This is a genomic window from Paenibacillus sp. PK1-4R, from assembly GCF_030369595.1.
In the GTDB taxonomy this organism is placed as follows: domain Bacteria; phylum Bacillota; class Bacilli; order Paenibacillales; family Paenibacillaceae; genus Paenibacillus.
This window is the reverse complement of record NZ_CP126535.1, coordinates 115344-576716: the sequence shown is the minus strand read 5'-3', so window position 1 is coordinate 576716 and position 461373 is coordinate 115344. Positions and strand designations below refer to the sequence as shown.

Here is a 461373-nt window from a genome sequence, read left to right as displayed (position 1 = left end):
ACAGTATGTGCAGCCAAGCATCGTTGATATTACAGAAGAACAGCTGTATCACACCTTTCAGACCAATGTGTTCGCTTATTTCTTTCTAATTCAGGCCGCTCTCCCCCATCTGTGCAGAGGTGCCTCCATTATCAATACGGCTTCCATTACAGCATATAAAGGCAATACCCAACTGATCGACTACTCTTCTACCAAAGGAGCCGTCGTATCGCTGACTCGTGTACTCGCCCAATCACTCGCTGCACAGGGAATCCGTGTGAATTCCGTCGCCCCGGGCCCCATCTGGACACCGCTCATCCCTGCCAGTTTCTCCGCTGAGGATGTACAGGTATTTGGAACAGATACACCCATGGGTCGAGCTGGTCAGCCTTACGAACTGGCGGCAGCCTACGTTTATCTCGCTTCCCGCGATTCATCCTACGTCACAGGTGAATGCATTCATGTAAATGGCGGCGATATGGTAACGACTTAGGCTGATGTCAGGTTGGATTTGGCAGGTGTGGCAGGATATCGGTTCTCCAGTTGCGAAGAGGGTTAGGAGTATGATCCGGTTATGCCGGAGCCTGACATCTAGCGACAAGGAGCTGAACAACCTGATGAACTTCGACCCACTCTACCAACCGTACCCCTCTTACCGCGTGCCTGTGTATGCCAAGCAAGGCATGGTCGCCACGTCTCAGCCACTGGCTGCACAAGCCGGTCTGGATGTTTTGAAAAAAGGCGGCAACGCCATTGATGCCGCCATTGCAACTGCGGCAGCACTCACCGTGCTGGAGCCTACGTCTAATGGCATTGGAGGCGATGCTTTTGCCCTCGTCTGGACCGAGGGCAAACTGCATGGCCTGAATGCCAGCGGCCCTGCGCCTCAGGGCATATCCATTGAGGCGCTTCAAGCGGCAGGCTATACGGAGATGCCGAAGCTTGGGGTTGTTCCGGTGACGGTGCCTGGCGCACCGGCGGGTTGGGCTGAGCTGAGCCGCCGTTTTGGGCGGCTCACGCTGGCGGAAGCGCTGAAACCGGCCATCCGATACGCGGAGGAAGGTTACCCGCTTGCGCCTGGGCTGGCCCGCCACTGGGCAAGGGCAGCCGAGATTTATGCACGCCAGGGTGATGCGGAGGCAGGGCGTGCGTGGTTTGAGACATTTGCTCCAGGCGGGCGTGTTCCCGCAGCTGGAGAGATGTGGCGCTCGCCGGATCATGCGGCGACTTTGCGCCAGATTGGCGAGAGCGAAGCGCGAGACTTTTACGAAGGAGAACTGGCAGAGCGCATTCATTCCTTTATGGCAGAACACGGTGGTTATCTGACCAAAGATGATCTGGCGGCATTCCAGCCCGAGTGGGTTGATCCCATCTCCGTCTCCTATCGCGGATACGATGTGTGGGAGATTCCGCCGAATGGACAAGGACTGATTGCTCTGGCGGCGCTTAATCTGCTGAAAGGTTACGCATTCGACGAGAAAGAATCCGTTCTGGCGTATCATCAGCAGCTCGAAGCCATGAAACTGGCATTTGCCGACGGGGAAAAATATATTACCGAAGAGCGCAAAATGGGCGTGACGGTGGAAGAATTGCTATCCGAGGCATACGCAGAAGAACGGCGCAAACTCATTGGTGATACCGCACGCGCACCTGAGGCAGGTGATCCACGAGCAAGTGGAACGGTCTATCTGGCTACGGCGGACGGTGAAGGTAACATGGTTTCCTTTATCCAAAGCAATTACATGGGCTTCGGGTCTGGATTAGTTGTTCCAGGGACAGGCATTGCATTGCAGAATCGTGGACACAACTTCTCACTGGACCCGAATCATGCAAATGCCCTGGAGCCGGGCAAACGGACGTATCACACGATCATTCCGGGGTTCCTCACCCGCGGCAGCGAAGCGGTTGGGCCATTCGGTGTCATGGGTGGTTTCATGCAGCCGCAAGGTCATGTACAGGTGGTCATGAATACGATCGATTATCACCTGAACCCACAGGCCGCCTTGGATTCTCCACGCTGGCAGTGGACGAAGGGCAAAACAATTCTCGTGGAACCGGGGTTTCCACAGCACATTGCACAGGCACTCGCCCGCAAAGGACATGATATTCAAGTGGCACTCGATCCATCCCAGTTTGGACGTGGTCAGATCATCTGGCGCAACCCGGACAATGGCGTATTATGCGGGGGTACGGAAACTCGAGCCGACGGCTCGATTGCGGCTTGGTAAAACTCGCTTCATTTTTATAATAGGATGATCACCTTATCATCCGTATAGGGTGCTATTCTATGGCACAAGAGAGATGATTCATGTCACCTCTCTTGTGCCTTTTTGGGACTTTTAACGTCAGTAAACAACTTACTGTAGATATTTATGTACCCTTTTAACCAGAGAAATGTAAAAATAATGTGTAATTCATGAAAAATATTTATTTTTTCGTAATTTTTCACTACATACCATAATTCACAGTGCCTTTCTTACCGATATAGATAAAGGGAAATCCTCACCATACGTGTCATCATGTACACGTCATTCCCTGGAGCTACGGAACCATGCAAAACAGAAAAATGCGACTACAGAAATGAGGGTAACACACATGAAAACAAACAAGAACAGACGCGCAGGTCTAGGTCTCACCCTAATGATGATCCTGACGGTACTGATCCTGGGGGCATGTTCAGCCAATAATACAACAACGGCAACAGACACAAGAACAAAGGTTGGGATCGTGCTTACGGAAGTGGGTCTGGGTGACCGTTCTTTTAATGATGCTGCTTTTGATGGGCTGGTTCAAGCCAGAAATGAGAAAAGCATTGTCTTTGACTATCGTGAACCGGGCGACAATTTAACTGCCGAAGCTGCATTTGAGGAGTTTGCAGAAGCCAAATTCGATCTGATTATCGGCCTGAGTGATACGGTCCAAGCAGATATGGAGAAAGTTGCAGCCAAATATCCTGACCAACAGTTCCTCATGATTGACAGTCAGTCCGAACTGCCTAACATCGCCTCCATTTCATTCCGGGCCGAAGAAGGGAGTTATCTGGCAGGTGTTATTGCCGCTATGGCTTCAAAGGAAGATCATGTCGGCTTCCTTGGTGGAATGGAGATACCGGTCCTTCGTAATTTCGAGCAGGGTTTTAAGCAAGGTGTTCTGGCTGTCAAGCCGGATGCAACCGTTGATGCTGTCTACGCAGGGGACTTCGGTAATGCCGAGCTCGGTGAACAACTGGCTGCACAGATGATTCAGAAAAAGGGCGCTGACGTGATCTATGTGGCTGCCGGTCTCACAGGTGTGGGCGCACTGACGGAGATTCAGAAATTAGGGAAATACGCCATCGGTGTAGATACCGATCAATTCTTTTTGGCGGAAAAAGCCATTCTTACGTCCATGCTGAAAAATGTGGATGTCTCTATCTATAATGCCGTTAACACGTTTATTAAAAACAATCATACTTTCCCTCAAAAGGAAATCGTGGAGGGGCTGGCGGAGAACGCCGTGGGTCTGACTGCTCTACATAATATCACGCTCAGTGATGAACAACAGCAAACCTTCGAAGATCTGAAGGCAAATATCTCTTCCGGTCAAATCAAAATTAAGCTTGATCAATAACCCATCGGACACAAGGAGGTACGCACATGAAACTACAGGGAAAACTGATACTTAATGCTCTAATTTCACTACTTTTAAGCCTTGTGCTGGTCGCTTATATCATCATGCAACTGCTCGGTATGAATGCCAAAAATCAAAATCTGGTACCAGCCATGCTCAAGGTTAGTGAACTGAATGCCAATCAGATTCAGACCCAGCAGGCACTGGATGTCTATTCGTTCTCCATGACAGCAGGAAATCAGGATGCAGTACTCCGCTTGCTGGATGAAGGCCAAACGATGATTCAGGACCTTACGGACGGATTGCTCGAAACAGATCAGCAGTTACAGCTTATTCAGTCCATCGAGACAAAATTACAAGCTCTCAACCAGGGAGCCACCGAAGCGATGAGTGCGATGAACAGTGCGGAAGCGAAACGTTACAGCACTCGGGTTCGGGGCATACAGAATGATATCTATTCGTTAGATGAGATGACTCGGGATCGTTATGATCAATATACCGTCGATTTGGAACGTGACATTCAGCAAACGTGGCAAACCGCTCTGGTAGGAGCCATCGTATTGCTTGTCGCCGTAATGCTGTTTAATATGTATACTTCACGTCAGATCGCCAAGCGTATTCGAACACTCAAAGACGCTGCGGGACAAATTGCGGACGGTGACCTAACCGGACAATTACCGGAATCTCGGGGCAAAGATGAACTCGATGACCTGAGTCGCTCCTTCGGTATCATGACTCATAATATCCGCGGCATTATTCAGTCGATTGGTGAAGCGGGTCATCGTGTCGATTTGATGGCGCAAGATATTGACCGTGGCAATGATACAGCCCAAGCGATTGTGCAGCAAGTATCACGCACCACGGAGGAACTCTCGATTGGCAGTCAAAAGATTGCCGAGGATCTGAGTGAAACGGTGATGGTTGTGGACAAAATGCAGTCTACCTTTAATAGCAATCTGGAGTCCACTTCCCAATCGGTGATCGATGGTCGTGAAGTATTAACTACCGTTGAGGAAGGTAATAAGGCTGTAGCAGAGCAACTCCGCTTGGCCGAAGTGAATCGCATGGCAATGGCCGAGGTGGAACAAACGGTGCGGGAACTGGAAGAAAGCGCGGTTCGAATCACTACGATGACGGCATATGTATCGGAGATTGCCAAACAAACGACCATGCTCTCGTTAAATGCCTCCATAGAGGCTGCTCGCGCTGGAGAAGCTGGACGTGGCTTCGCTGTTGTTGCGGGCGAGGTGAATAAACTCGCCGAACAATCTGCGCAATCGGTCAAACATATCTATGCGGCTGTGGGCGAGATCACAACCTCCATGGACAAGGTGAAGAACTCTGTAGCACAAAGCATGCAGTTATTCGGCGAACAGGAACAAGCCACTGGCCAGACTCGCGAATCTTTCTCTGCTATTCGTGAAAGTGTGGAGCGCATCAGTACGGGTATCCATCAACTTGCTGAGGACATGCAACAATCCAATGAACTCAGTACACAGGTGCAACAGGCCATCGAAAATATCAGTGCCATCACCGAGCAGTCGGCTGCCAGCAGTGAAGAGATCACCGCCTCCACGTCGGAACAACAACGTTCCTTCGCTGATGCAAGTATCAAGGTGAAGTCATTGCGTGATATTAGTGCAGAGATGCATCAGGAACTGCTGCGATTCCGGCTGTAAGCAGGATGCCGCGAGAACTTGGGCCAGACGTAGGTCGGATGTCGTTTAGATGCAGATTATAGGCATGTTATGGGCAGGTTATAGCCGAGCCAGGATCAGGTAGCGTGAACATACAAACAAATAAAGGGGAGCCTCAGTCATGGATCATGACAGGGCTCCCCTTTTCAGTAACTAATCGTTGTCGTTTCATCTAAAAATTAATTCGTTTCAGAGATATGAAAGTATATAGATTGAACTAAACATTTACACAAAACAGAGAAGACAGAAAAAACCTGAAAAAGCGGCGCTAAAAGCTATCTGAAAGAAAGCCGCCTCGGAAGCATACGCTTTCCCGGATTTCCTAATTTATAAAAAAACTGGGGATAACAGCGATCGGAAGGTTGTTCTGTCACCGGAGTGTCCAGTGTAAATATTCTTTAGTTCAACTTATATAGATAATAAGACATCAGCATTTCAGATCCAAATGTTTAACGAACTGAGCAAACCTTATTGGGCCATTAATTGCAGATTATAAAATCTAACGAATCTCAGGCATTCTATTCCCTAATTTAGTCCGGTTTTTCAGGTGTTTTATCTGAAATACACAGAAATAACGTGGATGAGGTTCGTTAGCTTTTGCTCCTCGATGTAAACCGTGGTATAAGGTGTATCAGGTTCGTTAGGGCACTGGGAATTGGGTAGTGAGTACTGAGCAATGGACAATGGGCATCGGGCATTGATCATTTAGCATTGAGCAATGGACATCGTGCACTCATCTCTTTTGATGCGCTGGTGCGCTAGTTCGTTGGATCACTTGCAGTTTAGAAATGATTAGTCATAGGCAGTAACCCAAAACCAAGAGCTTGTCCCACACCTGCCCCATCCTCACAGTGCGTCGATGATGTCTCCGGCCAGCAGGGACGATGGGTCACCGCGCAGTAGGGCTGCTCGTTCGGCAGCCTGTCCGTGGAGATATACGCCGAACGTGGCGGCTTGCTCCGCGCTGAGCCCTTGGGCAAGCAGACCGGCGATGATGCCGGTCAATACGTCTCCGGCACCGCCAGTCGCCATGCCGGCGTGCCCGGTGGTGTTGATGTACGCCTCGCCGGACGGCGTTGCGATGACCGTTCGTGCTCCTTTGAGCACAAGGGTCACGCCCTGCTCGCGGGCGTATTTTGCAGCGTGCCCAATGCGGTCACGCTGCACCTCTTGGGCCGACATGCCCAGCAGTCGGCCCATCTCGCCAGGGTGCGGCGTCAGGATTGTCGCCGCACTTCGCTGGCCCCAGTCGCGAGGCCCATGTGGGCCAGCGTCTGCCAGCATGTTGAGGGCGTCCGCGTCGATGACGAGCGGACGATCCGTATGTTGCCACAGACGGCGCAGCCAGTCTGTGTCGCCCTTGAAGCGGCCGAGGCCCGGGCCGGTCGCGAGCACGTCGCGGCTCTCCGCGAGACGCAGCACGACGCCCGCGGAAGCCGCGTTCCATTCGCCGCTGTCGCCATCGGCGGCGGCAGCGAGCATGAGTTCGGGCACGGTGCCGATGACATGCGGCAGCAGTGCCGCGGGCAGTGCCCATGTGGCGAGCCCGCAGCCTGCGCGCAGCGCGGCCTTGGCCGAGAGCAGGCCAGCGCCGCTCATCGGCAGACTTCCTGCGGCCAGCAACACGTGGCCGTAGGTGCCCTTGTGGCCGTCCGGTGCCCGGAGGCGGCCTGTGTCCACGCGCAGCGCACCGCGCAGCACCTCGTCCGTCAGCAGACGGACTGAGGGGCCATGCTCTGGCGCAAGCCGCGCGGGAATGCCGATGGCGCGCACCACAATGCGCCCCGCGGCAGAAGCGCCCGGGTACTGCACCATCCCGCGCTTGAGCAGCGCGAGACATACGGTCACCCTGGCTTGAATGCAGGGCTCGTACACCTCTCCCGTGTCGGCGTCCAGCCCGCTTGGCACATCGGCAGACACGACCGGCTTGCCGCTGTCGTTCGCCGCCTCAATCAGCGCCGCGTAAGCCCCCCGCGGCGCTCCCCGCGACCCGGTGCCCAGCAGCGCATCCACGATGCCTGTGCACCGGCTGAAGTCCACGGCTTCGCGCACGTGGACAAGAGCAGGGATGCCGAGCTGAGCAGCGGCATCCCGTTGCACTGCAGCTTCGCCACGCAGTGCCTCAGGGGCATCGGCGTAGACCAATGTCACGCCAAGCCCTGCTTCAACCAAATGGCGCGCGGCCACCAGTCCATCGCCGCCATTATTGCCCTTGCCGATCAGCATGTACCACTGCTGATCTCCTGGACGCTCCATCACCAGCGCCGGATCGGCGATGATGTCGCCAACATAACCTTGCCGATCACCGGGCCCGGTGTGTGCCCGCCTCACACCTGTCTTGCTGCTATAGCCAAGCTGCCCTGAATCCACAAGCCGGCCTTCTGCCTGCCCTTCCCGGCACAGCTTGATGACTTCCTCGGCTATGGCACGGCCTGCATTCTCCATTAGACTAGCTGCCGGAATACCGAGCTGATGAATGGTATGCTCGTCCACAGCTCTCATCTGTTCAGCGGTTACGATAAACAATGTTCATCCCTCCCCGTGACAAGCTCATCTCAAACCTAAAAGCAACAACTTCGCACCTAAACGCTGTGTTCTGTAAGTGTATCACTATATTCCCTTACCCCATCCAGTTACCACAATCCAATCGATACATCATCGGAAACTCTATCGATTCCGTGTACGAGACCTTCAGATTAAATTATCCATTCCAAAGCCTGTCTACGCTTAGTAACCTACTGTAAATCGTGCCTGAATAAACTGCGGATCGTCCAGTTCGTCCACCAAAGCCGCTGCAAAATCGCCAACGGAAATTGAGCTTTCCCCGATATCATCTGTAATCACACGGGTCATACCAACTCGGAACTGGCCAGTCCGACGTCCTGTTGTGATTGTTGCAGCAGGGCTCATGTAGGTCCAGTGAATACCTGACGCTTCAATCAGGTCATATGCTTCTGCATGGGCTTTCGCAAGTGGCTTAACTTCTTCCGGGAATCCCGGCGTATCCATCAGCATCTCTCCGGAATCGGTCAGCAAACTTCCCGCTCCACCAACTACAACCAGACGTCCTGCTTTTGCCCGGCGCACACCCTCGATTAACGAACGTGTCACTTCCAGCATCTCTTCTTCACCACCAAACTTCGGTCCATATGCACTCACAACCGCTTCCTGACCCGCTGCAAAATCAGCCACCTGATCCGGGTTAAGCAGATCTCCCTGTTCTACACGCAAACGCTCATGCACCATCTCAATTTTGGACGGGTCACGCACCACCGCTGTCACTTCATGCCCACGATCCATCAGCTCCCACAGTATCGTCTTACCAATCGCTCCGGTTGCTCCAAAAATGGCTACTTTCATATAAATTCCCTCTTTTCTGTAGATATCTTCTCATCAACTTACCGTTATTTTAATACTTAATCCTATTGTTATATACCTTAAACGGCTCACGCCATCTTAAACCGGATGTGGACACTTGTAAACCTATCTCTTACAGCTTATATGTTGAAAAATAATCTTTACTCCTCTACCAGATGAAACACCAACACTCAGAAGTATCCCCTCTCCCCACGATCAACCAACACAGATCATGAAAAAAAGCCGCTAATGCGGCTATTCGGAGATAATTTCATTAGGATATGAAGTTTGGTCTCACACCAAAATTCAGTTTTCGTTCCACTAGGTAGTCGGTCCTTCTTCTCCTTGCCTCCACCACATCCCCTCCGATTTTGGGCTGGTGTATTCAAATCCAAATTGAGCATACAGCCGATCAGCCGGAACATCCGCCAGCAGACTGACCAAACCACGGGCTGGAACTGCTTTACGCAGATAATTCATAATCTCGCTCATGATCAGTTTTCCATACCCCATTCCCTGAACATCCGGGTGTACAGCAATATCGACGACCTGAAAGAAACAACCTCCATCTCCAATCACTCGCCCCATGCCTATCAGCATATCCTCTTCACGCAGACATACGGCAAACAAGCTATTCGGTAATCCAATCTCCGCCCCTTCCCTGCTCATTGCACTAAGGCCGGCAATCTGCCGCAAGGCAAGATACTCCACTGCTGCGGGTGGTGTGTGTTCAATATTCACATGATCCATGAATTGTGCCCCTTTCTGCTTGAATTCATCTACTTCCTGTGTAATAGTGAGAGAAAGCTTACGTGAAGCGTGTTTCATGATACATGAAGTTGGTGCAAAGGAGGAACAAGAGTGTTTCAACGTTGGATTGAAGATCTAACATCGCGCCCAGGCACTGTGGCTGTGCTGTTTGGAGTCATGGCTTTGCTTCTGGGGATATACATATGGTCTGCCACTGAAGTTCGCCGTAGCCACGAAAGGCGAATGCAAAGGATACGAGATACATTATACATAAGTACAGCCCTCTTGGGACAACTTACCATCCAGGAAAATCGGAATTATGAACGGTCGGAACACGAACATAATGATCTGATAACAGCAATGTTAGCCTGCAAAGCTGCATCTTACCTATCCCCTCAGCTACAGGACCAGATCCGTGACTGTATTAAGGATCATGATCCTGCCAGATTTGGACTGATGCACAGAGCACTGGAACGGGAATGCACCGTATTATCGGATGAACTCAGCCGGGATACTCATGCAGATCATTGGGGCACTGCGCTCTGGACCATCCTTCGGCCCGTAGCCGAACCAACCGCACTGGCGGCCACAGGGTTTCTCGTAACAGATATGTTATTTCGTCAGCGAATGTTGGACGTGCCTGTAGACTCATGGGTGAGCATCTTGCCATGGATTCGCGCGGTTTCCCTAATGATCACCATAATATATGGTTATCTGCTCTGGGCCAGCCCACGCCGGGATAGGCCACGTACAGTAACCAAATTGCTCTCCTTGCTGATCGCGCTATGCTCCTTGCTCCATCTGATTGGACCTGTTGCTGCTCCCTATGCTCTGGGATTACAGCTGATTATATTTACTTCGGGTTTCGGGTTGATTGGGACACGCTCTCGCAGTGACCGTCCCTACGCAGGACATACGGATCTGGAACCAACGAAGCAAGTCTCTGCGGAGATGGAAGGAAATACACGTCGTACATCTGGTACCAACACCGACGAATAACCTACGCATCCAGCCGCTTCCGTATGATTAAACTTAGATACTCACCTCGATGATACGAGACTCGTTCCTCTCTCGACTGGATTTCCACCGATCAGGTCGTGTCTCCTTACTCGGCATGCTATACGATGATGAATGTCAGTGTCCCAAAATTATCGAGCTCCCGTCTGGCTGTTCCTATTGAGTAGCCAGTCGATTTTCTAAGGAACACAGGACGTCTTATATTACCTCTACAGCCTCTTTCAAAATTGTAAAGAACCTCAGACACGTTATTTCCCAAAATCGCTCGATAAAAACGCTCTAAAACGCCATACATTTCGATATAACGTGTCTCAGATTCCTTAGATTTCTGCGGGTGCTTCAAATCCTTGGATAAGACGCCTCAGATTCGTTAGCGCTCAATCGCTGCTCATGCTCTGTTCCAAGCGCGACTGAGAGGGACAACCCCGTGTCCCTCTCGTACGAAGCGAAATTTCATTGTTAGAGGAAAATAGTAAAGCCGCGCGGCATCCTGATCCCCTACTCAAACATCCAATGTGCAGTACGCTTACTTACTCCGTACCTGTTCAGGGCGCCTCGGCTTTCAGTAAGTTTGAAGTCACGCTCTAAATTCTGCAAGTCTGTACGCAAAAAGGGCTGAAACTACATTGTAGCTTCAGCTCTTTTCTATATTACTTATTTTGTCTTGCGAAGAATCATCGTAAAGTTACCCTGTCATCGAAGTGGCATGTGTAACATTTATTAGTTCACTTTGTATCATGGATAATTACTTCACTTATTTGGCTACAACATGTGCAATGATACGACCTTTTTCGTACGTGACCGTAACGTCATAACCATCTGCCGTTACACTGTCGAATTCACCTGTAATTCCATTAGCCGTAATTAACGTAATATCTTTGGAACCTTCAATCTTATAGTTGGACAAGTCCAGATTCAGGTTTCCTCCATCAATATAGAGCTTTCTGCCAACATTCAGTTGACTGTTGCCATCAGCGACAACCAATTCCAGTGTCCCCTTATCCATGGTGAAGTTTCTATTCAAGGTTAATGCTCCATCGACATTTACAACAACTGTTCCATTTTCTACATACAGATCACCTGTACCAAAAGCAGCTGCAGATTCGGCTACCAGCGTTCCTGCTTGCAGCAATGTTCCGCCAGTGTAGCTATTTTTCCCTGTCAATGTAAGAGTTCCTGTTCCTTTTTTCGTGAGCATTCCACTACCGGTGATATCATTTCTCCACCAGTCTTGTGCATTGAAGCGCCCTTTGGAAGCGTCCATATCCACAGTTACATTGTTCAAGAATGCACCGTATCCATCCGCAGCCGTGACCAGATCAATTCTACCCCAGCCTTTGGATTCATCCAGTACAGGATATCCAGAGTCAATAGATGTTGTATACAATACTTGTCTGCGTTGCTCATCTGTTAAATACGGTTGACGTGTTTCCAACAGGGCTTCTGCTCCTTGCGGGACAACTGGAGCCAAACCTTTGGTTCCTGTTTGTGGCAGACCGTAAGTCATCTTTTCTCTATAGAAGGCTTTATTGGCATCATGATCTTCCCATTTGTGTTCATCGTAAGCACTCTTGAACGTGTAATCCTCTGTTACGGTATGTGCATACTCATACAGACTCATATTTTTTTCCTTGGCTGCAGCTCCAAATACTTCTCCTGCATTCTCATAACCTTTCTCTAACACATCTTTATTCTCAGCCTGATTAAGTGCATATGCAGCCATGGCTGTGGATTGTATTCTTCCTCCTATAACATCAAGCGGTGAGTGCATCCCCGTTACGATTCGATTCTCGCCCAACTGAGCTGCTCTCGTTAACAATTCAGTGAATCGTTCTGGTGTAGCGTATGCCAAAGGAAATACGGATAAGTAAGCTGCACTGGTATGTCCGCTCGGAAATCCGCCATCTTTTCCTCTTCCATCCTCAGCGATTCGTTTGACATAAGTTAACGCAGGAATAAGCTTAACGTTGGTTTCGTATTGCTGGTAATGTTTTTCTCCTGTTGATTTGGTGCCGCCTGAAACCAAAGGTACTTCTTTTTTCTCACCTTCGCCCAAGGTTTCCCATACAGGCAGTCCCTTGCTGTCAACAACTTCTTTCACTTCTCCATTGGAATTCATTCTCCACGGTCTAGGGGAAGAGTAGAAATATTTAGAGGGATTAGATGAGGCAGGAATTTTGAATCGAACCAGATCAACTAAATGGACCAAGTCTGAAAGTTCCGTCTTTGCTTCCCAATCTCCAATGCCTTGGCTTTCATCTTCCACTGTTTCCTCGGTCAATACCACATTCATCTCGTCCACCGTTCGTTCAACGTTTGTCTTTGGCTTGATGATATCTACATACGTGTTAGCCAACGGACCAAAGCCCTCCATCACGCTATAGATCTTATCTCTTTGGTCATCATAATAAGCTGCCAATGTCTCTTCAGCCGTGCGATTTTGCGTGACCTTTTCTACATATTTGATATTGGCTTCCCAAGTCGCTTTGTTTCGGATCTCTTCATTTGCATATGTTTTCTGATCAGCGACAGCTACGGTTGGATCGTTTTTAAAGCCATCATAATATGGGGACGGTCCATCTCCATACTTTGCATTCTTTCCGTCAGCTCCAATTTTAGTTGCCGCTGTTCCATCTCTCCAATCCGCTTGGTTCATGGACCATACTTGATCAAAACCGTCCAAAATATCAATAAACGGATTGGTTTCCGCAATATTTTTCAAGGTGTCGTCTCCGGCATTGGCTCCGTGCTTCACGGCGGACAACCGAGCTTCATCTGCTGGAGGATTAACATTCAATACGGTTGCCGTTCCTTTTGGCTTAGCTGGTTTGGCAGCTGTAGTAGCATCTGTTTCCACCGCCTTAACGAGCGCAGACACTGCTTCGGCACGAGTAATGGAATTAAGCGGTTTGAAGCTTCCGTCTGCATAACCAGAGATAATTTTCGCTGCTGCCGCTCCACCTACAGCTCCCTTGCTCCACGCCGCAATAGACGATGAATCGCTAAATACATTTGCTGCTGTTTCATTTAACTCCAGATTCAAAATGCCAGCGATCACTTTAGCTGCTTCTTGACGGGTGATCGGATCTTGCGGCTTCATTGTGCCATCGGTGTATCCATCTATATATCCATTCGCATTTGCAATAGAAATTGCTTTGTAATACCATGCACTCTCAGACACATCGTTAAAGGTAATTTTAGCTTGTCCGGAATATCCAAAAGCACCGTTTACCAAATTCATAAATTCTGCTCTGGTAATATACGTATTTGGTTTAAATGAACGATCCAGGTAGCCTCGAATTAATCCTTCATCACCCCATGCTTGAATATTTGCTTCCGCCCAGTGTCCCTTAATATCAGAGAACTGAATCTTCTGATCGGCTGCAAAACTCTTCTCTGCAAATGTCGGACCTACCATAGACAACATTAGAAGTAATGCCAGTGACTTTTTAAGTGGTTTTCTCATGGCTTGCAAATACACGCTCCCGTTATGGTAAATTATTTTTTTGCTTCTGCATCTGCAAATGAGTAAGAAAGACTCTATACAGATGTCTGATCTGCCGTTACTGTAGCATTAGGAAGCGTTTCGCATCTATAGAACAAATTCCGTTTTATATCAAAATCGTACGTTCCGGAGCTTATATGCCAAGAAAAATGGAGTTAGATACTACATTTATCAATTAAAATACCTACTTTTGTAAACGCTTTATTAACTGAAAGTAAATTATTCAGTGGGAGTTTGTTAAATTTCGATCAACATGATTTCTAGTCCTCGGCCTGCTATATAATGATGAAGTTGTTTAGAAACGAGAAATGAAGGGGGAAAAAAGAATGCGTAAGCCATTTCAGTCTGTGAGATCCAAGATGGTTCTTTCCTACCTTGCTGTCGTTCTTGTCATTGCGCTTCTTTTCGGCTCCATTCTATACCTCTTCTTCTCCCATCAATACAGCAAAGAGATCCGAATCAATAATCAATTGTCGCTGAAAAGCACTGTTAATTATATTGAGAGCTCCGTTATCCAGAAGGTGAATCAGGTCTATCTGTCCCTGGCACTCGGTAACGCTGCAAGTATCGACTTAGATAGCTTAAAAGGAAACCATAGCAAAATCCTGGACATCGAACAGTCCCTCAAAAATATGGTGCAAAATTATTCCGATCTCATTGAAGCTATTCATGTGTACGATACGAAGAACCACTTCATCGTCTCATCTGTATATGGGCTGATGCTCTATGAGGACACGTCTTCGAGTGTGGATCATACGACGGATTGGATTGCTGCGATGAAAGAGACTCCAGAAAGCTCCTTATGGATGAAGACTCGCATGGTGCCTAAGGATGTTTATATCGAATCACGGGAACAGGGCAAGATGAGCCCTCTAATTTCCTATGTCCACAGTTACCCGTTTCAATCTTCTGGACAGGACAGCAAGGCCATGATTGCGATTGATATCAAAGAATCAGCGATCAGTCAGATCATTAAAAATATGCTCCCTGCTGACTATGCGAATACATTAATCATCGATCAGGATGGAACGGTCATTTCTGCAGCGGACAAAACGTTGCTAGGCACCTCCACAAAGGAGAATCTAACGCAGTCGCTCCTTTCCTATCATTCTTCAGATGAGAGCTTCACACCTGTATTTAACTATGACTCTCATGTCGTTACCCAAGATCAATTTAAAGGAAATGCATGGAGAATTTACACAACCACACCTAATGAAAGCTTCTATTATAAATTGGATAGCTTGAAGGAGATTTCGGTTCTTCTCGGTTTATTGGCTGTTGCGGTTGGAATAGCGATGTCGTCCATCTTTACCAGGGCCAACTATAGTCCTCTTAAGCGAATCCTGAATAACATCAAGAACCGGATGGATAGCCCAACCAGCTTAAAACAGGACGAATATCGGTTCATCGATACAACGTTTAACAGTCTGTCCAATAAAGTTGATAGTCTTGAAGAAACCTTACAGGCCAATCACAGAATGATTAAGCATAGTATTATGCTCAATATGTTAAATAATCGATTTACACCCGAGGAACTTACGGAACAGCTCCAGTCTGTTCACATTTCAATGGCCTACTCTCGCTTCCGTTGCATCGTCATTGACCCCGTTAATGAGAAGTGGAAGGATCTGCAGCCACGACAGTTGCAGCATACGTTGTATACGATGATCCAGCAACTGGAGATCGCAGAAATGGATGGAACTCAACTGCTGGCAGAGGAATTGCAGGATCACAAAATAGCCGTAATCATCTGTACCAACCAACCCGAAGAACCTCTCTCTGATCACATTGTAGACTTTATTCACACTGAGGCGAGCAGCAGATTTGGTCTTGAATTTGTACTATCGTTAGGCGGATGGGTAGAACACTTCACGAAGATTCACACAAGCTATCATCAAGCGAATACCCTGATTCGATACAGCTACTTCTTTCCCGAGCAGTCTGCCATTCAGGATCTTGATCTTCTGAACAGGGAAGCCAGCAGTTTGGAGATCCCGGAGTCATACCTCGTAAACTTTGAAAAGAAATTGCAGACTCGGGATGTGCAAGGTACAGTTCAGGCCATTCAGGAATTGGTCGCGGCACTAAAGGAAGGCTCCTATTCAGCCGAATACAGTCGGATCATCTTATTAAAAACGGTATCTATTTACGCTGAGTGTATTAATCAGGTGCGTTGGCAACCCCCCGAAGCGAGTTCATTAAGTATGTACAAGCAATTTTCATTGTTCTACAATATCAACCGCTATTCAGAGTGGATGATTCATCTTGTGACCGAATTTGTGATGCATATGGAGAAGCGCAGCGAGGTGCGAAGTGTGGATACCATCTCGGCTGTCAAAGCCTACATTCACGAGCACTTATCGGGCGATCTAACACTGGATCATGTCTCAGAGCAAGTATTCATCAGCCCTAAATATCTCAGTAAACTGTTCAAGGAAGAAACCGGGATTGTTTATTCCGAATATGTTACGAATCAGAGAATGGAACGTGCACGGGAACTCATGACACAGCGTGAAATTACGGTTGAGCAGGTCGCAAGTACGGTCGGTTACCGTACCCCCGCTTATTTCATTAAGAAGTTCAAAGAAATTCACGGCTGTACGCCAAAAAACTTTATGCGCAGTCTAATGGAACAGGGATCTATATAGGGTCAATTAGGAATATTTACACGGACACTCCGATGACAGAACAACCTTCCGATCGCTGTTATTCCCAGATTTCTTTGATCCCTTTTCTAAAAGGGGAAATCCGGGAATAGCGTATGCTTTCGAAGTAGCTTTCTTTCAGAAAGCTTTTAGGCAAACGCTTCGCTTCTTCAGGTTCTTTCTGTCCTCACCGTTATTGTGTATTGTTAAATTGAACCTATTTAGAATTTAGAATTAGGAAAGGAGCTGCTATGAACATCAACCTTTCAAGACAGCTATGTCTATTGATTGCTACATCTATTCTTATAGGATTGATGAGCGGTTGTACCTTTCTAAACAGGGAAGGATCACAAGTGCAACAGCAGGACCATCTAGCAAGCGCTGAGAAGGAGACAGCACCGCAGTATACGATATCCTGGACCATGCATCAAAATATCCCTGTTCCTGAAGACGCGGAGATGATTGCATATATTGAGGATCGGTTTGATGTCGATCTGGAGGTGTGGAATCTTGAGAACAAGCGGTACGAGGAACTGCTGGACCTGGAGCTTGCTCAAGGGAAAATACCTGATCTGTTCCGGATCAGACAACCGCATGATCTGCTTAAGTATCAAATGCAAGGGGTCTTAGCGGAAATCTCCCCGGAAGTCCTTGAACAATATGCGCCAAATATCGTACAGCGGATTCGCGATTATGATTCACGTTACTTAGAGTATGGAAAAATAAACGGCTCCTTATATGGAATACCGGCCATTAATCAGACCAACATCTATCGAACTCCAGTCGTATACCGAGAGGATTGGCTTAAAAAGCTTGGTCTGGACGTTCCGAAGACTTTAGATGAATTTGAAACGGTTATGTATGCTTTTGCCAAAGATGATCCGAACGGAAATGGTAAACAGGATACGTATGGCCTATCCAGAGAGGGCTTAAATGTTGTGTTTGGCGCTTTTGGACAGTCCGTTTTCACCGAGCAACTGTATTTTAATGAAAAAAACAACCAACTCGTGGTCGGTGCTTTGGAGCCGGAGATGAAAAAAGCCCTAACTTATATGCAAAAATGGTATCGGGACGGGATTATCGACCCAGAGTTCATAACGGGTGAAAACAAAGGCGGCTATAAACATCTATCCCATGCTTTTATTAATGGAAAAATTGGGATGACCTCGATGGGCAACTATTATCATTGGAATCAAGAGGGAGATTACAGTGTCCTCAATGAAAATGGCGAGGAAACCCCGGTGGAACCCTCGTTCAATGTCAATGAACTGCTACAGAAGAATCCAGCTGCAGAGGTTGTATTTGGTTCTCCTGTTATTGGTCCAGATGGACGTAGCGGTTCAAAAGCGAACAATCTGCTGATGAATTTTATTGCTATAGGTGCTGAGGCTGCAAAGGAGCCGGGAAAACTGGAGAAAATTCTGGAGATCCTCGATTATGTAAGTGCCAACCCCGATCCGGTAGAGCAGATCAAAATGGAGTATGGCCTCCCAGGAAAACACTGGAATTGGAGCGCTGAAGATTCAAACTCGTTCCATTTACTTTACCCATACAACAGAATGGAGAATTATATTAATATGATCGGCTCAAGTATCGGTATGACGGTTCCAGGTACACCCTCGGACAAACGTGAACAGTGGGCTGCATCTGCAGGGTTGACGGAGAATGGTATCTATAATCGCCTGGAGGTTGCAACCCCTGCCCTGATTGAATATTCATCTGAGCTGATTCGCATGAGAGACAGAGCGTATATCTCCATCATCACAGGCGATCAGCCGGTGGGGTATTTCGATACTTTTGTGGAAGAATTTAAGGATGCAGGTGGGCAACAGGTGCTGCTTGAAGCGAATCATTGGTATAACGAGCATAAGGAGACAAGTCACGCGCAATAGGTGGGACGATATGGAACATACATTTCCCATGAGTAGTTTCTGGAAAGTATACGTGTTTGTTCCTATGCACCAATCCTCGATTCCTGACGCCACGTCACTCTCTATCCCTTCGCACTCGCATTTGATCCGCGTAGTGAACGGGCTGAACTGCTTCGTGCCGTGCTTCCGGATTTGGAGGCGCTGCCTGAGGGCGTGTTCTCGAAACGCTTGCGTTCGGTCCGCTCCATCTGCACAATCTGACCTTCGTGCACCACGATGTGCAAAGAACCAAACTCCATGTCATTCAGCTGTCCGGCAATTCGGTCCAACCATACCTCATCCACTTTTAACGGCTTAGCCATAGAGCCGCCTCCTCTTCTCGGGCTACCGCCCGCCATATTCCTAAGTACGCTGTCATCCAACGGATTTATAAATCATTCTTATCCAACCCATATACTTGGTTTATACATTAGCAGGGCTTCCAGTAGCTGTCAATCTGTATTTTCTTCTTCTCATCATCACTTTTCTGAAACGGCTTTGTGTCCAAGCCAGCTCTTGAGCAGCAACGTGGCGAGAGCCAGAATCAGGAGCAGGGAAGCTACGGCAAACGAAGCCGAGAATTGATATTCGTTATACAAAATCTCCACATGTAGCGGCAGCGTATTGGTCTCTCCGCGGATATGTCCGGACACCACAGATACCGCTCCGAACTCACCCATAGCACGGGCATTACACAGAATAATGCCGTACAGCAGCCCCCATTTGATGTTGGGCAAGGTTACACTCCAGAAGATTCGCCACCCGGAAGCACCCAGCGTAACCGCGGCTTCCTCTTCCCGGGTTCCCTGGTCCTCCATTAGTGGAATTAACTCCCTGGCTACAAAGGGGAAGGTAATAAACAGTGTTGCAATGACAATACCTGGCAGCGCAAAAATGATTTTGATATCATGCTCGGACAGCCACGGCCCAAACCACCCATTCGAACCAAAGACCAGTACAAAAATCAACCCGCCAACCACAGGCGAGATCGAAAAGGGAAGATCAATTAGGGTGATCATGAGTCCCTTGCCCTTGAACTGGAACTTGGTAATGACCCATGCTGCAGCCACACCAAATATCGTATTCAGCGGCACTGTAATCGCTGCAACCAATAACGTGAGTTTCAGTGCAGACATGGCATCCGGCTCGGTAAGAGCCGCGATGTACACACCCCAGCCCTGCTTCAACGCCTCCATGAGCACAATGGCCAGTGGCAAAATCAGCAGCCATATGAGCACCAGGCTTGCCAGTCCAATCAACAACCATTTGACCCATGGAGCTTCCGTTGTTGCACGGTTCGTTCCACGCCCGGACTTTACGGGTGGAACAGGGCTCAGTGGGACAGAACCTGCCATATACTGCACCTCCTTTGGTTTGGGTGAGTGACGTCTTCTAATATCCTTATTGCATCATGTTTCATTCTCATGCCCTGCCCGCCTTCCGGCTCCAACGTTGCAAGGAATTAATAATCAGCAGCAGGATGAAAGAAACCAGTAGCAACAGCAGAGCTACAGCTGTAGCGCCTGCATAATCGAACTGCTCCAGCTTGGCCATGATCAGCAAGGGGGCAATTTCCGTTTTCATCGGCATATTACCTGAGATAAATACAACGGAGCCATATTCACCAATGCCCCGGGCAAAAGCCAGAGCAAACCCGGTCAGCAGTGGCGGAATCAGATCCGGCAGCAGAATGGTACGGAATATCCGCCATCTTCCTGCTCCCAGTGTGGCAGCCGCCTCTTCCACCTCAGCCTCCAGCTCCTCCAACACCGGTTGCACTGTGCGAACCACGAACGGAATCCCGATAAACATCAGCGCCAGTGTAATCCCGGCCTGTGAATAGGCCAGTTTAATGCCCAAAGGCTCTACAAACTGCCCAATCCAGCCATTGCCGGCATAGATCGCCGTAAGGGCAACCCCCGCTACTGCTGTTGGCAAGGCAAAAGGCAGATCAATGACCGCATCAAACAGCCTTTTGCCAGGAAACTCATACCGAACAAGCACCCATGCCAGGAGTAACCCCAGCACGAGATCAATCAGGGCCGCTGCACCTGCGGTCAGAAAGCTGACCTGGAAGGAGGCCAGCACCCTGGGATTGGTCGCAACCTCAATCATGGTTGCCCACGTCAGCCCTGTTGAGTTAAACAACAGCGCAGCCAGTGGAATAAGTACAACCAGGCTCAGGTAGAACACACTGTAACCCATCGTTAATCCAAATCCCGGCAATGTGCGTCTCCGCGCCACCATCACCTTGCTCATGCACGTTCATCCTCTCTGCCTTCAGCCGGTAGGGCTGGTTGGCCGCTCACAGCGCGATTGATCGGGTGTTCATTGAACAGAGCAACCTTAGCTGCCTGGAACATAAATCTGGTCGAAGATACCACCGTCATTGAAATGTTTGGCCTGAGTATCCCGCCATGTACCGAATACATCTTTTAACGTGAACAGTTCAAGCGCCGGGAACTGATCCTTGAATTTTTCCTCCACGCTGTCCAGCGTTGGGCGGTAATAATTTTCAGCCGCAATCGTCTGTCCCTCTTCACTGTACAAATATTTCAGATAGGCATCCGCCACGTCGCGGCTTCCTTTTTTGTCTGCATTTTTGTCCACAATTGCAACGGGTGGTTCAGCCAAGATACTAACCGAAGGCACGACAATATCGAATTTGTCCGGACCCAACTCTTTTACCGATAGGAAAGCTTCATTCTCCCAGGCAAGCAGCACATCCCCGATGCCACGTTCAACAAACGTTGTCGTAGATCCGCGAGCACCCGAATCCAGCACAGGCGCATGTTTGAACAATTCACCAACAAATTCCTTCGCTTTCTCTTCATCATTGTTATTATGCTTAAGGGCATATCCCCATGCCGCCAGATAGTTCCAGCGCGCCCCGCCGGACGTTTTGGGATTCGGTGTGATGACTTGCGTATCCCCTTTGATCAGATCATCCCAGTCCTTGATGCCTTTTGGATTACCCTTACGCACAAGGAATACAATCGTAGAGGTATACGGAGCGCTGTTATGCTCGTATTTATCCTGCCAACCTTCGTTAATCAGACCTTTATCTTCAATCGCATCAATATCGTATCCCAATGCCAGCGTCACCACGTCTGCATCCAGTCCGTCAATAACAGAACGACTCTGTTTGCCCGATCCCCCATGGGATTGCTTGATGGTCACTTCCTGGCCTTTCTCTTTCAACCAATGCGCCGCAAACGCTTTGTTATATTGTTCATAGAGTTCCCGCGTTGGATCATAGGAAACATTCAGCAGTTCGATGGCCTTGGGCCCTTCTGTGCCGCCTTCCGCTCCCCCCGATGTTCCTGCCGCACTGGACCCGCCGCTATCCGATCCGCATGCTGCCAGAACTCCTGTTAATACCAGTGCCAGACCAACCAAAATACCCTTATGAATTCTCTTTTTCATGAATAATACCCCCCCGATATAGATCTGCATGACTACCTCAGGCCGGCTGAACAGGATCGAACGCCCCGTAAAAAACAAGAAGACGGAGGAACCCCCGCGCACTTCTCCCCATAAAGTCATGCCGGCTTAAGGCCGTGCATGCTTCATCCGGAAAGGATGCGCTGCGGTGTTCCTCCGTCTATACGGTGAGAACGTTATTCTGTTCAGGTTGCATGGTTGCATCTGTCTGTAAAATGACCGTTTTCACAATGAAAACAGATTCATTTTTATTATTCCTACCTGTTTAGTAAGTTATATACGTATAATAAAGGCAGTCTATATACCTGTCAAACGTTTTTTCCGATTTTTACCGTATTTCTGGGCTATTGGCAAAAAAAAGAGGAACAACGAACCAGCGTCCGTTGTTCCCTTCAGCGAATCCCATGCTTCGCTGGCTATTGTAAACATGAACGGAATTGGACGGTCACATCTTGTCCATTCCTCATCTGCCCGCATACCGGATATTGGGTACCGGTGGTGTGTTCATGCCTTCCCCCAGATAAAAGCCGGTGTGTGGCGGTTGATTGTAGGCTACATTTTGCCAAGCGACGCCAAGACGGTACACTGGATCATGCATCAGCGTATAGATGCGTTTGTCCGTAACTGCTGTTGTGGTATAGATCCGCAGTGCTGAGCTGTCATTGGTCCGCCATACCACTTCTTCTCTCCAGTCCCCGAACAGGTCGGCCTGCAGATTCGGCGTAGACTTAGTTCCGTTATTGGAAGATACGCCGGAAGCGGTGAGCAGATTCACCGTTGTGTTATTGGCATAGTTCCACTTGTCGATTCGGTTGCTGTCCAGCAGTTCACGGAGCAGATCACCATCCCACCAGATTCCAAAATTCGTGGAGGAAGGCAGGGTAGTCCCGAGTTTCTGCCCTTTGGCTGTATACAGACTGCCGTCTGCCCATACTTCAGCGCCTTTATATCTTGGATCGATATCTGCCGCCATACCGCGTCCAATATCCTTTGTTGTTTTGACTCCCCAGATTAACTGGCCTGTACCTGCATCACGGAATTCCACTCCGGCATTGGATGGCGTCTCATGAACCTGAAATACCTCAAGTCCAGGGCGGTCCGGGTCGAGGTCACTCAAATGCATGGCATCGCCATGATGAAGTCCTGTCGTGTACAATCCTTTGCCGTTGTCATCTACCGCCATGGCACCATAAACGATCTCGTCTTTCCCATCTCCGTCTACGTCCGCCACACTTAGATTATGATTGCCCTGCCCGGCATAACCCGAGTTACCGGAGGTATTGGAATCAAATGTCCATTGTTTGGTTAGCTGTCCATTCCGCCAGTTATAAGCTACCAGTACGGTACGGGTGTAGTACCCACGCGCCATGACCAGACTTGGGCGCTCTCCATCCAGATACGCAATGGCGGCAAGGAATCGGTCCACTCTATTGCCGTAGTTATCTCCCCAGTCAGACACATTGCCACGCGCCGGTTCGTAGTTCACCGTGGAGAGTGCTTTGCCAGTCTGCCCATTGAAAACCGTCAGGAATTCGGGACCAGACAATACATAACCGCTGGAATTGCGGTAATCCTTGCTGGCATCACCGATGACCACGCCGGTGCCATCCTTGGTGCCATCGGCTGTTTTCATCGCAACCTCGGCTTTGCCGTCACCGTCGAGATCATACACCATGAACTGGGTGTAGTGAGCGCCGGCACGGATATTTTTGCCCAGACTAATTCGCCAGAGGCGTGTTCCATTTAATTTGTAGGCATCGATAAACACTTCCCCGGTATAACCACTCTGGGAGTTATCCTTGGAGTTGGAAGGGTCCCACTTCACAATCAATTCATACTCACCATCACCATCCAGGTCACCTGCACTGGCATCATTGGCACTGTAGGTGTAGGCTACTCCATCGGGCGTTGTCCCACCTGCGGGTACACTGAGCGGTACAGATAGATAGTTATTGCCCCATACGCTTGCTGCCGCTGAAGCAGCCTGCTCCGTTCCACTCACGACAGCGCGAACCGTATATTTGGAACTGCTTGTCCCGCTTGCATCCTGAAGGTTGGTGCTGTTTGTTATGGGCGTAGCGTTCACTTTGGTTCCATCCCGATAAACGTTAAATGATACATTCGAACCTTCCGTACCTAGAAGCCGCCAACTGACAAACACACCTGTCCCGGTCTTTACAGCCACCACACCGCGATCCAGATATTCCATCTGCCTTGCTCCCGCTGCATGTGTTACCGACGGGTTGCCCAATCCAAGCGAAGTGACCAGTAACGCGGAACTCAACAACGATACTCCGGCTGTACGTAATGTGCGCTTCCACAATGATGATCGATTTCCCATAAACAATTGCCTCCCCAATTGTATTGGTAAGCCCGATGCCTTTGTAGCGCCATCTTTTTATGTAAGCGCTTTAATATATTTATTTTAAATTAAACATATAATTCCATCTATAGGTCTAATTTAGTAATTGGATGGTTGGTAACATAAAAAGCCGAAAGATTTCTCCTTCGGCTAGCCGTTGCCCGTTCTTCGAATTGCTTCAGTCGACTGGAATCGCAATCAACTGACTCACGGATATGGGACGATTCCCATGTTAGCCTAAAAAAGCTGTAAAACCATGTGTTTCTCCATGATTTCACAGCTTATAGACCAATTTTATACCACAGGAGTAATACATACCGGACGAGGCAGTTCCAGCTTGAACCCGTTATGCGTCAGACGTCCATCTTCTTCACTGATCTGGAAACCTACGAGGTTATTGCTGTCCTGATTCGCCACGACCAGAATCCCGCCTGGCAAAATATTAAAGTTACGTGGTGTCTGCCCAATCGTGGATGTCCACTCTACGGCTTCCAACTCGCCGCTCTCCTGATCAATATGATAGAGTACGATGCTGTCATCTCCCCGATTGGATGCATACAGGAAACGTCCACATGGAGATACACGAATATCTGCAGCCGTACCCTCTCCTTTGTGCCCTTCTGGAAGTGTGGAAATGTGCTGCACCGTAGTGAACTCCCCTCTGCGCTCATCGTACAGGAATGCCGTAACCGTGTTGTCCAATTCGTTGATCACATAAGCCCACTTCGAGTTGGGATGGAACACAAGATGTCTTGGCCCTGCGCCCGGTGGCTGATCCATCTCACGATGGGTAACCAGACGTCCCTCTTCCAACCGATACACAATGATCTGATCCAGACCGAGGTCACATACGACAGCATACTGCCCGGAAGGATCTGGTTGAATGGAGTGTGCATGCGGCCCTTCCTGGCGTTCTTCGTTGATTCCACTTCCCGTGTGCTCCACCCATGCACTCATCTCACCAAGCGTCCCCTGATCGCCAACAGGAAATACATTGACACTGCCGCTGCTATAGTTGGATGAGAACACCCACTGACCATCCGTGGAGACAGACACATAACATGGAGAAGCCCCTCTGGTCTGTTTTCGATCCATCAGGTGCAGCTCACTCGTTGCCGCATCTCTGCGATAAACCAACACCTCTCCCTCGTCCGTCTCACTCGCCACATACAGACAGTTTCCATCCGGGCATAGTGCCAGATAAGACGGATTATCCACACCATCCATGTGATTGACGATTCGCATCTCTCCTGTATCCGCATTCAACGCACATAGGAATATTCCTGGTTCATCCGCTGACGCATACGTACCTGTATAGAAAAGTGTTTCCTGAGTTGTGACTGGTTCCATATCTAATCTCTCCCTTATCCTGTATATTCACTGTTCTGATTCTTCCCACTGATATGTACTTACCCAATTCACAGGCAACTGCTTCACTTCCTGTAACGTGGCTTTCTAAATCGATAACAACCCCGGTGAGCGCTCTCATATCCGTCATTGACTCCCTTATCCCCTCTCACCATAATACAAAGTATGAGACCTAACAACAGACCACCCCTACAGCGTAAATCTGACGGATTTCGTATGCAAAAACTCATTGTGCTTCCAGACTCACTGCTGCAAGAAACCGCAGCTTATCCAGTCACGTCCGGACTATATGTTACCGATATCGGTTATTTTCACGAAGCGGAGCATCATTACCGAGACCGTCCCGGTGGTTGTGAGTCACACATTCTGATGTACTGTGCCCAAGGTACAGGCTGGTATACGATGGATGGCAGCAAGACATATGATGTCCGCCCGGGAAACCTTGTCATATTGCCTGCACATGTTCTTCATGTGTATGGTGCCAACACAGCTGAACCATGGAGCATCTTCTGGATTCATCTGCGCGGGGAACACGTTTTATCCTACATAGAACCATTGTTAACCCATCATATCACTACCATGCCACCGGCCAAGGCTCAAAAATGGCTTGAGCTTTTTCATGAATGTTACGGCGCGCTAGAGACAGGTTACTCCATACAGACGATGACATATGCCTCCCAGATTATCGGTTATATGCTTGGTATGCTCGCTTATGGACCGGAGACGACAGGAACAGATGGTGGGATCGTGAGCAGCAAACGTGCGGCTGAACAATCCGTTCAATATATGCTGGAGCACCTGGAGAATGGAATCACCCTCAAGGAACTGGCGGCTCACGCGCGACTGTCTGTCCCTCATTACTCTCAGTTATTCAAGCAAGCTACGGGGCATTCGCCCATCGATTATTTCCTACGGCTTAAGATTCAGCATTCCTGCCGCTATCTGGATTTTACCGATTGGACCGTGAAGCAGATCAGTTCCGAGCTTGGATTTAAAGACCCGTACTACTTCTCCCGTCTGTTCAGCAAAATGATGGGACGTTCACCCACAGATTATCGAAATAAATCCAAAGGTTAGAGGTAGTGCCTTCACTTAGCCCTTTCTAAATGATTATGAATTCAGTTGGAAAATTGCAGCAACCTTTTGAACAGAAGGGTCGTCTATAGGGACAAATAACTTTTATATAAAGGGATCATCCCTGGAAAAGTGAGGCGAACCTATCATGAAAAAAAATATACTTGCTACATTAACTGCGGGAGCTCTACTCACGCTGTCTCTAAGTGCAGGCCCGATCAACGCTGCGCAGGCCCAATTCACGGATATTCAAGGGATCGCAGGAGCAGACAAAATCGAATCTCTCCATCAGGATGGATTCATCAAAGGTGTGAGTGACAGCTTGTTCAAACCTGAACTGGAGTTAAATACCGCTCAGGGTATTCAACTGATTGCGGACGGACTGAATCTGAATCTGGACACCATTCGTTTTATCAAACAGCCGCTACCAAGTGACCACTTCTCTCATGTAAAAGATGGCGTTTGGTACAGTGATGCATTTATCCGCGCACAATATAATGGCATTCAGATGTCACAGGATATCGATCCGTCCAAACCGCTTACTCGTGAACAATTCACACTGTTCCTGATGCAAGGTATCGAGGCCAAAGGCGGTCTGCCAATGATTAATATCAAACCTGTGGACATTACCGACGAACAGGAACTTACGCCAGAGTATCAAGGTGCCATTCAGCGTTCACTCGTTCTCAAAATCAATGAACTGGATGCCAACGGAAACTTCAATCCCAAACAAACGATTACTCGCGCTGAAGCAGCAGTGATGATGTATAACGCAATCGAGTACATGGAATCGTTCCATGCACCACAAATCCCGGAAACACCTGAGAAGTAATCATTTCATGGTAGGAGCTAAGAACTCACTTGAGTGGTGAATCCGCTCGATTGGAGTCACCGTTAGTGGACTTTTCCATACAACCTCAATATGCCAAACAGCCGCACCTTCCCTCAACAGGAAAGTGCGGCTGTTTGTATTATACTTATATCACTGATGCAAAATCATCAGATTTAACTTTCTAACTTAGAAAGAACCTTTAACAACAACCTCAGACAACGGTAAACGTCCTGACGGGCGAGCTGGCTGTGCAGCTTTACCTACAGTAATCAACAACGTAGGCACAAATCGTGCAGGAATGTTGAATGTTTCGATCAGTTTTTGTGGATTATATCCACCGATTGGACATGTATCGTAACCCAGGGAGCGTGCAGCAAGCATAATATTTTGGGAAGCAAAAGATGCATTGCGGATCGCTTCATCGCGAGCGATCTGCGGGCTTTGGTAAGCACCGTTGATCTGTCCAACCAATGCGTCACGAACCTCAGCAGTCAGTGCGCCTGCTTCAACAGCTTGATCGTAGATTACGGTGTTACGGTTTGCTTCCAAATCTCCAAGAACAGCAATCGTAACTGAACTTTCCACGATCTGACTTTGACCGTAAGCAACTGGCAGCAATTTCGCTTTGTCTGCTTCGGATTCAATCACGAGGAATCTCCAGTGTTGCAGGTTCCATGAAGATGGTGCTTCCGCAGCTGCTGTCAGAATCGCATTGAGATCAGCTTCAGGCAATTCAAATCCTTTTTCGTACTTTTTGACAGCATGGCGTTCGCTAATAACGCGAAGTGTTTCATTTTTTTCAATGCCTGACATGTGTTCCACTCCCCAGAATCTAATTTGTTTATACTTCTTTTACTTTCGCAAGGTGATCTTGAAGTATACTCTACCAAGGATTTGCCTTCCGAAAATAACATCAGCGCAGACGATCTCTCCCCATCTGTGTTCACGTTATGCCCGGAATCGCCTGAGAACATCAATGGATCTTTCACCGGAGCACACGCCAATGCCATAACTTGTCCAACCATGCCTGACTAAACCAAGGCCATGTCATGAAGGACCATTCGTTGTAGACTCCGTCAGGACTTCTCCTTTGCAGGCAATCCATTTAGCGACAAGGTTATCGCTTCCCCATGACCTATGCGCTCTTTCACATCTTGAATGGATATACGGTCAAAATAAGCGCTGAGCGCCTCTTCGCCTCCGTTATATATGTTCCCCATCACATCCTGCATATTGGAAGACACCACGCACGATGAACCGGACTCCCCTGAGCACCAGTTGGGACCGAGTGAACCACCAGCTACCAGTCTGTACAATTCTCCCAGCTTGATCTCTTCACTTGGACGGCTAAGCAAGTACCCACCATGAGCACCTTCCTTGGTCGTCAGGTAACCATGCTTGCGCAGAACACTAAGTACCTTACGGACTCTGGCCGGGTGTGTACCCACACTCTGGGACAAATCTTCACTATTGGCCATACACTCATCTCTCATCGACAGAAAAACAAGACAATGCACCGCTATGGTAAATTCGCTGTTCATAACTTACTCCTTCCCGGCTTACAACACCGATGAACTCCAACCCAAGGTAAGTATAACTGTCATTATATGAATAACAGTTATGTTTGTCAACTTTCAACCAGGATGGAGATCAAACGTGATTTTTCCTGTTATACCAATACTTACAGCTCATCAACACAATTAAGCTAGGATTAACATCCCATCTTCATTCTAATCTAAAAATGACAAAAAAAGTGAGCCTTCCGCTACGCGAAGGGCTCCAATAAGATAGACATATGAAAGGGCTTACGTGATTATTATAATCGGTAATCTTCAATTTGAAAACGCTTTTTTTGTAAAGTGAATCATTATTTCAAATTTTTTTTATTTGAATAAAATGTACAACAGGTATTGCTAAAACTAATGACATTAGTTATTATACTAATACCATTAGTTTTAAGGAGGGTTCAACGATGCGCATTACCCGAGAATATGATGTCGTTCAAGTTACGTTTTTTCCAAGACTCTTCCCTGTGAACGTATACCTGGTCGAAGAGGAAGATGGATTAACCCTGATTGATACCGGAATACCGTTCAGTTTTAAGGGGATTTTGGCAACTGCCCATTCCCTTGGAAGGCCCATTACCAAGATCATTCTGACTCACGCGCATAGCGACCATATTGGTGCATTGGATCGTCTCAAAGAGGCACTGCCCCAAGCCGAGGTTTTCATCTCCAGACGGGATGCCCGGCTATTGGCGGGTGATACTTCCCTTCTTCCCGGTGAGCCACAAACTCCGGTACGCGGCGGAGTGCCTAAGCCCAAAGCGGTGCGCACCCAGCCAAACCACTTGCTGGATGACGGTGAGCAGATTGGTTCACTAGTCGCCATTGCCTCACCAGGACATACGCCGGGGCATATGGCCTTCATGGATACGCGCAGCCGCGTGCTCATCGCTGGCGACGCGTACCAGCTGCAAGGCGGCCTTTCCGTATCCGGCCGCGTGCGCCCGCTCTTCCCGTTCCCCGCGCTGGCGACGTGGAACCGCGAAGCGGCTCTGGCCAGCGCGAAGCGTCTGGCGGAGCTGGAACCGTCCGTGCTGGCTGTAGGCCACGGACGGATGCTGCGCCAGCCCGCTGCCGCTATGCGCGCGGCAACCGCTGATGCACAGCAGCGGTTTGATCTTGCCGGAGGGCAACTATGAGCCCCCGGCAAGGGCTGGATCGCGGCGCTCTGCTCAGTGCCGCGGCCCAGCTTGCTGACAGCGACGGCTTTCAGGCGCTGACACTCGCCGCGTTGGCACAGCGGCTGGATGTGCGCTCGCCGTCGCTCTACAACCACATCAGCGGACTTCCCGGGCTTCGCCAGGAAATGGCGCTGATGTCCGTACAACAGCTCAGCCGCGCATTAACCGAGGCTATCGCTGACCGCACAGGCGACGATGCCATCCAGGCCATCGCTGCGGCATACATTGGCTTCGTCCGCGAGCACCCCGGGCTGTACGAAGCCTCATTTCATGCCCCGGACCGCGAGGAGCCACAGCTCGCCGCGGCCAGCACAGCCACGCTGGAGTTGCTGCTGCACAGCTTGCAGCCCTACCCGCTCACCGAAGCGGAAGCATTGCACGCCGTTCGTGGTTTACGCAGCCTCTGCCATGGATTTGCCTCCATTGAGGCACAGGGCGGCTTCGGCATGAACTTTGATCCGGACGAAAGTCTGCGTCTGACCGTATCCGCCTTCCTGCACGGACTCCGGCATCTTCACGAAAACTAGTACGCACGGGTTGTATCATGAAAAAGGACTGCAGATCCTCTGCAGTCCTTTTTACGTTGCTGTTCCACCTTCTTGCCAAAATCTAACGAACCCAGGACACGCTATAACGCCAATTAGAGTGGATAGAAAAATCTAACGAACTCCACACATCCTATTTCGCAGAAAACTGGCAGTAGGACAGGCAAAATGAGCATATTCCGTCATTTAACGTGTCTGTGATTCGTTAGATCTACCAACGTAGCAAATTAGGCCGAATAAGACGTGCTAAGTTCGTTAGAGTCTGCTACATATGTTACTTCAGTTCATGATGCCATAGCGGCATCGCATTACACATTGCAATTCAATTTCCGCCTGATACATATCGTGCTCCGCTCAAAACTCCTGCCCCTCACATCTACGCGCTTCTCTAATATGTACATCTCCCGGTCCTCACTCCAGAAGAACGGCCTTTCACTACCTGCTCTCCATCCGAACGTTTTTCTTTACAACCACCCTATGGCCATTGCTGCCGTCCATCCTGCACTTCATTCAAAATATGCTTCATCACGGGCACGTACACCTTCCAGTAGAACATGTCAGGGATATCTTTCTGATCTGGCGTAAGCTTGGACCGGACGACCTCCCATCCCCGGATTCGGCGCCAGAAGGAATAATGCTTCATCTCACCAAATGACCCTGCCATGTAATACGATCGATTATAGTCATCGTAGCGGACAAGTGCAGCAAACTCCGCGGGTATTCCTGCATTCCCCAGTTTCTGCTCGCCTGCCTTCGTCAAATCCGTCTTATACCAGGCCAGTATGGAATTCTTCTGTTGCGGCACAATGATATCGAACCAGCCATTGTAATGTATATCCTGGGTTATACCGCTCCAATCGCTGCCTTCCGGTGTAAATGCAATCTGTATATTGCCTGTCTTCACATCCTGACCTTTCTCCAGTACCATGACCTGTCCATCCATATGTATCAGCAGCATACCCGCTCCGGAATATGACCATTTCTTCTTCTCCCGCTGCTCATAATTCGCCCGAACCCACCGGGGGACTTCTTCTATACTTTGCAGATTAGATACCGTTTTCCCTTGCCATCCACTGCTGTTCACTCCCAAACTGGGATACAGTTGCTCCCTGGTCATCTTCGAAGCCGTATTTGCCAAGGCACTGTATTCGGCGACAATCGTTACCCCTTTATACGCAGCCTCGCGGATCTTCTGCACATCATATATCGTTAATCCTTCATAGATTCCGCCTTGTTTCCCTGCACTCTTCTGTGCAGACAGACTACTGCGATTCGCCGTCAAATAGATCAGATCCGTGTCTGTCACCTCATCAGGCAGCATTTGTTTCATTCGTGGAAGCCCGTCCTGAAGATCATAGCCGTAATAATCCTCTTCATACGAGTAGTATTCCCCTGTGTGCTGTACAATCTTCTGTTGATTCAAAAGCCAGACCAATCCCTTGTGCCCCTGATAGGACAAGTCCGGTCTGCTCTTGTCAATAATCATAATGTTCAGTGGAACAGGGGCCTGAGATTGCCACATAATCCAGGGGACAACCAGCACCACCGATACCACTGTAAAACAAGCCAGCGTCCACATCGTGGCTGGCCTGTAACTTTTTTTCATAAAGCGTATTCCTCCTTGCTCTGTTCCAAGGTATTGTCAGGATCGGTCGTTAGATTACCCTAATCCATGTCTGCTGTCCTTTTCCTCTGCCTTCCGCAATCCCATAGCCTGCAAAATGCCAAACATACGGAATATATTGTTCAGCGGTCTGAACCAGAACGTCTCCGAACAAGCATACAATAACAGACGCGTCACTGCTCTGGACGTGTACGCTTTGCGTGAACACCATACTTCGAACATTACCATACCAGCGGACAACAGTGAACCATAGAGCGTGAGCAGCAAAGCGAGAATGATGCATAGGTTGATATCCACCAACTGTAGCCCTATGCCTGCAATGAACAGCAAAATCGCTCCCAGTTCCATCACAGGCCCCAACAATTCGATCAGAATAAAATAAGGGATGGATACCATCCCCATCCAGCCATAGGCCGGATTAAAGATCATGCTCCGCTGAGTCCATAGACTGCTTGCAAGCTGCATGTGCCAACCGATACGCTGTCTGCACAGCTGACGCCATGTACCGGGTACTTCTACCCTGCAGATCGGATCGGGAATATATATAATACGGCCATGTTCCCGGATCTGCTTCATATGTTTCTGTAACCGCATCACCAGTTCCATGTGAGCGACCTGGTCGTCGCGCTTGTAACCCCCAACTTCCAACACCCGGTTCTTTTTGAATACACCGAATACTTGGGCCGTAAATAAAAGCACATTAATGTTGTAACGAACAAGTCCCACACCACTAATCAAAAAAGCACGCACGTATTCAATGGTCTGCATTACATACAACGTACTGCCCGTAAGTCTTGTGCTGTTATCCGTTAAATCTGTATGATCCGTATTTCTGGGGGCCATGAGATCTAATCGTCCACTACAAGCAACGACCTCTTCTCCTGGGAGAGCATCCATAACGGGTTTCATAATCTTCACCAATGCATCCCGTTCCAGAACTGTCCAGGGTCCAACAGAGGCGATATAAGGATATTGCGAGATATTCAGGCCTGCATTCAGGGAGTCCATTCGTCCTCCATATTCCTTGTCGATCACAATCAGACGATGATGCAACCTGGATTGGTAGACACATTTAACCTGAGCCGTCTCCTGGCCGAGTCCCGAATAATGAACTTTACTCCGAATGGGCATTAGATCATAGGTTTCTATTAACCGTGGCATTGTTCGATCCTCTGATCCATCATTAATGATAATAACCTCATAGCGTGCATACTGAATATCCAGCAGACAATTAATTCGCTGTATGATCGTATTCTCACTATTACGCATCGGGACAAGCAGGGATACCGCAGGAGCCAGTTCTTCATCCAACATCACATGATATTGCAGCGGGTCCAGATCCCTCTGGCGAATCAATGTGCGAGCGGCAGCAACTACCAGAACACTGCACATCACAATCGCTAACACCAGATAGATAAATACCCCCTCGTAACATGCCAAAACAAAACTCTGCAACATCTCAATCCATCTTTCGTCCATACTGCATCCTTTCCAGCGTTTCCTCCGCTATCTGCCTTGCATATTTATCCGGATGGTTTACAGCCGTTTCCCGGAGTTCTTCAAGTCCCTGCTCGTACCGGGCAAGAGAATTCGCCGCTTCCTGTCGGATCTGAAAAGAAGGATCACCCATCATTATCTTCAGTCTAGGAATAAAAGCATCCGCATGAACAGTACCCATAAGCCGGGTCACTGTTAGTCTTTCCGAGCGTTGCCTTTCCTCACCAGATTCGTTCCATACCAGCAATAGCCCCTTCAGCAACTCTTCACGCCCTCTGCCCACTTGAGCCAATGCCTGATAAGCGAGGGTACGCAGCAGCGCATCCTCTCCAAGAATGAGCTTCTCCAGTAGAACAACAGCACCCTCCGTCTGGTCATCCCGAATACGAATGGCATGGACGATATTACACTGGACCTGATAAGGTACATCCTTGAAATGACCCTTCAGACGAGTCCAGGATGAATCGGTAAGCAACAGCAGAATCTGCAGATACTGCGAATCGGACCATACATATTGCTCACGCAACAATTCCTTCACGATTCTGAAATAACCGGTTCGGGCATATATGCGCAAAATGATGAAGCGTTCAAGCGGCGTACAGGAAGTAACCCGCAGCATATCCTCTAACCTGGGCAGAAGCTCTATCATATGAAACTGTTCAATATATAACAACGTGTTAACCCGTTCACTCCACTTTCCCGTCTTCAGAACCGACCGGTATGAACTTCCAAAGACTTGCCAGGATAACAGACGAATTCGCAGAGTCTCGTGCTCTACCGGACCTTGAGCAAGCCGTTGCAATAACAGCTGCTGCAAAACGCTCTGTTGATCTCCACTCATATTCAATAAGTCTACTTTTACTTCTCCTTGGCCCAAATACCGCTGTAACACCGAATCTTCGGAAAGTAATTCCTGCATCAGTGCTGTCTTAACCTTTTCCCTGCGCCTACTGCTATATTTCATCCATAAGATGTAACCGTAGATAACCAGCAAAAAAGCTAGTACACTTGCACACACAAGGCTGACCACATGTACTAACCAATCTGTATTACCCATAAGCCACCCTCTATGATGTGAGCCAATAAGCTTGATATACATCCATTGTTGTCCAATCATTGCATGATTTCCCCTTAATCGAATAAACGGCCTTACAACGGGCACAATAATACAAAATTTTCAAATACACCCTGTGAATACATATCGGGTATATGATACACTAAGCTTTCTATCGGCTTTCTGCGTTTGTGATATAATAGGAACTGAAAATTCCGGCAATTCGTACTGGGTTCCGGATCTCCGGATAACATATTATTCCAGAAAGAGGGAGTTCTACGTGGCTCAAATTAGTCCGTACTACCTGCAAATCGGAGCAACCGTGGGCATGCTTGTCATGGCACTGCTTGCCATCTTCATCCGCATGAAAGCCAGTCACAGACCGGTGACTATTCGTAAAATCCTTATTCCTCCGCTCGGCATGAGCACAGGATTTCTCATGTTTGTTGTACCTGAGACTCATGTTCCTCTACTCTGGGCATTCATTGCGTTTCTGGTGGGCTGGTTCCTCTTTTCCTATCCCCTCATTCGCAGTACACGGTTTGAACGAGTAGGTGAGGAAATTTTTGCCACACGTTCTCGCAGCTTTGCTTTTATCTTGCTTGGATTGTTGGCCGTACGCCTGATCCTGCATGAAGTCATCCAGCGATATGTAAGTATTCCGCAAACGGGCGGATTGTTTTTCCTGCTGGCTTTTGGCATGATTGTACGCTGGCGTGTATATATGTACAAACACTACAAAGAAGTGCTGGTCGCCGAACACTAGTCACCCTACATAGACCACGCACAGATTTACAGATAAAAAGACACGTTCTGCTGCACCCTCGGTGTGCAGAACGTGTCTTTTCGTTTTCAACCTAATTTGTACATGTAAACCATTCAATATCTATTCAGGATCTGCAACCTTAACCAGCTGCTTGCCCAGATTATCTCCCGAGAAGAGGCCCATGAATGCTTCCGGCGTCTGTTCGAAGCCGTCCACAATGTTTTCTTCATACTGGATATGACCTTCCTGGATCCATTTCGCCAACTTGGCGCGGCCTTCTTTGAAGGATTTCGTATAGTCACCCAGCAGGAAACCTTTCATTAATGCTGTATTTGTTAACAGCAACGTCTGTGGACGCATGCCTATATCCGGTTTCTCCAGATTATAGGATGAGATCTGACCGCATAACGGAATACGTGCATTCCGATTGATGTGGCGCAAGACTGCATCCGAGATGTCACCGCCCACATTGTCAAAGTAGACATCTACACCATCCGGGCAAGCCCGTTCAATGGCCGCTGACATATCCTGCTCCTTCTTGTAGTTCAACACCACGTCGAAGCCCAGCTTTTCTTTCAAATAAGCGCATTTCTCATCAGAGCCTGCAATACCAACCACGCGTGCTCCCACAATTTTACCAATCTGACCTGCAATCATGCCTACCGCTCCGGCTGCTCCCGATACAACGACCGTTTCGCCGTCCTTCGGTTTGCCGATGTCCTCCATACCAAAATAAGCCGTCAGACCCGTCAGGCCTAGCGCACCCAGGTAAGCGGTGATTGGTGCTTCTTCCGTATCGATCAGCGACAGATCCCCCGTATTCACTGCGGCATATTGCTGCCAGCCCCACATACCGGATACGAGATCTCCTTTGCGCAGATTGGGTTCCGAAGATTCTACAACCTGCCCAATGGCTCCACCCATGATCACTTCATTTAACGCGTACGGTGCAGCATAGGACTTTGTATCTTTCATGCGGCCCCGCATGTACGGATCGACCGACAAATATAATGTACGTACCAGAACTTGCCCAGCTTCCGGTTCAGGAAGAGGCGCATCAATGAAGTTGAAATTCTCTCTGGAAGGGGCACCTTCGGGACGAGACGCAAGTACGATCTGTTTATTTAAAGACACCAAAATTACCTCCTTGTTGCCAAGTGGACGCAAGGTTAACCCTTGTCAGCTGAGATCACTTACCACTGGCTCTGTGTTATCACTTCTTAATAGTTTAAACCGAAACAGGCGGATCACAAACGTGGGCCGCCTTGAAATATGCAAATATCGTCACATTGTAGCTGCTTTTGGCTATTATTGTGCTGTCAAAATCACTGGACCATCCGCCGTAATCGCAATCGTATGTTCATACTGGGCAGACAGACTTCCATCCATAGTACGAGCAGTCCATCCATCTGAATCCAGCTTACTTCGGAACGTACCAATATTCAGCATTGGTTCGATCGTAATAACCATGCCTTCCTTGAGACGCGGACCCCGATGAGGCGGACCGTAGTGAGGGACTTGTGGTTCCTCATGCATCTTCTCACCAATGCCGTGTCCGATAAACTCACGCACAACCGATAGGCCTTCACCTTCTGCATAGACTTGAATCGCATTGGAGATATCTCCGATCCGGTTGCCCACCACGGCAAGTTCAATGCCTTTGTACAGAGAGTTTTTGGTTACATCCAGCAGATGTTGTGCTTCCGGAGTCACTTCACCTACAGCATATGACCAAGCCGAATCCGCCAGCCAGCCATTTAGATTAACCACCATGTCGATTGTAACGATATCGCCGTCTTTCAGTGCATATTTTCCCGGAAACCCGTGACAGATCACATCATTAACCGACGCACATGTCGCATATTGGTATCCGTTATATCCCTTTTGTTCCGGCGTAGCGCCATTTTTCTTCATAAAAGCTTCTGCAAACTGGTCGATCTCCTGTGTCGTAATGCCTGGACGAATCATCTTTGCAATTTCTCTATGGCATGCGGCGAGAATTTCTCCGGCTTTTTTCATATATTCAATCTGTTCTTTGGTCTTCAATGTAATCATAATAACTACTCCTGTCCGTTAAAATCTTATCCTGTCCTCTATTGTAACGCTAAACACTCAAAATAAAAAATTCCGCGCAATCAGCAACATCCTATTATACGCCAAGCGCCTGTCCAATGAATACAATTATCCATGAAAAAATCGAAACCCCTTCTGATCTAGCCACGTATATGCTTAAAACAGTTGAAGTCGAAAGGGTGAAAGCTCATGTTCAAAAAGATTATCGGCAAACTTATCGATTCCAAATCTTCATCTCACCGCAAACGTTACAGCTCCTCGGACAGGCGCTCCTATAAACGTCACAGCAGTTCTTCAGGCAAGCGTTCCTACAAGCGCTATTCTTCTTCAGATGTGAAATACCGGGACAGCCGCAGTGGCTCCGGGTATTACAAAAGCAGAAAATACAGCTCCAGCTAAGCTGCTCTCACGACTGCTTTTAAAGAGCAATGAACACACCAGCAGCTTATTAGACGCTACAATAAAATATTTAATAAAGGGGTGTTCGCTAGCCATACTCACGGCTAACAGAACACCCCTTTATTGTTTCTATATAGCAAAAAGGAAAAAGACCCCTATAGATATCATACGAAGAGGTCACGGATAACAAATATAGGTCCACCTACAGAGCTTATTTCATTGTAATTTCAGCAACACATTCGCAATCTCCGCCTGTAACTCTGTCGCCCCACCCTCATAACCTGGACGGAGTCCAAGGAGTCGCTCCAGCATCTGGTGCAATTCCGGCGTAAGCTTAAGTTCCTCCTGCCAGCTGGCGGGTTCACGGCCCTTCTCTGGCTCATAAGCCGAATACAGCATGAAGAGAAGAAAGTGGCCGATATCCTGCAAATCATGATCCGGTGTAGCCCGCTCATCTTCAGGCTCAGGGACTTCACGCATACGTCGCTTCAGCTCCGGCAACAACGGCTCCCCCAAGCGTCTCGCCAGGCCAAAGTCAATTAGATGTACCGCCCCTTCACGTAAAATAACATTGGGAATCCGCACATCTCCATGAATATATCCCTGCTCATGCACATGAGCCACCGGAACCAGCAGTTGTCCTGCCAATTCCAGACATTCCCGCTCCGTATATCGAAGACCTTGCTCAAATATGCAATCTTCCAGCGTCTGTCCACGAATATACTCGGTAACGATATAACTTCGTCTCCCGGATGTGAACACATCCAATAGATCAGGGATCGCCGGATGATGCAGACGCCTCATCACGTCCGCCTCCCGCTCCAACAGGTGCGCAGAGAGTCTGCCCTTGCTAGGTTTGGACTCCTTCAACGCCACTTCCCTGCCATTCTGGTCATCTGTACACAGGTATGTCAGCCCATAGCTCCCCATACCCAGCAATTCCTTTATTGTATAACGCTCAGCAATGGTCGTACCTTCCCGCCGAGGACGATCCGTCCATAGTCCGAGCAATCTTTGCCAACTTCGTCGCAGCTCCACAGATCCTCCCACGCCAGCTTCCTGATCCACTCAGTCTTTATCTATACTGAGCAGTCCGCTGCCAGTCTTCATGTTGTATGGAGCTTATTATATCAGGCCCATAATGCAAAATCACGATGAGCAAGAGCCTGTCATTCAAGCTTCCTTATGCTTCTTGGGTAGGAACCCGAACAACATACGCAGGGATACTCCTTTTGGTTTGCGTTTTCTTCCCTGGAAGCTGCGCAAGTTGGTCACGAGTTCGCGATCTCGCTCTTCCTCCAGCTTCTCGTTCATCCACAGGCGCTGTTTCTCCATCTGTTCCTGGAGCGCCATATGTGTCTCCGCCAGATGCTGAAGGGTCAGCTCCAGTTCATCGACCCGCTGTTGCAGCAGCTGTACCCGATCATCCTGCTGTTGTTCTACAGCACCATAAGTCACCTCACTTACCAGTTGCCCCAGACCTTCATAGGATCTCAGATTACCCATTATTTCAGGTTCTTCAGGGAATACGGATGACATTGATGTTGCTGCACATTCCGTCTCTGACAGACCTTCAATCCCCATCACCGGTACATCTACTTCTACTGCAGCTACAGGTACTTCTGGAGCCAATACAGTCACCACAGCATCAGCCAGGGGCAGATTATGCTCTCGGAGTTCAGTCATCAGGCGTTCAATGCATTCGATGTCGTCGGACTTGAATAGTCTGGATTTGTTGGCGGAACGTTCGAACCGGTATCCCTGCTCTTCCAGTGCCGCCGCATATTTACGAAGAGTACTGGCACCTATGCCCAGGCTCTTGGCCGTTTCCGTCGTTGCTCCTGCTTCTTCAATCATCATTAATTCCCTCCCGGAATGAAGTCTTTTGGGAATCAATTTCATAATACCTTTAGTGAGTTATGAAATTGATTCTTGGATAAAAACATTATGGCTTCAGCGTTCCTTTTTTTTGGAACCGTCATCGGATCGGGGCAACCTGTCTCATGGATCAAGTATGGCTTATCTTTTGCTTGTCCGTATGTATTCGTCAGCTTCTCGGCAGATCCCTTTGGCGGTTTTGTTCTGTTTCTGCGGATTCCTAAGAAGTTTTGTCAGGTATATGATCCGCACAAATAACCCCCATTCCGACAATGAGCATGAATGCTGTCATGTCGAATGACACAGTTGCAAACGCCGTCAAATCATATGATTAGGAATTATTCATGTCAATTTTGTTAACTCCGTTACTCCAATACGCTCCCGCGATAGCGGATATCATTGCTGCACAGCTTTTCCATGTGTTATCTTATGTAACGTAGAAGTACATTCCAGCATAAAATAAAGGACTATACTTAACATAGGACGCATTAGTAACGGATAAATATCAATCTAAATGGGGGCTGAACGGCAGTGTTAGGCAAATCAGGCAAAGTAGCGGTGATCGGGGCGGGTCTTGTCGGTTCGAGTTGTGCGTATTCCATGATTAATCAATCGATATGCAGGGAAATTATGATGGTGGACCGGACGTACGACCGTGCTGTAGCACAGGCATTGGATTTTTCTCATTGTATGGACTTCACACATAACCGCACCAAGGTATATGCAGGCACGTACGCGGATTGTGGCAATATGGATGTTATTGTCTTAACTGCCGGAGCGAATCCCAAGCCAGGACAGACACGGCTGGATATTCTGGAGGAAGCGGAATCGATTGCTAAAGACATCGTGGTCCCGATCATGAAAAGTGGATTTAACGGGATTTTTGTCGTCGCTGCCAATCCGGTTGACATAGTAACTTATATGGTATGGAAATTATCTGGTCTGCCGCGTGAGCATGTCATCGGCACAGGAACGTCCATTGACTCTTCAAGGCTTAAAACGCTGCTGTCTGAAGTCTTCTCCATCGATCCACGCAGTGTGCACGGTTATGCCCTCGGGGAGCATGGAGAATCCCAGTTCGTAGCCTGGTCTCATGTGACCATCGGTGGCAAACCGATTATGCACATCATGGATCAGCACAAGGAGCGCTTCAAACATCTGGATCTGGACGATATTGCACGCAAAACGAAGGATGCCGGTTGGGAAATCTTTACCCGTAAAGGTTCTACCCAATTCGGAATCGGCAATGCCCTCGCGCACATCACTCGTTCCATCCTCAATGACGAACACAAGATCATCGCCGTATCGGCTATTCTGGACGGAGAGTACGAGCAACACAACGTCTGCGTCGGTGTTCCTGCAATCATCGGTGGCAATGGCATTCAGGAGATTATCGAATTGAATCTGGATGCAACGGAACGTGAGAAATTCAACAATTCCTGTGAAATCCTATCTGGTAACATCAATCGTCTGACACTGGTATAAGCCATTTGTATACTACTCCACTTTTGTATGCTTCGGCTCAACTTCAAAAGCCTGCCAACGCAAACACGCCAATAACACTCCATCAGTGGAGGATTATTGGCGTGTTTACGTTTATTATTTTTCACAGCCAGATGAATCAATTTCATAATACCTTCAGCAGCTTCAATCAAGGCTAGATATAGATCAAAACGGTTCATTTTGTCTATATTTAGTTACAGAAATCTATTTTAGTGAGTTATGAAATTGATTTGAGTAGTTGTTCAATTTGGCGCAAGTTGAGGTTCGTCCCTTGGCCCCCATTGCTGTAACACCCGCTTCAACTCACTCAGCATAACCGGTTTGCTAATAAAATCACGCATACCAATCTCCAGACAAGCTTCCTTATCTTCACGTTTGGCATTGCCTGTAACTGCGATGATTGGAGGTATGCGATCCTGTGGAATTAGGCGGTGTAACAGGTCTGTCGCCTTCAGTCCATCCATCACAGGCATATGAATATCCATCAGGACAATATCATAAGCATTCTGAGAGATGGCATCAATTGCCTCCACGCCATTAGTACACACATCTGCCTGGTATCCGAGCTTCTCCAGATATTCTCGCAAAATCTTCCGGTTCACCGGATGATCCTCCGCCACCAGAATACGCATGGCGACCTTATCACTCTGACGTGTACGATCATGATGGAATTGACTTGCTGTCTGTTCTGCTGAAGCATCTACACTCGCCGCAGGAACAGCAAACCGGAAGGTTGAGCCCTCCCCTTCTATACTCTCGACACTGATGCTGCCTCCCATGATCTCCACGAGTCGCTTGGAGATGACCAGTCCCAGTCCGGTACCACCATACTTCCGGTTAATCACCGGGTGTAGTTGAGAGAAGGACTGAAACAACTGATCCAGCTTGTCAGCCGGGATGCCAATTCCCGTATCTTGCACCGCAAAATCAAGAACGCTGTCTTCAGGCTTTCTGCCCTTGATAATATCCACGTTAACATCAATGCTTCCCTGATCTGTGAACTTGAGCGCATTGCCAACCAAGTTCACCAGAATCTGCCGGATACGTATAGCGTCACCGACCATGAACTCAGGGATGCTTGGATTGAGGCGATATCTGATCTCCAGATGTTTCTCATCTGCACGCGGTTTAAACAGCTCGGCAACCTGTTCCAGCATCTTGCGTAATGCAAATGGTTCATAAGCCAGTGCCATTTTCCCGGATTCCAGCTTACTGAAGTCCAAAATATCATTAAGGATGTTCAGCAGAGCATCGCCGCTGTCTCGAATAATCTCGGCATATTCACGCTGTTCTTCCGATAAATCGGTACCGATCAACAATTCTGTCATCCCCACGATCCCGTTCATCGGTGTCCGGATCTCATGGCTAACCATCGACAGAAATTCTGACTTGGCCTGAGCTGCCAGCTCAGCTGTTTCTTTGGCACGTACAATTTCACGTTCGCCAGTCACATCATTAAACACAACCACAGCACCCTGAATCTGTCCCTGTTCAATAATCGGCGTCACCTGATACTGCACCAGAAAGCTGCTGCCATCTTTACGCCAGAACACATCTTCCTTGATCGAACGTCTCTGTCCATCCAACACGGTCATGTGGATCGGGCACTCTTCTTGTGGCAAATGACTTCCGTCTGCACGGGTGTGATGGATGATTGGATGTGAGTTTTTGCCAATGAATTCTTTCGCCTCATAACCGAACATCGAAGCTGCTGCTGGATTCATAAACATGGTGATTCCATCCGCATCCAAACCAAATATTCCTTCCGTAACCGTGTTGAGAATCAGCTCATGTTGCTTGCTAAGCTCCTGAATCCGTTCCGTATATTCCTTGCGCTCGGTAATATCGGACACGATCCCATAGACGCCTACCATTTCCTTATCCACAATAATGGGCACATTCGTAACAGATACTTCAATCTTCCGACCACTTGAATTGACGATTCGTGTCTCATAATATTGCGGTTCGCCTTGCTTCACCATTTCAAAATAATGTTTGCCGTATTGCACTTCGCATTTATCCAGATTGGATAAAAAAGATTGGCCAATAAGCTTATTACGCGGAATATCCAGCATTTGCACCAGTTTGCTGTTCACTGCGCTGTATTTACCTTCCAGATTCAATGAATACACAGCTGCCGGGTTATGTTCGAACAACGATCTGTATCGCTGACGGCTTTCCCGAAGACGTCTGTCCGCATCCTTATGCTGGGTAATATCCCTGCTGATGCTTACAATCTGGACACTCTTGCCACGCTCTCCAGCCACAGGTTTCGCCAATGTCTCCATCCAGATATAGTGTCCCTTCTTGTGCAACACACGCATCTTGCAGCCATTGCCGATCTTGGAAAGATCCATAGGGTCCGGATAGTCTCCCGGATAACAATAATCCTTGAAGGACTTGCCCGTGACTTCCTCCGGCTTATAACCGAGCAAGGCGTACACGGAAGGGGAGACATATAACAACTCTCCATCCGCAGAACAAGTCGTAATCAGATCTTGCGCATGGTCAGCCAGCACCTGATATTTCTCCTGTGCCTCCTTAAGCTCACGTTGCACTTCCAGGATATCGGTAACATCTTTGGCAATACCATAGATTCCTACAACTTCGTTTCCCTCCGTTATAGGCACATACGTGATCTCTGCCTGTTTCAGGGAACCATCTTTATGATAAAAAGTAATGGAATTACTGACTGAACGTCCAGCCAGCACTTCTTTAATATATTCTTTCCGTGAATTTTCACTGTCTGGAGGACAGATCTCACTCTGATTCATACGAATCAAGTCATCCAGTGTATACCCTGATATCCGCTCTACCGAGGGATTAGCATCAATATAGTTTCCATGGATGTCCATCACATAAATGGCATCCGGATGGTTAAAAAACAGTGATTGGTAAGAACTTCCCTCAGAAATAATGCGCTTCAGGGTTTCCGTTTTATTAATATCCAAGGCTTACCCCTCTTTTCTCAGCCAATATCTTCATCTAACAACAGGGATGGATTATCCCTTACAGAAATGGGCCTACCCTCGAATAACCACGTAAGCCAGCCTAGAAACAGCTTTTTTTATTTTACCAGATTCTCGTCTCATTTTGCTTACAATCTATGATCCAATTCACATGATGTGTGATGTAATACTTGGAAATTTTGATTTTACGCAGGAGACGTCTTCAAGGAAAGACAAGTTATACAAGAATCAATGTAAGCCTCTAACAAGCTTGAAGTTCAATTCCAAGTCAGCTGATTCTGGCGAATGGCTAAACGATTTTCTAAAGAACTCAGGACCTCTTATTTGGTGTCCATGTGGCCTTTTTAAATTTTAAAGAACATCAGACACGTTAATCCCCATAATCTCCTGTCATAAACGCTGCAAACGGTCGTTTCATTGGATATAACATGTCTCAGGTTTCTTAGATTTCTGAGATCACTTCAAATCCTTGAATAAGACTCCTTAGATTCGTTAGGGAGTTGAGAGGATAAACCCGCCCCCCGCCTAAAGCAAATCTTCTCAAGGAAAGAGAGATCATCTGCTCTTGCGATGCCTGGATATAAAATTAACGATACAATTTGTATCAAAAAGGCTATAATCGTTAAAAAAACGATTTTCAACTACGGAGAGGACGGATGAATCATGCTGCCCAACAGAGTTAAAATTGCTTACGGTAAACTAAGAGGCTTGGCCATCTTTGGTAAAATCCAGCCCTCTATGGGCCTGCTGCCACGAATCAGGGGTAAGGTTTATCTGAATAGATTGGGTGACTTGCAGGTGGGAAAACGGCTTAACATTATAGGCAAACCATGGGGAACCCAGTTAACCGTAGTCAAAGGCGCGCGATTAACGATTGGCGATGACGTCATGATTAATGCAGGAGTCGGGATTGCCGCTAACGTTGAAGTGACCATCGGCAATAACGTCATGATTGGTCCTCGAACTAGCATATTCGACAGTGCCTATCACCGGATTGACTCTCTGGATGACGGGAGCCAGACTGCCAAGCGGATTGTGATTCAAGATAATGCCTGGATTGGTACAGGCGCGCTTATTTTGCCCGGAGTGACCATTGGCAGAAATGCAGTTGTGGCAGCAGGAAGCACGGTGACCAAAGATGTACCCGAAAATACACTTGTAGCCGGGGCACCAGCCAAAATCATTCGGGAGTTGACCATTCATGATGGGTGGGTCAGACATTAGAAAAAATCCTCCTGAAGCATACATACAATAGAGCTTTGCATGTTTTGCTTAAAGAGGATTTTGATCTACGATAACCAAATGTGTAACGGATTATTCATATTTCTTTTTTCGCAAAATACATCATGCCGATTCCAATAAAAATAACAGCACTGCCTCCAACAACCGCCAGCATCGTCATCAGTGGCACGTTGTAGGCTCCGAAACCCGCGCCGTCCACGGGTGTCATCAGAATCATCGGTTGTGCCCATGGATAATACGGCCCATATGTCGCCGAGTTTACAATGAGAATATTCGGTATGGTTAGTGCAAAATTCAGTGCGAGCGGTGCGGCAAAGCTGCTCCACACCAATGAAACGAACATCTGCAGGGCAGCCAAGGGTACACAAGCTAGCAACCCAAGCAGCAGTTTGCTCGCCAAGAATCCCCAAGGTACAGGCATCGTAATGCCGTGAATCATGCCTGCCAGCAGAATGGACATCAGCAATAATACTTGTGTACCCGCCAGAAGCATGAGCACAATCGTCAGTTTACCTGCATATACGCCTGAACGTGTGAGCGGTAAAACCAGCATCTGCTTCCACCCTCCACCTGCATGTTCAAAACGGCAGACAAAGGACGTAAACACGCCAGTCAGCATCGGTAATAATAACAATCCGTGCAGGAAAACCATCGTGTTCATCAATACCTGCCAATTTCCCGATGGAGTAGACAACAGTCCGATGAGCAGCGCAATGAGTGGACTCAGCAGAATCAGAAGCCATATGGGGGACTTGCCCATTTTCAATCGTTCAGCGGACAAAATTCGGAAGTAAGTTGTCGCAAAGCTCATGTCAGGCCACATCCTTCCGGCTAAAGTGCACCATACCCAGCAACAGAATCAATAACCCTAGACCTGCCCCCATGCCTGCATACAGATATGGATTGGGTCCATTCCAGGCCATCTGCGCCCAAGCGAGTGGAAAGTTCGGTGAGATACTGAGTGCGAACATGCCCGTTATCGCGAGAACGATGCCCAGGGTGACGGGAAGTGCCTGATTCTTGTTAACCATCGTGAGCCACAACTCCAGTGACAACACGGGAAGTGCACCAGCCAAAGGCAATAGCCCCAGCTTGATCGCATGTGTCCAAGGTATTTCGCTGGCATGGAATCCGAGGATCAGACCCAGACCCACAATTCCTGCGGTTAACAGCAGGCAGGAGATCACCAGCAGCACACAAGCAAGCAGGAACTTGGCTAAATACACGGCTGGTCTGGGAATCGGCATCGCGAGCAGCTGTTTCCATGATCCCTGTTCATGCTCAACATTAGCGATCATGGAGCTGAGAATGGTTGCTCCCAGCATCAGAGACAAGGGCACAAAGACCACCACATTGCCCAGCAATCCGCCCCACAGGTTATCTGCATACTGCTCTTTCAGATAGTCCAGCCGTAAGCCAAAATTAAGCGCCTGCATCGCTGTCAATCCAAGAGGGGCCAGAAAGACAAGAAACCAGATCCCTTTCCCCCGAATCTTGAGCCAGTCTGATGATAATGCACGCCCGGTCATATGGAAGCCCCCTCGCCAATGACCCGCATGAACAGATCTTCCAGCGACTGACGCTGTTCCTCTACACGATACACATCATGATCCTGCTCAATTAATCGGCGCACAAGCAGTGCCACTGAACTGTTATCCATATAAGGGAACGTTAACGCAGAACCTTGTTGCTGACCAAATTGTCCCTGTTCTCTCGCCAGCTTCATAGCCTCTTCCGGCTCGGAAACCGTTAACCGGATAGAGCTACCCGTCTGACTATGCAGACTTGCGATGGTATCCTGAAGCACCATCTTGCCTTCACGGATAATACCAACGCGACTTGCCATCTGTTCGACTTCACTCAGCAAGTGGCTGGAAACCAGAACGGTAATGCCATGTTCCAGAGGCATGCGTTTGATCAGTTCCCGAATCTCCTGAATACCGGCAGGATCAAGACCATTCGTTGGTTCGTCCAGAATCAGCAGTTCCGGTTCACCCAGCAAAGCGCTGGCAATACCCAGACGTTGCTTCATCCCAAGGGAATATCCCTTCACTGAACGTTTGGCATCCTTGGTCAGATCTACAATGGACAGCACTTCAGCAATTCTTGATTTTGGTACATTGATGATGCGGCGCAAAGTTTCCAGATTCTCTACTGCGTTCAGATGTCCGTAATAGGACGGGTATTCGACCAAGGAACCCACACGGCGCAAAATATCCATGCGATCCTTGCGGATATCCTTGTCGAAGATACGGATCACGCCTTTGGTTGGTTTAATCAAGCCGAGAAGCATGCGAATCGTTGTTGTTTTGCCGGCACCGTTGGGACCGAGGAAGCCGTAGATATCTCCCTTTTTAATATGCAGATCAAGTTCACGGACCGCTGCACGGTCCCGGTATGTTTTCCATAAATTCGCCGTTTGAATAATATTTTCACTCACTGTATGATCACCTCGGAACTATCGTAACCTTCCAAGTTTAAAGCCAAGGTAGTCTCCAGTTTAAGTTTAGTTTAAAAAAGTTATTTCAGCGGTTTGTTGCTTCCCTTACCACTGTAGATATATGTCTGGACACCCGTATCGGAACTGTCTACCCGCTTGCGCAGACCCATCTCACGAATCAACAGGTCTACAATGGATAAGCCCAAACCTGTGCCTTTTGTGTCGGAATTAGGTTGCATTCCCGGACCCCGATCCTGAATAACGATAGCCGTCTCACCCTGAATCTCCTGGGTTGTTATGCCAATATATTTCCCGCTGGCGGCATGACGGATCACGTTTTGGAACAAATTATCAAGAATACGGCGCATCCCCTGTTCATCCATATGCCAGATCAATGGTTCCTCTGGCAGGTCAATATCAATCTCAAATTGCTCTTTCTCCCAGACCGGGTACCAGGCGGCCGCCGTTTCCCTGACGATCCGCAGTATATCTTTCTCTTCCAGCTTCAGTGTATACTTCCCACTCGTGAGCAAATTGTAGGATAACATGTTGTCAATGAGCCCACCGAGGTCCTCCATCTTTGCTTCCATGCGATGTAATGAACGGTCACCTTGCTCGCTCAGCTCTTCCTTGTGCAAAGCATGCATATGTCCACGAATCACCGTTAGCGGGGTACGCAGATCATGGGAAAGCCCCGCAATGAGACGTTTGCGCAATTGTTCTTCCTCGCGTTCACGGTGGCGGCTGTCGGACAGTTGATGCACCATCTGATTGAAGGATTCTTCCAGTTGACCAATCTCGTCTGACCGGCGGATATCTACCGGAAGCGGGAGGCCTTCCTTGCCGGTGGTCATCATGGCCGTCTGCAAACGAATAAGTCGTTTGCGAATGCGTGCGAAGAAGAGAATCGACATAATGATGAAGATCAGAAAGATGAGGGTCATTACGATACCAAGATACAAGAGTTCCATCGGCCAGTTACTCTGATTCATTTGCAGAAGTGACCGCGGCACTTCAATGATCATGAATCCCTGTCCTTTGTCCTGCTCAGCTCCGCCAATATATGCAACTACGGTCAGTGGATCGCGAAAGGAGGCTTCTTTCATGAATTGCACCGTATTGTTTACATTCCATAAGGATGGAATATGAGTCTCTGTCGTTTGCCCGGAATCCAGTGACCATCTCAATGTCGTGTCTGTTCTGCCATCCGGCGACGTGGATTTCAGAAGCGTTACATCTTCACCACCGAGAATAAAGAGGGTCTCACCGCTCACATTCACACGATACATGGAAGATTTGGGATACGAGCCATGTAATTGCTCCAACCGGGCCTTAATCTCTTCATCCGAAGCACCATCCAGGTTCTTCGCTTCACGTGACCAGAGGTTACTGATCCGGGTAACATCACCGTATGGCGCGTCGCGGTTCGTATTCGTGTTATTCACTACGACAATATATATAACGGATATGATCGGAAGGACAACGGGCACAAATAATACAGCCGCCAAGATCAGTAGGATGTATCTGGACATCAAGGACCGCCCAAAGCGAAGCTTGCGCCGCCCGGATTGCTTTTGATCCATACTTCGTTCTCCCTTCATGATCTTCCGTTCTCTGAACCACCGAATCATGGCTTCTTCACACGATATCCCACACCACGGACCGTCTGAATAACTACAGGATTGGCCGGATCAAGCTCCAGCTTTTCGCGTAGATGCCGAATATGTACCATTAAAGTCTTGTCCCCATCCAGATAGGGCTCGTTCCAGACGGCTTCATAGATCTGCTCTTTGGTTCGAATCATGCCCATATGTCGTAGCAGGTAGGCGAAGATGTGGAACTGTTTTCCCGATAAAATAATCTCATCTCCCGTCTCCTCATTAACGATCCGGTTGTCCTTCTCATAGATGGAGAGATGATCCAGCCTCAGGGCAGCATCCGTGGATACCGCCGTTCCTGCCTTACGCAGTTGTACTTCAATCCGGGCAGCCAGTTCATCGGGGTGAAATGGTTTGGTCACATAGTCATCGGCAAAATCAAGACCGTGCAACTTGTCGTCAATGGACGTTCTGGCCGAGAGCATGACAATGGGCACGGCGGGATGTTCTTTTTTCAGTCGCTGGCCCACCGTAAATCCATCCAGCCCAGGCAGCATGACATCCAGAATAATGAGTGAGCAGCCGACAGCAGCCTCCGCTGCACCTTCACCACTGCCGAGCCATACCACCTCATAACCGCGCTCCTCCAGATCGGCTCTGACCCAAGTCGCAATTTCCGTATCATCTTCAATATATAACAGTTTGGTTTTCATCCGAATATTCGTTTCCTTTCTGCCCCCATTGGGTTAATGATATATCTGAGCATCATCATGGTAAAAGCTGTCTATAACATATGGATTCACGTCTTGTTGAAACAATGTTAAAGTCCTTTACGTTACCACACATTCTAATTATAGCGTATTCATTAACGTGGGGAATGTCATATTAATCAAGTCTACCAAGTACATACTATATCCACACCTGACGGGAGGAAATTCATTATGCTGCTGGAAGCCATCTATCATCAACCGAAACGAAACTGGGCCTATGCCTATGACCAAGATACCATCCATCTGCGTTTGCGTGCCAAAAAGAATGATCTGACCGAGGTACATGCCCTGACCGGGGATAAATATGCGTGGGATGCAACCAAAGCGCTGGTTCCCCTAACCAAGTTCACCTCTGACTCCATGTTCGATTACTACGAGGGTGAAGTGAAACCTCCCTACCACCGACTCAAATACTCTTTTCTGCTCAAAAGCGGCGAAGAACAGATCTGGATGACCGAGACGGACTTCCAGGAAGAAGAGCCGGACGATCCGGGTCGTATGTTCCAGTTCCCTTATATTCATGCCGGAGCTGTATTCACACCCCCTGCATGGGTTAAGGATGCGGTGTTCTATCAGATTTTTCCCGAACGATTCGCCAACGGCAACCCGGATATTAGTCCGGAAAAGGTAGAGCCGTGGGGTGGCGAGCCAACACCTTTCAATTTCTTCGGCGGTGACCTTCAGGGCGTGATCGACCATCTGGATTACATCAGCGATCTTGGCATTAATGCGATCTACTTCACACCCATCTTCGAAGCCACCACCAATCACAAATACGATACTGAGGACTACCTGCGGGTAGACCGGCACTTTGGTGACGCAGATACCGTGAAACGACTGGTCGAGCTTTGCCATTCACGTGGAATTCGTGTACTTCTGGATGCTGTGTTTAACCATTCCGGGAAGACATTTGCGCCGTTTGTGGATGTGCAGAAGAACGGAGAACAATCCAAATATAAGGACTGGTTCCATGTACATGAATACCCGCTGGACGTGAAGGACGGCATTCCTACGTATGAGACCTTCGGATTCGAAGCGCATATGCCAAAGCTGAATACGGAGAATGCCGAGGTTAAGGCCTATCTGCTGGAGGTTGCCGAGTACTGGATCAAGGAAGTGGGTGCGGACGGATGGCGGCTGGATGTGGCAGACGAAGTGGATGATGCATTCTGGCGTGATTTCCGCCGTGTAGTCAAAGCGGCTAATCCGGATGCCTATATTCTGGGCGAAGTATGGAATGAGTCCTCTGCCTGGCTGCAAGGCGACCAGTTCGATGCGTCCATGAACTATCCGTTTACCGATGCCGTAAATGCTTTCTTTGTGAAAAATACAATGCACGCAGAACAGTTCGCGAACTCCATCGGACGACAGTTATCCCGTTATCCGCTTCAGGCCAGCGAAGTGGCGTTCAACTTGCTGGACAGCCACGATACCCCACGGCTGCTCACGTTGTGTGAAGGCGACCAACGCAAGATGAAGCTGGCTGCGTTATTCCAGTTCAGTTACATGGGTGCTCCGTGCATCTATTACGGAGACGAGATTGGCATGGACGGCGAACATGATCCGGGCTGCCGTAAATGCATGGAATGGGACGAAGCGAAGCAGGACCGGGAGCTGCTCGACTTTTATCAGAAACTAATCTCCCTGCGTCATGCTCATCCTGCCCTGCGTGCAGAAGGCACCGTTCGTTTCCTGCAGGCTCGTCCCGATGGCAGCCAACTGGTATTTGAGCGGCAAAATGAGGAGGAACGCATTCTGGTTCTGTTCAATCGATCAGAAGAGACGGCTATTGTCGAGCTGGAGGCCGGTGACGAAGAATGGACCGAGTTATTCGGCGGAAACCATCGTACCGCCAAGGAAGATGGCGTACTCGCCATTGAACTGCCTGCGTATGGATATGCCGTACTGAGTACGGCTGTGAGCCAGAACTAGAGTCATAATACACATTCATCTGATATAAGTATCCTAACTTCGCTTCATCTGGCAGCATAAAACAAGCGTCCTGCATAACCCGGATTCGGGTTCGCGGACGCTTGTTTTTGTATTTTTGTATTCGCCGTTATACATAATAATGTCACTGATTTATATATCGGTGGTCCCGGTTCAGCTTAAACCTGAGTATCCTTGTCCACTTGAGCATTGTCCGCCCCACTTGTAGTTGTGTCAGAATCCGCTGGCTTCGACTCCTGCTCAGGCTCGGCACGCTTTGCCTTTGGTTTAGCCAGCTTTTGCATCATTTTGCGGCCGGTTGGTGTCTGGGCCAGTCCGCCCTGGGCTGTCTCCCGATGGCGGCTCGGCATCGCACTGCCTACTTCCAGCATGACGTCGATGACTTCGTCTGACGGAATGGCACTACGCACTCCGGCCAGGGCCATGTCAGCCGCAGCCAGCGCCGTAACCGCACCCAGTCCATTACGGACGATGCACGGGATTTCAACAAGGCCTGCGACCGGATCGCAGATAAGGCCCAGTGTATTTTTTAACGCCAAACCAACGGCATGAACGACCTGTTCCGGTGTACCTCCACGCAGTTCAACCATGGCACCCGCAGCCATGCCGATCGCGGAACCCACTTCCGCCTGACAGCCACCCTCGGCCCCGGAGATAAATGAATTGTTGGCAATAACATAACCAATCGCTCCCGCACAGAACAACCCGTTCACCAAATGTTCGTCCGTCCAGCCAAAACGCTCCTGTGAGCTAATAAAAACACCGGGGATGATGCCGCAGGAACCGGCTGTTGGTGTTGCCACGATCCGACCCATGGAGGCATTCACTTCAGATACACACAGGGCATACGCCATGGCAAGTGCGGAAGCATCTCCTGAGCAAGTCTCACCCTTGCGAATGTACTCGGCCATTTTTTTACCGTCTCCACCCGTTAACCCACTGCGTGATGTCGTATCTTCCGTTAACCCTTTGCGTACCGCTTCCTTCATCACCTGATAATATTCAGACATCTGTTTCACAACATCCGCTTCCGGTGTATTGGTCTCCTGAACCTGCTCCTCGATCATCAGCTGAGCAATGGTTTTGGATTCTGCTGTACAGATCGTATTCAGTTCGTGCAAATGTTTAAACCGCATCCGAATCAACTCCTCTCTTCAAATCGATAACACGAATGTCCAGCACATGGTCCAGCTCCCTTAGACGCTTGAGCATATCGGGATTAGGCACACCATCCATTTCCATCGCGGTAAGCGCTTCGCCATCACGGGCTTTCCGGTCCACCTGCATATACCCGATGTTAACCCCGGATGAACTGATCGTGGACGTTACAGATGCAAGCACCCCTGCTTTGTCCGCATGTCGCAGAACAAGTGTTGGAAACTCACCACTAATCTGAACACGAAAATCATTCATCGCATGCACCGATACACTGCCACCACCAATGGATGCACCGATTAAGGAGCAGGCACGTTCTCCATGCCATAACTCAATTTTGACCGTATTTGGATGAGGAGCAGGCAGGCCACTTGTATAAAACTCAACCTCCATGCCTGCTTCCTCTGCGTATTGCTCTGCATCCGGGATACGTGGATCGTCTGTGACATAGTCCAAAAGACCGCCGATCAGTGCCAGATCTGTTCCGTGCCCCTCATACGTGTCAGCGAATGAACCATATAACGTCAGCCGGGCACGTTCTGGCGTACATCCAAGCCACTGACGAGCAATTCTCCCTAACCTTGCCGCTCCAGCTGTATGTGAACTTGAAGGCCCTGTCATGGACGGACCAATAATTGAGAAAACATCTTTAAATCGCACTTTATAACCCTCCAATTGTATTCGTCATTTCCATCCAGAATCTAATCCATATTGTTCCTTATTTACTGAATGATGACATCAAAAAAGGACAGAAGAAGGCCTCAGGCCCTCTCTCTGTCCTCGATACCTGAGAGTTTCACGATCAGCAGTGTCTCACGACAAGGTGCATTGCCTGCGATTACAGACAAGTTCACCGGTCCCACTGATCATATACCCCTTGGGTGGCGCAGTTCGCGCACTCTCCAGAGTTGCGTCCAACGATGGTACATTTACCTGAGAGATTAACCACTGCGCCGGGTGCGCAGCAGCTTGCTCCTTCGGTGCCTGAATACTAGCCATTGTGCTCGGCTAACCCAGGTCTCTCCCGCTCGTTATCATCCGCTATATGGAACCATTCTGAGCTTATGTCAGAACAGTCATGGAAGTCATTAATTTCTTCTTCATTAAGATTAATCGACCGGAAGATCAGTGTCAACAAACTTAACGATTTCTTTGGGTGTATTTCCTTCATTTCCTATTGAAGCGATGATAACCAGAATATTTTGTCAGCTTTCATTACATTAATACGTTAAAAAGATCTTTTAAACAGCTCATTTCGTTCTACTTCAATCAATGATGTGCTTACTATTATTTATGATATTGTCCATGAAACCGTTCGGGTATTCAGGCAACCATAATCTTTGATCCACACTGCTCACTAACCCATCCGAGTCTGCACATCTGGATTATAAATCACAGTTCATAAAATATGCTCTCGTTCTGTACATAAGATCTGCAATACTTGCTGCATAGCTTCGGCATGCGATCTTTCATCCATTCGTGCCTCGACTCATTCGCCATCTGAAAGGCATAATAACCCAGTGTAAAAATCAACATGAATCCTTCCATTAATCGGATATCACGATCCGTCAGTGGTGCGATCTGTTTGGTATAACCGGATAAGAATATATCTCGTTCCTCCCGGTTGAACATAAGTGCTGCCCCTCCGGCATCAAAAAGATAGTACCCATACCCGTATAGACAAAAATCAATCATAGATATGCCCTGATCCGTTATCAGCAGATTGTTGCGAGTAATATCCCCATGAATGATCCCCCATGTTCCTGCGTGCTGCGGGTATGTTTCTAACTGTTCATTAATGTTCTCAAACGTCTCACGAAGCAGGTCGAAGTCTTCCGTTGTAAAAATCCCCAGTCGGACGCCTTCCTCTAGCTGCCCTAGCATGACCAAGTTCTCATGGATGTTGCCATATGCCGGCCGCACCTTTGTTCGATCTGTCTGATTCTGCTCACGCCCATATTGATGAAGCATCTGCAGTTGTGCCCCAAGATCATAGATCTGCTCTGTTGTCAGGCGTTCTCCCTGCTGGATGTCCCTTCCCTCAATCCACTCCAGTACTGTACAGCAGATTTCTTTACCCGCTTCACTTTTCCATACCGTGACCCAGTCTCCCGATACATTCCGTACCGGATGCTGCACGCGCAATTCCGTCGTTGCATTTAACTCATGAAGCAGGTTCATCTCTGCCTCCAGCGCAGGAAGCGTATGCTGAATGCCTGTCATACTTGTATATGCGGCTTGATGGATACGTAACAGATACTTCTTCCCGCTTGCTTCATCGACGACATGATATGTCAGATTCTCATTGTGGCGAATATATGAAACGACAGGTTTCTCAATAGTGTAGTTCTGTATAATCTGAGCTGCCATATGGTCGTAAGACATCTGATTCGTAGTGATTATCAACATCTCCTTCGAAGTCATGTAAACGTTCTCTTCACACTAAATATCGTAGCATAATGTTTATCCCGCATACAGAAAATCCCACTAAAATTATAAATTAAAAAAGCACAACCCCCGAACAACCGTCCAGGCATTGTGCTTTCTTTTGTCTCTATTATTTCTTAATCTCTCTGTCTATTGCTCTATGTTACACTCCATGATCCAATTAACCGAAACGACCCATAATGTATTCTTGCGTCAGACGATTGTCCGGGTTCGTGAAAATATGCTCTGTATCCCCGTGCTCAACCATGCTTCCCAGATAGAAATAAGCTGTATAATCCGAGATGCGCGCCGCCTGCTGCATGTTATGGGTAACAATAACGATCCGCAGCTCCTTCTTGAGCTCGGTAATCAACTCTTCAACTTTACCCGTAGATACCGGGTCAAGTGCAGATGCAGGCTCGTCGAGCAGCAGAATCTGCGGATCAACAGACAGGGCGCGGGCGATACACAGACGCTGCTGTTGTCCACCCGAGAGAGACAGAGCTGACTCGTTCAGCCTGTCTTTCACTTCGTCCCAGAGCGCAGCACGACGCAAGCTTTTTTCCACAATTTCATCCAGTGCCTTCTTACTCTTCGTACCGCGGTAGCGGGGGCCAAACGCGATATTGTTGTAGATGGACTTATGAAAAGGATTCGGCTTCTGCCACACCATGCCAATCTTCTGACGAAGCTTGATTACATCGGTTCCAGGCTCATTCAGGTCGTTACCGTCCATCCAGATATGTCCCTCTGTACGGGAACCGGCAATCTCGTCGTTCATCCGGTTCAACGACCGGAGGAACGTGGATTTACCGCAACCAGACGGCCCAATAAGAGCCGTTACGCTTGCTTCAGGAAACGTCAGGCTAATCTGCTTGACCGCCTGGAAATGTCCATAATATATGCTTAACTGTTCCGTACCAAAAGGTATGGCCATGTTGGTTCCTCCTTATTTCGAAGCTGTCATGCGGCGGAATACAACCCGACCGATCCAGCGTGCACTTAGATTGAACGCCAGCACGAGAATGACAAGCACGGCGGACGCCCCTGCTGCCACTTCTTTGGAATCTGGCCCAATGCCTTCACTATTCACTTTCCAGATATGGACAGCAAGTGTCTCTGCCGGACGGAAAGGATTAAGCGGTGATCTTGGACTCGTTGGATTCCAATCTGTAAAGTCCAATGGCGGACTACTCATACCTGCGGTGAACATCAGCGCGGCTGCTTCACCGAAGATCCGGCCCGATGCCAGGATCGTACCCGTAATCAAGCTCGGCAATGCCACAGGTAGCAGAATTGAAGTAATAATCTTCCACTTGGACAGTCCAAGCGCCAGACCTGCTTCCTTCTGTTCCTTCGGAACGGCCCGGAAGGCCTGTTCCGTTGTCCGTACCATCAGTGGCAAGTTAAAGATCGCCAGAGCCAAGGCACCCGAGATCAGGGAGAAACCAAGACCAAATTGATTTACTAGCAGCAAAAGACCAAACAAACCGATAACGATGGATGGGAATGATGACAACACTTCAACGACCAGACGAATGAAGCTGGTAATCTTGCCTGGTTTGGCGTATTCCGCCATGTAAATTCCGCCGCCCCATCCGAGTGGGATGGTAACAATCAAGGTCAAGACAAGCAAGAATACGGAGTTGAAGAGCTGTGGACCAATCCCGCCGCCACCCTTAAGCAACTGTGGTGCGCTTGTCAGGAAGTTCCAGCTAATATGTCCAATGCCTCTATACATGATGAAGCCAAGCAGACCGAGCAATAAAATAACAATGAACAGGGCCAGTACAACGATAACGGATGTTGCAATTTTATCTACCGTCTTTGCCTTCATTTTCATACCCGGTTTCTCCTTTCAAGCAGGCGAACCAGAATGACGAAGACAAATGTCATCACCAACAGGACAAGCGCCATACTCCACAGTGCATTGTTATGAACAGAACCCATCGTGGTGTTACCCATGCTGAGAGTAATTACACTTGTTAATGTTGAAGCTGATTCGAGCAAGGATGTTGGAACATGCGGTGCATTACCGATAACCATCTGTACAGCAAGAGCTTCACCAAACGCACGAGCCATACCCAAAACGACACCTGTCAACAAAGCTGGCAAAGTCGTTGGAATAATGACACGGTAGATGGTTTGCCAGCGAGTGGCACCCAGTGCGTAGGAGGATTCTCGCAATCCTTTTGGCAACGCGGACAAGGCATCTGCCATAATACTTGTCACCGTAGGGAGAATCATTACCGCGAGAACAAGACATCCGGCTGCAATCCCGACGCCTGTTCCACCGAAGATACTGCGAAGCAAGGGTACGATGACACTCAGACCGATAAATCCGTACACAACGGATGGAATTCCGGACAAGAGCTCAATCGCAGGCTGCAAGATTTTTTTCCCTTTACCCGGTACAATCTCTGTCATGAAGAGTGCTGCACACAGGCCAAGCGGACTTGCGATCAATGCTGCAAGCAAGGTTGTAATGAAAGAACCTGTGATGAACGGCAATGCCCCGTAGAACGCAGGCTCTCCAGTTGGATTCCACGTTTTCCCACCAAGAAATTCACTTATGCTTATTCCATTTTGGAAAAATGTCGATAGTCCCTTGGACGCTACAAAATAAACAATGGAAAACATGACAACGATCAGGAAAACGACACAAATCGACGTATAGATCCGTCCCGTCCACTCTTCCCAATAATGTTTCTCTTTTAAGGGCCGGCGCGGTTTCAACTTGTTATTCATTACCGTTCCCCCTTCGGTCTGTTCCATAACAACCATCCTTCTATAGTAGAATTAATGCAAAATATGGGATTATTTTAGAGCAAACCGCGTAAAGAGGCGGGACCTAAGTCCGCCTCTTTCGCTGTATGCGCAAGTTCAAAGATTACTCAACCACATTACCTGCTGCATCGCGTTTTACTTTCATACCTGACATTGGAATGTATCCAAGTTCTGTCACGTCGTTTTGTTGAATTTCGTCACTCAAGATGTAGTCCAAGAATGCTTTTGTTGCTGCATCAGGCTCACCTTTTGTGTACATGTGCTCGTAAGCCCATACTGGATAAGTTCCTGCTTCTACGTTCTCAACTGTTGCTTCTACACCTTCGTATTTCAACACTTGCAAGCTGTCATCCAAGTAAGACAGGGCGAGGTAACCAATAGCACCTGGCGTTTCAGATACCAATTTTTTTACGTTACCAGAAGAATCTTCTTGAATCGAACCTTGGATATCATCCATTTTTGCACCCAATGCATACTTCTCGAAAGTTGCACGAGTACCTGAACTACTTGGACGGTTTACAATAACGATTGCTTGATCCGCACCACCAACGTCTTTCCAGTTCGTTACTTTACCGGAGAAGATGTCGATCAGTTGTTGCTTCGTCAAATCTTCTACCCCTGCATCTTTGTTGCTAACTGGCGCCATAGCTACTACTGCTACTTGATGGTCAACCAATTCTTTTACTTTGGCTTCGTCCTCCAGTTTCTCTTCTGCAAATACATCAGAGTTACCGATTGTAGCTTGTCCGTCAGATACTTGTGTCAAACCAGTACCACTACCGCCACCTTGAACTTGAACCGTTACGTTCTTATATTCATCAACTGCCATAAATTTCTGTCCAGCTTGTTCTACCAGAGGTAGCAATGCTGTCGATCCGACTGCCAGAATGTTACCGCTAAGCTCAGTAGCAGCTTCTCCTGATCCATTGCTTGCGGCACCCTCTGTACCAGCGTCATTTTTCGATCCGCATGCTGCGAGAACCAGTACGAACGTTAAGGTCATCAAAATAAACGGCAACTTTTTAAACATGTTTTGTTTTCCTCCCCCAATGTAGTGATGGCGTTTTGTGAATTTGTTTGTTCACCATCAACTCTTTACTCATTGTAGTTTCGGTATGTCATCTTAAAATCAATGTTTTGTAAACGCAATGTTAAAAATATCGGCTGTATATTGAAATATCTGGGATTTAATCAAGCCCTGAAGAGGTCGCTTCGGGAACGGACGTTGTTTCAATCGCTGTTATCCCCGGATTTATATGATTTACTTTTTCCAAGGAATACATCCGGGGATAAAGGCGAACGCTTCGCTTTTCCACAATCGTTCCGTTCCCTTCGCTGTGTCAGCGCTCGTTGGATCTCAGGCATTTCAATCTCCTGCCTGGGAGATGGCAAAAAAGAAGGCCAGCCCTATAAAAGGCTGGCCTTGTGTAAATTCTTTGTTGATTCTTTAATAGAGAAAGAAAATCTGTTTCTTCTATAGAAGGTACAAAAGCAGAAAAAAACTGCCTCGCTGCCAGTGCTTAGCACCAGCTGTGAGAGCAGCCTTTTACATTACAATAGACTATCTTATTAATGCTTAATGTAAAATCTAATTTTACTAACCCAGAATCCATAACCACAATGCCAACCCGGCTAGGGTAATTAACAATGTCGGAATGGTCAGGATGATGCCTGCCTTGAAATAATACCCCCATGTAATCTTCACACCTTTGCGGGATAACACATGCAGCCACAGCAATGTGGCAAGAGATCCAATCGGGGTCATTTTGGGACCCAGGTCGGAACCAATGACATTGGCATAGATCAATGCTTCCTGAATAATACCTTCGGTATGCGCGCCCTGGATGGCTAGCAGGTTAATCAACACGGTCGGCAGGTTGTTCATCACCGATGATAATACAGCAGCGATGATGCCCATCCCGAGCGAAGCAGCCAGCAGACCATGCTCTGCTATGGCATCCAGCCAGCGGCTCAGATGATCCGTTAACCCCGCATTACGCAGTCCATATACGACGATATACATGCCCACCGAGAACACCACAATCGACCATGGCGCTTCCTTAATTACTCGTTTCAGATCAACAGCCTCGCTCTTGCGTGCCAATAAAGCGAACAGCAGCGCAACGGAGCCCACGATAACCGACACGGGAATCGGCAGAAACTCACTGGATGCATAGGCAACCAGTAACAGCCCAAGCATGAACCAAGCGATTCGAAACATCCGTGGATCACGTATCGCTTCCTTCGGGTCACGTGCCGCGGAGATGTCGTAGCGACGAGGTATGCTTTTGCGATAGAACAAAAACAACATCCCCGTACTCGCTACGATTGAGAATAGATTGGGTACAACCATGCGTACCGCATACTCCACAAAGGTAATACCAAAGAAATCGGCCGATACAATGTTAACCAGATTGCTGACGACCAGCGGTAATGATGTGGTATCCGCGATAAACCCACTCGCCATCACAAAAGCCAGCACCATACGCTCATCAAACTTCAATGCACGCACCATTGCCAGCACAATTGGCGTCAGAATGAGCGCGGCACCGTCATTTGCGAACAAGGCAGACACCGCCGCTCCCAACAGAATGGAGTAGAAGAATAGTCTGCGACCGTCTCCTCCAGCCAGCCTTGCCATATGAAGGGCAGCCCATTCGAAGAAACCCGTCTCATCGAGAATGAGAGAAATCATAATAATGCCGACAAAGGCCAGCGTTGCATTCCATACAATGGATGCCACATCCGAGGCATCGTTCAAGCTGACGACTCCACACAACAGGGCAAGTAATGCCCCACCCGAGGCTGTCCAACCGATGCCCAACCCACGGGGTTGCCAGATTACCAAGGTGATTGTCACTACAAAAATCAGTATTGCTACGTATACCATAAAGCCTCCTGCTGTACCCTGTATCAATATATTATTCGTTAATTCGATCTTATATTGTTAGATTACACCGCTATATGCGCGGAATAACCAGACGATATATTTATACAGGGCTACAGGAACATTGTCTATCTTTATTTTCTTCTATTATAAAATGTGTGGTAAATTGTGGTGTTAAAATGCTAGGATTTACTCTTTGCCCTTATCTTTCGGCGTATCTTCTACCATCTTGAACATGCCAAGCAGTCCTTGTAATTGTTCCGCCATGCTATTCAGATGTGCCGAAGATGATGCAATCTCTTCTACCGATGCCAGTTGTTCTTGCGAAGATGCCGACACGGATTCTGTATTCGCAGCCGATTCCTGGGTCACATTCGAAATATCACTCATTGCCTTGGCAACGTGGGATGCACCACTCTCCAGTTGCTTCGTTGTTGCGGACAAGTCATCCAATGTATGAACAGCATCTTCCACCGCCTCCCGAATCTGAGCAAAGGATTGCCCTGACGTATTCACGGCCTGAATTCCTTCTCCTACCCGAGTCTGAGCTGCATTCATGGCGATTAGAGCGGCATCCATGTCCTGACGGATATTATGAACCACCTCACCAATCTGCGCTGCCGAACTTCCGGATTCCTCTGCCAGTTTGCGTACCTCACCGGCTACAACTGCAAACCCACGACCCGCATCCCCCGCTCTTGCTGCTTCAATAGAAGCATTTAATGCGAGCAAGTTCGTTTGTTTGGAGATGGATGCAATGACATCAACCATGCTACCAATCTCAACGGAACGGGCATTCAGAGATTGAACCACCGTTCCCAACTGCTCCACCGTTTCCTGAATACTGTTCATCTGCTCCACAGCCTGTCCTGCTGCCTCATTCCCAGAAGAAGCCGCTCCGGACGTATGCCGCATATTGGCCGTAATCGATTGCACACGCTCCGACATCATTCGAACATCTTCTGCCATTCGGCTCATCTGTCCCGATCCGTCTTTCACGCTGTTTACCTGCTGCTCTGCACCTTCAGCCAGTTCCTGAATGGCCTGTGTTGAATGTTCAATCGCTTTGGTGGTTTGTTCTGCACTGGCAGACAACTCTTGAGAAGAAGCAGATACCTGCTCTGTCGTTTCCTGTACGCCCAGAATCATCATCCGCAGGTTATCGACCATTCGTTCAAAATACTTCGCAAGTTCTCCGACTTCATCTTTACGTCCTGTTTCCATTTTCACGGTCAAGTCACCTTTACTTACAGCTCTGGCTGATTCCTGCAGTCGTTTAATTGGACGCAGCATGGAGCGTGTAAACCAGATAATAAAGAGGAGTGTAAGGAACGTAGCCGCCAGAATAACAATAAATGTGACCATGCGGATATCCTTACTTGCATTAGTTATTTCACTCTTGAACATCGTGCCGGCAATTTTCCAGCCTGTTGCTTCATTTGTTGAAAAAATCATCATCTTCGGTTGATCGTTGAACACATAATCGAATTGACCTTCTGGACCTTCATACATCTCATCCAGCAAGCCACTCGTTTCCGGCGTACCTGCATCTGCTACAGGGGATACGACATAGTTTTTGTTTGCATCCATAATAATAACGTAGCCTTCTTTACCTACCTTAATGGATGCCTGCTCTTGCAGGTCTGTCAGGTCCAGAGATAAACCGATAACACCGGATTGATCCTTTAATGTTTTGGAGATAAATACAACTGCAACACCATCGGTATTAACAGACACAGCTGATACAACAGCTGTACCTGGCTTGTCCATCGCTAGTTTGTACCACTCCCGCTCCCTAGGATCATATGCATCTCCCCGTGTGCTGCTCGCTGTTGGTTTACCTCGAACCATGACTCCATCTGTTGTTCCTACAAAAATATTCATGGCATCAGGATGCAAGCCCAGGTATTGCTCCAGCTTCACCTGAAGCTCAGGACTATCGTTCTCCCCTTTGATCAGGCTCGGATCAAGGGCATCCGCGAAATAGTTAATGTCATGAATCTTGTAATTCACTTGGCTTTCTACAATGGTATTGGCAGTGCTCACACTTTGCATGGCACTATCCACTAATTGTTCTTGTATGCCATCTTCAGCCATCGTTAGTGTGATCAAGCCGATTGCCAAACTTGGCAGGAGTAGAACGGCCAGGAAGGAGACCAATAGTTTGTTCCTTATATTCCAGACAAAACCTTTCTTTTTCTTCTTTTTATTTTGATTATGTTTTGGTTTGGCAGGTTTCGCTGCTTTCATTGGTTTATTATCCTGAGTTTCACTCATGTCTTTCTCCCCCTCAAAATGTAAAAATGCCCTCTTTCTTTGTATGTATGGATCAATCTAAAAGGCTTATCTTATATATCGGCTAAATGAGGGTTTTTATTTGAGAGAAAAATGTGCAGGCACGCCAAACAAGCCACCTCTGATCAGAAGCGACTTGTACAAGGTACAGGTTACTAATTATTCCATGAATTAGATGAAGTATTGGAGTACGGACCGCCTGGCGGTTGTGCCGAGGGTTTACCAAAATAGTAGCCCTGGGCAAGCTCAATACCTATGGAACGACAGAATTCAAACTCTTCCATCCGTTCAATCCCCTCGGCAAGGACTTGCCCTCCAAATCGACTCGACATCTCAACAATATGAAGAATTTGCTGTTGTTTGGTCGAATCCTGATCACAACGGTCAATAAGACTTCGATCTATTTTGACAAAATCCGGTTCTAACCGATTCATCAACTCTATTGTCGAATATCCGGCACCCACATCATCCAGTGCAACCGACATTCCACGGGAACGATATACCTCAAATATTTGCTGTAAGATGGGCATATGCTGAATCTGCTCTGTTTCCACGACTTCAAACACAAAATCTTTAGGGTCCAGCGAAAGGCGTTCAATCGCTTCAAATGTATGTGTCAGACAATATTCGGGATTATATATGGAGGAAGGCAGGAAATTTACGAAGCGTTTGACACCATGCGGCAGAAAAAGGGCACTGGTCTCAATAGCAGTAATACGCGCCAATCGATCCAGAAAAGAATGTAGTCCGGTCTCACGCGCAACTTCAAATAATTCATAGGAACTGAAGGATTTTCCATTCTCAGCAGGACGAAGCAAAAACTCATATCCGATAATCTGCTCCGATGCATCAACGATGGGTTGCATATGACTGCTGAATTGATGCTCCAGAATAATGGAAACAAGCTCCGCATGTTTGAAACGGGACTCCTGCATGGTTAGACTAATCCAGCTTTCTTCATTAGCCTGTTCGTATATAGGCATAATCTGAACAGTTAGGGAATCACGTAATGTCGGATCAATTTCGCCGATCTTTTCTATTAAGCTCTGAACCGTCTCCAGATTCGAAAAATGCATCCACATCATGTCATCCGACGTCTCGATAAGTCTTCCCGGCGTTTGTAGCGCTTCCAGCAAAGCGGGGGAAATGGGACGCAAGTACAAGGTACCTTGGCCCTCTATAGGATAGATTGGACTGCAGCCACTGCAATTCATGTAGGACCCCCCTTGCCAATTTAGATTCCATGTCCATTAATGTTCACTTGTATATACCCAAAGTTTGTAAATATTATATCATGGGTCTTAAAATTAATCTCTACTGTTTTGATGACTTCCTGTATGACGGTTCTTGGAACAAATATATTCAAATTTGCAGAAAAAAAGACCGACAGTCTGATGACTGTCGGTCTCCTCACCACTTATTAAACTTTAAGAAGCGGGAATCACGATTTTCTGTCCAACTTTCAGGTTATGCACATTTGAGATTTTGTTAGCTGTCGCAAGTTTGCGCCAGTCCACACTATATTTCAAACCAATGCGGTACAGGTTATCCCCTTTTTTCACTACATATACAACCTTGTTGTTGGTTGCCGGTTTCTCAGGTTGTGGCTTAGGCGTCGGTGTTGGCGTTGGTTTAGGCGTTGGAGCTGGCTCCGTACCTGTTTCAGGTGTTGTCGTTGCTTCACCTGTCAGTTTCAAGCCATACTCTGCAAAACCTTCATTGTTTGTACCGATGAATGACATCGCCGGGTTCGCTTCAACCAGACCTTTCGCATCCGGGGAAGAAGCAAACACAACTTCAAGATCATTCAGTGCTGCTGCGGTTACACCAGCAGATGGTTTAATTGGTGCCAGGGACCAGTTGCCGTCCGCTGCCGGATTAATCGTTTTATTCTCACGGATGTAGTCGATGATCACTTGACGGTTCTCATCCGGTGCAGCCAGAACGATCCGTTTGCCGTCCGGGTTAGCCAGTTTGGATGAAGAAGCACGGTAGTTATTTGTCGCTACAATGAATTTTTGAGCTGGGTCAACCGGTTTTCCGTTAAAGCTCAGGTCCTTGATCCGGCTTGCGGATGCATTAACGATCGTAGCTTTGCTATCGTATTTGGATGGTTGCGTCACATCAATCTGATACGTTACACCATCAATAACATCGAAGTTATACGTTGGGAAGTCATTGTTGATCAGTTGTTGTTGTCCACCTTTAGCCGGGTCGATCTGGTTGAACTGGCCTGCAGACCATTCCAGCCATTCTTTCAGTTCTGCGCCGTTAACCATTACAGCATGTACCGTATTTGGATATACGTACAGGTCAGCAACGTTTTTGATCGCAATGGTGCCTTTAGGAATATTCGTGTAATACGAAGCGCCTGAACGTCCACCGGCTTTGAATGGTGCACCTGCGGACAATACAGGGATTTTCTCGTATTCCGTACCTTGCATATGTTTTTCGACATACCATTTCTGTGCATTCGTTACGATCTGAATGGATGGATCATCCTGAACCAGAGCGAAGAAGCTGTTGATAGGTGCAGTCGTTTCGCCCACCGGACCACGAACATACTCCAATGTACCTTCATGCTCTTCATGAACCGCATCAATGATGTCCTGATCAGCCTCTACTAATGGTTTTTTGCCCGCTGTGTCATAGATTGGGCGTGCTTCCGTTTTGGAATCGACCACTTTCCATTTGCCATCCACTTGTTCTAGATCCAGATCAATAATCCCCAGATGATCACCCCAGAATCCTGGCTCTACAGCAGGAACGCCGTTAATGGTGCCCTTTTCCAGGTCTACCCCTTTTTTGCCGGCAAAATCAGCACTTGGGAACACTTTGTGGGCATGTCCAAATAGAATGGCATTAATGCCTTCAACTTGGCTCAGATACAGTACGGAGTTCTCCATCAGATCCGTTTGAGGAATTTCCTCAAATCCGGAGTGAGGAATAGCTACAATAATGTCGGCACCTTCAGCCTTCATTTTTGGAATGAATTTTTTCGCGGTAGCAATAATATCCTTGGCGATTACTTTGCCTTCAAGGTTAGCGCTGTCCCACTGCATGATTTGTGGCGGTACAAATCCGATCACACCTACTTTGATCGTATGTTCTTTGCCAGTCTCATCCGTTACCTTTTTATCCAAAATCTCATACGGGGTGAAATAGTTCTTGTCATTTGTCTCATCATCATCACCATCGTCTACATAGACATTGGCATTAATGTAAGGGAAGTTTGCTCCCTCCAGCGTCATGTCCAGGAAGTCCAGACCATAGTTGAACTCATGGTTACCGATGTTACCTGCATCATAATCGAGCAGATTCATCGCTTTATATACTGGGTGAGTCTCACCCTTTTTCAGTGGATCAATTTTCGCAGAGTAGTCTCCCAGCGGATTCCCCTGAATCAGATCCCCGTTATCAAACAGCAGGCTGTTCTTCGCCTCGTCACGGGCTTTCTTAATCAGTGTAGCTGTTTTGGCAAGTCCATACTGGTCTGTCTCTTTGTCGGAATAGTAGTCATAGTTAACCAGATTGGTATGAATGTCTGTGGTTTCCATGATCCGCAGTTTAACTTTGGCAGCATCCGCAGCCGATACAGGTACCGGAAACACCGCAAGCACGTTTAATGCAACCAAAGCGGCAGTCAGGCTTGATAATACTTTTTTACTCGTTTTCAAAATAACCCCTCCCGGTTATGTACATTGAATCATGCATTAATGGGCAAACGAAGAGCGCAGAAAAAAGATAGATTTCATGGGTTGTGCGTACTGACGCTCTGATGACATGCATCGGAATTTCAGGTAAGTTTATCTCACATGAACATCTATTTATGTCTGTGCTTGTCGTTTACATTCCAAATCATAACGCAATGTTCAGCCATTGAAAAGCATTATTTTTTACATTACACGCACATACCTAGGCGAGTTTACATTATCATGCGTGATTTCGACAATTTTTTCAACATTTTAGTAGGTATATAGTGCTTATTATCTTTAAAATACGTATATTACACGTGTCTTACATGTATATCCAATTCAGCTTTATTCATCCATGCTAAAAACCGTGAAACCTTAATGGCTTTCACGGTTGGATTAAACTCTGCGCGTATTTTCGCATAAGGACGCTACTTTGCAGAGGTTATTTTCATATTCGGATTATTGTTCCCACACATGATGCTCATGATCTTTCCCTGTGTATTCAATACGAGTCGGGGTGATGTCCAGAATGACATAGTTCGGATCATTAGGTCCATCGAACCACGCCTTCAGTTCATCGTTCCACACTTGCTCACGCAAACCTTCGTTCTTTGTCACTTCACAGGTTCCTTCAATCTCAACTACTTCCTTGGAACCACCAGCCTCGTAACCAAGTAGCAGGCTAACATTCGGATTATTCTCCAGTTCCTCTACTTTGTGTGTTCGGCGGTTCGTTGCCAGATGAATGTTCAGTCCATCGTTGAAAAGCGCCATATAACGGGATTTCGGTTTACCATTCTCCACAGTGGAGAAGCTGCAAAAAGGGTTGTTCTCCAATGCTTTTACAATGTTTTGTTCCAATTCAGTCTGGTTCATGGGAAGTGCTCCTTTCGGTTTTGGAGGTATATTGGAAGGACTCTTGTAGGCGGCCGTTTCGGGTACGGATCGTTCTTTGGATCGCTGTTATCTCTCAATGATCCTGATCTCTTCCTCATATGCATTGGATTAAAACCGATTCACACTGGCACTACGATGACAGAACAACCTTCCAATCGCTGTTATCCCCAGATTTTTTTGATTCCCTTTTTCTAAAGGGAAAATCCGGTGATAAAGGCGAGCGCTTCGCTTTTTCAGGTTTCTTCTGTCCTCTCCGTTATCGTGTGAATGCTTAATTCCAAAGGATATATGATTGAAAATCCAAGATACATGCGAACACTTCGCTTCCTCAGAATCGATTCCGTCCCCTCCACTACGTCTACCGTTCTCCCAATTAAGGTTGATTAATAAAAGTACAAAGAGAAGTGTAATTGTTACTATCTCTTTTTGTTTAATGACAGTTCATTAATCGCTTATAACTAGAGACAGCTTAATGCAACTCTGTAATAAGCCTGTACTTATAGTGTACCCACCTCACCTATGGTGAATCCATGAACCGATACGCAAACGTGACAAAATTGGAAAAGCTGATTATAAAAATGTTTACATAAAGGGGTTAGCGCTTAATTTCTTCTTGGCTGATTTAATTCAAATCTCCAAGATAGATTGATGAAGAATCCGATTTAAGCAGCAATTCGCCAATTGTTTTTGGATATAAACGAATTTGGGACAGCTCTTCAAGTGCAATCCATTCCACAGCGACTTGGTGGTCGTCTGGATTGGAGCCTTCAAAAACGGTTGCCTCCGGATCTATCAGGCTGCACGCAAAATAAAATTCAACCTGGTGGATGTCTGCATCCCACTCGGCGAATTCATGATTTTTTCCGATATACTCCCGGATATGTAACAGCTCTCCCACGTTCACGGCCTGACCAATCTCCTCCAGACATTCGCGCGCGACCGCATCCTTGAGTTCTTCACCTTTCTCCTGTCCTCCACCTGGGAACACATAAGCAGTACCATATTGATCTTCCAGCCGGATGACCAGCAATTGTCCATTCTGCACAATGACAGCTTTCGCCGAGTTGCGTATGGGTTTCATTCTGTTCATTCACTCCTTGTCATTCCAAAATTTCAAAGTTCAATCCGAACAATCTGATACTACTAATGTTCTACTGAACAGGCGTATCATTCTGTTGTATGCACGGATAACTTAATGCCTTCCGATTCCAGCACACGACGAACCTCTTGAGCAAATGCCAGAGCATTCGCTCCGTCACCGTGGATACAGACAGTCTCTGCCTTAATGGGAACCAACGTACCATCCGTGGATACAACCACGCCGTCTTTCACCATCTGGAGTACTTGAGCAATCGCTTGTCCCGACTCTTCAATGACAGCTCCTGCTTGGCTTCGAGAGGTTAGCTTACCATCCGCCCCATAGGTTCGATCTGCAAACACCTCGCTCACACTGCGCATACCGATGCGATCCGCAGCGTGAATCAACTCACTGCCCGCCAGACCATACAAATACAGGTCAGGCTTTACTTGATAGATCGCCTCGGCGATGGCTTCAGCAAGCTTCGCATCTTCTGCGGCCATATTGTATAAAGCACCGTGCGGTTTTACGTGATGCATTCGCCCTCCGCTTGCACGGACAAAGGCATCCAGCGCACCGATCTGATATACCACCATGTCATATGCTTCCCGTGGGGTAATGTCCATACGTCTTCTGCCAAACCCTTGCAAATCCGGCAACCCGGGGTGGGCTCCAACCGCAACCTGATGCTCCAATGCCCTCTCCACCGTCAGCCGCATTGTAGCCGGGTCTCCTGCATGAAACCCGCAGGCAATATTGGCTGATGTAATCAAGGGTAGAATGGCTTCGTCCGACAGAGTGCGATATATACCATAACTTTCGCCCAGATCACAATTGATATCCAAGGTTTTCGAGGTATTCATTGAGTGCCCTCCATTCCAGCCATTCTTCTGCGTATCAGCTTATCCATGAGCTGCATATTGATTTCCTGTTCCATATACAACTGTCCGGCTTGATCATGCGTAATCTGTTTAAAAGAAATTTGGGTTCCTGGCCTAGCCTGAGCCAGGATAGGTATATCCACCCGAGCTACCTGTGCAATGACAGGATAACCTCCAATCGTCTGATGATCTGCCATCAAGATGATGGGCTGGCCATCAGGTGGCACCTGCACTGTGCCATAGGTAACGGCTTCTGACAGCCGATCCAGGGCCTGATCCAGCTCCAGTCTGGAGCCTTGCAAGCGATAGCCCATCCGATCGGATTGTGAAGTGATCACGTATTTTTCGGCATAGAATTGTCCCAGACTTTCTTGGCTGAACAGCGAACTATCCTTGCTCTCCATCACACGAATAACAGGTTGCCCATAATAGTCAGGTCTTTCCCGTTCAGATAAAAGCCACGCAGGCGCCAATATTCGGTGGTCCCGCTCACTCTCCTTTACCTGCTGCTCCATACGCTGCATCCAACCTTGCGCTTCACCAGAAGGTTCACCTATGGATAACAGATCCCCCACGCGTAAGGCTCGCCCATCCATACCGCCAAGACCTGTCTTGAGGTCTGTACTTCGACTGCCCATCACTTCAGGCACAGCTATTCCACCCGCAATCGCCAGATATCCACGCAAACCATGACGACATTGACCAAACTTCAGTACACTTCCAGCCCGCACCAGCACCGGACGCCACAAAGGTACAGGCAGATGATCCACCGTTGCCGTCAGATCGGCCCCACATAATGAGATAAGCTGGCTCTCCTGAAATCGAAGCTCTGGCCCTGTCATCGTCATCTCCAGCACTGCCGCATGTCGGGAGTTGGCCACAAGCATATTGGCTGCTCTGGCTGCAAAGGTGTCCATGACCCCGCCAGGATGAATACCATACCGGCGATAGCCGGTTCTGCCTTCATCCTGAACGGCAGATAACAGACCAGGGCGAATCACTTCGATACTCATCGTTCGCCCTCCTTCCGCTTCAACGCCAGATAGTCCTGCATCGTAATCTGTTCAAATCGAACCCGATCACCTGCTGCCAGTAAACTCGGTACGTTCTCATCCGGCCGAAACAACCGGAGTGGCGTTTGTCCAATACATTGCCATCCTCCAGGTGTGTCCACTGGATAGATTCCCGTCTGTTTGCCACCAATACCTACTGTACCCGCCTCAACCCGAAGCCTTGGCGTTGCCCGTCTGGGCGTAGCAATCTGTTCAGACAACCCGCCGAGATACGGAAAACCCGGTGCAAATCCAATCATATGTACGAGATACTCCCCGGATGTATGAATCGCAATAACGTCTTCTGGGGTCAGTCCATGTTCACTGGCAACGTAGTCCAGATCAGGCCCCCACTCGCCACCATAACATACGGGAATCGTGACCGTTCTGGGTTTGTCTTGGACGGATTCCTTCATTTGATTCAACTGCTGAAGCAGAATACGGCATAACTCGGGGTACGGGGAGATGAACGGATCATAAAATACTGTAACGGACGTATATGAAGGCACCCATTCGATCATGGCTGACAGAGTGCATTTTTCCAGCAAAGCACATACAGACATCACTCTGCGTTGCACCGCGTCAGACAATTGATCTCCGCACTGAATGATAACTGCTGTCTCACCCAGTGGTGATAAGATCTCTTCCGTCCATGCATACGTCAATTTGGTCATGCGCCATCTCCCCTTTTGTCCACACGTTTAGCGTATCGTTATTTATCTCTCTCCAATGCCTGCAATACCAGTGAACGAACCAACGAAAAAGGCTCGTCTTCTTCTGTACGTATCGCAAGATACAGTGTCTGCAAAAACAGACGCACATTCAGGCTCCTATGACTGTTTTCCAGAAGTGATCTGTTCACCGCATGGTCTCCTTGATGAAGGGAATCGATCCACGCCGTAATATCCTTTTGCTCCAACAGATTGCGACGCAGAATAGTAATTACAGCATGCGCTATTCGCTGATCTTCATCATGGATGTAAACCACACTTGATTCCGTTATTTTTACAGCGAGTGCATGCAGAAGTTCCAGCAGATCCGCTCGCTCCAGATATGGCGATTGTGCCAAGTCTTCAACCGCATCCGCCGCGTGTGCAGAGGCATGCGCCCAGCCTTTATTATCGGCGTAGCCGCGAAGATCTTTTTCGCATTCCAGATATGTAGTCAACCGATGATGAATCCCTGCGATATCCTCTTTGTCCAGGAAAGGTCGCTGACGATCCACATTCAGAATTGGAGGCAGTAACAATACGGAGAACGTCCGCGTAAACACACTATCCGTTCCCTGCTCTCCGATCCCATAGAACAGGTGCTGATCGTCCAGCGCCAACTGCAACACATGCCTTAACTGATCTTCCGAAAATACACCCTGTCCAATCCAGGTTGCAAACGTAACATAGATCAATTCATCCCGCAGGACAGGGTCAGTACTACCAATATGCTGCATCATATGCAGTGCCAATTCGTAAGGCTGTTCTATGTGATCAATGGAATGATTAGACGACTGAATATGCTGTAATTTTTGTTTTAACGTCAGAGCATCCATCTCTTAAGACTCCCTGGGCGAATTCAAATGCACGCTGCAATTGTACAGTTCGCATTGCCACGTATCATCTTTCTTGGCAATCCGGGTAATGGATGTGTTGGACAGCTTCACGCTGATATCAAGCTCAGGCACCAGACCTCGCAGTGTATTCCGCAGAACGGCTCCGTGACTGACAACGATCACTCTTCCATCGGGGTGCTGCTGTACAATATCTTCAAGCACCGCACTGCCTCGAACAGTCCCTGCATCTGCAAGCTCACGTCCCAGATCCAGAGTACTCCAGTCCACTCCCCACTTGGCTAACCGTTCCTCTTCCGTCGTTCCTTCGACCTGTCCTCCGCCCATCTCGCGAAGTCTAGGGTCCAGATGAATCTCTTGAATACCCAAGCGATCACCAATGATGCGAGCCGTCTCACTTGCACGCTCCAAGTCACTTGCATAGATGGCATCCCAGGATTCTTCGGCTAGTCTCGCAGCAAGTAAAACGGCCTGTTCCCTGCCATCCTGATCCAGCGGGTTATCCGTCTGTCCCTGCGAACGTTTTTCCTTATTCCACGCTGTGCTTCCATGGCGAATCAATGCAATTTGAGTCATTGTTGTTCCTCACCTTTTTCTATATGAAGTTCATCTTCTGTAAAATGTTTGCGTGCCTTCGGCTTGGCAAATTTGCCGCCATTATATTGAGAAGACCCGTTTCTCGGAATGGAGAGACTGTCCCAAGCTGTTTCTTTAAGCATTTTCGCGGCAAATACAATCTGCCCGACATGATACGGATAATGCGCCAATTGCCGAATAATTGCCTCCATGACGGTATGACCTTCATTTCGAATGTATATGATATGAGACAATTGTTCCGGGGTAAACGAACGAATGGCTTCGAGTAGGCATGTCCAGCCTTCTTCCCATTTAGCGAGCAACTCTTCCCGGGATGTAAGTTCATTCACGAATTCAGCATCTCGCTCACGCCACGGTTTCTCACCATCTGTTGTCAGTACATCCGTCCAACGGGACAGCATATTGCCCCATAGATGTTTTACAATTACCGCAATACTGTTCGCGTCTTCATTCCAGGATTGAAACAATTGCTCGGACTCCAGTTGTGCCATGGCTTTTTCCCCGAGCTGCTTATAATACAGGAATTGTTTCTCCGCTGTCTCCAGAAAAACCTGATTCATATCCATCCATTAACCACCCTTCGGAAAAGTATGTTGTCCCCTGATCACGTCCAAACAGAAGCGTCACATGTTATTTATTCAGGAAATGAGAATGTGCCGTCTGCATTCGGTTCAAATGGAATGACTTTGCGAACCGCATCCAGATTGAGTTCTCCATAGATATGTGGAAATAGCTCATTCAATTCGTAGAGATCCTCATATACCAGTTCCGGCTTCAACGCCTTCTCATCAATACTAAGTAATAATAAATCCGTGCGGCCTGCATAATATTGCCCGGCTACCCATGGGATCTGTTCCTTGGTGGAACAATGAATGAATCCGTCCGTCTCCAGGCTATCTGGTGCATACTCACTCCCCTTTGACACTTGCTCCCACAACGAACGGGAAATAATACTATAGATCATGGTTCCGCCTCCTTCAATTTCTGCGATGTACCCTATGTGTCATTGGAAGTATTATAGATCATCCCGGATACGGGAGTACACTTTTTGATCCGTAAATACACCTTTGATCTTCAACTGTTTGCGTAACAAACCTTCGTACGACATGCCCAGCTTCTCCATTACGCGTGCAGAGCCTATGTTGCCTGCATTACATTTCCCCTCCAACCGATTGCAGTCCAGTTCCCGAAAGCAATAATCCACGATAGGTTGCATCGCTTCTGCTGCAAGCCCCTTACCCCATTGACTGCTGGCTATCGCGTATCCCAGTTCAGCACTCTGCATGGGTTCGTTGAGATGAAAGACGCCACCCCTCCCGATCAAGGTCCCTGTTTCCTTCAGGACAAAAGCCCAGATATGTACATTTTTCCGTTCATAATTATCCAGTACCCGCTGAATATATTGAATTGAATCCTCCACCGTCTCATGACAGTTCCACAAGCTTTGCTGACTCACTCGCGGATCAGAGGCAAATGCATAATATTCATCGAGATCATCCATCGCAAGGCGTCTCAGCTTTAACCGCTGTGTTTCGAATTCCGGCGATTCGGCAAAAAGTTTTTCTACATTCATTCAGCACACCTCCATGATTCACTTGATTTCATGATCCAGCCATCTTATTTCTCAGGAAATAACGATCTATCATAACCATGCACAGAATACCGACCGAATATCGAATCAGATCGATTAACAGAAAACCATGTCCCAGAATAAGAGCACCTAATACGGTTGAGCGTATCTCAATTAGCCAAGCCGTCTGAATCAACTGCGAGAACTCAATCATCCAGCTGAATACGCAGCTCAAACACATCGCCCATACCAAGCTGCGATGAGGCCACACCATGCGTACTCCGAAATAAATCATGCCCGCCCATAATGCATCCCCGAAATGTTCATGTACCCAACCCGGCATTCGTTCACCAAAGTGTCTGGATGCGAGTCCTGCCGCCATGGTCATCATGACTGCGAAGAAATAGATCAGCCTGTCTCTGATAAGTACGCTTTTCAATCAATCACACGCCTTCATCAAGCACTTGTAAAATAAATTGCGTTTTGGCAGCGGTATACGATTCCCTATCTTCCTTGTTCTCATCAGCAAGCTTCGTCTTCAGGACGGCGTAAGCTTCCACCAGATCTGGGCGTTTTCTCAGCACATCCCGAAACCGAATTTGACGATCCCAACGGTCCTCTCCCGGGCGCATCAGATGAAGGTGTACAGCTCTCTTGCCATCCTTAACTCTCACCCAGAATCGTCGATAATCCCGGCCATCCAGTTCAGGCGGAACATAGTTCCAGCCCAACGGATTCAGCTGATCGGCAATCAGATCCATGTCATCCCAGGACTGTACTTCTGCCATCAGATCAATAATGGGTTTGGCGGGCAACCCTGGAATGGATGTGCTTCCGATATGTTCGAATTGATGGATATTAAACTGCTGTAGAAGACGTTTAAGTTGCCGGATTTCTTCCTGAGCCTGTGCATCCCAATTGAGGTTGGCCGGAGCAATCTCTACCGACTCTGTCGCCCAGGCAGGCCAATTTTCCGGTTGCATTGGATCTTTCATTCAGGCACCTCCTCTTCATCATGACATTTTAAATGGTAACCTTCTCTGTATTTTCCATAGGTGCGTTGCTTCATGCGCTCAATCGTAGTACTCCGTTGAAATGTAAGTGTGGAACTTAGGGATAAAAGAAGATATTTCAGGTAAGCCAGATCACTAGAGTTAGAGTCTGAGCTTATAATCGAAGCTTTCATATTCATCCCATCCAATCCAGTTATATTGTTGTTCTAGCAGAAGACATTCCAGATACATATTTCTATATATCCAAAAAGGAGCGTATGTCTACGCCCCTAGTTGTCTGTTACATTGATGATATTGATGATTTTAACGTGTCATGTACTGATTTTATCTTTGAATTGATGCAAAGCACTTCATTATATGAAGATTTATTTTACCGTAACAGGGATCGTCACTTTTTTGTTGCCCCACTTGGCCGTTATGGACGTTTTACCTTTGCCTACAGCCACAATCTTGCCATTTGTTACTGTCGCTACGCCCGGCTTTGTGCTGCTCCATACCGCACTATTGGTCACAACAGTGGTCTTGCCCGTATCATACTGGGCCATCACACTCAGCGTTGTACTTCCCTGCGGAGACAAGACCAGTTTTTTCTGGCCAGTAATCAGCTTTTTGAGTAAAGGTACAACGGTAACCTCTGCCTTTATTGTCTGATTTTGATAAGTTCCTGTCAAGGTGGCTTGTCCTTCTGTCAGCGTTTTGACTGCTCCATTTTTCACGATAGCTACATTTGTATTGGAAGAGGTCCATATCACTTGTTTCGAAAGGTTAATCGTTTTGCCGTTTGCGTAGGTGCCGATCACCTTCAACGCTTTGGACTTCTTGATGTTCAGCTGCATTGAGGCAGGTGTAACCTCGACTTTGGTAATCTCATCCGTCACAGCAACAGGGACTTTCACGATCGTTGTTCCGTATTTACCCTGCAGCAATACTCTGCCGGGTGTAACGCCTTTGATTTTACCGTTTTCCAGCACAGCCGAAGAAGTGGATACGGACCACACAATCTCGGACGTCACATCTTCTTCCTTGCCGTTCGCCCGTACAATGCTTACTTTGGGAAGTGTACTTTCACTGCCTTTAACGAAACTGTAGGATTTCGGTGAAGCTTTGATGCTTTTGATTTTCTCCTGCACCTGGACAACCAACTGGGCTTTAGCCCCGTCTACCTCTGCAAAAATGGTTGCTTCGCCTGCGGCTACAGCCTTGACTTTGCCTTTCACCATCGTCGCAACCGCTGCATTACTGGTGGACCAAGTCACGCCCTCGGTAACATCCTGCTTGTTATCAAAACCTTCTACCGTTGCCATCACCTGAAGCGCAGCTGTTTCGGAAACACTCATCTTCTGCGGGCTGCTATTGGTTATTTCAATCGACTTCACGTCACCAGTAGCCGCCAAGGCCAACGAAGGGACCAGTATTGTTAATGTCATAATTAGAGCAAGTGTGCCTCGAAGCGCCAGTTTGATTCTACTCATTTCTATCTCCATCTCCCATAATCCAATATTTTACTTCTATTATATTATATCGGATACGAATTGCATAAAGTTGAATTTCGTAAGTGGGAGTCTTGGAACAATTCATGATTTTCATTGTATAATATGGGAAGGCCGCGTAATACTGTTTTAATAAACCTAAAAGATGGGGGTGGGGTATGTATGATCGAAAAGAATTTGCTTGATATGGTTTCACCTAAAAATAACCGTAAACGTATGAAAGCTATAGTCACTTCGACATCCACCAAGATTCGTCCTGAAGACGAAATGGTTCTATTGATGAAAACAGCCCGCAATCGTTTCAAAAAAGCCCTTGAATCTGGACAAATTGAAATCATTAACGAGCGTGAATGGAAGCTGCGTTAAAGAATATAGGTGAACCATGGAACGTATTCAAACACCAGAAATGCAGGAAAGAATTAAATGGGCTAAACAAAAATTGAAGGAACTTGCAGCTGATGTGACCAAAAGTGATTTAAAAGAGTTCTATGTGATGGGTATTATTACTCCTATTCTTGATGATTTAGATGCAGATCCAGCCATTATTGTTGGAGGACATGCTGTTGAACTATACACTTCTGGAAGTTACAAGACAGCTGATGTTGATCTGGTCATGATCAGAGATGATTTGGCCCGAAGTTTATTTGATCATCTGGGTTTCGTTCACGAAGGAAGACATTATTATGTCTCCGAAATGGACATCCCTATCGAAATACCTTCTGATACACTGGAAGGTTCAAAAGACAAGATTATCAAATTATTAACACCTGAAGGCTACTGTTACGTAATTGGAATAGATGACCTTATTTTGGATCGATTGAGAGCCTCCGAGTACTGGACAGATGCCCGAAGCTTGGAGTGGGCACGTTACCTGATTTACAGTCAATTTGATACGATTGATTTAACATACATGAGAAAAGTTGCAGCCGAAGAAGATCCCAAATTGGCAGCTCGACTTGAACAAGAGTACCAGTGGGTAACAGATCATATGTTTAATTAGAAGGAACCCCTGTCAAGGGGTTCCTTTGCTGATTCTTCACTTCCTAGAGCGTTACCTAACCTCTCTACTTCACTTCATCCTGCTCTGGCAAAATCAAGCTCTCGGCCCCGCCCATATAGGGCCGCAGGGCTGCCGGAATGCGAATGCTTCCATCCTCCTGCTGATGATTCTCAAGCAACGGAATCAGGATACGCGGCGATGCCACCGCCGTATTATTGAGCGTGTGACAGTAGGCCAACTTGCCTTCGGCATCGAGGCAACGAATATTTGAACGGCGAGCCTGGAAATCATGCAGATTCGACGACGAATGCGTTTCTCCATATGCACCGCGGCTTGGCATCCAGGTCTCGATGTCATACTGTTTGTACGTTTTCTGCGACATATCCCCGGTACATACAGCGACAACACGATACGGCAGTTCCAATAATTGCAACAATTCTTCAGCGTGTCCTGTAATCTCTTGCAACATGCGCTCCGATTCTTCCGCATCAGGGGCACAGAGAATGACCTGCTCAACTTTGGCAAATTGGTGCACACGATACAATCCGCGTACATCCCGTCCGCCGGAGCCAACTTCACTGCGGAAACACGTCGATACCGCGGCCAGCTTCACAGGCTCTTGAACATCAACAATCTCATCGGCATAATACGAGACCAGCGGCACTTCAGAAGTTCCCACCAGCCACTTGTTCTCCCCTTCGAGTTCATAGACCTGATCTCGACCGGTTGGGAAGAATCCGGTGTTCACCAGCGCATCCTCCCTGACCATCAGCGGAACCTCCATTGGTGTAAACCCGTGCTTTAGCAGCAGATCAAGCGCAAGTTGCTGTACTGCCCGATGTAATAACAGGCCCGCACCTTTCAATACATAGCTTCGCGTACCGCCAATCTTAACTCCACGAGGAATATCGATCAGATCATGCAACTCCCCAAGCTCCACGTGATCTTTGGTGTTATACTCGAACGTTGGCACCTCTCCCACACGTCGCAGCTCCACATTATCCGCATCCGACGTGCCTTTCGGGGTATCCGGGGATACGATATTGGGTACCAGCCATTGCAGCTTGGTTACTTCCTCCTGCACAGGGGCGAGCTTCGCTTCCACGTATTCCAACTGTTCATTGATCTGTTTCACCTGGGCCCGCAAACCCTCTGCCTGTTCCCGATTCCCAGCTTGCATGAGTCTGCCAATGTCTGCAGATAACGTATTGCGCAATCTGCGACCTTCTTCCATTTCCTGCAAAAGTGTTCTACGTTCTTCATCACGCTCTAACAATGTGCGAATGTTGATCTTGATTTTTTTCCCGTCTGCTGCTGCCTGAACCTCTTCTGCATGTGCCCGAATCCATTTCATTTCTAACATGGTCACCGTCTCCTTTGGCTGTAAAAATACAAAGAGCGCCCTCATCCCTTGGGACGAGGAGCGCTCTGCTCGCGGTGCCACCCAACTTGCTGAATCAGGATATCCTGCTTCCAGCCTCTTGGTCCGCGATAACGGGCGGTTCCGGTTAACTTGGGGAAATATCGCTCCCCTGGCGAAAACGCCTCCGAGTTGGATGCTCTTCAACGGCATGGTCCGATCTGTAATTGTTGGTCTCAGTATATACGAACGCCGGACCAAATTGCAACCTTCTGTATCGATCAGGAATTCATGGCACATCGTAACATGTCCTGTTATGATAGACTTTGTCTTCAAGATTGCGCTTTATTGTGATCCTCAATTTATGTATATAAGTAGAAGGAGTTCTTTATGAAAAAATTACTTTGGATCGGATGTCTGTCCTATTTCCTGATTGGACTTGCCCACGTTGTGCTCGGTTCCATTTTACCGGTTGCACTTGAACATTACGGCAAAGATTATAGCCAAGGCGGAACGCTGATCTTTGCTCAATTTGCCGGATTCCTCGGTGGTGTATTGTTATCTCCATGGCTGAACAGACGCTTTGGTAAACGGGGAGGCCTGTTAATCGCCACAGCGTTGCTCTGCATTGCAGAATTATCCTATATGTTGTTGCCACCATGGGGCTGGATGTTCGTCATTGCACCCGCTGCCGGCTTTGGATTCGGAATGGTTGAAGCTGTTATTGGCACCATTATCATCGCTGCAATTAAAGACAATACAGCCGTTGCCATGAGTCGACTGGAAGTGTTATTTGGGATCGGAGCGATGGTCATGCCGCTCATTGCCAGCGGTCTGATTGCTGCCGGATACTGGCGCCTTTCTTTTCTCGTTGTTGCGATCTGCGCAGCGCTGACCTTTGTTTTCTGGGCAAAAGGATCATTCGGTGAACTCGATAAGTTTCTGGAGCGACGTAGTTCTAATAACGGTTCAGTACATGCCCACACTGCTGGGACATCGGGTGAGATGCATCCCGCATCTGCAAGTACATCCAGTCCAACCTATCGTGGCCGTAACAGAACTCTTCTGGTATTATTCGTCCTCTTCTTCTTCCTATATGTTGGCACAGAGATGAGTCTTGCGAACTTCATGCCAGCGATTCTGATTGAGAAAATGAACATGAAGGAAGCCGGAGCAGCGCTTAGTGTCACCTGTTTCTGGATTGCCATGTCCGTGGGACGACTCTTCGCCGGGTATATCGCAGAGAAATTCCAATACCGCGTCTATGTCCTGTACAGTTGTCTTGCATCTGTTCTTTTGTTAATGGTATTTCCATTTACAAACCAAATCTGGTCTGCATTTCTCATCATCTTGCTGCTTGGACTTGCGATGTCAGGTATTTTTTCCATTGCCCTTGTCTTCGCCAGTAAACTGCTGCCCGGAACAGAAGAATCCACACCCAGCATTTTGATTGCCTCAGGTGGAGTTGGCGGTGCCATTCTGCCTTTGACTACGGGATGGAGTCTTGATCATCTGGCAGTTAATCAGTCTGCATGGATGCTTGCGATCTTTGCAGTTGGCCTGCTTGTCATTAGCGTGATCACGTATCAATGGCAGAACAAACATGTGGTCGATCCAGCGACTTAACAGTTATGTGTCGTTGCAGTCCTGAGAATTAGAATTACCTATTATTGAGATGAGATTGAAATGTCTACTGTCATGACCTGACAGTGGACATTTTTTTGTAGCGATACTCTGTTCTAACGAACCTAGCACACGCTATTTATCTGCATTTCAGGATATTTGAAATCTAACGAATCCTAGAGACGTTATTATAGATAATTATCTCAAATTCAAGGTCTCGTTGGAGGTTTTTTGCATAATAACGCCGCTGAGATTCGTTAGATTTTTTATTCCCTAAAAACTGGACTAATAAGGTGTCCTCGATTCGTTAGCGCTGTAATCATCGTGGCAAGTGCCCTATCTTTGCCTCTCTCTCACCTTTCATTAAAGGTGAGAATAATATCTATTCTTTTGCACAAGATTGCCCAGGAAATACTTATGGCCAACCGAATCACACACTTTTGTTAACGACAGGCATTACGGGCCCGTTATCCTTGATGAATTTACCGAATACATATCGTACGAGTGGTCCCAAAATGATCAATTGATATGGAAGCGCCAGGCTGAAGTTACGAGCGATTGTATGGAGATACGTACGGAGTACGGATGACCCACTTAATTGATCAGCGAGATATGCCGAGATCATTCCATACAAAGACATGATCAGAACCATGCCAATCACCATAAAAAATGACATATCCAGCACACCTAGAATCTTATTGGACTTGTCGAAGGGCATAGAAAATGCAATCTTTCTCGCCACAGGGCCAACAATGAAAGACTCCACCAGAAACGCGATGACAAAACATAGTATGAATTGAAGCAGTATCTCAAGCGGGGACATCTTGCCGAGTAACCCACTGTGCCATAGATTGAAGAACATCATGACCAAGACCATTCCTGTACACATCATTAATCCGAAAATAATCTGTTCCTTCTTGCTGGTTGGCAATTCTCTCATCCTCTCTGTTTACCTTCGTAATTATAGAGATGACCAAACCCTCCACATAAGTGAACATTCTGTGAACAATTATGATTTTTTCCAATTTAAAATTGGATTTGACAACCATGTAGTACAGCCCTATGATATCCCTTAAAATGGTAGAAACATTCACTACATATGGAGGATTTTGATTATGAGTTTTCAAAAGCGCATCGACCACGTTGGCATTGCCGTCCGTGATCTGGATACTACACTTCGTTTTTATACGGAGGTTGTTGGATTGGAACTGAAAGACCGGGTGACGCATACCAACGGCGTCATTCAGCTCGCCTTTCTCGGCTTCAATGGAAGTAATGAGACTGAGATTGAGTTAATTCAAGGATACAGCGACAAGCTGCCTTCCGAAGGTACGGTACACCATTTTGCGATCCATGTAGATGACCTTGATTCTGAGTACAAACGCATCCAAGCCACCAAAGCCGTATTTATTGATGGAGAGATTATTACACTGCCTAACGGTTACCGCTATTTCTTCATCTATGGACCTGAAAAGGAATGGATTGAGTTCTTCCAGCGCTAAGAATTGGAGTTGATTTCATGAACATTTTAATTACCGGCGCAGCCGGGAAAATTGGCCGGGACTTGTCAGAAGCATATCACCTGCGACTAACGGATTTGAATATCGACAGACTGCATACGTATCAAGAAACCGACCATGAGATCATGACACTGGATGTGACAGACCCTGAAGCCTGTCAGCATGCTTGCGAAGGCATGGATGTGGTAGTACATCTGGCGGGAGACCCTTCCCCGAATGCCGGATTCTATGAATCGTTGTTGGACATCAATATCAAAGGTACATTTAATGTATTCCGTGCAGCTAAGGACCAAGGTGTGCAAAGAGTCATTCTGGCGAGCAGTGCACAGACGATTGAGGGGTATCCCATTGATGCTCAAGTCTATCCGGACATGCCAACACACCCACGGAATTTGTACGGGGTTAGCAAATGTTTTGGAGAATCGCTCGCTTCCTATTTTGCGTATACCGAAGGTTTACAAAGTGTAGCAATACGTATAGGTGCATATGATGATTTTCAACCGGACGGACCAGCGCTGGAAGCAAGGGATATGAGCGCGTATATTAGTCCGGCTGACTTGTGTGATTTGATGTTCAAAGCAATTACAGCTACCAATCTGGAGCCCTTCACCATACTGCATGGGATCTCGAATAATCGGTTTAAACGATTGAATCTGGAAACCACTCAGAAACAGGTAGGTTATGCCCCAAAATCCGATGCATTTGCACTCAGCCAGATTGCCTTATATGATTCGCCACGATAATTAATGAAAATAACACATCTAAACAGGCTGATATACATATGTATAACGGCCTGTTTGATAAGTTCATACGTGTCCCCATCCAGTTCCTGACTGGACACGTTCCACCCGCTGGCCTATAATTACACCTAGTAATGCCCGTAACTTCATAGTTTCCCAGGGGAGTCGGAATTGGCCGGCTGAGAGTGTATCCCACCAAGATACTAACCCTTAGACCTGATCTGGATCATGCCAGCGTAGGAATCGGAGTATATCGAAATGGCACAGCCCTATGGCTGAACGCCACCTCTCTAACGCCTGCACGCGTCCCGGAATACGGGACGCTTTTTTAATGTTCTTTTATATAGCCAGAGAGCTAAAAAAAGTGACGTTATTCAGATCTCAACTGGTATAAATCTGTTGATTTATGCAAGATGATTGGATATGAAGCCAAGGAGTACCCCGTGCCACTCGGCCGGACATATCGAAGGAGAGAATTACAGATGAAATGGCGTAGAACGATGGGATTGATGCTCTTATGCGTGCTTATGGTGACTGTAGCCGCATGTGGCGGCAAAGAAGCTGCCCCGGCAGAACAGAACAGCAACACAAATGCGGAAAGCAGTAACAAAGGTGACACTGCCGCCCTGAAAGATATTAAAGTGGTGCTCGACTGGACACCGAATACGAATCATACCGGCCTATATGCGGCTGTAGATCAAGGTTTTTACAAGGCTGAGGGCTTGAATGTAGAGATTGTACAACCAGGTGCCGGTGGCGCAGATACAATGGTTGCCTCGAATGAAGTGCCTTTTGGCGTAAGTTATCAGGAGAGTGTAACTCAAGCCCGCACACAGGGTGTTCCATTGGTCTCCATCGCAGCAGTTATTCAGCATAATACATCCGGGTTCGCTGCTCCGGCGGATCGGAATATCAAATCACCGAAAGATTTTGAAGGTAAAACCTATGGCGGTTGGGGTTCCCCAGTCGAAGAAGCCGTGATGCAATCCATTATGGAAGGCGACGGAGCCGATGTATCCAAAGTGAAAAACATTAACATGGGTGACGCTGACTTTTTCACCGCAGTGAAACGGGACATTGATTTCGCGTGGATTTTCTACGCCTGGACAGGTATTGAAGCCGAACTGCGCGGAGAACCGATCGACATGTTATATGTGAAGGATTATTCAGATGCATTGGATTACTACACACCTGTCCTTGTAACAAACGAGCAGACGATCCAAAACGACCCTGAGTTGGTGAAAGCATTCCTGAAAGCCACTTCAGAAGGGTATCAATATGCGATTGATCATCCCGAAGACGCAGCGAACATTCTGATCAAGGCCGTACCGGATCTAGATAAAGACTTGGTACTGGCAAGCCAGAAATGGCTTAGTCCAAAGTACACGGATGACGCCCCGCGCTGGGGTGAGCAAAAGCAGGAAGTATGGCAGAACTACACCGACTGGATGTTTAGCAAAAAACTGCTGGATGAACAGATCGATGTAAGCAAGGCATATACGAACGATTTTTTACCCCAATAAAATTTGCTTAAGTTTAACTTTTTTACACAAGAACGAAGAGTGCAGAACCCATCTGAAGAAGCGAAGCGCTCACCTTTATCCCCGGATTTCCTCCATTGAAATTCATTAAAGAAATCCGGGGATAACAGTGATCGTAAGAGGGTACTGCAATCGGAGTGATGAGTGTAAACCTGGTTCAATTCATGCAATTTATCACGAAAGGAAAAGTGATCTCTCATGGCAAGCACATTACTTAGCATTCAGGTTATTCCCAAAACGCCAAATGGCGAGAATTCTTACCCTTATGTAGATCGCGCCATTGAAGTTATTCAGCAATCCGGCCTGAAATATCAGGTGAACGCGCTCGACACCACGATGGAGGGGGAACTGGAGGAACTGCTGGAGGTTGTCCGTAAAATGCACGAGGTACTCGTGGAGGCTGGCAGCCCAAGCATCATCTCCCAGATCAAAATCGCCCATAGCCCTACCGGCTTCAGCATGGACACCCTGACGGAGAAGTATCGCTAATGCCTGCCTATTTCAAAAGTGTATGGCCGCCCATTGTGGCGGTTATTCTCTTTATAGCGATATGGCAGGGAGCCGTCTCCCTCTTCCATATTGAGAAATGGATGCTGCCTGCACCGTCCGACATCGCCCGCGAAGCGGCAACCCAGGCCGAACGGCTTGGCATGCACGCTTCCGCAACCATTCAGTTAACGCTGATTGGATTCGCGGCTGGCACAGCGGTCGGATTACTGATAGCGATGGTGCTGCATTTGGTCCCTTTTCTCAAGTCAGCCCTGTACCCTTTACTTATTCTTAGTCAAAATATCCCGACCATCGCGCTCGCGCCACTCCTGTTAATCTGGTTCGGATTCGGGCTGTTGCCCAAGCTGATTACGATCATCCTCGTCTGCTTCTTCCCTGTTGCAGTGGCGGCGATGGATGGCTTGACCCGTACTGACGCGGCGATGATGAACTATATGCGCATGGCTGGTGCGAAACGTCATCAGATTTTCTGGAAGCTGGAGCTTCCCCATGCGCTGCCATCCGTGTTCTCCGGTGTCAAAATCGCCGCTACCTATAGCGTGATGGGTGCCATCATTGCCGAATGGATTGGTGCAGACAAGGGTATTGGTTATTATATGATGCTGCAAAAGTCGGCTTATCGCACCGATCGTTTATTCGTGGCAATCATGATTATTGTCGCTCTCAGCTTACTGCTCTTCCTGCTCATTGCACTACTGGAGAAGCTGCTCGTGCGCTGGCGGCCACAGAAGCGGTAGTAAAGCATGTAATCTGTATATTAGGAAGTGATGACCATATGAATCGGCAACAGGAAAAACAAGTCCAGCCTGGACGAGGAGCAAGTGTAATGGAGCCAAAGTACAATGAAAAACTCCACCCGGCTACGCCTGATCGACCTGCCACTCCTGCTCCGGTTCCACCTGCACTGGACGTTGTTAATGTTCATGCATCATTCCGTGAACGGCGGAGCAAGTTACCGGTTCTGAACGGCCTGTCCCTGACTGTGGAGCAAGGCGAGTTTGTTGCTATCGTTGGACCTTCTGGCTGTGGCAAAAGCACCCTGTTCCATATCATCGGTGGTCTGCTGAAGCCACAGGAAGGCCAAGTGCTTATGAACGGTCAGAATGTAACGGGACAGCGTGGCAAGATTAGTTATATGCCGCAACAACCCGCTCTTTTCCCTTGGCGTACCATTGAAGACAATGTACTGCTTGCTGGTGAAGTAGCTTCAAGTGCTCCCCCTCGGGCCGAAGCACTTGCGGAAGCTCGTAAGTGGTTAAGCAGCGTGGGTCTTGCCGGGTTTGAGCAGGCCTATCCTCATATGTTGTCGGGCGGAATGCAGCAGCGTGCTGCTTTTCTGCGCGCCCTGCTCAGTCCGCAGGAGCTGATGCTACTGGACGAACCCTTCAGCGCACTGGATGCACTGACACGTAGCGACATGCAGCGCTGGCTACTTGATATCTGGGAACAGAACCGCCGCTCGGTGCTGTTCATCACCCATAATATCGAAGAAGCATTACTGCTAGCGGATCGGGTCTATGTATTATCCAACCGACCTGCAACAGTGTTGCACGAGGTACATGTTCCTTTTGATCGCCCAAGACGAGAAGAAATTACGGAGGAATCCGCTTTTCTGGAGCGTAAACGGCAGATTGCTCAGTGGATGAGAGAAGAACAGCAGAAAGCCCGCCTATAATAATAGCGCGGGTTTTTAAAGTTATTATTTTCCTTTATTGGGTGATCCACCATAAGAAATTCTGCGTAACATAGTTAGAATATAAATGACCACAAGGAGGAATTCCCGCGTGCATTCTCAAGCTTTTGCACCATTAATTGATGCTCATATTCACTTCGATCAGTATACCCCTGACGAACAACGCGAGATGCTGCTATCTTTCCCGTCTCAACAAGTCGAGGCAGTCATCGCCGTGTCCATGAATCTCGCTTCTGCCCAGGCCAACCTGGAGCTTGCAAAGCAACAGCCACGCAACATCTATCCGGCCTTCGGTTTCCATCCGGAACAGGAACTACCATCCGTTGCAGAAATGGACCTGTTCTTCCAATGGATCGAGAAGCATATGGGACAAGCCACAGCCATAGGAGAAGTTGGCCTTCCCTATTACAATCGTCTAGAGGCTGAGCAGGCAGGACAGCACTTCGATCAGAGCGGGTATATCGAACTGCTCGAACGTTTCATCCAACTTGCCAAAAAGCACAACAAACCACTTGTCCTTCATGCGGTATACGATGATGCCGATATCGTCTGTGATCTGCTGGAGCAATATCAGTTCCGACGTGCTCATTTCCACTGGTTCAAAGGTTCTCGCCAAACCGTAAGGCGCATGGCGGACAACGGTTATTTCATTTCCTTCACGCCGGATATTCTGTATGAAGAAGAGATTCGCGAACTCGCCCGGCAATATCCATCGGAACAAGTGATGGCCGAGACCGACGGACCTTGGCCCTTCGAAGGACCATTTCAGGGACGAATGACACACCCTGCCATGACCAGACAGGTCATCCAGGCATGGAGTGAGATCACTGGCATGGGAACCGAGCGGGCAGCCCGTCTCTTTTATCAGAACACAAAGCGTTTCTATGGCTTAACTTGATTACCAGCTGGTAGCAGCAAGCACTCTCGCTTGCCCTGCCAACACAGCACTTTACAACAAAGCACAAAGAAGCCAGTCGGTTTCGATCCGACTGACTTCTAATTTACTATATATATCAGTTGAACTGAATTTTTACACAGGAACGTAGAGGACAGAAATAACCTGAGGAAGCAGAGCGTTCGCCTTTATCGCTAGATTTTCACCTTCACAAAAATTGGATCAAAAAATCTGGGGATAACAGCGATCGGAAGGTTGTTCTGTCATCGGAGTGGCAAGTGTAACTACCTTCAGTTCAACTTAACGCTTCAAAAATCCTTTGCCTTCCAGGAACGGTCTCACTTGCAACCTTGTCGGCTCAGTCAGACGCTTCGCCATCAGTTCGGACCATGGAGTTGTTCTTTCACCGTTAGTCCGTTCTTTCATGTAGGCCGTCGTTGTCTCATCATACTGCTCAACACCCTTGATGCTCTGCTCGGCATTATAGCGATTATGATGCAGAACTGCATTCAGTGGCAGACGTGGACGAATCCCCGTTTCCTGATCTGCAACACCAATACACATGCCATACACCGGATATACCCCTTCCGGCAATCCCAACAACTCGGCTACTTCCTCAATCCGGGTCCGAAGCCCGCCGATATATACGATTCCAAAACCAAGCGACTCTGCTGCAAGAGCAGCATTCTGGGAAGCCAATGCAGCATCAATCGTGGCTACCATGAAATTCTCGGTTGAATCGGCGTACGATTCCTTTTCAGGAAGATGACGTTTCGCAGCATCACTCAGTCGATACAGATCAGCACACCATACGAGAAACACCGGGCATTCATTGACGTAGGCCTGATTGCCTGCCAATTCAGCCAGCTTGGCTTTTTGCTCTAAGTCAGTCACAGCAATTACAGTATATGCTTGCACACTACTTGAAGAGGAAGCCATCTGCCCAGCCGCTACGATGGCTGCAAGCTGCTCTTCACTTACCGGGTCTGGCTTGAATTTGCGTACAGAACGGTGTTTCATCATCAACTCAATGGTTTCATTCATGGTGGTTCACTCCCAATCCTCGAAGTACGAACTCAATTGTCTGCTCAGCGAGCTCGTCTGTATTCATATCCTGATAATCAAAGCCAAATCGTGAATTCTTGGCCCGTTTGTGCGCCAAAGCCACGCCCATAACCTGAAGCATCGCATAAGATACGGACTCGACCTGGAACAATCCCTGATCCTTACCCTCTTGCAGCAGTTCCCTCACTCGGGTCCAGACAGGGTCTAGAAAACGAAATACGGTAGCTGTACGATGTGTACGCAGTGTAATTTCAAGCTGCACAATATCACTCATCTCCCGATCCGTCATCGTGAACTTCACAACTTCACCAATAATTCGGCGGATACCTTCCACAGGCGAGGACATCGACTCTTCCGCCAGCGAGTTCATCATATGCCCCGGGAAAAAATGCTCAAATAATGCTTCGAACACCTTTTCTTTGCCGCCAAAATGATAAGACACCAACGACACATTGGCACCTGCCTCATCACATATTTGACGAACACTCGTCCCGTCATACCCTTGCTGTGCAAAAAGCTTTTTGGCTGCAAGCAATATCCTCGTTTTGATATCCAACTCCGGTTCCGTCATTCCGTCCCGCTCCCTCTTGTCCGTTCATCTTATTCGCTCCAGCTCAAGGACTGCAGCCAGCGATTCATCTGTCTATTATATTACACCAAGCACCCCGATGAAAATCATCGGGGTGCTTGTCCTATCCTATGATGCAGTGGTATGCATCTGCTGTATTAGTTGTTTGCTTGAGCAGGGCTTGGAGCCATAGCTGGCATGCGTTGTTTTTTCAACAACGTCACGACCAGTGACAACGCAACGGCAACCAACAATACAATCACGATAGAGCCCGCAGCAGACTGAACTCCTGGGCCTCCCAACTGCACGCTCAGAATACCCTGAACGGCGTATGTTGCAGGCAGGTACTGCCCAATGCCGCTATAGAAACTGTTCAGCAATTCACGCGGTACCATTGCGCCGGAAGATACCAGTTGCAAGGACAGTGAGATGATGTTGAACAGACTTCCTGCTGGTCCGAAGCAGATCAGGAAAAACTGGGAGAAGAACATGAACGTGCACAGGAAGAGCGCCTGGAACAACCAGAATGCAACGAATCCTTGTGCAATCTGTCCTCCCAGTGCCACGATCAGCGATGATCCCAGCAAGGAAACGACCAATGCAGAACCCACGTTAATGACTACTCTCGCGCCAAACAAAGTCAATCGGGAATAGGTAGATGACAGCATACCCATGGCTGTCTGGAGGTTCATCCCCATGATCATGGCACCTACATAGGAAGCCAGTACCATCATCATTGGCACCATCTGATTATTCATCCCGTTAACCGGGTTGATGGACGTTGTCGTTCCTTCCACTCGGGTAGTCAGGTTTGTAGCGGCTTCAGCAGCCTGTTCGGCAGGCGCGCCTGAAGCGGTCAACACTGTCTGTACCCCTTGTGCTGTAGCTTGTTTGTTAATTGTGTTTGTCACACTTTGTGATACACCTTGCATCATGCTTTTGATCGTAACCGGGTTCGCTTCATTAATGGTGTATTTAATCTCGGCGGTTGAGCCAGCCGTCTGAAGCAATTCGTTAAATCCAGCCGGGATATCGAGCACCATGTGTACTTGGTGATGATTCAGCTGGTCCAACGCTTCAGCCGCACTCAGATTAGATACGGTGTGGAAAGGCAGTGTTCCTGCGAGGGAATCTGCGATGCCTTTGGACATTTCGCCGTCCTCATTCACAATCGCAACCGTCAATTCCTTCGTGCGGTCGTTTACTCCCGAATATGCGGTCATCCAGATCACGCTAAAGATCACTTGGAACATAAGTGCTGTTACGATCCCTACAATCACTGGCGGTTTTTTAAACAATGTACGTAAAGCCTGTAACATAAAAGGTGTCCTCCATTACTCAAATAGTTCTAATTTGATTTAAACAGTTGTTTGAATCAAACGATCGTTTAAATTTTATGTGAATATGTCCATATTGTCAACTCATTTTTGAAAAATTCAGAAAATATAAGCTTTATTCATGAATGCAATTGATCCATTTTCACAAAAGAGCATTATGCTATCATTTCTCTGTAGAAAAGAACATCTATACCAACGATTCAGGCTTACTTTCTGGCGACTCAACTGTATTTTTTCTCAACAAAAAAACACGGTCCGCCGCAGCGAACCGCGTATTTATTCATCCTCACTTCATTGACAATGAGGCGTTGAATATATCTCCAAACAAAGGTCAGTTATTCACTTCTCTTCAGCTTCATGCGTTGCAGACGCAGCGAATTCAGTACAACCGACACGGAGCTGAACGCCATCGCTGCCCCTGCCAGCCATGGAGCCAGGAAGCCAACTGCCGCAATAGGAATACCAATAACGTTGTATCCAAGTGCCCAGAACAGGTTTTGTTTGATGTTACCCATCGTGCGCCGGCTCATCTCAATCGCATCTGCAATGCTGTTCAGATCACCACGCATCAACGTAATATCCGCCGCTTCCATCGCTACATCCGTTCCTGTTCCGATGGCCATCCCAATATCAGCAGTAGCAAGTGCCGGAGCATCATTAATGCCGTCACCTACCATCGCAACTTTCAGGCCACTCTCCTGAAGTTTCTTCACTTCCGCTGCTTTGCCTTCCGGCAGAACCTCAGCCAGAACTTTACGGATCCCTGCTTGTTCTGCTACAGCGCGAGCTGTTCGCTCATTGTCTCCCGTGATCATGATAACATCGATCCCCATCGCCTGAAGACGACCGATGGCTTCGCGAGAGGTATCCTTGATGGTATCAGCCACAGCCACGATACCTGCCCACTGACCATCCACCGCAACCAACATCGCTGTACGTCCCTGCTCTTCCAGTCGGTTCATTTGCTGAACAGTTTCCTCTGAGACATTCACCTGTTCATCCGCAAGCAGCCGCCGTGTGCCGACCAGAATTTCCTGTCCTTTTAATGAAGCTCGCACGCCGTATCCCGGTATGTTCTCAAACTTCTCTGTTGGGGTTAACTCCAGACCCTTGGCACGTATACCCGCAACAATCGCCTCTGCCAGCGGATGCTCGGAACTCTGTTCGGCCGCTCCCACTCGCTCAAGCAGATCGGATTCCGTCCAATTCGGAGCCGTAACAACATCAGTAAGGACGGGTTTACCTTGGGTCACTGTACCTGTTTTGTCGAGCACCACGGTCTGAATCTGTTGTGCCGACTCCAGATGTTCGCCGCCCTTGAACAGAATGCCATATTCAGCCGCACGTCCTGATCCAGCCATGACAGAGGTCGGTGTTGCCAGCCCCAGTGCACATGGACAGGCAATGACAAGCACGGCAATCGCTTTTTCAAGGGAACCAGCGAAGTCACCTGGACTTGCAAACAGATACCAGATCAAGAATGTCAGCGCGGCAATACCCACGACAATCGGAACAAATATACCCGATATGACATCTGCAATCCGCTGGATCGGTGCTTTGGAGCCCTGAGCTTGCTCGACTACTTTAATAATCTGGGACAAAGCCGTGTCCGATCCCACTCGGGTCGCACGTAGTCGTAATACCCCGTTTTTGTTCAGCGTAGCACCTGTAACGGGATCTCCTGGCTTTTTATCCACGGGAAGGCTCTCTCCGCTTAACATGGATTCATCCACAGAGGATTGGCCCTCTTCAACAATACCATCCACCGGGATACTGTCCCCCGGCTTCACCAGGATCAGATCACCCACCGCAACATATGCGGCTGGAACCATAACTTCCTGTCCATCACGGATGACACGGGCTTCACGTGGAGCCAGTTCAATCAGGCTTTTGATCGCCTGTGAAGAGCGACCTTTCGCCACAGCTTCGAACCATTTTCCCAGTAAAATTAACGTAATTAGAATTGCACTTGTCTCATAATAGAGTTCTACCGAAGGCATGGCGGCTGTGCTCGTTCCCATTGCGCCGTGATCCATCGTCGTCGTAGAAGGTAAGTACCCACTGGATAACGTCAGATACAGACTGTAGAAAAACGCTGCGCTGGTACCCAGTGCCACGAGAACGTCCATATTGGCACTGCCGTTACGTAAGGCTTTGTATGCCCCCACATAGAATTGCCATCCAATCACGAACTGTACTGGCGTTGCCAGAATCAGCTGGAACCAAGGGTTCATGAACAGATCTGGGACATAGATTCCGGATGTGAACGAGAAATGCCCCACCATTGCCCACAGTAAAGGAATCGATAACAACGCAGAGATCATCCATTTCCACTTTTTGCGTTGCAGCTCACGTTCACGAACCGATGTGGTCTCTTCTTGCGTCAATTGCAGTTCAGCACCGTAGCCCATCTGCTTGATCTTGGCGGTAATATCCGAAGGTTTCAATGCACCAGCGGCATATTCGATATGCCCTGTTTCCAGCGCCAGATTAACATTCGCCTGAGATACCCCCGGTAGTCGGGAAAGACCTTTTTCAATCCGGGCAGAACAGGCGGCACACGTCATACCGGTGATGTTCAAATCAACTGATTCGGACACCGTACCGTAGCCAAGAGCCTCTACTTTATCCCGCAACGCATTCACGTTGGTTGTCTTCGGATCATAAGATACGGTTGCCTGTTCAATAGCAAGGTTCACATTGGCCTCATGTACCCCTTCCATGCGGGTCAATCCCTTCTCCACTCGCGTCGAACATGCAGCACAAGTCATTCCCGTGATGTGCAGTGTTGCCTTTAGTCCTGGTGCTTCTGCCATAGGTGGCATTGGTGTGGGTTCGGATGATCTATCCATTGGTTTATTCGTTGAGTTATCCATCATGTCAGCTCCTTTCATGTCAATTCAATTTTTGTATGTTGCATTGCATTATACCCCCAAGGGGTATATATCAGACAGAAAATTAGGCTTAAACCTGACTCTTGGAAAAAGGTACTCTGACCTCGTTTTCGCCCATGAGCATGTTCGGTTTAAGCCTGTGATCCCGTTAGACTACATCGTATCCCTGATCTTCAATCGCAGCTTTGATCTGATCCACGTTCACCGTCTGCTCATCATATTCCACCGCTACTGTTCCCGCTGCCAGATCAACCTTACCACTCGCACCGGTATTCTTCACAGCTTCTTCAACCGACTTCACACAGTGATTGCAAGACATTCCCGTAACGTTCAACGTAACATTAGACATTGTAAATTCCTCCTTGGGGTATATTAAATGATAAATTAAATAGGTGAATTGATTCAGCTTACTTCATTAACTTCCGCATCGTAACCAGCAGTTCATCCACAACCTCATGTTCACCAGCCTGAATACGCTCAACGATACAGCTCTTCATATGGCCTTCAAGCAAAAGTTTGCCTACTGAATTAAGAGCAGACTGAGCCGCCGCAATCTGCGTCAGCACATCATCACAATACGTATCCTTCTCGATCAATCCCTTGATCCCGCGAATCTGACCTTCCACACGGTTCAAACGAGAAACCAGGTTACTCTTCATCTCCTGCGAATGGTGACTCTTGCGCACATGCTTCCCATCACTGCCCTCGGCATGACAGGATACCGCTTCTTCTTGAACTGTAGCCAAAACTTCCGTTGAATCGGACTTGGAGGATTGCAAAGGTTCCTCGGGATGGCTCTGATGATCCATCATGAACACCCCTTTTCTTTCGTTCTTTTCTAAGAGTAACATACCCCATGGGGGTATTCAAGAGTATTCTGATATTTTATTAAAATGGATGAATCCCTACCTAATTAAATAGAGCATGAGATAGTTCAGCTGCCTCGAATGACATCTCTATCTGAAGAGTAATGATCTGACTACGGACACTCATTTTCCGATTAAACTCATCATTAATATCTGAAACAGACTGGGACTGTTCCACCCATTTCAACCACTCAGGGACTTCCCACATACTTCGAGCTGCAATGGCGACACAGTAGCCGTACCTTGCAAGTCTTTCATCGTCCATCCACCCCGCTGTCCGAAGTCCATACATGTAGCGATCGAACATTTCCTCTTTAGCTGTAAATATGTCCTCTGCTGCAATATGACCCAAACTTGCATTAACTCCAAATAGCTTTCCTAATTCTTCACCAACACCAGAAATACTCATGAATTGCCAATCAATAAGAGTAAGTACGCTATCGTCCAGACGTTCTGTTGGCATAAATATATTGCCTTGCCCCAAATCCTGATGTGACAATACTCGTGGTAATTGGTCCAGTGTATTTATAACCTTGTCCAACTGCTCGCTATATTGGTTGAACCACTGCCAGATTGAATGGGCTTGCTTTTGGATTACAGGAGCATACTGACGACATCCCCTAACCCAAGATTTGAGCCAACTCGGGCAGATCCATTCTTGTTGAGGTAATGGTGCTCCCGTCAGATAGGCTCCGTGAAACTCACCAAGGCGTTCCGCAATCCATCCCCAATCATCCAGGGGCCAGACATGATCACACTTCGAATGACAAGACACATCTTCCATCCACAACCCAATGGTGTGGTCCAATCTGTACTGTACAGAGAAACAACGCGGAGCTATGATACGTCCCGGCAAATGATCCAGTATTCCTGATGAGAATATCTCAGCTTCTCTTTTCCAATAGTTATGGTATGTAACATCTTCCTTCTCTGCTGAGTCCGGTTTAATACATTTCAAGATAAGTGACCATGATAGTAATGCTCCAGCTGCAGTAGCTGTTCCACGAATTCGATAAATACCTGATGTGGTGAAATTAAGACGTCCCGGATTGATGGGTTCAACTTCCCAAGATTGTATTACTGCGTCAGGCTCTTCCAACAGTTTCTGCACACTGCGAACAAGATATTCCACATCCTCAGAAGATTGCAAAATGTTATTCTCGCTAAGTTGTTCTTTTTCATTAATACTTCCCATATCCTTCGTTCCCCTCCCCTCCATGCCGATGTTCCTTTCACTCCACTGGTTGTGCCTTACAAGGTATACTCCATCCTGCTACTGCGTACGACCAGACCCATCTGTTCATAGAAAGCCTGTGCCCCAGAATTAAAAGTCGACACGGATAATTCCACGCTGTCTGCCTGAAGCTCTCTCCCTAGCTCGATGAATGCTTGTAGTAACTGTTTGCCTGTTCCTTGGCCCCGATGCTTGGTATCCACTACAAGTTCATGGATGTACAGCAACTTACGATCCACCATCAACGAGTTATCTTGAATAACACTTAACTGCGCACTCCCGTAACCCAGAATCAAACCCGTTTCCGAAGACTCGGCAACATACAGGTAACGCTTATCCGTTTCCAGCAGTTCGGTGAACTCCTTTTCCTCCATTCTGGTCTCTAACGCTCTGTATAGATCGGGCCGCCCCTCGACATGCATCTGGTGCAACTCATCCATCAATAATGACACGCCAGAGTAGTCCCTCATTTCTGCCTTTCTGATGTTAATCGTACCTGTACTCATCCCCATCACTCTTTCATCTACTGAATTTTACATTATTATACAACCAAAAAGCAGATACCATAAGGGTACCTGCTTCGCTAAATTTATTTTCATTCCACAAAGCGAATGTGATGCTCATGTTGCTTATTTTTTCGAAGAAGTATTTCCTTCATTAAAAGCAACAGGTGATGGCTTCGCGGCCCATTCATCCGCCTGCGGCTCAATGTCCACTCCGCTCAAAATCTTCTTTTTCTCCATCAAGGAATCCCCGTCTTCATCCAGCTTGTTGCGAATTTCCGCCTCGTCCTGAGGTTGATTGTTCTGTGTCATCATAGAGTCCTCCCTTTTTCGTATTCATGGTTGATGTTCCTTTATATAACGTGCCCACTTTCTGCATTATCATTCTCTTTGAGGATCAGGCCGTCCCCAAGTTATGTGTTACTTGAATTAATGATACAATATGAACATTACTTTTTAAGGAGATTTTATTTCATGGCTACAGATAAAAGAGTTTTTACACTTAGGTTGCGAGAAAAGAATTTTGAGAAAATTAAAGTTATTGCGGACAAAAACAAACGATCTATTGCAATGCAGATTGAGTATCTTATTGAACAACATATTGATGAATTTGAGAAAGAACAAGGTGTTATTTACCCAGATAAACATAATGACGTATAGATTTTGCGCCCTTAATACATGCGCATTATCCATACGTCATTTTTCATGATATATCCTGTTCCCCGTTAATCGAAATCAACCTGTTTATCCAAAATGATTTCCTCTACTTTGTATTCCATCTCTGGTATTGAGGGAATCAAGGAGAATCGAACGTTTTCCAGAGAAGAAGGAAGAGCAGGAACCACTCGGAAACTAATTTGAGTCTCCCCACCTCCTCCACGACTGCCATGTCTCATGGTGATATGTCTCTGTTCGCTGAATATTTCCAGAGCCAAATGTGGAACCATTTGTATACGCTCAGCTTCATTCCCCTTATATTGAATCTCCACATATACGAGGCTTTCGCCTTCATATTGCATCGAATGCGTGATCATATACTCACACGAATCTTTAATCATTTTCTTCATAATCGGCACCACACTTGTCAATTGAAGAGGTTCACTTGGAAAGTAGTGTCTTTGCGGCATCGGTTGCACGCTACGGAGAACATATCGGATATCTTCCTCCTTCATATCCAGTAAGCTCACCCATTCATCGATGGTATTTTGAGGAGGTTGGTATTGGACTGCTCCGGTTATGTCCTTTCTGGCTGCAACCAGTTTCAAAAGTTGCTCATCAATCCGCTGTACCTCATCGCTGTATTCATTAGGAATTTCACGTAATTCACTCCAGCCCATATTTAATCACTCTCCTAATTTAATAACATGCCATGAAATACAATTCGCTACTGTACCTGCATCCCCTCTTCTTTTTCAGTTTATTTAAAAAGGCGCCACTTAACTATAAACGGAAAACTTAAAAGGAAAGGACGCCCCTTGGGTCATATTCATGACCTTACGGGACGCCCTTTTTATATTATCCACCTCAAATGGACATCATCTACTGGTTTGCTTGTAACACTGAGCAAAAATGCATACTTGTTTTAACCAACCTAAGCCTGATCCTGACGAGCAAGCGCGACTAGCGCATGTAGCGCTGCATTAATCTCGCGCTCCACCGCTTGTCCAACCGCATCCGTATGCGGATCATACTCGGCAGCCAGATCACTGTCCGCGAATCCATCGATCGCGACAATCGCTCCGGCGCGAGCGCCACGCAAGGTGCTGACGATGTAGAGCGCCGCGATTTCCATCTCAGCCGCAAGTGCTCCAGCCTGCTTGTACTTGCGGTGTGGAATCTCTTCCACGCCTGCAAAGAACGCATCCAGCGTTACGGTGATACCAACGCCCACTTTGCCTGCAAATGTTGCAGCATCCGCGCTTTCTTTCTCACGAGCAGCTTCGATCAACGCTTGTGTCACCCCAATGTCCGCTACCGCTGGGAAACCATCCGGCACCAGTTGGCGAGTCAATCCGTCCGTACGAACAGCGGCTGTACTCACAATCACACTGCCTGCTGGATAGTCCGCTGTATACGATCCCGCTGTACCAACACGAATCAGAGTTGTTACACCCGCGCGAATCAATTCCTCGAAGCAGACAGCTGCTCCAGGTGAACCTACACCATGGCTGACCACAGCGATCTGTACCCCTTCATACAATCCAACAAATGTACGATACTCCCGACTGAACGCCAGTTCTCTCGCCTGCTCCAGCTTGCGTGAAATCTTCTCCGCACGTGCCGGATCACCACAGACGATGGCGTATGCCGGCATGTCTTCCGAATGAATCTGCAAAATAGGCATCAACATATCAATCAAACTCCTTCTTCGTCCACTCGTCTTCCGGAATCGGCAGATCTTCACCCGAGAAGCGTTGTTCCTTGAACGGATCGGCAAAATGGTGGAAACCATTCACTTCCCAGAAGCCGTTCCGATCTTCTGTCATAAACTCCAGACCACGTATCCACTTGGCACTCTTCCAGAAGTAGAGTTGTGGCACGACCATACGCAGCGGAAAACCATGTTTGGGCGTTAGTGGCTCGCCGTTATATTTGAATGCAAGCAGTACGTCATCATGCATCAATTCTTCAAGCGGTACATTCGTTTCATAATCATGATCGGCATGGATCATGACGTATTTTGCCTCCGGCTTAACCCCCAGAAACTTCACAAAATCGGAGAAGCGAATTCCTTCCCACGGCGTATCGAATTTCGACCAGCGTGTGACACAGTGAATATCACTCACCGTGTTCACCTGAGGCATCGCCTGTAACTCAGCTAGGGAGAACACCTTCTCCTCTTCCACTTCGCCGAATACCTTCAGGTCCCATGTGGACAGGTCATATTCCGGCACTTCCCCTTCATGCAGAATCGGGAATTTCTCCGTCAGCATCTGTCCTGGCGGCAGCCGATCTCCGTGATCGTTACCTGTTTTGGGTGCCGGAGTTTTACTTTTTTTCAAACGTTCAGCCTTGTTATGCAAGTGGAATTCCTCCTTCTTTTGCTGCCTCTACATCGGCATTTAGGAATTAACGCGAGCTTCCGCCCGCTTTCAGTGCATCCTGTGCATAGGTACGGTCTTTGAAAAAGAACATTGCGACCAGCGTCACAATATACGGCAACATCAACGTGAAATGGGTTGGCAAGGAGAAGCCTTGCAGACGAATACTCAATGCTTCCATGAAGCCAAACAGCACACTGGAGCCCATGACGCCCAGCGGGTTCGCTTGTCCCAGCATCGTTGCCACCAGCGCGATAAAACCACGACCCGCGGTCATGCCTTCGGTAAACATCGTCACCTGACCAAGCGACAACTGTGCTCCAGCCAGGGCACACAACACGCCGCACATCAGAACGGCACCATACTGGATGCCGCGTACCTTGATCCCAATGCTCTGTGCTGCAATCGGGTTCTCACCGACGGAACGCAGGCGGAAGCCGGATACACTTTTGAACAGATAGAATTGCAATGCAATCACGAGCACAATGCCGAGGTAAACCAGGGGACTATGTCCCGATATTACATCGCCCAACCACGGGATGTCCTTGATCAGCGGAATATCCCACTTGGGAAGTCCCACCATGTCTTTGTCGTAGTATGCACCTTTTACATCAAAGATCGCACGCAGTGCAAAGGTCGTTACCCCCGCAGCCAGGAAGTTGAGCGAGATCCCGACCACGATGGCGTTGGCCTTGAGATTAATACTTATAAAGGCAAAGAGCGCCGAGAACAACATCACAATAATAATGGAAAAGAGTACAGCAAGCAGCACATTGCCAAACAGATAATTGCCGACAATGGCGGAGAATGCACCGATCAGAACCAGTCCTTCAAGACCCACGTTAAACAGACCGACACGAGAACATAAAGCCCCACCGAGCGCTGCAAGCAGGATTGGAGTCATAATCCGCAAGGTTGAGCCAAACATGGCTGCATCAAACAGTTGTTGCATTGGACTTTTTCTCCTTTCTCCGCTTCAGGAATGAATAACCGATCTGAGCTGATACAAATAACGTCAATACAGCCTGGATGACACTGCCAACTTCCAGCGGCACATCCGTATTCCGTTCCATCCCCATGGCACCTGTCTGTAACGCAGCCAGCAAAATAGCTGCCACAGCTGTACCGAGTGGATGCGAGCGGGCAAGTAGCGTTGCCATAATGCCGCTCCATGCGTAACTCGCCGATGACAATGAGCCATCAAGGAAACGGTACTGTGTACCGAGCACTTCCCCCGCACCCGCGAGTCCAGCAAGTCCACCACTAATGACCATGGACAACATCATCATGCGAATGCGGCGAACACCACCGTAGGTTGCAAAGGATGGGTTGCTGCCGAGCATGCGGATCTCGTAACCAGTCACCGTTTTATGTGTGAACCAGTAGATCAGAATAGCCGCTACAATGGCAATGATGAAGCCGGCATGCAGCCCCATGCCCTGGAACAACTTCGGCAACCAGATACTCTGGTCAATCATGGGTGTCTGAGCCATTGCTGCAGATCCTGTGCGGTCCTTAAATGGATAGGAGACCATGTATCCACCAAAATAAATGGCAATATAGTTAAGTAGTAAGGTTGTAATCAACAGATTCATGCCAAACCGAGCATCCAGCCAACCTGCAAACAGGGACCAGATTCCTCCGGCAACAATACCAGCCACAATCGCAGCAATACACACGAACCAGCCTGGCCCTGGCAGATAGAGCGCCGTGAGCGCGGCACTGAGCCCGCCAAGAATCATCTGGCCTTCGGCTCCCATATTGAAAAATCCGGCACGGAATGCCAATGCTACGCCAAGCCCCGCCAAGATGATTGGTGTGGAACGAGCCAACGTATTGGTGAAGAAGTAGAAGTTGCCGAAGGCTCCTTTCCACATCTCCGCATACGTATCTACCACATTACCGCCAACGATCAGAATCGCTACAGCCCCTGCAATCAGACCGATGAATACGGCAAGCAGCGGCTGTACGAGTCCGCGAAGTGTTTCTTTTACCCGATTCATATCCGCTCTTTCCCTCCTGCCATTAACAAGCTGATCTGTTCCTCAGTCGCTTCTTCTGCTCTCAGTTCTCCGGCAATTTCGCCTTCATACATGACAATAATCCGATCAGATAATTGCAAAATCTCCGACAACTCCGATGAAATGAGCAGAATGCCAGCGCCCTCACTGCGTTTGCGCAGCAATTCGGCATGAATCGTCTCCATAGCACCGATATCCACACCACGTGTTGGTTCGGCTGCAATTAGAAACGGTGTATCCTGTGCAAATTCACGGGCAGCAATCAGCTTCTGCAAGTTTCCTCCGGACAGGAACTGTGCCTTGGTTTCCGCAGAACCTGTCTTGATGCTGAACTGTTTGATCCAGCTCTCTACCATCGTTCTTGCTGCTTTGGCTTTGATAATGCCGCGTGACTGTAAGCGATGATGGTGTCCCATTAGCCCGTTCTCGCGAACGCTCGCATCCTTGGCCGCTCCCCACATGTAGCGATCTTCCGGAATATGAGCAAGTCCATGCTCCCTTATTCGCCGTACAGGCCAGTTGGTTGTATCCTGCCCGGAGAGCACAACGCGACCACTATCCGCCTTACGTAGTCCGGCAATGACCTGAATCAGTTCCGACTGGCCGTTCCCCGAGATACCCGCTATACCAACGACCTCACCTTTTCGAACCTCCATATGGATCTCCTTGAGCGCCGAACGATCCTTCGCTCCGGACAGATTAACCCCTTCCACTTGAAGCACGGCTTCGGCTGGAACCGATGGCTGCTTGTCCATACGCACAAGTTCACGACCAACCATCAGACGGGACAATTCCTCCACATGTGTATCCTTCGCTTCCAACGTACCTGTCACCTGACCATCCCGAAGCACCGTGATCCGGTCTGCTACATCCATGACTTCTTGCAGCTTGTGCGTGATCAGTACAAAGGTTTTGCCCAGCTTGGCGAGAGATTTCATATTCGCCAGCAGTTCCTTCACTTCAAGCGGTGTCAGTACCGCCGAAGGTTCATCCAATATAATGATGTCTGCGCCCTGATGCAGCACCTTGAGAATTTCAACACGCTGCTGCATGCCAAGCGGGCACTCGGATACTTTTTTCCACGGGTCAACCGGCATGCCATATTGTCTGCCCAACTCATTTACCTGAGCCGCTGCTTTTTTGCGGTCAAATGCGCCTGCCTTAGCCGGTTCACGTCCGATCACGATGTTCTCCGCCACCGTAAAGGAAGGGAACAGCATGAAATGCTGATGCACCATACCGATGCCACTTGCCATCGCCTGAGACGGCGTGGCAAAGCTCACCTCACGTCCACGGACTTTGATTGTGCCCGACGTAGGCTGTTCCATACCATACAACATACGCATCAAGGTTGTTTTACCGGCCCCGTTCTCACCTACAAGGGCATGAATCTCTCCCTCACGCAAATTAAAACGGATGTCACGGTTAGCGGTGAAGCCGCCGTATTTCTTCGTAATGTGCTCCATCTCCAACAGCATATCTCGCGTTCGCTCCCCTCAGTTCAACTTAAAAAGGTTACACTCGCCACTACGATGACAGAACAACCTTCCGATCGCCGTTATCCCCAGATTTTTTTGATTCCCTTTTGACACGGGAAAATCCGGGGATAAATGCGAGGTGTATGCTTCGGAAGCAGCTTTCTTTCAGAAAGCTTTTAGCGTTGCTTCTTCAGGTTATTTCTGTCCTCTTCGTTACCGTGTAAACGATAAGTTGAACATATACTGGTCATTTAATAGCAGCAAAACCGGCTGCCTGATCGGGCAGCCGGCTGATCATTTCCATTACTCATTCATTGAAAAGAACAATTAAAATTATTGTTGCAATGGATCTTTGACTACAATTTTTCCGGATACGATATCATCTTTGATTGCTTTAACCTTGTCGATCACTTCTTGTCCAACAAAAGCATTCAGCGGAGATTCGCTATCACGTGTAACGTACGTCAGGCCTACACCGTCTTCTTTCAAACCATAGTTTACTGCACCTGCTTTGAAGTTGCCTTCTACAAAATCTTTCACAGTCTCATAAGCAACGGTATCCGTTGATTTTAATTGAGACAATACGATATGTTCCGGGTCTTCAACAGTACGGTCCGTATCCTGACCGGAAGTGTAAAAGCCTTTTTCTTTGGCTGCTTCGAACACGCCGAGATCGCCTACAGCGGATGCGCCAGCGATGAAGTCAGCGCCTTTGCCGAATTGTACCAGTGCCAATTCTTTTGCTTTGGCCGGGTCATTAAATCCACCTACATAGTTCACGAGGAATTCTGCATCCGGATTCACGGATTCCAATCCAGCTTTGAAACCTTCCGTGTATTTCTTGATCAATGGTACATCCATTGCTGCAATCATGCCGACTTTGTCTGTTTTGGTGGACAATCCAGCAGCTGCACCGAGCAGGTACGCCCCTTCATATTCACGGAAACCAACGCTACGAACGTTAGGAAGATCAACGGTTGTATCTACAATCGCAAAGGACTTGTCCGGATTCTCTGCTGCGACTTTCTTCAATGCATCTTCTGCCTGGAAAGTGGCTGTAATAATCAGATCATAATTCTCGGCAACCGCAGCACGCAGATTTTGTTCAAATGCTGCCGGGTCTGTCGATTCAATCGTCTTGGTATCTACTTTGAATTCTTCGCCTGCTTTTTTGAAACCTTCATCCATCTGTACAAAGAAAGGGTTAACCCCTATTTTTTCGGGAAGTACAAGGGCCATCCGAAGAGATTTCTCCGAATCACTGCCTTGGGCGGATTGTTCGTCTTTGGAAGCCGAATTCCCACAAGCTGCCAACAAAATAGCCAACATGATGATCGATAAGACGAACGATAAACCTCTTTTCATTTTGAAAATACCCCTTTTCAACATTCTTTTTTCTTATCCTAGCGGATACTGTCGATCCTTGTCAATAAATCTTTGAGCGTATACACTCAAATAGAATATAATTGACAATTCGCTTTCTACCAAGCATTGGAAACCGTTCTGTATCAAGCTTTTTTTCGTTGACATCCAGCGCGTCTCCGTGCTAAAGTCAATCCAATTATTCTATTCTGATAGGAATTGTCAGAATTATAACCCAAAGCTGATCATTTTCCAACCCATTTTAAGGAGGCTATTCATTTGAAAAAAATCACCCAGATCACGTTGGCGGCCCTACTCGCCGCTCCGGTAACACTCGGCAGTCTTAGCTTGCCCGCTTCCGCTTCTGCAGCATCTGCAACTCCGTCTAAACCCACCACCTCACAAAGTGTCAAAGGACCGGTAGCTCAGGCGCCAGTTGCTTACACGGAAAGCGCAGCGGATTTTGCTCAATTCTTGCAAGCGAAATACAACATTCAATTGCCGCAACAGATTACCAAAGGTGATTTCATTCAAGCCATTGCAGCCATCACGGAAGCAACTCAAGCAAGTGACAGTGCAGCCAAAGCTCCTGTCTTTACCGATCTGGCCTCTGGTGATTCTTCCTATGATGCTGCCGTATCCTTATACAATAATGGGGTTCTTACGGGTACAGAAGTACGTGCCAAGGATCAACTGAGCACTTATGCGGCGGTCTTCATCGCGGTGAAAGCAGCCGGATTCAAGGAACTGGCTTATACATATCCTGCAGAGAAAACAGCCAAAGCGCTTGCCAAAGTTGGCATTAACCCGAACCGTGTTCAGGGACAAGCCGCACAGGAACTGGCTGCGGCGATTGATACAGGCCTCATTCCCGAAAGCCTGTACCCCGCTCTCCTTAAGGGTGGCGTAGCAAGTAAAGATTTCGCTAATACTTTGCTTGGACGCGTACTGGTCAGTCAAGGGAAATACAAACATGAGATTGGGCGTTCCGGCGATGCGGACATCTATTCCAAATTGTATGCTGCATATCGCACAGCGGATCTGATCGAATCACCTGAGCTGAGAAAAATTGTGGATCAGGCCCTGCGAGATGATCTCGTAACAGGTTACAATCTGAAGGATAGCCGCTTTGATTCCAACTTTATCGATGAACTGACACTTACCTACGGCCACGATAATATTCAACATGCTGTACAGTTGGTTGGTTTGCTGCGTAGCGAAGGTATTGATGCTGATGTGCAATTCCAGCCGAAGACATCTGCCTTCATTTATTTGAAGGAATGGGGCGAGCCAAAGGAAACGCCTGATTATAAAGTGACACAGATCGAGAACGGCAACTATATCGCTTCTGCGAAGGAATATGATATTCAGTTTGAGTTCAACAATGTGGCAGACAAAGTTCGCTTCAACGACATTGTGCTGAAATATGCCAAGAAGAACAGTGACAGTACATCGCCATTGATTCTCAATTCCTGGTGGCAACCACTTTATTACTCACCAACTGCATTAGCCAACTACCCGGTCATTTCCAATAATAAGATCGCGCTTGGCAATTACTATGCTCAGTCCTTCTCTCTGAAAGAGAATGCCAAAGCCATTCGGGAAGGTTTCCTGAAGCTGGCACCCGATGCAGACATTACGACGTATGACTTCTGGGTGGACCAGCCTTTCTTCAACTATCTGAACGGTGGATCCGAATAAAATAAATTCCGTCTCCAAACGAATTAAAGCTCGTATTTTGGCACCATAAGCAGCCGTCCTTTACCGAATTTTGCAGGGGTTTCGCCCCCTGGATTCGTAAAGGCGGTTTTTTGTTCAGCATTTTTCAAATTTCTTCTACAAAATCATTTTCCCCATGCAGGAATTACCAATATAAGGTCGAATCCTTTATGTACACAAACACGCAATCATATTGCATATCTCCGCACGAACAGGAGTTACTCCATGGTATATGACGGTATTCTACTAGGCTTGATCGTTGGATTTTTTCGGGGCGGGTTGCGGCATGGGCTCAACCAGTTTGCAGCACTCAAGCTGCGAAGCGGCTGGATTTTCCCTGTATTGTTGCTAATCCAGTTCTTTATTTTCTATCTCCAGGAACGATTCGAATGGGTGGCATCCATTAATGGATATCTCTTTGCTGCCGTCTACATCACAGGGCTCGCTTTCCTGTGGCTCAACAGACACCATACCGGTTTCATGCTCATCTGGGTTGGGGTATTTCTCAATTTTGCCGTGATGGCAGTAAACGGTGGGCGCATGCCTGTTTCTGTGGAAGCCTCCGCTGTACTGGGACCCTATTATGTAGACATGCTCCGGGAAGGCGGCGCCGTATCAAAGCATTTTATGATGGATGCATCTACAAATCTGCCTTTTCTCGGTGATATCATCCCACTCTCCAGCCCTTATCCACGGACTCAGGTGATCAGTATCGGTGATGTGGTCATGAACGTTGGCATATTCCTTTTTATCCAATACATGATGGTGAATCGGGACAAAAAGGCTGTGCAACCAGCTAAAACTCATCAGGCTTGAAGAAAACAGGTAGACTCCAAGGAAGGGAGGTCTTCTCCATGAAAAAATTTGAAGGTGTGAAATATTCCCGCATTGTCATCAACGCAATCATCGTGGCTTCTGTCGTTGTAGCGTTAACTTCGGGATACAAGCTTGGCGGCTAGTATCCATACCGCCAAACAAGACAAACAGGCTGCCAGCGGCCTGTTTTTTCTTTCTGGATTTTTGGCAGGCAACTTGGTATGTTATACATCTATATAGTATACACCGATACAAGAACACCAATTATATACACATCAAGAGTAGACTAAACCCAAGCAGGAGATTTTTTATGAACTTTATTCGTAACCTTATCCATAAGGCAGATCGAAGCAGTCTGTATGTTATTTTGCTTAGTTGTACCGGGATCGGTGTTTTTCTGTACATGAACAAGTGGTCTTACCTTCATCTAACCACGGCGGATTGGGTCATGGTCTACACCATGCTGGGTGCGGCGTTAATTCTGGATTATTTCACGTTCCAGATTCCACCCAAAGGCAATCAGCAATCCATGGATTCATCGGTATACCTTGCCTGTATATTCATGTTTGGCGGAGCTTTCAGTTTATCTGTACTGCTTCCTGTCTCCATCATCCTGTTAATCAAAGAGCGCAAGCTCACCTGGTGGAAACACATTGTCAATTTCAGCATCTACAGTCTCATGATTACAGGAGCAGCTGCCGTTTTTGAGTGGACTGGCGGGCAATCGGGAACTCTGGATGGTTATAATCTGATTCCTTATTTTGCAGCACTGGCAGCCTATTTCATCATCAACACGATCACACTTGGCTTATTCTTTCATTTCTCAACGAAGGATGCATTACAGCAGATGAAGCGGGCATTCGTTACCGAATCCCTGCTGGTTTATTTATGTACGCTGATTCTGGCACTTGTCCTGACGATTCTGGTTGTACACAATGGCGTGCTCGGTCTGTTGTTGTATCTGAGTCTCAGTATTCTGCTCTCCCATGCATTCAAGCAGTTGTTTGTCATGTATCAGACCATTGAGGAGAAAGCTAACACGGATCAACGCACAGGTCTGTTCAACCATAGTTATTTTGAAAGTATGTTGGAAAATGAACTGACTACCGCTCGTACGCAGGGAACGCCGCTCTGTCTGGGGCTTATTGATATTGATGATTTCAAAAAGTATAACGATCGGTTTGGCCACCTTCAAGGTGACAGTCTGCTGGCTCTGCTGGGGGATTTTCTGATGCGAAAGACGGAAGGCACACCTGTTACCGCCTTTCGTTATGGAGGGGAAGAGTTTACTTTGCTCATGCCAGGCATGGAGTTGGACGAATCCTACAGGTTCATGAACAAGCTGCGTAAACAACTGAACGACACGCCGTTTGAAGGCGTTGAAGTGTTTCCACACGGTTGTCTCTCCTTCTCTGCTGGCGTCGCGCCCTATCAGGTGGATATGTATAACAAATCCCAGCTGGTGGATCAGGCGGATAAAGCACTGTATTATGCGAAGAAACAGGGCAAGAACAACGTGCACCGCCACGGCAGCAATGATGGCATGGAACATGAGATTGATCTGGTACAGGACGTTCGTGACATCGAGCAGCAGCTTAATCTGTTCAGATACAAGGATATGGATACGTTTAAACATTCCAAAAGGGTCTACAAATATGCACTGGATATCAGTGAATTGCTCGCACTGGACAATGCGGAAAAACGTCGTTTCGTGCTGGGAGCACTGATTCATGACATCGGCAAACTGGAGATTCCTTGGTCCATTCTGAACAAAAAAGACAAACTCACCGCAGAAGAATGGGAAACAATCAAAGGACATGTCACCTGGGGCAAAAAAATGGTGATCACGAACGATCGCTTCGCCGATCTGATTCCGTATATTGAACTTCACCACGAGCGTTATGATGGCAAAGGCTATCCTTACGGCCTGAAGGGTAACGAGATTCCCCGGCTCTGCCGGATGCTGACCGTGATTGACTCCTTTGATGCCATGACGACAGAGCGGCCGTATCAGGAAACCAAGAACGTGGAAGAAGCGATTCGGGAGCTACGCTCATGTTCGGGTTCACAGTTCGATCCGGAGCTAGCCGAGTTGTTCATTCAATATATTGAGAAAAGAACCGCTCAGCAACAGTTGCAGTAAAATAAATGGAGCTTCTTCTATCCCCCCTGAAAAAGTCAAAGCGCTATCCCCGGTCTGATCGGAGATAGCGCCATTTTCATTTTCATGGAATGAATCGTACACCAGACAACTTCATTCTCGTGCAGATTCTACATTAAGATTTGGTATTCAGCTCATGTGAGGTCTGATGCAGCTCTTTAATCATCTGCTGCAAAAACATGTTGTCTTGGCGACTGATACCGTGCTGATTGTCTTGAACAAGCATCTGATGAATGTTCTTTTTGAGCAATTCACTGCGACGTTCCAATACTTCTTGACTCATGTTGTTGCGTCACTCCTTAACATGTTTTGTAATGAATTCACGTTCTATATTAAGTATAGAGGACCTTCTCCGATAGGGAAAACGGACTCAGCCTTCCTCAGCTGGTCACACCAACCCTCACCTAGCGTGACAACATTTCACCCCTTATCGTTCTTAGATATCCTTCTAAATACTCCCTGATCCTCCCCAGCATTCCCCAAAGACACAGACTAGGGTCTTGGACAACCTTGCGTTATAATGGTCCCATCCCTGTATAAATAAAGTACCTAATTAAGCTAATCCTAGATCAAAGGAGTTCTGCATTCATGTCCTATAAACAAATCAAATGGATGATTCTGCTGATCCCCACATTCACGGTTGGCATTTGGGAATACATTCGCCATCAGTTTCTGATGCCATACCTATCGATGGATGCAGGAAACTGGTTAACACCCCTTATCGTTTACCTCGTCAGCGTGACACTGCTCAGCCGATTGTTCCACATGCTCGAAGGTGCCAGGGCTGCTCTGGAGCAGGAACGTGCGGCGAAAGCAGCGCTGGAGGCTCGTGACCAATTGGCACGGGAACTTCACGACGGCATATCTCAGTCTCTTTTCCTGCTGTCAGTGAAGACCGATAAAGCAGGCCGTAGTCTGGCAGGGAGCGGATATGAGCATGAGATCCAGGAGATTCAAAAAACCGTGCATGAAGTCAATACATATGTAAGGCAAGCTATTGCCCAGTTGCGTTTTGTTCCCTCCTCTACGGTGGCACCCGAGATTATTTCACTGCATGCGCAGGTCGAAGTGCTCGTCAAGGAAACGGTACCTGGCGCACAGATTCATTGGGACCTCAGGGGTGTAACGTTCTCTGCCAAGGAACAAGTGGAACTGCTCGCCTGTATCCGGGAGGGACTACTGAATGTACGCAAACATGCGCAGGCTACCCGCGTTCAGGTTCATGCGGAAGGTAACCCAATTGCTTGGTTCATTTATATTCAGGATAATGGGAATGGACTAAGTGGAGATCCTATTCATCTGAAGGATCGGTACGGACTGCGAATTACGAAGGAGCGTGCTGCCGAGATGGGTTGGTCTTTTACCCTCGATTCAAGACCGGGGCATACACGAATGACGATAGGAAAGGAGCATGCTTAATATGGAACATGTACGTGTACTGGTGGTTGATGATCATGCGCATGCGCGTGAAGCGATCTGTAGCATTTTATCCGAGGACAGCCTGTTTGAAGTGATTGGTACAGCTTCGAATGGACAGGAAGCGCTGGAGCTCACCGGGCAATGGATGCCTGACCTAATCCTGATGGACGTGCAGATGCCGGATATGGATGGGCTGGAAGCCACCCGTCAGATCAAGCTGCGATTCCCTTATGTTATTGTTGTTATGGTCACGGTATCGGATGATGTGACCTTTCTGTTCGAAGCATTGAAACAAGGCGCTCAAGGCTATTTGCTCAAAAATCTAACGCCTTCCACCTGGCTTGAATACCTGCGCGCCATCGTCAGTGACGATGCACCGCTCAGTAAGGAACTGGCCTACCGGATTTTGCAGGAGTTTCCCGCACCACGTAGTGAAGATGTGCAAGATAACCCGCTAACAGCGCGGGAACTTGAGATTCTGCAATGGGTATCCGCGGGATATACCAATCGAGAGATCGCCGATCAACTCGGTATTTCAGACCAGACGGTGAAGAATCATCTCAAAAACATTTTGCAGAAGCTCCAGCTTGAAAACCGGGTACAACTCACCCGCTATGCGCTAGAGAGCGGGCTTGCAGGACGTAAACTTCGCAAATAAACATTGTTGCTTCGGATTCACAGACGCCTCAGACATAGGTGAGAAATGACATAGCATTCATGCTTTTGTCACAATTATGTAGACAAAATCGTTTTTTTATAGCCCAATGTAGTCATACGCAGTCATTTTGGACAAAGTTATAATGGGTTAGATTGTGTTTAAAGGACCATGAATGACTACAAATCTATAACCTGAGGGTGATGATTTTTTGATTTTTACACGCTTTACCCTGAATTGGGGCAAACGGCACTGGGCATTGGTCACCTGTCTGTTGCTCGTGTGCTGCCTTGTTATGCCACAGTGGGCATCTGCTCATGCTTATATTGTTAAGGCTTCGCCAGGAGAAAATGAGATCCTCGTAGCTGCTCCGGAACGGCTGACGCTGGAGTTCAACGAATCCTTGCAGACGGCTTTTTATGATATCAAAATTACCGGTCCTGACGGTACTCAAGCAGACGATGGAAAAGTTCAAATTGATGTGGATCGCCCTCATATTCTGGAGACTGGCCTGCGGGCTGGACTCGGGAACGGGACTTATGCCGTTAACTGGAAAGCTGTGTCTGCCGATGGGCACCCAATTCAAGGGGCATATGTTTTTCATATCGGTGAACCTTCCGGATCGCCTGCTGGGCTAAGTGATCTAACATCCGGTTCCGGTTCAACAGGCGGGCCGCTGAAATGGATCGTATCCCTGACAGACTGGATTCAGTATCTCGGGCTGTCTGTTATTCTGGGGACACTGGCATTCTTGCTGCTACGAATTGCACCGACATCCATGACAAGAGAACCTATGGACGTTCCGGGCAGCTACAGATTGTTATGGATCAGCTATGCTGCTGCTTCCTTTGCCGCTCTGGTCAGCCTGCCACTGAATACGTTATATGAATCTGGTGTGGCTCTGAGCGAACTAAGCTGGGCACTTATTGGAAGTGCGCTCAAACTAACGTCTTTTGGCCAGATCTGGATGTTACAGATACTCCTTGTAATGCTGCTGGCCGTCACGATTCTCTCCGGATATGATCGCGATCGATCCATCCGTGCTCGCATCTGGTCTTCTTACGGGTCACTTGTGCTTGTGCTTGGATGGCTGTTCACGCATGCCATGACGGGACATCCGGCTGCGGCGGATCAACGTGCGCTGGCGATTGCCATGGATTTCATACATCTAATTGGTGCTGCTTTCTGGATTGGCGCACTAACCGCCATGGCAATATGTCTGCCTCCACTGGCGGATAAGCTGCCATCGAAGGTGCGGGGAGAGGTCTACTGGGTTGCTATTCGCAGGTTTACCGCCTGGGGGATTGCCGCCGTAGCCGCTCTGGTTGCTACAGGAATATACAGCAGTCTGATTATTCTACCAGCACCTCTGCTGACTTCCTTGTTCACTACAGCTTATGGCCTTGTCCTGATCGGCAAGATCGTCCTGCTGATTGTGATGGTTCTCTTTGCATGGCGTCATGCCAGATTAGCAAGAGCAGCAACGGGGAGCAGATTATCCGGCAGCCTGAAAGCCGAGCTTGCTACTGGTGCTGTGATTCTCGCTCTTGCTGCCGTACTGACACACCTGTCTCCAGGACAACCGGCTGCGGTCGGACCGTATCAAGAGACAAAGACTACGGAAGATGGCTCGGCGATCACACTTCAGGTGAGTCCCAATGTGACGGGAGAGAACCAATTTGAAGTCGATGTGAAACGTGCAGATGGCAGTATCGTTAATGATCTGGAACAGATCACACTGTCACTCACACATCTGGACATGGATATGGGGATCTATGAGATTACCATTCCGAAAAACGACACTGGTGTGTACAAGGCTGAAGATTACATCTCCATGCCTGGACGTTGGAATATCAAGGTACATCTTCTGACCAAAACGTTGGATGCACTGGATGCCGAATTTGAGATCGACACCGCCAAGCCATAGTTACACAACGTTTATATTGAAAAGTGACCCAATCTAAAATTAGTGTTTCTACAAACTGCAAATGTAGTGAAGGGAACGAAATTGATTCTGGAGAAGCGAAGCTAAAAGCTTTCTGATCTACACGAGAACGGAGAGGGCAGAAATAGCGTGAAGAAGCGAAGCGTTCGCCTTTATCCCCGGATTTTACCTTTTAAGAAAAGGGAATCAAAAAATCTGGGGATAACAGCGATCGGAAGGTTATTCTGTCATCGAAGTAGCAAGTGTAACCTGCTTTTAATCACTCGAAAGACCATTCGTAACCGAAACGTGCCTTTGCAGAACGTAGACACTCATTTAAGAAAATGGGCCGCATCATATATGATAAGAACTGAGAGGGGTTATTTATTTTGAAGAAAACATCATGGATTTCCAAACTGACATCCACTATCGCAACAGGTACCGCAGCATTCATGTTATTCGCCGGATTCGCGAGCGCTCACGTTACCGTTAGCCCATCCGTTGCACAGACAAGCGCATGGCAGACGTACACGATTAAGATTCCATCCGAGAAAGAACTGCCTACAACCAAGATCACCATGAAAGTTCCGGAAGGTGTTGCATTCAAGCAATATCAACCACTGGCAGGCTGGAAAATCACTACAGAGAAAAACGATTCCAATGAAGTAACATCGATTACGTGGGAAATTGACGGCGATAATGAAGGCATTCTGGCAGGACAATTCCAGCAGTTCAACTTCGTTGCACAGAACCCTAAGGCGGAAGCTGAAGTAGCTTGGGATGCCTTCCAATACTACAGTGATGGCAGCATCGTAGAATGGACAGGCCAACCAAGTGACGCCAATCCGCACAGTATCACGACGATTAGTGAAGATCCGGCTGCTGCTGGTAATGCTGCGGCAGGTGGAGGTCATGCCAATGAAGGGCATGATAGTGCAGGTACAGAAGCAGGCACTGGTGATAACGCGGCTAACGACGATAGCAAAGCAAACGATGACACCACGCTGGGCGATGCACTCAATGACACCGTTACAGGTGAGCCAAACAACACGGATACAGACCCGGGTACACTGAAACTTCAACAAGCAACATTGATCGTATCCATTCTGGCTCTGATTCTGTCCTTCCTGGGGATCGCGTTGGCTACACGTCGCAAAAAACGTTAAGAACTAACTTACATTTTTACGAAAACCTGAGACAAGTTGAGATTAGAAAAAAGCCTATGGTGTCGGGATCAAACCCGATATGCCATAGGCTTTTTTAGCTATCATCATCTTGATTGGCTATCCATGTTCTTTACAATCGTGGTTTAGGCACTAATCATGCCGCTCCACGGTCACATTAATATCCACGCTGATTACCATCCGCAATATGGCATCAGCCTTACCACTCTTTAGCGTTCCTGATCCGTCTGGATCATGATCTCGATATATTGCAGCAAGCTTTTCTTCTGCATTTCGATGGATTGAATACGTTTGGACAGGCCCGCAAAAAACTCTTCAATCTGCTGCCTTGTATAGTCAGCAGACTGCCCTTTCCAATCGTTCAGGCGACTGTATAGCGCCCTCGCTTCCTGTTCATCGGCTTGCAGACGGGCAAGCAGCTGTGTCAGTTCTTTTTCCGCAATTCGAAGATCATTCAATTCCACCAGCAATTGTCCACCCACTTGCGTTCCCCTCCCCCATGTACGTGATAGCGACATTTAACCAACCTGATTCCTAATTAAAATGAACCGGACTCTCGTCCGCCTGCCGGAAGGCATCTGCTTTCTCATCAATAAAGTTCAGGAACTGGCTGGTATGTTTCATATGCCATGTGCTAAGTTCTTGAATCGACGCGTCCAGTTGGGTGACAATTGGCTCCAGCCTGCGACTACGGCTTGTATGCAGGTATTGAGCCATGCGGCTCCTTACCTGATTCAGCTCAGCATTGCATTGCTGTGCATTTTGTTTCCACCGGGAAGCGACACTTTTCAGTTCTTCGGGCGTTACCTGAATCAAACCGGAAGCGCCTCCCACTGCAGCCATACCGCCGCCAGACTTGGAACGTAACGGACCGAAGTTCTTGCCGAATGGTCCCATATGATCCATAAGGCGCGGTGAATAGCGGATTCTCTCTCCAGTAATCGGATCGTACAGGTCATTGGATATGTAACCATTTTTGAAATCATATTGATCCAGACTGTGATAGTTTTCCCCGCCAAATGAGTTCTTGGCCTTATCGATAATGCCCACTCCATCATTGGCATCCTCATAATTGGAATTAATGTAGAAGGTCGATCCTACATGCCGGTCATATCCTCCCAATGTTCCGCTGGCTACCAGATCACTGGGATTGGCATAGTTCACAACCTGCCCGTCAAACTCACCCGATTCAGCCCGGCGCCGCATTTCTGGAGTCAAATTCCCCATTACCGATGGTGCACTGAACGTCACGGCTGGAATTCCTGTATAAGCAGACGCATATTGTGCATTTCCCCCGCCCAAGGAATGTCCGGTCATCGAGAAATTCAGGTCCTTATGCTTGTTCTGCATGTGATTTGCGTAGTCTTCGGATTGATACATCTGATTGGCCCAGCCTGTAGGGGAAACGGTCTTTTCAATATCTTTTACGCGATCACCCGTCCAGTTCTCCACGTCTCTTACCCTGTCACCAGCCCAATTCTCCACTTTGGATATGCCTGTGAAGTCCTTGACGCCTTGGACCCCTTTGTCGAGCCAATCCGGCGTAAGATTATTAACAAAATTCCCAGCCTCCTGCTGACCCTTACGAATCAACTCTCCGCCCCCAATACGGCCATCCATGACAAAGTCAGGTACAGACCGATCCAAGGACGCACTTCCTTCTGTACCACGATAAGCAATGACCGCTTCCTTGGTCTCGGGATTATAAAAGGTTACGGCATCAAAACCGGAAAGTTTGTTGCTTTCCGTCCCCTCAAGGACCTCCCATCCGGGGAGTTCCGTTAATTTGTCTCCAGCCTTTTGATCCTGGTAGGCTAGATCAGACATCGTTTTATACGTTTCATCATCAATATTGGACCCGTTACTCAATAACTACACCTCCCTTTATTTGGCGTATGGATCGTGTCCCTTGGCCATCATCACTTTCTCAATCTCAGGGCTAATGACCAGGTTCTTGGTTACCTTCTTTTTGTAGTCGTACGAAATGCCAAAGCTCTGATCTTCATGATCTTTCACATGGCCTTTCAGACCAATCTGGGACACTGCCATTTCCGGCAACAACTCTTTGCTTGTAATCACAACATCCAGTTCAAACTTCTGCTTGAAGTGCTGAATTACGGTTGCTTCAGCTTCTTGGTATAAAGCTTCCTTCTCACTTGCATTCATGTTCTGACAACCTCCCAGAAATATAGTAAACACTATCATTAGTGTGAATAAACCCTTCAACCATCCTGCACGTTTAATACGAATCCCCCCTCTTGGTAGAATCGAGGCATTCACTATATGTGAAGTACACCCTATTCATCTGTTACCTGCATCATAGTACAAAATCAACATGAGCCATATCGGCTAACAGGATCGTTTTCATGTAACTTTCTTCCTATATGATTCAAATAGGACACTTTGGTGTACATTACCCACTTTCCTAATTCTTGCATCAGTTTAGCTTCTCGGCTTTCCATATATAACAAAAAAGCATCCTTTTCAACACATATTGTGTAGAAAAGAAAGCCTTTTGTCTTCCGCGAACATCATCCTCACTAGCCTCATCCATACTGTCTGGCCCCGGTTTCGTCCAGTTGTTCACACACGAGATCATTGTAGGATTTACACCGCCCAATCAATTCATCATGTGTTCCGGCATCAACGAGTTCACCTTGGTCCAGCACATATATGGTGTCCGCGCTTCGGATCGTACTTAGCCTGTGGGCAATGATAATCTGGGTACATTTCAACATGTTCAGATTATGGGCAATGGTCGCCTCTGTAACGGTATCCAAAGCACTGGTTGCCTCATCCAACAGAAGAACTTTGGGTCTGCTCACCAATGCTCTTGCGAGAGCTACCCGTTGCTTCTGCCCTCCAGACAGGTTCGATCCCGCCTCAGAGATCAGTGTATTATACTTCATTGGCATCTTCTCAATATCGGCATGAATATCAGCCAGCTTCGCTGCGATCATCACATCCTCCAGCGTTGAATCCGCTGCGTGCAGCCTAATGTTGTCATGAACAGTATTGTTAAAAACAAAGTTATCCTGAAGCACGATACTGATCTGGCTGCGAATATCCTGCTGTTCCAGTTCTTCTACATTCATTCCGTCAAAATAGATATTGCCCTGGGTCGGCGTGTACAGCCCTACCAGCAATTTTGCCAAGGTGCTCTTTCCTGATCCTGATTTGCCAACCAGAGCGATCCTTTGCCCCGCTTTGATTGCAATATTGATATTTTTAAGCACATCTTCACCATAGTCCGTATACCTGAAGCTGATCTGATCAATTGTAATATCCCCATTTAGCTTCACGCCATGAAGGGGTGGCGTTGATTTTTTCTTGAATTTATTACTTTCCTCGGCTTGAATGACATCATAGATTCGATCCAGTAGCGCATCCGCCATCACGAACTCATTGAGCATCAAAGCAAGCGAGTTCAACGGCCCCAGAAACAGCGCGGCAAGAGACTGGAATGAAACGAGCATACCGAGGGTCATATTCCCCTGCATAATCTGATATAATCCCACCAGTAGAATGAGCATCGGAGTCATAAAGTTCAGCGTATTGGTCACGGTATTCACTCTCGTCTGAAAAATCGCTTTTTCCTTGACTGTTGCGAGTTGACGCTTGAACAACGCTCTCCATTTCTCCGCGGTACGCTCTTCAATCCCTAGTGATTTGATGGTCGAGATGCCTTCCAACACTTCCGTCATGAATGATCCAGCCAGACTTTGGGCGACAATCTGAGTTTGTGTCAGCTTCTTGAATCTGCTGCGTGTGTATACAAAAACAAGAATTTGTATCAGCCCTACACCAAGCAGTGTGAAAGCGATCAAACGGGACTGGATTATAATATATGTGAATGTAACAACAATTAAAAATAGATTGATCAGCGTAGAGATCATCTTCTGGGACAAAATTTCCCGAATGGTTGTGTTGCTATTAATTCGCAGCATCAGATCCCCACGTGAACGAATTTCAAAATATTGATAAGGCAGTCTGAGCATATGTGAGACAAAGTTTGTCGTCAGTTGGGAATCCAGCAATTCCTGAAGCCGTACAATGCACATATCCTTCATATAACTGAAGCCGATCTGAAACAGGGTTAACAGCACAATGCTGGTGATTAGGACAGGAAATAACGAGTAACCCTCACCGCTAGTAGCCGCATCAATTGAAACTTGCATCAGGAACGGAAAGGCCACCGAAACCAACTGCAACCCCAGAGCAAGTAGAATGGTCCAAACAAAATATTTTTTGTTACTGCGAATCAAATCCTTGAAGTACGCCACTTTACTAATCTTTTTCTCGGACAAAGGTACAAAGCCATCATCCGGATATACGAGCAAAAAAATACCTGAATATTTCTCCGCAAACTCCTGCGTACTGATAACCAGCCTGCCCAAAGCCGGATCGACAATAATGAACTGACCACCCGTCTTGATCCGCTCAAGCACGACAAAATGGCTGTCTTCCCAGAAACAAATGATTGGCAGAAAGTCATTGTTGAGTGATTCAACAGGCGCTTTTTTAGCTATCCCTTTCAAATGATAGGTCTGGGCAACCTCTTTCATTTTGAGCATGGAACTGCCATCCCGACCGTTCCCCAGCATTGCAAAACGTTCCTTCAGATCCGTGAAATCCGCTTCGTAGCCGTGATATGCGAGTAACATATGTAGGCAACTAGGGCCACAATCATATTGATTCATTTGCAGTTTGACAGGGACTTTGCGTTGTCTCTTTCCGCGCAGACGGAATACAGGCCGTTCAGGCATAATGCTGCCCCATATGGGGTGACTGTTCCATTGTGTCCATCTGCTGCTGAGCGGATGCCGTTTCCATAGCGTATGTCTGCGCCATATCCCTTATTTCCTTGCCTTTTGGTCCCTCCATCATGAGTACCGAAGGCAGGTCACGATTGTAAAGTCGGAGCAATTGATATCCAATGCCGGCAAGCCCTAGCATCAGTCCTGGGATTTGCTGACGACCCGGAATGCCGCATCTCCAATGATGGTTATCATGTCTCACCTGTGTCACAATGTAATTTGCCATCTGAACTGAGTACTCCTTCAACTCTTCATCCTGCAAATATTCGGCTGCGAGTAGGAACAACTCCAGATTGCCCATATCCCCATGGCAGAGCGAATAGCTAACTTCTGTGAACCCTTCTTCCATCGTCTTGGCTAACGCTCTGCGAATATCCTTCTCAACTGTATCCATAGCTCCTAATGACCTCAATTGCTGCGCTAACCCTATACGGGCGATCCCTAGACCAGGTGCGCCATTACACCAGTACATGACATAATGTTCTTCCGGCATGCTGCCATCGGTGAACCGCAGATCTTTCCAATTGTTCACTTCAGGACTGTAGAGGGCTTCCTCATACTTCAGTCCTTCCATACAGGTTTCAAGATAGGCTTTGTTGCCTGTAGCACTGTATAGACGGGCCAAACTCAGACAGATGCCTGCGTTCCCGTGTGCAATGCCGCTAAGTGGCGTTTTATTAATCGCTGACGTCACCCAAGCCATACCTTGATCCATCGGCTGCGCAAGCTTCAGCAAACGATCTCCGCATCGCACAGCCACGTCCAGCGCTTTTTGCGATTGAAAGTTCATATACATGTCCACACAAGCCATCAATGTACCTGCACAACCTGAGATCACATCCAATTGCTGATCATTATCGACCATATCGTCCAGGATATCGAGCAATTCCAGCGTATCCGGGTTAATCCCCGGTTCGGAACATACGTTGGCTTTATGAACCAGTAAATAGAGAAGTGATCCATAGCCAGTGAACAATGAGATGTTTTTATCGATTTTTTTGCGGATCATCTCCCAGGATGTCTGAATACACAGATGAACCATCTGCATATATTTGTGGTCACCTGTCTCCTGACTCAGATACAGATAGAAATAGGCAATGCCCGTTACCCCGTTATATAACCCCAATTCCGAAGATTTGTAGATTAACTTCTCGTCTGCATCCATACCCATGCTGATCCATGACACCGAAAGACCTTCATCTCCCATAATGGCAATATCCTTTATGTAATCCCCGATCCTTACGGCTTCATGCAAATATTCTTCTTTTGTCATGGGTATTCGAAGTTCATTCAACTGTGCCGGTTGCACACTTGCGGTACTCTTCTCCATAGCAAATGAACGTTCCAGCACATACTTGGTCTGAAGTGTCCTTTCGGTAAATTCCCACTGCATGTCCATGTCTTTTGGGTTCATTGCCCGCACTTTATCCGCAGTCTGCGTTAAAATATCAGAGGAAAATACGCCGGCAATGGCTTGGTTGTCGTGGTGGTGAAACAACATGTCCTGGCCGATACAGGTCTGGAACATAGGTACGTCTCCGTGCAATAGATCGTAGCATTCATATTTCACGAGCTTTTCACGCATACGATCCTGTCGTACAATCATCCACATCATGTCGAACAACAAGCTCTTATCCAGCCCGTTTCTGAGATATTTGGGATGGGAGCTGGCTTCAATCAGCGTAAAATATGTAACAGTCGGACGAACGATCGTTCGTACAGCACAACCATAAAAGTAATTGCAAACGATGGAGATAAACGACTCCTTTTGCTCCATGATGGCGTTGTATATACGATAGAAACCCTTCTTCAAACTTTGGATATATCGTTCAGGTTTGATGGGGGTCTGTTCATATGAAGGCAAATGACTGAACCGACTCACACTTACTTTGCTTCTTTGTATTCTCATGGTATCTGTATTCTTATCGTGAATCTCATACGTGTTGAGTACCTGATCTACGTCCCCCGCAAGCCCGCTTAGATCACTGTGATACAAGGCATTGGAGTCCAGCGTGGGCAGCATGCTCGTTTTTAACACGGAGTCATTCAATATCGAAAGGGTCTTCTCCAGCGCCGTATAGTATTCCTTCTCCTCCACATATTTGAAGGGCTGATTGTGCAGCAGTGATTCCAGATCGACAAAGAATGGATGCTCACCTTGGGCAACGATGTTCTCCATATGCATGTCCGTTGCGTTAACGGCATACAGAATAGCGAGATACTGCCCCTGCCGTTCAAAAAAACGTTCCGCTGCCTCCAGACTGGTGACTTCCTCATAGGGTATAAACTGCTGCCAGCCATATTCGGAGCGATCCAGCGATTTGGCAATACGGAACGGCAACCCCGTTTGCTGATCGTTAAACCATTGCAACAGTCTGGCAAAAGCGGTGTCGATGGCCATGTTCCTTGGTTTGTACATGACATTGCCCCCTCCCGCAAACGCTAACCGCAATACACTGGCTCCACCATTATGCGAATCCCCGAGAAATACGATATCCTCCAGCTTATCCATCTCGAAACCAAAAAAAGACTCCAGTTCACGACGATCTCTCGTCAGGCGCTCCAGAACACGCATCATATTAAGACTGATCCGAAGAGTGTGCTCAACAAGTCCTCGGGCAAGAACAGGATATTCCAGCAGTAAGGCGAGAATCTGTTCTCTGGACTGGATGTTCTGGCTCACAAAGTACTGATACCGCTGCCGGGAATCCTCACCTCTCAATTCATCTTGTAATCTCGCTTTGTTTAACTCATAGATTAGTGTCTTGGCAGACATGTGGAAAACTTTATCCGAGACCGTCTTCAGAACAAGCCCTGTAACACGCCGTTTGTCCAACCAGTCATATCCTTCATTCAGGCCATCGGTCATGATCTGAATGGATCGTTGCAGAAAGGGTTTGGAAAACTCAAAGAACGGAATTTCATCCGTATCGCCCTCAATAAAGTATTCGATCTCCAGATGCTCATTCTCAAGAAATGTTCTGCGGAGTTCCTGATGCCAAGTCATTTCAGCAAAGTCGTACATAAAACCTGCATCATTAAACATAGCCTGCACCGTATCCACATTCATGGATTCAGCCTGGAAGCGATTCGACAATTGCTCCTGGTCTTGAAAAAACTTGTCAAGCCATTGCTGCATTCTTCCTGAATCCGTTTGCTCTACAGGCATGTCCACATTCGGAACGTTGGGAACTTGTGCAGTATATCGCTGCACAAACTGTTTGTATTTCTCTGTTAAGTAGAGTGCATCACTCCAGCGGGAGTCATGTAATCGCTCCTGTATGCTCATCACTTCATTCCCCTTCTATTGGATGGTTTGGTGTCCAAAATCTCACATAAAAAAATCAAGCACATAACTGAAATCAGCTATGTGCTTGAAGATGAGAGTAAAATTTAACAACAAGTAAGCCAGGAAGAAGGTGAAACCGAATTATAATGACATTCATGACTTACCGTACAAAATACACCGCCACTAGCTTGAGCATCAATTACAGATACCGCCCCTGTAATGACCATAAGCTCGTCATCACTGATGTCCTCGATTGCTCGCAATGCTTCGAGATTGAATTGTTTCATTGAAAAAACCTCCATTCGAATTTTTTTATATGTATAGCTTATAAAAAGCTAAACACCAATGTTGAACTCAACTGCAGGATATTGTAAAATATTTAAATTATGTAATTATTTTCTATATATTCATTCTAGCATAATTTGCTAGTTTTTGTAAATCCATTTTCGGGATTTTACCACCATTTGACAAAATAAATCGCTTTTACTAGAATCACAACAAAATTGTGTTATTTCGTTGTTAAATGCACAAAATTTTAAACACCTGTCCAAGACAGGTGTTTTTCTAAGTAGCAGGCAACTGCAAAGCAGCTCTAAGCCCTTCCCCACTATCACTCTCAAGAATAAGCTTTCCCCGATGAGCCTGCGCAATCCTTGATACCATTGGAAGCCCTAAGCCATGTCCCTGACGGGAAGGCCGTACGCGCCCTGCCGCATAGGGGAGAACCACCACATCGTCCAGATACTCTTTTGGAATTCCTTTTCCATCATCTGACACCACAAATTCACAACATACATCCTCTGCTGCACGCATCGTTTCCAACACAATTGCACACCCCTCCGGGTTATGCGTGATACTGTTTTGTACCAAATTCGTTACTGCACGATACAATAATCGTTCATCCCCCATAACATGGAGACTCTCGTCCTGAACATGAAGCGATATTGGATAACGCTCATCCAGTCCATTATTCAAAAAATCCGACACAGCCTGCCTTGCTAGTACCGAGAGTCGAATCGACTTCAACTGTAGAGGCTGCATCTCATACTCCAGCATGGATACCAGGTTTAGATCACTGACCAGTGACCGCAGGCGTTCACCCTGGCGACGAATAATGGAGGCCTGCTGTTTGTGCTCGGCTGACAAATCCGATTGCTCCTCCAACTCACTCGCGTAACCCAGAATCATGGACAAGGGTGTCCGTATATCATGAGAAATGCCTGCGATCCAGTTGGATCGCGCTTCATCTCTCGCTTTTAGAGCATCATCCTTGTCCTGAAGCATACGGGATGTTGAATTGATGCTTTGTGACAGGTCATTAAATATACCTTTGGTTTCGACGTGAACAGGCTCTTCCTTTGCCAATGCGTGAATGCCATGGATTAACGGTCGAATACTACGGATCACCCGCGTTCCAATGAGTATGGATACTAGTAGAGCAAGAGCCACATTACACACCAACAATAGTATGATCCGAATAGGCAATGACTTGAGCCACTCTGCCAGAAAGTCGAACTGGTATTTTCCATACGTATTCTTAGGGTAGCCTACGACCAATAATCCATCTTCACGTTCCCATACGTACACCGGGTATTCCTTAAGATAGTATCGCGAGAACTTCGCAACATCCGTCACGTCATAAGAGCGCGGGATTTCAGCCGGAAGCCGTTCGCTCCACTGTACCTTGCCCTGGGGATCGAGCAGCATCGCCCAAGCCTGATATGTATCCAGCAGTTGCATTCCATCGCTGTTTAGCGCATAGTCCCCCTGCTCGCCCTTACTCAGACCACTGGCCATCTGTTTCACAACCGCACCGGGGGAAGGACCCTCATGAATTTCCTTGAAGATCAGCGAACCTAGCAGAATTAGATTGAACAATAACAGCACCACAGATACCAGAATGGTAGATCCTACAAACTTTCTTAGAATTCGAACAACGCCATCCATCACCTAGACTCCTGAGCCATCAGTTTGTAACCAAGGCCCCGAACGGTTAGCAAAAATACCGGTTTGGATGGGTCTTCCTCAATCTTCTCCCGGATTCGCCGAACATGCACCATCAGTGTATTTTCATAACCATAACTCTCGTCTCCCCATACGGCTTGACACAGGGCATCGCTGGTTACAATCCGGCCTTGATTCTCATACAACTTGATCAGTATGGCGTGCTCCTTAGCCGTCAATGGAAGCTCCCTGTCTGTCCCCTGCACAACAGCACTCTCCAGATCAATGGTTTGTTCACCTAAACGGAATACAGGTAATCTCTCCACCGTATTGGAGGCATATACCCGCTTCAGAATAGCCATCAGCCTGAGAATCAACTCTCTTGGCAGAAAGGGCTTGACCATATAATCATCCGCTCCCAGCCCCAGACCGAGCAATCGATCCTCATCTTCACCACGTGCCGACAGAAACAGAACAGGCATGTCCGAGAATGACCGGATCGAAGAGAGCAGAGAGAACCCATCCCCATCTGGAAGCATCACGTCCAGGATTGCTGCATCCGGCTTTTCAAGCCTGCATACTGCCAAGGCATTCACGAAGTTATCGGCCGTATAGACCCGAAAAAAACCTTCTTTACGTAAAAAACGTTCAATCATTTCCCGTATCTCAGGTTCATCATCTACGATCAATATTTTCTTATTCTTCAATAATTCCATTGATATCACCCTTTTTATTATACATCACAAAGGCATTCATCCGATATTTTCCATTTCCATTTAAGGTAATTGTAAGGTTATCTTCAGCCACGAGCAAGAAGCCTGATCTATATTTAGAGCAACTGAGATATTAGTGAAATGGAGTTGAGATCAATGATAAATTCTTCCCCCATCGTGGAAACGCATAACCTGTCCAAATCTTATGGCGGTACTAACCGCGTACACCAGGTTAATCTGGCAGTTGAGACGGGACAGATTTTTGGCTTCCTGGGTCCGAACGGAGCAGGCAAAACAACCACATTAAAAATGCTGTTGGGTTTGATCAAACCCACCGAAGGCACTGTGAAGGTGTTCGGCAAAGATCTGAATAAACATCGCCCTTCCATTCTGAATCAGACAGGTTCACTGATCGAATCCCCATCTTATTACGGCCACTTGACTGGACTTGAGAATATGAAAGTCATGCAGCGACTGCGGAACGTACCGAACAAAAATATTGATGAAGCTCTCAAAATTGTCCGGCTCGAAAATCAAAAACATAAGCAGGCCGATCAGTATTCCCTAGGGATGAAGCAACGACTCGGTATTGCCATGGCCCTGCTTGCCTTCCCAAGCCTGCTTATTCTGGATGAGCCTACAAACGGACTTGATCCGGCCGGAATCGGTGAGATCCGGGAATTAATCAAGTCGCTTCCGGGTCAATATGGCATAACAGTCCTGTTATCCAGCCACCTGTTGTCAGAGATCGAACAGATTGCTACCTCGGTCGGGATTATCAGTGATGGCAAGCTGCTGTTTCAGGGAACCATGCAGAGCCTTCAAGCCAATAACAAGACCACCATTCGTTTTCAGACAACAGACACGACAAGGGCAGAGAAAATCCTTTTGACTCAAGGCTACATGCCCACAGTTCATGGAAAACAGTTGGTGTTCAACTATCTTCGTGACGAGGAAGTCTCTCAGATGAACAAGGTGCTGGTAGAACACGATATCCCCGTGATCCGGATCGAGGAACACAAGAAAAGTCTGGAAGACATATTCTTGGATCTGACCGGAAAGGAGCGGAGCCTGTAATGAAAGCTCTATCCCTGGAGTATTATAAAATCCGCCGCAAAAGGATCTGGGTCATGCTATCCCTTTTTCTGGCCGCAGAAATGATCTGGGCCTCCATGTCTATGAGCATCTCCATCTCCCGAAGTGCAGCCAATGCGAGTTGGGAAGCCTTGATCTTCAGCATCGCTTCCATGAACGGACTGTTCCTGCCCATTATATCGGCTATCGTTGTGTCCCGCATCTGTGACATGGAGCATAAGGGGAACACATGGAAGATGCTGATGACGACCAACATCGGACGTAATCATGTCTACACAGCCAAGTACATATGTGCGAACAGCCTGATTCTGTATGGTATTCTTGCGCAAGCTGTGTTCATTGTCGGTTTCGGTCTATCCAAAAACATTTCCGGCCCGCTACCATTCTCCCTGCTGGTGCAGTTCGTTATAGGCACACTGCTAACTACACTCGCGATAACCGCTCTTCAGCAATGGCTGTCTCTTACGGTACGCAATCAGGCTTTTGCGTTATGTCTGGGTATGCTGGGCGGATTCATTGGTACAACATCGGGGTTGTTTCCTGCAGGTGTACGTCACCTTTTCATATGGTCTTACTACATGGATCTGAATCCAGTCACTTACATTTACAGCGCAACTTCGGGTACCTATGTATCGGGTATGCTGCCTGTCGGTCTTTTCTTAGCCGCCTTGTTGATGGCTGCCATCTTCTATTTTGCAGGGAATATTCATGCTTCAAGAAAAGAGATTTGAGGAGGGAAACACATGCTGAGGAGCATTTCCGCCGAATGGCTTAAACTTCGGCATTCCCGGATCAGTCTGGTATTGGCCATTCTGCCTATTATCAGCCTGCTTATCGGATGCTTTAACTTTTATTTCAATCAAGCGGCTTTACAAAACGGGTGGTACAGCCTGTGGACACAGGTCAGTTTATTTTACGGGGAATTCTTTCTACCTATCCTGATCGCTATCTGTTGTGCCTTTGTATGCCGCCTGGAACACAGCAATCGCAACTGGAATATGATTCTGGCTTCTCCAGTGTCAGTCACCAGCCTATTTGTTGCCAAGTTGGTCATTGTTGGCATATTGATCTTCTCGGCCCAAACCTTCTTCATGCTCATGTACTGGGTAGCAGGCCAACTGTTCGTCATTCCAGGTCCGTTCCCGATGGAGACCGTCGTATGGAGCCTGCGAGGATGGTTTGCTTCTATCTCTATTGCTGCACTGCAACTAGGGTTGTCGATCCGGATAAGAAGCTTTGCCACGCCAATTGGCATCAGCCTTTGTGCAGTCTTTCTGGGACTAGGCATGTATGTGCTGAAAATCGGCATGTTATTCCCCTACTCCTTGTTAACTATAGGCATGGGCGTTCTGAGTCAAAAGGGACTGACATCCTCGGAGAATATCGTCTTTCTTTTCATGAACAGTCTCTTTATCCTTCTGTTTGCTACCTGGTCAATCCGCCGCCTGAAATATAAAGACATCGCATCGTCCTAAATTTACCGAGATCAAAGGAGGACAAAAACATGAAAAAAGCATTCACCATTCTCGCATTGGTACTTGTTATTCTAACTTGCCTGTGGCTCTTCTTCATGGACCCTGCTAAATTGACTCCCGATAACCCTGCCGGCAAAACAACCTACTATACCATTGTGAATCAGACTACAGTCAACAAGGATGACAATGGCAGATATGCTTATGAACTGATCGGCTATACAGACGAAGGAAAATCCAAAACACTCAGCTTCTCTACCAGTAAGCTACTCAAAAATGGGGCCTATCTGAAACTATATGTATCCACGCTGCGTGGTGTTACACACTGGGAAGAGGTCACAGCGGACGATCTGCCAGGGCAAGCTAAGCAGTTAACCTCTAAATAGAAAAAAGATGCGTCTCTATATCTCCATTGATATTTGCATAACAAAAAGAGCCTTGCCCCATTACTTCAAGGGTGGCTCTTTTAGGTTATGCCAATGCCATCTGCAGCGCAGTCAGCGCAATCCCGATAACAAATCCGGTAACCGCTCCGTTGATCCGAATCCATTGCAGATCCTGTCCAACCTTATCCTCAATCATCGAAACCAAAGTGGCATTGTCCATTTTGTCCACATTTTCGCGTACCAGTTTACCGATTTTGGAATGGTTTTTCTCCAGCAGTGTTGTGACGCCATTTACGATCTTGGCATTCATGCCTGTCATCAACTCTTCATCTGTCCGCAGATCAACCAATACCCGCTCAATGGCAGGCAGTGCATACGTATCTACATACTGTCCATCTTCCATCGCGGCGAGCGCCTTGTCTCTCAGTTCGGTGAGTTTGTTCAGCACCGTTTCCTCTGCGTTCCAGCCCTCCAGCATATTGTTCTTCCAGCTGTTGATTCCATCTTGCATAGCCTCGCTCATTGCCAGACGCACCGTCTGGGTACGTACCATATCAAGCACCTTGTACCTTAGATCGCTGCCTTCACGTTTCATATCCTCTACCCGATCGAAGAGATATCCTTGTAAAATGCCACCCAGACGCTCCTCGTTCATATAACCAAGGAATGCATTCATCGCAAACTGCATCAATCCGTTCATCTGAATGCCACTGATGGCTTTCATGCCGCTTTCACCTAAAAACATAATCGTCTCGGGCTTAACCAGCCACTCCTCGGCTTGCTTCAGTCCGTAGTCCAGCGCTTTGGCGTCGTAACCCCGCTCTGTCATCTGGTGGGCAGCTCGTTCCAGAATCGGACCCAGATCATAGGCGCCCGCTTGTGACTTGATCTCACGTGCTACGAGCGGAGCAATCTGCTCTAACGGCAGACCAGCCAGAATTCGTTTGCAGAGCGTATCAATCATGATCTTGATCCCGTCACTGTGAAGCTCACGTGTCAACGTATCGAGCACCGTCTCTGCTGCTTTGAAGTCTGCAATTTTCTCGGTAATGCTGTCTTTGTTGAGTAAGTTATTCTCTACTGCGGAGACCAGACCTTCCGTCATTTTATCGCGATTTTTCGGCAGCAATGCCGTATGAGGAATTGGAATGCCGAGCGGGTGACGGAATAGTGCGGTAACTGCGAACCAGTCCGCAAGTCCACCCACGAGTCCCGCTTCAAATGATCCTACCAGCAACTTGCCCACAGGAACGCCCTGGAACGGCAAGGATGCAGCAAATCCCGCTCCCATTACTACGAGAGACCAGGCAGCTGCTTTTTTGGTTTGTTTAGGTTTAGCCATTGTATTCTTGCTCCTTTATCGTTAATCGTACGGTCTGGACTGTACCCGATCCCGCACTTCTTCGTTTCTTATGTAAACTCTCCACTAGCGAAGTCTTAACTTCCATATTTCGTATACTTCATCTTATCACCCACAAGCGTCAAAACCAAACCTCTGGTTGAAGAAAAAGGATAATAGCAGCGTCTATTCCGCAAGATGGGTCGTGCTTTTTTTAATATAAGGAAATTTTTAGTATAATCATTCAAGACGGCCCTTCGATATCGATTGGCTGCTGAACAGCAGGGTAATTACATAGTGGAACAATGAATCAATAAGAGGAGGAATTTCGGACCATGAAACACGTGCAGGACACAACCACGCTCTATAACGGAGTCAAAATGCCATGGCTGGGTTTTGGGGTATTCAAAGTTAAAGACGGAGACGAAGTCGTTCATGCTGTCAAAACAGCCATTCAAGCCGGTTATCGCAGCATCGACACTGCCAAAGCGTATAACAACGAAACAGGTGTCGCTCAGGGTATTCGTGAATCTGGAGTAGCTCGTGAGGATCTGTTCATTACCACTAAAGTATGGAATAGCGATCAGGGATATGAATCCACGCTAGCTGCCTTTGAAGCCAGTATGGAACGACTCGAACTGGAGTATCTGGATCTCTATCTCATCCACTGGCCGGTTAAGGGCAAGTACAAAGATACATGGCGAGCGCTGGAGAAACTCCATAAAGAAGGACGAATCCGGGCGATCGGTGTGAGCAACTTCCAGATTCACCATCTGGAAGACTTGATGATCGATGCCACGATCAAACCAGCAGTTAATCAGGTGGAACTTCACCCACTACTGATTCAGTCAGAGCTTCGTGAGTACTGCAACAAACATCAGATTCAGATCGAAGCCTGGTCTCCACTCGGACAAGGTCATCTGATGGATCATCCGTTGCTGAAGGATATTGCCGCCAAATACAGCAAGTCCCCCGCACAAGTGATTCTGCGCTGGGATCTGCAGAATGGCATCGTGACCATACCCAAATCCGTCACGCCTGAGCGTATTCGCGCGAATGCCGATCTCTACGATTTTGAGTTAACTTCGGAAGAATTAGAGCAGATTAACGGCCTGAACGAGAACAAACGCTTTGGTTCTGATCCAGACAACTTTAACTTCTAATATAAGCAGATTAATTCGATTACACCCGCCTTCGATCTTAGAAGAGCGGGTGTTTTGGTATGTGATGTTATAGGCCAACTATTCGTTGTTAAGAATGGAGGCGAGGCTCGTTATCCTATTCAGGGCCGAAAGAAAAAAAGTTTTTTTGACCGTTTAGAACTATTTCGTCTCCTCATCAGTCTAACGAGTGTCAAGCGAACTCAAGCACTTATATAGAATCCAGGCCTGGAACGAGCGGTGACTTGAATATTTAGGTTTATCAGGGGGGATCAGGAGTGGTTAGACTGAACCATAGAAAAACAAAAGAAGAACAGTTCAGCGAAAAAATAACAGTGATTCAAAATAAATTGTATCGACTGGCATACTGCTATGTTAAAAATGAACAAGAAGCGCTGGATATCGTATCCGAAGCGGTCTATAAAGGGTTCATCGCTTATGGAAAGATGGAGTCCATGACTTATTTTGATTCCTGGATGTCACGAATTGTGATTAACACAGCGATAGATCATATTCGACGCAACCAGCGAGTGACCTATATGGAGGATCATGCGCAGGAGTTTGTGGCTCCAGAGCGAGGGGCATCCGTGGAAGAGAAAATGGATCTGTATGATGCACTGGATCGGCTTATCCCCGAGGAAAGAGCCTATATTATATTAAAATTCTTTGGGAATCTGCCTTTTCGAGAGATGGCTGAAGTGCTCTCCCTGTCGGAGAATACCGTTAAGTCAAAATTCTATCGGATTATCAACAAATTAAAAATGGATTTAATCGAAGGAGAGGTTGGAGATCTATGACAGGTAAAGAACGTTATGAAAACATTGAAATTCCAGCTCAACTTACAGATGTTATTCGTCAAGCCCAGCAAAAGGCTGCCGCTCGCAAAAGCTCCTCCCGTATCATTCGCTCTGCTTCCATTCTGGCAGCATGTGCCGCTTTTCTGTTCGTAGTCAACATTCCTACTGTCGCAAACGCCATGGTCAAAATACCTGTGGTCGGAACGATTGTTCAGGTACTTCAATTCGGCGATGGCGGCAAGATTACCGATGGAGTAACTGTGGGATCGGAAGCAACCGAAAATACGCTTAAAATCAATTTTAGCACCGACGAGCAAGATCAGACTAATGATGCACCCCATTATAATGTAGTACACAAAGAAGCACCGAATCGTATCCTCTTTACTTTTAGCGGTGCACGTTACATGGATATAGAGAAAGTCAAAGCCGACTTCATGACCCAGCCTTTAGTGAAAGATGTTTATGGTTCCATGATTTTAGACGACTCTTCCGTCGGATTCGTAGTTGTTTTAAAAGAAGGGGTACAGTATGCCGTAACGGAATTCAAGAACCCTGGATACCTGGAAGTGAAACTGACTTCCGACGGCAAACCGGTCACACCTCGGAAGGTATACTCTCTCCGCACAGAATCAATGCCTTTTGGAGAATCGATGGGTATAATTAAAGAATCCTATCCGGATGAGGACATCTCTTTCCTCAAAACGTCCACTGGTGAGTTTACAGCAGTTATTGGAGAATATCTTACCGCTGAAGAAGCTGAACAGAAGCTCAAAGAACTCGCTCAGCAACCGGATTATCATGAGGAGTTTTATGTGGACAGCTGGATGAGTAACGAGAATCCAAGTGATTAGTCATTGCCAAAAGTGATGCTTATTCAAAAGGGAATGATCTATCCCTGAACTAGGCATAGACCTCAGCATACTTAATACGCTCAATCCAAAAAAATCCCGATTCGGATGCCCTGAGCATCTCGGATCGGGATTTTTACATATCAAAACCTATTCGCTTTTGGATACAAGCTTGAAATCATCAAAGTGGAAACCTGGCGCTACTACGCATGTAACCAGTACAGGCTCATCGCCCAGCGGGCGCGCTGTCTGCCATACGCCGGCAGGAACGAGCACCTGTGGTGATTGCCCCGCAGCAATATCCATCCCCAGAACAAGAACTTCCTCGTTCTCCGGGTTCTCCCCGTTGCCACCCAGCTTCAGTTCAACCGGACTGCCGCTGTGCCACAGCCAAAGTTCATCGGACAGAACCGTATGCCACTCGGAGATTTCATGTGCGTGCAGCAGGAAATACGTGGAACTTGCCGAGAATCGTGGGCCGGAGTATGTATCCGGCAGAACGGACTGTGGAATCTGATAAGATGCCTTCCATTCTTCCTTATACCAACCGCCTTCAACGTGAGGTTGCATATTGAGCGCAGCAACCAATGGCGATAATTCATGTGTCGTCATAACCTGTTTCCTTCCTTCCAAATCATATTGGAGACACTCCTTAACCAGAGTTTCGCCTCTCTCCCCCTACTCTAAAACATCATTCAAGTTTTGTCACCTTGACAGCACATATGGATCATGCCAGATTCGTTCTCTCGGTATTTAACGATAGGATTAAAGAAATATTTCATTCCCAATGATAGCGTTTACAAAAAGATGGATTTTCCGTTATGATATGGATATCGTTGTTAATCCGTGAAGCAGAGGGGAGCTGTACCATGAGTCTCATAGAGGATCGGATTGGACCCAAATATCGAATCGGTGAACATTCATTTACCATTGAACATATGCGAAGACATGATGGGAACGGTATGCCACAACCTCACGCTCATCCATTCTACGAACTGTATTACTTACTTGAAGGCGAACGAGTGTATTCCATGAATGGTCAGATTCTGTCCGCCCGCAAGGGTGATTTCATTCTGATTAATCCACACGATGTACATACCACCTCCAAAGGAAGCATTCCCGGCTTCGAACGAATTCTAATCGGTTTTTCGCCTGCTTTTGCAACGGGGATGGAACTTGGCATATGTGGTCTGCTGCCTTTTAATTGTTCAAGACTCCTTCGCTTGCCTGAAGCGGAACAGCCCGAGATGGAGCGTATATTGTGGCAGATGTTGCAAGAATGCAAAGAGCGACGCCCTCACTATGAGATCGCCGTAAGAAGTCTGCTTGCCCAACTTTTGATCCGTATTCATCGGGTAGAGGAGAACATCCGGCAGTCATGCCCAGGTCCCTTGCATCCAATGCAGGACAAAATCAGTGAAATCGTCACTTATGTGAATAAAAACTATACCGAACCACTTACGCTGGAGGGTGCAGCCAATCGTTTTTATATCAGTCCATCTTATCTGAGCCGAATGTTCAGCCGGTTTACCGGGTTTCGATTTAGCGAATATTTGCGAGTTGTTCGTGTCCGGGAAGCACAACGAAGATTGCTGTCCACACAAGAGCGTGTCCAGATGATCGCAGAGAAGGTAGGATTTGAGCATACGGCTCATTTTAACAAAACATTCAAACAGGTTACCGGTACAACACCGCTGCGCTATCGCAAGGAACACCGGTAGATCATCAGATCACTTCATATAAAAGCCGAGTGGGTAGCCTAGCTCCAGAGATTACGTACTCCTTATATCAAAAGGCATCGCGATTACTGGATCTATAGCTGCACCACTACGGCTGAATTGGACCAACTTGTCTAAACCCTACTACATACTTTTTACCTGCGAATGATCACGCCACTTCGTACTTCAGGACCCACAGAGATCTGACGACCATCTGTGTCAGCATCGCCTTCACGACATACAATGCCTGCGGACTCGTGTCCGGTCACCATCAGAAGTCGGCCATCTGCGCCTTTGCCCTGAATGCTCTCTAATTCTGCCCCTTTGCACTGGTGCAAATGAACCAGCGGACCTTCAGTGATCTGCGCCTGCAATTCAGCGATATGCAGATGTTTTGCATGAGCACATTGGATACCACTGCGAGCTTGCACGTTGTAACGCTGGATGATCACCCCATCCAAAGGCAGTTCCGGCAATCCACTCACAAGCAACGCAGTGTCGGCACCGGCACAGACCACATCCGATATTCGAATATCCCGGAACACTGGCGTCTCTTCGCTAATGTCCTGAGATAGATCACTGCCCCGGGCAGACCCTTCCTGATTTGCATAGAAAAAGGAAAACGAGATCGCTTCCATAATGATATCTTTCATATATATGCGCTCAATCTGAATGTCCTCAACCACTCCGCCGCGCCCACGTGCGCTTTTGAAGCGAAGTCCAATGTCCGTGCCGATAAACGTACAATCCGACACACGCACATGCCGCACACCACCGGACATTTCACTGCCAATTACAAACCCGCCATGACCGTGATACACCGTGGAATCCCGAATGGTGATGTACTCCGATGGAAGACCCAGTTCACGGCCTTCGGCATCCTTGCCTGATTTCAGACAGATCGCATCATCACCGACATCGAATACACTCTTCTCCACCACTACATGACGACAGGATTCAATGTCCAGCCCATCTCCATTCTGAGAAAACCACGGATTTCGCACACTCACGTTACGAATGGTGACATGCTCAGATGCCCAGGGGTGCAGATTCCATGCAGGCGAGTTCTGGAACGTTGGACCGTCCAGCAATACCCGTTTGCATCTGCGCAAGCTGACCATGTTGGGACGCAAAAAGTCTCTGACTTCTTCATAGGCAGAGACATCACGTACCTGCTCCTGATGCAACCGATTCGCGATAGTACCGCCCTCAAGTGCAGCTGTGGTAGGCCACCAGATTTCTTCATCTCCACCGGATTGCTCTACAACACCACCAGAAGCGACTAATCGGTTCCATTGTGAAGTGGTCATTTTGGAGCGTTTTACCGGACGCCATGCCTCACCGCCCCCATCCCATATCCCCTCACCAGTAATCGCAATATCCTCCAGTTGATCACCATCGATCGGGGATTGGCAACGTACCACCTGCCAGCCTTCGAAGCTTGATGCAATTAATGGGTATTGATCAAAATCTCGGCTAAACGTAACCAGTGCCCCTGCTTCCACATGTAGTTCGATACGGCTGCGCATTACAATCGGACCTGTGAGCCATACCCCGGCAGGAATTACGATTCTTCCACCTCCTGCTTCAGCACATGAAGAGATGGCAAGTCGGAACATCTCCGTATTATCTGTTACGCCGTCTCCAACAGCTCCATAGTCTGTAAGCTGAAAATCCTGAGCAGGAATGACAGGCAAATCGGCTTCATAAGCTCGAACATCGGACTGGGCACTTGCTCCTGTCGATATTGGGGAGTGATATGTATTCATCGTGCAGAATCATCCTCTCTACATGTAATGGAATGGTTATGGGATCAATACATCGCTTTTACTTTCCTTACTTACGTTCAAACGGACGCTCTCTCACTCCATCATATCAATGGCATGACGTGTAGGGTTGAGCTTTCTTGCCATGTACACGTGGAACTTGATGCTATTTGTTTTGTTAATCAGAGTCATAAATCAAACATCACTTTCAGTATACTCTATACAACTATTCCAAAGGTTGGTAAACAACTAGGAGAATGGATTCATTTTTCTGTCAGGATTCGTCACAAGACATTTAATAACATGACAGATATATAACACATTTACTGGCTATAGCCCTAGAAAACCCATTACTTATGTCATGTTTTATCACAAACCAATTGCCATAAGCAGGATGACTATGTATGATTAAATAACTAGTTTCAATTTATTCCTTATTATTCCTTTTACACACATACGTTGCAGAAAGGATGGGGTGTACTCTTGATTGAATTTAGGGGTGTCCAGAAACATTTCGGTCATTTTCATGTCCTCAAGGATATCCATCTTCACATTGAAGAAGGAGAGGTCGTCGTCATTATCGGACCTTCCGGCTCCGGCAAAAGCACGTTACTCCGCTGTATTAACCGCCTGGAGACCATTACCGAAGGTGAACTTGTCGTCAGTGGGATTCCTCTACATCAGAAAAAGGTGGACATTAACCTCTTCCGCCGTGACATCGGCATGGTATTTCAACACTTCAATCTTTATCCTCACAAAAAAGTCATCGATAACATTACCCTTGCACCCATGAAGGTGCGCAAACAACCCAAAGAACAAGCAGCCGCAACAGCAATGAAGTATCTGACCCGAGTGGGCATTGCCGACAAAGCAGACAGTTATCCCTCTCAGTTGTCCGGTGGACAGCAACAACGGGTAGCCATCGCCAGAGGACTCGCCATGGAGCCCAAAATCATGCTTTTTGACGAACCTACCTCTGCTCTCGATCCCGAGATGATCGGGGAAGTCCTCGATGTTATGCGTTCCCTTGCCCATAATGGCATGACTATGGTCGTTGTTACCCATGAGATGGGATTCGCCCGCGAAGTTGCGGACCGGGTCATCTTCATGGACGAAGGCCGAATTGTAGAAGAGGCCAACGCTGCCGAATTTTTTGACAACCCCAGAGAAGAACGAGCACAGCAATTCCTGAGCCGTCTGATTCATCATTGAGAATAATCCACTATTCCATTTTGAAAGGGGTCTTTATTCATGAAGAAATTATTGAAATGGCCATCATTTATGCTTGTCCTCATTCTCTCCCTTATATTGTCAGGTTGTAGTACAGGTACAGATACACCTTCAGCGAGCGGTGGTGGCGATGCCGAGGCAAAAGGCACGATTGAGCGGATTAAGGAACGCGGTAAGCTCATCGCCGGTGTGAAATACGATACGAAGCTGTTTGGCTTGAAAGATCCCGCAAGTGGCAACGTTGAAGGATTCGATATTGATATCGCCAAGGCACTCGCCAAACAGATCCTTGGAGATGAGACAAAGGTTGAACTGAAAGAGGTCACTTCCAAGACACGTATTCCCATGCTGCAAAATGGAGACATCGACATCATCATCGCCACAATGACAATTACGGATGAGCGTAAGGAACAGGTAGATTTCAGTGATGTTTATTTTGAAGCAGGCCAATCCCTGCTGGTGAAAAACGACAGTGCGATTACCGGCCTGGAAAGCCTCAGCGGGGTGAAAGTACTCGCGGTGAAAGGCTCCACATCCGCTCAGAATATTCGCGAGAAAGCCCCGGATGCTGAGGTGCTTGAATTCGATAACTATCAGGATGCATTCACTGCTCTCAAAGCAGGTAAAGGCGAAGCGCTGACCACAGATAACATCATCCTCATCGGCATGCAACAGACGGATAACAGCTTCCAATTGGTTGGTGGCAATTTCACAAGCGAACCTTATGGTATGGCCATTCGCAAAGGCGACACTGCCTTCGTGGAGGAAGTCAACACGCTGCTCAAAAGCATGAAAGACAGCGGGGAATATGACACTTTACATGAGAAATGGCTGGGCTCCAAGCCCGAGTAACCCGAATTAAGATAGGTAAGCGGCGAATTCGTCTGCTGGATGCGAAGCATGAGCAGACGTAATCGCCGTTTCTACATCTGGAGAACGGAGGCTTCGCCTATATGGGCACATTGGATTTCAGCGTACTAATGCGACACTCGGATCGTTTTCTGGAAGGATTCCTGAATACGATTCAAGTGAGCATTATGGCTCTCATTGGCAGCTTTATCCTTGGCGCAATCCTGGCTATCTTTCGGATATCCCCTGTGAAACCGCTGAACTGGATTGGCACGGCTTTTGTGGAATTTATCCGAAACATCCCATTGCTGTTGGTTGTGTTTTTCTTCTATCTTGGACTGCCTGCACTAGGCATCTCGCTGGATGGGTTTGTCTCCGGTACTCTGGGTCTGACCATCTACACCGCCGCTTTCATTGCCGAAGCGATCCGAGCGGGTATTCAGACGGTGCCGCGTGGACAACTGGAAGCAGCAAGGTCTTCCGGCTTGTCCTATGTACAGGCCATGAACCTGATCATTCTGCCCCAGGCCATCAAGATTGTACTGCCGTCCATCGGCAACCAGTTCATCAATTTGGTCAAAAACTCATCCATTCTTGCCGTTGTCGCCGGCATGGATCTTATGTATTTTGCCGACTTGGTTAACTCGGATACGTTCCAGCCGCTAAGTGTGTACACCATTGTTGCGCTGTTCTATCTGGTAATGACACTACCACTTAGCTTCCTGGTGCATTATATGGAGCGCAGGTTTGGACAGAGCGATGCAGAGGCGCGCAACACCAAAGGCAAACCGAAAAAGAACAAACCGGCAGGTCAGGTTACCATGTAACAGATCGACTTGTACCTGGCGTAGATTTTTAGGGAGATATATTGGCTTGTCCATGTGGTTTAAATGAGTACTGGATCGTCTGTGTTTTGCTGGCATTGGTGATCATGTCACAGTGCATATTGTAATTCACTGCTACAGTGCTTAAGTTGCTTTATACACAGTCCATGCCCCATCTATTAATCTTCAATATTCTATTCCTGCATACAGAAGGAGGCTAATAAAATATGGACTTTAGCGGGGCCTATGCGTGGCCCAACCTTCGTTTCCTGCTTCATGGATTCCTGATTACCCTGCAGGTAGCAGGGCTATCCATTATATTCAGCTTTGTGCTTGGCACTGTGCTGGGTACGATCCGGTTTACCCGTATCCCTGTTCTGTCACAGATCGTCGCAGTGATCGTGGATACGATCCGGAATCTGCCGCTGTTGCTCATCATTTTCTTCATTCACATGGTACTTCCACAGCTCGGGATTAAAATGTCCGTCTTCTGGTCCACAGTTGTTGGACTGAGTCTGTTTGAAGGCGCAATGATCGCCGAGATCGTCCGTAGCGGTCTGAAGTCCGTTGAGCGCGGTCAGGTGGAAGCTGCCCGCTCCTCGGGCCTGAGCTACATGCAGACCCTAGGTGGCATTATCATGCCACAGGCGCTACGCCGCATGTCCCCGCCGATGGTCAGCCAATTCATCTCACTCCTGAAGGATACTTCACTGGCGATCATCATCTCTCTGCCGGAGCTGATGCACAACGTGCAGATCCTTGGCGGTCAAAGTTTCGATTACATTATCCCGGCCCTGCTGCTCGCAGCCGTATTGTATTTTGTCATCAACTACGCGTTGTCCATTGTCGCAAGACGACTTGAGGCACGGATGAATTGATAATCGGAGAGAATAAGGCATGAAAGAATACGAAACATGATGGAACATGAAGGAACCGAGACCCCGTGATTGATTAGATATGATTAGATATGATTAGGCATGAAGGAAAGAACCAAATGGATGAAAAAAATGAAAGCGCCCCAAAGACTCTAAATCCACCCATGCAGTGGAATTGGAGTCTTTGGGGCTACAGTTATGCTCATCAATGTACAAGCTCCCCATCAATCTCTAACGAACTGAAGGAAGCTTATTTAGCTATTTTTGGGATAGTTTCTAATCTAACGAATCGTAGACGCTCTATTCTTCCGATTCCCCCCACTTTTACCCCCTATTTCAGAGTTTTGAGTAAAATAACTTCACTGAGATTCGTTACATTTTTCATTTCAGCTTATAGCCCCACATTAGTCGTCTCAGGTTCGTTAAAACTTAAGCCACCGCGAATTAAATAAACACCCACTCCCACTATTAATGATTCGCCCGATTCGCCCATTTTAGCCCAGACTCAGCTCATCCGCTAGATCGCCGCTCCGTTGTGACGTAATTCCGCCTGTAACAGCTCGATCGGCAGTTTCACCGGGTCCAGCTTCATCTTCACTGTTAGTGCAGCCGCTGTCCCCGCGGCCTCCCCGGTAGCCATGCAGCTTGGAGTCAGCCTTGTCGTTGCATGCGCCTCATGTGTGGTAGAGATGCAGCGTCCTGCCGCCAGCAGATTGCGGATATTGCTAGAGATCAGACAGCGATACGGAATATCATACGCCCCATCCCCCTCTATAAAGGCAGCCACAACACCTTGACCCGAAGGGTCATGGATATCAATCGGATAACCACTTCTGGCAATCACATCGTCAAATTTCCGTCCTGCAACCACGTCCGCCTGAGTTAAGGCATAATGCCCAATGATTCGTCTGGATTCACGGATACCAATCTGCGGCGCTACTGCCGAGATCGAAGCCCGTTCAAATCCAGGCACATCACGCTGCAAAAACTCAGCGATCATCAGCACCTGCTTCCGGCCTTCCTGTTCCGCAGAGGTCAGATCCTCGGCATCCGTCGCATCGAGCCCCTGCACTCGGGTACAATTAATCAGCACTTCATCTTCTGCCGGTCCGGTAAAAAACAATACCTGGTCGCGATTAATCGGCACACCTGCTTTTTTCCACTGGGAGTAGAAACCACTCACCCCGGTTAACGGAATGCTGTCCAGTTCAGCAAAGGGGGTTTTCACATAGAAATCCTCCGGGTGCTCCAGCATGTATTGTTTCACTCGTCCAAGATCGACACCACGCATGCGGAATTTCATGGTCATCGGCTGCGACTGATGGTCGCCGTCTCGTCCCTTTGCCACAGAAGCACCCGCAAGATAAGCCAGATCCGCATCGCCGCTTGCATCCACAAATACGTCCGCCCGGAACTCCTTTCTTCCAGACTTGTTGGTCACTCGCACCGCTTCCACCCGATCATCTACAACGACCACCTCGTCCACAAAGCTGTGCAACAGAAGCCGGACACCAGCCTCCTGCAACATCTCTGCTGCAACCACCTGAAAGATGGCTGGATGGTACGGCGTGACGGTATGCACAAATCCAACTGTATCGCGCAGATGCCCCGGAGAGCCGCCACGTGCCTGCAAACGATCCACGATCTCCTGCGCAATACCTTTAATAACCTGCTCACCGCGCTCCGTATGGAAAGTCATCCAGGGATAGACCATAGCAGCAGTTGACATCCCGCCCACGAATCCATATCGTTCCACCAGCACTGTTCGTATACCCTGCCTTCCAGCCGCAATGGCTGCCGCTATACCCGCAGGGCCCCCTCCCACAATAACGACATCTGCTTCTTCCTTTTTCATACTCTTCTGTTCACGCAAATGTTGTCCCTCCTTCCGTTCTATAGCACGTATTGCACGGTTTACTCTTTCAGTCCCGTCATGGCAACTCCCTCAATGAAGCGCCGTTGTGCCAGGAAAAAAACAATTAACAGTGGCAAGGTTGCCATGACGGTGGCGCTCATCAGATATTGCCAGGCTGTACCCACTTCATCTGTAAACAAAGACAAACCCAATGGCAGCGTCATCAGATCACGCGAGTTAATGAAGATTAACGGATCAAAAAACTCATTCCAGATCGTCACAAACGTAAAGATCGTCAGCGTAGCCATACCCGGCTTGGCAATGGGCAGCATAATTCGCGCATATATCCGGAATCGGTTACAACCATCAATCATTGCCGCTTCTTCCAGTTCCGTTGGCACCGTAATGAAGAACTGCCGCATCACAAAGATGCCAAACACACCACCCGCGCCAAATATCGGCAATAATATCAGCGGAAGATGGGTATCAATCCACCCCAGCTGCCGCATGAACAGAAACATCGGTATCGCCGTCACCTCATGGGGAATCATCATCGCACTCAGCAGGATGAGAAATACCACATTACGTCCTTTAAACGGAATTTTGGCGAATGCGTAACCGGCGAGGGAAGCAAAAAATACTGTTCCTAGCACAACCAACGCAGAAATGTAGATACTGTTCCAATAAAAACGGTGAAACGGAATCAATCGAAAGACATCGATATAGTTCTGAAATCGGAAAGTATCCGGTATCCACTGCGGTGGATAGGTGAATATGCTCTGGGGTTCCTTGAATGATGTCGATATCATCCAGATAAATGGCACAATCATAATGAGGGAAATCAGAGTCAGCAACAAATACGTCCCCAGAGTACTTCCTATCTTCCGCCCCGAGGGACTAGGCATCGCCTTCATTAAATACCCACCTCTTTCGGAGCTGCCATTGCAGCAGCGTCAGGATCAGTACGATGAAGAACAGCACATATGCAAGAGCAGAAGCATAACCAAACTGAAATAGTTTGAATGCTTTTTCCCAGATATAATAAACCAATACCTTGGTGCTGTTGCTCGGCCCGCCCTGTGTCATCACGTAGATCTGCCCGAATACTTTGAGTGAACCAATCACGGTCATAACTACGGTCAAAAACACGGTTGGCGTGATCATGGGCAGCGTGACGTGAAAAAAGGTTCCCCTTTTGCCCGCACCGTCCAATGTTGCTGCTTCGTACAGTGAACGCGGTACCTGCTGAATGGCTGCAATGAACAGCACCATATTCAGACCGACATTTTTCAGCACACTTGTCACAATCACCGCCGGCATTGCCAAATCTTCATTGTATAGCCAGGCCGGACCCTTGATGCCGGCCATCAACAGAAGCTGATTAATCAATCCTGACTCTGTTGCATACATCAGCTTCCACACGATGGCCCACACGATCAACGAAGTCATGACCGGAACAAAGATCGCTGTTCGGAAAATTCCGATGCCGCGAATACTTCTGGACAGCAGCAATGCGAGTAGCAGGGCGAGCACAATATTGAGCGGCACCAGCCCCGCTGTGAAATATACTGTATTGGCAAGAACCTTCCAGAACATGGCGTCTGTCATAACATTCTGGTAATTCTCCAATCCAATAAAATGATGATCCCCCAGCAGCGGCCAATCGGTCAGGCTCATGTATAACGCGAGACCCATGGGAAATAACAGCAGCAGGGTAAACCCAAGCACCATTGGCGATACAAACAGCCAACCCGCGATCTGGGCCTCTCTGGCGAGCGGCCCCCCTCTTTTGCGCTTGCGTGAATGGGTCAATCAGGCCTCCCCCTTTTAATCAAATTTCCTCCGAAGCTGAACTCTGCGACGCTTCTGTATAAGGGGCTGATTCAAAAGGAATGATCCCCTCGCTCCAAATCGCTAACGAATCTACCGCATCTTATAAGGCAGATTTTTAAAGAATGCACCGGGTAACGAATCTCAGTCATCTTATATCTCTATAAAATGTCGCCAGAACTTTAAAAATCGACCAAATGGACGAAATAACGTCTCTCTGATTCCTTAAATTTCAGATCCGTACAAATGGACGTGAATAACATGTCCTCGATTCGTTAGAACGAATGAATGCTAACATGGTGTGCCCCCGTGATTCACTTGACTTTCAACTGATTAATTCGGACGGTTCAGACAGTCCACCGCATTGCGAAACCCGTTCACAGCCCTTCGCAGCTGTTCCTCCGTGTTGCCAGTCACGACCGCTCCAAGCATAATCGCCTTTACCCCGGTATCGCGCAGCACCCGAACATCCTCCGGCACCAGCTTTCGCTGGGAAGGAACCAATACCGGTACCTGGGCTTGCAAGACCAGACGGCGATACTTAAGCACATCCGCGAAGCTGAGCGGTGTACCGTATTCTTTTCCAGGTACAATGGATGCCTCCAGAGCGGTGAAGCCGAAGTGAGCTGCCGATGTTACGAGGGAAGCATCATATTCCTCATTGATCGCAAACGTTGGGTCCAGCCCCAAGTCATTCAACATGAAGGATGGCAAGTGATGTGCATAGATGGAATAGAAATCAAAACCCAGCCCGGAAAGCCCCTCCACATCCTCCCTTTGTGCCCCATCAATACTGCCAGAAGGTACGACCCCAAGTGGACCACCAAACTCACTGCGGATCGCCCGAAACACCTCGGCGTACATGTCCAATGGACCAAAATGATTCCCGCTGGCGCGATGACCGACATTATAATGCACCTTCAGTGCATCAGCGCCCTCTTCCATGGCTGCCCGAGCCAAACCAATATCATTCTCAGGCAGACTGACCACCAGCGACAGCGGTTTCCGTTCAAGTAATTCTTTGAATTTGCCCATCGTTCTCACCTCCGGTTTCGATCGAATGATTTAGGGTTGCAACACACTTTGGATCTCTTCCTGCATTTGTTTCAGGTTATCCTCAGCTGTCGCTGTTTTTGCAAACAGTCGGTCAAATCCCTGCAATACCGCATTGTCGATATCCTGCCAACGGATATGACCGGGGATTAAGCGCGCTTTGGGCATTTCATCAATGACCGCCTGCACGATATGCTCTTTGCTCGGATTATTCGGTTGAAGAATGAATGCATCTGAGTTCAGAACAGAGGTACGCGGAGGCACAAAGTAGGTGGCTGTCGCCTGAATCCCCTGCTCACTGGCAAAATACTTCAACAGTTTCTTCGTTTCCTCTGGATGTTTGCTGTCGTTGAACATGGCATATCCGGCCTGCCCTAGCATCGGCACACTACCTTGAGAACCGGAAGGCATAGGAGCGATGCTCCATTCAAAATCCGTAATTTCTCTTGCTTTGGAAACATAGCTGTAATTATCAAAGAACATGCCCACATTACCCGCATCGAAGCTGACCTGTTCCCCCGCCTTTGGGTGTGATTCATCGGTGAACATCATGCGTTCCAGCAATTCAAAGGTCTGTACGCCATAGGCATCGTTCCAGGTGAACGTTGTCATGCCTTCGTCGAATGGACCGCTTCCATTGGACCAGGAGTAGGAGGAGAGCACCGCCCAGGTCTTCCAGTCGCGAAAAAAGTTGGCGCCATAGACTCGGTTGGTCGCATCCTTACTGGCAATGGCTTTGGCGGACTCTTCGAACTGTTCCCATGTCCATTGTCCTTGGGTGGCAAGTGTGTTTGGATCAGTCAGGCCGGCCTTGTCGAACAGCGTTTTATTGTAAAACATGACCACCGGAGGTGTAGAAAAAGGTAGCCCCAGCAGTTGGTCGCCATCACGGAACAAATCCAATGTACTTGGAATATAATCATCCAGCTTAAACTGTGCATCACCCTTGAACTCGGATACATCGGCCAGAATGTGGTTGGACTTGAATTGTGGCACCATTCGCTCCGATACCCAGGCGAGATCGGGAAGAGAGCCTCCGGCGGCAAGCACCGAAATTTTTTGCTGGTATTCTGCGAAAGGTACGGATTCCATCGTTACTTTGATGCCTGGATTTTCCTTGGTGAAGTCATCGATCAGCTTGTTGTATACATCCATATGCGCCTGATTGCCCCACATCATGAACTTCAGCTCGACCTCTCCATTCTCTCCGCTTGAACTGCCAGATTCACTGTTAGAATTGGAGCTTGCGCACGCGATTGAAGCCATCATCATGAGTACAAACACCAGTATCAGTCCTGCTTTTTTCATGGAAATCCCCCTTATGGACGTCGTGGTATACATGTGCAACCAAAGTATAACGAAAGCATCGTTCCCTCATAAATCACGTCAACTACAGAAATGGTATGGTTTTTCAAGAGATACTGAATCGGTCTCGATATTCTCCTGCGGTCCATCCCACCTGCTGCTTGAACACCAGCATGAAGTGTTTGGGGCTCTGATGCCCGGATAACCGTGCCACATCATAGATTTTAAGACCCGTGTTGATCAGCAACCACTTGGCCCGCTCCATACGTGCCTCAGTGATGTATTCGGAATAATTGATGCCTATTTCGTTCTTGAACAGCTGGCTTAAATAAGTAGGGTTCAAGTTAACGAGATCTGCTATCGTCTGAAGTCGCAGATCTCCATCGGGATGTTGCTTGATGTGCTCCTTCACATCTCGGATAATCTTCCGCGTATCTCCACCAGCGTGTTCTGCTTTGCCAGATGGCTCAGGGGTAGAAAGGGTTGAAATACCGTATCTGCGATCCAGCAGCAATTGAATCTTTTGTATGCATAATGCCAGTTCATAACGATCGATTGGCTTCAACAGGTAGTTCAACACCCCGAACTCCATCGCTCTGCGTGCATATTCAAACTCGCCGTAGCCGCTAATGATGAGCATTAGCAATTCAGGGTACATGTCTCTTGCTTTGCTTACCAAAGTTAATCCGTCCATTTCACGCATGCGGATATCCGTGATTAACACGTCCGGCACCTCACATCTCAGAAAATCCAGTGCCTCGGTACCGCTCGACGCTTCGCCTGTTACCTGAAACTGAGAAGACACTTGTACGATCAGTTCCCTCAGTCCCTGACGGATGACCGTCTCATCCTCTACAAGCAATACTTTATACATGCGCTTCAATCCCCTTTCGGTAGAAGTTGAATGGATATCGTGACCACCAGTCCCTGCCCGGGGCTTCCATCAATGCTTAGGCTGCCGCCTTCTCCATACATGAGACGAAGCCTCTGAGCGATATTGTTAAGCCCCAGACTGTCCCCGGCATGGCAACGTAATGCCTCATTGGAAGGCTGTTTTGATATGGACTCATTTAACTCGTCAATCTTTGCCTGAGTCATACCCTTACCGTTGTCTCGCACACTAATCAGCAGCTCCTGGTCGAATTTCAAGGCAGTTACCCAGATTACTCCTCCATTTTCCTGCCCTTCAATGCCGTGGTAGACTGCATTCTCCACCAGCGGTTGCAGTACCAGCTTGGGAATCAAATACTCAGTTATCCCTTCTTCGATGTCATAGATAATCTCCAACTTGCCGTCGTAACGTACCTGCTGAATGCGTACATAGGATTGTACAAAAGCCAGTTCTTCCCCAAGTTGAACCATCCGGTCCACCTTATCAATCGTATAGCGCAGCAACTTGCCAAGCGCCGTCACCATGTTCGACACCTCTGCGTGCTTCTGGCGAATGGCCATCATGTTAATGGACTCCAGCGTGTTGTATATAAAATGGGGATTCATCTGGCTTTGTAACGCTGACAACTCTGCCTCCCGCTCTTGAATGCCCAGCAGGAACACCTCATTGAACAGTCGATGAATCTCTTCCATCATTCGGTTAAAGCCCCGGCTCATCTGTCCGAATTCATCACTACTGAAGTGTGCTACCCGCTGGCTAAAATCTCCCTGCTCTACCCGAATCATGTGGTGCTTCAGTCGAATCAGTGGCCGGGTGATACGATAGGATAACAGAACCGCCAGAATCGCTATACCCGCCATACACAACACTGCGAACCATATTGTAAAGGTAAGCATCTCACCCGACTCCTTTTGAATCACGGCAATAGGTGTAAGACTGATCACCGAAAGCCCGGAATAGCTGGAATGGTGTTGTACATAGAGATAGGGCTGCCCATCCAGAACAACTTTTTGGTTTCCTGCATAGCTTTGAAGCTGTCCCTGCATTAGCAACTGGTCGTACGCAGACATTCCTCCGGTTGAGGTTCGTTCGAACAGAAGACGCTGCTTGCTGTCTACAATCATCAGGCTTGCATCTTGCTCATAATTCAGATTGGATAACAGTTGGCCGAAAGCCTCCAGACGGATGTCAATCAGAATGTACCCCAATCGCTGGAGCGTACTCGGATCTCGAAGCACTCTGCCCACCGATATATACGATTCTTGCTGACCACCCGTGTAATAGCTGGGTTGATGCGGAGGAAGCAGGCGCCATGTCCCTTCCGAGCCTTCAAGCTCTGCAAACCAATCATCCTGCCTACTGTCCCATACCGGCTTGACCGCCAGGGAATCGAGATTGGAGAACAAAATGCCGCTGTTGCTGATCAGGTGAATCCCCCGAATCTCGGGTCGGTCATAAGCTTGACCCGATGTGTAAAGCTTCATTTTCAGATAATCCTCAGACCTCGCCCATGTACCCGAACCCATTGAAGCGTTGTATTTGCCCAGAATGCCAAGCACCATCTGATCGTAAAGCGGCAAGAGCGACAACCGCTCAAAGTCCTTCAGCAGCCGATTCAGATTAGCGTTAATCTGGCGAACCATATCAATGGTGAACTGCTCGGTCTTGCGATCCATCGTCTGCGAGAAATGCTTGTAGTTCATCATTCCCTGCAAGCTTAGCGGCAGTAACGTCAGCGCCAGGAACAACAGGAGCAACTTGGTGCGCAGGTTTACGTTTTTCCCGAAATAACTGTGTACCTTGTCCATCATTTCCGTTCATCCCTCCCTCTCCCGATCATTGTATGAGCCCCCTTCACAGATCAACCTGGATATAACTGGGGGCATCATATCCAGTTTTAATGATCATTCGCTATCCTGCCAACCCTAGAATTGGTACGGAATTTCAAGTTATCCGCATTAGTTTCAGATGAACGCAAAAAAGCCGACTGTATCACTACAGTCGACTACGCTATTTCTATAGAACACTAATTAGACCAAAAAACCGACTGCATTATGCAATCGGTTGTCTGTTCCTGAGATGGCTTTTATATTTGAATCGATTATATTCATTAATAAGCTCGTCCAGTACCATGGACTGTCGGAGGACTTGGTTGTCCTGCATGCCATGATTCTCCGCCAAACGACTCAACTCTTGCCTGTTCCGTTCGATTTTATCTGTGATCTGTACCGGTTCACTCACAGCATGCACCCCCTCTTTGTATAACATTTTAGGATACATTGCCAAAAAATTCATATTATATTCCTTTGCAGAATAAAATATTTATTTACATAGAGATACTTTCAACATCAAGCAATTTGCATAGAGAGTTGACGTCTCTTCTTTTCTACAAGATGTGGGCAAAGAAAATTATAACATGTCTACATATCGTATTCGAGAATACACGAATCCTTTACCGTTAAAGTGCGTTATGGACATATTATCCATTTTATCCTAAGTATCTCTTGCACCTTTCTCACGCGAGAAGTTAATAAATTTATCGAAAAGTAATCTATTTGTATAGATAATTTTCATCACCGTTCTGCATACCAAAATAACGAAGTCTGTAGCCCTCTCGATAACGAGCACGCAATGGATTAATGAAGGAGTCATTCTCAAACTCAATGTAACCTGTTAAATAGAGTAGGATCAGATATTCCTCAAAACGTTTATTGCCAAGAGTCATCTCACTCTCTTCCATTCCATAAAATACTTCGATTTCAAGAATTAATAGAAGAGAAAATCCTCGCACAGTGGAATTGATTATCCATGCAAATTCCAGTGGCTCATGGATATCTTCATCCTTGTTCAGGCTAATTAATTGCTTGGTTCCCCTCTCATCCTTAAATACATAAGCTGCAACCGCCTGATCAAATCCCGCATGAGGGTCGTTGCGCAAGTCGGAAAACTCTTCTAAATCTACCTTCTCAGCGTAGTATTTCTTGGTTAGTCGATCATGAATTTGCTCTAAAGTGAATGGATTAGGAATGTCCAAAGTTATATATTTGTCGTAAAGCTTCTGAATATCAATCTGCAAGGGCGAATCCTCTTTTCGTTATGCCATATTTAATGAGCTACTATAACTTTAAACTCTTAGTAAGTCGAATATATCTATTAATTTGTTCATCTAGAACCCTAGACTGTTGAAGAACTTTATAGTCTTGCATGCCATGTTCTTCTACCAAGAGACAAAGATGTTGTTTACTCTGTTCTATTTGGTCTCTGATCTGTATCAGTTCACTCACTGCATGCACCCCTTTTTCAACCTATTCTAGGGTACTTTCTCTAAACAATAGATAATCGAATACTTTGCAAAACCTTAAAGAAGTTTATGTGCATTACCACGAGCTCATATGCTTTGTAGAGTAGGATTTTAGATATAATTTTCTATACTCCGGTTTGTTATTAGTCCAGTGTACAGTTCTTCCTGTTCAATTGTTGCTTGGCTTCTAAACTTCCCATAAAGATCAATCAATTTAATAGACATAAGATCATCACTACTACTTGAAGCTAGTTTCAAACTTGTCAGCAAAGCTTCAATACCAATCGTATACTTTTGCTGGTTGAGTCTGTACTTCGCTAACTCATAATAAAAGCGTATATACCTATGGTTTAACATCTGCTGGTTGTAGGTTCCTTCTAAATGTCTCTCCGTATTAAAATCTTGAATATACGAATCAAATCTATCCAATGCAAAATCAATGTTCAACAATTGTTGATTGGCTGACTGAAAAATATTTACGAATGCTATTAAGATTTCTTGAGGATTGGATTCAAGGTAATCTAAATAAGATTCAATAACCTCATGCTCTCCACTACCTAAACGATATAAATACCGATTCCCTTCTGCCCATCCTTTGAACCGATCAATTAATATCTGCTCTTCCTCAGTCGGGTTAGAAACTTCAACAACTTTTGCATAAACATCTGTGTATTCCAGCGCCTTTTCAAATTCCTTACGTGCTTCACATACACTTGCCTTCAATAAATTTGCATATGCTTTGTATGTGAATATGGGATAAAAAGCAACCCTATTAATATTTTTCAGCCTTCGAGATTGAAGTTCGAGCTGAAAATCAACTTTCCGTTCAAGTGCATCCGCCAATTTATCGACTTTATCCCAATGATGTATTGTGTTATAAACATTTGCTAGGTCCTTGATTGCATCCAATTGGATCTCTTCATCGAGCTTCTCAATATATGGCTCAAATTTTATCGCTGCACTTAGATTATCCAATTGTTTAATGGTTTTATGGAGCAAAAAAATACGGTACTGACATAAAGCCAACCGCTCCGAATGCTGATATTTTTCTCCCTCTGCCACACATTCATATAAAATAAGTGCAGCTTCATTGAACCCTTTCGTAAAAAAACTTTCAGCCACACCAAATAACTCTTCAATGTACGATCGATCGTCTGTCACATGAATAATGACTTGTTGAATACAATCCAGCTTGTTAAGTTCGGCACACCCATATAGATATGGTTCTAATCGTCTCCAGTGAGGTGCAGATTCAATGAAGGATTCTACTCCGTAACTTTCATAAAAGTAACCTTTTTCCAATCTCATGCCTGAAGTGATCTGATCCAGTTGGTTCATAGACATTGGTCTGCTGCCTTTAAGAATGGCACTCAACGTTCCAACGTTAACACCAGTAATATCAGAGAATTGTTGCAATTTAAATCCATGTTCCCTCATGTGATTCTCAATATATGTGCGTATCGTAGGTGCAAGTTTCAATTCTCCCACCTCCATCAACCAAATGGAATTAAATATTCAATAATTTATAATAAATGTAATTCTAATCTTGTGTGTTACATTGGTCAATCTCCGCATAACAAAAAACTCACCCCCAATTCCGGAAGTAAGTTTATAGCAATCAACAAATTTCTGATTTAATAACTACAGACCGCCGCCTCCATGCACATGGAATAATGCTTGAATAGGTGACACATCATCGAGAGTAACCAATTGACTAACGTTAATAACAATAAAGCTAAGCAAGATTAAATGCAGGATTTTCTTTTTTATCATAATATCTCTGAACCTCCATCATTATTAATTTATACTGATGCTCAATTTCAGCATTTGCGATATTTCTATATTTCTCATATAACGCTACACAATGGATAATATCTGTTTGATTTTTTATTTTGACGGCTTCCCTCAAACAATGCATCAGCTGCTTCAGACCTTCTGGATATTCACAACGATTGAGATGGTAGATGGTCCGTTCAAGTAAAAACGTGATGTACATATCTAATTCCACCTGTTCAGTATATCCCTTTAATCGCGTAACTTCTGAAGTAATCTGGTCACTGAACTTGTAGATGATATCATCAATATTATGATCAAATTTATTAGCTGCCTCTAAAATATTTATCATTGCGGGCAGCAATTCCATTTTATTTTGCTCTATATAATTCACGTAAGCCGGCAAAATACCTTGATCTCCCATCATTAACTTATACAGATAGGTATTTGCTTCCGTCCAGCCCTTGAATTTATCAATATAGATCTGATCTTCTTCATCAGGTTCAGCAACTTTTGTTAGACTGGCGTAGAGCTCTGTATATTGTAGAGCTTCTTCGTAGCGTCCTTGTCTCTCACATGCGGAAGACTTCAGCAAATTTGAATATGCTCTATATACAAAGAAAGGATATGCCGTTATCCGATCACTTTTATCCGTTTTTTTCTTTGTATAGGATTGCAAAATTTTAGTTTTCTGCTCCAGGTCTTCGGCCAAGTCAAATACCTTGTCCCAGTATCTTAGAGCCAAGTATGTATTCGCCAGGTCTTTTATCGCATCCAACTGCCGTTCCTCATCCAGCCGATTAATATATGGCTCAAAGTGCACAGCGGCCCGCAGGTTATCATGTTGATTCTGACCAAGCGAGAGGGTGAAGATGCGATACTGGCACAGAGCCAGACGTTCCGAATGTTGATATTTCTCACATTCCGCCACACATTCGTACAACATCCGTGCAGCCTTCGTCTGTCCACGTTCAAGCATGCCTTCCGCCATCTCAAACAACTCCGAGATATACGAGCGATCATCCGTCACTTCCTGGATAACCTTATGAATACATTCCAGCTTGTCCAATTCAGCACAGCGTTGCAGGAATGGTTCCAGTCTCCTCCAATGAGGTGCCGATTCCACGAAACATTCAGCCCCATAAATCTCGTAGAAATACCCCTCTTCCAGCTTCATGCCTTGGGTAATCAGATCCAGTTGCGCCATAGCGATGGGCCGAGTCCCCTTAATAATTGCGCTAAGCGTTCCAGCGTTAACTCCCGATATATCGGCAAAATACTGCAGGGTGTACCCCTGTTTCCTGATGTAGTCCTCAATATATGAGCGTATCGTAGTTGTAGGTTCCATGTATCCCACCTCCACAATGAAAATCCATAATTTTGAATTTATATGATAAGCACAATTTTAATCCTAAATTTTACAGCGGTCAATAAAAATCGTGGCAATTCCCTTCATATTTATGCAAGGAGGCCTCGCCGTTCCTGCTTATAGAAAAAATCCATTAGAAGAATCCGTGAGAACGTGATACATTTAATCCAACTTACATATCCTACTATTTCAATAGGATTATACGACACAGAAGTTATCAATTCAGTTCGAGGAGAAGGTCAGATGAAATTTGCCTTGTTTAGTCTCATGATGAATCTGCCTAATGCCGTAACCGGGGAAGCTCTGACGACTCAGCAGAAATTCCACAATATATTAGAGCAAGCAAAGCTGGCTGAACGACTGGGTTTCGATGCCTATGGGATCGGTGAACGACATGGTGCTCCTTTTCTATCTTCCTCGCCACCTATCGTATTAACCGCAATAGCCGCAGCAACCACACGCATTCGGTTACTAACCACCGTCACTGTTCTTAGTATACTTGATCCAGTCCGGGTTGCCGAGGATTATGCCACGTTGGATCAATTATCGGGCGGACGGCTGGAGATGATCATCGGGAAAGGCAATGACCCTCGGCACTATCCGCTGTTTGGCATAAGCGAAGAGGAACAATGGGATTCACTCGATGAACGCTATCATCTGCTAAGACGGCTGTGGTCTGAAGAGAATGTAACCTGGCAGGGAACGTATCGCCCTCCGCTTGAGGGAGTGACCACGTGGCCCAGGCCGCTTCAGCAGTCCATCCCAATCTGGCATGGTAGCGCGTCCAGCACAGTCTCGACCGAACTCGCAGCCAAATATGGCGAGCCGCTCTTCACGTCGAACTCTTTTCACCCTCAGGCCAAATACAAAGCGTTAATTGATCATTATCGGGAACGCCTCGATTATTATGGTCATGATCCGCAGCAAGCAGTGATTGGCTCTGGTGCCGGCAGTCTCTATCTTGCGGATACGGGCGAAGAAGCCATTCGTCGTTATAAGCCATATTATGAAGCGTTCCATGCCACTGCCGCCGCACAGCATAATCAGTCTCCCTTCACCGATCTGGAGGATAACATTGCACGAGGCCCTGCGTTAATCGGCAGTCCGGAGCAGATCATTGAGAAAATTCTGGACTATCATGCCGCTTACGGACATCAGGTGCTGAGTATCAGCGTAGATGGACTGACGCATAGCGAGCAGTTGGAGCAAGTGGAGCGTTTTGCCAAGGACGTTGCCCCTGTATTACGCCGCGAACTGCCCAGTTCGGTATGGAATGAACCCCCGGTGTTAACCCAGCACTCATCCTTCCTTTCCTCTAATGCTACAGATTCATGGCCCACAGCCATCTCACCTATATTCCAGGTCTAACAATCTCCCACGTACAATACACGTGCTCCTTCCAGGGTGATTCCTACGAATCGCCCTCTTCCCTCTTCCTCCCACTTGTATCGCCGCTCTCTCTGTACCTATTTGGCCTGAATGCCTTCAAACAAGGAACGGAGCAACACATCTACAAACGCATCCTCCATCGCTTCACCCGTCACTAACATGCGATAGAACACCGGCCCATAGATCAGATCAATGTATAATCCAATGTCTATCCCACTCTTCAATTCGCCGCGCTCCACGCCCTTCTCCAGAATTCCCCGAGCTTCACGCCGACGTGGTTGGATATATCTTGTGCGGTATTCTTCGGCAAGCCCTTCATCCGACTGCCCTTCTCCGATAATCTGTGTAATCACTTTTCCTTCCCGACTGGTCAAAAAACGAACCAGATTACTCGCATGTATGCGTATATCCTCCAATACCGAGCCTGTATCCGGCACTGGCAATCTTGCCGTTGCCGCAGACATATATCCGTCCATGATGACAGCGCCTTTATTCGGCCACCATTTGTAGATAGTGGCTTTGCTCACCTGTGCACGTTCAGCAATCTTCTCGATCGTAACTGCCCCAAATCCGTGCTCCAACAACAACGCATACGATGCTGTAAGAATGGCATTCTGGGTTTCCATGTTACGTGGACGTCCTCTTTTGGCAGTCATCTTGAGCCCTCCTGGATGTATAAAATATATTTAATCATGAGTAATATTCATAAAAACGATACGTTCATTATACTAAAATGCCATGAGTACACACAATAATTCCATCCTCGGTTCACCTTTTCATCCTAATTAATATTCTCATTAAAATATTTTGAGCCTATTTACAATACTGCACGTTTAGTTTATTATATATTTGTAATTAGTGAACACAGCGTTTAGTAATTAACGTTTTTAAATATCACCTGTTTATTGGGAATACCATTTAGAACTGTGGAGGATGATTATGATGGATATGAGACAACAAGTGAAGAAGGCACCTGTACCCACCTGGATTATTTTTTTGCTGGCATCCGCTTGTGGATTGATCGTGGCAAATCTGTATTATGCTCAGACCGTTATCGGACCGATCAGCATAACCACGGGTCTTTCTTCTGCCGCTGCCGGATTGATCGTAACGTTGACTCAGATTGGTTATGTTATTGGTTTGTTATTCATCGTGCCGCTCAGTGACATTACCGAGAATCGACGCCTGGTCGTTCTTTTCCTCATCGTACTGGTGGTTGCCCTGATTGCTGCGGCTTTCTCGCCCACTGCTGTTGTATTTCTGACTGCCTCTCTATTCATTGGTATAGGTTCTGTTGTCGCTCAAATTCTGGTACCCTATGCAACATATCTTACTTCCGAGGAACAACGCGGACGGGTTGTTGGCAATGTCATGAGTGGTCTGCTGCTGGGCATCATGCTGGCTCGTCCTGTCGCAAGCTTTATCACCAGCCTCTTCGGATGGCAGACAGTTTTTGTATTCTCCGCCATTGTCATAACACTTCTCATGCTGCTCCTATCACGTGCTCTTCCTGCTCGCCAACCTGAACCCACCTTGAAATACGGTCAATTAATCGTGTCCTTGGGCACACTGTTCAGAACGATGCCGCTGCTGCGCCGCCGGGCGTTTTATCAGGCCAGTCTGTTTGGTGCTTTCAGCTTGTTCTGGACCACGGTTCCGCTGAGACTGGCTAACGATTTTGGCATGTCACAGCAAGGCATTGCCTGGTTCGCTCTGGCTGGTGTCGGAGGTGCTATTGCCGCTCCCATTGCCGGAAGACTGGCTGATCGCGGACTAACGCGTATTCTGACGGGTGCTGCCATGGTGATCGCTGCTGCTTCATTCGGTCTTGCCTATGTGTTCCAGAGCCACTCCACGTTTGCATTGATCCTGCTTGTTATCGTGGCAATCACACTGGATATGGCTGTCTCAGGAAATCTGGTGCTGGGTCAACGCATCATCTACTCCTTAGGAAGTGAAGCGAGAGGGCGTGTGAATGGCATATTCATGTCGATCTTTTTTGTCGGCGGTGCGATTGGTTCATCTCTTGGAAGCTGGTCTTATGCTCACGGAGGCTGGAGTCTCACAACGCTGATTGGCCTGATCATGCCGCTGCTCGCTTTGGTGTATTACTTTACGGAAAAGAAAGCGGTAGTTGTCAGCAATGAATAGAATGAATATATCGCTGAATCCGAATAACGGAATAAGGGCAGAGCTAATCATCAAGATTAGCTCTGCCCTTATTCCGTTATAATACTCACTTGGCTCCCTGTGACAGGAAGGTATCACTGTTATTAAGATGGATTCATCTACGTATTAGGCTTTACTGTGAAGGGTAACTTGGTACCCGTCTGGATCGGCAAATGTAAAGGTTCGCCCGAATGGTCCATCTATTGGTGCAGATGTAATCTTTACGCCTGCCGCAACAAGCTTGTCGTGGATTTCTTGCGTATCAGGAGCATGAAGCCACAGAGCGACACCAAGTCCTGGCTGAGCACCTGAACCGAGTTCTGTTCCTGGCAATAGGTCACGTAAAGCAAATGCAATCGGCTTGGTGTCAAAGACCACCGCATGAGGTGGTCCCGCCTGTGAGCGTACCAGGCCAAGATAGTTTTGATAAAATTCGGCAGAGCCTTCAAGATTGCTCACTTGAAGTGAAATGAAATCCGGTCCGATTACTGACATAATGTAATGATCTCCTTTATATATGGGGTTGGTTGTTTAGGTTATCTTGATCATACAAGACCGCTCTTGCCAACAGTATGTCAGTAGTGTTCTTTCCTTTTTTCGATTTTTTCTTTTACTCGTTTTCTCTCTTACAACAACACAGGCAGATGCGTAGTCGCATCATACTCCACCAACGGCTCACCGGTATGCAATTTACGCACCAGATCTGGATTGGCGATAAACGGTCTGCCGAACGCAGCCAGATCTATGCTTCCCTTACTAATCGCGTGCTCTGCGATCTGAACATCCAAATCCCCCACACCAATGATGATTCCATCCCACCGACTACGAATCCGCTCGTGAAAAGACTGCTCCCCTTCCCATGCTTTTGTATATTGATCTGTTGAGGGATGCAAGATCGTAATTCCCGTCTCGCGGAACAAGTTCAGATATGCATCGATCATTCCAGCTTTATCTGCCCATGCATAGGATGCATCATCATCCTTTTTCTCGGAAAATCGTACCGATATGCGATCCACAGGTATCTCTTTTTTTACAGCCACAATAATATCCCGCAGGAACCGCAATCTGCCCGCAGTGTCGCCTCCATATTCATCTGTTCTGTGGTTGGTCTTCTCATTAATAAACTGGTCGATCAGATACCCATGCGCAGCATGCAGCTCGATCCCGTCGAACCCTGCCAGAACCGCATTGCGGGCCGCCGTCTGAAAATGCTGAATTGTATCCGCTATATCCTGTGCACTCATCGCTTGAGGAACCTGATACGGCTTATGCAGCTTATGCACTCTTCCCTCTGCCGCAAGGCTGGAAGGTGCCACTGGAGTGGTTCCGATCAGATCGGAATGGGACAACCTGCCGACATGCCACAGTTGAGCAATAATGGTGCCGCCGTGTCTGTGAACAGCATCCGTTACCCTTTTCCAAGAAGTCGTCTGTTCATCTGTATATAAACCGGGGATGCCGTAAGTGCCTTTGCCTGCCAGATTCGGGTTAATACCCTCGGTAATGATCAGTCCCACGCCATCTCGGGCACGCTGCTCATAATACGCCACCATCTCATCCGTCACGGTCCCCTCCCGATCATCAGCAAATCCCCGGGTCAACGGAGCCATCACCATTCGGTTCCTTAATTGCCACTGATGAATCGTTACCGGGCTTAATAGTGTTGAACGTGTATTCATGTTATCCATGTCATATCCCTACTCTCTTTGTCATTAGGGATATTGTACGGTGGCTCTGATATATCGTAAAATGATTGAAATATATAGTTGTATCTCTCAGAGAGATACCTGACATCAACATCTGCGGAAGCAATGTAAGTTAATCCACGTTCAGGAGGATACAGCATGGAACTTTCCGATATCGATATTGTTCTCGCGGTGGCACGTTCAGGGAAAATCTCACAGGCTGCCAAAGAACTGAATTACGCGCAATCCAATGTCACTACGCGCATCAAAAAACTGGAGCAGGAATATCGAATCCAGTTGTTCAACCGTTTTCCCAAAGGTGTTGTACTGACCTCCAAAGGAGAACAGTTCGTCCAGTACGCCACACGCATTCACAACCTTTTGCACGATCTGAAGCAGGATATGACCGATCCCGGTGAACCTTCAGGCACGCTGAAAATCGGCATTGTAGAAACGGCGGCATCCAGCCGCTTTATGGAAATTCTGAATGAATATCAAATAACCTACCCGAAGGTGTCCATTTCACTCGTCAACTCCACTTCACCCAAAGTACTGCGCAAGAAAATACAGGACTATGAGATTGATGGTGCTTTTATCAGCGGGGCTTGTGTGAAAGAAGGTTTGAAGGTGGAATACGAGATGCAGGACACCGTTCATATCATCTCCAAGAAGACAGACATACCACCCGAAAGCCTGTGCCAAGTATCGTGGGTTGTTTTCCCCGAGGGCTGCCCGTACCGTGAAATGACCGAAGAATTTTTGCAGGAAGAGGGGTTGTCCGCACGTAATATCATCGAAGTGAGTACGATGGAAAACCTGCTCAGCTGTGTGGAGTCTGGAATTGCTTTTACCATTATGCCGTGCAACGTTATTCACAAGAAACCGGATGATTTCTCCGTATTTGATCTGGCAGATCGCTTTACTCATACCACGACAACCTTTGTCCGCGGTGAGGATCGGTATGTCAGCAGTGCGCTGGATCAGTTCATGAAGCTGCTGAACCAGAAGTGCATTACGTTTTGATATAGATAACTTAGTCCCCCACTTTCAACCGCTGAACTTCTTGATCACTAAATGGACTAGAGCACATTGATCGAGACCATAAAAAAAGAAGGCACAAGGTACTCATTAAGAGTACTTTGTGCCTTCTTACCCTCTATACCATAATCAGCTTAACCCTTACTCCACCTTGAATCGCGCAGCCGATTCGGCCAGCTTTTGCGTCAATTGATCGATCGTATCGACCATGTTTGCCAACTGCTGTACTGTCGAAGACTGCTCCATCATGGTTGCTGTTACCTCTTCAACCGAAGCAGATACCTGCTCTCCTGAAGCCGACAAACTATGGGCTGACTCCAGTACAACATCCTTGTTCTGCAACATCTCTTGCATCTGTCCTGCCATTGTAGCGATCTGTTGATTAATGACCGATACCTTCTCCAAAATCACATCAAACGCCTGACGAGTCTGCAAGACAAGCTCATCCTGTCTGGACGAGATGGTGTGAATCTCTGCAACACTTTGGTTGTTCTCGGCGACATCGGCCAGATTCTGCTCGATAATGCTGGAGATTTCCTTGGACTGGCGGGAACTCTGCTCTGCCAGATTGCGAATCTCCTCGGCCACAACCGCAAATCCTCTGCCATGCTCCCCCGCCCGTGATGCTTCAATTGAAGCATTCAATGCAAGCAGATTGGTCTGCTTCGCAATCTGGCTGATGGCTTCCGTGATCTGACTAATACTGCCCGAACTCGTTTGAAGTTTGACGGTAATCTCAGAGATTTTCTCCACTTCCCGTTCGTTCACTTCATTAATACGCATCAGTTCATTCACGACTTCATTCCCATTGTGGAATACCGTTTCGATCTCATCCGCTCTTGCCTTCACATCCTGTGCACTACTGTTCATGGCAGCCACTTTATCGCCAAAGGTGTTGAATTTACTTGCAATCTGCTCGGTATCTTCCGATTGAGCCTCCATCGCTTTTGCAATCCCCATGGACGTCGCCGAGGTCTCATCAATGGATCTTGCCGTCTGTCTGGATGTCTCCTCCAATTCCTGAGTACTGGCTTGAAGGACATGGATTGAATTATTCATATCGGTAATGAGGTTCCTGTTCTGCTCCACCATACCATTAAAGCTCTCCGCCAGATCCTTGAATTCACTGTTATATCTGCCATTGGCCTTAACGGTCAGATTGCCTTGAGCAAGTTGTTGGAACAGCCCGATCAGACGAATGATAGGTCTTGTAATACTACGAGAAATCAGCAATCCCACACCGATAGCCAGAGCAACTCCGATCAAGGTCACGATAAGCATTTGACGTTGGATATCCTCTATTGGGCGCTTGATATCATCATAATCGTCAATAATCACCACGGAGAGATCTGCACCAGGAATCTGATTAATACGATAGTAGATGTCATCTCGATCCATTGAAGTGATTTTCACTTTGTCGGTAGCTCTGGCCTCCATAAGTTCCATGGCTTCCTTGTCCTCTTCCAGCGTTTGTCCCACAATGGAAGGGTCCAGTGAATCATACATGATGATGCCGCTCCGGCTCAGCACTTCAACTCTGCCTTGGGCATTGATTTTAATGTCTCCCAGTTGCCCCAGGAAAAAGCTGCTGTCCACCGACATAGCAAGCACACCCAGGATATTCCCCTGTTCATCGATGATAGGCTCCGAGAATACAATAATGAGCTTCTTGCCAGTCTTAGAGACGACCGCGTCACTGATGAAGGATTTCCCCTGTATAGACTCCTGGAAATATTCCCGATCTCCCCGTGACTGCCCAATGACTTCTGGCATGGTTCCCGCCACCATGGTTCCTTCCTTATCAAACACGAACAGATCTGGCTTGCTTCCTTCCGTTTCCGATATACTGTCGGTCAAGATCGTATTGGCCTTATTGAAATACGGGTTCTCATCCGAGAAAAATTCTTCATCCGTCATGTCAGTTGTATTACGCAGCTCCAAGAGTTCCTTGAAGGTATTATGTACGGATATCGCATGACTCAATTGTTGCTGAAGTTGCATCGCTGTCCAAAGCCCTTCCCCAAGGCGGTCAGCCATCACATTAATCTCATCCTTGCTTTTCCTGACCACAACATCAGATGAAATCATATAACTTGTGGTCGTTGCACCAAGCAGAACCAAAACAACCAATACACTGATCATGAAAGGCAGTTTGATTTTAAGCGACATATTTTTGATCCTATGCCCTAACCCTTTTCTTTTCCCCATTTCCCACTTCTCCCCACTTCCCTGAACCATATGCATCTGAACGATGTACATACATTATCGGAAAAATCCATAGTATAATTGATCATTTAGGGAGATATTGCCACTGTTTTCTTTTTTTCTGATAGCAACATAAAAAAATGGCCTGTCAGATCGACTATCCATCTTTGGAATGGATGTTGCCGTTACCTAACAGACCGTTTTAAATTTGGTAATGATTCAATTACGTTTACTTACGCAATCTCCGAGAACTTAGCGCGTGGTGGCCATTCTGCAGGAATGTACTGCGCGTATTCTTCATCTGTTCAATCCGTCGTTCAGCCAGACGATCTGCGGCAACATAGGTTGCGATGCCTTCGGTACGTGAGCTTTCGAATATTTTCTCCAGATTGGAATAGATCTCTCCGATCCTGCTCCATGCTCGATCCGCATTATAACCGTTTAGCTCATCCGCAATGTTAATTACACCACCTGCATTGATAACATAGTCAGGCGCGTAAACGATGCCCATATCATACAGCTGATCCCCATGACGGGTCTCCAGCAGCTGATTATTGGCACAGCCCGCTACAACCTTCGCCTTAAGTGTCTTGAGCGTATCGTCATTAATCGTACCGCCCAGTGCACATGGTGCATAGATATCACACTCCACACTAGTAATGTCTGCGGGATCAACAGCTGTCGCGCCGAAGCGATCCACAGCCTGTTTCACCGAGTCCTTATGGATATCCGTAACGATCAGATGTGCACCTTCCTCATACAGATATTTGCACAGATGCATCGCCACATTGCCGACACCTTGGACCGCTATCGTTTTACCCTCCAGCAGATCGGTACCAAATGCTTCTTTGGCTGCTGCCTTGATCCCCCGATATACACCCCAAGCCGTTGCAGGTGATGGGTTACCGGATGAACCATAGCTCGGTGAGATGCCTGTCACATAGTCCGTTTCCTGATAGATCAGGTTCATGTCCTCTTCCGTTGTTCCCACATCTTCGGCTGTGATATAACGTCCGTTCAACCCTTGAATATATCGTCCAAACGCCCGAAACATCGCTTCGTTTTTGTCGCGCCTTGGATCTCCGATAATAACGGTTTTGCCGCCGCCCAGATTAAGTCCGGATACCGCATTCTTATATGTCATACCACGGGCAAGGCGCAGGGCATCTTCAATGGCTGCTTCTTCTGAAGCGTAAGTCCACATCCGCGTGCCTCCCAGCGCAGGGCCGAGTGTTGTGTCGTGTATGGCGATAATTGCTTTTAACCCTGAATTTCGATCCTGGCACAGAACCAGTTCCTCATAATCGTGATGCTCCATTGCTTCAAACCAACTCATGTGCTAACCGTCTCCTCCAACCATTTTTGCGATCCAATCGCATTGTTCTCTATTCATTGACCATCCTCTATTGTACCCATGAATACCCAGTTTGTGCAAAATCACATCGCAATGTCAGAGAAGCATCGAACGATGCTTCTCGTATGGCGGGAGCAAAGCTGTCGAATTTCAGATTTTAATTTTATCGTCTATCAATAGAAAAACCTCTCTCCCTTACAGGAGAAAGGTACACTTCCTTCAACTGCACCAACCTATTCGCCCCAAGTAGGCCACTTGATCGTTCACATTTAAGGGAGCGTCTCAACCACATTGATTGGATGCAAATCGCCATCTACAGCGAATGAGGCCTGCCCCGTCTCTTCGGAGACAACCAGCACAACCGCATCCGTCAATTCACTGAGTCCCAGTGCTGCCCGATGACGAGTCCCTATTTTTCGTTCATGCACTTCCGCTTGCGACAACGGCAGCACATTACCAGCGGATACAATCTGATTGCCACGAATCAACACAGCCCCGTCATGAAGTGGCGCACCGGGAATAAACAGCGATTCCAGCAACGCATGTGTCACTCTTGCATCCACAGTCACGCCTGAGTGAATGATCGACTCCAACGGAATCTCCCGTTCAATCACAATCAACGCACCATATCTCCGGTCAGATAGATGCTGTACGCTCGATGTTAATTCGGCAAACTTCTCGGTAAAGGGTGACAGATAACAATCCAGATAAAACGAAGAGGCGAGCACCTCAATCTGCTTGATCTCCGCTCGAATCTCTGCAAATTGCCCTAGCAGACAGACACTGTCATTTTCAAAACGGGATAACGTCATGTTCATTCGATCCGCTACACGATGGAGGTCTGCCTTGAGCTTCTGCCTCATCGAGGAACTGTCACAGTCTGCTTGCTGAGTCATCATTCGCCGCCTCCTCTGGTTGGCTTGGGCTTCACGCCACATCATTAGTACCCATACCTTCCCCTCTGGAGCAGATATTTATGCAATGGCAGGGCGGTATGAACTAATCATGTTCATGAATGTAACTGATATAACAAGCAGAAAAAGAGCCTGCCCGCGAAACGAACTTTCCACGGGCAGGCCCTATTCTCGCATTGATTTTGATGTCTACTTCACTTATTGTGCTTTTCCGTATGAACCTGCCTTAAATGTAGTCGGATCATACCATTTGTACCCTGCCGCAGGTGCAGCCCATGGCTCAAGTTGCGGCTCGGTTGATGCAGCCGGAGCTTCGATAGGAAGCAGGCTTGTTGCCGTATCCAATGTCAGTCCTGGCACTTGTGCCAGACTGGTGTAGCTCTCTTTGACCGCAAGCCATTTCACGGTATTCACAAGGAACGTTGCATCATCCACTTCTTTGAATCCATCATAGGTCTTTTTGGTAGCACCGGTCTCTTCACGCAAATATTTCGGAGTCGCGTCTTCCACAGGTGAAGAGTCACCGATAAATGCGGCTTTGCCCGCACCAACCTTTGCAATGGCTGCATAGGCTCCTTCAGCTCGTCCACCACCGTTATATACGCCCTGATCCACGGCATTGCCCCACTTGGACACACCACTTGGTACATACACCAAGCCTTTGGCTTTGTTCGGGTCTATAATCGCAATGGTCGATCCCGCATGCATGGCTACAGAATTAACACCAGCCGTAATGCCGAAGGATTGTGCAGATGGAACGATATCCGATGCATTTACATCTCCAAGGGCATTGTAGCGGAAACGGACACCAAAGTTCGTCGCGAGCCAGTCTGAACTAGTCACACTCTGCATCGCTGGTGATTCGGCTTCAGCCGAAGACATGCCTTTGGCCGGATTCAGGAAGGCACCGCGGCGATAACCGTTGAATACTTCGGAAGAATCCCAGCGGTTTTTGTTGCGGTCTGCATTATAGTGGTCGGAGATGAAGAACACACTTCCTCCGTTCTGCACGTACTGCACCAGCGCAGCCTGCTCTGTCGCTTTGAACGGCACATTGGCTTCGCCAATGACAAAGACGTCGTAATCTTTCAATTTATTATAGGTGATGGCTTGCTCACCGAATGTATACGGGATGCTGCGTTCCAGCTGATCCACGGCAAAGCCTGCGTTTCGCAAACCATTGGCAAAATCCGAAAATGCCCCGTCAATAATCCAGTCGGCAGCACCTGCTGTCTGGGCGTGGGTATTATCAAACAATACTTTTTTGCCGGTACCGTCCGGTAATGTTGTACCTGGGTTTGGTTCTGGATCAGGGTTGGTTGTTCCGGAGGAAAATGTAATGGACGTTGGGTTTTTGACTCCTGCATAGCTGTTGTAGGCACCGAGGGTTCCGGTTACGATAATCTTTTTGCCTACAAGACTGGGGTTGGACGCCAATCCATATTGCGAACGGAAAGATGAGGGAATCTGTACATCCAATAATCTGGCGTTAGTTCGCTCTGACGCTGAATCTGCAATCAGAACATTAAAATCATTGGCATACGGAGATGTAAACTTCGCGGTAAGCGACCCGGTAGCATGTCCAACAATGATTCCTTCAACCGTTGCTGTTCCTCCACCGCTCTGGGCAGCGATGGCCTGAGATACCGTAAGTGGTGCTGCAGCTTGTACCGGACTTTGCGAACCCGGCCCCAGCAGTGCGGTTGCCATCATGATAAAGACCAGGAATGCCCCGATCCAGTGCTGCCATAACGCCTTCTTCATATTCCCTTTCTCCTCCTCCAAATTACCTGATAATGGGTTATCCTCCTTTAATTTAATTGTTCATATGCTGAATTCCTCTTTCTTTTTGTAAAGTTTATGAAAAAGTTTAGAAGTTGAGTCTATTGGCCCATACTGATTAACAAAAGTATCCCAAAGGAGACCTATATGAAGTTTCTATATTTCTTCTGCTCCTGCTGAATGGCTGGTTCTTGTATCCGTCTGCATATCTCGGTGTATACATTCCCTATGTGCTGTGGATAAGCCTATTTTCAGAAAAAAGTTAAATTCGTTGCGGACTTGGGATTGCATTTTGCCACCGTTCATTGCATAATGAATATATAAACGTGATAATGATTATCATTCTTGAACTTGTCTCTTTGTAACTTTCTACTGCATATGATTTTACGATTTTATAGATAAAGGGGAACGAACATCGAATGAATACAACTCTGCAAAAGGCTGATCTGCAGCTTGACGATTATTTGGATCTTCTGAACCTGGCAACCAATCTGGGTGATACGAGATGGCAGAAGGAAATCATCCGTAAGCTGGCTTATACTTATCCCGCAGTTCAATGTAAACAACCACAATAGCATGCCTTATACATCATAAATCTACATTATGGCTCATGACCGATTCATTCGTTGAATCTGTTATGGGCTATTTTTGTTGTACAATGTAATTGAACTAAACATTTACACGAGAAACGGAGAGGACAGAAATAACCTGAAGAAGCGGAGCTAAAAGCTTTCTGAAAGAAAGCTGCTTCGGAAGCATACATCTCGCCTTTATCCCCGGATTTTCCCCTTTGAAAAAGGGTATCCAAAAAATCTGGGGATAACAGCGATCGAAGGTTGTTCTGTCATCAGAGTGGCAAGTGTAATATTCTTAAGTTCAATTTATATAGGAGGGGAACAACGATGCAACTGGAGACCGAACGACTCATCATCAGGGATATTCTGGAGACGGACTGGGAAAGTATACATAACTACACATCCATGACAGAAGTTACTCAGCACACGGCATGGGGACCAAATACCGAAGAGGATACTCGAGCATACGTGCAGTTTGTGTTGGACATGCAGCAAACACAACCACGAGAGGGCTTTGAACTGGCCATATGCTTGAAAAAGGAGGGCATACTGATCGGTGGTGTTGGCCTTCACATCGAAAACACGAACGCTGAGATCGGTTATGTGCTCAATCCCGTTTATCAGGGAAAAGGGTATGCTGCCGAAGCAGCCCGAGCCATGCTTGGCTTTGGCTTTAATACACTTGGCGTACACCGAATTTATGCGAAATGCCGCCCGAACAACAAGGCTTCAGAGAACGTTATGCAGAAGATCGGTATGCAGCGTGAAGGTCTGATGCGAGAGCATTGGTTTTACAAAGGGGAATATCATGATTCGTATCTATATTCGATTCTTGCAAAGGAATATGCAGGTGGACAATTTCACGGAAACTCAAAAAGCTGACTCCCATATATGGGACGCCAGCTTTTCTTTTCTTTTTCTCCGTAACGACCCCAATCGCCAATGGAGGTGAAGCCTCTGAACAAACTAATTTACAGTCGGCACAGCTCTACCGGACAGCTCGGGAATGTCGGACATCCACACATACAACGCAAGGCTGCCAGATCCCGAATCATCAGTTTGCCGTCCATCATATCCAGCGTACCTTGTTCTTTCCATGCCCCCAGCATCCGCGTTACGCTCTCCCGGGTAGCTCCAATCATCTCGGCAAGATCGGTATGGTTCAGCTTCATGTCCAGCACAATACCATCCGGTGTAACCCTGCCATAAGAATTGCTGGCACGGATCAGTGTCGAAGCGAGGGCACCCGCCTTGCCATAGAGCAGCAAATCACGGAATCTCGACTGGGTAATCCGCTGCGACAGTGCCATCCATTGCAGGAATTTCAAGGCAAGGTCGCCATGTTTGCTGAGTATACTTTCCAGATCGCTAAGCGAGATAATGGCCAGTTCCCCTTTTTCCGCCATCTCTGCACTGTAGCTATGATTCAATCCGCCGATGCCTCCGAATTCACCGATGAGATCGCCGCTTTGTTGAATGGATAAAATAATTTCCTTGCCATCCTCCGTCGACTTGGTCATTTTCACTCGTCCCGAACGAATGTAGTACAGATATCCGGCTTCATCGCCTTCGAGAAAGAGACTATATCCCGACTTCACCCGTTTGGGTTGCATTTTTGCTTCAATCAGGTCCCATTGCTCAGATGTAACGAACGAAAGGATTCCGCCTGTTTCCCGTGTCATTTTGCCCGCCTCCGCTTGTTTCTGCTCTGCTCTTTGGGTTGTTCTTTCTACAAATACTGTACCCATAACCTTCGTCCCCCTCGGTGATTCCTTATGTATCCATCATACCGCGAAAGTAACGCGAGGGTTATCGGGGGATTACCTGATCCTTGACGAGAAACTCCCTGAATTTGCTGTGAGAAAAGTCACATTTCACCGATATGCCTCATCCTTCGCATTTCTTCAATCCCTTGGTGCACCTGACTCAGGAGTCCTCCACTGCCCAAGTTCAGTAAATTACGGAACGGAAATAGGGGTTTTCCCTGAATTACAATGTACGAGAAAGGGTCTACAATAGAACTAACATCCTAATACCCTTACTTGGAAGATGATCCTTGAACCAAGGTTACCGATATTAATTACACAGGAATGATCGATATAATCCGAAAAAGGAAGTGTCCTCTCATGCATGATGAACTGCCATCTGGCATTCAGGAGATGATCGACGGCCTGCGCCTGAACACATCCAGCGACTTCTGTGGACTTGCCTGTCTGAACGGGACGATGCTACGCTGGAAGCATACCTCTGGGGCAAGTAATGAACGGGTGAGACGCATGGAAATGCGCCCCGGACAAGATCTGGTGGGCACAGCCCTTCGGACTGGACGCACAGCCCGATCTGATGCACAATCCACCGGGGAGCATACACCCGGTCGTTGCCCGTTAATGCTTGCTGAGCGGTTGGTAAGTGCCATAGCGGTACCTGTGTTTCAGGAAAGTAGCGTGCCTGGCGCCGTGCTGCTCGTTGGCAGCAGACTGCCTTGCACCTTCTCACCGGACATGGTCCGGCAGACGGAGCAAGTCGCTCTACATCTTCAGCCGTACGTATATGGATAACGACATCTGTCTTTAATATGGAAGAAGTCTTGTTATTTCCTTAGGGAAGTATCAAGGCTTTTTTTATTATAGTTATTCACAGCGGAGCAAGCCTTAGTCTGTTCACCTGTCTTCGCTCATCTGTATACATCGACGTCACTCACACAGATTGATATAATCGAGTCCATACATTCATATATTCATAGATAGTATATACAGCTAAGGAGGCCACAGATATGTTTGTACTGACAAATGCCAGTGTTATTCCATGGGAATCCACACAGCACAACAGTACCATTTCCATAAAAACGCCTTCATTGGTTACCTGCACGGCGACGGTGGACTATAGATTTGGTAATGAGCACGGTGTTTTACATAAAGGGCAGTTACTTTTTCTACATTCCCAGTGCTCCCTGGAGCTTATACATATCCCGCCTTCTGCCTTCACCTTGTATCATATCGGTTTTCAGGATTACGCATTAACGGAAGAGAGTCCTGACAAGCGTGTTTATCAGCTTACATCAGTGAACTTGCCCTCACATGGTTCGAAGACCGGAGCAAGTCCACAGGTTCTGCGAATGCTCGCAATCATCCAGGAGCTTTCCGAAACGAGGACAGGAAGTGCCCAGACCGAAGAAGCCAGATCCCATTATCTGCTGAGTGAATTGCTTGAATTATTCAAGCTGGCGATTAAACCTTCTACAGAGATGGTAGACAGTATAATTCGTGAAGCACTTCGCTATATTAACCATCACTATGACAGCCATCTCACCCGTGAAGAACTCGCCAGATTAACCGGGTTTAATGCGAGCTACTTCTCCAGGTTCTTTCAAAAACAGGTTGGACGCAGCTTCCAGGCTCACTTGACCCGAGTTCGTATGGACAAGACGAAGCAATATCTGTTGTCTACGCAGGCCACCTTGAATGAAATTGCTCTGCTTGTGGGGTACTCCGATGGTTTATACCTAAGTCGAAAATTTAAGCAGTTTACTGGGATTAGCCCAAGTGAATACCGACTACAGCCCCGCGCAAGACGAATTGCTACCGTACAGTACACAGGAGATCTGTTAGCCTTAGGCGTTCAACCCATTGCCGCCTCATTCCTTCCCTGGGCGATGTCACCGCTGATCCAAGACGAGTTGCATGATGTGCTGGATTTGGATGAACATGGTGTGGAAGAAGTCCTCCGAACTGAACCACCTGATCTGATCATTGCGCCAGATTATCTATACTATTTGCCCCATAAGCTCGAACAACTGGAACAGATTGCTCCGGTTATGGTCCTGCCATGGGACCAGTTAAATCGACTGGAGACTGTTCAACTCATCGGACGAATTATAGGTCGAGAGCAGGCTGCCGAAGACTGGATAGAGCATTACACCACACTGGTCAGCAGTGAAGCTGAACGACTTGGGGCTGCAATCGAGCCTGATGAAACCGTTGGGTTATATGAACTCTGGGAAGACGGCACGATCTGTATCTGGAATGTAACGGCCAGAGCAGCATACAACGTATATTACGGACTCAATCTTACACCTGCCCCCAATATCCTGCGTGACGTTCTGGAATCCCACAATCATCAGTTTATCCAGGAAAATCAATTGACGGATTATGCGGCAAACCATATGTTTCTCGTGCTTCCCTCACATGAAGGCGGTCTGTATCATGATGCACAAGTCAAACTCAGGGAACGACCATACTGGAACAAGATTATGAATAACGGAAATAGCCGGATATATCCGCTCAAGCTGGAACAATTCTGGTGTAATGATGCGCTGGCTCTGGAAAAGCAGCTTCAGCTTATGGTAGATATCCTGATTCGGGAGAATGGTGAAAAGAACAGGTAACCATTGTCCATGCTCAAGAGGTCACATTTTGAGATGGACGATACTTGTATCCAAAAGCTACGATACTAAGGAGGTTTTATTGAGAAAGATAATCATTATTGATTGGGGAGAAGCAGAATGACAGGGGTTAAATCAAAATGGTGGACTGGGCTTATGTTCCTGGTACTGGTGATTGGAATTATTGGCTGCTCAAGCCAAGCGGATGAAACAAGAGAAAATAAACCTTCCTCACCTGTTACTACAGAAGAACAAACGGCAGACAGCACTGCAGAAACGCAGATCATATCCACCGTTAATGGAGATGTTGAAATACCCACGAACCCGCAGCGGATTGTGACGCAGGGTTACCTCGCTGATTTTCTCGCACTTGGGGTCAAGCCAGTAGGCGCACCGGATTATGAGCTGGAAAGCCCTTATGTGCTTGATCTGATTGAAGGCGTAGCAGACATTGGTCGTATCGACGGCGGTTCAGTCGAAAAAATTCTTTCGCTTGAGCCCGACCTGATCGTCACTGTAGGTGGGGATGAGAAGCTGAATGAGCAATATCGCAAAATCGCACCAACCCTCATCATCCCTTATGGTACATACGACAATGTGCATGAGGAAATCACTGCCTTTGGGGAAATCCTAAACAAACAAAAGGAAGCTGCAGAATGGTTGTCCCAATTCGAAGTAAAAGTGAAGTCAGCCAAGGACTCCATTCAAGGGCTGGTCAAGGAAGGTACGACCTTCTCCAACTTCAGTCTCTTTGGTAAGGATTGGTACATCAACGGAGATGGTGTCAACCGCGGTGGACAAGCCATCTACCAACAGCTCGGACTTAAAGCACCAGACATTGTGCAAAAGGAACTGATTGATCAGGATAAAGATACTGTAACTGTATCCGAGGAGAAACTGGCGGATTATGCAGGTGATTATATTTTCCTCGATTTATCCAATGGAGGTTCGCTGGATGAAAGTTCACCAGTCTGGTCATCCTTGGACGCTGTGAAGAACAATCGAGTGTTTAAGCTGGATGGGGAACGGTTCTGGCCTTATGATCCTCTTGCCGTAGAGGCACAGGTCCAGGAGATTGCCAATATGATTCAGGAACGTTTCCGCCAAACAGAACATTAAGGTTCAATGTTTCTATCCTACAAGCTGAGAGAGAAAGAAGCTATTCGGAGATTAAAGCTCTGAATGGCTTCTTTTTTTGTTATGATATAGATAGAACTAAGGAAGCGGACAGGGGGAAATCATGTGATTCAACTATTAGTTGTAGACGACCATGTTGTCGTGCGTTCCGGGCTGATCGCCTTACTTGAAGGAAAGAATGATATACATATCGTTGGAGATGCCGCAGATGGCGATGAAGCCATTGCCAAGGCTCAAGAGTTGAAGCCAGATGTGGTCTTGATGGATTTCAGCATGCCGCCAGGCAAAGACGGTCTGACCGCTACTGCTGAATTGAAGAAATTGATGCCAGATGTCTCCATTTTGATACTGACCATGCATGACGATGAAGAATATCTGTTCCGCGCCATCCACGCGGGAGCATCCGGATACATACTCAAAAGTGCGCCGCATGAAGAATTGCTTGCCGCAATTCGTTCCGTAGCAGAGGGTAGCGCCTATCTGTACCCCAGTGCGACCAAGCGGCTGATGAGTGAATATCTGGACAAAGCCAAACAGGAAAACGCCGGACCGTATGACACGTTATCCGAGCGGGAGAAAGAGATTTTGTCCTGGATTGCCAAAGGTTATGCCAACAAGGAAATTGCCGAACATCTGATCATCAGTGTCAAAACGGTCGAATCCCACAAAAGCAATCTGATGGAGAAACTTGGCCTGCGTACACGCCCGGAACTGGTGAAGTTCGCCATGAAAAAGGGGTTGCTGAACTTTGAGTAGTGCACGCAAGAACAGACTAAGTGGACTCGCAGACCAGCCCGTACGCCTCTTGCTGAACGAAATCGATAATCACATTACGGATAATGAATTTCGCAGCAGGTTGAAAGGTTCCCTGCATCAATTGAGTGATTTGAAATTTGCTCTGGATGAGTCCTCCATTGTTGCTCTCACAGACCGCAAAGGGAAAATCCAATATGTGAATGATAAATTCTGTGAAATCTCGCAGTATGAGCGCGAGGAACTGATCGGTAAGGATCATCGAATCATTAATTCCGGATACCATGGCAAAAGCTTTATGAAAAACCTGTGGGAGACGATATCCTCAGGTAAGGTATGGAACGGGGAAATTCGCAATCGTGCCAGAGATGGCAGTCATTATTGGGTCAACACCACCATCGTGCCTTTCCTTGATAACGACGGCGAGCCATATCAATACCTGGCTGTACGTAGTGAGGTCACCAAGCTGAAATCCGTTGAAGCCGAATTGCAGAAGATGATGTCCCAGGTCATGAATATTCAGGAAGAGGAACGACGCCGGATCTCGCGTGAACTGCATGACGGGATTGGACAGAGTCTCTTCTCTCTGGTGATTCAGATGGACCGACTGCTGGCAGACCAGCCTCAACCCGGGGTTGAAGCACTTCGTAAGCAGGTCACGGGTATTATGGAAGATGTACGCGGTATGGCATGGGAGCTGAGACCGTCCGTTCTGGATGACCTGGGTGTTGTTCCGGCGATTCGTACGTATATCGAGAATTACACCCGTCACTACGGAATCGAAGTTGATCTGGAATGTAATTTGCGCAAACGTCTGGAGATGAACCGGGAGATAGCCATCTACCGGATTATTCAGGAAGCCTTAACCAATGTCGCGAAGTATGCCGATGTTGCCGAGGCACGTGTTACTATAGAAGACGCTGAGGACATGACGATGGTTATTATTGAAGACCAGGGTGCCGGATTCAGCGAAGCAACTGCCGGCAATGGCGTTGGATTGTTCAGTATGGAAGAGCGTGCCCGTGGTGCAGGAGGAACGTTGAGAGTCTCTTCCGAGCCTGGCGAAGGGACTACCGTTACCCTTTTACTGCCCAAGACAGCCCGAGCATAACCGGACATGCTTCGTATCACACTTAGCGCTTCACTCCAGCTTATCTATTATTTAACGGCTGCTCGCTATTGGACTGTGCGAGTGGTCTTTTTATTTCCGATTGGTCGAAATGACAAAATGAAGGCTTAAAATCGGTTAAATTCAATAATCATGATAAATAGATTGACTCCTGTTACGATTCGTCATTAAACTATGAATGCCACATACACATTGTATGTTTAGTAAAATTCCATTGTTCATTTCATATAGCGAAAGAAAAGGATGGTCAACATGTCAGAGAAACGCTCCTCCAAAGGAGGAGAAATTCCACAAATGTACAATCTCGACGAGATGGATCGCAAAATCATCGCCGCGCTTCACAAGAACAGCCGGATATCCTACACGGACCTGGGTACACAGATTGGATTGTCGCGTGTAGCTGTTCAGGCGCGCATTAATGCGTTATCCGAAAAAGGAATCATCGAACGTTTCACCGTGGTGATCAACCCTGGCAAGGTTGGGCTTCAGGTCTCGGCCTTTTTTAATGTCGATGTCGAACCGCCCTTCCTGGATGAAGTCGCTGAGAAACTGGACGAAGAGCCCGCCGTCACCAGCCTTTATCATATGACAGGTCCGAGTACCCTGCACATGCACGGTATTTTTGCGGATATGGAAGAGATGGAGCAGTTCTTGCTGGAGAAGCTCTATAAGATGCCGGGTATCGTCAAAGTGGAATCACAGCTATTGTTGAAACGTTATAAAAGCCGGATGGGCATGAGACTCTAGGAGGAAATCAGCATGGGTTGGAAAGATTACAACGGTCTCGTCATCGGAATGGTGCGGACCGGAATTCTCGGATATGGCGGTGGCCCTTCGGTTATTCCGTTAATCCGTTATGAAGCCGTTACGCGTTATAAATGGGTCAGTGATGAGGAGTTCGGCGAGATTTTGGCTATCGCCAACGCCTTGCCGGGTCCCATCGCAACCAAGATGGCCGCATATCTCGGTTATAAAACCAAAGGTGTGCTGGGCGCGATTGTGTCCGTACTCGCTCATATTTTGCCAACAAGTATTGCCATTATTGCTCTGCTCGGTTCCATGTACGCGCTACGCGAGTCGAAAGTGGTAGCAGGCATGGTAGCCGCCGTGCGGCCGGTCATTTTTGTCATGCTGGGCATGATGGCTTATGAATTTGCCATGAAAGCCTGGAAGGGACTCGGTAAAGTTTTTGCCGCCTTATTCGGCGTAATTGCCTTTGTACTATTGCAGCTGCTGGATATCCATCCGGGGATTGTCATCGCAGTTTTCCTTGGATATGGTGTCTTCCATCTGGATCTGGTTCAGCGCTTCAAGTCCAAAGGCAAGTCCGATAAGGGGGTGTCCTAAGGATGCTCCAGACATGGTGGGAATTATTTTGGGGATTTTTCGTAGCAAACATCTTGGGATATGGGGGCGGTCCGGCTTCCATTCCGCTTATGCAGGAAGAGATTGTGAACCATTACCAATGGATGACTACAGAGCAATTCGGGGATGTACTGGCGATTGGTAACGCCCTTCCCGGCCCGATTGCAACCAAAATTGCTGCATTTGTCGGGTACCACGTAGCAGGCTGGTTTGGGGCATTTATTGCAAGTTTTGCTACAATCGTGCCTTCCGCAACCGCACTAATTATATTACTTCGTCTGTTGAACAAACATCGCACGTCACCAAAAGTCAAAGGCATGACCCTACTCGTGCAGCCTGTCATCGCTGTACTCATGATTCTGCTTACATGGGAATTCGGGCAGCTATCCACTGATTCCATCGGCATCTGGCAGACGTTGATCATTGCAGGTATCTCGCTCTGGGTCATGACCAAGACCAAGCTACATCCAGCCATTCTAATCGTTATCGCTTTTGCCTATGGTGCACTGGTACTGTCTCACACGATGTAGTTTTAGAAACTACAAGTTACGCCACAGAATCTCTTGGATATACATCTGTAATAGGGTGGTGTATGCAGGGGTTCTGGACGTTGGCGAATGGCTAGACTATTCTCATTTTCTAAGGAACTGAGGACGTCTTATTCGGTCTTAAGGTCCTCAGTTTATATTGTAAGGAACATCAGACACGTTATTTACCAAAATCACCTGACACAAGTACTATAAAAGACTGTAATTTCCGATATAACGTGTCTCCAATTCATTAGATTTCTGCAAACGCTCCAGACCCCTGAATAAGACGTTTCAGATTCGTTAGCGCTTGAAGACATGCTCTAGTTTATAGACCAAAAACGGTGATACCAGCTATTAGCTGGCATCACCGTTTTTCTTTGCGCGTTTTACACTCACAGTTGAAAAATATCGTTTACTTTGCTTCAACCACTACCGTTACTTTGGTTTTCACACCTGCAAATGTCACCGTAATTGTTGCTTTACCTTTGCCGTTCGCCTGAATGATTCCATCTTTCACCGATGCTGTTGCAATACGGGAAGATTTCCAGAGAGCCGGTTTGGATACATTAGCTTCACTGCCATCAGCATACGTTGCAGTAGCCGCTACAGTTACCTTTTCACCAGGTTTCATGGTCAACGTTACTTTATCCGTCTGCAAATATTTCAGTGTATCCACATCTACAGCAATCGTGACAGACTTGCTGCCGTATTTGGCTGTGATTTTGGCTTTACCTGAACCTGTCGCTTTGACTTTACCTTTGGTCACTTGAGCTACTTTGTAGCTGTTCGTTTTCCATTCAGCTTTGTCCGTAACATCACGCTCGCTACCGTCGCTCAAGAAGGCAGTTACCGTCAGATCAGCTGTATCGCCTGATTTCAGGGAAAGAACCGGCTCGGAAGCTTCAATACGTGTGATGACATCCACTTCAACTTGGATCGTCACTTTTTTGGAGCCGTATTCTGCTGTGATGTTGGCTTTACCACTGCTGTTACCTGTGATCACGCCTTTTTTCACATCCGCTACACGTGCATTGCTGGATTTCCAGGTTGCTTCGGATGTAACATCCAACGTGTTGCCGTCCTCATCCGTACCTGTTAGAAGGATCGTCTGAGTTTCTTTGGCAGACAGAACAACGAAGTTCACATCTGCTTCCAGTCCACTAGCCATACCTACTTCAACAGGCAGAGTCAGTGTTTTGCCTTCAATCTTCGCGGTAATGGTTACTTTACCTGTAGCAACACCTGTGATAACCCCTTTGCTATCTACCTCAGCGATTTTGTCGCTGCTGCTGCTCCAAGTTGCATCTTCAGATACATCTTTGGATGTTTCACCATACAACGCCAGTACTTTGGCAGAAGTCGTTCCACCAACGGCTACCGATGCTTTTTTCTTGTCCATCTCATACTTGTCTGCTACGTCTACATTCACTGTAAACTTAACTGTTTTACCGCCATAAGCTACAGTGATCGTAGCCGTACCGGATTTGTATGCAATCAGATCGCCGTTTGATACATATACAACGTCTGGATTGCTTGAAGTCCATGTTGCTTTGGAAGTTACATTTTCTGTACTGGCATCAATATATTCGGCATTGGCTACCAATGTCTTAGACTTGTTATCACCGGTAACACTCATGGCGAGCTTGTCATTCACATCTTTGATATCCAGATATCTTGCCGTATCTACATCCACAGCAATTTCTACTGTTTTGCCACTATAGGTTGCTTTGATCGTTGTTGAACCTGCGCTAATGGCTGTAATCTGCCCCTTGAATACCGTTGCAACTTTCTCGTTGCTGGATGTCCATGTTGCCTGATCGGTTACATTCACATCGCTGCTGTTTGGATAAGAAGCCGTTACAACGACATTAGCCGTTTTGGTTGTCTCGCTCAAACGGAAGAAAATACTTTGTTTCTCCACACTCAGTTTGCTGGTCAGATCTACATCCACGTCAACGGATACGGATTTCGTACCGTATTTAGCTGTGATCTTGGCAGAACCTGCCGAGTATCCTGTAATTTCGCCTTTAAGAACGTCTGCAACTTTCTCGTTGCTGGATGTCCACTCCGCCAGATCGGTTACATCTTTGGTTGTGCCATCTGGATACGTAGCCGTCACTTTCACACTTTCACTTTTGTTTAACAACAGGTTAACCTGCTGTTTATCTACATCTACACGTTTAACCACTTCAACGTTAACATCCACCGTCACGCTCTGGCTGCCAACTTTCGCAGTAATAACTGCCGTACCTGCGCTTTGTCCAGTTACTTTACCATTCACAACGGTAGCAACCTTCTCATCACTTGTAGACCATTCAGCGGTACTTGCTGCTGCATTATTTGTTTCATTGTCACTATACGTTGCTGTCAAAATAATTTCTTTTGTATCTCCCGTGCGCAAATCCAGACTTTGCACGTTTTTCGAAAGGGCTTTGACCTTCTTCGTTACTTTTACTTGAACGGTTTGACTTTGACCCTGGTAAGCTGCGGTAATCGTCGCTGTACCTTCCTTTTTGGCTGTAATTGCGCCATTATATACAGTTGCTATCGAAGTATCACTGGTACTCCAGGATGAACTGATCGTTACGTTTGCCGATGTATTATCAGAATATACACCTGTCACTGTAACGGAACTGGAATCACCAACTTCGAGCGACATTTCATTCTTGGAAACCACAATTTTGGACAGTTCTTTGTCTGCCGCAGCGGCCAAGCCTACGTTGGAAATACTCAGCATCAACACCAGCATCATCACCATGTACTTGGTCAATCTTGGCTTTAACATCATTTCCCCCCGATTATCATCATTTTTTTCCTTATGTTTTATGTCGGCAAGTCCTTTCCAGATGTTTAGACTTTCAGGAAATTTTCAGGGAATTCTATGGAAATTAATTTATCTTCTATTCCTGTTTCAACCGATCATACCTGCGAATATTACGCATACCTATGTATATTGACTGTCTTGAACTTCTTTTAACAGGATTGGAGGAAACATAATGCGTCAGCCTTTTGATTACATCGGGTATTGGGAGGAAACATATCGTTCGGGTGAAACTTCCGGGAGGGGTTCATACGGGGTTTTGGCTGAATTCAAGGCCGAGGTCGTGAACGGACTGATTCAACGTGAAGGGATTCATCGTGTCATTGAGTTTGGATGTGGGGATGGCAACCAGTTGCAATACATGAATTATGAGGACTACCTGGGCGTGGATGTAGCGGCTTCTTCAGTAAAGCGTTGTGCTTCCCAATTTGCCAAGGATTCGTCCAAGAGCTTCATGCTGTATACACCAGGCCTATGGATTAACCGAGGTTTCCTGCAAGCCGATCTGACGGTCTGTCTGGATGTGTTATATCACATCACGGATGAAACAGATTTTCGCAATACCCTCTATGATATTCTGCACTCCTCAACAGCATGGGTGGTGCTTTACACCCGTTTGAAAGAAAACGGCAACCCGGGGATTGATACAATCCAGGACCGTAATCTGTTCGAATATCTCTTCGACTACCCTGATTTCAAAGTTCATGAGATTATTCCGCAGCGCTATCCAGATCAATCTTCTGCCGACTTTGTCATCCTGAGACGTACGCCTTCGAAGTGAAAAGCGATTTTTTCAGTAGAGCATAACTAAGTCTGCACCCCAACTGGACCCGTAAGAATGAGTATTCATAGGCCAAATATTCTTTTGTCTTCCTTCGAATATGTACACCATCCGCCTGTCCGCTCACCTTGATTTGTCTATTCAAAGCTCAAGCTTAGGTATACTCCGTCTCCAATAGAAGGGATATCGTTCCTGATACTGGAGACAGCCTTATGCGGACAGGTGATGATGGTTTGCTAATGATGCTACTGACAATTAAATACTGAATATATAACTGATTATTGGTTGAATCCAATGAAATAACTCGAAGGCTCATAACACGAATACGACCCTACTGATCAGTTCTCACCTTCAGTTCCTCTTGTGCATAGTTCTCAATTCTTTTTTTAAAATAACCCCGCATGTCCACGCAGCTTCGCCAGTGCTTCCATATAGAAATAATCGCCGTATATAATCGGCACATTCAACCCTCGCCCTTCCGGGTAATGCACCGTTCCCTGCATGATCAGACCTTCTTCCGCTGCCGAGTCGCCGGAGCTATAGTGCTCATGCAACCCACGGACGATACGTTCTCCCGCGGCAGCATAGGTTTCCCCGCGTGGCGATAGCTTCGCCAGCTCAAGCAACCCGCTCGCGGCAATCGCCGAAGCGGACGAGTCCCACGCCACCTGATGCTCCGCAGGTGCGCGGAAATCCCACACCGGCACGATCTCTTCGCCAAGCATGGCGAGGAAGAAATCGGCCGCACGCTCCGCTGTCTCCAGATATCGGGCTTCGCCCGTATACCGGAAAGACAGCGCAAACCCATGCAACGCCCAGGCGGTGCCCCGCGCCCAGGCGGAACCTGGAGCATGGCCCTGTCCGCCATGCTCTCGCAACTTCTGCCCCGTGTGTGGGTCGAACTCCACCACGTGGCAGATGGACCCGTCAGCGCGGATGAATTCGCGCGCCACGGTGTCCGCATGTGCTTCCGCCAGCCAGCGGAAGCGAGGGTCGCCGCTCTGCTCGGATGCCCAGTAGAGCAGCGGCAGGTTCATCATGCTGTCAATGATGGCTACGCCGCGCGTATCCATTGCTGACGAGCTGAAGTTCCAGGCGCGGATGAACTCACCGCGCACGTGGAAGCGGGCAGCGAGCAGGTTGGCGGCAAGCATGCCGCGCCGCCGTCCATCCATGCTGCCCGTCTGGCGGTAGTTGGCTACGCCACTAAGCAGCCAGATGAACCCCAGATCGTGATCGACCGATTCGGGATCACGCAGACAACCCTCCAGTTGCCGCTCACAGCTTTCGGCAATGCGATGTAACGGAGCGACCGCTTCACTTTCCGGCGTATCCCCATAGACTAGCCATAACAATCCAGGCCAGAAACCTGCTGTCCACCATTCCGGATCATTCCGGTCATACGTCCCCTGCGGAGCAATGTGTGGAAAAGTATCCTTGATCCGCTTTGCATTCCGAATTGTCTTGGCAGCTCCCTGTTGCCACGCTTCCTCGAGCCATTTTACCGACGTTGATGTGTTCATGAACATATCCCTCCTCGATTCAATACCGGACACCGTTCTTGATGCTCCAGCTCATCCTCAACTTATCTATAGCGTCGTACGCCGTAACTACTATATCTATCCGTTAAATATCACTAATCATCCACGAATAACACTTTTAACTATGATTCGAGATGTTTCGAGATCTAATGATCCTCGACCTGAACACCTTCATGTGCAACCTCGCCCAATCGGATCGTAAATGACAGACTACGTGCTCCGTTCACTTCAATCCGCGCTTCCTTCAGCAACCCATTACGTGAAGCCACAGCCTGTTCCTCCAGATGAATAATGGCTTCCTGATCCAGCGCTGTAGATTCTACATATGCTCCTCGATACTCCGTTCGTACGCTATGATCCGCATGGGTAATTACCGCCTGTTCACGACCATCATGGAACATCAATGGAATGAGTGCACCCGCCGCCGCAATCTCACCTTCGAATTCATACGTTATAGTCAGCACATCCGCCTGTTGCACATAATGGGTACGCAATGTTTCAATTCCGGGTAATGGACCGACCCATGTCACGGCAAAAGCATTCTCCAAGGCATTTACGCCATCTTCTGACGCTCTTTCCGCCAGGTGCTGTTCCACTTGATTCCGGGTATCATGGTCCACCTTCTCATACACTATTGACCCTCCTCCCTGAGCAGGGTCTAATCCAATGTCACGATCATATGCACCACCGGATGAAATCCCCTCTGCAAGACTGTGCCATACCCCATCTGGTGACTTCCAGGCAGGACAGTAGCTGAGCGGACGGACCGCCCCTTCTGCAAATTCCGTAAATCCGGCCTGCACATGGCTGGCAGCGGACGGACCAATCAGACCAGGTAACCCCATCTGCTGAATCCGTACCAAACCAGGAATCGTATACGGATCATTCATCGCCGTGTGTAATACCAGTTGCTGACCAGGTATGGAAGCAATCACAGTTTCGAACCACCCATCCGTCTGCAAAACCCTACTGCCCACCTCGGAAGGAAGGTACACTTCGCCCACATCATCTCCCGGATCACTGAGACAAGCGTGGGCCAGCGCTGCTGCCGTCCACAGGTTGTAACAGGTGTGGTTGGTATAGATTTCATACCCGTGCCGATCTTCTGGCGAGTATTCATTGCGCACGATTTTCAAACGTCCATCATCCATCTTCCAGCGCTCAACAGCAGCAAAACACCGATTGGCCGCACGTGCAAAAGCACCCGCCATCACCGGATCTCCCGCCTCCAGAGCCTGCGTTGCATGTGTGGAGCATACATAAGCTGCGGCAGCTTCATTCCACTGATGCTGGGAGCTGCGACCACGCGGTGGAATCTCACCTAGCGGTGAGAGCGTCAGTAGCGAGCTGAAGGCACCATGGCGCAGCTGTTCACGTAACGTATCGGCAGTGGTTCCATCGTAACCAGCTTCAAGCATCACCCCAAGGTGATAACGGGTGGCAATATCATAGGAAAATGGACAATTCGGTCGATCCAGCGGTCCATCCTGATATAATCCAAGTGCCGTAAATCGAGGTACATGATAGGCTTCCAGATAACGATCCATCCACCTTGTATCCTCACTCGCCAGCTGTTCACGCCACCGCAGGTATTCGCCAGAGATCATAATCGCGTTCCAGTTGATCATGCGATTGGGATTGTTCATCTTGCTCATCGTAAATACATAATCTTGTTCAGGATCGATTGTCTTGAGCGCCTCAGCCCAGATCTGTGCTTGTTCAGGCAGATGTGACTTCAACAACATATAAGCTCTCATCATAAGTATCGGAAAAAAATCAGGGTGATTGTCAGGTGTGCTACCTTTGACCACGGCATCCATGCTCTGTGATAGCGCTGCCGCTGCGGATTGAAGCAAATCTGTATGCCCCGCATCAATCAGAACCGCCGCCGCCATCGCATAGGCTGGTGTAGAATAATATCTCTCCACACCCGAGAACGGATCAATAATTGCACCATGGCTGTCCTGATATGGTGTGTAAGCGCGAACAACACTCTCAACAAGTGCCAACTTGCGATCCCGATTCCAGCCGTCTGCCGGAGGAGGGCCCGCTTGCTCTGCCAATGAACGGTAACGTTCGAGTTCGTCTTTCCATGGATATGTGGACGCAGATGTATATTTACTCACGTATGCTCACCTCGGTTTCTCCCATTTTTCGGTTCAATGCTGAAGTGTACCTCACATACCGTTTCAATCAGATCAGAACTTTCTATCCGAACATCAGTCTCATTAATAACACCTGTCCATGATAGTGACGTTCGATAGAATTTGACTGGTACATTATCATGATCAACTGTGTCTATTGCCTCCGTAAGGACTTGCCACTGGTTCGCATCATACGTCATATGGACCGTTCCATGTACACCTTGCCAGCGAAGATTACCGCTCTTCACCACTTCAGGCTGTACTCTACTCATCCATCGTTCAACAACACTTGAAAACTCTGCATGTGAATCTGAATTATCCACCGAAGATGATCGATCAGCCGAAGACACCATCCTGTTCTTCCATTGAAAACAGTCAATGAGACGCAATTCCGCTCCATTCCTGCTACCCCCAGAAGCCATCTTCCAATGAAATTGGCGCGTATAACGAGCCAGTGAAACAGCTCCAGAATATGCGGATGTCAGATCCAATGTTGTATTCAGCTCACCGCCATCCTCTGCCAGCTTTGCCTCTAACACATGGGCTTGCGCTTGCCGACCGGAGCTTTGCTCTTGGCCTTCAATGAGCGGAACGTTATGCCCGGATGATGAGATGTGGAACAGTTGCTCTCTGCCTGGCGCAAAATACGCTTGGGTATACAAGCCTGCTCCTGGATCACACAGAATATTCTCACCACCGCAATGGATAATGAACTGCCCCAGATCATTATGGTTGTGAGGTTCATCGTTATGCCCACCTTTAATGGAAATAGCCACATGAAGGGGTGTGCTGTTTGTACGTTTTGTATCTGGAGAATCAAGCGAGCCTTTTGCAATCATCCAGCCCAGATTCTGAAAAATAAATCCCCGTTCAGCCTGCGCAGAGGCACCTTCATCACCGTATACTGCCGGATCGCTCCACATCACGTTACGCAATAGATGAGCCCAGCGATGACAGGGATCATAAGTAAGCAGTGGAATATGAAGCGGCAAATCCACCTGCAACCCAACTCGGGATGCGAGCAGGGAAAGCAATCCGGAAGGGATCTCTTCCTGTTCGGAACTGTCCGAATAATTCACATATGTGCCACCCGACAGATGAACTCGCAGCGGGAAGGCTGCAATAGCTGTTATTTTGGAACCCGTCAGCAGATTTAGTTCGCCCTCACTATATTCACGAAGCATCTCGGCATAATAGGTGAAATAACCAAAGCCATATACCCAATATCCAATGCCTTCGGCACAGCCGCCATCCTCGCCATATCCGCTCAAGAATGCGTTCATACAGCTGACCGTATGGGAGATCGATTCCTGTAGTGTGAACTCATCCTCGAGCAGTAACAATGCAGCCATGCCACAGCAGCCACCACAGACCGCCGACCAGTTGTGATCCGCTGTCTGCCAGTGGAACTTCCGTTGCTCCCGGTAAAGCGGGATGAAGATTCGCCGCTCTGCCTCAGACCTAACCCGCTCTATGACAAGGCGATCCAGCCGCTCGGTGTGAATGTTCACAATCTCGGCCAGCATATGTACCGTCTCTGCGGCGAACAGATCGATGTTCCCATTCACCTGGTTGATCTCCCCCGTACCCAGATGCGCGGGCAAACACCACGTATACTCACCACACACGTCCCACAACATTTCTTCCAGCGCTTGCAGTGCATCCGGCCTAGCCGTGTCCAAGGCGAGCATCGCCACAGCAGCCAGCCTGCCCCTTCGATCGAAATAAGCCTCTTCATAGGCTTTTCGCTCACCCATATCGCTGAACTGTCGATATAAACGGAACGACAAGGAAGGCATCGGTTCTTTCAAGGCACGTTCACCGTAAGCCTTCAAGTCTGTGTATAACGTAGCCAATTCAGGCCGGGATAACTTCTCTAAGAGTCTGTCGGCACTTAAGGATCTCAATGCTCTGCTCTCAGTTCCTCGTTGGTTTATATTTTCATTTTCGACTTCGTGAATGGAATCTTCCACTGGATTCACCACTCTTCGTTAATGGATTGTCATATCAACATTATAATGTAATCGATTTCATTTTACCGGATATGATAGCACTTTTGAAGAATTATCCATTAGAACCCTTTCCACGATGTTACGTCCTTCTCCTTCCCAACACAAAAAAAACGAAGAACCTTCGTCAGGTTCTCCGTTACATTCTGCCTGTCACCACAGGCTTTTTATGGCTATCTCATATTCTTAACTATCTTATATCCTCAACTAATCCGGAATACCTTTAATGCTGCTGCCCATATCGTAACTGTCCGCTGTTGTTGTTACACAATTGCAAGCGGAGAATTCTGTACAACAGACAACCATTGGCGTGCAATCAGCTCATGACCTGCTGCCGTTGGATGTACGCCATCCCACAACCAGTAGGCTGCATCCGCCTGCTTCAGAGCATCATTAAACGTCTGCTGTAATGGCACCCACACAGCTCCAAATTCTTCAGCAAGACCTTGGGCCAGTTTCTGATATTGACCAATATACTCTTCCCAGGCTTCCCATTTGTCCGTGGTCGCTCCCGTATTCAGAATAAACGGCTCCATCAAAACCAGCCCCGTATCCGGCATTACTTCCCGTGTTTCTTCAAGCAAATGGCGATACGCTCGTCCGAAACGATCCGTTACCCCGCTAGGTTCACCATTCATCGTGCGCCAGGCATCATTAACCCCAATCAGGATACTGATCAGATCCGGTTTCAGACTAATGGTATCCTCATTCCAGCGTGCGTACAGATCGGATGCCCGATCCCCGCTGATACCTCTGTTATAAAACGTCTTATCCTTGCCCGCCAGTTCCATACCAAGTTTGCTGGAGATCAGATACGCATATCCGTGTCCGAGAAAATGATTCGGATCATCATTGCGTGATCTTCCCCCATCTGTAATCGAGTCTCCCTGAAACAATATAACGGATGGACTAGTACTCATGATTGAAATCGTTCCTTCCTCTTGTGCAAAATGGAAACACTGAACACCTCAGTCTCCATTTTATCCCTTTCGGCCACAATAGAAAATAGCGTTTTCATCACAATTCTATTCCTTCAGGTATTTCATATTTCAATCCACACTCTATCCCATCACGTATCGCAAAATCATCATAGCCACAATACCGACCAATACCGTTCCAAGCAGACTGCGTGTCCAGATCGCTACTGCAATCGTAGGCAGGGAAGCCCACAGCGCTGCATTGTGTGTAATCGGCACCAACTGGTTGTCCGACATGAACAGTTCCTGACCAATCAGTGCTGCCATAACCGCTACGGGTACATACTCCAGCCAGCGTAACAACAACATTGGAATCTGTATCTTACTGAACAGCATCAGTGGCAGTACACGCGGAATAAATGTTAACAGCGCCGAACCCATAATAATCCAGAATACATCCCATCTTACTTCCATCGTTCCATGAACACTCCCATCGTTGCCGCAATGACCGCAGCCACAATGACACTCATGCTGCCAAGTGAAGCCATGCTGGCGAAGATTACACAGACAACGGCAATAATAGCCACATTAATGTGTATTTTTTTGTTTTTACGATGTACCAACTGGAGTACGACCAGTCCAATAAACATCGCTGGCAGGGCATAATCCAGACCCAGTCGTTCCGGATTGGTGATCCAGCGTCCAAAGTACGCTCCCGCCATATTAGCCACGAACCAGTTCAGATATGCAGTAATATTCAGACCGTGCATCCACCGTTCACTGAGTCTTTCCCTGCCTATCGCACGTGTCATCGCTACACCGAATGACTCATCCGTAAGCAATGAACCGATCCACATATTTTTAAATGGGGTCAGATGCCGAAAATACGGTGATACAGCTGCACTGAGCAGCAAATGACGAAGGTTTACGAAAAATATGGTGAACATGATCGCTACTGCTGACCCATTCGATGCGAGCATGCCCGCTGCAATGAACTGGGCCGATCCTGCATATAAAATAAGGCTGAGCAGAGCCGTTTCCGCCAGACTCAGACCTGCGGTCATTTCAATGACACCCGCTGCAAAACCAATACTCAAATAGCCCAGCAGGGTTGGGATACAATCTTTGACCCCCTGCATGAAAGTAGCCTGATCCTGAACCTCTTCTATGTTTTCCTGTCCAGGTCCAGATATCTGTAGTGTACTTTGGTCCAACTGCTGTACAACCCCTCTCCAATTTTGGTCTCCATCAACCGATATATATGGATGTAGATCCCACTGGATCCATGCTTCATGAAAACAACTTCTTCGTGTATTTCACATGACCAGGTACATGCCTTACTTATTGCTCATTTGCAAAATTTATTTCACATTAACTCAGAAATATACCACAAGATGTGCACTAAGAGTGAGACAGATTACTTTTCTTAGAACAGATGTAATCCTAAATACCTACAAAGCCAAAAAATATTTTCGTGAAACTCATAAATAATGTTGAATAAACTCGAATTTTGTCATACGATAGCACCAGAAACTTCTGGAAAGGATGGAATGAACTATCTTTTACCAGATTGACTTATCCACCAGACATGGGATGGGTTACACGGAGGGGGAATGTGTATGAAGAAGATTAATAAACAAAGGGTCAGAAGAACGTTGCAGATGAGAGAGAAACTGATTTTGTCATTTGCCATCGTGCTACTCATTCCCACAATCAGTCTGGGCATTATTTCGTTCCAAACAGCCGAGGCCAAGGTCGAAGAGAAAATGTATGAGAACGCAATTAGCAATGTTACTGTGCTCAACCAGACCATTGATCAGATCATTGGTGCAACACGCAAAAATGTGGATTTCCTGGCAAGTCAGCTGGATGCGGGCAATGTCGGACCTAACCAAGGTGACGAGACGGATACCATTCGTACCTTGCTCGACGCGTATAAGGAAACGCATGATGACGTGGAACTTGCCTCCATCGGCACGGATCAGGGCGTGTACATTAACTCCCCTGTAACAGCGGTGAACAAAGCAGGATATGACCCACGAGAACGCCCATGGTATCAGGCTGCTACGCAGAACAAAGATGTCCCTACCGTAATCACCCCTTACATATCAAGCAATACCGGCAATGTTGTTGCTTCGGTAGCTCAGACCTCGGCAGATGGCCATGGTGTCGTCTCTGTCAGCCTGTCGCTTGAAGCCCTCTCAAAGACCGTTAATTCCACAAAGATTGGTGAGAAGGGTTATGTCTATATCATTGATAATGCCAACAAAATCATTGTACACCCTACGGAAAAACCGGGGACCGAAGGAACCATGGCACCCTATAAAGATATTTTTGCACAGAAAAACGGCAGTCTGACTTATACGCTAAACGGAAACCAGGAACACGCCTTTTTCTCCACCAATGAAACTACGGGCTGGACCGTTGTCGGTGTCATTGATAGTGGGGAAGTGACAGCATCTGTCCGGCCTATCTTGTACACCACACTTATCGTTATTGCGATTGCGATCGCTGTAAGCTCCATCATTATTTTCTGGATAGTGCAATCCATCACCAAACCGCTGAACCGCTTGGTGAAGGCATCTGACGAAATTAGTAATGGTAATCTGACCATCGAGGTTGCTGTATTGGGACAGGATGAATTCGGCAAGCTGAGCACAAGCTTCAATAAGATGAGTGAATCTTTACGAAATGTCATTCAGGACGTGCGACACACGGCTGATGAATTAACCGCATCTTCCACACAGTTGGCAGTCAATTCATCCGAGACAACCAAAGCAACAGAGCAAGTTGCCCTGATCACGGAAGAATCTGCAGCTGGACTTGAGAAACAAGCCAGCAGCCTGAAACATACGGCACAGCAGATGAATGAACTGGCTGGAGGTGTGGGACAAGTAACGAACAGCACACAGCAAGTATCCGAAGCTGCCATGCAAGCAAGTGAGATCGCGGATAAAGGGAATGCCACCATGCAGACGGCCGTATCCGAGATGAATTCCGTCAGTCGTTTTGTGCAAGGTATGGCAGATACTGCCGGGCGACTTGGACAGCATTCCACATCCATTGGCGAGATGGTATCTGTCATTACAGATATCGCTGCACAGACCAATTTGCTTGCTCTCAATGCTTCCATTGAAGCAGCTCGTGCAGGTGAGCATGGACGCGGCTTCTCCGTTGTTGCCAGCGAGGTCCGCAAGCTTGCGGAGCAATCCAGCCTTTCCGGCCAGAAGATTGTAGAGATGGTCGGAGCGATTCAACAGGAGATTGCAATGGCCAATCACAATGTACAGATCGGGCAACAGGATGTAAGCAACGGCATTCGCGCCGTGCAGTTTGCGGATGAAGCTTTTGCCCAGATTAGTCAGGCTGTCGGGGTTGTCAATCATCAGCTTGAGAACATTGCAGCTGCCTCACAACAGATGTCTGCAAGTACAGCCGAAGTGGTGCAGTCCATTGATCAGATCCACGCCATATCGGAAACCAATGCCGATGGAACGGAGAACATCTCTGCTGCTACGGAGGAGCAAGTGGCTTCCATGCAGGAGATATCATCCTCTGCTGATTCCCTTGCCCATCTGGCTCACAAGCTGCAGAAGCTGGTAGAACAATTCAAGCTGTAATCGTTGAACGAAAGATTGTTTACACTAACACTACGATGACAGAATGATCTTCCAATCGCTGCTTTCGTACGGAAGATTAGTCCAACTTATATAATAAATAGTCTGTAACATCAAAATCCCCTTTGCCATCACGTTGGCAGAGGGGATTTTGGTAATGATAGGACGTGAAATATGGCTGGATCGAAGGCGAAGGACGCTTCTTCTTCCTGATGAGCATCATCGATGTGTTCACCAACGTGTTTCAACTTGAGATCAATACTTCGCTAAAATATTGCATTTTGCGGACAAGGTTAAGCGTGTAATAAGCAGCCTCCCACTTGAACTGTATCCCCCATTGTTATTGATGTCTAACCTATGTACAACAATTTATTGGGTACGTTACCGATAGAAGTCCACCATATCTCCAAACAGCCGTTTAATAAATTCGAGCTCGCTTTCGTTATATCTTTCCAAAAATTCGTACATTCTTTTCTTTTCCTTCGTATGAAGCTCATCATGAGCAGCAAATAGCTTTTTGCCGATAGGCGTTAGCCGAAAATACACTTCCTTTTTGTTGTCGTTGAATTGGGATTTTCGCACCCAACCTGCCTTTAGTAATTTATTTGCGATCTTGGAGGTATTTCCTTTACTTAAATTGATTCTCTCCGCGATGGAAGTGAGATTGATCGGCTCCTGCTCTCCGATGCATGCAATGGTGTGCAGTTCCGTCATATTCAAGCTGAATTCTGATTCAATATGCTTCCGGATATCCTCCAGGTATGAGGCAGTTATTCGGGTTTCATATTGCTCTTTTTGCTCAAGAAACTGAACGAAAAATTCATGAATGGCCGTTTTGTTTTTACTGGCAGTATCCATCATTATGCTGGCTCCTCGACTTATTTGTTTTATTATATCATAGATTGTTCTCTGAGAAACATATGGGCATACCCATATTGGGATTGGTGTTGACATGGTAAATAGAAACCAAGTAAAGTTATATTGTTTCGTATGAAACTAAAATTATATATAATTTTCATCACACTTGTTTTAACAGGCAATAAAAAAGGTTCTAACGAAACAATAATTGATGAAGGAGGTTTGACGGAAATACTTGTCCACTTTTCAAGAGGAAATTTATAAAATATGGAAATGGAGCATACCTGCCTATGGAAGTCGTAAATCCGAAGACCTTGACGGATAAGGTTACATCTGTAATTTCTCATGTCGTGGTGACTACTGCCTCCAAATTGGCCTTCATCTCAGGTCAGGTTTCTGTAGATGAAACAGGATTATTGGTCGGTTCAGGGGACTATTACGCGCAAGCGATTCAAGTGTTCACCAACCTTAAGTATGCATTGGAAGCCGTGCGAGCGGATCCCTTGTACATTGTAAAAATGAATATTTTTGTTGTAAACCACAACCCGGAATTGATTTCGATTATTTTTGAGGCAGGATTTCATGTGTTTGGCCCTAACTGGCCGAAGACAGCAAGTACGTATATAGGCGTTCAAGCACTAGCCGATGCTGAATGGCTTATCGAAATAGACGCTATCGTGATTTTCCCATAATGTATAAGAAAAGAGGGTTTTGATATGAAATATGAAGTCATCCTGATTGGTGGCGGACCTGTCGGCATGATGCTGGCTGGGGAATTGGCATTAGCCGGTGTAAAGGTCTGCGTCATTGAGCGATTAAAAGAGACAACCCCTTATTCACGCGCGCTTACCGTACATCCTCGAACTCTTGAAATATTAGATATGCGTGGAGTGAAATCACAATTAATCAGTCAAGGCCGCTTACTTTCGAGAGGACATTTCGCCGGATTAGAAACTCCTTTGGATTTCACCGTTTTGGATTCTTCTTCCAATAACACTCTATTTTTACCGCAGAGTGAGACGGAGAAGGTGTTGGAGGAATGGGCGCTTAGCCTTGGCGCAGAGATCTGGAGAGAGGTTGAGGCTCTATCTGTACACCAGGATGAGGATGGGGTTGACGTTAAGATCGCAGGACCTCATGGAGAAACAACGTTAAGATCAGCTTATGTGGTAGGTACAGACGGAGCCAGAAGTTTGGTTCGCAAGCATGCAAATATATCATTTGAAGGTACAGATGCGACCTTCACGGCAATTCTGGGGGATGCCATTCTATCTGATTTGGCTCCTATGAGTGTCATATCCCGGATTACAGAAAAAGGATTGGTCAGCATCATGCCGATCAATGATCATATGTATCGGGTCTTGATGATCGATATGGAGAGAAGTAACATCTCTAAGGATGAGCCCGTTACATTGGAAGAGTTTCGTTCATCGCTCATCCGTACGACCGGAAGCGACCTGGGATTGAACGATGTGAAATGGATGTCCCGTTTCGGAAATGCGACGCGGCAAGCGGGACGATATCGGAATGGTCGATTATTCTTGGCGGGAGATTCGGCGCACATTCATTTTCCCGCTGGTGGACAGGGAATGAACGTTGGCTTACAAGAAGCGATGAACTTAGGCTGGAAGCTTGCAGGAGCAATCAAAGGCTGGGCTCCGGACTGGCTATTGAACAGTTATCATGCCGAACGCTTTCCATGGAATACGGCCTTGCTCCGGAATACCGAGGTCCAAACCTTGCTTCTGGACGTGACTCCCCCTATCACGGAACTTCGAAGCATGTTAGCTAAACTGATTCAAATACCGGAGGCAAATTATCAAATCGCCGCACAAGTTTCCGCAATGGATGTACATTATGCTCCAGACACCGAAGCGCCTCCCCATCCTTTAAATGGGAAACGTTTTAAGGATCTAAGCTTAAAGCTGAAAGACGGGCAATTGATCAACGCCTATCCGTTACTACGCAAAGGTACTTTTCTTCTGCTGCATTTCCATTCTAATGAACAGAATAGCGGTCAATGGGAATCGTATAACAACCTTCAAGTTGTACATGCCTCTTTGGCTGAGGCTGACGCGGATTGGAACGACGTCCACACGGCGCTTATTCGGCCGGATGGGCATATTGCCTGGGCGATTTCTCTATCCGATCCAAATCCAATGCAAACCATAAATGAAGGAATCATTCGCTGGTGCGGAGACATTACCGTGTAGTCATTCGTTCGAGGTGCACAACTGACTTCCCATAGGATGAAGTTGTATTTGGAGCGTCTGAATGAACTATCACGGTATGCTGCACTTAAAAAAACGCAATGCAATGTTCTCCATGAGTATGGAAATACCGCCTGAGCGTTATTCAACAACGCTCAGGCGGTATTTTCATTTCTGAGAAAGAAGGTACTTTACGCTCCATTTCGTTCCGCAGCTGCAGATCGGCGACGCAGGGACAATGAAATAATAGCCGGGATCAGTCCAATGGCAACCAAAGCTCCACCAAGCAAACCAACGGATGCTAGCGAGATGCTTTCTACAACAATACCTCCGATTACAGCCTCTACAGCTGCCCAACTGCACAATAGAATTATTCGAACTCATGATGATCCCTGAAGCCTGAGAAAATTAAGCAATTCTATGCATTCGCTTGAATAAGAGGGGTTTGGTACGGAATAACGGAGTTAAACCGATTGCTTTTTATCTCCGTGGTACCCTTGATCTCCATAGGGCTCTAACTGTTCAAACCAGCGATTCAGACATTTGGCGAGTGCATCTTTGGGATCATAATACGGGTTATCATCTTGCTTCAATGTCTCCAGCACCTCGATCACAAACGCATTCTCTCCATATTCATTCCATTCAGCCTGCAACCTTCGATTCAGATGACTACCCATCTGTAACATGAACCGTTGTCCGTTAATGGTTTTCAGGTTAAGTGTGCTGTCGATATAAACTTTGCCGTTACGTTCATTCCGAATCTGGTAGACGCCCGCTTCCGTTTTAACTTCTTTGGCCTGTTCCTGCAATTCTTTGCGACGATTCATCTTCTCCTGCTCCCCCTTTTCTTTACGTTCCTGTTTTCCATCTCCGGTGCTCTGTTGATCTGCGCTGCTTGCCAGCCAATACTGACTGCCGTCTGGCTCACGTTCCAGCAAACCATAGTCGACGAGATACCTCCGTATTTCCACGTAATCATCATGAACTTCCTTCAGCAGCTCATTGACCTGTTTCTCGGAATATTTGCGCTCTGTCTCGAATCGTTTGGCAATTTCGATAAGCACAATATATTTATGCTTTTGCTGCATATGAAACGTCGTCAGCCGACCGCCAGTACCCTCTGGAAAATACTTATTCAGCACCTTCTCCCGATCCTGTTCTGTAATATCAAATGAATCACGACGGATCGTATGTCCATGCCTTGTCACCGGTGACACCCATTCGGCTGGAGCCTGGGTATCCTTACTTTTGAGCAGTTCCATTAATGCCAGGAATATCTTGGCCTGCCGTTCCTTCTCCTTCAATACAAATCGATGATTCCGGATCGTGGAAGCACTCCCGATACCAAGGGCCTTCTGTACTTCAGCATCCTTCTTTCCTTCATGAAACTGGGCCAGTAATCCACGCTGGACATCAGACAATCCGGTTACGCTTTTATCCAGCTCCAGCAAATACTCAAATACCGATCCATGAACCTTCTCAATATGCACTCGCATATAACGGGCTGCCTCATAGAGCACTCCTTCTTCAGGGTAGATAATCCCCGCTTCCGTCCTGTAACCGCAGCAGACACATATATAGGCGGGACCCTCCTCCATATAACCACGCTTGATCTCTTCCAATGAAGCTGTTTGCAACCAGGATTCCGATGATTTCATGTAAAAGCTCCTTTTTATCATTGTATGGTCATCCAACCGTATACTAATTAATTATTTTATAATTTTGTTTGTTTATATATAGACATAATATAATTTTGTTTATTATATGTCAATATAACGGAAAAGGATGCTGTTTTTGAAGACATAATGGATACCCCTTGTTCAACAGTAAAAAGACCGCAAGGTCGCAACCCTGCAGTCTCATTTCAATCCCTGTTACAACTTAAAACGTTCAATCATGCTTTGCAGGTCTTCAGCCATACGTGACAATGCTGCCGAAGATGCTGCGACCTCTTCCATGGTAGCCAACTGCTCTTGAGCCGCCGCTGATCCATCTTCCGTTCCAGAGGCAATTCTGTCCGACAGAACCATTGTATCACTTACTGCCTTGTTGACATGACTCATGCCACCATCAATTTGACGGGAAGCCGCGGATACTTCTCCAGCTTGTGCAGCCACCAACTGTACCGCAGTACGAATGTTCTGGAATGCTTCGCCCGCTTCCGTAACCATCTGCGAACTCTTCACCATACCTTCTCCTGTACGGGCAAAAGTGGATTGCACCGCATTGGTTTTCTCCTGCATCTCATGCATAAGCTCATTAATCCGCTCGGCTGAAGCGCCTGAACTGTGAGCCAGTGTCTTCACTTCGTTGGCTACAACAGCGAATCCTCGCCCTTGCTCGCCAGCTCTTGAAGCTTCAATGGATGCATTCAATGCGAGGATGTTGGTCTGCTTGGCAATGGCCGTAATCTCGGCAACAATCACCAGAATCTCTTCATTTTTCGCGCGCAGATCCTCAATGACCACAGACATGGCTTTGCTCTCGTCATTCACCTGCTGAATATGGGTAACCGCTTCTTCCACTGTTACCATGCCCGCTTCCGACTTAGTGGAAGCATCCAGAGCGATACGAGCGGTGTCTTCAGCACTTGATGAGATTTCTTTGACTCCAATGGACATTTCGCCTACGAGTTGGCCTGTAGCAGCAAGACTATTGTTCTGCAAAGTCGTTCCCGCAGCTGCATCCTGCATCAGTTCAGCCACCTGTTCTGTGGCTTTCGATGTCTGCTCCGAACTTGCCATCAGCTCTTCCGAAGATGCCGCCAGCTGGCTGGACGTATCATGTACCTCTCCAAGCACATTACGCAGTGAAGTCGTCATCGTGTCGAAGCTTTCTCCAAGCAGTCCGAACTCATCCCGGCGCTGCAAACCTACCCGAACGGTGAGATCCCCGGCACTTACTTTCGATGCCGCCTGTGTTAATTGCAGTAATGGCCGATGAATGCTGCGAATAATGAAAACAAGCAGAATCAGCCCAATAACCAATGCAGATGCCACAATTGTAATAGAACGAATCAAAATAGGCATTACGGCTTCAGTTGCTTCGGAAGGAACCATCTCGCCAACAATTTTCCAGCCTGTCACCGGATTGGTGAAATACACAGCTTCCACTTCGTGACCATCATATGTATACTTCACCGTTCCGCTTTCTTTCGTATACATCTCATTAATGTAAGGTTCATCCGACTGTGTACCGGATTCAATATTGTAATGGAACAGGAACTTCCCACCGTTATCCAGCATGTACAGTTTGCCTTCTTTACCGATGCGTATCTGATCTACGGAATCCTTCAGATGATTGAGACTGACATTAGCCCCGAATACCCCTTTGCCGTCGGCCAGCTTGGCCGCCGCAGTCACAACCCATTCACCCGTTGAAGCCGACTGGAACGTATCCGAGATTACAGTTTCATCCTGAGACATGCCCATCTTATACCATGAACGTTCTCGAGGATCATAATTCTGTTCCTCGGATTCTGGGGATTTCATCCAGCTGCCATCGTCCGCACCTGCGGTAAGTACACCCAGTTCCTTATGATTCTGAGACATCCGATCCATCTGCCTTTGCAGTGCAGGGGATTTATTAATAATATCGATTGAAGTAATACCCGCCGCCATCTGTGCCGCGTTATCCTTCTCCATATCCAGCATTTGATTTATCTGCAGACTAAGCATTTCTGTTTTGGCCTGTGCGGAACGAATAATTTCCTGCTTAACCTGGTCAGCAGCTTTTTGATAAGACAACCAACCCACGGTAATGCTCGGAACAATCAAGAACAGGAGCAATGCAGCGATCAGGCGTTTTTTTACGGTTAAAGTAAACCAATTTCGAATCCTTTTCTTCATTTAACTATCCCCCATCATAATCTTCACCCATCCTTTTATCGGACAATCGCTGTAAAAATATTATGTATAGATACTAAATTAGTACAAATTTAATTTAAATGATCTGATCAGATGATATGAATTATATCTGCTTAATCGTTTTGACCCTCTACGCGAGATCGTTTACAATGCTCATAAGCTGGCTATTCATGAAACGATTGGAAGGAGAGGATTCAAATCTTACGCAAGTCAAATGAAAGACAACGTATTTCCACGTTATATTCATCCATGTTCCGCATTCTGTTAGCGCTCATCCTGTGCGCAGGCCCGATTCTGGGACAAGCTGGTATTACGGCATCCGCAGCGCAGGCGACGCAAGCAGTTCACATTGAAGTGAATGGTGAGCAACAATCCTGGAAGAACGCACCACTTATAATCAAAGGCTCAACGTTTGTCCCATTGCGGGATGTGGTCACATCGGTTAAAGGCACGTTGAAATGGGATAATCGCACCAAAACGGCTACCATTACCGTTGGCAGAGACAAGCTGATTCATCAGGCTGGCAGCAATTCCATTAAGGTAAACAAGGTCGATCTGGCTACAGGTGTGAATTCACGTACCGTTAACGGTACGTTGATGGTACCTATCCGGGCCATGGCTAATGCAATCAAGGCAGACATCAAGGTCCAACGCACAGCCACGGGGCAGATGAGTGTAAAAATGGTCACTGATCAAGTCAGCCTACTGAACAGCGAGGTTGCCAGCGTAGATACATATCTGCGTGAGATCAACTATCCAGGTATGGCTCTGATTGCCCGCGATGGTGAAGTGCTTCTAAAGCAAGGCTACGGACTTGCCGATGAACAGACGCTGAATCGCCCGGATCAGAAGACCCGAATCGCATCGCTGAGCAAATCCTTTACGGCCGCGTCCATTCTGAGTCTCGTGGAGGATGGTAAGATTAATGTGCAAGATCCAATCTCCAAGTATATCTCTGGGATACCAAAGGGAGATCAGATCACGCTGCATATGCTGTTATCCCAGACTTCAGGTCTGCCATCCGCATTTGGTCGGGGTGAAGGAACTTCTATGGAAGAGACTGTAGAAGAGATTCGTCACAAAACGCTGAAATTCGAACCGGGGAGTGCCTATCTGTACAGCAACAGCGGTTATGTTTTGCTCGCATACGTCGTTGAACAGGTATCTGGCATGAGTTATGCCGACTACGTGCAACAGACGATACTGAAACCACTTGGTATGAAAAATTCGGGAGAGGCCTCCCGTAAAGTGCATACGATTAGTGGTTTTGTTCAAGAAGATAACGCATGGGTAACTGCGCCTTACTATGTGTCTCAATCCGGTTCAGGAACCATCTATTCCACGGTGGACGATATGCTGAAATGGGATCGTGCGCTCTATACAGACAAGATTTTAAGCCAGGATACGATTGAACAGATGTATGAGCCTTATTCTGATAAAAACTATGGCTACGCCTGGATTCTCAAAGAGAATGGCACCAACCTTACCGTCTTCCACAACGGTAGTGGTGGCGGGTTTGCTACAGCCTTTTCACGTAATCTGTCCGATGATATCACGATTATCCTGCTCGGCAACCATGCAGGTATGGACATGACTTCACTTTTGGATGAAGTTGAGGCCAAAACAGCAGCAGCACTGCAATTGCAATAATCCATAATTAATCGTTTATACAGAGCAAAGAGACGGTCCTTTAAAGGATCGTCTCTTTGCTCTGTATATGTTTTCATTTTAACGACTCACACTTCCGTATAAGCTCAGCCCACAATCCAGCTCTTCTTCATCCTGCAAAAGGCAGATTAACTCATATTCTTATCACTGCCTAGGAGACATCCGCTCTTTCATCATCTGTCTGCTTTAATGTTACAGGAAGTTTCCCCGCAAAAGGAATGCGCCCCGTTAGCGCCTGAGCGACGCTATCCATGGCAAGTGGCCGGCTCTCGTAAGCCGCTACATAGACCTGGGCATCCGGGAGCGCCAGCAGATCATAGGGGCTTCGCAATGCCACAACAGCCAGAGGTTTGCCCAATTGCTGTATCCAACCAATCAGCCTGCACTGTGGATCGCCGGAGGGACTTCCCGCATTGTAGGTACCCACCACAATCTGCCGAATGTCATCTGCTTCCGCTGCCTGAAGCAGACGGGCGGAACGAATGGCAACTTCCTCGGGCGTGACCGTCAGATCGACAACATCCAGACCATAATTGGATAAGGCTGAGCCCAAGGTGAACGTCTGAGTCAGCTGTTCGTCGGCAATTGTCGTCACGGACGTGGCAACCGTTATGACCAGCGTGCGTTCCGACTTCAAAGGCAACATATTCAGCTGATCGCGCACCAGTGTGATACTATTCTCGCTAATACGGCGGGCAACCTCTTGGTGTAAAGAACTGTTGCGCTCCGACCAACTGGATAGAGCAGGAGTGTTTGATGCCTTTGACAATGATGCATTCGATACTACAATATTCACTTCATCATCACCTGCACCGCCCATTCCACTCTCCAGCAAACCACGCTTCGCCTTGTACATCAACAAGCGATTCACCGACTCATCAATACGTCTCTCGCTAATCCGCCCGCTCCCCACAGCTGACAGCAACGCTTCAAATGCCTCTGCCTGAAGCTTAGCCGTATGGCTAATTAACACCAGATCTGCCCCAGCCTCTACCGCCATTACGGCTGCATCGACAGTGCCATAGTTCACGGCAATAGCATCCATCTCCATGCAATCTGTCACGATCATGCCCTGATAACCCAGTTCCTGGCGAAGCAGACCGCTTAATACGGTTTGCGATAGCGTTACGGGCAGACGCTCTGGCTCCAGTGCAGGAAAATAAATATGCGCCGACATCATGGCATCGACACCTTCGGCGATAGCCGCTCGGAATGGAATCAACTCCAGGCGCTCTACCCGTTCCCGATCATGAGTGATGATCGGGAGGTCCAGATGGGAATCGGTATCCGTATCCCCATGCCCCGGGAAGTGCTTGGCTGTCGCTGCAATCCCAGCGTCCTGAATTCCCGCAATGGTTCTGGCTCCATATTCTGCAACGGATTGTGGAGATTCGCCGAATGATCGTACACCGATGACCGGATTGGCCACGTTATTGTTCACATCCAATACTGGAGCAAAGTTCATGTTAATGCCCATGGACTTCAGTTCCAACCCACTGATACATGCCGCCTGATATGCATCGTCAATGGAACCGGCAGCGGCAATGGCCATTTGTCCAGGCATCAAGGCAATTCCTTCGGTAATTCGAGCAACCATGCCGCCCTCCTGATCAATGGATATCCAGAGCGGCACATTACCGCTGCTTTTGGCAATCTGTTGTAACCCTGACGATAACCGCTCTACCTGCTCTGGCGACTCAACGTTGCGCGCAAAATAGATCACGCCACCGATGGGATACTTTCGGAGAAAGGGTTCCACATCGCCAGCAGCTTCGGTTCCATGAAAGCCACAAAGCAGCATTTGCCCGACTTTCTCACGCAAAGTCATCTGTTTCAGCTTCGACTGGTATAACTCTTTTGGCCCACTCATTTCATGCCTCCCTCCGCTAACAAACATCCGTTCATTCATATAACAAAAACGGCTTTCGCCGCTCCTTCCATTCCGCTGCCTGTACATTCCACGATTCGATTAAACGAACGAAGCCCGCCCGGTCATGGATCGTTTCCCTGACTTCCTTCCCCCCTGCCAGCAGGTCGATAAAGTACCTTGAACCCGGCTCTGGTGGCTCCAGCCAGCAGAATTGCTCCGGATAGAGTGACACCAGTTCATGCAAAAGCACTAACCCTGTCTCTACCGCCCGAAATTTCCTGCTGTCAGTTACAAAAATCCTTACGCCACCACACAGCTCACCTGCGTATTTGGAGAATGTTGGGGACATGTATCCTGGATGCACATGTACACCTTCCAGCTTGTATTCCCGAAATCGTTCCGCCAAACGTTCACCCTCAACCCAGGGTGCCCCAATCCACTCGAATGGGCGGGTCGTGCCCCTGCCCTCCGATACATTAGTGCCTTCGAACAGGCACGTACCCGCATATACCCGCACACTATCCAGCGTGGGCATATTGGGAGAGGGTAACATCCAGGGAAGCCCACAATCCGCAAACTCCATGGAGCGCGGCCATCCTTCCATGGCAACCACGTCCAATTCGCAAGGTACATCCATCTCGCTGTTGACCATCAGGGCGAGTTCACCTACCGTCAATCCGGTACGTACAGGTACACGCCAAGCGCCAACGAGTGATTCATACCCCGCGTTCAGCACACCGCCTTCCACAACGTTTCCACCCAGCGGATTGGGACGGTCCAGAATCAGCATACGTTTGCCTGCTCCAGCACAGGCATCCATCATATGGAACAAGGTTGAGGCATATGTGTAATAACGGATGCCCACATCCTGAATGTCAAACAGGACCGTATCGACTCCAGCCAGCATTGCAGGCGTAGGTTTCTTATAATCTCCATACAGGCTGAACACCGGAATGTCCAGAAGTGGATGAAGCATGTCTCCGAATCTGACACCCGCCTGAAGCTCTCCATACAGTCCGTGCTCACAGGCATAGAGCACTGTAAGCTCGGCATTAGCCAGTCCGGCGCACACATCTATTGTCGATACAAAATCCGCTGTAATACCAGTCGGGTTTGTAATTAGACCGATTCGATTACCTGTTATCCATGGATGCGATAACCCTCTGGACAGAAGATCAACTCCCGTTTTTACAGCCGGGATCTGCTCGGTCTCATTCAACTGACCCATCACACATTCCCCTGGCTTATCCAGCCTGTATGCTGGTGATCATTACCGCCTGTTACGACAGGCTCTTCTTCAGGCTCCAGCACATTAAGAGCAACCTTATGCTGATAGATGGCAAACATACCTCCAAACAGCGCTCCGAAACCAACGACAGTCAGCATCAGCAGCGCAGTCAGGCACATGGCCTGAAAACAAGCGCCCATCGTGTACCCCGGGTGACGGAAGAACAGCTTTACACTTTCCCCCATCGCTTGAACGATGCCCATGTTTTTTTGTAAAACAAGCTGCCAGGTATAGAACTGTGACATCAGCGCCATGAGAACAAAGAACGTCTGGAATACACCCACTGCTGTACCTGTAATTCCACCCTGTCCACCGTAATACCACCAGGTTGACCATAGAATGAAGCCAAGCACCGCGAAAAGCACACCCAACGATCCTCCCGGGATTATTCCCTTCAATGTTCCGACACAGATATCCTTAAGTCCATTGCGCCGTTCCTTACGCTCCAATCTGTGATGCACGGCATAACAAACACCGAACAGGATGGGCATATATATCAAGGCCAGAAGCAGCACCGCGATCGGCAGCGGAGCAAACATCAGAATGGGAACCAATACGATGGAACTAACGACACTGTACAAGGCCACCGAAATAATATCCCGATAGATTTCCGCACCCGACTTGATCAATACTTCACTCAGCTTACGCATTTTTATTCTCCCCTTTCTCACCGTTCCTTCTTCACCAGGCATCGTCTCTTACTCACGTCCGATCGCAAGCTCCGTCTCTGGATCAAAAAAGTGCGCCTTACGCAGGTCCAGTACAAAAATTTTGTCCATACCTACATAAGCATGTGTTTCCGGGTGAACCTTGGCCGTAACGGTACGGGCACCGGAATGGAAGTACACCAAATTCTCGGAGCCCAGATGCTCTACAACCTGAACTCGCGCCTGCAGCATATGGTCTGTCGGGATGTTCGGAGCGACATCATCACCAAAAATATGTTCTGGACGCAGACCCATAATCACCGGCTTGCCTTGATGACTCTGAAGACGAGCAAGTACATCTGCTGGCAAGGTGAATGATGCTCCCTCGATGACAACCTGCGTGCCTTCAATCCGTGCATCAATGAAGTTCATCGCCGGGGAACCAATAAATCCGGCAACAAACATATTTCGCGGACTCGCATACAGCTCTTTTGGTGAAGCCACCTGCTGAATGTCTCCATGATTCATGACAACTATGCGTTCCCCAAGTGTCATGGCCTCCACCTGATCATGCGTCACGTACACAATCGTGGCACCGAGACGTTTATGCAGCTCTCCCAACTCCACCCGCATCTGCACCCGCAACTTGGCATCCAGATTGGACAGTGGTTCGTCGAATAAAAACACCTGCGGATCGCGGACGATCGCCCGGCCCACCGCAACACGCTGGCGCTGACCACCAGACAGCTCGCGTGGTTTGCGCTCCAGCATCGCTTCCAGTCCAAGAATGGAGGCCGCATTCTGCACCTGTTCATCAATATAGGACTTTGGCTTTTTCAGATTTTTCAGGCCAAAGGAAAGATTCTCACGGATGGTCATATGCGGATAAAGTGCATAATCCTGAAACACCATCGCGATATCCCGATCCTTCGGATGCAGATCGTTAACAAGCCGGTCACCGATCACAATATCACCGCTCGTTTGTTTTTCAAGTCCGGCAATCATCCGCAGTGACGTTGTCTTGCCACAGCCCGAAGGACCCACAAACACTACGAATTCCTTATCTTCTATAACAAAGTCCGAGCCGGCCACAGCCGTGAACGTTCCTTTATGATCGTCTTTGAATTCTTTGCGCACTTGGCGAAACTCCACGCGTGCCATAGGTAGATCCCCCTTTACGTTGTCGCTTGTCCTGAACTAACAGTTAACCTTTAACCGCACCGATCGTAATGCCCTGCAGGAAATAACGTTGCAGTGAGAAAAACAGAATGATCATGGGCAGTGCACCAATTGTTGCCCCTGCCATCATTGCGCCGAAGTCCGTTGATTCGGCAAATACAAACGAGGCCAACCCCACCTGAATGGTACGCATCTCGTTGGAATTGGTAATGAGGAACGGCCAGAAGAATTCGTTCCACGAAGCCACAAACGTGAATATCGCCAGCACCGCGATTCCCGGCTTTGCCATCGGCAGAATGACTTTCCAGAAGATACCGAACTCGCTGCATGCATCGATACGCGCCGCATGGATCAGCGATGTGGGCAGCGTGGACATAAACTGTTTCATCAAGAATATGTTCCCTACGCTAACGGCAGCAGGCAGAATAATGGCCGTATACGTATCCCCCAAGTCAAACACGTTGACCATCAGAATGTACAAAGGAATCAGCGTCACCTGTGCCGGGATCATCATTGTCCCAAGCAACGTCCAGAATACCGCCTGACTACCCGGAAACTTCAGTTTGGCGAACGCATATCCCGCCAGGGAGGCGAAGAATACATTTGTTACGGTCAGAATGATCGAGATGAGCAGCGAATTGTACAGCCAGCGCCAGGCATCAGTTTTGGCAAAAAAGCGCTCATATGGTGATAATGACAGCTGCTCTGGAATCATCTGTGGTTTAAACGAAGCCGACATCGCGCTATCCTGCACCGAACCAACGAGCATCCAATACATCGGAATGACCGTCACCAGTGCCCAGACCACCAGCAGAATGGATGCAACAACGAGCAGGATCTTTTTCTGTGTTGATTTCATGGATTTCATTCACCCCCGGATGCTTAATGCAATGTGCTCTAATAGCACGTGTTTTGAACTACCTCTAATACTCAATATCGCTGGAGAAATATTTGAACTGAATGACGGAGATGACAATGATGATAATCGCCAGTACGAACGACTGAGCCGAAGCCAATCCGAACTCATAGAACTTGAATGCCGTCTCGTAGATCAAGTAAGCGATTGTAGTTGTCGCAAAGTTCGGTCCACCCTGTGTCATCAGATATACCGAGATAAACACCTGGAAGGATGTAATGACACCCGTGACGAGCAGATACAGCGTAGTTGGTTTGAGCAGCGGCCATGTAATCTTGCTGAACTGGGTCCAGCCGCTGGCATGATCAATATCCGCCGCTTCATACAGCGATTTCGGAATACCACCCATGGCTGCCAGATACAGAATAATGCCCGCTCCGTGTGATCCAAGCCAGTTCATCAGAATGAGTGAAAAGAGTGCCGTTCCCGATTGGCCCAGCCAGATTACCGGGTCAAGACCGAACAGGCCGAGGAAGCGGTTCAGCAGTCCTGAATCCGTCGGGTCAAAGATTGCCAGCCATACAATGGAGATGGTTACCCCGGAGGCTACCGCAGGCAGATACATGGTAGCTTTGAAAAAAGTCTGCCATTTAGTTTTCATTTGATAGATGAAATAAGACAGTACAAATGTAATGAGAATATTGACCGGGACTGTGCCTACGGTGAAGATCACTGTATTTTTAATCGACTTCCAGAACGTCTCATCCTTCACTAAACGCTCGTAGTTATCCAATCCAACCCACGTTGAGTTCATAATGTTGTATTTCTGGAAGCTCATCACAAGAGCCGTCAGAACAGGATACAGTGTGAAAATGAGAAACAGCAGGACAGGCGCCAAAATAAACAAATACGCCCACCCGTAGTCTCGCCAAAACCGGGCAACCCGGGAAGTCCGAGGCACGGACGGTTTTGGCGCAAGGGCGGTCTGCATGGCGAATCCTCCTCTCCTAATCAGTGTGGTTTTACGTTATGTTTGATTGTCTGAGTTACTGTCCAAACATCTGCTGGCCTTTGCTCTTGAAGTCTTCTGCGATCTGCTCTGGTGATTTTTCTCCCGAGAACAGCGCCTGGATGTTTGGCTTCACAACCTGTTCCTTGAATTGTTTTTGCTGGGATGCTTTGTCGATATCCAGTTCCAGTACAACCGGCATCGCAATATTCTCTGCCATGACTTTTGCAGCAGCCAGATTATCCGGTTGACCAAGTTCTTTTCCTTTAAACAGTTCCACTTGGGACTTTCTTACGAATGGAAGTGCCAGTTCATTGGCCGAGTTCCCTGCTTTGGCACCACTAAGCGCCTCCATCACAAGGAACGTATTTTTGGCATGCTGTTCGCCTTTGTCCTTCTTCTGTTTGAAGGCTACATACCCTTCGCCGCCCATCGTTGTGGCCGCAGGTTGATCATCATTATGTGGTACAGGCAACAGGACAAAATCAATCTTCTCTCCTTGCACCTTGCCATCATCGATGTCCTTGTTGCGGTTCTGAATCATCACATCATAATAAGGAATCGCTTTGGAGATAATCGCCGTTTCCCCCGCGTAGAACATATCCGTCCGTTTCGCTGGAGCGAGAGCCGCCGTTTCCTTCGGCATATACCCTTGATCCATCAGGTTTTTGATAAAAGAGAGAGTATCCAGAATGCGACCATCATTCCATTGGAACGTGCCGTCTTTATCAAGAACATCGATCATCCCGTTGTTACGAGACAGCATTTCAATGAAGTCAAGCGAGGTTCCGTCGGTAACCAGTGCATATTGCTTGGCCCCGCCATCCAACGTTTTGGTCAGCTTGGCAGCAGCATCGTTGAATTCGGACCAGGTCCAGCCATTTTGCTGAATGGACTTCCAATCAATGCCCGCTTCCTCCAGAATACGTTTGTTACCACCCCAAGCCCATTGGAATTGATACAACGGCAGTCCGTACTGTTTCCCCTGAATCTGGCCTAAATCCAGCGTACCTGGCAGGTAGTCGTCCTTGATCTCAGGTGTCAGGTAGCTGTCCAGCTCAAGTGCCAATCCCGTATTCACATATGTGCCGTCTACGCTATGAAAGTAAAGATCTGGCGGGTTACCTGCGTTCAGAGCGACATCGAATTTTTTGGGCCCTTCCGCCCAGGAGAGCATTTCCGTCTTCACGGTAATGTTCGGGTGTTCTTTATTGAAATCAGAGATTAGATCCTTCAGTTCATCTTCATATGTGCCATGTACAGGATAGGTCCATACCGTTACCGTATCATCGGCATTCGGGTCATCCGAAGCAGCACCTCCGCTATTCCCACAGGCTGTAACCCAGACCATCATCAACAACATTGCCCATACCAGACCCTTCTTTTTCATCCCTTCATCTCCTTCGCATGTCATCATCCGATTCTTTCATTGCCTAACCATGCTACCCCTTTGTGATCGTTCGGCCTTCAAACGCCATCCACCTATACACGCGGCAGTAAGGAAAAGCACCTCCCCTGTAGATTGGGCCTGCCAGTCGCAGGCTAAATCTCTTAAATGCAATATTAACGTCAACTTAATTGACATTAACAGTATTGATTCCTTCCAAAATTGTAGATTGAATTCATTATATGAGTTGTAAAATAAAAATTCAACATTATTTTTTATTATAAAATTTAATTTTACTTTTTCTTTTCATCCAACTATACTATGTAAAAAGAAAACCAAAGCAAGCGAGGTGAGCCACTTTGCGAGTGTATGTAGGCGTAGATGGAGGCGGTACCAATACTGATGCAGCAATCATTTCTGAATCTGGTGAAATTCTCGCCCGACTCAGCGGCGGTCCCACGAATCCTCACAGCGTATCAACTGAACAGGCCATTTCCGAACTGCAACGAGTGCTGGAACAGCTATTTAATCTAATAAGTGATTTATCGACAAATTGTGAGGGTATATGCCTTGGTATGTCAGGTGTAGATACGATCCAAGAGCGGCAACTTATAGCCAAAGCAGTAAATAACTATATGAAGAGTCGTAATCGACAGGCATCAGAAGGTTGTCCAGTCTGGGTTGTATCCGAAGGAGAGATTGCTCTGATGGCCTCTCTCGGACATACGCACGGTGTATTATGCATCTCTGGAACAGGGTCCATCGTGTACGGATTTACGCGGGAAGGCGAGCGATACCGTGCAGGAGGCTGGGGTCACCTGCTCGGAGATGAGGGGAGCGGCTATCGTATTGGGCAGCGTGCACTCCAAGTGGTTATGCAGAGTTATGACGGTGTTCTTCCTCCAACCCGTTTAACCCCGCTTCTTCTAAAGAAACTGAACCTTCGGGATATATCGGAGCTAAAGACACGGGTGTATCAGACGGATTGGGGCAAAACCGAGACCGCATCCATCGCCCGCTTAGCTATAGAAGCAGCTGAACTCGGAGATGAGGCCGCCCGGGCACTGATCATCGACGAAGCCTCCCAATTGGCGGATACCGCCAAGGCGTTGATTGCCCGTCATCGGGATTTTGCATCCACTCAGGTTGTCCTGTCCGGATCACTTTTTCGATACGCTGCACTTTTCCGAAATACATTTATTCAGAAGTTATCGGGATATTATGGAGAGTTGGACTTTGTATATCGTGAAGATGCCCCCGCTCCAGCGGTTGGCGCAGCACAACTGGCAAGAAAACGCTGTTCCCTGAATGAATCATTTTAAAAGAGAGAAGGAGGCCATACAGATGAATCACATGCTGAATTCACTAATAACAGAACAACCCAATCCACTAACGGATCATATAGATGAATTGCCTTCGGCAGAAATTATGGAACTAATTAATAAGGAAGATCAACGGATTGCGGAGCTCATTCAGCCCCTAATTCCGGTCATTGCTCAGGCTGCGGATCGGATCTTGAAGGCGTTTCAGTCTGGCGGCAGGCTTTTTTATGTAGGCGCAGGTACCAGTGGACGATTAGGAATACTTGACGCTTCGGAATGCCCGCCTACCTACGGAACCCCGCCCTCCATGGTGCAGGGTATTATTGCAGGGGGATTCCGGGCAGTGAAGGACCCGGTTGAAGGTGCTGAAGATAATGAGGAGTTGGGAGCTGCGGACCTTGATGAACATGGCTTAGACAAAAACGATGTCGTGGTTGGCATTGCAGCCAGTGGACGAACGCCGTATGTGCTGGGTGCGATGAGACACGCCAAGGAGATCGGGGCTACGGTGATCAGCCTGAGTAATAATGCAGGCACGCCGATGACCCTGTTGGCTGATGTGAGCATTGAGGCTGTTGTCGGCCCAGAGGTTGTCATGGGTTCAACACGTATGAAGGCAGGCAGCGCCCAGAAAATGATTTTGAACATGCTCACCACTACCGCCATGATTCGTCTGGGCAAGGTTTACCGTAATTTCATGGTCGATCTGAACCCTTCGAACGAGAAGCTTGTCCATCGGGCCAAACGCATGATCCATCTGGCAACCGGAGCGAATGAAGCCGATATTGAAGAGGCTTTTACCGGTGCAGACGGTCATGTAAAAACGGCAATCGTCATGCTCATGGCAGGCGTGGACGCAACAGAAGCCCAGCACAGGCTTGATCTGGCTGACGGATTTGTCCGCAGCGCCATTGCGGGGCCTTCCTGAGCCGTACAGTGGGATATTTCTAGAGGTTGAAAGAGAGGAGCCCGACATTAGTCTGGGCTCTTTTTTTGATTTTTTTATACTAAAAGCGGATATAATCGTCAAAAAATCCCCTCCTGCATAATCAGAAAGGGATTCATATGGTTCTACTTCACTTGTGCTCCAGAATAGCCTGTCGACTCTTCTCCAAATACTCCACCGACTGGTTGTAATCCCGACTGGCAATCGCTAGATACAAAATATCGATCACGTTCAGCTGTGCAATCCGTGACGAAGTTGCTCCGCTCCGAATATCACTTTCGGTGGAAGTAATCATCAGGGGTACATCCGCCATACTACTGAGTGTATTGCTGCCCCACTTGGTAATGCTGATTGTCGCTGCACCGCCATCATGAGCATGCTTGAGACAGGAGATTACGTTCGACGTCTCCCCTGAATACGAGATACATACAACCGCATCATCCTCACGAAGCGTCGTTGCGGACGAAATCTGCATATGCGGATCGGCGAACGAAAAGCTTGTGCGATTGATTCGCATGAACTTGTAATGTGCATCCAGCGCAATCAGGTTGGAGGCCCCTACTCCATAGAAAAAGATCCGGTTCGCCTGATGAAGCACGTCCACAGCTTTTTCTACCAGACGTGGGTCCAGAATATGAACCGTGTCCTTCACCGACTGAATATTGTTTGCGGACACATGCTGAATAATGCTCTCCATGGAGTCCTGGGGACGAATCTCCGTATATTGATATGGCTCACTCGTCTGCAAATCTCCGGCAATCTTCAGCTTCAGCTCCTGAAAACCCGTTACACCCAGTGATTTGCAGAGACGGATAATGGCAGCTGGGCTGCCTCCACTCCGTTCAGACAACTGGGCCACCGAGGATTGAACAGTTTCTTGCGGGTGATCGAGAATATAAGCTCCGATCTTCCGTTCGGACGGAGTCAAGTCATCCATTAATGCGCGTAAACGCACAAGTCCACCTTTCATGCCTTCCATTCGCTCCTCCTTTCCGTACTGCATTCATGTACAAGCATTTTATCTTATAATTCCACTCGCGTCTAATCGAATTCCTCGCCCTTCCATAACTGAACTCCAATTAAAGTCAGGCCTCACTAGAGTGTGAGATTGCCTGAGATTACGGCGTGTTTCGCGCCGGTTACGGCCGGGAGTGTATTGGTTCTGCCCATAAGTGCCTCATGGCCAAGTAGAGCAAATCCAATGGCTTCCCGAGCATCATCAGGTACGCCATAATCTGCTGTTCGTTCCAAACGGATATCCTTCGGTAGTCTCTGACGGATCATCTCCATTAACGTGGCATTGGAAGTGCCACCACCGCACGCGAGCATGGCCGATATTTGCACCTTGGGCAGAATAAAATCCTTCACTGCACGCACGATGGTTTCCGCGGTCAGACAGGTGGCAGTAGCCAGCGTATCTTCAAGGGATAAGGAACGCGCTGCGGCCATCTCCATCAGTCTCACTGCATACGCGGCTCCATATACTTCTCGCCCGGTACTTTTCGGCGGAATTCTTTTGAAATACTCATCCTCCAAACACAGTTCTACCAGACGCTGATCGACCTTTCCCTGTGCGGCAATGCTTCCACTCGGATCATAATGCTGCCGCCCATCCGTTGCCTGCCGCACAATGGCGTCCATCACCATATTGCCCGGTCCCGTATCAAATGCCGAAATACCTTCGGTAGATGACTCAGAGGGAAGCACCGTCACATTGCCAATGCCACCGATATTCTGCACCAGCCGTCCTTCCGTCGGGCTACGGAACATCAGAGCATCCGCATAAGGCGTAAGCGGGGCACCTTCCCCACCAGCGGCCATATCCCTTGCACGCAAGTTACCAATCACTGGCAGTCCTGTCCGTTCTCGAACGACAGCACATTCACCGATCTGCAATGTCGATACCACATCAATACTGGCTCCCGTTGGCCCTGGAAATGCAGAGGCTACAGGAGCATGCCATACCGTCTGTCCATGCATGCTAATCACATCCACCTGCTGCGTTGAGATACCGGCAGACCGCATCAGTTCCGTAACGCTATGCGCATACCACTCCGATACACCAAAATGCGCGGCTGTCAGCTCGTCGACACGCGCCGTCCCCGGTGAACATAACCGGATCAGTACGTCTCTCAATCCATTCGAATACGGCACACAGACGAAATCAACCAGCTCGATCTGCTGTATTGCCCTGCTCATATCGGTTTGAATACGCACCAGTGCCGCATCTGTTCCATCAAGTGACGTTCCTGACATTAGTCCGATGACCAGATGCTCCTGCTTCAAACGATACTTCTCCCACATCGGATAGCTGCCTGTATCCATCCACTTCCAACCTCCTGCAAGACCCGATGAACACGTCATCCTGCCATAATTTCACCCAGTATATGATATTAAATTTCACAAGTCAAACATTATATGAAATTTAATTACATTATTAAAAATAAAAAGAGAGATATTCGTCCCATTTGCGATCACACATCACGTTTTCCTCCATCAATTGATAATTAGATATCAGAAGAGAAACATTTTTACATTTTTACCGTTTATAATATGTAGGTATATTTTGGTAGTCATATATAGATCTAATACTAGTCGAGGTGCATAATGAAGAAAACCATTTTACTATTGTTTCTGAGCCTGTTCTTACTCTTTTTGCTCCCTAATCAGGGAAATGCCGCTGCAAGCACGTCAAAAATCTTTATGGATGGAGAGGAATTAGTCCTCCCAAGTGATGTACAGGTGACGATTATCAATAAAAACGTGATGATCCCGATTCGTGTCGTTGCCGAAAATTTGAAATTCAAAGTCGATTGGAACCAACAAGCACGCACTGTAAAAATTCAGCAAGATCAACAGACGATTTCCCTAACCGTGGATCAAAAACAAGCCATGGTTGCTGACAAACAAGTCACTTTGAACACAGCACCGCAAATTTTGAACAAAACGCTGGTGGTGCCCATTCGATTTGTCAGTGAACAAATGGGGCTTAAGGTAAGATGGAACAATCAAGACAAGATCGTATACTTAACAAACACCAGTAAGGGACCTGCTATCGACCCAGGCAACAGTTCTGGAAAAGGGGATTCAACGTCTACCGCTAAGGTTACCGATATCCAATTTGCCAACAATCAGCTCGTTTTATCCACGGATGGGGCCGTTCAGCCGGTAGTAACGACCCTCAAGTACCCTGATCGTTTGGTTGTGGACTTGCCTGGAGCAACCTTTGGTGATATCTCCCAACCGCTGGATCAAGGACTCAATGGCAAGTTGGATGTGAGCGGTTATCCCAATGTGACAGAAGTGAGATATTCGCTGTTCAAACGAGATCCGGCGCAAGTTCGCATTGTCGTAGAATTGAATAATGTGAAGGATGTCCAGTACAGCCAGAACATCATTGCCGATAAACTGATTATTGATCTGAATGTTGCGGGAGACAATGTCACACCTGCTCCAGTCACTCCAGTAGGCGATTCAGGACGCAAGGTCGTGGTCATCGATCCAGGACACGGTGGCAGTGACCCGGGGACGATCAGCATCACGAACAAACCCGAAAAAGAATACAACCTGGCATTGGCTCACAAAGTACAAGCCCTGTTGCTCAATGAACCTAATATCGAATTGGTGATGACTCGTGAAGGTGATACCTATCCGACCCGTCCTGAGCGTGTTCAGCTCGCCAATCAATTAAATGCAGATGTATTTGTATCTATCCATGGCAATAGTGTGAAGTCCGCCCCCCAAGCCACAGGTACAGAGACATATTATTATCAACGCAGTAACAGCAAGGAATTAGCTACTATCATTCATCAACGTTTGGTGAAAGCCATGGGTCTCAGAGATCGTGGTGTGAAAAATGGCAACTTGGAAGTAATCCGAGACACGACCATGCCTGCAGTGCTTTTGGAAGTGGGATTCTTGAGTAATGTACTCGATGAAGAACTGATGTCGTCCGAAGTTGTTCAGATGAAAGCCGCTCAAGCGATAGCCGATGGAATCAAGGAGTATTTGGGCCTATAAATCATCAAATAAATCAGATGAAGGAAGTGATTCTTTGAATAAGAAGTTAGGTTGTGCACTTATATTATCATGCTTGATCCTTATCGGAGTTGGATGTGCCCAGAAGCCAGTGAGCCAATCCGGTTCAAATGAACCTGCTGTTCAGGGAGGACAGGTGCAGGCACCAAACCCATCCGAAACGGAGGTGGATCTGGGCACAATGAATACACAAGTCGTCGATGTATATTTGGCAGACTCTCAGGTACTTGAGCTTGAGAAAACAGAGCAGGAAATTGAATACAAGGATGATTCCGAAAAATATGAAAAAACATTTGCAGCGTTGCAAACGAACACCGATTCGGAGCTTGTTTCCCTCTGGGAGCAGGTGGAATTGCTCTCTATCCAATATGTTGAGGGTACAGTGACTTTGGATGTTCATATCCCCGCTGAAGCCAATCTCGGTACCAGTGGAGAATTGCTCGCATTGGAAGCTTTAACTACAACGATGTTTCAATTTGATGAAGTGAACAGCCTGGATATACTGGTGGATGGTGAAGCCGTTGATAGTTTGATGGGCCATGCCGAACTGGAACACCCTATTCATCGCGAACCCTAAAGATCACACAACAATGGAAAAAGAACGTCCCAGGGACGTTCCAATCTGGCGCATCAATTCGATTCATGCACAATTCACACATATAGCTCGTCACCAGCAGACAGTGAATGTATAACTGTTCCCGGTGACGGGCTATTTCTGAGCAAACCTTCTTTTAAACGGTCCGTCTCTGCCCGGTCAGTATGCACAAGGACCGTATGCCTTGCTGGAACCTGATGCAGCATCCGTTCAACATCCTTCCAGCCCTGATGCACTTTATAACGTATTTTCCGCACCACACACACTCCATACTTGTCAGGAACCCGTAGCAGCTTATCAGCAAATGTACCATGAGCAACATGCCCGGTGAGCAGAATCAGATTCTCCTCCCTGTCCGATAATTGACTATAATACCAACGGGCAAGCGAGGACTGCATCATGCCGTCCGAAATGAACCATAGCGAAGCAGAATGATGTTCCAACAGTTGTTCCCGCTCTTGGGTGGTCGTAGGCAGATCCCATCCTCGTCCAGTCAGAAAGCCATCAATTTTGTCTTTCAACGAACTTCCGATGACATGCTCTCCCTTCTCCCTCAACCAATACGGAACATGCATAAGCTGCTTCATGGCGTCTACCAGCCCGTGTTCTACTACGATTGGGATAGCCGGGAATTGTTGCTGTGCCCACAGTATGATCTCCTGTCCACGACCTACGACAGGCATGGGTAAGAGCACCTTTCCGCCTTGAGCAATCGTCTGGCGAATGGCTCGTTCAAGCTGTTCCAGTTTGTCGGCCTGTGTATCCTCGTCCGTACCGTAGGCAGCATCAACGATCGCCAGATCCACTAGCCCGACGGAAGATATTGCTGCTCTATCTGCTCCGCTTGCTACGTTTGCTCTGCCTGCTCCATCTGCTCCGTTCGATGTGAAATTTCCCTGCTTCATGGGTATCTCCATGGATACAAGTGTTCTTGACGATGCCTCTGATGCAACAGATGTCTGATCTTGTGACGTTATGAATTCTCCAGTCTTTTTCCCACTATTTATGGCGATTAGTTCCTCCGTACCCCACCGTTCGCTGCTCGGAGCATCGAACACAGGATTCTCACGAAGCATGTTTGTCTGCCAGAACGCCTTCGCTGGACAATCCGCCTGTAAAAGCAGCGATTCGGACGTGTAGTCCCCGGAATAAAAAATCCGCTTACCTTCCATTTCAACCCCAAACCACACCGATCCAGCCAGATGTCCACTCCGGCCCCACATCACTTTTACTTCGGGAAAAGGTTCAAACCAGGTTTGGGATACGACCTCATCTTCCAGATACCGATAACGAATAGCCTGCTCATCTACTTCATCATAAGGAAGTTCTTCGCCTATACGCTCTACAAACCTACGCCAGTTGGCAAAATACGTACGCAGCTGCGCCCTCGTCTCTCTAGTCGTCCACACTTCACCCTGGTAGCCCATCTTATACAGCAAAGGGATGGCGACCGAATGATCCTCATGGGCGTGGGACAAAAACACCGCGTCCAGTTGTGGGACAATCTCCGGATCGATCAGCGGATACTGGCCTTTGCCTTCTTTTTTGACACCACAATCCAGCAAAAGGCGGAACCGGCTCCCGCTCAGGAGATAGGCGGAACGTCCATGTTCCCCTGCACCGCCCCATACGTTCAGTTTGATCATGATGCATTCCACTTTCTCTTTGAATTCAACAGTTCGATTCCCAGCAGCATCAGCACCGTCATGCCTACAGTTACAACGGCCATCGCCATTCCGAGGGATACCTGACCTTGTTCGAACTGGGCAAAAATATACGTAGCCGACGTCTGCATCGACGGCGGAAGAATCAACAACGAACCTACCAGCTCCCGGGTAGCAATCGTAAAGGTCATCATCCAGCCGGCCAGCATGCCGGGCAGGATTAGCGGGATCAGGATTCGCCGCAGAATATACAGCGGTTTCCCGCCAAACACTTGCCCAGCCTGGAACAACGTTCCGTCAATCTGGGTAAAGCTCGATTTTACATACTGCACGGTGTAAGGCAAGAAGAGAACAACGTACGTGAGCACAACCATGCCGTAGGTGTTATACAACGTGACTGGCATCCAGGGTGAGTTCCAGAAGAGAATCAGACCCACGACCATCACGATGCCCGGCACCGTATTAGGCAACAGACTGAACAAGTCAATCACACGCTGCATGAATGAAGATGATCTGCCAATCGCGAGCGCAAAACCCGTACCGATAATAACAGCAACGGTTGAAGCCGCGAGGGATAATCCCAGACTGTTCCCGATGGCCTTCATACTCACCGATCCCCAAGATAACAGCTCCTTGTAATGATCCAAGGTGAGATTATCAAAAGCAATTCCCGATCCCCGTAACTTCATGGTCGAAGCGGCGATGATGGAGAAATACGGAATACCTACCGACAGGATCAACAGGATTGCAAGATACGCCCCGCATAACCATCCAGCCCCGCCACGAAGAGAATATCGCTTCGAACGTTGCCCTTTGCCACCAACCAGACGATACGTGAACTTCCGACTCATGGCAGACTGCATATACCACATCACCAGACAGACGGACAGTAGTACCGATGCCAGCGAAGTCGCCTTGCCGAAGTCAATCGGCCAACTGGAGATGTACTTATGAATTTCGGAGGTCATGACATAATAGCCAATCTTGCGCCCGAAGGTTGCCGGTGTTCCGAATTCCGCAATCGTTTTGACAAAGACCAGCATGATCCCCATGCCGTAGGACGACAACAATAAGGGTAAAATAATGCGTCTGAAACGGTACCCTGCACGTGCACCGTGCACGGCTCCCGCTTCTTCCAGATTGCCGCCGATGCGGATCAATGCATCTCGAAGCAGCAGATACAGGAACGGGAACAGGTGCAAGCTCATGATGAGCACCATGCCCCAGAAGCTGAAGAACAGCTCACTCCAGCCCGCAGATGATGGCACCCATTGCTGAAGGTATCCCCCTTTTTGCATAAACAGAATCCAGCCCATCGATCCGATATACGGCGGGGTCATGAACGGAATCATCAGGATTACATCGACCCAGCGATGCTCACCCATCCGAGTCTTCGCCATCATCCAGGCCAGCGGCAGCGCCAGCAGCGTGGTTACCGCTACAACGCAGATGCCAAGCCAGACGGAATTCAGCAATACACCCGATAGATGATGACCTGTAATCGTGCGAATCGGAGCCATCCAGTCCCATTGTCCTTCCGGATACACACTTTGCCAGAAGATCATCAAGAGCGGCACGCCAATGCTTATGGTCAGCAGAAAGAGGGCCAGAATCACGCCCACTCTCCGAAAAATTCGGTTGTTGTCCAATACAACAGGTTTCACTACGTTCACCTCACATGACTTTCCACAGACAGCAGATATTCCTTTTGCCTAGTTGTCTCTATCCTATTATTTAAAAGTCTCGGAAAAACGCGCCGCTGTCTCTTCGCCATGTTCGCTCATCCAGTTCCAGTCCACTTTAAGCTGTGGAATATCCTTCACATTGGCACGGTTAGTCGCTTCAATGTCTTCGCGGCCCGGAATCAGATAGGCATCTGCAACGAGCTTCTGAGCTTCATCGGACAACAGGTAGTCAATGAACGCTTTGGCATTCTCTACATTTGGACTGGATTTCAGAATCGCTGCCGGTCTTGGGCTGATTACCGTGCCTTCCTCAGGGTATACGATATCCAGTGGTTCACCTTTTGCTTTAGAGGAATACGCCATGTAGTCCACACCTGCTGCTACGATGCTTTTGGCCCCCGTAATAACGGGATCAAGTGCCTCCTGATTGGCGCCTGCCATCGCTACACCATTGGCTTTGTAGGCACTCAGCAAATCCCAACCTTTTTCACCATTTGCGCTTAGGTATCCTGTGATGAAGTCGAGTGCTGAACCTGATAATGTTGGGTCGGGAATGTTCACTGCATCTTTCCACGCAGGCGTAGCCAGCTCTGCCCAACTTGTTGGTGGTGTAGATACCAGTTTGGTGTTATACACAATACCCAGTGCGGAAGCACTGCTGCTAAAATAATTACCTTCTGCATCCGACCAATCCTTGTTCAGCTTGTCTGCATTGGCTGCTTCGGGGTAAGGCATAGTCAGTCCATCCGCTTTCAAAGCCTGTGCTGAAGGTAAAGAGGCTAGAATTACAACGTCTGCAACCGGATTGGACTTCTCTGCTTCCATACGAGCCAGAATTTTGCCTGTCGTTCCCTGGAACATCTCGACTTCAATCCCCGTTTTGTCCGTAAATCCGCTCACGATGTTATCCGCCAGCTTCTGTGGGCCAGCACTGTACAAGACCAACTTGCCACCAGCCGGTTTCGTTGTTTCCGCCGCTGCTGCTGTGTTTCCCTCACCCGCGGGTTGTGCCGCATTGCCTGTGGTTGTGTTCCCTGTACTACATCCGAACAAACTGATACTCATTACCGCTGTTAATAACAGCATTGCGCTCTTTTTCCGTGTTTTCATACCCAACATATTCGTCCATCTCCCCTGGTTTCTTATAAAATGTGTACTCTTGCTTCCAACTGCGTGCTTGTTCAACAATTTAATATGCCACTGCGATCGCTTCGTTCTGCTTCATACTCGGGTGGTCATAACCGTCCATTCGGCATATCCGCTCAGGGGTTACATAGAGCTGCACCCGCTCACCTACGCGCACTCTTTGGTTCATATAGGCTGTCCATACGCCCAGCCCTTCCATCTGCACTCGTACTTCATAGCGCTCACCTACATAGCTGACACTAAGTACCGTCCCTGGATAACACAGATCATCATGACCTGTTTTGTTCCAGGTGACATGCTCTGGACGCACCATCGATTGATTAGGCGTGAGCCAGTTGGACTTTCCGATAAACGAAGCGACATACGGATCACTTGGTGCCGAGTAGATCGTTTCCGGGCTTCCCTTTTGCAATATCCGACCCTTCTGCATCACCACAATCTCATCCGACATCGACATCGCTTCAATCTGATCATGTGTGACGTACAGCGCAGTCAGCCCCATGTCCCGAACCAGCGACATCATCTCAATCCGCATCTCTTCCCGGAGTACAGCATCCAGTGCACTCAGTGGCTCATCGAACAGGATCACACCAGGTCTGACCGCTACGGCTCTGGCAAAAGCAACCCGTTGCTGCTGTCCACCAGATAGCTGATGAGGATATCGATCTTCCATGCCTTGCAGGCGAACCATACCAAGTGCTTCATTCACCTTTTGCCGGAGATCAGATTTCTGTTTTCCGGCCTTCAGGCCAAACGCTACATTTTCGTATACGGTCATATGCGGCCATAATGCAAAATCCTGAAACACCATGCCCAGATTACGCTTGTGTGTTGGTATATCAATCCGCTTCGCCGCAGAGTAGATACACTGACCATCTGCACAAATCTCCCCCGCGTCCGGCTGTTCCAGCCCGGCCAACATGCGGAGCAGTGTTGTTTTGCCACAGCCCGATGGGCCGAGCAGGGTCGTGAACTTTCCATGTTCAAGCGTTAGATCTGTCGGCAGCAGTGCGGGTGTTTGATTAAATGATTTTTGAATTCCTGTCATCTCTAATTTCATAAGCATCCCTGCCTGTCTTCTGTTACTTGATCTCTTGCACTGTTCTCAGTCTAACGTCCGCTTTCGCGAGTTGTATGTCTTGTATGTAAAATTGGAATTAACTTTTTAGATGAATTCTGTTGATGTTCATAGATTAAATCTATAGAAGGTGAACTAATCATTTGCACGATAACGGAGAGGACAGAAAAAACCTGAAAAAGCGGAGCGTTCGCCTTTATCACCGGATTTTCCCTTGAGAAAGGGAATCAAAAAAATCTGGGGATAACAGCGATTGGAAGGTTGTTCTGTCATCGTAGTGTCTGTGTAAATAAGCTTTAGTTCAATTTATATAGTAGAAGTGAGAGGAGTGTTGGGACATTGAATCTGATCAAATTGCAAATTGTTGAGCTGATCGACAAGCATCATCACATGACAAGCGTGGCAGAGTTACTGGGGATCAAGCAACCTACCGTTACATTTCATATGAAGTCATTGGAGGAAGAGATGGGTGTGCGATTATTTGAATCGCGCAGTGGAAAGACCTTTCTAACCGAGGCTGGACAAGCTCTGCTCCATTATTCCGTCAAAATCAATGCTCTGACCCAAGAGGCACGACGGGTCGTAAAGGAATATGACAGTCTCTATCGGGGCACCCTGCACATTGGAGCAAGCTATGTACCGGCTACATATTTGCTGCCCACCATACTCAATACCTTTTCGCAGGAATTCCCGGGCATTCGTATCTTCTTATCCGTCAAACCATCACCTGTTATTCGCGAAATGTTAATTAGGCATCAGATTGATCTGGGGGTGATCTCTTCCGAGCCATTTGTTGGACCCGCCCTGCAAGCTGAGACGTTGTGTGAAGATGACTTAGTATTGATCTGTTCTCCACAACATGGGTTGGCCCAGAAGGATGCATTAACACCTGATCATATCGCACAGATTCCTTTTGCTTTACATGGCAATGAATCCAGTACTCGTCGGTTAACCAATCAATGGCTTGCGCAACATGACATTCGTTTGCGGAGTACGGTGGAGATGGATTCCCTGGAAGCGATCAAACAGCTCGTGTTAATCGGGGGGCATGTCTCATTCATGTCTCGGATGGCGGTACAGTGGGAGGAACAGCACGGGCTCATTCAAGTTCTTCCCATTCCCGGAGAGCAGGCACCACGCCATATATACACCGTACATAACAAGGACCGCCACCCTTCAGTTCAGGTAAACCGCTTCAAAGAAGTGCTGCGAGAGGTGAGTCACGGCTTCCCCATTTTCCATGGCTGATTGCCTTGATCCGCTATAAACTATCGTTTGCCATTCATCAAATCTATGCAGGGTTAACGCAATGTGCGCTTCCCTTTAATCGCTTTCATATATTCGGGCGATAAAGTGGGATCTGTACGTTAATCCAGATTAGGAGAGTGATTGGTTTTGAAAAAGTGGAAAAAGGTAACCGCCTCATTCATGCTGAGCATCGTAACATTGGGAAGTGGACTGACGTTTCTGGGAGCACCCCAGGCTTCAGCTGCTGCCAATGCCGTTCCTGCTTATGAAGTGAAGTTTCTGGCCAAGCCGGAACTTGTATTGAATACAGATGGGACACCACGCAGTGAAGTGATTCAGACACTCGGCCTGAGTTCCACGGCAAGAAACATTAACGTAGAGTACTTCGACACCAATGCTCTCGGATTGGATCAACAAGGATGGAACGTTCGTTTTCGCAAAAAGGATGACAAGAATAACTACGAATTGACTTATAAAAAACGCTACCCTGTGATCAATGGCGATATCAACGCAGCGCTGACTCTGGCTAACCAAGAGGGTTTTGATGAATCAGATGATAACTACGAGGCTGAAATTGATTGGGGATACGGCAAACAGACGCTGAGCTTCTCCAACACCAAAAAAGTCGATACCAAAGCGACAGGAGTCCAACTTCCTTCGCAGCAAGAAGCCTTGAACATGTTACTGGACAAGCTTCCGGGCAAATTGAAAAACTGGACTTCCTCCAACTGGGGCAAGCAGCAACTGACTCAATCCCGTGCATATGGTCCGATAACGTTCCAACGATATGAAGGTACATGGAATGGTCAAGAGCTTACACTCGAAGTATGGCCGATCCGTGACGCAGCAGGTACAGGTATTGAGAATATCGTAGAGGTTTCTTTCAAAACCGATGATGCTGTAGCCGTATCCGGACTGCGTACCCAACTGCTGCAATTGCTGGAGAACAACAACTGGCTGATTCCTGCAGATGGCTTGAAAACACAAACGATTCTGGAAAGATACTAATCGCTAGCTCTATTAAAAAGACAAGTTCCTCTTCCTGCGGACATCGTAGGAGAGGGCTTGTCTTTTTTTGCGTAGTGAATTAAATGATCTGTTATTTAAGTAATTCTACGATTAACATCGGTTGAGATTTTACTGGTTATTCCCTCAACAGTTTGGATGATGGGAAATATGTATTGGCTATTTTACAACTCGGTAACCTATATCAATTTAATTTATAGTGGAGAATTACGTGGTTCAATGATCATAGTTTCTAAAGTCTTATAATTCCATCACTTGAGTTTCGCGCGAATAGCTGACCCTCGATTTCCCATAGAAATGCTTTAGCGTGCGCAGGCTTCATAAATCTTAATACTATCGGACGTACCCTACCATTCATCTCGTAGTGTATTACGAGATAATTTCTCGAATTTGAGCTACCTGTTCTTTTTGGATATCCTGCACTCCCGATTTTTCTTAATGAGAGTTCAAACGTTTTCTGACCACTTTGAATATATAAGTTCCCATTACCTATCAGCACATCCACCCGCCTGCCTTCTGCAACTTGTGGAAGCCCTGACTGATGAATCCCTACTGCATGTAACCTTGATCCGAACTGCTGTTTTAGTTTATTGGATCGACTCGTCGTTCGAATACCAAATATCGAAACTAAGATAATAAAACCAAGTATAAACCACATTCTATATACCCCCCTTCGCTTTTTCTTCTGTATATCATTTTCATATTATCATATGGACTTCTTATTTGTATGACAATATGCGATAATTGATAATGATTCTCAAATAAATCATATATAATGTTACTATCGTAAGTTAAGGAGGGATTCTGGTGACTTTGCAAGTCTTTCCACTGATATCTAACGGTGATCATACCCGTGACCTATATGCAAGATTCAAAACATCCGAAGTTCTCAATCAAGCGTCTTTTCTTCCCCCATTCGTATTAGCTGACTCACATCTTCTGCTCATCTGTACTGGCGGTGAGGCCGATATTCGTATTGGGCATAGGCTGAATCATGCCACAATCGGCAAAATGTATCTGATCCTGCCAGGAACAGCAATAGAATATACACCGGATGAGGTTCATCCTTTACAGGGCATCGCGATATATTTTGATCTGTTAAAGCCCATTTCAGATATGAACAAAACCACTTCTGGATCTACTGTAATGGAGATTTACCAAAAAGGGTTACTTCGTTCGTCTTATGCCGATGAGTTACCGCATGAACTTTTTCAGGAATGTACCAGAATTGCCTCACAGCTCCATGAATGCATCTCTGTACCTCAAGAAAATCGTCCATTTCGTATTCAGACTTTGATGCATGAATTGTTGACCCATGTGTATGCTCCTCCCAAAGAAAGTGCAATAGGAGATTCCGAACACACCTCTGCTTTGGATCAAACGCTTGAACTTATTGAGCTTGGATATGCTGAGCATCTTTCTCGTGAAGTTCTTGCCGGTGTGGCAGGCATGAGTGTATGGCACTATTCACGGGTATTCAAAAACCGTACTGGCATCAGTCCCATGGAGTACGTGAATAACATCCGCATGGACAGGGCCAAAGAGATGCTGCTCGTCCCCGGCCAAACCATCAAACACATCGCCTCACAGGTTGGTTTTCAGGACGAGTTTTACTTTAGTCGCAAATTCAAAAAAATATGTTGGCGTGTCTCCCTCTACCTATCAACGGCAGAAACGCAGTAAAATTGCTGCTCTCTCCTTCGGAACCACTGGCCATCTGCTGGCATTACAGATCATCCCCCATGCGGCATTGATCGATAACCGACGGGATCAACACAGGAATCTGTTTTTCTCCAATATCCCTTATCATCTGGGACGTAGCAAACGCATGAATCCTCATATCTGGCAAACCAACGTTGAGTTGTTGATGCAAGCGAGCCCGGATCTCATAATCTGTAATGAGTACGAAGCCCATACGTTAAAAAGAACGCTGCAGCGAATTGCTCCTACCATCGTTATCCCATGGAAAGGATTGAGCTGGCGGGAACACTTCGTACAAGTTGCCTCCATTGTGGGACAGCAACAGGATGCTCAGCAGTGGTTGGAGCAGTATGATGACAAGGTAATCCATGCTAAAGAGCAGCTTACTTATTTCATCGGAAAGGATACGGTCTCCATCATTCATATCATGATGGGTCATCTGTTAATCTACGGGCGACGCAATGGGGGCGCTGTTCTATATAACGACCTGGGCGTGTCCCCTTCACACGATCTGCTTCCAGGGCAAGTCTATCGTGCATTGGATGAACAGGAGTTGCCTCAAATGGTTGGAGATCGCATGTTACTGATTGTGGACCAGGACTTAGAATCCCAGCAACGTTGGCATAAACTACAACATACTCAGCTATGGCAACAATTGATACCCGTGCAGAACCAGCATGTATATCTGCTAGATGAAATGCCTTGGTTGGATTATTCACCATATGCCCATGATCAGATCATCGATGAAACCCTGAAACTTTTTGGTGGTACTCAGCACATTAATCCATGATCGGATAGCACAGAAGGCTATGTCTCCCCCAACATGAGACCGCTACAATATAAAGTGTACTGAGAATCAATATCATTAGAAACACAGGGGGATTATGATGTACAAACAGCATTATGTCAAAATAACGGGGATCCTGTTCATACTCGCCATGTTACTTGTTGCGTGTGGACAGACACCTGCAAGCACTTCACAGCCATCTGCAGATGGCGTAAAATCAGCTGCGGGGACAGATGGGGACTCATCCACTGAATCAACTACTAAAACCGTGGAGAGCGCCAGTGGCAGCAAAGAAATCCCGGAACATCCCGAACGGATTGTGTCCATTAATATGGAGGACATCCTCCTCTCCTTGGAGGTACCACTGGTACTTGCTACACCTATTGGCCGGCAAGATTACCTCAATGAGCAACTTGAAGCCCAAGGCGTGGCTGTTGAACCCATTAATGAAAGTGTCAATTTTGAAGCTGTAGTCAGCGCAAATCCGGACCTTATTATTGCCAATGCCAGTTTGGATGCCAAAATTCTTGAACAACTCGAGAAAATCGCGCCTACGATCACTTATGATCGCCGTAATTGGCAGGAATCTATCGTACAGGTAGCTACTGCATTGGATATTGAAGAGCGGGCTGAACAGCTTTTACAAAAAAATAAAGATCAGGTAACTGAAGCTCAGAAACTCGCAGCCGATATCACCAAGACCAAACCAACAGCTGCATTCCTGCGCCTGGAAGAGAAAGATATGCGTTTGTTCTTCTCGTCCATTCCATCTACGCCATTCCCAGCTTCTAGTTATGTAGGAGCGGGCTATGAAATTGGATTCACTCCCGAAGCTCTCGTTACCAAACTCGAGGCTGAGAATCCAGATCGGATGAATGCCAGTATCTCGGTTGAGCTTTTGCCTGAAATCAAAGCAGACTATCTGTTCATTGTGTCCATTAGCTCAGATGGATCAGCTGAAGCTTTGCAAAAAACAAAAGATGAACTCAACGAAATCCAGCAACTCCAAGTATGGAAAAGCCTACCCGCTGTTCAAAATGGTCATGTCTATGTCCTCAATGCTAAGAAATGGCTTATTGACGGCCCCATTGCCGAATCGCTCAAACGTAATGAAATGCTCGAAGTTCTTGGACTACCTGCTTCACAATAGTAAACATACCTCTGTTTCTTCCACAACAAACAAAAGGAGATTCACCGGATTTTCGGTGGATCTCCTTTATATTTAATATTCCAAATGGTCTCATCCAGCAGTTCTTCATTCCAGTAATTCTTCATTCACATCAGGCTTTTAATATATTTTAAAGTTTTGGGCTGTTTCGATCCCAAGTGCACTCTGGATAAACGTATTAGCCACTTTCTCTACAGGTACAGGATTAAATCCAATAAAGAAATCCTTATATTTCTCCGCCGACTCTACAAATAAGTTGGGACTAACTGAGTTCAAACGAATGCCTCTTGGCAACTCAAACGCTGCCGCTTTGGCAAACGCATCAATGGCCCCATTGACCATAGCACTTGATGCGCCTTTCTCAATAGGGTGGTCTTGTATTATGCCACTGACCAACGTGAAACTCCCTTTGTCATTAATATAGTGCTGACCAATCAACACGATATTAACCTGTCCAAGCAGTTTACCCTGCACACTAATCATATTGTTCTCAGGTGTAAGTTCTTCGAGTTTCGCATAATGGGTCTGACCTGCCGCCACAATGACGTAATCAATATTTCTCACCGTTTCAAAGAGGGTAGTAATACTCTCTGTCGAAGTCATATCCACCTGAACATCCCCGGATTGTCTACCTGCTGTAATAACCTCAACGGAATAATCTCTCAGTTTCGCAACAACAGCTTTACCTAGCGTTCCGTTTCCACCAATGACCAGTGCTCTTTTCATTACTGTTTGTCCTCCTTTATAAATAAACACGGTAAATCAGATACGAATTGTTCTATTTATTAAAACAAAGATTCTATCCTTAATCAAATGACAATTGACTCTATTTTAAAAGGAATCCACTTATTCTTTTTAACGCAAAAAAAAGCCCTTGCTATAAGCAAAGGCTTTTCTGTATGTTACTCGGAAGCGGGTGATGGGAATCGAACCCACGCTATTAGCTTGGAAGGCTAAAGTTCTACCATTGAACTACACCCGCAAAATAAAAAAATCGGGATGACACGATTTGAACATGCGACCCCCTGGTCCCAAACCAGGTGCTCTACCAAGCTGAGCTACATCCCGATACTTATGAGAATAATGGCGCGCCCTGAGAGATTCGAACTCCCGGCCTTTTGATTCGTAGTCAAACGCTCTATCCAGCTGAGCTAAGGGCGCAAATATTGGAGCGGAAGACGGGAATCGAACCCGCGACCCTCGCCTTGGCAAGGCGATGCTCTACCGCTGAGCCACTTCCGCAAAACATATGGTGCGGTCGAGAGGACTCGAACCTCCACGGGGGGTTAGCCCACACGGACCTGAACCGTGCGCGTCTGCCAATTCCGCCACGACCGCAAAATATAATGGTGAGTCATGAAGGGCTCGAACCTTCGACACCCTGATTAAAAGTCAGGTGCTCTACCAACTGAGCTAATGACTCATAAATGAAATGGCTGGGGATATAGGATTTGAACCTATGCATGACGGAGTCAAAGTCCGTTGCCTTACCGCTTGGCTAATCCCCATTAAAAAATCATGGGGCGATCGAGGGGAATTGAACCCCCGAATGCCGGATCCACAAACCGGTGCGTTAACCACTTCGCCACGATCGCCATAGAGTAAGCCATTCATCCACTAAGAGTATCTTAGTATTAGCAACTGCATCTATAATATACATTCTATCACAAATTCAGATGTAAATACTAAAAATGGTGCCGGCGAGAGGACTTGAACCCCCAACCTACTGATTACAAGTCAGTTGCTCTACCAGTTGAGCTACACCGGCACGGTGTATATTTAATTAAAAATGGCGGAACCGACGGGATTCGAACCCGCGATCTCCTGCGTGACAGGCAGGCATGTTAGGCCAACTACACCACGGTTCCAGATCACTTTCTCAGGGAAAGTATAATTGCGGGGGCAGGATTTGAACCTGCGGCCTTCGGGTTATGAGCCCGACGAGCTACCGGGCTGCTCCACCCCGCGTCGTTATAAAGTTATATGGTGGAGGCTGAGGGGATCGAACCCCCGACCCTCTGCTTGTAAGGCAGATGCTCTCCCAGCTGAGCTAAGCCTCCATAATATGACCCGTAGGGGATACTCTCACTTCGTTCGAGACTGCGAAGCTGTTGCTAACGAAGTACATCCTCCGACGAACCTTTGGGATTCTCATCCCTTGTTGAAGCAATAGGTATTGCTATGACCCGTAGGGGATTCGAACCCCTGTTACCTCCGTGAAAGGGAGGTGTCTTAACCCCTTGACCAACGGGCCTTGCTAAAAAAAATATCTGGCGGAGAGAGAGGGATTCGAACCCTCGAGACGCTTGTGACGCCTACACGATTTCCAATCGTGCTCCTTCGGCCAGCTCGGACACCTCTCCATATGGCTCCCCGAACAGGGCTCGAACCTGTGACAACTCGATTAACAGTCGAGTGCTCTACCAACTGAGCTATCAGGGAATGGTGGAGCCAAGCGGGATCGAACCGCTGACCTCCTGCTTGCAAGGCAGGCGCTCTCCCAGCTGAGCTATGGCCCCATACTCTGTGTATTTCTTTGTTGTGGTCTTGCTATGGGCCCTGGTGGACTCGAACCACCGGCCTCACCCTTATCAGAGGTGCGCTCTAACCAACTGAGCTAAGGGCCCTTATATATCCCTTATTCCTTGGCAAGGGGGGCAAAAAAAATACCCCAAAGGGAAATCGCTTGGCGGCGTCCTACTCTCCCAGGACCCTGCGGTCCAAGTACCATCGGCGCTAGAGGGCTTAACGGTCGTGTTCGGGATGGGTACGTGTGGAACCCCTCCGCCATCGCCACCAAACGCGTAGCTTACATTTCAGAGATCGTTCTCTGAAAACTAGATTCGAAACGAAACACGCGAATTACAACTTGCTAATTGGATAAGCCCTCGACCGATTAGTACTGGTCAGCTCCATGCATTGCTGCACTTCCACCCCCAGCCTATCTACCTCGTCGTCTTCAAGGGGTCTTACATACTGGGAAATCTCATCTTGAGGGGGGCTTCACGCTTAGATGCTTTCAGCGTTTATCCCGTCCGTACATAGCTACCCAGCGGTGCTCCTGGCGGAACAACTGGTACACCAGCGGTACGTCCATCCCGGTCCTCTCGTACTAAGGACAGCTCCTCTCAAATTTCCTACGCCCACGACAGATAGGGACCGAACTGTCTCACGACGTTCTGAACCCAGCTCGCGTACCGCTTTAATGGGCGAACAGCCCAACCCTTGGGACCTACTTCAGCCCCAGGATGCGATGAGCCGACATCGAGGTGCCAAACCTCCCCGTCGATGTGGACTCTTGGGGGAGATAAGCCTGTTATCCCCAGGGTAGCTTTTATCCGTTGAGCGATGGCCCTTCCATGCGGTACCACCGGATCACTAAGCCCGACTTTCGTCCCTGCTCGACTTGTAGGTCTCGCAGTCAAGCTCCCTTATGCCTTTGCACTCTTCGAATGATTTCCAACCATTCTGAGGGAACCTTTGGGCGCCTCCGTTACTCTTTAGGAGGCGACCGCCCCAGTCAAACTGCCCACCTGACACTGTCCCCGCACCGGATTACGGTACCAGGTTAGAACCTAGATACGATCAGGGTGGTATCCCAACGTTGCCTCCACGCAAGCTGGCGCTCACGTTTCAAAGGCTCCCACCTATCCTGTACAGATCGTACCCAAATTCAATATCAAGCTGCAGTAAAGCTCCATGGGGTCTTTCCGTCTTGTCGCGGGTAACCTGCATCTTCACAGGTATTAAAATTTCACCGGATCTCTCGTTGAGACAGCGCCCAAGTCGTTACGCCATTCGTGCGGGTCAGAATTTACCTGACAAGGAATTTCGCTACCTTAGGACCGTTATAGTTACGGCCGCCGTTTACTGGGGCTTCGGTTCACAGCTTCGGGATTACTCCCTAACCACTCCCCTTAACCTTCCAGCACCGGGCAGGCGTCAGCCCGTATACTTCGCCTTACGGCTTCGCACAGACCTGTGTTTTTGCTAAACAGTCGCTTGGGCCTTTTCACTGCGGCCCCCTCGTGCTATTCACACTACCGGGGCACCCCTTCTCCCGAAGTTACGGGGTCATTTTGCCGAGTTCCTTAACGAGAGTTCTTCCGCGCGCCTTAGAATACTCTTCTCGCCTACCTGTGTCGGTTTGCGGTACGGGCACCTTCACCTGGCTAGAGGCTTTTCTTGGCAGTGTGAGATCATGACCTTCGCTACTACAATTTTCGCTCCCCATCACAGCTCAGCCTTACAATGTGCGGATTTGCCTACACATCAGCCTCACTGCTTAGACGGACATCCATCAGTCCGCGTCACTACCCTACTGCGTCCCCCCATTGCTCATAACGGCTTACGGTGGTACAGGAATTTCGACCTGTTGTCCTTCGACTACGCCTTTCGGCCTCGCCTTAGGTCCCGACTTACCCTGAGCGGACGAGCCTTCCTCAGGAACCCTTAGGCTTTCGGCGGATCAGATTCTCACTGATCTTTTCGTTACTCATACCGGCATTCTCACTTGTATAATGTCCAGCGCTCCTTACGGTACACCTTCAACCCTTATACAACGCTCCCCTACCCCTGATGCAAAGCATCAAGCCATAGCTTCGGTGGTGTGTTTAGCCCCGTTACATTTTCGGCGCAGAGTCACTCGACCAGTGAGCTATTACGCACTCTTTCAATGGTGGCTGCTTCTAAGCCAACATCCTGGTTGTCTGTGCAACTCCACATCCTTTCCCACTTAACACACACTTGGGGACCTTAGCTGATGGTCTGGGCTGTTTCCCTTTTGACAATGGATCTTAGCACTCACTGTCTGACTCCCGGAAGTAAGTCTATGGCATTCGGAGTTTGACTGAGCTTGGTAACCCTTGCGGGCCCCGCACCCAATCAGTGCTCTACCTCCACGACTCTGTTTTCCGAGGCTAGCCCTAAAGCTATTTCGGGGAGAACCAGCTATCTCCGAGTTCGATTGGAATTTCTCCGCTACCCCCACCTCATCCCCGCATTTTTCAACATGCGTGGGTTCGGGCCTCCAGTGCGTGTTACCGCACCTTCACCCTGGACAGGGGTAGATCACCCGGTTTCGGGTCTACGTCCACGTACTCATTCGCCCTATTCAGACTCGCTTTCGCTGCGGCTCCGGCTCTTCACCTTAACCTTGCACGGGAACGTAACTCGCCGGTTCATTCTACAAAAGGCACGCCATCACCCCTAAAACGGGCTCTGACTTTTTGTAAGCACACGGTTTCAGGTTCTATTTCACTCCCCTTCCGGGGTGCTTTTCACCTTTCCCTCACGGTACTGCTTCACTATCGGTCGCTAGGAAGTATTTAGCCTTGGCAGATGGTCCTGCCGGATTCATACGGGGTTTCACGTGCCCCGCACTACTCGGGATCCGTCTCGGAGGGAACAGACTTTCAATTACAGGGCTTTTACCTTCTTTGGCGGGCCTTTCCAGACCTCTTCGCTTAACCGGTTCCTTTGTAACTCCATGTGAGACGTCCCACAACCCCAAAGAGCAAGCTCTCTGGTTTGGGCTTCTCCGCGTTCGCTCGCCGCTACTGACGGAATCACTATTGTTTTCTCTTCCTCAGGGTACTTAGATGTTTCAGTTCCCCTGGTATGCCTCTACATAACCTATGTATTCAGTTATGAGTAACTGGAAATTACCCCAGCTGGGTTTCCCCATTCGGACACCCCCGGATCAAAGCTTGCTTACAGCTCCCCGAGGCAGTTTCGTTGTTCGCCACGTCCTTCATCGGCTCCTAGCGCCTAGGCATCCTCCGTGTGCTCTTAGTAGCTTAACCTCGTGCTCCGGTTTCGACTGCTCGCTTCCCTTGTTTTGCTTACGCAAAACCAAAAGTCGCTCCCATTCGATACCATCGTACGTGCAATCTACCTTATAAAAACACTTCACTTGTTTACACAAGATCAGCTTAAAGGAATGTTCTAATTCGCGTTTGTTTCGTTTCGATATCTAGTTTTCAAAGAACAAGCTCCATGCAAAAGCAAGCTGTTTGAGAGTTTGAGCTCTCAAAACTGAGCAACGAGTGAGTAGTTTGTGCAGCTAAGCTGCGTATTTGAATGTTTCCGTTGCAGGAAACGATTCTCCATAGAAAGGAGGTGATCCAGCCGCACCTTCCGATACGGCTACCTTGTTACGACTTCACCCCAATCATCTATCCCACCTTCGGCGGCTGGCTCCTTGCGGTTACCCCACCGACTTCGGGTGTTATAAACTCTCGTGGTGTGACGGGCGGTGTGTACAAGACCCGGGAACGTATTCACCGCGGCATGCTGATCCGCGATTACTAGCAATTCCGACTTCATGCAGGCGAGTTGCAGCCTGCAATCCGAACTGAGACCGGCTTTGTTGGGATTGGCTCCATCTCGCGATTTCGCAGCCCGTTGTACCGGCCATTGTAGTACGTGTGTAGCCCAGGTCATAAGGGGCATGATGATTTGACGTCATCCCCACCTTCCTCCGGTTTGTCACCGGCAGTCTATCTAGAGTGCCCACCCAAAGTGCTGGCAACTAAATATAAGGGTTGCGCTCGTTGCGGGACTTAACCCAACATCTCACGACACGAGCTGACGACAACCATGCACCACCTGTCTTGAATGTTCCGAAGAAAAGGTACATCTCTGCACCGGTCATTCAGATGTCAAGACCTGGTAAGGTTCTTCGCGTTGCTTCGAATTAAACCACATACTCCACTGCTTGTGCGGGTCCCCGTCAATTCCTTTGAGTTTCAGTCTTGCGACCGTACTCCCCAGGCGGAGTGCTTAATGTGTTAACTTCGGCACCAAGGGTATCGAAACCCCTAACACCTAGCACTCATCGTTTACGGCGTGGACTACCAGGGTATCTAATCCTGTTTGCTCCCCACGCTTTCGCGCCTCAGCGTCAGTTACAGCCCAGAGAGTCGCCTTCGCCACTGGTGTTCCTCCACATATCTACGCATTTCACCGCTACACGTGGAATTCCACTCTCCTCTTCTGCACTCAAGTCACCCAGTTTCCAGTGCGATCCGGGGTTGAGCCCCGGGATTAAACACCAGACTTAAATGACCGCCTGCGCGCGCTTTACGCCCAATAATTCCGGACAACGCTTGCCCCCTACGTATTACCGCGGCTGCTGGCACGTAGTTAGCCGGGGCTTTCTTCTCAGGTACCGTCACCTTGAGAGCAGTTACTCTCCCAAGCGTTCTTCCCTGGCAACAGAGCTTTACGATCCGAAAACCTTCATCACTCACGCGGCATTGCTCCGTCAGGCTTTCGCCCATTGCGGAAGATTCCCTACTGCTGCCTCCCGTAGGAGTCTGGGCCGTGTCTCAGTCCCAGTGTGGCCGATCACCCTCTCAGGTCGGCTACGCATCGTCGCCTTGGTGAGCCGTTACCCCACCAACTAGCTAATGCGCCGCAGGCCCATCCTCAAGTGACAGATTGCTCCGTCTTTCCAGTTTCCTTCAGGCGAAGAAAACAATTATTCGGTATTAGCTACCGTTTCCGGTAGTTGTCCCAAACTTGAGGGCAGGTTGCCTACGTGTTACTCACCCGTCCGCCGCTAACCATCAGAGAAGCAAGCTTCTCTTCAAGTCCGCTCGACTTGCATGTATTAGGCATGCCGCCAGCGTTCGTCCTGAGCCAGGATCAAACTCTCCAATAAAGTATTGAAAAGAGCGATAAGCTCATTTTGAATCTGACGAGATTAAAAATCTCATTTGTGCTCCAGCTGATTCAAGCCAAGGCTTGTTTCAAACTTTCGCGTTCATTCTGCAAGCAGAATGTTTACTCACTCGTTGTTCAGTTTTCAAAGATCAAACTTGTTTCGTTACCGAATGTCGTTCTCTTCAGCAACTCTTATATAATATCATGTCCGAACCAACTTTGCAAGCTCTTTTTTTAAGTTTCTTTCGAAGCTTATTTGATTTGCTTGCCGCACCGTGTATCCCGTGTTTTCTTGGCCGGAATTAGAATATATCATGTACAGATTTCAATTGCAAGTCTTTTTTCAAAAATGATAATCAACCCACATCATCAGCACAATATGTAATCTGACGCTCCTGTACTATAGAAATAACTCTCCGCATCCTCATTACGACGCTTCTAATATACTTATCCATTAAACATAACCAGGGAAGTCACTTCCACTGCGATTGCAGTGAACAATTGATTGTGACTAGCCCTGGTTTTCGAAGATCTCAGTTTTCTTTCCTTCTATAATAGATAAGAAATTATAATCCTTAGGCAAAGCTTGCACACTCCGCATCACTTCTCAGTGCTTACAATATGCGCTTACCAAGTAACGAAGCGATCAGTTCCACACCAAGCCTTGCCGTATGTCTATTGTGGTCAAACAACGGATTCACCTCAACCAGTTCCATCGACGTAACTTGATTTGTGGAAGCAAGTATCTCCAATGCATAATGTGCCTCTCGATAATTCAAACCACCCGGTACTGGGGTGCCCACACCCGGAGCTTCCCGCGGATCCAGACAATCCATGTCAAAGCTGACATGAATACCATCTGTCCCTTTACCCGCTGTAGCTATTGCTTCCTCAATAACTTGCTGTATTCCCATCCGGTCAATATCATGCATCGTAAATGCTCGGATTCCCAGTCCCTTAATCTGCTCTTTCTCATAGTCATCCAGATCACGCAGACCAATATAGACCAAGTTGGATGGATTAATAAACGCGCCTGCTCCAGCAATGTGCGACAGATTGAATGCAGTATGCCCCAAGGATGCAGCCACACTCATACCATGCATATTACCGGACAAGCTCCGTTCTTCCGTATTCAAGTCTGCATGTGCATCAAACCAGATCACACCCAAATTCGAATAGTGCGCTGTTAGCCCGGCAAAAGTACCAATCGCTACACTATGATCTCCCCCAAGCACAAGTGGAAAAGCTCCCTCCTCTACTGCACCTGATACTTCACTACACACCTTCTCACTGACCTGACGTACCTCATTTAAGTGTTTTACACGATTTCGCTCAATAGGGGCAGCAGGTTCAGAAGGACAATCTACCCGCACTTCTTTGGAAAGCACTAGCCCAAGACTCGCAATCTCCCGCTTCAGTCCAGCTGTAATCAATTCATCAGGCCCCAACTCCGCTCCACCTCTTGCTCCACCGAGTCCAAATGGAACCTTAATGATAGAAATATTACGTTGCTCAGATGTTTGACTTGTATCAATAGAAGTATCTTTTATTCCACCATGTACATCATCATCATTTTTCATGTAGGTCAGCTCCCTCATTGTTGATCAATACCTGCTCAATTCTCTCCAGTGCCCAGTCAATCTCGGACTCTTTAATCGTCAGTGGTGGAGCAAATCGAATGGTTGTCTCATGAGTTTCTTTGCACAGCAGTCCAGTAGACATCAAACGCTCACAATAAGGACGGGCTGGTTCATGCAGTTCAACACCAATAAATAAGCCTTTCCCCCGAATATCCCGTATGGCTGAACTGCGAATATCTCGAAGTCTTTTCATAAAATAGTTCCCCAGACGCTCCGATCGCTCGGCAAGCTTCTCATCTTCAAGAACTTTCAGAGCTGCTATAGCCACGGCGCAGGCGAGTGGGTTACCCCCAAACGTAGAACCATGAGACCCCGGCTCAAACAAATCAAGTATCTCCGCATCAGCAGCAATAGCCGAGATGGGCATGACCCCTCCCCCCAGCGCTTTACCCATAATCCAGATATCTGGTTCAACCCCTTCCCAGTCGGAGGCAAAACGGCGACCCGTTCTTCCAAATCCGGTCTGGATCTCATCAGCTACAGTCAACACCTGCTGGCTCTTACACAGAGCAAAGGCTTCAGCCAAATATCCATCAGGCGGGATAACAATTCCAGCTTCGCCCTGAATAGGCTCTACAAGAAAACCAGCCGTATTTGGCGTAATGGCCTTTTTCAGCGCTTCTATATCTCCATAGGGAATAATCCGGAATCCAGGTGTGAACGGTCCAAAATCTTTTTTATACTCCACTGAAGAAGAAAAGGAAGTAACCGTCAGAGTTCTTCCATGAAAGTTACCAGAGCATACGATAATTTCGGCTTGATTTTCCGGTACACCTTTGCGACGATAAGCCCACCTGCGTACCGCCTTCACGGCAGTCTCCACCGCTTCCGCTCCTGTATTCATGGCGAGAATCTTCGATTTCCCCGTGAATTGTGAGAGTTTCTGATAAAAAAGAGAAGCGGAGCTGCTGTGGAATGCCCGTGATGTCAGCGTAACCTGATCTGCCTGATCCTTGAGCGCCTGTATGATCACAGGATGTCTATGACCATGATTCAATGCAGAGTATGCACTTAACATATCCATATAACGGCGGCCTTCAGGGTCTTGCACCCATACCCCTTCCGCCTGTTCAATAACAATAGGGAGCGGATGATAATTAGGTGCAGCATAACGCTCCGACCAATCAATTAACATTTTGGAATCTGACATACACACCCAACACCTTTCCAAAATATTGTATACAAAATACAATAACAATGTATGCGATACCATCGCCATTTACGACTACATCCCGCCATTTCCACTCCAGCCTACTCCAAACCTTTCTCGAATCGAATCCTTTATCAATAGTTATTGGGAAGTAGACAGTTTCCGTTCCAGCCAAGAGAGTAAATTAGCCAGTGTAAATGTGATTATAAAATAGAGGCCGGCGGCAACAAGCAGTGGAGCAAGCGGCTGGAACGTAACACCCTGAATTGTTCTGGCCGTGTATATAATCTCGGCTATGCCGATCATGGAGACAAGAGAAGAATCTTTAATGATAATAATGAATTCATTACCGATGGCTGGAAGCATGTTACGAAAAGCCTGCGGCAGTATAATATAGCGAAGTGTCATACCATGTGTCATACCAAGGGAGCGCGAAGCCTCTGTCTGTCCTTTATCAATCGCTTGAATCCCGGCCCTGAACACCTCCGCCATATAAGCCGAGCTATTCATCGTCAGAGCTACCACCCCCGACATAAATGCCGGCAAGTTCACACCTACAACCGTCAGACCATAATGAATAATAAGAATCTGTACCAGCATCGGTGTTCCTCGAATGAGTTCAATATACGCCGAAGCCACAAATTTAATTGGCCATATTCGGGATATTCGCATTAATGCCATGATCACACCAAGTAACGTACCAAACAATACACCGAAGAAGGAAAGTTCCAGCGTGACCCACGCACTTCGTGCATAATCCTGCCAATGTTCTAATAGAAAGGAAAAATCTAAATTCACGGCATATCCCTCACTCGTCCGGTTTATTCGCCGAGCATCTCATTCGCTTCAACGACGAACCGTTCAATATCTCCGTTCGTTTTGAGCTTTTCCAATGTAGTGTTGATCTGATCCAGCAGCTTCTGATTACCTTTCTTCACCGCGATGGCCGAACCACCCTCATCTTCAGCCTGTTCAATCTCTACATTCGCAACAACAAGCCCCTCTTGGTTCTTCACATACTGTTCAGCCACCGGCTTCTCCAGAATGAGTGCGTCTACACGCCCCGTCTGCAATTCCAGAATCAGCTCAGGTATTTTGGCCAGAGAAGTGAGCTTTGCTCCCTCTATTTCCTGAGCAATCCCTTCCTGGATGGAACTCTTTTGTACGCCAACCTGCTTGCCTGATAGATCATCTATGGACTTTAATGCCGTATCTTCCCCTTCTCTAACAAGTACAGCCTGCTCTGCATAATAGTAGATATGCGTAAAATCAACGTTCTTCTTTCGTTCCTCGGTAGGGGTTAAGCCTGATATTACAAAATCAACCTTATCTGTACCGAGGGCCATAAGAAGGCCATCAAAGTCCATGTCCTCAATCTTCAGCTCGGCTCCCAGATCAGCCGCAATTGCTTTCGCAATCTCGATGTCAAAACCTACAATGGTATCTTTACCATCGATTTTCTTATGAAATTCATAGGGTGCATAGTCCGCACTGGTTCCAAGTACAATTACTTCCTTTTCCGCAGAGCTACTGCCCGAAGACGAAGTAGCGTCTGATCCGGTCTCTGTCGTTTTTTCCTGCCCACATGCGGACATGAATACAACCACTAACAACAGCATCATTGGCAACAGTACTTTTTTCACACATCATACCCCTATTCTTTTTTTGAATGAGTAGCACAATAATTTGTATACAATATACATAAGACAATATATGGACTTATATGTAAGTAATACTAACAAACATTCTGGTTTATCACAATCATTATTTAAACATTTATACGCTTTAATTCCATAAAATGTGCTATATATAACACAGCATTTACATCGGCTGAAACATGAAGTTTGCTTGCCCAACTCCCCCCTCGGTGTTAAGATGATAAAAACTTGAAACTCCTGAACGGCGCGTACAGTACGGCCTTAAACCCATCTATTTATTCACTATACATAGAAAGGAGGATTCGGTATGGAGGTACCCAAATACCGGTCCTTGAAAGATCACGTATACGATTACATTGCCCAGAAGATTCAGGACGGGACGTTACTTCCCAACCAGAAGATCAACGAGGCCGAAATATGCAAAAAGCTGGACATCAGTCGCACGCCTACTCGGGAGGCCCTTTTCCAGCTGGCTTCAGACAATCTGCTGCAATACATCCCACGCAGGGGATTTATAGTCACTCCTTTTGATGCAGGCAAAAAACTGGAGTTCTCCCAAGCGATCGGTGTGCTGGAGGCACTTGCTGCTACACTTGCAGCAGACCATCTCAGACCATCTGAACTTTTGGAGATGGAAACTCTCGTTGTCCGAATGGACGAAGATATTAGCCAGCTTGATCTTGCTGCCTACAACAAGAACCAATACCAGTTCCATAATCTGTACATTCAGCGATGTGGTAACGCCACAGTCATTGAGATGTTAAACACATTGAAGAACAGTTTCATCCGGCAGTCGTATGTTAGTGATAATAAACCAAAGCTATCTGAGGTACTGCTCGAAGTTAATGAAGAGCACCGGCAAATTTTAAGTGCTTTTCGAGCCAAAGATAAGAACCAACTGGAAGCCCTGCTCAAACACCACTGGCGGATTATCGACAACGATATGCTGTAGTACCTTCTGTCGAAACAAAACAAGGACAACCCACACTAATGTGTGAGTTGTCTTTTCCTATTTTTCTTTTTTGACCTCCAACGGTGCCCTTGCTTCAAAAACAGCATACCCCAACTTTTTGCCGTATTTCGCGAGCAACCGATCATTGGTTTGACTCATTCGCTGCATACGTTCATCTTCAAACCAATTCATATCGATCTCACGATGTGGATCATGATCAACGCCCCATTTTCCCATGGATCGCGAATGTTCCTTGACCTCTACCTTGGTGAAACCACACTGCTTGAGGCGTTTTCTCCATGCTGTGGCCGTCACCAGAGTTCGTATACCGTAAAATTGCTTTAACCTGCGACACATCAATTCGGTCTTTTGGCCTGATAGAACCATCTCCCGATCCACCAAAAGTCCAGCGGGCTTCAACACTCTTCTATACTCAGTTAGTGCACTCCGCCATGGAGTAAAGATCGTAACCGACTCCACGAATACCATATCAAAATGATTTTCCGGGAAAGGCAACGATGCTACATCAGCCTGAACAAATCGAACATCCACCCGTTCTCGTCTTGCTCGCCGAACGGCCTTATCCAGCATCTGGCGATTAAGATCAATGGCCGTTACTTGATAACCCCTTTTAGCCAGGTAACACGCAGTCCTCCCAGTGCCACACCCTATCTCAAGGATATGACTATCCACAGGCAGAGATAAACTCTCCAGCAACTTCAGCGTTGCCAAAAAACCTCCGGGATGGGCACTCCCCTCCCCTAACCGAGCCAGCATGTCATGATAATCCACGCGACATCCCCTCCTCACTCCTCCCAGTGTATGGAATAAACTCAAAAACGGCTCCTCCCTATTCGATTTCCCGGGTACTCGTCCATACCAATTGGTCTTCTTTTTACTATGATATACAAACCGTTGAATTCAAGCGGCAACCGCATCTAATGAGGAGGATTTGCATGTACAGAATTAATCGGGTATGTGAAGAAACGGTTTCTCCGCACGTTGGACGTTCCGTTTGTCTCGTTATGAAAGACGGTAAGCATATGTATGGTACACTTAGTCAATGTCGTGATGGCAAAGTTTATTTGAACGGATGTTTCGAGGGACCACGTCTATGTTCAGTCAAGTCCAAACAACAGCTGGTAAAAAGCAGCAAGAAAAACGCTGTTGCATCAAAAAAAGTTAAATCTTCAGCCTACGGTCGATATGGATACGGTCGCGGTTATGGCTATGGAGCAGGAGCAGGGATCGAACTGGCTCTGGTAGCAACTCTGTTTTTGCTGCCATTCCTGTTCATTTAAAACTCAAATCTGATAGCGGTAAAATTGTAGTCATAATAAAGACCCTTTTTGCTATAAGCAAAAAGGGTCTTTATTTTTTTCATGTGATTCCCTTCATTTACATTATATTTTCTGTTAAAAAATGATACAAAAAAAGGCATTCGCTAAAACGAATGCCGGGAACTTCATATTTAATACCCTTACCTTCGCACAGGGTGTCAATTTGATCTTAAAAAAAAACACCTCGTTAGAGGCGGGTAAGCTATGTTAAATCCGATTTCCTTTAGGCATCGTTTTCAGATTACTATTCGAATTCTCAAGCAATGGTAGCATCCTAGTCGTGCTGACCATCTCAGAAGCACATATCGGACAAGTAGGTACGTTATCAAACGCAAAATTGTCCCGCATCCATCCTTTGCACGTATCACTCGTACATTCCCAGATTGCCGCATCAGCTTGTGGAATCTCTTCCAACGGTTTTTTGCGATTATACATGACTTCTACCCCCTTTGTTATGGAAAAACATCTAACCGACGTTATTTCACAGAAGCCTACACTTAGCGGAAGTTTCACGTCCCACCAGACCCCTGCCTCGACAACTAATGGGTCGACTTTTATATAACTGATCAAAAAAAAGAAGCTGCCTTTACCATTATAACATGTTAAAGGCAGCTATGCTTTAATTACAGTTTTACAACTTCTTCTGCTTGAGGACCACGGTTTCCTTGTACAATTTTAAATTGCACGCGTTGACCTTCGTCCAGCGTTTTGAAGCCTTCGCCTGTAATAGCGCTGAAGTGTACGAATACATCTTCTCCGCCTTCAACTTCGATGAAACCGAAGCCTTTATCAGCGTTGAACCATTTTACTGTTCCGTTTTGCATGTGAATTACACCTCCAAATAAAGATTAACATGTTCCTTTGTTCTTTGCAGCAAGCAAATAAAAATTCACACATTGAAAAAGGTACCAGTCATAAACCTATAAGTGATCGCCCTTTACAATATATGAATTAGGTTTTCCACTCTCTACAACTTGTTTTTATTATAACTCCAATTCAGCCAAAAAGCAAATCTTTGTATTTTCTTTTCAAACAGCTTTGGAAATACATGTTATTAACACGCGTGGGGCCAGGGTTTATCACACTTATGTGCCTGGTCGCTTGTGTACGGTCTTATGAAAGGATATGCAGATCTAATCCATCTTATACATTTTTATATAATATTCTGACATGCATATCCAACACAACCAATGAATCATCTTACTCCAGTTTAACACACTATGTCCATGCCCACATAAATGCATCCCGATCCCAGGCGATCTGCCCACGATGAAGCTTTCGGAAAGCTTTCTTCACTTCTTTGGACAATGACGTATTGCCGTTCTCGTTCACAAAAACAAACTCTTCCCCAAAATGGGTCTTCACATATTCTATGGCAGCTTCCTGATGAAGTGTTCCTGTGAATTTAATCTCCTGTACCATCCATTCTGCTACACCTTGTGCTGTCTTCTCCACTATATCACCTACTGTCTAAACTTAATGTACGGATAGGCAGACCTCGTATCATGAACATATCTGTCTTCCCGCCAGACTGAAGTATACCATGATCAAACAGCTGACGGGAAACTGTATGATAACTACTTTCAAGCAATACTCGCAATAGCCTTAATGAACAACCGTATTCGCTTGCTCACTCCCTTTGGATGGAATAGACGAATTTGTTCGAATGCTCCACACTAACCATGCACAGTAAGCAATCAGTACTGCCAGTATTAACAGATCGTAAGGAAGTGTACCTGTATCCTCCAGATCATTTCCTAAAAATTGAATCAGATTATGTATGAAATGAAACAATATAAGCGGTATGATATTTCCGTTCTTCAGCATCAATAACGCCAGTACAGCTCCCAGGAGCAGCGCATAGATCAATTGCATGATCGTATCCGTCATATCCTGACCAGACAATGCGTTCAACAGATGTGTAATCGAAAACAATATGCTTGAGGTCACAACTGCGGCCACTGCACTTTTTTGAAGCAAGGTCTTGAAAATAAGCCCACGATAGATCGTTTCCTCAACAAAAGCTACGAGCAAGGTAAAAAAGATGAAAAAGGCTAGCCGTGACAAGCTCAGCTCCTCAAATCCTTTCAGGGCAAGTGTACCCAGTACAAGGAGTAGTGGAATATAATACTTTGCGTGGCCAGCTGGGATACTTCGTAAAGATCGGAATCCAGTCTCTCCCCATTTGCGCCTTAACGTCAGATAGGTCATCAGAACAATTGCGATGGGTGTAAAGGAAATGAGTACAGGGGAAGTGTAGTCCAGTTGTTTTATCGTTGCAATGGCCCCTGCTGCAAATACGGCTAACAGGAGAAGCAGCTCAATAATTACAACGGTGAGCACAGGTTTGCGCTCGGAAAAGGAATGTTTTGGCTTGGATTGCGGATTAATCATACATTTCCCTACCTCGTTTCATTTGCTTTTTTTCGTTGTCATATGAATTTATATGCCAATATAGTTGTATCACATCATCCGTATATTGAATATCCCTATTATGGATAAAACTATAAAAGTAACAAAAAAGAGACTTATCTTGACTTCTTTTCCCCTAAAATCAGGTATGGCTTATACCTTTATCTGTCCATTATAGTATTACAAGAGTTCAATGCTGCAGGGGTGTCGCGACTTTTCAACGTCATATATCTATGAAGTACCAATTAACGATAGCTTCACAATGCATAATGAAATCAGGGGGATACTATGAAAGCATTCTTTCAGCGCTGGGGGCATTTACTGGCTATTCTGTGCATACCGCTCCAAGGCTCCATTTACGTATTTCTAGGCAGCAACACCGGAAGTGATGTATTTTACAATTATGCTTGGATTGACACGCAGATTCCTTTTCTCAAAGAATTTATTTATCCGTACATTAGCTGGATGCCCATTCTGTATCTTGGATTTCTCTATTTGGGTCTGACGAACAAGTCGCTATTCTGGCGTACGTTGATTACCTATAATGTTGGTGTCATGGCTGCCAATGTCTGTTTTGCGGTGTTCCCTACCCATGTCCCGCGCCCGGAGGTCGGCGGAACCGATCTGAGCAGCGTGTTAGTACAGTTTATCTATACTAATGATGCGCCCTTCAACTGTTTCCCAAGTGTTCACGTTCTGACCAGCTACTTGCTGTTTATTGTGATCAACAGACACTTGAACTTTAAGCCTTGGGCACGGATTTCTTGGTCGGTATGGCTGTGGTTGATTATTGCTTCGACGGTGTTTGTAAAACAGCATTCCTTGCTGGACATCGCAGGAGGCATTTTGTTTGCTGAGGCCGCGTATTGGACTGTACATGTCTTTGCTCTTCGTCTTGGGCAGGCACGAAAAAAAGGCAAGCAGCCACTCACAGCTTCTAATCCAAGCAGTCATGTATAATGACATTTATATATGTAACAGGTGGGATGATGATCCTGTTATACAGCAAAAGAGGGCATAGGCCCTCTTTTTTTGTACTCATTTAATTAAACCTACTTATATAGAAGAACTTTATTTGGGTTGGACTACGCGTTTCATGCTATAGGTGGCCGTTCATGAAGAAGGTCAGACGGTGGACTTCCGGTTATACGTTTGAATATGCGGTAAAAATAAGACAGATCCCGGTAGCCGAGAAATTCGGCAATTTCCTGGATGGAGAGTTGTGACTCAGTGAGCAAATATATGGCTCGTTTCATCCGTTGATCATGGACATATTGACTGATGGTCTGATTTGTCATGCTTTTGAATAATGCAGCAGCATAATTGGGAGTTTTATTGATCTCATCCCCGAGTTCTTCCTTCGTTACTTTCTCCCGATAATGCCGCTCAATATACCGCTTCATCCGTTCAACATGATTATGCCTCTCCGGCGGGATAACTCCACGATCAAGCTCCCTGTTCATATAAATCAACACTTCCATCAATAAGGCTTGGCTCATCATGACATAATAAGACGGACGCTCCTGCCATTGTTGATAAATAGCGCTCATGCGTTGATGGATCAGCTCGTAACATCCAGGTTTATGCCGCAAAGCCTCATACCGTTCCAGTGCAGGCAGAGTTTCCGTATGGTCGCGTTGCAGTTGAATTACAATCTGTGTGTGCGTTACTGTAGGAATACTCTTGCCGTAATATGGGGTACCACCTGGAATGAGGAGCAATTCACCCTTTTCCATGATCTGTTTATCACCGTTCACCCAATATACACATTTTCCATAAGTAACCAAGCTAAGCCGCCAAGTTTCTTGAGATTGTACAGCTTTTTCGTACCAACCGACACCATTAATATGTCGTACTTCAAGTGGAGTGACCATAACACACCTCATTATCGGACTATACTCTAATCATTGTACTATAGTTCATACCCTGATTCGACAGAAAACGCTACAATACACATATAAGCTTAAATATGAGGAGGAAATTAGCATGTTAAAAACAAAAATTATTTGTACCATGGGACCTGCTTGTGACTCAATCGAATTGTTAAAAGTAATGATTCAGGAAGGTATGACCGTTGCCCGTCTGAACATGGCTCATGGCGAACTGGAAGATCACGTGACACGGATTAACAATATCCGTAAAGCAGCTTCCGAACTGAACACCTATGTACCGATCATGATGGATATCAAAGGGCCGGAAGTACGTATCGGTAAACTGAAAGAAGCATCCTGCCATCTGCAAGCGGGTAAAGAGCTGATCCTGACTACCGAAGAAATTCTTGGTGACGCTGAGCGTATCTCGGTAAACTATCCAGAACTGAACCTCGTTGTGAAACCTGGCGATCGTATCCTCATCGATGATGGCCTTGTGGATCTGACTGTACTGTCTGTGGAAGGATCCGATATCCATTGTAAAATTATCAGTGGCGGCATTCTGAAACCACGCAAAGGGGTTAACTTGCCAGGAATCAAAACGACATTGCCAGGTGTAACCGAGCGTGACGTTATGCACATCGGATTTGGGATCGAAAACGATATCGAAATTATCGCAGCATCCTTTGTTCGTAAAGGCGATGACATCCGTGAAATTCGCAGCATTTTGAAAGAGCGCGGTGTAGACCACGTACAGATCATCTCCAAAATTGAAAACCAGGAAGGTATGACGAACCTGGACGATATTATTGAAGCATCTGACGGTATCATGGTAGCTCGTGGAGATCTCGGGGTTGAAGTACCCATCGAAGACGTGCCGATGATGCAAAAAGAAATGATCGATAAATGTAACCGCGCTGGTAAACCGGTTATCGTAGCTACACACATGCTGGAGTCCATGCAAGTGAACCCACGCCCTACTCGTTCCGAAGTTAGTGACGTGGCAAACGCTGTACTTCAAGGTGCTGACGTTGTGATGTTGTCCGGTGAATCAGCTGCTGGTAAATATCCGGTACAATCCGTACGTACGATGGCTGCTGTTGCTCGCCGTGCTGAAACAATGATCGATTACAAAGAGCAATTCGCACAAAAATCGGCTCAACAAATCGCTGATATTACTGAAGTTATCAGTCAGGGCGCTGTAAGTTCTTCCCTCGTACTGAATGCAAAAGCAATCATCACTTCGACTGAGAGTGGATTCACAGCACGCATGATCTCCAAATATCGTCCAAAAGCGCCAATCATCGCAGTTACACAACATGAAGAAGTATTGGCGAAAATCTGCCTGCTCTCCGGTGTCATTCCGGTTATGGGCGACAAAGTAACCACTACGGATGAAATGTTCGAGTCTGCTACGCGTAACGCAATCAAAACAGGTTACATTGAAAAAGGTGACATCATTGTATTGTCCGCTGGTGTTCCAATCGGTCAATCCGGTAATACAAACCTGATCAAAGTTCAACAAGTTTAATTCAATAGCTGTAACTGAAGCTATACATCTTAGTTATATATAGAAATACAAAAATCCACCGAGAGCAGAAATGCATCCCGGTGGATTTTTTGTTGATGCTGTGTGCCAATGATCGTGATGTTACAACAAACGAATTCGAGATTATAGATTCCGCGAGTAATCAACCAGATCCTGTGACATGGTGTTGATCTCATCCATTGAAGCATTCACCTGCTGTGTCAGGGCAGCCTGATTTTGCGTTAACGTGGACATATTACCGATATGTTCAAGAATCTGATCAATCAGTGTTTTCATCTTCTGCATGCTATCTTCGATATTTACTGTGGCCTCCGAACTGTGATCAGCCAGTTTCCGCACTTCACCTGCAACTACGCCAAATCCCAGTCCCAGCTCTCCCGCTCGTGCAGCTTCAATTGCTGCATTCAACCCCAGCAGATTGGTCTGACTGGCAATCTCTCGAATAAACACCGTGATATTCTTCGTATCATCTGCACTGCTTTTCACTTGAATAGCTGCATCGGCAGATAACTCCTGAGCAGTAACCAGATCCTGTGCCTGATCAGTAATTGAGTTGATTCCACGTACCATCTCGCCAATGGACTCCGACAATTGTTTTGTTTTCAGATTCATGGCTTCCACGATCTGTTCCTTATTCTTCTCATGGGTGACATCCCGAATGGTTCCAGCTACACGGAGCGGTACTCCATCCTGATCCCTAATGGTCTCCCCACCCGCGTGATACCAACGGTACTCCCCATCTTTGCGCTGCAAACGATAATCCAGATCGTACGGTGTACGACCACTGTAATCGTTCATATGTCTGGCAAATTCGTTGATCGTCCGATCATGGTCTTCCGGATGAAGTCGGCTGCTCCAGCTGCTGAACACATTCGGGAAATCCTGCTCGTCTTTAAACCCTAATTCTCTACGGAACTGGGGTGACCACCAAAATTCGTTATTTGGATTAACCACATCTCCAGCCACAACGGTCATATCCCACGGTGCCTCCACCAAGGCGCGGTTAACCAGATCATATCGGGTGACGAGTGCTTCCAGCTCATCAGACTTGCTCTTCTCCTCATGAATATCAAACATGATGCCCAAAAGTTTGACCGGAACTCCAGCCTGATTTCGGATGACTTGTCCAAGGCATCGGAACCAGCGAATCTCTCCACTTTTTGTAATCATACGGCTGATGACGTTATAGGCAGTTGTTGCTCTTGTGTCATTCACATGTTTCATAATCTCCTGCACCAGTTGGGGTCTATCATCCGGATATATCGATTTGGCCCAGCTTGCAAATGAATCGGGATAATCCTTGGCATTATGGAATCCTAACATTTGGCGGAATTCATTCGAAAATGAAACGATATTATTGTTATCCAGTGGATCACCAGCAACAATTTCAGATTCCCATAATCCCACATTCATTGCCTGATTCAGCATTCTAAGGCGCATTTCCACGGCTTCGTTTTGTGCTTTCATCATATGTACTGCTTTTTTGATATTACTAGCTATTTCATCGGTATCCTGAAACTCAATGCCATCTTCGATCCATGCGTCATAGTCGCCCTTTTCTGTATTTGCTACCAGTTTACGACTATACTCCAGTAAATTCTGATGCGCATCTGTACGAAGGTGTTTGGTCGATTCAGTACGTTTACGAAACATGCTCATTTCTCCTCTTAGCTCATATGATATATATTTCGACATTATCAGACATTAAATGTAGAGCAATGGTTTTAATTTTGCATAAAAACAAGAACCAGCGCTGAATCAGCACTGGTTCTTATATTAAATGCCTTTATTTTTTATGAAAATAAATCTAAATGACTGCCTCTTACCAGCTACCATCCAAAATTCAGTGTTTTCCCAGTCTCCACCCAAGTTTTGATGCTGCTTAGAATCATCCACCAGCTACTCTGTGCATTCGCAATGGAAGGATGGTTATCTGTAAATTGATCATTAATCAGTGTCAGCTTCGTACACTCCCCCACAGTCTCCAACTGGAAGACCACTCTGGATTGAAGCTCGGCATGATTGGCATGGTATGACGGTCCGGGATGCTCCTGGTAACTAAGTCTGGACAACGGTTCAAATTCCAATATATCTCCATACACATGGACAGTCTCTGCACCATCATTGCCCGGCCCTACATAAGCAAACGGCTGACCTGGTTGGAAATTGGTACGAAGTTCGCTGCCGAAAAAGCTGTTCCGTGTGCCGTCTGGTGATATTAAAGCATTCCACACCTCTTCCAGTCCTGCGTTGATATAGAATTCATATTTCAGTTCCATGGACTCACTCCCTTTATGTATTGGATAAGCGATCTGCCAACCTCGCACTCCTATCCTATCGTTATACCCCAAAGGCCGTATTGTAAAAACGCGACATCAGGTAAAATATAAGCTCTTTATATTTTCGGGAATGTTATACCATGATCCAAACGGGTTGCGCCCATATAGTGCTTTCCTAGAAGATCAGATATACTAAACTGGAATGAAATAACAGGACTGTTCAAGGTGATAGGACGAAATTTGAAAGGAATTGAGATATGAGCCAATCAACGAATATTATGGGCATCCCTTTTCCCAATGTAACGATGAATCAAACTGTTGCAATCCTTGGTGAAGTCGTAGGTCAGGAAAGCAATGAACTATTCCATGTCATCACAGGTAACCCCGAGATTGTTATGTCCTGTCAAAAGAATGCCTCTCTTCGCAAAGTCGTCGATCAAGCCGGGTTGGTCACGGCTGACGGTGCCGGCATTGTGATGGTATCCCGTTTTCGGGGCGGACAATTAACTGAACGGGTAACGGGTTGTGATCTGCTGTTTCGTTTATTAGAGGAAGGCGATCAAAAACACTGGTCATTCTACATGCTGGGAGCAGAGGAAAGCGTAAGTGAACAGGCCGTGAAAGTTATTGCGCAACGTTATCCGGGAGTTGTTGTAAAAGGCAGACACCATGGTTATTTCCAGGTAGATGAGGAACAACAGATTGTGGAAGAGATTTGTACTGCTCAACCAGACTTTCTTATCGTGGCTCTTGGCGCACCCCATGCGGAACACTGGATTAACAAGTATCGCCACCAGTTGAACGCTCGTGTAGCCATAGGTGTTGGAGGCAGTCTCGATATCGTGGCAGGCAAAACCAAACGTGCCCCTGCGATATGGCAGAAGCTTAATCTGGAATGGCTCTATCGCCTCTTCAGTCAACCTTCGAGATGGCGCAGGCAACTCATTTTACCCCGTTTTGCTGTGCGGGCATTGTTGTTCAGAGAACCTAAATAATGTGAGATGAGCAGGAGGGATGACTCGAATGAAACAGGTAGAACAAGGAGACAGACCAAGTATGGGCCTGCTGGATCTGAATAAAGGTGATCATAAATATCAACTGACACGCCATGCTCCATCCGAAGCACTTCGCCCTTTTGTTAAACATTACTGGATCGTATCGTGGGATCTGACTGGACTTGAACCGTATCCCCAACATGTCGTGCCTAACCCCTGTGTCAATCTGGTTGTGGAACGGAATAATACGTTTTTCTTCGGACCATCGGGACGTAAATTCTCCTATCTTGTGAGCGGAAAAGGTCGTGTATTTGGCGTGAAGTTCAGACCAGGAGGGTTTTATCCTTTCCTCCGGGTTCCTGTCTCTTCATTGTACGGACAGCCGATGAATGTATCCAATATTCTTGACGTCACAGGGGAATCCTTGGAAGACCGGCTTCTTGGGGCGGGAGATGATGCGGATAAAACCAGTTACATCGACCAGCTATTATGTGCACACCTTCCTGCTGAAGATGATCAAGCGAGAATGGTAAACGATATTGTGCAACAGATTGAACAGAACCGGGAGATGCTGAGAGTAGATGATCTATCTTCCTATTGGAATATGCATACCCGAAAGCTTCAACGCCTGTTCAATCAGTATGTGGGCATCGGACCCAAAACCGTAATCAAGTTGTATCGTCTGCAAAATGCTGCAGAATGGATGGACCACGGTCTTCACTGTGACCTGATTAAGCTATCTCAGGATCTTGGATATCATGATCAATCCCATTTCATCCGAGATTTCAAGTCCATTATTGGCAGTACACCAGAGGAGTACTTACACTCTAAACATCCGAATGGTGAGCGCCGAGGGCTGATCAATTAGAAACCTGTCCTGAAAATCAGGACAGGCGAATGACTTCTATGGTATCCCCCGTATGGATTACACCCTCCCGTTCAACCGAGCATACAATCCCACGTTTTTTGCGAGCCGCAGGCACGAATTTTTTCCGCAAACCGTCCTGTTCGTAGAATTGTTCAATCATTTTCCCCGGATGTACACAGGGAAGGTTCTCCCCTTCGCATATTAACCCTGTCCCGTTCGGAAATAGGAGCCGCGTTCCAGCAGGCAGTTCCGTCAATCGATCAATGCCACGGACCAGTATATTGGCACCAAGCCACTCTGGACGCACTTCAGGAATGTTCATTTTCTCAGCAATAAGAGCACATTCTTCCTCGGAAACAATACTGATTTGGCGGCGATTCGCAATCGGTGTACCACGCTTGTAGATTTTCTGACGCGAGTCCGCCGGACGAAGCAGACCATAATGACGGTCACCCGGAATTCCTGCAAGCTCAATGTCGATAAAAGGTACAACTCGGGTCACAAATGTGGATGGATCATCAGCCAACAAGACGAATTGAACCGTTCCCATAGTAATCTCCTCCCTTTCCTGAGCAATATCACTTCTTTATTGTTCATTATTACCCAATGAATGGATTGTCGACAATCGGCGTATGCTTACCTTTGTAACCATTTTTTAATTTCAACATCATAACTCAACTGGAAAACGATAAATAATTTTAATAATACACAATTAAATTGTTACAAATTAAATTTGCTCTTTCCGTTCTTGTTGCAAACATTTATACTAGGATGGACAAGTAAATAAATTACATATCAGAAAGCAAGGTGTTTCCTTTGATTAGTATCATTTTTGTAGCTCTTGTAGCTGTCGAACACTTCTATATTATGGTGATGGAGATGTTTATGTGGACTCGTCCACGCACAATGAAAACCTTTAATCTTACGCCGGAATTCGCCAAATCCACCAAATCTCTCGCGGCCAATCAAGGTCTTTACAATGGATTTCTTGCGGCAGGTCTGATCTGGGGACTTGTATATCCGGATGCTGCCGTTGGACAGCATATTCAGATTTTCTTCCTGGCGTGTGTGATTATCGCGGCTCTCTATGGAGGAGCGACTTCTTCACGGTCGATCATTATCAAACAAGGATTGCCTGCGATCATTGCATTGTTGCTGGTCCTGTTCCTCTAATTTCCTGTCGATAGGTGCATTGCTGCGATTCATGTTTAACTCCTTTATGGTAAGGTAGTGAATAGATAGCAGTGTACAATGACCAGAATCAATCTGGGATCGGGAGGAGAACATGTCATGGGATTGTTTGACAAGCTTCGGCGGCGCAAAAAGGAGAAGGTACCTGCAGGTGGTGCTGTCGAATCGACGAATTACAGTGAAACCATCGTGGGTTTTGTCCTGCTGGAGCATGACGATTGTGATTTTGACCTCTTCATCAGGAACATGAAGAACGAATGGGATATCGAGATTGAAGAACGCCCGGAGGAGGGCAATCTCTTTTTCGAAGTGAATGGGATGCAGGTGGTATGTGCTCACATTGCGGCGCCTGTACCCGACCGTGAAGTTGAGGAGAATGCCAAGTTAAACATCCTTTGGCGAGAAGCGGAGCAAGTTACCTCACGGCACCAGTCTCAGATTATTGTCTCTGTTCTGAACGCAACAAATGCTATTGAGGGACATGTTCTGTTCACTCAAACAGCGAGTGCCTTATTACAGTTGGATCACGCGCTGGCCATATACATGGCCCCACTTGTTGTTGAAGCCAGTCAATATGTCGAAACCAGCCGTGGGATCAAACATGATGAGTTGCCAGTCTCGCTCTGGATTTTCATCGGATTATTCCAAAATGCCGAAGGTGCCTCAGCTTACACTTACGGACTACGTAACTTTGGTAAAGAAGAGATGGAGATTATGCAATCGTCGGAATCCTTAAGCGATGTATTTGAGATGATGTTTATGACCACAACGTATGTGGTTGAAAACGACGTCACACTGCATGATGGGGAAACACTTGGTTTCTCGGCAGAACAAAAGCTGAGCATTTCCCTTTCCAAAGGTGTAGCAACGGAAGGTAACAGTTTGAAGATTGGATTCTAACTTACGTAGTTATCTTAACTTTATCGTGTCACAGTTGTAGAAGCCGTCTGGAGTTCATACTCTGGGCGGCTTTTTAGCCATTCAACTTCCTTCCAATTGACGATATGATAACAATCCCTGAATTTAACTTCACTAGGAAAAAGCAGTCCATAAGAACCACTATATTGTGAATTCAGTTTTCATTCTCGCTATAAAAAGGTATAATTAATAGGCTTATAGTCTCATATATTACATATTATTTTATTATCGAGGAGTTGCCTACATGTCTGTTAGACGTTTGGATTCAACTAAACCTATTATTGAAATTATCTGGGAAGGTATTGTTTCTCCTGAACATGTCGAACAAGCGAATACAGAAATCCAGAGAATAGCGGAACAATTGGGAAATTCGTTTGATGTGCTCGTGGACATGAGAAATATGAAGGCATTCCCCCAGGATACAAAAGAAAAAATTGTGGAGCATCAGAAATTACTGACACAGTGGGGTATGAAGCGAGCCAGTGTAGCCGTAGGTGGTGCGATCGCCAAAATGCAATTGAATCGGATTTCCAAAGAATCGGCGCACCAGACTGAATTCCAATGGGAAACGTATGACGAGGCTTTGGCATTTTTGTTGAAATAATATTGAAGTGATACGGCGTAAGTATAAAAGAGAGCTACCGATGCTGTTCCTGGCAAAAAGAAAGAGGCGTTCCCCATGAGGAAGCGCCTTTTTCTTTTTGCAGTTTCACGTGGCTTACTCCGTTTTGCCAGTGATCCGACCGCTCATCATTTAAGATTCAAGTTTACTTACACGTACCATCGTTACCGATGTACCATTTAGGCACTCCTCCACGAACCCTAACCGCTTATATAAGCGAATCGCTTGGTTATCCGGGTCAACACTGAGCGAGACTGCTGCAATTTCCCGCCGTTCGACCTCATCTAATGCGGTCTGAAGCAGTAAGGTACCTACTCCTTTTCCACGCGCATCTTCCGTTACAGCCATCCCCATCTCTGGCGTAGCTGCATTCACATAACCGTATCCCGCATTTTGGTCCGTATAGAATCTTAACGTTATTGAACCTAGTCTCTTGCCTTGCTGGTCAACTGCAACATACCCGAAGTCCCCTTCTCTTCCCCATTCTTCAACGTATTTGGACAGTCCGGGAGTATGAATACTTTCGATTGGAAGAGGTGCATCACCTTCTCTTCTATGCAGGGATGCGTATAACATCTCCCATAGAAAGGGGATATCCTGTTCTTCAATAGGGCGTACAAGGTAGTCAGTCTTGGTCATGTTTTCTCCTCCTTCAGCTTTTCAAAAAGGCGGTCCATTTCATTCAGATTAAACCCATCGGTAATCTCGTAGTCCTCAAGTTGGTCTCTCGTTTTTGCCTCATTGTAGATGGAGATGGAATCTTCATTATAAAACGTTAGTCCGAATCCATCGGTAAAGCGACCTTCTTTATTAATGGTAAGTCGCCACTCATAGTACTGCGGATTCCTTTCGGAAACGTCGAATTCCCGTACTCTTTTAAGTTCAACATCCTTTAATAGCTTCAGCATGTCTCTAATCTCTTTGGGATCTGTAATCGTTATTTCATCATCTTCATTATACGGTTCATTGTCGGAAATTTTCCTAATCGTCAGTCGATCCAATGTATCCAGCATCGTCATATGATCTGTGACCTCTGCTCGAAACGTCGTATGTTTGCTAGGGATATACATAGCATATTGACCAGAGGTATACATACGCACTGCAATAGCTACAACAACAATAATCGTGACGATACCCATAATCATCTTGATTCGTCTACTCATCCCAATCCCCTCTCTATACCTACACAAAACATATAAATTGGTAATTATTGATATATTCCAGTATAACATCTCACTTCTTCTGTTCCAATGTCATTTCTTATCTCTGGTCCCTCAATTACGATGACGTTTTGGGCTACACTAAAAATGGAAGATTTAAATGAACAAGCCGCGTCCCCCCATAGGGTAAACGCGGCTTGTTTGTTACTTTATTATATTTATTGTTTTATTACCTATTCAGAATGAGGCAAGACGATAACCCTTATCCCTAGCCATGAATATGGCACATGTAGGCTTGGACTCACAACTGGTCAGGTTACATCAGAAACCTAATTGTTTTCAGCCCAATACACGGCCTGCTGATTCTCGGATAACCAGCTCAGGCTTCAGCACAATCTTCTGTGGCTCTTTTTGTTCATCCTTTAACTCTTCAATCAACAGATCTACAGCGCGATGTCCCAGTTCTTCAATTGGCTGGGCAACGGTCGTAAGTGGCGGACTCGTTACCGAAGCCAGAATCGTATTATCAAACCCGATAATCGACACATCCTCTGGCACGCGTAGCCCCAGCTCTTTGGCTGCCTGAAGTGCACCAATGGCCTGAATGTCATTACAGCAGAATAAGCCTGTGGGATGATCGTTCTCACCGAGCAGCAGTAACGCCTCTTTTTTGGCCGAGCTCAGGTCAGCTGCGGATTCTCGGATCTGAGTCGGTTCCAGTGTATGACCTGCCTTAATCAGGGTTTCACGGAATCCGCGTACACGTTCCTGACTGCTGCTGACTTTGGACGGTTCCGACAATACCGCTACACGGGTGTGCCCAAGTTCAAGCAGATGCTCCGCTGCGAGTGCTCCGCCGAGTATGTCGTCAATAGTGACCGTATGTACCGACAGCGATGGCATATGACGAGCAATCAGAGCAACAGGTATCGACTGTTGCAAGAGGGGTGACAAAATTTCGGCATTATCGATCCCGGTTCCGATCATCATGCCATCGACCCTTTTTTGCTGAAGCAGATTTAGATAACGCTCTACCCGCTCGTCCTTATTATCCGTACTGCAGATGACCACGCTGTAACCCAATTGACGACTTCGATCCTCGACCGCTCTCGCCAGTTCTGCGAAATACGGGTTCGAGATGTCCGGTACGAGCAGCCCCAATGTATACGTCTGCTTACCTGTAAGTGCAGCTGCGATCGCGCTGGGTTGATAGTGAAGGCGTTCCATGATCTCCATAATCTCGGCGCGCCGCTTCTCACTGATCTTGCCTTTGCCATTAATGACCTGCGAGACGGTTGCAATGGATACACCCGCCTCGCGTGCTATATCGTATATGGTTGCTTTCATTGTTTTTCCCCATTTGTGCTATATATAATATACATAGATAATTGTTCTCTTCTTCTCATTATGCAGGGGGAAGTCTGCATACGCAACTTGAAGCGAGCAAAATGTGCGTAGCATGAACTGTTTTACTTTTTCATCAACCACTCATGGTCAGGGTCGTTATGGAATTTCCAGGTCCGGGTTGGTCCAGCCATCACGTTCAGATAGTAGACCTCATACCCCGGAGGAGCACCTACCGGATGATATCCGTCCGGAACAAGCACCACTTCTCCGTTCTTCACTGCTAGCGTCTCATCCACAGAGCGATCATCCGTGTATATGCGCTGAATGGCAAACCCCTGCTCAGGCTGCACACGGAAATAATACGTTTCTTCCAGCAAAGATTCGTCAGGGAGTGCGTCCCGATCATGCTTATGTGGCGGGTAACTGGACCAATGCCCATCTGGTGTGAATACCTCAACAACAAGCAAACTGTCTGCTTCCTTCTGTTCCGGCAAAATGTTGTGAATCTGGCGTTCCAGATTACCATACCCTCTTGCCTCTACCCCTACATCTTCGGGTGCAATGAGACGAGCCGGGTACGTGCCTTTACCGGGTGCAACACATATAGCGATTTCCAGTTCGGTACGTGCTGTGATCTGTACTTGATCGGAAGTTGAGACGTAGACTGAATACGGCGGAATTTTCTCGAAAACACTCATTCTTTTTCCGATATTATCCCATGTGTGCTCCCGGGTACTTACATTGGCGAAACCACTGAGAAGCACCACACAGAGTTCCTGATCACCGCTCTCACGGGTTAGCGTCTCCCCTTCTGCCAACTTCGCTACCTGAAAGCCAACATATTCCCAACCCGCCGACTCCGGTGTTACGTCTATAAGTGTACCGTCTCCCTCCGGGTTGACCACGGGTTTCACAATACGTTCTGACATCTTGTCATCCACTCCTTTCTGTAATCGTCCACAACAACCTGATACTTATAAAAGCAAAAACCTGGACTATTCATGCCCTCTATTAGAAAAAGTGGCTTTAATCATCCACTATGGCGTTGCCGTTTGCGATTCCAGTGATACCCCAGGGACTTCACTCAGCTTCACAGGTCTTCCCCGCTCCATGGACATTTTTGCTGCCAGCGCAATTCTTTCTGCCTGTACTGCATCGTGGCCATCTACGATAACTGGTGTATCATGGAGGATTGCATCGATAAAGAGAGCTGTCTCCTGTACATACGCTTCATTGTAGCGTTCCAGGAAAAAGTGTAACGGTTTGTCGCGCATGAGCCCGGCCGCTGTACTGATCTCAGCCGTATTCGGATGATCATTCGCCGCTGCGGCGCTGCCCATTGAGCCAAATACTTCAACACGCTGGTCATACCCGTATACAGCCTGACGGCTGTTATCAATAACCCCAATCGCTCCATTGGCAAAAGTCATCGTTACAATCGCTGTATCCACGTCACCATGTTCCGCAAAAACCGGATTGATCAGCACATTGCCCTGAGCGTACACTTCTTCCACTTCACTCCCGGACAGATAACGGGCCATGTCAAAATCGTGGATCATCATGTCCATGAAGATCCCGCCAGATACCCGGATATACTCCGCAGGCGGTGGACTCGGGTCGCGAGACGTAATTTTGATAATATGCGGATCACCAATCGTACCATCCTGCACATGTGCACGTATCCGTCTGAAGTTGTGATCAAAGCGACGGTTAAATCCAATTTGCAGCTTCACACCAGCCTTCTGAACCGCTGATACAGCTGCTTGGGTCTGTGATAGATCCATGCTAACCGGCTTCTCGCAGAAGATGTGTTTGCCCGCCTGAGCGGCCTGTTCAATCAGCGGCACATGTGTATCAGTTGAAGAACAGATCAGCACCGCGTCTACATTAGGCATCGAGATCAACTCGCTGCTGTCCGTCGTTACAACAGGGATGCCACGACTGGAGGCCCAAGCCTCCAAATCAGGACCTGCAAACAAGTCACTGATTCCCACAATCTCGGCATGCGGGTTGCGCAGGAGATTGTCTGCATGAATTTTGCCGATCCGTCCAGCACCGATGATGCCAATTCTCACTTTGTCCTTGCCCATTCCGTTATCCTCCCTATGTGCGTCCATATGGGCTGGGCATTCCCCTTAGCCCGAGTTATACTCTGGTTGTTACCAACGCGCCGTTACCATCTTTTTGCGAGTGTAGAATTCAACACCATCCGTGCCATTGGCATGCAGATCACCATAGAAGGACTTTTTCCAACCGGAAAACGGGAAAAATGCCATTGGTGCAGGTACGCCCAAGTTAATACCCAACATGCCCGCATCAATCGTCTCCCGGAATTGACGCATACTCGCTCCGCTGCGGGTGAACAGACACGCCCCGTTGGCGAAGTCGGAACGGTTCGCCAGCTCAACGGCTTCCTCCAGCGTAGACACTCTTGCCACCGAGAGTACTGGAGCAAAGATCTCATCCTGCCAGATTTTCATATTGCTATCAACTTGGTCGAATACCGTTGGCCCTACAAAATAACCGGGTTCACCTGTCGCCTGATCCTTACGTCCATCCCGGATCAATGCCGCGCCTTCCTGCTCTCCGGATTCAATGTAACTGAGTGTGCGTTCTTTATGTGGTCCACGGATGACAGGACCGAGGAACACGCCCTCATCCATACCGTTACCAATGGTAATGCGGTCTGCTGCTTCCACCAGCTTTTGTACCAGTTCGTCAGCCACATCGCCCACAGCCACAACAACCGAACATGCCATGCAACGTTCCCCTGCTGAGCCAAAGGCTGCACTGGTAATCTCTTTCACGGTAAAATCCAGATCGGCGTCCGGCATAACGATGGAGTGGTTTTTGGCGCCAGCCAGTGCCTGTACCCGTTTGCCATGCTTGGATGCAGTGGTGTAGACGTATTCAGCCACAGGTTGTGATCCGACAAAGGAGATCGCTTGAACATCCTTATGTTCCAGCAACCCGTTCACGACATCATGTGCACCGTGTACGATATTGAGCACGCCATCCGGAAGCCCTGCTTCCTTGAACAGCTCTGCCAGGCGGCCTGCCAGAAGCGGTGTACGCTCGGACGGCTTCAGAACAAACGTGTTACCACACGCAATAGCCAGTGGGAACATCCAGCACGGCACCATCATCGGGAAGTTGAATGGGGTAATCCCCCCAATTACGCCGATTGGGTAGCGGTACATGCCCGACTCCAGTCCTGTCGCGATGTCAGGCAGTTGTTTGCCCATCATCAGGTTCGGGGCACCTGCCGCGAATTCGACGCACTCAATACCACGCAATACCTCGCCATACGCTTCGGCGTAACTTTTACCGTTCTCCAGCGTTACCAGGCGGGCGAGCTCTTCCCAATGTTCAACCAGCAGCTGCTGGTAGCGGAACAGAATACGTGCACGGCGTGGAACCGGTGTGCTGCTCCATGATTTGAACGCTTCTCGTGCTGTCTGAACCGCCAGATCCACGTCCGCTTGTTCGGAGAGTGGCACATGTGCAATAACCTCTTCTGTAGCCGGATTCACAACCGGCTCCGTACGAGTTGCCACTGGGGTTACCCAGGCACCTCCGATCCAGTTTTGTACCATTGTCGCTGTTGCAGACGCTTCAGAAATTCCTTTTCCCATAGCCCTGTCTCCCTTCACTTATGTGTGATCCCGTATGTTCAACTTATATCATTGATGTTGATCTGTATGAGTGTGTTATTCAAAGTATTGCAACGAGCTTTAAGACACGGTGATTTCGCCCCGATTGCAACGTTCAATGTAGTCATTCACCTGTTCCACCGTTGGCATCGCATCCGAACAACTGTGGCTCGAAATGACGATACTTGCTGCGCCACTGCCATACGCCATGCTGCGCTCAATCGTCCAGCCCTGCATCAATCCATACAGGAACCCGGCCGCATAGGAGTCGCCTGCACCAAACGTTTTGACCACTTTTGCCGGATAGCTGTCCGCACGGTGAGAAAGCCCTTCGCGTGTATAAGCAATGGAGCCTTCCTTGCCGTGTTTGATTACTACAATATTTGCTGAGAAATCAAACCATTTCTGTGCAGTTACCTGATCGCTATGATCCGGATTGTGGTCGAATGTCTCCATCATGTCGAACTCTTCACGTGTGCCCAGGATGATATCGCATTTCTCGGCTGCGAGGTTATAATAGACCGCTGTCTCTTCGTCCGATGTCCAAGTGTATGGGCGATAGTCCAGATCAAACACAATAACTGTGCCATGTTTTTTCGCATACGTTAGTGCCTGTAATACGGCTTCACGGGATGGGCTCTGCGCGAGGGCTGTGCCTGAGATTAGCAGCACTTTGGAGTCAGCAATCAACTGCTCTTGTACCTCTTGCGCCTGTAGTAACAGATCCGCTACGTTGTCTCGGTACATCAGGATACTGCAATCCGTTGGGCTTTTGATTTCGGTAAAAGCAAGCCCTGTCACCGCTCCGGTGTCATCTGTAACTACATTTGATGTGTCGATGCCGTTCTTCTCCAAATAACTCTGGATGAATCTGCCCATCTGGTCGCCCGCGATTTTGCCGATGAAAGCTGTCTCCATACCCAGTCTGGACATGCCAATCGTAATATTGGCCGGAGAGCCGCCAACATACTTCGTGAATGTCATCGTCTCTTCCATCGGGCGATTGATCTCATTGGCGTTCAAATCGATGCACAAGCGGCCAATCGCGGTGAAATCCTTCTTCCTGGATACGGGAAAGGATACGTAAGTCATTGCATGTGAGCCCCTTTCTGTGGTGGGATTTTACATGTTGTATATGGATATCTAGACTAGTTACTCATTCCATCGTAAGGACTCGTAAACGTCTAGAGTAAGTCAGTTTTATTTTCCAATCGTAACGTTATACTCTTGCTGGCCTTCTTCCTTTTTCACTTCATGGGTGTGGCCTCTGACCGCTGCAATACTGAACGATTCAGCTGTGTTGGTATAACGATTCCATATAGTTCAAAGATCGCTTGGCATACTCATACGGGTTATGAATCGCAGGGTCCTGCTCTCCTTCAAGCATCGCCCAGCCATCGTACCCTCGTGTGATCAGTTCTTGCAGAATTGGTGCAAAATCAATGCATCCATCTCCTGGTACAGTGAACACGCCTCTACGAATACATCCGACAAAATCAGACTGCTCCGCGCGTGCTTCATCTAGCACATGAGGGCGAATGTCTTTCAGATGGATATAGGCGATCCGATCATAATGTTTGCGCAACAGTTCAAGTGGATTGGCTCCGCCATAATAGGCATGACCAGTATCATAGAGCAGATACACGAGAGAAGGGTCTGTCAGCTCCATCAGTCGATCAATCTCATCCGGTTGCTCTACCACTGTGCCTCCATGATGATGGTACGTAAGCTTCAACCCATGTTCGCGGGCAATAGCTCCAGCTTCGTTCAACCCTTCAGCGAGAATATGCCATTCAGATTCGTTGAGTCTAAGTACTTCTTTTTCATTCGGTGTCCGTCTTGGATCAAAATGAAGTGACCCGCCTACCTCCGCCGTACTGATCACCTTACTGCCCATGGATTGCAGAAATTCTGCATGTCTGCGATAACTGTCCAGCTCCGACTGACGATACGCCGGATCGGAGAACAGCACCGATTTCCACTGGGAGACCAGCTTGATATTCCTTTTACTCAATTCCTCACGCAATATAGCAGGATCAGTTGGATATTTACGTCCCATCTCTGTACCTGTCAGCCCAAGACGCTGAATGTCATCCAGAATCTGCGCACATGTTGTCGCATCACCATGCTCCTTCACATCTTCACCGACCCAATTGATCGGATGAATCCCAAGCTGGAATGGCAGCTTGCTCATTGCTCCACGTCTCCTTTGTCGTTCAACATTATGGTTCACTTGGAATGCCGTGCTTTTAGTTTCAATATATAGATAAATACGTCCCACCGAACTTATACCGTGAGGAGTCCAATATAGCTACATTTTTTAGAAGGAATGCTCTATTAAATCGGATTAAATAGGTCTTGCTTTAGCACGGTTGGCTTGCATGGTGTGATGAGCATGAACTACCTTCTCTTCGGCAGATACCTCAGGTACACCCACATTCCACCATGACTCGTATCCACCTGCGTTGGTTCCAGGCACGACCGGAATCTCAATCAATGTACTCACCGTTTCATTCTTCGCATCTCGGAGTGCCTGTTCCAGCTGTTCTGCCGTCTCCGCTCTATAGGATTTGGCTCCCATGCTTCGTGCGTGTGCAGCAAAGTCCATTGGCATGTAATCCCCGGTCAGTCGTCCACTCTCAGATTCCCGATAACGGAACTCATTGCCGAACCCGTCACTACCATGTTCCCGCTGTAAATTATGAATGCACTGGAATCCATTGTTGTTGAATAAGAGAACGGTCATCTTCTTCTGTTCCTGCAAACTGGTCACAAACTCCGAATGCAGCATCAGATAACTGCCATCACCGACCATGGCGTACACTTCACGATCCGGCTCGGCAAGTGCTGCTCCGAACGCTCCACTTACCTCGTACCCCATACAGGAGAATCCATACTCCATGTGATACGTCTTTGGTTCAGCCGCACGCCACAGACGATGCAGGTCTCCTGGCAGACTGCCTGCCGCACACACAATAACGGAGGAAGGATCAATCGTCCGATTAACTATGCCGACTGCTGTAGTCTGTGCCAGCCCTGCTTCATGTTGAGCTGCATACAGCCGATCCACTTCTGCATTCCACTCAGCGCGGAGATCAGCGATTTCAGATGAACCATATGCACTGCGGTATTGTCTTTGCTGCAATTCCTTCTGCAAAGCCTGCAATCCTTCGCGAGCATCTGCCAGAATGGCTTCCCCGCCTAACTTGGCGGCATCCATGCCGTTCAGGTTAATGTTGATGAATGAAGCTTCCGGATGTTGAAAAGCAGAGCGGGACGCCGTCGTAAAATCGGAGAAACGAGTACCGACGCCGATAACCACATCCGCTTCTCTCGCCAGCCTGTTGGCTGCTAGAGAACCTGTAACCCCGATGGCCCCCACATTCAGTGGGTGGTCCCAAGAAACTGCGCTCTTGCCCGCCTGCGTCTCGGCGATCGGAATACCAAATGCCTCGGCGAACTCCACGAGTTGGGCGGACGCCTCAGAGTACAACACACCGCCGCCTGCAACGAGCAGCGGCTTGCTACCACGAGCAATCTGCTCCGTGGCCCGTTCAATGGCTGCCTGTACCGGAGGGCGACGGTCCAGATAATGTACTTTGCGGGCAAAGAACGATTCAGGGTAATCGTACGCTTCTGCCTGCACATCCTGCGGCAATGCGAGCGTTACTGCTCCCGTCTCTGCCGGGTCGGTAAGCACACGCATGGCCTGTGTAGCAGCAATCATCAACTGTTCAGGACGAACGATACGATCCCAGTATTTACTGACGGCTTTGAATGGATCAGTGGCTGAGATTGTATAATCACTGCTCACTTCCAACTGCTGCAGTACCGGGTCTGGTTCCCGTGTAGCAAAGTTATCTCCTGGAAGCAATAAAACCGGAATCCGGTTCACCGTTGCAGTAGCCGCTGCTGTAATCATATTCAAAGCACCAGGTCCAATGGATGTAGTGCATGCATAGATCTGTCTGCGGTTCTTCTGCTTGGCATAGGCGGCTGCCGTATGCACCATACCTTGTTCGTTCTTGCCTTGCATATACGTCAGGCTTCCCGGACTGCGCTCCAGCGCTTCTCCAATGCCTGTTACATTGCCATGTCCAAAAATACCGATGATTCCCTTCACAAACTTGGTTTCCACCCCGTCAACCGAGATATATTGCTGATCCAGGTATCGAAGCAGTGCCTGGGCCATCGTTAGTCGAATTGTATTCATGAATTGATCGCCTTCCTTTCCTTTACGGGTTAAGCGCTTAATCTACGTTAAGTTTAAGCGCCTTCCCCCTAAAGGTTAAGCGCTTAATTGATATGGTATTACAGGTTAATGATTTACGCAAGCTATTTTTGTAAGCGTTTTTATAAAATGTGATGAAGAAGCTTATATCCAGGCCTTATAAGATGCGTTAGACCTGTTTCACTTGAACAGCGTCCACAATTATCAAGGACAAATTTAAAGGTGGGGAAATTTATGCAAACGTGGGATACATTCTGATACATGATAAAGAGCCATATACTCTCTGAGAGCACCACGCACTAAATTGCCAATAAACCTGTGAACGCAAAAAAAGAAAGAGACGGTTAGTACCATCTCTTTCTTTTAAATATTTAAGCGGGTGATGGGAATCGAACCCACGCTATTAGCTTGGAAGGCTAAAGTTCTACCATTGAACTACACCCGCATAACAACAATCGGGATGACACGATTTGAACATGCGACCCCCTGGTCCCAAACCAGGTGCTCTACCAAGCTGAGCTACATCCCGTTATCTATACCGGCGAGAGGACTCGAACCTCCACGGTTTCCCACTCGATTTTGAGTCGAGCGCGTCTGCCATTCCGCCACGCCGGCAAAATATGAAGTTATAATGGCGCGCCCTGAGAGATTCGAACTCCCGGCCTTTTGATTCGTAGTCAAACGCTCTATCCAGCTGAGCTAAGGGCGCAAAATATTGGAGCGGAAGACGGGAATCGAACCCGCGACCCTCGCCTTGGCAAGGCGATGCTCTACCGCTGAGCCACTTCCGCAAATAAGGGATGCGCGTGGAGGGACTTGAACCCCCACGTCAAAGACGCTAGATCCTAAGTCTAGTGCGTCTGCCAATTCCGCCACACGCGCATATAATGGTGAGTCATGAAGGGCTCGAACCTTCGACACCCTGATTAAAAGTCAGGTGCTCTACCAACTGAGCTAATGACTCATAGAAAAACTGGTGGAGGATGATGGATTCGAACCACCGAACCCGTACGGGAGCAGATTTACAGTCTGATGCGTTTGGCCACTTCGCTAATCCTCCAGGATTACATGGTGCCGGCGAGAGGACTTGAACCCCCAACCTACTGATTACAAGTCAGTTGCTCTACCAGTTGAGCTACACCGGCGTATTACATTGTGTTATAAATGGTGGCTCGGGACGGAATCGAACCGCCGACACGAGGATTTTCAGTCCTCTGCTCTACCGACTGAGCTACCGAGCCTTACTAGAATAAAAATGGCGGAACCGACGGGATTCGAACCCGCGATCTCCTGCGTGACAGGCAGGCATGTTAGGCCAACTACACCACGGTTCCAGATCACTTTCTCAAGGAAAGTGTAATTGCGGGGGCAGGATTTGAACCTGCGGCCTTCGGGTTATGAGCCCGACGAGCTACCGGGCTGCTCCACCCCGCGTCGTTATAAAGTTATATGGTGGAGGCTGAGGGGATCGAACCCCCGACCCTCTGCTTGTAAGGCAGATGCTCTCCCAGCTGAGCTAAGCCTCCATTTTATGACCCGTAGGGGATACTCTCACTTCGTTCGAGACTGCGAAGCTGTTGCTAACGAAGTACATCCTCCGACGAACCTTTGGGATTCTCATCCCTTGTTGAAGCAATAGGTATTGCTATGACCCGTAGGGGATTCGAACCCCTGTTACCTCCGTGAAAGGGAGGTGTCTTAACCCCTTGACCAACGGGCCTTACTGGCTCCCCGAACAGGGCTCGAACCTGTGACAACTCGATTAACAGTCGAGTGCTCTACCAACTGAGCTATCAGGGAATGGTGGAGCCAAGCGGGATCGAACCGCTGACCTCCTGCTTGCAAGGCAGGCGCTCTCCCAGCTGAGCTATGGCCCCATACTCTGGTGTATTTCTTTGTTGTGGTCTTGCTATGGGCCCTGGTGGACTCGAACCACCGGCCTCACCCTTATCAGAGGTGCGCTCTAACCAACTGAGCTAAGGGCCCTTATCAATTTTCGAAAAAAAATACCCCAATGGGGTTTCGCTTGGCGGCGTCCTACTCTCCCAGGACCCTGCGGTCCAAGTACCATCGGCGCTAGAGGGCTTAACGGTCGTGTTCGGGATGGGTACGTGTGGAACCCCTCCGCCATCGCCACCAAACGCGTAGCTTACATTTCAGAGTGTTGTTCTCTGAAAACTAGATTCGAAACGAAACACGCGAATTATCACTTGCTATTGGATAAGCCCTCGACCGATTAGTACTGGTCAGCTCCATGCATTGCTGCACTTCCACCCCCAGCCTATCTACCTCGTCGTCTTCAAGGGGTCTTACATACTGGGAAATCTCATCTTGAGGGGGGCTTCACGCTTAGATGCTTTCAGCGTTTATCCCGTCCGTACATAGCTACCCAGCGGTGCTCCTGGCGGAACAACTGGTACACCAGCGGTACGTCCATCCCGGTCCTCTCGTACTAAGGACAGCTCCTCTCAAATTTCCTACGCCCACGACAGATAGGGACCGAACTGTCTCACGACGTTCTGAACCCAGCTCGCGTACCGCTTTAATGGGCGAACAGCCCAACCCTTGGGACCTACTTCAGCCCCAGGATGCGATGAGCCGACATCGAGGTGCCAAACCTCCCCGTCGATGTGGACTCTTGGGGGAGATAAGCCTGTTATCCCCAGGGTAGCTTTTATCCGTTGAGCGATGGCCCTTCCATGCGGTACCACCGGATCACTAAGCCCGACTTTCGTCCCTGCTCGACTTGTAGGTCTCGCAGTCAAGCTCCCTTATGCCTTTGCACTCTTCGAATGATTTCCAACCATTCTGAGGGAACCTTTGGGCGCCTCCGTTACTCTTTAGGAGGCGACCGCCCCAGTCAAACTGCCCACCTGACACTGTCCCCGCACCGGATTACGGTACCAGGTTAGAACCTAGATACGATCAGGGTGGTATCCCAACGTTGCCTCCATGGAAGCTTGCGCTCCCACTTCAAAGGCTCCCACCTATCCTGTACAGATCGTACCCAAATTCAATATCAAGCTGCAGTAAAGCTCCATGGGGTCTTTCCGTCTTGTCGCGGGTAACCTGCATCTTCACAGGTATTAAAATTTCACCGGATCTCTCGTTGAGACAGCGCCCAAGTCGTTACGCCATTCGTGCGGGTCAGAATTTACCTGACAAGGAATTTCGCTACCTTAGGACCGTTATAGTTACGGCCGCCGTTTACTGGGGCTTCGGTTCACAGCTTCGGGATTACTCCCTAACCACTCCCCTTAACCTTCCAGCACCGGGCAGGCGTCAGCCCGTATACTTCGCCTTACGGCTTCGCACAGACCTGTGTTTTTGCTAAACAGTCGCTTGGGCCTTTTCACTGCGGCCCCCTCGTGCTATTCACACTACCGGGGCACCCCTTCTCCCGAAGTTACGGGGTCATTTTGCCGAGTTCCTTAACGAGAGTTCTTCCGCGCGCCTTAGAATACTCTTCTCGCCTACCTGTGTCGGTTTGCGGTACGGGCACCATCACCTGGCTAGAGGCTTTTCTTGGCAGTGTGAGATCATGACCTTCGCTACTACAATTTTCGCTCCCCATCACAGCTCAGCCTTACAATGTGCGGATTTGCCTACACATCAGCCTTACTGCTTAGACGGACATCCATCAGTCCGCGTCACTACCCTACTGCGTCCCCCCATTGCTCATAACGGCTTACGGTGGTACAGGAATTTCGACCTGTTGTCCTTCGACTACGCCTTTCGGCCTCGCCTTAGGTCCCGACTTACCCTGAGCGGACGAGCCTTCCTCAGGAACCCTTAGGCTTTCGGCGGATCAGATTCTCACTGATCTTTTCGTTACTCATACCGGCATTCTCACTTGTATAATGTCCAGCGCTCCTTACGGTACACCTTCAACCCTTATACAACGCTCCCCTACCCCTGATGCAAAGCATCAAGCCATAGCTTCGGTGGTGTGTTTAGCCCCGTTACATTTTCGGCGCAGAGTCACTCGACCAGTGAGCTATTACGCACTCTTTCAATGGTGGCTGCTTCTAAGCCAACATCCTGGTTGTCTGTGCAACTCCACATCCTTTCCCACTTAACACACACTTGGGGACCTTAGCTGATGGTCTGGGCTGTTTCCCTTTTGACAATGGATCTTAGCACTCACTGTCTGACTCCCGGAAGTAAGTCTATGGCATTCGGAGTTTGACTGAGCTTGGTAACCCTTGCGGGCCCCGCACCCAATCAGTGCTCTACCTCCACGACTCTAGTTTCCGAGGCTAGCCCTAAAGCTATTTCGGGGAGAACCAGCTATCTCCGAGTTCGATTGGAATTTCTCCGCTACCCCCACCTCATCCCCGCATTTTTCAACATGCGTGGGTTCGGGCCTCCAGTGCGTGTTACCGCACCTTCACCCTGGACAGGGGTAGATCACCCGGTTTCGGGTCTACGTCCACGTACTCATTCGCCCTATTCAGACTCGCTTTCGCTGCGGCTCCGGCTCTTCACCTTAACCTTGCACGGGAACGTAACTCGCCGGTTCATTCTACAAAAGGCACGCCATCACCCCTAAAACGGGCTCTGACTTTTTGTAAGCACACGGTTTCAGGTTCTATTTCACTCCCCTTCCGGGGTGCTTTTCACCTTTCCCTCACGGTACTGCTTCACTATCGGTCGCTAGGAAGTATTTAGCCTTGGCAGATGGTCCTGCCGGATTCATACGGGGTTTCACGTGCCCCGCACTACTCGGGATCCGTCTCGGAGGGAACAGACTTTCAACTACAGGGCTTTTACCTTCTTTGGCGGGCCTTTCCAGACCTCTTCACTTAACCGGTTCCTTTGTAACTCCATGTGAGACGTCCCACAACCCCAAAGAGCAAGCTCTCTGGTTTGGGCTTCTCCGCGTTCGCTCGCCGCTACTGACGGAATCACTATTGTTTTCTCTTCCTCAGGGTACTTAGATGTTTCAGTTCCCCTGGTATGCCTCTACACAACCTATGTATTCAGTTGTGAGTAACTGGAAATTACCCCAGCTGGGTTTCCCCATTCGGACACCCCCGGATCAAAGCTTGCTTACAGCTCCCCGAGGCAGTTTCGTTGTTCGCCACGTCCTTCATCGGCTCCTAGCGCCTAGGCATCCTCCGTGTGCTCTTAGTAGCTTAACCTCGTGCTCCGGTTTCGACTGCTCGCTTCCCTTGTTTTGCTTGCGCAAAGCCAAAAGTCGCTCCCACTCGATACCATCGTACGTGCAATCTACCTTATAAAAACACTTCACTTGTTTACACAAGATCAGCTTAAAGGAATGTTCTAATTCGCGTTTGTTTCGTTTCGATATCTAGTTTTCAAAGAACAAGCTCCATGCAAAAGCAAGCTGTTTGAGAGTTTGAGCTCTCAAAACTGAGCAACGAGTGAGTAGTTTGTGCAGCTAAGCTGCGTATTTGAATGTTTCCGTTGCAGGAAACGATTCTCCATAGAAAGGAGGTGATCCAGCCGCACCTTCCGATACGGCTACCTTGTTACGACTTCACCCCAATCATCTATCCCACCTTCGGCGGCTGGCTCCTTGCGGTTACCCCACCGACTTCGGGTGTTATAAACTCTCGTGGTGTGACGGGCGGTGTGTACAAGACCCGGGAACGTATTCACCGCGGCATGCTGATCCGCGATTACTAGCAATTCCGACTTCATGCAGGCGAGTTGCAGCCTGCAATCCGAACTGAGACCGGCTTTGTTGGGATTGGCTCCATCTCGCGATTTCGCAGCCCGTTGTACCGGCCATTGTAGTACGTGTGTAGCCCAGGTCATAAGGGGCATGATGATTTGACGTCATCCCCACCTTCCTCCGGTTTGTCACCGGCAGTCTATCTAGAGTGCCCACCCGAAGTGCTGGCAACTAAATATAAGGGTTGCGCTCGTTGCGGGACTTAACCCAACATCTCACGACACGAGCTGACGACAACCATGCACCACCTGTCTCCTCTGTCCCGAAGGAAAGGTACATCTCTGTACCGGTCAGAGGGATGTCAAGACCTGGTAAGGTTCTTCGCGTTGCTTCGAATTAAACCACATACTCCACTGCTTGTGCGGGTCCCCGTCAATTCCTTTGAGTTTCAGTCTTGCGACCGTACTCCCCAGGCGGAGTGCTTAATGTGTTAACTTCGGCACCAAGGGTATCGAAACCCCTAACACCTAGCACTCATCGTTTACGGCGTGGACTACCAGGGTATCTAATCCTGTTTGCTCCCCACGCTTTCGCGCCTCAGCGTCAGTTACAGCCCAGAGAGTCGCCTTCGCCACTGGTGTTCCTCCACATATCTACGCATTTCACCGCTACACGTGGAATTCCACTCTCCTCTTCTGCACTCAAGTCACCCAGTTTCCAGTGCGATCCGGGGTTGAGCCCCGGGATTAAACACCAGACTTAAATGACCGCCTGCGCGCGCTTTACGCCCAATAATTCCGGACAACGCTTGCCCCCTACGTATTACCGCGGCTGCTGGCACGTAGTTAGCCGGGGCTTTCTTCTCAGGTACCGTCACCTTGAGAGCAGTTACTCTCCCAAGCGTTCTTCCCTGGCAACAGAGCTTTACGATCCGAAAACCTTCATCACTCACGCGGCATTGCTCCGTCAGGCTTTCGCCCATTGCGGAAGATTCCCTACTGCTGCCTCCCGTAGGAGTCTGGGCCGTGTCTCAGTCCCAGTGTGGCCGATCACCCTCTCAGGTCGGCTACGCATCGTCGCCTTGGTGAGCCGTTACCCCACCAACTAGCTAATGCGCCGCAGGCCCATCCCCAAGTGACAGATTGCTCCGTCTTTCCAGTTTCCTTCAGGCGAAGAAAACAACTATTCGGTATTAGCTACCGTTTCCGGTAGTTGTCCCAAACTTGAGGGCAGGTTGCCTACGTGTTACTCACCCGTCCGCCGCTAACCATCAGAGAAGCAAGCTTCTCATCAAGTCCGCTCGACTTGCATGTATTAGGCATGCCGCCAGCGTTCGTCCTGAGCCAGGATCAAACTCTCCAATAAAGTATTGAAAAGAGCGATAAGCTCATTTTGAATCTGACGAGATTAAAAATCTCATTTGTGCTCCAGTGGATCCAAGCCAAGGCTTGTTTCCAACTTTCGCGTTCATTCTGCAAGCAGAATGTTTACTCACTCGTTGTTCAGTTTTCAAAGATCAAACTTGTTTTGTTACCGAGCGTTGTTCTCCTCAGCAACTTTTATATCATAACACTTCCGATCCAACTTAGCAAGCTCTTTTTTTAAGTTTCTTTCGAAGCTTATTTGTTTTGCCTGCGGCACTTTGTTTCTCGTGTTTTTTTGGCCGGAAGTAGAATATATCATATACACAATACAATTACTACTTGTAAAATATCCCATCAGCAAACTAACTATATATTTGATTCAATCTCTTCATAATCTCTTTTTCCAATGGCAATATCCTCTTACTATATCCTATATACACTCACCAGTCTAACCTGTCTCAATATAGGTTGTGAACAGACCTATTCAACATCATTACATTCGTTCTATAAAATAAGAAACATAATACCTCTACTCAATAACGCTGCTATCTATTCTGTCGGTATCAAATCTAATAAATGAACTCCATAGCCTGTGGGCTTTATATAGATTGTGCTTTTCACTTTTTATACTATTAGTCTTTGAACCTGCCCATCACTATCGTGTCGTGATACTGTCCATCCGCGTGTCGCCGATCCTTTTTCAAAATGCCTTCGATCCCAAAGCCGCACTTTTGATATAGCTCGATTGCCTTATCGTTGGATGCCAGCACGTTCAACGTCATCTTCTCTACACCAGTCTGGTCTGCCCATTCTATCGACTTCTCCAGCAAGTTCTTGCCAATTCCATGTCCCCAGAACTGTCTGGTTACACACACGCCGAACTCAACCTTATGGCAAAAGCGCTTCAACTCTCTGCCTTCACATCGGGAGTACCCCACAATCTCGCCCGCCACTACTGCAACAAGGAACAGATTCCGTGACTTCTCAGTGTCCGAATGGATGACCCGACTAAACTCTGCTGCGTCGATATACGCCTCGCCCTCTTCACGATCCATGTTCTCGGTTTCCCCGTCCATTTGTACACGAAGTGAAGACAAGGCCTCAGCATCTTTTTCCTCTGCCGATCTAATGGAGTAAGATAAACCTTTAATGTTATATTCCTGCTGATTGATAATCATAAGAACCATTCCGCCTCTTCCACTTTATTTAAAATACTGTACCTGTATCGCTCTACCCCACCTCAGACGGACTCTTGCCCGTAAGCATTTTGAACACTTGGCTGAAATACGTCGCATTACGGAACCCCGTCATCTCGCTCACCTCATATACCATGTAATGTCCCGACTGCAACAGTTCCAACGCTCTCTGAATTCGGTACCCGTTCAAATAACTCACAAAATTCTCACCGGTCACCCTTTTGAACAGTTGACTCAGATACTTCGGATGTACAAATAATCCCTTGGCTATCGCTTCAAAACTAATCTCTTCGGCGTAATGAAGCTCCACATACTGTTTCACCTGCTCGATAAGTTTATTGCTTTTCTTCTCGCCCATCTCCTTGCGGATCTGTTCCAGCCAGTTGCAGATAATACGATCCATCCAGCTTACCAGATCATGCAACGCATATTTCGATTGAATTTCACGCAAAAAATCACTCATCGTCAGCGGCGGGGGTAACATCGGGTGAAGTCGGTTCCAGCTATGAATCAACGTGTCAAACAGACTGACGGCCACCACCTGTACATCCTGTATGCCAACACAGTTGCCCTCTTTCAGCAAAAGGCAAATATGATGCCATACCTCTTCCGCCAGATCAGGTCTAATATCTGCCCAAGCCTCATTCCATTGACGAAGCAATACTGAATAATCGGTCACACTTGGTTCTGTATCCTCGGACGCTTCATAGTGGTAGATACGACTTCCACCTTGAAACTCTGCTGTTTCCACCGCTTCCCTGCTCTCGAGATAAGAATCTATCACCTCACAGGGGTGACTCTTGGATCTCCCGATTCCAGCACTCACTTCAATTTTCAGATACGTAAAGATCTGATCGATCATCCGCTCCACAAGTGGCAGACATTCCTCCAGATGATCTTTATCTCCTAATAGAAGCAACACAAATACCTGATCCGAATAATCAACGATCTCTACCTGACCATTCATGCGCGCTGCTTGCTCCTTCACCGTCTCCTGAATAATATCAGCCGCCCCATAGCGGAGAAGCTGCCAATCCCGTTCTTTCATCCGTGTCAAAAATACGGGGCGATTCAGTTGCAGACTAATGGCGCGTGTCTGTGAGGACATATGAATGCCTATATAGTCCATGCGTTCTTTAGGCAGTTCGTCTGCCCGATATCGCGTAGTCAGCAGTTCGTGAAGGAATTGTTTGCGCAAATACGGAAGCACCCGTCCAACCTCCTGCTTGTACGTCCGCTCCAGCCGCTCATGCCGCTCCCGCACATCTTGTTCCAGTAGCACCTCCCGCAGCACAGACTCAATCTCCTCAACCTCCGCCGGCTTCAGCAAAAAGTGATTCACACCCCAGCGCATGGCTGCCCGGGCGTTCTCGAATTCGTCATATCCACTAAGAATGATGATCGGCAGGTGGGGATGGTCACGTCGCAACGTCTGTGTGATCTCAAGCCCGGTCATCCCCGGTAGATAGACGTCAGTCATAACGACATCTGGATGCATGCTGTGAAACAGCTCCAGTGCATCCAAGCCATTGGAAGCAGTGCCTGCAATGCTAAGGCCCAGAGAAGGCCAATCGATATGATCTGTTAATGCCTTTACAATATGAGGATCGTCATCAACAAGCATAATGGTCTTCATCATTTTTCACCGTCCAGCCATAGATTTAATTGCTCGTCGGTCTCAATACGCGGCAGCGTAATGGTCACTTCCACGCCACCTGACTCTCTATCGCCCAGTTGAACGCCATACCTCTTCCCGCAATATAACTGAATGCGCTGATGTACATTCCGTACACCGATGCCACACGTTTCTTCGAGTTTCCACCCCTCCGGCAACCCCCGCCCATTATCCATGATACGAATGACGATATCCTCATACGGGCCTTCCACTTCGTGCATATGCACCTGAATTCGAAGTGTACCTTCTTCAGGGTGCCCGTGCATAACTGCATTTTCGATAAAGGGCTGCAAAATGATTTTGGGAATATAACAACCGCGAATACGCGGATCAATCTGCTCCTGATATTGAATGGAGAACGGTAGCCGCTCTGCCTGTATGTTCACGTAGCAACGGGCATGCTCCAACTCATCTCGAACCCGAATAAACAATCTCCCTCCACTCAGTCCGATCCGTAACAGCTTACTGAGCTGCACAATCATGCGACTGATATCCTTGGCTTCGTAATCGAGTGCACGCCAGTGGATCATGTCGAGGGTGTTGTATAGAAAATGGGGTTTGATCTGGGCCTCAAGCAAGCCCGTCTGGGCTTCACGCTTGGCCCGGCTCTCCTCCTTCACCTGTTCCATCAGCGTTGTGAGCTGTGAAGCCATGTGATTAAAGCCATAAGCCAAGTGGGCATATTCCTCCGTAAACGAAAGCTGCACCCGGGTATCGAAGTCCCCTTTCTCCAGTTGTCTCATTCGCTTGATCAATTGTCGCAGTGGGCGGATGATCTGCCTTACAAACAGGTACGCAAGCACAGCTGAGCATAATAGTCCCAGCACCGCGATGCCGAGGATCTGCCAGCCCGCTTGTCTGAGCGGAGATAACAGTGTATATACCGGAATAGTCTGTACGAGGCGCCACTGAAGCATAGCTGGCCTGGAGTACAGCACCAATTGAGCACCTCCGGGTTGGCCGGAAACTACTTCGTATCCGTCTTCACCTGGTTGGACATGTTCCTGAATCCATGCGCTATCTATAATAGAAGAAGATGAATTTACAGCTTCAACCGTTTCTTGAATTGTACTCGCTTCATTTCTTCTATCCGCTCGTCCATTCTGCCCTGCTGGATCAACTCTCCCCATCTGCATTACGACATTACCAGCCGTATCGACCAACAGCACTTTTCCATCAAGCACCATGGGTACATCGGCAAACCTGCGTACGATGTCCGCTCTGCTCAGTCGAATGAGCACATAGGCAACCGTTCCGCCACGACTATCAAAAATCCGCTGAGCGTATCCGACCAGGGATTGGCCCGATTCGTTCTCACGCAACGGAACCCAAGCTGCATCAGCCTTTTCCAGCGTAGTAAACCAAGAGTCGTGTGTAATGGTGTCCACCGGAAATATGTGATCAGCCATAGTGACTGTCACTTCATTAAAGACATCCGTATACAATTCAATGGAGGTGATGCCTTCACTCACAACCATGGTATGATCCAGGATTCGAGAGACCTCTCTCCGCTGGTGAATCTGTGAAAGCCTGCCCGTATCGGCCTTTTCGAGCAGATTGGACAGTTCCCGATTGCTTGCCAAACCGTAGGCAGTTCCGGTTACCCCTGTGATAAAATCAAATCCCCGACGTGTGCTTTCGTTCAGAAGAGCCAGACGTGCTTTGCTAATCTCGGCAAATGTGACCGCAGAGAAAGACTGATATGCCAGCCAGACAACAACCGAGACAAGCAACAGGTTAAACGCAATAAAGCAAGTCACCATCAACGTGGAGAGCTTGCTTTGTTGCAGCTTTTGATTAATGAATGAAGACCATCTTCCTTTCCCCATGGAAAAATCAACTCGTTTCGTCTTGGAATTACCCTTTGAGCCCAGAGGTGGCGATTCCTTCCACGAAGTACTTTTGACACACGATAAATACGATAAAACATGGCACCAGCGATAACACCGACATGGCAAACATCGGACCCCAATCAGATTGAGAACTGGAATCAAGGAACAAACGCAGACCCAGCGGCACGGTGTATTTGCTCACATCACTCAAGTAGATCAACTGACTGAAGAAGTCATCCCATGTCCACAAGAACGTAAAGATCATCGTGGTCACCAATGCTGGGAAAGCCAGTGGAATGATGATTTTGGTGTATATTTTCACAGGACCGCATCCATCAATAGTTGCCGCTTCATCCAGCTCTTTGGGCAATCCCCGGAAGAACTGTACCATGAGGAAAATGAAGAAGGCGTCGGTCGCCAACCATTTTGGCACGACAAGTGGCAGATACGTATTCACCCACTCCAGGTGGTTAAAAAGGATATACTGCGGGATCAGCGTCACATGATGGGGAAGCATGATCGTCATGAGCATCAGGCCAAAGCAGATGGCTTTGAAACGAAAATTCAGTCGGGCGAAGGCATATGCCGCCATTGAGCAGGAAATGACATTGCCCAGCACGGCACCAAGCGACAGGATGACAGAGTTGGTCAGGAAGCGGGAGAACGGATTGCCCTGAATACCCGACCAGCCATTCATATAATTTTGCCAATTCCATTCTTGTGGCCAAAACCAGGTCTCCGTAAAGATCATATGTCCCGGTTTGAATGAACTGCCCAGCATCCAGAGGATCGGGTAGAGCATGACAAAGGCGATGCCTGAGATTAACACATGTTTGCTGACGACCCATGCTGTAGAGTTCCGTTGTCCAATCATGATTTCCCACCATCCTCATAGTGCACCCACAGCTTGCTACTGCGGAATACGAGCAATGTAAATACGCCAATCAGGATAACCAGCACCCAGGCCATCGCGGAAGCATAACCCATCTGAAAGAATGAGAATCCTTTTTTGTACAGATACAGAGAGTACATTAAGGTTGAGTTCACTGGTCCTCCGCTACCATTACTGATAACAAAAGCCTGTGTGAATGATTGAAAAGACGTAATCAGTTGCATGACGAGATTGAAGAAGATAACGGGTGACAGAATCGGCAACGTTATATAGAAGAATCTCCGCAGAGGACCTGCACCATCTACCGCTGAGGCTTCATCATATTCAGGTGGAATCTGCTTCAAACCTGCCAGGAAAATAATCATGGATGATCCAAACTGCCATACGGATAACAGGACGATGGAGTACAGGGCATACTTCGGATTAGCCACCCAATCGGGCGCCTTAATGCCCACCATGGCAAGCACACTATTGAGTAGCCCGTCCCCACCCAGCATTTTACGCCACAACATTGCAATCGCCACGCTACCTCCAAGCAATGTTGGGATGTAATACACTGTCCGATAAATACCTAATCCTCGAATCCCTTTGTTGAGCAACATGGCTACCAGCAACGCAAAGATCAACTTGACCGGTACCGATACAGCGACATACGTGAAGGTGACTTTGAGCGACTGGGTAAACAGTTTATCGGATGTAAACATTGTGGTGTAGTTATCCAGACCGACCCAGGAAGGGGCGGCCAGGATACTGTAATCGGTGAATGAGATGTATAACGATACCAACATCGGACCCAAGGTGAGAAATAACAATCCGACAAGCCATGGGGCGAGGAACAGAAGCGCGGCTCCATTATGCGCATATCTCCGTTTGACCCGCCGGGTAGCTACACGCTCGATTCGGGCTTGACTGACCTGTGATGTCGTCATCTTCGCAACCTCCCCGCAGAATTAGAAGTCTGAGACCGTTCCAACCGTTATTGACTTGATCCAAGTGTAGCCTTGGCTCCTTCAATAAACTGGGCAATGACATCTGGCGTATTGCCTTGACCGAAAGCGATCTGCTCGCTTGCGCTCTTGAAACTTGTGTCCACTTCAGCAAATCCTTGCGGGTATGGTGGATCAATCTCACTGGAGTGCTTCGATACGGTATCGATAAATTGGAAAATGACTTGCTCCGCTTCCGGCAGCGTTGGCTGCATCTGCTCACGAATGCTGGAGTTAACCGGCACACCACGTTCAGAACCAAGGATAGCGGTTGCTTCCGGATCATTGACCATGAAATCAATGAACATGGCAACTTCCTTCGGATGTTTGGTTTTGCCATAACCGGAGAGGAACTGGCCTGGTTTCAGGTATTCGCCAATTTGCTGCTCGTTAACACCATGCGGGAGTACTTGTATGCCAAGCTTATGATCCTGGTTTTTGTTCACCTGCTGGAATGTCAGCAATTGATTGGACCAGGCAAAATCCATGGCAGCTGTACCCAGCGAGATTGGGCGTGTCTCCAGCGCATTGGTTGTGGATGCCGTTATCTCCGCTGTGGTCACTCCACCATTCTCGCGTAGTGCGCCCCACATATCGAACCATTGCTGAAGCTCCTCGCTGGTAGCGGTCATTGTGCCACCGTCGAACAATCCTTTCCCGGATTGTCGGATAAACACTTCAAACATGTTCGTTGTACCGGAAATGTCTGCAGATCCATAGAACCCCTCACCTTTGGCTGCGGCAATCTTGGTTGCAATATCCCCAAAATCCTTCCATGTCCAGCTCTCTTGCGGTTCTTCAATACCTAATTCCTGAAATACAGTTGCGTCATATATGACACCTGGTGCGTTTACTCCGAGGGTAATTGCATATAATTTATCGTCAATTGATCCGGCTGTAATCATGCTCTGATCATGGTCCTCTGTCCGCAGCTCTTTGCTCTCTGCAAACGGGGTCAGGTCAAGCAAGGCCCCACGCCGGGCAAAGTCAGTCAGAAATGCGTAATCCATCTGGATGATATCTGGTGCATTCGAACCGGCTACCTGTGTAGTCAATTTGTCAAAATAACCATCCCAACCGGAGTATTCAGGTTTAATGGTGATTCCCGGATGTTTCTCTTCAAATAATTGAATGACTTTGGTCGTCAAATCATGTCTGGTCTGTGATCCCCACCAGGTCATGCGCAGTTCAATCTTGCCTGATGAATCTCCTTCACTTCCACTTGCTTCTCCAGAAGAAGATGGTGTATCGGTGGCCCCTCCAGAACAGGCTGTAGCGAACAATAACAGGGACAGGCAGAACAGGGTTACCCACTTTTTTGTAATCATCATAAATGAATTTCCTCCCCTTCTTGCATCTATGGAATCGCTTACAAAATCTATTGTATCGGTCCATTACTGCACATGACATAAACAAAAGTAAGCTTTCCTGTCAAAAAAGTAAGGAGTTGAAGGAATCAAAAACCACCGGGAATACCATTCCCGGCGGTGATGTTCCCGTCTCAGATATGATTACGGGTATACAACCGTATTACGTGGAGCAGAAGATAAGTTGTTGTATAGGAGTAATGGTAGGAAAATTCAGGTATTCCGTATAAATATGGCCTGTCAGGAATGTGAGACGGCAGGTGAAGATACCCTGTGCTCAGCCAGATGTTTCTTCATTTTGGCTACCTCAGTTCCTGCCAGCATCATAATGCCTATTCCGTGATTGTCATTGGTGACGGTACGCAAGTCCTGATCATAATACTCTGCCGTAAACGCATATCGTGATCCGCTACACACGCCATGCACATTCCCTTGACGATCAATGGCTTTGCAGATGAGTCCCTTCCAAGCCCGCTCGGCAGCTGTGACGTAAACTTCAGGGTCTTTGAACCAGCCAAAGCGTACACCTCTCGCAAAACCATAGGCAAACATCGCCGTGCAGGAGGCTTCTTCATACGTCTGCGGAACATTCAACACCTGATGCCACAACCCACTCTCCCCTTGTAGTGCCGCGTAACCTTCACACAGCTCGTTGAAGAAATTAATTAGAGCCGGGCGCTCGGGATGCTCTGCCGGCAAAGCTTCCAGTACCTCCGTCAAGGAAAACAGTGTCCAGCCATTCCCCCGTCCCCATGGAATCTGCGTTGCCTGTCCGTATTTGAAATCATACACATGGGACATGATCTTGAACTCAGGCATAAACAGATACTTCCGATACAGTGAAAATTGTCTGGCGGCTTCATCCAATGCGGCTGAGTTGCCTGTCACCCGTGCATAACGAACGAGAAACGGCGTGCTCATATAGAGGTCATCTGCCCACATGGTATTCTCGGCATACTCCCCTACACATGTGCGATAAAATGCCCCATCCTCCTGCCGTTCCAGACGGGAAAGCATGAAATCTGCAATCCGTTCAGCAATCGGAAGAAACGTTGGTTCATGACACTCTGAATACGCTTCCAGCATGGCTGAACCAAAAGAACCGCAGTTATCCAACATTTTCAGCATGACCAATTGTTGATTGACTGCAGGGAAACCGTACTGCTCCCGATCCCATAATGAGTACTCATACATCTGGGTACATGCCTGCACATGCTCAGCCGCATAACGTGTAATGTCCGGTCTCTGCAAATAACGCCCAGTCCGTAATAGACCATATACAGTGACACCTAATGGATAATCCCAGCGACCATAATTGGTCACACTGCCGACTGTCCATTTGTTGCTTAACATGGCATTTTCATAATAAGGTCTGATCCAAGCATCCGGGCGATCTAAGCGCCAATACGTCTGTTCTAACCCCGTTTGGTACACTCGGTCTGTTCGGGTCAGATCCTGCAAATCCGGTTCAACCTCCGATTCAAAAGGTCCGACATATAACCAAGACTCTCCGGAAGCACCGTGTACACGCTGAGGAAGCTCCAGTGAAAGTGGCTTACCCGAAACGGTTGCGTTCAAATTAAAATGCCAAGGTCCCTCGGTAGCGTTGCATTCACTTCGGACAAGCAGGTCGCTCCGTCCAAAAGAGGCTGGTACATCCACCTCGAACGGTCCTGCCTCTTTCACTTGCGCCACAGGCTTGCCGCTAATCCAAATACTTAGAGAACCGGAGGATTGACCTGACAATCGTACCTGACTTCCGGTTGAATCGTTATTGTTCAGATGGGTCCAAGCATAAGCATGTTTTCCAGGAAGATTTCCGTATATTCGTTCGAAAGCTGGCTTGGTTTTATCTTCATCAGACCAGCCTGTCTCAGGCAGCCAGTTCAAGCTGTAGTCTGATTCTTTTCCAAGCAGGTCTAGTTGCTTACTCGCGACTGGGTTCGGTTGGGAGAATACCCACCCCGCTTGCCCCTGTCTCTCCTGAAATGGAGCAAATACATTCAAAATTCGCACTTTACCTTCATCTGATCCGAACTGGCAGCCAAATCCGGCAGGAGTATTTTTCATTTCCAGCCAAATGGTGTTCCAACCGGGCTTGATGTCAATGCTGAGCTTCACCGTTGCATCAGGACTAATCTCATCCATTACGGTAGACCGATAGACCAACTGCTCATTGAAATAGAAACGAACAGGGCCATAACAACGGACCAGCACATCCAGGTTTCGGTCCTCGTCACCCCAAACCAGTGCAGCTGCGTAGGATATATGGTCTTTAGGTGCATCAGGAAAGCGTTTACCTAAATTCAGATCATAAAGCCCTTTTTCATTTTGCAAAATACCAGACTTCTGGAATACCCGATATACAAAATCAGCCTGCGCATTGGCTCCAATATACCTCTCGGCCAGTACCTTCAACACCTGATCCTGATCTTCTCCAAATCGGTAATACATGCTCTGCGGTTCACTGAAATAGGTCGTCATCGATGGCACACATCCTTCTCCCGTTGAAATAAAGTCTTATATCATTGCATTCATACCATCCACACTGGAGCACCAAACTAATATGCAGTAATAAAGTATAGCGCTTAACCTAGGTGGGTAATCCCCTTACCGGGAAGTAGGTATGTCCCTTGGTTATCTTCTGAATAGCCGAATAATAATCCCAGTATAACTGACATGTTCGGTGGTGGCTACAGATTTTTGATTACGCTTACAATTATATTGGATTTAGTCGCCTTTTCTCTCTAGGTTAACTTAAATTTGAACAATGGTTTAAAAACGAGAAAACGTTACCGATATAAATACTAGATTGAAAAATTCCACTTTTTGTATCGGGAAGGAAAGATGCACATTGAATACTCTTGAATCTCTGGTAAATGCTATGCCTTTTGTTAGCCAAATGTTCCGTGACGACATATCCATATCCATTAATGATCATGAGAAAGTATTGTATTTTTCCGAAGCAAAAAGTCTGGAGATTGGCGTGAAGGTTGGAGATGAGCTGCATGACGATTATAAAAATTTCAAAATGCTCACCAACAAGGATACGCGTACCGTGGCACGTATGCCTGGTGATCTGCAAGGCAGACCCTTCGACTCCATCCTTATTCCCATTAAGGAAAACGATCAGGTCGTGGGTATATTGGGTGTGAACTACGCACTGGACAGTCACATGACACTGGAAACGCTGATCCGTGAAAATGAAACGACCATTAATGCGCTCGTCGGCGGCATTCAGCAGATTGCGGCACATTCCGAAGAACTCTCCGCGACATCGGAAGAGATTCTACGCAACTCCAAAAAAGCTTCAGAGAACTCCGTCAGTGTGTCTAAAGTAACAAACGTCATTCGTGAAGTATCGGAACAAACCAATCTGCTTGGACTCAACGCCATGATAGAGGCAGCTCGTGTGGGCGATCAGGGAGCCGGCTTCGGTGTAGTTGCCAGTGAAGTACGCAAGCTGTCAGATCATACGAAACAAGCAGCAGCTGATATCGAAACATCCCTCGGTAGTGTACAAGATTCCATGAAACATATGGAGCAGGAGATCGGTCAGATTACAACCGCAACAGTGGATCAGGCCAAACTTGTGACCGAGTTCATGGAAAGTATCGAACAGCTTAGTGAGACAAGCGCGAATCTGAAAAAGTTTGTACATCAGATGCTGGCGCTCGAATAATAATACAGTTCCACAACAGAAAGAACAAACGATATGAAATGTACATAGAAAATGATTTAGAATGTGAAAAGCCTCCGACGACTTCCCTTTGCAGGAAGTCAGCGGAGGCTTTGTTTCGTATTTGCGGTGATATCACCTTTATGGTTTATGGTCAAATGGCTGTTATATCTCTACAGCTACGCCAAAATGGTCAGACACGACCGGCCCGTTTTTACCGTTCAAGACCACGGTAGAAGATTTAGCCTGAATCGGACGATTGGAGAAAATATAGTCGATCCGCAGATCGCGTTTGTTATCTGCCCAGCCGGCAATGGCCTTCACCACGGTTGCTCCTTCATCCTTTTGCAATGCTGTGGTGTACAGGTCATTCCATCCTTTGCTCATCATATAATCGTAACCTTCATCACGCACTTCCGCGACATTATTAAAATCACCCATTATATATAACGGCTGATCCATGTAGGGGGCAAGCTTGCTCTCCGTCAACTCCCACTGTCCCTTGAAAGGTTCCTGCGCATCATCCCACCAGTTATAATGTCCGTTCACAAACCAGGTTGCTTCACCTTGGACGACCGTCTGGATTCCCACAATCTTGCGTGTACGGTAATTGTTATAATCCCGCATGTGGGACACGTATTCCCCAAAAGCCTGTGTAATCGGCGTCCGGCTAAGGATCGCCAGTCCTTCATCGTATTTTTGGAACCCGACATGCGCGGGAATCCACGTCCAGTGATATTGCTCTGTCAGCTGCTGAAGCAGAACGTAGGCATAGTTGTCTTTTTTAATCACAGCATCGGATTCAGTAGCATAATACATCTTCAGTTCTTCTTCAGAAAGCGCCGCTTCCTGCATGGATTGGTTGACCTCCTGCATGGAGATCACATCAAATTGATGTGTATTAATAAAATCAGCCAGTTGACTGATCTTGTTCAGTTGATCCTCTTCCGCCCAAGCGTGTGTGTTTAACGTAAGTATTTTCATATGCTCTCTCCTGTTGTGTGTAATATGGCCGTTTCCCCGGCCTGCATCGTTCCTGATAGGAATACATACCATAAGCATACACAATATGGTGCATTCTTGCATGTCGGCCTCCAGCAGAACCGACGTGTTCATCCTGATTCCAGTTGGTCTAAAATAACTTCAAATTCTTCATAACCCATGCACGGATTGGCTCATAACTGATATGATGGATACAACAAATTTACAACATCACGTCATAGACGTGGTGATTACTGAACCTATGTTTACCCCAGGAGATGGAATGATGAACATACCCAATAACATGAGGATGGATGATGCGCAGTGGCAACAATTAATTCGGGAAGTTGCAGAGCATTTTAACAACCTGACGATCATGCGCGGATTCCAATATTATAAACAAAAACGTGTCGGACCATTAACCTATTCAGAACAACAAGGGATTTCGGCCGTTGTACAAGGATCGGAAGAGTACGAAGTAACATTGAGCATGCAATCCCTTACTACAAGTCATTGTACCTGCCCGGTGAGTTCCGTATGCAAACATATGACGGCTGTCTTGATGAGTTATGCCGAGCAACTGGAGCGACCTGTGCATGCGATTGTGAATGCGCACTCCAGTACTGCGCTCAAACAAACGACCAAACCTGTCGGGGCCATGTCCGCAGGACTATCCAGCTATACAGATGCCGATGAACAACAGGATATGGACTTTCCCGACAACCAATACAGCCAGATCAAGGAGCGTGCAACAGAGCTTGCCGATCTCGAAATCTCGGAATGGCATGAGTTATTCCACTCCTGTCTGAGACGGCTGGGTACCGGCACAGCAAGCACATCCTACGTACAGGAAGCAACGGACGAGCTGTATGCCATTAAGCCAAGGCTGAACGCTGCGATGGACCAGCTTTTTGAACTACATGTGCAGCTGCACCTCATCCGATTCTGCGTGCCTCCGGCCCGTAACTCCATCACGCATACCCCCGTGTACTTGAGCTACCCTGCCCAGCTCGCGGTGGATGCACTTCAGAAAGACATTGAACGGATCTTTAACCATCCACTAGACCTGTCGGGTCTAAAGGGAAACAAGCTTGAACAACTTTGGAACAGACTGTCTGAAACCTCGGCTTATTTACGCAAACAGATGATGCCTGAGACAGCCAGCATGATGTTCTTCACTCCGATCTATCGACAACTGTGGTTGAACTGGATTGTGCCTGAACTTCAGGGGTCGCGGGACATGTTAGCGTCGGAACAGGTTATCTTAAATGATATAGAGCACAATATAACCCTATCTTCGCCACCTTCCCAGTCAGGTGGAAGTGTCTTGAGTATTGCTCAGAGTAATGGAAGTAGTAGTGAAAGATCAAGCAAAGCAGTGACACTGCCTTTACCACTCGTACTCGCGCAGAGCTGGATGCACTTCCATCTGGGGCAGGATGATCAGGCATGGCAGCGACTCATCCATGGAAGTTCGGCCTACGGTTTCCCGCCAGAACAACTGTTGCATTTTCTCCATGTACTCGCAGATTCGGCTGAATGGAAAAGGCTTGGGGATTGGTTGGTACAACTTGGCCCCCTTCTGGCGAATCGGCGTAATACACCTCTGAATGATTACATGCATCTGTGGGATACGGCCATTCAACATCTGCCCGATGCAGAGAACCGCATGTGGGACACGCTTGTCAGTATGCTTCCCCACTCCCGTCCCGCCTACGAGGATGCCATGCATTCGCGTGGACAGTGGCGCAGATGGATTGATTTTCAGCTGAGTACGGGAACAGAACCTCTCGAATTCCGCGTAGCGATGCTGCAACCGATCGAAAAAGATGCACCTGAGCTGCTGCTTCCCTTCTATCATCAGGCAGTGGAGCGTTATATCGGACACAAAAACAGGGACGGATACAAAGCAGCGGTGAAACTGCTGAAACGTCTGTCCAAAATCTATAAAAAGTTGAAGCAAGAAGCGCACTGGGAGCAATTCATCACTACACTCGCCGTTCGTAACAGTCGGCTGCGCGCCCTGCAGGAAGAGCTTCGGAAAGGTAAACTGATCTCATGAGCTTAATTCATCCTTACACTGAAACGATTGAGGTTCACGTCGCTTTAACCGGATATGGCGATGCATTGTTTTACGGAGCACTCAACACACACCACTTTGTATCAGGACAGTCACTTAAGCAGCGATTGTTCGCTTGGCATGCGCCTTCCTTCTACGGTACCGAACTGGAAGTTCGGCAGATTGAGGAGATTGAGCTGGTTGTTCTGCCTGCGGAAGAAGTGATCCCCTTCTTTGCCGAGATGCATACCCTGCTTCATATTGAATGGAAGTGGGACGAGCAAGCGGAACATCTGATTCGACTGGCTCCGGCATTCGCAGCATCTATCGAGAAGCGCAAATACGTACCTAGCTTCGAGGCCTACCGTGCAGGACAGCTTCAGTGGACGTGGGACCCGGACAGCTTGAAAAAGCAGGATCGGGCATCGCTTACCAAAGCGATTCAACAGACAGACGAGAGTTATGCCGAAGGACTTGGGGCAGCCTACTCCGCCTTTGTGTTCCAGCGCTGGTACAGTTCGGAGGAAGCGGCAACCGATCTGCGGCGTGAATTCCCGCAGTTGTTCCCAGAGCGCGGCACTCTACCCAAGACAGCAGGGATGGACGCTCAGTCCTGGCTCGTATCCATTGGCTGGAAAGCAGATGCCGCCCCATTCAGACCCATGCTGCAATTGCAGGAGCCAGACGAGGATGAGCCATCTTGGCGGCTGCGACTGGTATTGCAGAACAAGCTGGATGCCGCCGTATTGGTGCCCGTTATGCTGGATTCACGGGGCAGACTTGAAGGCGAATGGCCAGAGGTATGGACACCGTTCATTCTGGATCGCTCCGCCGGATGGTTGGATCAGCTTCGCGCACATCTACCGCGTCTCGGAAGCTCCATTAGCGGCAGGCGTGATGTGCTGAGTGATCCTTTGGGAGATCAGGAAGCCTGGCAGTTCCTGACGCAGGATAGCGGGCGGTTGCTCGCAGCGGGCTGGCAAGTTCTGCTGCCTGGTTGGTGGGAAGCAGCCCGTAAGAAGAAACCAAAGCTGCGTGCTAAGGTGCAGCCGGAGGAAGGCAGTGAGCGGGGACAGTCGTTCTTCGGACTGGACTCGATTATTCATTTTGACTGGCGAATTGCGATTGGTGACACGGATCTTAGCGAAGATGAATTCGCCGACCTTGTTGCCCGTAATGAACGACTGGTTCGCTTCCGCGGAGAATGGGTTCCTCTCGACCCCGACCTGCTGGAACAGATACGTCGTGCCATGGGCGGTGTAGACCGGGAACAGGGACTCTCATTTCAGGATATTCTGCACCTGCATCTGCTGCATAATGAGCAACGGGAATACCGCAACCAGAAATGGAAGGAAGGACAACAAGCCGAAGAGGAAGAGCAACCACAGGCTAATGAGAACATTCGGCTGGAAGTTGAACTTAACGAACACCTGAACCGGGTCATTGCACAACTGGGGGGCGGACAAGGCGGTGCGCCTTCCCTGCCCATTCCTACAGGGCTTCATGCCGAGCTGCGATCGTATCAGAAGGAAGGTTTTGCATGGCTTGGTTTCCTGCGCAGATTCGGACTTGGGGCATGTCTTGCCGATGATATGGGTCTCGGGAAAACCATTCAGTTCATCACGTATCTGTTACACATCAAGGATCATGAACCACGTAAGCCGGGACAAGCCCCGGTACTTCTGATCTGCCCAACTTCCGTACTGGGCAATTGGCAAAAGGAAATTAGCCGCTTCGCACCCTCCATTAATGTCAGTCTGCATTATGGCGCACGCCGATTAAGTGGAGAAGAATTCCGGGAGCAGACCGAGCAGGTGGATATTATTATCACGTCCTTTGCTACGGCTACACTGGATCAGGAGATGTTACAAACCTATACCTGGGCATGTATCTGTCTCGATGAAGCGCAGAATATCAAAAACGCCCAGACCAAACAGTCCTTGGCTGTCCGCAGTTTCCCGGCGAAACACCGTATTGCCATGACAGGCACGCCGATCGAGAATCGGTTGTCCGAGCTGTGGTCGATCTATGACTTTATCAATCCAGGATATCTGGGCAACGCTCGGGCATTCCAGACTCGCTTCATCAGTGCCATAGAGAAAGACAAAGATGAGCAGCGGATGCAGGATCTGCAGCAATTGGTGAAACCATTCATGCTGCGCCGCAAGAAAAAAGATCCCAATATCCAGCTTGATCTGCCGGACAAAAACGAGATGAAAACTTACATTCACCTTACGGGCGAACAAAGTGCATTGTATGACCAATCCGTGCAGGCCCTGATGGATAAAATGAAAGAGTTGGAAGGTATCAAGCGCAAAGGTGCAATTCTATCGGCGTTAACCCAGCTTAAACAGTTGTGTGATCACCCTCTGCTGTTAACGAAAGAAGCTTTGCCGGAGGAACTTCCCGAAGACGGTGCACTGACATCTGCTTATGACGTGTACAGCCCGCAGGATATGGCGATGCTGATCAGCCGCTCCGCAAAGCTGGAACGACTGATGGAGCTTGTCCGGGAATTACGAGACGAGGGCGAGCGATGCCTGATTTTCACCCAATATATCGGTATGGGACAGATGCTGCAACAGGTACTGCGTCAGGAGTTGCAAGAGCCTGTGCTTTACCTGCACGGGGGAACATCCAAGACAGCAAGGGATCGTATGATTGAGGAATTCCAATCCCGTACATTGCCTGAGGATAAGCAACCATCGGTCTTTATTCTGTCCATCAAGGCTGGCGGTGTCGGGTTGAATCTGACCGCAGCCAATCATGTCTTCCATTTTGACCGCTGGTGGAACCCGGCTGTTGAGAATCAAGCCACCGACCGGGCTTATCGGATGGGTCAGACCAAGGATGTTCAGGTGCATAAGTTCATCTCTCTTGGCACATTGGAGGAGCGGATCGACGAGATGTTGGAGAGCAAACAGCAGCTCAGCGATAACATCATCACAAGCTCCGAGAACTGGATTACCGAATTGTCGACGGATGAGCTGAAAGACCTGTTCACTCGGCGTCGTGACTGGTCGGGCTAACTTGATAGAAGATTTACAGTACAGGCCAAAAATCAGATTTCAGAGAAATCAAATAAATAAGAAACACAAAAAGAGCGAAGTTTCGGAAAGTAAATCCCGGCTTCGCTCTTTTTGTATTGTTGCAGTTAATCATCCGTTCTTAGCGCATGTTACCGATGATGGATGATCTTGAATCCTGCATTTTTTTGATAAAGTTCGTCATAACATCAAACGCTTCATTGCGCTTGTTGGACATGGATTGCAGACGAAGCATGTCCATCTGTTGGGAGTTGCTCGCTGCATCAATTTGGCCTTTAAGCTTTTGAACAGCTGCTTCATCCCCATTTTGCTGGGCTATCTGCAATTGTGCGTTCAAATCCGCGATCTGTTGATTACGGTTCTGCACCTCCTGGATTTGCGTTTGCAATTGTGCATCCAGTAATTTGGTACGTTCTTGTTGGACCATCATCAAAGCTGTTTCGATATCCATATTGCTAAAGTTGATAGGTGTTACGCCAGAGATGTTGGAGACGGAAACTGTGCTCGCTGAAGCTGAAGAGACGATAGATACTGCAGCGACAGCAGCAACTACGGATGAAGCGAAAAATTTACCTGAACGTTTCATGACTGTTCCTCCGAGTCCATATGTAATATGTACCAGTTTTTTGTTGGTATCTTCCGTCATTCTAAATCAAAAGTACTAGTTGTTCAATCAAATTAACTTCAAATTTGAATTAATTTCGAGATCCCTTACACACGCCTACCTCCGCTTACAATATGAGTAAAATAAACAGGGCATTATAAGTAAAAGTGCATTCTTACGGGCATATTTACTACGACTAGATTGTTCTTTAATCCTACGCTTGAAAGTCACATTAGAGATCGACGATACGTTCATGATTTTACTTTGAAAAATGGTTATGTTATATTTGATAATATATTTTACACAATTTAATTTTGTGATATTCAATATAGATGCATGTTATATACTTTACGGGAGGTTTTTTATATGAAAAAGATAATGGTTGTTCTAACAAATGTAGATCAATACGCAACGAAGGACGAGCCTACTGGCTTGTGGCTGAGCGAAGCGACTCACTTTATTGAAGAGTTCGACCATAATGACAATGTTCAGATCGATCTGGTTAGCCCTAAAGGTGGTAACGTGCCTCTTGACCCGAAAAGTCTCGGCGATTCTCTGGATGAGAGCACCAAAGCCTATTTCGAAAATGAAACGTTCATGAACCAATTGAAAAATACGCTGAAACCTAGCGAAGTGAATGCAAGTGACTACGATGCGATCTACTTCACAGGCGGTCACGGTACGATGTGGGATTTCCCGGACAATGCTGAACTTCAAGAGCTTTCCCGTGATATCTATGAAAAAGGTGGCGTTGTATCCGGCGTGTGCCACGGGGTTACAGCCTTGCTGAACGTGAAACTGTCCAACGGTCTGCTTTTGATCAACGACAAAACCGTTTCCGGCTTCACGAATGAAGAGGAAGCATTGGCTCAACAAACCGAGTATGTTCCATTCCTGTTGGAAGATGCTCTGAGAGAACGTGCTGCACAATACGATAAAGCAGCTGCCTTCAGCTCTTATGTCACAACAGATGGCCGCGTGGTCACAGGGCAGAATCCGCAATCCAGCAAAGCTGTAGCTGAAAGTGTTAAACAACTGCTGGGTCTGTAAAATAAACCACTCTATTCCCCTCCTCCCCCAGGAGATCATATAGATGTATAAAGCAAAACAGCACGTGATCCGTCATAACCTGACAGAACACGTGCTGTTTTTTCTAGTGATTTGTTGATGCAGAAGCTTCCGTCGTTGTTCCTCCAGCCAAGCGCTTCACGATATAAGGCACGGTCACCGACGTCAGGATCACAGCAAAGGCAATCTGAGCGATAGCTGTGTCCACATAAGGCGCATACGCCGGATTGAACCCGGCAGCCATCGAAGGCACCACCATGGACAATCCAGCAACCGAACATGTCGCAGCCGCTGCGTAACCGGGCCGTCTTAGTATCGCACGATCGATCCCAATGAGCGGTAGCATGCAGATCAGCAAAAATAATACCGTGACCAGCAAACCGGATAGACTGGATTGAAATGCAATACGCAGATCAATATTGGACCCGAAGCTGGTACCCAGGAAAGGCAGCAGAATCAGTGTTCCCGGAGCGAACATCTTCTGGATGTTGTTATCCAGGTTACCAAGCAGTATCCCGATCAAGAAAGGTACTAGCGTAGCAAGTACACTGAGATAATCAATACCAACACCACTCGCCGAATTTAATATCATAACCGGAATAACCGGTACGGCGATCAGATTCAGAATGCCAAACGCAGCACGATCCACATCATCTCCGTACGTGTTCATCAAGGCCAGATATAATCCCGGATTACAACTGGTCAGAACGGCGATGAAAGCTACCGCAGAAACTCCTCCGACCCCACTTATGCCAAAAAAGTGTACAAACGCCCAGCCGAACAGGCAGCTGATGAAGATACGGGAGATACAGAGCACCCCTGCTCTCTTCAAGGTCACCAGAAGCTGTGACAAGTTGAGTTGTGTTCCTGATATCAGTAAAATCATGCCGATCAGCACCATGGTACCTTTCGATGTGAACAGTGCTGTCGTTGGATCTCCGATCTGAAAAAACGATGGAAACACCGTGTTGATGACCGCAGCGGCCAGCATAGGAACAATCAGCAAGCCGCCGGGTATTTTTTTGATACGACCCAGAATGTTCATGGTGCGTTACAGTTCTGCTCCGTTGGTACGGATCACATTCTGATACCAGAAGAAGGAATCCTTACGATATCTTTTCAGCGTACCATTGCCATAGTCGTCCTGATCGACGTAGATAAATCCGTACCGTTTGCTCATCTCGGAAGTCCCTGAACTGATCATGTCGATTGGCCCCCACATCGTGTATCCCAACACCTCGACCCCATCAGCAATGGCGAGTCCCATCTGTTCGATATGTTTGCTCAGGAAATCAATCCGGTATGGATCGTTGATCGTTCCGTCCTCATTCAGCTTGTCGTAGAAGCCTGAGCTGTTCTCCAGAATGAAGACTGGTTTTTGATACCGATCATAAACGAGATTCAGCGTATATCGCAGGCCGATTGGATCAATCTGCCACCCCCACTCGTTTGCAGGCAAATGCGGGTTTTTGTAGACACTGTGTACGTTCCCGGCTGTTAATTCAAGTTGTTCGGTATCACTACTGGAGATCATGGAGTTGTAATACGACATCCCCACAAAATCAGCCGTATGTGCACGAATGCTATCCAAATCGCCGTCCTCGATGTTCAACTGGATCTCCTTGTTTTTGAAATACGTTTTACTATAGTAAGGGTACTCGCCTTTATTGAGCACATCGAGATAGAATTGATTTTTCATCTGATCATCCTGTTGCATCTGAAGGGCATCCTCCGGCTTGCATGTGTATGGATACGTTGTAAAATATGCCACCATACTTCCGATCTGGTTATTCGGATCAATCTCATGGGCCATCTTGGTTGCTCTGGACGCAGCTACAAATTGATGATGCAACCCCTGGAACAACATTTCCTCATAATTCGGAGCATCATAATCAATGATTCCAAGCGTCTTGGCCGATGCTTTCACGCTCATGTTGATCTCGTTGAACGTCACCCAATATTTCACTTTGCCCTTGTAGCGATTAAACAACACATCACAATAGTTCACATACAGATCGATCAGCTTGCGGTTATACCATCCTCCGAACTTGTCCATCAGTACAATTGGCGTATCAAAGTGACTGATGGTGATCAGGGGCTCCATACCATGTTTAAGACATTCATCTATCACCTGGTCATAGAACTCTAGTGCCTTTTCGTTCGGAGCGGCATCGTCGCCACCTGGAAATACTCTGGCCCATGAAATGGAATAACGGAATACTTTGAAGCCCATCTCGGCAAACAAGGCGATATCCTCACGGAAGTTATGATAAAAATCGATCCCCCGGCGCTTCGGATATTTCACGGTATCCGGGTCATTCCTGGCCTCTTCAATCATCTCCCAATTCACTCTGATCTGCTTGGTCACTTTGCGATCGTTCTTCTCGTTAAATTTCATCACTTCCGGAATGGTCAGGCTCTTGCCGTCCACATTATAAGCTCCTTCTGCCTGACAGGCAGACAGTGCACCGCCCCATAAAAAATCTTTTGGAAAATTGGAATTTGTCATTTTAGTTCCTCCTGTTATTAAGTCTTATTAAGACCATCTAGCTTGTAACTTGTAGCTTAATGAAAAGATGAGCAGTTCTTACGGAATCAGCTTAATCAAAGGTTCACTCTCCCGGATCGGGCCGCTGGTCGCTGTAGTTAGCACATCTCCGTACTGTTGCATGTTGGTTACCACAATCGATGTAATCGTGTTATAGCCTGCTGACGTAATGCCTTCTGGATCAAACTCCACCAATAAATCGCCAGCTTGGATTGTCTGTCCCTGCTCGATATGGGCGTTAAAATATTTCCCTTTCAAACTGACGGTATCCACCCCGATATGAATCAGAATCTCGACACCATTCGCGGCTTTCAATCCGATAGCATGTTTGGTGCGATAGAGTGCCTCGACTACTCCGTCAAATGGAGCATATACCTTGCCATCTGTCGGAACGATTGCAATGCCTTTACCCATCAATTCTTGGGCAAACGCTTGATCCTCCACTTCAGAGATCGGTTTGATCTCCCCTGTCATTGGACTAACGATAAGCATGTCAGAAGATGTCTGTGATGATACGGACGCTGGAGTAGTGTCCGTTGCAACTGCCGCCTGATTGCTATTTACTTTATTCGTAGCTTGCTGCTTTGATTTATTTCCATCCGTATCTTCCTTGATGCCCGCCAACAGCGTGAACACAAACCCGAGTACAACTGCGGCAATACAACCAATAACGACATACATGTAACGATCTGATGTATACGTGCCAATTGCCAATACACCTGGCAGTGAAATTGCATTCGCTGTTGTATGCACCAAGCTGTAGAATCCACCGACTAATCCACCTGCCAGGCAACCTGCGAAAAAGGGACGTTTATATTTGAGCGTAACACCATAGATCGCTGGCTCAGTAATCCCGAACAAAGCGGTAAATCCACTCGAAGCAGCCGCTGATTTCATCGTTTTACTCTTCGTCAGTACAAACACACCGAAGGCTGCTCCAGCCTGAGCCAAATTCGCTGCCAGTGCTGTTGGTAACAGCACGGTTGCACCAAGTGTAGCCACTTGTTGAACCTGAATCGGCATGATCGCATAGTGCATACCGAACATGACCATAATTGGTTTGAAAAATCCAAGGATGGCACCAGCAAGAACACCTGCGGTTGAGAACAATGAGTTGATACCATTGGTCAACCAGTCACCGATATATGAACCTACTGGGCCAAGCACGATTAGTTCCACTGGAATCATAATAAACAAAACAATCATTGGGGTAAGCAGGACCTGCAGAAACTTGGGAATCACTCGATTGACGATCGGATACACATAACTCATAATCCATACCGCCAAAATGATTGGAATGACGGAAGAGGAATATTTCATCAACAGAATCGGCATGCCGAGAAAATCGATACTATTTACACCCGTCTCAGCAATCTGAGCCGCAGCGTTCAAAATGGTTGGATGCATTAATCCCGCAGCAAGAGCTACCGCCAAGTAGGGATTGGTTTTGAAACGATTTGCTGCACTAACAGCCAGGAAGAATGGCATAAAGTAGAAAATGCAGTCCCCAATCATGTTAATGATCGTCAGGAAACCGGAGCCTTCCAGGTAACCCATGGCAGTTATAACGGTAGCCAAACACTTGATCATCCCGCAACCAACAAGTGCTGGCAGAACAGGTGTGAATATACCTGCGATGGTTTCAAGCACTACATTGATGGGGTTACGTCTCTTTTTCGGTCCACTGTCTGTAGACTCCGTAAGCTCGCCAATCTTGTCAGAAGTTAGATTCTTCACTTCACTATATACCGCGTCTACTTTGGCACCGATAACAACCTGAACCTGTCCACCGGAATTTTGTGCCTTGAGCACGCCTTCGAGCTGATCCAACGCCTTGAGGTCTGCTTTGTTATCATCCTTTAATACGAATCTCAAACGGGTTGCACAGTGTGTCAGACCCGATATATTTTGCTCGCCGCCAACGAGATCAAGTACGTTTTTAGCCAAGTCTTTGTTGTTCATGACCCTTCTCCTCTACATGAATAAATTGGATATATAAAAAATGACCAAGCCGGGGAATCGTCATTCCCTACGCTTGGTCATGCCTGATCGAATCAGTAACAGTCCAATATGGATTATTCGGTTAGTTCCTTCACTAGTTCATTCCGTTGGTTCATTCGAAATCAATCGTTGGATATGCAGAATCAAGTATAATTTTTCATCATCGGAACAGGTCCAGCCATAATTATTTTTCAGGAAATCAGCAATCTTCTCCACACAAGCGAGTTCTTTCGGAAACTTCTCCTTCACCATCAGGAACAGAGATTCATTCTCGTCTTTGAGCGATTTACCGCTCATCTGCCTCAGAATGAAATATCGGATATGTGTGGCAAATCGCATAAAGTGAATGGAGTCTTCTTGAAAATCAATTTTGAGCGCATATTTGATCACAGACAGGATCTCGCCCGTAACTGTGGTTACCTTGGTGGTATCCGTCATCTCTCCAGAGCCCACCTGTGCATTAACAAAATGCAGAGCAATCAGTGTTGTTTCGGCTGTTGGCAGAGCGATATCCGTTTTTTCCTGAATCAGCTTCAGCGCAGCCTCCCCCACCCGGGTCTCGTCCGGATAGAGTGTCCGCACTTCCCATTCCAGCGGATTTTTGATACGGATGCCTTCTCTGGTTCGGGTTAATGCAAAACTGATATGGTCGGACAGGGTGAGAAGCAGATTCGGGTTAAATGTTTTATTCAGGATCTGACTGCCCAGCTTGATGACTTCCTCCGCGAGATAAATATCCTCAATTGGAATACTGTTCAGCAGATCATACATCCGGATGTTCTTTGGTGCTACGAATATTTTCTCCACCAAGTCCGTCTCCGTCAGCTCATAGGGCGTTTTCAGAAATCCTACACCCTTACCTACGACAAAAACCTCTTCGTTATGTTCATTAATAGCGATGGCCACGTTATTGTTTACTTTCTTGATAACCTTCAATGTTCTCACCCCCCAACAAAAATAAAAAAAGACCGAAAGCGATTACAGTAAAGCAATCGAATTCGGTCATGCCTGGTTTCCCCAGTAACAGTCCGTATTATGAATATAAGTTTATTATAGTGCTGTTTTTGAAAAAGTCAATCATCCAATCTTAGGGAAAAATCAGCCACTCTTATCATTGAAGGGAACGTAGAGACCCGATACGTCATATATAACAACGCCCTTTTTTAAAACTATAAAAAGAAAATGTGACCATATGCCCTACTCGCCAGTCTAATTCATATAAAAACCAGCCAAGTGCTGACTTCATCCCTCCAATACGAAAGGAGCTGTTATCCATGGGTTCAACCGATCTCGTTAACCAGGCCATCCAAGGAGATCGTGAAGCTTTTATCCGGCTTATTCGAGACATTGAAAACTCTTTGTACAATACGGCAAAATCCATGCTGCGAAAAGAGGAGGACGTGGCCGATGCCATTCAGGAGACAATCCTGAACGCATACAAATCGGTGCATACACTCCGGGAACCCCGGTATTTCAAAACCTGGCTGTTTCGCATCCTCATCAATGAATGCAACACGATGCTGTCCCGCCGCTCTCTCTCCACCGCTTATGCGGAAGTACCTTCAGAAAAGCGGGAGCATTCCAGTCCTTACGATGAGGTCGATATGCGTGAAGCGGTGGACCGTCTGGAGGAATCGAAACGAATTGTTGTCGTTTTGCATTATTTTGAAGACCTGTCTCTCCGTCAAGTCGCCGATGCCCTGAATATTTCCGAAAGTGCAGTGAAAATGAGACTTACTCGGGCAAGGCAGGAGTTATATCAGAAATTCAAAAATTTTCGGGAGGTAAACTTACATGTCAAACCCGTTTAATATCGATCAGGAATTAAAGAACCAAGCGAAGGAGCGTCCTCTGATGTCTGAACTCGTTCGTAACCGGATTGATGCCACGCTGGAATCTCTGCCGGCGTCGCCAGACACATTGAAAACCAAACAGACTTTGCGCTCCAGTCGCCAGAACAAGCGATGGCACAAGGCTGCAGCTGCGACGATTGCAGCCGGAGTATTGGGCGTGACCGTATTTGCATCCGGCTTTGTATCACCGGCCATGGCTGCCTCCTTGCGCAATATCCCACTCGTGGGTAGCCTCTTCAGCTCGATAGAAGCCGATATGGGTCTGCGAACGGCGGGCAACGAAGGCTTGACTACCCCTGTTAACAGCAAGGTCGCTTACCAGGATGTGAAGCTGGAAGTGCTTGAAGCGGTATATGATGGTACCCGTGCTGCGTTTCTGGTTCATTTCACTGCGCCTAATCTGAATCAAGGCGAATATGACAATGGCAAGGACATCGTGAAACTGAGTAGCGGAATTGAGAATGTCTTTTTCAAAGTCGACGGGTCTCTTCCGAATAGCGGACTGTTCTATAGTTCGGTAGGAGAAACGCAGCCAGATACACTGCTCTTTGAGCAGGTCATTTCCTCCGATCAGGGAACGGCACATTGGCCGGATCAGTTTGATGCTCAAGTTCAATTGACGTTGCAGGGCATTGATCATGAGTTCGAGCTTACGGTTCCTTTTGCCAAATCAACAGAAAACATTCATCAGGTTCTGCCTAACACAGCCATGACCAACGATCTGTATACTGCTGCTGTTACGGAAGCTTTGGTTACCCCTGTCACTACTCGTCTAACTACTGTTATCAGTTTGAACGATAAGAGTACTCTTACGGCAAAAGAGCAGGAAAAGCTGAGTCACATCGGATTTGCCGTCTATGATGATCAGGGGCGGCAACTGACCTCACTTAGCGGCGAGGGCACATACGAGGGTAACGAACTGAAATCGGAACGCATATATGCCACAACAGCCAAGGATGTGAAATACCTGATAGTGAAACCTTTCGAGATCAAGGATGACTTCGCTGAAGAGGTTAAAGACACACAATTCATCAAGGGAATGGAGATGAAGATTCAGCTTCAATAGCCTGATCTCATTTCCTTATGAAGGAGCCATTCCATGTTCATCCAATATTCAATCTCATCTCCCATCGTACTTGGCCCATTATTCGTTCTGGTCCTGCTCGCCCTGATGCTCCACGCCAGGGTGAGTAAAACCAGGTACACGATCAGACAGTATGTGTCGATGCTCGCATTTGCCATATATATGTTGGGCGTTATGCATTTTGTATTCTTCCCTATCGACGTGAACATCGGAATCTATGCCAATCAGACTCCATGGCATCAAAGCATTCAATGGATTCCGCTCCTGACCGCGGATGCACCTAGCTTTCTCCTAAACATCGTGCTGTTTATGCCACTGGGGTTCATGCTTCCTTTCATAAAGCCTTGGATTCATTCGAAGCGAACAGCAGCATTAGCGGGATTGGCTGTAAGTATCCTCATTGAAATAACACAGTTGCTGCTCCGAGTAACCTTGGGCAACGGTCGCAGTACTGATCTGAACGATATAATAGCCAATACAACGGGAAGTGTACTTGGTTTTGTCATCCTAAATCTGTTCACAAAAAGTTCCATCGGACAGCGCCTCATGACGCTGCGGGAGTCACCACGGGGAGTATCATCCAAAGATATACAGTAAAATGAATATTAGCATGCATAACCCCCTTGAAGGCAAAACATGGTCCATACACCAAGATGAAAAAAGTCGTGTGCTATGGTACAATGAAAGAATTGTGTATTCAGAGACAGACATGTGGATAAAGGCCATGAACGAAGGATTTCTGATGGGCTTTTATCCATTCATCATGCTGCCATTTTAGGGAGGCTTATGGAACAACCATGCTCATTATTGGTATCGCCGGAGGAACCGGCTCCGGTAAAACGACGGTAGCTCGCTCCGTCATAGACCGTCTGGGATCAGCTAAAGTTACTTTTATATCCCAAGACAATTATTACAAAGACCAGTCGCAGCTCACACCTGAGCAACGCCGACTCACCAATTACGATCACCCGTTTGCATTCGATAATGATCTGTTGATTGAGCATCTCACCCTGTTGAAAAAAGGCCAAGCGGCGTATGCTCCCGTATATGACTTCACCATAGATAACCGTGCTGCCAATGAGACGGTTGAACTGGCACCGAACCATATTGTCATTGTAGAAGGATTGCATGTGCTGATTGATGAACATCTTCGCAGTCTGATGGACATCAAAGTATTTGTTGATACTGATTCTGATGTTCGGATTCTAAGGAGAGTCCTGCGGGATATTGAAGAGCGCGGACGCACGATCCAATCCGTATACAAACAATATCTCGAAACGGTAAAACCAATGCACGATGCTTTTATCGAGCCATCCAAAAAGTATGCTGATATCATTATTCCAGAAGGCGGACATAATGAAGTAGGTATTCAGATGTTATCCATCCTCACCGAGAAATACCTCACCGGGGAAAATTGGAACGGCGCTTAGTTTGTTTCAAAGCAACACAACAGAAATCCAGGTTACGATACAGCGTAATCTGGATTTTTTGTTGATTTTTCATTTATAATAGTCCCCAATAGTTGAAAGGAGATCTACCCCTATGGCTACTTTTGAAGAGTTCATGCAGCATGACATCCGGGTTGGTACCGTGGTGGAAGCCGAACCCTTCCCCAAGGCTCGCATACCCGCTATTAAAATGACGATCGACTTCGGACCACTTGGTCTTAAGCGCTCTAGTGCTCAGATTACTCAGCGATACACGCCTGACATGATCATTGGCAAACAGGTCGTTGCTGTAGTTAATTTTCCACCCCGGCGGATTGCCGGTTTTGTCTCTGAAGTACTTGTGCTGGGCGGCGTGCCTGGTGAAGGCGATGTTGTCTTGCTCTCACCGGATAGCCCATTACCTAATGGAACACCGATAGCCTGACTTTATTTGGAGTAAGAAGAATATGTGCTTTTCAAATGTTTGGAAATCGAGTATTCTTGATTTATTGATTATTGATGGAACTACGTATGTTGGAGACCTTAAAGCATAAGGCTATGAATCTGCGGATTCGTGGCCTTTTTTGTTTTTTTTCGAGGGCCTGAAAAGTACATATCAAGGAGAGAAATTCACAATTGAGAGGAGTAAAATTCATGAGAAAAATGATGATATCCATGATGTTCTTCGTCCACAGCTCCGCTGAGCACTTATAAATTCTATCAAAAAAGGCGTCTCTCTCCGTGTTACTGGATGAAGACGCCTTAAATAAACAGATTTTCAGAAAAAATCATGCTCTCTAAACACCTTCCTATCTCCCGTAGGGTACTACTGTGTTTGTTAAACCTGGCAGGTCTCCTGGCTCCAGAATCATCGTCACTTGCAGCTCCTTCCCGGCTTAAAGCAGTGGATTATCGCTACTTGACTCCTCTGTTACAGTGGCGGGACCGCGCCGGTATCACACCGGACTTCCCTATTAAGCTTCCACCCTGACGGGCAAAGCACCAAGTTCCACATATTCAATTACACTTCTGTATCAGAATAGCGGGACGACGATAATGATCAAAACTTTTCTTTCAAATTTGAAACACTGAAATACGTCTAATCTCGATTTCTCGAACCCTTCGGAGACACACCCGTCACTCGCTTGAACATCTTGGAAAACAATAATGGGTCCGTATAGCCAACCGAATGTGCCACTTCACTGACCGACAGCCCTGGATTCTGAAGAAGTTCGGCAGCCCGATTCATACGGTACTCCAGGAAAAAGGACTGTAGCGACATGCCATATCGCTCTTTGAACAATCCCGATAGATACGTGCGATCCAGCCCCACAGCTTGGGCAATATCCAGAATGGAAGTTCGCTGGCTGTACCTGTTCTCCATAAACTGCACCGCCTGCCGGATGTACGTCTCTTTGTTCGAAAGGAGTTGCCCTATTTCTTCCTTCACAGGCGAAGAAGAGATTAATTCTGCCACCAAGCGATACAAGAGACTCTGATTCATCACATCGCCTCCTGGACGCGTAGAAGCCTGGACCAACTCCGTATACAACTGTTCCATCGTATTTGTATCCTGGGCATCATATATCGGACGCTCCGGGCTTAATTGGGCACGTTGCATGAATGCTTTGGCTTGTACGCCTTTAAAACCAAACCACGAATACGTCCAGGGCTCCTGCGGATCTGCCTCATAATGAATAAGTGTGTCCGGGAGAATGACAAAACCCTGTCCCTCGCTAAGTTTGTATTCCTGATCCCCCATGTACACGGTGCCCCGTCCTTCATGGATGTAGTGCACAATGTAAGAATCACGTACACCCGGTCCCCAATAATGCGCAGGGTCACATGCCTCCCACCCAAAAAACAACAACATCAGCTCCATCTGTGTCCAGCCTGCGGGAACCACATTCATCTCAATGCGACTCATTTTTCGCCCTCCATCCTGACTTCGTTCCGCTTACCTCTTCATTTAGTCCATTTATATTATAACAGCTAAAGTGCTTCCATATTAGTTGAAAGCGGGAACAAAAATGGGATTATGACATGTTTGAAAGGGGTTGAGCCATAGTTATATGTGCCGAATCGGCCTATAGTTGGGGTACAACATTTTTCAGGGAGGCTGAACTTAAGATGAACAAAATTACTTTTCTCGGTGCAGGCAGCACCGTCTTTGTTAAAAATGTATTGGGTGATGTCATGATGACCGAAGCACTGCAGGATTTTGAATTGGCATTGTTTGATATCGATGCTGAACGTTTGAGCGATTCAGAGCGTTTGCTGACCAGTCTGGCCCGTTCACTCGGAAGTCGTTGCGTCGTGAAAGTATATCATGACCGCAAAGAAGCGCTGCGCGGGGCCAAATATGTCATCAACGCCATCCAGGTCGGTGGATATGATCCATGTACCATTACGGACTTCGAAATTCCGAAGAAATACGGATTGCGTCAAACAATTGCAGATACACTCGGTATTGGCGGAATTTTCCGTAATCTGCGTACGATTCCGGTTATGCTGGATTTCGCCCGAGATATGCAGGAAGTATGTCCGGATGCGTGGTTCCTGAACTACACTAACCCGATGGCTGTGCTTACCAACGTCATGAACGTACATGGTGGGATCAAAACCGTAGGATTGTGTCATAGTGTACAGGTATGTGTACCGCATCTGTTTGATGCACTGGGGATCGATCAGACAGGTGTTGTGGCGAAGATTGCAGGGATCAACCACATGGCGTGGCTACTCGAAGTTACCAAAGACGGGCAGGATCTGTACCCCGAGATTAAACGTTTGGCGAAGGAAAAACAGAAAGAACAGCATGACGACATGGTTCGTTTTGAGTTGATGCAGCGTTTTGGCTATTATGTAACGGAATCCTCCGAACACAATGCCGAGTACCACCCTTACTTCATCAAGCGGAATTACCCGGAGCTGATTGAACGCTTCAACATTCCACTGGATGAGTATCCACGCCGCTGTGTGAACCAGATTGAGGGCTGGAAAGAAATGCGTACCAAGCTGTTTGCCAGCGAAAATATTGAACATACCCGCAGCCGTGAATACGCATCGCATATTATCGAAGCGATGGAGACGAATAACCCGTACAAGATTGGCGGCAACGTCATGAACAACGGACTGATTACGAACCTGCCGCGTGAAGCATGTGTCGAGGTACCTTGTATGGTGGATGGATCAGGAATAAGCCCTACGTACATTGGGGATCTGCCTCCACAACTCGCGGCATTGAACCGGACAAACATCAACACGCAACTGCTGACAATTGAAGCGGCAATCACTGGTAAAAAAGAACATATCTATCATGCTGCCATGCTTGACCCACACACGGCTGCCGAACTGTCTATCGATGACATCGTAGCGATGTGTGATGAGTTGATTGAAGCTCACGGCGACTGGTTGCCAAAATACACGTCATAATATAAAAGCACCGTTTCCTTTGCAGCTAAAGGGGACGGTGTTTTGTTCGTTCCATAGTGCTCACCCGCTGAAGCGTGCATCACATTATTGTTAAGAAATGTCCCTCTGCGTTGAACCTTACTCGGCAGGGAGCAAAAAGCGATAACCAATGCCAGGCTCCGTCTGAATATATCGCGGATTCGTTGGATCTTCATTTAATTTTTTACGCAGATGTCCCACATATACCCGAAGATAATGGCTGTCGGACTCATGATGATGCCCCCCCCATACTTGCTGCAAAAGCTGGCGCTGAGTGATGATTTTCCCTGCATTGGAGGCAAGCACCTTCAGCATCTCATATTCCGTTGGGGTTAATTTGACCAAAGCCCCCTCCAGTTCGACCTGCCTTTGGGCCAGATCAATCGTGAGTGATCCAAATCGCAGTATCGGCTCATCCGTCGTTTTGGCTACATGACGCAGCGCCACCCGAATACGGGCGACCAACTCACCCATTCCGAATGGTTTGGTCACATAATCATCTGCACCTCCATCCAACGCGGCAATTTTGTCTCCCTCCTGATCCTTCGCTGTCAGCACTATAATCGGCACTTGCGACCATTCGCGAATCCGGCGAAGGACCTCCATGCCAGACATGCCCGGCAAACCAAGATCGAGGATGATCAGATCCGGATGTACAATACTGGCCTGAATAACGCCCTCTTCGCCATCTCCACACTCGTGAAGTTCGAATTGGTGTGCCTGAAGGGTGACCTTGAGCAATTTGCGAATCTGCGGCTCATCATCGATCACCAGTATGCGAGCCCCTAGTGTTGCGTTCATGTTATTCTTCAACCTTTCCTTGTTCTGAATAGGAAAACGGCGATCCGTGAGCCTCCATGGGGATATCTATACGCATTCTCGTTCCCCCGCCCGGATTCGGCTCTGCCACAATGGTACCTCCGTGGACTTCCACAACGCCTTTGCAGATTGCCAGACCAAGTCCCGTTCCTGTGACATGCTGAGTCGACTCTGAGCGATAGAACTTATCAAATATACGCAATCTTTCCGCTTCCGGTATACCTATGCCTTGATCAGCTACCCAGATCGTCAATTGATCTGTACTCTTATCGCTTGCCACAGTGATGACAATCTGGCTCTCATCAGGCGAATATTTGATGGCGTTGCTGACGATATTGACCAGCACCTGCTCCAGCAATACTTCATCTCCGTAGATAAAGGCAGGGTCATCAGGCAGGTCAACTTGAATGTTGCGATGCGGACTGAATCCCCGAACTTGTGTCAGTACAACGCTAATGATGTCTCCCACGTCACACCATTTCCGGTTCAGTTGCAACATGCCGCTCTCCAGCCGAACCATACCCAACAGATTCGTGACGAGACGATTCATACGCATGGCCCCATCCCGAATGTTGCCTGTTAATTCTCTCCGATCCTCGGGTGTAAAAAGCGTATCATTCTCCAACAATCCCGTAGCCGAGCCGATAATGGCAGTTAGGGGAGTACGCAGTTCATGGGAGACGGAATCCAGCAGTGCTGTGCGTATGCGCTCCGATTCAGCAGTGATCTGCGCCAATCGGGCCTCTTCAGCCAGCTTCACTCGGGCAATGGCACCTGCGGCCAGCCCACCACATGCCTCCAACAGACGAAGCTGTTCTTGCTGCTCATGAATCTCACCAGCGTCCATGCTCACGGCGAGCACGCCATGAACCTGCTCCTCTGTGCGTAGCGGTACATATAGCCCGAGAGATTCCCGCAAAGTGGATGATCCTTTACCAGCGACCTGTCCGTGATGATATACCCATTTGGCAATGGCAATCTCCGACTCCCCATCTCCCCAGCCATCCTTTTCCCCTTCTGATGCGGGTGTGGATGCGGAAGAGCTTGTAACCAGCAAATCCCCCTGTCCATCCGGAAGATACACAGCCGCCGGCTTACCCAGGGTAAGCGATACTTGGGTTGCAATGTTAACCAGCAACGTATTCAGATCCGTAATGGCTGTCATCTGACGACTCAATGCGTACAGGGAGTTAGTCGTGGCCTCGCGTGCTTTTACCATCTCCAGTTGTTGTCGCAATCGACCTGCAAGACTCGCTGTCAGGATCGCCACCGCAAGATACACGACAAAGGAAATGAGATACCTCAAGTCTTCAACCGTAAAGCTCAAATACGGCGGTACAAAAAAGAAGTCAAACATAATGACGCTAAAACTGGCGGCATATACAGCTGGCCCCATTCCCCAATACACGGCACTCACCAGTACGGGAAACAGGTATACAAGCGCTACGTTAACCAGATCACCGCTCATGCCGATGGCATGAAGCAGCAAAGTTAGCAGCGTCACCCCAAGGGTCACCCATACATATGCCGGAATCCGTTTCCCATGGGATGGCAGTGTTTCTTTTTTTATTCGTTCAGACAATATCCATTCACATCCCGCTCAGTTCATAATCGTAATCTGCAACGATCAATACATCCAGATGCCGCGACAAGCGTACAAGTCGGTTGACCACCGATCCTGAGCCGCGGTAGCCATTCAGCCACCACACCCGTCTTGCCTGCCCGACTACCAACTGGGTTGCTCTCGCCTCCGATGCCTTTCTTGCCAAAATCTCAGGTACATCGCGCAGCCTTGGACTGTGATGAATATGAAATTGACCACCAAGCCGAATCGTCAGCTGCTCCAACGCTTCCAGATGGCACTTCACTTCGTCACTCATGGACTCACCGATGTGGATATGGTGTACATGCCAGATGGCTTTTAGACGATAAGCCATACGGAATCCACGCCGGATCAGCCGCTCGGCATGACGATCACTGCTTACACATACAAAGACCGCTTCCTGTCTGCGCCAAGGTCCTCGAAGTGCAATTTTGGCCTGCTGTGCTTCAAGCCGTTCATCGACATCGTCCGCCAGCTCGCGCAGAGCAAGTTCTCGCAAGGCAATCAGATTGCCAATTTTGAAGAAATTCGCAAGGGCTTGCTCGACCTTGGCAGTTGCATAGATTTTACCCTCCCTCATGCGCTGCCGCAAGGCTTGGGGTGCCACATCAATCAGCTGCACCTCATCCGCCATCTGAATGATCCGATCCGGTACGGTCTCGCGGACACGAACACCGGTAATATGTTCAACGGCATCATTCAGACTTTCGAGATGCTGTACGTTCATTGTGGTAATCACCGAGATGCCTGCATTCAGCAGGAGCAGGACATCTTCATAACGCTTTTGCCGGACACTCCCGGGTACATTCGTATGCGCCAGTTCATCCACAAGCACCACTTCTGGGCAAAGATGCAGAATGGCCTCCGTGTCCATCTCTTCCAGACGAGTTCCCTGATAATCGCGCTTCGCGCGAGGGATCACAGACAGGTGACCCATCTGCTCCACGGTTTCTGCCCTCCCATGTGTCTCCAGCAAGCCGATTTGCACATCGATGCCCTTACGGAGCAAATCATTGCCTTCTCGCAGCATCATGTAGGTTTTGCCTACACCTGGTGCGGCTCCGATATATATTTTGAATGTGCCCCGCTGAATCTGGCCAATCTGTTCCTTCATTTCCTGCTCGCTTAGTCTGCGGTATGTCAGTGACTCCACCTCGTTTACCTTGGCCGGAACTACACGTTCACCCTCCCTGGCCGCTCGATCAGCAACCAGAAAGAGATCCACACCACGTAATCTGCGTAGCAGCGAGTTAACAACGGACCCTTGCCACAATTCCTGCCAGCGCGTACGCCGGGAGTGCCCCATCACAATCCGGGTAATCTGGTGCTCCATGGCATAACGCGCCAGTGTAGACGGGATGTTGCGACGGTGTAATATAGACAGCTCCTCCATATGGCCACCAAACTTCTCCACCAGTTTGATCATATTCCGCCGAAATACGGTTGCCTCCTTGGTTAATGGCTGCTTCATATTCCGAAAAACCACAGCGCACAGATCACCATTCAACCGTTTGGCAATCTGTTGTCCACGCCGGATATAGATGGAGCCGTTCCAATGATATTGCGTGGACACCAGAATCCGTTCCATGATGCCTGTTGTGACGGTAATTCCCATCTCCTCCCGATGCTCGCGCAGGGATTCATTCACCCCTTCTGCCACCAATCTCAGTGCCAGTTCGCGCAGAATACCCAGATTACCTTGACGAAATACAGCTTCTCCCTCATGCCCCTTCAGATGACCTTCTGCCAGACGGCTCAGTATGGTTTCCGGCGTGACGTCAATCAGCTTGACTTCATCCGCAAGTTCCAGTGTATCCGCAGGTACCGTATGTTCTACTGTGATACCGGTGAGCTGCCGGGCCAGCTCGGTATACCCTTCAAGCTCATACACATTCACCGTTGTCATGACACTGATGTTGTTTCGGAGCAAAAACTGAATGTCCTCCAGCCGGGTAGCATACCGAGCATCTTCTCTGTTGCGATGTGCCAAACCATCCACCAGCACAACCTCCGGATTACGCGCCAACAGTGCATCCAGGTTCAGATCCTTCATCTCTACATCATCACTCTCGCGTAACCAGTGAATGCTTGGAATCCGTTCGAGTGCGCCAAGCTGCTCCACCGTTTCCGGTCTGCGCATTGTGGAGACGGCGCAGATGACCACATCAATGCCCTGCTCACGCAACGTATTCCCTTCTCGTAACATGTGATACGTTTTGCCCGATCCGCTGACTGGGCCGATGTAGATTTTGAGCGTACCCTGCTGCAGCTTCGTAATCATCTTCAACATCTCTTCCGGTGACTTGCGCTTGAAGCTTTCTTCCATCCGTCCCTCTCCCCCTTTCCTTTAAAAATAGGATGAAAAAAATGGAGAAAGCCCCTCCCGATATATCGCGAGCAGGCTAATATGTTCGTTCATTAGTTCATTTCTGCTATCAGCGCCAGATTCAGAGCCGTTACATTCACACGCGGTTCCCCGAATATACCCATCTGACGACCTTCCATATGCTCATCTACAAGTTGCACAAGCTGCTGTTCACTAAGCCCCGTAGCTTCGCTAATACGTGGGATCTGTGCCTCAGCGGCTTCGGGAGAGAGATCCGGATCAAGTCCAGAGCCTGAACCCGTCACGAGATCAGCGGGGATCTGCTTCAATCCCGGGTTTTCCTGCTGGAGCTGAGCCATCTTTTCCTTCATCTCGCCGATATATTCCTCCGAAGCTACAGCGCGATTTGAACCGGCTGAAGCCGTTGGGTCATAACCGGCATTTGATGCCCGGGGCTGGAACAGCCCTGGCGATTGGATTTCCTGCGCCAGCAGTGACGAGCCGATGATTTTCTCATCTTGCGTAATCAGACTGCCATTCGCCTGCGCAGGAAAGAGAAGTTGGGCTACACCAGTTGTTACAAGCGGGTAGATTAAGCCGCATATCAGCATAAGCACAACAGATAGCCTTATGGCGGGTAAGAACATGTTCATACAGATCACTTCCTGAATTCATTAGGATAAAAGAACAATTTTGATAAGCGTTGTTATCTCGTTAAAGAATTCCCGACAGAACCATGTCAATCAGCTTAATTCCGATAAAAGGTACAATCACACCACCTACGCCATAGATGAACACATTGCGGCCAAGCAGCCTCTCGGCTGACATCGCCCGGTACTTAACCCCTTTCATCGCAATGGGAATAAGCAGCGGAATAATAATGGCGTTGAAGATCAGCGCCGACAGGATTGCAGACTGCGGTGAAGCCAGATTCATAATATTCAGCGCCTGAAGCTGCGGCATGGCGAGAATGAACATGGCTGGAATGATGGCAAAATATTTCGCGATATCATTGGATATCGAAAAGGTGGTAAGTGCGCCGCGTGTAATCAGCAGCTGCTTGCCAATGGAGACCACCGACAATAACTTGGTCGGGTCCGAATCCAAGTCAATCATGTTGGCCGCTTCTTTGGCCGCCATGGTGCCCGAATTCATCGCCAGGCCAACATCAGCCTGCGCCAGAGCAGGAGCATCGTTGGTACCGTCGCCTGTCATGGCGACGAGTTTACCCTCCTGCTGCTCTTTTTTGATTGCAGCAATCTTGTCCTCGGGCTTCGCTTCAGCAATAAAATCATCCACGCCCGCTTCCAGCGCTATGGTCGCTGCGGTTAACGGATTGTCACCTGTACACATAATGGTCTTGATACCCATGGCGCGCATCTCGGCGAACTTCTCTTTTAGCCCTGGCTTCACAGTGTCTTTCAGATAGATCACACCGTAGATTCGTTCATCGATGGCCACAGCAAGCGGCGTGCCTCCAGCCTTCGCAATTCGATTTGCAATCTCATCCAGATCACCCGGTATACGGCCTCCTTCGGAAGCAATATATCTTTTGATCGCATCCACCGCACCTTTGCGGATTTTCATTCCGCTGCTCAGATTCAGACCGGACATCCGTGTCTCTGCCGTGAATTCCACATTTTCCGCATTAGCATACTCTGTCTCAGCCCAGCTCTGACCTTGTTTGCCTGCCAGTTCCACCACAGAACGTCCTTCCGGGGTCTCATCTCGCACAGAAGCTTGTAAAGCAGCTTGCGTCATCTCTGACGAAGTAATGCCCAGAACGGGAATAAACTCAGATGCCATGCGATTTCCGTATGTGATCGTTCCTGTTTTGTCCAGAATCAATGTATCAATATCCCCGGCCGCTTCCACCGCTTTACCTGACATGGCGAGCACATTGAACTGCGTAACCCGGTCCATCCCGGCAATACCAATAGCGGACAGCAATCCACCAATTGTGGTGGGGATCAAGCAGACGAGAAGTGCGATCAATGTCGCCAGATCTAGTCGAATACCCAGGTAATTTGCCATTGGAACCATCGTGAGTATGACAATCAGAAAGATCAGAGTTAATACGGCGAGCAGGGTTGTCAGCGCGATTTCATTAGGTGTTTTCTGGCGCTGAGCACCCTCAACCAGAGAGATCATCCGGTCAAGGAATGACTCACCCGGATCCGTCTGAACACGCATGACGATGTAATCGGACACGACACGTGTCCCCCCGGTAACGGAAGAGAAATCGCCTCCTGCCTCCTTGATAACCGGGGCGGATTCTCCCGTAATGGCCGATTCATCAATGGAGGCCAAGCCTTCCACAATCTCACCGTCCGTCGGGATCAGTTCACCGACTTCCACACGGACCATATCGCCTTTTTTCAACTGGGTCGAAGACACTTGCCGGATTGTTCCATCCTTCTGCACCAGATTGGCCATGGTGTCCGACTTCGTCTTGCGTAACGTATCCGCCTGGGCCTTGCCTCTCCCTTCTGCAAGTGCCTCCGCGAAGTTAGCGAACAGCAGCGTGAACAGCAAAATGAAAAATACGGCAATGTTGTACCCGCGTCCAGCCTCGGATGCGGTGAAGAGATCGGGATTAATGCATAATAAGAGCGTAATGAATGTGCCAATCTCAACAATAAACATAACCGGATTTTTGATCATGACCACCGGATTTAGCTTCTTGAACGCATCCAGCGAAGCCTGAAGTATCATCTCCTTGCTTAAAGACCGTTTTGATCCGGGATCACGTTGAATATTACCTCGGTTGTTATCCGGCTCATTGCCCTTCGTACTAAACATTTCTGTATCCATATGTTGCATCGTCTGCTCCTTCTTTCGTTCGACTGCATTCATCATGCACCGCCACCTCCGTACGTTACGTCCTTATACCAATTCCTCTGTTGCTCCCCTGTCATTTCCCTCATTGAATCATTGCCAAGTGTTCTGCGATCGGTCCAAGGGCAAGCGATGGGAAGAATGTGAGTGCGCCGACAACAACGATCATCATGACCAGAATCCCAGCAAAGAGAGGTGTGTGTGTCCGCAAGGTGCCCGTGGTTACCGGTACAACCCGTTTCGTAGCGAGTGAACCCGCAATAGCCAGCATGGCGATCATCGAAACGTACCTTCCCAGCAGCATAACGATACCAATCGCGATGTTGTAAAAGTCTGTATTGGCATTCAGTCCGGCAAAGGCCGATCCATTATTGGCTGCACCCGAGGCAAAAGCATAGAGAACTTCGGTCAGGCCATGCATGCCCCCGTTCGAGATGGACGCAATAGCTTCGGGCCGCATAAGCGCGATTGCCGTTGGCGCCAGAATAATCAAAGGATGAATGAGCAAGGCGATGGATGCGAGCTTCACTTCTTTGCCCTCAATTTTTTTGCCCAGGAACTCAGGTGTTCGTCCCACCATCAATCCACAGATAAACACAGCCAGAATCACATACAACAGTCCGTTGATCAGTCCTACCCCTTTGCCACCAAACACGTTATTAAGCATCATCTGAGCCAGTGATACCATGCCTCCAAGTGGAGTAAGCGACTCATGCATATTGTTGACAGAACCTGTAGTGGCCGCTGTCGTGACTGCCGTGAATAAAGCCGATTCGGGTATGCCAAACCTGACCTCTTTCCCCTCCATATTGCCCTGCAGACCTGCTGCATCCAACGCGGGTACACCGCGATATTCGGAGACAAATACGGTGGTCAACATCACAAGGAAAAGAAAACTCATCGCTGCGAACAATGCCCAACCCTGCTTCCGGTTATTGACCATCAAGCCGAAGGCGTATACCAGTGCAGTCGGTAACAGCATCATACAGACGATATGCACCAGATTGCTCAGGGCCGTCGGATTCTCAAATGGATGTGCAGCATTGGTTCCAAACCAGCCACCACCGTTGGTGCCAATGTGTTTGATCGATTCCAGTGAGGCGACCAGTCCACGTGAGATGGTCTGCTGCGCACCTTCCAGCGTGGTTGCGTTCACCGCTCCCGCGAGCGTCTGGGGCACACCCTGGAACACGAGGAACAGGGCCACGATGAAACTCAGCGGTAAAAAAATACGTGTAATCGACCGTACAAGGTCAACGTAAAAGTTCCCCAGTTCATCCCGGCGGCCTACCAGCCCACGAATAAACGCAATAGCCACTGCAAATCCCGTCGCTGCCGACGTAAACATCGGGAACGTCACTGCCAGCATCTGTGACAGGTACGACAGGGCGTTCTCGCCCGTATACGACTGCCAGTTCGTGTTGGTCATGAACGAAACGGCCGTATTAAATGCCTGCGCCACTGGCATATTGCCGATGCCATCCGGATTGAGCGGTAAACATTTTTGCAGTCGCAGCACCAGAAACATCAATACCAACATTACAAAGTTGGAGAGGAGAACGGCCGTGAGGTACTTTTTCCACCCCATGGATTCGTTCTCGCGTACTCCCATCAATCGAAAGAGCAGTCGCTCCGGTCCACCAAAAACCCGATCCAGCCCCGTTCGCTGTCCATCGAACACGTTCACTATATATTTTCCCACCGGTTTCACCAGCAATAGGATGATCAGTAGCGTCACCGCTACTTGCACTACACCGATACCCATATCCGCATTTCCTCCCTATTCGACGTTCCCTTGTTCCGCATTACGTACATCGTCAGCATCAGAATTTTTCTGGCTTCACCAGCACATAACCGAGATAAATCACCAGTGCGAGTACAATCATGCCGATGACAATCATTCCGCTCCCCCTCTCTACCCTCAAGCCTTTTCGCAGAATTTCACAAATCCCCAAAACACCGCAAACAGCAGCATAACCAATCCAATCATCGTGGCATCATTCACCATGCGCCCTTCCTCCCTCTCTCTACCGTTCTCTGCACCTGCTACATGTAAAATCGTAATACGAAACGCTGTAAAAAAGGGGTAAAGAAATACCTCCACAGGTGTAAAAAAAGCGTAAAAAAGACCCGTTCTCCTCAGCTCTGGGCTGAGAAGAATGGGTCTATAAGGTGTACTATTTATCCAAATGGATTCTGTGCCCACTGCAATAATCTCTTTTTCGTGATTTTGCCATGGGAGGTATGTTTGACAACTTGCCCCTGATCGAGCAGAAGCACCTGTGGTGACTCATGATGAACCTCTGTCTCTTCCGCAATGTAGCGGGACAACGAGCGATTTTCAATCACTTTGACGATGCGGTAGTCCATAGGTTGTTTGGGATCCGATGCATTGGTGCCTACAAACGCCATAAACTCTCTGTACGCTCTCGCACTGGTCGGACAAGTTGTGCTGTGTTTCAGGATAAGCACCGGAAGATCCTGCGAGCGATGAAGCGCTTCTTCCCAGTCATCTGGTTTATGCAATTCACGGACATGTTCGCTGAGCATATGTTCCGAGTCTGACCCTGCACGTTTGCTAACCACCGAACCAATCACAATGCCAAGCGCCAAACCAAAAGCAATGCCGAGTCCAAGTTGTTGTGTAGCCGTACCAATGCTGACTCCCATGGCAACACCTATAGCAAGCCATACGGCTTGATGATTTACTTTTTTATCCATACGAATCTTCCCTTCCTGATATATGTATATCAAGGCTATATAAATTGAACTAACCATTTAAACGATAACGGAGAGGACAGAAAAAACCTGAGAAAGCGAAGCGTTCGCGTTTATCACCGGATTTTTCTTTAGAAAAAGGGAATCGAAAAAATCTTGGGATAACAGCGGTTGGAAGGTTGTTCTGTCATCGTAGTGTCTGTGTAAATAATCTTTAGTTCAACATATATAGTAGCAACTTCTCACCTTACATTCTGATCAAATTATAGCATAGGCCTCTGTGAGCAGGCGTTGAGAATCTTCATCTCCGAATACAGATTTTAGCGTTTGGATTTATGCAAAATGCTCATTTGTGATACACTGGTTGTAATTTGGAAACGATGAACATGAAGAATGGATTGGAAGGGCGGAAATTCCATATGACATACGCGTTTATGATTGAACCGCAGGATTTTATTGCGCTGGATAACGAAGATGAACTGATTGAGAAATGTCAGGAGTGGGGCTTGCTTTCGGGTAAAGCAACCAAACTCAAAACGTTCTATTATAAAGGAAACGGATTAAACATGCCGTGCACCATCATTGGATATGTGGATCACATGGCAGCCGTTATTCAACTGGATAATGGACAAAAGCATTGTATTCACCCGTCGTATCTGAAAGAAATGCAAGCGTCCAGCTACAATGCCAGAAGTATAAGCACAGCCGGATCAGATCAAAGCACAGAATCGACAACTTCGGATACAGTCGCACCAGTCGCTGCTGATGTTACGCCAACTCCCGGTGCCCTGGTTAACCCGGATGAAATTCCGGCGGATCAGGATGATTCGTACGACACGGACACAGATGAATTCTCCTCTGGGTTGAAGGGTGATCCGGATGGGCTGGTAGAAGAGTATGTTGGACCTCAAACCGGGGCAGCCAGTGAAGCCAAACCTAAAGCCAAAACAGCAAGCAAAGCCAAGACCGTTAAGATTGATCTGCCCGAAGGTAAAGTGAAGATGAGTGCCGTTGTCAAAGAGTTCACCACTGTACCAAATCACTTCTCGGACAATGACGATGAGGTCATTATCTATGAAGCAGTTACCATTACAGAGCCAGACGTCATCGATGTTGGGGAAGCCTGGTCGAGCCACAGTGCCACCGTTAAGAAACAAGAACTGGAAGTGGGAGATGTCATTACGTTTGAAGCAAAAATTATCAAGAAGAAGCTGACACGTAACCCGGTTCCTTATAAAATCAACAACCCTTCCAAGATTCAAAAGGAAGGATAATCAAGGAAAATTAATCACGAGTCATTACAAAAAAAGCAAAAAAACCTCCACAACTGCTCAAAGCAGACCGCGGAGGTTTTTTCCATTTGAAGGTTATATTAACGCACAGTACGCTCTTAAGATTGTCCTGGCGTAGCGCTAATTTGAAACTGTACACCAAATTTGTCGACAACCGAGCCGTAGGCTGGACTCCAGAACGTCTCTTGTATCGGCATTTTCACTTCGCCGCCATCTTGCAGTTGGTTGAAAATTGCTTTGGCTTCATCCGCCGTATCCGTGTTCACCGTAACCGTAACATGATTACCTACAGTGTACGGCATGCCTGGAAATGTATCGGACAACATTAACACCGAGCTGCCAATCTGCAAAGAAGCATGCATAATACGGTCTTTCGCTTCGGGCGGGATGGGGTGATTCGGGTCAGATGGACCGTCGCCAAATGTTTGAAGCGCGAGCACTTCGGCTCCAAATGCCTTTTGATAAAATTCTACCGCTTCACGTCCATTACCGTCTGTTACCAGATACACATTCAAGCTGATCGACATGCGTTCTTCATCTCCTTGGGCTCTTGTAATTATACGATTCACGCCACTTGCGACATGAGTATATATGAACAGGTTGTCCTTTGACAAGCGTATATTTCTACACTCATCTCTGCGGACCTTTACACGATTAGGGTTACCAACATATTCTTAATCCATCCCTCTCCCACTACTTCTTGCGCCTGCGTATATAGTAGAGAACCGTGATCAGAACACCCAGAACCAGTGCTGCAAAACTGGCATAGATCAGACACCATTTCAACAGGGTAAATATCGGAGTGAGCTCAGCAAGCACAGGCGTACGTTCAGGATAACGAGACATGATCAGGGACGCACCTATATTTTCAAGCATGTCCATAACCCAACCTAAGACCGGAATCAGATTCACCCAACGCCAGCGACTCTTTACCGGAAGCGAGCGATAGAGTACGGATAACAGAACAACCAATAGCAACAGATAGGCCAAGGGCCATATGAGGTCAAATGTGAATCGTGCCTGAATATAGGCGCTCCGCCCTGCTTCACCATACTGCTCAGCCATCTGATAAAGATCATTTGCAGTGTACAGAAAAGAGGAATCCGGGGACTGCCCACCACCTGTGGCCTCCTCCGACTTTGCCGCCTGCCAGGGCAGAATGAATGCAATAAAACAAGCAAATACAACAACCGCAGCTGCAACCCATTTCCAATTCACCCGCTGATAGAACCAATTTGACACTTTTTTCAGCACGTTCTGTCCCCTTTCCGATAAAAAAAAGACCACTCTCCCGAATCCTGTCGGTAAAATGGTTGTGTTCAATCCTATGAAGTTATCGAGCTTGAACGATGTTATCTATTTCACTTTTCAATAAGAGGTATCGGTGAACACTTCTCATGATCGGGACCTTCGTTAGTTTGTTCTTGTCCACGTACAGTTTCATCTGGTCTTTGGTCAAACCAAGCAAACTTCCAGCTTCCGATACCGTCAACACTACCTCTGGGTTCGTAGCATTAAACGTCTTCTTTACTTTCTGATTCCAGTCCTCGAATACCTGCATAGATCAGTGACATCTCCTATCCATAGCCAGTTATTATCAGGCTGAATATATCCAGTATACCACACTTGTGCTACTCGTAACTTAATCCTTGCGCAGAACCATATTCTGATAGGCATATTTCCTGCTTGACCCTGACGTTAACTCGAGGGTTTATACTGGCTTCAGGAGGGGATTAGCATGAGTATGTCACCTGAACATGTAACCAAGAAACGACGTAGCAGTGGAATAGCTATTATTGGAATGAGTTGGTTAACGATGACATTGGGTCTGTTTTTTGCTACACTCGCAGGGAAGTTTGTCAGCACTATTGGTGCTGCTGATTGGATGGTTCATCTCACCCAAGCTGTTGTCATTATTAGTATCGTCTTGCCCGTACTATTCGTCATTCGAAGACACTTCCATATGAAGTCCGTTCTTCTTCCTCTGACAGGAAAAAGCATAATTCACTTGCTCTCTGGCGCATTATTTGCCACTTCTCTGGCCTTCATCGGGTTAGCGATAGCCAGTATGAACAACTGGATTACGATTACGGAGTGGCACTTCTCAGCCGAGTTTTTCCTTGCTGTCGTACTTAATAGTTGTATTGCTTTCTTGTATGAAGCTTTGCCAGAGGAACTATCCATGCGAGGCATGGTCTATGATGGATTACGCTTCAAACTGCGACTTCCTGTGTTTTTCGCTTATTTAACTCAAATCATACTCTTTCTGCTGGTTCCGATGAGTGTCAGCCTATTACAAGAACTCGTCGGTATGGATGCCGGAAACCGGATAACCTTGGATTATATGATCCTGCTCTTGACCTATGGTATTACGTTACAGCTTCTGCGCAGTTTGACCGGATCTTTATGGGCCTCCATCGGATTTCATATCGCTTACCTGGAAGTAGCCAGATTCGTTGTTATGCCAGGTGATAGACCGGCATTGTTAAACTATACCGCGCAAGATAACGGGTTAGCCGAAATATTTATTTTGTATATGATGATAATCTTTGTCGGTGCGATCATTCTGGCGGTGCTCAATGCATGGCGCTGGTGGAGAATACATAAATCATGAGGGAGGGATCTGCCTGTTGTATACCGTTGGACAACTATCCAAACATACCGGAGTATCCATCCGAACACTGCATTATTATGAGAAGCTGGGTTTACTGCGACCGGCCCGTAATGAGAACAATCAGTATCGCTTATATGGTGAAAAGGGTATTTTACGGCTTCAGCAGATTACCATTCTGAAGAAAATGCATTTTAAATTGAATGAGATTGGAGAATTCCTCGATCAGGATGCTGCTCGCTCCGAACCAGAGAGCACCCTCACTTTATGGAATAATACGTTGGAACAGCAACTGGCCGTTGTCAAGGAACAGCAGGAGAGATTAAGCAAGGTCGAGCATCTTCTTTTTTCAACCCTATATGCCATCAGAGCCTCCGGTACAATCAGTCTGGATGAGATGTTGGGTTTCATCCGTGAACTGGATCAACCTCCGGGCAGGTTCCGTCAAGATGTTTTTACACCTGAAGAAATGGAATCGTTACCTCTGAATAATCAGAACAATTCATTATCGATGGAATGGGCTGATATTCTTAAAGATATTCATACATGCAAGATGGAACCTCCGGATTCCGAAGCCTCACGGTTACTGGCCATCCGAATCTCTGATTATGCTGAAAGGACTTTTCACGGGAATGCAGAATTGGCAGAAAAATATTGGGATTATATCACCCCAGAGGATGATCAGTCAGCTCGTGTATATGGTATGACAACGGATACCATGCGTTACATCGAAATGATCCTGGATCGATGGGCAGTCCAGAATCCTGATGATCAACAATAAGAGCCACTTCGAAAAGTGGCCCTTGATCCATTCCCTCTTTATGCTTCGTTATGCTTCGTTATGCTTCGTTACGCCTCTTCCCAGAAGCGGCGCAGGTTGTCCATGGCGATCTTGGATGCGGATTTGCATTCCTCCATGCCTTCGAACTCCACCGTAATGTTGCCATCATAGCCGGAGTCTTTGATCAACTTTACAATTTTACGAATTGGAATGTCACCTTGTCCAACGATGGCCCCACGCAGGAAGTTGCCGTTGGCCGTCGTAAACCATTCACCCTCACCCGGATGCTCATCATAAGGACGGAAGTAGAAGTCTTTGAAGTGGACCAGAGAAGCGTAAGGCAGGTTTTTCATGACGCCGATAATCGGGTTCTCATCCACGCACATGAAGTTGCCAATATCGAGTGTTGTTCTGAAGTTCGGACGATCCACAGCATGCAGTACACGCTGCACCCGGTCACTCGCCTGCACACTGAAGCCGTGATTCTCAATCGTTGTGGTGATACCAAACTGCGCAGCATAGTCCGCAATGATCTGGCTTCCCCTCACCATCAGAGGCAGATGTTCCTCGAACCAGGCAATGGTCATCTTCTCCTTTGGCAGGGTAAACGCCGTGACGTCATGACGCAGATGTTTTACACCCATCCGGTGTACGACATCCACATGTCTTTTGACCCGAGCCATCTCTTCTTCAAACGCCTCTTCCGTCTCCTGCACGAAATTGGCTGGCATCGAGTAGTTGGACAGTTCAATGCCCGCAGACGCTGCCCGTTCCCGAATCGCATCCGCCAGATCATGATTATCCTCCACGGTATAACCGTAAGGTACCATCTCCATATGCTCGCCGCCGTTCGCCGCAATCCAGTCGATCACATCCAGCACCGTCATCTCACCGGAATTCAAATCGTTCAACAAACTATACGTGCTCAGGCCCACTTTCATCTGCTCAGCTCCCTATCGATATTGTTGGATAAATCGAACCGCCTTGCGAATATCCTCCTCCGGCTGATGACCAACCTCGCGTTCAATCGTCAGATAACCGGTGTAACCAATTTCCTGAAGCGCTGCAAAGTATCCGTCAAAATCAACGCCACCCTCGCCCAGAGGAACCTCACGGAAGAATGTTCCGGAAGAGACCATCTCGGCAATCTTTTCGTGATCCATAGGGGCATAACCGACCGCTCCATATACGTCTCGTGGGTCGACTTCCTTCAACCGCACACCATCCTTCACATGGGTATGTACGATGTAATCCTTAAGCAGACGAACGCCCTGCGCCGGATCATCTCCGGTCACCATCACCATATTCGCCGGGTCAAAATTCACCGATACTCCGTTGGTCGACAACGTATCCAGGAATCCTTTCAAGTCAGCAGCCGTTTCCGGTCCTGTCTCAATGGCAAAGTATGCGCCAACGCTTTTGGCGTATTGGCCCAGTTCCTCACAAGCAGCATGCAGCGTAGCATAAACTTCCGATGCAGGATCATGTGGAACAATACCGATATGTGTTGTGACAATGTTGGTGCCCAGATCGAGGGCCAGATCCACGATCCGCTTCGACTTCTCCACTTTCCACGGATTATCTTCCTTGACCTGAAACCCATGTCCACCCAGATCGCCAACCAGTGCTGAAATGTCGAGACCCAGCGAATCAATGTAACTCTTTAACTCCTTGCGCGCCGCAGGCGACAAATTTTCGGGGTCCATCTCTCCCTTGACGGCATAGATCTGCACACCTTCTGCACCTACGTCTTTGGCCTTGTTCAACCCTTCCCGTACACCTACGCCAAAACTATCCACGATGACACCGATCTTATTCGTTAATTTCATGTCATACCTCCTGAAGATTACGTATTTGGATTCACTGGAACAAGTTTCACTGACTTAATCTCATACGGTTTGAATGTCAGTTCGAATGCTCCGTTCGGACAAACCAACGGATGGATCTCATCCTCTAACAGATTAATCAGGGATGCCTTGATATCCTTCTCAGACCACTGAACTTGCACCGTTTCCCGACCTCCTGATGATTCGTAGAAACGCAGCACCGTTCCCGAGCCGTCTTCCGCGGACTTAATTGCATCCAGAATGACATGCTCGCTGTGGAACTGAACCCAAGCATGTTCAGCTGGCAAGTGACCGGAAGACTGACTCGCTGCAACAACCTCCACCGGATGATTCAGCTCCATCGCCCGGCGAACGACGGCAGCTTGTCGCCAATCGCCCTGGTGGGGCAGGATCGAATACGTGAATTCATGATGGCCTTGATCGGCATGTTCATCCGGCCATTTCGGGGCACGAAGCAGGGACAGGCGGATCGTCCGATCCTTGATGTCGTATCCGTACTTGCAATCATTCAGCAAACTCACACCGCTGTTGCCCTCCGAGATATCCGCCCAGCGATGTCCACAGACCTCAAACTGCGCCTGCTCCCAACTGGTGTTGTTATGGGTTGGACGCTCCAACGCTCCAAACGGGATTTCATAGGCTGCTTTGGCTGCCACCAGATCCACCGGAAATGCTACCTTGAGCAGCTTATGACTTTCATTCCACTTCACTTTTGTATGGAAATCAACACGCCGCTGGTAACGATGCAAAATGATATCCTGGCTGATCTCGGATTGATTCAGCTTCCAGACCAAACGCAGTACATCTCGCGTAGCCCCGTGCTGTACAATCTCTCTGGAGATCAACTGCACCGCACCTGCGCGCTGGGATTCAAACCGCGGATCGATATCCCAAGCATCCCAGTACGTCGGTTTGTCATGGAAAAACTGCCACTCATTCGCCCGATCACCGGGCTTCAGCCAGTCGCGTCTTGCCGTTTTGTCATACCACCTCGTGATCTCTCCCAAGTCATTGAACTCAAGAGTGTAAAATTCGGTTTCCCATGTGGAAGGGAAAGATTCTTCTTCCCTTACTGGAAGGATAACATCCGATGCCTCGCGCAGCCATATGGTTGTATACCCAAAAGCAGGAATCGATGGAACATACACGAGCAGCGTGTACTTGTCTTCCTTTTGCTCCAGATCACAGGCCAGACGGTTCCCTTGACGATCGAATGCAGCCACCCCGGCGAGGTGGGCATCGCCTGTAATGGTGATATTCTCTCCGCGTTCCCAGCCAAGGCTGTTGAATATAATGTAGGGAAGACCATCCACCTCATCTGTTGTAATGTTCTCCGCAAGGGTATCCAGCGTTTCCCGCAGTGCGGATGTACCTAATGCAAATACCTTCGTGTATTCCTCGGTGGACGTTACGTAAACTTCTGGAATCGACGTTCCCGGAATAATGTCATGGAATTGGTTGAGCATGATCAGCTTCCAGCCTTCATCCAGATCATTCTTCGTGTGTGCGGCGCAAGCTCCGGCAAATTGCCCCCAGATCTCCGCTTCCCGGTACAATACCTCTGCCTTACGGTTGCTACGTTTGTTCCTTGCATGGGTCGTATAGGTTCCTCGATGCAGCTCCAGGTACAAGTCCCCGTGCCACTTTGGCAACGTCGGATGATTTAACGATATGTCTTCAAAAAAAGCGCCTGCCGTGCTGAATTTGCTGATTGGCTGTCCAACCATCAAATGGGATCGCTCCGCAAACTCCACCATCTCATTCGTCACGCCGCCGCCACCATCGCCATGTCCGTAAAGCAACATTTGCTCAGGGTGCACATCCTTTTGTTTAAATGATTGCCAATGTTCATCCACATCTTTGGGACGCGTATGTTCATTCACCCCATGGTTCAGATACGCAAGCACGGAAGTGCCATCTATGCCTACCCAGTCGAAGAGGTCATACGGAAACGCATTGGTGTCATTCCAATTCAGCTTGGTGGTCATAAAATAAGGAATATCCGCGAGTTTCAGCATCTGCGGCAAGGAAGCACAGTAGCCAAAGGTATCCGGCAGCCACTCGATGTTGGAGCGTTTACCAAACTCCGCCTGGTAGAAGTTCTGCCCATACAGAATTTGCCGAACCAACGACTCACCACTCGGAATATTCAGATCCGGCTCCACCCACATGCCTCCGACCAGCTCCCAGCGTCCTTCAGCAATGCGTGCTTTTACTCGCTCGTACAGCTCCGGGTAATGATCCTTCACGAAGGCATACAACTGCGGCTGGCTCTGGGAATACACAAAATCCGGGTACGTGTCCATCAAGGTACACATGGTCGAAAACGTGCGACTGGACTTGCGAACCGTCTCACGTACAGGCCACAGCCAGGCAATATCAATGTGGGATTGTCCAACCAGATGCATGAAGCCACTTCGATATTCCTCCGGGTCTTCCTGCTGTACCGACTGTGCTAATGCATATTCGAAGTTCTGTATCCAAGCTGCATCACTCCAGCGTTCCGGGTCATTGTACATGTCATCCATCACCTGATGAATGGCCTGGATAAGAGCCATCCGCTTGGGCTCCTTCTCGTTATATGCCCGGAGCGACTCAGCGAGTACCGTCACGCTGTACATCAGGCTCTGCAGTGGCTGATTAACATGAACCAATGCTGCCCGAATGCCCTGAATAGGCGGCTGAATAACAGCTTGTCGGTTGAGTGGGTCATGCGGCTCTGGAATCGGATCATAGAGTTCAATCTCCAACTGCGGCGTATTACCAACACGACTCCTCGGAAGGGGTACGAACCAGTGATTCCGATCCAATCCATGATAAGGCATGCCATTCACCTTCAACAGCCCTTCTCCTCCGGCCTCGAAGATCAGACCAATAGCCTGATCTTGCCATTCCTCCGGAATCTCCATACGTTTGCTCAGAAAATACGTCGTTCCGTGTACGCTGTTCAGCGGATTCAAGTTTTGCACTGCCTTGTGAGACTGCTCATCTTTATTTTCATATACCTGCTCGTACTCGTATTCCCCTGGTCGAATGTATCTGGCCTTCTGCATCTCCCACGCCGTAAGCTCGATCGTATCCAGCCACTGCGATCGGTTCATATCTTCAATGAATCGCTGAATTCGAATCATACCTCTACCCCCACCTTCTGGATATGCAGACTACAAGCGGTCCAGTCAGCCGAATTGCGGCCAACCATGAGCCTGAATTCACCCGGTTCCACGACAGACTGGAGACGAGAGTCGATGAGTGCGAGGTGTTCTTTTTGCACAGGGAACGTAACGGTATGAGTCTGTCCTGGCTCCAGATGGATTTTACGAAAACCCTTAAGTGACATTTCAGCCCGCGTAACCGAAGCCGACACATCCGCGATGTACAACTGCACAACCTCACTTCCCGCAACCGCTCCGGTATTTGTAACTTCAACCATCACCTGTGCCTCATCTTCTGGCCCAATCACATCCGGTATAACCCTTACGTTCTCGTATTTGAATTCGGTATAACTCAGTCCATATCCGAACGGATACTGCGGCGCAAGATCCATCTCCAGATACCGCTTGCCACGAGTGCGTTTGGCATGATAATAGACCGGAAGTTGCCCAACATGCTTGGGAATGGAGACGGTAAGACGGCCAGATGGATTCACATCACCGAACAGAATATCCGCAATCGCGTTACCACCTTCCTGCCCGGGGTACCACGCTTCCACAATCGCATGGACATGCTCATCAATCCAAGGTTCAGCAATGGGACGGCCGTTGATATAGACCACGATAACGGGTTTTCCCAGCTTATGTACCTCCTGCACCAGCTCCAATTGAACACCCATGAGATTCAGGGACGCCCGGTCAATGCCCTCGCCACACTCCATGTCGTTCCATGGATCATCCGTTACCACAGACGCTCCTGTCCGCAAGTCTATGGTACCTTCACCAAAATCGCGGGCGCTGGACCCGCCCATCACCATCACGATGACATCGGCCTGTTCCGCACAGGCGAGTGCTTGTGCAAAGCCTTCTTTGGAATCGCCTTTAATCCGGCAACCAGGTGCGTACAGCACCTGACCCGAATCCGCGCCAAGCTTGCGCGTAATGCCATCCAGTACGGTAACGATCTGTTCTCTCGGCTGTGGCGAGGTATAGTCTCCAAGTTGGTTATAGATATGGTTCGCGTTTGGACCAATGACAGCTAGCTTTGTACCTGTTTTGCCGAGTGGGAGGGTAGCCCCTTCATTTTTCAGTAAAATAATTCCCTCTTGTGCGACTTCCCTTGCCAGCTGAATATGGTCTTCACATCCGATGACTTGTTCGGCAAACTCTGGATCTACGAAAGGCTGTTCAAATAGCCCAAGTCTGAATTTCATCTCCAGCACTCGCCACACAGCCAAGTCCAGATCCTTCTCTTCGATCAATCCCTGCTCAAGCGCCTGACCGAGATGTTTGCGGTACATGTACCCGGACATTTCCATGTCTACCCCTGCCTGAAGGGACTGCGCTACGGCCTGCTCCCCGTTCTCAGCGGTGTTATGTCCATGGACCAGCATCTGAATGGCGCCAAAATCAGTAATCACAAACCCATCAAAACCCCACTGCTCACGCAGAAGGTCATTCAACAGATACGTACTGGACGTACAAGGTACACCATCAATCTCGTTATAAGCGGTCATGACGGAGCAAGCTCCGGCTTCCACTGCTTTTTTGAACGGCAACAGATCTATTTCATGCAATTCACGTAAGCCCATATGCACAGGTGCTGCATTACGCCCACCCTCTGAACTGCCATAAGCCGCAAAATGCTTAAGTGTCGCCACAATCGTCCGGTTGGAATCGAGACGCTCACCCTGTAGTCCCTTCATGGCTTCCACTGCAAATTCACCGATTAGGTATGGATCTTCGGCAAAACATTCCTCGGTCCGTCCCCATCTCGGGTCACGTACGACATCCAGCACCGGGGAATACGTTGCCGCTCCCCCCTGACTCCGGGTCTCCACAGCGATGGCTTCACACATCTTGCGGTATAACTCCATATTCCACGTGCTGCCCACGGTTAACGGTACCGGAAATACTGTCGCCCCAATCGCCATATGCCCGTGGGAACATTCTTCTCCGAACAAGATGGGAATACCTAGACGAGAATGCTCCATGGCATACTGCTGAATGACATTTGTGGCAACGGCTCCCTGCCGTGGAGTAAGCCCCGTTTCCAGCGTCACTTCAGTCCATGGATCGGCCCGAAGCACACCATACAGAGAACCGACACCACCCTGTTCCATGTCCGCTTTGAACTCTTCCGTCACCTGTACTGTACCATCAGCTGCTTTATCATACGTCTTCCAGCCCATCGGCTGGATGAGTTGCCCAATCTTCTCTGCCGTTGTCATCCGTCCGATCAGATCCTGAACCCGTTCCTGAATGGGAAGCGAAGCATCTTTATAATCCATATGCACATTCTCCTTATGCGTTCGGAATTAGTTAGGCGGGTGCACTTACATCACATGGCTTTGCGGTAGTCACTTGGTGCCACACCCACCACGTTCTTGAAAGCCCGGTTGAAGGAATTATAGTTCGTATATCCCACTTCTTCACTGATCTCCTGAATAGCCTTATCGGTCTCCTGCATGAGCAGCTTGGCTTTTTCGATGCGATGACTAATGAGCAGATCCACAAACTTCTCCCCAATCTCATCCTTGAAAAGCTTGCTCAGATACTTCGGATTAATATCGAATAGATCACTAAGGTAGTTCAGCGACAGATCAGGATTGTTGTAATGCTCTTCGATGTATTTGCGAATCTCCAAAATATGTGATCTGTGTTTTCGGGAACAATGCAGCGTCTGCATCTGCAGCGCCAGATCTCTGAACCCTTCCCAGCACAGCTCACGCAGGTCATCTAACGTCTCCCAGCCCTCAAGCCTTGGGAGAAGCGGGGTGAATATAGCAGCCCATGACTCCTGATACTCCCGTGGAAGTTCGGCAAATTCCCGATTGTAATGTTGAAATAACAATTGGATTGTATTCATAATCTCCTGGCGGGACAGAACAGACTCACTGATTTGTTCAAACAGTCTTTCAAAATGCTTTTCCCACACATCGTCCGATAAACGCATCGCCTGTACCAGCAGGGAGATGGTCTTCAGGAACTCATACACATCATTGGTCGAATTTGGCACATCGCTACACGGAATGATACGATTTATCCCCAGTACAGCCTTGTACTCCAGCGCGTGCACAGCTTCTTTCAATGAAGCTTTCAGCCCCCGAATATCGACAGCAACCCGACCAACACCAATGGTCACGGTGAAGTTCAGATACTGATCGATTCTGTCCAGATAACCAGCAAGCAATCGATGCTCAGTCTCCCCGGCCTGTTCCATGTCCGGAATCCAGAGGATGGCGTACAGACGCTGATCGGAGATCCATTCAGCCCATACTTCCGTTCCTTCATGACGCGCACTCTCCTGCAGAATACTGGATAACACAAACTTCAGGAGGGATTGGTCCTGATCATGATACTCCGTCACAAATGCATCATACCGATCCATTTCAACTACCATGACGGCCCAACGATGCTCCAGCTCAGGCAGTTTGAACTTCTTCATCTCCGCTGTCAGCTCCGTGCTCGTAAAGTCTCGCGTGCCCTCCAACAACTCCTGAAAGAACATTTTTTTCTGCAAAATCAGATTCTCTTCATGCTCCTCCTGATATTGCCTCGTCTGATCAATCATGCGTTCCAGCGTTGTATGGATGAATCGGAACTCATTCTCCTTGCCATAATTGAGCCCCGATTGCTTCTGCGAAGAGACGGTCTGAATTAACGTTACAATCTGCTGAATCGGCTTGTAATTTCTACGGGTCACGTAGATCACCCACACCACCCCGATCAACACAACCACTACAGCAAAGGCAAACCAGATATTATAAAATTGCAGAGTCCATTTGACGATTTTTCCATTATTGAGACCTGTCTGCACCTTCCAACCGCTATAACTCGACGTAAATTCGGAGAAAACTTCTCCCGACGTGGTTTTAGTAGAAGCTGCAACCCCTCCTGGCATGCTGCTATCCCACAGATTGCCACCCGAACGGTTGAAGATGTTCACAAACGTAAATTCCGGATCATACATCTGCATAATGGATTTTCTCAGGGTACTTAGGTCCACGTTTGTCACCACAAGTCCTTTGCCGTTTCCTACACTTCGCACAATCGTAATCACCTGCTCAGTCGCTTGCGAAGGAAAAGCTCGGAACGCTCGTGCCCCTGCCCACTTCTGTTCATCCCTTGACCGGCTATCTGCAATAAAGTCTGCATCCGGGAACTCTTCAATCGGAACTGCCTTCCCGTTACTGAAGACCGTGCCATCACCATAACGAACGAGATAAATTGAATCGATCAGCGGATACTCTATTTTCAATTCATCAACCACCTGGACCGCCTGAATGCCGGCATACACATCATCGCTGCCAGATACCGAGAAATAATTCTTCAAGTTAGGGTTGGTCAAAATCTCACGCAGTACCTTGAAGTCGATGGAACGCAGGGAGTTGTCCAGATATTGCGTAACCTGTGAGGCCAAAAATTCATTGGCCTTGAGCGCTTCTCTACGGTTCTGTTCATTGAATACTTGAAAGAAAATAAAGAATAGAATGGTCGTCACAATAAAGAAAACAGGCAGATACGATAACAGCAAACGCCTAAACCAATTGTTGTTCATCTCCGAGATCCCCCCACCGTTACTGTTCATGCTGAATGACGACAAACATCTGTGCTGATCGCTAATTTTCCATAAATATTCAGTACATTATATCGGATGACGTGGGGTTGTCATAGGAGAAGACCGTCCCGGTCACGGGTGACAGACGGGACAGCCTCTATATTGAATCCTTCAATTATTAATTCTTCTCAATGGCACGCTGGTAGATCTCAAGGTAATTACTCAGTCCGAGACCATCGAAGCCTTTGACATACGAATCCCATTCCTTATCAATGCTCTTGCTGCCAATAATGAACTGTGCCATATTTGTCTGCACATAATCCTTGATGGCCGTAGTCAGTTGTGCAGCTGATTCCGTATCCTCTGGACGGATAAATACGTTCGCAGGGTATACTTCTTTTGGCGCATAAGGTTCATACACGTTGGTTGCTTGAGCCAGACGTGTACCATAACCCTCTGCTTCTAAAGGATTCTGTCCTTCAGCAAACAGATTACGGAACGTGTTGGACAAGTCATGCGCTCCGATCTGTGACCAGCTCTCGTTCACAACAACGTTTGGATCACGCTCAGGCAGGTTGTAGTAACTGTATTTGGCAGGCTCGCCATTGATGTTTTTCTCATCGGCATCTGCCTTCTTCCAGCCCTTGCCTTCGGTTGGTCCATACTCCGCGTACAGCGCACCTTCTTCACTGAACATGTAGTCCACAATTTTGATGGCGGCAATCTGCTGTGCTTCTGTCGCTTTGTTCGTGATGGCAAACTCAAACTCACCTACGCTCTGCGTGGCACCTGTCGTCTGCACTCCATCTGGTCCTTTCAATGGAGGAACGATCTCCCAGTGCTGGTGACGGGTGATGTCTTTGTCATAGGTATTCACGAGATAACTGACCAGCGCTGTTGTAATGGAACCGACCACTTCATCGCCTTCCTTGTTCCCCAGCTGTCCAATCGCCTGATCATTCTGTGTAAAGGAAGCCGGATCAATCAGGCCATCTGCATAGAGCTTGTTCATGTACTCCAGCCCTTTCTTCCAGCCTTCCTGATTGGCGGCAAAACTCACCTTGCCATCGTTCACGATCAGATATTTGTCGTTGTCATTGTATATAAAGCTATTCATCAGGTAGGCATCAATGTTGCCATTCCATACATACTTGTTCGGTGCGCCTGTAAGTGGAATCTCGTCCGCTTTCCCGTTACCGTTTGGATCTTGTGTCTTAAACGCCTTCAGAACGGTATACAGTTCATCAGTTGTGGTTGGCATTTTCAGGCCCAAATTATCAAGCCACTCCGTGTTGATCCAGTATTTCTGTGCATACGTACAGTGGTAACATTCATTGAAGATTGGCAAAGCATAGATGTTGCCATCCGGTGCCGTGATGGCTTCTTTGAAGTATGGCTTCTCTTCCATAATCTTGGTCAGGTTCGGACCATACTCCTTAATCAAATCTTGTAGCGGAAGGAACACGCCCTGTTTTCCATAGGTTTGAAGGTCTGAGGTGGTGAACTTGCCGTGAAGAAACACTTCCGGATAATCACCACTGGCCAGCAGCAATTGTCTGCGATCCTGCAAAGCATCCGTTGGGGCCAGATCCCATTTTAGGGTAACGTCGAACTTGTCTTCGATAAATTGGGTAAATTCATTCTCTTCCATGGAAGCTTTGCCTTGCGGAGCAAAGAGGGTCATGGTTACAGGACCGCCGCTCTCCCCGCTACCGTCGCTACTTCCACCCGATTCCTCGGATGAACTGCATGCGGACAACAAAGCCATCGAAGCAAAGACCAGAAACAACATCGAAATCCAAGATTTTCTCAATCTGACTCCTCCTTTTTGTTTATAACGGCAAATTATTGACTTGTACTGCATGCACGTATATAAAATCGACCCCGGAAGCCGGCGTGTTCCTTCCACCTCCTTTCAAGAGGCAACCGGGCTTAACTCACAAGGATTAACCTTTGAGGGAACCAACCATGACCCCTTTAACAAAATGCTTCTGTACAAATGGATACATGATCAGAATTGGAATACTCGCGACAACGATCAGTGCATATTTCAACACCTGCTCGAACCCTTGGTCCCGCATCTGTTGGCTGGTATTGGCAAGCATCGCCGGATCAGCCGCGTTCAGGATGAGCAGATTGCGAAGCACGTATTGCAGAGGGAACAACTTCTCGGAACGCAGGTAGATCAGTGCATCAAAGTACGCATTCCAGTGACCTACGGCATACATGAGTGTCATGACCGCCAGAATGGGCTTTGATAAGGGAAGAACCACGCTGATCAGATACCGGATATCCCGGCAACCATCCATTTCTGCGGCCTCTCCAAGCTCTTCCGGGATGGAAGATTGGAAGAACGTCCTTGCCACGATGACCTGGAACACCGCGAGCGCCCCGGGCAACCACATTGCCCAACGTGTATCCAGCAGGTGTAAGTCCTTCATCAGGAGGTAGGTGGGAATCAGACCACCATCAAAGAACATCGTGATCATCATGAAAATAATGATGGCCCCTCGTCCATAAAACGATTTTCGTGACAAAGGATACGCCAGCATGACGGTCAGCACCACGTTAATGAACGTACCCACCACGGTGTAGATGATCGTGTTATAGAAACCGAGCATAAGCTGTTGGCTTTTGAAAATGGAGATGTACGCCTTGATGTTAAAGTCTACCGGGAACAGCCACACCTGGCCGGATGTCACGGCTCGTGAAGAGCTGAACGAAGAACTGATGATATACAAGAGCGGGTAAAACACCGTTAGCAGTATGGCAAACAGAAAGATGTAGTTAAGTGTCATGAAAATGCGGTCACCGAGCGGGTCCTTGATCCGGTTACGATTAATCAGGTTGAACATGGATAAGCTCCTCCTTTACCACAAGCTGTTCTGGGATACTTTGCGAGATATGCCGTTGACGATAACCAGCAGGATCAGGTTGATAATGGAGTTGAAGAACCCTACTGCCGAGGAGAAGCTGAAATTCGCTCCGATCAGACCCACCTTGTACACATACGTGGAGATGACCTCCGAAGCGCTTGTGTTGAGTGGATTCTGCATCAGGTATATTTTCTCAAAGCCCACGCCCATAATGCTGCCCAGACTCAGAATCAGCATGATAACGGTGACTGGAACGAGCGATGGCAGGTCGATGTGCCATATTTTCCGAAGCCTTGATGCGCCGTCCATCTTTGCTGCTTCATAGAGAGATGGATCAACACCAGCAAGAGCTGCGATATATATTATTGATGAATATCCCATGCCCTGCCACACACCTGACCAGACATAGATCGATTTGAAGTATTCCGGGATGCCCATGAAATTGGTCATCGGGAAGCCGAGCAGTGTGAACAGCTTGTCTACCACGCCCACATGTGGGGAGAGCATCAGAATGATAATGGATACCATGACAACGGTGGAGATAAAATGCGGAGCGTAGGTAACCATCTGTACGGTCTTCTTGAAGTAACCCGTTCGAATCTCATTCAGCGCCAGGGCCAGCAGGATCGGAATAGGGAAACCGGCAATTAAGGAATAGAAGCTAATGCCTATCGTGTTTTTGATTAACAGCCAGAAGTTTGGAGATTGGAAGAAGGCCTCAAAGTGTTTGAATCCGACCCACGGGCTTCCCCAGATTCCTTTGACCACACTGAAGTCCTTGAAGGCGATCTGGACACCCACCATAGGGATGTACTTGAAGATCAACAGATACAACACCGGGGGCAGCACGAGCAGGTAGAGCTCCCAGTGTTTCTTGAGGCTTTTGATGAATGGATGCTGCCGCTTGGGCTCCACATGTTTCCTCTGCTGGAGTTCCATCTTGGCGGGTATGCTTTCCGTAGCTCGACTCATTTGCGTCACTCCTTCTACACCTCAAGTGTAATAATACATTACATTTACATCCCTTATACATCCTTTTTTCTGTTCTCGCTTCCTTACTAAACATAAATGATGTAAACATTCATACCAGGTAGCGCTTTCTTGATTTGATAGTACATCGCACGGTAAACTTTTATCAATTTGCAATTTTCTCCGACTTCTCTTTATTCCACAAACCCTTGTGTGACAAGCGATTGCGTGCAGTTTCTATTGGGAACTGTGTCCCTTATGTATGAATAAAAAAATCCCGGAGGTGGTTATATCTCCCCCGGAATTGACATGGCATTCTATGCGCTTGTGACCAGCCTGAAAGTATGTGTAATCGGCGCTTCAATGGTTGTAGCGGATTGTGGCAGTTCCACGAGAAGTCCGTCTTCCGTATGCTGATACGAAAGTACGTCATCGCTACCGATGAGTTCGATACGCTCTACCTTTTCCAGATAAGGAATGACCAACTGTGGTTGTACGGTCTCATTCTCATTTCGGTATATACGGAAGGCATATACGGTGTTGATCTCTTCTTTCTGTGTGAAAGCCCAATCTTTCGTAAAATATGGCCCGCAGATCCGGGTTCCATAGACGCCTTCTCCATGAGTACCCAACCATTCACCGAGGCCCTTGATGCCTCGAATTGCCCCTTTTGGCAGACGCCCATCGGGTTGCGGTCCTACATTCAGCGCCAGGTTACCACCCTTGGACACGACTTCGAGCAGAATATGTGCCAGCTGTCTTCCCGTTTTATACTGATCATCGAAACCAAAAGCAAAGGAGTTGCCCACGGTAATACAGCTTTCCCATGGAATGTTCATCGGATGTTCCGGTATGGTCTGCTCGGGGGTAACGATATTCTCATACGGCCCACCCACGGTGCGATCTGCGGACAGAAGCCAAGGTTGTGTGGTCTGACGCGCCCGTTCCACGACTTCTCCCAGCCTGATATCCTGACCATGGCGACCTTCGCGCACCCATCCAGCATCCAGCCACAGACATTCGATTCGCCCGTAATTCGTCAGCAGTTCCATGATCTGCTCATGCGTGAACTCCACGAATTTCTCCCACAGCCACGGATATTTATGGGGATCATACGAAGGCCCGCGCCACATATGACGTCCACGCTCCATGCCCGGTGCCCAGTAATACGGAGTATGCCAGTCCGCTTTGGAGAAATACGCTGAGATGCCGAGTCCTTTCGCCCGGAAAGCGTCAAATAATGCTCGACAGATGTCCGCATACTTATGAGTATGAAAAGGCGTGTCCTTACCCGTAATCCGGTAATCCGTCGTCTTGGTATCCCACATGCAGAAACCGTCATGGTGTTTGGTGGTGAACAGGAAGTATTTGAACCCGTTATCTGCCGCCATCTGTGCCCATTCCTCGGGCTGGAAGCGAATCGGATTGAAAGTTTTGTTCAGATCGAAATATTCCCGCTTGAAATCTTCCATGTCATCCGTCCAGTCGATGTCATCGCGCGACCAATCGCCATCCTCGTCGCTCAGCGCCCAGGACTCTACGAGGCCAAGCTGGGAATACGGCCCCCAGTGCATCATCAGCCCCAGCTTCTGGTCCTTGAACCACTCCAGCCGCTCATTCAGCAGCGGATCCTCCGGTTTGATCCACTCTTCCTCTTTGCTAAAATTGTGCACGCCGGCTTCGACAATCTGCTCTTCCTGCTCCAGTACGGTTTCTTTGGTTTCGCTCATCCTGTTTCATCTCCTTTGGATTAGATAAAAGATAAACCTTGCATGTTACGCCTGGTCACTCCGAGTGCAGTACCATCTTTCGATCTCTGTTATCCCCGGATTTCTTTGATTTCACTTTATAATTGTTGGAAATCCGGTGATAAAGGCGAACGCTTCGCTTCTGCAGATTGGTTCAGCCCTCTCCGTTTTGGCGTAAACGCTTAGTTTAACTATTAAGGGGCGTAGTAACTTTGTATTTTGAGTGCGGTGCCATCTTCAATTAATATGAATCCCTTATTTCCCTCGTTTCTATAGGGAAATTCACGGGCAGAGAGAGTGCGATTCGTTGTTTTGGATTGGTTTTGCACTCTCCGTTTTGGCGTAAACGGTAAGTTTTATAGGATGTGTCTTCAACTTCAGTTCAGGGAAGATATACGATGATGGATGTCGGCGTTTAAAACGCCTTAAACACCAGGCCAGTTTAGCTTGGTGAATATTTTCTAAGGAACACAGGGCATCTTATTTAGCCTTTTGGTCCTCTTTTTAAATTGTAAGGAACATGAGACACCTTATTTCCCAAAATTAGCTGATAAAAACGCTGTAAACTGCTGTTTATTCTCATATAACGTGTCTCAGGTTTCTTAGATTTCTACTGGTGCTTCAGATCCTTAAATAAGATGCCTCAGATTCGTTAGCACTCGCTCTCTACTCTGCTCCAACGGCGAGCGGAAAGGACGAATCCACGCCCGCCCGGAGCGGAGCTTTTCATTGAAAGGGAACGAAGTACTCATAACTTTTAATGCCACGGGAGTAGTAAAGTATCTACGTAGCGTAACAACGCTATGCAATGCTCCTTTTACAGCGTGATTTCGCGGCCTTGACGGGCTGATTCGTAGATGGCACAGAGCATTTTCATCACTTCGACGCCGTCCTCGACGGGGCTAAGTGTTTCTTTGCGGCCCTGTGTACTATCGATAAAATGGTTGATTTCATTGCGGAACGAACCCATAAAGTCGAATGATTTGAAATCTACCTGTGGAGTCATGTTCAAAATGGTGTTGAATTTCTCACCGATGATCGAAATTTCCGGCTCCAGCTCGGCACCGCCTTTGTCGCCATATAGTTTGACCGAAGTCTCATCTGCTTTGGCATGGAGCGTGAAGCTGACATCCACGAGCAGGCTTGCTCCGTTCTCGAAACGAATTAGGGCATTCGCCATGTCCTCAACGGTGTTCTGTTCCGCGTCATAGTCGGCTGCTTTGTAGAACGAAAGATTGTTAATGTTCGAGCGGTTCCCCAAACGGTTGGATACGTTAGCGGAGACGGATTTCACCTTCGGTCTGCCCATCAGATACCAGCAAATGTCGATCACATGCACCCCGATATCAATCAGCGGGCCGCCGCCGGAGCGTTTGACATCCGAGAACCAGCCACCCGGATTGCCCAGACGACGCAGACTGGAGGCTTTGGCATAATAGATCTCGCCCAGTTCACCCTCATCAATAAACTTCTTCAGAATTTGTGCATTGTCGCTATAGCGGCGAACAAAACCAACTTGCAGCAGCTTTCCGCTGCGATGAACCGCCTTCTCTACTTCGAGGGCATCCTCCACCGTTTGGCAGAGTGGTTTCTCACACAGCACGTTTTTGCCCGCGTCCAGGGCAGCAATACTAATCTCCGCATGGGAGTCGTTCCATGTGCAGATGCTGACGGAATGAATCTCGGGCAGTGCGAGCAATTTTTTGTAATCGGTGAACACATGAGGTGCATTATATTGCTTCGCAACTTCTGCGGCACGTTCTGCATTCAGGTCGCAGATGGCGTATATTTCAACGTCAGGGTTACTGGCATAGGCTTGCAAATGGCAATCGGATATTGATCCGGCACCGATGACGGCGACTTTCAATTTGGACATAGTGCTGATTCCTCCATAAATAAAATAATTGACGTCCAGCGGGTAGACGTTCCTGACTGAACTAACTTTCTGTTTGAACCATACGTAACAAGTCATATTTCATTTAAAACAAGTACTCAGCCCTATGCCTCTTCCCATAGGCGGCGGACGTTATCCATGGCAATGCGTGAGGCGGTTTTACAATCTTCCATGCCTTCAAATTCTACCGAGATATATCCGTCATACCCGGATTGTTTCAACACACGGAACACCTCAGGCATGTCGATATCGCCATGGCCCACGATGGAACCCCGCAGGTAATTGCCATGCGAGGTTTGGAACCAGCCTTCACCGGGATTCCGGTAGGAAGGTCTCCAGTAGAAGTCTTTGGCGTGCACAATCGACGCGTACGGAATATTATTTTTTACGGCACTCACCGGATCTTCATCCACACAGAGGAAATTGCCCACATCCAGTGTGGTCTTGAAATTGCTCCGCGCTGTTTCGTGTAACAAACGCTGAATTCGCTCACTCGACTGCACATAGTACCCATGGTTCTCGACGCTTGTTGTGATTCCAAAACCTGCTGCATAATCGGCTATCCGCTGACAGGCTTTCACCAGTTCCGGTAGGTCGATCTCGAACTGTGCTACGGTTCCTTCTGGTGCAGGGCGAAAAGCCACGTCATGACGCATCAACTTCACGCCGAGCGCTGCAGCCACATCCACATGTCGCATCACATTCTGGATCTCTTGCTCCAACGCTTCGGCGTCCTCCTGCACAGCAAAGTTAGCACCGATGGCATAATTGGAAATATCGATTCCTACCTCTTTTGCCACAGCTTTAATCTCATCAATCAACTCCGGATTATCGATCAGACTGAATCCCATCGGGACAATCTCCACATGTTCCCCGCCCTGATCGGCAATCCAGCGAATGGCATCGGGCACGGTTAATTCTTTACGATCCAACGCTTGTTGCAGACTGTAAGTGCTGAGTCCAACTTTCATTTTCCCTCATCCTCTCCTGTAGGACGTGTCTCAAAACTCACTGAAGTGCATCTTTTACCGCCTTTTCGCCCCCTGCTGCGTCACTTTCCCTTGACGTGCCCCGGCACGCCTGCGGAAAATCTCCTTGCTTGGAACGAAAATTCGGGAAAATCTGCGTCCTTCGGAGTTTTCAGACACGCCCTAGTCGATGTCCATACCCAACGTATACCTTTTTCTGGCGGACACGACAATTATCAATAATCGTTTGGCTCTACTATTTTCCTTTTCCTAGCCCAAATCCGGTGTATCCACAAACGTTACGGCCAGTTCAGCCGTCTGATGAAGCTCGAATACCATGATTTCATTCTCACCTTCACGAAGAAGCGGGGCAGGCACATACAACGTTTTTTGCGGTCCTTTATTCCAGTAGCGTCCCAGATTGAATCCGTTTACAAATACAACTCCCTTGGTCCAGTTATCCAGTCGCAGAAAAGTATCTCTTACATCCGTGATCTGAAGATTTCCCCTATAAAAGGCTGGTCCCTGTACTTCATTAATTGTTTCGTTAATTGCTTCGCTAATCACATCGCTGAATTGTAAACCGGACAGATCAGTTAATGGCAGACAATGAATCGTCCAATCATATAAAAATTGAAAGCCATGTCGCACCCCCTCCGTAATCCCCTTCGGATCTTTCAGGTACGGGCCATAGTTGATTCGCCCCATATTTTCAACAAGGATCAATAGTTCTGCGCCCTCTGGCGGCACTGCAAAGGAAACCGATAATTCCGTATTCCCTCGTTCGAGCACGCCCTGAAATTGCCCATCCACAAACACAAGCGCACGATCACAAACCTCCTGAACCACCAGTTCCTGTCGCTCCCTTGGCCCGGAAATTCGGGTTTGATAACAAATAAATCCATAATCTTGACCCAGCTTCTCCATCGGTTCTGGATTCGTACGCTGCACCGGGGCTGATATCCGGTCCAACTGCGCCAGTAATGGCGCCTGCTGATTTAACTCCAATCGCCCATAGCCGATAGTCCCCTTCGATTCTGGCAGCACAAGCTCACCCAGACCGCTGTCGCTATACCGAGCAATAAGGTCCCTCACCGCATGGAACTTCGCTGTCGGCTTCCCGGATTCGCTGAGCAGTGAATCGTAGTCGTAACTTGTAATTGTGGGTTCGTATTGATCCTTCTGCTGACAGTTCGCCCCATTGTAAAATCCAAAGTTTGTTCCACCGTGGAACATATAAAAGTTAACCGAAGCCCCTGCTCGAAGCATCTCCTCAAACACACCCGCCACATCTGGGGCTTCTCGGGTATGATGCGACTCTCCCCAGTGGTCGAACCAGCCGTTCCAGTACTCCATGCACATCAAAGGTTCTTCCGTCTGATATTCACGCAGCTTGGCAAACGCTCCTTCCGTTCCTGATCCAAAATTAACCGTAGCCAGATGTCCTGGCACCGATCCCGCTTGCAGCATGTGATCTGTCGGTCCGTCCGAGGTAAATAACAACACATCCATACCTCGCTCCACCATGCCATCACGTAAATATTGCAGGTAACTCGCGTCATTCCCGAAGCTGCCGTACTCATTTTCAATTTGCATTGCAATGATCGGCCCACCATGGGTGCTCAGAAGAGGTTTCAATTTGGGCAAAAGCACATCATAATAACGATCCACATTTGCCAGAAATTTTGCATCATTACACCGCAGACGAATTTCATCATCGGCAAGCAGCCAGGCAGGTAATCCGCCAAACTCCCACTCGGCACATATATAAGGACTTGGGCGAACAATCACATGCAGACCCACATCTCCCGCAATGCGAATAAAACGTTCCAGATCAGCCATGCCTTCAAAACAATACTGCCCCGGCTGGAGCTCATGAACATTCCACGGCACATACGTTTCTACTGTATTGAAACCGCAGGCTTTTAGCTTGAGTAACCGATCCTCCCAATAGTAGGGGACCACTCTGAAATAATGGATGGCACCCGACAAAATCCGAATAGGCTCGCCATCATACATAAATTGTGAACCTTTATACGTCAGCACCGCCATTTTACACCCCTCCCCGCTCGCTCAGATATATGCCTAACCCGGACAACGTAGGATACCATCTGGATTCATGAATGGTTAATCGCATCTTTCTCGATGTGACCTGTGGGAAACAGCAAATTCGCTTATACCCCACCACCGTCCCCTTGTAAAACTCTTCCCAACCACCATCTGCTCTCTGCGACTCCAGTGTAAAACGCTCAATCCGTTGGCCTGTCTGGATATGTTCCATCAGCACCACCCGGTCAAACGATCGTTCTTCCTGCAAATCCAGCTCGATCCAAGCCTGCTCCGTTCCTTCGTGAGGACACCAATACGTTTCCCGGCGTTCCGTCAGCACTTCCGATACGGCATGTTGTTCATCCATCGTCTCCGATGCTTTTACCAGCGCCTGCAAGGCGAAATTTTCCTGAAAAATGGTGCGCAGCGAATCTCCCAATTCCTGTAGTCGCTCAACATCCGTTTCGTGAATGAGACCACGCGTATCAGGTGGCAGATTGAGTAAAAAGGTGGCATTGCCCCCCACTGCGCCGTAATAGACGGCGAGCAGTTCTTCCAGTGTTTTGACCTGATCATCTTCACTGGCATGATAGAACCATCCCGGGCGAATTGAGGTATTCACCTCGGCAGGGTACCAGATCAGTTGGTCACCTTGGGAACGAATGACCTCTCGGCTTCCCAAATCACTGTCCTGCGTATTGATCCTTGTGGCAAACTCACCATCATCCACCTGTTGCGATTGCTCCTGAATCTTCTCATTATCCTGCATATGCGCTGGCACAACGCTCCATTCCGAATCACGCGTATGTCCCGCTTCATTGCCACACCAACGTACATCCGGGCCACATACCGAGATGACAGCTTCGGGCTGAAGTTCACGAATAAGCGCATAATAGGTGTCCCAGTCATAGACCTGCCTTTTGCCATTCGGACCCTCACCACATGCACCATCGAACCATACACAGAAGATGTCGCCATAATTCGTGAGTAGCTCGCGCAACTGATGGAGGAAAAACTCGTTATACCTCTCGGAATCTCCATAAGTGGCTTCATGCCGATCCCAAGGAGACAGGTACACGCCAAACTTCAATCCACCCTCACGGCAGGCATCGGCGACTTCCCGAACCAAATCCCCCGTACCGTTCCTCCACGGACTAGCCGCGACCGTATGCGCTGTAAACTGACTTGGCCACAAACAAAATCCATCATGATGCTTACATGTCAAAATCAGCCCCTTCATCCCCGCAGCCTTGCACGCCTGCACCCATTGCGCTGCGCTCAGTTCAGAAGGATTGAAAATCGACGGGTCTTCCTCCCCAGTGCCCCATTCCTGATCCGTAAATGTATTTACCGTAAAATGAATAAACGCGTAGAACTCCATCTCCTGCCATCTCAGTTGGCGTTCGGATGGGCTGACCTGTGCTGCGGACTTAATCCATTCGGCTGGTTGCAGTTCATAATTCATGGCGTATCACTCCTTTTATTTAGCGCATCCCTATATCATTGGACCACCCTTGCTTGGACCGCTACTCAGTACACTACTGTCCATGAATGGCTGTGATGCAAGCAATAACTGCTGCTTGGCTCGAGCGATAAGCTGCGAATCTGCGGGATGGTCGAAGCTTCCTTCACGGCGTACGCCTGATCCCATATGTATCTCTGTGATACCCGTCTGACTCACTAGCGTTTGAATTCCCTCTATGGTGACCCCCGACCCTGCCATGACAGCGATGTTCAAGGTTTGCCCCAGGTCCTGGAGCTGTTTCAGTTCCAGTATGGCTTCAGGCGCTGTCTGTTTCCCTCCCGATGTAAGCACACGCTCCACGTTTCCCAATGTGTTAATGGCCTTGAGCGCCTCAGTCAGGCTTGTGCTCACATCAATTGCCCGATGAAACGTAACGCCCAAACCCTGTGCTTCGGCCATACATGATTGCAAGGATATGAGGTCGACTTCACCAGCTCCTGTAAGAGCGCCGATCACGATGCCAGCGGCTCCAAGTTCCCTCGCCACGCGTACATCCCTGGTCATAGCGTGGATGTCATCTGCGCTATAGCGGAACGAGCGGCTATGCGGACGGATCATGACATACACTGGGATGGAGACTTGAGACAGCACATGCTCCATGACGCCATAACTGGGAGTAAGTCCTCCTTCAGACATCGCAGACACCAGTTCAATCCGATCAGCCCCTCCCTCCTCAGCTGCCTTGGCATCTTCCACATCCACAGCAATGACTTCCAATACAGGCTGTCTCTTCATAAGGATCACTCCCTTCACTTCATCGTAGATTATTCCAGAACCGTTAACCCTTATCGATAGACATCACTCGAACTGCACACAGCCTGATCCATGACATAAAGGACCGACTGAACGCTTCATCAGCGCTCCTGCGGTCCTTCTTCATCATTATGGGCGACGGTCAGCTTCTCGGAACGCAATCCGAATAGGCTGACCTTCCTGAAAGATATATTGTTTGTAGGCAATGATCTTCATGATTGGATTCTCCTTTGAGGACCGGAATGGGGGAGGCTGGCAAATAGAGAGCGCAACGGATTTCATCACTTCATTTAATGAATTTTGTTATTTTTGTTATTTATAATGTTATTATTTATTAGCAATAGTCTAAAACGTTAGGATCAGAACGTCAATACAAAAAAAGACACCCGGAGGGTGTCTTCGTGTCTTGGATAACCTTCTGGTTATCCGAGCTTTTTCTATTTTTTACGCCGAGCCTTCGTCATTCGATTAAACATAATCAGAGCAGCAATAATCATGGCTATCATGGCAATATTACTCGCCACTTCTTGTGATAATCCGAAAAGCACTCCCAGGTTAGTCACCAGGCCTCTCACAATCAGCGCCACCACAACCAGCAGGATTGGACTCAAAAAATTATAATTTCTCATTCCTCGCAACACCCCTGACCCCATTGTTCAGAACTACGAATCTCATAACACTATCATAACAGTAGCTATTCTGTGTTACAACAAAGGACACCCGCGTACAGTGTCCTTTGTGATATACCAACGTATTCTGCTTTGGAACAGAACAACCTTTCGATTGCTCTTATCACCTGATATTTCCGATTAACTTCTACACCTGTTTGAATTCGATCCAGTCAATCTCGAGGCCTGGTTTGGTGAAGTCCAGTTTCAATTCATACAGTCCTGCTTCAAGATCTACTTTGACAAGTTTCTGTCTGATCCATTTGCCTTCCGTACCATTCGTTTGAATGGTGGTTACCAACTGGTCATTCAGGAGCAGGTTACATGCACTTTGAGCAAGTTCCGGCTCAGGGGACATGATCTGTACAATAATCCGATAATGGCCTGCCTCATCCACTTTCATGTAGACGGGTTCAGCTACCGCAGGTTTCACCTGTGCGTTCTCAATTAGATTCTGAGCTTGTACAGCAGATAGAGATGCATTCGCTTGGAAAGAAGCAACGTTCTCCACGATTTCATGTTTTCTGCCGGATACCGGTGCATTCATGATGAACTTGCAGATGTTGATCGCCGAGCGTTGCAGCTCTCCGCGAGTCAATGTTCCATTTTCCAAGGATTCAATCGTGTTGTCGTCCCAGCCATTGATCTCTGCGCCGTAGTTCGGTACAACCATGTAGAGATCATTCTGCGCACGAATCATCCAGTTCGTGTATTTGCGATCAGCTTCTCCACCTTCGGTCACATCGTTCATAATCGCCCACCAGTCGGTCATTACGATTCCTTCGAAATTCCATTCGCCGCGCAGAATTGTGGTGTTCAGGTCATAGTTAGATGCCGCCCAGTGTCCGTTAACCGGGTTGTAGGAAGTCATGATGGAGTTCGCTCCGCCTTCTTTTACAGCGATTTCGAACCCTTTCAGGTAAATTTCACGCAGTGCGCGCTCAGAGACAACGGCATCTACTTTACTGCGGTGTTTCTCCTGATTGTTGCAGGCAAAGTGTTTCAGTGTGGCATTGGAACCACCCTTCATAATACCTTTTGTACACGCTGCGGCAAATACACCCGAGATCAGTGGATCTTCAGAGAAGTACTCAAAGTTCCGGCCATTGAGCGGGCTCCGACGAATATTAAGTCCAGGTCCGAGCAGGGTATCCACCTGATTTCTCAGCAATTCCTGTCCTTCCATCACATATAACTCTTCAACGAGATCCTTGTTCCATGTCGCCGCAAGCAACGTACCAATGGATACCTGTGTTGCCTTCTCGCCACTATCCATACGAATACCGGACGGGCCATCTGCCGTACATGCTACCGGAATACCGTAGTTAAACAGGCTGTCGCTGACACCACCAAATGCAGATGCTGTTCCCGAAGTAACGAGCGGACTGCTCATACCTTCGCCACGGACAATCGCCGCCAGATCCTGATCACTCAGTTGAGCGATAAAGGTTTCCAGACTCACTTTGCCAGCTTTAACGTCACTCAGCTTGTAGCCCTGGTTGCCCGTCTGCTCCAGCGTTTGCGGGAGATTCTTCTCAATCCGGTTCGCCATGGATATCTTACGTTTCGGTACTTCTGCATAAGTCAGTTCATATGATCCATCTTCCTTGCGCGTACCTGGTTTCATCCGTGTAAAATCTTCAGTTGGGGCCATCGCTTCTTGCAGTTGCTCCACCAATTGAAGAGATTCAATACTATAGCCATCCTGGCCATCAATGCTGATATGCTGCACTTGTTTCACACTGGTTCCTACGTGCAGTCGGTATGTGCCTTCTTCCAGAACGTATGCGGAAGCATGACCTGTAACACCCGCATCATCGTAAGAGGCCATCGCATGGATCGGGAAACTGATCGTCAGAAGTTCTGACTCGCCCGGCTGCAACAATCCTGTTTTTCCAAAAGCCACCAAAGCCTTCACCGGTTGTCCCAGTTTGCCTTGTGGTGCTTCATAGTAGACCTGCACAACCTCTTTGCCCGCATATGTTGTACCTGAGTTGGTCACATTTACACGAACTTCAATGTAGGTATCACCGTCTTTGGACACGGATTTTGCTTCTTCGTGCTGGGCCAAAAACGTCGTATAAGACAGGCCGTAACCGAATTCAAACTGAACGCGCTCAGGTCGAAACGTTTCGAAATATCGATAACCTACATAGATATCTTCCTGATACAGGTTCTTGAACTCATTGCCATAGTTGCTTGTCGAAGGGTAATCTTCAATGGAATATGCAATCGTATCTGTCAGTTTACCGCTTGGTGTAACGTCCCCCGCCAGCACATCGGCAATCGCGTTGCCACCCTCCATACCGCCATGCCAGGAGTAAATTACGCCTTGGATTGGATGTAGATACGTTTCGTTTAACCAGCTCATGTCGATGATATTTGAGACATTCAACACAACGATTGTGTGTTCAAATTGCGAAGTAACTTGCTTCAACATCGCTTTCTCATCTTCTGTCAGTTGGTAACTTCCTGGCGCATCCGCATTATCCTGGTCTTCTCCTGCTGTACGTCCAATCACGATAATGGCTTTGCTGGATTTGCTTCTAGCCTGTGCAACAAGTTCATCCGTCAAAGGCATTTCTTTCTGATTCCATGGCTCGGCCGCCCATACTTTTCCGCCATCATCAAATGGATTTTCCTCGATCCACTTCTCATAGACAGCTGCCAGTTCTTCATTCACTGTAATATTCTTTTTGCTGCGAAGACCATCCAACAGATTTGTTGTATAGGCCACATGAACACTACCGCCTGAACCCGTGCCGCTGCGATAATAATTGACTTGAATCCGTCCAAAAACTGAAACGTTTTCGTTTTCACGAAGTGGAAGCACTTGGCCTTCATTTCTGAGTAAAACGGCTCCTTCTGCGGCAACCGTACGACTAAACTCTGCAAACCCTTCCAATGGAACTCCGATTTGATGTGTGCTCAATGATTTCCCTCCTGATTGTCATCCCCATACCTACGAATCGCTATATATAAAATGAACTATATAAATTGAACTAAAGAATATTTACACTGGACACTCCGATGACAGAATAACCTTCCGATCGCTGTTATCCCCAGATTTTATGAATCCCCCTTATATGGGGAAAATCCGGGGATAGCGTATGCTTCCGATGCAGCTTTCTTTCAGAAAGCTTTTAGGCGAACACTTTCGCTTCTTCAGGTTTTTTCTGTCCTCTCCGTTTCGTGTAAATGTTTAGTTCAATTTATATAACAAAACGTACACTCATTTTATATAAAAGATATTCTATGATCTGGTAGATTCACTTGTACCTAGTCTCATATTAACAGATTCTATAGAAGAAATTAAATTAGATTTGTGCTTTATTTATTTAATTAAAACATGTCTAGGATTAGCAGCATAATAAAAAGCCACGGACACCTGTTGTCCGTGACTTTTCTTGATTTTATATTACTCATATTAAGTCGTAAGTTTCGCATACACCAGGAAGAATAACATTTCTTCGCCCATGATGACATAACCCGGAACCTGGTAGACCAGATCCACAAGGACAAATGCCACAAGCAACCCTACCATGACCGCCAGATGACGCGGGCCCAGCCGCAGATGTGCGTGTCTGTAACGATGAAACACAAGGGAAGTTGACAAGAAATACAACAGCGTTGATCCAAATACAAACCCTAGCATGAACACATAGTTTAACTGATTCTGATATAACAGCTGAATTGAAGCAGCGATCATACTCATGGAGATGTAGATGAACAGATGGCCGTATATGATCGCTTGCCCGGCAGTACGGATCTCTTTGCTGACCTTTTTCTCCACGTTGTCGAAGTACTGCCACCACATCGCAATGACAAAGATGGACGTAAAGGCGGCAAACAAAATCGATTTCATATCCCAATGATCGGCTTGCAACACAGCGATAATGCTCACCACCGATTCACCCAGCAGGATGAGTGTAAATAACGCGAAACGTTCCAACAAGTGATGGGTCTGAACTGGCACTTTCACCAAGTTTTTGCGTCCGATCAGCGGAAGCACAATATCCACTGCAATCCCCACATACAAAATCAAGTAGCGCAGCCAGGAATCGAAGAATAATGAACCCGATGAGATCAATATACCAATGAGGAAACATGTACCCAAGTAACGAGCGGCTTGCTGCTGATGCTCGCCTTTTGACTTGTGAGCTGTCAGATACTGAATCGCCGTAAATGCCCTTGAGCCGATATATCCAATGAAGAAGGACAGGTAGTATTGGTCAAAATGGGTAGAGAGGCTCGCCGTCATGACCATAACGGACAGAAGCTGAAGGATGAGGAATATTCGATGGATCAGGATATCTTGACCATAGCGGTTAATAAACAAGGTCTGACCGACCCATGCCCACCAAACAGGGATAAAAATAAGCACAAACTTCATTAAATATTCAAACGTAATTACTCCATGTTCGGCATGTAACAAGACATGACCCGCTTTGGAGACCGCTGCTACGAAGAGCAGATCGTAAAACAGCTCCAGCCAGGTAACCTTTTTCTCCATCATCCTTCGTTGCTCCTTTAGGTTTTAATTCACACATACACTCCGATGACAGAATAACCCTCCAATCGCTGTTATCCCCAGATTTTTTTGATTCCCTTTTCCTAAGGGAAAATCCGGGGATAACGTATGCTTTCGAAGTAGCTTTCTTGCAGAAAGCTTGTAGCTTCGCTTTTTCAGGTTTTTTCTGTCCTCTCCGTTATTGTGTAAATGGATAGTTCAACCTATATAGTAATAGAACTCTTATTAATTCGCAGCTGTAGCAGGTACGAGCGTTCTTACCACAATTGGTTGCAGATTGTCCTCAATTTGAGGGCGGTATTTCTCAAACCACTCTGGCAGCATCAATTTTTGTCCAAGAGAATCAGCAGGTTCATCTTTGGCAAAGCCCGGAGGATCGGTAGCAATCTCGAACAGAATGCCGCCAGCTTCTCTGAAGTAGATTGCGTTAAAGTACTGACGATCCCGAACTGGAGTCGGTTGGTACCCGTAATCACGTACAGCTTCGCTCCACTGTGCATGCTCCTCATCATCTTTGGCACGCCATGCAATATGGTGCACGGTTCCTGCGCCGCCCATTCCCAGAGCCATTCCGGTCACTGGAACATCTACGACATTACCGATATCCCCGCTGGACCGGAAACGAGCATACTCTTCATTTTCACTCACTCTGACAAATCCCATGATTTTCTCAAGAGCATCCATCGTTCTTTGTGGGTTAACACTGAACAGGACAGCACCACCAAAGCCTTTGATTGCTTTATCTGTTGGAATTCCTTCGTGCGCCCAAGTGCTGGTTGCTCCCTCTTCCCGTTCAACAAGCTCAAGCCGCAGGCCTTCGCCATCTTCGAATTGAAGCAGGTCTTCATTGAAGCGACTTGTTTTGGTTACCTCAATGTTATACTGTTCCAGCCGATTCTGCCAGAAGCCAATCGACCCAGGAGGAATGACATAGGAAGTGATGCCGACCTGACCTCCGCCAATTTTGCCCCGTGGTGATCCAGCCGATGGGAAGAAGGTAATGATGGTACCCGGGCTTCCGTGTTCATCGCCAAAATACAGATGATATACATCAGGTGCATCGAAATTGATTGTTTTTTTCACCAGACGAAGTCCCAGAACTCCGGCATAAAAATCAACGTTGGCCTGTGGATCTCCTGCGAAAGCTGTAATATGGTGAATACCTGCTGTTTGAATAGTCATGATTAATTCCTCCTTGGTTTGGTAAGCATGTTTTAAATTTAGTAGGTGTTAAAGATAGTTGAGATAGTTGATTTATAGTAATTTGTATTATCTTTAAATTAAGATATATGATCTAGCGAATTGTATTCTAGTTGTTATTTTGATTGGCCTGTTCTTGTTTCAATTTATCAGGAGTCACGTCATCGCCGTTTGGATCATAGATGGTTGCATTCAGCAGAATGTCGTTGACCGAACCGCGAAAAGTTTGCAGATATTCCTGGCGAAGACGAACCTGTTCATCTTTCTCCATCTCCGTCAATCCGCCCTCTTTGGCTTTTCTTGAAAGTTCATTTATTCTGGTCAATGTTGGGATAATCATCTTGATCTCTCCTTGTGTAATGGATTAAAGATATTTGTTTGGTTGTTATTTATGTTTAAATTAAATATCTTAAGTTAAAGATAAATGATTTATGATCGGTTGTCAACTCTTTTATAAAAATTAAATGACTGCACCCGTTCCTCTGCTCTACTCCATGTTGCTTTAAGTATGACTCCAAACAAAAAAAGGGCTAGCTCCGCAGTAATTTCACTTACTACGGACCTAGCCCTACATGTATTTATTTTATTAGCCCAGCTTTTGACCACAGTTCGGACAGAAGTTGGCTCCTTCATTTTTGGCTCCACAGTTCGGGCAGAAGTTTGGCTTCTTGTTGCCTTCTGTAGATGGAGAGTTACCTGAATCACCGTTGCTATTGCCCGCTGGCTTCTGGTCAGCATTCTGATTCTGAGACGAACCCGCATTGTTGTTCTGATTCTGGCCTTGGTTCTGGTTCATGTTTTTCATCATTTCATTGGCCATATTCATACCCATCATCATACCCGCCATATCCGAAGCTGCGCCGCCGCCCTGTACTTTACCGGATGAGATGCCATCTGTCATGCTGACCTGTTGATACTTTTGCAGATTACCAATCATCTCATGCGAAGCGGTCTTTGTAATCATATCCTGAATCTCTTTTGGATAGTTGAAGCTCATCACTTGGAAACCGGTAATCCCAATGCCGATGTCCATCATCTGCATATCCAGATCTTCCTGAATCCCCTTGGCAATATCCGATGCATTGGCCTGCAGGTTGAACATATCCTTCCCTTCACGGCTAATCCACTTCATTAGAAGCTGATCCAGCACTGAAGTGATTCGGATTTTGACATCCTCGACCAGATAACTCTGTTTGATGCCTGCAATCTTATCAATCAGGGTCACATAGTCACTTACTTTGAAATTAAATGTTCCGTTGGCCCGAATCGGCATACCGCCCGGGAGCTGTGGTGTTGGAATTAATACTGGACTTTGCGTGCCCCAGCGCACGGTGAACTCTTTGGTATTTACAAACAATACTTCGACCCGCATGCCGCTGTTGAATCCGAATTTGAACCCTTTTAAGGTAGAAAGAAACGGAATGATCTCGGAATCGATATTAAACGATCCTTCGTCCTCGAAAATCCCTTCCACTTTACCGTTATTCAGGAAAATGGCGTCCTGACCCGAACGGATGATAAGTTTACTCCCCTTCTTAATCTCCCGGTTGCTCCATTTCCAAAATATCATGTCATCTCTGAACTCTTCCCATTCCACCACATTCGAAAATTGATTTCTGAAAAATCCCATACTCGTTTCCATCCCTTCTAATTAAAAAATCCGCATACTCCGTAGTGACTAGAACGAACCTCTACTTCCACTGTGTGAATGACCGCCTCGGGAGGTACCCCCGCCTCCTCCTCCGCCACCGTTGTTATTGTTCTTCTCGATTTTGCGCTTGGTTACGGTCGTACGGATATAACGATCCTGACGATCAATTACACTGGAATTGCTTGAATCCTCATAAGTCGCACGATTGACCGTGACACGCCCCCCGGAACGATAGGTCATCATACCAACAACAATACCGCCAAGAACTACAGATACTCCCAACTGAAACCAGCCGTTGAACAAAATGTTGTTCGGATTCACACCGGGTTCATACCCCATATATTTGTAAGAGAGCTCAATGTATTTCTCAAATGCGAGTTTATAATCCCCACTGGACAATTCAGAGGTAATTCGGTTACGGATAGAATCTAGTCGCTGATCACTCAAATATTCTTTTGCCTTATAAAATCCAGCCAGATACACTTCGCGATTATTCATATCCATCGTTAATATGACAGCATCGCCAAATTTTTTGTCGTACCCTAGCTCCTGCTTATCATAAAAATCTTCAGTTAAGAGTATAACATCCTGATTCTCAACATTATTTGTTGTCAAAATAACAAAGTCCGTCTGCCGTTCAGCGCCATACTGATTCGCAAGTAGATTCAGTTCACTGATCTCCTGCTCACTCAGCAGGTTGGCCTCATCGTAGATGAGATTTTTGCTCTCCGCTGCGGAAGCCGATGACATGGGAATCAACGGAGCGACAAGGGTTATCATAAGTAAAATGAGCGTAGCCATCACGGCCAGAGGGGTTCTTTTTCTCATAAGAATCCACCTCCCATCATCCAGGAAACCAGCTTCAGTGACAACAACGACACCGCAGATACCCCTGCGAACCATCCAGCTACTTTGGCTTTGCTGATCGGCGGTTTACCGACCACTTTACCTGTCTGACCATTCATGGCAAAGGTATACTGTGCCCGATTGTAGTCATAGTTGACCATCCACACCGGGAGCAGCACATAGTCTGCATTTTTGAGCGTGGTATCAATCTGTTTGTCCGTGTAGCTCACGCTGCTATAACCGGATACGGTTGAAGCAATATAAGAATCAATGTAAGATCTCGTTTTATCCTTGGCCCGTGGAAAAAGTTCCTCGTCTGTATAACTGTATTTTTCCGCAATGTACCCCGCCAGATACGGGGTTTTGAACAATTTCAGCTGATTATATGGAAAAGGCTCAAGCTTATCCATCAGTTCATCCTTCATTTTCTCCGATGCATCGATGGGCAGGTTCACGTAATTCAGCCGAATCCGGCGGTATATATCGAAATGCTGTGTTTCCGTGTAATGGTAGTCGCCCTGGGTGTAGGATCTGACCTTGGTGCCACGACCATGCACTTCGATTTTGTTATGTAACTCGTACAACCAGAACGGCACGTACATGCCGGTAATGCTCTGAATCCGATCGGCGGACATGAAGCCACTTGGCGTTAACAGGCCGTTTTTGCACCACTTTTTGAAAGCCTGCTTGGCTTGATCCTTGTTGATCGAAAAGGGAATCACCATCGCAGGGGCCAGATTGCCCGTCAGCCGATCACTGAGTACAACCGCTGCACCGCAGAAACTACATGTCGTCGCACTGGTCTCCGGTTCTGTCACAATGTCAGCTCCGCAGCTGTTACAGTGGTATTCTTTGACCTCATTTTCGGTGAATACTTGTCTCTTCAAGGGATCGGGGATCTGCTCTATGTTGTCCTGGCGGCCGCAGCTGGGACAGGATAGTGCACCTGACACACTGTCAAAGATCATACCACTGCCGCAGTTTGGACATTTATATTCAATAACCGGCATCTGCTCACCTCAATGTCAACGAAATGGTGTAACGTATTATTTATTCTTCAGCTTTTCCTGAATCGCTGCGAGTTCTTCCTCTGCACTTGGCGACGCATTCTCATTATTACCCGCATCTGCGTTCATGTCCCTCTCCAACTGGGCTATTAATTCGTCCAAATCATCTTCCTGTGCCCCAGCACGAAGTTCTGCCAAAGCCTCTGCTTCGTTCAGCGCCTGATTCGCCTTGTCTTCCATGGCCTTCAATGCAGCATCAGCTCTGCCCGCAGATGCGTTCCGTTCATTGGCCTGTTGCTGTGCCTTCGCATCTGCCATACGACCTTTCAGTTCTGCATGCCGAGCTTCCAATTGCCCCAGATCTGCAACCAGTTTATCGTTCATATGCTTCATCATCTTGGCTTTAGCAGAAGCACGTTCATATGCAGCCTGTAATTCGTTCAATTTGTCAGCCAGCTTCACTTTCTTCTCCAGAAAACCACGTGCCTTGTCTTCATCTCCCGACTCCGCTGATTTCTCCGCATACCGCTGTAACTTCTTGACATCGGCGCTACACTCATCCAATGCTCGCTTCGCCCGGCTCTCATCCGACAATACCGCCGTCGTCTCCGCTTTTACCTGACCCAGATCACTACTCAGGCTGCGCATATACTCATTCACGCTCTTCTCCGGGTCTTCCGCCCGAGACAGCATATGGTTCACATTCGCCTTCATCACGTCTCTAAACCTCGATAAGATTCCCATTACTTGTTCCTCCTCCGAAAAGTTCATATGTATACTATAATACATGAATACGCCCACATACGTTTCACATTTCACGATGGCAAGTGGAGTCTCTCCTTTCCAAAGTAAGTTAATGTTGGAGTAATAAAAGAAAAGACGAACACCTATAGTGTCGCCTTATAATCCAAAAATCCTCTCCTAATTCTCAGTATCTTTCTTCCTAGTTCACAGTCCTTTAATGAACAGCACACTTTCCTCTGCAATCCGATCTGGATCCGTATTATGTATGTAATGACCGCCATCTAAAATCTGATATTGTCCCATCTTCACAGACTCGATATAAGTTATTAGGTACGTTTTCCAATTCTCAACGGGTAACTCTTCTCCATTAGATATGAAAAAATACATCGGCACATCCGGAATTCCCTGTGTAGCAACTTTTGCTGCATTCTGTTTAATCATGTTGACTTCATCATTCATATTCGATGTCTGCGTATTCTTGTAGAATAACGCCCGGTAAAGTTCCTCTTCCTGAGGAGACAGGTGATTCTCCTTAATCGCAGCGGATGAATCCACAATCCCGGGGAAAAAGCGTGTAATCCCCATTCGTGCTCCCAAAGCTGTCAGACTCATCAGGCCTCCCGAGGGCAAAGGATATGCTTCATATACCTCTGGAATAGCAGGGTCCAATCCAATAATCGCCTTAACTTCGGTTGGATACCGTTGTGCCCAATATATTGCTTCGATGCCTGACATGGAATGCGGAAACAACACATACGGTGGATTCTGGCCAGCTAAAGTCAGCGCTGTTCTGGTTTCTTCCAATATCGTATCGATATCGCGGGATACCTCGGCCGTTTCACTGAAGCCATACCCTGCCTTCTCAACTACAGCAATTTTGTATTGTTCAGACAATCTGGAGTAAAGTGCCTTGAAATCCAATACAGGAGCGGATGTGCCCCCACCTGACAGAAAGACCAGTGTCTGTGACCCAGAACCTTCTGTATAGATATGCATTTGGTGATTATTCACGTTAACCATTGCACCTGTCGGCGACAGAATACTCAACTCACTCTTGAGCTTAATCGTATGATTCGTGAAACTAATTACAATGAACAATAGCATGACACCCAATATTGCCAAGGCACCATACCCCAATCTCTTCAACACAATTCTCATTGGTTCCCCTCCAACATGATGTACACTCTTATTTATTTTATCATGTACATTGGAAGTTATATGAGATTTAATCCTTTTCTCATCGCGCTCTAATAAATCCCTACCTAATCTATGGCTCAACCGGAAGGCTCTCCACCGCTGTAAAAAACACATCCAATAGTTCAACGTTATACGTTTTATGGACGTATTCGGTTATTAACGCCACATCCTCTTCCCTTTGATACTCCAGACATGGACGGCCCTCACTCCACAGCACCCTGCACGGGAACTTCCCGACAACATCCTTAATGATGTGATCCGGCTCAGCTACTTTATGAATGTCTCCCATATGAAATCTCCTCATTTCTCTATACTTATCGTGTGCAATTATGCATTAATTTTGAAATACGTAACGATTCGATTCAGTGTACTTCATCACATTCCACTCGGGAGAGTTATGAAGGCATATCACACAGGCTTTTTGCAGACACAACCGTGTTGGTTCCCCCATAGGTGCCATTCCTTCGCAAGTTGGCTATAATAAGGGGATCAAAGTTTTCTATAAAGGCAGGAAAAATATGCGTACACGAGTTCACTTTATTGCTCCCTACGAATCGATGATTCCTATCATACAAGAGTGCATTCCTCGTTTTCCCCAGTTAGCCATTCAGACGGACGTGGGCGATTTGGCGAACGGTGTGGAATTAGCAACTCTAGCAGAGAAAAACGGTGCAGAGATTATCATCAGCCGCGGTGGAACCGCCCAATTGATTAAAAAAGCAGTGACTATTCCCGTCATTGATGTGCAGTTATCGGGCTATGATATGATTCGTTCACTTACCCTGGCAAGCCAGTTTAACGGCCAAACAGCCATTGTTGGCTTCTCCAACATCACCTCTGGTGCACAATCGATTATTGATCTGATGGATCTGCCCCTCAAGGTCTATACCATACATAGCTCGGAAGATGTGGCACGATTGCTCCTGGAGTTGAAGGCTTCCGGGTACCGACAGATTGTTGGAGATGTGATCACCGTCAACACCGCGAAGACCTATGGTCTGGAGGGATTATTAATCCAATCTGGCCAGGAATCCATCCTTAGAGCGATGGAGGATGCACAGCTGGTCTACCGTTATTTGAGCAAAAATCATGCGATATCGATCATCCTGAATGACCTGGTTACACGGGAACATCCCAATTTACTTATTTTAAATGAACGGAATGAAGTTGTATTCGAGAACCTGACTGATTTTGAGAAAAATCCGCTGACCGATAATCACATATATCTGACAAATACCAGTCTGGAATTCCATCAATCCCACATCCAAAATGTGTTCATGGTGGACGATTACCAGCTCACGGTTAACGCCTATGAAACGACCCTGGACAATAAGAACTACAAGGTATATATGCTGGAAAAAGGACAACCCTATGCCTTTGCACAATTCGGCATAACAACGTTTACGGACGCATCGATGGAGCCTATCGTTGCCGAATCCCCTGCCATGCAGGCGGTATTACAGAACATTCGAGCACTTTACGAGAATCATGAACCGATCTATCTGCTAGGTGAAGCGGATTCCGGTAAATCTTTTCTGGTCAAACATATTCATCAGATGTACTCCGGTGGTGGACTGTTATTACAGATGGATCTCACGCAAGTTCCGCCCGGTCATTTGCACAAGATACCACTCGCCAAGGTTAGAAATGTAGAGATTAACCACATGGAAACACGTATGGAAGATCCGGAGTTGCTCGCCTTTATCCAGAGTTGCCTTCAAAATCAGATTGGGGTGTTTATACTCGGGGAACAGATATTGAACCCGCAGTGGTCACTCGATCTGGAGCTTAATACAATCATGATGCCAAATCTTGCGGATAGACCAGAGGATCTGGCTCCATTGATGCAGCATTTCCTTACAGGTTACTACCACAAATACGGAACTACTGCGGTCAGAATAAAAGAAGATGCTCTACAGCTGATCCAAGATCAGATCACACATATGAATGTCAACCAGCTGAAACATCTGATCAAGCAGGCTGCACTCAATGAACAGGAGTATGTAATAACCACCGCTACCTTATCCCGCTTGCTGGATCAGCAACCTTCTTCAAGCCCAATGAAGTTGAACGGTACGCTGAAGGAGATTGAGAAGGAAGTTATTCAATTTGTGCTTCAGGAGGAAAATAACAATCAATCGAAGGCCGCAGAGCGTCTGGGGATTAACCGGGCCACATTATGGCGTAAACTTAAAGATTAACTTTAAGTTTACGTCTTTTTTATCGCTTTTATGTGTTGCATTTTTAAACAGTTAACCAAGTGTTTAAAATTTACAATAATTTATTGTTGCTATATTAAACGATATGGGATAATATAATCCCTGCAAGCGCTTCATAAAAACGATTACTTCATAAGGAGCTACTACTATGAACATTAAAGCAACTTTAGATCGCATCCCTGGCGGTATGATGGTCGTTCCCCTGTTACTTGGTGCAACCATCAATACATTCTTCCCAAATGCCCTACGCATTGGCGGATTCACGGAAGCCCTTTTTGTCAACAGTGCCAGTACTTTGATTGCCCTGTTCCTGTTTATTGCGGGTACACAGATTACGTTTAAAACAGCAGGTTCCTCTGTCGGCAAAGGTTTGACATTGCTTACGTTCAAATGGGTGATTGGTGCAGCCCTTGGTTTTATCGCTATTTTGTTCGCGGATTCAAACGGGTTATTTCTCGGCCTGGCCCCGCTTGCCATTATTGCTGCAATGACTAACTCCAACGGCGGTTTGTACATTGCTCTCGCCGGCCAATACGGGAAAGAAGATGACAAAGCAGCCTACCCTTTCCTGGCACTCAGTGATGGTCCTTTCCTGACCATGGTAGCGCTCTCCGTCTTTGGTGCGATGGGTTTTGCGAACGGTATGTTTTCCCCTATGGCCTTTGTCGCAGTATTGCTTCCGCTCATCGTTGGTGTCATTATTGGTAATCTGGACCGCAATCTGGCGGAATGGCTGCATAAAGGCAGTGACAAACTTGTTCCGTTCTTTGCATTTGCTCTGGGTATGAACATTAGCTTCTCCTCCATCATTCAAGGTGGTCTTAGCGGAATTTTACTGGGTGTGTTAACCGTGTTATTAACGGGCGGAATCGGTTTCCTGCTCTTTAAAGCCATCGGCTGGAACCCCATCGTGGGTGCTTCCGAAGGTTCAACAGCCGGGAATGCCGTAGGTACACCTGCTGCCATCGTTGCTGCTAATGCTTCATTTGGCCCGATTGCCGAGATTGCTACGGTGCAAATTGCAGCGAGCGTTGTAACAACGGCCATCCTGTTGCCCATCTTCATCGGGTTCCTCTCCAAACGACTGGAGAAATCAGGTGGAGTCGAGAAATACAATCAAAGACCAACCACATAAATGGGTATCACCTGATTTAATGTGCATAATCTGTGCTTAATGGATGATCTGAACGGACTTTTTATTAAATTGTGCTTACAAGGAGGGATGACTGCATGAAATTAGCCATTATTGCAGATGATTTGACCGGTGCCAATGACAGCGGGGTGCAGCTTGCCCGTCATGGCTTGAAGACCAGTGTTCTTTTTAATATGGATGAAGGCCCTCTTACACGTTACGATGCCGTCGTCTTTGATACAGATAGTCGTTCCATATCCTCGCAGGAAGCGTATGACCGTGTATATCGGGCTGCTGAATTGCTGACGAACAACGGATTTGAGACGATTTTCAAAAAAATGGACTCCACCATGCGCGGTAATATCGGTATCGAGATTGATGCTGTATATGATGTCGTAAAGCCGGACTTTATGATGATTGCCCCGGGATATCCAAAAAATAACCGGACGATATTGGAAGGAATTCATTACCTGAACGGCGTTCCGCTGGCAGATACTGAAATTGCCCATGATCCGAAGACACCTGTAACGATTTCCTACCTCCCGGACTTGTTGAAACAACAGACCAAGTATGAAGTTGGCGAGATCACCGTCGCCGATCTGGAAGCCGGACAGAATCATATTCGCACCAAGCTAGAACAGTTGAAAACAAATAACATCCCGTATGTAATGGTGGACTCCACGGAAGAAAGACATCTGGAACTGATTCTGCAGATGACTCGCGAGTTGGAGTATACCTTTACTTGGGCAGGTTCGGCGGGCATTGCCAATTACCTCCCCGCACATTACGAGTTGGAATCCAGGGCTGCGTCACTTGATATCCCGGAGAATTCCGGTCCAATCTTAACGGTGGTCGGCAGCGTGAACAAAAACTCCCGCGAGCAACTGCATCGATTGATGCGCAAGTCCCGCGTGGCTTCAGTCTCCTTCCATTCCTTCAAAGCGGTATCCGCAACCGCAGACCGCGCGGAAGAGATGGAACGTGTCTATAACGAGGTCCGAGATAAAGCGCTGGAAGGACAAGATGTTGTCCTCTACTCCACCGCTGAACAGGTGGATATCGAACTGGCACGAGCAACGGGCGAAATTCACGGTCTCAATCACACGGAAGTCAGCAACGAGATTGTACTTGCGATGGGTGAGATCTGTGCCAGACTGCTGGAAGAGGGACTTTTCAAAGGGGTATCCATGACCGGTGGCGATACGGCAAAACAAATCTGTCTGAAATGGAATATTAGCGGCTTCGAGCTGCTGGATGAGCTTGAAATCGGCGTGCCGATCTCCAAGTTTATAGGGATTGAAGATCTGCATGTGATTACCAAAGCAGGCGGATTCGGCAAACCCGATGTCTTTATTCATGCGATTCAAAAATTAAAAGGGGGTATTCTTGTATGAAACCTACAATTGGAATTACAATGGGCGACGCAGCAGGTATTGGACCGGAGATTATTATGAAAGCACTGGGTCATCAAGAGATGTACGATCAGTGCAATCCACTCGTTATCGGTGATGCAAAGATTCTGGAGCGTGTATTGCCAGTCATCGGCTCAATTCTGAACGTCAACGCGATTCAAGAGCCTTCCGAAGCCAAGTATGAATTCGGTACTGTGGATGTGATTGATCTGAACCTCGTTCCTGCGGATCTGGAATATGGTAAAGTATCTGCCGTGGCTGGGGATGCAGCATTCCAGTTTCTCGCCAAAGCCATTGATCTTGCCAAAAAACAGCAGATTCACTCCATCTGCACCGCGCCTTTGAACAAAGAAGCTCTGCATCAGGGCGGGCACCTATATCCGGGGCACACCGAGATTCTGGCAGACCTGACGGATACACAAGACTTCTCGATGATGCTGACCACGCCGAATCTGCGCGTTATTCACCTGACAACACACATGGGTCTGATCGATGCTATTGCGAGTATTAACCCGGAAAGAACCTACACCGTTGTGAAGCTTGCTCATGATACGTTGAAAAAAGCAGGCTTTGAGAATCCGCGCGTTGCCGTATGCGGAATCAACCCTCATGCCGGAGAGAACGGCTTGTTCGGTAATGGTGAAGAAGAAGAGAAGCTGCAGCCCGGCATCGAACGTGCACAGCAGGAAGGCATTAACGTTGTTGGTCCACTCCCGGCGGACACACTCTTCTTCCGCGCTGGTCGCGGTGACTTCGATATCGTTGTTGCCTGCTACCACGACCAAGGCCATGCACCGATCAAGGTAATGGGTATCGAGGAAGGCGTGAACATCACCGTTGGTCTGAAAGGTGGCATCATCCGTACGTCTGTCGACCACGGTACAGCCTTTGATATCGCTGGCAAAAATATCGCCGATGATAAAAGCATGCTAGCTGCCATCCGCTCTGCTATTGAGCTGGCGCCGAAGGATCAAGTTTAATTACGTTCCTAGATGAAATACTTGTGAGTTATCTATATAATAGAAGGAAAAAGGCAATCCCTTTGTAAACTGTACCCTATGTAAAGGACATTTCTAAAAAAAACTATACGGCTTCAAGAAGATGATCTCTGTATTGTACAGGGGTCATCCTTTTTAGGTTCCACTGGTATCTAAAGTGATTGTAGTAGGTCATATAGGCTTTAACTTCTCGTTTGCTTCGTCTAACGTGGCATAGCTCTTTAAGGAAGTTTCGTCCTTAAAATGACCAAAAAACGACTCCTGCGGTGCGTTATCCCAACAATTTCCTCGTCTGGACATGGATTGCCCAAGCCCCATCCGTTTCACTTTCTTCTGAAAATCCGGATGAGTGTAGTGCGTACCTTGATCGGAATGAATGAAAGCATCATGACTCTTCTTGAATTTGCGGTTTTTCTGTAAGTGGAGCAACGTGTTTGTCGCCAGATCCATCGTCATTCGCTCCGACACATGATAAGCCAAAATTTCATTGGTGGAACTATCCTTGATGGTGGACAGATAGGCGCGCTTCCCTTGGCCGTAACTTAAGTATGTAATATCTGTTAGAAGTACTTTGCCCGGGATGCCTTGTTTGAAGTTGCGTTGTAACAGGTTAGGCATGGTTCGATGCTCATGGGTTGCCTTCATCATTCGTTTGTAGGGATTAGCTCGTCGATGAGGGCATACAATATCGTATTTTTTCATGATTCTTCGGATGCGCTTGAGATTCCACATGATCTGAAATTGTCCTTGCAGCGTCATCTTAATGGAGCGAGCGCCCTTGTTACGTTTCTTAAATTGGAAGGCTCGACGGATGTACACACCTATTTCCTCATCAACCTGTTCCTTCTTCGTGCGGCTGTGAATGGCTGAAGTGCTCCAGTATCGGTAATATCCGCTTTTGGAGACCCCGGCAGTCTCACACAGAACACTTACCATTCGCTGAAGATGGTATTTCTCAATCACGGTTCGGATTAACCTGTATCGAAGACCAGGCGTTAGTTTTACTCGTGGCTCCACCCCCGTTCGGCCAGGCGAATCTTTTTTAAGAGTTCATTCTCTGCTTGGAGCAGGTGAATCTGTGCTTCGAGTTTCGCGTTCTTTTCTGCCAAGGTTAACTCTCGTTTTAGAGACTCTCCTGAATGTTTGCCTCGTGTATCTTGTAAGCCTAGAGCCCCTTGCTCGTTGTAACTGGCTCTCCATCGGTCAGCTGCGGCTTTGACCCGAGTCATCCCAATGATCTGAACGTCAAATCCACAAGTCTCAAAGATCTCTCTAGGCATCCTTCCTTGCTGATTTAATGTAATAAAGAGTTGTTTGAACTCGTCCGTATAAGTGATTCCCTTGGTCGAAACAGACTTCACATAGTGATTTGTAGCAAGTTGCTCTACTTCGCGGGTTGTAAATGTTTTTTTACTCATTAATCGTTCTCCGTCCTTGTCTCGTTCATGGTATACAACAAAAATACCCCATAGAGAGACTTTTTTAAAGTGTCTACTCCATGGGGTACAGTTTATTGTAACTTAGAGGGTTTGCCTTTTTGTATATCTCCATATATCTGTGGCTGTTGCCATTCATGCAGCACCGCTCCACTGACATCCCCAGATCATCTCTGTCTTCTGTCAGCGCTCAGGCCTACCCAAATATATCACTTCACGTTCGCACTGTGAATGTCTGCTACGGCGATATGCACTTGGTGACATTCCGTTCTGTTTGTTGAAGATGCGATTGAACTGGGAAAAGCTTGTGAACCCACACTGTGCAGCAATATCTGTGATTTTCTCACTCGAATTCAGCAGCAATTGCTGGGCATTCCGAATACGGGTCATCTGCACATACTCCGTGAAGGTGAAGCCTGTAACCTTATTGAATTGGCGAGACAAGTGATGGGCACTTACATAAAAACGCTTGGATACCTCGTCCAAAGATAAATCCTGCTGATAATGGCTGTGAATATAAGAGGCAATGGCATACATGCGCCTGGACATCGTTGATCCAGTCTCTTCACGCACATATCCGTTCTCTGGTGAATAACGATGAAGAGCACAGAGAAACTCCACGAACTTGCTATGAATCATTACCGATTGAAGTGCAGAAGGCTGCTGCGATATAGCAAAAATATCATTGATCGGCGCGAGGACTTCCTTTCGTCTTTCTTCTGTAAATCGGAATATCGGGATGGGTTCATCAAAAATCGAAAATAGCTCATTGTAATCGCTCTCAAGACCAGGTGTATTGCGTGGTATGGCAAAGGTGATCATCAATCGTTTCGGTGGGGCGCCCTTCGGATATTGCGTCTTGTGTAGTAAGGAAGGCCGCAACAGAACGATATCATAAGGTTGAATCTCGTACAAACTGCCTTCAATGATGTGGGCAGCCGTGCGATCCAGAAGAATACAGATTTCATAGAAATCATGGAAATGCTGAAACTCCATATTTAGATCATGAGAACGCTCGTCATAATCCAGATGATAAAAGAGCGAATCTCCAGGCTGGTTCACATGGACCGCATATCCCTGCTCGTATGCCAAAACCGATTGTGTCATGAACATGCCCCCATCCTGGTTCTAATGAGTTTATTTTAGCATGAAATGCAATAAAAAGACGTTGTTTTCAGCATACAATACGTAGTTTCGGCCATTTCTCTTTTGTTATGATAAAGTTGATATGTTAGCGCTTGCAGTATTCTCGCTCCAACAACGACCACAGCCTGTACTTACTACAAACCAAGGTGGGAAACCAACATGAAAATGAATTCCTTGTATACTCGAATCCATACCATTGTTAAACACTTGGAACGTGCACGACTAACCTCAAAGACATATATCCCTGAGCTTTATCATAAAGAAAGTGGTTACCACTCCTGGGAACTGGTGCATGAGGACCCTTCCTCCTGGAACGTATTCCGTAAAGGTGATGGCTGGGGTGGCAAAGACGTACACAGTTGCTTCAAAACCCGCATTCAGATTCCGGATCATCTGGAGGGAAAAAAGGTCGTTTGTGCCATCGTCACTGGCGCTGATGACATCTGGAATTACGATAATCCGCAATTTCTGGCATTCCTCAATGGGGAATTGATCTGCGGTCTGGATGTGAATCATACGGAGATCGACCTGACATCCGCTGCGGCAAAAGGTGATGAATTCGAACTGGCATTATATGCTTATTGCAGTACTTCTGCCGCGGATGTTTTTCTGAATGTATATATTGCCGAGCATCATCAGCAAGTCTCCGATTTGTATTACGATCTTAAGGCTGCGCTCGATGCTGCCGATCTGCTGCGTGAGGATGATCTGGAGCGGCTGAAGCTTATCGAACATCTGAATAAAGCCGTGAATTTGCTGGATTTGCGCCAGGAAAACAGCTCAGAATTCCACGCATCGGTACTGGAAGCACGCCGATATCTGCAAGATCATGTCTATGGTGATATCCGCCCTGCTGGTGATCACATCCCTACCGTGCACTGTATCGGACACACGCATATCGATGTGGCATGGCTGTGGACATTGGATCAGACTCGGGAGAAGGTCATTCGCAGCTTTGCGAGTGTACTCTACTTGATGGACAAGTTCCCAGAGTATACCTTCATGTCCTCTCAGCCCCAGCTGTATGCATACCTGAAAGCAGACTACCCATCCCTATATGAGAAAATCAAGGAAAAGGTGGCCGAAGGCCGCTGGGAAGCGGAAGGTTCAATGTGGCTGGAGGCCGATTGTAACCTGATTTCGGGTGAGTCCATGATCCGTCAGATTATCTACGGCAAACGTTTCTTCAAGGAAGAGTTCGGTGTGGAGAACCGTGTGCTCTGGTTGCCGGATGTATTTGGTTATAGTGCAGCGATGCCGCAGATTATGCGCAAGAGCGGCATTGATTATTTTATGACAACCAAAATTGCCTGGAATGATACAAACCAGATTCCGAACGATACGATGTACTGGCGAGGAATCGACGGATCAGAGGTTCTGACCCACTTTATCACAGCAACAGACTATGACAAACATCCCGATTTCAGGCAGCGTCGCTTCGAAACAACTTATAATGGACGGTTTAATGCTTCGCAAGTAAAAGGTACGTGGCAGCGATACCAGAACAAAAACATCAATGCAGATGTCCTGCAATGTTTCGGATTCGGAGATGGCGGCGGTGGACCAACCGAAGAGATGCTGGAGCATGGCAGACGACTTGATGTCGGATTGCCGGGTGTACCTGCGGTGAAACGTACCTTTGTACGCGAGTTTTTCGAGAAGCTGGAGCAAAATCTGGCGGATGTTCCTTCCGTTCCCCGCTGGTCAGGTGAGCTGTATCTGGAGTATCACCGGGGTACCTACACTTCCATGGCGCGTAACAAACGGTACAACCGTCATAGCGAATTTGCGCTGGCTGATGCCGAGCTTTATGCCATGATTCATCGTCAGGCGAATGCACAGGCGGCCTATCCAACCAATGCACTGGAGCATGCATGGAAGCTGACGATGCTGAACCAGTTCCATGATATTCTCCCAGGCAGCTCCATTGAGCAGGTATATGTGGATTCCAAGGAGCAATATGAAGAAGTCCTGCGTGTCACGGATGAGCTGAAAGACAGCGCGCTGAACGGCATTACCAGCCGAATTACATCTGATGGCGAAGCCATTGTGGTATTTAACACCACCGGATTTGTACGGACGGATGTGGTTGAACTGCCTGCTTTTGCGAGAAAAGTAACCGTCTACGATGGAGATCGCCCTGTACCAAGCCAGCGGACTCCCGAAGGTGGACTTATATTCCTTGCAGAAAACGTACCTGCATCCGGGTATAAATCCTTCCGAATCACAACGGATCTCACAGACGAGCTTGTCGCGGGAGTTTCGGTTGCACAGTGGGAAGCTGATCGGCGCCATATCCATACACCTTGGTACGATATTCACCTGAATGAAAGTGCCGAGTTCGCATCCGTATGGGACAAGCTGGAGGGTCGTGAGCTGCTTCAGTCTGGCAAGCGTGGTAACGTGCTGCAAGTGTTCGAGGATCGACCTGCGGAATACGAGGCATGGAACATTGACGATTATTATGAACAGCATATGTGGGAGATTAATGACCTGCAGTCGATGGAGTGGGTTGAAAGTGGGCCGGTACGTTCCGTGCTTCAAGTGAAGCGACAGTTCCTGGACTCGATCATTGAGCAGACGATCATCTTCTACGCGTATACGCGCCGGATTGATTTCCGTACGTTTGTGGACTGGAAGCAGGAGCATTTGCTGCTGAAAGCCGCCTTCCCGCTGGATATCTGGAGTGAGAAAGCAGTCTACGAAATCCAGTACGGCAACGTTGAGCGTGCTACCCACCGTAATACTAGCTGGGATCAAGCCCGGTTTGAAGTATGCGGGCAGAAGTGGGCCGATCTGGCGGAGAACGGGTACGGTGCTGCTCTGCTGAACGACTGCAAATACGGATATGACATTCATAACTCGGTGATGCGACTGTCACTGATCAAGAGCGCAACGTACCCGAATGAAAATGCCGACAAAGAGCAGCACGTATTTACCTACGCGCTCTATCCGCATCAGGGCGACTTCCGTGAAGGACGTGTCATCCAAGCCGCTTATGATCTCAACCGTCCGCTCGTTGCCCGTGAAGTAAGTCCGCAAACCGGTACGTTGCCGGGAACATGGTCACTTGCATCGGTCGATCAGGATAATGTCGTGCTGGAGGTTATCAAAAAAGCCGAGAACAACGATGATATGATCATTCGTCTCTATGAAGCACACGGCCGTCGCAGCCGTGCTTCCCTGCAATTGCCTGAAGGAGCAGGTGCTACGGCGTACGCTTGTGATTTGCTCGAGAATAACGAAGCGGAATGCGCCGTGGAAAATGGTCGGATTTCTTTTGATATCAAACCTTATGAGATTCTGACCTTCCGTATCCCTGCGGAACAGTAAACAGAAATTACGCAACATGAAAAACTGCAACAATGCTTAATATGCTTCAACAATAAAGGGCTGCCTCCTGTCATATCTGACATGAGAGCAGCCCTTCATTTGTCGTTCTTTAAAATTCTTCGTACTCGCTTGGGTCCTGATCCCACAACCGTCCATCCGGACGATTAAATGCAGAGATGACCTGCATCTCTTCTGTGCTCAACTCAAAATCGAATATATCGATATTTTCCTGCTGATGCTGCAAGGAGCCGGCTTTCGGAATGGGAATGGAACCCAGCTGAACATGCCAGCGCAGAATGATCTGGGTTGGCGTTTTGCCATGCGTTTCCGCAATCCGAAGAATGTTCTCATCCTTCAGAATATCCTGTACGGCATCATTGCCACGTCCAATCGGACTCCAGGATTCGTTCACGATGCCATGCTTCGTATCCTGTTCCCGTTGATCGGCTTGGTCAAAGAACGGATGAAGCTCAATCTGATTCAGACTCGGCGCTATCCCTGTTTCCTTAATCAGGCGTTCATTATGTTCAGGTAGGAAGTTACTCACTCCGATGGAACGAATATACCCGCGTTTTTTCGCTTCAATCAGCGCTTGCCATGCCTCGACATACATGTCCTTCTTCGGATTGGGCCAGTGAATCAGATACAGATCGTAATAATCCAGATCCGCTCTATACAGGGATTCCTGGATCGCCACAAGTGCTTTATCATGAGCATGATAACGCCCCGGCAGCTTAGAGGAAATGAGCAGATTTTCTCTGGCGATGGAGCTTTGCTTGATTGCTCTGCCCACGGTTGCCTCATTCTCATAGTTATACGCCGTATCAATTAATCGATAACCGGCATCCATTGCAGACGTGATCGATTTAACGCCTTCTTCACCTTTTAAACTATAGGTACCAAATCCAATTGCAGGTACTTTCAAGCCATCATTCAATGTATATTCCGGAATATGATTCATGTGAGAACTCTCCTTTGTGAAAGGTCTGCTTCCTATTTTAATGCGACAAAATGACATGTGCTCTCGGTTATCTCTAACCTTTCCTCAAGCGCTTGAATCAATTGTACACCATCATCGAGAATCCCTTCGACCTCTCGCTCTGTTCACACGGTAAGTCAACCTCTCTAATAAGAGGAAAGTCGCCTCTTCATTCAAGGGAAGAGATAGTCGTGGCTGATAAAGGTCGATTACCCAAAAATTCTTTGATGGCAGCAGCCGCCCGCTTATACCCGCCAGCATCACGCAGTGTGTTCCCAATCACTCCTGCATGTTCCCTGTAGGAATCATTGCTGAGCACCTCTAACACCGCGGTTCTCAGTATGTCAGGCGTCAGGTTATTTTTATCCAAGATTACTCCCGCGCCCAACTCCTGTATCCGGCCTGCTACACGAGGCTGATCCGAGGTTAACGGGAGCATGATCAACGGTACATTGTAATACAAAGCCTCACTTGCACTGTTCATGCCTGCATGTGTCAGGAAAGCATCTACACACTGCAACACTTCCAGTTGGGGGACATAGGGCCTGATGATAAAATTATCAGGAATGAGCTCAGCAATGGGCTCCAAATCGGTATCCTTCCCAGAAGACAAAATAAACTGCACAGGCAAATCACGAAAGGCCGTAAAGCAAAGCTTATAAAACTCGAGATCTTTATTTAAAATGGTTCCCATCGAAATATAAACGGCCTGCTTATAAAGAGCATGCAGAGATTCATTTGCAAAAGCTGGCGCATCCTTGCGCGGGATAATGGACGGGCCAGTGAACACAAAGCTGTCGTCCAGCTTGTCCCCCATGGGTTGAAAATAGCGGCTTGTATAGACAATCTTCAGTTGTCCTGGATGAACTGAAAGTTCCGCCAGAGAAGGCGCAGCCACATTGAACCGGGAAGCTAATTGTTGAGACATTTCCATAATGCTGTTATATAGCTCCTGGACCTCCTCATTGTCATCCTTCAGATTATGACTACCTGACCCGAGAGGCTCTACAAAAACAAAGGCACTGGTCGAGCAGATCGTGGGTATCCCCAGCTTTTCGCCCAAAATTTGTCCGCCCCAGCCGATTAAGGAGTCAAAAATAATATAATCGTAGGTTTCATTTTCGATCAGATTCAGAACATCCGGAATAAACCGTTGAATTATTTTTTTCAAAATCATATATAAGAATTGGTACGGATGCTTGATTTCAAATGGCTTCATATTGGGGTTGTTGAGCAGGGTTGCCTCGTTGAAGGAGTAAGCTTTAAATTGAGCACCTAACGCTTCAATCTTCGTCCGGTATTTTTCAGTACAACAATAGACGACCTCATCTCCGCTCTCTATCAACTCCTTGATTAACCCGAGCGACGGATTGATATGCCCTTCTGCAGGCATCATCACAACTAACACACGTGCCACGAAGCTCACCTCCATCAAATTTTCCAATAATCAAAGCGGTACATTGTATATCCATATAATTGAGAAGAAAAAGAAAACATAGAATATGGAAATCAAACCCATATAAACATACTATTAATTATTTCCATTTTTGTAAATAGTAAATATGTCACTTTTTGAATAAAAAAAAAGCACCTTTACGGTGCTTCGGATCTCAATATCCGCTCGAATATTGTTTGTTTTCTTTAAGTTGCACAATGTCATGTCCGGTTGGGTTCTGGAAGGCCCGCAGTCCAAATGTTGGCGCTACCGCGAAAATATGGTCAAAGATATCCGCTTGCACATTCTCATACACACCCCAGTTGATATCATTGCTGAATGCATAGATTTCCAGAGGCAGTCCGCGATCTTCCGGTGCTAGTTGTCTCACAATCATCGTCATATCCTTATTGATTTTTGGATGATTCCTCAAATATTGATGGATATATTCCCGGAACACACCGACGTTTGTCAACTGTCTGCCGTTCACGTTGCTTTCGGTATTCACTTGATGCTCCATATTGTACGCTTGAATTTCTTTCAATTTTGACGTGACATAATCAGTCAGGTAGTGGATTTTCTCAAATTCAGCCACCATCTCTTCCGTACAAAAACGGATACTGCTGATATCAATATAAATACTCCGCTTAATCCTTCTGCCGCCGGACACCTGCATGCCTCTCCAGTTACGGAACGAGTCCGAAATGAGGGCGTAGCTTGGAATCATCGTAATTGTTTTATCAAAATTCATAACCTTTACCGTGTTCAATGTAATGTCAATGACGTCACCGTCCGCATTATACTTTGGCATCTCGATCCAGTCACCGACACGCACCATATCGTTCGACGATAGCTGTACACCGGCCACGAGGCCCAGAATCGAGTCTTTGAATACGAGCATTAATACCGCCGATAACGCCCCAAGTCCACTGAGGATAATAAGAGGATTCTGTCCAATCAGGCTGGAGATGACGATAATACCCCCGATAATAAACAGGACAATCTTGGCTACCTGAATGTAACTCTTGATTGGGCGAATCTTCGATACCTCATAGGTACGATAGATATCATCGAAGACATTCAGCAGAGCATTCAGAACCGTAATCATGATGACAATCATGTACGTCATAGCTGATTTTTCAATCAAAGCCTGATAGGGCGAGAAAATATAAGCAGAATAATAGATAATAATGGCCGGTACGAGATGTGACAGCTTCTGAAATAAATTTTTCTGCACCACGATGTGGCCCCACTTGAAACGATTGTTACTCACGATACGATGCACCGTCTTCAGTACCACTCGCTTGGCAATAACATTCGCCATTACCGAGATTAGCGCGATAAAAATAATCATAATCACATTCGAAAGGTATCCAATGGAGGGTTCACTCATGCCGATTTCTTCTAGTTGATTTCTGATAAAATCCATTGTTTCCTCCTGACATAATCTAGTTTAGCCTATTATTATAAAGTAGTTTGAGAGGGCAAGCAAAGTTTGTGCTCCCGCTCCGTTCTTCCTATGCATTATATATATTTAAAAAAGGACCCTATCATTCAAAGAATGATGGGTCCCACTTGATTATGTCGTCTTTATATCATGCTCACGAGAAATGTCTAACAACTCACTCACCGTCACCAATCGGTACCCTTCCGCGACCAGCTCATCCACCAGCACACGAACTGCCTCCACCGTCTGGGAACGATCCCCGTACCCGTCATGGAATATGAGCACGCTGCCAGGTTTCACCGCAGACCGGGTATGCTCCAGGATGTGTTCAACACCGGGATTGTCCCAATCCTTCGCATCGCCGTTGACCGCACCGATCGTGCGATATCCACGCTCCGCTGCCAGAGACAGTATATCATCGTTTACGCCAAAATACGGCGGTCGGAAGCTGCGGGCAGGTTGCCCCGTAACTTTTTGAACAAGATTTTCTGCGCGTTGCAGTTCCCCCCCGGCTTCCTTTAGCGTCAACTTGGTCAGATCTGGATGCGTGTACGTATGGTTAGCGATCTCATGCCCTTCACGATGCACCTCCGCCGCAATCTCCGGGTGATTCTCCATCTCTTGGCCAATCATGAAAAACGTCGCCTGCCCACCGGCAAGCCGGAATATCTCAAGCACTTGAGGTGTATAGACCGGATGCGGTCCATCATCAAACGTGAACGCCACAACCTTTTCCCGAACAGACTCCTGCTCTACCATCGCGATATTGACCATAAATAATGACCCCTCTCTGCAACTACCTGGCTACATACCCCCTTATTATTCCATGACCACAGGCTCTGGTCTAGTCCAGAGATCACACCTTGCGAAATCCTGAATCAAGCCGATATCCACCAGAAAGAGAGTACAGCGAGCGAGCAGCAAGCCCTTCTACCGCCAAGCCTCCAGTCCAGCCTTCAGCTAACCCTTGATCGCACCTGCGATCATACTCTTCTGCACCTGTTTGTTCAACAGCAGATAGATGACTACCGTTGGCACCGTTGTAATCATCAGTCCCGCACCAATGATGCCCCATTGCGTAATGTACGTTCCCACCATCGACATCATGCCCACCGTCAATGTCTGGTAAGCCGTGTTATTGATAAACGTGACAGCAAACATCAGCTCATTCCAGCAAGATAGAAATGTGAAGATCGCTACAGTTGATATGGCCGGACGCACAAGCGGCAGGATAATGGAGAAAAACGTCCGGTATATGCCGCAGCCGTCGATAACCGCCGACTCCTCCATCTCTCTCGGGATACCTTTGAAAAAACTGCCCAGAATGAACACCGCCATCGGAATGCCAAATGCCACATAGGGAATGATCAGAGACCAGTAGCTGTTGAGCAGGCTCAGATTCTTCAAAATAATAAACAATGGCAGCAGCGCCGCATGAATCGGCACCATCATGCCCAGCAAAATGATTGTCATCGTGAACCCGCTGAGCTTCCAGTTCATTCTTGTGATTGCGTATCCCGTCATGGAGGACAAGATCAGTACCAAGACAATGGAAGCCGCAGTAACCAGCACACTATTCATAAAATAGGTCAGCACATGGCCGTCGGACATTGCTTTGGTGTAGTTGCTCCACAAAAACGCTTTGGGCAACCCGGCCACATCACCGCTGAAAATCTCACTGTTATCCTTCAGGGAAAACAGCGCCAGCCAGATAAGCGGGTAGATCTGCACGATCGCAACGAGGATCAGAAACGCTTGCAGGAACACTTTCCCGATCGGTCCGGAGATGGACCTCGGCTTGAGCTTTTTTTGCAACATGACTTCTACGGTACTCATGCCTTATGCCTCCCTCTACTCCGTTTTAAACAATGAATTAATGAGGATCGTACACACCAGACACTCCACAATGATAAAGACCGAGATCGCACTGCCATATCCGTACCGAAACGTATCAAAAATGGTAGCGTACATCAGTGTGCTCGGCACTTCAGTGGTGTAAAATGGACCGCCTCCCGTCAGCACATAGATCAGGTCAAACACCTTGAACGCACCGATGACGGAAAAAACAAGGCTTACCTTCAGAATCGGCTTCATCAGCGGGATCATAATGGACCACGCTGTGCGAATACGGGAAGCACCATCCATTCGAGCAGCTTCGAGCACATCCTGAGACACGGACTTCGCACCTGCATACATCAGCAGCATGTGATACCCTACGTACTGCCACAAGGTCGGAATAAACGATGCCGCCAGCGCGGTGTCCTTCTGTCCCAGCCAGTCCTGTGCCAGGCTGGATAAGCCAATACTTTGCAGCAGCACGTTCAGCAGGCCATAATCGGCATTGTAGATTTTTGACCACAACTGGGCAATAACCACCGTTGAGATCAACACCGGGATGAAATACACGGTCCGGTAGAAGCCTTCCCCCTTGACGTTGGACGCCAGAATCAGTGCTAGAACCAGCGAGATCGGCAGTTGAATGAACACCGAAGCTCCCGCGAATAACAGAGAGTTCTTGATCGAATTCAGCACACGGGTATCTTTAAACATCTCTACATAGTTGTCTAGGCCGATAAATGTACCCCTGCCCACGCCGTTCCAGTCCAGAAGACTGTAATAACTGGAGACAAAGATAGGAATAAGCACAATGCCGCAGAACAGAAGCAGCGTCGGCAGTACAAAGACGGCTATCGTGCCTTTATTGGAAAATACAGAGTTCATTGTTGTTCTCCTCTCAAAGGCGTGACCGGGATATACCGGACCACGCCTTGTTTGGGTTCATCTTCATGGTTAGAAGCGGTAGCATTGCAAGGTCACAAGGTCTATGCGCAAGATATTCACAGGTAATTTGCAAAGACTTGTAGTGTAAGGACCTAGGGCCTGTAAGCATTTAAGCTTGTAAGCTTGCACGCACGTATACCTGCCTACCTGTTTTCTATAGACTTAGCTCTGTTGGTTTGAGCTGTGCCATCTGTTTGCAGAACTCCTCCGGTGTTACATCGCCTGCAAGCAGCTGGGCAATCAGGTTTTTGTGCGCTTCGGCAGACTCCGCAGGCAGAATGTTATCCCACCAGGCGATGAATGAGGTCGCCTTTTTCATAATATCTGCCGCAGACAGATCAAGGGAGGACAGGCTGGATGTGTCGAGTGCATCGGTTTTCCAGCTTGGCAGACCCGCTCCAGCCAGAAAACCTTTTGTACCAAGCTGCTCGCTTAGATACATGAGGAATTCCACGGCTTCCTTCGGATGTTTGGTATTCTGGTTGATGTAGAAACCATCGACGGCTCCGCCAAAGATTTCGGTATTTGTGCCTTTGCCATCTTCAAATACCGGGAACGGAATCACTTTCACTTTGCCTTTGACTGCGGAGGACGGGTCCTCAATTCCTGCATTCACCCAGTTGGCCTGGAACATCATCGCCCCGTTGCCTGCATTAAATGCCCCAAGCATCTCGTCATAGCTCATGCTGAACATGCTGCTGTTGAACGCTCCTGCTTGTGCAAGCTGCTGCATTTTGGTGGCAGCGGCAACAAAATCGGGCGAATCCCACTTCGACGGATCTTTAAAGGCTTCCATCACCGCAGCATTTCCTGCCTGACGCATCGCAATAATGTCGTACCAGTACATGCCCGGCCAGCGGTCCTTCTCTCCAATCACAGCCGGGGTGATTCCTGCCGCTTTCAGCTTGGTGACTGCATCCAACAGTTCGTTATATGTGGTCGGAATCTTGGCACCTGCCTGCTCGAACAATTCCGTATTCACGTAAAGGTTGGCGATATGGGTATACACGGGCAATGTGTAGATTTTGCCGTCCATATTGATGGCCTCCGCCATACCCGGCCCCATTCGTTCTTTGATATCGTCCGTCAGGTAACTTGAGATTTCCAGCACATTGCCGGATTTGATGTACGGCTGCATGAAGCTGCCACCACCCATGCCATAGAACAGGTCTGGCGCTTCACCAGCTGCAATCGATGTTTTGACTTTGGTTTTGTACTGTTCTCCTGTCGTGCCCGTACGTTCAACCTGAATGTCCGGATGCTCGCTGTTCCATTTCTCAACAATCTCGGGCAGTAACTTGGCCGAAGGATCGGTATTGCCGACCGATTGATCCCACAGCGTCAGCTTGATCTTGCCGTTACTTTCCCCCTGTGCTCCTCCGCCGGACGAACCGGATGAACATGCCGCCAGACTGCCTACAATGCCCAGAGTCAGAATTAGACTTGCTGATTTTTTTAATAGCGCTTTCATCTCTATGGACCTCCCTATGCGTTTTAGTTGGTTCTAGCCCATATTTTAGGCAAACTGTGCGTTGTTCTCCATTTAGAAAACAGGCATCGATTTGTAATATTCGAACATATGTGGAAGTGGAAGTGCGTTTACGCTCAAACCATCTCTGCACTCCCCCACACTCCCCATTTTTGCATTTTCATTTTTCAGGTTTTTACATTCCGATACTCATTCATGGATCGGCCGATATGTTTTTTGAACAAGACGCTGAAATAGTGTGGGTCCGGGATGCCTACCTGCTCCCCAATCTCATACCCTTTCATATCCGTCTGTTTCAGCAGCATTTCAGCCTTCTTTATGCGGAGTTGAGTCAGATATTCCACAAATGTCTGCCCGGTTTCTTTTTTCATCAGCCGCCCCAGATGGCCTGAACTTACGTAAAAAGCAGCCGCGGTGCTGGAAAGCCCCACTTCCGCATTGCCCATGTTCTCTTCAAGATAAGCGATCACCCGGTCGATCAGATTGCCTTCTTTGGCCTGTCGCTTGGCTTGTATGACATCCGATACGGTGCGGACATGCTGCTCCAGCATACTTTTTAGTTCGGGCAGATGATCTGCTGTAAAAATGGCCGCAACGGCCTCTTTGTTCAATGCGTGCTCTCCCTCAATCTGCTGCTCTATGGCAGCACGCTGGCACTCCGTAACCACATCCATGGCTGCCATCCGAAACTGTGAAACGTCCGAAAACGGCACAGACAGCATACGCTCCAGCAACAATACGGCTTCTTCCCCCGCACCAACACTGACGTAAAATTGCAGTTGTTGGAGCAGCTGAGCATCCGAGTGGTAGGGCTTTTTCCCGCCTTCGATGACCAGATCCTCGAAGCAAATGACCTGATTTTTTCCCACAAATGCCTGATAATCGAGTGCACGACACGCCTCCCGGTATCCCACACAGGCCCTTCCCCATGCTGATTGCCATTGCCCAATCCCTACTGTCACATCAACTTCACACCCTTCGAGCTTAAGCGTATGTTGAAGTTCTTCCTGAAGCTGCTGTACCTGATTGGCAAATTCCGTATCCGCACCAAGCGAGAGTACAACTATCCGGTTATGCGGGTCCATGACGATAATGGTTTGCGAATCCTGGGGATAAAATGCCTGCACCTGCTTCATGCCTACCATTCGCAGCAGAATATGTATTTCCTCAGCGGGTTGTCGATGGGCTTCTGTCTGATGCTGGCTTAAACGGGGTTGAGCGTGTTGTTGTTGAAGCCCTCGTTGGGCTTTGTGTGTTTGGTAATATGGTTCGGATAGATGTGGATATACCTCTGGTGCAGCTATCTTCGCTTGCGGTACAGCAACCTCCACCTCCATGACTGCAATGCACAACCCTGGTTTACCTGAAGAGATGGGAATGCCGAAGAATCGCGCCTTCTCTTGTAGTTCATCCTCAGGCATCACTTCACTTAACCATTGATTCACAAATCGCTCCCTGAGATAAGGCAAGCTCTGCTTCATTTCCTCCCGCAGCTTCATCAGCTCGTACTCACGCCCCATCTCCTGCTCGATTGCCACTCGCAGCTTCGCCGTAACCTGTAATAACTCAGAAGCACGAATGGGTTTCAAAATAAAATCGGATATTCCCAGCTTCACACTCTGACGAGCATATTCAAATTCATCATGCCCCGTCACAACCACGATTTTTAAGTTCGGGTAACGTTCCATGAGGATGCCGCTCAGTTCAATGCCGTCCATCTTTGGCATGTATATATCCGTGAACACGATGTCTGGACGCAACAGCTCAACCTGATCCAAAGCCTCTTCAGCATCGGAGGCCTCGCCAACGATGGTCATGCCTTGCTGCTCCCAATCGATACGCATGCGCAGCAGATTTCGGATGAGGTACTCATCATCCACAATCAATACCTTTAATGGTTCCACAGTTAATTCCATGATTCATCGGCTCCCTTCGGGATCGTTATGATAATGGTTGTTCCTTTTCCAACCTCGCTCTGCAGCTTGAGTCCATCTTCTCTGTCATAAAAAATGCGAAGCCGCTCCATCGTCCCCCATAAGCCAAAGCTTGGATTGTGTTTAGAGTTAAAGGTAGGATTAGAAGGATTAGATGAGTTAGATGGGTTAGATGGGTTAGATGGGTTCGAGCGGTTAAACCTGTTCATTTCTGTGCGTTCAACCTGTTGCACTTCTTCCCCGGACATGCCGACTCCGTCGTCAGTGATCGTTAGAAGTACCCCCTCCATGGATCGATGAGCTTGAATACGTATCATACCTGGGCTGCCTTTAGGGCGTATGCCATGATACAGCGAATTTTCTACCAGCGGCTGGAGCACGAGCTTGGGAATCATTACTCGCTCACAGTCTGAATCGATATCGTACTGCACCTCAAATACACCGGGGTATCGCACCTGCTGGATCGTCAGGTAATTGCGTACAATCTCAACCTCCTCGTGCAGCGTGATCAGTTCACGGCCTTTACTGACACTCAGCCGATAGTAACTTCCAAGCGCTTCTAACAGCTCACATACCTTATCGTTCATGCCCGACATCGCCAGGGAGGTAATGGAATCAAGTGTGTTGTATAGAAAATGCGGCTTGATCTGCGCCTGGAGTGTATTTAACTCTGCTCGACGAATCGTCTGCTGCTCCTGAATGATGCGTTTCAACATCTGGTCAATCTGCTCAATCATCTGGTTGTATCCTCCATATAGCTGTGCGAACTCGTAACTGTTCAGCTCAACCGTCACTTTGCGGAAGTTCCCACTTGGCGCTTTCTGCATGGAACGAAGCAGCTTGTGAATCGGCTTAATGACGCTGCGCGAGATGATGAATGAACTGACGAAAAAGACCGTTCCGTTCACTGCCAGTAGAATCAACGCAAGCAGCACCATGGATTTATTACGGGTATCCGTAGCCCGGTATGGACTCATGCTGATAAATTTCCACTGATCATCACCAGCCGAACGATAGGTCACCGCATATTCCTGACCAGCCGATTGCAAGGTGATGAAGCCGGAGGATTGCTCTTGAAATGTTTGTGCTAACTTGGCCCGATTGGCCTCTAACATCTCGTGCATCCCATCCTGTCCAGAAGCGGCAGATATGGATTCATCGGATACAGCAGGTACGGCCTTCTTTCCATCGGCTGCGTTCGTTGCAATCACCCGCTGATGCTCATCCAGGATGGCCACCTGAAATGTATCAGGTGCAGACAGGTTGGCATAGGCCTGAGCGATGGATTTGCCCTTGATGTTCATGACCAAAAATCCAAGCGGAGACGTATCATCCAAATCCCGAATGAGGCGAATAAACGAGACCACCTCTTGTCCATCATTCTCCCCCGTCGCCGATACTCCGCTATCGTTGTTCCCACCATTCAGCCTGAGCAGATATCGTCCGTTGTGCTTCAGTGCCTGTTCGTACCACGGCGCTTCCTTCACATTCGCTTCCATAAACGTGGGCCATTCCTGTGTACCGACCGAGAATCGGTGTCCCGAATTATCGTAAATATAGACTGAATCGATAATTGGAACCGCTTGCATAAGATTGGTCAAATAAGCGCTGACCTTGGACTGTGTCTGTAAATTGGAGTACACATTGCCCTGCCGCAGCAGGTTCTGCAAGTTCGGATCGGAGAAAATCATTTTCGAATAATTGTTCACGTTCTCGATCATCAGATTAACGTTGGTCTCAATGGATGTAATCGTCTGCAATGATGCTTCATTGATCTTTCGCTGCGCATCACTTTCCGAGATTCGATTCAACACCAATGCACTGAACGCCACCGTTAGCAGAATAATGACAAAGTAGGCAAACGGGATTTTAAAGGCGAGTGTCTTGGGCTTGCGTTGAATGAACTCTCTGAAACGGGGAGTCCAATTCTTCTTCATTGCACTGGTGTTCGCTTTTGCATTTGCGTTTACTTCTGCATCGGTCTCAATATCTGATTGGGCTGTTGCTTTCACCTCTATTTTCATCTCCTTCTGTCACTACTCCTGCATCTGTTGTTGCATCTTTTGCTCTTTGATTCAATGTGACCCTCCTTTGGTTCCGATGTGTGATGGGTTTATCGGTTGGGATCGGATGACCTGTTGTGATATCCACCACTCTCTCGGATTTTATACAATTGTATATTATAGGACGGTGTATGGAGGAGGCTCAACTCTTTTTATCGCTTACGGATGGCTTGACTGAGTGAAGTAGAATGAGGCTTTGGGAAGACGATTGCTGTAAATGCTGTGAGTGGGGGTCCCCGTAATTGGAGCCGCAAGGAGTACTGCTTTATAAAATGTTGGAGGTCCAGATAATAAGTTGTGGTTTGGTGCCGGATGGAGAGTGAAGCGGGGGAGAAGCGGAGGGTCTGAATATACAAAAGACGATGATAAACGTCTACCTTGATATGTCATACTTTTGAGCAGGATTACAGTATCTACGGGCATAATTCTTACTACTCACAGAGTGTTGATCGAGTGATTAAGGTTGGGAAGTCCATTCATGGTCTTCTCGTATGATGAATTGAAGTGGGGAAAATGTCGGGGCATCCTGCCCTCGGGCAGGACAAGCACAGAGTTAGTTATGGTAGGATACAGCGAATCGTGATCAAAGCGAGAATTCGGTAACTCCTTTTTTGGAGGTATATTTTAGCGTGTAGCTTCCTTCTGTGCCATATGGCATCGTAGCGATTTGGATGCGGGTGTAATCCAGCCGACTCTCTCTGAGCACTTTTTTAATTAGCGCTATGCTCCGATCCTCGTCCGTTACCACACAGAAAATGTTCATTACATATTCCTTTGGATCAGCCACACGGCTACCCAGATCACATCCATCGACCTCCCCCAAATCCGCCTGGGTCAGAACGGTTTCCAGATATTCCATCACCTTTTCCTTCAACCAATGATCTCGTTTGCTGCCCTGCGCGCTCTTCAGTGGATATTGCACCACAAGCCAGTATTTTTCACTCATTTAGCTTCACCAACCAATCTTTATATGATAGGGCATTACGTTATGTGCGGACACTTAGACGATAAGAGTTCATATCTCAGCCTTACACTCCTCCAGTTCAAAATGGGCTAGATCATTGACCTTACTGCTTTTTGGAATTGTACTGCCCTTCCATTTGCAGGATGAGGAACATGGTGATGTTTAATGAGATGGGAGCTTAACGTGTCTGCTGACTTTCTGCCAATAGCCACGATCTGAGCATCAGGATTCAGTTGCATAAGCTGTCTGGCAAATGGCAAACCATCCTCCAACTCTGCCAAAGTCGGTGTTCGATTCGTCATCCTGTTTTCAGAAGAGTGATAAGGATGAAAGGGATAGATGTTCCAAAATATAAAGTCCGTTGGTTTCCACCTTGAACTGGATAACACTTCACCCCATATAATAGATGCTGTCGGCTCTGCGAATCCATATAGTGCCTGAGTCTGGTTAGGTTTGGCGATATTGGGCAGGCTTGTTCGAACACCCGGCTCACCTGCAAAAATCATCTGGTGATTCACCAGCGAGTGATTACCGGTAACCATTCGCTCGGACGTCAAGGGTACGCCGGAGAACCTCGCCCCTTGATATCCCACGGCTTCAGCAATAAAAATGTACCGAGCCTTGGACATTCTTGGTTCCAAATACCTGACCAAATGTTCAGAACGAATCTCCACCGCTTCGGGGCCAATATCATAGCCCGTCACATAATCTCTCCAAGGATTAATCACATTTACTGGCGACACATATGCTTGTATCCCTGCAACAAACTCGCGGATCTCTTGCTGCGTTTGGCTCATGCTTTTTTGCCTCCTTTGGGAGATTCCAGAGTACATCAGGCTTGCATCAGCTTATTTTACAAAGATTATAGCATAAACAGAAAAACCACCAACCAGAACGCTGGTTGATGGTTTTCGCTCTAATGGAAGCGAGGGGATCGAACAATCGTCCAAAGATAACAGCACATAAGCTTCTACGGGTATAGTCACAGTTTTGATGTCAGCCAAGTATCAGTAACCCACAAGAACAGGATTAGCCCACGCAGGTATGGACTCAACACAATAGATCAAATTACTCTGGATGATTTCCGCAACAATTAAAGGCTCGTATGTATTATCAATGATGATAACCCGATCTGCGATGGCTAGAGCCGGTTTAAGGTTCTTCAATGACTCACCATATCGATAACGAATGTCTGCTTCTGAAATCCAATGTCCACCTTGTTCAACACGAGAGGCTACACGATCTATATGCATTTGAACATCCTCAAGACCGATATAATAAACGACAATTTCATAATTGTTTTCTTTTGCTATTTCCATATGTTTTAAAACAAATGATCCGGACAATGTCGTTTCAATAGCGAAGTTTACACCACTTTTAATGAGTGATCGGATTCTTTTTACAGCTTCCCTGCCAGCAGACAGGTCAGCACTGCGTGGATTCTCTGGCTTCAACTCTCTTGCAATTTGATCTGGATCAACAAGTTCACCAAGCCACTCTCTCATTTGCATGCTGAGTGTACTTTTCCCTGCTCCATTTGTACCCGCAAACACAGTCATGACTGGTCTGATTTCACTCATGATATTTAAACTCCTGCCGTTTTCCAGTAGCATCAAATGTAATTTCGAATTTATTACCGGCAGCATCCTCACGAACGCGTTTGTTGTTCTTTATATAATAAATAGAGGCACCTGATTCTTTAGCTTGTTTCCGTGCATGTTGATTTGCTTTTTTTAAAATTTCTTGGAGCTGTTCTCGATTTTCAACCATCTTGAGTCCCCCAATCTAAATTTATGTTTTATTATATCATAAACAGAAAAACCACCAACCAGAACACTGGTTAGTGGTGGATAGAAGCTGTAGCAAACTATTGCGGTATAACTTCCTCCCACTGACCATTGGTGGTTTCTTTGTAGATATGAAGGTTTCCATCATATTTTCCCTCAATAAAGTTAGAACCCGCTTCTTTCAAGTACGGATCCAAAATAACTACTCCTTTACTCAGTTAGCATCAACAATATGATATTTAATGTTAAACATTATAAATTAGTTTTTCATATGAAAGACCCTGAGATTAAATTCTCACTGCGTGGATCAGCTGTCGTTGTATCACCCCGTTGCGATTTACCGTTGATACTTACACTTGTCTGTCTCACTATCCAGGTCAATAGATTTCCAATAGAAATACCCCTTTCAGTTCTGAATCTAAAAGGGGTGGGACTAACCATCATCTAATACTCTAATATGGAATATTTTATGACATGAAGCTTAAAATATCGTCTTCTTGTTTCGTATCAACAGCGATTTTATTACGCTGCATTTTTTTGCAAGATGTACATTCATGTACAATTTGATATCCTTTTTTACTAGAATATTCGAGTTGAATGGGCTTCATTAATCCTTTACAACTACTTAAACGATCGCCTGGTCTATTGTCTAGGTGCTTAGAAAATAAGCAAATTGGACAATGATTTCTAAAGCTTCCGTTTGTTAATGGTTCAACATATGCATGACAGTTTTCACAACGGAAACTTGTATTTTCAGTTTTTCTACTCAACGTATCTTCCTCCAAGATGAATTATTTCATCTGAAGAAAGGGTTCCGTTTAGTTTTCCTATCACAAGATAGTTTCAGGCTTTTAAAGGGAAGTGACAAATTCACCGTCTTGTTTTGCAAAACGATTACTTCTAGTTCCTACTTCACAAAAGCATCTTTCATCTTTTGATCCGGACCACGATTGATTTTCAAGTTTTGTATCAACCACTGTAAGACGGACTTACTCCACCTTCCACTAGTAAGTGTTCACCTCTAATCACTGACAAAGGCATTCGTCCCCTAAAAGAACACGTTGGCTTTTATCCAGTAAGTGCATATAATTAGACTCCATTTCTTTGAGATAATAGTTAGTCCCATATTTAATTATAACAAAATATATTCTTAGTGAATATTTAAACAGACTATAAGCCATCACATCAACCGCACCATTCTTGTCCAAATCCACGACCGTTTCAACATTAATTAGCCTACTTTATCTCCTACAATCACAGCGGTATCCTTAACAGGATACTATGAAACTTCAAAAATCGTTTTGTTCTGCTAGCTAGGTGATACGCTATCTCCTCTATGCCTGAGGTCAACAGAAGAAAATAATAAGCTGAACTAAGTAAAAGCCAGTTGCGGGGGCAACCTAAGGTGACATCAAAACTGCTACTTACAGAGGGTACCGCCATGTACATCATCAGAGATATATCGTAATTGACGTCAGAGAACCCCGAAGCCCTAGAGCCAAAGCGCTTTACCCTACCACCACATATCCAAACATGCAAAAACAGCCACCGAATGGTGGCTGTCACTGATACTACTAATGGAGGCGAGGGGAGTCGAACCCCTGTCCGAAGATAACGGCACATAAGCTTCTACGGGTGTAGTCACAGTTTTGATGTCACCCGAGTATCGCCCCGTAACCGGCTATACGTTGGGTCAGCCTGATTGTCTTCTTCAGCACACCCCAGGCGGAGATGTGACAGCGTATCCCACTACTAGTTAGCCCCTATCCCTGTCACATGGGCGATGCAGGGTAGAAGCACGCACACAGTTTCTTAGGCTGCGAAAGCGTAGTTTGTTTGTTGTTTGCCGTTTAATAGGCTTTAGCGTTGATAAAGCGGACGCGTCCCCACTACCCGCTACCCATGCTCGAACTATCCCCGTCGAATCCATAAACGCCCCCTCAATGAAGAAGGGCTCCAGGATTAATCCGTGAATACGGAGCAAAGGTGCTGCACATCTTTTTCCTCCAAGGTAAAAAGATGCTTCTTTCAAACTCGGCATTCCTGTCTGCTACATGAGTAATCATAACACAGGACACGTCACCGAAATAGTATAGATTGCTGGAAGACATTCCAGCAGGCTGAGCATGTGTACAAGGTTATCCAATACAACAGGCTCAATCGTCTACATATTATACCGCGTCACCAATCGGAAGTAAAGTTTACCCAGATTGGATCACGAACAACTGCACCTAAGTATCTTACCCACGATTTAGTCAACTTACGCAACAGCTGATAATTTAGATTCACCACTTCACTTAGAACCAGGCTCCTAGCTGTTTTCTTAGTCACACATCAACAAAAATCAGCTCACTGCTCACTTCAGCAACTCACATCACATCCCCTTTCCACTAAAAATAAAAAAGCCTCAATCTTGCCCATTGCAGGACAAACCTTGAGACTCCTTAACTCGTACATCAATCTTTTATACACCTAAAGTAAAGCCTTTACGCCCAGCGCTCCACTTAACGCGCAACCTTCTGCTTCTCGCGCAGTACCCGTTGGATATCACGTTGAGCATCGCGCTTCGCGGCAGTTTCACGTTTGTCGTATTGCTTCTTACCTTTACCCAGTCCAAGCAACAGCTTAGCGTAACCGTTCCGGATATAGATTTTCAGTGGCACAATGCTGTACCCATCCTGTTTCGATAACCCGAGCAGCTTGTGAATCTGCACTTTATGCATCAACAACTTGCGCGTACGTGTCGGATCGAGCGGATTATTTCGGTTCCCTTGTTCAAAAGGACTAATATGCATATTGTGAATATGAATTTCACCGTTTCGAATCGTGGCAAATGCATCACCAATATTCGCACGGCCGTTACGAAGAGATTTGATCTCCGTTCCGGTAAGCACCATGCCCGCTTCATACGTATCTTCAATGAAGTAGTCATGGGAAGCCTTTTTATTCTGTGCGAGCACTTTACTCTGTCCATCATTCTTGCCCATGTCCTCACTCCTTCTCCGTAAAATAAGCCGGTACCATGCTCTATAGCAGCGCACCCGATGTTGCACCAAGGTACCACGTGCCAGACCTTAATTGTAGCAAGTACGGCTGTTAAAATCAAGAAAGAGGCGACCTCTGCCGCCCCTCCTCATTACACTACTTTCAGACTGTGCGAAACAACACACCGCTGAAGTGACTATTTTCTCCAACGCTAAACCGGAGGAACGAATTGTAATTCATCTCTCCAAGTTACGTTAACTTTATTTTTTCTTTTTCCGTACAAAAGCTGCCGTGCCGTTACCAGCTGCACCTTTGCTCTTCTTCCGCTTGCGTCGTGGTGCTCCGCCTTCCTGAGCGCCACCAGGAGTTGCATTCTCTCCAATAAATACGCCGCTTGGCGAAGTGTTTTTGCGTCCACTTCCGCCTTTGCCACCTTTACCGCCGCCCTTGCCGGACTTAAAGCTTCCTTCACCGCGACCGCTGCCGCTGTTCAGGCCACTTCCTTGTCCACCGGTTGAACTAGTATCCGATCCACCCGATGTAGAGCTATATCCGCCTTTACCTGAGCCAAAACCAAAGCTCACCGCGCCTTTGCCCCGGCCAGTTGATCCTCCAGCATCACCGGCACGACGCTCACCTTTTGGTTTGCCGCCGCCTTTACCTGCGTAGCCACCGGAGGAACCTGTGCCCGCACCTGCACTCGCTGCTCCACCGCGACCACCACGTCCAGCTTTGCTGCTCTCTTCCGCTGATCTGCCACCACGGTTGCCTCCTGCAGCAGATGAGCCGCCTTTGCCGCCACGTGAACCGCTGAATCCACCTGGTCCACCTTTGGCACCGCCTCGTCCGCCGCCGCTACCAGGACGCCCACCTTTACCGCCACGTCCGCCACCGAAGCCGCCAGGACGTTCAGCGCGAGGTTTCATATCCACCATTTCAAAATCAATCGTATACTCTTCCATGCTTACACGTGCCACACGGATCTTCACTTCATCACCGATGCGGAAGACTTTTGAGGTACGTTCACCAATCAGGGCCATATGCTGATCGTCAAAATGGTAGTAGTCGTCCGTGAGCGCGCTCAAGCGAATCAGGCCTTCAACGGTGTTCTCCAGTTCAATGAACATACCAAAGCTGGTCACACTGCTGATCATGCCTTCGAACTCTTCGCCTACTTTGTCGAGCATGTACTCGGCTTTCTTCATTTTCTCCGTATCCCGCTCAGCTTCTACCGCCACACGTTCACGTTCCGAAGACTGCTGCGCAATATCGGACATACGTGCTGCCAAATACTCCTGACGATTCTCCGGCAAAGCACCATTATTTTCAATGACTTCGCGAATCACCCGGTGAATGACGAGGTCGGGATAACGACGAATTGGAGACGTAAAGTGACTATAGAATTCCGCCGCGAGGCCAAAGTGACCTGACATTTCAGAATCATACTTCGCCTGTTTCATGGAACGGAGCATCATCGTACTAATCACGGTTTGTTCTTTTGTTTCTTTGATATCCTCAAGCAACGATTGAAGCGCCCGTGGATGAATCGCATTGCCACGTCCTTTGACCTGGTGTCCAAAATTCGCCGCAAAGGCGAGGAAATTTTGCAGTTTTTCCTGATCGGGATCTTCGTGCACACGATAAATGAACGGAACCTTCAACCAGTGGAAATGCTCTGCCACGGTTTCGTTCGCTGCCAACATGAATTCCTCAATGATTTGCTCGGCAATCGAACGCTCCCGTTTTACGATATCTATTGGTTTGCATTCTGCATCCACAATGATTTTGGATTCTTCAAAATCAAAGTCAACCGCACCACGGCGCATACGCATAGCACGCAGCTTCAAGGCGATTTCTTTCATCAGATGGAAATCATCTACCAGATCCTTATAACGCTCGAGCAATTCCGGCTCTTCACCTTCAAGGATTTTACGGACGTTGGAGTAAGTCATCCGCTCTTTGGTTTTGATCACACTCGTGAAAATGTCATGTTTCACAACCTTCATCTGGTCGTTAAATTCCATCTCACAAGACAGGGTCAGGCGGTCTACCTGTGGGTTCAAACTACAGATCCCGTTGGACAGACGCTGTGGCAACATCGGAATAACCCTATCCACCAGATACACACTGCATCCACGGTTGTAAGCTTCCTGATCAAGCTTGGAATTCTCCTGTACATAATAGCCAACGTCGGCAATATGAACACCCAGACGATAGTTACCGTTAGGCAGCTTCTCTACGTTAACAGCATCATCCAGATCCTTGGCATCTTCGCCATCAATCGTGACAATGTTAAGTCCGCGCAGATCACGACGACCCTGTTGTACAATCTCTTCATCCGTGATGGAGTCGGGTGCTTTCTCCGCCTCTTCTACCACTTCATCCGGGAAAGCTTCAGGCAGCTGATGCTTGCGAATAACGGACAAAATATCAATACCCGGCTCATCCTTATGACCGAGAATCTCGATCACTTCACCCTCAGCCGCCGCGCGGCCCTCCGGATAGCTGACGATTTTTGCCACGACCTTCTGTCCATCAACCGCCCCAGCAAAATTGGTACGCGGGATGAAAATATCGCGATTAATCCGTTTGTCATCCGGAATGACAAATCCGTACACCTCATGGCTTTGGAACACACCCACGACTTGTGTCACAGCACGAGTAACAATACGAACGATCTCACCCTCCAGGCGACCGCCAGAAGGTCCTTGAGATGTGACTTTAACCAATACCGTGTCACCATTCATCGCACTCTTCATGTCATTGGCGTGAATGTACACATCCGGGTGCTCCCGATCCTCAGGGATAAGGAAAGCGAAACCTTTGGCGTGAGCCTGTAAACGTCCACGTACCAAATCCATGCGCTCTGGCATGCCATAACGATTGTTACGGGTCAGCAAAACTTTACCGGATTCCTCCAACGTATTAAGCATAATCAAAAAGGCTTTGAAATCAGCTGCATCTTCAATAGCGAAGTGCTGTTCCAACTCCTGATAAGTCATAGGTTTATAAGCGGTTTCCCGCATGAAGTCGAGCAGTTGTTGTTCTGTTATCATTAGTATATTCACCTCGGGAAACATAAAAGTGTAAGCAAGTCTCATCTCTTTATGTATCGGAATTATTACCATTTTCATGCAATGCAATTTCACTGTTGTGAAGAGCGTAGTAGTGCAACCATACTATCTCATACCCTAGTATACACGAATTCAATCCGGCCCATCCGTACCTCGCAAAAAAACCACAGTTGCCGGACGCTCCTCTAAAATCACGCTTTCACGTATCTCTACAGACATTTTATGCGATGCACGTGCTGTACGCATCTGGCAAAGGACTACATCCGAAAATTTTCTGTACACATGACATTCATTATAGGGAGTGAGTTCGCGTAACGAATAAGCGAGGGACATACCATACATGATAGGGGTGTGTTGCATGTTAAGGAAGGAAAACCGACCAGAAGTGAGAAGAAGACCGAAAATCATGGAGTCTATAAATTAGATTGTTGGAAAAGTTTGGACGCGTAAGAATTTATTAAAAAACCCCCGTTTCTACACGAAACGAAGGTTTATCAATTAAGCCATTAGCTTAGAGCTATTCATTGAACAGCAGTTCCAATTCTTACTTGGAAACCACCGTAACAATAATAGACAAAATCATAAATCCTGCACCCAGTACCACCGTTGCACGTTGCAGGAAGAGATCCAATCCGCGCGCTTTCGTTTTACCGAAAAGATGTTCCGCACCACCGGAGATGGCACCCGCCAAACCAGCGCTTTTCCCGTGCTGCAGCAATACTACAGTGATTAGACCGATCGAGAAAACAACGAGCAGCAATTTCAAAGCAATATCCATTCTTTCCACCTCCTACCCATGTGGGCATACATCTCACCATAAAAACAGTTACTTTAATTGTAACATAGCTATGGTTGTACTACAAGTAGTACAGTTTATACAATGCCCTAAATTTCACCACCTGCGTAATCATTACGTATCCCATTACTTCGTTGCAATAAAAAAGACAAGCCGGTTACCCGGCTTGCCTGTAAAAGCTGGATATCCAGCTTATTTTTTAAGGTTGTAGAATCCTTTAAGACCATTGTATTGAGCCAGTTCACCCAGTTGATCCTCAATGCGGAGCAATTGGTTGTACTTCGCGATACGGTCTGTACGGGAAGGAGCACCCGTTTTGATTTGACCAGCGTTTGTTGCAACAGCGATATCAGCGATTGTGCTGTCTTCGGACTCACCGGAACGGTGAGAGATTACAGCTGTGTATCCTGCACGTTTAGCCATTTCGATTGCATCGAATGTTTCAGTCAATGTACCGATTTGGTTAACTTTGATCAGGATGGAGTTACCGATACCTTCGTCGATACCTCTGCCCAGACGCTCAGTGTTTGTTACGAACAGGTCATCACCAACGAGTTGTACTTTGTCGCCCAATTTCTCAGTGAGCAATTTCCAACCATCCCAGTCATCTTCGGACATACCGTCTTCGATTGTGATGATTGGGTATTTCTCAACCCATGAAGCCAGAAGGTCAACATACTCAGCGGAAGTGTAAGATTTACCTTCGCCAGCAAGTGTGTACTTACCATCTTTGTAGAACTCAGTGGAAGCAACGTCCATACCCAAGAATACGTCAACGCCTGGTTTGTAACCAGCTTTTTCAATTGCTTCGATGATTGTAGTGATTGCTTCTTCGTTCGAACCAAGGTTCGGTGCGAAACCACCTTCGTCACCTACAGCTGTATTCAAGCCTTTGGAGCTCAATACAGATTTCAGGTTGTGGAAGATTTCTGCCCCTACGCGAAGAGCTTCTTTGAAGCTTGGTGCTCCAACTGGAAGAACCATGAACTCTTGAACGTCGATGTTGTTGTCAGCATGCTCACCACCGTTGATGATGTTCATCATTGGAACTGGCAATGCTTTAGCGTTGAATCCGCCCAGGTAAACGTACAATGGCAGGTCCAGAGCGTCAGCAGCTGCGCGAGCTACTGCCATGGATACAGCCAGGATTGCGTTAGCACCCAGTTTACCTTTGTTTGGCGTACCATCCAAAGTGATCATCAATTTGTCGATACCCAGTTGATCCAATGCATCCATACCGATAACTTCTGGAGCGATTGTTTCGTTTACGTTTTTAACAGCTTGCAGAACGCCTTTACCGAGGTAACGGGATTTGTCACCATCGCGAAGCTCAACTGCTTCGTGGGCACCAGTGGATGCACCAGATGGAACGATTGCGCGTCCGATTGCGCCGGACTCCAGGTATACTTCAACTTCTACTGTAGGGTTACCGCGGGAGTCGAGGACTTCGCGAGCGTACACGTCAGAAATAATAGTCATTTGTGATAATCTCCTTTAAATTTAAATTTATTATAAATTAGGACCACTTGTGTTTTCCCTTTTCCACTACGTCAGCAGAATCGTCCTCTGATCGCTGTTATCCCCTGATTCCTTTGAACTTATTTTCATAAGTTGGAATCATGTGATAAAGGCGAACGCTTTGCTTCTTCGGACAATTTCTGCTTCCTTCGTTCGGGGGTAAACTCCAAACTTCCCAATTTCATATATGTTGCTGCGTAACTTATTTACGGGTAGCGATGACGGATGTACCTGTCATTTCTTCCGGTTTAGGCAATTGCATCAGGTCAAGGATCGTTGGCGCGATATCTGCCAGGATTCCGCCTTCACGCAGGGTTACATTGGCATCCGTAACGATGAAAGGAACCGGGTTCGTTGTATGAGCTGTGAACGGACGTCCTTGCTCATCGAACACCATATCCGCGTTACCATGATCCGCAGTAATCAGTACAACGCCGCCTTTGGCAAGTACTGCATCCACAACACGGCCCATGCACTCATCTGTTACCTCAACCGCTTTGATGGTAGGCTCCAGCATACCGGAGTGTCCAACCATGTCAGGGTTAGCAAAGTTCAGAATGATGGCGTCATGTTTGTCTGCTTCAATCTCGCGAACACATGCGTCAGCTACTTCATACGCGCTCATCTCTGGTTGCAGATCATACGTTGCAACTTTTGGTGAGTTGATCAGTACGCGAGTTTCGCCCGGAAGCTCCACATCACGACCGCCGCTGAAGAAGAAGGTAACGTGCGGGTATTTCTCAGTTTCTGCAATACGCAGTTGTTTTTTATTGTTCTGTACCAGAACTTCACCCAGCGTGTTGTCGAGGTTTTTCGGCGAATATGCCACATAACCTTCAACCGTCTCGCTGAACAAAGTCAAGCATACAAAGTGCAAGCCCACAGGGAACTTCGGACCACGATCAAAACCGCGGAAATCCTGGTTGGTGAATACTTGCGACAACTGGATCGCACGGTCAGGACGGAAGTTGAGGAAGATAACGGAATCGCCGCTCTCTACCAAACCTACCGGCTCACCATCCGCTTTGACGATAACCGTTGGCTCAACGAATTCATCAAATACGGACTTCTCATACGATTCTTCAACCGCTTTGAGTGGATCGGTGTATTTTGGTCCATCTCCATAAACGATGGCGCGGTATGATTTCTCAACCCGTTCCCAACGTTTGTCACGGTCCATCGCGTAATAGCGACCTTGAACCGTTGCGATTTTACCTACTCCGACTTCTTCAATCTTAGCGATCAGCTTCTGCATGAAGTCTTTACCACTGTCTGGCATAACATCACGGCCATCCATGAAGGCATGAATATATACATCGTTCATTTCTTCTTTTTTGGCCAGATCAAGCATAGCAAACAGGTGGTCGATGTGACTATGTACGCCGCCATCGGACAACAAGCCGTAGAGATGAAGCTTTTTGCCGCTTTGTTTCGCTTCGCGAACAGCTTTGACAAGTGTTTCATTGTCGTAGAACTCGCCGTCACGAATGGATTTGGAGATACGGGTCAAATCCTGGTATACGATCCGGCCGGCACCAATGTTCAGGTGACCTACCTCGGAATTTCCCATTTGCCCTTCTGGCAAACCTACAGCTTCACCGCAAGCAGTGAGCGTTGTATGTGGGAATTGGCTCATGAAACGGTCGTAGTTCGGTTTCTTGGCTTGCGCTACCGCATTGCCTTCCACTGTGTTACGCAGACCAAAGCCATCCATGATGATCAGTGCTACAGGTTTTGGAGCTGTCATCTTACTTCGCCCCCTCAACAAGCGCGATGAACGAAGCCGGCTGCAAGCTGGCACCGCCAACAAGTGCGCCGTCGATGTCGCTTTGTCCGAGGTATTCTGTTACGTTCTCCGGTTTAACACTGCCGCCGTATTGAATACGAACTGCATTCGCAACCGTCTCGTTGTACAGATCCTTCACCAGCGTACGGATGTAAGCAATAACTTCATTCGCATCTTGGGAAGTGGAGGATTTGCCTGTACCAATCGCCCAGATTGGCTCATAAGCGATAACAACTTGTTCCGCTTGCTCTGCAGACAGACCTGCAAAAGCAGCTACTGTTTGCACTTTGCATACGTCTTTTGTTTGGTTCGCTTCACGCTCTTCAAGCGTCTCACCAAGGCAAAAGATTGGAGTCAATCCGTGACGGAATGCTGCATGCAACTTTTTATTAACAGTCTCATCGGTTTCCGCAAAATATTGACGGCGCTCCGAGTGACCAATAATGACATAATCCACACCCAGGTCTTTCAGCATTACACCGCTGATTTCGCCTGTGAATGCACCGTTATCTTCAAAATGAAGATTTTGTGCACCAATTTTGATGTTTGTGCCTTTAACGGCTTCTACCAGGGATGGCAGATTTGTAAACGGTGCGCAGATTACAGTCTCCACGCCTTCAACTTCCGCTTTTCCTTTAACTTCCTGAATGAAGTCATTGGATTCGGAAACCGTTTTGAACATTTTCCAGTTACCTGCGATAATCGGTGTTCTCATGGGTTTCAACTCCTTCATGCTATAGACTACTAAAACTTACTTGTCGTTCAATGCCACTACGCCTGGAAGTACTTTACCTTCCATGAACTCGAGCGATGCACCGCCACCTGTAGAGATGTGGTTCATCTTGTCAGCCAATTTGAACTTCTCAGCTGCTGCTGCGGAGTCACCGCCACCAATTACAGTGTAAGCTTCTGTCTCAGCGCAAGCTTCCGCTACTGCACGAGTACCGTGGGAGAATGGCTCGATTTCAAATACACCCATTGGTCCGTTCCACACAACCAATTTGGAGTTTTTGATTACGTCAGCATAGATCTCACGTGTTTTAGGACCGATGTCGATGCCTTCCCAATCTGCTGGGATGCCGTCGATGTCAACGATTTGTGTGTTTGCTTTCGCACTGAAATCGTCAGACACTACGATATCTACCGGCAGGTAGAAGTTTTTGCCCAGTTTTTTCGCTTTTTCGATGAAACCGAGAGCAACATCAAGTTTGGAATCATCCAACAAGGATTGTCCAATTTCATGTCCTTGTGCTTTCAAGAACGTGTAAGTCAGACCGCCACCGATGATCACGTTGTCTGCAATGTTCAGCAGGTTGTCGATTACATCGATTTTGTCCTTAACTTTGGATCCACCAATGATGGCTGTGAAAGGACGCTCAGGGTTGGAAATTGCTTTACCCAACACTTCAAGTTCTTTCTCCATCAACAAACCGGACACTGCTGGAAGCAAGTGAGCGATTCCTTCAGTCGAAGCGTGTGCTCTGTGTGCCGCGCCAAACGCATCGTTAACGAAAACGTCAGCCAGTTCAGCAAATTGTTTTGCGAGTTCTGCATCGTTTTTCTCTTCGCCTGCGTGGAAACGAACGTTTTCAAGCAACAATACGTCGCCGTTGTTCAGTTCAGCGATTTGAGCTTTAACAGCGTCACCAACAGAATCGTCAGCTTTAACAACTGTTTTACCAAGCAATTCTGACAAACGCTCAGCTGCTGGAGTCAAACGCAAGGATTCAACCACTTCGCCGTTAGGACGACCCATGTGGCTTGCCAAAATGACTTTAGCGCCTTTTTCAATCAAGAAGTTGATTGTAGGAAGCGTTGCACGAATACGTTTGTCATCTGTAATTTTACCATCTTCGAGCGGCACATTGAAATCTACACGGACAAAAGCCCGTTTTCCTGTCAATTCGATATCGCGTACACTTTTTTTGTTCATCTGTATTTCCTCCGCACCCATGTATTTGGTGGACCCATCAAGGGCTGAAATCCCTTGTCAATCCTGGTGTTTTTGAGAAATTTGCAAAATATTGATATATAAAGAGCGGAAACAATATAGCATCTGTTTCCGCTCTATGTTATTGCAGATATTACTTAATCATTTTTGCAAAGTGCTCCAAAGTGCGAACCAATTGTGCAGTGTAGGACATTTCATTGTCATACCAAGCTACAGTTTTAACCAATTGTTGGTCGCCAACAGTCAGAACTTTAGTTTGAGTTGCATCAAACAGGGAACCGAAAGTGATACCTTGGATGTCGGAAGATACGATTTCGTCTTCAGTGTATCCGAAAGTTTGTGGATCGGAAGCTTCTTTCATTACTGCGTTAACTTCTTCAGCAGTAACTTTTTTACCCAGAACTGTTACGAGTTCAGTCAGGGAACCAGTAGCTACTGGTACACGTTGAGCTGCACCATCCAATTTACCTTGCAGTTCTGGAATTACCAGACCGATTGCTTTAGCAGCACCAGTTGTGTTAGGGATGATGTTTTCAGCTGCTGCGCGAGCACGACGGAAGTCACCTTTAGGGTGTGGAGCATCCAACGTGTTTTGGTCGCCAGTGTAAGCATGAATTGTAGTCATCAAACCTTGAACGATTCCGAATTTGTCTTGCAGTGTTTTTGCCATAGGTGCCAGGCAGTTTGTTGTGCAAGATGCGCCGGAGATTACAGTTTCAGTACCGTCGAGGATTTCATGGTTTACGTTGTAAACGATGGTTTTCATGTCGCCAGTAGCTGGTGCGGAGATAACAACTTTCTTAGCTCCACCTTTCAAGTGTTTCTCAGCTGCTTCTTTAGTTGTGAAGAAACCAGTACATTCCAGAACGATATCTACGCCCAGGTCGCCCCAAGGAAGTTCTTCTGGGTTACGGTTAGCCAATACTTTAACTTCTTTGCCGTTCACTTTGAAGAAGCCATCGTGTACTTCAACATCGCCATCGAAGCGACCTTGAGTTGTATCATATTTGAGCAAATGAGCGAGCATTTTAGCGTCAGTCAAGTCGTTGATTGCTACTACCTCGATGCCCTCTACATTTTGAATACGGCGGAATGCCAAGCGTCCAATACGTCCAAAACCGTTAATACCTACTTTAATCATGAGTAAGTTCCTCCCAAGTTTTGATTAATTTTTTATGAAACTTATATATTCAAGACAGACGGTGAAGTCCGTCAAGACAACAATTGTTGTGTTGCAAAGTAAACCCTTATTCCATTTCAGCAACGATGACTTCGGCAGCAGCCTCATCAATAATCAGAATATCTTCCTGACCAAATCGCAACACGGAATGTATAGCAGCAGCTTTGCTTTTGCCACCTGCAATTCCAATCACAACATCGGTTCGTTCAATATCCTGAAGTCGCATACCCAGTGTAAGCATGGTATGTACCACCTTACCCTGATCGTTAAAGTAATAACCGAAAGATTCAGATACGGCTCCTTGCTCCTGAAGTTCATCTATAATCTCCGTCGCAAGTTTACGTCTTGTCGCCATCTCCACGGCATCACCAATTCCATGAATAACAATGCGCGATTGCCGAATCAGCTGCAGAATCTCCTGAACACTGGGGTCCTGGATTAATGATTCATAGGCATGATCACTTAGCAAATCCGGTACATGCAGGAGTTTGTATTGCGCTCCTACCCGTTTTGCCATTGTGGATGCAATCGTATTTGCCTGAATTTCAAGGCTTTCTCCAAGTCCACCGCGTGCCGGTACGAACCAGACACCTTTGAGCGATGTTGGCGGAGTCAGTTGCTCTGCGACTTCGGCCGTTGTTGATCCGCCAGTAACGGCGACAACGTCGTTGTCACTCATGATATTGCCGAGAGCCTTCGCTCCGGCTCTGCCCAGTTCCCTTTTGGCAAATGGAGAAACGTCCGAATCACCAGGAACCACAACTACCTTTTGCAGACCGTAGGCTTGCTTGATGCGCTCTTCCAGCTCGGATAATCCGAACAACTCTTTGGCTACGGGCTCTAACTGCTGCAGCAAATCATACCCTGCCTCGCTGATCTTCATCCCTGCACTGTCAATTTCAATAAGTCCCTGAGCCTTTAACAGATCGGTCTCAGCCCTCAGAACCCGCTCGGTCATCTGCATGGAATTAGCTAACGTTCTCCGTCCGATCACATCCGATAACATGATCTGTTGCAGAATCGTATACCTCTTTTTCAAGATATCCATGAGATCAGGCAGAAGCTGCTTTTGTACTTCTAAAATCGTTCGCATGCTTTCCACTCCCGCAAGTTCTCGTTCCAAGCTCTCTTTCGTGGCCCTAAAACGTCCCGGGTTAACTTTTTAAGTCCCACGTCTATTCTACCTAAAACTGACGTGACATGCAAGTGTTTCAACGTGTTATTTCGACACGCATTCAGCGTTTGTACGCGCCTATTTTCACAATCCTAGACTTCCATGATCAAGGACTAGCTCACGCATACCATATATAGAAGAAACGAAAGAATTCCATCTACATATCGCTCAGAAACACATTTCATACGGCATGTCCAAAACCTCTAATAGCATTTACTTAAATGCACTCTTTATCCACTCTTCTTCATCATGATCATTTTTGGGTTAATCCAAACCAATACCACAACGAACTGCTTGCAATTAAATATTTCATGAGCTATAATCAATATTGCTGTCACATAATGTGCGCCCGTGGTCCAATGGATATGACGTAGGCCTCCGAAGCCTGAGATCCAAGTTCGATTCTTGGCGGGCGCGCCATTTTTATTTAACAGCTCATAACCCATTTAACCAATGAAACCGGAAAGGTTTCTTTTTTTTGTAAGTTAGTTTGACTTTCTTTGACTTTTTGTTTGGAATTGTTTATTATGTGGGTAATACGGTAACAGTTTAATTATAAACACCAATAACATTTACATTCCAAGGAGGTTTTTCACGTGAGTTTTATTCCAATGGTCGTTGAACAGAGCAACCGGGGTGAGCGCGCCTACGACATCTACTCCAGATTGCTGAAGGATCGTATTATTTTCCTTGGTAGCGATGTTAATGACGTAGTGGCTAATGCCATTATGGCACAGATGTTGTTCCTGGCTGCGGAAGATCCGGAGAAAGACATTCACTTATACATTAACAGCCCAGGCGGATCGATTACAGCCGGTATGGCCATTTACGATACAATGCAATTCATCAAACCGGATGTATCTACCATCTGTGTAGGTATGGCGGCTTCCATGGGCGCATTCTTGCTGAATGCCGGTGCAAAAGGTAAACGTTTTGCGTTGCCTAACAGTGAGATCATGATTCACCAACCACTTGGTGGTGCTCAAGGTCAAGCTTCAGACATCGAAATTCGTGCTCGCCGCATCCTGAAAATGCGTGATACCTTGAACCGCATCATCTCTGAGCGTTCAGGTCAACCGCTTGAGCGGATTGAGAAAGATACAGATCGTGACTACTTCATGAGCGCTGCTGAAGCTGCCGATTACGGTATCATTGATAAAGTTATTGAAAACGTAGGTTCCCAAGGTATCTAAGTGTGACGTAGACCACGGTCTACGCGTTGACATAATAACACCTAACGTAATCAGCAACACCTCATTGTGTTGTCTATACGAGAAGAAGCCCACATCATAATCATGATGTGGGCTTCTTTTTTTCATTTTATAAGAAAGATAACTGATCAGTGCACAATAATGATTCTTTATTTGGTTCCCGTTACATTGCTAAATGGTTCTGTGCCTTTAGGGAGAATCTCTTTATACGTAAATGGCATTTCAGGGAATCCCTCTGCGTACGCCGTATACTCATACAGCTGGAAGAACACAACCACACCCGTTGGTGTCACATAGAAATCCTGATCTTTATTTAACCCTTTATACCCATCAAGGTATCCACCGCGGGCTTTCAGTTGCTCGCCCACTTTTTTACCCAACGTTTCGCGCATGGTTTTATTATTTTGCAGCACATCATCTAACGTGAGCTCCTTGCCTGTGTCCAGTGCAAAGGTGTGGCCCGTACGGTATGTCATACCATGAGCGCCAGCATAATCTTCGTATCGTTGTGTAATAAGTCCCAACACGCCTTTTTCATTGTACGTCACTACATAAGAGCTCTCAAATGCATATGGACGGTTGGCTGTTGCACCGCCGAATTCAGATGTCTGTTTCTTGAAGTCAGCTACATAAGCATCCACTTCGTCTTTGAGCACTTTGTTGATCGCCGCTTCAGCTTCTTTGCTGGCAAGTCCACTCACCTGTGGATATTGAACATCTACTTCAGCGTTTTTCACAGTGACATTAACTGTTGCCGCTTTAATTTTCACGTTATTTTGTTTCACCTTGCTAAGTGTCAACGTTTTGGTTTTGCCATCCCAATTCCCCTGTACACCCAGATAATCTCTCATTGCCGAGAATGGAATATACAATCGACCCTGAATCAATTTCGCTTCCACCTGAGGGTAATATCCGTTAATATAAACGTTTGGCTGTCCATCCATCAGGCTAACGGTCATCGCATTGTTTGCTGCTGTTACCGTATATGACTTGGTTTTTGCATCATATTTCAGGGTTCCACCTGCCACATCTTTAACTGCCGTAAGAGAGACCCAAGTTGAGCCACCTTGAAGAAGTCCTTTTTGAGTCAGTGTTTTTCCACCCGATTTCAGAGTTACCTCAGTCGGGGTTGTCACTTTCGAGGATACCGATGCTGCCTGAACCGAACTATCCTGCCATACCGAACCGCTACCTACAATAATTCCTGCTGCAAGCAATGCACTTGTCCATTTTTTCCATGATGTCATATATAAAACTCCTCTCTGAATTCACAATTAAGGATCATTGCGTATGTAATCCTGACCTGATCGCATATCTCATACGCTCACCTCTCTATTATAATTAACCCGATTTCGGAAAGGTTTACAGCTCGAGTTACAATGTTGATGAATATCAGACCGAAAATATAAGGGGATATGACCTTTTTGTCACGAACAACTATACAAAAAAGATACCAATAACCAGCATTTCATGTTGCTTTAAAAAGGCACCCTCCTATCCAACTTCATCAAAGTTTGCTTTTCCAACAAAAAAGACTCTGTCCACAGGACAAAGTCTTTGTCATTATTTCGTTGTCCCCCTTCAAATGACTCTTGAAAAGGTTACTTGAGCCTACAATCCTAGTTCACTCTTGTTTATTTCATTTCATACGTGATATTCAGGATTGTACTTACTTTAACCTGGCCTGTTTCAATCTCAGTGCCACCTGCTGTATCTTGTGCTTTGGACATCAACGCCTCGCTTGCATAGAATACAGGCACATTGGCATCACCTTGGCTCACGGAAAGAACAGCACCCAGTTGACGTTTAACTGCTTTTGCAATGGCGCCAGCTTTCACATCTGCGTTGGCAACAGCCTTCTCAATCACTTGGGACTCATAACTTTCCGGATTTTCTACAGTAAAGCGCACGTTTTCAATATTGTTGGCACCTGCCCCCGAAGCAGCATCGAGCAACTCGCCGATCTTGTCCATCTCACGATATGTGACAGTCAGCGTATGATGCGCTGTATATCCTTTAATTTGCTGTCCGTCTTTTTCGCTATACGTATAGTTGGGTTGTACAGAGAACTGACTCGTTTGAATGTCGTCTGCACTGATCTTCCACGTGTTCTTCAGCAAATTGGATACTTTTTGAACTTTCGCAGCATTCGCTTTTTGAGCAGATGCAGCTGTCTCTGCAGTACTGTTCACACCAATGGACAGATAAGCGATATCAGGTTTCACCTGAATCTCACCTTTACCCACAACATTAATCACATTCTGTTGTACTCCCTGAACCTCTGCAGCGTAAGCATAGTTGCCTGGTGCAACCCATGCTGTTCCTCCAACAAGCAACGTACTTGCCACCAGCACTGCACCAAACGGTTTCATCCATTGTTTTCCCATCACGATAGCCTCCTTATGTGTTAACATCTCAAACTTTAATCGATTTGATACCTTAACAGACGGGACAAATTCCATAATGTTGCACTTGACGATAGCAAATACGTCAATAACGCAAAAAAGCCCCTTTCGGGACTTCTTCATTGGATTGATCATATCTTATTGGTTTTCGAGCTCTTCCTTGCTTACCAGACTAACTAAAGCGTTTACAGCCTGTTCGGCATCCGCGCCTTCTGCACTAATCTGGATTTCCGTACCTGTGCTAATTGCAAGGCTCATGATCCCCATGATACTTTTTGCATTAACTTTTTTGTCGTCCTTCTCGACGAACACTTCAGACGAGTACTTATTCGCTTCTTGAACGAACAGTGCCGCAGGTCTGGCATGGAGACCCGTTTTCAAACGGACAACTACCGGGTGCTTTGTCATGGAAACTTACCCCCTATTATGAAATCTGGACATTAAATACACAATTATATTTATACAACATTATACCATTAACCCGTGCAGGACACTAGAAGAAAAAACTCAGGGTGCTTTGACGGACGTTATCTTGCCCTATTTCATCTTTTGAACAGCACATCCAATGACCTAAGTAAGTCTTCTAGATCCTTAACGGTTGACTTTCCCGACCTTTCTGTTCAGCAGAAACAGTCGACCTTGTTACTTTACCCTACTCCGTCTTAACCATAACGTTCTGTGCGTACTTTCTCAGCCAGCTCATCAATTTTACGAAGCCTATGATTCACTCCCGACTTGCTAACTGTACCTTTAAGGAGTTCGCCCACTTCCTTCAGATTGATATCTGGATGAGCGAGTCGAACCTCCGCCACCTCGCGAAGTTTCTCAGGCAGCGATTCCAGACCAACTTCCTTTTGTAACAACCGGATATTATCGATTTGTCTTACCGCCGCTCCAATGGTTTTATTCAGGTTGGCGGTCTCACAATTGACAATCCGGTTAACGGAGTTACGCATGTCTCGCATAATTCGTACATCTTCAAACTTGAACAAGGCCTGATGAGCACCAATGATGCTGAGCAGCTCAATGATTTTCTCGCCTTCCTTGATGTATAGGATGAATCCTTTTTTCCGTTCTATACACCGGGCATTCAGATGAAATTCATTGGCCAGGTCAACTAGTGCCTGACAGTGCTCTTCATACATGGACGCAATCTCCAGATGGTACGAGGAACCTTCCGGATTATTAACCGATCCACCGGCCAGAAATGCACCGCGAAGATAGGCCCGTTTACAACAGTTCTGCTGAAATAACTCTGTATTGATCCCTGGCGTAAACAGAAAACCTTCCGATACAATATGAAGACTGTTGAGAATCTCCTGTACCATGGTTGGAATACGAACAATATATACATTGTTCTTTTTCAGCCGCATTTTTTTGCGGACCAGTAATTCCGTATGCACTTGAAAATGCTTTTTAAGCAGAGAGTATGCCCGTCTTGCAATGGCGGCATTCTCCGTCGAAATATCCAAGATCACTTTTTTATTCGATAACTGCACTGCACCAAGCATACGGATGAGGGCTGAAAGTTCCGCCTTTTCGCAGCACGGTTCGCTCTCGATCATGGTTAACTCTTTTTTGGTCTGTGCTGCAAACGACATGGGACTTCACCTCTTCCGTAACATCCAATTTTGTACCAGTTGGTAGATGTGATGACTTAACTTGTCGGCATCATGACGCAGATAGGTTTTGAACAGAACAAGAGTATCTGCAACCACCTGATAGCCGGCACTTTCGAGTACATTCATATCCAGTACAACCGGTTTTGCTCCTTTTTCCGCATACTTATTTTGCACTTGCAGCGGAATATCACCATTATTTACGATAACATAGTCGAAGAGCTGATGACCTATATGCTCGTGTACCGCCTTAAGGTGGTCACTTACCGTATAGTTATCCGTTTCTCCCGGCTGTGTCATAACATTACAGATAAACATCTTCACCGCATCAGCCTCTACCACAGCTTCTGCAAGCTTAGGTACGAGCAGATTGGGAAGGATGCTTGTATAGAGGCTGCCTGGCCCGATCAGAATGGCGTCAGCTTGACGAATGGCCTCTACTGCCTCTGGCAACGGCTCCACGTGATCCGGTTCAAGGAAAACACGTTTGATGCGTCCACCTGCCTCAGGGATTTTGGACTCGCCTGTAATAATTGTCCCATCTTCCATCTCGGCATGCAACACAACGGCCTGGCCTGCGGCTGGCAATACCTCACCTCGAACGGCAAACACGCGGCTAAGCTCCCGCACTGCGGTCACAAAGTCGCCCGAAATATCCGTCATTGCAGCCAAAATCAAATTCCCCAAGCTGTGGCCCGCAAGCCCCGCGCCTGTATTGAAACGGTACTTCAACATATCTGAAAGCAATGGTTCTACATCAGCCAGTGCCGTAAGCACGTTGCGAATGTCACCCGGAGGCGGCATTTGTAGCTCATTGCGCAGGATGCCTGAACTTCCACCGTCATCTGCAACTGTGACGATGGCCGTGATATCCAGCGGCTTCTCTTTCAAACCGCGTAACATCACGGATAATCCGGTTCCGCCGCCCATTACAACTATTCTCGGACGTTCTCTTCGTGGTCCGGCCTCTTTCATCCCTTCACCCTCTTCAATGACGGTCCCGGTCAGCGTCGCGATGGCTCACGGTGACAGCTTCTGTCTCGCTGCTTCCCAACATCTTGCCCAAATATTCCGATATTGCTACCGAACGATGCTTGCCTCCGGTACAGCCGATTCCAATAATAACCTGACTTTTGCCTTCCTTCCGGTATTGCGGAATCAGGAAATGCAGCATATCCAGCAGCTTGGTCAGAAACGCCTGTGTCTCTGGCCACTTCATAACATATTCGTACACATCACTATTCTGTCCCGTATTCGGTCGCAAATGATCAATATAATGCGGATTCGGTAAAAAACGTACATCAAACACCAGATCAGCATCAATCGGAATGCCATACTTAAATCCAAACGACGTAATATTCACCGACAACATTTGGCTTTCCAGATGAGAAAAGCGGGATATGATGCGTTCTTTCAGTTGGGCAGGCTTCATTGTACTTGTATTCAGTACCTGAGTCGCGGAGTTTTTGAGTTCCTCCAACATCTTGCGTTCCAGTCGGATGCCGTCCAACGGCATGCCCTCAGGAGCCAGTGGATGTCTGCGCCTGCTTTCTTTGTAACGCTGAACAAGGACAGAATCTGTAGCATCCAGGAATAAAATCTCGCAATGAATGGTAAAATGATCTTTAATATAGTTCAAAGACTCGGACAGAGCCGTAAAGAATTCACGCCCGCGCAGATCGATAACCAATGCAACCTTACCAATCTTGCCGTTTGACTGTTCAATTAGTTCCGCAAATTTCGGAATCAATACCGGTGGCAGATTATCCACACAGAAGAAACCCAGATCCTCCAGGCTTTGTACTGCAATGGTTTTACCTGCCCCGGACATGCCCGTAATGATAATGAGCGTGGCGCCTGTGCCTGGTGAGCCTTCACCTTCAAGCATAAATGTCCCCTCCTTATCATATTGCTGTCTTCATATATTGTTACGAGGTTACTAGGAACGCAAGAGAAGACCTGCCGCACCCACAATACCTGCATTATTACCAAGTGTAGCTTCCAGAATCTGAACCCCTTCTTGCAGCGGTTCCGGTGTCAACTTAGCAAATACGGTACGTATTTCATCGAACAAGAAGTTGCCCGCTTTGGATACGCCACCACCAATGATGAACATCTCCGGGTTAATGACAGCAGCTACAGTAGCCATGGACTTGCCCAGGTAGAAGGCCGCACGGTTTACAATGCGCTGTGCCACTTCATCGCCTGCCTTGGCAGCATCAAATACTTCTTTGGCTGCAATCTTGTCGACGAGTGCCAGTGACGTATGATCCCCGCGTTCTACCGCATCTTTCGCCATACGGATAATACCCGTTGCAGACGATACTGTCTCTACACATCCCATTTTACCACAACCGCACTTGATGGCCTCCAGATCAGGTACAACACTGATATGACCCAGTTCTCCCGCCATACCGGAGAAACCCTGATAGATGTTGCCATTCAGGATCAAGCCCCCGCCAACACCCGTACCGAGTGTATAACATACGCAGTTGTCTACGCCTTTGCCAGCACCTGCCCAGACTTCACCCAGTGCAGCCACGTTTGCATCGTTATCTATTTTGATTGGCTTGCCCAGACGTTCTTCCAGAATCGAACGAATGGCCACATTCCGAAATCCGATGTTAGGGGCATGAACGATAATTCCCTCGCGTACATTCGTGAAACCAGCCACTCCAGCACCTACACCCTCAAGCTGTTCCCAACTGTAAGGTGATTCGGCTACGATATGTCGGACATACTTCTCGATGTTGGCGATGACCGTGTCTACGCCCTTATCCACTTCAGTCGGTCCTTCATACGTATGCATTAGCTGACCTTGTTCATCGCATATACCGACCTTGATTGCTGTTCCGCCGAGATCGACCCCAACGTAGATTTTCTCAGACATGCTGCAAGCCACCTTTATCTATCTAAAATAGTTTAAGTCCTACGTACCAACTATAATTGAAGGATACGCCTGGGTCAAGACGATAAGACCTCAAGTCCTTCCTGCTCCGATAGGGTTGTGAACCACATCACACACCATTTTTGAATACGTATACAATCTTATTACCTTCATTTATAAACGCACGCTTAATTCCTTCCTCCATAACAAAGGAAGCCTCAACTCATGATATTGCATCTTCACTCGTTCCATTCATAAAAGATCAACATCGTCCCCTCATATAGGTGACTCGTCTTATGCACCCCACCACCTGTCATTCTCACGCAGAGAGCTCTCTAATGGCGGTTTTGCCAACAAAAAAGCGCCTTCCATAGTTGGAAGGCACCCTTACTTTTTCAAAAGAATCTGATGTTGTTTAACTTGGTTGAGCTCGATTAAACTCGGTCGATTTTCTACGTTATAACTTCGATTCCACACGTACCGGCTCTTCTGTCTTTTCCATCTTGTTCACATCCAGAATATCGAGCAGGAAAACAAAGATCGGAATACCAATGATCAGTCCCCAGATCCCCAGGAAGTGTTGCGACAGAATTAGTACGATAAAGGTGTAGAACATTGGCAATTTGGTCTTGTGTGCCATCAGTTTTGGATTCAGGAAGTACGTCTCCAAAGCATGAATAACAATAATCATGATGATCACAATAATGCTTAATTTCAGTCCACCCATCTGATACCCAATCAGACAGAGCGGTACAAGTGAGATGATAACCCCCGCAACGGGAACCAGACTGAGCATGAACACCAGAATGGTCAGAGCGAACAGATACGGGAAACCCAGAATCCATAAGCCCAAGATCGTCAGCACCGTATTAAACACCGCAATAAGAAGCTGTGCCTCAATGACTTTACCGAAAGAAGACACGAATTTGTCTCCCAGATAAGCCACTTCATTGTAGAACCATCCAATTTTACTTGTTTTGAACTTGGACGTGAACTTCGATATCTCCTGCTTCTGCAACAAGAAAAACAGACTCAGAATGATAACGAGCAGAATAAACTCCAGCCACTTGCTCAAAGCGAAAATATATTTCAATGCATCATTGGTGTAATTTTTAATATCGAAGGATTGAAGATAACCCGCAATTTTGGATGCAAAATTATCACCATCTGCACTATCCAGAAATTTCATAATCTCATTAGTCAACTGAACGACCTGATCCACGATCCGTGGTGAATATCTGGAAATGCCAAGCACAATGACTGCGATCACAATCATATAGAGCAGGATGACCACAACTTTATAATTGATCGGAAACAACCGATTCAAACCGCCTGTAATGAAATGCTGTAACCTGTTCATGACATACGTCACCAGGAACAACAGCAGAATCATGTGCAGCATACTCCCCATACTGAACAAAATTAAACAGAACAAGAGCAGGATCAAAAATCGTCTCACTGTCGCATTCTGTAACCAATCTTTTATCATTTCCCCCAAAATCTTCACCTCACAGCTAATATGCCCTATATGTATACGAACTCATGCCCACTGTAGTTTCAAAAAAAGAGAAGCCTTCCGGCTTCTCTCATTTCATGAGACTTCCCGTTGTCTCTTATTCCCAGCATATGCCTAACCTCACACATGTAATGCTTATTTATCCAACGTTTCGCTCCAATCATGGACAATGCTTCCTTCAAGGAACTTCTCACAATCCATCGCGGCCATACATCCTGATCCTGCAGCCGTAATAGCTTGACGATACTTCGTATCTTGAACATCACCACAGGCGAATACACCCGGAATATTGGTCTCCGTTGTTCCCGGTTTAACGACAACATAGCCATGTTCGTCCAGTGCAATCGCATTACCCAGGAATCCGGTATTCGGTGTGTGACCAATGGCAACGAATACGCCATCTGCTTCAAGCAACTCTTCCTGCCCCGTCTCGTTGTTGCGCACCTTCAGTCCTTTGACACCCAAAGCTTCTGGTACGACCTCGAGTGGAGTACGGTTCAGCGCCCACTTCACCTTTTCATTGCTGCGAGCCCGATCCTGCATAATCTTGGATGCACGCAATTCATCCCGGCGGTGAACCAATGTCACGTCTGTTGCAAAACGAGTCAGGAAACTCGCTTCCTCCATCGCAGAGTCTCCACCGCCCACGACCACGATTTTTTTGCCTCGGAAGAAGAAGCCGTCACATGTCGCGCATGTACTTACACCACGTCCCACATTTTCCTGCTCACCCGGAATACCGAGATAACGAGCGGAAGCACCTGTGGAGATAATGATCGATTCAGCTTCCAGTTCACCGATTCCTCCAACTTTGACCTTGAAGGGCGGTTTGCTGAAATCAACCTCTTCCACCCAACCGTTTTTGAATTCCGCTCCAAAACGTTCAGCTTGCTTACGCATGTTGTCCATCAGTTCCGGACCCATGATACCTTGCGGGAAACCGGGGAAATTCTCAACTTCCGTTGTCGTCGTCAATTGACCACCCGGCTGAAGACCTTCGATAACCAGTGGTTTCAGATTAGCACGAGCCAGATATATCGCTGCTGTCAGACCCGCAGGTCCCGTTCCGATCACAATCGTTCTGTATTTAGACATATAGATACAGCCTCCTTAATTAAGGTGAGAATGTGTTGTACTAGCGATGAACTTGCCAAGATGATATCCTACAGGCGTTTACGAGGCCCATTCGTTAAGTTTACCCGTTTTCCCGGTTGTTGTATCCTTCACCTGATGATGTCTTTCTGAAAACGAGTTGAAGCGAACTTTCTATACAAGTGGTGGCTTGCTGTTACAAACCGAATGAATCTGTTTAGCATACTTGCTAACCGTTGATGCCGATATCCCATACCGCTCAGCAATGCTTTGATAGGTAACGGGCCGACTGTGATTCTTCGCTGCCAAATATTCAAGTCCTGCAGCCCAACCCTCAATCTGCTTCGTACCTGGAACCTCCGGATGTACCCGGGATACATAATCCGTCCAGAGCCGTTCCATCTCTTGCTGCAACTCAGCCTTTGCTTCAGACATCTGTAACGCACGATCAACAACAGCCTGCCAATGGGAGGTTGATCCCGTGTCCGATTGCTCTGATGTGGATGGAACCTTCCCAATAGACTTCAAGGCTACAGGAGAAAAGGGTCGAACCACCTGAGAATTCCGATCCTCATGTTCAGCCGATTTCAACCCGTTCAGTACAGCTTGTGCTGCCTCAAGCAGATCCTTTTCTTCTCCAGGCTCTTCAATAAAGGATTGCAGAGCCTGCTGCACCTCATAGTCACCGATCATCCCAAGCGCATGAATAACCTGTAGCTTGGTTGCCCGATCACCATGACGCAATGCCCAGAAGAAGGATGAGCGAATCAGTGGATCATTTTTCATTTCTTCAGGTATGCCACTACCATAGTTCTCCCACTGTCTGAACTGCTCATCAAATGGCAGATGATAGTGATAGCTCAGCTTCTCTGGATCTTGCTCGCCTTGTCTTACAGCCTCAAGACCTGACAGATAATACCGGGATACTTCGGAACCCGGATCAAGCTTGGACACGTGATGCCATAAACGCTCAGCAGCATCATACCGTTCTGTATTATAAGCCGCCACGGCTGCATAGTGAGCAAGTGCCGGATCAGCAGCTGTCTCTTCGTCCTTGAGCAAACGCCGGAAGTGAACATAAGCCGTATCGTGTTGGCCCAGAATTCCCATCGTTGTCGCCAGTTTGTAGACTTGTTCGTGCTGGAATGGCACGATGACCCGCAATTTTTTGATCAGAAGCAGCACTTGATCAGCCCGGTTCTCATTTTGATGGAAAATGGCCAGATTACAGAGTGCATGCAGATTACCTGGTTCCTGTTCAAGCACTTCGGCAATGGTCTCTTTTGCTTTGGGAAACAGACCCATATAATAATAGGCGAGTGCCAGATTGTTACGGGCAGCCAAGTAATCAGGATAATCAGAAGACATGCCTTCGAGCAGCTCAGCAGCCTGTGCGAATTTCCCCTCTTCCAACAGTTCCCGTGCCTGATCGTGCTCCACTACACCTTTGCGTGATTTAATTCGATTCAGTTTGGCCGGACGATCCAGCTCATAGTACAGAAGCTCCATCATCTCTTCAGCTTCCGTCATGAACTGACCCTGGGTGTCCTCCTCCAAGTAGGTAACAAGTGCTTTCTCGGCTTCCTCAAACCGATCCATATTTGCATAATTGTTCGCCATGTAAAAATAACATTCCGTCATCGACGGATCTACCACTTCCAGCACGTTAGCCAGAATGGCATTGGAGGCTTCGTAATCCCCCTTCTCCGATAATATACCCGCCATATTGCAATGATTTACCGGATTTTCCGGTTCGTATTCAACAGCTTTGCGAAAATATTTTAATGCCTTGTCGACATGATTTCGGTCCAGCGAGCGGACAGCTCTTTCAAAGAAGAAAGAAGCATCCAAGTGAATCGGTATAATATTGGCAAGGTGTCCCTCAGCCCGCACTAGCTTGCCCTTCATCTTCCAAGGCACCTCCTCTTTGCATTTCATTCATACTCTTCAGTATACCACATCTTAAGGCCCACTTCTCAATATGTAGTTTCATGTCGTTTATGAAAAAAATGCAAAAGAAGGTGATATTCCATTTTGCGGAAACCTATCACCTTGGAGCGTTGTTTATTCAGTTGTTTATTCAAAGGAAACCCATCTTTTCCCAGAGACTCCTGCACTCGCTTGCCAAGGATCTATTTGCAGTATTACATTAATCCATTCTTGTCGGTTATGCGTCGTCTAACTGGATTTGGTCCAGTTATGATGAGATGAGTGTAGTCTATGGTATTATTATCCTTATTGTCCTTTTTAGTGGTTTATCTCCATTAAAAATCAAACGTACATTAGCTCTGTCCGTCAGCCTTTTTTTGCGTATGTAATTAAAAATAAAGACACATCATTATTATTTTAAGGAGATGTTATATTGATGATCTCGAAGATAAAACCACTTATATTCATCTTAATCTGCTTGTTTGCTTTGAATGGATGTTCAAAAGATATAGAAAACATAGAAAATAAGTTCACATTAGATGATGTACTGAGAGCGCTCGAGTCTCAAGAACTGGATTTAGTGTCCTTTGGTATAACCGGGTATCCTTTGAAATTAAATGATGTTGTACCTGAGGTGTATTCTGTTGAAGTGCCCGTGGAAGAAGAACCCTATAGCCCTGAGTTTATACATTTTTATATTTTCAATTCTGAAAAGGATCGCATCAACGGGACAAAAGAATTCAATAGACACATGGAAGGCGCCCAATTCACAACATTCCCTTTTCTATATGAGAAAGGAAATGTTCTTGGCGTTTACTGGAGCAAAACCAAAGATAATCCTCTGTTCACTAAACCAATCGAAACTGCGTTCAAGCAACTGAAATGATAATAGTTCATACATTACTGGACTGAGCTCGACAGTGGGAATATCATTTTAGGACGTTAATTGCAGTCATTCGTCATTCGTAAAAAAAAGAAGACCGATTCCATAGGCTCGGTCTTCTAATGTTATGGCTTTAAAGATCCAACAGATTTAAAGCTTTAACCCCATCGAAGGAGAAAGTGAAATTTGAATGGTTTTATCAAACGGCGTCATGAAATTGACCAGCACAACCTTACACTTGTCCGGCAGTTTTGCCTCACGTACCGTTGCCGCCAGATGCCCAAGCTCGCCCCCGGTGATTTCTAGCCAGTCTTCTCCGCAGGTATAGCGTAATGTACCGCCTTTCCACAAATAATGACCCTCACTCGTTTCAATTGCGTCCTCACAGGTCAGTTCACCTTCGCTTCCGAATACAAAGGACAACTGCATCATAATGTCTTCCGGTTCCTGTCCAGATAGATGCATGTTCCATCCATTTTCCGTTGGCTGTAATTCTGCTCCTACACGGAAGGTCTGCTCATGAGTAAGCTGACGACTCTGATGAGGCAACAAGTACCATGGACTGATGGCTGATGCAGCCGATTCTGGCAGCAGGTTCGCAGGGATTGGGCCGTAGTAACCTTTTTTCTGCTCACCAGTTAGTCGATACCCTTCGGACAGCCTCGTCATTTGCTGCATAGGTACATACCCTGGATTAAAGTAAGAGGCCAGTTGCACAGCCAGCAGGCGCACCTTGCCATGACGAAGAGCGAAGAAAGAAGGAACTTCTGTCATCACAGTCACACTTGTAGCACCATCCCGAATTCGGGCTACCGGAGCACCAAAGTCCGTATGCATCCGACTGTGCGAGATACGTCCGTGATGCCCCACCGATTCCATCTGCTTCAAATATTCACCCCGTACAAAATGTTCATTCAGCATGACCTCATACTGTTCCGGTAATGCATCACGTGTATCATTTGTCTGCTGAAGCTCCGGCTCAAGCATTAATCGAATGAGCGTATTCACCGAACATACTCCCGGATCGGTCAATGTATCTCCAGCCCAGGCTGCCATACCTGCAAAGAGTGGATCACCGTCCAGCCGAGCCAAAATGGCATAAGGCAGATAGTAAGGTGACAGATCATGAACACTGCCCAGATCCTGTCGCCCTGAATAATCCGTAACAATTTCACCCGTTGGATGGACCAGATACACCATCATGCGGAGATTAAGCCTCACTGGTTCCAGCAGTTCAGGACGATTGAGCAGGCGCGCAGCATGAATTAACATGATGTCGCTAACTGCGCTGTATATCCCGTTGCTCCGTTCTGTCCACTCCCCATCGGGTGTAATATCCATGCCTTCATCCATCCACTGCTCTGCGCGCTGCACAGCTTCCTCCAGATCAAATATTTCATGCAGGAAACCAAGCGCCGCGCATAGCACCCAGCGATGATTAGGCGTATGACAACCTCCCGTAAGCATGGTTGGGATTGTACGTTCCAAGAATATCCTCATATTGTTCAACACGGGTTGAAGCGGCTCCCATTCTTGCTGCTGAAGAAGCTGATACAACTGTGAATACCCTACAACGACAAATGCAGTATCCGGAGGGGAATGGTAATTGGTCCAGCCAGGCGATATTGAACCGTCTTCATGCTGGAAGCGGAGTACAAATTCCGTAGCTAACAGCAGTCGATTTAACAACGATTCATCCCGGTAATAGATAGAGTCCGGATTGGAGAGTGCAGCTCCCCAGTAACACATATCCGTGGGCGTTCCAGTCGTATGGTTGACCCAGGCAACACCTGTGAAGGGATCAATTGTCCCTCCATAGTAACGGCTTTCCGGGTCAAGCATCTGCCGGGATATGCCTCTTTCTACCGCTCTGTCATTACTGTCCACCAGTTGTTTGTACATGTGCAGTCCCCTCCATACCAATGCATTCTCCCGATGTGCGGAGTATGTTGCTTCAGCGCCTTCAATTCAGACCGGAAGCTTACTCATACCGCCCGTAGGTGAGTTCATTTTTCTCGTCAGTATATATCATATTTCTACAAAAGTCGCTAGAAAATCTGTGCTTGTTTTACTACATATTTATGGGTCTCCGTCACTGAGGAAACAGTCGTGAAACACATGCTGTGAACATGCAAACTGTTTCCACATCACCGCGCCTACTCTGTCACTCCAAGCTTCTTCATAAGCAAGTCATGACTCTCATGGATCTCTTCTGCCTTACAGGCAGACTTCAACTCGTACACCTTCACCTGTGCGCGGCGAATCATCGGCAGATAGGCATCATAGAAGTTCATATCCTTACTGTGTACATACGGGCACCAGTGATCAGAGAGACCGAGTGTCTCATGGATATGGACCCCAACGATATCATCCATCAGGCCTTGCATTTCTCCCACACTGTCATAAAGGCCCATTCGGTCCATCATGATGGCATGACCGGTATCGTACCAGATACCAACCGGAGCCCCTTTGAGGGCCGTGATGATGGTCTTGGCTTCGGCAAGGGTAGGAATCTGTTGTGGTCGGGATCTCGTCTCGATACCAAAACGAACATCCAGACCTTTAGCTGCCGCCCGATTGCATACCTCATCCAGACTGGCGATAATTTTCTCCACATACCCTGAACTGAGGGCTTCCCGCCGCTCCATCAATTCAGCCCATTTGCTGCGATACTTCGGTGAATCCGGACCTTCCTCGTTATAGATCTTTCCAAGGTCTTTGCTGATATCCTCAGGAAAAGGTACCTCTCCCGGGTGTACAACAACAGCTTCTCCCCCATAACGCTGGGCATATTCAGCCGACTCTACCAGCAATTCGATCGCCCGCTTACGTTTCACTTCATCTTCGAAGCCGAGCAAGATGGAATCCGTACCGTAGTCCGGATCAGGGTCATGTGGAAAAGTGTTGTGGACACTAGAAATTCCGATCTCTCCACGCTCAATCATGGGCTCAATCGTCGTGAGCATCTCCTTCGTCACATTATAATTGAGCTCCACCCGACGAAAGCCGAGATCCGCAATCTCCCGAATCATATCTTCCCCGACATCATGTTTTCGGATATTCCAACATGTGGAGAACGAATATATACCCTTATCTATGTGCTGCATCTGTTTTCCTTCTCCTCCCTCTGGCTAAACTTTTTACATCAGCCTTAACTCAACCTTTTACCGCGCCAAGCATCGCACCGCTGACAAAATACTTTTGCAGCCACGGATAAACGAGCAGAATTGGAACGGTTGCAAAAATAACGGTCGCGGCCTTGAGACTCTCGGGAGTCAATGGCGTACGGTTAGCACCCTCCATCTGGGTAAGCTCGCTGACCATATTGTTCTGTACCATTTGGAATAACTTCAGTTGAAGCGGGTACAGCTTCGGATCATTAATATACATTAGGGAATCCTGGAACCCATTCCAGCGTCCAACCGCATAGAAAAGAGCTAATGTAGCCAGTACTGGCATGGATAGTGGCAATATAATTTTGAAGAGCGTGTGTACATGGGAACTGCCATCAATCTCAGCGGATTCTTCCAGACTTTCAGGAATACCTCTGAAGAATGAGATCAGGATAATCAGGTTAAACGGACTGACCAGTCCTGGCAGAATCAGTGCCCACACTGAATTAAGCAAGTTCAGGTCACGAATGAGCAAGTACTCGGGAATGATCCCGCCACTGAAGAACATCGTAATGATGATGACATACATGAAGAGCTTGCGCCCTTTCAATTTTTTCTTGGTTAACGGGTATGCAGCTGCCAGTGTGAACATCATACACAGGACAGTAGTGGCAATTGTCAGAACTGTCGTGTACCCCAGTGAATAGATCATCGACTGATCAGAGAACACCTGGATATACGCATCCCAATTGAATTCTTTCGGGAATATGGTCACTTCACCTGACGTAATCGCACGGTTAGAACTGAATGAGATCGCGATCGTGTGCAAAAATGGAGCCAGGCAGAATATAACAAACAAGGTGATAAAGGAGATATTAACGATATCAAAAATCCGGTTTGAGGTGCGTTCACTCATATGCGCACAGCTCCTTTACTGATGGTCTATACAAACAAGCCGATTGGCGTCTCTTCCGTTCATCCACAACCTACAAAATACCTTCACCGGTTGCTTTCTTCGAAATATAGTTAGATCCTAGCACAAATATGAGTCCCACCACTGCCTGGAACAGTCCGACGACAGTTGCCAGCGTGTATTGTCCTGATTCAAGACCAACTCTGTATACAAAGGTACTGAGTACATCGGAATATTCACGCACGGCCGTATTACCAATGATATAAGGCCGATCAAAACCGATGCTGACCATATGTCCAAGATTAAGAATGAGCAGGGTCACAATGGTTGGTTTAATACTTGGCAATGTAATATGCCAGATTCTCTTCAGCCGCGATGCTCCATCAATCTCAGCTGCTTCAAACAATTCCTTGTTGACGCCGGTTAATGCGGCCAGATATAGAATGGTTCCCCATCCTGCACTTTGCCAGACACCTGTGAAGAGATACGTCACAAGCCATGGATTTTTTTCTGTCAAAAATGGTATTGAATTTAAGCCCATGCTTTCCAGTACACCGTTAACCATACCGGATTGATTACCGAACAATTGGTACACAATTCCCCCGATGATTACCCATGAGATAAAGTGAGGAATGTACAATATCGTTTGTGAGATTTTTTTGAACCACTTGAATCGAACTTCATAGAGCATGATCGCCAGAATAATAGGAGCTGGAAATGAAACGACCAGATCAAGAAAATTCAGCATAAAGGTGTTGCGCAATGTCGTGTAGAAGTCCCGCATTCCAAATACTTCGCGAAAAGCATCAAAACCGATCCACTCACTGCCGCTGATTCCCTGAAACAGGTTAAAGTCCTTAAAGGCGATCTGTACACCGTACATCGGTCCATAACGAAAGATTAAAAAGTAGATAATGGGCAGCGAAATCAGAGCGTATAATTGCCAATACCTCTTCAAGTATGTGGTGGTCAAGTCGGTTTCCTCCTATCAACAAGGAAACGGCTGTGCCGCCAGTCCGGCGGCACACGTTCCTTTCTAGTTAAGCCGTAGTATGGGTATCTGTCATTGATCTTGAAGTGTAGAGTTACTTATTTTGCAGGGAGTGCCTGAACCGCTTCTTCAAGTTCTTTTTTCAGTTCAGTACCACCCAGAGACATGAAATCAGCCATTTCTTTTTCATATACCGCATCGAATTCCGCTGGCTTAGCCATCGCTGTTTTTACGATAATGACATTTAATTTGTCTTTGAGAGCTGTGCTGTACTTCATCTCTGCTTCAATCGGTTTGTCGAAAATGATCGGTCCTACCGTATCGGTGTTAGCAATATCAATGGATTGTTTCAGCATCTCCTGATTATTTTGCGGGAAGCCCATAATCCATGCTTTTTCATTCGTCGCTTGATCACCAATGTTTTTACCGTTCGAGATAATGGCTGTATCCCCTGCGTTAAACAGACGATCCTGCGCTTCCTGGGATGCATCCTCTTTCACAACCGGAATGCCGTCTACCAGATCATAGTTCTCGCCTTCCACACCACTGTAGATATCAATCAGATTGTTGTCAGATGCCATCCAGTCGAGATATTTGATCGCTTCGACAGAACGTTTGCTGCTCTTCGGAATCATAATGTACATACCATTTGTTCCGTAGCGTGACTTGATGTGTTTGTTGTCTGCATTTGGATTGGTGTATACATCAACCGGCAACACTTCACTACCACTCACATTTTTACGCAAATTATCCAGTGTGCCATCTCCGTAGAACATGGCATCCACATCTTCAGACCAGTAACCTACGTTACCGTTTTGAATGTCTTTCCCTAACTGCGTTTTGTCTTCATCCAAACTGAAGTCTTTGCTGATCAAACCTTCGTTGTACAGTTTGTTCAGGAACTGCATCGATTCTTTGAATCCTTCATGCAACGGCAATTCATACCTTTGACCATAGGTCAGGTCGCCACTAACTGGCTTAATGAATGAGTAGATGAGCGTTTCGAATTGAGCTGGTGCAAGAGCCATACCCATTGGGATGTTTTTGCTTCCGAGACCACCAGGATCTTTATCCTTGAACGCTTTCAAAGTTGTATATAATTCATCTGTGGTCTTCGGCGCTGGCAATCCCAGCTTATCGAGCCAATCCTGACGAATGTAAGAGCTGTATCGGCCTGTGATCGCACGTTTACCCGGAACAGCAAACTGTTGTCCTTCCACTTGCCCGAACTTCAAAGTATCTTCACCCAGGAACTTCTTCAGGTTCGGACCGTGCTGATCAATCAACTCTCCAACATCAGTCAAACCACCCTGCTGGGCATACCGATAAAACACGCTTGAGTCATAAACAAAGACAATATCAGGGACATCCGTATTGCTAGCCATCAGGACGTTCAGCTTGGTAACTTCCTCAGAACGCTGAACGGGTACAAACTGTACATCAATATTGTTGGGATCACCGAACTTCTCCTGAATCATTTTAGATAGATAGTTGTTCGTAATTGTGTACGGTGAAGGACTGTTACCACGGTCGAAAATCTCCACCTTTAAGGTAACGCGCTCGCCATTGCCTGATGTTCCGCCTTCAGCTGATTCTTCTGATGCTGATGAGCATCCCGCAAGTAAAGAAACGCCCATTACCATCGTCAGCGCCAAACCCATCCATTTCTTTAGACTCCCTTTGGTTGCTTTGCTTCTCATTTTGTCATCCCCTTTGGCTTTGCGTGAATGTTTAAAGCTTGCCCAGAGTATTTCACATTTTTCCGTTATCCTGCAATAAACCACTTTCGGAAGCGCTTACAAACGGATTATGGTTTATATGCTAAGCCTATTTTCGCAGACTGATTCTTTTCCCAAAGCTGCGCTGCTCTAGGCTTTGACGGCACTCTTCGCCTCAAGGATCGGAACTGCCTGTCCCAAGTCGGATAAACCATTTTCACACACTGCCTATATTCGTAAACGGTGAAAAAACAGGAATATTAGCTTGCTATCCTGCGAAAACAGTTACATCGATCTCGGGCAGCAGAGAACTGTTCAACGAAAACAGGGCGAACCTCTGCAAGCCTCTCTCCTAAGTGGAAAGTGACTGCATGAAATTCACCCTGTGTTATCCTGATGTACAGATCTCAGAATATGTTCACTTTTGCGTTACTCTTCGGGTTCTCGATGTTCACGTTTCAAACGACGATAATCTCCTGGTGTAATACCCGTTACCCGCTTAAATACACGTCCCAACGTAATTCCATTTGCATACCCAACCTTCAGGGCAATATCCTGCAAAGAGTAATCGGTATTGAGCAGAAGCTGCTCCGTCTCCTTCATGCGAAGCTCTGTAACAAAATCAACAAACTTCATGTTGAATTCTGTCTTGAACAAATAACTCGCATGTTTGCCCGTAATCTGGAATCGATCGCTCAGATGTTTCAATGAAAGGTCAGGATTCGCAAACTGTTCTTCGATATAATTTTTCATTTCGTTGACCATGGCTTTGTAACTCTTGGTTTCCGTTACCGCTACATACGTTCTGAACAAGTCCGTCAGACCATCAAACAAAAGACTTTTCACATCCGCAAGCGTCTCTGCCTCTTCCACAGCACTCAACCATCTGTTGATGTTTTCTTCGGACAGCTCTTCCTGGAGTCCTTCCGACATCATGGCCACCTCTCGGCTGAGCATCTGTAACATGGCCTGAATCAGAGAACGAATCTCATCATCCGGCAGTTTGTTCTGTTCAAATGCTTTAAAGATCTCCTCCAACTGTTCCCGCCACTGTCCACTCGACATCCGGAACCGCTTAACAAAGTCCGCAATCATTTGCAGATAGGTATAGGTATCCAGCAAAGGATGCTGTGGTTCACCGCAGTCGGCTTGGCCGACATCTCCATTCATCAACAGTTTGCGTTGCATTACCGCTTCTGCGGCCGCATAGGAATCTCGTATTGCACCGATTCCCTGAGCCATAGGTCCAATGCCAAAGCTTAAGGAAATGCGTAGATTTTGTTCTACCCAAGATTTGCATTCCTCAGCTACAACACGAATCTGCCCAGACATATCCAAGTTGTTATCATTCTGTTCTTTGAACACAAAAAGGATTGCAATTCGATCCACACTAATCCATTCCGTCCAGCATTGGACTCCCGTATTACGTGACAGCTCTTGCAAAACGTTCATCAAGGCAAACTTCAGAGTATTTTGTTCACCTCTCGTGTATCTCTCCTGAAATCCCTTCTCATATCGGTTAATCTCTCCAACAACAACGACAAAACGCGACGAGTCATGCACGTCATTCAGTGGAGAGAGCTCTTTTAATTGCTCTGCTGCATTATCCATGTGTTCACCATGCAACAGGGCATTGAACAACTTGCTGCGCTGCATGAGTACATTTTCCCTGCTTTTCTTGTCATAATCCATCATATGATTAATCAGATTCTCAAGCACACCGTCAATCATCTTCATCTCATCCGTGCGAGCACCTGAGTGTTCGAATGCCCGAATCTGATGAGACTCAATCCGGTTCATGATGATCTGAATGGGTTTATAGTTACGGCGAGTAATGTACACGATATATACAATCGCACAGATGACAGTCACAATAGCAATGATTACCCATACATAAGATATGACAGATACCCAGCCAAATAAGTTGCCGGCCTTAATTCCACTGGATATTGTCCAGCCCAATCTTTCTAGCGGTAGCCTATTCAGTTCCTGACCATCTATCGAGCCCTCTTGGTCCGAGTGTGCATTATACACAACCTTACCGTCCCGATCCGTAATCGTCAGGAATGAGAGCTGACCATTAACCATACTATCTACACTCTGTTCAATGCTGCTCATCTTGATATTAATGACCAATGTGCCCTGAGAGCCAAAAGGCAAAGGCATGTCCTTGTTCACGGTTAATACGCGAATAGGGGTACGTTGAACAGAGTCCGCATCGAATTCCCGGACCGGCTGCCAGCCTGAACCGATAGAACCGTTACCCATCTGATCAATCCATGCCTTATCCGAGAAACCTTCCACTTCTCTGGAACCACTTACGGTCAGAACATGTTTATTTCGCTTGTCATATAGATAGATGGATTGAATCCATGAGGACGAATTGGATAGCTCACGTAAATTCTGCGCAATTGAATACACCGTGTCCGAGCTGGTCAGATTTGTGTTATTAAAATAGAGTTTGTATGCCTGCTGACTCTGTACCGTTTCCAGGATGGATAGTTCAATATCCCTGATTGTACGATCCACCGTGTCTATCATATAACTGGAGGAGATCCGGTCTGCTTTTTTAGTTTCCTCTTTAGAGATGTCATTGATGAAAACAAACGCGATGAAAATGAGTATGGTCACCGTAAGAAAAAAAATTGGGAAATACGAGAACAATAACCGGTAGTACCAATTACGAGACAATAGACCCCACTCCTCACTCCACGATGCCAATGTTCTCAGCCGTGGTTCTACTGTTCAGCATCCATCTCACCTTAGGGGCTGAATACTATATGATAACGCTATCATAACTGATTTTATGTTATTATAGCACAAGCCTCGGAGCAGCAAAGCAAGAATTGAATTCAAAGAGCCAAAACAAAAAAACCGTGCTGAGCAGACAACAACTCAGACACGGAACAGTTCATCTGGCAGCACACCGTTATATCCTCGATGCTCTAAATGCCAGAATCTTTAAACAATGTGGCCATAGAGCCACCATCCACAATAATGCGTACGGCGCGGGCCAGCATTGGTGCAACAGGTAACACTTTGAAGCATTCAGGGTGGTCATCTGGCAGTGCGATCGAGTCCGTAACGACCACCTCTTCAATTGACGGGTGATTCAATTTACTTACTGCCCCATCCGAGAACAATCCGTGTGTTGCACATACATATACATTTTTGGAGCCACGTTCCTTCAACCCTTCCACAACATTCAGAATGGTTGTTCCGGTGTCGATCAGATCCTCAATAATAATAGGTGTCCGTCCTTCTACATCACCAATGACATGGGTAATCACCGATTCATTATGGCTTGGACGTTTCTTGATCATAATGGCAAATGGAGAATCCAGACGGTTCGCCAGCTTCTCTGCCATCGATGCTCGTCCCGCATCCGGGGAGACTACAACAGGGTTCTCGATTCCTTTGCTTAACAAATAATCACTAATCAGATCCAGTGATGTCATATGGTCAACCGGAATGTTGAAGAATCCCTGAATGGCCGCTGCGTGCAGGTCGATCGTTACCACTCGATTGGCGCCAGCCGTAGTTAATACATCTGCTACCATCTTGGCCGAGATCGGTTCCCGTGGAGCGGATTTGCGCTCTTGCCGAGCATAACCGTAATACGGAACAATGATGTTCACAGTGCGCGCTGAAGCCCTCTTGGCAGCATCAATCATCACCAACAGCTCGACAAACAGCTCATTGATCGGATGAGACAACGACTGTACCAGAAACACATCACAATTACGGATCGTTTCTTCATAATGAACGTATATTTCTCCGCTCTTGAACCTGGACAGCTTGATCTTGCCCAGTTGTACACCCAGCTTGTCACATACCTGTTCTGCCAGCTTAGGGTTCGATGAACCGGAAAAAATACGTAACGAATGCTGCATAATGCCCTCCCGAGGGTTGAAGTCCCTATATAATCCCTTATCTAAAAGGTTATTTCCTACCCTCATTATACTCTAATGGCTTATACATTTAAAGGAATGAACGAGCGATGACGGCCTTCAAAAACAGCGACTTCCGTACAGCCCAACTCATGTAAAAGTGCTTCAGCTTCAGGCAAATAATCCCCCAGCTTCATTGGGTCATGTGCATCAGAGCCCATGGTTAATGGAATACCCAAGCGAATGGCTTCTGTCAGCATTCTGCGACTAGGGAACATCTCGGCACAAGGCTTCGATAACCCGGAAGCATTCAGTTCCATGGCGCAGCCACTTTTGGCAATAGCCTGCAACGCTGCGTTCTCCAGTGAGATACGTTCATTTGTCTGCTCCGCTGAAGGAGCAAAACCGAAGCGTTTAATGACATCCGTATGGCCCATAATATCGTACATGCCCGTGGCCGCTGCCTTGCTTACGGCATCGTAGTACTGACGATATACTTCAAGGATGTCTTTGCCCTCCCAGTGATGGGTCTGGCGGAAATCCGTAATGTCCCATTCCCCGAGGAAATGAACGGAGCCAATCACATAGTCCCATGGATAACGCTCAATGATCGCACGGATCTCTGTTTCCCAGCCTTCAATATAGTCACCTTCCAGACCAACACGTACGTCAATCTGCCCACGGTAACGTTCTTTCAGGGAGAAACACTCCTCTACGTAACGCGGCAGTTCATCCATAGGCATCGCCATTTCCGGATAATATTGAGCCGGATCGACATGCAACAAGGGCATGTGATCGGACAATCCAATCTGGGATAGTCCGATCTCCACACCACGCTGCACGTACTCTTCCAGTTTGCCAACGGCATGTCCACACCGCTCATGGTGTGTATGATAGTCTATACGCACGAAACTCGCCTCCTAATCGCGGCGAGGCCGTTCATGACGGCGGCTCAGCTCTGACATAATGTCGTCCAGCGGCAGCTTGCGCTCTTGTAACAGGACGAGCAGGTGATACATCAGGTCACTGACTTCCAGGCGAAGCTCGTCATTATCTTTATTTTTGGCGGCAATGATCGTCTCGGACGCTTCTTCACCGATTTTTTTCAGTATTTTATCTACACCTTTATCAAACAGATACGTTGTATATGCACCCTCAGGACGCTCACGTTCACGCTCTGCAATAACGGATTCCAGTTCAGCCAATACCTCAAAGCGACTTTCGGAACCGGAACTTGCAGAAGCAGATGCCGCACCCGCTTCATCCGAAGCCTTGTCTGCCGATTTCTCTGGCAAACCAATGATTTCATTATGGAAACAAGTTACCGCCCCTGTATGGCAAGCCGGACCGTTCGGTTTCACCTCAACCAACAAGGTATCGCCATCACAATCATATTTTAGGGAAGTAATCGTCTGCACGTTACCAGATGTTGCTCCTTTATGCCACAACTCCTGACGCGAGCGTGACCAGAACCAAGTCTCACCGGATTCAAGCGACAACTTCAGAGATTCGCGATTCATATAAGCCATCATTAAGACTTCCCGAGTATCCACATCCTGCACAATGGCAGGAACCAAACCATCACTCCAACGAATGTGTTCCACAACCTGTTCCAAGGACAACTGTTCCTTGATTTCATCGCTCACTTTAGTCACGGATCTCCACCCCTTGTTCTCTCAAATGTTGTTTTAACGCTGGTACGGCGATTTCTTTGTAATGGAAAATCGTTGCGGCCAACCCTGCGTCCGCTTTGCCTGTGGTGAATACATCATAGAAATGAGACTCCTTGCCCGCACCGCCCGATGCGATGACTGGAATACGCACAGATTCGGATACTGCTGCCGTCAGCTTCAGATCGAAACCGTCTTTTGTTCCGTCCGCGTCCATACTTGTGAGAAGAATCTCTCCCGCGCCCAAGCTCTCAGCCTGTTTAACCCATTCCAGCGCCTTGATCCCGGAGGGTTTCCGTCCACCATGGGTATAGACTTCCCACTCGCCCCAAGCTTCGTTATACTGGGCATCGATCGCTACCACGATACACTGCGAGCCAAAGCGACGTGCACCATCTGCAATCAACTGCGGATTAAGTACCGCGGCTGTATTCACTGCAATTTTATCCGCTCCTGCACGGAGAATCCGCTTCATGTCCTCCACCTTGGAGATGCCACCACCTACCGTAAAGGGGATAGCGATCTCGCCAGCCGTCTGCCGCACGACTTCTTCCATCGTTTCACGACCTTCTACCGAAGCGGAGATATCGAGAAATACCAATTCGTCCGCGCCCTCGCGGTCATATAGCGCCGCCAGCTCTACCGGATCACCCGCATCGCGGAGATTAACGAAGTTGACGCCTTTGACGACCCGGCCGTCCTTCACGTCCAGACAGGGGATGATTCTTTTTGCCAGCATGCTACCTCTTCCTCTCTATCCGAATATCCCTTACTTATTTACTGCACGTACCGCTTCAGACAGATCGATGCTTCCCGTATACAGTGCTTTACCCACGATTGCTCCACCGACACCATCATCCGCGTGGCGACTCAGACGAAGCAGATCATCCATTACACTCACACCGCCGGAAGCAATAACCGTCCGTCCGCTTGCCTTGGCTAGAGACACAATCGCTTCCACATTAGGACCCTGCATCATGCCATCACGGGAAATATCCGTAAAGATAAACGTTTCTGCCCCATACGCCGCCAATTCCTTCGCGAGAACCTCTGCCTGTACTTCCGATGTTTCAAGCCAACCGCGAGTTGCCACGTAACCGTTACGTGCATCGATACCAATTGCCACTTTGTCGCCGTAACGTCCCAGTACTTCCTCTGTAAAAGCACGATCCTCAATCGCTGCTGTTCCAAGGATCAGCCGGCTAACACCCAGACCCAGCAAACGTTCTACATCCGCTACTGTACGAAGTCCGCCGCCCACCTGAACAGGTACGTTCACAGCCGTGGCAATCCGCCCGATCAGCTCATCGTTAACAGGATGCCCTGCTTTCGCACCATCCAGATCCACCAGATGAACGTATGTACCGCCTTGCTTCTCCCAGGATAGAGCCACTTGAACCGGGTCATCGTTATACACGGTCTCCTGATTATAATCTCCCTGCACCAGTCTTACACATTTGCCGTCCCGGATATCAATCGCCGGATATAGGATAAAAGATGACATACAAGGCCTCCTGAATATGAATTAGATTTGTGCGCTTTCTATAGTTAAGAAGAGATGATGCTTTACCTTTGTACAGGCGCTCCTGTCAGAGCCAGAAAGTTGCCGAGCAGCTTCATGCCAAGCTCTCCACTTTTTTCCGGGTGGAATTGCATGCCGAAGTTGGACCCTCTGCCTACAATGGCTGTCACCGGATGTCCGTAATCCGTTACCGCCAGCAGATCGTCCCTGTTTTCGGTAAGCGCATGATAGGAGTGGACAAAATAGACGTGACCTCCCTCAAGCCCCGTAAATAGCGGGTTTTCCGCGTGCAGGAACTCCAAACGGTTCCATCCCATATGAGGAACCTTCAGTTCTCCTGGTGCGAATCGCACCACTTTACCTGGCAAAATATCCAGTCCCTCATGCTCGCCATGTTCTTCACTTGAGCTGAACAACAACTGCATCCCCAGACAGATTCCGAGCAGTGGCTTGGACCCGGCAGCGGCTTCCTTCACCACCGTATCCAGTCCACTCTCCCGCAGATGAACCATCGCATCACCAAAAGCACCTACGCCTGGCAAAATGACACCATCTGCGCCAAGAATCTCTTCCCGGTCACCCGTGACCAGCGCTTCGTAGCCAAGACGTTCGACCGCTTTGCCGACGCTGTGCAGGTTACCCATACCGTAATCGACAATTGCAATCGCCATCGTCTACAGCACTCCCTTCGTGGAAGGCACACCCGTTACACGTGGATCAATCATCGTTGCTTCATCCAGTGCACGTCCTAATGCCTTAAAGATCGCTTCAATCATATGGTGGGTGTTCTGACCATAGTGCACAATGACATGTAACGTAATCCGAGCTTCCAGCGCCAATTTCCACAGGAATTCATGTACCAGCTCCGTGGAGAAACTGCCTACCTGTTGGGAAGGGTATTCAGCACGGTATTCAAAGTGAGGTCGATTGCTCACATCAATAATAACCTGAGCGAGTGCCTCGTCCATCGGTACAAAAACACTGGCGTAACGCTTAATTCCGCGTTTGTCACCCAACGCTTCTCGCAATGTCTGTCCCAGACAGATTCCGATGTCTTCAACCGTGTGATGATCGTCGATATCAATATCTCCACGGGCCTGCACGTTCAGGTCGAATTGTCCGTGCTTCGTGAACAGATCCAGCATATGATTCAGGAACGGTACATCCGTTTCAATCGTGGATTGTCCTGTTCCATCTACAGTAAAGGCCAATTGGATATTGGTCTCGTTCGTTTTGCGGTCAACCTCTGCTTGGCGCACTGCACCTTTGTTTTCAAGTTCCACACCATTATTTTGCTTATCCATTGTCCGATTCCGCCTTTCCTTCTTGTTCTAACCGTACAGCGATTGCACGGGCATGCCCTTCAAGACCCTCATGGCGGGCCAACTCTATAATAGCCGCTCCGTTCTGCAGCAGCGCTTCTTTACTATAATAGATCAGACTCGATTTTTTGATAAAATCATCCACGTCCACTGGCGAACTGAATCGCGCAGTACCATTGGTCGGAATAATGTGATTTGGTCCGGCAAAATAATCCCCTACCGGCTCCGAGCTGTACGGGCCGAGGAAGATCGCGCCGGCATTTTCGATCCGGCCAGCGTAAGCCATCGGCTCCTGCACCATGATCTCCAGATGCTCCGGTGCAAGCCTGTTCACCACATCGATTCCCTCATCGATAGAATCAACCACAATAATGGCGCCATACTGCTCTACCGAAGCAGCAGCGATATCCCGCCGCGGTAGCACTTCAAGCTGCCGCTGCACTTCGCCCTGCACGGCTTCCGCCAGCGTGGCCGAATTCGTGACGAGAATGGCCGATGCCATCTCGTCATGTTCCGCCTGCGACAACAGGTCGGCGGCGACATACACCGGATTCGCCGTATCATCGGCGAGCACCACAATCTCACTCGGTCCGGCGATACTATCGATATCGACCGCACCGTACACCTCGCGCTTCGCGAGCGCCACGTAAATATTGCCCGGTCCACAGATCTTGTCGACCGGTGCAATACTCTCCGTGCCGTAAGCCAGGGCGGCGATAGCTTGAGCGCCGCCAACCCGGTACATCTCGCTCACGCCTGCTTCCGCAGCAGCAACGAGGATGTACGGGTTAATACCTTCGCCACCGTTCGTAGACGGCGGTGTCACAAGAACAATCTCCGGCACGCCTGCCACCTGTGCCGGAATCACATTCATCAGCACAGACGATGGATACGCTGCTTTGCCGCCAGGTACATAGACCCCGACCCGCTTCAGCGGTCGGATGACCTGGCCCAGCAGGCTGCCGTCCGGCTGCCAATCCATCCACGAGTTGCGTTTCTGTTTCTCGTGAAACGCACGAATGTTGGCGGCGGCTTGCCGAATCGCCGTCACAAAGGATGGCTCCACGGCTGCATAAGCCGCCTGCAGCTCTTCCTGCGGCACGCGCAATTCCGCGGCCGTCAGCTTTGTGCGGTCCAGCTGCTCCGTGTAACGCAGCAGTGCCGCATCACCCTCACGGCGAATGTCGCTGACAATGCGCCGTACCGTTTCATTTTGCTCCGGCGTGCCATACTCCACTTCCCGCTTCAGATCAAACTCTCGTGCAGGTACAATTTTCATGCGTACAACCTCCTTATCCCCTGTAATGCCTGCCTACTCATGGCCGATTCGCTTCTTTATTTTGTCTCTTACTCTTACTTTTGCTTCTGCTTTGTATGTTTCTCATCTATGTTTCCAAAACATTAATTTATCCCCGAAAGCTTCCCGCCGAAATTTCATTGGATACCGGAATGACCTGCTGAAGTGCATCACACAAAGCCTGGATTCGTGCATTTTTCATCCGATAACTTACCCGATTGGCGATAAGGCGGCTGGTGATGTCCAGAATACCCGTCATTTCCACCAATCCGTTCTCGCGCAGTGTCTGACCTGTTTCCACCAGATCGACGATCCGGTCTGCCAGACCAATCAAAGGCGCAAGCTCAATGGAACCATTCAGCTTGATCACCTCGACCTGCTGCCCCTGCTCCCGGAAATACTGTGAAGCAATCCTTGGATACTTCGTCGCAACACGTTGCTGTATGCCTGGCTTCCAGTCTGGAAGTCCGATCACAGACATACGGCACTGGGCAATTCCCAGGTTCAACAGTTCGTACACGTCCCGATTTTCCTCTAGCAGCACGTCTTTACCAACAATTCCGATATCGGCAACACCGTACTCCACATATGTTGGAACATCTACTGGCTTCGCCATAATGAATTCCATTCCCGCTTCCGGTACTTCGATGACCAATCTGCGTGTATCATCCACGTCTTCTGGAATATCCAGCCCCGCTTCACGAAACAATTTGGAGGCTTTTTTATAGATTCGGCCCTTCGGCATGGCCACCTTCAGAATATCCGACATCTCAGCGTCCTCCTTCTTCAGATCCGTAAGTAATAACCTGCTCAGCCTGAGCGGTTCTTGCTTCAACCGATACGGCACTTGCCCCAGCCCCGTCTTCAGGAAGAAGGAGTGTCACTACATTTTGTCCCATACTGCGTAATCTTGCCGCTTCTGTTAATGCCTCGGCCCGACGTTTCGGGGTATATTGGATAAGTACCGGTTTTTTCTCTTCAATGGTAATGCCATGAACACCATCAATAATACGGTTCGTTTTCAAAGCAAATCCTGTAGCTGGCAATGAACGACCAAACTGTTGTAACAGATTATCATACCGTCCACCGCTACATACCGGAGATCCTAGTTCGGCTGCATACCCTTCAAAGGTCATGCCAGTATAATAGGAGAAATCACCGATCATCGTCAGATCAATCAGTACATGTTCGGATACACCGTACGCTTCCAACACTTCGAATACCGCACACAGATGCGCAATCGACTGTGCTGCTTCAGCACTTGAACTTAGCTCTACCGCATGTGTGCATACTTCCTTACCACCGCGCAGACGAAGGATCGCTTCAAGCTGTTCTTTCAGCTTAGGCTCCAGATTCAATGCTTCAATCGACTGACGATAGCCGACATAATCACGTCCGAGCAACCCTTCCTTCAATTGCTCCTGCTCCGCTGTCTGGCCTGGAATCACTTCCTCCAGTAATCCGTTCAGGAATCCCATATGACCCATCGCTATTTTAAAAGAAGACACGCCCGCTGCCTGCAAAGAGGCAATCGCAAGCGCAACAACTTCTGCATCCGCCTCAGGTGAGTCGTCTCCAACCAGCTCCACGCCCGTCTGGAAAAATTCAGCCTCACGCCCAGCTTCCTCTTCAATGGAACGAAATACGCTCGCATGATAGGACAGACGCAGCGGCAACTGCTCATCTTTAAGCATCGATGAAACTACGCGTGCAATTGGAGCCGTTAGATCCGATCTGAGTACCAGCGTGGTTCCCCGGCTGTTTAGCAATTTAAATAATTTGCGATCTGATGTAGAGCTTGCTACACCGACCGTGTCGTAGTATTCAATCGTTGGTGTGATGATCTGACGGTAACCCCAGCGTTCCATACATTCCAGTACATTGCGTTCAATCGTCCGCAGCTTGGATACTACATGTGGTGTATAGTCGCGGAATCCGGTCGGTTTTTCAAAACCTTTTGGTTTGGACATTGGTAATATTCACCCCGAGTCAGTAGTTTAAGAGTCGCACTCGTTCTATTTCAACAGGATTTATGTAGTGTAAATCCCCATTCTATCTTATAAACTTGAATCACAGTATTATCGCATAAGCCTTCAAACTATTGGTTTAGTTCAATCTTTATCATGCTTCATTTCTCCAAGAATGCTTTCACATGGTAAAGTGCTAACAAACTAAAGGATATGGGATATGATAACATGAAATCCGCACTACCGTCAACAATACCCAAGCTTGATTGCCCTTGGATCGACATATCGTTTTATATACACACCGTTACGCTCACCAATCGGTATTTATATACGAAAAAAGCTGCCATAAGCAGCTTTTTACTTCAACCATCTTCATTCATTACTTTATTGCCTTAATGCACACTACCCTGAGAAGAATCATCCGTGTTAAAGACAGTCTCTTCCGTAGAAGCTGCCGCACGGGATAAATCACGCAGTGGATTACCTCCAACAAAAGCTCCTGGGGCAACATCCTTATGTACGACAGCTCCAGCAGCCACAACGGCTCCATCTCCTATGGTTACCCCGGGCAGAATCGTTGTGTTAGCACCAATCAGTACATTTTCCCCGATAATCACCTCACCGAGCCTGTACTCCTTAATGAGATACTCATGAGCGAGAATCGTTGTGTTGTAACCGATGACCGAGTTTTCGCCGACCGTTATTTTCTCCGGAAAAAACACATCCACCATCACCATCAGGCCAAAGGCCGTGTGTTTTCCCACCTTCATGCCGAGCATTCGGCGGTAAATCCAGTTCTTCACCGATAGAATCGGACAGTAGCGTGACAACTGGATCCAGATAAAATTACGAACGCCCTTCCACGGACTCACTGTCTTGTAGATATGCCAAAGTGCATTCTGGTCCTCTACCGGATAGCGGGTTACTTTTCTCATGAACGTCCCGTTTCAATACGGATGAGTTTCAACAAGTCTCTCATGTCATGCAACATATGGTCGGGTCCATATCCGTTCAGGATCGTTTCTCCTTTAAGAGACCATGCAACCCCCGCCGATAGAGCGCCCGCATTCTGTGCCGATTGGATATCCACCGGACTATCACCCACCATTAACGTTTTGGCAGGATCTGCACCCAGTTCCGTCATGGCTTTCAGTACCGGTTCAGCATGTGGCTTCGGATTCGTTACATCGGTCACTGTTACAATCGTCTTCATATATTTCAGTAGGTCAAAACGTTCTAGTACCTTTAGTGTAGATGGACGAATTTTGGTTGTGACTACACCCATCACAATGCCAGCCTGATGCAGCGCCTCTACTACCTCAATAACATGCGGAAAAGGTCTAACCATTGCTTCATGATGGATATCATTATAAGCACGGTAACCTTTCACGTACTCGGAGACTTCCTCCTGGCCAGAGAAGGTGCGCATCTGCTGCTCCAGTGTTCCACCCATATGTGGAATAATCTGTTCACGTGTCCATGGCGCTGAATGATCCCATCCCCCCATGACATGCTGGAATGAGCTGATAATCAACTCATTGGTATCAATAATCGTTCCGTCCAGATCAAACAATACCGTGTCAATCATGTTGCATTACTCCTTTTTATCATCAACTTGCTTTGGATCATCTTTGGCTGGAGGTGTTACCTTATTCTCTTTGCCAGCAACTGTTCCCGTATGCTCCATATCATCTGAGGTAACTTTGGACGATACAATCGGATCACTATAACGAACATCTGCTTTACCTGTCACTCTTCTCACCACAATGAATACAACAGCAACAATAATGATACCAATCGCGAGCAGTTGCGAGATTCTTACATTACCATAAGCAGGATCCAGATATCCTTGTTCAAAGCCCATTGCAGTCATTGGAGACCACAGCCCGTTCACTAATGAAGCGACCCATTGCGGAGCTTGGAAGCCAAGACTGTCCGTACGTAGAGCTTCAATGAAGAAACGACCGATAGAGTACCAGATGAAATAAGACATGAACAGTTCACCTGAACGCAGAAACTTCTGACGACGCAGAACCAAGAGCAAGACCAGACCAACGAGACTCCACATCGATTCATACAAAAATGCAGGATGGTGGAATACGCCTTCTACGTTCATTTGATTCACAATAAAGTCCGGCAGATGAAGCTTGTCTCTCAAAAATGATTCTTCTACAGGACCGCCGTAGGCTTCCTGGTTCACAAAGTTCCCCCAGCGTCCGATCAACTGTCCAACGAGCAGTCCAGGCGCACAAATATCGGCCATACGCCAGAAGTTATACCCTTTACGACGGAAGAAAATAACTGCACAGATGATTGCACCAATAAGGGCACCATAGATGGCAATACCACCATTCCATATTTTAAAGACATCCCAGAAATTATCCTTATAATCTTCCCACTTAAATGCGACGTAGTAGATGCGGGCACCAATGATGGCAGAAGGCACACCCAGCAGGACCATGTCCATGAACACTTCCTGTGGAATATTGTATCGTTTGCCCTCCCGGATCACGAGCAGTAATCCTATAAGCGCCGCGGCACCAAGAATAAGCCCGTACCAGTGAACCTTTAACGCTCCAATAGAGAACGCAATCGGGTTCAACAGTAATAATGTATCCATTCATTCACACTCCTATTTATTCAATCAATCGCACGCATGACGAATGGTTGGCATACACTGCGCCTTAAGAGAAGCAGTACATGTCAACCATTTATCTTCATTTCCTTGTATAAAATATTTCTTAATCCATGTCTTCCATATCTTCCGAGATGGTTGCTGTCAGCTTGTTAGTGAATTGCAGTGCAGCATTCAGACCCATCTGTTTCAGACGATAGTTCATACCTGCCACTTCAATAATAACCGCCAAGTTCCGTCCCGGACGAACAGGAATCGTAACAAGAGGTACATCCGTATCAATGATACGTGTAGTCTCTTCATCCAGACCCAGACGATCATATTGTTTATCCTGCTGCCATGCTTCAAGACGTACAACCAAGGTTATCCGTTTGTTATTCCGAACCGCACCAGCTCCGAACAATGTCATGACGTTGATAATACCGACACCTCGAATCTCGAGCAAGTGGCGGATCAATTCAGGTGCAGTACCGTGCAGCTGAAAATCTGACGTTTGGCGGATCTCTACCGCATCATCGGCAATCAGTCGGTGTCCACGTTTCACCAGTTCAAGTGCTGTTTCACTCTTACCAATACCGCTACTACCTGTGATCAGCATACCTACGCCATAGACATCACAAAGTACACCGTGAATGGTTGCTGTTGGTGCCAATTTCTTTTCCAGGAATCCCGTAATCCGGCTGGATAAAATCGTTGTAGCCATGTTGCTGCGAAGTACAGCCAAATTCTGTTCTTCACTGATATCAATCAGCTCTTGCGGAACTTCCAGTCCACGCGTCACAACGATACAAGGCGTCTCTTCCGTACAAAGACGTTGCATACGATCGCGCCGCTCTTGCTCAGGTAACATTGCAAAGAAAGCTAACTCCGTTCTTCCAAGTAGCTGGACCCGTTCTTGTGGATGGTATTCAAAATAACCGGCCATTTCCAAACCAGGACGGTTCAGGTCATCTACCGTAATGACTCTTTTCAATCCGTGAGATCCAGAAACAACCTCCAACTGAAATTGCTGCACGAGTTCAGATACTTTCACTTTTTTCGCCATTTGTCTCTTCCTTTCAGCATTAGCTGTCCCTCTATGTACATCAGATCGTGTATCAGTTATTTCCATTATTAGCGTATTCACAACATGGGTACAACCTGCATACCCTTCCAACAGTCGATTCTCTCAAATATATGAAGACAGACCTTCAAATAATCTTAAATGAATTCCGGGATGAATGCAATCGCAGCCTCCGACAACCAATAGTAAGAAAAGTCTTCTGATCGAAGCACCTTCTAGGATATTACATTCGTAGTTTAGCGGCTGTTTTTCTTGCGGTTATTAATCCTTCAACTCCGCCGAAACTTATAGCTCCAATAATCTTAAAAAAGCCCCTTCCAGCAATAACGGAAGGGGCTCTCATTACAATGTATAATTGCATTAACTGTCAGGTTCCATCGTCACCGAGGAATCCCAGTAATATTAGTCTTGAAGAAGTACGTTCACTTCAGTCTCTTTGTCAAAGATATGAACCTTGTTCATGTCGATGGCCATTTTAACTGTGGAACCATCACGAGTGTTAGAACGTCCGTCTACACGTGCGATTGTTGTATCGTTACCAACACCGCTCAAGTAGAGGAGCATTTCGTGACCCAGGTTCTCTGTAACATCTACGTGTGTAGAGAATACGGAGTTCGGGGATGCTTCCAGGAATACTGGCTCTTCGTGAATGTCTTCTGGACGAACACCCAGAATCACTTCTTTGCCAATGTATCCTCTAGATTTCAACACTTGTGCTTTACCTTGCGGGATTTCAACGTCCACGCCTGGAGCTACGAAGTGCAGGTTAGCACCTTGCTCAGCAAGTTTACCCGAGATAAAGTTCATTGTCGGGGAACCGATGAAACCAGCTACGAACAGGTTAGCCGGCAGGTTATACAACTCTTCCGGAGAAGCTGCTTGTTGGATGATACCATCCTTCATAACAACGATCCGATCACCCATCGTCATAGCTTCGATCTGGTCATGCGTTACGTAGATAACAGTTGTTTCCAAACGTTTCGCAAGTTTAGTGATCTCTGCACGCATTTGACCACGCAGTTTGGCATCCAAGTTGGAGAGAGGCTCATCCATCAAGAACACTTGTGGATCACGGACAATCGCACGTCCCAAAGCGACACGTTGACGTTGACCACCGGACAATGCCTTAGGTTTACGCTCAAGCAAATGCTCGATATCCAGGATTTTAGCTGCTTCACGTACACGTTTGTCGATCTCATCTTTTTTAACCTTACGCAACTTCAAACCAAACGCCATGTTTTGATATACGCTCATATGCGGATACAAGGCATAGGATTGGAATACCATCGCGATATCGCGGTCTTTAGGTGCAACATCATTAACGACACGGTCACCGATATAGAGTTTACCTTCAGAAATTTCCTCAAGGCCTGCGATCATACGAAGTGTTGTTGATTTACCACAACCGGACGGACCTACCAGTACCAGAAATTCTTTATCTTTAATGTCCAGGTTAATGTCAACTACAGTTGCTTTATCAGAACCCGGGTATTTTTTGAAAATATGCTCTAAACGTACTCCAGCCATGATTGTTGCCTCCTCAGAGATCATTTTGTAATCGAATACAATTTGTATTTTTATAATACCCTATCAACGTGAGGTTTGACTATTCGCAAACTGCACAAAAATATCAATGCTTTTTCGTCACTTTGTACATTAGTAGTAAAAACTGCACTAGAACAGCACTTTCGAAGTGCCTCACATCATAGCCTATCTCCTGTTTGATCTTATCCAGACGGTATACCAACGTATTACGATGAATGAAAAGTCGTTTCGCTGTCTCGCTGACATTACAGTCAAGGCTAAAAAAAGTCTCCAGCGTAGCAAGTGTCTCACTGTCATTGAAGATTAACGTGTCTTTGCCAGTTTCCTTTATAAAACGTATACGTTGATCATCTGGAATGCTCGCTACCAACCGTTCCAGATGCAGATCCCATGGGAGATGAATATGCTGCGTAACATGGAATGCTCTCCCTAAGTGAACACTTTCTCTAAGAAGAGTTGTGACCGATACAAGTTGTTGTGCAGGAATACATGGCAGAGATGCAGACAGATGGAACACCCCAGCCCACTCACTGGCAACCAATTCATGCAACCCCAGACAAAAAGCGTTCAGTGAATCCTTTTTGGCCTCCGTTGTATCTTCCTCGGCTTCTTCTGTAACAATTTCTTTATCACCCATGAAAATCCACTCTTGCTCCCCCAAAGGAATCAAGACAATTTCCTCGCCAAAGTAACTCTCAAGCAACTTGTTGAGTTCCTTGGATCGTAAACGATGTGCATCCGGTGTATCCCCTTGCAGCAAAAACAGAATTTTCTCAGCATTCAATCCTGCAGACACCACAAAGCGATCAGGAACCGTTTCAGATTCCTGCTTGGTTGGTTCTTCGATCTGCTCTTTAAGCCAGAGACCCAATTCAGTCAAATACTGCTCCCTATCATTCTCATATACAACAGGTTGTACCTCATCGGGTAGAGCCGTGTTAGTACGGATTAAAAGCTCAATCAATTGTCGTGTTTCCACGGTAATTGATTTTGCAGGGCATCCCCAACACACAACAGTCTCTTCTTGCTCATTCATCCGAACCTTAAAAAATATACGCTTTCCCGTATTCAGACTGATCACATCGGATGAAATTGGAGTTGCAGATTGATCAGATACCTCCTGACGCTCACCTTTATGACCAACGGTCTCTGAATTTTCATGATTACCAACCAGATTGGCAACGGATTGCATCCATTCTTCTATTGTAATTTCATATTCGTCCAAAGTTGTGCCTATAATGACTTCAATTTGCTGTTTTAGATCAGGTATGAGCTTCATATAATGAACGTCACCACTCTGCATGTTTTCTATTAGTTTATCATATCTTGCCCAGCATTAATAAATATCCATATTGAGCTAAAATCACATAACAAAAAAGAGCGACTAATCAAATTAATGATTAATCACTCTTTTCTTAAAGATGAGTCATGAAGGGCTCGAACCTTCGACACCCTGATTAAAAGTCAGGTGCTCTACCAACTGAGCTAATGACTCATAAAACTGGTGGAGGATGATGGATTCGAACCACCGAACCCGTACGGGAGCAGATTTACAGTCTGATGCGTTTGGCCACTTCGCTAATCCTCCAGGGATTAAAGGTGGCTCGGGACGGAATCGAACCGCCGACACGAGGATTTTCAGTCCTCTGCTCTACCGACTGAGCTACCGAGCCATATTTAATTTTTAGGATTAATGGCGGAACCGACGGGATTCGAACCCGCGATCTCCTGCGTGACAGGCAGGCATGTTAGGCCAACTACACCACGGTTCCAGGCATTAATGGTGCCGGCGAGAGGACTTGAACCCCCAACCTACTGATTACAAGTCAGTTGCTCTACCAGTTGAGCTACACCGGCGTATATGGTGGAGGCTGAGGGGATCGAACCCCCGACCCTCTGCTTGTAAGGCAGATGCTCTCCCAGCTGAGCTAAGCCTCCTGGGTAATATGGTAGCGGCGGAGGGGATCGAACCCCCGACCTTACGGGTATGAACCGTACGCTCTAGCCAGCTGAGCTACACCGCCATATTAATTGTGTCTTGATTGCTTGTCCATCTTTACCTAAAGATGGCGGAGAGAGAGGGATTCGAACCCTCGCACCGCTTACGCAGTCTAACCCCTTAGCAGAGGGTCCCCTTATAGCCACTTGGGTATCTCTCCAAATAACAATCATCAACATCATTCAAGGATTGCTCCCTGAAAACTAGATTCGAAACGAAACATGCGAATTACAACTTGCTATTGGATAAGCCCTCGACCGATTAGTACTGGTCAGCTCCATGCATTGCTGCACTTCCACCCCCAGCCTATCTACCTCGTCGTCTTCAAGGGGTCTTACATACTGGGAAATCTCATCTTGAGGGGGGCTTCACGCTTAGATGCTTTCAGCGTTTATCCCGTCCGTACATAGCTACCCAGCGGTGCTCCTGGCGGAACAACTGGTACACCAGCGGTACGTCCATCCCGGTCCTCTCGTACTAAGGACAGCTCCTCTCAAATTTCCTACGCCCACGACAGATAGGGACCGAACTGTCTCACGACGTTCTGAACCCAGCTCGCGTACCGCTTTAATGGGCGAACAGCCCAACCCTTGGGACCTACTTCAGCCCCAGGATGCGATGAGCCGACATCGAGGTGCCAAACCTCCCCGTCGATGTGGACTCTTGGGGGAGATAAGCCTGTTATCCCCAGGGTAGCTTTTATCCGTTGAGCGATGGCCCTTCCATGCGGTACCACCGGATCACTAAGCCCGACTTTCGTCCCTGCTCGACTTGTAGGTCTCGCAGTCAAGCTCCCTTATGCCTTTGCACTCTTCGAATGATTTCCAACCATTCTGAGGGAACCTTTGGGCGCCTCCGTTACTCTTTAGGAGGCGACCGCCCCAGTCAAACTGCCCACCTGACACTGTCCCCGCACCGGATTACGGTACCAGGTTAGAACCTAGATACGATCAGGGTGGTATCCCAACGTTGCCTCCACGCAAGCTGGCGCTCACGTTTCAAAGGCTCCCACCTATCCTGTACAGATCGTACCCAAATTCAATATCAAGCTGCAGTAAAGCTCCATGGGGTCTTTCCGTCTTGTCGCGGGTAACCTGCATCTTCACAGGTATTAAAATTTCACCGGATCTCTCGTTGAGACAGCGCCCAAGTCGTTACGCCATTCGTGCGGGTCAGAATTTACCTGACAAGGAATTTCGCTACCTTAGGACCGTTATAGTTACGGCCGCCGTTTACTGGGGCTTCGGTTCACAGCTTCGGGATTGCTCCCTAACCACTCCCCTTAACCTTCCAGCACCGGGCAGGCGTCAGCCCGTATACTTCGCCTTACGGCTTCGCACAGACCTGTGTTTTTGCTAAACAGTCGCTTGGGCCTTTTCACTGCGGCCCCCTCGTGCTATTCACACTACCGGGGCACCCCTTCTCCCGAAGTTACGGGGTCATTTTGCCGAGTTCCTTAACGAGAGTTCTTCCGCGCGCCTTAGAATACTCTTCTCGCCTACCTGTGTCGGTTTGCGGTACGGGCACCTTCACCTGGCTAGAGGCTTTTCTTGGCAGTGTGAGATCATGACCTTCGCTACTACAATTTTCGCTCCCCATCACAGCTCAGCCTTACAATGTGCGGATTTGCCTACACATCAGCCTTACTGCTTAGACGGACATCCATCAGTCCGCGTCACTACCCTACTGCGTCCCCCCATTGCTCATAACGGCTTACGGTGGTACAGGAATTTCGACCTGTTGTCCTTCGACTACGCCTTTCGGCCTCGCCTTAGGTCCCGACTTACCCTGAGCGGACGAGCCTTCCTCAGGAACCCTTAGGCTTTCGGCGGATCAGATTCTCACTGATCTTTTCGTTACTCATACCGGCATTCTCACTTGTATAATGTCCAGCGCTCCTTACGGTACACCTTCAACCCTTATACAACGCTCCCCTACCCCTGATGCAAAGCATCAAGCCATAGCTTCGGTGGTGTGTTTAGCCCCGTTACATTTTCGGCGCAGAGTCACTCGACCAGTGAGCTATTACGCACTCTTTCAATGGTGGCTGCTTCTAAGCCAACATCCTGGTTGTCTGTGCAACTCCACATCCTTTCCCACTTAACACACACTTGGGGACCTTAGCTGATGGTCTGGGCTGTTTCCCTTTTGACAATGGATCTTAGCACTCACTGTCTGACTCCCGGAAGTAAGTCTATGGCATTCGGAGTTTGACTGAGCTTGGTAACCCTTGCGGGCCCCGCACCCAATCAGTGCTCTACCTCCACGACTCTGTTTTCCGAGGCTAGCCCTAAAGCTATTTCGGGGAGAACCAGCTATCTCCGAGTTCGATTGGAATTTCTCCGCTACCCCCACCTCATCCCCGCATTTTTCAACATGCGTGGGTTCGGGCCTCCAGTGCGTGTTACCGCACCTTCACCCTGGACAGGGGTAGATCACCCGGTTTCGGGTCTACGTCCACGTACTACATCGCCCTATTCAGACTCGCTTTCGCTGCGGCTCCGGCTCTTCACCTTAACCTTGCACGGGAACGTAACTCGCCGGTTCATTCTACAAAAGGCACGCCATCACCCCTAAAACGGGCTCTGACTTTTTGTAAGCACACGGTTTCAGGTTCTATTTCACTCCCCTTCCGGGGTGCTTTTCACCTTTCCCTCACGGTACTGCTTCACTATCGGTCGCTAGGAAGTATTTAGCCTTGGCAGATGGTCCTGCCGGATTCATACGGGGTTTCACGTGCCCCGCACTACTCGGGATCCGTCTCGGAGGGAACAGACTTTCAACTACAGGGCTTTTACCTTCTTTGGCGGGCCTTTCCAGACCTCTTCGCTTAACCGGTTCCTTTGTAACTCCATGTGAGACGTCCCACAACCCCAAAGAGCAAGCTCTTTGGTTTGGGCTTCTCCGCGTTCGCTCGCCGCTACTGACGGAATCACTATTGTTTTCTCTTCCTCAGGGTACTTAGATGTTTCAGTTCCCCTGGTATGCCTCTACATAACCTATGTATTCAGTTATGAGTAACTGGAAATTACCCCAGCTGGGTTTCCCCATTCGGACACCCCCGGATCAAAGCTTGCTTACAGCTCCCCGAGGCAGTTTCGTTGTTCGCCACGTCCTTCATCGGCTCCTAGCGCCTAGGCATCCTCCGTGTGCTCTTAGTAGCTTAACCAATTGCTCAATATGAGCAATAGCAATCTACCGTTTTTATTGAAACTTGTTTGCACAAGTTCAGCTAAAAAGGAATGTTCTAATTCGCGTTTGTTTCGTTTCGATATCTAGTTTTCAAAGAACAAACTTGTAAAACATTTTTGGTGGAGCCAAGCGGGATCGAACCGCTGACCTCCTGCTTGCAAGGCAGGCGCTCTCCCAGCTGAGCTATGGCCCCATATAAAGTTTAAAGGTATAGATGGTGGGCCCTGGTGGACTCGAACCACCGGCCTCACCCTTATCAGAGGTGCGCTCTAACCAACTGAGCTAAGGGCCCACAATATATATACTATTTGAACCCAAAATGGGTTACGCTTGGCGGCGTTCTACTCTCCCAGGACCCTGCGGTCCAAGTACCATTGACGCTGAAGGGCTTAACGGTCGTGTTCGGGATGGGAACGTGTGGAACCCCTTCGCTATCGCCACCAAACGTTTGAGAGTTTGAGCTCTCAAAACTGAGCAACGAGTGAGTAACTAGCCGACCTGGCTAGATTTTGTATTTGAATGTTTCCGTTGCAGGAAACAATTCTCCATAGAAAGGAGGTGATCCAGCCGCACCTTCCGATACGGCTACCTTGTTACGACTTCACCCCAATCATCTATCCCACCTTCGGCGGCTGGCTCCTTGCGGTTACCCCACCGACTTCGGGTGTTATAAACTCTCGTGGTGTGACGGGCGGTGTGTACAAGACCCGGGAACGTATTCACCGCGGCATGCTGATCCGCGATTACTAGCAATTCCGACTTCATGCAGGCGAGTTGCAGCCTGCAATCCGAACTGAGACCGGCTTTGTTGGGATTGGCTCCATCTCGCGATTTCGCAGCCCGTTGTACCGGCCATTGTAGTACGTGTGTAGCCCAGGTCATAAGGGGCATGATGATTTGACGTCATCCCCACCTTCCTCCGGTTTGTCACCGGCAGTCTATCTAGAGTGCCCACCCGAAGTGCTGGCAACTAAATATAAGGGTTGCGCTCGTTGCGGGACTTAACCCAACATCTCACGACACGAGCTGACGACAACCATGCACCACCTGTCTCCTCTGTCCCGAAGGAAAGGTACATCTCTGTACCGGTCAGAGGGATGTCAAGACCTGGTAAGGTTCTTCGCGTTGCTTCGAATTAAACCACATACTCCACTGCTTGTGCGGGTCCCCGTCAATTCCTTTGAGTTTCAGTCTTGCGACCGTACTCCCCAGGCGGAGTGCTTAATGTGTTAACTTCGGCACCAAGGGTATCGAAACCCCTAACACCTAGCACTCATCGTTTACGGCGTGGACTACCAGGGTATCTAATCCTGTTTGCTCCCCACGCTTTCGCGCCTCAGCGTCAGTTACAGCCCAGAGAGTCGCCTTCGCCACTGGTGTTCCTCCACATATCTACGCATTTCACCGCTACACGTGGAATTCCACTCTCCTCTTCTGCACTCAAGTCACCCAGTTTCCAGTGCGATCCGGGGTTGAGCCCCGGGATTAAACACCAGACTTAAATGACCGCCTGCGCGCGCTTTACGCCCAATAATTCCGGACAACGCTTGCCCCCTACGTATTACCGCGGCTGCTGGCACGTAGTTAGCCGGGGCTTTCTTCTCAGGTACCGTCACCTTGAGAGCAGTTACTCTCCCAAGCGTTCTTCCCTGGCAACAGAGCTTTACGATCCGAAAACCTTCATCACTCACGCGGCATTGCTCCGTCAGGCTTTCGCCCATTGCGGAAGATTCCCTACTGCTGCCTCCCGTAGGAGTCTGGGCCGTGTCTCAGTCCCAGTGTGGCCGATCACCCTCTCAGGTCGGCTACGCATCGTCGCCTTGGTGAGCCGTTACCCCACCAACTAGCTAATGCGCCGCAGGCCCATCCCCAAGTGACAGATTGCTCCGTCTTTCCAGTTTCCTTCAGGCGAAGAAAACAACTATTCGGTATTAGCTACCGTTTCCGGTAGTTGTCCCAAACTTGAGGGCAGGTTGCCTACGTGTTACTCACCCGTCCGCCGCTAACCATCCGAGAAGCAAGCTTCTCATCAAGTCCGCTCGACTTGCATGTATTAGGCATGCCGCCAGCGTTCGTCCTGAGCCAGGATCAAACTCTCCAATAAAGTATTAAAAAGAGCGATAAGCTCATTTTGAATCTGACGAGATTAAAAATCTCATTTGTGCTCCAGTCGATCCAAGCCAAGGCTTGTTTCAAACTTTTGCGTTCATTCTGCAAGCAGAATGTTTACTCACTCGTTGTTCAGTTTTCAAAGATCAAACTCGTTTTTTCGTCACCATTTTCTCTCAGCGGCGACTTTTATAATATATCATACTTCGTTTGTTTTGGTCAAGTGTTTTTTTGAAATTCTTTTTCGAAGTTCGTAATGAACTCCTTCATTTCATCTAAAGCATCCAACCAAGCAAGCAAAGCAACGAGATATAATGTACCATATAAATATCCCGCGAGTCAACTATCCGAACAAAGAAATTTTCAACCCTAATAACAACCCCACACCTGGCAATCCCAAAACAGTTACAGTTCCTATCGTTGCAGGGTTCAGCGGGATGTAGGTTCCTGTAATCCAGCCGGAATAATTCACGATATATATCCCTACTGCAGCCAGCACCAGATGAATTCCGAATGACGTAAAAAACGATAAGCCTATCCGCTTTCTGAATAAAACAACGATAAGCCCCAGTAATGATATAACCAATACACTTCCCAGTATGATACTCTTCATATGTTACACCTCCGTATTTAATGTAAACGCGACTACATACTAATCCCTCGCTGTGATGTAACATCATCATTCGCTCTGGCTCGCTTCGCTCTTCTCAAGTGGATCTGGTACTTCCGCTCAGCTGCCTCCAATACATAAATGGCATAATCAATCTCATCCTGCCCCTGTGCATCTTCAAACTGTCTCATAGCCCGTTCCCATTCCTGCTTAGCCAACTGAATATCTGCATAGATCTGATCCGCCTCAAGTTCCTTCAACATTCTGTTGTGTTTCTCTACCGAGTTCCGTGTATTTCGCCACAAAAACATAAACTCTCCCCCCTCCTGATCAACACAGCTATTCTCATACTTATCAGGGAAAGGACAAACTTAGAACTTGGGCATTCATTTTCTTCACAAAAAAAGAGAGCCCTAAGGCTCTCTTTACACATCGAAACTTATTTAGCATCCGAAGTTTCCAAGGAAGTCCGCTACGTAATACAAATTGATCACACTAACGCATCTCCCTGCGCCCTTCCAATGCTTTGGAAAGGGTCACTTCATCCGCATACTCAAGATCGCCACCTACAGGCAATCCATGCGCAATCCGGGTCACACTGATCTCAAACGGACGCACCAACCGGGAGATGTACATCGCTGTAGCCTCACCCTCAATATTGGGGTTTGTCGCTAAGATGATCTCTTTTATACGTTCATCACTTAGTCGAACCAGGAGTTCCTTCAACCGAATATCGTCTGGGCCAATTCCCTCCATAGGTGAAATCGCGCCCTGTAACACATGATAGTATCCATCAAATTCCTTGGTGCGCTCCATGGCCACCAGATCTTTCGAATCCTGAACTACACAGATTACAGAGACATCCCTGGACTTATCCTGACAGATGCGACACGGGTCCGTATCAGTGATATTACAACATACAGAACAGTAATGAAGATTACGCTTCACACTTACGAGCGCTTTGGCAAAATCGATAACGTCATCTTCCTTCATGTTAAGCACATGAAAAGCTAAACGCGCTGCCGTCTTGGGACCCACACCCGGCAACCGGGTGAAGGCATCAATCAGCTTGGCTATTGGTTCGGGATAATACAATCGATTGTGTCTCCTTTGACAGGATCAATTTTTAATTAAAATAATCCCGGAATATTCATGCCGCCTGTGAACTTGCCCATATCCTTGTTGGCAATCTCATCGGCTTTGGCCATTGCATCATTAACAGCTGTCATAACGAGATCCTGCAACATTTCAACATCTTCCGGATCTACCGCTTCAGGTTTGATCGTGATAGCAAGCAATTTCTTGTGTCCGTTAACTTCAGCCGTCACTACACCGCCACCAGAAGTACCTTGGACTGTTTTGTCCGCCAGTTCCTCTTGTGCTTTCAGCATTTGCTCCTGCATTTTCTTCACTTGTTTCATCATTTGGTTCATGTTGTTCATAATTGTTCATCTCCTTTGTTATGGTTATCGCGCTATGCGCATTATTCTTTGATCACTACAAGGTCCTCACCAAAGAGCTGGATGGCTTCATCAATCCAAGGCTGTTTGTTGCCTGAACCGCCGTCTTCATGCTCAGGTTCAAGCTTAAAGTCCTCCTTTGGCGCTTCAGAAGCTCCCTCCATTGCTCCGGTCCAATCTTTGAGCATCATCGTCACCAATCGTGCAGGACGCCCAAGCTGTTCGGACAACACCCGCTCAATGACTTCACGGTTGGCCTGCTTTTCCGTTGTTTCACGGTGAATGTTGTTTTTAAAAGCAACCAACACATTGTCCTCAAGCAATGATACCGGCTCACCATCCACAAACCAGGCGTGAACGGTAACCCGCTCTTCCTTCACTCGTTGCAGGATCTGACTCCATTTTTTGCTGATCTCCGCGAACTCAGGGGCTCCCTTGCGCGCAACATACTGATCCAACTGTGCAGGAAGCTTCGCAGGCGAGTTGCCTCTCGATACAGGGGCCCTTGTTGCCGGACGAGATGGAGCACTCGATGCACCTTCTCCACCAGACAAACCACTTTTCAGTGCACGATCCAACTTCTTCTCCAACTCAGCAAGCTGCTGCTTCAAGCGGTTGATCTCTCCCCCATCGGCAGGTGCTGCATGAGCTGAAGCTCCCACCTGAACAGAAGCCTCACCTTGAGCTGGAATACTACACAGTTTAAGCAATGCAACTTCGAATAATGTCTGTGGTTGTACTGCATATTTCATTTCACTCTGGTACCGATTAAGGGTGTCGATCATGTGGAACAGTTGTTCCCTGGTGAATGACTCCGCCATATCACGGAAAGACTCCGGATTAAGTACCCGGTCCGTCAGTTTATCTGCATCAGGTACCATCTTAATCATAAGCAAATCACGGAAATAATACAGTAAATTCTCCATGCACTTGTCTGCACTCTTTCCTTCATGCATGAAACCTTCAATCATCTGCAAAATATGACCAACATCACCCTTAAGCAGCGAAGCAGCGAGTTTGGCAAATTGCTCTGAAGCAATTCCACCCGTCATGTCCATAACCTGCTGGTACGTTACTCGTCCATCCGTAAATGAAGAGATCTGATCCAGCACACTAAGTGCATCCCTCATTCCACCGTCCGATAAACGGGCAATGTATTGGAGCGCATCCTGGTCAGCTTCCATGCCTTCCTGTTCACAGATCAGTGTAAGTCTTGCTGTCTGCTCTTCCAGGGATACCCGGCGAAAATCAAATCGCTGACAGCGCGATATAATGGTAGCCGGAAGGCGGTGTGGTTCCGTTGTTGCCAAAATAAACATCACATGTGGCGGTGGCTCTTCCAATGTTTTGAGCAAAGCATTGAATGCCTCCGTTGTCAGCATGTGCACTTCATCAATAATATAGACTTTCTGCCGGACTTCGGTTGGTGCATATTTAACCTTTTCCCGAAGATCACGAATTTCTTCAACGCCCCGATTGGATGCAGCATCAATCTCCTGCACATCCATCACAGCGCCAGTCGTAATTCTGCGGCAAGCTTCACACTCGTTACAAGGTTCAGGCGCAGGCCCACGTTCGCAGTTCACAGCTTTGGCCAAAATCTTGGCGGCACTTGTCTTTCCCGTTCCTCTGGGCCCGCTAAATAAGTAGGCATGGGAAGTCCGCTGTTCACGAATCGCGTTCTGCAAGGTCTGAATAATATGCTGTTGCCCCACCATATCTTGAAACGACTGGGGACGCCAAGCCCGGTATAACGCGATATGCTCCATGATGCGTTACCTTCCTTCCACTTCGCATTCGAGTCCTTTGTCGTTCCCCTATTATACTATATTCTAGGGTGAATCCAAACTTTATCTGACTCATTCATGCGTGGTTTATTAAGACATATCAAAAAGACCTCTGCATACATACAACTGCAAAGGTCTCTACATTTAAATGGTAAGCCGTGCACCTGCTATCGATATTTGCGATCCAAGTGGCACCCCTGAACAATAGCTCGGGCTAGGCAACCCTCCGGCACAAGAGTGATCTCACTTATGGCTGCTTCCTTCCGGACCTGACCAGGTTCATGAGTACTCATTGCGGAGGACCCAACCGTCAACACCACGTTTAGGGACCAAACCTCACATCGGCAAAACCTCTAGCAGGAATTCAACCTCGCTATAGCGGATTGCGAGTTACAGGGCACCGCTACCTCCCCATCTAGCACGGTAAGAAATAGTATAACGTAAGGTTATCCAAATTGCAACCAGAGGAACGTGAATGCGATTATGCTTACATATAACATATAAAAATAACATATAAAAACCCCTGCCAGATCAGCAGGGGTGTGTTGGATGCAATTAGCAGACAACTCCAAGAATTGTCCAAATTAGATTCCGTATTTCTTTTTGAAACGATCAACACGGCCGCCAGCATCGATAAACTTCTGTTTACCTGTGAAGAACGGGTGGCACGCGGAGCAAATCTCTACACGAAGTCCGTCTTTAACCGAACCTGTCTCAAAAGTATTCCCGCAAGCGCAAGATACTTGACCAATCGTGTAATTAGGATGAATTGCTTCTTTCATTACCTTTCACCTCTTTCCGCCCTGAGCCTCAAGCGGACCCAGAGTAAATGGCACAACCCTGAGATTATAACACGGCCTTGTGCCTGTTGCAATCCATTATTGTTAAGAGGTAATCAACCGTTTTGGACGTGCCATTCCATCGGGTGGAACATGGGTGTACGATCCGATCACAACATCAGGCAATTCGTCTTCAAAAATCTCAATCATCTGCTTCATGCCCAGGATATCACCTTGAGCAGGAGGAATTAATTCCAGATAGCTCTCTGGATCAATATTGAGATTACGCATCTGAATCAAGCGTAGATCGGTTCTTCTCGCAAACTCAATCATCGCCTCAATCTCTTCTTCACGATCTGTTACGCCTGGGAAGATCAGATAGTTAATGGACGTGTATACACCCTGCTGCGCTGCGTATTTCATTGATTTCTCAACATTGGCTAAGGTATAACCACGCGGTTTATAGTAGGCGTTATAGTGGTCATCCAGTGCGCTAATTGTACTTACGCGCATCAGATCCAATCCAGCATCTACAATACCTCTAATGTGATCGTTCAGACCGGCATTGGTATTAATGTTGATATACCCCATGTCGGTTACGGAACGCACTTCGCGAATCGCTTCAATAATCAGCTTGGCCTGCGTGGAAGGCTCCCCTTCACAACCTTGTCCAAAGCTAATAATGGACTCTGGCGTCTTCAGGTGTTCCAGCATAACCTCAACAATCTCATCCACACGTGGTCGGAAGTTCATACGTGTCTGCGGGGAAACAAAGCCGCTATCATCCGGTTGCTCGGAGATACACCCGAAGCAGCCCGCATTGCAAGAATAGGATACCGGCACTCCACCTTCCCAACGATTCAGGAACGTGTTCGACGAAGTTAGACATTCATATCCGAGCGCACAATTGGACAGATGGGTATAAAGACGGTTCTCGGGATATTGCTCTGTCAACCGTTTAACCCCGGAACGTACATCATCCCGATCACAGTTCAGCGGGTTCCACTGGTCAGGACTATCCGACTTCGCAGCCGTGACATAGAAACCGCCATCTTTCCAAACTACTGCGGAATAGCCGAATAACGGCAATTTATACTCTTTATCCGTCTTCACATAACCAGGGAGACACAAACGAGTGAATCCCTGTGGAAGCAACGCACCTACAGCCTGTGTGTCCGTTGGCATTGGCAACATCTCGCCGGTATCCGGGTCCATACCAATGGGCCGGGTGCTCGGGAGTCCAACCAACGTTGCACCCTCTGGCAAAGGGATGAGTTCGTCTTCCATAATCTCAACGATCATATCTCCACTGCGGGCAAGCCCGTACAGGGAAGGATGATCAAATACATTACCTTTTTCATCTGCGTATACTAAATACATGATGTTCTCCTCACATCTAATGGGTTAAACCTAACGACGAGTGTATTGTAACATTTACAGCAATGCTGCAAAAAGAAATTGATTAGTCCAACGACACTTACGTCGATGTACCTGACGTAGCTGTCTGTCTAGGTGAGCGACGGGTTGTTGTTGTCCCGGAATTGCTTGTCGGGCTATTACCAGCCGAATCAAATGCCGCCAAAAACTCTGCATTTGTCTTGCTGTTACGAAGTTTTTTCAGGAATCCTTCGACAAAGTCATGGGAGTCATTCATGTTTTTACGAATCGCCCAGATTGTATCCAACTCTTCCTTGCTAAGCAACACTTCTTCACGACGTGTACCGGAACGACGAATGTCGATCGCCGGGAATATGCGGCGCTCTGCCAGACGACGGTCCAGATGAAGCTCCATATTACCTGTACCCTTAAATTCTTCATAAATGACGTCATCCATACGTGATCCAGTATCAATTAATGCCGTTGCCAAGATGGTCAGGCTTCCGCCTTCTTCCACATTCCGGGCAGAACCGAAGAAACGTTTCGGACGATGGAATGCAGCTGGGTCAATACCACCACTAAGCGTACGACCGGATGGTGGAATAACCAGGTTATATGCACGGGCAAGACGTGTAATGCTATCCAGCAGGATAACGACATCCTTTTTAGCCTCAACCAAACGAAGCGCACGTTCAAGCACCAATTCCGCCACCTTGATATGATTCTCAGGCAGTTCATCAAATGTCGAAGCCACAACTTCCCCTTTTACCGAACGCGACATATCCGTTACTTCCTCTGGACGTTCGTCAATCAACAGGACAAACAGTTCAATTTCAGGATTGTTAGTTGAGATGCTGTTGGCAATTTCTTTGAGGAGAAGCGTTTTACCCGCTTTGGGAGGTGCTACGATCAATCCGCGCTGTCCCAATCCTACCGGGGCGAGCACATCCATAATTCGTGTGGACAAATGGTTGGGGGATGTTTCGAGAACCAGTTTTTTCTGCGGATACAGTGGGGTTAGTGCCGGGAAGTGAAGTCGCTCTGCAGCCGCCGATGGATTCTCACCATTTACAGCGTTGACTTGCAACAAACCGAAGTATCTCTCGTTTTCCTTAGGCGTTCTACATTTACCTGATACGAGGTCACCTGTTCTTAGGTCAAACTTGCGAATCTGAGAAGCTGAGATGTAAATGTCCTCCGTACTTGGCAAGTAGTTAATCGGCCGAAGAAATCCGTAACCTTCAGGTAAGATCTCGAGTACGCCTTGCATGAACATCAGGCCGCTTTGTTCAGCTTGTGCACGTAGTATAGCAAAGATTAATTCTTTCTTTTTTAACGTACCATAGTAAGGTATCTGATATTTTTTGGCCAGTTTGTAGAGGTCCGTTAGTTTCATTTCTTCCAAATCGGAAATTTGTAGATCCATATAATAACCACCTATTCAATTAATAAGTCCGTGTGAAATGGATAGTTTCGCTAGATGTTCCGGCTATAGAGAGCGGCGTCTGCCACAATCCCTTCTGTCCATTGTACGGAATGTAACCGTTATAATGCAAATACTTGTCTTTGAGTGTAAGTTTCCGGGTGGGATGGCCAACATTCGGCCAGATCCGCTATTGAGTGAACGATGCATTGAGGCGATCAATCCGGATAGACCGGCTATGGAGCGCAGTTCAAACAAAACCGGGGGTTGGGGATGAGAAATGATGTTCTTACAGCCATATGAAGTTTAATTCAAAAAAAGACCCTCCGGTAAAGGAAACAGAAACATTTCGTCTTATGCCGGAGAGACTGAGAACTCTATTAAAACAGGTTTACCTAATTATCAAAAAGATATGCAGTTCAGTTAAAATAAACATGTGTATGACTGAATCATGCATAATGCTTCCTATTAATCAGTTTCCCGCCATACATCTGCACCGAGCAGGCGCAGATTAGTCACCAGATGATCATAACCGCGGTCGATATATTCGACCCCCGTCACTTCAGTCACACCTTCACTGACGGTGAGACCTGCAATCACCAGCGCTGCTCCAGCGCGAAGATCGGATGCTTTTACTTTGGCCGCGTTTAATGCACTGCCTTCAATAATCGCCGACCGTCCTTCTACTCGAATCTTTGCACCCATCCGCACCAACTCAGGCACATGTTTGAATCGATTACTGTATACAAAGTCGCTCAGGACACTCACACCGGTTGCCTGTGTTAAAACACTGGTCATGGGTGACTGTAGATCCGTTGGGAAACCAGGATATACAAGTGCCTTCACGTCCACGTGGTTATAACTTGGTTTACCAATGACACGTATACTTTCATCCAACTCCTCAATGCCAACCCCCATCTCCAGCAGCTTTGCCGTTAAAGCCTCCAGATGTTTGGGAATCACATTGTCAATCAGAACATCTCCGCGCGTCGCCGCTGCAGCGATCATATACGTACCTGCTTGGATACGGTCCGGAATGATGGAATGACGGCAGCCTTTAAGCTCCGAGACTCCTTCAATACGGATCGTTTCGGTACCTGCACCCTTGATGCTGGCACCCATGGAATTCAGAAGTGTTGCTACATCTATAATCTCAGGCTCTTTAGCCGCGTTTTCGATAATTGTAGAGCCTTTGGCACGAGTAGCCGCCAGCATGATATTAATGGTTGCGCCGACACTGCTTACATCAAGATAGATTTTTGCTCCGCGCAGCTCTTTGGCATGCAAATGAATGGAGCCATGTTCGTTTGTTACGGTTGCGCCAAGCGCTTCAAACCCTTTGATATGTTGATCAATTGGACGAGGCTCAAAATTACAGCCCCCTGGTAAACCTATGGTCGCTTCTTTGAAACGCCCTAGCAATGCACCCATCATATAATACGAAGCGCGAAGCTTCTTCACGGGACCATTCGGCATAGGAATGGATTTGATGTCAGAAGGGTCTATCTTCATCTGACTGCCTTCCCAAGTCACACGTGCTCCGAGTTCCTCCAAAATTTCTGCATAAACCGCCACGTCACTCAAAAGCGGCAGGTTGTCCAACACGACTTCTGACTCGGCAAGCAATGCTGCAGGAATAAGCGCAATGGCGCTGTTCTTGGCGCCGCTTATAGTTACAGTTCCCTGTAACGGACGTCCGCCACTAATCATCAATTTTTCCATAAAGCTTAATGTCCCCCTACGTGTTTTGCAGCCGATGAACGGCAATACGTGCTGTTGGCTTCCGATGTAGAAATAAGGTGTGAAAATGGAAAGACACCGGCTAGGCGGTGTTTTTCCATTTCACAGTATGGAACTGGTAAAGTTAAATTACGCTTTGTTGTTAGAACCAAACTCGCGGATTTTACCTTTAACGGTTTCTTTGATTGCTTCACGGCCTGGTACGATGAATGTACGTGGATCGTAAGCATCTGGTTTAGCTGCAAGCACTTCACGAACCACTTTGGAGAAAGCAATTTGGTTCTCTGTGTTTACGTTGATTTTGGACGTACCCAGGGAAATGGCTTTGTCGATGTCGTGTTTAGGAATCCCTGTACCACCGTGCAATACAAGTGGAACTTGTACCGCGTCACGAACTTCTTCCATTTCTTTGAAGCCCAGGTTAGGCTCGCCATGGTAAGGACCGTGTACGGAACCAAGAGCTGGTGCCAATGTATCGATACCTGTTTCTTTAACGATACGGATACACTCGTTCAGGTCAGCGTACATGATGCCGCCGATAACGTCGTCTTCTTGTCCGCCTACAGTACCTACTTCAGCTTCTACAGAAACGCCTTTAGCGTGTGCATATTCAACAACTTTTTTAGTCATTTCAATGTTCTCATCGATAGAGTGGTGGGAACCGTCGATCATAACGGATGTGAATCCAGCATCGATTGCTTCTTTACACTTGTCGAAGCTTGAACCATGGTCCAGGTGAATTGCAACTGGAACGGTGATTTTCATGTCGTGAATGAGTCCTTCTACCATTTTAACTACAGTGTAGAAGCCACCAATGTGACGTGCTGCGCCTTCGGATACACCCAGGATTACTGGGGATTTCTCTTCTTCAGCAGCACCAAGAATCGCTTGAGTCCACTCAAGGTTATTGATGTTGTATTGACCAACTGCATATTTTCCTTCAAGTGCTTTGTTCAACATGTCTGTCATAGATACTAATGGCATGGTTTCAATCCTCCTAGGGGTTTGGGTTGTGTCTATGGTTTTTAGCCGAAATCACATACGGGCTTATTATACCACATCCCATGTCAAATACTAAACAAGCATTTGCAAAAATGCTGTGCTTTGCAGCACAGTTTTCATAGACACCGCTTTATAACTTCCCCATTTCCAATATTCCCCGGATGAAGGAGTGAAATACCCCATTCTCCCACCAAGTACTATCTATGTTCTCTACACGCAAAAAAATCCTGTATCAACAGGATTCAGCTGCATTTATTGGCGGTACCATTGCGAAGTTGCATATTCACAGCCACTCGCATCTCGTCGATATCAAACGGTTTCGTAAAGTGCATGAGCGCTCCGAGATCCGTGGCTTCCTTAATCATGTCCAGTTCACCATAAGCGGTCATCATGATCACCTTGATACCCGGATCAATTTCTTTAATATGCTTCAAAATTTCCAGACCGTCCATCCCAGGAATCTTCATATCGAGCAATACCAGGTCAGGCTTGTCATTATTCACAATCTCCAGAGCAACCTTGCCGTTGGGTGCTTGAAACGTGTTATACCCCTCACTGCTGAACACTTCCATTAACAGGATTCGAATACCATTCTGGTCATCAACAATCAAAACTTTTTTATCTTCCACTCTGTAACCTCCTAGAATTAGGAAAGCATGCACATCATCGAATCTGGATAACTATCCCATAGTCGTCATGATAAGTATTCTACCTCTTCCATTAAAATCCTGCTACCTTCACAAAATGACAAAAAGCATTTCCATCTGCTTTTTACACAAAAAAAAGGGATGTTCTGGCATCCGCTATGGTTGCCAGGAACATCCCCAATATCTATTACGTTAACACTAAAACCATGTATTACTTCTGCGCATTCTCCAGAGAAGCTTTTACAAACTCACGGAACAATGGTTGCGGACGGTTCGGACGGGAAGTGAATTCCGGATGGAATTGTACCGCCAGGAACCATGGGTGTCCTGGAAGTTCCACGATCTCAACCAGACGTCCATCCGGGGATGTACCCGAGATAACCAGTCCTGCTTTTTCGATCGTTTCACGGTATTCATTGTTGAACTCATACCGGTGACGGTGTCTCTCATACACCAGCTCGTCATCATAACAAGCCATCGCCAAAGAACCTTCCTGAAGCTTACAAGGATACAGACCCAGACGCATCGTGCCACCCAGATTCTCGATATCTTTTTGCTCAGGCAACAGATCGATCACAGGGAATTCGGTAGCCGGATTAATCTCGGAGCTGTTCGCACCATTCAAACCAACGATGGAACGTGCATATTCAATAACGGAAACCTGCATACCCAGGCAAATACCGAAGAACGGAATTTGTTTCTCACGAGCATAACGGATTGCCGATACTTTACCTTCAATACCACGATCTCCGAATCCACCAGGAACAAGGATACCGCCAATACCATGTAACAGGTCGCCTACATTCTCATCCGTAATATCTTCAGAAGGAACCCAGCGGATTTTCACATCAGCATTGGATGCAAATCCTGCATGAGACAACGACTCCACAACACTCAGGTATGCATCATGCAACGCTACATATTTACCAACAATAGCGATCTCAACTGTATGCTCCAACTTGTTGATCCGGTCAACCAGCCCTTCCCACTCGCTCATATCCGGTGCAGGAGTAGTCAGTTTCAGGTGATTTACCACGATCTCATCCAAGCCTTCTTCACGCAGGTTCAGAGGTACTTGATACAAGGTGTCTGCATCACGACATTCAACCACGGCATTCTCATCAATGTCGCAGAAGAGGGCGATCTTGGCTTTCATATCTTTAGACAATTCATACTCCGTACGGCATACAATCACATTCGGTTGAATACCAATGCTGCGTAATTCCTTAACACTATGTTGCGTTGGTTTTGTTTTCACTTCACCAGCTGCTTTGATATAAGGAATAAGTGTTACGTGGATGTACATCACATTGTCGCGACCTACATCACTCTTGATCTGACGGATAGCTTCCAGGAAAGGCAAACTCTCAATGTCGCCCACTGTTCCACCAATTTCCGTAATAACCACATCCGAACCCGCTTCACGTCCAGCGCGGAATACACGCTCTTTGATCTCGTTCGTAATGTGTGGAATAACTTGTACCGTTCCGCCCAGATATTCCCCGCGCCGCTCTTTGCTGATGACGGAAGAGTATACTTTACCAGTCGTGACGTTGCTGTTTTTGGAGAGATTGATATCAATAAAACGTTCATAGTGGCCAAGGTCCAGATCCGTTTCCGCGCCATCATCCGTTACAAAAACCTCGCCGTGCTGATAAGGACTCATTGTTCCCGGGTCGATGTTAATATATGGATCAAATTTCTGGATCGTTACCTTAAGCCCTCTGTTCTTCAGCAATCTGCCCAGAGAAGCAGCCGTAATCCCTTTGCCCAGGGAGGACACAACTCCGCCCGTCACGAAAATATACTTTGTCACTGTTATTACCCTCCTAATATAAGTACAGAAATTCAGGCGATATATGGTGTTATCGTAACCTGTTTCCCAGGTAATCATCGTTAAAAAGAGCAATGGCAGAAATTCCCTGCATCTGCGAACTGCTCTTTCTGCGAAGACGGTTTAAATACACGTTGTTCTACAGCAAAAAATGGTGCAAATATTCCGGTAGCCTTCATTCCATTTGGTGTTTTTGATATACAAAAACGGGCCACGAAATGTTGGCCGGGAGCATACGGAAAAGAAATCATTTTGCAAAATTATGCCTCTAAAAATACAAAAAAAAGTACTCCCGCAGGACGGGGCACCTTCTATAAAAAACATAAATATATTGTCGCTCATTCATAAGCCCATGCAATAGTTTACCCGTTACCCCGTCTGCTGTCAAGGCTGACTATTCCGGGGAAACGGGTAAATTATAGACGTCAAAAATGACTACCGATTATCAGAATCGTCGTCAAATTCATCCTCGTTTTCGGACTCTTCTTCGTCTTCTTCGAGGTCTTCATCTTCCAGATCGTCATCTTCAACCAGCACTTCTTCTTCGCTGTCTTCTTCGTCAAAGATGTCGTCTTCGTCTTCATCTTCTTCGTCTTCATCTTCGTCTTTATCCGGGCTGTCGAAGTCTTCGTCGCTGTTATAGCTGTCTTCTTCTTCACCGAAGTCTTCATCTTCCAGATCATCGTCTTCATCGTTGATGATACGCGGACGCTTCGCACCCGTCATGGAATCTTCTGTTCCAGCTACCGGATACCAGCGCTTCAAGCCCCACAGACTTGTACCGACGCAAGCAAAACGGCCATCGATATTAATCTCGGTATATAGCTGGGCGATAAACTCGTTGATTTCTTCATCAGTCATTCCGCGCTGCTTCGCTACCTCATTCATCAAGTCACGATAGTAATACGGCGTATTAGCCGCTTTCAGCACCATAAAGGCAAGGTCCACCAAAGGGATCTCTTTTACCTTTTCTTTATCAATTTTCAAATTGAGCGAGGTACTCACTGCAGACACTTCCTCTCACACAAAATTCACTTTTTAACCCCTACGAACTGGACTGTTACGTATAACATATCCATTAACAAACCTAAGTAAAACCTATTTAGCGTTAAAAAGCAAGTTTTTATGTACGGATGTGACGCAAATGCGGAGAGCAGCAACAATATGTCCATATATTCAACGTGACATGACATCGAACCCACAAGAATATCCTCTTTTGCGAAAGAGACAACTCCATAATAAAAAAGACGGAGTCCCCTCCGCCTTCTGACTGTATACCCTTGGAGGATTACTCCTCACCAGGTTCCCCGCAAGAGCCCTCTAGCTCTCCATCCATCATATGTCCCTGCGCCCGTTTTGACACGAAGAGAATGTGTTTTTGTAAAAAAAGGGCAAGTTCCCCATGCGGCGGGATGAGCGCATTCATAGAATACCTCAGCATGTTCATCCCGAAGGGGGCTGCCCATTATGGACTATACTGGTTTATTGCATCAATTGATTGACGGAATGCGACGCCCTGAACCAGAACAGGGAGGGCGATACTTGATCCGATTTGCCAAACCGCAGCAGTACGAGGCCTGTCTCGTAGAATTGTCTCGAATGCGGAATGAATTCACCGACCTTGGGGCTGTCCGTTCCTCGCGACTGGCTCGTTCCATTATCGCTCCAGTCCAACGCCCGGAGGACCTATACCGCTATGGGGATGAAATTACGATTGAAGCAGACGTACCTATCTCCCTTCATGCCACCGCACTCCACAGCAAACCGAGCAATGCTCAAGGCATACCTTGGGGAGTGAAGCAGATTCGGGCGCCCAAAGTATGGTCTGTGTCTACCGGACACCGGATTAAAATCGGTGTGATTGATACAGGTGCTGATTATCACCATCCTGATCTTCGTTATTCCCTGGCACGCGGAATCAATCTGTTAAACCGTAGCCTGCTTCCTCATGATGATAACGGACACGGTACCCACATTGCAGGGACCATCGCCGCAGCCAACAGCACCGCAGGCATGATTGGTGTAGCTCCACGCTCCCTGATCTATCCGGTGAAAGCATTTGACCACAACGGATCGGCATATGTGTCCGACATTGTACTTGGCATCGACTGGTGTGTACGTAACAAGGTCGATATCATCAATATGAGCTTTGGCATGAAAACACGCAGCAAGGCGCTTCTTGACGTTGTCAACCGTGCGTACCATGCCGGAATCGTCATTGTTGCTTCGTCAGGAAATGACGGCAAACGCCGCAGTATTGATTATCCGGCAAGGTATCCGCAGACCATATCCGTTGGGGCAACCGACAAAAACAGACGTATTGCGTCCTTCAGCAATCGAGGCGCATATGTGGATGTCTATGCACCCGGTGATAAAATCGTCTCCTCTTGGGTACAAGGCAAGCATCACGAGATGAGCGGCACATCCATGGCGACGTCCCATGTGAGTGGCGCTATCGCCTTGCTGCTTTCAAAACATCCGGGGTTATCCCCCAGCGAAATCAAGACACTCGTCAAACGTGCTACGATCCCGCTGCGCGCCCGCAAGACCACCACCGCAAAAAGCAAGGTGCGCGGTGGTGAGATTGATGCCCTAAAGCTAATGCAGGAGGGCGGGGAGTGAGCCAGCTCTGCAAGCGGACAGCAGAACATGATTGAGGCTCGTGGCGAAACGCAATAGCCCGACCCAGGCAGTACGCATGAGGGAGTATTACGTAGCGGCTGAGACACTAGGTTACGCCCGCTGTGATGTAAGGGCAGGCTGGTGTACCTTGGACCAGGCATTTCGTTTTCTTCAGCTCCGGGTACACAACAAAAAAAGTCTCCATGTACCACGTTGATGATACTCAACGTGGACATGGAGACTTTTTGCCTTAGGCAGAGCGGCGGTAGGCCGCGAGCCTGGAATTTACATTTTGTCAGGAGCTGTTACGCCTACCAGACGAAGCGCCGTTGCGATAACGGTACGTACAGCACCGATCAGTGCCAGACGTGCTTGAGTTTGCTGCGCGTCTTCCGTAATAACACGTTCTGCACGGTAGTAGCTGTGGAACAGGGATGCCAGCTCGTATACATAACGGATGATACGATGTGGCGCATATCCTGTTGCTGCTGCCGAGATTTCCTCAGGCAGCTCTCCCATTTTGCGGAGAAGGTCATACTCGTGCTCTGTTGTCAGCTTGGACAGGTCAATCTGTGCCAGTGGCAGCAGTTCAATACCTTGTTCTTCAGCCTGACGGTATACGCTGCATACACGTGCATGCGCGTATTGCACGTAGAATACCGGATTCTCATTGGATGTCGAAATCGCAAGGTCCATGTCAAAGTCCAGATGGGAGTCCATGCTGCGCATTGTGAAGAAGTAACGGATGGCATCAATGCCGACTTCATCCATCAGGTCTTCCATCGTTACAGCTTTACCTGTACGCTTGGACATCTTCACTTTTTCACCGTTCTGGAACAAGCTCACCATCTGTGCAATCAAGACCACCAGTTTCTCAGGGTCATTACCCAGTGCTTGCATCGCGGCCTTCATCCGTGGAATATATCCATGGTGATCGGCACCCCAGATGTTAATCATCGTGTCGTATCCACGAGCATATTTGTCGCGGTGATAAGCAATATCTGGCGTCAGGTAAGTATAGGTGCCATCGTTCTTGATCAATACACGTTCTTTGTCGTCACCATACTGCATCGTTTTCAACCAAGTTGCTCCATCTTGCTCATAGATTTCATTGCGGTCACGCAATTCATCAAGTACTCGCAGAACTTCTCCATTGTCATACAGGGAAGTTTCGCTGAACCAGATATCAAAGTTAACACGGAAGCGATTCAAGTCACGTTTGATCTTGTCCAGTTCCTTCTCCAGGCCAAAGTCACGGAAATAAGCCGCACGGTCACCCGGATGCATGGACAGCAATTCGTCACCCTTTTCAGCAACAAGCTGCTTGGCGAATCCTTTAATATCTTCACCGTGATAACCGTCTTCAGGCATCTCAGCATCCTGACCCAGCTCTTGCAGATAACGAGCTTCGATGGAACGAGCCAGATTAAACACCTGATTACCTGCATCATTAATGTAGTATTCACGGGTTACATCATATCCTGCGTAGTCAAGGATGTTACATAGTGCATCACCTACAGCTGCTCCACGGGCATGGCCCAGATGCAGGCTACCTGTCGGGTTGGCACTGACAAACTCCATCTCGACTTTGCGTCCTTCTCCGATGTTAATTCTTCCGTAATCTTTACCCTGCTCCTGCACAAGCGCAAGTACTGGATAAAGGTAACTCTTGTCCAATTTGAAGTTAATGAATCCTGGGCCCGCAATCTCAGCCTTCTCGATTCCGGCTTCAGCCAGATTCAGATTGGCAATGATCTCTTCAGCAATCTGACGCGGATTGCGCTTGGCAATCTTGGTCAGCTGCATGGCAGCATTGGTCGCCAAGTCCCCGTGTGTCTTCTCACGCGGCACTTCCAATGTGATGGCTGGCAATTCGTCCTGCGTCACAATTCCGGCCGTCACAATGGCGTTGCCGATGGCCGTACTTACCCGTTCGTTAATCGTATCTAGTGGATTACGTGTCATGAAATTGGTTCCTCCTGTATATGCAAACTAATCGCGAAATGTCCGGATTCTTCATCAAAGCGGTAAAAGTCGTAGCTCCACGCTGCGCGTGCGCTCAATCCCTGAATGGAAAGTTCCAGCTTCTGTGTATGCGTGGACAGGGCAAACGACATGTATGGTGATCGGTAGAAACCAGGAAGCTTCCGATTCAACTCAAAAGTCTGCTCCGATTCCACCTCACCATGACGTATAATCTTGATGGATTGTCCGCCCAGCTTCAATGTTGTACGGGTTGTACCTCCCTCAGGTCCAACCTGCGGTTCTTCATAACGAACATAAAGAACGGACCCTTTTAACACAGCTTCACCCTGCATTTCCTGCAGCACATCTTCACCTTCATAACGGCTGTGCAGCCGGATGTGTACCGGTCGCATGTTCGACATGAATGTTAACCTCCATTATATTCGAGGCGACGCAAAATCAGGCACGGCTGGTGAGAACAGCCCTTCCCGTATTGTTGTGTCGCTATACGCGCTCATATTCCCGGATAGCTCGCTATCCTACACTCTACTGTATAACTATATCCAGTTCCCTCCCTCAATTCAAATCCAAATTCAGAGTTTTTTCCTCATCAAGCCAAAAAAGAAGAGCCGCACCTGTAAAGTGCAACTCCCTTTTGCTTCATTATAATAAGATTCGTTCATCCGATCAGGCCCATTGCGATTCATAAGGAAAAGGACATGTCGACTCACTCAGCTTCGCTCGCACCTGTACGAGACAACCACAATGCCGACAAGTTGTACCATATTGCAATCCCGGACAAGCAGAGCAGATGGATAGCCGACGTTCATATTCCTCATCCTGTACCGTCGGACGCGAACGCGAGGCAATCTCCACAAGTCTGGCCATTTTGGTATCGCTAATCTTCACATCGTACTGATCATTACAGCCCTTGCAAGGTTCCTGCCTTTTCATCATTAACCCTCAACAGCGATGACCCCAACCGATGCTGGAGGAAGAACAAAACGCAAGGTGTTATTCTCCAGTGTGAGTCCTTCCCACGCCACAGGCTGAACATGATTCGGCTGTTCAAAGGTATTGAATGCACCAAAATCAGTATGGTGCAGAATCTGCCCGGTTACTTTAGCCGCTTGAGCTGCGTCCAGCTGACACACAACTTCCAACTCATCGGTATGACTCAGATTACAAGCTGTCACATGAATGACCCCATCCTTGTTTCGGGAGGCTGACAAGCTGAGCTGAGGAATGGTGTCTTCTCCGAAGGTGTATCCAGGGCTTTCATAATTCAAATCCAGTCGCTGCGCATCCATATGAACCTGATACATATCAAATACATGATACGTAGGTGTCAGGAGCATTTTATCCCCTTCCGTGAGAACAAGTGATTGAAGCACGTTGACGATCTGTGCAAGATTTGCCATGTGTACCCGTTTATTATGTTGGTTGAAAATATTCAGGTTAACGCCTGCAAGCACAGCGTCCCGCATCGTATTTTGTTGATACAGGAACCCTGGATTGGTTCCCGGCTCAACGTTATACCATGTACCCCATTCATCCACAATAATGCCGACTCTGCCCTCTGGATCATATTTGTCCATAATCTCGGAGTGCTTCACCAGTAATTCATCCATATGGAGCGTCTTTTTCAAGGTGGTGAACCATTCAGCCTCGCCAAATCCTGTAGCTGCGCCTTTATCATTCCACTCTCCTGTAGGGATGGTGTAATAATGAAGACTAATCCCATCCATAAAGCGAGCAGCCTCCCGCATCAGGACTTCCATCCATTCATAGTTGCCTTCGTTGGGTCCACAAGCGATTTTATAAATCTCGTTCCCGGAATAGTTACGTACATATGTAGCATACCGGCGATATTCATCCGCATAATATTCAGGACGCATATTGCCGCCGCATCCCCAGTTCTCATTTCCCACGCCAAAATACTTCATTTTCCACGGTTCTTCCCTACCGTTACTCTTACGCCAGTTCGCCATCGGGGATTCGCCGTCAAACGTGATGTACTCCACCCATTCCTGCATTTCCTGCACTGTACCGCTACCCAGGTTGCCACTAATATATGGCTCCGTGCCGAGTAACTCACATAATCTCAAGAATTCATGTGTACCAAAGTGATTGTTCTCTTCCACACCGCCCCAGTGTGTATTGATCATACGAGCACGTTCACTCTTCGGACCTACACCATCTTTCCAGTGATATTCATCGGCAAAACAACCGCCTGGCCAGCGAAGTACTGGAATATTAAGCTTCTGCAAGGCCGTCAATACATCATTTCGAATCCCATCCGTATTCGGAATGGGTGAATCTTCTCCTACCCACAGCCCCTCATAAATACAACGTCCCAAGTGTTCGGAAAAGTGACCATATATATTGCGATTTATTAATCCTTGATCTGAATCCGCCTTTAAAATAACATCAACCATGATTTCAACCCCCATAAATTATATTGTTATCGCTTACAATAACTCGTTTTAGAGTAGGTTTCAACCGTTTTTATTTCTAGACAAACAAGCCTCTTCCTGTGTAATTGATTAGGAAAGGCCTGTTTGTTATAGAAATTCATGCAGAGACTTACCAAATTGATTTTTATTCATTTCTAATTTGGATTTGCCGGGTTATTATTTCAGAATAACAGGCTACTTAATCCTGATCTGAAGGCAACAACATTTTTTGTGTCCACGTCGTTCCACCATCTATAGTCTGATAGATCGCAGGAGAGTTATCACTTGTTACTACGAGCCAACCCGTCTTGGCCGATGGGAACGAGATACGGGAACTGTACCCCGGATCTTTCAGGTCAATATTTTTCCACGTGGAACCTGTATCATAAGAACGTCCAATACCCACTTTGCCAGCTGCGGGTGAACCTGCAGACAGATACGCCGTCTGATTGCCAATCAACGCCATGTTGCCGGGATGTCCACCCGGGTTGGCTGGTCCGTTTCCTTTGCCTGTACTATTTGTACCTGGTGCAGGACCTCCCCCTGCTGTGGATTGCGCAAATACTTGAGTCCAGTTCTTGCCTTGATTACCGCTCGCATAGAGGGAGTAGGATTGTTGGGACATGCCTGCATCACCATACAGAAGGGCCCATACTTGCTGGCCATGTGCATACAGATCTGCTCCGCTCCATGTGTCTGAAACAACTCGAAGAGAGGTGGTCCAGTTTTTGCCGCCATCACTCGTTTGCTTCAGATGGTATCCCGATCCAGGTACAACCACGACGGCATACCCTTGTTTCTCTGTTGCAAAGGCAGCTGCACGCGTGTTGGCAGGTGTATTCATTTTACTCCAGGTTACCCCGCCATCCTTCGTCTGATATGCACCATTATAGGTGTAACCATAACCTACATCTTTATTGCGAAAATCGATTCGCTTGAATTGAATGCCCGGCGTATCAAGCCGCGTCCAGTGCGATCCCCCATCTTTGGTACGGATCAGATAGGTAGCAGGTGAATCCTTGACTCGCGCCAGCGCATATCCGTTCACATTATTCGGAAAATCAAGCTGTGTGAATTGCCACTGCCCGGTATATATGGACTGCCACGTACATCCTGCATTCGAGGTGCCGATCAGGAAGCCTTCACCCCCAGCTCGTCCAGTCGTATCATTAAGAAAATCAATGTCCGTAAATTGCAGATGTTGTTCTTCCACACCGCTGCCCTTTTTCAATGTAGCAGATAGTCCATAATCTCCCTTTCCACATGCCTGTGAGGATGCGGCGTTAGCACCTGATAGCGTATGTACCGGACCCATCCCCCAAGCCAGCGTTAACGATAATGCGAGTGCACCAAGCCGTTTCCATGTCATTGTACTCTTGGTTGTCATCGTAACACCTCCTTCTATGGTTTTACCCAAATATGATGGTTCTAACGTAACAATCCGATTAACCCCGATGACAATTCCGCAAGATAAAAACCACCTTTACCCATGATTGGATCATGTAGGCAAGGGTGGTTCATCACCAAACATTGTGTACTTTAAGTTAAATGGGATACGTCACAACAGCAAGGATAACAAAACTGATACTTAATAAAAGGCATAAACTAAAATATATTTTGTTGTATTTATATTCTCGAATACTATATGCAGCAAAAAGCATGGCCAGATCAGCCACCATCAAAGTGAAGTTGAGAAATATCGTCACTGCTAATACAAAATTGATGACAAACAATATAAAAACTGCAGTTAGCCATCTGGGATACATACTCAATTGAGTCCGAATCACACGCATTCACATTCACCTTTCCCTTCCTCTATTTCCATATTATACACAAATATTAAGATAGAGTCATACCAAGGCACGATATCTGCGTAAGAGGAGAGTCCATACAAACACATGAAATAAATGGTAGAGACAGGGGAACATACGTGCTATAATTCATGTTATGGACTTTTGAATATCGGTGGATGTTTTCCAGACCACGGCGTAGCTTCCCGAAAGGGGGTGACGTCGATGGTCAAACTCGTGGCGTTGCTTGATGTAATCCGATGGATTGCTGCGATCCTCAGTATTGTACTGAGCGGGCGAAAGCTTTACCGTTGGTTGCGCAAAAAGTTTCGTAGCAAGCGAAAACCCACCTCATAAGGTTGGACGCCTGACGGTGGGTTTCGCTTGAATAGCATTATTTAGTTCATGCGCGCCGTGGCAATCCACAGCCTTTCGGGTCCTAAGAGTCTTTACCGTTGACGCGGTGAAGACTCTTTTTTAGTATATGACCGAACCCGATCACCATATACTTCACGAATGTAATATATCAATTAATATACTACTGAATACTTATGTAGTCAGTATAGCACAGCTCTGCATAAAAGTTAAATTAAGTTAATTTAGCTCAACTAAATTTAACTTCGTTATTTGTTTGGCAGCATAATTTTGGCTCTATCATCCAGTCCGTTCCTTAAGCTGGAATAGTTGAGGACACAGGGATAAACGTTAGTAATAAAAAACGCCCTCCCCTGCGCAAAGTTGAACCCGCGCAGACAGAGAGCGTTATACTTATCGATTATTCTGTGATTATTTCACGAATCCAAGCAGCATTTCACGGATCAGCTTCGCAGCTACAATCTGTGTCTGTTGTGTTGGATCATAGATTGGTGCAACTTCAACCAAGTCACAACCAACTACATTTACATCAGATCCTGCAATCATATGAATGGCTTCCAGCAGTTCCTTGGACGTAATGCCGCCCGCTTCTGCTGTACCTGTTCCTGGTGCTGATGACGGATCAAGCACATCGATGTCGATGGTCACATACACCGGACGGTTTCCCATCTTGGGAAGAGCTTCCTTCATCGGAGCCGCCACTTCAAATGGATAGAAGTTGATGTTCTCGCGACCGTACTGGAACTCCTCACGGGAACCGGAACGGATACCGAACTGATAGATGTTTTGGCCACCCATCAACTCAGCTGCTTTACGCACTGGTGTGGAGTGGGACAATGGCTCGCCTTCATAGTTTTCACGAAGGTCAGCGTGTGCATCAATATGAATCAGGATAAGATCCGGGTATTTCTTGTACATCTGTTGGATGACTGGCCAAGTAACCAGATGCTCTCCACCGAGACCAACTGGGAATTTGTCGTCAGCGAGCAGACTGCCGATGTATTCATGGATTACCTCAAGGCTGCGTCCCGCGTTACCGAAAGGCAAGAGCAGGTCTCCAGCGTCAAAGTATGTCATGTCTACAATACTTTTGTCGAGATATGGGCTGTACTCTTCAAGTCCAACCGATGCCTGACGGATATGAGATGGGCCGAAACGGGAACCCGGACGGAAGCTGACGGTGTAATCCATCGGCATGCCATAGATAACCGCTTTGGAGTTCTCATAATCCTCAGAGCTGCAAATAAATACGTTTCCTGAATAAGCTTGATCCAGTTTCATTAATGATTTCCCCTTTTATTTCGTTAAATCTTCCACGAATTTAGGAAGTACAAATGCTGCTTTGTGCAGACGCGGAGAGTAATACTTGGTATCCATCTCCGGGATTTGAGTCTCATCCACTTCGAGCGGGTCATGTTTCTTGCTACCCATAGTGAATGTCCACAAACCACTTGGATAGGTTGGAATATTACAGCCGTACACATGTACGATCGGGAAGATTTCTTTGACGTCTTTGTTCACCTTCTGGATCAGATCTGCCTTGAACCAAGGGTTGTCCGTTTGGGCAACGAAGATTCCGTCTTCTTTGAGCGCTTCGTAGATGCCTTGGTAGAAACCACGCTCAAACAATGGAGCAGCCGGGCCTACAGGCTCCGTGGAGTCTACGATAATCACATCGTATTCATTTTTATGTTCAATAATATGCATGTAGCCGTCGTTTACGAGCACTTCAACATTAGGCTCGTCCAACTTGCCGGCGATTTCAGGCAAATATTTTTTAGAGTATTCAATGACTTTACCGTCAATTTCGACGAGAACTGCTTTTTCTACAGCAGCATGTTTAATGACTTCACGAATGACTCCGCCATCGCCGCCACCGACAACCAGAACTTTTTTCGGATTCGGGTGAGTGTTCAGCGCAGGGTGTGCCGCCATTTCGTGATATACGAATTCGTCTTTTACAGTCGTCATCACCATGCCATCAAGAAGCAACATGTTACCGAATTCTTCGGTCTCTACCATGGCCAAATCTTGAAAATCCGTTTTCTCTGTAACATAGGTCTGCTTAATCTTCGCGGTGATCCCGAATACCGGGGTCTGTTTCTCCGTAAACCACAATTCCATAATCTCTACCTTCTTTCCGTAAAGTTAATGATCAGCCATACCCGACCAAGTGCTGTGCACAATAATCGGTTCGCCCAAGCACGTCCAGCGTTCGGCGCCATATCGCGTTATAATTGCTGGCCTGCGGGAAAGGTCCGCGGTTCACTTCATTATATAGATTAAATTGACCAGAGCGTGCAGAGCGTCTGACTAATCAATGAATCAATGACCATTCGTCTGTTCGTCCTTACGCGCTTTAGTATCTTGTGCCGAATCTTACCTTTTCATTACCCTTTTGCATTATACGCGATTGACGTTTATACTGCAAAACGGTTTTCAAGGCGGAAATGCTACATTTTGTTTGCTTATGCACCCAATTGAATATCCCTGCCAATCAAGTCCCATACTGGAAGAAAAGAGAGGAGCCCGTTCCATGACCAAGCCAAATCAAAAGACCCGCAAACGCGGGTTCCGTGTACGAAAATTGTTTAAAAACCTGTCTCTGCTCGCCGTGCTCGCCATACTTGCTACCGCTGCAGGATTGGTCTATCTATACGCAACCAGCCTGCCCCTAGCAGACTCTGATCGGAATTCCAGATTACTGGACAGTCAAGGTGAAGTCATCGCTACCTTCTCCGCAGGTGGCAAAGACTCTGTACCCGTTCAACTGGAGGATATCGCTCCAGATCTGGTCAATGCCACTCTGGCTGTAGAGGACCGCAAATTCTATAATCACTACGGGTTCGACGTGCAAGGGATGGGACGGGCTGTGCTCGTTAACCTCGAACATATGCAGATGACACAGGGTGCGAGTACATTGACTCAACAGCTGGCGCGTAATCTATATCTATCTCATGAGAAAACATGGACTCGCAAAGCCAAGGAAGCCATGTACACGGCGCAATTGGAGATGAAATACAGCAAGGATGAAATTTTGCAGATGTATCTGAACGAAATCTATTATGGGCATGGTGCGTACGGGATCGAAGCAGCTTCACGAATGTATTTTGGCAAATCAGCCAAACAGCTAGATCTCGCAGAGAGTGCCATGCTGGCAGGAATCCCGAAAGGACCCACCTACTATTCACCCTATAACCATATGAAGAATGCCAAAGACCGACAGAAGATTGTGCTGAATGCCATGGCTGATATTGGCAAGATCACCCAGGCCGAAGCAGATAAGGCCTATGAAAAAATGCTTTCGTTCAAACCGGAAAGTGAGCGTAAAACGGTGGAAAGTGCCCCGTATTTCCGTGACTATATCCGAAATCTGGCCATCAAAGAGCTGGGAATCAGTGAAGCGATGCTGGATCACGGGGGATTGAATATCTACACCACCCTGGATCTGCGTGTACAAAAAGCAGCTGAA

Annotated in this window: 378 protein-coding genes, 45 tRNA genes, 9 rRNA genes, 2 other RNA genes, 1 pseudogene and 4 riboswitches (2 of these 439 running past the window's edge); of the genes and pseudogenes, 106 read left to right on the top strand and 329 right to left on the bottom strand. The window is 47.5% G+C overall.

The features are described 5' to 3' along the window. The 4 genes from QNO02_RS02705 to QNO02_RS02690 form a co-directional block, all read left to right on the top strand. A protein-coding gene (locus QNO02_RS02705) for a glucose 1-dehydrogenase (protein ID WP_036607429.1) crosses the window boundary here: on the top strand, nt 1-472 show its 3' portion. Its footprint begins 428 nt before the window's first position; only the last 472 of its 900 coding nucleotides appear in the window; its start codon lies beyond the left edge, outside the window; the stop codon is at nt 470-472. Between the two features lie 124 nt (nt 473-596). Beyond that, the gene (locus tag QNO02_RS02700) at nt 597-2207 is read left to right on the top strand and encodes a gamma-glutamyltransferase family protein (protein ID WP_289392663.1); all 1611 of its coding nucleotides are present in this window, start codon (nt 597-599) and stop codon (nt 2205-2207) included. 367 nt (nt 2208-2574) lie between these two features. Beyond that, on the top strand, nt 2575-3588 hold the full coding sequence (locus QNO02_RS02695; protein WP_289391020.1) for a BMP family lipoprotein: 1014 nt from the start codon (nt 2575-2577) through the stop codon (nt 3586-3588). 26 nt (nt 3589-3614) lie between these two features. Next, complete coding sequence (locus tag QNO02_RS02690) at nt 3615-5267, top strand: methyl-accepting chemotaxis protein (protein WP_289391018.1); 1653 nt, start codon at nt 3615-3617, stop codon at nt 5265-5267. A gap of 864 nt (nt 5268-6131) precedes the next feature. Here the strand turns inward: QNO02_RS02690 and QNO02_RS02685 are convergent. The 3 genes from QNO02_RS02685 to QNO02_RS02675 all read right to left on the bottom strand — a co-directional run bounded on the left by QNO02_RS02685 (nt 6132) and on the right by QNO02_RS02675 (nt 9392). After that, on the bottom strand, nt 6132-7811 hold the full coding sequence (locus QNO02_RS02685) for an NAD(P)H-hydrate dehydratase (protein WP_289391017.1): 1680 nt from the start codon (nt 7809-7811) through the stop codon (nt 6132-6134). A gap of 201 nt (nt 7812-8012) precedes the next feature. Further along, a complete protein-coding gene (locus tag QNO02_RS02680; RefSeq protein WP_091038252.1) occupies nt 8013-8645 on the bottom strand; it encodes an NAD(P)-dependent oxidoreductase in 633 nt (210 codons plus the stop codon). 318 nt (nt 8646-8963) lie between these two features. Then, nucleotides 8964-9392 carry a GNAT family N-acetyltransferase gene (locus QNO02_RS02675; RefSeq protein ID WP_289391016.1) on the bottom strand — a complete coding sequence of 143 codons (429 nt, stop codon included), beginning with the start codon at nt 9390-9392 and terminating at the stop codon, nt 8964-8966. Nucleotides 9393-9503: 111 nt separating this feature from the next. On the opposite strand from QNO02_RS02675, the gene QNO02_RS02670 reads away from it, so the two are divergent. Then, the gene (locus QNO02_RS02670; RefSeq protein ID WP_289391015.1) at nt 9504-10391 is read left to right on the top strand and encodes a hypothetical protein; all 888 of its coding nucleotides are present in this window, start codon (nt 9504-9506) and stop codon (nt 10389-10391) included. Between the two features lie 772 nt (nt 10392-11163). On the opposite strand, the gene QNO02_RS02665 is transcribed toward QNO02_RS02670, so the two are convergent. Next, the gene (locus QNO02_RS02665) at nt 11164-13875 is read right to left on the bottom strand and encodes an S-layer homology domain-containing protein (RefSeq protein WP_289392662.1); all 2712 of its coding nucleotides are present in this window, start codon (nt 13873-13875) and stop codon (nt 11164-11166) included. A 365-nt stretch (nt 13876-14240) separates the two neighbouring features. Between QNO02_RS02665 and QNO02_RS02660 the strand changes: the two genes are divergently transcribed. Together QNO02_RS02660 and QNO02_RS02655 are read left to right on the top strand one after the other, a co-directional pair. After that, nucleotides 14241-16562: a helix-turn-helix domain-containing protein gene (locus tag QNO02_RS02660; RefSeq protein WP_249913014.1), complete on the top strand. Its 2322-nt coding sequence runs from the start codon at nt 14241-14243 to the stop codon at nt 16560-16562. Between the two features lie 350 nt (nt 16563-16912). Then, a complete protein-coding gene (locus QNO02_RS02655) occupies nt 16913-18451 on the top strand; it encodes an extracellular solute-binding protein (protein WP_353959101.1) in 1539 nt (512 codons plus the stop codon). A 101-nt stretch (nt 18452-18552) separates the two neighbouring features. Here the strand turns inward: QNO02_RS02655 and QNO02_RS02650 are convergent, their stop codons facing one another. The 6 genes from QNO02_RS02650 to QNO02_RS02625 form a co-directional block, all read right to left on the bottom strand. After that, the gene (locus QNO02_RS02650) at nt 18553-18792 is read right to left on the bottom strand and encodes a YezD family protein (RefSeq protein ID WP_036607453.1); all 240 of its coding nucleotides are present in this window, start codon (nt 18790-18792) and stop codon (nt 18553-18555) included. A 156-nt stretch (nt 18793-18948) separates the two neighbouring features. After that, nucleotides 18949-19824, bottom strand: a complete 876-nt coding sequence (gene cysW, locus QNO02_RS02645) for a sulfate ABC transporter permease subunit CysW (RefSeq protein WP_133386903.1) — start codon at nt 19822-19824, stop codon at nt 18949-18951. 67 nt (nt 19825-19891) lie between these two features. Further along, nucleotides 19892-20728: a sulfate ABC transporter permease subunit CysT gene (cysT, locus tag QNO02_RS02640; protein WP_017690928.1), complete on the bottom strand. Its 837-nt coding sequence runs from the start codon at nt 20726-20728 to the stop codon at nt 19892-19894. 87 nt (nt 20729-20815) lie between these two features. Further along, nucleotides 20816-21895, bottom strand: a complete 1080-nt coding sequence (locus tag QNO02_RS02635) for a sulfate ABC transporter substrate-binding protein (RefSeq protein ID WP_249913012.1) — start codon at nt 21893-21895, stop codon at nt 20816-20818. Between the two features lie 481 nt (nt 21896-22376). After that, a complete protein-coding gene (locus tag QNO02_RS02630; protein WP_502921849.1) occupies nt 22377-24254 on the bottom strand; it encodes a rhamnogalacturonan lyase in 1878 nt (625 codons plus the stop codon). Between the two features lie 315 nt (nt 24255-24569). Further along, nucleotides 24570-25625 (bottom strand): lactonase family protein, encoded by a 1056-nt coding sequence (locus QNO02_RS02625; RefSeq protein WP_289391013.1) that lies wholly within the window; start codon nt 25623-25625, stop codon nt 24570-24572. Between the two features lie 234 nt (nt 25626-25859). On the opposite strand from QNO02_RS02625, the gene QNO02_RS02620 reads away from it, so the two are divergent. Further along, the gene (locus tag QNO02_RS02620; RefSeq protein ID WP_289391012.1) at nt 25860-26720 is read left to right on the top strand and encodes an AraC family transcriptional regulator; all 861 of its coding nucleotides are present in this window, start codon (nt 25860-25862) and stop codon (nt 26718-26720) included. A gap of 145 nt (nt 26721-26865) precedes the next feature. Next, nucleotides 26866-27549 (top strand): S-layer homology domain-containing protein, encoded by a 684-nt coding sequence (locus QNO02_RS02615; RefSeq protein WP_289391011.1) that lies wholly within the window; start codon nt 26866-26868, stop codon nt 27547-27549. 186 nt (nt 27550-27735) lie between these two features. Here the strand turns inward: QNO02_RS02615 and QNO02_RS02610 are convergent, their stop codons facing one another. Both QNO02_RS02610 and QNO02_RS02605 read right to left on the bottom strand, forming a co-directional pair. Then, nucleotides 27736-28362: a nitroreductase family protein gene (locus QNO02_RS02610; protein WP_076215923.1), complete on the bottom strand. Its 627-nt coding sequence runs from the start codon at nt 28360-28362 to the stop codon at nt 27736-27738. A 263-nt stretch (nt 28363-28625) separates the two neighbouring features. Next, the gene (locus QNO02_RS02605) at nt 28626-29090 is read right to left on the bottom strand and encodes an RrF2 family transcriptional regulator (RefSeq protein ID WP_091038227.1); all 465 of its coding nucleotides are present in this window, start codon (nt 29088-29090) and stop codon (nt 28626-28628) included. Nucleotides 29091-29521: 431 nt separating this feature from the next. Here QNO02_RS02605 and QNO02_RS02600 point away from each other — a divergent pair, with 431 nt between their 5' ends. Continuing rightward, entirely contained in the window at nt 29522-30253 is a 732-nt protein-coding gene (locus tag QNO02_RS02600; RefSeq protein WP_289391010.1) for an MBL fold metallo-hydrolase, read from the top strand. Further along, a complete protein-coding gene (locus QNO02_RS02595) occupies nt 30250-30822 on the top strand; it encodes a TetR/AcrR family transcriptional regulator (protein ID WP_289391009.1) in 573 nt (190 codons plus the stop codon). The genes QNO02_RS02600 and QNO02_RS02595 overlap by 4 nt, the downstream gene beginning before the upstream one ends. A 493-nt stretch (nt 30823-31315) precedes the next feature. On the opposite strand, the gene QNO02_RS02590 is transcribed toward QNO02_RS02595, so the two are convergent. Genes QNO02_RS02590 through QNO02_RS02580 form a run of 3 tightly spaced genes read right to left on the bottom strand, consistent with a single transcriptional unit; the run spans nt 31316 to nt 35078 of the window. Next, a complete protein-coding gene (locus tag QNO02_RS02590) occupies nt 31316-32446 on the bottom strand; it encodes a hypothetical protein (RefSeq protein ID WP_289391008.1) in 1131 nt (376 codons plus the stop codon). Nucleotides 32447-32500: 54 nt separating this feature from the next. Then, nucleotides 32501-33943 carry a glycosyltransferase family 2 protein gene (locus QNO02_RS02585; RefSeq protein ID WP_289391006.1) on the bottom strand — a complete coding sequence of 481 codons (1443 nt, stop codon included), beginning with the start codon at nt 33941-33943 and terminating at the stop codon, nt 32501-32503. Continuing rightward, a complete protein-coding gene (locus QNO02_RS02580) occupies nt 33924-35078 on the bottom strand; it encodes a HEAT repeat domain-containing protein (RefSeq protein ID WP_289391004.1) in 1155 nt (384 codons plus the stop codon). The genes QNO02_RS02585 and QNO02_RS02580 overlap by 20 nt, the downstream gene beginning before the upstream one ends. Nucleotides 35079-35295: 217 nt before the next feature. Here QNO02_RS02580 and QNO02_RS02575 point away from each other — a divergent pair, with 217 nt between their 5' ends. Continuing rightward, nucleotides 35296-35781: a CcdC family protein gene (locus QNO02_RS02575; protein ID WP_176873064.1), complete on the top strand. Its 486-nt coding sequence runs from the start codon at nt 35296-35298 to the stop codon at nt 35779-35781. 120 nt (nt 35782-35901) lie between these two features. On the opposite strand, the gene QNO02_RS02570 is transcribed toward QNO02_RS02575, so the two are convergent. After that, nucleotides 35902-36915, bottom strand: coding sequence for an NADP-dependent oxidoreductase (locus tag QNO02_RS02570; RefSeq protein ID WP_289391003.1), 1014 nt, complete (start codon nt 36913-36915; stop codon nt 35902-35904). A gap of 174 nt (nt 36916-37089) precedes the next feature. After that, nucleotides 37090-37836: a type I methionyl aminopeptidase gene (map, locus tag QNO02_RS02565; protein ID WP_076215941.1), complete on the bottom strand. Its 747-nt coding sequence runs from the start codon at nt 37834-37836 to the stop codon at nt 37090-37092. A 207-nt stretch (nt 37837-38043) separates the two neighbouring features. Between map and QNO02_RS02560 the strand changes: the two genes are divergently transcribed. After that, on the top strand, nt 38044-38253 hold the full coding sequence (locus tag QNO02_RS02560) for a hypothetical protein (RefSeq protein WP_017690946.1): 210 nt from the start codon (nt 38044-38046) through the stop codon (nt 38251-38253). Nucleotides 38254-38469: 216 nt separating this feature from the next. Here QNO02_RS02560 and QNO02_RS02555 read toward each other — a convergent pair whose 3' ends face one another. Together QNO02_RS02555 and QNO02_RS02550 are read right to left on the bottom strand one after the other, a co-directional pair. After that, nucleotides 38470-39291, bottom strand: coding sequence for a serine/threonine protein kinase (locus QNO02_RS02555; RefSeq protein ID WP_143023636.1), 822 nt, complete (start codon nt 39289-39291; stop codon nt 38470-38472). A 135-nt stretch (nt 39292-39426) separates the two neighbouring features. After that, complete coding sequence (locus tag QNO02_RS02550) at nt 39427-40113, bottom strand: MerR family transcriptional regulator (RefSeq protein ID WP_289391002.1); 687 nt, start codon at nt 40111-40113, stop codon at nt 39427-39429. Between the two features lie 549 nt (nt 40114-40662). Here QNO02_RS02550 and QNO02_RS02545 point away from each other — a divergent pair. After that, entirely contained in the window at nt 40663-41616 is a 954-nt protein-coding gene (locus QNO02_RS02545) for an L-lactate dehydrogenase (RefSeq protein WP_091038209.1), read from the top strand. A gap of 260 nt (nt 41617-41876) precedes the next feature. Here the strand turns inward: QNO02_RS02545 and QNO02_RS02540 are convergent, their stop codons facing one another. Next, nucleotides 41877-44585 carry a PAS domain S-box protein gene (locus tag QNO02_RS02540; protein ID WP_091038207.1) on the bottom strand — a complete coding sequence of 903 codons (2709 nt, stop codon included), beginning with the start codon at nt 44583-44585 and terminating at the stop codon, nt 41877-41879. Nucleotides 44586-45266: 681 nt separating this feature from the next. Here QNO02_RS02540 and QNO02_RS02535 point away from each other — a divergent pair. Further along, complete coding sequence (locus QNO02_RS02535) at nt 45267-45827, top strand: acyltransferase (RefSeq protein ID WP_091038205.1); 561 nt, start codon at nt 45267-45269, stop codon at nt 45825-45827. 94 nt (nt 45828-45921) lie between these two features. On the opposite strand, the gene QNO02_RS02530 is transcribed toward QNO02_RS02535, so the two are convergent. The 5 genes from QNO02_RS02530 to QNO02_RS02510 form a co-directional block, all read right to left on the bottom strand. Next, the gene (locus tag QNO02_RS02530; RefSeq protein ID WP_289391001.1) at nt 45922-46656 is read right to left on the bottom strand and encodes an ABC transporter permease; all 735 of its coding nucleotides are present in this window, start codon (nt 46654-46656) and stop codon (nt 45922-45924) included. 1 nt (nt 46657) lies between these two features. Next, nucleotides 46658-47374 carry an ABC transporter permease gene (locus QNO02_RS02525; RefSeq protein ID WP_091038202.1) on the bottom strand — a complete coding sequence of 239 codons (717 nt, stop codon included), beginning with the start codon at nt 47372-47374 and terminating at the stop codon, nt 46658-46660. Beyond that, complete coding sequence (locus QNO02_RS02520; RefSeq protein ID WP_124117936.1) at nt 47371-48285, bottom strand: ABC transporter ATP-binding protein; 915 nt, start codon at nt 48283-48285, stop codon at nt 47371-47373. Before QNO02_RS02520 ends, QNO02_RS02525 begins: the two co-directional genes overlap by 4 nt. An 80-nt stretch (nt 48286-48365) precedes the next feature. Beyond that, on the bottom strand, nt 48366-49868 hold the full coding sequence (locus QNO02_RS02515; RefSeq protein WP_289391000.1) for a HAMP domain-containing sensor histidine kinase: 1503 nt from the start codon (nt 49866-49868) through the stop codon (nt 48366-48368). Between the two features lie 44 nt (nt 49869-49912). Beyond that, complete coding sequence (locus QNO02_RS02510) at nt 49913-50596, bottom strand: response regulator transcription factor (RefSeq protein ID WP_249913005.1); 684 nt, start codon at nt 50594-50596, stop codon at nt 49913-49915. A 228-nt stretch (nt 50597-50824) separates the two neighbouring features. Between QNO02_RS02510 and QNO02_RS02505 the strand changes: the two genes are divergently transcribed. Beyond that, the gene (locus QNO02_RS02505; RefSeq protein ID WP_289390999.1) at nt 50825-52585 is read left to right on the top strand and encodes an alpha-glycosidase; all 1761 of its coding nucleotides are present in this window, start codon (nt 50825-50827) and stop codon (nt 52583-52585) included. Nucleotides 52586-52761: 176 nt separating this feature from the next. Here the strand turns inward: QNO02_RS02505 and sdaAA are convergent, their stop codons facing one another. The 24 genes from sdaAA to QNO02_RS02385 form a co-directional block, all read right to left on the bottom strand. Beyond that, the gene (sdaAA, locus tag QNO02_RS02500; RefSeq protein WP_076215963.1) at nt 52762-53739 is read right to left on the bottom strand and encodes an L-serine ammonia-lyase, iron-sulfur-dependent, subunit alpha; all 978 of its coding nucleotides are present in this window, start codon (nt 53737-53739) and stop codon (nt 52762-52764) included. Further along, the gene (gene sdaAB / locus QNO02_RS02495) at nt 53729-54418 is read right to left on the bottom strand and encodes an L-serine ammonia-lyase, iron-sulfur-dependent subunit beta (protein ID WP_289390998.1); all 690 of its coding nucleotides are present in this window, start codon (nt 54416-54418) and stop codon (nt 53729-53731) included. The genes sdaAA and sdaAB overlap by 11 nt, the downstream gene beginning before the upstream one ends. Nucleotides 54419-54530: 112 nt before the next feature. Beyond that, nucleotides 54531-54666: riboswitch (glycine riboswitch) on the bottom strand. Nucleotides 54667-54670: 4 nt separating this feature from the next. Beyond that, a riboswitch (glycine riboswitch) is annotated at nt 54671-54795 on the bottom strand. A gap of 355 nt (nt 54796-55150) precedes the next feature. Next, nucleotides 55151-56182 carry a phosphotransferase enzyme family protein gene (locus QNO02_RS02490; protein WP_289390997.1) on the bottom strand — a complete coding sequence of 344 codons (1032 nt, stop codon included), beginning with the start codon at nt 56180-56182 and terminating at the stop codon, nt 55151-55153. Nucleotides 56183-56366: 184 nt separating this feature from the next. Beyond that, the gene (gene pstB / locus QNO02_RS02485; protein WP_091038190.1) at nt 56367-57122 is read right to left on the bottom strand and encodes a phosphate ABC transporter ATP-binding protein PstB; all 756 of its coding nucleotides are present in this window, start codon (nt 57120-57122) and stop codon (nt 56367-56369) included. Between the two features lie 12 nt (nt 57123-57134). Continuing rightward, nucleotides 57135-58022, bottom strand: a complete 888-nt coding sequence (gene pstA, locus QNO02_RS02480; protein WP_026081329.1) for a phosphate ABC transporter permease PstA — start codon at nt 58020-58022, stop codon at nt 57135-57137. Nucleotides 58023-58024: 2 nt separating this feature from the next. Further along, nucleotides 58025-58960: a phosphate ABC transporter permease subunit PstC gene (gene pstC / locus QNO02_RS02475; RefSeq protein ID WP_017690972.1), complete on the bottom strand. Its 936-nt coding sequence runs from the start codon at nt 58958-58960 to the stop codon at nt 58025-58027. Nucleotides 58961-59075: 115 nt separating this feature from the next. Continuing rightward, nucleotides 59076-60002 carry a phosphate ABC transporter substrate-binding protein gene (locus QNO02_RS02470; RefSeq protein ID WP_091038188.1) on the bottom strand — a complete coding sequence of 309 codons (927 nt, stop codon included), beginning with the start codon at nt 60000-60002 and terminating at the stop codon, nt 59076-59078. A gap of 567 nt (nt 60003-60569) precedes the next feature. Next, entirely contained in the window at nt 60570-61862 is a 1293-nt protein-coding gene (locus tag QNO02_RS02465; RefSeq protein WP_289390995.1) for an arsenic transporter, read from the bottom strand. Between the two features lie 186 nt (nt 61863-62048). Further along, nucleotides 62049-64136 (bottom strand): methyl-accepting chemotaxis protein, encoded by a 2088-nt coding sequence (locus tag QNO02_RS02460; protein ID WP_091038187.1) that lies wholly within the window; start codon nt 64134-64136, stop codon nt 62049-62051. Nucleotides 64137-64309: 173 nt separating this feature from the next. Continuing rightward, entirely contained in the window at nt 64310-65368 is a 1059-nt protein-coding gene (locus QNO02_RS02455; protein ID WP_091038185.1) for an EAL domain-containing protein, read from the bottom strand. A 213-nt stretch (nt 65369-65581) separates the two neighbouring features. Further along, a complete protein-coding gene (locus QNO02_RS02450; protein ID WP_289390994.1) occupies nt 65582-67831 on the bottom strand; it encodes a bifunctional 2',3'-cyclic-nucleotide 2'-phosphodiesterase/3'-nucleotidase in 2250 nt (749 codons plus the stop codon). 477 nt (nt 67832-68308) lie between these two features. Beyond that, nucleotides 68309-68725 (bottom strand): pyridoxamine 5'-phosphate oxidase family protein, encoded by a 417-nt coding sequence (locus tag QNO02_RS02445; protein WP_074093246.1) that lies wholly within the window; start codon nt 68723-68725, stop codon nt 68309-68311. A gap of 643 nt (nt 68726-69368) precedes the next feature. Beyond that, the gene (locus tag QNO02_RS02440) at nt 69369-69827 is read right to left on the bottom strand and encodes an NUDIX domain-containing protein (protein ID WP_091038181.1); all 459 of its coding nucleotides are present in this window, start codon (nt 69825-69827) and stop codon (nt 69369-69371) included. 86 nt (nt 69828-69913) lie between these two features. Beyond that, on the bottom strand, nt 69914-70687 hold the full coding sequence (locus QNO02_RS02435) for a LamB/YcsF family protein (RefSeq protein WP_289390993.1): 774 nt from the start codon (nt 70685-70687) through the stop codon (nt 69914-69916). Then, nucleotides 70684-71718: a 5-oxoprolinase subunit C family protein gene (locus tag QNO02_RS02430; RefSeq protein ID WP_289390992.1), complete on the bottom strand. Its 1035-nt coding sequence runs from the start codon at nt 71716-71718 to the stop codon at nt 70684-70686. The genes QNO02_RS02435 and QNO02_RS02430 overlap by 4 nt, the downstream gene beginning before the upstream one ends. Next, a complete protein-coding gene (gene pxpB / locus QNO02_RS02425) occupies nt 71715-72431 on the bottom strand; it encodes a 5-oxoprolinase subunit PxpB (protein ID WP_289390991.1) in 717 nt (238 codons plus the stop codon). The genes QNO02_RS02430 and pxpB overlap by 4 nt, the downstream gene beginning before the upstream one ends. Nucleotides 72432-72469: 38 nt before the next feature. Further along, nucleotides 72470-73303: a DUF2785 domain-containing protein gene (locus tag QNO02_RS02420; protein ID WP_289390990.1), complete on the bottom strand. Its 834-nt coding sequence runs from the start codon at nt 73301-73303 to the stop codon at nt 72470-72472. Nucleotides 73304-73306: 3 nt separating this feature from the next. Beyond that, the gene (locus QNO02_RS02415) at nt 73307-73897 is read right to left on the bottom strand and encodes a histidine phosphatase family protein (protein ID WP_091038172.1); all 591 of its coding nucleotides are present in this window, start codon (nt 73895-73897) and stop codon (nt 73307-73309) included. After that, a complete protein-coding gene (locus QNO02_RS02410) occupies nt 73894-74484 on the bottom strand; it encodes a DUF1572 family protein (RefSeq protein ID WP_133386931.1) in 591 nt (196 codons plus the stop codon). Before QNO02_RS02410 ends, QNO02_RS02415 begins: the two co-directional genes overlap by 4 nt. Before the next feature lie 68 nt (nt 74485-74552). Continuing rightward, nucleotides 74553-74882: a DUF952 domain-containing protein gene (locus QNO02_RS02405; RefSeq protein ID WP_091038169.1), complete on the bottom strand. Its 330-nt coding sequence runs from the start codon at nt 74880-74882 to the stop codon at nt 74553-74555. A gap of 51 nt (nt 74883-74933) precedes the next feature. Further along, nucleotides 74934-75491, bottom strand: a complete 558-nt coding sequence (locus tag QNO02_RS02400) for a GNAT family N-acetyltransferase (RefSeq protein WP_289390989.1) — start codon at nt 75489-75491, stop codon at nt 74934-74936. 28 nt (nt 75492-75519) lie between these two features. Continuing rightward, nucleotides 75520-75927, bottom strand: a complete 408-nt coding sequence (locus QNO02_RS02395; RefSeq protein ID WP_091038165.1) for a ribosomal maturation YjgA family protein — start codon at nt 75925-75927, stop codon at nt 75520-75522. 4 nt (nt 75928-75931) lie between these two features. Beyond that, nucleotides 75932-76483, bottom strand: a complete 552-nt coding sequence (locus QNO02_RS02390) for a GrpB family protein (protein ID WP_289390988.1) — start codon at nt 76481-76483, stop codon at nt 75932-75934. Nucleotides 76484-76866: 383 nt separating this feature from the next. Beyond that, nucleotides 76867-77973, bottom strand: coding sequence for an Ig-like domain-containing protein (locus tag QNO02_RS02385; RefSeq protein ID WP_289390987.1), 1107 nt, complete (start codon nt 77971-77973; stop codon nt 76867-76869). A gap of 180 nt (nt 77974-78153) precedes the next feature. Here QNO02_RS02385 and QNO02_RS02380 point away from each other — a divergent pair, with 180 nt between their 5' ends. Together QNO02_RS02380 and QNO02_RS02375 are read left to right on the top strand one after the other, a co-directional pair. Then, nucleotides 78154-78357, top strand: a complete 204-nt coding sequence (locus QNO02_RS02380; protein ID WP_076253873.1) for a hypothetical protein — start codon at nt 78154-78156, stop codon at nt 78355-78357. A 16-nt stretch (nt 78358-78373) separates the two neighbouring features. Further along, nucleotides 78374-78991 carry a hypothetical protein gene (locus tag QNO02_RS02375; protein WP_091038159.1) on the top strand — a complete coding sequence of 206 codons (618 nt, stop codon included), beginning with the start codon at nt 78374-78376 and terminating at the stop codon, nt 78989-78991. Between the two features lie 64 nt (nt 78992-79055). Here QNO02_RS02375 and serS read toward each other — a convergent pair whose 3' ends face one another. Next, nucleotides 79056-80354 (bottom strand): serine--tRNA ligase, encoded by a 1299-nt coding sequence (serS, locus tag QNO02_RS02370; protein WP_289390986.1) that lies wholly within the window; start codon nt 80352-80354, stop codon nt 79056-79058. Nucleotides 80355-80741: 387 nt separating this feature from the next. Here serS and QNO02_RS02365 point away from each other — a divergent pair, with 387 nt between their 5' ends. Next, the gene (locus QNO02_RS02365) at nt 80742-81977 is read left to right on the top strand and encodes an MFS transporter (protein ID WP_091038155.1); all 1236 of its coding nucleotides are present in this window, start codon (nt 80742-80744) and stop codon (nt 81975-81977) included. 427 nt (nt 81978-82404) lie between these two features. Here QNO02_RS02365 and QNO02_RS02360 read toward each other — a convergent pair whose 3' ends face one another. Next, complete coding sequence (locus QNO02_RS02360) at nt 82405-82914, bottom strand: DUF2798 domain-containing protein (protein WP_353959100.1); 510 nt, start codon at nt 82912-82914, stop codon at nt 82405-82407. Between the two features lie 175 nt (nt 82915-83089). Between QNO02_RS02360 and QNO02_RS02355 the strand changes: the two genes are divergently transcribed. The 7 genes from QNO02_RS02355 (at nt 83090) to QNO02_RS02325 (ending at nt 88876) form a co-directional block, all read left to right on the top strand. Then, nucleotides 83090-83476, top strand: coding sequence for a VOC family protein (locus tag QNO02_RS02355; protein ID WP_289390983.1), 387 nt, complete (start codon nt 83090-83092; stop codon nt 83474-83476). 17 nt (nt 83477-83493) lie between these two features. Further along, nucleotides 83494-84237 carry an NAD-dependent epimerase/dehydratase family protein gene (locus QNO02_RS02350; RefSeq protein ID WP_289390981.1) on the top strand — a complete coding sequence of 248 codons (744 nt, stop codon included), beginning with the start codon at nt 83494-83496 and terminating at the stop codon, nt 84235-84237. Between the two features lie 145 nt (nt 84238-84382). Next, nucleotides 84383-84495, top strand: a riboswitch (TPP riboswitch). Between the two features lie 221 nt (nt 84496-84716). Continuing rightward, complete coding sequence (locus QNO02_RS02345; RefSeq protein ID WP_091038151.1) at nt 84717-85757, top strand: ABC transporter substrate-binding protein; 1041 nt, start codon at nt 84717-84719, stop codon at nt 85755-85757. A 216-nt stretch (nt 85758-85973) separates the two neighbouring features. After that, nucleotides 85974-86264 (top strand): thiamine-binding protein, encoded by a 291-nt coding sequence (locus QNO02_RS02340; RefSeq protein ID WP_017690996.1) that lies wholly within the window; start codon nt 85974-85976, stop codon nt 86262-86264. Continuing rightward, nucleotides 86264-87022, top strand: coding sequence for an ABC transporter permease (locus QNO02_RS02335; protein WP_091038150.1), 759 nt, complete (start codon nt 86264-86266; stop codon nt 87020-87022). Before QNO02_RS02340 ends, QNO02_RS02335 begins: the two co-directional genes overlap by 1 nt. A 38-nt stretch (nt 87023-87060) precedes the next feature. Then, nucleotides 87061-87960 (top strand): ABC transporter ATP-binding protein, encoded by a 900-nt coding sequence (locus QNO02_RS02330; RefSeq protein WP_289390979.1) that lies wholly within the window; start codon nt 87061-87063, stop codon nt 87958-87960. An 85-nt stretch (nt 87961-88045) separates the two neighbouring features. Next, entirely contained in the window at nt 88046-88876 is an 831-nt protein-coding gene (locus QNO02_RS02325; protein ID WP_289390978.1) for a TatD family hydrolase, read from the top strand. Nucleotides 88877-89173: 297 nt separating this feature from the next. Here QNO02_RS02325 and nfsA read toward each other — a convergent pair whose 3' ends face one another. The 9 genes from nfsA to QNO02_RS02280 all read right to left on the bottom strand — a co-directional run bounded on the left by nfsA (nt 89174) and on the right by QNO02_RS02280 (nt 97652). Further along, the gene (gene nfsA / locus QNO02_RS02320) at nt 89174-89917 is read right to left on the bottom strand and encodes an oxygen-insensitive NADPH nitroreductase (RefSeq protein ID WP_133386944.1); all 744 of its coding nucleotides are present in this window, start codon (nt 89915-89917) and stop codon (nt 89174-89176) included. Continuing rightward, nucleotides 89910-90509, bottom strand: coding sequence for a TetR family transcriptional regulator (locus tag QNO02_RS02315; protein ID WP_091038144.1), 600 nt, complete (start codon nt 90507-90509; stop codon nt 89910-89912). Before QNO02_RS02315 ends, nfsA begins: the two co-directional genes overlap by 8 nt. Before the next feature lie 155 nt (nt 90510-90664). After that, on the bottom strand, nt 90665-91825 hold the full coding sequence (locus tag QNO02_RS02310) for a YhgE/Pip domain-containing protein (RefSeq protein WP_091038143.1): 1161 nt from the start codon (nt 91823-91825) through the stop codon (nt 90665-90667). Nucleotides 91826-92178: 353 nt separating this feature from the next. Next, nucleotides 92179-94668 (bottom strand): heavy metal translocating P-type ATPase, encoded by a 2490-nt coding sequence (locus QNO02_RS02305; protein WP_091038369.1) that lies wholly within the window; start codon nt 94666-94668, stop codon nt 92179-92181. 217 nt (nt 94669-94885) lie between these two features. Beyond that, nucleotides 94886-95086 carry a copper ion binding protein gene (locus QNO02_RS02300; protein WP_017691004.1) on the bottom strand — a complete coding sequence of 67 codons (201 nt, stop codon included), beginning with the start codon at nt 95084-95086 and terminating at the stop codon, nt 94886-94888. A 58-nt stretch (nt 95087-95144) separates the two neighbouring features. Then, entirely contained in the window at nt 95145-95546 is a 402-nt protein-coding gene (locus QNO02_RS02295) for a metal-sensitive transcriptional regulator (RefSeq protein WP_289392660.1), read from the bottom strand. A 100-nt stretch (nt 95547-95646) separates the two neighbouring features. After that, on the bottom strand, nt 95647-96798 hold the full coding sequence (locus QNO02_RS02290) for a protein kinase family protein (protein WP_289390977.1): 1152 nt from the start codon (nt 96796-96798) through the stop codon (nt 95647-95649). Nucleotides 96799-96854: 56 nt separating this feature from the next. Further along, the gene (locus tag QNO02_RS02285; protein WP_176873055.1) at nt 96855-97343 is read right to left on the bottom strand and encodes a GNAT family N-acetyltransferase; all 489 of its coding nucleotides are present in this window, start codon (nt 97341-97343) and stop codon (nt 96855-96857) included. 123 nt (nt 97344-97466) lie between these two features. After that, on the bottom strand, nt 97467-97652 hold the full coding sequence (locus tag QNO02_RS02280) for a hypothetical protein (protein ID WP_036616704.1): 186 nt from the start codon (nt 97650-97652) through the stop codon (nt 97467-97469). 162 nt (nt 97653-97814) lie between these two features. Here QNO02_RS02280 and QNO02_RS02275 point away from each other — a divergent pair, with 162 nt between their 5' ends. Then, nucleotides 97815-98000 carry a hypothetical protein gene (locus QNO02_RS02275; protein WP_091038138.1) on the top strand — a complete coding sequence of 62 codons (186 nt, stop codon included), beginning with the start codon at nt 97815-97817 and terminating at the stop codon, nt 97998-98000. 65 nt (nt 98001-98065) lie between these two features. Here the strand turns inward: QNO02_RS02275 and QNO02_RS02270 are convergent, their stop codons facing one another. From QNO02_RS02270 to QNO02_RS02240, 7 genes are all read right to left on the bottom strand, one after another. After that, nucleotides 98066-98677 (bottom strand): hypothetical protein, encoded by a 612-nt coding sequence (locus QNO02_RS02270; RefSeq protein ID WP_221823887.1) that lies wholly within the window; start codon nt 98675-98677, stop codon nt 98066-98068. Nucleotides 98678-98931: 254 nt separating this feature from the next. Beyond that, entirely contained in the window at nt 98932-99690 is a 759-nt protein-coding gene (locus QNO02_RS02265; RefSeq protein ID WP_249912984.1) for a nucleoside phosphorylase, read from the bottom strand. 1 nt (nt 99691) lies between these two features. Then, nucleotides 99692-100363 carry a sulfite oxidase-like oxidoreductase gene (locus QNO02_RS02260; protein WP_289390976.1) on the bottom strand — a complete coding sequence of 224 codons (672 nt, stop codon included), beginning with the start codon at nt 100361-100363 and terminating at the stop codon, nt 99692-99694. Nucleotides 100364-100409: 46 nt separating this feature from the next. Further along, nucleotides 100410-101333: an ABC transporter permease gene (locus tag QNO02_RS02255; protein WP_289390975.1), complete on the bottom strand. Its 924-nt coding sequence runs from the start codon at nt 101331-101333 to the stop codon at nt 100410-100412. Beyond that, the gene (locus QNO02_RS02250) at nt 101317-102384 is read right to left on the bottom strand and encodes an ABC transporter permease (protein ID WP_017691012.1); all 1068 of its coding nucleotides are present in this window, start codon (nt 102382-102384) and stop codon (nt 101317-101319) included. The genes QNO02_RS02255 and QNO02_RS02250 overlap by 17 nt, the downstream gene beginning before the upstream one ends. Then, the gene (locus QNO02_RS02245; RefSeq protein ID WP_091038131.1) at nt 102381-103880 is read right to left on the bottom strand and encodes an ABC transporter ATP-binding protein; all 1500 of its coding nucleotides are present in this window, start codon (nt 103878-103880) and stop codon (nt 102381-102383) included. Before QNO02_RS02245 ends, QNO02_RS02250 begins: the two co-directional genes overlap by 4 nt. A gap of 333 nt (nt 103881-104213) precedes the next feature. Then, nucleotides 104214-105245 carry a BMP family lipoprotein gene (locus tag QNO02_RS02240; RefSeq protein WP_017691014.1) on the bottom strand — a complete coding sequence of 344 codons (1032 nt, stop codon included), beginning with the start codon at nt 105243-105245 and terminating at the stop codon, nt 104214-104216. Between the two features lie 276 nt (nt 105246-105521). Here QNO02_RS02240 and QNO02_RS02235 point away from each other — a divergent pair, with 276 nt between their 5' ends. The 3 genes from QNO02_RS02235 to QNO02_RS02225 all read left to right on the top strand — a co-directional run bounded on the left by QNO02_RS02235 (nt 105522) and on the right by QNO02_RS02225 (nt 109920). Continuing rightward, a complete protein-coding gene (locus QNO02_RS02235) occupies nt 105522-106943 on the top strand; it encodes a hypothetical protein (protein WP_289390974.1) in 1422 nt (473 codons plus the stop codon). A gap of 243 nt (nt 106944-107186) precedes the next feature. Further along, on the top strand, nt 107187-107777 hold the full coding sequence (locus tag QNO02_RS02230; protein ID WP_091038128.1) for a DUF5317 domain-containing protein: 591 nt from the start codon (nt 107187-107189) through the stop codon (nt 107775-107777). A gap of 310 nt (nt 107778-108087) precedes the next feature. Then, nucleotides 108088-109920 (top strand): bifunctional diguanylate cyclase/phosphohydrolase, encoded by a 1833-nt coding sequence (locus QNO02_RS02225; protein ID WP_133386953.1) that lies wholly within the window; start codon nt 108088-108090, stop codon nt 109918-109920. A gap of 133 nt (nt 109921-110053) precedes the next feature. Here the strand turns inward: QNO02_RS02225 and QNO02_RS02220 are convergent, their stop codons facing one another. Further along, complete coding sequence (locus tag QNO02_RS02220; protein WP_017691019.1) at nt 110054-110221, bottom strand: hypothetical protein; 168 nt, start codon at nt 110219-110221, stop codon at nt 110054-110056. Between the two features lie 305 nt (nt 110222-110526). Between QNO02_RS02220 and QNO02_RS02215 the strand changes: the two genes are divergently transcribed. The 4 genes from QNO02_RS02215 to QNO02_RS02200 all read left to right on the top strand — a co-directional run bounded on the left by QNO02_RS02215 (nt 110527) and on the right by QNO02_RS02200 (nt 115102). Beyond that, nucleotides 110527-111357: a sensor histidine kinase gene (locus QNO02_RS02215; RefSeq protein ID WP_289390973.1), complete on the top strand. Its 831-nt coding sequence runs from the start codon at nt 110527-110529 to the stop codon at nt 111355-111357. A 1-nt stretch (nt 111358) separates the two neighbouring features. Continuing rightward, nucleotides 111359-112015, top strand: a complete 657-nt coding sequence (locus tag QNO02_RS02210) for a response regulator (RefSeq protein WP_017691021.1) — start codon at nt 111359-111361, stop codon at nt 112013-112015. A 208-nt stretch (nt 112016-112223) separates the two neighbouring features. Further along, a complete protein-coding gene (locus tag QNO02_RS02205; RefSeq protein ID WP_289390972.1) occupies nt 112224-113939 on the top strand; it encodes a copper resistance CopC/CopD family protein in 1716 nt (571 codons plus the stop codon). A gap of 386 nt (nt 113940-114325) precedes the next feature. Beyond that, nucleotides 114326-115102 carry a YcnI family copper-binding membrane protein gene (locus tag QNO02_RS02200; protein ID WP_240768287.1) on the top strand — a complete coding sequence of 259 codons (777 nt, stop codon included), beginning with the start codon at nt 114326-114328 and terminating at the stop codon, nt 115100-115102. A 227-nt stretch (nt 115103-115329) separates the two neighbouring features. On the opposite strand, the gene QNO02_RS02195 is transcribed toward QNO02_RS02200, so the two are convergent. From QNO02_RS02195 to QNO02_RS02160, 8 genes are all read right to left on the bottom strand, one after another. Next, entirely contained in the window at nt 115330-115602 is a 273-nt protein-coding gene (locus tag QNO02_RS02195; protein WP_091018402.1) for a hypothetical protein, read from the bottom strand. Nucleotides 115603-115654: 52 nt separating this feature from the next. Then, complete coding sequence (locus QNO02_RS02190) at nt 115655-116989, bottom strand: Tle-like phospholipase domain-containing protein (protein ID WP_240768288.1); 1335 nt, start codon at nt 116987-116989, stop codon at nt 115655-115657. A 15-nt stretch (nt 116990-117004) separates the two neighbouring features. Continuing rightward, nucleotides 117005-117286 (bottom strand): hypothetical protein, encoded by a 282-nt coding sequence (locus QNO02_RS02185; protein ID WP_091038121.1) that lies wholly within the window; start codon nt 117284-117286, stop codon nt 117005-117007. A gap of 380 nt (nt 117287-117666) precedes the next feature. Continuing rightward, nucleotides 117667-119886: a peptidase domain-containing ABC transporter gene (locus QNO02_RS02180; RefSeq protein WP_091038119.1), complete on the bottom strand. Its 2220-nt coding sequence runs from the start codon at nt 119884-119886 to the stop codon at nt 117667-117669. After that, complete coding sequence (locus tag QNO02_RS02175; protein WP_289390968.1) at nt 119879-123226, bottom strand: type 2 lanthipeptide synthetase LanM family protein; 3348 nt, start codon at nt 123224-123226, stop codon at nt 119879-119881. The genes QNO02_RS02180 and QNO02_RS02175 overlap by 8 nt, the downstream gene beginning before the upstream one ends. Before the next feature lie 104 nt (nt 123227-123330). Further along, nucleotides 123331-123513 (bottom strand): type A2 lanthipeptide, encoded by a 183-nt coding sequence (locus QNO02_RS02170; protein ID WP_074093209.1) that lies wholly within the window; start codon nt 123511-123513, stop codon nt 123331-123333. A 277-nt stretch (nt 123514-123790) separates the two neighbouring features. After that, a complete protein-coding gene (locus QNO02_RS02165) occupies nt 123791-125173 on the bottom strand; it encodes a sensor histidine kinase (protein ID WP_074093208.1) in 1383 nt (460 codons plus the stop codon). After that, nucleotides 125173-125886, bottom strand: coding sequence for a response regulator transcription factor (locus QNO02_RS02160; protein WP_074093207.1), 714 nt, complete (start codon nt 125884-125886; stop codon nt 125173-125175). The genes QNO02_RS02165 and QNO02_RS02160 overlap by 1 nt, the downstream gene beginning before the upstream one ends. Before the next feature lie 156 nt (nt 125887-126042). Between QNO02_RS02160 and QNO02_RS02155 the strand changes: the two genes are divergently transcribed. Genes QNO02_RS02155 through QNO02_RS02140 form a run of 4 tightly spaced genes read left to right on the top strand, consistent with a single transcriptional unit; the run spans nt 126043 to nt 128836 of the window. Then, nucleotides 126043-126960 (top strand): ABC transporter ATP-binding protein, encoded by a 918-nt coding sequence (locus tag QNO02_RS02155; RefSeq protein WP_074096700.1) that lies wholly within the window; start codon nt 126043-126045, stop codon nt 126958-126960. Further along, entirely contained in the window at nt 126960-127709 is a 750-nt protein-coding gene (locus QNO02_RS02150) for an ABC transporter permease (protein ID WP_091038114.1), read from the top strand. Before QNO02_RS02155 ends, QNO02_RS02150 begins: the two co-directional genes overlap by 1 nt. A 12-nt stretch (nt 127710-127721) precedes the next feature. Further along, on the top strand, nt 127722-128453 hold the full coding sequence (locus tag QNO02_RS02145) for an ABC transporter permease (RefSeq protein ID WP_289390963.1): 732 nt from the start codon (nt 127722-127724) through the stop codon (nt 128451-128453). A 29-nt stretch (nt 128454-128482) separates the two neighbouring features. Beyond that, a complete protein-coding gene (locus QNO02_RS02140) occupies nt 128483-128836 on the top strand; it encodes a YxeA family protein (protein WP_091038110.1) in 354 nt (117 codons plus the stop codon). Nucleotides 128837-128921: 85 nt separating this feature from the next. Here QNO02_RS02140 and QNO02_RS02135 read toward each other — a convergent pair whose 3' ends face one another. Continuing rightward, the gene (locus QNO02_RS02135) at nt 128922-130178 is read right to left on the bottom strand and encodes a DUF445 domain-containing protein (protein ID WP_289390960.1); all 1257 of its coding nucleotides are present in this window, start codon (nt 130176-130178) and stop codon (nt 128922-128924) included. Nucleotides 130179-130510: 332 nt separating this feature from the next. Here QNO02_RS02135 and QNO02_RS02130 point away from each other — a divergent pair, with 332 nt between their 5' ends. From QNO02_RS02130 to QNO02_RS02120, 3 genes are all read left to right on the top strand, one after another. Next, nucleotides 130511-131338 carry an aldo/keto reductase gene (locus tag QNO02_RS02130; protein ID WP_249912974.1) on the top strand — a complete coding sequence of 276 codons (828 nt, stop codon included), beginning with the start codon at nt 130511-130513 and terminating at the stop codon, nt 131336-131338. Nucleotides 131339-131613: 275 nt separating this feature from the next. Continuing rightward, nucleotides 131614-132132: a sigma-70 family RNA polymerase sigma factor gene (locus tag QNO02_RS02125; RefSeq protein WP_289390959.1), complete on the top strand. Its 519-nt coding sequence runs from the start codon at nt 131614-131616 to the stop codon at nt 132130-132132. After that, complete coding sequence (locus QNO02_RS02120) at nt 132129-132983, top strand: hypothetical protein (RefSeq protein ID WP_289390958.1); 855 nt, start codon at nt 132129-132131, stop codon at nt 132981-132983. Before QNO02_RS02125 ends, QNO02_RS02120 begins: the two co-directional genes overlap by 4 nt. Nucleotides 132984-133130: 147 nt before the next feature. Here QNO02_RS02120 and QNO02_RS02115 read toward each other — a convergent pair whose 3' ends face one another. After that, complete coding sequence (locus tag QNO02_RS02115; protein WP_017691032.1) at nt 133131-133592, bottom strand: cupin domain-containing protein; 462 nt, start codon at nt 133590-133592, stop codon at nt 133131-133133. A gap of 257 nt (nt 133593-133849) precedes the next feature. Here QNO02_RS02115 and QNO02_RS02110 point away from each other — a divergent pair, with 257 nt between their 5' ends. Further along, nucleotides 133850-134701: an AraC family transcriptional regulator gene (locus QNO02_RS02110; protein ID WP_017691033.1), complete on the top strand. Its 852-nt coding sequence runs from the start codon at nt 133850-133852 to the stop codon at nt 134699-134701. Between the two features lie 152 nt (nt 134702-134853). Here the strand turns inward: QNO02_RS02110 and QNO02_RS02105 are convergent, their stop codons facing one another. After that, a complete protein-coding gene (locus QNO02_RS02105; RefSeq protein ID WP_091038101.1) occupies nt 134854-136467 on the bottom strand; it encodes a glycoside hydrolase family 28 protein in 1614 nt (537 codons plus the stop codon). A 456-nt stretch (nt 136468-136923) separates the two neighbouring features. Between QNO02_RS02105 and QNO02_RS02100 the strand changes: the two genes are divergently transcribed. From QNO02_RS02100 to QNO02_RS02085, 4 genes are all read left to right on the top strand, one after another. Beyond that, nucleotides 136924-137676, top strand: a complete 753-nt coding sequence (locus tag QNO02_RS02100; protein ID WP_036673121.1) for an amino acid ABC transporter ATP-binding protein — start codon at nt 136924-136926, stop codon at nt 137674-137676. 39 nt (nt 137677-137715) lie between these two features. Next, on the top strand, nt 137716-138546 hold the full coding sequence (locus QNO02_RS02095; protein ID WP_289390954.1) for a transporter substrate-binding domain-containing protein: 831 nt from the start codon (nt 137716-137718) through the stop codon (nt 138544-138546). Nucleotides 138547-138647: 101 nt separating this feature from the next. Next, entirely contained in the window at nt 138648-139370 is a 723-nt protein-coding gene (locus QNO02_RS02090) for an amino acid ABC transporter permease (protein ID WP_289390953.1), read from the top strand. A 224-nt stretch (nt 139371-139594) separates the two neighbouring features. Continuing rightward, entirely contained in the window at nt 139595-140245 is a 651-nt protein-coding gene (locus QNO02_RS02085) for an amino acid ABC transporter permease (RefSeq protein ID WP_036673117.1), read from the top strand. 514 nt (nt 140246-140759) lie between these two features. On the opposite strand, the gene QNO02_RS02080 is transcribed toward QNO02_RS02085, so the two are convergent. The 12 genes from QNO02_RS02080 to QNO02_RS02030 form a co-directional block, all read right to left on the bottom strand. After that, nucleotides 140760-142097: an FAD-dependent oxidoreductase gene (locus QNO02_RS02080; protein WP_289392657.1), complete on the bottom strand. Its 1338-nt coding sequence runs from the start codon at nt 142095-142097 to the stop codon at nt 140760-140762. Nucleotides 142098-142156: 59 nt separating this feature from the next. Beyond that, a complete protein-coding gene (locus tag QNO02_RS02075) occupies nt 142157-143011 on the bottom strand; it encodes a carbohydrate ABC transporter permease (protein WP_036616638.1) in 855 nt (284 codons plus the stop codon). Beyond that, nucleotides 142995-143909 carry a carbohydrate ABC transporter permease gene (locus QNO02_RS02070; RefSeq protein WP_289390952.1) on the bottom strand — a complete coding sequence of 305 codons (915 nt, stop codon included), beginning with the start codon at nt 143907-143909 and terminating at the stop codon, nt 142995-142997. Before QNO02_RS02070 ends, QNO02_RS02075 begins: the two co-directional genes overlap by 17 nt. Before the next feature lie 351 nt (nt 143910-144260). Beyond that, nucleotides 144261-144962: a hypothetical protein gene (locus tag QNO02_RS02065; protein ID WP_289390951.1), complete on the bottom strand. Its 702-nt coding sequence runs from the start codon at nt 144960-144962 to the stop codon at nt 144261-144263. A 30-nt stretch (nt 144963-144992) separates the two neighbouring features. Continuing rightward, nucleotides 144993-146288 carry an ABC transporter substrate-binding protein gene (locus tag QNO02_RS02060; RefSeq protein ID WP_289390950.1) on the bottom strand — a complete coding sequence of 432 codons (1296 nt, stop codon included), beginning with the start codon at nt 146286-146288 and terminating at the stop codon, nt 144993-144995. A gap of 103 nt (nt 146289-146391) precedes the next feature. After that, nucleotides 146392-147159: a response regulator transcription factor gene (locus QNO02_RS02055; protein ID WP_289390949.1), complete on the bottom strand. Its 768-nt coding sequence runs from the start codon at nt 147157-147159 to the stop codon at nt 146392-146394. 5 nt (nt 147160-147164) lie between these two features. Next, nucleotides 147165-148988 carry a sensor histidine kinase gene (locus QNO02_RS02050; protein ID WP_289390947.1) on the bottom strand — a complete coding sequence of 608 codons (1824 nt, stop codon included), beginning with the start codon at nt 148986-148988 and terminating at the stop codon, nt 147165-147167. A 241-nt stretch (nt 148989-149229) separates the two neighbouring features. Next, entirely contained in the window at nt 149230-149418 is a 189-nt protein-coding gene (locus QNO02_RS02045; RefSeq protein ID WP_223868875.1) for an aspartyl-phosphate phosphatase Spo0E family protein, read from the bottom strand. 310 nt (nt 149419-149728) lie between these two features. Continuing rightward, nucleotides 149729-150253, bottom strand: coding sequence for a pyruvate kinase (locus tag QNO02_RS02040; protein ID WP_289390944.1), 525 nt, complete (start codon nt 150251-150253; stop codon nt 149729-149731). A gap of 40 nt (nt 150254-150293) precedes the next feature. Then, on the bottom strand, nt 150294-150461 hold the full coding sequence (locus tag QNO02_RS30260; RefSeq protein ID WP_353959099.1) for a Spo0E family sporulation regulatory protein-aspartic acid phosphatase: 168 nt from the start codon (nt 150459-150461) through the stop codon (nt 150294-150296). 128 nt (nt 150462-150589) lie between these two features. After that, on the bottom strand, nt 150590-151957 hold the full coding sequence (locus QNO02_RS02035) for a transcriptional regulator (RefSeq protein ID WP_289390942.1): 1368 nt from the start codon (nt 151955-151957) through the stop codon (nt 150590-150592). A gap of 256 nt (nt 151958-152213) precedes the next feature. Continuing rightward, nucleotides 152214-153599 carry a transcriptional regulator gene (locus QNO02_RS02030; RefSeq protein ID WP_289390940.1) on the bottom strand — a complete coding sequence of 462 codons (1386 nt, stop codon included), beginning with the start codon at nt 153597-153599 and terminating at the stop codon, nt 152214-152216. Nucleotides 153600-153863: 264 nt separating this feature from the next. Between QNO02_RS02030 and QNO02_RS02025 the strand changes: the two genes are divergently transcribed. Then, nucleotides 153864-154988, top strand: a complete 1125-nt coding sequence (locus QNO02_RS02025; RefSeq protein WP_289390939.1) for an LLM class flavin-dependent oxidoreductase — start codon at nt 153864-153866, stop codon at nt 154986-154988. A 98-nt stretch (nt 154989-155086) separates the two neighbouring features. On the opposite strand, the gene QNO02_RS02020 is transcribed toward QNO02_RS02025, so the two are convergent. Continuing rightward, entirely contained in the window at nt 155087-155665 is a 579-nt protein-coding gene (locus tag QNO02_RS02020; RefSeq protein ID WP_289390938.1) for a TetR/AcrR family transcriptional regulator, read from the bottom strand. 283 nt (nt 155666-155948) lie between these two features. On the opposite strand from QNO02_RS02020, the gene QNO02_RS02015 reads away from it, so the two are divergent. Then, nucleotides 155949-157160, top strand: coding sequence for an MFS transporter (locus tag QNO02_RS02015; protein WP_289390936.1), 1212 nt, complete (start codon nt 155949-155951; stop codon nt 157158-157160). A gap of 144 nt (nt 157161-157304) precedes the next feature. Here the strand turns inward: QNO02_RS02015 and QNO02_RS02010 are convergent, their stop codons facing one another. Both QNO02_RS02010 and QNO02_RS02005 read right to left on the bottom strand, forming a co-directional pair. Next, entirely contained in the window at nt 157305-157673 is a 369-nt protein-coding gene (locus tag QNO02_RS02010) for a VOC family protein (RefSeq protein ID WP_289390935.1), read from the bottom strand. Nucleotides 157674-157804: 131 nt separating this feature from the next. Further along, nucleotides 157805-158866, bottom strand: coding sequence for an oxidoreductase (locus QNO02_RS02005; RefSeq protein WP_289390933.1), 1062 nt, complete (start codon nt 158864-158866; stop codon nt 157805-157807). A 156-nt stretch (nt 158867-159022) separates the two neighbouring features. Between QNO02_RS02005 and QNO02_RS02000 the strand changes: the two genes are divergently transcribed. Continuing rightward, complete coding sequence (locus tag QNO02_RS02000) at nt 159023-159886, top strand: LysR family transcriptional regulator (RefSeq protein ID WP_249912956.1); 864 nt, start codon at nt 159023-159025, stop codon at nt 159884-159886. Nucleotides 159887-160042: 156 nt separating this feature from the next. On the opposite strand, the gene QNO02_RS01995 is transcribed toward QNO02_RS02000, so the two are convergent. The 4 genes from QNO02_RS01995 to QNO02_RS01980 form a co-directional block, all read right to left on the bottom strand. After that, nucleotides 160043-162109, bottom strand: coding sequence for a methyl-accepting chemotaxis protein (locus QNO02_RS01995; protein ID WP_091038072.1), 2067 nt, complete (start codon nt 162107-162109; stop codon nt 160043-160045). 226 nt (nt 162110-162335) lie between these two features. Further along, nucleotides 162336-163442 (bottom strand): Glu/Leu/Phe/Val family dehydrogenase, encoded by a 1107-nt coding sequence (locus QNO02_RS01990; protein ID WP_289390931.1) that lies wholly within the window; start codon nt 163440-163442, stop codon nt 162336-162338. Between the two features lie 287 nt (nt 163443-163729). Further along, the gene (gene cdaS, locus QNO02_RS01985) at nt 163730-164359 is read right to left on the bottom strand and encodes a sporulation-specific diadenylate cyclase CdaS (RefSeq protein WP_091038069.1); all 630 of its coding nucleotides are present in this window, start codon (nt 164357-164359) and stop codon (nt 163730-163732) included. A 213-nt stretch (nt 164360-164572) separates the two neighbouring features. Then, nucleotides 164573-166087 carry a DUF6359 domain-containing protein gene (locus tag QNO02_RS01980; RefSeq protein ID WP_289392656.1) on the bottom strand — a complete coding sequence of 505 codons (1515 nt, stop codon included), beginning with the start codon at nt 166085-166087 and terminating at the stop codon, nt 164573-164575. A gap of 488 nt (nt 166088-166575) precedes the next feature. Between QNO02_RS01980 and QNO02_RS01975 the strand changes: the two genes are divergently transcribed. Together QNO02_RS01975 and QNO02_RS01970 are read left to right on the top strand one after the other, a co-directional pair. After that, complete coding sequence (locus QNO02_RS01975; RefSeq protein ID WP_017691064.1) at nt 166576-166731, top strand: hypothetical protein; 156 nt, start codon at nt 166576-166578, stop codon at nt 166729-166731. A gap of 327 nt (nt 166732-167058) precedes the next feature. After that, on the top strand, nt 167059-167613 hold the full coding sequence (locus QNO02_RS01970) for a GNAT family N-acetyltransferase (protein ID WP_289390930.1): 555 nt from the start codon (nt 167059-167061) through the stop codon (nt 167611-167613). Nucleotides 167614-167702: 89 nt separating this feature from the next. On the opposite strand, the gene QNO02_RS01965 is transcribed toward QNO02_RS01970, so the two are convergent. Continuing rightward, a complete protein-coding gene (locus QNO02_RS01965) occupies nt 167703-168479 on the bottom strand; it encodes a Crp/Fnr family transcriptional regulator (protein WP_240768291.1) in 777 nt (258 codons plus the stop codon). A gap of 378 nt (nt 168480-168857) precedes the next feature. On the opposite strand from QNO02_RS01965, the gene QNO02_RS01960 reads away from it, so the two are divergent. The 8 genes from QNO02_RS01960 (at nt 168858) to chrA (ending at nt 176026) form a co-directional block, all read left to right on the top strand. Beyond that, entirely contained in the window at nt 168858-169289 is a 432-nt protein-coding gene (locus QNO02_RS01960) for a GAF domain-containing protein (protein ID WP_289390929.1), read from the top strand. 215 nt (nt 169290-169504) lie between these two features. After that, on the top strand, nt 169505-171115 hold the full coding sequence (locus QNO02_RS01955; protein ID WP_289390927.1) for an AraC family transcriptional regulator: 1611 nt from the start codon (nt 169505-169507) through the stop codon (nt 171113-171115). 117 nt (nt 171116-171232) lie between these two features. Beyond that, a complete protein-coding gene (locus QNO02_RS01950; RefSeq protein ID WP_289390925.1) occupies nt 171233-172231 on the top strand; it encodes an ABC transporter substrate-binding protein in 999 nt (332 codons plus the stop codon). Nucleotides 172232-172354: 123 nt separating this feature from the next. Continuing rightward, complete coding sequence (locus QNO02_RS01945; RefSeq protein WP_017691068.1) at nt 172355-173005, top strand: response regulator; 651 nt, start codon at nt 172355-172357, stop codon at nt 173003-173005. Then, nucleotides 172998-174113, top strand: coding sequence for a PAS domain-containing sensor histidine kinase (locus QNO02_RS01940; protein ID WP_091038059.1), 1116 nt, complete (start codon nt 172998-173000; stop codon nt 174111-174113). The genes QNO02_RS01945 and QNO02_RS01940 overlap by 8 nt, the downstream gene beginning before the upstream one ends. A gap of 270 nt (nt 174114-174383) precedes the next feature. Beyond that, nucleotides 174384-174878, top strand: coding sequence for a chromate efflux transcriptional regulator ChrS (chrS, locus tag QNO02_RS01935; protein ID WP_062837151.1), 495 nt, complete (start codon nt 174384-174386; stop codon nt 174876-174878). Between the two features lie 12 nt (nt 174879-174890). After that, nucleotides 174891-175478: a chromate efflux transporter ChrB gene (chrB, locus tag QNO02_RS01930; protein ID WP_100527801.1), complete on the top strand. Its 588-nt coding sequence runs from the start codon at nt 174891-174893 to the stop codon at nt 175476-175478. 2 nt (nt 175479-175480) lie between these two features. Next, the gene (chrA, locus tag QNO02_RS01925; protein ID WP_017691072.1) at nt 175481-176026 is read left to right on the top strand and encodes a chromate efflux transporter ChrA; all 546 of its coding nucleotides are present in this window, start codon (nt 175481-175483) and stop codon (nt 176024-176026) included. Nucleotides 176027-176438: 412 nt separating this feature from the next. On the opposite strand, the gene QNO02_RS01920 is transcribed toward chrA, so the two are convergent. After that, nucleotides 176439-178814, bottom strand: coding sequence for an Ig-like domain-containing protein (locus tag QNO02_RS01920; protein WP_289390923.1), 2376 nt, complete (start codon nt 178812-178814; stop codon nt 176439-176441). Between the two features lie 208 nt (nt 178815-179022). Between QNO02_RS01920 and QNO02_RS01915 the strand changes: the two genes are divergently transcribed. Then, nucleotides 179023-179628 carry a methyltransferase domain-containing protein gene (locus QNO02_RS01915; protein ID WP_091019980.1) on the top strand — a complete coding sequence of 202 codons (606 nt, stop codon included), beginning with the start codon at nt 179023-179025 and terminating at the stop codon, nt 179626-179628. Nucleotides 179629-180014: 386 nt separating this feature from the next. Here QNO02_RS01915 and QNO02_RS01910 read toward each other — a convergent pair whose 3' ends face one another. The 6 genes from QNO02_RS01910 to QNO02_RS01885 all read right to left on the bottom strand — a co-directional run bounded on the left by QNO02_RS01910 (nt 180015) and on the right by QNO02_RS01885 (nt 187378). Beyond that, complete coding sequence (locus tag QNO02_RS01910; RefSeq protein WP_249912948.1) at nt 180015-181151, bottom strand: glycoside hydrolase family 88 protein; 1137 nt, start codon at nt 181149-181151, stop codon at nt 180015-180017. Between the two features lie 164 nt (nt 181152-181315). Beyond that, on the bottom strand, nt 181316-183295 hold the full coding sequence (locus QNO02_RS01905; RefSeq protein WP_289390922.1) for a glycosyl hydrolase: 1980 nt from the start codon (nt 183293-183295) through the stop codon (nt 181316-181318). After that, entirely contained in the window at nt 183292-185286 is a 1995-nt protein-coding gene (locus QNO02_RS01900) for a heparinase II/III domain-containing protein (RefSeq protein ID WP_289390921.1), read from the bottom strand. Before QNO02_RS01900 ends, QNO02_RS01905 begins: the two co-directional genes overlap by 4 nt. 299 nt (nt 185287-185585) lie before the next feature. After that, a complete protein-coding gene (locus QNO02_RS01895; RefSeq protein ID WP_289390919.1) occupies nt 185586-186242 on the bottom strand; it encodes an SGNH/GDSL hydrolase family protein in 657 nt (218 codons plus the stop codon). Nucleotides 186243-186383: 141 nt separating this feature from the next. Next, nucleotides 186384-186713 (bottom strand): AzlD domain-containing protein, encoded by a 330-nt coding sequence (locus tag QNO02_RS01890; protein WP_289390917.1) that lies wholly within the window; start codon nt 186711-186713, stop codon nt 186384-186386. Then, nucleotides 186704-187378 carry an AzlC family ABC transporter permease gene (locus tag QNO02_RS01885; protein WP_289392655.1) on the bottom strand — a complete coding sequence of 225 codons (675 nt, stop codon included), beginning with the start codon at nt 187376-187378 and terminating at the stop codon, nt 186704-186706. Before QNO02_RS01885 ends, QNO02_RS01890 begins: the two co-directional genes overlap by 10 nt. Before the next feature lie 480 nt (nt 187379-187858). Between QNO02_RS01885 and QNO02_RS01880 the strand changes: the two genes are divergently transcribed. Next, nucleotides 187859-189859, top strand: coding sequence for a methyl-accepting chemotaxis protein (locus tag QNO02_RS01880; protein ID WP_289390916.1), 2001 nt, complete (start codon nt 187859-187861; stop codon nt 189857-189859). A 378-nt stretch (nt 189860-190237) separates the two neighbouring features. Here QNO02_RS01880 and QNO02_RS01875 read toward each other — a convergent pair whose 3' ends face one another. Beyond that, on the bottom strand, nt 190238-190717 hold the full coding sequence (locus QNO02_RS01875; protein WP_289390914.1) for a MarR family transcriptional regulator: 480 nt from the start codon (nt 190715-190717) through the stop codon (nt 190238-190240). Between the two features lie 287 nt (nt 190718-191004). Here QNO02_RS01875 and QNO02_RS01870 point away from each other — a divergent pair, with 287 nt between their 5' ends. Beyond that, entirely contained in the window at nt 191005-191406 is a 402-nt protein-coding gene (locus QNO02_RS01870; RefSeq protein ID WP_289390913.1) for a RidA family protein, read from the top strand. 24 nt (nt 191407-191430) lie between these two features. After that, entirely contained in the window at nt 191431-192927 is a 1497-nt protein-coding gene (locus QNO02_RS01865; protein WP_289390912.1) for a monooxygenase, read from the top strand. Between the two features lie 188 nt (nt 192928-193115). Here the strand turns inward: QNO02_RS01865 and QNO02_RS01860 are convergent, their stop codons facing one another. The 3 genes from QNO02_RS01860 to QNO02_RS01850 all read right to left on the bottom strand — a co-directional run bounded on the left by QNO02_RS01860 (nt 193116) and on the right by QNO02_RS01850 (nt 196772). Further along, on the bottom strand, nt 193116-193289 hold the full coding sequence (locus QNO02_RS01860; protein ID WP_176873052.1) for a hypothetical protein: 174 nt from the start codon (nt 193287-193289) through the stop codon (nt 193116-193118). Nucleotides 193290-193388: 99 nt separating this feature from the next. Further along, nucleotides 193389-194582, bottom strand: coding sequence for a DUF2087 domain-containing protein (locus tag QNO02_RS01855; protein WP_289390910.1), 1194 nt, complete (start codon nt 194580-194582; stop codon nt 193389-193391). Nucleotides 194583-194798: 216 nt separating this feature from the next. After that, nucleotides 194799-196772: a methyl-accepting chemotaxis protein gene (locus QNO02_RS01850; protein ID WP_289390909.1), complete on the bottom strand. Its 1974-nt coding sequence runs from the start codon at nt 196770-196772 to the stop codon at nt 194799-194801. A 267-nt stretch (nt 196773-197039) separates the two neighbouring features. Between QNO02_RS01850 and QNO02_RS01845 the strand changes: the two genes are divergently transcribed. Next, on the top strand, nt 197040-198440 hold the full coding sequence (locus tag QNO02_RS01845) for a serine hydrolase domain-containing protein (RefSeq protein ID WP_289390908.1): 1401 nt from the start codon (nt 197040-197042) through the stop codon (nt 198438-198440). A 169-nt stretch (nt 198441-198609) separates the two neighbouring features. Here the strand turns inward: QNO02_RS01845 and nagZ are convergent, their stop codons facing one another. The 7 genes from nagZ to QNO02_RS01810 form a co-directional block, all read right to left on the bottom strand. Continuing rightward, on the bottom strand, nt 198610-200328 hold the full coding sequence (gene nagZ / locus QNO02_RS01840; protein WP_289390907.1) for a beta-N-acetylhexosaminidase: 1719 nt from the start codon (nt 200326-200328) through the stop codon (nt 198610-198612). 31 nt (nt 200329-200359) lie between these two features. Next, entirely contained in the window at nt 200360-201556 is a 1197-nt protein-coding gene (locus QNO02_RS01835) for an exo-beta-N-acetylmuramidase NamZ family protein (RefSeq protein ID WP_289390906.1), read from the bottom strand. Then, nucleotides 201556-202266, bottom strand: a complete 711-nt coding sequence (locus QNO02_RS01830) for a hypothetical protein (RefSeq protein WP_289390905.1) — start codon at nt 202264-202266, stop codon at nt 201556-201558. Before QNO02_RS01830 ends, QNO02_RS01835 begins: the two co-directional genes overlap by 1 nt. Before the next feature lie 48 nt (nt 202267-202314). After that, a complete protein-coding gene (locus QNO02_RS01825) occupies nt 202315-203424 on the bottom strand; it encodes an ABC transporter ATP-binding protein (RefSeq protein WP_289390904.1) in 1110 nt (369 codons plus the stop codon). A gap of 43 nt (nt 203425-203467) precedes the next feature. After that, entirely contained in the window at nt 203468-204301 is an 834-nt protein-coding gene (locus QNO02_RS01820; RefSeq protein WP_017691096.1) for a carbohydrate ABC transporter permease, read from the bottom strand. Nucleotides 204302-204365: 64 nt separating this feature from the next. After that, nucleotides 204366-205289, bottom strand: coding sequence for a carbohydrate ABC transporter permease (locus QNO02_RS01815; protein ID WP_289390902.1), 924 nt, complete (start codon nt 205287-205289; stop codon nt 204366-204368). 55 nt (nt 205290-205344) lie between these two features. Beyond that, nucleotides 205345-206697, bottom strand: coding sequence for an ABC transporter substrate-binding protein (locus tag QNO02_RS01810; protein WP_289390901.1), 1353 nt, complete (start codon nt 206695-206697; stop codon nt 205345-205347). 362 nt (nt 206698-207059) lie between these two features. Here QNO02_RS01810 and QNO02_RS01805 point away from each other — a divergent pair, with 362 nt between their 5' ends. Both QNO02_RS01805 and murQ read left to right on the top strand, forming a co-directional pair. After that, nucleotides 207060-208016 (top strand): N-acetylglucosamine kinase, encoded by a 957-nt coding sequence (locus QNO02_RS01805; protein WP_289392654.1) that lies wholly within the window; start codon nt 207060-207062, stop codon nt 208014-208016. 22 nt (nt 208017-208038) lie between these two features. Further along, nucleotides 208039-208944 (top strand): N-acetylmuramic acid 6-phosphate etherase, encoded by a 906-nt coding sequence (gene murQ / locus QNO02_RS01800; protein WP_091038024.1) that lies wholly within the window; start codon nt 208039-208041, stop codon nt 208942-208944. A 148-nt stretch (nt 208945-209092) separates the two neighbouring features. Here the strand turns inward: murQ and QNO02_RS01795 are convergent, their stop codons facing one another. After that, on the bottom strand, nt 209093-209932 hold the full coding sequence (locus QNO02_RS01795) for a MurR/RpiR family transcriptional regulator (RefSeq protein WP_036616797.1): 840 nt from the start codon (nt 209930-209932) through the stop codon (nt 209093-209095). Between the two features lie 125 nt (nt 209933-210057). Then, nucleotides 210058-211287: an anhydro-N-acetylmuramic acid kinase gene (locus tag QNO02_RS01790; RefSeq protein ID WP_133386997.1), complete on the bottom strand. Its 1230-nt coding sequence runs from the start codon at nt 211285-211287 to the stop codon at nt 210058-210060. Nucleotides 211288-211569: 282 nt separating this feature from the next. On the opposite strand from QNO02_RS01790, the gene QNO02_RS01785 reads away from it, so the two are divergent. Both QNO02_RS01785 and QNO02_RS01780 read left to right on the top strand, forming a co-directional pair. After that, nucleotides 211570-212982, top strand: coding sequence for an N-acetylmuramoyl-L-alanine amidase family protein (locus QNO02_RS01785; RefSeq protein WP_133386998.1), 1413 nt, complete (start codon nt 211570-211572; stop codon nt 212980-212982). 34 nt (nt 212983-213016) lie between these two features. Continuing rightward, on the top strand, nt 213017-213577 hold the full coding sequence (locus QNO02_RS01780) for a GerMN domain-containing protein (protein WP_289390900.1): 561 nt from the start codon (nt 213017-213019) through the stop codon (nt 213575-213577). A gap of 74 nt (nt 213578-213651) precedes the next feature. Here the strand turns inward: QNO02_RS01780 and QNO02_RS01775 are convergent, their stop codons facing one another. From QNO02_RS01775 to QNO02_RS01760, 4 genes are all read right to left on the bottom strand, one after another. Next, complete coding sequence (locus tag QNO02_RS01775) at nt 213652-215241, bottom strand: MBL fold metallo-hydrolase (protein ID WP_289390899.1); 1590 nt, start codon at nt 215239-215241, stop codon at nt 213652-213654. After that, on the bottom strand, nt 215238-216824 hold the full coding sequence (locus QNO02_RS01770) for an ABC transporter permease (protein WP_289392652.1): 1587 nt from the start codon (nt 216822-216824) through the stop codon (nt 215238-215240). The genes QNO02_RS01775 and QNO02_RS01770 overlap by 4 nt, the downstream gene beginning before the upstream one ends. Nucleotides 216825-216989: 165 nt before the next feature. Next, nucleotides 216990-218063: an ABC transporter substrate-binding protein gene (locus tag QNO02_RS01765; RefSeq protein WP_133387000.1), complete on the bottom strand. Its 1074-nt coding sequence runs from the start codon at nt 218061-218063 to the stop codon at nt 216990-216992. Nucleotides 218064-218133: 70 nt separating this feature from the next. Beyond that, nucleotides 218134-219150: an ABC transporter ATP-binding protein gene (locus QNO02_RS01760; protein WP_289390898.1), complete on the bottom strand. Its 1017-nt coding sequence runs from the start codon at nt 219148-219150 to the stop codon at nt 218134-218136. Between the two features lie 357 nt (nt 219151-219507). On the opposite strand from QNO02_RS01760, the gene QNO02_RS01755 reads away from it, so the two are divergent. Both QNO02_RS01755 and QNO02_RS01750 read left to right on the top strand, forming a co-directional pair. Continuing rightward, nucleotides 219508-220416 carry a LysR family transcriptional regulator gene (locus tag QNO02_RS01755; RefSeq protein ID WP_289390897.1) on the top strand — a complete coding sequence of 303 codons (909 nt, stop codon included), beginning with the start codon at nt 219508-219510 and terminating at the stop codon, nt 220414-220416. A 147-nt stretch (nt 220417-220563) separates the two neighbouring features. Beyond that, entirely contained in the window at nt 220564-221424 is an 861-nt protein-coding gene (locus QNO02_RS01750) for a hypothetical protein (protein ID WP_289390896.1), read from the top strand. A gap of 250 nt (nt 221425-221674) precedes the next feature. On the opposite strand, the gene QNO02_RS01745 is transcribed toward QNO02_RS01750, so the two are convergent. After that, complete coding sequence (locus QNO02_RS01745; RefSeq protein ID WP_289390895.1) at nt 221675-222100, bottom strand: hypothetical protein; 426 nt, start codon at nt 222098-222100, stop codon at nt 221675-221677. Nucleotides 222101-222249: 149 nt separating this feature from the next. On the opposite strand from QNO02_RS01745, the gene QNO02_RS01740 reads away from it, so the two are divergent. The 3 genes from QNO02_RS01740 to QNO02_RS01730 all read left to right on the top strand — a co-directional run bounded on the left by QNO02_RS01740 (nt 222250) and on the right by QNO02_RS01730 (nt 225080). Further along, complete coding sequence (locus QNO02_RS01740; RefSeq protein ID WP_289390894.1) at nt 222250-223125, top strand: helix-turn-helix transcriptional regulator; 876 nt, start codon at nt 222250-222252, stop codon at nt 223123-223125. Further along, nucleotides 223088-223933: an ABC transporter substrate-binding protein gene (locus QNO02_RS01735; RefSeq protein WP_289390893.1), complete on the top strand. Its 846-nt coding sequence runs from the start codon at nt 223088-223090 to the stop codon at nt 223931-223933. Before QNO02_RS01740 ends, QNO02_RS01735 begins: the two co-directional genes overlap by 38 nt. Before the next feature lie 94 nt (nt 223934-224027). Next, nucleotides 224028-225080 (top strand): ABC transporter substrate-binding protein, encoded by a 1053-nt coding sequence (locus QNO02_RS01730; RefSeq protein WP_289390892.1) that lies wholly within the window; start codon nt 224028-224030, stop codon nt 225078-225080. 138 nt (nt 225081-225218) lie between these two features. Here the strand turns inward: QNO02_RS01730 and QNO02_RS01725 are convergent, their stop codons facing one another. The 25 genes from QNO02_RS01725 to QNO02_RS01605 all read right to left on the bottom strand — a co-directional run bounded on the left by QNO02_RS01725 (nt 225219) and on the right by QNO02_RS01605 (nt 237199). After that, nucleotides 225219-225824, bottom strand: a complete 606-nt coding sequence (locus QNO02_RS01725) for a short chain dehydrogenase (protein WP_133387007.1) — start codon at nt 225822-225824, stop codon at nt 225219-225221. A gap of 185 nt (nt 225825-226009) precedes the next feature. After that, nucleotides 226010-226080: transfer RNA gene (locus QNO02_RS01720), tRNA-Gly, on the bottom strand. Between the two features lie 12 nt (nt 226081-226092). After that, nucleotides 226093-226166: transfer RNA gene (locus QNO02_RS01715), tRNA-Pro, on the bottom strand. Between the two features lie 16 nt (nt 226167-226182). Continuing rightward, a tRNA-Arg gene (locus tag QNO02_RS01710) sits at nt 226183-226259 on the bottom strand. Between the two features lie 6 nt (nt 226260-226265). Further along, nucleotides 226266-226340, bottom strand: a tRNA-Gly gene (locus QNO02_RS01705). A gap of 8 nt (nt 226341-226348) precedes the next feature. Then, a tRNA-Leu gene (locus tag QNO02_RS01700) sits at nt 226349-226436 on the bottom strand. A gap of 9 nt (nt 226437-226445) precedes the next feature. Then, a tRNA-Lys gene (locus QNO02_RS01695) sits at nt 226446-226521 on the bottom strand. A 10-nt stretch (nt 226522-226531) separates the two neighbouring features. Continuing rightward, nucleotides 226532-226606, bottom strand: a tRNA-Gln gene (locus tag QNO02_RS01690). A gap of 11 nt (nt 226607-226617) precedes the next feature. Next, nucleotides 226618-226693 (bottom strand) — tRNA-His (locus QNO02_RS01685). Nucleotides 226694-226790: 97 nt separating this feature from the next. Next, a tRNA-Thr gene (locus QNO02_RS01680) sits at nt 226791-226866 on the bottom strand. A 22-nt stretch (nt 226867-226888) separates the two neighbouring features. Next, nucleotides 226889-226966, bottom strand: a tRNA-Asp gene (locus tag QNO02_RS01675). Between the two features lie 26 nt (nt 226967-226992). Then, a tRNA-Met gene (locus QNO02_RS01670) sits at nt 226993-227066 on the bottom strand. Between the two features lie 16 nt (nt 227067-227082). Further along, nucleotides 227083-227158, bottom strand: a tRNA-Val gene (locus QNO02_RS01665). A gap of 122 nt (nt 227159-227280) precedes the next feature. Beyond that, nucleotides 227281-227352, bottom strand: a tRNA-Glu gene (locus tag QNO02_RS01660). Nucleotides 227353-227369: 17 nt separating this feature from the next. Beyond that, nucleotides 227370-227461: transfer RNA gene (locus QNO02_RS01655), tRNA-Ser, on the bottom strand. A 3-nt stretch (nt 227462-227464) separates the two neighbouring features. Then, a tRNA-Asn gene (locus tag QNO02_RS01650) sits at nt 227465-227540 on the bottom strand. Between the two features lies 1 nt (nt 227541). After that, a tRNA-Ala gene (locus tag QNO02_RS01645) sits at nt 227542-227617 on the bottom strand. 34 nt (nt 227618-227651) lie between these two features. Further along, a tRNA-Ile gene (locus tag QNO02_RS01640) sits at nt 227652-227725 on the bottom strand. Between the two features lie 57 nt (nt 227726-227782). After that, nucleotides 227783-227899, bottom strand: a 5S ribosomal RNA gene (gene rrf / locus QNO02_RS01635). 75 nt (nt 227900-227974) lie between these two features. Continuing rightward, nucleotides 227975-230902 (bottom strand): 23S ribosomal RNA (locus QNO02_RS01630). A gap of 309 nt (nt 230903-231211) precedes the next feature. Next, a 16S ribosomal RNA gene (locus tag QNO02_RS01625) occupies nt 231212-232764 on the bottom strand. Together the 16S, 23S and 5S rRNA genes with 17 tRNA genes alongside form the textbook arrangement of a ribosomal RNA operon. A 616-nt stretch (nt 232765-233380) precedes the next feature. Further along, a complete protein-coding gene (gene rocF, locus QNO02_RS01620) occupies nt 233381-234346 on the bottom strand; it encodes an arginase (protein ID WP_289390891.1) in 966 nt (321 codons plus the stop codon). After that, entirely contained in the window at nt 234336-235556 is a 1221-nt protein-coding gene (locus QNO02_RS01615; RefSeq protein ID WP_289390890.1) for an ornithine--oxo-acid transaminase, read from the bottom strand. Before QNO02_RS01615 ends, rocF begins: the two co-directional genes overlap by 11 nt. A 141-nt stretch (nt 235557-235697) precedes the next feature. Next, on the bottom strand, nt 235698-236354 hold the full coding sequence (locus QNO02_RS01610) for an amino acid ABC transporter permease (RefSeq protein ID WP_289390889.1): 657 nt from the start codon (nt 236352-236354) through the stop codon (nt 235698-235700). Between the two features lie 23 nt (nt 236355-236377). After that, nucleotides 236378-237199, bottom strand: coding sequence for a transporter substrate-binding domain-containing protein (locus QNO02_RS01605; protein ID WP_091039264.1), 822 nt, complete (start codon nt 237197-237199; stop codon nt 236378-236380). Between the two features lie 322 nt (nt 237200-237521). Here QNO02_RS01605 and QNO02_RS01600 point away from each other — a divergent pair, with 322 nt between their 5' ends. Beyond that, nucleotides 237522-238166: a GntR family transcriptional regulator gene (locus QNO02_RS01600; RefSeq protein WP_036671927.1), complete on the top strand. Its 645-nt coding sequence runs from the start codon at nt 237522-237524 to the stop codon at nt 238164-238166. A 57-nt stretch (nt 238167-238223) separates the two neighbouring features. Here the strand turns inward: QNO02_RS01600 and QNO02_RS01595 are convergent, their stop codons facing one another. Beyond that, on the bottom strand, nt 238224-238958 hold the full coding sequence (locus QNO02_RS01595; RefSeq protein WP_133387561.1) for a class I SAM-dependent methyltransferase: 735 nt from the start codon (nt 238956-238958) through the stop codon (nt 238224-238226). A 164-nt stretch (nt 238959-239122) separates the two neighbouring features. Here QNO02_RS01595 and QNO02_RS01590 point away from each other — a divergent pair, with 164 nt between their 5' ends. Then, a complete protein-coding gene (locus QNO02_RS01590) occupies nt 239123-239467 on the top strand; it encodes a hypothetical protein (protein WP_091039268.1) in 345 nt (114 codons plus the stop codon). Nucleotides 239468-239713: 246 nt separating this feature from the next. Here the strand turns inward: QNO02_RS01590 and QNO02_RS01585 are convergent, their stop codons facing one another. The 4 genes from QNO02_RS01585 to QNO02_RS01570 form a co-directional block, all read right to left on the bottom strand. Beyond that, nucleotides 239714-239941, bottom strand: a complete 228-nt coding sequence (locus QNO02_RS01585) for a cold-shock protein (RefSeq protein ID WP_017691121.1) — start codon at nt 239939-239941, stop codon at nt 239714-239716. 188 nt (nt 239942-240129) lie between these two features. Continuing rightward, a complete protein-coding gene (locus QNO02_RS01580; RefSeq protein ID WP_024633772.1) occupies nt 240130-240330 on the bottom strand; it encodes a cold-shock protein in 201 nt (66 codons plus the stop codon). A 394-nt stretch (nt 240331-240724) separates the two neighbouring features. Then, nucleotides 240725-240961, bottom strand: a complete 237-nt coding sequence (locus QNO02_RS01575; protein ID WP_036607962.1) for a DUF6953 family protein — start codon at nt 240959-240961, stop codon at nt 240725-240727. 150 nt (nt 240962-241111) lie between these two features. Then, a complete protein-coding gene (locus QNO02_RS01570; protein ID WP_091039270.1) occupies nt 241112-241900 on the bottom strand; it encodes a CPBP family intramembrane glutamic endopeptidase in 789 nt (262 codons plus the stop codon). A gap of 306 nt (nt 241901-242206) precedes the next feature. Here QNO02_RS01570 and QNO02_RS01565 point away from each other — a divergent pair, with 306 nt between their 5' ends. Then, nucleotides 242207-242878: a phosphatase PAP2 family protein gene (locus QNO02_RS01565; protein ID WP_289390888.1), complete on the top strand. Its 672-nt coding sequence runs from the start codon at nt 242207-242209 to the stop codon at nt 242876-242878. 134 nt (nt 242879-243012) lie between these two features. Here the strand turns inward: QNO02_RS01565 and QNO02_RS01560 are convergent, their stop codons facing one another. Continuing rightward, entirely contained in the window at nt 243013-243792 is a 780-nt protein-coding gene (locus tag QNO02_RS01560; protein ID WP_133387565.1) for a helix-turn-helix transcriptional regulator, read from the bottom strand. A gap of 112 nt (nt 243793-243904) precedes the next feature. Between QNO02_RS01560 and pyk the strand changes: the two genes are divergently transcribed. Beyond that, the gene (gene pyk, locus QNO02_RS01555; RefSeq protein WP_062838171.1) at nt 243905-245320 is read left to right on the top strand and encodes a pyruvate kinase; all 1416 of its coding nucleotides are present in this window, start codon (nt 243905-243907) and stop codon (nt 245318-245320) included. Between the two features lie 141 nt (nt 245321-245461). Here pyk and QNO02_RS01550 read toward each other — a convergent pair whose 3' ends face one another. Both QNO02_RS01550 and QNO02_RS01545 read right to left on the bottom strand, forming a co-directional pair. Then, a complete protein-coding gene (locus QNO02_RS01550) occupies nt 245462-246991 on the bottom strand; it encodes a methyl-accepting chemotaxis protein (protein ID WP_133387566.1) in 1530 nt (509 codons plus the stop codon). A 176-nt stretch (nt 246992-247167) separates the two neighbouring features. Further along, on the bottom strand, nt 247168-247617 hold the full coding sequence (locus QNO02_RS01545) for an SRPBCC family protein (RefSeq protein WP_017691129.1): 450 nt from the start codon (nt 247615-247617) through the stop codon (nt 247168-247170). Nucleotides 247618-247874: 257 nt separating this feature from the next. Between QNO02_RS01545 and QNO02_RS01540 the strand changes: the two genes are divergently transcribed. Together QNO02_RS01540 and QNO02_RS01535 are read left to right on the top strand one after the other, a co-directional pair. After that, the gene (locus QNO02_RS01540; RefSeq protein WP_249913854.1) at nt 247875-248612 is read left to right on the top strand and encodes a WecB/TagA/CpsF family glycosyltransferase; all 738 of its coding nucleotides are present in this window, start codon (nt 247875-247877) and stop codon (nt 248610-248612) included. 28 nt (nt 248613-248640) lie between these two features. Continuing rightward, entirely contained in the window at nt 248641-249480 is an 840-nt protein-coding gene (locus QNO02_RS01535) for a helix-turn-helix transcriptional regulator (protein ID WP_133387568.1), read from the top strand. 16 nt (nt 249481-249496) lie between these two features. Here QNO02_RS01535 and QNO02_RS01530 read toward each other — a convergent pair whose 3' ends face one another. Next, nucleotides 249497-250030: an MOSC domain-containing protein gene (locus QNO02_RS01530; protein ID WP_091039280.1), complete on the bottom strand. Its 534-nt coding sequence runs from the start codon at nt 250028-250030 to the stop codon at nt 249497-249499. A gap of 266 nt (nt 250031-250296) precedes the next feature. Between QNO02_RS01530 and QNO02_RS01525 the strand changes: the two genes are divergently transcribed. The 3 genes from QNO02_RS01525 (at nt 250297) to QNO02_RS01515 (ending at nt 252193) form a co-directional block, all read left to right on the top strand. After that, nucleotides 250297-250653 (top strand): DUF1304 domain-containing protein, encoded by a 357-nt coding sequence (locus QNO02_RS01525; protein WP_036608019.1) that lies wholly within the window; start codon nt 250297-250299, stop codon nt 250651-250653. Nucleotides 250654-250770: 117 nt separating this feature from the next. Then, nucleotides 250771-251571 carry a DUF4261 domain-containing protein gene (locus QNO02_RS01520; protein WP_289390887.1) on the top strand — a complete coding sequence of 267 codons (801 nt, stop codon included), beginning with the start codon at nt 250771-250773 and terminating at the stop codon, nt 251569-251571. A gap of 262 nt (nt 251572-251833) precedes the next feature. Then, nucleotides 251834-252193, top strand: coding sequence for a hypothetical protein (locus QNO02_RS01515; protein ID WP_091039283.1), 360 nt, complete (start codon nt 251834-251836; stop codon nt 252191-252193). Between the two features lie 150 nt (nt 252194-252343). Here QNO02_RS01515 and QNO02_RS01510 read toward each other — a convergent pair whose 3' ends face one another. The 36 genes from QNO02_RS01510 to QNO02_RS01335 all read right to left on the bottom strand — a co-directional run bounded on the left by QNO02_RS01510 (nt 252344) and on the right by QNO02_RS01335 (nt 280039). Continuing rightward, nucleotides 252344-252850 (bottom strand): GNAT family N-acetyltransferase, encoded by a 507-nt coding sequence (locus tag QNO02_RS01510; RefSeq protein ID WP_289390886.1) that lies wholly within the window; start codon nt 252848-252850, stop codon nt 252344-252346. After that, entirely contained in the window at nt 252847-253374 is a 528-nt protein-coding gene (locus tag QNO02_RS01505) for a hypothetical protein (RefSeq protein WP_091039286.1), read from the bottom strand. The genes QNO02_RS01510 and QNO02_RS01505 overlap by 4 nt, the downstream gene beginning before the upstream one ends. Before the next feature lie 336 nt (nt 253375-253710). Then, on the bottom strand, nt 253711-254718 hold the full coding sequence (locus QNO02_RS01500; protein ID WP_091039288.1) for a LacI family DNA-binding transcriptional regulator: 1008 nt from the start codon (nt 254716-254718) through the stop codon (nt 253711-253713). A gap of 122 nt (nt 254719-254840) precedes the next feature. Beyond that, a complete protein-coding gene (gene iolB / locus QNO02_RS01495) occupies nt 254841-255647 on the bottom strand; it encodes a 5-deoxy-glucuronate isomerase (protein WP_249913853.1) in 807 nt (268 codons plus the stop codon). A gap of 108 nt (nt 255648-255755) precedes the next feature. Then, nucleotides 255756-256808: an inositol 2-dehydrogenase gene (iolG, locus tag QNO02_RS01490; protein WP_289390885.1), complete on the bottom strand. Its 1053-nt coding sequence runs from the start codon at nt 256806-256808 to the stop codon at nt 255756-255758. Between the two features lie 69 nt (nt 256809-256877). After that, a complete protein-coding gene (locus QNO02_RS01485; protein WP_289390884.1) occupies nt 256878-258353 on the bottom strand; it encodes a CoA-acylating methylmalonate-semialdehyde dehydrogenase in 1476 nt (491 codons plus the stop codon). A 99-nt stretch (nt 258354-258452) separates the two neighbouring features. Continuing rightward, nucleotides 258453-259463 (bottom strand): 5-dehydro-2-deoxygluconokinase, encoded by a 1011-nt coding sequence (iolC, locus tag QNO02_RS01480; RefSeq protein ID WP_047841171.1) that lies wholly within the window; start codon nt 259461-259463, stop codon nt 258453-258455. Nucleotides 259464-259662: 199 nt separating this feature from the next. Next, the gene (gene iolE, locus QNO02_RS01475) at nt 259663-260565 is read right to left on the bottom strand and encodes a myo-inosose-2 dehydratase (protein ID WP_289390883.1); all 903 of its coding nucleotides are present in this window, start codon (nt 260563-260565) and stop codon (nt 259663-259665) included. Between the two features lie 153 nt (nt 260566-260718). Beyond that, the gene (iolD, locus tag QNO02_RS01470; RefSeq protein ID WP_289390882.1) at nt 260719-262584 is read right to left on the bottom strand and encodes a 3D-(3,5/4)-trihydroxycyclohexane-1,2-dione acylhydrolase (decyclizing); all 1866 of its coding nucleotides are present in this window, start codon (nt 262582-262584) and stop codon (nt 260719-260721) included. Between the two features lie 392 nt (nt 262585-262976). After that, a tRNA-Gly gene (locus QNO02_RS01465) sits at nt 262977-263047 on the bottom strand. A gap of 10 nt (nt 263048-263057) precedes the next feature. Then, nucleotides 263058-263131: transfer RNA gene (locus tag QNO02_RS01460), tRNA-Pro, on the bottom strand. 7 nt (nt 263132-263138) lie between these two features. Then, a tRNA-Leu gene (locus tag QNO02_RS01455) sits at nt 263139-263217 on the bottom strand. 17 nt (nt 263218-263234) lie between these two features. Next, nucleotides 263235-263311, bottom strand: a tRNA-Arg gene (locus QNO02_RS01450). Between the two features lie 7 nt (nt 263312-263318). Further along, nucleotides 263319-263393, bottom strand: a tRNA-Gly gene (locus tag QNO02_RS01445). Nucleotides 263394-263403: 10 nt separating this feature from the next. Further along, a tRNA-Leu gene (locus tag QNO02_RS01440) sits at nt 263404-263484 on the bottom strand. A 6-nt stretch (nt 263485-263490) separates the two neighbouring features. Next, nucleotides 263491-263566, bottom strand: a tRNA-Lys gene (locus tag QNO02_RS01435). Nucleotides 263567-263576: 10 nt separating this feature from the next. Then, nucleotides 263577-263662, bottom strand: a tRNA-Tyr gene (locus QNO02_RS01430). A 9-nt stretch (nt 263663-263671) separates the two neighbouring features. After that, nucleotides 263672-263747 (bottom strand) — tRNA-Thr (locus tag QNO02_RS01425). Between the two features lie 20 nt (nt 263748-263767). Further along, nucleotides 263768-263843: transfer RNA gene (locus QNO02_RS01420), tRNA-Phe, on the bottom strand. A 15-nt stretch (nt 263844-263858) separates the two neighbouring features. Next, nucleotides 263859-263936: transfer RNA gene (locus QNO02_RS01415), tRNA-Asp, on the bottom strand. A gap of 26 nt (nt 263937-263962) precedes the next feature. After that, nucleotides 263963-264036: transfer RNA gene (locus QNO02_RS01410), tRNA-Met, on the bottom strand. A gap of 16 nt (nt 264037-264052) precedes the next feature. Further along, nucleotides 264053-264128 (bottom strand) — tRNA-Val (locus QNO02_RS01405). Between the two features lie 122 nt (nt 264129-264250). Next, nucleotides 264251-264322: transfer RNA gene (locus QNO02_RS01400), tRNA-Glu, on the bottom strand. A 4-nt stretch (nt 264323-264326) separates the two neighbouring features. Beyond that, a tRNA-Asn gene (locus tag QNO02_RS01395) sits at nt 264327-264402 on the bottom strand. Between the two features lies 1 nt (nt 264403). Then, a tRNA-Ala gene (locus QNO02_RS01390) sits at nt 264404-264479 on the bottom strand. Nucleotides 264480-264514: 35 nt separating this feature from the next. Then, nucleotides 264515-264588: transfer RNA gene (locus tag QNO02_RS01385), tRNA-Ile, on the bottom strand. Between the two features lie 38 nt (nt 264589-264626). Beyond that, nucleotides 264627-264743: ribosomal RNA gene (gene rrf, locus QNO02_RS01380) — 5S ribosomal RNA — on the bottom strand. 75 nt (nt 264744-264818) lie between these two features. Then, nucleotides 264819-267746 (bottom strand): 23S ribosomal RNA (locus tag QNO02_RS01375). A 309-nt stretch (nt 267747-268055) separates the two neighbouring features. Next, nucleotides 268056-269608 (bottom strand): 16S ribosomal RNA (locus QNO02_RS01370). Nucleotides 269609-270239: 631 nt separating this feature from the next. Next, entirely contained in the window at nt 270240-270785 is a 546-nt protein-coding gene (locus QNO02_RS01365; RefSeq protein WP_289390881.1) for a GNAT family N-acetyltransferase, read from the bottom strand. Between the two features lie 52 nt (nt 270786-270837). Continuing rightward, complete coding sequence (locus QNO02_RS01360; protein WP_289390880.1) at nt 270838-272442, bottom strand: response regulator; 1605 nt, start codon at nt 272440-272442, stop codon at nt 270838-270840. Then, a complete protein-coding gene (locus QNO02_RS01355) occupies nt 272439-274307 on the bottom strand; it encodes a sensor histidine kinase (protein WP_289390879.1) in 1869 nt (622 codons plus the stop codon). The genes QNO02_RS01360 and QNO02_RS01355 overlap by 4 nt, the downstream gene beginning before the upstream one ends. Before the next feature lie 28 nt (nt 274308-274335). Further along, nucleotides 274336-275184, bottom strand: a complete 849-nt coding sequence (locus QNO02_RS01350) for a carbohydrate ABC transporter permease (protein ID WP_036616400.1) — start codon at nt 275182-275184, stop codon at nt 274336-274338. Then, nucleotides 275181-276131 (bottom strand): carbohydrate ABC transporter permease, encoded by a 951-nt coding sequence (locus tag QNO02_RS01345; protein WP_206105824.1) that lies wholly within the window; start codon nt 276129-276131, stop codon nt 275181-275183. The genes QNO02_RS01350 and QNO02_RS01345 overlap by 4 nt, the downstream gene beginning before the upstream one ends. Before the next feature lie 47 nt (nt 276132-276178). Next, nucleotides 276179-277519 (bottom strand): ABC transporter substrate-binding protein, encoded by a 1341-nt coding sequence (locus QNO02_RS01340; protein ID WP_289390878.1) that lies wholly within the window; start codon nt 277517-277519, stop codon nt 276179-276181. Nucleotides 277520-277795: 276 nt separating this feature from the next. Then, the gene (locus QNO02_RS01335) at nt 277796-280039 is read right to left on the bottom strand and encodes a glycoside hydrolase family 88/105 protein (protein WP_289392651.1); all 2244 of its coding nucleotides are present in this window, start codon (nt 280037-280039) and stop codon (nt 277796-277798) included. Between the two features lie 370 nt (nt 280040-280409). On the opposite strand from QNO02_RS01335, the gene QNO02_RS01330 reads away from it, so the two are divergent. After that, on the top strand, nt 280410-281237 hold the full coding sequence (locus QNO02_RS01330; protein ID WP_133387228.1) for a methyl-accepting chemotaxis protein: 828 nt from the start codon (nt 280410-280412) through the stop codon (nt 281235-281237). Between the two features lie 162 nt (nt 281238-281399). Here the strand turns inward: QNO02_RS01330 and QNO02_RS01325 are convergent, their stop codons facing one another. Next, nucleotides 281400-282218, bottom strand: coding sequence for an endonuclease/exonuclease/phosphatase family protein (locus QNO02_RS01325; protein ID WP_133387229.1), 819 nt, complete (start codon nt 282216-282218; stop codon nt 281400-281402). Nucleotides 282219-282498: 280 nt separating this feature from the next. On the opposite strand from QNO02_RS01325, the gene QNO02_RS01320 reads away from it, so the two are divergent. Both QNO02_RS01320 and QNO02_RS01315 read left to right on the top strand, forming a co-directional pair. Further along, complete coding sequence (locus QNO02_RS01320; RefSeq protein WP_289390877.1) at nt 282499-284277, top strand: SWIM zinc finger family protein; 1779 nt, start codon at nt 282499-282501, stop codon at nt 284275-284277. Between the two features lie 5 nt (nt 284278-284282). Next, nucleotides 284283-287303, top strand: coding sequence for a DEAD/DEAH box helicase (locus QNO02_RS01315; protein ID WP_091038765.1), 3021 nt, complete (start codon nt 284283-284285; stop codon nt 287301-287303). A 139-nt stretch (nt 287304-287442) separates the two neighbouring features. On the opposite strand, the gene QNO02_RS01310 is transcribed toward QNO02_RS01315, so the two are convergent. Next, nucleotides 287443-287907: a hypothetical protein gene (locus tag QNO02_RS01310; RefSeq protein WP_133387230.1), complete on the bottom strand. Its 465-nt coding sequence runs from the start codon at nt 287905-287907 to the stop codon at nt 287443-287445. 384 nt (nt 287908-288291) lie between these two features. Here QNO02_RS01310 and QNO02_RS01305 point away from each other — a divergent pair, with 384 nt between their 5' ends. Beyond that, nucleotides 288292-288975 carry a type 1 glutamine amidotransferase domain-containing protein gene (locus QNO02_RS01305; RefSeq protein ID WP_289390876.1) on the top strand — a complete coding sequence of 228 codons (684 nt, stop codon included), beginning with the start codon at nt 288292-288294 and terminating at the stop codon, nt 288973-288975. 103 nt (nt 288976-289078) lie between these two features. Here the strand turns inward: QNO02_RS01305 and QNO02_RS01300 are convergent, their stop codons facing one another. The 4 genes from QNO02_RS01300 to QNO02_RS01285 all read right to left on the bottom strand — a co-directional run bounded on the left by QNO02_RS01300 (nt 289079) and on the right by QNO02_RS01285 (nt 294487). Then, nucleotides 289079-290038 carry a 2-keto-3-deoxygluconate permease gene (locus QNO02_RS01300; RefSeq protein ID WP_289390875.1) on the bottom strand — a complete coding sequence of 320 codons (960 nt, stop codon included), beginning with the start codon at nt 290036-290038 and terminating at the stop codon, nt 289079-289081. Nucleotides 290039-290044: 6 nt separating this feature from the next. Then, nucleotides 290045-291502, bottom strand: coding sequence for a glycoside hydrolase family 1 protein (locus QNO02_RS01295; RefSeq protein ID WP_133387233.1), 1458 nt, complete (start codon nt 291500-291502; stop codon nt 290045-290047). A 78-nt stretch (nt 291503-291580) separates the two neighbouring features. After that, nucleotides 291581-293503 (bottom strand): beta-glucoside-specific PTS transporter subunit IIABC, encoded by a 1923-nt coding sequence (locus QNO02_RS01290; protein ID WP_289390874.1) that lies wholly within the window; start codon nt 293501-293503, stop codon nt 291581-291583. Between the two features lie 138 nt (nt 293504-293641). Next, nucleotides 293642-294487 carry a PRD domain-containing protein gene (locus QNO02_RS01285; RefSeq protein WP_235200849.1) on the bottom strand — a complete coding sequence of 282 codons (846 nt, stop codon included), beginning with the start codon at nt 294485-294487 and terminating at the stop codon, nt 293642-293644. Between the two features lie 329 nt (nt 294488-294816). Here QNO02_RS01285 and QNO02_RS01280 point away from each other — a divergent pair, with 329 nt between their 5' ends. The 5 genes from QNO02_RS01280 (at nt 294817) to csaA (ending at nt 298351) form a co-directional block, all read left to right on the top strand. Beyond that, nucleotides 294817-295353, top strand: a complete 537-nt coding sequence (locus tag QNO02_RS01280; protein WP_124118256.1) for a sigma-70 family RNA polymerase sigma factor — start codon at nt 294817-294819, stop codon at nt 295351-295353. Beyond that, a complete protein-coding gene (locus QNO02_RS01275) occupies nt 295337-296461 on the top strand; it encodes a DUF4179 domain-containing protein (protein ID WP_289390873.1) in 1125 nt (374 codons plus the stop codon). The genes QNO02_RS01280 and QNO02_RS01275 overlap by 17 nt, the downstream gene beginning before the upstream one ends. A gap of 33 nt (nt 296462-296494) precedes the next feature. Beyond that, nucleotides 296495-297076 carry a VanZ family protein gene (locus QNO02_RS01270; protein WP_289390872.1) on the top strand — a complete coding sequence of 194 codons (582 nt, stop codon included), beginning with the start codon at nt 296495-296497 and terminating at the stop codon, nt 297074-297076. A gap of 200 nt (nt 297077-297276) precedes the next feature. Then, on the top strand, nt 297277-297909 hold the full coding sequence (gene udk, locus QNO02_RS01265; protein WP_036616377.1) for a uridine kinase: 633 nt from the start codon (nt 297277-297279) through the stop codon (nt 297907-297909). Between the two features lie 112 nt (nt 297910-298021). Further along, nucleotides 298022-298351: a chaperone CsaA gene (gene csaA / locus QNO02_RS01260; RefSeq protein ID WP_047841512.1), complete on the top strand. Its 330-nt coding sequence runs from the start codon at nt 298022-298024 to the stop codon at nt 298349-298351. 384 nt (nt 298352-298735) lie between these two features. Beyond that, nucleotides 298736-298928: riboswitch (cobalamin riboswitch) on the bottom strand. Nucleotides 298929-299005: 77 nt separating this feature from the next. On the opposite strand, the gene QNO02_RS01255 is transcribed toward csaA, so the two are convergent. Beyond that, the gene (locus QNO02_RS01255; RefSeq protein WP_133387237.1) at nt 299006-299833 is read right to left on the bottom strand and encodes an AraC family transcriptional regulator; all 828 of its coding nucleotides are present in this window, start codon (nt 299831-299833) and stop codon (nt 299006-299008) included. Between the two features lie 203 nt (nt 299834-300036). Between QNO02_RS01255 and QNO02_RS01250 the strand changes: the two genes are divergently transcribed. Continuing rightward, a complete protein-coding gene (locus QNO02_RS01250; protein ID WP_289390871.1) occupies nt 300037-301338 on the top strand; it encodes an alpha-glucosidase/alpha-galactosidase in 1302 nt (433 codons plus the stop codon). Nucleotides 301339-301455: 117 nt separating this feature from the next. Here the strand turns inward: QNO02_RS01250 and QNO02_RS01245 are convergent, their stop codons facing one another. The 8 genes from QNO02_RS01245 to ytxJ form a co-directional block, all read right to left on the bottom strand. Continuing rightward, complete coding sequence (locus QNO02_RS01245) at nt 301456-302157, bottom strand: response regulator (RefSeq protein ID WP_133387238.1); 702 nt, start codon at nt 302155-302157, stop codon at nt 301456-301458. A gap of 1 nt (nt 302158) precedes the next feature. Further along, a complete protein-coding gene (locus QNO02_RS01240) occupies nt 302159-303757 on the bottom strand; it encodes an ATP-binding protein (protein ID WP_289390870.1) in 1599 nt (532 codons plus the stop codon). A 7-nt stretch (nt 303758-303764) separates the two neighbouring features. Beyond that, a complete protein-coding gene (locus QNO02_RS01235; RefSeq protein WP_289390869.1) occupies nt 303765-306104 on the bottom strand; it encodes a histidine kinase in 2340 nt (779 codons plus the stop codon). A gap of 92 nt (nt 306105-306196) precedes the next feature. Next, the gene (gene kdpC / locus QNO02_RS01230) at nt 306197-306757 is read right to left on the bottom strand and encodes a potassium-transporting ATPase subunit KdpC (protein WP_091038712.1); all 561 of its coding nucleotides are present in this window, start codon (nt 306755-306757) and stop codon (nt 306197-306199) included. 61 nt (nt 306758-306818) lie between these two features. Further along, nucleotides 306819-308819: a potassium-transporting ATPase subunit KdpB gene (gene kdpB / locus QNO02_RS01225; RefSeq protein WP_289392650.1), complete on the bottom strand. Its 2001-nt coding sequence runs from the start codon at nt 308817-308819 to the stop codon at nt 306819-306821. 208 nt (nt 308820-309027) lie between these two features. Next, nucleotides 309028-310707, bottom strand: a complete 1680-nt coding sequence (gene kdpA, locus QNO02_RS01220) for a potassium-transporting ATPase subunit KdpA (protein WP_502921847.1) — start codon at nt 310705-310707, stop codon at nt 309028-309030. Between the two features lie 58 nt (nt 310708-310765). Next, a complete protein-coding gene (locus QNO02_RS30255) occupies nt 310766-310828 on the bottom strand; it encodes a potassium-transporting ATPase subunit F (RefSeq protein ID WP_353884092.1) in 63 nt (20 codons plus the stop codon). 295 nt (nt 310829-311123) lie between these two features. Continuing rightward, nucleotides 311124-311663, bottom strand: coding sequence for a bacillithiol system redox-active protein YtxJ (ytxJ, locus tag QNO02_RS01215; protein ID WP_289390868.1), 540 nt, complete (start codon nt 311661-311663; stop codon nt 311124-311126). Between the two features lie 416 nt (nt 311664-312079). Here ytxJ and QNO02_RS01210 point away from each other — a divergent pair, with 416 nt between their 5' ends. Next, complete coding sequence (locus QNO02_RS01210; protein WP_091038758.1) at nt 312080-312934, top strand: hypothetical protein; 855 nt, start codon at nt 312080-312082, stop codon at nt 312932-312934. A 116-nt stretch (nt 312935-313050) separates the two neighbouring features. Here QNO02_RS01210 and QNO02_RS01205 read toward each other — a convergent pair whose 3' ends face one another. From QNO02_RS01205 to QNO02_RS01195, 3 genes are all read right to left on the bottom strand, one after another. Then, nucleotides 313051-313479 carry a VOC family protein gene (locus QNO02_RS01205; RefSeq protein ID WP_289390867.1) on the bottom strand — a complete coding sequence of 143 codons (429 nt, stop codon included), beginning with the start codon at nt 313477-313479 and terminating at the stop codon, nt 313051-313053. A gap of 166 nt (nt 313480-313645) precedes the next feature. Continuing rightward, on the bottom strand, nt 313646-314206 hold the full coding sequence (locus QNO02_RS01200; RefSeq protein WP_133387242.1) for a hypothetical protein: 561 nt from the start codon (nt 314204-314206) through the stop codon (nt 313646-313648). A gap of 79 nt (nt 314207-314285) precedes the next feature. Next, nucleotides 314286-314513, bottom strand: coding sequence for a hypothetical protein (locus tag QNO02_RS01195; protein WP_062837704.1), 228 nt, complete (start codon nt 314511-314513; stop codon nt 314286-314288). 177 nt (nt 314514-314690) lie between these two features. Between QNO02_RS01195 and QNO02_RS01190 the strand changes: the two genes are divergently transcribed. Together QNO02_RS01190 and QNO02_RS01185 are read left to right on the top strand one after the other, a co-directional pair. Then, nucleotides 314691-315566, top strand: coding sequence for a CPBP family glutamic-type intramembrane protease (locus tag QNO02_RS01190; RefSeq protein WP_289390866.1), 876 nt, complete (start codon nt 314691-314693; stop codon nt 315564-315566). Between the two features lie 16 nt (nt 315567-315582). Beyond that, nucleotides 315583-316344, top strand: a complete 762-nt coding sequence (locus QNO02_RS01185) for a MerR family transcriptional regulator (RefSeq protein WP_289390865.1) — start codon at nt 315583-315585, stop codon at nt 316342-316344. A 68-nt stretch (nt 316345-316412) separates the two neighbouring features. Here the strand turns inward: QNO02_RS01185 and QNO02_RS01180 are convergent, their stop codons facing one another. The 25 genes from QNO02_RS01180 to QNO02_RS01060 form a co-directional block, all read right to left on the bottom strand. Next, on the bottom strand, nt 316413-317285 hold the full coding sequence (locus tag QNO02_RS01180) for a sugar phosphate isomerase/epimerase family protein (RefSeq protein WP_289390864.1): 873 nt from the start codon (nt 317283-317285) through the stop codon (nt 316413-316415). A gap of 12 nt (nt 317286-317297) precedes the next feature. Then, complete coding sequence (locus QNO02_RS01175) at nt 317298-318173, bottom strand: sugar phosphate isomerase/epimerase family protein (RefSeq protein ID WP_289390863.1); 876 nt, start codon at nt 318171-318173, stop codon at nt 317298-317300. A gap of 17 nt (nt 318174-318190) precedes the next feature. Beyond that, nucleotides 318191-321322 carry an alpha-mannosidase gene (locus tag QNO02_RS01170; protein WP_289390862.1) on the bottom strand — a complete coding sequence of 1044 codons (3132 nt, stop codon included), beginning with the start codon at nt 321320-321322 and terminating at the stop codon, nt 318191-318193. Beyond that, the gene (locus QNO02_RS01165) at nt 321319-323631 is read right to left on the bottom strand and encodes a glycoside hydrolase family 3 N-terminal domain-containing protein (protein ID WP_289390861.1); all 2313 of its coding nucleotides are present in this window, start codon (nt 323629-323631) and stop codon (nt 321319-321321) included. The genes QNO02_RS01170 and QNO02_RS01165 overlap by 4 nt, the downstream gene beginning before the upstream one ends. Before the next feature lie 50 nt (nt 323632-323681). Continuing rightward, nucleotides 323682-325901 carry a helix-turn-helix domain-containing protein gene (locus QNO02_RS01160; RefSeq protein ID WP_289390860.1) on the bottom strand — a complete coding sequence of 740 codons (2220 nt, stop codon included), beginning with the start codon at nt 325899-325901 and terminating at the stop codon, nt 323682-323684. 178 nt (nt 325902-326079) lie between these two features. Beyond that, on the bottom strand, nt 326080-327714 hold the full coding sequence (locus QNO02_RS01155) for a type 2 periplasmic-binding domain-containing protein (protein WP_289390859.1): 1635 nt from the start codon (nt 327712-327714) through the stop codon (nt 326080-326082). 133 nt (nt 327715-327847) lie between these two features. Next, nucleotides 327848-328756 carry a carbohydrate ABC transporter permease gene (locus tag QNO02_RS01150; protein WP_082763028.1) on the bottom strand — a complete coding sequence of 303 codons (909 nt, stop codon included), beginning with the start codon at nt 328754-328756 and terminating at the stop codon, nt 327848-327850. 15 nt (nt 328757-328771) lie between these two features. Further along, nucleotides 328772-329749 carry an ABC transporter permease gene (locus QNO02_RS01145; RefSeq protein WP_074093076.1) on the bottom strand — a complete coding sequence of 326 codons (978 nt, stop codon included), beginning with the start codon at nt 329747-329749 and terminating at the stop codon, nt 328772-328774. Nucleotides 329750-330063: 314 nt separating this feature from the next. Continuing rightward, nucleotides 330064-331476, bottom strand: a complete 1413-nt coding sequence (locus QNO02_RS01140) for an alpha-L-fucosidase (protein ID WP_289390858.1) — start codon at nt 331474-331476, stop codon at nt 330064-330066. Nucleotides 331477-332311: 835 nt separating this feature from the next. After that, nucleotides 332312-333370 carry a Gfo/Idh/MocA family protein gene (locus QNO02_RS01135; RefSeq protein WP_289390857.1) on the bottom strand — a complete coding sequence of 353 codons (1059 nt, stop codon included), beginning with the start codon at nt 333368-333370 and terminating at the stop codon, nt 332312-332314. 122 nt (nt 333371-333492) lie between these two features. Next, nucleotides 333493-334359: a sugar phosphate isomerase/epimerase family protein gene (locus tag QNO02_RS01130; RefSeq protein WP_289390856.1), complete on the bottom strand. Its 867-nt coding sequence runs from the start codon at nt 334357-334359 to the stop codon at nt 333493-333495. A gap of 267 nt (nt 334360-334626) precedes the next feature. Beyond that, the gene (locus QNO02_RS01125; protein WP_289390855.1) at nt 334627-336408 is read right to left on the bottom strand and encodes a glycoside hydrolase family 35 protein; all 1782 of its coding nucleotides are present in this window, start codon (nt 336406-336408) and stop codon (nt 334627-334629) included. A 1-nt stretch (nt 336409) separates the two neighbouring features. After that, nucleotides 336410-337870: an alpha-L-fucosidase gene (locus QNO02_RS01120; RefSeq protein WP_289390854.1), complete on the bottom strand. Its 1461-nt coding sequence runs from the start codon at nt 337868-337870 to the stop codon at nt 336410-336412. Nucleotides 337871-337900: 30 nt separating this feature from the next. Further along, on the bottom strand, nt 337901-338665 hold the full coding sequence (locus QNO02_RS01115; RefSeq protein ID WP_133387253.1) for a copper homeostasis protein CutC: 765 nt from the start codon (nt 338663-338665) through the stop codon (nt 337901-337903). Between the two features lie 455 nt (nt 338666-339120). Then, nucleotides 339121-339312: a hypothetical protein gene (locus QNO02_RS01110; protein ID WP_062837718.1), complete on the bottom strand. Its 192-nt coding sequence runs from the start codon at nt 339310-339312 to the stop codon at nt 339121-339123. Nucleotides 339313-339499: 187 nt separating this feature from the next. Continuing rightward, nucleotides 339500-342283: a glycoside hydrolase family 3 C-terminal domain-containing protein gene (locus QNO02_RS01105; protein ID WP_289390853.1), complete on the bottom strand. Its 2784-nt coding sequence runs from the start codon at nt 342281-342283 to the stop codon at nt 339500-339502. A gap of 495 nt (nt 342284-342778) precedes the next feature. Beyond that, a complete protein-coding gene (locus tag QNO02_RS01100) occupies nt 342779-343867 on the bottom strand; it encodes a low temperature requirement protein A (protein WP_289390852.1) in 1089 nt (362 codons plus the stop codon). Between the two features lie 240 nt (nt 343868-344107). Next, the gene (locus QNO02_RS01095; RefSeq protein ID WP_289390851.1) at nt 344108-345064 is read right to left on the bottom strand and encodes a ring-cleaving dioxygenase; all 957 of its coding nucleotides are present in this window, start codon (nt 345062-345064) and stop codon (nt 344108-344110) included. Between the two features lie 127 nt (nt 345065-345191). Then, complete coding sequence (locus QNO02_RS01090) at nt 345192-345422, bottom strand: DUF896 domain-containing protein (protein WP_176873142.1); 231 nt, start codon at nt 345420-345422, stop codon at nt 345192-345194. A gap of 246 nt (nt 345423-345668) precedes the next feature. Beyond that, nucleotides 345669-346712 carry an SPFH domain-containing protein gene (locus tag QNO02_RS01085; RefSeq protein WP_091038679.1) on the bottom strand — a complete coding sequence of 348 codons (1044 nt, stop codon included), beginning with the start codon at nt 346710-346712 and terminating at the stop codon, nt 345669-345671. 48 nt (nt 346713-346760) lie between these two features. Further along, the gene (locus QNO02_RS01080) at nt 346761-347561 is read right to left on the bottom strand and encodes a TPM domain-containing protein (RefSeq protein ID WP_289390850.1); all 801 of its coding nucleotides are present in this window, start codon (nt 347559-347561) and stop codon (nt 346761-346763) included. After that, nucleotides 347558-348589 carry a TFIIB-type zinc ribbon-containing protein gene (locus tag QNO02_RS01075; RefSeq protein ID WP_047841485.1) on the bottom strand — a complete coding sequence of 344 codons (1032 nt, stop codon included), beginning with the start codon at nt 348587-348589 and terminating at the stop codon, nt 347558-347560. Before QNO02_RS01075 ends, QNO02_RS01080 begins: the two co-directional genes overlap by 4 nt. Nucleotides 348590-348625: 36 nt before the next feature. Further along, a complete protein-coding gene (locus QNO02_RS01070; protein ID WP_289390849.1) occupies nt 348626-349330 on the bottom strand; it encodes a PspA/IM30 family protein in 705 nt (234 codons plus the stop codon). A 204-nt stretch (nt 349331-349534) separates the two neighbouring features. Beyond that, nucleotides 349535-350488, bottom strand: coding sequence for an alpha/beta fold hydrolase (locus tag QNO02_RS01065; protein ID WP_289390848.1), 954 nt, complete (start codon nt 350486-350488; stop codon nt 349535-349537). 109 nt (nt 350489-350597) lie between these two features. Further along, a complete protein-coding gene (locus QNO02_RS01060; RefSeq protein WP_076329625.1) occupies nt 350598-350816 on the bottom strand; it encodes a hypothetical protein in 219 nt (72 codons plus the stop codon). A gap of 229 nt (nt 350817-351045) precedes the next feature. Here QNO02_RS01060 and QNO02_RS01055 point away from each other — a divergent pair, with 229 nt between their 5' ends. The 4 genes from QNO02_RS01055 (at nt 351046) to pdxA (ending at nt 356270) form a co-directional block, all read left to right on the top strand. Then, nucleotides 351046-352728 (top strand): sigma-54-dependent transcriptional regulator, encoded by a 1683-nt coding sequence (locus QNO02_RS01055; protein WP_289390847.1) that lies wholly within the window; start codon nt 351046-351048, stop codon nt 352726-352728. A 166-nt stretch (nt 352729-352894) separates the two neighbouring features. Next, a complete protein-coding gene (locus QNO02_RS01050; RefSeq protein WP_091038675.1) occupies nt 352895-353881 on the top strand; it encodes a 2-keto-3-deoxygluconate permease in 987 nt (328 codons plus the stop codon). Nucleotides 353882-353976: 95 nt separating this feature from the next. Continuing rightward, nucleotides 353977-355272 (top strand): four-carbon acid sugar kinase family protein, encoded by a 1296-nt coding sequence (locus QNO02_RS01045; protein WP_289390846.1) that lies wholly within the window; start codon nt 353977-353979, stop codon nt 355270-355272. Then, nucleotides 355269-356270 carry a 4-hydroxythreonine-4-phosphate dehydrogenase PdxA gene (pdxA, locus tag QNO02_RS01040; RefSeq protein ID WP_289390845.1) on the top strand — a complete coding sequence of 334 codons (1002 nt, stop codon included), beginning with the start codon at nt 355269-355271 and terminating at the stop codon, nt 356268-356270. The genes QNO02_RS01045 and pdxA overlap by 4 nt, the downstream gene beginning before the upstream one ends. Nucleotides 356271-356373: 103 nt before the next feature. On the opposite strand, the pseudogene QNO02_RS01035 reads toward pdxA, so the two are convergent. Both QNO02_RS01035 and QNO02_RS01030 read right to left on the bottom strand, forming a co-directional pair. Next, nucleotides 356374-357706, bottom strand: a pseudogene (locus QNO02_RS01035) (IS3 family transposase). 201 nt (nt 357707-357907) lie between these two features. Further along, a complete protein-coding gene (locus QNO02_RS01030) occupies nt 357908-358831 on the bottom strand; it encodes an AraC family transcriptional regulator (RefSeq protein ID WP_289390844.1) in 924 nt (307 codons plus the stop codon). A gap of 198 nt (nt 358832-359029) precedes the next feature. On the opposite strand from QNO02_RS01030, the gene QNO02_RS01025 reads away from it, so the two are divergent. Then, nucleotides 359030-362203 carry an alpha-mannosidase gene (locus tag QNO02_RS01025; protein ID WP_289390843.1) on the top strand — a complete coding sequence of 1058 codons (3174 nt, stop codon included), beginning with the start codon at nt 359030-359032 and terminating at the stop codon, nt 362201-362203. A 109-nt stretch (nt 362204-362312) separates the two neighbouring features. On the opposite strand, the gene QNO02_RS01020 is transcribed toward QNO02_RS01025, so the two are convergent. From QNO02_RS01020 to QNO02_RS00905, 24 genes are all read right to left on the bottom strand, one after another. Then, on the bottom strand, nt 362313-363164 hold the full coding sequence (locus tag QNO02_RS01020; RefSeq protein ID WP_289390842.1) for an aldo/keto reductase: 852 nt from the start codon (nt 363162-363164) through the stop codon (nt 362313-362315). Between the two features lie 187 nt (nt 363165-363351). Then, on the bottom strand, nt 363352-364599 hold the full coding sequence (locus QNO02_RS01015) for a macrolide family glycosyltransferase (protein ID WP_289390841.1): 1248 nt from the start codon (nt 364597-364599) through the stop codon (nt 363352-363354). A 193-nt stretch (nt 364600-364792) separates the two neighbouring features. Beyond that, a complete protein-coding gene (locus QNO02_RS01010) occupies nt 364793-366046 on the bottom strand; it encodes a mechanosensitive ion channel family protein (protein WP_289390840.1) in 1254 nt (417 codons plus the stop codon). Nucleotides 366047-366196: 150 nt separating this feature from the next. After that, entirely contained in the window at nt 366197-366838 is a 642-nt protein-coding gene (locus QNO02_RS01005) for a polysaccharide deacetylase family protein (RefSeq protein WP_289390839.1), read from the bottom strand. 186 nt (nt 366839-367024) lie between these two features. Continuing rightward, nucleotides 367025-367900, bottom strand: coding sequence for a carbohydrate ABC transporter permease (locus tag QNO02_RS01000; RefSeq protein ID WP_176873139.1), 876 nt, complete (start codon nt 367898-367900; stop codon nt 367025-367027). Between the two features lie 15 nt (nt 367901-367915). Next, nucleotides 367916-368785: a carbohydrate ABC transporter permease gene (locus tag QNO02_RS00995; protein WP_017691225.1), complete on the bottom strand. Its 870-nt coding sequence runs from the start codon at nt 368783-368785 to the stop codon at nt 367916-367918. A 214-nt stretch (nt 368786-368999) separates the two neighbouring features. Then, nucleotides 369000-370316 (bottom strand): extracellular solute-binding protein, encoded by a 1317-nt coding sequence (locus QNO02_RS00990; RefSeq protein ID WP_289390838.1) that lies wholly within the window; start codon nt 370314-370316, stop codon nt 369000-369002. Nucleotides 370317-370501: 185 nt separating this feature from the next. Further along, entirely contained in the window at nt 370502-372250 is a 1749-nt protein-coding gene (locus tag QNO02_RS00985) for a response regulator transcription factor (RefSeq protein ID WP_289390837.1), read from the bottom strand. Continuing rightward, nucleotides 372241-374280, bottom strand: coding sequence for a cache domain-containing sensor histidine kinase (locus tag QNO02_RS00980; protein ID WP_289390836.1), 2040 nt, complete (start codon nt 374278-374280; stop codon nt 372241-372243). The genes QNO02_RS00985 and QNO02_RS00980 overlap by 10 nt, the downstream gene beginning before the upstream one ends. A 634-nt stretch (nt 374281-374914) precedes the next feature. Continuing rightward, a complete protein-coding gene (locus QNO02_RS00975) occupies nt 374915-375277 on the bottom strand; it encodes a hypothetical protein (protein WP_133387288.1) in 363 nt (120 codons plus the stop codon). 107 nt (nt 375278-375384) lie between these two features. After that, on the bottom strand, nt 375385-376092 hold the full coding sequence (locus QNO02_RS00970; RefSeq protein WP_249913694.1) for a uracil-DNA glycosylase: 708 nt from the start codon (nt 376090-376092) through the stop codon (nt 375385-375387). A 210-nt stretch (nt 376093-376302) separates the two neighbouring features. After that, the gene (locus QNO02_RS00965) at nt 376303-376875 is read right to left on the bottom strand and encodes an ATPase (protein ID WP_249913695.1); all 573 of its coding nucleotides are present in this window, start codon (nt 376873-376875) and stop codon (nt 376303-376305) included. Then, on the bottom strand, nt 376868-377065 hold the full coding sequence (locus QNO02_RS00960) for a hypothetical protein (protein WP_062837736.1): 198 nt from the start codon (nt 377063-377065) through the stop codon (nt 376868-376870). Before QNO02_RS00960 ends, QNO02_RS00965 begins: the two co-directional genes overlap by 8 nt. 484 nt (nt 377066-377549) lie before the next feature. After that, entirely contained in the window at nt 377550-377852 is a 303-nt protein-coding gene (locus tag QNO02_RS00955; protein WP_289390835.1) for an RNHCP domain-containing protein, read from the bottom strand. Between the two features lie 805 nt (nt 377853-378657). After that, nucleotides 378658-379022: a transfer-messenger RNA gene (gene ssrA / locus QNO02_RS00950) on the bottom strand. A gap of 564 nt (nt 379023-379586) precedes the next feature. Next, on the bottom strand, nt 379587-380069 hold the full coding sequence (gene smpB, locus QNO02_RS00945; RefSeq protein WP_036674736.1) for an SsrA-binding protein SmpB: 483 nt from the start codon (nt 380067-380069) through the stop codon (nt 379587-379589). Nucleotides 380070-380327: 258 nt separating this feature from the next. Continuing rightward, nucleotides 380328-383123: a ribonuclease R gene (gene rnr / locus QNO02_RS00940; protein ID WP_289390834.1), complete on the bottom strand. Its 2796-nt coding sequence runs from the start codon at nt 383121-383123 to the stop codon at nt 380328-380330. A 562-nt stretch (nt 383124-383685) separates the two neighbouring features. Continuing rightward, on the bottom strand, nt 383686-383919 hold the full coding sequence (gene secG, locus QNO02_RS00935) for a preprotein translocase subunit SecG (protein ID WP_062837740.1): 234 nt from the start codon (nt 383917-383919) through the stop codon (nt 383686-383688). A 210-nt stretch (nt 383920-384129) separates the two neighbouring features. Next, nucleotides 384130-385416 carry a phosphopyruvate hydratase gene (eno, locus tag QNO02_RS00930; RefSeq protein WP_062837741.1) on the bottom strand — a complete coding sequence of 429 codons (1287 nt, stop codon included), beginning with the start codon at nt 385414-385416 and terminating at the stop codon, nt 384130-384132. A 241-nt stretch (nt 385417-385657) separates the two neighbouring features. Beyond that, a complete protein-coding gene (gene gpmI / locus QNO02_RS00925; RefSeq protein WP_062837742.1) occupies nt 385658-387202 on the bottom strand; it encodes a 2,3-bisphosphoglycerate-independent phosphoglycerate mutase in 1545 nt (514 codons plus the stop codon). Nucleotide 387203: 1 nt separating this feature from the next. Beyond that, nucleotides 387204-387956 carry a triose-phosphate isomerase gene (gene tpiA / locus QNO02_RS00920; RefSeq protein WP_289390833.1) on the bottom strand — a complete coding sequence of 251 codons (753 nt, stop codon included), beginning with the start codon at nt 387954-387956 and terminating at the stop codon, nt 387204-387206. 36 nt (nt 387957-387992) lie between these two features. Further along, nucleotides 387993-389174, bottom strand: coding sequence for a phosphoglycerate kinase (locus QNO02_RS00915; protein WP_062837743.1), 1182 nt, complete (start codon nt 389172-389174; stop codon nt 387993-387995). Nucleotides 389175-389325: 151 nt separating this feature from the next. Then, nucleotides 389326-390333 (bottom strand): type I glyceraldehyde-3-phosphate dehydrogenase, encoded by a 1008-nt coding sequence (gene gap, locus QNO02_RS00910; protein ID WP_056695277.1) that lies wholly within the window; start codon nt 390331-390333, stop codon nt 389326-389328. 106 nt (nt 390334-390439) lie between these two features. After that, complete coding sequence (locus QNO02_RS00905) at nt 390440-391465, bottom strand: sugar-binding transcriptional regulator (protein WP_091038648.1); 1026 nt, start codon at nt 391463-391465, stop codon at nt 390440-390442. A 426-nt stretch (nt 391466-391891) separates the two neighbouring features. Here QNO02_RS00905 and QNO02_RS00900 point away from each other — a divergent pair. Together QNO02_RS00900 and clpP are read left to right on the top strand one after the other, a co-directional pair. Further along, nucleotides 391892-391966 (top strand) — tRNA-Arg (locus QNO02_RS00900). A 176-nt stretch (nt 391967-392142) separates the two neighbouring features. After that, a complete protein-coding gene (gene clpP / locus QNO02_RS00895) occupies nt 392143-392739 on the top strand; it encodes an ATP-dependent Clp endopeptidase proteolytic subunit ClpP (protein ID WP_017691245.1) in 597 nt (198 codons plus the stop codon). Between the two features lie 167 nt (nt 392740-392906). On the opposite strand, the gene QNO02_RS00890 is transcribed toward clpP, so the two are convergent. From QNO02_RS00890 to QNO02_RS00845, 10 genes are all read right to left on the bottom strand, one after another. Beyond that, a complete protein-coding gene (locus QNO02_RS00890; RefSeq protein WP_289390832.1) occupies nt 392907-394004 on the bottom strand; it encodes a stalk domain-containing protein in 1098 nt (365 codons plus the stop codon). A 387-nt stretch (nt 394005-394391) separates the two neighbouring features. Next, on the bottom strand, nt 394392-395144 hold the full coding sequence (locus QNO02_RS00885) for an SIMPL domain-containing protein (protein WP_074092967.1): 753 nt from the start codon (nt 395142-395144) through the stop codon (nt 394392-394394). Between the two features lie 156 nt (nt 395145-395300). Next, on the bottom strand, nt 395301-395570 hold the full coding sequence (locus tag QNO02_RS00880; protein ID WP_017691248.1) for an HPr family phosphocarrier protein: 270 nt from the start codon (nt 395568-395570) through the stop codon (nt 395301-395303). Between the two features lie 254 nt (nt 395571-395824). Beyond that, entirely contained in the window at nt 395825-396763 is a 939-nt protein-coding gene (gene whiA, locus QNO02_RS00875) for a DNA-binding protein WhiA (RefSeq protein WP_091038642.1), read from the bottom strand. A 6-nt stretch (nt 396764-396769) separates the two neighbouring features. Then, on the bottom strand, nt 396770-397756 hold the full coding sequence (gene mgfK / locus QNO02_RS00870; RefSeq protein ID WP_017691250.1) for a gluconeogenesis morphogenetic factor MgfK: 987 nt from the start codon (nt 397754-397756) through the stop codon (nt 396770-396772). Nucleotides 397757-397769: 13 nt separating this feature from the next. After that, on the bottom strand, nt 397770-398669 hold the full coding sequence (rapZ, locus tag QNO02_RS00865; protein WP_017691251.1) for an RNase adapter RapZ: 900 nt from the start codon (nt 398667-398669) through the stop codon (nt 397770-397772). 51 nt (nt 398670-398720) lie between these two features. Continuing rightward, entirely contained in the window at nt 398721-399671 is a 951-nt protein-coding gene (locus QNO02_RS00860; RefSeq protein WP_062837749.1) for an ROK family glucokinase, read from the bottom strand. Between the two features lie 454 nt (nt 399672-400125). Then, complete coding sequence (locus QNO02_RS00855) at nt 400126-401157, bottom strand: AI-2E family transporter (RefSeq protein WP_091038752.1); 1032 nt, start codon at nt 401155-401157, stop codon at nt 400126-400128. 162 nt (nt 401158-401319) lie between these two features. Next, on the bottom strand, nt 401320-402279 hold the full coding sequence (gene trxB, locus QNO02_RS00850; RefSeq protein ID WP_036674745.1) for a thioredoxin-disulfide reductase: 960 nt from the start codon (nt 402277-402279) through the stop codon (nt 401320-401322). A gap of 171 nt (nt 402280-402450) precedes the next feature. Next, nucleotides 402451-404184 (bottom strand): tetratricopeptide repeat protein, encoded by a 1734-nt coding sequence (locus QNO02_RS00845; RefSeq protein WP_289390830.1) that lies wholly within the window; start codon nt 404182-404184, stop codon nt 402451-402453. A 457-nt stretch (nt 404185-404641) separates the two neighbouring features. On the opposite strand from QNO02_RS00845, the gene QNO02_RS00840 reads away from it, so the two are divergent. Further along, nucleotides 404642-405091, top strand: a complete 450-nt coding sequence (locus tag QNO02_RS00840; protein ID WP_091038637.1) for a hypothetical protein — start codon at nt 404642-404644, stop codon at nt 405089-405091. Between the two features lie 147 nt (nt 405092-405238). Here the strand turns inward: QNO02_RS00840 and QNO02_RS00835 are convergent, their stop codons facing one another. From QNO02_RS00835 to rpoE, 49 genes are all read right to left on the bottom strand, one after another. Beyond that, the gene (locus QNO02_RS00835; RefSeq protein ID WP_289390829.1) at nt 405239-406990 is read right to left on the bottom strand and encodes a hypothetical protein; all 1752 of its coding nucleotides are present in this window, start codon (nt 406988-406990) and stop codon (nt 405239-405241) included. A gap of 254 nt (nt 406991-407244) precedes the next feature. Then, a complete protein-coding gene (locus QNO02_RS00830; protein ID WP_133387295.1) occupies nt 407245-408195 on the bottom strand; it encodes a sugar phosphate isomerase/epimerase family protein in 951 nt (316 codons plus the stop codon). Nucleotides 408196-408244: 49 nt separating this feature from the next. Further along, on the bottom strand, nt 408245-409117 hold the full coding sequence (locus QNO02_RS00825) for a carbohydrate ABC transporter permease (RefSeq protein WP_091038632.1): 873 nt from the start codon (nt 409115-409117) through the stop codon (nt 408245-408247). 70 nt (nt 409118-409187) lie between these two features. Next, entirely contained in the window at nt 409188-410087 is a 900-nt protein-coding gene (locus tag QNO02_RS00820) for an ABC transporter permease (protein ID WP_036616191.1), read from the bottom strand. Between the two features lie 116 nt (nt 410088-410203). Continuing rightward, nucleotides 410204-411805, bottom strand: a complete 1602-nt coding sequence (locus tag QNO02_RS00815) for an extracellular solute-binding protein (protein ID WP_091038630.1) — start codon at nt 411803-411805, stop codon at nt 410204-410206. A 447-nt stretch (nt 411806-412252) separates the two neighbouring features. After that, the gene (locus QNO02_RS00810) at nt 412253-414514 is read right to left on the bottom strand and encodes a helix-turn-helix domain-containing protein (protein ID WP_289390828.1); all 2262 of its coding nucleotides are present in this window, start codon (nt 414512-414514) and stop codon (nt 412253-412255) included. Between the two features lie 254 nt (nt 414515-414768). Next, nucleotides 414769-415716, bottom strand: coding sequence for a ribose-phosphate diphosphokinase (locus tag QNO02_RS00805; protein WP_036616184.1), 948 nt, complete (start codon nt 415714-415716; stop codon nt 414769-414771). A gap of 80 nt (nt 415717-415796) precedes the next feature. Continuing rightward, nucleotides 415797-416621: a histidinol-phosphatase HisJ gene (hisJ, locus tag QNO02_RS00800; RefSeq protein ID WP_091038627.1), complete on the bottom strand. Its 825-nt coding sequence runs from the start codon at nt 416619-416621 to the stop codon at nt 415797-415799. Between the two features lie 12 nt (nt 416622-416633). Beyond that, nucleotides 416634-417368 (bottom strand): bifunctional phosphoribosyl-AMP cyclohydrolase/phosphoribosyl-ATP diphosphatase HisIE, encoded by a 735-nt coding sequence (hisIE, locus tag QNO02_RS00795; RefSeq protein ID WP_127546306.1) that lies wholly within the window; start codon nt 417366-417368, stop codon nt 416634-416636. After that, nucleotides 417361-418122, bottom strand: coding sequence for an imidazole glycerol phosphate synthase subunit HisF (gene hisF, locus QNO02_RS00790; protein ID WP_289390827.1), 762 nt, complete (start codon nt 418120-418122; stop codon nt 417361-417363). Before hisF ends, hisIE begins: the two co-directional genes overlap by 8 nt. A gap of 30 nt (nt 418123-418152) precedes the next feature. Next, nucleotides 418153-418887 carry a 1-(5-phosphoribosyl)-5-[(5-phosphoribosylamino)methylideneamino]imidazole-4-carboxamide isomerase gene (gene hisA, locus QNO02_RS00785; protein ID WP_289390826.1) on the bottom strand — a complete coding sequence of 245 codons (735 nt, stop codon included), beginning with the start codon at nt 418885-418887 and terminating at the stop codon, nt 418153-418155. Nucleotides 418888-418949: 62 nt separating this feature from the next. Next, nucleotides 418950-419576 (bottom strand): imidazole glycerol phosphate synthase subunit HisH, encoded by a 627-nt coding sequence (gene hisH, locus QNO02_RS00780; RefSeq protein ID WP_289390825.1) that lies wholly within the window; start codon nt 419574-419576, stop codon nt 418950-418952. A 3-nt stretch (nt 419577-419579) separates the two neighbouring features. After that, the gene (hisB, locus tag QNO02_RS00775) at nt 419580-420209 is read right to left on the bottom strand and encodes an imidazoleglycerol-phosphate dehydratase HisB (RefSeq protein WP_197997954.1); all 630 of its coding nucleotides are present in this window, start codon (nt 420207-420209) and stop codon (nt 419580-419582) included. Beyond that, nucleotides 420202-421506, bottom strand: coding sequence for a histidinol dehydrogenase (hisD, locus tag QNO02_RS00770; protein ID WP_074092955.1), 1305 nt, complete (start codon nt 421504-421506; stop codon nt 420202-420204). The genes hisB and hisD overlap by 8 nt, the downstream gene beginning before the upstream one ends. A 127-nt stretch (nt 421507-421633) precedes the next feature. Beyond that, the gene (hisG, locus tag QNO02_RS00765; protein ID WP_249913702.1) at nt 421634-422293 is read right to left on the bottom strand and encodes an ATP phosphoribosyltransferase; all 660 of its coding nucleotides are present in this window, start codon (nt 422291-422293) and stop codon (nt 421634-421636) included. Between the two features lies 1 nt (nt 422294). Continuing rightward, nucleotides 422295-423494, bottom strand: a complete 1200-nt coding sequence (locus QNO02_RS00760; protein ID WP_289390824.1) for an ATP phosphoribosyltransferase regulatory subunit — start codon at nt 423492-423494, stop codon at nt 422295-422297. Nucleotides 423495-423883: 389 nt separating this feature from the next. Next, a complete protein-coding gene (locus QNO02_RS00755) occupies nt 423884-424426 on the bottom strand; it encodes an acyltransferase (protein ID WP_036616162.1) in 543 nt (180 codons plus the stop codon). Beyond that, nucleotides 424423-425079, bottom strand: a complete 657-nt coding sequence (gene ppaX, locus QNO02_RS00750) for a pyrophosphatase PpaX (protein ID WP_091038612.1) — start codon at nt 425077-425079, stop codon at nt 424423-424425. The genes QNO02_RS00755 and ppaX overlap by 4 nt, the downstream gene beginning before the upstream one ends. Nucleotides 425080-425085: 6 nt before the next feature. Then, a complete protein-coding gene (lgt, locus tag QNO02_RS00745) occupies nt 425086-426111 on the bottom strand; it encodes a prolipoprotein diacylglyceryl transferase (RefSeq protein ID WP_091038611.1) in 1026 nt (341 codons plus the stop codon). Nucleotides 426112-426232: 121 nt separating this feature from the next. After that, on the bottom strand, nt 426233-427171 hold the full coding sequence (gene hprK, locus QNO02_RS00740) for an HPr(Ser) kinase/phosphatase (RefSeq protein WP_017691278.1): 939 nt from the start codon (nt 427169-427171) through the stop codon (nt 426233-426235). Nucleotides 427172-427591: 420 nt separating this feature from the next. Beyond that, entirely contained in the window at nt 427592-428716 is a 1125-nt protein-coding gene (locus QNO02_RS00735; protein ID WP_062837775.1) for an ABC transporter ATP-binding protein, read from the bottom strand. 103 nt (nt 428717-428819) lie between these two features. Continuing rightward, complete coding sequence (locus tag QNO02_RS00730) at nt 428820-430013, bottom strand: PucR family transcriptional regulator (protein ID WP_289390823.1); 1194 nt, start codon at nt 430011-430013, stop codon at nt 428820-428822. A gap of 143 nt (nt 430014-430156) precedes the next feature. Continuing rightward, a tRNA-Lys gene (locus QNO02_RS00725) sits at nt 430157-430229 on the bottom strand. A gap of 7 nt (nt 430230-430236) precedes the next feature. Then, nucleotides 430237-430322 (bottom strand) — tRNA-Tyr (locus QNO02_RS00720). A gap of 12 nt (nt 430323-430334) precedes the next feature. Further along, a tRNA-Phe gene (locus QNO02_RS00715) sits at nt 430335-430407 on the bottom strand. A gap of 21 nt (nt 430408-430428) precedes the next feature. Continuing rightward, nucleotides 430429-430506: transfer RNA gene (locus tag QNO02_RS00710), tRNA-Asp, on the bottom strand. A 9-nt stretch (nt 430507-430515) separates the two neighbouring features. Beyond that, nucleotides 430516-430591, bottom strand: a tRNA-Thr gene (locus QNO02_RS00705). A 5-nt stretch (nt 430592-430596) separates the two neighbouring features. Further along, a tRNA-Val gene (locus QNO02_RS00700) sits at nt 430597-430672 on the bottom strand. Nucleotides 430673-430681: 9 nt separating this feature from the next. Beyond that, nucleotides 430682-430758: transfer RNA gene (locus QNO02_RS00695), tRNA-Met, on the bottom strand. 43 nt (nt 430759-430801) lie between these two features. Beyond that, a tRNA-Ser gene (locus tag QNO02_RS00690) sits at nt 430802-430893 on the bottom strand. Between the two features lie 81 nt (nt 430894-430974). After that, nucleotides 430975-433902 (bottom strand): 23S ribosomal RNA (locus QNO02_RS00685). A 140-nt stretch (nt 433903-434042) separates the two neighbouring features. Further along, a tRNA-Ala gene (locus QNO02_RS00680) sits at nt 434043-434118 on the bottom strand. A gap of 22 nt (nt 434119-434140) precedes the next feature. After that, nucleotides 434141-434217: transfer RNA gene (locus QNO02_RS00675), tRNA-Ile, on the bottom strand. A gap of 36 nt (nt 434218-434253) precedes the next feature. Beyond that, nucleotides 434254-434370: ribosomal RNA gene (rrf, locus tag QNO02_RS00670) — 5S ribosomal RNA — on the bottom strand. Nucleotides 434371-434476: 106 nt separating this feature from the next. After that, nucleotides 434477-436029 (bottom strand): 16S ribosomal RNA (locus tag QNO02_RS00665). A 348-nt stretch (nt 436030-436377) separates the two neighbouring features. Then, entirely contained in the window at nt 436378-436647 is a 270-nt protein-coding gene (locus QNO02_RS00660; protein WP_074092952.1) for a pro-sigmaK processing inhibitor BofA family protein, read from the bottom strand. A gap of 32 nt (nt 436648-436679) precedes the next feature. Further along, nucleotides 436680-436907, bottom strand: coding sequence for a DUF2508 family protein (locus tag QNO02_RS00655; protein WP_091039252.1), 228 nt, complete (start codon nt 436905-436907; stop codon nt 436680-436682). 232 nt (nt 436908-437139) lie between these two features. Then, the gene (recR, locus tag QNO02_RS00650) at nt 437140-437739 is read right to left on the bottom strand and encodes a recombination mediator RecR (protein WP_036607246.1); all 600 of its coding nucleotides are present in this window, start codon (nt 437737-437739) and stop codon (nt 437140-437142) included. 35 nt (nt 437740-437774) lie between these two features. Further along, a complete protein-coding gene (locus QNO02_RS00645) occupies nt 437775-438086 on the bottom strand; it encodes a YbaB/EbfC family nucleoid-associated protein (RefSeq protein ID WP_036607248.1) in 312 nt (103 codons plus the stop codon). Between the two features lie 41 nt (nt 438087-438127). Further along, nucleotides 438128-439873 carry a DNA polymerase III subunit gamma/tau gene (gene dnaX, locus QNO02_RS00640; RefSeq protein ID WP_091039188.1) on the bottom strand — a complete coding sequence of 582 codons (1746 nt, stop codon included), beginning with the start codon at nt 439871-439873 and terminating at the stop codon, nt 438128-438130. Between the two features lie 174 nt (nt 439874-440047). After that, nucleotides 440048-440315: signal recognition particle sRNA large type (gene ffs, locus QNO02_RS00635), an RNA gene on the bottom strand. Between the two features lie 160 nt (nt 440316-440475). Beyond that, on the bottom strand, nt 440476-440673 hold the full coding sequence (rpmE, locus tag QNO02_RS00630; protein ID WP_036607255.1) for a 50S ribosomal protein L31: 198 nt from the start codon (nt 440671-440673) through the stop codon (nt 440476-440478). 102 nt (nt 440674-440775) lie between these two features. Beyond that, a complete protein-coding gene (locus tag QNO02_RS00625) occupies nt 440776-442050 on the bottom strand; it encodes a radical SAM family protein (RefSeq protein WP_289390822.1) in 1275 nt (424 codons plus the stop codon). Nucleotides 442051-442147: 97 nt separating this feature from the next. Next, a complete protein-coding gene (gene rho, locus QNO02_RS00620) occupies nt 442148-443473 on the bottom strand; it encodes a transcription termination factor Rho (protein ID WP_036607258.1) in 1326 nt (441 codons plus the stop codon). A 465-nt stretch (nt 443474-443938) separates the two neighbouring features. Further along, nucleotides 443939-445192, bottom strand: coding sequence for a UDP-N-acetylglucosamine 1-carboxyvinyltransferase (gene murA / locus QNO02_RS00615; RefSeq protein WP_017691290.1), 1254 nt, complete (start codon nt 445190-445192; stop codon nt 443939-443941). 147 nt (nt 445193-445339) lie between these two features. Next, nucleotides 445340-446194, bottom strand: coding sequence for a class II fructose-1,6-bisphosphate aldolase (gene fba, locus QNO02_RS00610; protein ID WP_249913828.1), 855 nt, complete (start codon nt 446192-446194; stop codon nt 445340-445342). 260 nt (nt 446195-446454) lie between these two features. After that, nucleotides 446455-446841: a response regulator gene (locus QNO02_RS00605; protein WP_017691292.1), complete on the bottom strand. Its 387-nt coding sequence runs from the start codon at nt 446839-446841 to the stop codon at nt 446455-446457. Between the two features lie 229 nt (nt 446842-447070). Next, nucleotides 447071-448675, bottom strand: coding sequence for a CTP synthase (gene pyrG / locus QNO02_RS00600; RefSeq protein WP_076217010.1), 1605 nt, complete (start codon nt 448673-448675; stop codon nt 447071-447073). Between the two features lie 453 nt (nt 448676-449128). After that, complete coding sequence (rpoE, locus tag QNO02_RS00595; RefSeq protein ID WP_091039194.1) at nt 449129-449698, bottom strand: DNA-directed RNA polymerase subunit delta; 570 nt, start codon at nt 449696-449698, stop codon at nt 449129-449131. Nucleotides 449699-450160: 462 nt separating this feature from the next. Between rpoE and QNO02_RS00590 the strand changes: the two genes are divergently transcribed. Then, entirely contained in the window at nt 450161-451315 is a 1155-nt protein-coding gene (locus tag QNO02_RS00590) for a S8 family peptidase (protein ID WP_017691297.1), read from the top strand. Nucleotides 451316-451600: 285 nt separating this feature from the next. Here QNO02_RS00590 and argS read toward each other — a convergent pair whose 3' ends face one another. The 5 genes from argS to QNO02_RS00565 form a co-directional block, all read right to left on the bottom strand. Then, nucleotides 451601-453280 carry an arginine--tRNA ligase gene (gene argS, locus QNO02_RS00585; RefSeq protein ID WP_249913826.1) on the bottom strand — a complete coding sequence of 560 codons (1680 nt, stop codon included), beginning with the start codon at nt 453278-453280 and terminating at the stop codon, nt 451601-451603. Beyond that, nucleotides 453277-453702 carry a YwiB family protein gene (locus tag QNO02_RS00580; protein WP_017691299.1) on the bottom strand — a complete coding sequence of 142 codons (426 nt, stop codon included), beginning with the start codon at nt 453700-453702 and terminating at the stop codon, nt 453277-453279. The genes argS and QNO02_RS00580 overlap by 4 nt, the downstream gene beginning before the upstream one ends. A 265-nt stretch (nt 453703-453967) precedes the next feature. After that, complete coding sequence (locus QNO02_RS00575; RefSeq protein WP_256332465.1) at nt 453968-454237, bottom strand: DUF6171 family protein; 270 nt, start codon at nt 454235-454237, stop codon at nt 453968-453970. Beyond that, a complete protein-coding gene (locus tag QNO02_RS00570; protein ID WP_289390821.1) occupies nt 454237-455718 on the bottom strand; it encodes an alpha-N-arabinofuranosidase in 1482 nt (493 codons plus the stop codon). The genes QNO02_RS00575 and QNO02_RS00570 overlap by 1 nt, the downstream gene beginning before the upstream one ends. A 217-nt stretch (nt 455719-455935) precedes the next feature. Continuing rightward, on the bottom strand, nt 455936-457123 hold the full coding sequence (locus QNO02_RS00565) for a WD40/YVTN/BNR-like repeat-containing protein (protein WP_289390820.1): 1188 nt from the start codon (nt 457121-457123) through the stop codon (nt 455936-455938). 628 nt (nt 457124-457751) lie between these two features. Here QNO02_RS00565 and QNO02_RS00560 point away from each other — a divergent pair. Beyond that, entirely contained in the window at nt 457752-457883 is a 132-nt protein-coding gene (locus QNO02_RS00560; RefSeq protein WP_017691304.1) for a hypothetical protein, read from the top strand. A gap of 429 nt (nt 457884-458312) precedes the next feature. Here the strand turns inward: QNO02_RS00560 and speB are convergent, their stop codons facing one another. Next, nucleotides 458313-459182, bottom strand: a complete 870-nt coding sequence (gene speB, locus QNO02_RS00555; RefSeq protein ID WP_289390819.1) for an agmatinase — start codon at nt 459180-459182, stop codon at nt 458313-458315. A 15-nt stretch (nt 459183-459197) separates the two neighbouring features. Continuing rightward, nucleotides 459198-460025 (bottom strand): polyamine aminopropyltransferase, encoded by an 828-nt coding sequence (speE, locus tag QNO02_RS00550; RefSeq protein ID WP_017691306.1) that lies wholly within the window; start codon nt 460023-460025, stop codon nt 459198-459200. A gap of 412 nt (nt 460026-460437) precedes the next feature. Here speE and QNO02_RS00545 point away from each other — a divergent pair, with 412 nt between their 5' ends. Continuing rightward, nucleotides 460438-461373, top strand: partial view of a transglycosylase domain-containing protein gene (locus QNO02_RS00545; protein ID WP_289390818.1) — the start only. The gene runs 1143 nt beyond the window's last position; the window shows 936 of its 2079 coding nt (coding positions 1-936); its start codon is at nt 460438-460440; the stop codon falls past the right edge of the window.

Coding starts and splice junctions, on each gene's coding strand:
- QNO02_RS00975 (WP_133387288.1), bottom strand. CDS start 375,277: ATGAGTGAAAAATACTGGCTTGTGGTGCAATATCCACTGAAGAGCGCG.
- QNO02_RS01980 (WP_289392656.1), bottom strand. CDS start 166,087: ATGATGGCAACCGCACTGCTGGGGCCGGGTTCGCAAAGTCCGGTACAA.
- QNO02_RS02000 (WP_249912956.1), top strand. CDS start 159,023: ATGGAACTTTCCGATATCGATATTGTTCTCGCGGTGGCACGTTCAGGG.
- QNO02_RS01295 (WP_133387233.1), bottom strand. CDS start 291,502: ATGACAAATTCCAATTTTCCAAAAGATTTTTTATGGGGCGGTGCACTG.
- QNO02_RS00575 (WP_256332465.1), bottom strand. CDS start 454,237: ATGATGAAAAGGCAGGAACCTTGCAAGGGCTGTAATGATCAGTACGAT.
- QNO02_RS01095 (WP_289390851.1), bottom strand. CDS start 345,064: ATGACTATTCAAACAGCAGGTATTCACCATATTACAGCTTTCGCAGGA.
- pdxA (WP_289390845.1), top strand. CDS start 355,269: ATGAAACCTACAATTGGAATTACAATGGGCGACGCAGCAGGTATTGGA.
- QNO02_RS02560 (WP_017690946.1), top strand. CDS start 38,044: ATGTTCAAAAAGATTATCGGCAAACTTATCGATTCCAAATCTTCATCT.
- QNO02_RS01850 (WP_289390909.1), bottom strand. CDS start 196,772: ATGAAGAAAAGGATTCGAAATTGGTTTACTTTAACCGTAAAAAAACGC.
- QNO02_RS02590 (WP_289391008.1), bottom strand. CDS start 32,446: ATGAAAAAAAGTTACAGGCCAGCCACGATGTGGACGCTGGCTTGTTTT.
- QNO02_RS01325 (WP_133387229.1), bottom strand. CDS start 282,218: ATGAAAATACTTACGTTAAACACACACGCTTGGGCGGAAGAGGATCAA.
- QNO02_RS02530 (WP_289391001.1), bottom strand. CDS start 46,656: ATGAGCTTTGCGACAACTTACTTCCGAATTTTGTCCGCTGAACGATTG.
- iolB (WP_249913853.1), bottom strand. CDS start 255,647: ATGTCAGAACGTATTGTGAAACCCGTGGTCAACCCGGAGGGAGACGGT.
- QNO02_RS01825 (WP_289390904.1), bottom strand. CDS start 203,424: ATGGCACGCGTGGAGTTTCGCCAAGTGCGCAAAGAATTCAAAGACGAT.
- QNO02_RS01915 (WP_091019980.1), top strand. CDS start 179,023: ATGCGTCAGCCTTTTGATTACATCGGGTATTGGGAGGAAACATATCGT.
- QNO02_RS00860 (WP_062837749.1), bottom strand. CDS start 399,671: ATGTCTGAGAAAATCTACGTTGGGGTCGATCTCGGCGGAACAGCAATC.
- QNO02_RS01310 (WP_133387230.1), bottom strand. CDS start 287,907: ATGAAACGTTCAGGTAAATTTTTCGCTTCATCCGTAGTTGCTGCTGTC.
- QNO02_RS01125 (WP_289390855.1), bottom strand. CDS start 336,408: ATGGCGGTGCTGACGTATAAAGGTTCACAATTTATGTATGATGGCGAG.
- QNO02_RS01965 (WP_240768291.1), bottom strand. CDS start 168,479: ATGGGTACAGTATTTGTAGAAAGAACAACCCAAAGAGCAGAGCAGAAA.
- QNO02_RS02290 (WP_289390977.1), bottom strand. CDS start 96,798: ATGGGAAGTATTAATGAAAAAGAACAACTTAGCGAGAATAACATTTTG.
- QNO02_RS01055 (WP_289390847.1), top strand. CDS start 351,046: ATGCGTACACGAGTTCACTTTATTGCTCCCTACGAATCGATGATTCCT.
- QNO02_RS01345 (WP_206105824.1), bottom strand. CDS start 276,131: ATGACGACATCACAGGTCAGTCAAGCCCGAATCGAGCGTGTAGCTACC.
- gpmI (WP_062837742.1), bottom strand. CDS start 387,202: ATGACAGCTCCAAAACCTGTAGCACTGATCATCATGGATGGCTTTGGT.
- QNO02_RS01180 (WP_289390864.1), bottom strand. CDS start 317,285: ATGAAAGTGGGCCTGAGCACGTATAGTTTGTTGAACGATTTGAATTCC.
- QNO02_RS02505 (WP_289390999.1), top strand. CDS start 50,825: ATGCTGCTGGAAGCCATCTATCATCAACCGAAACGAAACTGGGCCTAT.
- QNO02_RS01920 (WP_289390923.1), bottom strand. CDS start 178,814: ATGATGTTAAAGCCAAGATTGACCAAGTACATGGTGATGATGCTGGTG.
- QNO02_RS01060 (WP_076329625.1), bottom strand. CDS start 350,816: ATGGGAGACATTCATAAAGTAGCTGAGCCGGATCACATCATTAAGGAT.
- QNO02_RS02115 (WP_017691032.1), bottom strand. CDS start 133,592: ATGACGACACATGAATTATCGCCATTGGTTGCTGCGCTCAATATGCAA.
- argS (WP_249913826.1), bottom strand. CDS start 453,280: ATGACACGTAATCCACTAGATACGATTAACGAACGGGTAAGTACGGCC.
- QNO02_RS01880 (WP_289390916.1), top strand. CDS start 187,859: ATGAAGAAGATTAATAAACAAAGGGTCAGAAGAACGTTGCAGATGAGA.
- whiA (WP_091038642.1), bottom strand. CDS start 396,763: ATGTCGTTTGCAGCACAGACCAAAAAAGAGTTAACCATGATCGAGAGC.
- QNO02_RS02650 (WP_036607453.1), bottom strand. CDS start 18,792: ATGGCTAAGCCGTTAAAAGTGGATGAGGTATGGTTGGACCGAATTGCC.
- rapZ (WP_017691251.1), bottom strand. CDS start 398,669: ATGCTTGAAGGTGAAGGCTCACCAGGCACAGGCGCCACGCTCATTATC.
- QNO02_RS01890 (WP_289390917.1), bottom strand. CDS start 186,713: ATGGAAGTAAGATGGGATGTATTCTGGATTATTATGGGTTCGGCGCTG.
- QNO02_RS01845 (WP_289390908.1), top strand. CDS start 197,040: ATGTTCCGCATTCTGTTAGCGCTCATCCTGTGCGCAGGCCCGATTCTG.
- iolE (WP_289390883.1), bottom strand. CDS start 260,565: ATGAGCAAGCTGCCATTCCAGCTTGGGATTCATCCGATCAATTGGGTC.
- QNO02_RS01005 (WP_289390839.1), bottom strand. CDS start 366,838: ATGGTCAATATCGCGATGGTAGAGCAGGAGTCTGTTCGGGAAAAGGTT.
- QNO02_RS02145 (WP_289390963.1), top strand. CDS start 127,722: ATGCTGAGGAGCATTTCCGCCGAATGGCTTAAACTTCGGCATTCCCGG.
- QNO02_RS02490 (WP_289390997.1), bottom strand. CDS start 56,182: ATGACTTCGAAGGAGATGTTGATAATCACTACGAATCAGATGTCTTAC.
- QNO02_RS01970 (WP_289390930.1), top strand. CDS start 167,059: ATGCAACTGGAGACCGAACGACTCATCATCAGGGATATTCTGGAGACG.
- QNO02_RS00805 (WP_036616184.1), bottom strand. CDS start 415,716: ATGCAGCATTCGTTACGTATTTTTTCCGGTTCATCGAACCCTAAGCTG.
- QNO02_RS02405 (WP_091038169.1), bottom strand. CDS start 74,882: ATGATCTATAGTATTATTTCCCGTTCGTTGTGGGAGCAAGTGTCAAAG.
- QNO02_RS01030 (WP_289390844.1), bottom strand. CDS start 358,831: ATGACACAATCGGTTTTGGCATACGAGCAGGGATATGCGGTCCATGTG.
- QNO02_RS01790 (WP_133386997.1), bottom strand. CDS start 211,287: ATGGATACAGGCAGCTATCCGATGTGGGAGAAGTATCGTTTGAAGCAG.
- QNO02_RS00815 (WP_091038630.1), bottom strand. CDS start 411,805: ATGAGAAGCAAAGCAACCAAAGGGAGTCTAAAGAAATGGATGGGTTTG.
- QNO02_RS01365 (WP_289390881.1), bottom strand. CDS start 270,785: ATGATTATCAATCAGCAGGAATATAACATTAAAGGTTTATCTTACTCC.
- QNO02_RS02660 (WP_249913014.1), top strand. CDS start 14,241: ATGCGTAAGCCATTTCAGTCTGTGAGATCCAAGATGGTTCTTTCCTAC.
- QNO02_RS01910 (WP_249912948.1), bottom strand. CDS start 181,151: ATGAACACATCAACGTCGGTAAAATGGCTCGAGGAAGCGTGGCAACAG.
- QNO02_RS02135 (WP_289390960.1), bottom strand. CDS start 130,178: ATGGCTAAACCTAAACAAACCAAAAAAGCAGCTGCCTGGTCTCTCGTA.
- QNO02_RS01340 (WP_289390878.1), bottom strand. CDS start 277,519: ATGATGATTACAAAAAAGTGGGTAACCCTGTTCTGCCTGTCCCTGTTA.
- murQ (WP_091038024.1), top strand. CDS start 208,039: ATGAATCACATGCTGAATTCACTAATAACAGAACAACCCAATCCACTA.
- csaA (WP_047841512.1), top strand. CDS start 298,022: ATGGCTACTTTTGAAGAGTTCATGCAGCATGACATCCGGGTTGGTACC.
- QNO02_RS01815 (WP_289390902.1), bottom strand. CDS start 205,289: ATGCAGACCGCCCTTGCGCCAAAACCGTCCGTGCCTCGGACTTCCCGG.
- iolC (WP_047841171.1), bottom strand. CDS start 259,463: ATGACTTACGTATCCTTTCCCGTATCCAGGAAGAAGGATTTCACCGCG.
- QNO02_RS02335 (WP_091038150.1), top strand. CDS start 86,264: ATGCCTGCCTATTTCAAAAGTGTATGGCCGCCCATTGTGGCGGTTATT.
- chrS (WP_062837151.1), top strand. CDS start 174,384: ATGTCAGAGAAACGCTCCTCCAAAGGAGGAGAAATTCCACAAATGTAC.
- QNO02_RS02635 (WP_249913012.1), bottom strand. CDS start 21,895: ATGAAAAAGAGAATTCATAAGGGTATTTTGGTTGGTCTGGCACTGGTA.
- QNO02_RS00915 (WP_062837743.1), bottom strand. CDS start 389,174: ATGAACAAAAAAAGTGTACGCGATATCGAATTGACAGGAAAACGGGCT.
- QNO02_RS02695 (WP_289391020.1), top strand. CDS start 2,575: ATGAAAACAAACAAGAACAGACGCGCAGGTCTAGGTCTCACCCTAATG.
- QNO02_RS01875 (WP_289390914.1), bottom strand. CDS start 190,717: ATGATGGATACTGCCAGTAAAAACAAAACGGCCATTCATGAATTTTTC.
- QNO02_RS02465 (WP_289390995.1), bottom strand. CDS start 61,862: ATGGTATACGTAGCAATACTGATTTTTGTAGTGACAATCACCTTGGTA.
- QNO02_RS00960 (WP_062837736.1), bottom strand. CDS start 377,065: ATGGTTGAAAATCGAGAACAGCTCCAAGAAATTTTAAAAAAAGCAAAT.
- QNO02_RS01895 (WP_289390919.1), bottom strand. CDS start 186,242: ATGAGTACTAGTCCATCCGTTATATTGTTTCAGGGAGACTCGATTACA.
- QNO02_RS00885 (WP_074092967.1), bottom strand. CDS start 395,144: ATGGGAAAACAATGGATGAAACCGTTTGGTGCAGTGCTGGTGGCAAGT.
- QNO02_RS02120 (WP_289390958.1), top strand. CDS start 132,129: ATGACAGGTAAAGAACGTTATGAAAACATTGAAATTCCAGCTCAACTT.
- QNO02_RS02620 (WP_289391012.1), top strand. CDS start 25,860: ATGCAAAAACTCATTGTGCTTCCAGACTCACTGCTGCAAGAAACCGCA.
- ytxJ (WP_289390868.1), bottom strand. CDS start 311,663: ATGGATAAAAAAGTAAATCATCAAGCCGTATGGCTTGCTATAGGTGTT.
- QNO02_RS00985 (WP_289390837.1), bottom strand. CDS start 372,250: ATGGAATTAACTGTGGAACCATTAAAGGTATTGATTGTGGATGATGAG.
- chrA (WP_017691072.1), top strand. CDS start 175,481: ATGCTCCAGACATGGTGGGAATTATTTTGGGGATTTTTCGTAGCAAAC.
- QNO02_RS01510 (WP_289390886.1), bottom strand. CDS start 252,850: ATGACCAAGACTGACTACCTTGTACGCCCTATTGAAGAACAGGATATC.
- QNO02_RS01025 (WP_289390843.1), top strand. CDS start 359,030: ATGAAAATGAATTCCTTGTATACTCGAATCCATACCATTGTTAAACAC.
- chrB (WP_100527801.1), top strand. CDS start 174,891: ATGGGTTGGAAAGATTACAACGGTCTCGTCATCGGAATGGTGCGGACC.
- QNO02_RS01950 (WP_289390925.1), top strand. CDS start 171,233: ATGACAGGGGTTAAATCAAAATGGTGGACTGGGCTTATGTTCCTGGTA.
- QNO02_RS01235 (WP_289390869.1), bottom strand. CDS start 306,104: ATGGAAGAAAGCTTCAAGCGCAAGTCACCGGAAGAGATGTTGAAGATG.
- QNO02_RS01885 (WP_289392655.1), bottom strand. CDS start 187,378: ATGCAGGGGGTCAAAGATTGTATCCCAACCCTGCTGGGCTATTTGAGT.
- QNO02_RS02215 (WP_289390973.1), top strand. CDS start 110,527: ATGTCCTATAAACAAATCAAATGGATGATTCTGCTGATCCCCACATTC.
- QNO02_RS01010 (WP_289390840.1), bottom strand. CDS start 366,046: ATGGATTTTATCAGAAATCAACTAGAAGAAATCGGCATGAGTGAACCC.
- QNO02_RS02075 (WP_036616638.1), bottom strand. CDS start 143,011: ATGAAGGCGATGCCTAGTCCCTCGGGGCGGAAGATAGGAAGTACTCTG.
- QNO02_RS01560 (WP_133387565.1), bottom strand. CDS start 243,792: ATGGTCACTCCACTTGAAGTACGACATATTAATGGTGTCGGTTGGTAC.
- QNO02_RS01135 (WP_289390857.1), bottom strand. CDS start 333,370: ATGTCCAAATTGAAAGTCGCCGTCATCGGTGCCGGATCAATATCCGAT.
- QNO02_RS02350 (WP_289390981.1), top strand. CDS start 83,494: ATGAACATTTTAATTACCGGCGCAGCCGGGAAAATTGGCCGGGACTTG.
- map (WP_076215941.1), bottom strand. CDS start 37,836: ATGATTACATTGAAGACCAAAGAACAGATTGAATATATGAAAAAAGCC.
- QNO02_RS02085 (WP_036673117.1), top strand. CDS start 139,595: ATGGACTTTAGCGGGGCCTATGCGTGGCCCAACCTTCGTTTCCTGCTT.
- pstC (WP_017690972.1), bottom strand. CDS start 58,960: ATGGAACAGACCGAAGGGGGAACGGTAATGAATAACAAGTTGAAACCG.
- QNO02_RS02345 (WP_091038151.1), top strand. CDS start 84,717: ATGAAATGGCGTAGAACGATGGGATTGATGCTCTTATGCGTGCTTATG.
- QNO02_RS02230 (WP_091038128.1), top strand. CDS start 107,187: ATGGTATATGACGGTATTCTACTAGGCTTGATCGTTGGATTTTTTCGG.
- QNO02_RS01195 (WP_062837704.1), bottom strand. CDS start 314,513: ATGCAGGTATTCGAGGACTGGAATCAGAAAGTAAAGAAGACGTTTAAT.
- QNO02_RS01725 (WP_133387007.1), bottom strand. CDS start 225,824: ATGAAAAGAGCACTGGTCATTGGTGGAAACGGAACGCTAGGTAAAGCT.
- QNO02_RS02375 (WP_091038159.1), top strand. CDS start 78,374: ATGGAACGTATTCAAACACCAGAAATGCAGGAAAGAATTAAATGGGCT.
- pyk (WP_062838171.1), top strand. CDS start 243,905: ATGTTAAAAACAAAAATTATTTGTACCATGGGACCTGCTTGTGACTCA.
- QNO02_RS01835 (WP_289390906.1), bottom strand. CDS start 201,556: ATGGGTCAGTTGAATGAGACCGAGCAGATCCCGGCTGTAAAAACGGGA.
- QNO02_RS02340 (WP_017690996.1), top strand. CDS start 85,974: ATGGCAAGCACATTACTTAGCATTCAGGTTATTCCCAAAACGCCAAAT.
- QNO02_RS00625 (WP_289390822.1), bottom strand. CDS start 442,050: ATGTATTTAGTATACGCAGATGAAAAAGGTAATGTATTTGATCATCCT.
- QNO02_RS00655 (WP_091039252.1), bottom strand. CDS start 436,907: ATGTTGAAGGAACTTGAGGCGGATCAGATCTATGCAGATATTCAGTTG.
- pxpB (WP_289390991.1), bottom strand. CDS start 72,431: ATGACCAAATTGACGTATGCATGGACGGAAGAGATCTTATCACCACTG.
- QNO02_RS01045 (WP_289390846.1), top strand. CDS start 353,977: ATGAAATTAGCCATTATTGCAGATGATTTGACCGGTGCCAATGACAGC.
- QNO02_RS02700 (WP_289392663.1), top strand. CDS start 597: ATGAACTTCGACCCACTCTACCAACCGTACCCCTCTTACCGCGTGCCT.
- QNO02_RS02080 (WP_289392657.1), bottom strand. CDS start 142,097: ATGAAAAAGGAAGAAGCAGATGTCGTTATTGTGGGAGGGGGCCCTGCG.
- QNO02_RS02140 (WP_091038110.1), top strand. CDS start 128,483: ATGAAAAAAGCATTCACCATTCTCGCATTGGTACTTGTTATTCTAACT.
- QNO02_RS00590 (WP_017691297.1), top strand. CDS start 450,161: ATGGACTATACTGGTTTATTGCATCAATTGATTGACGGAATGCGACGC.
- QNO02_RS00995 (WP_017691225.1), bottom strand. CDS start 368,785: ATGAACTCTGTATTTTCCAATAAAGGCACGATAGCCGTCTTTGTACTG.
- QNO02_RS00890 (WP_289390832.1), bottom strand. CDS start 394,004: ATGACATCATGGAAAAAATGGACAAGTGCATTGCTTGCAGCAGGAATT.
- QNO02_RS02365 (WP_091038155.1), top strand. CDS start 80,742: ATGAAAAAATTACTTTGGATCGGATGTCTGTCCTATTTCCTGATTGGA.
- QNO02_RS01830 (WP_289390905.1), bottom strand. CDS start 202,266: ATGCGTAAGCTGAGTGAAGTATTGATCAAGTCGGGTGCGGAAATCTAT.
- QNO02_RS02665 (WP_289392662.1), bottom strand. CDS start 13,875: ATGAGAAAACCACTTAAAAAGTCACTGGCATTACTTCTAATGTTGTCT.
- QNO02_RS02060 (WP_289390950.1), bottom strand. CDS start 146,288: ATGAAAAAAGCAGGACTGATACTGGTGTTTGTACTCATGATGATGGCT.
- rho (WP_036607258.1), bottom strand. CDS start 443,473: ATGGATCTACAAATTTCCGATTTGGAAGAAATGAAACTAACGGACCTC.
- QNO02_RS01775 (WP_289390899.1), bottom strand. CDS start 215,241: ATGATCAAACTGAACGTATGGGGCGGTGCAGGGGAACATGGACGTTCC.
- QNO02_RS02245 (WP_091038131.1), bottom strand. CDS start 103,880: ATGCTGTTGGAGATGGAGCACATTACGAAGAAATACGGCGGCTTCACC.
- QNO02_RS02055 (WP_289390949.1), bottom strand. CDS start 147,159: ATGTATAAAGTATTGCTTGTAGAGGATGAGACGGTCATCCGTCAGGGA.
- QNO02_RS02220 (WP_017691019.1), bottom strand. CDS start 110,221: ATGAGTCAAGAAGTATTGGAACGTCGCAGTGAATTGCTCAAAAAGAAC.
- ppaX (WP_091038612.1), bottom strand. CDS start 425,079: ATGATTGACACGGTATTGTTTGATCTGGACGGAACGATTATTGATACC.
- QNO02_RS01500 (WP_091039288.1), bottom strand. CDS start 254,718: ATGAAAGCAACCATATACGATATAGCACGCGAGGCGGGTGTATCCATT.
- QNO02_RS02535 (WP_091038205.1), top strand. CDS start 45,267: ATGCTGCCCAACAGAGTTAAAATTGCTTACGGTAAACTAAGAGGCTTG.
- hisH (WP_289390825.1), bottom strand. CDS start 419,576: ATGGCGATTGCAATTGTCGATTACGGTATGGGTAACCTGCACAGCGTC.
- QNO02_RS02380 (WP_076253873.1), top strand. CDS start 78,154: ATGATCGAAAAGAATTTGCTTGATATGGTTTCACCTAAAAATAACCGT.
- cysT (WP_017690928.1), bottom strand. CDS start 20,728: ATGAGCAAGGTGATGGTGGCGCGGAGACGCACATTGCCGGGATTTGGA.
- QNO02_RS01245 (WP_133387238.1), bottom strand. CDS start 302,157: ATGAACGCAACACTAGGGGCTCGCATACTGGTGATCGATGATGAGCCG.
- lgt (WP_091038611.1), bottom strand. CDS start 426,111: ATGGATACATTATTACTGTTGAACCCGATTGCGTTCTCTATTGGAGCG.
- QNO02_RS02595 (WP_289391009.1), top strand. CDS start 30,250: ATGAGCCCCCGGCAAGGGCTGGATCGCGGCGCTCTGCTCAGTGCCGCG.
- QNO02_RS02675 (WP_289391016.1), bottom strand. CDS start 9,392: ATGGATCATGTGAATATTGAACACACACCACCCGCAGCAGTGGAGTAT.
- QNO02_RS02680 (WP_091038252.1), bottom strand. CDS start 8,645: ATGAAAGTAGCCATTTTTGGAGCAACCGGAGCGATTGGTAAGACGATA.
- QNO02_RS00835 (WP_289390829.1), bottom strand. CDS start 406,990: ATGTACAAACAACTGGTGGACAGTAATGACAGAGCGGTAGAAAGAGGC.
- QNO02_RS02580 (WP_289391004.1), bottom strand. CDS start 35,078: ATGATTGGACAACAATGGATGTATATCAAGCTTATTGGCTCACATCAT.
- QNO02_RS02010 (WP_289390935.1), bottom strand. CDS start 157,673: ATGTCAGTAATCGGACCGGATTTCATTTCACTTCAAGTGAGCAATCTT.
- QNO02_RS02610 (WP_076215923.1), bottom strand. CDS start 28,362: ATGTCAGGCATTGAAAAAAATGAAACACTTCGCGTTATTAGCGAACGC.
- QNO02_RS01770 (WP_289392652.1), bottom strand. CDS start 216,824: ATGATCTTCTGGCAAAGTGTGTATCCGGAAGGACAATGGGACTGGATG.
- QNO02_RS01745 (WP_289390895.1), bottom strand. CDS start 222,100: ATGTGGTTTATACTTGGTTTTATTATCTTAGTTTCGATATTTGGTATT.
- QNO02_RS02690 (WP_289391018.1), top strand. CDS start 3,615: ATGAAACTACAGGGAAAACTGATACTTAATGCTCTAATTTCACTACTT.
- QNO02_RS02250 (WP_017691012.1), bottom strand. CDS start 102,384: ATGAATCGGGTAAAAGAAACACTTCGCGGACTCGTACAGCCGCTGCTT.
- murA (WP_017691290.1), bottom strand. CDS start 445,192: ATGGAAAAATTGATGATTAGTGGCGGACGTCCGTTACAGGGAACTGTA.
- speE (WP_017691306.1), bottom strand. CDS start 460,025: ATGGAATTGTGGTTTACGGAGAAACAGACCCCGGTATTCGGGATCACC.
- QNO02_RS02510 (WP_249913005.1), bottom strand. CDS start 50,596: ATGAAAACCAAACTGTTATATATTGAAGATGATACGGAAATTGCGACT.
- QNO02_RS02460 (WP_091038187.1), bottom strand. CDS start 64,136: ATGAGTGAAACTCAGGATAATAAACCAATGAAAGCAGCGAAACCTGCC.
- hisB (WP_197997954.1), bottom strand. CDS start 420,209: ATGGATAAGCAAAATAATGGTGTGGAACTTGAAAACAAAGGTGCAGTG.
- QNO02_RS02605 (WP_091038227.1), bottom strand. CDS start 29,090: ATGAACAGCGAATTTACCATAGCGGTGCATTGTCTTGTTTTTCTGTCG.
- QNO02_RS02585 (WP_289391006.1), bottom strand. CDS start 33,943: ATGGACGAAAGATGGATTGAGATGTTGCAGAGTTTTGTTTTGGCATGT.
- QNO02_RS02275 (WP_091038138.1), top strand. CDS start 97,815: ATGGCTACAGATAAAAGAGTTTTTACACTTAGGTTGCGAGAAAAGAAT.
- nagZ (WP_289390907.1), bottom strand. CDS start 200,328: ATGAGTGGGCCAAAAGAGTTATACCAGTCGAAGCTGAAACAGATGACT.
- QNO02_RS01020 (WP_289390842.1), bottom strand. CDS start 363,164: ATGAATCATATTCCGGAATATACATTGAATGATGGCTTGAAAGTACCT.
- kdpA (WP_502921847.1), bottom strand. CDS start 310,707: ATGGGTATCGGTGTAGTGCAAGTAGCGGTGACGCTACTGATCATCCTA.
- QNO02_RS00830 (WP_133387295.1), bottom strand. CDS start 408,195: ATGCAGCACATAGATAAGGGTATATATTCGTTCTCCACATGTTGGAAT.
- hisD (WP_074092955.1), bottom strand. CDS start 421,506: ATGAAAATTGTACCTGCACGAGAGTTTGATCTGAAGCGGGAAGTGGAG.
- QNO02_RS01820 (WP_017691096.1), bottom strand. CDS start 204,301: ATGAAATCAACACAGAAAAAGATCCTGCTCGTTGTTGCATCCATTCTG.
- QNO02_RS00840 (WP_091038637.1), top strand. CDS start 404,642: ATGATCTCGAAGATAAAACCACTTATATTCATCTTAATCTGCTTGTTT.
- QNO02_RS01085 (WP_091038679.1), bottom strand. CDS start 346,712: ATGGGATTTTTCAGAAATCAATTTTCGAATGTGGTGGAATGGGAAGAG.
- QNO02_RS01520 (WP_289390887.1), top strand. CDS start 250,771: ATGGGATTGTTTGACAAGCTTCGGCGGCGCAAAAAGGAGAAGGTACCT.
- QNO02_RS01600 (WP_036671927.1), top strand. CDS start 237,522: ATGGAGGTACCCAAATACCGGTCCTTGAAAGATCACGTATACGATTAC.
- QNO02_RS01540 (WP_249913854.1), top strand. CDS start 247,875: ATGAGCCAATCAACGAATATTATGGGCATCCCTTTTCCCAATGTAACG.
- QNO02_RS01170 (WP_289390862.1), bottom strand. CDS start 321,322: ATGATTCGAATTCAGCGATTCATTGAAGATATGAACCGATCGCAGTGG.
- QNO02_RS02175 (WP_289390968.1), bottom strand. CDS start 123,226: ATGAGCATACAGGAGCGATTACATGACTCCCGCTGGAGTGATGCACTC.
- QNO02_RS01070 (WP_289390849.1), bottom strand. CDS start 349,330: ATGGGAATCTTATCGAGGTTTAGAGACGTGATGAAGGCGAATGTGAAC.
- QNO02_RS00880 (WP_017691248.1), bottom strand. CDS start 395,570: ATGACAAAGCACCCGGTAGTTGTCCGTTTGAAAACGGGTCTCCATGCC.
- QNO02_RS00560 (WP_017691304.1), top strand. CDS start 457,752: ATGGTCAAACTCGTGGCGTTGCTTGATGTAATCCGATGGATTGCTGCG.
- QNO02_RS02285 (WP_176873055.1), bottom strand. CDS start 97,343: ATGAGTACAGGTACGATTAACATCAGAAAGGCAGAAATGAGGGACTAC.
- QNO02_RS00855 (WP_091038752.1), bottom strand. CDS start 401,157: ATGATAAAAGATTGGTTACAGAATGCGACAGTGAGACGATTTTTGATC.
- QNO02_RS01585 (WP_017691121.1), bottom strand. CDS start 239,941: ATGTATAATCGCAAAAAACCGTTGGAAGAGATTCCACAAGCTGATGCG.
- iolG (WP_289390885.1), bottom strand. CDS start 256,808: ATGGGCAAGGACAAAGTGAGAATTGGCATCATCGGTGCTGGACGGATC.
- tpiA (WP_289390833.1), bottom strand. CDS start 387,956: ATGAGAACACCGATTATCGCAGGTAACTGGAAAATGTTCAAAACGGTT.
- QNO02_RS01350 (WP_036616400.1), bottom strand. CDS start 275,184: ATGATTGGACAACGGAACTCTACAGCATGGGTCGTCAGCAAACATGTG.
- QNO02_RS02390 (WP_289390988.1), bottom strand. CDS start 76,483: ATGAAAGATCCAATGCAACCGGAAAATTGGCCTGCCTGGGCGACAGAG.
- QNO02_RS01130 (WP_289390856.1), bottom strand. CDS start 334,359: ATGAAAGTTGGACTCAGCACTTACAGTCTGCAACAAGCGTTGGATCGT.
- rocF (WP_289390891.1), bottom strand. CDS start 234,346: ATGAAAAATGATGATGATGTACATGGTGGAATAAAAGATACTTCTATT.
- QNO02_RS02110 (WP_017691033.1), top strand. CDS start 133,850: ATGAGTCTCATAGAGGATCGGATTGGACCCAAATATCGAATCGGTGAA.
- QNO02_RS02430 (WP_289390992.1), bottom strand. CDS start 71,718: ATGAGTATCGAAGTGATTCGCCCTGGTCTGTTATCTGCCGTTCAGGAT.
- QNO02_RS02225 (WP_133386953.1), top strand. CDS start 108,088: ATGAACTTTATTCGTAACCTTATCCATAAGGCAGATCGAAGCAGTCTG.
- QNO02_RS01955 (WP_289390927.1), top strand. CDS start 169,505: ATGTTTGTACTGACAAATGCCAGTGTTATTCCATGGGAATCCACACAG.
- QNO02_RS02615 (WP_289391011.1), top strand. CDS start 26,866: ATGAAAAAAAATATACTTGCTACATTAACTGCGGGAGCTCTACTCACG.
- QNO02_RS01535 (WP_133387568.1), top strand. CDS start 248,641: ATGAAACAGGTAGAACAAGGAGACAGACCAAGTATGGGCCTGCTGGAT.
- cdaS (WP_091038069.1), bottom strand. CDS start 164,359: ATGATGACTCAGCAAGCAGACTGTGACAGTTCCTCGATGAGGCAGAAG.
- QNO02_RS01115 (WP_133387253.1), bottom strand. CDS start 338,665: ATGAAGAGACAGCCTGTATTGGAAGTCATTGCTGTGGATGTGGAAGAT.
- QNO02_RS02525 (WP_091038202.1), bottom strand. CDS start 47,374: ATGACCGGGCGTGCATTATCATCAGACTGGCTCAAGATTCGGGGGAAA.
- QNO02_RS01090 (WP_176873142.1), bottom strand. CDS start 345,422: ATGATTATCCCAACATTGACCAGAATAAATGAACTTTCAAGAAAAGCC.
- QNO02_RS02015 (WP_289390936.1), top strand. CDS start 155,949: ATGATGGATATGAGACAACAAGTGAAGAAGGCACCTGTACCCACCTGG.
- QNO02_RS01565 (WP_289390888.1), top strand. CDS start 242,207: ATGAAAGCATTCTTTCAGCGCTGGGGGCATTTACTGGCTATTCTGTGC.
- hisA (WP_289390826.1), bottom strand. CDS start 418,887: ATGTCATCTTTTATCCTATATCCGGCGATTGATATCCGGGACGGCAAA.
- QNO02_RS01165 (WP_289390861.1), bottom strand. CDS start 323,631: ATGGATTATAAAGATGCTTCGCTTCCCATTCAGGAACGGGTTCAGGAT.
- QNO02_RS00565 (WP_289390820.1), bottom strand. CDS start 457,123: ATGACAACCAAGAGTACAATGACATGGAAACGGCTTGGTGCACTCGCA.
- dnaX (WP_091039188.1), bottom strand. CDS start 439,873: ATGGAGCATATCGCGTTATACCGGGCTTGGCGTCCCCAGTCGTTTCAA.
- QNO02_RS01100 (WP_289390852.1), bottom strand. CDS start 343,867: ATGATGGAGAAAAAGGTTACCTGGCTGGAGCTGTTTTACGATCTGCTC.
- QNO02_RS01730 (WP_289390892.1), top strand. CDS start 224,028: ATGATGTACAAACAGCATTATGTCAAAATAACGGGGATCCTGTTCATA.
- QNO02_RS02470 (WP_091038188.1), bottom strand. CDS start 60,002: ATGTTTAAAAAGTTGCCGTTTATTTTGATGACCTTAACGTTCGTACTG.
- QNO02_RS01960 (WP_289390929.1), top strand. CDS start 168,858: ATGCATGATGAACTGCCATCTGGCATTCAGGAGATGATCGACGGCCTG.
- QNO02_RS02415 (WP_091038172.1), bottom strand. CDS start 73,897: ATGACTCAAATTGCATTGATTCGCCATGGAAGCACAGCGTGGAATAAG.
- QNO02_RS01205 (WP_289390867.1), bottom strand. CDS start 313,479: ATGTCGATCAGCTTGAATGTGTATCTGGTAACAGACGGTAATGGACGT.
- QNO02_RS01515 (WP_091039283.1), top strand. CDS start 251,834: ATGTCTGTTAGACGTTTGGATTCAACTAAACCTATTATTGAAATTATC.
- QNO02_RS01810 (WP_289390901.1), bottom strand. CDS start 206,697: ATGAAAAAGAAGGGTCTGGTATGGGCAATGTTGTTGATGATGGTCTGG.
- QNO02_RS01580 (WP_024633772.1), bottom strand. CDS start 240,330: ATGCAAAACGGAACAGTAAAATGGTTCAACGCTGATAAAGGCTTCGGT.
- rpmE (WP_036607255.1), bottom strand. CDS start 440,673: ATGAAAGAAGCAATTCATCCTAATTACACGATTGGTCAAGTATCTTGC.
- QNO02_RS02550 (WP_289391002.1), bottom strand. CDS start 40,113: ATGATGATTGAAGAAGCAGGAGCAACGACGGAAACGGCCAAGAGCCTG.
- QNO02_RS00645 (WP_036607248.1), bottom strand. CDS start 438,086: ATGAACAACATGAACCAAATGATGAAACAAGTGAAGAAAATGCAGGAG.
- QNO02_RS02180 (WP_091038119.1), bottom strand. CDS start 119,886: ATGCCTGAACGGCCTGTATTCCGTCTGCGCGGAAAGAGACAACGCAAA.
- QNO02_RS01545 (WP_017691129.1), bottom strand. CDS start 247,617: ATGGAACTGAAATATGAATTCTATATCAACGCAGGACTGGAAGAGGTG.
- QNO02_RS01300 (WP_289390875.1), bottom strand. CDS start 290,038: ATGAACATTCTGGGTCGTATCAAAAAAATACCCGGCGGCTTGCTGATT.
- QNO02_RS02305 (WP_091038369.1), bottom strand. CDS start 94,668: ATGCCACCTATGGCAGAAGCACCAGGACTAAAGGCAACACTGCACATC.
- cysW (WP_133386903.1), bottom strand. CDS start 19,824: ATGGCAGGTTCTGTCCCACTGAGCCCTGTTCCACCCGTAAAGTCCGGG.
- QNO02_RS02270 (WP_221823887.1), bottom strand. CDS start 98,677: ATGGGCTGGAGTGAATTACGTGAAATTCCTAATGAATACAGCGATGAG.
- mgfK (WP_017691250.1), bottom strand. CDS start 397,756: ATGAAAGAGGCCGGACCACGAAGAGAACGTCCGAGAATAGTTGTAATG.
- gap (WP_056695277.1), bottom strand. CDS start 390,333: ATGATTAAAGTAGGTATTAACGGTTTTGGACGTATTGGACGCTTGGCA.
- hprK (WP_017691278.1), bottom strand. CDS start 427,171: ATGGCGAAAAAAGTGAAAGTATCTGAACTCGTGCAGCAATTTCAGTTG.
- QNO02_RS00570 (WP_289390821.1), bottom strand. CDS start 455,718: ATGGTTGATGTTATTTTAAAGGCGGATTCAGATCAAGGATTAATAAAT.
- QNO02_RS02185 (WP_091038121.1), bottom strand. CDS start 117,286: ATGAATGCAAGTGAGAAGGAAGCTTTATACCAAGAAGCTGAAGCAACC.
- QNO02_RS01855 (WP_289390910.1), bottom strand. CDS start 194,582: ATGAAATCATCGGAATCCTGGTTGCAAACAGCTTCATTGGAAGAGATC.
- QNO02_RS01140 (WP_289390858.1), bottom strand. CDS start 331,476: ATGAGCGAAACCAAAGAAACCGTACTGGAGCAGGAAGAGCAGATTGTC.
- QNO02_RS01150 (WP_082763028.1), bottom strand. CDS start 328,756: ATGTTCAACCTGATTAATCGTAACCGGATCAAGGACCCGCTCGGTGAC.
- QNO02_RS02295 (WP_289392660.1), bottom strand. CDS start 95,546: ATGGATCATCAGAGCCATCCCGAGGAACCTTTGCAATCCTCCAAGTCC.
- QNO02_RS02025 (WP_289390939.1), top strand. CDS start 153,864: ATGAAATTTGCCTTGTTTAGTCTCATGATGAATCTGCCTAATGCCGTA.
- nfsA (WP_133386944.1), bottom strand. CDS start 89,917: ATGAATGAAACCATTGAGTTGATGATGAAACACCGTTCTGTACGCAAA.
- QNO02_RS01110 (WP_062837718.1), bottom strand. CDS start 339,312: ATGAGAAATTATAATTTTTTGAGTCCAATCCTGCTGGTTGTGGTGGCG.
- secG (WP_062837740.1), bottom strand. CDS start 383,919: ATGGATATTGCTTTGAAATTGCTGCTCGTTGTTTTCTCGATCGGTCTA.
- QNO02_RS02005 (WP_289390933.1), bottom strand. CDS start 158,866: ATGGATAACATGAATACACGTTCAACACTATTAAGCCCGGTAACGATT.
- QNO02_RS00825 (WP_091038632.1), bottom strand. CDS start 409,117: ATGAGTGAACGCACCTCAAACCGGATTTTTGATATCGTTAATATCTCC.
- QNO02_RS02090 (WP_289390953.1), top strand. CDS start 138,648: ATGGGCACATTGGATTTCAGCGTACTAATGCGACACTCGGATCGTTTT.
- QNO02_RS01505 (WP_091039286.1), bottom strand. CDS start 253,374: ATGAGTAGACGAATCAAGATGATTATGGGTATCGTCACGATTATTGTT.
- QNO02_RS02325 (WP_289390978.1), top strand. CDS start 88,046: ATGACCACAAGGAGGAATTCCCGCGTGCATTCTCAAGCTTTTGCACCA.
- QNO02_RS01320 (WP_289390877.1), top strand. CDS start 282,499: ATGATGAACATACCCAATAACATGAGGATGGATGATGCGCAGTGGCAA.
- trxB (WP_036674745.1), bottom strand. CDS start 402,279: ATGTCTAAATACAGAACGATTGTGATCGGAACGGGACCTGCGGGTCTG.
- QNO02_RS00965 (WP_249913695.1), bottom strand. CDS start 376,875: ATGAGTGAAATCAGACCAGTCATGACTGTGTTTGCGGGTACAAATGGA.
- QNO02_RS01255 (WP_133387237.1), bottom strand. CDS start 299,833: ATGAGTCGCATTGAGATGAATGTGGTTCCCGCAGGCTGGACACAGATG.
- speB (WP_289390819.1), bottom strand. CDS start 459,182: ATGAAACTGGATCAAGCTTATTCAGGAAACGTATTTATTTGCAGCTCT.
- QNO02_RS01145 (WP_074093076.1), bottom strand. CDS start 329,749: ATGAGTCGAGCTACGGAAAGCATACCCGCCAAGATGGAACTCCAGCAG.
- QNO02_RS01590 (WP_091039268.1), top strand. CDS start 239,123: ATGTACAGAATTAATCGGGTATGTGAAGAAACGGTTTCTCCGCACGTT.
- QNO02_RS01080 (WP_289390850.1), bottom strand. CDS start 347,561: ATGAGAAAAAGAACCCCTCTGGCCGTGATGGCTACGCTCATTTTACTT.
- QNO02_RS01270 (WP_289390872.1), top strand. CDS start 296,495: ATGTTCATCCAATATTCAATCTCATCTCCCATCGTACTTGGCCCATTA.
- QNO02_RS01995 (WP_091038072.1), bottom strand. CDS start 162,109: ATGGGGAAAAGAAAAGGGTTAGGGCATAGGATCAAAAATATGTCGCTT.
- iolD (WP_289390882.1), bottom strand. CDS start 262,584: ATGAATACAATTCGACTAACGATGGCCCAGGCACTGCTTCGATACCTG.
- QNO02_RS00660 (WP_074092952.1), bottom strand. CDS start 436,647: ATGAAGAGTATCATACTGGGAAGTGTATTGGTTATATCATTACTGGGG.
- QNO02_RS01280 (WP_124118256.1), top strand. CDS start 294,817: ATGGGTTCAACCGATCTCGTTAACCAGGCCATCCAAGGAGATCGTGAA.
- QNO02_RS02440 (WP_091038181.1), bottom strand. CDS start 69,827: ATGAAACCCATACGCAACTCGGCGAAAGCTGTCATTGTGCAGAATGGA.
- QNO02_RS01050 (WP_091038675.1), top strand. CDS start 352,895: ATGAACATTAAAGCAACTTTAGATCGCATCCCTGGCGGTATGATGGTC.
- QNO02_RS01795 (WP_036616797.1), bottom strand. CDS start 209,932: ATGAAAGGTGGACTTGTGCGTTTACGCGCATTAATGGATGACTTGACT.
- QNO02_RS02600 (WP_289391010.1), top strand. CDS start 29,522: ATGCGCATTACCCGAGAATATGATGTCGTTCAAGTTACGTTTTTTCCA.
- QNO02_RS02265 (WP_249912984.1), bottom strand. CDS start 99,690: ATGTTGATGCCTATTTTGCAGATTCATTCGGAAGACATGCCGGCATAC.
- QNO02_RS01000 (WP_176873139.1), bottom strand. CDS start 367,900: ATGAGTACCGTAGAAGTCATGTTGCAAAAAAAGCTCAAGCCGAGGTCC.
- QNO02_RS01975 (WP_017691064.1), top strand. CDS start 166,576: ATGAATACAACTCTGCAAAAGGCTGATCTGCAGCTTGACGATTATTTG.
- QNO02_RS01550 (WP_133387566.1), bottom strand. CDS start 246,991: ATGTTTCGTAAACGTACTGAATCGACCAAACACCTTCGTACAGATGCG.
- QNO02_RS01615 (WP_289390890.1), bottom strand. CDS start 235,556: ATGTCAGATTCCAAAATGTTAATTGATTGGTCGGAGCGTTATGCTGCA.
- QNO02_RS02330 (WP_289390979.1), top strand. CDS start 87,061: ATGAATCGGCAACAGGAAAAACAAGTCCAGCCTGGACGAGGAGCAAGT.
- QNO02_RS02160 (WP_074093207.1), bottom strand. CDS start 125,886: ATGGAATTATTGAAGAATAAGAAAATATTGATCGTAGATGATGAACCT.
- QNO02_RS02355 (WP_289390983.1), top strand. CDS start 83,090: ATGAGTTTTCAAAAGCGCATCGACCACGTTGGCATTGCCGTCCGTGAT.
- QNO02_RS02150 (WP_091038114.1), top strand. CDS start 126,960: ATGAAAGCTCTATCCCTGGAGTATTATAAAATCCGCCGCAAAAGGATC.
- QNO02_RS01190 (WP_289390866.1), top strand. CDS start 314,691: ATGAGTATGTCACCTGAACATGTAACCAAGAAACGACGTAGCAGTGGA.
- QNO02_RS02420 (WP_289390990.1), bottom strand. CDS start 73,303: ATGGATGCTCTGACGTTAAAACAAAAATTACAGCATATTCAGTCGTCT.
- QNO02_RS01785 (WP_133386998.1), top strand. CDS start 211,570: ATGAAGAAAACCATTTTACTATTGTTTCTGAGCCTGTTCTTACTCTTT.
- QNO02_RS00905 (WP_091038648.1), bottom strand. CDS start 391,465: ATGCGAACGATTTTAGAAGTACAAAAGCAGCTTCTGCCTGATCTCATG.
- QNO02_RS02050 (WP_289390947.1), bottom strand. CDS start 148,988: ATGATGGACAAGGTACACAGTTATTTCGGGAAAAACGTAAACCTGCGC.
- QNO02_RS02030 (WP_289390940.1), bottom strand. CDS start 153,599: ATGGAACCTACAACTACGATACGCTCATATATTGAGGACTACATCAGG.
- QNO02_RS02400 (WP_289390989.1), bottom strand. CDS start 75,491: ATGAATGTAGAAAAACTTTTTGCCGAATCGCCGGAATTCGAAACACAG.
- QNO02_RS01760 (WP_289390898.1), bottom strand. CDS start 219,150: ATGAAATTAGAGATGACAGGAATTCAAAAATCATTTAATCAAACACCC.
- QNO02_RS01485 (WP_289390884.1), bottom strand. CDS start 258,353: ATGGGAAAAGGAATTTCTGAAGCGTCTGCAACAGCGACAATGGTACAA.
- QNO02_RS01160 (WP_289390860.1), bottom strand. CDS start 325,901: ATGAACAACAATTGGTTTAGGCGTTTGCTGTTATCGTATCTGCCTGTT.
- QNO02_RS01275 (WP_289390873.1), top strand. CDS start 295,337: ATGTCAAACCCGTTTAATATCGATCAGGAATTAAAGAACCAAGCGAAG.
- QNO02_RS00760 (WP_289390824.1), bottom strand. CDS start 423,494: ATGTCCAAACCAAAAGGTTTTGAAAAACCGACCGGATTCCGCGACTAT.
- QNO02_RS00735 (WP_062837775.1), bottom strand. CDS start 428,716: ATGGCTGGAGTACGTTTAGAGCATATTTTCAAAAAATACCCGGGTTCT.
- rnr (WP_289390834.1), bottom strand. CDS start 383,123: ATGATAACAGAACAACAACTGCTCGACTTCATGCGGGAAACCGCTTAT.
- QNO02_RS01865 (WP_289390912.1), top strand. CDS start 191,431: ATGAAATATGAAGTCATCCTGATTGGTGGCGGACCTGTCGGCATGATG.
- QNO02_RS00730 (WP_289390823.1), bottom strand. CDS start 430,013: ATGAAGCTCATACCTGATCTAAAACAGCAAATTGAAGTCATTATAGGC.
- QNO02_RS00845 (WP_289390830.1), bottom strand. CDS start 404,184: ATGAAGGGCAAGCTAGTGCGGGCTGAGGGACACCTTGCCAATATTATA.
- QNO02_RS00755 (WP_036616162.1), bottom strand. CDS start 424,426: ATGAGAAAAGTAACCCGCTATCCGGTAGAGGACCAGAATGCACTTTGG.
- pstB (WP_091038190.1), bottom strand. CDS start 57,122: ATGGCCATACCTTTTGGTACGGAACAGTTAAGCATATATTATGGACAT.
- QNO02_RS01075 (WP_047841485.1), bottom strand. CDS start 348,589: ATGCCGGTTATTGAATATAAATGTCCAAACTGCGGCAGTGGTATGATC.
- QNO02_RS01305 (WP_289390876.1), top strand. CDS start 288,292: ATGAAAAAGATAATGGTTGTTCTAACAAATGTAGATCAATACGCAACG.
- QNO02_RS02065 (WP_289390951.1), bottom strand. CDS start 144,962: ATGGGCAAATTCAAAGAATTACTTGAACGGAAACCGCTGTCGCTGGTG.
- QNO02_RS02165 (WP_074093208.1), bottom strand. CDS start 125,173: ATGGATGGCGTTGTTCGAATTCTAAGAAAGTTTGTAGGATCTACCATT.
- QNO02_RS02435 (WP_289390993.1), bottom strand. CDS start 70,687: ATGAATACCTCGAAAACCTTGGATATCAATTGTGATCTGGGCGAAAGT.
- QNO02_RS02170 (WP_074093209.1), bottom strand. CDS start 123,513: ATGAAACAATTCAATCTCGAAGCATTGCGAGCAATCGAGGACATCAGT.
- QNO02_RS02515 (WP_289391000.1), bottom strand. CDS start 49,868: ATGGATCAAAAGCAATCCGGGCGGCGCAAGCTTCGCTTTGGGCGGTCC.
- kdpC (WP_091038712.1), bottom strand. CDS start 306,757: ATGAACATGTTCTTACCCGCCATAAGGCTATCTGTTGTGCTTATGCTG.
- QNO02_RS02410 (WP_133386931.1), bottom strand. CDS start 74,484: ATGGATATGAATCAGGTTTTTCTGGAGACAGCGGAGAAACAATTCCTG.
- QNO02_RS02310 (WP_091038143.1), bottom strand. CDS start 91,825: ATGTTACAGGCTTTACGTACATTGTTTAAAAAACCGCCAGTGATTGTA.
- hisF (WP_289390827.1), bottom strand. CDS start 418,122: ATGCTGGCAAAAAGAATCATCCCCTGTCTGGACGTGAAGGACGGCCGG.
- QNO02_RS02280 (WP_036616704.1), bottom strand. CDS start 97,652: ATGACACAGAACAATCAACCTCAGGACGAGGCGGAAATTCGCAACAAG.
- QNO02_RS00990 (WP_289390838.1), bottom strand. CDS start 370,316: ATGAAAGCGCTATTAAAAAAATCAGCAAGTCTAATTCTGACTCTGGGC.
- QNO02_RS01360 (WP_289390880.1), bottom strand. CDS start 272,442: ATGATGAAGACCATTATGCTTGTTGATGACGATCCTCATATTGTAAAG.
- QNO02_RS02455 (WP_091038185.1), bottom strand. CDS start 65,368: ATGAATTGCAGTGGCTGCAGTCCAATCTATCCTATAGAGGGCCAAGGT.
- QNO02_RS01990 (WP_289390931.1), bottom strand. CDS start 163,442: ATGAGTTGGTTTGAAGCAATGGAGCATCACGATTATGAGGAACTGGTT.
- QNO02_RS01250 (WP_289390871.1), top strand. CDS start 300,037: ATGAACAAAATTACTTTTCTCGGTGCAGGCAGCACCGTCTTTGTTAAA.
- QNO02_RS01290 (WP_289390874.1), bottom strand. CDS start 293,503: ATGAACAACAAAGACTTGGCTAAAAACGTACTTGATCTCGTTGGCGGC.
- hisG (WP_249913702.1), bottom strand. CDS start 422,293: ATGTCGGATATTCTGAAGGTGGCCATGCCGAAGGGCCGAATCTATAAA.
- QNO02_RS02105 (WP_091038101.1), bottom strand. CDS start 136,467: ATGAATACATATCACTCCCCAATATCGACAGGAGCAAGTGCCCAGTCC.
- QNO02_RS02360 (WP_353959100.1), bottom strand. CDS start 82,914: ATGAGAGAATTGCCAACCAGCAAGAAGGAACAGATTATTTTCGGATTA.
- QNO02_RS01570 (WP_091039270.1), bottom strand. CDS start 241,900: ATGATTAATCCGCAATCCAAGCCAAAACATTCCTTTTCCGAGCGCAAA.
- QNO02_RS02210 (WP_017691021.1), top strand. CDS start 111,359: ATGGAACATGTACGTGTACTGGTGGTTGATGATCATGCGCATGCGCGT.
- QNO02_RS02130 (WP_249912974.1), top strand. CDS start 130,511: ATGAAACACGTGCAGGACACAACCACGCTCTATAACGGAGTCAAAATG.
- QNO02_RS02240 (WP_017691014.1), bottom strand. CDS start 105,245: ATGAAAAGAGGTTTATCGTTCGTCTTATCGATCATCATGTTGGCTATT.
- udk (WP_036616377.1), top strand. CDS start 297,277: ATGCTCATTATTGGTATCGCCGGAGGAACCGGCTCCGGTAAAACGACG.
- sdaAA (WP_076215963.1), bottom strand. CDS start 53,739: ATGCGGTTTAAACATTTGCACGAACTGAATACGATCTGTACAGCAGAA.
- serS (WP_289390986.1), bottom strand. CDS start 80,354: ATGTTAGAAATGAAATGGATTCGGGCACATGCAGAAGAGGTTCAGGCA.
- QNO02_RS02630 (WP_502921849.1), bottom strand. CDS start 24,254: ATGGGAAATCGATCATCATTGTGGAAGCGCACATTACGTACAGCCGGA.
- QNO02_RS02385 (WP_289390987.1), bottom strand. CDS start 77,973: ATGAGTAGAATCAAACTGGCGCTTCGAGGCACACTTGCTCTAATTATG.
- QNO02_RS02445 (WP_074093246.1), bottom strand. CDS start 68,725: ATGAACCAGACTGAATTGGAACAAAACATTGTAAAAGCATTGGAGAAC.
- QNO02_RS02020 (WP_289390938.1), bottom strand. CDS start 155,665: ATGACTGCCAAAAGAGGACGTCCACGTAACATGGAAACCCAGAATGCC.
- QNO02_RS01765 (WP_133387000.1), bottom strand. CDS start 218,063: ATGTTGGGTATGAAAACACGGAAAAAGAGCGCAATGCTGTTATTAACA.
- QNO02_RS01120 (WP_289390854.1), bottom strand. CDS start 337,870: ATGAATTATGAACTGCAACCAGCCGAATGGATTAAGTCCGCAGCACAG.
- QNO02_RS00580 (WP_017691299.1), bottom strand. CDS start 453,702: ATGTCGAACATGCGACCGGTACACATCCGGCTGCACAGCCGTTATGAA.
- QNO02_RS01335 (WP_289392651.1), bottom strand. CDS start 280,039: ATGACGACCTATTTCAGTGAACCGCAGAGCATGTATTACCGATTTGGA.
- fba (WP_249913828.1), bottom strand. CDS start 446,194: ATGCCATTAGTATCTATGACAGACATGTTGAACAAAGCACTTGAAGGA.
- QNO02_RS02300 (WP_017691004.1), bottom strand. CDS start 95,086: ATGTCTAATGTTACGTTGAACGTTACGGGAATGTCTTGCAATCACTGT.
- QNO02_RS01210 (WP_091038758.1), top strand. CDS start 312,080: ATGACATACGCGTTTATGATTGAACCGCAGGATTTTATTGCGCTGGAT.
- pstA (WP_026081329.1), bottom strand. CDS start 58,022: ATGAAGGCAAAGACGGTAGATAAAATTGCAACATCCGTTATCGTTGTA.
- QNO02_RS01530 (WP_091039280.1), bottom strand. CDS start 250,030: ATGGGAACGGTTCAATTCGTCTTGTTGGCTGATGATCCATCCACATTT.
- smpB (WP_036674736.1), bottom strand. CDS start 380,069: ATGGGCAAGAATGATGGACAGAGTAAAGTGCTCGCACAGAATAAAAAG.
- QNO02_RS02255 (WP_289390975.1), bottom strand. CDS start 101,333: ATGCAACAACTGTTTGATGCAGCCATGTTTGGCTCAACCTTGCGGATT.
- QNO02_RS01175 (WP_289390863.1), bottom strand. CDS start 318,173: ATGAAATTAACGAATAAGATCGGTGTCATCGTGGATAGTTTTGGCGTA.
- eno (WP_062837741.1), bottom strand. CDS start 385,416: ATGACTATTATTTCTGACGTGTACGCTCGCGAAGTCCTCGACTCCCGC.
- QNO02_RS01870 (WP_289390913.1), top strand. CDS start 191,005: ATGGAAGTCGTAAATCCGAAGACCTTGACGGATAAGGTTACATCTGTA.
- kdpB (WP_289392650.1), bottom strand. CDS start 308,819: ATGATACTTCAGGCTTCGCTGGATGCGTTCAAGAAGCTAAATCCGGTG.
- QNO02_RS02095 (WP_289390954.1), top strand. CDS start 137,716: ATGAAGAAATTATTGAAATGGCCATCATTTATGCTTGTCCTCATTCTC.
- QNO02_RS01065 (WP_289390848.1), bottom strand. CDS start 350,488: ATGAGAATTGTGTTGAAGAGATTGGGGTATGGTGCCTTGGCAATATTG.
- QNO02_RS00970 (WP_249913694.1), bottom strand. CDS start 376,092: ATGAGCCAAACGCAGCAAGAGATCCGCGAGTTTGTTGCAGGGATACAA.
- QNO02_RS02625 (WP_289391013.1), bottom strand. CDS start 25,625: ATGGAACCAGTCACAACTCAGGAAACACTTTTCTATACAGGTACGTAT.
- QNO02_RS01355 (WP_289390879.1), bottom strand. CDS start 274,307: ATGGGGAAAGGAAGATGGTCTTCATTCATTAATCAAAAGCTGCAACAA.
- QNO02_RS02315 (WP_091038144.1), bottom strand. CDS start 90,509: ATGACGGAACCGGAGTTGGATATCAAAACGAGGATATTGCTTGCAGCC.